The sequence below is a fragment of the Bradyrhizobium sp. 192 genome (genome assembly GCF_023100965.1).
GTDB lineage: Bacteria > Pseudomonadota > Alphaproteobacteria > Rhizobiales > Xanthobacteraceae > Bradyrhizobium > Bradyrhizobium symbiodeficiens.
Genome location: NZ_CP064690.1, coordinates 5,696,402 through 6,144,300 on the forward strand (window position 1 = coordinate 5,696,402; position 447,899 = coordinate 6,144,300).

Here is a 447,899-nt window from a genome sequence, read left to right on the forward strand (position 1 = left end):
GAGATCGTCGACGAATTCGATCACCGTGTCGCGGATGCGGGCGAGCCGCGTCTGGTCCAGCGCGGCGCGGTCGAAGTCCGATTGGGCGAGCTGCATGCCCTTGATCGCCACTTCGTCGTAATAGGCCGAAAGCGACCGCTCCTTCAGAAACAGTTCGGCCTTCTCGGCCGCCTCGGTCGGATCGCCCGCCAGCATGCGTTGATAGAAGATCTCGGCGGGTGCGAGCGCCGGACGATCGCCGAACATGACGTCGAGGAAGGAGAGCCGTTCGACGTGGCGACCCAGCACGACGAGACAGACGGTGAGAGGCGTCGCGAGCACCAGTCCGATTGGTCCCCAAAGCGCGGTCCAGAACGTCGCGGAGACGACCACAGCCACCGGCGACAGCCCGGTGGTGCGGCCATATAGCAGCGGTTCGACCACATGTCCGACCAAGGGCTCGATGACGAAGAACAGTGCCGCGGTCCACGCCAGCATCCACCAGCCCGGATCGACCGCCACTGCGAGCGCCAACGGGAACGCGGCCGCGATGATCGAACCGATATAGGGCACGAAGCGCAGCACGGCTGCGAGAATGCCCCACAGCGCCGCGCTGGGAATCCCGATCAGCCACAGGCCGCTGCCGATCAACACGCCAAATCCGGTGTTGAGCATGAGCTGGTTGAGGAACAGCCGGCTCAGTCGTGCCGCGGCGTCGTCGAGCGCTGCGGTGGTGCGCTGCAGGTCATGAGAGCCGGCCAGCCTGATCAGGCGATTGCGCAGGTCCTCGCGCTGGATCAGGATGAAGATCACGAAGATCACGATGATCCCCGTCGTCGCCAGCGGCGATACCAGGGGTGCGATCAGCGAGCGCAGGCTCTCGAGCGCCCCGGGATCGGGCTGCAGCACCTCGACCGGGACCGGCTTGACGCCGGTCTTGGCAGCCGGGCCTGAGGTCAGCGGATTGGCCGGCGCCACGGATTTGGGCTTGTCCAGCTCCTTGCCGAGGTCCTGCAGCATCTCTGCGGCTCGCTCCAGCGTGGAACTGCCGCCGGCGACGCCGCGCACCGACTGGATCTTGGAGAGGATTGTGGTCTGGTACTTCGGCAGATCTCCAGCCAGCCCGCTGAGCTGCGTTGCGATCACGCTGCCGAGCGCGAAAATCACCGCGAAGGCGAACAGCACGACCCCGACCACCGCCGCCGCGCGCGGAACATGAAGACGCTGAACCAGCCTGACGGGCGCCGCAAGGACGAAGCTCAGCAGGATGGCGAGCGCGACGGGGACGAAGATCTCCCGTCCCAGGTAAAGCGCCCCGATGATGATGATGCTCAGGATCGCCACGCCGACCGTGACGACGATTGCCAAGACGTCGTCAGTCGATTGCGGCTTGATCACCGGAGGGATCATCGGACTCGCTTCTGGTCCTGGCGTCATGCCCCAGGACTGCGCGGTCTAACGGCCCGGCATGGGGTTAGTTCCTGCTCACCCATGCCCTGCGCCGTTGCGGGCCGCCTTCAGCTGATCGTCGCGCCACCGTCGATCACCATGGTCTGGCCGGTCATGAAGTCGCCGGCCTTCGATCCCAGGAACACCGCCGCGCCGGCGATCTCGTCGGGGATGCCGATGCGCAGCAGCGGTGAGCGTGCGGTCGAGGCTTTCAGGTTCTCCGGGTTGTCCCACAGCGCCTTGGCGAAGTCGGTCTTGATCAGGCCGGGCGCGATGCAGTTCACGCGGATATTGTCCTTGCCGTATTCGCAGGCGAGGTTGCGCGCGAGCTGCATGTCGGCGGCCTTGGAAATCGCATAGGCGCCGAGGATGGTCGAGCCTTTCAATCCGCCGATCGAGGAGACGATGATGATGGAGCCGTCCTTGCGTTCGATCATCTGCGGCACCACCATCGAGATCAGCCAGTTGTTGGCGACGATGTTGTTGTCGAGGATCTTCCTGAACTGATCGTCGGAGATGCCGGCGAGCGGGCCGTAATACGGGTTCGAGGCGGCGTTGCAGACCAGCACATCGATCTTGCCGAAGGCGCGGTTGCTCTCGTCGACGAGGTTTTGCAGATTCTCTTTCGACGAGATGTTGGCGGCGATCGCGACCGCGGTGCCCTTGCCGTATCTGTCGTTGATGCCCTTGGCCACCTGCTCGCAGACGTCGGCCTTGCGCGAGGAGATCACGACCTTGGCGCCGTGCTCGGCCATGCGCTCGGCAATCGCAAGCCCGATGCCGCGCGTCGATCCCGTGATAACGGCGACTTTTCCCTTCATGTCGAACAAGGTCATGTGTCTCTCCCAGAGTATGATTTGAATTGGCCTGAGCTTATGCCGCGGTCGCGCGAGCGGACAACGGCTCAGGCGAGCTTCTTGACTTCCGGTCCCGCGAGTTGATGCATCGCCGCATGCGCGTCATCCGCGATCCAGGGCTGCTGGTTCACCATCGGCAGGCGCCAGACCGTGCGTTCGGGGCTTGCAAAATGATCGATGCGCGTGATCGAGCAATTGTCGATGTCGAACGATAGAGCCTTCTCAAGCTGACCCTCGAGTGCAAGTCCGAGCGCCGCCTTGATCGTGCCGCCATGAGCGACCGCGATCACGTCCTGCCCGGCCGCCTCGGCGTTGATCCGCTCGATGGTGCGGCGCGTGCGGTTGTAGAGGTCCATGAAGCTTTCGCCGCCGGGCGCGGGCTCGTTGATGTCGGCGAACCAGCTCGAGCCGACGGGGCGGCTCGCGATGAAGGCGGCGCGGTTCATGCCCTGCCACTTCCCGAGATTCTGCTCGGCGAGATCTGCCTCCCATGGCATCGACGCAGGCTTCGGGTAGCCGGCCGCCCAGATCGCTGCCGCGGTCTGGTGCGTGCGCATCAGATTGCTCGAATACCAGACCGCCTTGCGCGGCAGCACCTTGGCAACGGCATTGAACACGTAGGTGTCGCTGGTGTCGCAGGCGAGATCGCTCTGCCCGTAGATGTTGCCACCGTCATTGCGTACCGGCGCGTGCCGAACCCACCACCACCGTGTCGTGACCACATTGGGCTTGTCTGCGCCTGCCATCGAAACCCTTCCATCCCGTGTGATGTCGCTGTACGTCAGGTGTGAACGTGTCTCAAGACACTTTACCGTTTGAAATCTTGTTTGAAATTCCGTCGCGCGGCAAGCGTCGCGCGAGGCACCAGAGGGAGAAACGCATGGGCCGCCTGCAAGGCAAATCCGTCATCATCACCGGCGCCGGCAGCGGCATCGGCCGCGCCGCCGCGCTGCTGTTCACCCGGGAAGGCGCCAAGCTGATCGCAGTCGATCGCACCGAGGCGGTGAAGGAGACCGTCGACGAGGTGAAAAAGGCCGGCGGCATCGCGGAAGCCATGATCGCGGACGCAGGTTCCGAAACCGACGTGATGGCCGTGATCGACAAGGCGGTGAAGACGCATGGCCGGCTCGACGTGATCTGGGCCAATGCCGGCGTCTCCGGCGGGCTCGTTCCGCTCGGCGAGCAGACCGTGGAGCAGTGGCAGGAGGTGTTGCGCATCAATCTGATCGGACCGTTCCTCGCCGTGAAGCATGCGATGCCGCACATGGTGAAGCAGCAGTCCGGCGCAATCGTGCTGACAGCCTCCGTCGCGGGCCTCAAGGCCGGCGCCAGCGGACATCCCTATGCCGCGAGCAAGGCCGGCGTCATCAGCCTGGTGCAGACCACCGCGTATTCGCTCACTGGCACCGGCGTGCGCATCAACGCGGTATGCCCGGGCCTGATCGAAACCGGCATGACCAAGCCGATCTTCGACCGCGCCAAGGAGCGCGGCACACAGGACAAGATCGGCCAGCTCAATCCGCTCAAGCGTCCCGGCCAGCCGCACGAACTCGCGGCGATGGGCCTGTTCCTGGCCAGCGACGAAGCGTCGTATGTCAATGGACAGGCGTTCCCGGTGGACGGCGGCCTCACCGCGTCGATGCCGTATACGGGCAAGCCGGTTTGACACTCGCGTGTCCCGGACGCGCTGCAGCGTACTTGCGCTGTTGCGCTCGGCCGGGACCCAGCAGGCCACGGCACCCGCTGATGCATGGGCCCCGGCTCTGCCGCACATCACTTCGTGCAGCGCCGCGTCCGGGGCACGAGACCTTTGTTCAACGACACACATGATTGATCATCCTCGCGGCGCTTTTCGCCCGAGCTTTGCCTGATCGCTTCGCCCTCGATTGGAAAAGGGCGCAGGGAAGACCGGGCGCCGGCTGGCACCCGCGGTCCACTGTGCGAAGGTTGCGCTACAAGAAGCTGCACAGCGGCATACAGGTGTAGCCAGGACATCCCGGCCTTCCCTGCGCAGTGGGTTTACGGCTTATGTCGTGATCTCCCCGGGGAGCGTTGCGCTATTGCCCCCGTCGCCTTGCGGATGGCTGATGCGCTTGCCCGGTTGAGCAATACCCATCACCACAAGACTTGGCGCACAGACCCCGGGCGCCAGGACCACACGATTTTGCCGTACGCCGATCACACCGGTCGTGTGCGCGAGGCGCCTTGCTCACGGTTGCCCGCCCTGCAAAACCCTTCGCGCCGATGCCATCAGCGTCCACCGCCGCCCGGCCCGCGTTCGTGACGATCGCGATACGCCCCTCTTCCTTGGGCCGGGTTGAAACGACACATACGCCGTTTCCGAATTTCGGTAAAGTGGAATATTTTCGACCGAGCGCGTTGACCGATCCATGGCGTGTTTTGCCCGTCGAGGCTGGGCAAGAACTCGGCATTTTGGGGAGTTGATGTACGATTCCGTTCATGACGAATCGCACATTCAAGACCGGCGAGAGCCGAGAGCAACCCAGTCTGCTTCCTGCGCGAGTTGAGGACTATGTCGGGGCGGACAACCCGGTCCGGGCGATCGAGAGCTTCGTTGGCGTCCTCGACCTTGCCAAGCTCGGCTTTCGCCATGCTGACCGCAAGGCCGAAGGGGTCGGCCAGCCGCCTTACGATCCGGCCGATCTGCTGAAGCTGTACCTTTACGGCTACATCAACCAAATCAGGTCGTCGCGTCGGTTGGAGCGGGAAGCTGGCCGCAATCTGGAACTGATCTGGCTGCTGAAGGGATTGAAGCCGGGCTATCGGACGATAGCCAACTTCCGCAAGGAGAACTGGGCGGCTCTGAAGGCGGCCAACCGCAGCTTCGTGCTGCTGATGCGCGAGCTTGGTCTTGTCGGCGGCAGCGTTGCTGCGATTGACGGCTCGTTTTTCCATGGCGACGCCAGCAAGGCTAGTATCTTTACGCGCAAGAGGCTTGCCGATCAGATCGCAAAACTTGACCAGGAGATCGAGGCTTACGGCAAGTCCCTCGAGGACAATGATGCCGCGGAAGCCAAGAAGCCCGGCAAGGATGGGCCCGATGGTGGCAGCGCAGGTGGAGGTGACCTTGGCGCGAAGGTCGCGGCGCTGATGGCCAAGCGCTCGCGCGCACAAGCCGATCTTGCTCGGTTGGAAGAGAACGGCGAGACGCAATTGTCCCTGACCGATCCGGATGCCCGGCTTCTGGTCAAGAGCGGCCAAGGGGTCGCAGGCTATAACGTGCAGACCGCCGTCGACGACAAGCACAAGCTCATTGTCGCCAGCGAGGTGGTGAACGACAGCAGCGACGTCGGCCAGCTACATGCGATGGCCATGGCCGCAAAAGAAGCCCTTGAGGTCAAGGCCCTGCAGGTGCTGGCAGATGAGGGCTATTACAGCAGTCGCGAACTGAAGGCCTGTGAGGATGATGGCATCGTGGCCTATGTGCCGGTGCCGGAGGGCAACTCCCGGCTTGAGAAGCAAGGCCGCTTTGTCCTCAAGGACTTCAACTATGATGGCGTATCCGACACCTACCGTTGTCCCGCCGGCCAACTGCTACATCCGATGAAGAGCAGGCAGAAGAACACCAGTGGCCGCATCGAGATCCGCTACGCGGCGCGTGGGGCGATCTGCAGGACCTGTCCCCTCAAGGTCCGTTGCCTCGGCTCGAACGCGGCCTACCGGGCGATCGGTCGCTGGGAGCATGAAGACGTTCTTGAGCGTCATCGCGCACGGATGCAGGGCGCAGGCGAGCTGATGCGCCGTCGTTCCGGCATCGTCGAGCATCCGTTCGGCACGCTCAAATGCCGTGCCGGCTATCGTCATTTCCTGGTCCGCGGATTCAACAAGGTTGGCGGCGAGTGGAGCTTGATGGCACTCTGCTACAATTTCACCCGCGTGCTCAACATCCTCAGCTTCGACGCGTTCTTGGCCGCGCTCGCAAAGACGCTCGCTCCTCGCCGATGCCCCTTCGCAGCCCTCCTGCAGGGCATGAAGGTCGCTCTAGCGACGTTCTGGCGAATATTTCGGCCTCCGCTCGCAACTCCCCGGTGCGCTACCGCCTAGGACGGCCAACGACCAATTCTTGCCCAGCCTCGTCGGGCAACGCAAGGGATTGTAGCCCGGATGAGCGAAGCGACATCCGGGATTCGCGGCACGAGCGGTCCCGGGTATCGCTCCGCTCACCCGGGCTACTGGTCTCTGGGCCTATGTTGATTTGCCCGCCCGGCCCTCTCGTTGGTATGGTTCCTGCAGGCACTGGGCCTCCATCCCCTGACAGAACGAGACAATGCAGAGCTCAAGACCCGACCGGATTCGAAAACTCCTCGCCGACCTCGTCGCCTTCGACACCGTCAGCGATCGCACCAACCTGCCGCTGATTGCACACATCGAGAGCTATCTCGCCGGGTTCGGCATCAAGGGCGAGCGCTTTGTGGACGCAACCGGGCAAAAGGCTTCGCTGTGGGTCACGATCGGCCCCGCGGACCGCCCGGGCCTGGTGCTGTCGGGCCATACCGACGTCGTACCTGTGGTGGGTCAGGACTGGAGCCACGATCCGTTCAAGCTGGTCGAGCGCGACGGCAAGCTCTACGGCCGCGGCACCACCGACATGAAGGGCTTCGTCGCGGTGTGCCTTGCCATGGTGCCGGAGATGGTCGAGGCCAAGCTCACGACGCCGATCCATCTCGCCATCTCCTATGACGAGGAGATCGGCTGCGTCGGTGTGCGGCCGATGCTCGGCGAGGTCGCGAAGAAACGGATCAAACCGCTCGGCGCCTTCATCGGCGAGCCGACCGAGATGAAGGTCATCATCGGCCACAAGGGCAAGCACGGCGTGCGCGCGACCTTTCACGGGCTCGCCCGCCATTCCTCGATTGCGCCCGACGGCGTCAACGCGATCGAATACGCGGCCGAGCTGATCGTCGAGATCCGCCGCCGCGCCGTGGCGCTTGCGGCCGTGCGCGCAACCGACAGCCTCTACGACGTTCCGCACTCGACGCTGCTCACCAGCATCGTCCATGGCGGCGCCGCACTGAACATCGTGCCCGATACCTGCACGGTGGATTTCGAATGCCGCGGCATCGGCATCACCGAGTCGCGGGAGGTGACGGATGCGATCGTGGCCTGGGCCAAGGCCGAGCTTGAGCCGGCGATGAAGGCGCGACATCCGGACTGCGGCATCGATTTCGAGGAGATCCTCGACTACCCCGCGCTCGACACCGCGGCCGACGCGGCGATCGTCACGCTCGCCAAGAGCCTCGCGGGGCGCAACGACCACGCCAAGGTCGCGTTCGGCACCGAAGCGAGCTTGTTTGCCAGCATGGCCGATGTGCCGTCAGTGGTGATCGGCCCGGGCTCGATCGCGCAGGCGCATACGCCGGATGAGTTCGTGGAGATGGCGGAGCTGGAGAAGTGCGCGGGGTTCGTGGAGAAGCTGATCGCGCATTGTGTGAAGGGGTAGTTGGCAACCGGTAAGCCCATGGCAGTGAAAGTCCGACCGCAACTAAGATCACTCTTCAGTCCGGACGCTGATCCGATTGAACAATTCATGCCGGACGGACCGTTCGGATTTTGGTCATGGCGATGATTGGACCTGCGGACAGCTTGGGTGAAGAGTCGTTCGACTTCATGCTCTGCACTCCCGATTGGTTCGCTTCGCATATGAAGAGCGACATCGTCGAAGGAAGGCACTACCTCTTCGTCAAGGATTTCAACTACGAGCAACTAAAAACTTTTATCGAAGACTATTGCGCCAAATGCTCGGCGAACTCATGGTCTGAGGTTGCCGAGAGGCTGGCTCGCCTCGGGAAATGGGAGTTTGAGGACTACACGGAATACAAGCCGCCCCCAGCAGCGTGGTGAAGGAGGCGCGGCAGGGTGTGAGCATCCGCAGTGTCTGAACGGGCGGCTGTCCCGGGTATCGCTGAGCTCACCCGGGCTACGACGTTAAACCGCGCCCGCCTTTTGCGCGTATTCCCATGACGCCTTCGACAGCGGCACGGTGCGCTTGGCTGATTCCAGCGCCTTGGCGTTCGCCGCGGTGCCGTCACGGACGCGGCCGGCGATGCCTTGGGTGATGCCGGCGAGGCGGAACAAATTGTAGGCGAAGTACCAGTTCAGATCGGGCACCGTCATCTTGGTAACGTTGCAATAGATCTGCGCCGCTTCTTCCACGCTCGGAATGTTGAGCGTCTTGAGGTCGGCACCGTCGAGGCCCGGCATGACCCACTGCATCAGCAGATAGGTGAAGTCGGCCATGGGATCGCCGAGCGTCGACAGCTCCCAGTCCAGCACGGCCAGCACGCGCGGTTCCGTCGGATGGAAAATCATGTTGTCGAGGCGATAGTCGCCGTGCACCACGGAGACGCGGGCCTGCTCCGGCACCGTGCGCGGCAGCCATTCGGCGACCTTCTCGAACTCGGGAATGTGCTGGGTCTCGGACGCCCGATATTGCTTGGTCCAGCGGTCGATCTGGCGCGCGAAATAATTGCCGGGCTTGCCGAACTCGCCGAGGCCGATCGCCGTGGGGTCGTACATGTGGAGTTTCGCCAGCGTCTCGATCTTGCTGGTGAAGATCTTGCGGCGATCTTCCGGAGTCTGGCTCGGCAGCGTCGGATCCCAGAACACCCGGCCCTCCTCCATCGACATGATGTAGAAGGCGGCGCCGATGACACCATCGTCCTGGCACAGCGCATAGGCGTGCGCGACCGGGAAACCCTGCTTGCCGAGCGCTGCGATCACGCGATATTCGCGATCGACCGCGTGCGCCGAGGGCAGCAATTTGCCGAACGGCTTCCTGCGCATTACGTAGGAACGCTTCGGCGTGTTCAGCCGGTAGGTCGGATTGGACTGGCCGCCCTTGAACTGGAGCACGACCAGCGGCCCCTCGAAGCCTTCGACGTTGTCGCGCATCCAGGCTTCGAGCCGCATCTCGTCGATACGATGCCGCTCCTCGACCGGCTTGGTGCCGGAGAATTCTTCGTCTTTCCTGACGCCGTCAGCCACGGTGACGCTCCCTCTTCAGTCCTGACCATTTCAGGTCGAGCATGATCCTAATCGGTAACCGCTGAGGCACTTGCGTCAAGCAGTCATTCCGAATGGGATCATGCCCTGTCGTTTCTTCAGGCCGGGAGCGCCGCCGGGCTCTCCCTCCCAAAGATTCCGTTCCGATAAATCGGAACGGAATCCCTGGATTCTTGTCTTGACGCGTTTTCTAGCGCGAACCGGTGTCCACTTCGCTTGAAAACGCTCTTAGTGCTTGGGAGAGTTGGCATACTTCCGAACCTCGAGCCTGGCAATGGCGCGATTGTGCACCTCGTCCGGACCGTCGGCGAGCCGCAGCGTGCGGATGCCGGCGTAGTCCTTGGCCAGACCCGCTTCGTCCGACACGCCCGCGCCGCCAAACGCCTGGATCGCCTCGTCGATGATCTTCAGCGCCATGTTGGGCGCTGCGACCTTGATCATGGCGATCTCGGCCTGCGCGGTCTTGTTGCCGACCTTGTCCATCATGTCGGCGGCCTTGAGGCACAGCAGACGCGTCATCTCGATGTTGGTGCGGGCCTCGCCGATGCGCTGCTCCCACACAGAGTGCTCGACGATCTTCTTGCCAAAGGCGGTGCGCGACATCAGGCGCTTGACCATCTTCTCCAGCGCCTCCTCGGCCTTGCCGATGGTGCGCATGCAGTGATGGATGCGGCCGGGACCGAGGCGGCCCTGCGCGATCTCGAAGCCGCGGCCCTCGCCGAGCAGGATGTTCTCCTTCGGCACGCGCACGTTCTCGAGCAGCACCTGGGCGTGGCCGTGCGGCGCGTCGTCGAAGCCGAACACGGGCAGCATCTTCTCGACCTTGATGCCGGGGGTATCAAGTGGAACCAGGATCTGCGACTGCTGCTGGTGCTTGGCCGCCTTGAAATCGGTCTTGCCCATCAGGATCGCGATCTTGCATCGGGGATCGCCGACGCCGGACGACCACCATTTGCGGCCGTTGATGACGTAGTGATCGCCGTCGCGCACGATGCTGGTCTCGATATTGGTCGCGTCCGACGAGGCGACAGCGGGTTCCGTCATCAGGAAGGCCGAGCGGATCTCGCCGTCCATCAGCGGCCGCAGCCATTTGCGCTTCTGCTCCTTGGAGCCGTAGCGCATGAACACTTCCATATTGCCGGTATCGGGCGCGGAACAGTTGAAGACTTCCGAGGCCCAGGAGATGTGGCCCATCTGCTCCGACAGCAGCGCGTATTCGAGATTGGTCAGTCCCGCACCGCGGAATTCATCATCCTCATGCTCGTTCGGCGGCATGAACATGTTCCAGAGACCTTCGGCCTTGGCCTTCTTCTTCAGGTCTTCCAGCACCGGGATGACCTTCCAGCGCTCGCCGGCCTTGTCCTGCTCGTTATAGATCGGCACCGCCGGACGCACGTGCTTGGTCATGAACGACTGCACGCGGTCGAGCCATTCCTTCTGCTTGGGGGACAGATCGAAATCCATGGGACGCTCCTCGGTCTCTCTTTGCAAAGCTGTTTTGACCGAACTGTCCTCCCGCCGCGCGCGGCCCGCAAGCGAATGCGCGTGCGTTGACGCGCGAGCCTTGCGGACGCTTCGGAACCTGTTCGCGAGTTGCGAACGAGTCCCGATTGCGGATTGACATCTCCGGCCTTCAAACGATAGTTTCATACAACTGTTTGAATTGCAACTCCCTCCCCTCAGGGGCATCCATGGCCAGCGATCATACGAGATCTGCCATTCTCGCCGCCGCCGAACGGCTCTATGCCGATCGCGGTTTCGGCGACGTGACGCTGCGTGACATCGTCGCGGAGGCGGGTGTCAACCTCGCCGCGGTGAACTATCATTTCGGCTCGAAGGACGAACTGATCGCGGAATTATTCGTCACTCGCTCGATCGCCACCAACCGCGAGCGCCTGCGCGAATTGAAGGCGGCGGAAGAAGAAGGCGGCGGCCGTGCGCCGATCGAGGTGATCCTGCACGCCCTCGTCGGGCCGACGCTGCGCGGCTGCCTCGGCCCCGAGAACCAGCGCTCGACCGCGGCGCGCTTCATGATCCGCGCCTCGATCGAATCCGTGCCGCCGATCCGCCGCATCAAGAACCGCGAGATCGACCATTTGCGCAAATTCGCAGGCGCGATGCGCCGCGCCCTGCCAGACCGCAGCGACGTCGATATCTACTGGGGCCTCAACTTCGCGCTCGCGATGGCACACCACACCATCCGCGAGAGCGAGCGGCTGACGAAGCTGTCGGAAGGCAAATGCGATCTCGACGACGTCGAGGACGTCGTCGCGCGCGTCGTCAGCGTGGCGACGATGGCGCTGACGGCGGGACGGAGTGAGGCGAAGGCGCCAAGGGTGGCGGCGCGCTAGAGCAGATTCTGATCAGGCGCGATCATAACCTGCCGCGGCGAAGAAGTTCAGGCACTCTTGGGCGGTGAAGGCGGCTGTGGTGAGGGCGATAGCATTGTCCAAAGCCTGGATTGATCTGGCGGCGGCCTTTCGCAGGGCGGCTTTGAGCTTTGCGAAGGCCATTTCGATCGGATTGAGGTCGGGCGAATAAGGCGGGAGATAGAGGAGCTGAGCGCCCGCCGCGTCGATTGCGATGGCGATCTCGGTCCGCTTGTGTGCTGCGAGATTGTCCATCACCACGATGTCGCCGGGCTTGAGTGTCGGTACCAGGACTTGCGTCACGTAAGCCTCGAACGCCGGACCATCCATGGGGCCGTCGAGGACCATCGGCGCGGTCATACCGGTCGCTCTAAGCGCGCCGACGAAGGTCGTCGTCTTCCAATGACCATGCGGGATCGTGGCGACACAGCGCTGGCCGTACGGCGAACGGCCGTAGCGCCGCGCCATTTTGGTCGAAGCCCCCGTCTCGTCGATGAACACCAACCGATGGATGCCGATCTCAGGCTGAGACGCCTTCCACGCTGCGCGTTCAGCGGCCACGTCCGGCCGATCCTGCTCGCTGGCGTGCGATGTTTTTTTTGAACGTGATGTTGCGACGATCGAAGAATCGCCAGATCACGCTCGGCACGAAACGCTCGCCGTGGACTTTGAAGAGATGGTCAGCGATCTCGGCCAGCGTCATGTCAGGCGTAACCTTGACCAGGGAGAGGATCTCCGCAGCGTGACCCTCGATCCGAGCTGAACGCCGGTCTCCGCCCTGCGTTCCCGCCTCACAGGCGCCGGTCCTTCGCCACTCGCCAACCAGTTCGATCGCTGTCGAGGGCGCCACGCCGAACCGAACAGCGGCGCCCCGACGGCTCATGCCTTCATCTTCCACAGCCCGAATAATACGAATGCGAAGGTCCGGCGACAGCGGTTTAGCCATGGGGGCTGGCCTCCATCACCAGCCCTCAGGGTGAATCACAATTTGCCTCGCAAGGGAATCCCCTACCGATTCCGACAGGTTGGAAAATGCTCTAGTCCCTCACATCATCGCGATGCAGTCGATCTCGACGTCGAAGGGGCCGAACCATTCCGGCGTGCAGACGAAGATCCGCGCCGGCGGATCGTTGGGGAAATAGCGGGCGTAAACCGCATTGAACGCGGCGAAATGTTTCGTCGAGGTGCAATAGACATTGCACTTCATGACGTTGTCGAGGCTCGCACCGGCCGTCTCGAGGCACAGCTTCATCTGCTCCATGACGATCTCGCTCTGGCGCTCGATCGGCATTTGCGCGATTTCGCCCGTCTCCGGGTCGAACGGCGGCAGGCCTGAGACGAAGATGATGTTGCCGGCGCGCGTCACCGGCGAGACCGGTGCGTTGCGGCGGTCGAGAAAGGACGAGATCGGTTCGACGCGGAGCGCTTCGCGTTTCATGGCCGGCCACCTTCGGTTCGAGCGGGAACGACGCCTGACTACACGATGCTGCAGCCGGCACGCTTCGCTTTTCGTCGAAGTGTGGTCGTAGCCGCGGGCTCAGGCCCGCTGCGGCATCTCCTCGGCCTCTTCCTTGGCGAGCAGCAGCAGCATCTCGATGCCCATGTCGCCTTCCTGCGGCGAGCGGATGAACTTTATTTCGTCCGAGCTTTGCCGCAGCGCGGCAATGATGGCGATGGCTTGATTGGCCGTTGCCGCCTCGGTCGCGAGAACTGCCTTCTGGTTCTTGGCCTGAAACCCGATCGTGTAGGACATTCACTTCCCTCCCGACATTCGCGGAGAGATCGAATCAGAGTCGGGCGCGAAGCGGAAGCCTGTGCGACTACGGACCGGGATTATCTGGGGATGGCCCGCAAGCCTCAGGAAAGCCCGAGCATCGCACGCGCGTCCGCGGCCGTCGCAACGGACGCGCCAAGGCTCTTGAGGATGCCTGCGGCATGGGCGACCAGCTCGGCATTGGTCTTCGCCAGCACGCCCCTGGACATATAGAGATTGTCCTCCATGCCGACGCGGACATGGCCGCCGAGCAAAAAGGCCTGCGCCACCATCGGGAATTCGGCGCGGCCGATGCCGAAGCCGGACCAGACCGCACCCGGCGGCAGCAGGCTGCGGGCGTAGAACATCGTCTCCGGCGTCGCCGAGAAACCGTACTTCACCCCGAGCACGAGCGAGAACAGGCCCGGCCCCTTCAGCGTGCCGTCGGCGAACAGGTCGCGCGCCAGGTGACAATCGCCGGAATCGAACAGCTCGATTTCCGGCAGCACGCCGGCCGCCTTCATCCGCTCGGCCATGATGCGGACATTGCGCGGGGTGTTGATCACGACCTCGCCGCCGGAATTCATGGTGTTGAGGTCGAGCGTACAGATGTCGGGCTTGAGCAGCTCGATGTGCTCGACGCGCTTCTCGGGCTGAAGCAGCGTGGTGCCGGGGCCGGCGACGCGGGGGTCTTCGACCGAGGGCACGAAGCGGCCGCCGGGACCGGTGGTGAGATTGATGACGAGGCTCTTGTTGCGGGCGCGGATCAACTCGACCACTTCTCGGTAGAGGCCGATCTCCATCGACGGACGCCCCGTGGCGGGATCGCGCACATGGATGTGGGCGATGGCAGCGCCGGCTTCGGCGGCTTCCAGCGCGGAGGTCGCGATCTGCTCGGGCGTGATTGGGAGATAGGGCGACTGCTCGGGCCTGGTGAGATTGCCGGTGATGGCGCAGGTGATGATGGTTTTGCCGGTCATGAGGTTATATGATCCCCTGCTTCTTCAACTCCTCGATCTTGCCCGCATCATAGCCGAGCTTGCCGCCGAGCACCTCCTGCGTGTGCTCACCTAGCAGCGGCGGGGCGCGATATTCGGTGATCGGGGTGCCCGAGAGGGTCAGCGCGTTGCGGATCAGCGACAGCTCGGGCTCGAACTTGTGCTCGGTCTTCACCCGCATGCCGCGCGACTGGACGTGCGGATCGGCAAACACCTGCTCGAAATTGTTGATCGGGCCCGAGGGCACGCCGGCCTCCTCAAGCTTCTCCAGCCAGTAGGATACCTTCTGCTTCAGGAACAGGCCGGCGAAGATCGCCATGATCTCCTTGCCGTGCACGACGCGGTCGTTGTTCTTGATGAAGCGCGGATCAGTCGCCAACTCCGGCGCACCGAGCACGGCACAGGTCTTTCGGAACTGGCCGTCGTTGCCGACCACCAGCATCAGCTCGCCGTCGGTGCAGCGGAACACGCCGGCCGGCATGCCGCCGTTGCCCCAGGTGCCGCGCCGCGGCGGCGTCTTGCCGTTGACGAGATAGATCTGCAGCCAGTGCGACAGCGAGGCGATGACGGTGTCGAACAGGCAGACGTCGATGTGCTGCCCCTGCCCGTTATTGGCGTCGCGGTGGTAGAGCGCGGAGAGAATGCCGATCGAGGTGTTCATGCCGGTCATGTAGTCGACGATCGACGGGCCGACCTTCATCGGGCCCTCGCCGGGCTCGCCGTCGATATGACCGGTGACGCTCATCAGGCCGCCCATCGCCTGCAGGATGGCGTCATAGCCGGCGCGCGGCGCATACGGCCCGGTCTGGCCGAAGCCGGTCACAGAGCAATAGATGATGCCGGGGTTGATCGCCTTGATGGTCTCGTAGTCGAGGCCGTAGCGCTTGAGGTCACCGACCTTGTAGTTCTCCATGAAGACGTCGACGTCCTTGGCAAGCTCGCGGATGATCGCCTGCCCCTCGGGCTTGGCGATGTTGACGGTGACCGACTTCTTGTTGCGGTTGGCGCAGAGGTAGAACGAATTGTTGTTGTTGGCCTTGCCCTCGGGATCGGTGAGGTAAGGCGGCCCGAAGGCGCGCGCGTCGTCGCCGGTGCCCGGCCGTTCGATCTTGATCACCTCCGCGCCGAGATCACCCAGCATCTGGGCCGACAAGGGCCCGGCAAGCACGCGGGTGAGGTCAAGGATCTTGATGCCTGAAAGCGGCAGGGCCGACATGTCGATTTCCTCCGGGAACTGATATTGGCGCGGCAGCGAGATCGCGGGGCCGCGCTCCCCAGCGGATACACCATTTTGGCGCCCTGAGCACTGCACTCCGCTCATGCGGCTATCCCGGCCGGCGCCGGAAGCGCGCGTCGCGGCCGAATTCCGCGCCGCGAAGATCGCCTCAGGTCGCGGCCGCCACCCGCGGCCGCCGCCGACCGAGCAAGACCAGGATCAGCACTGCCGCGCAGGAGAACACAAAGGTGAGACCAAGCGCGCCGCGGCCGCCGAACTGGGTGAGCAGACCGGCCAAAAGAGGTGGAGAGAGCGCGGACGCGAGATTGAGCGGCAGCGCGATCATCGACGACGCCTTGGCGAATTCGGTCTGGTCATAGAAAACCAGCGGGATGGTCGCTCGCGCCACCGCCATGGCGCCGCTGCCGGCGCCGTAGAGCAGGATGAAGACCGCGACCGCCCAGGTCGCCCCTTCGCTCAGCATCAGGAGCATCATGGCGACAGGCAACGCCGTGCCGGCGACGAGCCCGGTCGTGATGCCGTCCCACCGCCCGCCGCCGAGGAAGTCGAGCCCTCGCGCGCTGACCTGGATCACGCCGAGCATCGAGCCGAAGGCGATGGCCTGCGCCGGCGCCAGCCCCTCGGCCCGCAACAGCTCGATCAGGATCGCGCCGAGGCCGAACTGGACGAAGGCATTGAGCGTGATCGCGCAGACGACGAGGTTGAACGTGCTTCGCGGAATCGCGGCGGCCTTGGACGGCTTAGACAGCTTGGACGCCACTCCGGCGCCTTCCTTCACCACACGTTGGCGCGGCGTGCCAAAGGCAAACAGCGGCAGAGAGATCAGGATCAGCATCGCCGCATAAACGAGGCAAGTGACGCGCCAGCCGAAATGGCCGCTGAGAAACGAGGTGGTCGGCCAGAAGACGCTGCTGGACAGGCCCGTCACCAGCATCACGGCACCGATGGCACTCTTGGCCTGCCGCCCGGCAATCTCGTTGAGCAAGATGTAGGCGCCGGTCGAGAGCGTGGCGCTGCCGCCCATGCCGAGAATGACCCAGCCGGCAAAATACAGCATCGGCTCATGCGCGAAGAACAGGACGATGTAGCCGGGCACCATAACGACCGTACCGACGATCATCACGTTGCGGGCGCCGTGCCGCACAAAAGCCTTGCCGAGCCAGGGCGCGCACAGCCCCATCGTGACATAAAACACCGAATTGCCCGCGAACACGGCCGGCAGGCTCAAGCCGAGATCGGCCGCAAGGTCGCGGCCGACCACGGCCGGGAGGCTAATCGTAGCCCATCCAATGAGCTGGGTGATCGCGAGCACCAGCAGGACGCCGATCAGCCTGCTGTCAGATTTCAAGAACCGCATTCCAAACGTCGCCTGCCCGGCGGCGCAGATCGCGCCGGCAAGCATGTCTTACCTGCAGATCGAGGTCACGGGAATGTCGGTCCGGATGGGCACTGCTGCGTCCGCCGCAGAGCAGCCGTCCTCAAGCCGTATGGCCGGGATCGACGTGCTTCGGCGTCTTCTTCTCGCGCTGCGGCGTCATCCTGGCCGGATCGGGCGCACCGGGCACGCCGCGGGGACCCAGCTGTTCGCGCTGGATGTCGTCCTCGGAACGGGATGGCTCGACGCCGTTCGGCTCAGGGGACTTGGTCATCGCGTACTCCTTGTTCGGTGACGCCGCTAAGGGGCTGCCTTAAACCCGAGCGTGCCCTCGCCCTGCTCGCGGCCGGGCACGCTGACATGAACTTCATGCCCCTGCCGAATCGCCAGCGTCGCGGCCAATACAGCAGACTCGAACGCCGCTTCCTTGGTGGCATACCTGTTCTTGACATCGCCGTCGTGCAGCACGCCCCACTCGTCCTCGACGGGAACGATGGCATATTGTGCAAGGCTCATTGATCACTCCTGACGCTGCGTGAGTTGGGGATGCGCGGCGGTGACGCGCCAGACGGTGTTGCCGCTGTCGTCTGCAATCAGCAACGCTCCGCTCTTGTCCAGCGCAACGCCGACAGGACGACCGCGCGCCTGATTGTCCTGGTTGAGAAAGCCGGTGACGACGTCCTGCGCCGGCCCTGAGGGCTTGCCGCCCTCGAACGGAACGTAGACGACCTTGTAGCCGTTCAGCACCTGGCGATTCCAGCTGCCGTGCTCACCGACGAAGGCGCCGCCGCGATAGGCGGCGGGCAGGCTCGTGCCGGCGGAGAACACCATCCCGAGCGGAGCGACGTGCGAGCTCAGGGCATAATCCGGCATGATCGCCTTGGCGACCAGATCCGGCCGTTGCGGCTTGACGCGGGGATCGACGTGCTGGCCGTAATAGCCGTAGGGCCAGCCGTAGAAGCCGCCGTCCTTCACTGAGGTCATGTAATCGGGGACCAGATCGGGCCCGAGTTCGTCGCGCTCGTTCACCACGGTCCACAGCGCGCCGGTCTGCGGCTCGAAGCTGAGCCCGTTGGGATTGCGCAAGCCGCTCGCAAACACGCGCCAGCGCCCGCTGGCACGATCGACCTCGAGGATGGCGGCGCGGTTGTGCTCGGCCTCCATGCCGTTCTCGGTGATGTTGCTGTTGGAGCCGACGCCGGCATAGAGTTTCGAACCGTCGGGGCTCGCCACCAGGCTCTTGGTCCAGTGGTGGTTGATCGGCCCGCCCGGCAGCGGCGCCAGCACCGTACCCGGCGCGGTGATCCTGGTGTCGCCCTCGGTGTAGGGATATCTGACGATCGCATCGGCATTGGCGACGTAGAGCTCGTTGCCGACCAGCGCGATGCCGAACGGCGAATTGAGATGGTCGAGGAAGACGCTTTGCGTATCCGGCACGCCGTCACCATTGCTGTCGCGCAAGAGCGTGATGCGATTGCCCGGCCCGGTATCGTTGCCACCCGAGGTCGCCCAGGACTCGATGTAGCCCATGACGATCTCCTTGGGGCGCTTGATCCCCGCCCCCTTCGGCGCCTTGGATTCCGCGACCAGCACGTCGCCATTGGGCAGCACGTAGATGAAGCGCGGATGCTGCAGGCCGGTCGCGAAGGCCTTGACCTGCAGGCCCTCAGCCACATCAGGCGTCTCGTCCTTCTTCCAGCCGACGATGCGCGCGATGTGCATGGGCGGCAGCAGATATTGCTGGATTTCGGGGAGTTTCGGATTGGCGCCGATCTGTGCCTCGGGATCACCGCTGCCGTCGTCGCAAGCAGCCAAGAGCAGCACGGAGGAGCAGAGCAGCGCGCGGGAAAGCTTCGACATCATCGCGCAACTCCCACGCCGTGACGATACACCATGGCCCAACCGAGCCAGCCCGTGACGAGCAGGATCAGGACGGTGAGGATTGAAAGAACAAGGCCGATGGGCCACACCGAGGTCCAGGCATCGCGGGTGTGGATCAGCGTGTTGACGATCGCCAGGACCAGCGCCACCGCATTGCCGATCAGATGCGGCCAGGCCGGCGTCTGCGCCCGCACCAGGCGATTGCCGAGGAAATCGGTCAGGCCCGCGATCGCCGCGACTACCCCGAAGATGACGCCGACGACGAGAAGCCACGCGGAAAAATCCGCCCACATGATCTCGGCGCTGACGACATAGGCGATGTCGGTCAGCAGCGCTCCGATGAAGCACGCGATCGGGATCGGCACCAGCATCGGATGAATGGGATGACCCGCGATTTGCGCGGTCGTGCGCACGCGCGCGTCTTGCTGCACGGTTGGCCTCGTGTGACTATCGGTCCTGCCCGATTGCCAACCCGTGCGCGGGACGATGGTTCCTAGCTGCGCCGCAGACCCAGCCTTTCGCGGACCTCGTCGTCCTCGATCGCCTGGTCGCACCGCGCATCCTTGCCGGCCTCGAAATCTTCCGCGATCGCCTCCAGCGTCCGAAACGCATCCCCTGCGCCTGGCGCCGCCGCGAGGTGAGCAAACGACTGACCGTTGACCGTGAGATCGGCTTCGCCCCAAGGCGTAGTGTCGATCTCCAGGCGGTCACCGCCGGCATTTGCGGTGAAGTGCTGGACGGTGGATTTGGAGGTCGGCAGCGTGAGATCCGGCGTCCAGTCGATCGGCTTGTCGGTCATGTCGTGGTTGTCCCGCAGTTGCAACCAATGGATAGACCATCGGGTACCGCCGGCATTGACCTGGATCAGCCTGGGATCTGCCATCCTCGGGGCGAGCGCGCCGCGAAGCAATTTGCATTGGTCCCCTGTTAAAGGCGGACCTTTGAGGGGTCGCGATGTCAGTTCAAACGTGCCGAGTAATGCCGACTTTTCAGGCGACCGTTGTTCCGTGAGACTTCAGGTCTCCGGCTAAACATGAAATGCCACGCATCGAAGCAGCTCTACCGTCACCCATGCTTATCTTGTGCATGTTTTGGCTGCACTGACCAAGCGGCTGGCTCGTCGTCTTTGTCTGCTTCGGCCGCTGCCGCGGTCGCCTGCACTTTGCCAGGCTTGTGATGGGCGGGCGCATAGATCGCATAAACCTGCATCGGCGTTGCGCCTACGTTGGTGATATTGTGCCAGGTCCCCGCCGGAACAAGCACACACCAACCGTCCGAGACTTCCTTTTCAAAAGTCAGTTCGTCTTTCGCGGCTCCCATCTGCACCCGGCCGTGGCCAGCGTCGAGGCGCAGAAACTGGTCCGTCTCCGGATGCGCTTCCAGGCCAATATCTCCGCCGACGGGGATCGACATCAGCGTCACTTGCAGATAGCGCCCGCTCCAAGCGACCGCGCGATAATCCGTGTTTTCCTTCGTCGCGTGTTCAATGTTGAACGATTGCGGCTTCGGGCCAATGTCATTGATCGCCATTTCAGACTCCATTCTGGCCGCTGCAATGCAACGAGCGAACCGGGATAATCGCAGGCTTCGCGGCGAATCCATTGCGACAGATCAAGGAAGCCAAGGGACGCCTATCCGGACCGGACTCACGCAGACTCCCCAAGCTGCGGCGGGTGCCGATCAAGCGTGAAACGCACTGAGTTTGGAGAACTTGCTGTTGGCAACTGATGCGGATGACGGTGGTTACTCACATGAGTTTTCTGCTGACCCCGTTAATTGCCTTGCTGCTTTGCGCTCCAAAGTACATCGACGGAACGATGACCCCCGGCGAGGTTGTCCAGGCCGCCGCGGCCTTCGTCGCCTTCAGTTGGATTACCGACAGCTCTGGGGCGATCGCCGAGTGGACTGCTTCGGCCAACCGCATCGCTACTGCTGGCGCTAGACCAGATCGGTGGGTAGGCAAGTTCCAGCGCTTCGCGGCAGTGCATCTGGAAAGACAGAGACCAGACTTTGATAGCACGATCTGCTTCTTCGTGAAGGTCATGCCGATCTGCTTTGGCTAGCGTCTGGCAACGGCCACAAGCTTGATCGGAATCAAGACACACCCGGGCTGCGGCCGTAACATCAGGCGAGCGCAGATTTGCTCCTGGACGGATCGAAACGGCTGATCCAAACGCTGAGGGAGACACCCATGAGCCGTCCCCGCCACAACGAGACCCACCTGGTCGATCGCATAGGATGGCTCAGGGCCGCGGTGCTTGGCGCCAACGACGGAATCATATCAACCGCTAGCCTGATTGTCGGGGTAGCGGCAGCTGCAGCGAAGCAGAACGACGTGCTGATTGCAGGGGTCGCGGGACTGGTCGCCGGCGCCATGTCCATGGCCGCAGGCGAGTATGTCTCTGTGAGTTCGCAGTCCGACACTGAGAGAGCGGATGTCGCAAGAGAACGAAGCGAACTGCGCAGTAATCCCGACGGCGAACTCCGCGAGCTTGCAGAAATCTACGTCCGGCGCGGGCTCGACGCTGACCTTGCCCGGCGAGTTGCAGCGCAACTGATGAAGAAGGATGCGCTCGGCGCCCATGCTCGCGATGAACTTGGCATTTCAGAGATGACCACCGCACGGCCCGTGCAAGCAGCTGTAACTTCGGCCCTGACATTTTCGGTAGGAGCAGCAATGCCATTGCTGATGGTCGTCGTGTCACCTTCGAACGTGCTGGTCCCGGTTACGTCAGCGGCGTCCCTGGGCTTTCTTGCGTTTCTCGGCGCGGTCGGCGCAAAGGCAGGCGGTGCGAATATCCTTCGCGCGACGACCCGGGTCACGTTCTGGGGAGCATTGGCACTCGGCATCACCGCTGGGATAGGAAAACTGTCTGGCGCGATACTCTAGAAACCAGACTTCGGACCCGAGGTGCAGATCATCGTCGCAGGACGCTACCGCCGACTGATCGTCTGACCACTCCATCTGCGCAAATCTTCGCAATCCCAGTGTTCGACCTGTCTCATTTTTACGCCACCACCGCCGATCCCCCGCGCGCGTTCGGTACCTCTTCTCCAAACCAAGATATTCGGATTTGATGAGCTCGCACCTCGGTCGGTCAGAGGAGTGCGGCGGATACCTCAGCGTACGCGAAACAGTCGCTCGGAAAGCGAGCATCGGAACGTGTAAAGCAGCCCATTTGTCAGAATGAAATCCGACGCCTTCGCTAAGTCTTTGAAAAGGCTGGAGCGGGTGAAGGGAATCGAACCCTCGTATTCAGCTTGGAAGGCTGCTGCTCTACCATTGAGCTACACCCGCGTCAGGGGCTCCCTAACACGGCCGGGCGGCGGTCTCAACTGCCCAGGGGGTCGCTTTCCAGCGTCTCCCCGGCCTTGCGACCCGCCCCGGTTCCTCCAGAGCCGCCGCCTCTTAACAGCGGCACCGATGCCGCCTATATTGGTGTCTTCCGAAACCAACGAAAGGAGGTGATCCAGTGTCTTTTACCAAGCGCTGTCACCTCGCTGGGATCGCCCGCTAAGCTCTGAATAAGGGCCTGGCATCGGGGCGCTCTCAGCCCTGGACCAGCGAGCAAGAAATCGGGCGCGACGGGGCTTCCCCGCCGCGCCTTTTTCTTGAGATGTCGGGGATCGGAAAACCAGATCAGCCCGCGCGAAGCCGCTCGCGCAGCGCGACGGCGGCGATCAGCATGCCGAAGCACCAGGTCACGACCGCGCGGTGAGGCTCCCCGCCGAGCAGCACCGTGACAATGCTCGTCAGCAGGCACGGCACGATCGCCCTGCCTGTCCGGCTCGTCAGCGCGAGCAGGAACGGCATCGCCGCGATCGATATTTGCAGGACGTCCATATTGGTCATCGGTCGCGAGGCTTCAGAAGCCGCAAACACCGAGCGCGCGCGGGCGCTTGCCGCGCCGGCTTTCGACGATGCGCTCGCCGCCATTCTCGGCCGAGCTGCCGTAATAGCGGTGATGGCCGCTTTGGTCGTGCAGATCGGCCGCCTGAGATTGTCCGGCCCGACGTGCGTCGCAGATGATCTTGATATGACTCGACATTGCCGCCTCCAGCAGAAATCTTGTTGTTGTGGTCATCAGTCGCGACCACTTCCGGCGGCGTTCACAAGGCGAGGCCCCAATCGGGTTTCAGGACGGTTTCGTCGGGGCAAGGCAACGCAATATTTTATGTGCGGGGATTGTCGGCATCGCCTGCGGTGCTACGTCCTTCGAGATCGGTGCAGAAAGAAAACGAGGTGACGATGCTGTACGCCATCCTGGCCTACCATGTGGAAGACGAAATCCTGTCCTGGACGCCTGAGCAGGACGCCGCGGTCGTCGCCAAGGTCATCGAAGTTCAGGCCCCCTTGCGGGCCAGCGGGCAGTTCGGGCCGGCCGCTCGGCTGGACGAGACCCGAAAGGCCCGCACCTTGCGCGGCCCCGGCCCGGGGATGGTGCTGGACGGCCCGTTTGCAGAGACCAAGGAGCAGCTTCTGGGCTTCCATTTGATGGAATGCGCCACCGAAGAAGAGGCGATCGCGGCGGCGCGAAAGCTGCGTGCGGTCAACCCGAGTGCGGTCTACGAAATCCGCCCGGTCAAGCTTTACGTGCCGGCCGATGGGTTCGGCGCGACGTCCGGGTGAGGCGCACACTTAAGCGTCGGGCGCGCTCCGCGCGCCATAGAAGCGCTGGATCAGGAGGCCGCCGAAGGCGATGAACCACAGGAAGGGCGCGGCATGCGGCGCGAAGGCCGCCACGATCGTGCCTGGAATGAACACGAGCAGCGGAAACAGCGAGGCCATGATCTCATGGCTCCAGCCGCCCAATATCCTCCACCATAGCCAGGCGTTGAGGCCGGCGATGGCGCTCAGATGCAGGCCATAGAGCACCGCGACCGCGCTGCTGAGGGGATAGTTGGTGTAGAGACCGTTGGTAACCGGCAGCAGCACGATCGAGAGCAGGAAAAACAGATTGAGCATCACCGCACCGCGGCTGCCCACCGGCTGACGCGCCAGCCGCCGGTGATGGCTGATCCAGAATACGCCGGCAATGATGAAGCTGAGCGCGAAGCCGATCAGCTTGCCCGAATAGACCCGGGCCAGATCGTTCCAGTCGGGCGCGCCGGTAAACACAGCCGCCTTCGGCAGGTCATAGGCCAACAGCGTCATGGCGACGCCAAAGATGGTATTGCTGAGCGACTCCAGCCGCCGCATCTCGAACTGCTCGGGCTTGAACTTGGGATCGGTCATGCCGGCTGTGCGCTTTTCGGGCTGGAACCTTGGGCCTTCTTTTCCCTAGGTGTTAAATCGAGTTGCGTCCAGCCGCATTGCGATTCGCGCGGCAATAGCCGACTCTTGCCCTTTCACCGGGGCGATTCGTGGCAACCTATCTGGACACGCTCAATGCGGAGCAGCGCCGCGCCGTCGAGCATGGCGTGGCCGACGGCGCGACCGTGGGCGCCCCCCTGCTGGTCATTGCCGGCGCCGGCTCCGGCAAGACCAACACGCTGGCGCATCGCGTCGCGCATCTGATCGTCGCGGGCGCCGATCCGCGCCGCATCCTGCTGATGACGTTCTCCCGCCGCGCGGCCGCCGAGATGGCCGGCCGGGTGGAACGCATTGCCCGCAAGGTGTTAGGGGAGAACAACGCTGCGATCATGCGCGATGCCCTCACCTGGGCCGGCACCTTCCATGGCATCGGCGCGCGGCTGTTGCGCGAATATGCCGAGCGGATCGGCGTCGATCCCGCCTTCACCATCCACGACCGCGAGGATTCCGCCGACCTGATGAACCTGGTCCGGCACGAGCGCGGGCTGTCGAAGACCGAGAGCCGCTTTCCCGCCAAGGGTACCTGCCTGTCGATCTACTCGCGCTGCGTCAACGCCGAGTTGGAGATCGAGAAGGTGCTGGGTGCGCACTATCCCTGGTGTGCGGGGTGGGCTGCCGAGTTGAAGGGACTGTTCGCGGCTTACGTCGAGGCCAAGCAGGCCCAGCACGTGCTCGATTACGACGATCTGCTGCTCTATTGGTCGCAGATGATGAGCGATGCGCTGATCGCCGAGGAGATCGGCGGCCGCTTCGATCACGTGCTGGTCGACGAATACCAGGACACCAACCGCCTGCAATCCTCGATCCTCCTGGCGCTCAAGCCCGACGGCCGTGGGCTCACCGTGGTCGGCGACGATGCGCAGTCGATCTATTCGTTCCGCGCCGCCACGGTCCGCAACATCCTGGACTTTCCGCAGAGCTTCTCACCGCGCGCGGAGATGATCACGCTCGACCGCAACTACCGCTCGACGCAGACCGTGCTGGCGGCGGCCAACGGCGTCATCGGGCTCGCGCGCGAGCGCTTCACCAAGAATCTCTGGACCGACCGCACCGCCTCGCACAAGCCGCAGCTCGTCACCGTGCATAACGAGGCCGATCAGGCGCGCTATATCGTCGAGGAGGTGCTGGCGAACCGCGAGCAAGGTGCGCTGCTCAAGCACCAGGCGGTGCTGTTCCGGACGTCCTCGCATTCCGGCCCGCTGGAGATCGAGCTGACCCGGCGCAACATTCCGTTCGTGAAGTTCGGCGGGCTGAAATTCCTCGATGCCGCGCATGTCAAGGACGTCCTGGCGCTGCTGCGATTTGCCGAGAACCCGCGCGACCGCGTCGCCGGTTTCCGCATCCTGCATCTGTTGCCGGGCGTGGGTCCCGCGACCGCGCAGCGCGTGCTCGACCAAATGGCGGAGAGCACCGACCCGCTTGCCGTGCTCGGCCAGCTTCCGGTGCCCGCACGGACCGGCGCCGACTGGACCGACTTCGTCCGCACCGTCGAGAATTTGCGGTATTCGGAATGGCCGGTCGATCTCGAACGCGTGCGGCTGTGGTACGAGCCGCATCTCGATCGCCTCCACGAGGAGTCCGAGACGCGCCGCGCCGATCTGATGCAGCTCGAGCAGATCGCGAGCGGCTATGCCAGCCGCGAAAAGTTTTTGACCGAGCTCACCCTCGACCCGCCGGATGCGACCAGCGACAAATCCGGGCCGCCGCTTCGCGACGAGGACTATCTGATCCTCTCCACCATCCACTCCGCCAAGGGCCAAGAGTGGAAATCGGTGTTCGTGCTCAACGTCGTCGACGGCTGCATGCCGTCCGATCTCGGCGCCGGCACCTCCGCGGAGCTCGAAGAGGAGCGCCGCCTGCTCTATGTCGCGATGACGCGCGCCAAGGACGATCTGCACCTCGTCGTGCCCCAGCGCTTCTTCGTCCACGGCCAGGCCGCCAAGGGCGACCGCCACGTCTACGCCTCGCGCACTCGCTTCATCCCGGAGCAGCTGGTCTATTTGTTCGAGCGCACCGCCTGGCCGAAGGCCGGCGCTGGCGCTGCCCGCACCGCGGCGCAGGGCCCGAAGGTCGACATCGGCGCGCGGATGCGCGGGATGTGGCGGTAGACGCAAGAGGCTCGTCGCAGGACCTGTCAGGATAACTGGAACAACAGAGGTCCGGAATGAAAGCCGTCGTCGTCGAGCAATACGCGCCCATCGATCAGATCGAACTGAAGGACGTTCCGTCCCCGCGCGTAGAGCCCGGGCAGTTGCGCATCAAGGTCGAGGCCGCCGGGATCGGCTTCGTCGACGGCCTGAAAATCGAGGGACGCTATCAGACCAAAGATCCCCTTCCCTTCATCCCCGGCACGGAATTCGCGGGCATGGTGACGGACGCGCCCGGCGCACCCGGCGGCTATCAAGCCGGCATGCGCGTGATGGGCATGACGCGCTCGGGCGCGCTGGCCGAGGAGATCGTCGTCAGGCCCGAAGCGCTCCATCGCCTGCCCGACGGCGTCGCGGCCGAAGTCGCCGCCTCGTTTCGTGCCAACTATCTCACCGCCCTCTATGCCCTGAGCGCGCGCGCCTCGCTGGTCGCCGGCGAGCAGCTTCTGGTGCTGGGTGCGGCCGGCGGCACCGGAACCGCGGCCGTGCAGATCGGCAAGCTGCTCGGCGCCCGCGTGATCGCGGCCGCATCGACACCGGAGAAGCGCGACTTCGCGCGGGCGCACGGTGCCGACGCGGTGATCGACTACACGCAGACCGGCTGGCGCGACACGCTCAAGGAGTTGACCGACGGACACGGCGCCGACGTGATCTTCGATCCCGTCGGCGGCGAAATTTCGGTGCAGGCGTTTCGGTCCATCGCCTGGCGCGGACGCCATCTCGTGGTCGGCTTTGCCGCCGGCGCCATTCCCGCATTGCCGTTCAATCTGCCGCTTCTCAAGGGCGGCGCCCTGCTCGGCGTCGACCTCGCGCAGATTCCCACCCGTGAGCCCGACGTTCAGAAGCGTCTGATGTCGGAGCTGATCGGCTGGCTCGCCGACGGCAAGCTGAAGCCCGCGGTCGGCCGCGTCTTCGCGCTCGAGGATTTTCGCGAGGCGTTCAAGACGATGCAGACGCGAGCAGCACTCGGCAAGATGGTGGTGCGGATCGCGCGATAGACCTCACAAACGGAAACCGAGCATTTCCGGAATGCAGCCTTGTCGCCCGGCAACCGTCCATTAGATCTCGACAATCCCTCCCCGCAGAGATCTGATCGATGACCGCACCGCTTCAATTCGGACTGGACACCTTTGGCGACGTGACGAAGGACGCCGTCGGCGCCATGCTTCCGCACGCGCAGGTGATCCGCAACGTCGTCGACGAAGCCGTGTTGGCCGACGAGCTCGGCCTCGACTTCATCGGCCTCGGCGAGCACCACCGCGCCGATTTTGCGATCTCCTCGCCGGAGACCGTGCTCGCGGCGATCGCGGCGCGAACCCAGCATATCCATCTCGGCTCGGCCGTGACGGTGCTGTCTTCGGACGATCCCATCCGTGTATTCCAGCGCTTTGCCACGCTGGATGCGCTCTCGAACGGGCGCGCGGAAGTGATCCTCGGCCGCGGCTCGTTCACGGAATCCTTTCCGCTGTTCGGCTTCGACCTGCGCAAATACGAAGAGCTGTTCGAGGAGAAGCTCGACCTGTTCGCCGCGCTCCTGCCGCAGAAGCCGGTGAGCTGGGAGGGCAAGCTGCGTCCGCCGCTGCGGGATCAGCTGGTCTATCCGCCGGTCGAGCACGGCACGCTCAAGACCTGGATCGGCGTCGGCGGCAGCCCGCAATCGGTGGTGCGCGCCGCGCATTACGATTTGCCTTTGATGCTCGCCATCATCGGCGGCGATCCCGCGCGCTTTACACCTTTCGTCGATCTGCACCACCGCGCCGCCAAGGAATTCGGCCGCACTGCGCAGCCGATCGGCGTGCACTCGCCCGGCTATGTCGCCGAGACGGACGAACAGGCGCGCGAACAGCTGTGGCCCGACTACAAGGCCATGCGGGACCGCATCGGCAAGGAACGCGGCTGGCCGCCGATGGGCCGCGACGAGTTTGTCAACGAAGTTGAGCAAGGCTCGCTCTATGCGGGCTCGCCGGAGACGGTGGCGCGCAAGATCGCCAGGATGGCGAAGACGCTCGGCATTTCGCGGTTTCAGCTGAAATATTCGGCCGGGCCCCTGCCGCACGAGAAGCTGATGAAGAGCATCGAGCTCTACGGGCGCAAGGTGGTGCCGATGGTGCGGGAGATGCTTGCCGCTTGATCCACGTCAAATCGCGCGATCGGGTTTCCGCACTAGAAGAGGATTCCCGTGCATCAGGACGAGCAAGGCGAATGGCACCTCTTTCCAGGAAGTCCCCGCAAGCGCGCCGCCAGAAGGCCCCCGGCAAACCGGCAGCGCAGGTCAAGTCGGTAAGCGCGCGGACGCGCGCGATCGAGCTGACGGCGGTCGAAAGGTCCTTTGCCGAGCAGTCTTCCTCGGCCGCGCTGCAAACCGAGATGGCGGCGCTCGACAGCGTGCTGAAGGGGCCGCCCGCCCTTTCGCCGGACAGCGAGCCGGTTCAGGCCATTCTGACCGGCGCGGCGCCTGATGATGCCGAGCGTCTCCAGGCGCTGCTGGCCGGCAAGGAAGCCAAGCGTGCAAGGCGCACCACCAGCGACGAATTGGCCGACGATTGGCGGCTGGGCGGTTACCCCTACAAGTCGCGAATGTATCGCCGCGACTACGAGGAGCAGAAGTTCGTCCTGCAGACCGAGCTGCTGAAATTGCAGAACTGGATGAAGGAAAGCCGGCAGCGCGTCGTCCTGTTGTTCGAAGGCCGCGACGCCGCGGGCAAGGGCGGCGCGATCAAGCGCTTCATGGAGCATCTCAATCCGCGCGGCGCGCGTGTCGTGGCCCTGGAAAAGCCGAGCGAGGTCGAGCGCGGCCAATGGTACTTCCAGCGCTACGTGCAGCATCTGCCGACCGCCGGCGAGATCGTGCTGTTCGACCGCAGCTGGTACAACCGGGCCGGCGTCGAGCGCGTGATGAGCTTCTGCTCGCCTGGAGAGTACGACGAATTCCTGCGTCAGGTCCCCGAGTTCGAACGCAATCTCGCGCGCAGCGGCCTGCACCTCATCAAGTTCTGGTTCTCGGTCAGCCGCGAGGAGCAGCGCCGGCGCTTCAGGGAGCGTGAAGGCCATCCGCTGAAGCAGTGGAAGCTGTCACCGATCGACCTCGCCTCGCTCGACAAATGGGACGATTACACCCGCGCCAAGGAATCCATGTTCTTCCACACCGATACGGCGGACTGCCCCTGGATCGTCATCAAGTCCGACGACAAGAAGCGCGCCCGCCTCAACGCCATGCGCTACGTGCTTCATGCGATGCCCTATGCCGGCAAGGACAGCAAGCGCGTCGGCATGATCGACGATCTCCTGGTCGGGCGCGCGAACGTGATCCACGAGCGGGAAGAGCATGGGAAGTAGAGGGGAGCAAAAAAAACGGGACGATCTGTCGCCATCGACTACCAAAGTCGCTTCTTCGCAAAAGCGTGACCTGAACCAGATTTCAGGTAGCGCTCGAAAGCTCGTGCATTCTCAATATCTGAAAAGGCCACGTACGTGACCAAGCGCCACGGTCCGTATTTGGATGTATGCGACGATTTTCCTGCGTTGTGATCCCGCAGGCGCTGCCTAAGATCCGTCGTCAGGCCGATGTAGCGCTGGCCGACGAACACTTCGCTTTCCAGAAGATAGACATAATGCATGGATGCCGCCCTCCTTCGCCAAGGCTTCGGAGGGCATCCTGCTTCGCGCAGCTGGAGGCTGCAAATCCTGCGAAGCGCGTCAGCGCGAAGCAGGATGGTGGGGGAGGCAGGACTCGAACCTGCGAAGCCATGAGGCGGCTGATTTACAGTCAGCTCCCTTTGCCACTCGGGACACTCCCCCGCTCGACGGCAGCACAATCGGGCCGGACCTTGCCGGCGACCGAAGACGGCCATGGAACGTGAAGGCCGCGACAGCCCGGATGGGGGCGCGACCGGGCGCGGTTATGGGCGATCCGGTGGGGCAAAGTCAACCGAGGCGAACAGCTAAAATCGCCGCCGAAGCCACCCAAATTGCCATATTCCGGGACCCGTGACACAAGCGAGCCCATGAAGGACAAGAAATTCACCCCGAGGGGCCCCCGCGGCGGGGCTAAGCCCTTCAACAGAACCGGGAAATCGGGCGGCCGGCCGGCTTGGCGCGACCGCGATTCGCACCCCGACGGGCCGGTCATCCTCTATGGCTGGCACACCGTCACCCTGGCGCTGGCCAATCCGGCGCGGCAGATCCGCAAGCTGACGCTGACCGAGAATGCAGCCAAGCGGCTCGCCGACGAGAACATCGCAACCCGCGTCGCCCCCGAAATCGTCCGTCCCCAGGAGATCGACCGCCTGCTCTCGCCGGACGCCGTGCACCAGGGCCTGCTCGCCGAGGCCGATCCCCTGCCCTCGCCCGACATCGAGGACCTGGCGCAGGAAGGCATGGTGCTGGTGCTCGACCAGATCACCGATCCCCACAATGTCGGCGCCATCCTGCGCTCGGCCGCAGCCTTCGCGGTGAAGGCGATCGTCACCACCGCGCGCCACAGTCCGGAAGCGACCGGGGTGCTCGCCAAGGCCGCCTCGGGCGCGCTGGAGCTGGTGCCTGTTATCACCGTGCAGAACCTCGCGCGCGCCCTGACCACGCTGAACGAGACCGGCTTCCAGACTGTCGGCCTCGACAGCGAAGGCAGCGAGGATCTCTCGGAGGTCGCGCTGCGCGAGCCGCTGGCACTGGTGTTGGGGGCCGAAGGCAAAGGCCTCAGGCAATTGACCCGCGAGACCTGCAGCGTCGTGGCGCGGCTCGACATGCCCGGCGAGATCAAGAGCCTCAACGTGTCGAACGCCGCCGCGCTCTCGCTCTATGTCGGCGCGAGCCGGCTGGGGCTGATGAAGCGGTAATTCGAAAAAGCAAAACGCCCGTCCGCATCGCGCGAACGGGCGTCTGGTCGGCTCAACCGATCAGAGATCAGTAGTAGCGGCGCAGCATGCGGTGGCCGCCGTAATACGCCGCCGGCGCGTGGCGGTGGGCGTAGCCGTAGCGTGGACCGTAGCCGTAATGCGTGCGCGGCAGGTAGCCGTGGCGCGGGCCGTAGCCGTAGCGGTACGGACGATAGTACGGGCGGTGATAGGGAGCCACGGCAGCGCGATAGCGATAGCCATAGCCATAGCCATAGCCGTAATTGGCGGGCGCGACGACCGCGTCTTCACGGTAGGTCGGATACGGCGCGAAGGCGCCCGGGCCGGTATAGGTCGGGCCCTGGTTGACGTGATAATATTGCGTGGTCGGCTCGGCGAGACGCTCATAGGCGCCATAGCCGTAGCCGGCACCGTAACCATAGCCGTAGCCGCCGCAACCGGTGTTGCAGCCGGAATACACCGGTACGACCGGCTGGCAAGGATTGAAGCCGCACGCCGCGGCGGGTGCCGTGGCGACGAACATCGCGGCAGCTGCCGCGACCAGTCCCGAAATCATCTGACGCATTACTCTCTCCTGTTGATTTCCGTTTGTTGGATTTTGACGTTTCTTAACCCGGCGGCCTGCCGGGCACCTGGACATGCGGCCACGGGCGCGGTGGCCGCGGACGATCGTTGATCTCGGGCGCGAGGATCACCGGCGGTGCGTCGACCGGCGCATTCATCTGCGCCGGCAGCGGCGCCGATTGCGCGCCCCAGCTCTGGTAATAGCTCTCGGCGGGCTTCGGCAATTTGCGGTTCGTGGGCGGCTCGACCTCGAGCCGGCCGTAGCCGGGCCGCAGGCCCATCGTCGGATAATAATGGCCGACGTCGGCCGGCTGCCGCTCGGCGACATAGCGTCCGCCATAGATCGTGGGCTGCACCTGCTGGTTCTTGCCCAGGCCCCAGACACCCTCGACCACGGCATAGGACGCGTCGATATTGTTGATGATGATCGGCACGCCGGGCCGGCCGGGAACGACGATATCGAAGCCGCTGCCGGCAAACGCCGTCGCGGGCAGTCCGATCAGAAAGGCAGCGAGCGCCACAGCACGCATCAGGGGACCCCGGTTATGCGCCGGCAACCTACCCGAACGCTGCGACAAGAGGGTTAAGGCGCGCTCACCAATTTCCGGTAAGCCTAATGTGTAAGGATTGCGCGGCGTTCAAATGCCGCCAAGCCTATCAGTGAAGCGTTAACGGCGCGCGTCAGAGCCAGGGTGGAACCGCACCGTGCTCACATCGGTGTGACCATCCAACTCTCGAAATCGTCAGTCTTCGCGGAACGTCCGGCGCCGCCAGCGTTTAGCCACCGTCAATAATCTGGGAGACAAACAATCATGAACATCAAGCTTCTCGGGGCGACGGCGATTGCAGTGACCATGCTGGCAGGCGCGGCCAACGCCCAAGCGGTCATCAATGAACCGGGCCGTTGCAGCGCCCAATTCCCCAATGCCAATTGCCAGAACCTCGGCCCCGGCAATCCCTACACCGATAGTGGATACCGCCATCGCCGCGCGTCCTATCGTCAGACCAATGGCGACTGGAATAACGACTGGAACAGGAGCCGCACCGGCTTCTGGCCGACCGACGTCGCGGCCGGCGTAGCCGGCGCCGCGATCGGTACCGCTGGCGCGATCGCCAGCGCGCCGTTCCGCGCCTGGGACAATTCCTACGCCTCCGACAACAGCTGGAACAATTCGTGGGACAACCGCGGCTGGGACAATCGTGGCTGGGACACCCGCACCTACGCCCAGCGTAACGGCTTCGTCTGCACGCCCGGCACCTGGTTCAAGGGCGAAGACGGCCGCCGGCACATCTGCCAGTAAGCCGATCCAAATCGATGCGAGCGATCAGGCGGCCTCCGGGCCGCCTGATTCATGTCGGCGGCGACCGCACTTCCGGTTCTGGCACTTTCCGATCAAGTCTGGTATTGCGGCGCGCAACGGGTGGACAGCCCCGGCCCATGCCGGCCCCTGCCCGCCTCCAGGCGTCGCCGGCTTAGCTCAGCGGTAGAGCAGCGGTTTTGTAAACCGAAGGTCGGGGGTTCAATCCCCTCAGCCGGCACCAATGAAATCAACGCTTTACCTCGTTTTTATAGCCCGACACCCCCCTCATCCTGCAGGAACTACTTTCGGGCTAAACCGGGCTACAGCTCGTTCGCCGCGCGTAAACAGTACGAGGAGCCATTTCAGCTGAGCCCTGATCCCGCGGCGGAGCGCGTAGACGCGCGTGAGGCGGCGCTGATCGCGGGAGCACCGTCAGGATCCGCCTGGCCAATCTGCATCGGGCAGCATGTTGCTCGAGCGCGGGCCACAACTTGTACCCGGAGGTATCTGCTATTTCTCTCCAGGCGCGATCGGTCGAGCGTCCGATGCGAGCATCTCGTGTCCGAGGTCCGACAACATCACGAATAACGCATTGCAGAGGCCAAACACCTTCGTGGCCTCGTATTCGTACGGTGTTAGGGGCCCGAACTCAAAAAGAGGAGGCATGAAGCCCCACCAACCACACGAAGGCGAGCAACGCTGCAGCGACCGCAGCGGGCCACCCCGCGAACAAGCCAGCTACCAAACGGCAGGCAGGAATCCGACAAAATTCAGCTCAGCGCCGAGGACCGTCAGTTGGACCTGCAACATGCCGAAGGTAGAACGAGAATGACGCTGGCGACATAACCTCGCAGCGACCAACGCGCCGTGCCCAGTTCTCCTGTCCTCGGCGCCGCGCGCGTAACGATTCACGTTGATCTGTTGCTTCAACTCGGGTGCCAGGGTGATACATCCTCAGCTCAGCAACGGAAGATCCGTAGAAAAACGAGCTAAGGTGCCATACTGGCCCCCATGCTCCAATTGTTCGGCAAATCCGTTATATTCTTCAGTCAGCTCCTCGAGCTTTTCAGCGAAGTGCGGGTGAGCCGCCCTTTCGGCTAGTGACGCAACCACACGGCCCTCTTGCGCGACCTTTCCGTGTCAACGTGGATAGGAGCTTTCAGCTGCATTGCTCGCCCTCCAATGCTCACAGAAAAGCCGCCCCGAAAGGCGGCCTTTCCATCCTTGGACGTGATTGTGTGCGGCGTTCGAGCGCCGTCTTGGCAGACACCGAAGCATACTCCCACTCCGCGGGCGATTACTATCGTGCAGCGCACCAAACCTTCGTGCTGCCGCATATCCAACAGCATTGTTGCGCTAGGCTCGCCGAGACGCCGCGCCTCCCTAGCCTACGAGTTGAGGTTTTCGCTCTGAGCCACATTCACGACCGAACCTTCCTCGCCCGAGCGGAGGTCTTGATAGTCAGGACTTTCCTGACGAGCGACAAGCGATCTCCTGACTGCCTGGCGAGCTGCCAATCACTACATTCCGTCTGCCTGCTTCGGTCCGCATGTGCAATTGCTGACCGGCAACTTCATTCTACCCGCGACGTCGGCGCCGCGCGTTGTCGAACCACTCGCTGCTCGCCGGAGCAGCTGGGTAGGAGTCATCTGAATGTACGGCAGCCTGCTGCTACTCGTCATTCTAATCGCTCTCTCCGTCTTCGGCCTCGTGGCCTTGGAGGTCGCGGCGCGTCGATCGCCTGACGGTAAACGTCAAGCGACCAGGCCGAAGCGGCCTGTGAGATAATCCACTGTCCACCCGCTGGAGATTGCTCAGAAGACAGCCGATTGCCGGCATGGGCTCCGCATCCGCCTCCTTGAGGACGGCTTCCAACCCACGTCTTGACCGATTGCATTTTGGGCGGATTTGGAGGGCCGTCTCTTTGTCTCGAAGGGCGACTATCTAGTTAGCAGGCTCGAAATCAGGGCCGCAGCGCCGAGTCCAATGAACGACAAAACAATTGGAGGGTACAGAACCAGCGCTGCTTCAAAGCGCAGGAACTTCGGGTGCTCGCCAGTCCGATTGGGACGCCCAATGAAGATCAGGATGCCTCCTACCGCAAGCATAGCAGCTCCGATCAGGATGTTCATATTCGCCCTCCTCCACATCACGGAGCAAAAAGTCGCAAGCACGAGAGTGCAACCGAGTTGTTCGTTTTGGAAAGAACCAACAGTACGCTTTGGTACCGATTTTCTTGCAGACCGCTTTTGAAGAGATCCCGCTCAGATCGGCTTCACGCCGTGACGGGCCTTGGTGGCCAGACCAAGAACCCGCTCGCGGGTGCGACTTCTCGCTGCGTCCACCAGCATCGTGCCTGCCCAGCGATAGACGTCATGCTCCTTTACCTGCTGTCGCATGAGCTTCATGCGCTCGTCCTGCTCCTCGATTGGCATCGCAAGTGCAAGCTCGATAGCCGATGCCATTTCTTCGGTGTCATAGGGATTGACGATGAGAGCCTCGGACAATTCTCGTGACGCTCCGGTGAAACTCGACAAGACAAGGACCCCAGCGTTGTCTTCTCGAGAGCTAACGAACTCCTTCGCGACGAGGTTCATTCCGTCATGCAGGCTGCTGACGATGCAGGCATCGGCCCCTCTGAACAGCCGGAACACGTCTGACGGCTCGTAGTGCCGCGCGATCAAGTGCATCAAGGGTTGGCGACCGCGGTGCCGCTCGTTTATTTCAGCAGCGAGTACCTCCGCTTCAGCCTGGAGCTTCGAGTACGAGCTGAGTTTGCTGCGCGTCGGTGCTGCGATCTGGATGAAGGCGGCTTCGAGCTGCGCCACAGAGCGAATGTAGCGGCGGACAAGCTCCTCTACCTCTTCCGGCAGTGCTTCATCAGACATCGTCGACCTCAGCCTGCGGCGCGCAAGCCGATTGATTCAAAGTAGCAGTTCAAGGCGGCTGTCCTGTTATCGCAATCCCAAGCCGACCGGATGGAAGACAGCCGAAAAGGCGGCGTCATCTCGGATGACACCGCCGCCGATAAGCATGCTGAAGTACCGACCGAAATCGGCTCAGTACTTAAATTCGGGCATCTTCTTCAGCTGATCCTTGTTGGCGTTCAGCACCACATGGTCCGGATACCAATTGTCGCTTCGCTGGGCCGACGTCGATGCGCTTCCCGTAGTGCTCATCGAACCGGCATTACCGGTCTTTGCAGTGCCGTCGTTGGACGCCGTCTTCACCGGTTCCTTGGCGATTTTGAGCTGATCGAACGTCACGGCGACGTTGTGCTCGCCCATTCCAAGTAATCCTCCCACTCCGATCACCACGTTGGCAACCCGCCCGCTGGAATCCAGGATCAGATCATTGATGTCGCCGATCTTCTCGTTGCTGTTGTTATAGACGTTCACACCAACGAGTTTCGATGCACGCCATTTGCCTTCCTTGTGCATGGAGGCGGTCGAGGCAGCCGGCTGCATGTTAGGCGCTGCGGTCGTCGCGTTGTTCTGGGCCGACTGCGCCATGGCCGGCGCAGCCAGCAGTATCGCGGAGGCAAGAATGCAAAGAGATGTCTTCATGACGATTGCTCCTAGTTTTGTTGGATCATCGTCAACTCATCGCACGCTCGCAGGTTTCGTTTGCCTGCGTTCGAATGTACGCTCCCGCACGAGACTTATCCGACCAGTTTGAGGCGGCTGCGCATCTTTTGACGAAGCATTGCACGTGTCACGGAAGGGTTACATATGATGAACTCGACCATAGCGACAATGTCGTCCCTGGTACGATTGCGGCAAGGGTTCTCGTAAGCGGCAAGAAGCCTTTGAGCCTCCTCCAAGGCCGCCACCAGAACTTCGGTATCGGTTCGGATCCGGCCTTCTTGCGATGACATCTCCGCCTCTATTGCTTCAAGAATACCTGGACTCTGCTCGCTCCCGTACGCTCGACTTAACGGCAGTAGGGAATCGCGTTCACGAATATGCAATGCGGAGGGGCGGCACCGCACAAGAACGGTTGTGCGCCGACAGGATGATCCCCTGACAATCGCAAGACATCGCTTTCAGCCTGGCCTCGTCCGTGACAACGATCCCTGCCCTGCGACATCCAATCACTCCGTCGCGCACCATACTCCCGAGAGCGACTGTAATGCCGGCGCGCCGGACCGCGAGAGCATTGGCTATGTAACTATGCGTGAAAGGTACCTCGCGAGACCCGAGCCTGTCGCTGGCAACCAGGAGCCATCGCGCGAGGCGCTGGTGCAGCGTGTGCCTGGAGTTGCAGGCTGATAGTTGCGAACTGTGAATCAGGATCGCCTGAACATAGCCTAAAAGCATCTTTTCAAGCTCGACGTCCTTTTTGATCAGAGAGATCAGCTGATCGGACTGGATCCGAAGCGCTTGACCCGGCACTCTCACGGTACAGCGATGCGGCGACACGTGCATGCCCAGGACCAACGGTACGCCGACAAAATCCTTCATCCCGAGCGTATGGATCTCTACCGGCAGGCAGTCGCCCGCACGGGTCGTGACAGAACACCCGCCGGACTCGATGAAGTAGCCATAGCGAAGAGGAGTGCCGCGATCGTAGAGAACTTGTCCTTTGTTCAGAGACACTGGCTCGCAGCTTTCGAGCAACCGGCCCTGCGCTGAGACCGACAGTCGCGAGACGAGTTCGTTGCGGCTATTGCCGCAGAAGGGCTCGCCAAAGCCAAGCCGCTTCGGGTTGATATCGTTTTCGATCAACCGGAGCAGCGATGAAGAGTGTTCCATGTCAAGCCCAATTCTAGACCGCTACAATGATTGCCTGTACGATGGGACGGATCGAGCGATCCTGGGAGTCAGGGTGACCGTTAGTACTGTCGGGAAAAACCTGACAAGAACCAGAAACATCGAGGAAGTGCCAGGACGTGGGCGTTTTGCTCTCTCATTTGATACCCACCCGCATGGAGGCGCCCACCTCAATCTCGCGCCGCGCAGCCCGCCGCCCCTTGATCCTCGTCTTCATCGCGGCAGCGATGCCTCTCGCGCTTTTCGCGGGTTGGGTCGTTTTCCTGAACGCGCAACAGCAGCGCAGGGGCTCTCAGGCTGCCGCCGTGGAGACGCTCGATAGCGTCGTCAACCGGCTTGCCTCCGAGATCAGCCTCCAGCTCGAGATCGCCGAGACCGTCGCGGCTTCCGCAACACTCGACAAGCCGGACCTTGACGCCTTCTATCGAGAAGCAACGCGTGTCAACGAAGCACGTCCTCTTTGGCAGACGATTCAGCTCGTCGATCCCGATGGAAATCAAGTGCTGGATGTTAGCCGGCCGCTCGGAGATGGGATGCGCGCCACCGCCGACCGGGAGAATTTCGAACAGATCCTGAAAACGAGAAGGCCGGCGATCGGTGGAATTGGGCCACGCGGTCCTATCACCGGCAAACGCGTGGTGGCCGTTAGGGCCCCCGTTGAGCGTGATGGGCAATTGAAGTTTGTACTCACGGTGGCCCTGGTGCCCGATGCAATAAGCCAGATTTTGAAGAGCGCGGGAGCCCCGGCGGGCTGGGTGGGTTTCGTGGTCGATGCCAGGGGCAACATCGTGGCCCGCACCTTCGGTGAGCAATCCGACCTCGGACAATCTGCCAGCGCTACCGTCCGCCAGGCGATTGCCTCTGCACCGGAAGGAAGCTACGTCAAAACCACGCCTGGCGGCGACGAGGTCGACTCGATCTATAAAGTCATCCCCGGAACCAGCGGATGGTCGGTCCATTTCGGAATACCGACGCAGGAACTGAACGGGCCTGTTCAGCGCTCGGCCATTTTCCTTGCCGGGGGCGGAGTCTTGAGCTTCGTCCTGGCTCTTACTTTGGCCTGGTTCACCATACGGGACATTTCGCTGCGCCGCCGCGAGCAAGAGGCGCAGGCCGCATTGGCACTCAGCGCAAGTGAAGAGCGACGCAGGCTGACGATCGATGCCGCAGATCTCGGCGTGTTCAGCTGTGACTTTTCGACCAGAGAAGCGATCGTGTCGCCCCGCGCACGGGAGATGCTCCGTATAAACGGTTCGCGCTCCGTAGGAGATACGAGCCTTCCGATAGATCGGATACTGAGTAGTATCGATCCTGCCGACCAGCGGAACTTTGAGGCTTCCTTGCTGAGTTGCCGTTCGGGAAACGTGGCGATTGCCGATTTCCGGACCGCTCCCCCTCACGGCCGGTGGCTGCGGGCCAGCGGACGGCTATCTCTAATCGATGATAAAAATTTGGACGTCGTCCATGGCGTCATTCTAGATATCGATGAGACCAAGCGAGCCGAGCTTGAACGACAGCAACTGCTTCGACGTCTTTCCGAGGCGGAAGAAAATGAACGCCGTCGAATCGCACGAGAGCTTCACGATCAGATCGGCCAGACAGTTACAGGTCTCCTTCTCGGTCTAAAGAACCTGGAGCCGCTTCTCGGTACGAGCCCCAAACGCAAGCTCGGATTGGAGAGGCTCACTTGGCTGCAAGGACTCGCGAGAGGGATTGGGCGCGATATCCATCAAATCGCCTCTGACCTGCGCCCGACTGCCCTTGATGACCTGGGCCTTTACAAGGCGCTGGAAGCATTCTGCGCGGAGATCCAGCGCCGGTTCGCGATCAGCGTTGATTTTCAGCCTCTGGGCAGAAGAGATCGTCTCGGCCAGGACGTCGAAATCGCGGTCTACCGCGCCGTTCAGGAGGCCGTGAACAACGTGGTCAAACACGCGCAAGCTCGAAATGTCAGCGTGGTCATCGACCGTCGCACAGCTGAACTCAGGATAGTCGTCGAAGACGACGGGAACGGCTTCGACTTTCAGGAATTCTCGCGGGGTGAGACCCGCCACGCAAAATTGGGCCTGTCCGTTATCGAGGAGCGCCTCACGCTCCTCGGCGGATCTTTGGCAATCGAATCTGAACCCGGTCACGGCACCTCTCTCTTCATGAGAATACCGGTGCCAATAGAGGAGATGGGCTATGTGCCCGATCCGGATCACGTTGACTGACGATCATCCGCTTGTTCTGGCTGGAATGAAAGCGTTGCTTCAGGACGTGCAGGACATCGAGATCGTCGGGGAAGCAACGGATGGACAGACCGCCCTCGATATCATTCGCAAGGCCACGCCGGACATTGCCATCCTGGACATTTCACTGCCCGGTATCAGTGGCCTTGAAGTTGCTCGCACCCTGGCGACACAGCTTCCTCAGGTTCGTCTGCTGGCGCTGACCGTGCACGAGGATCACGCCTACGTTCAGCCCATGCTGCAGGCGGGAGCTCGCGGCTATCTGCTGAAGCGCTCCGCGGCCGACGAACTCGAGCGCGCAGTTCGCGCGATCGCTGGAGGGGGATTGTATCTGGATCCCGCAATAGCGGAGAAGGCTCTTCCATCCGCGCAGGGCGCTCATTCGTCTTCCGGCGCCTCCACAGCCGGCGAGCTGACACCGCGCGAGAGTGAGGTTCTCAGATTCATCGCACAAGGCTTCAGCAACAAGGAAATTGCCAATCAGCTAAGCATCAGCATCAAGACCGTCGAAACTTACAAGGCCAGGGCGGTCGAAAAGCTCGGACTGTTCACGCGTGCCGACATAGTGCGCTACGGCGTAACCCTCGGCTGGTTGGGTTATTCGGCAAAGAGTGCCGATCAAGTTTGAGCGGGAATTCGGTGGCCAAACGGCCCTGCCGCTCGGGCATGCGGACGTCAGGATTATCCCGACAAGCCCCGCTCATCTCCTGACTGCCCGATGGGACGCCGTGCACTATCTTCCACGCACTCCGCCCCTTTTTGGAACGGATCAGGTTTGTTTGGAGGCACACATGAGAAATGTACTTTTCCGAGGACGTGCCGGTCGCCAGCTCTTTGCAGAGTATGAGAAACTGCCCGGGCTCGCCACTCGGACGAGCTCGCGGCTAGATGCCCGCACGGCTAGAACCGCGGGCATTTGCCTCGCGTGCATCTATCTCACCTGTCTTCTGTTCTCGGCGTACGCGATTGCTTGACGGCAATAGGCGTGTGGAAACCGACATCGAGGGTTGACCAAGTCGGCTTCATTGTCCCGATCCTTTGCAGGAACTCGCCCGATCATGGATACAGTCGTGGTGCTCCTTGTCCTCGGTATGTTGTTCACGGCTCTTGGCGTTGCGGCGCTGGAGATCGCGGCACGTCGATTTTCCCGGACTCTTAACCGTCAGCTTCCGATGTAAAGTGCGGCGCACCCATCTCACTGCGCGATGAAGATTGCTCTTATGCAAGGTGGGGGCCGCCTCGATCGACGGCCCTCCAATTTTGCGCTTATCGGCAGACACGCACGTGCTTGACGACACGTCGACCATGATATCCGCGTGTGACTATGGTCCGCACGGTGCATATCCTCCGATGATGATGGTGATAGTGATAGCCGACCTGCATCGTCTCGGACGTTGCCGCTGCGCCGACCGGAGGCGCCGTCATCGCATTGGCAGGAACCAAGAACTGAGTGCCCGCAAGCAGAGCAGCGGCCGCAAATCCATAGGCGATTTTCTTCATAGTTTTTCCTTGTCGTACGCCCCCTTCCGCACTTCTATGTCGGTCCGATGAATGCGGAGTGAACGACGACACTGGCAATCGTCGTCGCGATCTTTCGCCGCAGATGCAGACATGGATAGCTCACCCCGCCGCTGAGAGGTGCTTGAGATTGAGCTTATCCTAATCCGCTTAGATGTTCGGAAAGACTCTGGATTGCTTCGCTGCGCTCGCAATGACGAGTTTGAGGAGGCAGCGTCCCCCTGTCTCCAAAGCGTTGCGGCGCGTCCGGGACACGAGAGCGAACTCGTGACGCTCACTCCGTTCCCACCTCGAACGCCAGCAGCACGTTGCCGGCGACGCCACTCCATTGGCCGTAGCCGGAATTGGTGTAGAGCATGCCGCCGGCGATGACGGGCCCGGGGCCGTCGATCGCGCCGCCATGGGCGGGGACGCCGTTGACGGCCTTGAAATCCTGCGCTGTGTCGAACTCCCAGAGCAGCTTGCCATCGGCGGTGGCATAGGCGCGCAGGAAACCGCTGACGCCGCCGGAGAACACCACGCCGGGGATCAGGCTCACCGCCGCCGAGAGCGCGGGGCTGCATTGGCGGCGGTCGCCGCAAGCGACCGGCGGCACTTCCATGGCGATCTTGCCGGTCGCGAGGTCGAGGCCGAACAGGCCGCCGCCTTGCGTGGAATCGAGTCGCCGCGTGCCGTCACGCATGAAGCGCACGTCGGAGTTGGCGACATAGATGCGGTCGCCGTCCGCGGCCGAGCCCCATTCGCTGCCGCCGAGCGAACCGCCCTTCCCGATCCGGGTCTGCCACAGGATCTTGCCGCCGTCGTCGGGATCGAGCGCGTGCACGATGCCGGATTTCTGCGCGATGACGAGCATGCGCCTGCCGTCGCGCAAGGTCACGAGGATCGGCGACTGGCCGAAATCGTGATCGGGTCCGTGATCCTCGGGACAATTGGACTTGTCCGCAGTGAAGCACGCCACGACGAAGGCGTCCTTGGGCGTGGCCTGCTGTTTCCAGAGCAGCTTCCCGGTCGCGAGTTCGAAAGCGAGGATCGCATCGGCGGTTGCCGCCGGCGGGTTCGAATATGAATTGCTGGTCGCCACATACACGGCGCCGCGCTCCGCATCGATCGTCGGCGCCGACCAGATCGAAGCGCCGGACGGACCGAACAGCTGCGTGCCCCTGGCATTCTTGCCGGTCGGGTGCGGCACTTCCGGAATCGTATAGGCCTGCCACACCAGCTTGCCGGTCGCGGCGTCCAGCGCCACCACGCTGCCGCGGAAGGTGCAGCATTCGTAACTGGCCTGCGAGCCGGCGGCTTCCTCGATCGAGGACACCGGCACGTAGAGCACGCCGGCATGCAGCGTCGGCGCACCGGTGATGCGCGCGGCGGCATGCTCCTCGACCTTCGTCTTCCAGATCAGCGCGCCGGTCAGCGCGTTCACGGCATAGGCGTTGGCGCGCAAATCGCCGAAGAAGATCGCGAACTGGTCGGAGCCTGGAAGTGGCGCAAAGCTGATCGCGGCGCGCACCGCCGCATCGATCGCCAGCGTCCACAGCGTGCAGCCGCTGCGCGCGTCGAGCGCGTGCACCTTGCGATCGGTGCCGCCGATGAACAGGATTCCGCCCACGATGGTCGGCGGCGCAAACGACAGCGAGGCGCCGGGGAAGGCATAGGCCCATTTCAACCGCAGGCGCGGCACCTGCTCCGCCGTCAGCCCCGCCATGTCGGCGGGCTGGTACCGGCTGTTGTTGGTGTCCACGCCCCATCCGTTCCAGCGCGGGCCGTCGAGGGATTGCGGAAAGCCGTTCACCTGCTGCGCGCAGCGGCCTTCCGCGTCGGCCGCGACGCCGCCAGTCGCGATCTTGCCGGTCACGAAGGACGCGATCGCGCGGCGTTCCGCGTCGCTGCGGTCCTTTGCCATCGCCGCCATGCTGCCGGACGTCAACGCCGCCAGCACATGGTCGAACGACATCGCCTGCATGGCGCGGCGGCCCGGCACGCGGCTCTGCGCATCACCGTCGTGGCATTGCGCGCAATGCGTCGCATAGAGCGCGGCGCCCTCCTGCTGTGCCAGCGCCGGCACGCTGCACCAGATCGACAACGCGGCCAGGACAGCACGTGCTCTCATGGTGGGCTCCGGCATGCGACGGGAGATCTCGGCACAACCTGAAGTCTATCGCCGGGACGATCAGGGACGCAATCGACGTTCCGCCCGCTTCTGTCACACATCCGTGGCGGTGCGGACGCGATCCGGCAACTCGTCCAGCCGCCAGAGCCCGAGGCTCTTGTCGCGCCAGCCGCCATCGCCCTCCTCGCAGCGCTCGTCGATCAATTCGCGCGGCACCGGCCACCGGACACGGAGCCGGCCGCGCCCCAGAGGTTCGTCCGCTCGATCCGCTCGAACCGCGCCGCGAGATCGAGGCCGGCAAAGCTGTCGCGGTCGGCGACGAAACGTTGGTGGGCGAGCACGGGGGGACGATTGGTGATCATCGAACAAAATCTATGGTCGTAGCTCCGGCGCTACCACGCAATTTACCGCCAATTGACCGTCGCGAACATGCCGGCGAGTGAATCTGCTCTGCTCATCAGGTCTCATGCGCCGCATCACCGGAAAAGAGACAGCCAGGATCGTCGCCGGCGCAGTGACCGGCATCGTCATGACGGCCATGCTGTTCGCGTTCGCGCGGCCCGTTGCTGCCGCATGAGGCGCGGTCAAGACGGGCACGGAACCGAGGCTTGCCTCAGCCGTTGTCGACCCATGTGCATCAGCGAAGAAAACCGAAATATGTTTCTGCTGGCGTCGGTGACGCTGTGCTGTGGCGCCGTGGCCGGCACATTGACACTGTTTGAGCCGATGCTTGGACCGCAGCCCGAAAGGCTGGTCGCCGAGAGAGCGACGATCGACGCCGCCCGGACGTCGGATCTAACGCCGGTTCGGGTGGTCGGCGCGCCGTTCGAGCCCAACGTCAATCCGCGCGAGCGATAGCGCTCACCTCGGCGACGCCTCCGTACCCCTCTCGGGGCGGCTCTGCGCAAGCGCCAATCCCTCCACGAACGCGATCGCCTCCGCCCGCTTGTCGGGCGGCAGCGACAGGAACGCGCGGATGAGCCTCAGGCCTTCCACTTCGTCCGATCGTTCTGTTCCGGAATCCATCCGCCTTATGTCGGGCGACCGGGAAAAATATGCAACCCCCTTGCGAACCTGCTTGATTCGAAGCAGCCGCTTTGCTGGAATGGGGGCTGCTGAGGTGGATCATGACATGGATCAGGGAACGCGACGCACTGATCGCGCAGACACTGGCCTTCGTCCAATCGGTGACCGGCGGGAAGGATGATGTCCTTCAGCCGGATGGGACAACGGCTGCCACGACCGTCGCGCTCGAGATCGTTGCCGTGGAGGCTGCCGCTGTCGAGATCGCGCTGACGCAAGCCCCGGTGCCGCCCCCGCCCGCTCCCCTGCCGCCATCGCACCCGATCGGCGATTTCCGCAACGAGATGCAGGCCCGCATCGCCAATTTCCGCAAGCATCAGGAGCGGTTCGAGCGCGAACGCGAGGAATATTGCGCCGAAACCCTGACCAGATTGCGTGCCGCCATCCGCGACGCCTCCGGCCCACCAGTCAGAAAGTAGGCCGCCCCCCCGTCAGGGGCTTACAGCCAGGACCACACCAGCCAAAGATTGGCCGCGCAGGCGCCGACCAGCGCTAAAGTCAGCGGCAGGAGCATGTGCCCGCAGGAGGTGTTCAGGTCGCTCGTCATGGCCGAAAACATCCGCTGATTCCGCCAAATGAGTCCCAGGGATTCTTTTTTTCGCGATTCAGGACTCGTTAAGGACTCAAGGGCCCGGCCTTCCGATCACGGCCCCGTGATCGCCCGCCTACCGGAACCGCCGGCCCATGAGGTCGTTAACGGGCTTTCCTGGAGCGGGAAGAATGCCCTACGCCTTGTTCTGCAACGACGCCCAGATCAGCAAAGCCTATCCGAGCGAATCCGACGTCTGGAAACTGGCGCATCGGAGCGGCCTGGTCGTGGATGTCAGCGCCGACGAGGAGCGTCCCGGGCCGCGCCGGGTGCTCGACAACGATTACGAGATCAAGCCCTGCCGGGTCGCCGAGGGGGAGGACCCCGCCAGGAACAAGGCCGAGGCCGACCGCCAGGGGAAGATGGAGCTCGAGCTGAACTCGTGAGGTCTAGCGGCGGAAGCCGCGAAGCGATCAGGGCGTCGCGGCCGCCAGCGAGGCTTGCTCACCCGGCATGGGCACGCAGGCCTTGCGGCGATGCAGCCCGCGGATCGCGCCTGTCACCTTCAGCACCTTGCCCGACGGGCAGGACGCATCCTTGACGAAGGCCACCTCATAAGGTGCCAGCATAAGAGGCTCGGATTTGAGGATTGTCTGTGCAGAGCACGGCAGGCCAGAGAAGCAAGAGAGCAACACTGCCGACACCAAGATACGCATGTTCGTCGTCCCACCAGCCCGGTAGCTTTCATATAACGCTTTCCGGAGCGCGAGTTCCGTAAGCGGCAAAAATTATTTTTGCTTTACCCAAGTCCCATGACGCGCGTGAGAAGGCGCGTGCCGGAATGTTTTCCTGCAAATGACGCGCCAGATGGTTCACACAAAGGAAAGATCGGGCCGACAGGCGGGAGGCTGACAAACGAAAGGCCGGCGGGAAGCCGGCCTTTGTCAGAGCGTGGTCGCGGTGGAGCGTCAATAACGCGAGGCTGCCGGACCGCCCCAGCCGAAGCGGTAGTTCACACCGACCTTGACGGTATGCTCGTCCTCCCGGCCGCGAACGCCGACGATGTCGGCCGGACCGGAGGTAAAGGTGGTGCTGCCGAAATTATAGTACTGGTACTCGGCCTTGGCCGACCAGCTCGGCGCGAACATGTATTCGAGGCCGGCGCCAACGGTGTAGCCGTCCTTGCTGTTGCCGGTGGTGGTGAAGCCCTGTGGCACGCCCGCGATGTTGACGCCCAGGCCGCCATTGCGCCAGGCGTAACCGCCCTTGGCGTAGAGCAGCGCCGGACCCCAGGTGTAGCCGATGCGGCCGGTCACCGACCCGAGCTGGTCGGTGTTGGAGGTCACCTGCGTGCCCAGCGGGAACGTGACACCGTTGTTGTTGGTCGGCAGCCAGGAATACTGGGCCTCGATGCCCACCACCCAATTGGGCGCGAACTGGTAGTCGAAACCGCCCTGCACGCCGCCAAGGAAGCGGGCGTCGCTGGACTGGAAGCTGCTGTCGCCGGCAAACGCGCCGCCGACATGGCCGCCGATGTAGAAACCGGTCCAGTTATAAATCACCTGCGGCGGTGTATAGGCCGGAGCCTTGGTGTAGGTGCGCGCCTGCATGTCCGCAGCTGCGGCTGGCGCTGCCAATGCAAGCAGAGCGACTGCACCCAGCAAAATCGATTTCATGATCATCCCCGTTCTTTCATCTACGACACTCAGGAAACAACGTGGCGTGAATTGGGTTGCTTCGCGGCGATGCCGGGAACGTCGATCGTTCGTGACTGTGACGGAGTGGCAACAACGCGATTTTGTTCCGTCAAATTCCTGCACCGGCTGCTTTTTTTTCGCCTGCGCGGAACCTGCCGTAACAATCTGTCGCGCGGTCAAACCGCCCCGTTCAAAGCTCCCCGAAATGTGATCCAACGGCTCCGGCAGCCTTGGGTCTAGCACCCCGAGATGAAAGCGGGCTTTGCGCTACCGCGTCATCTTTTCGAGTTCCGGAAAGGGTACGTAAACCGCGCCGGCGCAGAGGTCGCTCGTCCGGTCCACGACGCGGTCCGCCCGTCCGTTCACGAAGATCACAGCGCGCTCCCGCATGGCCTTGTAGCTGCCGTCGGTCTCGCGCGGGGTGAAGTGGAGACAGCTCACGTAGAACTGCCGGCCGCCGACCTCGCGCTGGACCGGCTCGGCCATGCTGGCCTCGCGCACGCCGACCGGGTTGTTCAAATAGGTGCGCATCAGCGCCAGGATGTCGCCGCGGAAATTGTCGGGAAACGGCTGCGGCCCTCCGGCTTGCGGTCCACCGATGATGGTCGGACGGTGGCCGTCACTGCCGAAACATGCCGCGAGCATCAGCGGCAATACCAGGACCGATGCCAGGCTCGCCACACGTTTCGCCAATCGCCCCACAGTTCCGCTCCCGCTCGACAGACTCGGGGGACGTTCTAGCCGCAAGGTCGCGCAAAGGGAATTCGGTCCTGCCGGCGGGCCTTGCTTCGCACCGCGGCCGGCGCCTGCGCTTTCGCACGGACGCCGGCCGGGCCTGAAGTCCTCACCCGGCGGCGGGCAATGGATGCCGCCGCGTAAGGATCAACCGTTAGCTGCGCTTCTCGGTGGACAGCGGCTTGGTCGCGTCAGGCTGAGTCTTCAGCTTCTTCGCCGACAGATGCTTGTGGTGGTGGCGATGGGTATGCACGGTCTTGTGCTCGTCGGCCGTGACTGCGGCATTGGCATTCATCGCCTTCGACTTGGTGTCCACCTTGGCGTCCGCCTTGACGTCGGCGGGCTTGACGTCGCCGGCCTTCGTGTCGGTCTTGGCATCGATCTTGGCATCGGCCTTGATAGCGGTGTCCGGTTTCGCGGCGGTGGTCGAGGCCTTGGTCTGGCTCTGGTCGGCCTTGATCACCGGAGCCGTGGTGGTCTTGCCGGCTTCGGCAGCGAAGGCCGGAGCTGCGATCACGGAAGCGGCGAGCAAGGCTGCGGAAATGGTCTTCAACATGGCAGATCTCCTCTTGGAAGGATCTCGAGGCGGCGCCTTCTCGCCACCCTTCGATCATGGGTGGGAGCCTAGGGAGGGCGCGCTGAACCCGATCTGAAGCCCCTTGCAGGCTCCCGTTCATCTCGATGACGCGTTTGTCATCCGTGCCGGGCGAATGGATCGTGCGAAGCGGGAATGTTTTCGGCAGACGGGTGTTCAGGTCTTCGGGCAATCGTGTAGGATCGCCACGTTCCATACGGGAGAATTCAGATGCGCAAACTCTCAATGCTTGTCGTGCCGGGATTGGTCGCCATGTCGCTGGCGGCCGCGCCGGTGCTGTCCAGCGCCTATGCCGCCGGCAGTGACGAGCCCTCGTCGCCGCCGAAGTCGGACTCCTCGTCCAAGAAGGGCAAGAAGAAGAGCTCTTCCGTCAGCGATCCCAAATTCCTCGCCGCCTATCGCACAGCCTACACGGCGATCTACGACAACCACGACTACAGCGGCGCGATCGGTCAGTTGAAGTCCCTCAAGCGCGACGACGTCGCCGACGTCGCCAATTTGATCGGCTATTCCTATCGCAAGCTCGGCGACTACCAGTCGTCGAAGGTCTATTACGAGCTGGCGCTGAAGGACGATCCGAACCACGTCCGCACCTGGCAGTATTACGGCCTCTGGCAGCTCGAGCAGGGCAACCGCGAACAGGCGCAGTATCATCTGAACAAGATCGCCTCGCTCGCCGGCACCGACAGCTCCGAGTATCGCTCGCTTGCCACGGCGCTCGACAAGCCGACCGGCGCGACGCTCGTCTACTGAGAATCGCATCGTCAACCTCGCGAACGGGCACAACCTTTCGGTTGTGCCCGTTCGGCTTTCTCGGCTAGCCTCTCGCATCGATTTTCCCAGCAAATTGGTGTGCAATGGACCCGTGGCTGCGATCCGCGATCGACTACATCGGCTCCTGGATCGAATTCCAACTGACGACGATCCAACAGCCAGGCGTCATCGTCGCCTTCGCCCATCGCGGCGAAATCGTCGCCGAGCATGCGTTCGGCCTCGCCAATCTCGACACCGGCGAGAAGCTCACCCCGCGCCACCGCTTCCGCATCGCCTCTCATTCCAAGAGCTTCACCTCGGCCGGCATCATGAAGCTGCGCGAACAACGCAAGCTCCGGCTCGACGACACGATCGGCCAATATGTCGGCGGCCTCGATCCGCGCGTCGCCGAGACGACGCTCGCGCAGGTGCTGTCGCACAGCGCCGGGCTGACGCGCGACGGCGCCGATTCCGGCCAGTTCATCGACCGCCGTCCCTATCTCGACGCCAAGGAGCTGCTCGCGGAATTGCAGCTGCAGACCGCGATCGAGCCCGGCACCCGCTTCAAATATTCCAATCACGGCTTCGGCCTGCTCGGCCTCGTCATCGAAGCCGTAACGGAAGAACCTTACCCGGCCTGGATCAAGCGCGAGATCATCGAGGCCGCCGGCCTGCGCGAGACCGCGCCGGATGCGCCGCTCCCCAAGGGCGCGCCGTTCGCGCGCGGCCACACGCGGCGGCTGCCGCTCGGAGTGCGCTGCGTGATCCCCGGCGACAATCCCACACAGGCGATGGCGTCAGCCACCGGCTTCGCCGCCACTGCCGCCGACACCGCGCGCTTCTTCGCGCAGCTTGCGCCCAATGCGAAGAAGAGCGTGCTCTCGGTCGCGAGCCGCCGCGAGATGACGCGGCATCACTGGCGCATCCCGCAAAGCTTCGAGGCCTATTACGGCCTGGGCGTCAACGCCGGCAAGACCGATGGCTGGGACTGGTTCGGCCATAGCGGCGGCTTCCAGGGCTACATCTCCCGAACCTGCGCCATTCCCGCTTGCGAGCTTACGATCAGCATCCTCAGCAACTCCATCGACGGTGGGGCGCCGTTCTGGATGGACGGCGCGATGCAGATCCTGCGCGTGTTCAAGACGCGCGGCGCGGCCGACCGCCGCCTGCGCGACTGGACCGGCCGCTGGTGGACGATCTGGGGCGCGACCGACCTCGTGCCCGCGGGCAACCGCGTGCTCGTCGCCAATCCGCAATTCATCAATCCGTTCATGGATGCCGCCGAGATCGAGGTCACCGGCCGCGACACCGGCAAGATCGCCTGGGCTGCCGGCTATTCCAGCCATGGCGAGCCCGTGCGCCGGATCCGCGACAAGCGCGGGAGGATCAGCGACATCTGGATCGCGGGCGCCAACGTCAAGCCTGCAGGCGTCGTCGCGAAAGAGATCGCCCGTCGATACAAGCCGCGCAAGCGCCGGCCTACTCCCTGATCAGCGCCTCGACCTCGCCGCGAAACGCCTGCCGCGAGCCGCCTTGCGAATAGAACATGTGGCCGCCGGGATAGACGACCAACTTCACGCGCTGGGTCGCGAAGGCCGGCATCTGATCGAGCACCCGCTTGGTGCCGAAATAGGGCGTCGCAAGGTCGAACAGGCCGTGCCCGACCAGCACGTTCAGCTTGGCATCGGTGGCGAGGATCTGGCGCAGATCGGACACCGATTGCGGCGGGTTGATGCCACGGCCGAAATCCCAGTGACCTTCCACGGCGCCGTTCAAGACTTCGTAGGAGCCGTCGGGCCGCCAGTTGAGCTTGCGCGTGAGCACGTCGACCGCGGCGCTGGTCAGCGGCGCCTGCAGCGCATCGCCCGAGGGGTCGCCGAAGCGCGAGCTGCTCGAATCCGGATAGGGATCGAAGCCGCGCACGGAGGCGTCGTAGCGTCCCGTGATCTTGCCGTTCTTGCGGTCGAATTCGCGGCGGAATTCGCCGACGTCGAAACGGCCGGCGAGCCTGCGGCTCACCGCCTGGTCGATGCCGGTCAGCGCGGCGACCTTGTCGGCGAGACGATTGGTCGCCTCCTTGTCCGCCTCGCCCTTGACGAGGTCGGTCAGGAATTCGCCGCGCGCGTAGGCCTCGACGTCGGCGAGATCGGCGCGCTTGACCGGTCCTTTGGCTTCGCGCGCCACCGCCACATAGCTCGGCAGCGTCGCGACATATTGCAGAAGGCTGGTGCCGGTGAACTCGCGGAAATCCAACAGCGGCGACACCAGGATCAGGCCCTTGACGCCGACGCCGTGCTGGATCTGCAACTGGCGCACGACCTTCGGTCCGCGAATGCCGCCATAGCTCTCGCCCGCGACGTATTTCGGCGAGGTCAGCCGGTCGTGCTTCTCGAGCCAGCGGCGGATCACCAGCGCGATGCTGTTGGCGTCGCCATCGACCGAATAGAACGACTTGCGCGCGTCCTCGCCGCTCGCGATGAAGCGGCTGTAGCCGGTGCTGACGGGATCGATGAAAACGAGATCGGTGAAATCCAGCCAAGTGTCCGCGTTCGGCTTCACCTCGGGCGAGGCTGACGGCGACAGCGCTTCGCCGTCGAGTGGCAGCCGCCACGGACCGGCAGCCCCGAACTGGAGCCACGCCGAGGACGCGCCGGGCCCGCCGTTGAACAGGAACGTGACCGGGCGTGTGGCCCGGTCGGCGCCGTCGAGCTGATAGGACGTGTAGGCGATGTCGGCCAGCGGCTCGCCCTTGCCGTCGAACACCCGGATGGAGCCGGCCGTCGCGGTGAAGTTGAGGCTGCGGCCGGGCAGATCCAGCGTCTGCTTCGTGGTTGAATCCGGCGGGAGACGGTGCGGCTCGGCCGCGGACGGCGAGGCCTGCGTCGCGCTTTGAGCGCTGCCTGCGCGCCCACCCTTCTGTGCCGCCGGTGATGCCGCCTCCGAACGCGGCTGCGGCGCATCTTCCGCGCGCGTAACGCTTGTGAGCGCGATCGCGGACACGGCCAGCACCAGCCCGGTTCGTCGCAGCCTCGGCAAGATCGTGAGCATGATCGGTCTCCCTGCCCGACTGTCACAGCCGGCGCGCATCCAAGCTAGCGAGGAATTGCGACGGTTTGCGGGATCATCGGTCCGATGGCGCCGCCGGGGCTGGCTCAAATCAACCCGTTTTGTTCTCCGGGTCGACAATCAGCCGTTTGCCCTGAGACCCGGTCATCCTCGACAATGCAGGCCCGGGTGTATAGACGAGCCCGGCGGAACTTTCTCGAGCCAGCGGCCCTGCCCGGAAGCCATGACCAAGCCAGCGCGCTACGACCGGATCGCCTTTGTCGCCAGCCCGAGCAGCGAGGCGCAGGCCGCCTTCGGCCAGCTCACCAGGGACTATGGCAATTGCGACCTAGAGGAGGCCGACATCGTGGTCGCGCTGGGCGGCGACGGGCTGATGCTCCAGACGCTGCACCAGAACATGCACACGGGAAAGCCGATCTACGGCATGCATCGCGGCACCGTCGGCTTCCTGATGAACGAATACTCGCCGCACGATCTGCGCGCGCGGCTCGAGACGGCGCATGAATCCGAGATCAATCCGCTCCTGATGCGCGCGACCGACATCAACGACCACGTCCACCTGCACCACGCCATCAACGAGGTCTACCTGTTCCGGCAGACCTCGCAGGCCGCGCACCTCCGGATCCTGATCGACGAGCGCGAGCGCATGCCCGAGCTGATCGCCGACGGCATCATCGTGGCGACGCCGGCCGGCTCGACGGCCTACAATCTGTCGGCGCAGGGCCCGATCCTGCCCATCAACGCCGCCCTTCTGGCGCTGACCCCGATCAGCGCCTTCCGCCCGCGGCGCTGGCGCGGTGCCCTGCTGCCCAACACCGCCTATGTCGTGATCGAGGTGCTGGAGGACGACAAGCGCCCTGTCGCGGCCGTCGCCGACCATGAGGAGGTACGCAGGGTCCGGCGCGTCGAGATCCTCTCCGACAAGAGCATCTCGATGCGCATGCTGTTCGACCCCGGCCATAGCCTGGAAGAGCGGATCCTGCGCGAGCAGTTCGGCTACTGAAGCCGCCTTCCCGCCAGCCGCCGCAGCTTCGGACGCAACGCTTCGTTAACCCCCGCCGCGATATGGTTAACGAAGGTTGACCGCTCTGGCCCAGGCGTCATGTTCCGCATCGATTTCAACAAGCTGCGCTTTCTCATCTGCGACGACAATCCGCATATGCGCCGCATTCTGCGGACGTTGCTGCATTCGTTCGGCGCACGCGAAGTCTACGAGGCCGAGGACGGCGCCACCGCGCTGGAAATGTACAGCCATTACGTGCCCGACATCGTCATCGCCGACTGGGCGATGCCGATCTTCGACGGACTCGAGCTGGCGCAGATGATCCGGCAACCGGAATCCAAGGGCAACCCTTACGCGCCGATCATCATGCTGACCGGCCATTCCGAGAAGCGCCGCGTCACCGTGGCGCGCGATGCCGGCGTCACCGAATTCCTGGCCAAGCCGATCTCGGCCAAGGGGCTCTATCAGCGCATCCTCAACGTGGTCGCCAATCCCCGCCCTTTCATCAAGACCAAGACCTATTTCGGGCCGGACCGGCGCCGCAACACCAATTCCGCCTATATGGGTCCCGAGCGCCGCGTCGGCGAAAAGCACGAGGTGCTGCAGCAGCCTTCGCTGCTCGACAAGGCCCGCTCTTCCATCTAGCGCAACGTCTTCAGGCGAGGCAGGCATCATGGCGAAGAACAGCGCAAGGGACATCGAGGTCACGGCCTTCGCCACGCATCAGATCATCACGCAGCCGAACCCGCTGCGGAAGGTTCTGCGCCGGGTCGATGAAAAGGACACGGACGATCCGGTCGCCCGCGCCGAACAGGCGCTCGCAAGCCTGTCAGGCGAGTTCAAGGAGTGGATGACGACCGAGGTCAACCGCCTGTCGGCCGCCTATGTCGCCATCCGCAACGACGGCTTCGCCAAGGAGCGGCGCGACGAGCTGTTCCACGCCGCCCACGACATCAAGGGCGACGCCGTGACATTCGGCTATCCGGCCGCGGCGGGAATTGCAGAGAGCCTGTGCCGCGTCATCGAGCACGCGCCTGATCTTGAAAAGGTCCCGGCCGAACTGTTCACGCACCACATCAACGCCATCCTCGCCATCCTGCACGAGAATACCAGGCTCGACAGCATCAGCGTCTCCGCCGAGCTCAGCCGCCGCCTGCGCAAGGTCGCCGACGACTATCTCGCCCACGTCAACCGCGACCGCCCCGAGCATCTCGAGGTGATCCTGGCGCCGAGCATCGTGCCGGCGGAATAGTCGGCCGCTCTCTCCTCGTCATTGCGAGAACGGTGTCGAGAGGCCCGTCTCTATCACCACGATCAATCTCGCAGGGTAGGCAAAGCGAAGCGTACCCACGATTCATTCCCGAATATACTGATAGGTGGTGGGCACGGCGCAAGAGCGCCTTTGATTTGCCCACCCTACGAAAGCTCGTTACGCCGCGATCAGATCGTCATATTCCGCATCGATCGCATCATCCGCGACCAGCTCGTCGCAGAACAGCCGCGCCTCCTCGCGCGCGGATTCCGTGGCGAAACGGCGCAGCAGGACCATCAGCGGTTCGGTGGCCCCGCGGTCGGTCTCGCAATGGGTGAGCACGCGCTCGACCATGCGCCGACGCAGCCGCACCGCGCCGTCGTCGCTGTCGACGAAGCCCTGCTCGTGGCACGCGTCGAGCGCGACCTGGAACGCCGCGAACGTCGCCTCGGGCAGCCCGGCACGGCGGAGCACCGCGTGCAGGCTGTTGCCGCCGCGGTCGTGCAGCAGCGCGGAGACGCGCGCCAGCGGCAGGTCGGCGAGCTCGGCCAGCGCCGCGTCGAACAAATCGAGATTGCTGGACAGCAGCGCGCGCAGGATCAAGCCGGCGGTGAGCTGGCCGGTGACGCGCAAATGATGCACCAGGCCCTGCATGTCCTCGCCGTGCGAGCGCGCCGCGATATTCATGGTGGAGCGGTCGCGTGCCTCGAGCGCGATGCGTTCGGCGCGGTCGGCGCTGAGCCAGTTTCGCGCCACGACGAATTGCGCCAGCGTCTCGGAGAGTTTGGCCACCAGCGCGGCGCGGGTTGCGGCCGGCAGATCGTCCAGCACCAGCATCGCCTCTCGGATTGCAGCGAGATGGCCGTGACGCTCGACAATGCGGTGCCATGAGAACGGCGCGAGTTCCGCGTGAGGATTCTCGATCAGCTCCAGCGCCGCCGCCGCGCAGCCGACTTCGGCAATGGCGGCGCAGACCGAGACCGGCAGCGCGATACGGCGGGCAACCGCGCATTGCACCTCGTCATTGCCGGTCGCGACGATGTCGACGAGATCGGCATCGATCAGCAGCGGGGAATGTTCGAGCACGGGCAGCGCGACGGTCGGCTGGTCCGCCGACAGCGCCCGCACGATCGAGGCCGGCGCATCCGTGCTGCGCGCAAACGCCTCAGCCATCGCCTGCCGCACCAGCGGCGAGGGATCGTCGAGCTGCATCAGAAGCGCGCCTTCGGCGGCGATGCGGTCGTCATGGGAAAGATCTGAGATCAGCCAGGCCCGGGCCAACGCCCGTGTGGCCTCGGCCCGGTCGCCGGCAGGCGCCGTCCTGATCCAATTGATGAACTGCCGAACAATCATGCTGCTTCCGGCTTACACAAACAAACGAAAATGGTGACGGCTCGTCACCTGCAACACAAAATAAACCACGACGCTTAACAAAGCGTTCACCATAACTGGCTGGTTTTGTTGAGGATTTGTTAAGGGAACAAAGGCGGTTGCCGCACCTGCCCCGGACGCAACGCAGCACGTAGTGATGCGCTGCGTCCGGGGCCCATCGTTCAGAGAGCGGTGCTTGTTGGGTGGGTCCTGGCTCTTCGCAGCAGCGTTTCAAGCTGCAGCGCGTCCGGGCCACGAGAGCGAGTATCAGCTCGAGAACGTGCCGCTGCGATCGCTGAACAGATCGAGCGGCTGCGGCGGACGCAAATCCGGCGTCGCCGATGCAACCGAGTTGAGCGAGGCGTTGTCGCCCCACAATTTCTGCACCGTGGTCGAGACCGGCTGCGTGGCATCGCCGGGCTGATAGATCGAACGAAACACCGGCGTGGTCGGGGCATTGTCCGCGACCGTCGTCGGCGATGTCGCGCTGACGGGTGTCACCGCGCGCGTGCTCGGGAAGGTCTGGAGATAGGCGGCGTTGTCGATGACAGGCGCGGTGGGCTGCAAGCCGCTCGCGCTCGCAACCTCGGTGGTCGACGGCGTGCCGCCATACATCGCCATCGCGCTGCGGGTCGTTTTCGAATTGGCCGCGCTGGCATAGCGCCCGTCCAGCACCGAATAGACTTCGGAGACGCTACGGGCGCGGCCGTCCTTGGCGTAGAAGATCGAGCGGTTGGCGGAGGCCGCATTGGGAAACAGCCGCGCGCCGACGGCTTGCGGATTGTCCTCGGCGTTGGCGATCAGTTTTGCGGCACCGCCGACGCCCATGAAATGCGCCATGTAGAGTTCGCTGTCGCTCGGCCTGCGTCCGAGCAGGCCCGTCAGCTTGAAGCTGTTCGACTGCGTCAGCGCCGCGGCCATGCTGGAGGCGGCCTCGGGATCGTCGCGCAGCTTCATGATCGACCGCTTCATCGCGGGATCGTCGACGGTGTAGCCGCCCGAGGTCGTCCTGGAGATCGCGTTGGCATAATTGCCATAGCCGAGCTGGGGGCCCGCCTCCTTCACCGTGCCGAGCCAGGTCTGGTCGATGAACTGATAGAGCCCGTGCGCGGACGACGTCGTGGCCCCGGCCGTGGGATCGAAATCCGATTCCATCTTCGCGGTGGTCAGCATGTACTGGAAGCTGACGCCGGTGATGTTCGAGGCCTGCTTGATCGCACCGGCGACGCGCGCCCGCGACGGATCGAGAACCGCCGTCTGAGAGGCACTGGAATTGTCGACCGACATGATGAAGTGCCCGCCCCGCGCGGCGTTGAGCGGCGCCGTCAATTCGGACGCCCTATCGTCTCACCGTGGGACAGGTATGGTTAATGCGGGGTTAATTCGGGGGGCGGCCCCCCACCACGAGTCATTCCGGGGCACACCAGGTGCGAACCCGGAATCCATCCCACCGCGCGTGATGTGAGACGATGGATTCTCAGGTGCGCAATTGCACACCATAGCGCTACGCGCCGCGCCCTGGAATGACGGAAGCTACTTCTTGTAAACGTCGCTGGGATCGAACAGCCGCTCCGCGTCGGTGAAGACGAGCCTGGCACCGCCGCCCTCGGCCTCGACCTTGCGGTAGAAGCACGACCTTCGCCCGGTGTGGCAGGCCGCGCCGATCTGCTCGACGCGGATCCAGACGGCATCCTGGTCGCAATCGGTGCGGATCTCGACCACGCGCTGGGTCTGACCCGAGGTCTCACCTTTTCGCCACAAGGCATTGCGCGAACGGCTGAAGTACCAGGCTTCGCCGGTCGCGATCGTCTTGCGCAGCGCTTCGTCGTTCATGTGCGCGACCATGAGCACGTCACCGGTGGCGGCGTCGGTCGCGACCACCGTCACGAGACCGGCAGCATCGAACTTGGGGAGGAAGGCAAGACCCTCCTCCATCTCGTGAGAGTGAGCGGACACGGCGACCTCGCTTAAGACACTTGCGAGGTCAGCGCTGCAGGCCTCGCACCAGGGACAGGAAACGGGCCTGCTCCGCCGGATTGTCGCGGAACATGCCGGTGAAGCGGCTGGTGAAGGTGGAGGCGCCGTGCTTGGCGACGCCGCGCACCGACATGCAGGTATGCTCGGCCTCGATCAGCACCGCGACACCGCGCGGCTTGAGGACCTCGTCGATCGCCGCCGCGATCTGGGCCGTCAGGTGCTCCTGGGTCTGGAGCCTGCGGGCGAAGATGTCGGTGAGGCGCGCGAGCTTGGACAGGCCGACGACGCGTTCCACCGGCGTATAGGCGATGTGCGCCTTGCCGTAGAACGGCATCATGTGATGCTCGCATTGCGAGGTGAACTCGATGTCGCGCACCAGGACGAAATCGTCATAGCCCGCGGTCTCGCCAAAGGTGCGGTCGAGCACCTCGGCCGGGCACTGGTGATAGCCCTGATAGAGCTCGTCGAAGGCCTCGACCACGCGGCGCGGCGTGTCGAGCAGGCCCTCGCGCTCGGTATTCTCGCCGATATAGGCGAGCAGCGTCTTCACCGCCGCTTCCGCCTCGGCGCGCGCGGGACGCGGCTGATCGGCGCGCACGGCGGCCGCGAGGAATTCGGCAGGGTCGAGCTCGGCCGGGCGGCCCTCGGGCTGCCGGTCGGAGGGCTTGTTGGGGCGGATGGCTTTGATGGTAGCGTCCATGTCGACTCCGTTCGACGGCCTTGCGGCCGGAGTGTCACCGGCAGACGGGGCGGCAATGCCGCCGGACGCCTGTAGAGAACAGTTTCAGCGAAAAAGGTCCTGGCGGTATAACGCGGGCAGCACCGATCTGGATCACCGCCACCGCACTGCTGGACTGTTTTTCCGCCAGTTCCACTCCTATATAGGACCCTGGACGTCGCCCGCCAAGGCCGATCCGGCCGGACATGGGTGTGGACGTGTTGGACTCCCTCACATGCTGAACGACATCTACAACAAGCGGATCATCGAACTGGCCGGCAATATTCCGCGCCTCGGGCGGCTGCCGGACCCCGACGCCACCGCCACCGCCCACTCCAAGCTGTGCGGCTCGACCGTGAAGGTCGACCTGAAGATGGAAGGCGACAGGATCACCGACTTCGCCCATGACGTGAAGGCCTGCGCGCTCGGACAAGCTTCTTCATCCATCATGGCAAGTCGCATCGTCGGCTCGACTGCGAGCGAACTCCGTGAGTTACGCGAAACTGTTCGCAAGATGCTGAAGGAGAACGGTCCGCCTCCTGAAGGCAAATGGGAGGAGATCAAGTTCCTCGAGCCGGTCCGCGACTACAAGGCGCGGCACGCCTCGACGCTGCTGACCTTCGATGCCGTGGTCGACGCCATTGGCCAGATCGAAGCCAAAGCAAAGACCGAGGCCAAGCAGCCGGCCGCGGCACAGGGCTGAGGCCGGTTCGCGCCACGCGCGCCGACAATGACCGCCAGGATTTGGGAGCTTACTTCTGCGTCGCCAAGGCCGGTGGGGCCACGCCGCCGGTCGGCACCAGGGCTTCCGCCGTCTTGGTCGACTTGGCAGGCTGCGACTGTTCCGGTTCCGCGCCGAACCTCGCCTGCGTCTTCGGCGCAAGCTCCGCCATGGCCGGCGCAGAGATGTCCACATGCGGGAGCACGTCGGCAACGAGGTCGGTCGTCACGAGATTGGTGAGCTTCAGTTCGCTGGAATCCAGCTCATGCAGGTCTTCCCAGGGCGGCACGCTGAGCGCGAGCGACAGCAGGTCACCGGCACCGCCCATGTCGAAGGTGTACTTGGCGAGCCGGCCGATGTCGCGCTCCACGATCATCAGATCCTGCGCGCTGTAGCTCGCCGCCTTGGCATCGTCGGCGCGATCGCCCATCCAGATCTGGTGCACGCGGACATGGGCAGCTTCCGGCACGTAACGCTTCTTGCCGGCCAGCAGCAGGAACACGCACATGGATTCGCAATAGGCCTCAGACGCTACCGCCGGACGGGCCGACTGCCCGCCGCGCAGACTCACGCCGACCGTGGTCAGAAGTCCGAGATTGCGGAAACGCCGGCCGAGGGTGATCGCGTCGTTGACGGAACCGCCGCTGGAATCGAGCACCACGGTGGCGCCGCCGAGCTGGCGTCCGCGGGAAAATTCCTCGAAATCTTTCGGTGTGTCCGCGGTGATGATGCCGACCGCGCTGACCCAGCCGCGGCAGTTCGGCTCGCAGGCGATCCAGTTGAACTTCATCGGCAGCTTGCGCTCTTCGAGAGCAGCACCAGCGCGGGCCGACGATCCGAATGTCGCAAGGGCGCCAGCCAGCGCGACTCCACAGACGGCGGTTCCCACCAGCAACCAGCCGCGAAGATTGAGCGACGTCAGAACTTTCAAACTGGTCCCTTCCCCAAGCCCCAAGCACTAAGCCAAAGCCGATTCAGGCACGCCCCGTTTCGCGTCCGATGAATCTACACATGGACGTCATAAAAATGGTATCCGGGGGAATACAGATCGTCCATAGGTACTTGCTGCGCTGCTCCCAAAAAGCATGAATAATATGGCGCCCAAACAACAGCTTACGGTTCCCTGCGCCGGAACCGTACAACACCTCGCCTAACGTCGCAGCACGTCGCACATGAAGCATTCAGCCTGCGGGCACTGTTCCAGTCCGGTCGAAGGGGCGCTTCGGCTCCCGCGCAGATTCGGCCGTGCGCTGATCTGGCTCTACCGGCACACGCTGTCGCCGCTGGTCGGCTACAATTGCCGCCATCTGCCGACCTGCTCCGTCTATGGCGACGAGGCGATCGAGCGGTTCGGGCTCTGGGCCGGCGGCTGGATGACGCTCGCCCGCCTGCTGCGCTGCAATCCGTTCGGCACGTCTGGCATCGACAATGTGCCGCTCACCGCACCGCCCGGCGCGCACTGGTATCTGCCATGGCGCTACGCCCGCTGGCGCGGCGTCAATGCATCCTGAGATTGCTGCGGTGCTTTGCGCATCGGTGGCCTGAAGGGAACCGCAAGCCTTCTTACCGCGTTGTTTTGACGCTCCCCCGGGAGGAAACAACAATGCGCTGGAAAATCAGCCCTCATCTTCACGTCAGACATCTTCATGTCAGGCCTGGGCCAACGCCCGGCGCCAGGCGGCAGCATGACCCCAGAACCATGGACCTGCTCGCGATCGTCGCCTTGCTGGCGCTCGTGCTCGGCTCCGGCTGGTACCTGGCGACGAGCCTTGCGACCGCGCCGGCTACGACGGCGTTTATCGTGCCGAGCCAGAGCGTGCACTGGTAGCGCTGGACGTCAGAGGTCCAGCACCAGCCGGTCCGCATCTGATCCGGCGACGCAAGCCATGAGATAGCGCTCGCGCTCATACGGCGACAGGATGCGGTCGCGATGCACCGGCTTGCCCTCGAGCCAGCCGACCTTGCAGGCGCCGCAGATGCCGCCGCAGCACGAGGTCGCGATCTCGATGCCTCCCTCCTGCAACGCCGCCAACATGGTCTGGCCGGCGCGGACCTGGATCTCGGTGCCGGTGCGCGACAGCGACAAGATGAAGGGCTGTGCGTCGGGATCGAGCACGGGTGCAGCGGCGACGAAGCGCTCGATATGAACATTGGCCGCAGGCCACGCGGCGGTTACCCGCTCGAAATCGTCAATCATGCCTTCCGGTCCGCAGCAGGCGACCATCGTCGCTGATCCGCCCTCTCCGACGAGCGCCGCGAGATCGGGACGCCCGGTCCGGGACGTTCGATGCACGACGACACGTCCCTCTTTGATCAGGGGGCCGAGCTGCGCGGCGAGCGGCACCTCCTCGCGCACGATCAGATGCAGCTTGAAGTCGGCCTGCTTCGTTCGCGCGAGGTGTCGCGCCATCGACAGGAACGGCGTCACGCCAATGCCGCCGGCCACGAACACGCAGCGTGCGATGTCCGCTCCGGCCTCGAGTCCGCCGCGCGGCAGCGAGACGCCGATGGCCTCACCGACCCTGACATCATCGTGGAGCGCACGTGAACCGCCGCGCCCCTCCGCCTCGCGCTTCACCGCAATGACATAGCGCGCATTATCGGCAGGCTCGTTGCACAGCGAATAAGTGCGAACGAGACCGTTCGGCAGATGCAGATCGATATGCGCACCGGGCTTGAACGGCGGCAGTTCCCACTGGTCGGGATCGGCCAGCGTGAACAGTTTTGTGCCTGCTCCCGCCTCCTCGATGCCGGTGACGATCGTCTTGACCGTGGTGATCGGGCGCGCGGTCATGCCGCGTTCCGCACGGTGTCGCCGACCTTCACGGTGCCGCCTTGCAAAATCCTGCAATTGAGGCCCGAACGGTTGATCAGGGGATTGAAGATCGCCTTGCCGGTGATCTCCTCGATGTGCCGGCATGGCACCGACAACCGCGTCGCTTCCAGCAGGGTCTCCCCCAGCCGGAAGCGGCGGCCGACGAGGTGGTTCAGCGGCACGCCCTCCACCGTCACGTTGCGCCGGTGCTCTTCGGGGCCAAGCTCGATACCGGCGTCGCGCTTCAGCGCAACCAGCGTCTCGAGCTCGAACAGGGTGACCTGCCGGCCCTCCTCGGGCTTGTGCGAATAAAAACCCTCTTCGTTGCCGATCATGTAGCGATCGCCTTCGATTCCTCGACCGGCGACGAGGGCGATTGCTTCCGCGGCGCGCATTGGCAGGAACGCGCGCGGGGTAAAGTGAAGGAAGCGCACCACCCCGGTCCAGCCGAGTTGCGTTGCGCCCTGCGCCGACCCGGCGCCGATGGTGGTGTCGAGCATGACAAAATCCTTGTGAGAAACGATGGCGCGCCGCCGGAGGCGGCGCGCCGGGGGATCAGGTCAGTTCCTTGTTCGCCATCTCCGGCGCGAACGTGGTCGCGGTCGCGGTGATGGCAGCGCAGACGATCAGCAGCAACGAGACCGGCCAGGTGGCACCGCCGCTCCACGCCATCAGAGACGCCGCGATCAGCGGCGTCAACCCGCCGCTTATCGCTGCACCGACCTGAAACCCGAGCGAGGCACCGCTATAACGCAGCCGCGCGGAAAACAGCTCGGAGTACCAGGGCGCGCCGATACCGAACATCACCATCTGGCCGAAGGTGATCGCAACCACGATGGTGCAGATCACAATGGTGGGATCGCGGGTGTCGAGCAGCCAGAACAGCGGGAAGGCAAACAGCGCCGAGAACGCGCAGCTCGCATAGAACATGGTCTTGCGGCCAAGCAGGTCGGACAGCCAGCCGAACAGCGGAATGGCAAACAGCGCGACCAACGAGGCCGTGAAGGCGCCGTTCAGCACCACTGTGCGTGACAGGCCGAGATTGGCCGTGGCGTAGGACATCACGAACACCCCACCGATGCTGGCATAGGCGATCTCCGAGATCTTCAGCCCGACCGCCGTGAAGAACGGCCTGCGATGGTGCTTGAAGATCTCGATCACCGGCAGTTTCGCAACGTCCTTCTTCGCCTGGACCTGACGGAAGGCCGCAGTCTCCTCCATGTTGAGGCGGATATAGAGGCCGACGCCCACCAGCAGGATCGAGAGCAGGAACGGAATGCGCCAGCCATAGGCCATGAAGTCGCTCTCCGGCAGGCTCGCTACCAGCGCGAACATGCCGATCGCCGCGAGATTGCCGATCGGATTGCCGACCTGCACCATGCTGCCGAGCAAGCCGCGACGATGCGTCGGACAATTCTCCACCACCATCAGCACCGCCCCGCCCCACTCGCCGCCGAGGCCGATGCCCTGGAGGAAGCGCAAGCCGATCAGGAGCAGCGGCGCGGCGATGCCGATCTGCTGGTAGGTCGGAAGCAGGCCGATCAGGAAAGTGCCGATGCCCATCACCATGATGGTGACCGCGAGCATCGCCTTGCGCCCGACCCGGTCGCCGTATTGGCCGAAGATCGCCGCACCAAGCGGCCGCGCCAGGAATCCGACGGCATAGGTGCCGAAGGCCGCGATGGTCGCGAGCGTGGGGTTGCCGGCGGCGAAGAACACCTTGTTGAACACCAGCGCGGTCGCCGCGCCGTAAATCAGGAAGTCGTACCACTCGACCGCGGTGCCGATCACACTCGACCACAGGATCCGCCGCAAGCTCGCCGCCTCGTCCGGCGCTACGTTCAGGGTTACGTCGTCTGCTACGGTCATCGATCTCTCCAGAAAGGCACCGGCACCACAGGGAAGCTTTTGGCTTTGTCCGCGGAGCCCATCGGCAAATGCGGACGGTAAAAATCGATCATGTTTACTACTGGAAATCAACGCCGCGAGACGCGGCAAATGCCGACGATCGAGGCACGCAGCTTGAATTGCACCATTCTTTAGCGATTTTGCGCGATATACCAGCAAGAATGCTCACATTATCCGCGACCATGCTCTATATTTCCGCGCATAAGTTTTCCTTTGGAATACACCTGCGAGCTGCCGGATCGCCCGATCCAGGGCGCCGGGCTGGCAGTTCGGCCGCATCTGTTGCAAAAGGAGCCTCAGCGTTCGGGAGACTCATGCGTGCTTGACGTCAGCAAAGCGACAGCAGTCGGGGCCAATATCCGCCAGGCGCGGATCGCCAAGGGCCTGACGCTGGACCAGCTTGCGAAGCAGAGCGATCTCACGCGCGGCTACATTTCGCTGGTCGAGCGCAATCTCAAGGTCCCCTCGCTCGCCGCACTGCTGCGGATGGCCGCGGCCCTCGAGGTCAATGTCGCGAACTTCTTCGACCCCAACGCCGAGCCCGCACCGCGCTACACGCTGTTCCGCCGCGAAGGCGGCAACGTGCCCCTGTTCCAGGACACCTTTGGCGTGGTCCCGCTGGTCACGGGCCGCACTCGCAAGATGATGGAGCCGTTCCTGCTGAGCCCGCCGCACAAGGCGGCGACGCGTGCCTCGCACGCGGGCGAGGAACTGCTGTTCGTCATCAACGGCAAGATAGCGATCAAGCTCGACGGCGAGGAGCTCACCCTCGGCAAGGGCGACTGCCTGTATTTTTCAGGCGAGACCCCGCACGAGGTCAGGAGCCTCGGCCGGCAGAAGGCGGAAGTGCTGGTCGTCGTGGCCCAGACCCCGACCTGACGGTCGAGCTTCGGCGCATCCTAGAGCATTTTCCAACCTGTCGGAATCGGTAGGGGATTCCCTTGCGAGGCAAATCGTGATTCACCCTGAGGGCTGGTGATGGAGGCCAGCCCCCATGGCTAAACCGCTGTCGCCGGACCTTCGCATTCGTATTATTCGGGCTGTGGAAGATGAAGGCATGAGCCGTCGGGGCGCCGCTGTTCGGTTCGGCGTGGCGCCCTCGACAGCGATCGAACTGGTTGGCGAGTGGCGAAGGACCGGCGCCTGTGAGGCGGGAACGCAGGGCGGAGACCGGCGTTCAGCTCGGATCGAGGGTCACGCTGCGGAGATCCTCTCCCTGGTCAAGGTTACGCCTGACATGACGCTGGCCGAGATCGCTGACCATCTCTTCAAAGTCCACGGCGAGCGTTTCGTGCCGAGCGTGATCTGGCGATTCTTCGATCGTCGCAACATCACGTTCAAAAAAAACATCGCACGCCAGCGAGCAGGATCGGCCGGACGTGGCCGCTGAACGCGCAGCGTGGAAGGCGTCTCAGCCTGAGATCGGCATCCATCGGTTGGTGTTCATCGACGAGACGGGGGCTTCGACCAAAATGGCGCGGCGCTACGGCCGTTCGCCGTACGGCCAGCGCTGTGTCGCCGCGATCCCGCATGGTCATTGGAAGACGACGACCTTCGTCGGCGCGCTTAGAGCGACCGGTATGACCGCGCCGATGGTCCTCGACGGCCCCATGGATGGTCCGGCGTTCGAGGCTTACGTGACGCAAGTCCTGGTACCGACACTCAAGCCCGGCGACATCGTGGTGATGGACAATCTCGCAGCACACAAGCGGACCGAGATCGCCATCGCAATCGACGCGGCGGGCGCTCAGCTCCTCTATCTCCCGCCTTATTCGCCCGACCTCAATCCGATCGAAATGGCCTTCGCAAAGCTCAAAGCCGCCCTGCGAAAGGCCGCCGCCAGATCAATCCAGGCTTTGGACAATGCTATCGCCCTCACCACAGCCGCCTTCACCGCCCAAGAGTGCCTGAACTTCTTCGCCGCGGCAGGTTATGATCGCGCCTGATCAGAATCTGCTCTAGCGGAACCAGAAAGACCGTCCGGATGATGGCGGGACGGATTCGGGAGGACGCGGCCGTTTCGGACGCGGCTTCGGCGCCGGCTCGGCGGACGAAACTGTCTCCGGCGCCGGTGCGGTCTCGCTGCCCGGCACCCTCACCGACAGCAGCAAGTTCGATTCATGCATCCGCCAGCGATAGCCGACGCCGAAATCGATCGGCTGGGCCCGCGTGAACAACTCGGCGTAGCGCTCCTGGTAGCGGCCGGGGAATTCGCCGATCGGCCCGAGATAGCGGCCGAACGGGAAGAACCGCCATTGCCGGGCGCCGTAATTCGCAAGCGGAATGCCGGAATCGTCCTGGATGATGGTGGCGCTGTTGGCGAGCAGCCAGTTGCGGACAACCGCGAAGTCGCTCTTGTGCAGCAGATAGGATGCACTCTTGAGCAGGCTGTTGCCGGGCCCCAGCGTCTCGCAGAATTTCAGGAATCCGGTGTTGCGCGCGCCGGCGTTGGAGAGGTCGGTCGAGAAATAATACAGCGTGCGCGCTTCGCCATCGCTGCCGGCGAAGGTGATGCGAACGCCGCGCACTGCGTTACGCCCCGGATTGTCGTCGCCGACATGCAAGCCCCCCTTGTCGTCGAGCGCGATCATCTCGACGTTGCGGATGGTCTTGCCGGAGCGCGCGAGGAAGACATAGAGGATCGGCAAGGTGCCGTTGACCTGGTTGGCGCGCAGGTCGACCTTCATCTGCTTGGTGATGAAGAAGGAAAAGCTCAGGATCGAGCCGAGCGAACGCTCGACATTGTAGAGCGCGGCACCGACCGAGCCGCGCGGCAGCCGGGTCAGATCGGGCACGGCGCCGACCGGCTCCAGCGCGCCGAGCACGTAGGTGCTGGCCTTGGAATAGAAGGCGTTGGCGTAGAGGAAATCGGGGCCGCTGAACATGTAGAACATGGTCGACCGGGGCGCGGCCAGATTGACATCGGCCCAATCGCGGATCCTGGAGAGCTGGCGCTGTTCGAGCTGGGCAAAGGCGCCGTCGAAGAATTTTGCATGACGCTGCCAGCCCGGATCCTTCGTCAGCGGCAGCAGCGGCGAGTCCGCCGAAGGCTGCATGCCCGCAAGGAAGCGCGCGGTGTCGTCAAAAGTCACCTCGGCGGCATGCGCGGGCGAGACGGCCGCAGCCAGCAGGGCGAGAGCAACGGCCGCAATTCTAAAGGGGCGAAGCATGTCTACGCGCGATCGTGTGAATTGCCAGCGGCGACCGGCCGCCTGCGGAAAACAGCATAAATCAACAAGCCGAAGAGCATGACGAGCATCCCCGCGAGCGACTGCAGGGGACGCTCGGTCAACAGGTAGTACATCATGAACCCCGTCACGAGCAGGAAAAGCAGCGGCGTGAACGGGTATCCCCAGGCGCGATAGGGCCTGGGCAAATCGGGATCCGTGATGCGCAGCTTGATGACGCCGGCGACCGTGAAAAACGAGCAGAACAGGAGTGCGAACTGGATGAAGTCGAGCACCGCCTCGAAACTGCGCGTGAACAGCAGCAAATTTGCGACCGCGAGTTGGAACAGGATGGCATAGGCCGGCGCGCCGCTGGTCGATCGCTTCGAGAAGACGCGCAGCGCCGGAATGTCCTCCCCCATCGTCATCATCACGCGCGGACCGATCCACATCATCGCAGAGATCGAGGAGATCAGGCCGACGCAGATCATCGCGCCGACGATACGGCCGCCGAGACTGCCGAAGATGGCGCTGCCGGCGACGCTGGCGACGTCGAGCTGGCCGGCGAGCGCACCTGCAGGCGTGGAGTAGAGGAACACCGCGTTCAGCGCGACATACAGGACGAGCACGATCAGCGTGCCCGAAAGCAATGCGCGCGGCAGATCCCGCTGCGGCATGTTCATCTCGCCGATGATGTAGGTCGCGGCATTCCAGCCCGAGAACGAATACATCACGAAGACGAGCCCGATCGCGAACGGCGCGCTGACGATGTGGGCGAGATCGCCCGGCTGCGGCGTGAAGGCGATCGGCTGCGGCACGCCGATGACGAAGCCCGCGACCAGGAAGGCTATGATCAGCACGACCTTGATGATCGTCGCGATCAGCTGGAAGGTCGAGGAGTGCCTGACGCCGGTCAGTTGCACGAGCGAGACCAGCCACACCACGGCGATCGCGAGCGGGATCGGCGGCAGATCGGGCACGACCGATTTCGCGTATTCGCCGAACGCCATCGCCGCCAGCGCGACCGGCGCCGCAAAACCCACCGTCGCCGAGACCCAGCCGGCGAGAAATCCGAAGGCGGGATGATAGGCACGGCCGAGGAAATTGTACTCGCCGCTCGAGCGCGGAAACATCGCCCCGAGCTCGCTATAGGCGAACACGCCGCACAACGCGACGATGCCGCCCACGGTCCACAGCAGCAGGATCGAGAAGCCGGACGGGATGTCCTTGACCTGAAAGCCGAGGCTGGTGAAGACGCCGACCCCGATCATGTCGGCCACGACGATGGCGGTTGCGACCAGAACCGAGACCCCGGTCCCCCTGCCTGGCAGTCGGCTCGTCCAGGGTGCGGTTCCCGCATCTGATGCCGTCATCGGGGTCCTTGGCCTCAGGCGCCTTGCCTGCCCGGTCATCGTGCAGTTTCGCCCAGTCAATTCAAGCAGGGTTAACAAGGGTTAAATGAGGCGAGGGAAACGGGTACTGCAGCACCGCTTATTCCCGCTGCCGGATGAAAAAGCTGCGTCAGACCCGGGAAGTCCCGCTCCCCTTCCCCACAATCAGGACACGATTGCATGGTCCTTTTGAGCGTTCCGGATGTGGGGAAGTTTCTCCGGACACTTAACGTCGCCTAAACGCCGGTCGGCTCATTTGAAGAGGCCGATGGACGTGACTTTGGGGTCATGGGTGGATGGTCGGGGCCGTTCCGAAACCGAGAGCTGACATGCGTGCCGACCGGACGACGTCCGGTGCGCGCGGTCGTGCGCTCCGGATCGGCCTGATCTCAGCCTTGGTGCCGCTGTCGCTGACACTGGTTCAATGCGGCCAAGCGCCAAACCCGGCGGCGCTCGCGGCGAACTCGCAGGCCAATGTCCACGGCGGCACTCAGGTGGTCGCCAAAACCAATACCCAAGTCGCGAGCGGCGACACGTTCGAGGATCGCTTCCCCGCTCCGCAATTCAGGGAGCGCTTCCCCTCGGCGAACGAGAGTTTCCTGCAACGGCAGATGTCGGACTTCTTGCCGAAGCGCGCAGTCCAGCAACCGTCGCCGGAGCAGGCCCCCTACAAGGTCGCTTCGCTCGAGCCGCAGCTCCCCTACAAGCGCGCGCCGCGCGACGACCTGACGACCCTCGTCAGCATGAAGTCGTCGGCCTTTCCCTATTTCGGCACCAACCCCGCCTCCGACGCGCCCTTCCTCAACATCTCCAAGGGCGATCGCCGCGGCCACCGCAGCTATTCCGGTCGCGTGTTCTGGCAGGACGAGACCTACAATGACAACCGCGTGCTGATGCACGTGCCCGAGCATTTCGACGTCCGCAAGCCGGGCGTGATCGTGGTGTTCTTCCACGGCAATGGCGCGACGCTCGAACGCGACGTGCGTGATCGCCAGCTGGTGCCGAAGCAGATCACCGATTCCGGCGCCAATGCCGTGCTGCTTGCCCCGCAATTGGCGGTCGATGCCGCCGATTCCAGCGCCGGCAAGTTCTGGCAGCCGGGCGGCTTCAAGCGCTTCATGGCGGAATCGGCCGACCACCTCGCCCGCGCCACCGGTGATCCCAACAGCGCTCGCGCCTTCGCCAACATGCCGATCGTGGTCGTCGGCTATAGCGGCGGCTTCCTGCCGACGGCGTGGAGCCTGGAGGTCGGCGGCATCAGCGACCGCGTCCGCGGCGTCGTGCTGCTCGACGCCGTCTATGGCGAGATGGACAAGTTCGCGTCCTGGATCGAGAGCCACCGCTCCGGCTTCTTCGTCAGCGCCTACACCCGCGGCACGGCGCGGCGCGACCGCGAGTTGATGAGCATGCTGCGGCAGAAGGGCATCAGCGTCGCCGAGGACATGGACGGTCCCTTGCGTCCCGGCAGCGTGGTGTTCGTCGAGACCGCCGACGGCATCACCCATCGCGACTATGTCATCCGCGCCTGGACGCGGGATCCACTCAAGGACGTGCTGGTGAAGATGTCGGCAACGCCCGCGTTGGCGCTGACGCGCGTCGCCGCGACCAACCCGTCGGCATCGAGCCGCTAACCGATATTACGCGAGCCGGCATTTGACAGCACTGCCTGCAATTGTCTCAGGCTCTGATCAAAATGTGATGTTGATGGCCGGAATCCCCGCAAGCCACCGAATTGCTTCCGCCGGCGGAGCTCATAGTTTGCGGCCGAGTTGCGTTTGGAATTGTGCGGGGACAGGCGGTGCGTCAGGGATTGTACAAGGTCGACTTCCACACCGTTCATGGAACGGGCTGCGGCGTCGTCTATGTGACGAACGGCAAGATGCGCGGAGGCAATTCCGCTTTCGCCTTCATCGGCACCTACACGGGCGAAGGCTGCAGCATCAAGGTCAAGATCTCGACCCAGCGCTATAACGACGACCCGTCCTTCAAGGGGCTGTTCGGCGCCGATCGGATCACGCTGGCGCTCGCCGGCCGGGAGGACGGCGACACCGCGGAATTCGAGGGCAACGCGCTGCAGGCGCCGGGCGTTACCTTCCGGGCGGTGCTGAGCCGGATCAGCGACTGAGCCTCGGCCCGTTCAATATTAGCTCTTGTAAGTATTAGCTCTTGGGCAGCTTCGGAATGCTCTCGGCAAAGCCGTTGAAGCAGGCCAGCCGCTCGTCCTCTTCCTTGAGGAAACGGCAATCGGCGTAGCCCTTGGCCTTCGCCGGCTTCGGCTTCGGCGTCGGCGGGATGATGGCATCGTAGCAGTTGAGACGGTCCTTGGTGCCATCGTCGAGCTCGAGGCAGGCTTGCAGCCTGGCTGCGATCGATTGCGGCTTACCCTTCGGCACTGCGGCCGGCTTGGCCGCTGCCTCTTTCGTCCCCTTGGGCTTGACCTGCACCAGGGGCTTGTCCCCCACCATCGGTGGCTTGTCGGCTTGAGCGAACGCGGAGGCTGAATAGAGCACCGCGGCAACCGCCAGAATCATCCTCATTTCAGTCAACTCTCTTTGGTCCCCATGACCGGCCTTCTAGCGCTCCAGCGCGCGGTTTGCCAAGCACCTTGCGTACAAGAAAATGCGGGATTCAGGCCGTTGCGGCCGCAGGCCGGGGCCGGGTCATGACCACCAGGATCAGCGCCAGCACGACGAAACCGACCGCGACGAAGCCGAGCGCATGCAGGAATTCGTGGGCGAACAGCAGCCCGCCGACGGCGGAGCCGACCGCCTGGCCGATATAGAGGACGGACGTATTGAGCGCGACGGTCGCCGATGCCAGCGGCGGCGCGGCCGCGACCAGCCGCACTTGCTGCATCGAATTGGTCGAGGCAAAGCCGAGGCCCCAGATCGCGACCCCGGCTGTCATGAAAGCAAGCGTGCCGGCACCGAGCGCCCAGCCCGTGACGCCCGCGAGCAGCAGGCAGGTGAACAGCAGCGAGGTCCGGTACGGTCCCGAGGTGTCGACGATGCGGGTGGCGACGACGACGCCGAGGAAGCCGCAAACGCCGTAGAGCGCGAACACCATGCCGATCGCATCGGGACCGGCGCCGGTGAGCTTCTTGAGCAGCGGGCCCATGAAGGTGAACACCGCGAACTGCCCCGACATCTGCAGCATGGTGATCGCCAGCAACAGCAGGATCGTGCTGTTGCGGCCGACATCGCGCCAGGTCTTCAGGTCCACGGGCGCGCCCTTCAGGCCCGCCGGCAGCCGCAGCAGCAACAAGAGGGAACTGACACAACCGAGCGCGCCGATCGCACCATAGGCGGCGTGCCAGCCATGGCGGCTGGCGATGAAGGTGATCAGCGGAAGGCCGACGGCGGCAGCGAGCGACCAGCCGAGAAAGATATAGGCGATGGTGCTGCCCCGCCGCTCGGCCTGCACGATCAACGCCGCGGTGCCGGCAGCCTGCGGCGTATAGAGCGCACCGACCGCGAGCATCACGAGACGGATGGCGAGGAGGCTCGTGTAATCGGGCGCAAAGGCGGAGGCGAGATTGCCGAAGGCAAGCACCGCCAGCGTTGTCGTGAGCAGCGTCCGCCGATCGATGCGGCTGGTCAGCCAGGCCGTCAGCGGCGAGCCGATGCATAGCGTGATCGCGCCGAAGGTGACGAGGAGCCCGGCCGCATGAATGCTGACGTCGAGCCCGCTCGCCAACTCCGGCAGCATGCCCGCCGGGGCCAGTACCGAGCATCCGGTGACGAGATTGCCGAGCATCAAGGCGGTCGGCGCCAAACGGCCGGCGGCGGGCGGATTTCCCATGCAAATGCATGTAGAACAGCCCCGTGACCAGTTAAAGGGCGCGGCTCGAAATAGTTGAAGCGCCGCCCCGGCTTTTGCGCGCCACTTTCTTGGAAATGCCGGATTGCGCAGGCCGAATCGCCTGATATATCGCTCGTTCCCGCTTACCTGCGCTCGTTCGCAGGAGTGAGCCTCAGGAGAAAAACAATGACCGAGCCTAAATCCGAATCCGGCTTCCAATATTCCCTCAGCAATCTGAAGCCCGTGACCCCCGCCGCCAAAGTCACCCTCACCTTCCCGGACGGCGCCCAGCGCCAGTTCGACTACGGAATCACCGGTCTCGACATCGCCAAGGGCATCTCTCCGTCGCTGGCCAAGCGCACGGTTGCGATGGCGCTCGACGGTGTGGTCTCCGATCTCAACGATGCGATCGAGGCCGATGCCAAGATCGAGTTCGTCAATCGCGACGACCCGCGCGCGCTGGAATTGATCCGCCACGACTGCGCGCACGTGCTCGCCGAAGCCGTGCAGGCGCTGTGGCCGGGCACCCAGGTCACCATCGGTCCCGTGATCGAGAACGGTTTCTATTACGACTTCTTCCGCAACGAGCCGTTCACGCCGGACGACTTTGCGGCCATCGAGAAAAAAATGCGCGAGCTGATCGCGCGCGATAAGCCTTTCACGAAGGAAGTCTGGGACCGCGAGAAAACCAAACAGGTGTTCCGCGACAAGGGCGAGGCCTTCAAGGTCGAACTGGTCGATGCCATTCCCGGCACCGAGCCGATCAAGATCTACCACCAGGGCGACTGGTTCGACCTGTGCCGCGGCCCGCACATGACCTCGACCGGCAAGGTCGGCAACGCCTTCAAGCTGATGAAGGTGGCCGGCGCCTATTGGCGCGGCGACAGCAACAATCCGATGCTGACCCGCATCTACGGCACCGCCTTCGCCAAGCAGGAGGACCTCGACGCTTATCTGAAGCAGATCGAGGAAGCGGAAAAGCGCGACCATCGCAAGCTCGGGCGCGAGCTCGACCTCTTCCATTTCCAGGAGGAAGGCCCGGGCGTCGTGTTCTGGCACGCCAAGGGCTGGACCATCTTCCAGCAGTTGATCGCCTATATGCGCCGGCGCCTGACCGGCGATTACAGCGAGGTCAACGCGCCGCAGATCCTCGACAAGTCCTTGTGGGAGACTTCGGGACATTGGGGCTGGTACCGCGAGAACATGTTCGCGGCGCAGTCGGCCGGCGACGAGGCCGAGGACAAGCGCTGGTTTGCGCTGAAGCCGATGAACTGCCCGGGTCACGTCCAGATCTTCAAGCACGGCCTGAAGAGCTACCGCGACCTGCCCTTGCGCCTCGCCGAGTTCGGCGTGGTACATCGCTACGAGCCCTCCGGCGCCATGCACGGGTTGATGCGCGTGCGCGGCTTCACCCAGGACGATGCGCACATCTTCTGCACCGAGGATCAACTCGCCGAGGAATGCCTGAAGATCAACGATCTCATCCTGTCGACCTATGCCGATTTCGGCTTCACCGGCGATCTGACCGTGAAGCTGTCGACGCGGCCTGAAAAGCGCGTCGGCACCGACGAGATGTGGGATCACGCCGAGCGCGTGATGGCGACGGTGCTGCGCGAAATCCAGTCGCAGAGCAATCACATCAAGACCGAGATCAACCCGGGCGAAGGCGCCTTCTACGGGCCGAAGTTCGAATATGTGCTGCGCGACGCCATCGGCCGCGACTGGCAGTGCGGCACCACGCAGGTCGACTTCAACCTGCCGGAGCGGTTCGGCGCGTTCTACATCGACCATGACGGCGGCAAGAAACCGCCTGTGATGGTGCACCGTGCGATCTGCGGCTCGATGGAGCGCTATATCGGCATCCTGATCGAGCACTATGCCGGCAACTTCCCGCTCTGGCTTTCGCCGGTGCAGGCGGTGGTCACCACCATCACCTCGGAAGGCGACGAATACGCCAAGGTGGTGATGGAGCAGGCGCGGCGCGCAGGCCTCCGGGTCGAGATCGATTTGCGCAACGAGAAGATCAATTACAAGGTCCGCGAGCATTCGCTGGCCAAGATCCCCGCGCTGCTCGTGGTCGGCAAGAAAGAGGCCGAAACGCATTCGGTCTCGGTCCGCCGGCTCGGCAGCGACGGCCAGAAGGTGATGACGACCGAGGAGGCGATCGCCGCCCTGGTCGACGAGGCGACGCCGCCGGACGTCAAGCGGGCGCGCGGCGCGGTCTGATCTCTGAAATCGATCTAAATTCGCTTCCGGTTTCGGGCGTGCATGCTTATCTCGGCATGGCACGCCCGACGACCATTTGAAGAGGATATCGCAGTGCCCGACGCCATCGAACTCCTGAAGACCCGCCGCTCGGTCAAGCCGCGCGAGATGACCGGGCCCGGCCCTTCGGCGGCCGAGCTCGAGACCATCCTCACCATCGGCGCGCGCGTGCCCGACCATGGCAAGCTCGCGCCCTGGCGCTTCATCATTTTCGAGGGCGATGCCCGCCAGCGCGCCGGCGAGGTGATCGCGAACGTCTTCGCCCGGAAGAATCCCGGGGCGCCGGCCGCCGACGTCGAGACCGAGCGCAAACGCCTCGCCGACGCGCCGCTGGTGATCGGCATCGTCAGCTTCACCAGGCCGCATCCGAAGGTACCGGCGTTCGAGCAGGAATTGTCGGCCGGCGCCAGCGCCATGAACATCGTCACGGCCGCGACCGCGCTCGGCTACGGCGCCTGCTGGCTGACCGGCTGGTTCTCGTTCGATCGCGACGTGCTCGACGGTCTCGGCCTCAAGCCGGAGGAAAAACTCGCCGGCTTCATCCACGTGGGCACGCCGACCAAACCGAGCGAAGACCGTCCGCGACCGTTCCTTTCGGAAATCGTGACGCGTTTTTAATCGAACGCTTGTTGACGCCTCCAGCATCTTGCGGCTTTGATCCCGCCGAGGGAGGAAGCCCTGATGAGACGTCGTGATTTTCTGGTCGGGGCTGCGCTGCTCGCCGGCACGATGGCGCGAAGCCGCGCCGCCGACATCCCCGCCCCCTCGCCGGACGGGCTCGAGCGCATCACGGCGTATTTCAACAACGAGGTCGGAAGCGGCCGCCTGCCGGGCGCGGTGATCCTGGTGCAGCAGCACGGCAGGCCGGTCTATCTGAAGTCCTTCGGCGTGCGCGATACCAGGACCGGCCTTGCGATGACGCCGGACACGATCTTCGCCATCCACTCCATGACCAAGCCGATCACCTGCCTCGGCGCGATGATGCTGATCGACGAGGGCAAGCTCGCGCTCACCGACCCCGTGTCGAAATACATCCCGCTCTTTGCCGACACCAAGGTGGGCGTCGAGCCGGACGGCACCTCGAAGCTCCAGCTCGAGCCGCCAATCCGCCCTGTCAACATCGAGGATCTGCTGCGGCAGACCTCCGGCATCAGCTACGACTATATCGGCGCTCCCTGGGTGATGCAGGTTTACAAGGCCGCCGACATATTCGAGGGGCCCTTCAACAACAGGCAATTCGCCGACCGTATCGCCCGGCTGCCGCTCACGCGCCAGCCGGGGACGCTGTGGCGCTACGGCCATTCCACCGACGTGCTCGGCGCCATCATCGAGATCATCTCGGGACAGACGCTGTACGAATTCCTCAAGCAACGCATCCTCGATCCGCTCGGGATGAGCAGCACCAAGTTCGTGCTGAAGACGCCGGAGGAGCGTGCTCGGATGGCGCGACCGCTGCCGAGCGACCTGATCCTGCTCGAAGGCGAGCGCGACCGCCTCGCCCATCCCGAATGGGAGTCGGGCGGCGGCGGGCTGCTCTCGACCATCACCGACTATGAACGCTTCTCCCAGATGCTGCTCAATGGCGGCGCGTTCGAGGGCAGGCGTTACCTCAGCCCGGCCGCCTTCAAGGCCATGACGACCGATCATGTCGGGCCCGGGTCCGGCGTCGGACGCGACTATTTCTATTTCCCGGGCGACGGCTTCGGCTATGGCTACGGCATTGGTGTGCGTACCGATCCAGGCAATGCGAAGCCGCCGCCGGCAGGCTCGCTCGGCGAGCTGAAATGGGATTCAGGGAGCGGCACCTATTTCGGCGTCGATCCCAAGCTCGACATGGTCTATCTCATGATGCAGCAGACCCAGAACGAGCGCAGCCGCATCACCCCCGCCTTCAAGGCGCTGGTCTACGATTGCTACCCCGAAGGGCTACGCCGCCCGTGAGGCGCGCCGGCCGAAATCGGCGAGCAGCTTCGCGATCTCGTCCGCAGGCCGTGCCGCGCTGAACAGAAAGCCCTGCACCTCGTTGCAGCCTTCGGCGCGCAGCCAGTCGAGCTGGTCTTCGGTCTCGACGCCCTCGGCGGTCGTGGTGATGTTGAGGCTGCGGCCGAGCCCGGAGATCGCGCGCACGATCGCGCCGCAATCGGGCCGCTCTGCCAGATCCTTCACGAACGAGCGGTCGATCTTGATCTTGTCGAACGGGAAGCTCCTGAGATAGCTGAGGCTGGAATAGCCGGTGCCGAAATCGTCCATGGAGATGCTGACGCCGAGCTCGCGCAACTGGTGCAGGATGGCGAGATTGGCATCGGTCTCGGCGAGGAAGATCGACTCGGTGATTTCGAGCTCGAGCCGCCGCGGCGACAGGCCGGACTGCGCCAGCGCCGAGATCACGATTTGAACCAGATTGCGGCTGCGGAATTGCGCCGGCGACAGATTGACCGCGACCTTGACGTCGGCAGGCCATTTGACGGCCTCGGCGCAGGCTTCGCGCAGTACCCACTCTCCCAATTGGATGATGAGGCCGATGTCCTCGGCAACCGGGATGAACTCCGCCGGCGAGATCATGCCCTTGTCCGGATGACGCCAGCGCAGCAGCGACTCGAAGCCGGAGATGCGGTCCGAGGCGATCGACACCAGCGGCTGGTAGTGCAGCTCGAACTCGCCATTGGCGAACGCACGGCGCAGATCGAGCTCCATGGCGCGGCGCTTCTGCGCCCGCAGGTCCATCGCGCGCTCGAAGAAATGGTGTACGCCGCCGCCGTCGGACTTCGCCCGGTACAGCGCCATGTCGGCATTTCGCATCAGCTCTTCCGGCGTCGTGCCGTCGCCGGGCGACAGCGCGATGCCGATGCTGGCACCGATCACCATCTCCTGGCCGTCGAGATCGTAGGGCGCCTTCAGCATGTCGATCAGCAGGCCGGCGCAGGCGCTGGCCTCGTTCGGCGAGACGTCGGCGGCGAGGATTACCGCGAATTCGTCGCCGCCGAGCCGCGCCGCCAGATTGCCGCCGCGGACCGCGGTGGTGAGCCGTTCGGCGACTTCCTTGAGCAGGCGGTCGCCGACGGGATGACCGAAGGAATCGTTGACGTTCTTGAACAGGTCGAGATCGATATAGAGCACGCCGACGCGTTTGTCGCCGGCCTGGTCCAACGCCTGCTTCAGGCGCTCCTGGAAATATTCGCGGTTCGGCAGGTCGGTGAGCCCGTCATGGTGCGCCATGTGCGCGATGCGCGCCTCGGCCTTGCGCCGCTCGGTGATGTCGACGACCGCGACCAGATAGCCGTCGCGATCGTCGAAGGGGACGCGGCGGCCGAAGGTGAGCACCTCGATCTCGCTGCCGTCGGCGCGCAAATGCCGCCAGTTGCGCGAGGAGTGATAGGCCTCGCCGAGGCGTTCGAGTGCCTCGGCGTGGCTGTCCCACTCGTCCTCCGGCCATATCTCGTGCAGCTTCATGCGCAGGAAAGCGGTGCGGCTGTAGCCGTAATGCTGGACCGCGGCGTCGTTGACGCCGAGGAACTCCCTGGTCTGCGCGTCGAACACCCACATCGGCATCGGGTTGTTGTCGAACAGCAGGCGGAACGAGGCGTCGCGCCGCTTCAACGCGGTGACGTCGGAGATCGTCAGCGAGACCACGTCGGCGAAGGCCGTCGCGCTGAGGCGAAGGTGGCGGCCCTCGCTCTCGATCTCGAGCTGCTCGCCGCGGCCGCCGGCGACGGCCCTGAGCAGGAAGTTCATGATCTCGGGCAAGGCCAGCAACGTGCTGCCTTCGCCGATCCGCCGCCACAACAGGCTTCCGGTCGCGACCTTCAGCAGCGCGCTTGCGCTGCTGTTGTGGTGCACGACCTGCAGATCGGATGGTTTGCCGCCGGCATCGCGCAGCATCGCCAGCGAGATGACCGCGTCGTCGGTCGAGGCGAAGATCGCGTCCAGCAGATTGTACTGCGTGCCGCGTTCGTTGATGTAAGCGCCGACCAGCGTGGCGCCCCAGCGCGAGGCCGTCGGCAGCGCCAGCACGTCGTAGGTCCGCACCATGCCGTCGCGCACGCAATGCGCGCTGGCCCGATGCGGTCGTCCATTGGCCAGCGCGGACGTTGCCGCTTCCGACAGCGCAGTGGCGCAATCCGGCGACAATTCGGCGACGGGAATGTCCCAGCGCTCCTCGCCGAGCCATTTTTGCACGTAGCGTCCGCTGCGCGACAGTTCGAGCGTGCCGTCGTTCCTGAGCAGCGCAATGTGATCGGCGAGCCGTCCGAGACTGCCGAGCATCACGTCCTCATAGCGCGGCAGCCGATCGCCCGGCTTCAGCGCGGCACGCCATTTGCGCTGAAGCACCGGGATATCGTCGAACATTTCGGCGGCCGGTTTTCCCGACACTTTCTTCGCGGCATTCATGGCAGTCCCCAACGCACTTTCCCGCTGCATTCAATGCAGCTGCGCTTAACGACCTGTAAAAAGGTCGCAGGCGCGGGTTCCATTCGGTGATTATGACAGTTTTAAATCAGGTGTTGGTTAGTGGGTGTTAGAGACTGTGACGGTCGTACGAAGGGGATGCATCAGGGTGTGTGCGCTCGAATTTGGACGCGCGTCTCTCTGTCCCGGACGCGCTGCAACGCCCTTCGCGTTGCGGCGCAAAGTCGAAGGGACGCTGCGCCGCGTCCGGGGCACGAGACTTTTGGTCAACGACACACATGATTGATCATCCTCGCGGCGCATTTCGCCCGAGCTTTGTTGATCGCTTCACCCTCGAATGAAAGAGGGCGCAGGGAAGACCGGGCGCCGGCTGGCACCCGCGGTCCACTGTGCGAATTCTGCGTAACAAAAAGCTGCACAGCGGCATACAGGTGTAGCCAGGACAGCCCGGCCTTCCCTGCGCAGTGGCTTTACGGCTTATGTCGCGCTCTCCCCGGGGAGCGTTGCGCTATTGCCCCCGTCGCCTTGCGGATGGCTGACGCGTGCGTCCGGTTGGACGACATACATCACCACAAGACTTGGCGCACAGACCCCGGGCGCCAGGACCACACGATTTTGCCGTACGCCGATCACACCGGTCGTGTGCGCGAGGCGCCTTGCTCACGGTTGCCCGCCCTGCAAAACCCTTCGCGCCGATGCGATCTGCGTCCACCGCCGTCCGGCCCGCGTTCGTGACGATCGCGATACGCCCCTCTTCCTTGGGCCGGGTCGAGGCGATACATACGCTCTTTCCGAAATTCGGTAAAGTGGAATATTTTTGCCGATCCGTATCGACCCATGGATGGGGTGTTTTGCCCGACAGGGAGTCAAATTCTAGTAGGCCCAATTAGGCCCCCCTAGCCGGGCTACGGAAATCCAACCTCTGTCTCCGGTGCGAACAACGCGGATCACCGGGAACGTGCACTGCCGGGCCGACTGCTTCGCCCGGACTCCTTCTCGCGTGCCTTTCAATAGGTCAGGGTTGCCCGGCGGCAACATGGGAATGCAGCGCCGCCGCGTGCACGGCATCATCGCGGACGAGAACTTCAATCCGCGCGCAATCATGGACGACGACTTCGTCAAGTTCGACAAGTCGATGGAAGCCATCGACACAGTCGCCGATCCCCTGCCCAGAACGCGCGGAATCATGGAAGCTGCGGAATAGAACTTTCGGGACCGGCCTCTGGAAGGCCGGTCCCCTTTTCCACCAACGCCCCACTAGAGCATTTTCCAACCTGTCGGAATCGGTAGGGGATTCCCTTGCGAGGCAAATTGTGATTCACCCTGAGGGCTGGTGATGGAGGCCAGCCCCCATGGCTAAACCGCTGTCGCCGGACCTTCGCATTCGTATTATTCGGGCTGTGGAAGATGAAGGCATGAGCCGTCGGGGCGCCGCTGTTCGGTTCGGCGTGGCGCCCTCGACAGCGATCGAACTGGTTGGCGAGTGGCGAAGGACCGGCGCCTGTGAGGCGGGAACGCAGGGCGGAGACCGGCGTTCAGCTCGGATCGAGGGTCACGCTGCGGAGATCCTCTCCCTGGTCAAGGTTACGCCTGACATGACGCTGGCCGAGATCGCTGACCATCTCTTCAAAGTCCACGGCGAGCGTTTCGTGCCGAGCGTGATCTGGCGATTCTTCGATCGTCGCAACATCACGTTCAAAAAAAACATCGCACGCCAGCGAGCAGGATCGGCCGGACGTGGCCGCTGAACGCGCAGCGTGGAAGGCGTCTCAGCCTGAGATCGGCATCCATCGGTTGGTGTTCATCGACGAGACGGGGGCTTCGACCAAAATGGCGCGGCGCTACGGCCGTTCGCCGTACGGCCAGCGCTGTGTCGCCGCGATCCCGCATGGTCATTGGAAGACGACGACCTTCGTCGGCGCGCTTAGAGCGACCGGTATGACCGCGCCGATGGTCCTCGACGGCCCCATGGATGGTCCGGCGTTCGAGGCTTACGTGACGCAAGTCCTGGTACCGACACTCAAGCCCGGCGACATCGTGGTGATGGACAATCTCGCAGCACACAAGCGGACCGAGATCGCCATCGCAATCGACGCGGCGGGCGCTCAGCTCCTCTATCTCCCGCCTTATTCGCCCGACCTCAATCCGATCGAAATGGCCTTCGCAAAGCTCAAAGCCGCCCTGCGAAAGGCCGCCGCCAGATCAATCCAGGCTTTGGACAATGCTATCGCCCTCACCACAGCCGCCTTCACCGCCCAAGAGTGCCTGAACTTCTTCGCCGCGGCAGGTTATGATCGCGCCTGATCAGAATCTGCTCTAGCCTGCCAACCTTTCGATCACGAGATCGAGCAGCGCGCGCAGGCGGGCGAGGCGCTTCATATCGCGGTGATAGCCGACATAGGTGTCGCGGCCGGGCGGCGCCGCTCCGATGTCGAGCGCAACCAGACGGCGATCGCGGTCGCCGAGCGGACGCGGCAATACGGCAAAGCCGTCGCCGCTGGCGCAAAGCTCGGCCTGCACCTGCCTGTTGTTGCTGCGCGAGGCGATGGCTGCATTCGGCAGCGCGCGCTTCAGCCAGACTGCGTCCGGCATGTCGGCGAACTCGGCATTCATGGTGACGACGCGGACAGCGCTGCCGTCGCCTGCGCGCGGCGGCTTGCTGCCCTTCTTGCCGTAGAGCGCGTAAGGAATGTGCAGCAGCTTTCTGGAGATCACCTCGGGCTCGCTGAACGGCTTGATGCGGAAGACCAGATCGGCTTCGCGCCGCGGCAGACTGTAGAGCCGCGCATCGGTGAGGAGCTCCACCGTCACCTTCGGATGACGCTTGCCGAACGCGGCGATCACCGGCGACAGCATCACCGTCCCGAACCAGTCCGACGACGACAGGCGCAACAGGCCGTCGAGCTGCGTCTCGGCACCGGAGACGTGGCGTTCCAGCGCGAGTGCCTCGTCCTCGATCCGCTCGGCATGGCGGAGCACGGCCGTGCCCTCGTCGGTCAGCACCAGGCCATCCGCCGTGCGCTGGAACAGGGTCTGTCCCAACGACGTCTCGAGCGCGCGAAGCCGCCGGCCCATCGTCGGCTGGGTCTGGCCGATCTTTCGTGCGGCAGCGCCGAGCGTGCCCTCGCGCGCAATTGCCAGGAAGATGCGCAGATCGCTCCAGTCCATCGGAACTCCCGCCATACAAAAATGTATGATCATCGTACAACCTTGTTCCTTCTCATGCAAAATCTCATGGGCATATTGAGCCGATCACGGAGCAAGACGATCATGACGAGACCATCGACGATGCGCGCCGGCGTCCTGGAGACCCACAACGCCCCCTTGCGCCTCTCAACCATCTCCACGCCCGAGATCGGCCCGCACGACGTGCTGGTGCGTGTGCGCGCGAGCGGGGTCAATCCGCTCGACACCAAGATCCAGGCCGGCGCGGCCGCGCATGCCCGCCATCCGTTGCCGGCGATTCCGGGGATCGATCTCGCCGGCGTGGTCGAACTGGCCGGGCGCGAGGTGACGCGCTTCAAGCCGGGCGACGAGATCTACGGCATGACCGGAGGTGTCGGCGGCGTGCAGGGATCGCTGGCCGAATTCGCCGCAGTCGATGCCGATCTCCTCGCGTTGAAGCCCGCCAATCTCAGCATGCGGGAAGCGGCCGCCCTGCCCCTGATCGTCATCACGGCCTGGGAAGGCCTGATCGACCGGGCGGCGTTGAAGGCGGGCCAGAAGGTGTTGATCCACGGTGGTGCCGGCGGCGTCGGTCATGTCGCGATCCAGATCGCGCGCGCCTTCGGAGCGGAGGTGTTCGCAACCGGTTCGCCGTCGCAGCGCGCCACCATCGAAGGCTTTGGCGCGGTGTTCATCGATCGCGACAGTCCGGTCGATGCCTACGTGAAGCAGCACACCGGCGGCCGCGGCTTCGACATCGTCTACGACACCGTCGGCGGCAAGGTGCTCGACGCCTCCTTCGAAGCGGTGCGCCGCTTCGGCCATGTTGTGAGCGCGCTCGGCTGGGGTACGCATGCGCTTGCGCCGCTGTCATTCCGGGCAGCCACCTATTCGGGCGTGTTCACGCTGCTGCCGCTGCTGTCGGGCGAAGGCCGCGCGCATCATGGAGAGATCATGGCGGAGACCACGCGCCTCGCCGAGGCCGGCAAGCTCGTACCGCTGCTCGACTACAGGCGCTTTACGCTGGAGAACGTCGACGAGGCCTATGCGCTGATCAGGGACCGCGCCGCCAAGGGCAAGCTGGTCGTCGATATGTAAGGTGGAGCTTGTAGCCCGGATGAGCGCAGCAATATCGGGGGTTCTCGCTTGAAGCACGAAGGTCCCGGGTATCGCTGCGCTCACCCGGGCTACGAAGGCTCGCTACGAAGCTGGGCGCAACGGAACCGTGCTCGCTAATCCTCGCTGGACGCGGCGGAGCGGTTGCGCAGATACGCCTGCGACAGCAGGAAGAACAACGCGCGCTCGCCCTGATATTTGGCCGACGGCCGGGTGCGCTCGAAACCATCGGCAAAGATCTTGCCGGACTGGTCGCACACTTGCCATCGCCAGCCAAACCGCTTGCGCCTGGTGAGGATCACTTCGAACATACCGACGAGCTTGGTCCCTGCTCCCAGCCGGTCCGCCAAGGCATCCAAGCCCTCGCCCCGGCCTCCCCCATTAGACGGATCCCCGACATATAACCCAGCGGAATGGAAAGAGAATAAGATTGATGATCGGAAATTCATCTCTTGCACCGCTGTGATGAAGACGCGAGGCGCGGGGAATAAGCTTTCGCCAGCGGTGTTCTACATGGCCCGAAAAGGCAATCGGCTGGCGCTTGCGGTATTCAAAGCAGAACACAGGAGGCTGATGGGCCAATTGCTGACCAGCCCCCACGGACGTGGCGGTAACGGGAGATGCACATTCGCGCACTCAATGAGAATTATCGTGCCGGTGTTAGGTCAGGTGTCGGGCTGCGGACGGCACCGCCGCCAGGACTCAGCGCGCGAAGCCCCTAACGCGCGACGACTTCGACTTCGCCGTCGACGCCGTTGACGACGTTGAAGCCGCGCTCGTAGACCTTGCCCTCGTTCTTGGCGATGGCGCGGTATTCGCCTTCGGAGAGTACGACGCGCGGGAAGGCGCCGATCGATTCCTTGATGACGTCGCCGCCGGGGGTCAGCACCGACCATGCGGTGTTGGCGAGTGCCTCGCCGCCTTTGTCGCTGACCAGCTTGAGCGTGATCACGGCTGCGCGGTGGGTGATGGTGACGTCGGTGAGCTTGCTGGCCTGGACGCGGATGTCGGAGCGCACCACTGAATTGGCGTCGCCATAGTTGGAGATGATGTAGTAGGTGCCCTCCGGCAGCAGCACGACGTCGCCGGCTGCGACGTTCGGTACCAGCGAGGCACGCTCGCCGGATTCGAACTGGCTGCCCTTGTAGATCGCGAACGAGATCTGGTTCTGCGGAATGCGGGTGGTGCCGACCCGGCCCTCGATCCGCAGGCCCCCGGCCGGCAGCACGAAGGATTCGCGGTCGGTCTCGGCCTTCAGGCTGACGGTGCGTACCGCGCTGACAAGGCCGAAGGCGACGTGGACGACGTAATTGCCGGGCGGCAGCACGATGTTGGGCGTGGCGCTGCGGTCCTCGCGAATCAGCTTGAAGGTGCCGTTCTCGTCGGGACGGTCGGCAAACACGCGCCAAACCAGGCCGCTGGTGATCGCCGGAGCATCCTTGCCGTATTTCGCGGTCAGCGACAGCACGCCTTGTCCGGGCACGGCCGCGTTGAGCGGGGCGGCCGGCGGCACGGTCGAGACCGCGGGCGGCGGCATGCTGGGGGTCGTCGGCTGCATCAGGGTCGGCGGCAGGCTCGGGGGACCGGCGCCGGGACCGGAGGGCGGCGCCAGGCTGACGGCGCCGCCGGGGTCGGGCACCGAAGCCGGCGGCACCGGCGGCGGACGGTCCGAGAAAAGCTGCGCCTGCGCAGCGGTTTGGCCTGAGGTAACGAGGCACGCGGCAAGGATCAGCGCCGGCAGCAGCCTGCCGCTGCGCCGCCATCCGATGATGCCGTCACCCCCGCGTGTCATGCCACCTGCTTTTCACCGAAAACGCGGCAAATTCAAGCCTCTGAAATCCCAGGAAATACGGGCACACACGATCGATGGAACCCGGTTGACGCCTGCGTGATTACAGCAGAGGCAACCGTCCCTCGCCATACTCCTGCCCCGTGCCCTTTCCAAAGCGGCATAAACCATGCTTTGCGCCTGATATGGCGGAGCGCAAAGGCGGCGCCTAATCTGACGGTGCAGGCCCGGCGTAGGAGAGTTCGGTGCTGGATAGATTGAAGGGTCGGGCAGCAAACGGCTCGAATGGCGAAAAGATCGGCCTTGGCCCCACCCGCCGGCCGGTCATCGGCCTCGCCCTCGGTGGCGGCGCGGCGCGCGGCTTTGCCCATATCGGAATTCTGAGAACCCTGCTCGCCAACGGCATCGTTCCCGATGTCGTGGTCGGCACCTCCATCGGCGCCGTGGTCGGCGGCCTCCATGCGGCCGGCCGGCTCGAGACGTTCGAAGAGTGGGGGCGCAGCCTGCAAGGTATGCGCAACATCCTCGGCTATCTCGACATCCGCCTCAACGGCTCCGGCCTGCTCGGCGGCGAGAAGCTGGCCAGCCGCCTCGAGGACGCGGTTGGGCAGGCCCTGATCGAAGATTTGCCGGTCAAGTTCGCGAGCGTCGCGACCGAGGTCAGGACCGGTCACGAGATCTGGCTGACGCATGGCCGCGTGGTCGATGCGATGCGCGCATCCTATGCGCTGCCCGGCATCTTCCAGCCTATGCTGATCGGCGATCGCTGGCTCGTCGACGGTGCGCTGGTGAACCCGGTGCCGGTCTCGGCCGCCCGCGCGCTCGGCGCCGAAATCGTCATCGCCGCAAATCTTTCCAGCGACATCTTCACCCATTCCACGACGATCTATTCGCACGGCGCGATGCCCGCACCTGTTACGCCGGAGGTCGAGGAGACGACGGCCAAGCGGCGCTTTCCGCGGCTGTTCTCGGCCGAGAAAGCCATGAAGCGCGAATTCTTCGGCAGCGCCGGGCGCCCGGGCATCTCCTCGGTGATGGTCGATGCCTTCAACATCATGCAGGACCGCATCACCCGCGCCCGCCTCGCCGGCGATCCGCCGGATCTGTTGATCTCGCCGCGGGTCGGCCAGTTCGGCTGGTTCGACTTCCATCGCTCCGAGGACCTGATCGCCCACGGCGCGCGCGCCGCCGAACGCGCGCTGGAATCGATCGAGGAGGCGATCGACGTGCTGGCGCCGGCGCCCGCGGGCCACGCGCCGAAGGCGGACGAGCAGGCCTGATCAGGCCGTCTTGATGTAGTCGCGCAGGGCTTCCTGCTCGGACTCGTATTCCTGGACCCGGCGCTTGACGATGTCGCCGATCGAGATCAGGCCGACCACCTTGCCATTGTCGATCACGGGCAGATGGCGGAACTTGCCTGACGTCATCATCTCCATGATCTCGGTGACCGTGTCGGTTTCCTTGCAGGTCACCACCTTGCGGGTCATGACCTGACCGACCGGCTCCTCCAGCGCGCCGGCGCCGCGCTCGCCCAGAACGCGGACGATGTCGCGCTCCGACAGGATGCCCTCGAGCCGGCTCTGGTTCATCACCAGCACCGCGCCGATCTTCTTCTCACCGAGCAGTTTGACCGCGGCAGCCAGCTTCGCGTCGGGCTCGACGCTCACGATCTGGTGGCCCTTGGTGTTGAGAATGGAACGTACCGTCATTGTTGCCTCCCTGAATCGGACCCGTCCGCCTGTTGGCGGTGCGGACTTGTTCTTCGAGTCTTCAACTAACAGTTTTGTCTGGCGCCGGTTTCACGTGCGGGCGCTTTACGAAGCAGCGCCGCTAGCGCTTTGTCGCTTCGGACATTCTTCGCGCAAATGATGGATGAATTCGGGCCTCGCCGCAAGCGCCGCTTCAAATACGGTCTGAAACGTCCTGTGATGACGCATCCGCAGCATCGTTTCGCATGCGCGGCACGGGATCGAACAGCGTGAACAGCAGCAGGCCGGCGAAGAAGCCGCCGATATGCGCCTGCCACGCCACGCTCGTGGTTTCGGCATCGACGCCGATGGCGCCGACGCCGAAGATGATGTTGACGCCGAACCATACCGCAAGGAAGCCGACCACCCGCCCGTCACGCAGCGCGCGCGACAGCGGCAGCGCCGGAACCCTTGCTGCGGTATCGGCGTCCGATCGGCTGAACGACAGGAAGCTGCCGCGGACGAAGGCAAAGCGGATCGCGGCCGCCATCGCGCCCGACACCGAAGCCGAGGCGCCGATCATCGGCGCCACCGCATGCTCATGGGTGACGAGATGGGCGAGCGCGCCGGCCGCCGCCGTCACCGCCAGGAACAGGAAGAACCTGACCGCGCCGAACCGCCGCGCCAGCGCGCTGCCGAACGGCAGCAGCCACAGCACGTTGAAGCCGAGATGGGTCAGATTGGCGTGCAGCAGCGAATAGGTGACGAAGCTCCAGACCTTGGCGCCGGCCCCGCCCGGGATCTGCAGATTGAGCAGCGAGGAATCGTAGCGCTTGGGGATGAAGCCGAAGACGTCGATGGTCCAGTTCTCGAGCTCCGGCGGCAGCAGCACCCGCAGATGGATCACCGCCAGCAGGACGATGTAGGCCGTCAGCGCGAACGGCAGCGTCAGGATCGGCTCGCGCGGAGCCTCCTCATGGGCGGCCGGGAGGCCGGGCTGAGAATCCTGCGGCGGAGAATCGTGCGGGGAATCCAAGACAGTTCGCTTTCAGGCGCGATCGGAGCGATCCGTCTGCAGATAGTCGCCTTTGCCGGCCTAGCGCAAGTGCACAAAAGGAAAAGGCAGGGCCCTGGGAGGCCCTGCCTGTCCGTGTCGGTCTTCCGGTGCCGGAGGAATGAAGGTGTATCCCCACCCCTCCCCGCGGCCCGTGACCAAACTGTTTGACGCCCTGTGTACAGGCCCCGCCGAGAAGCTGGATGAAAGCGGCGAGGCTTGCGATCGGGATCACCATAGCAGCGCGGCGCGCGGCGCAAAGGCCATAGTTAATTTAACGTTAACGACGCAAAGACCGCCTTAACGGGGGCGAATTCGCCCTCCCGGCATGGACGCTGCAAATCCCCTCCTGCACAACAACACAAGGGATCGCGGGTGCACTGAAGCGGGACAGCTCTGTCCCTTCGAGGTTGCACCCCGGGATAAGCGTTCAGACATGAAACATCCGTCGAGCCGCGCGTTCTTCGCGTATTGGGACAACAAGCGCGGCGCTGCACGGGCCCCTGACCGGGCCGACATCGATCCGGCCGCGGTCCGCGGCCTGCTCGGCGATATCTTCGTGCTGTCCTGCGAGCCCAATCTCGGCTTTCCGTTTCGCGTCGCGGGCACGCGCGTCTGTGCACTGGCGGGATGTGACCTCAAGGACCAGAGCTTTGCGGCGCTGTTCGTTGATGCGAGCCGCGGCGAGATCGAGGAGATCACGACCATCGTCGCCGACGAGGCGCTGGGTGCGATCGCCGGCGTCACGGCCCTGCGCGAGGACGGCAGCAAGGCCTATCTCGAGCTGCTGCTGCTGCCGTTCAACGCCCGCCCGCACACGCCGGTGAGCGTGACGGGCGTGCTCGCGCCGTTCGACGACGAATGCGGCGCGCTCTCGACCTTCACCCTCACCTCCTGGCGCTATCTGCACCAGCCGGAGAAACTGCTGCCGCGCGCGATCCGGAAATTGCAGATCGCACGCGGGCTGATGGTGTATGAGGGGCTGAGATAGTCGCCCGCTGCCCGACGCGCCGCATCGTTCGCAAGAGGAACCCGCCGCGCGGCAAATCAACGCGCGTGCCGATGGCCGCTTTTGCCGGATCTGCGTCATTCCTGATGTCGTTGCCAACGGTTAGCTTCCGCCTCGCGTGAAGCAACGAGGATCGGGTGACATCATCATGCTATGGCGCATTCTGGCGTTGAGTGGCGTCGGCTGCGTGGCCCTGCTGGCGGCAATCGGCGGAACCTGGCTGTTCCTGCTGCCTGGGTCGCCGGCTCGGGAGACCGCGCCTGCGATATCCAAAGACGAGACCGAGGCGACGCTTGCGGCGCTGAAGCCGCCGAAGCGAGAGCGCCCCCTGATCGCCGTCGTCGGCATCAACGACATGAGCGAGACGACCGACTATCTGATGCCATATGGCATCCTCGCGCGCGCCGATGTCGCCGACGTCCTCACATTGGGGACGCAGCCCGGACCCGTTGCACTTTATCCCGCGCTGAAAGTGCAGCCGCACGCGACGACCGCCGAGTTCGATGCTTTACATCCCGGCGGCGCCGATTACGTGATCGTGCCCGCGATGAGCCGCGAAGACGATGCCGTGGCGTTGCGATGGATCAAAAGCCAGGCCGGCAAGGGCGCGATCATCATCGGCGTCTGCGTCGGCGCCAAGGTCGTTGCCAACACCGGGCTGCTCGACGGCCGGCAGGCCACCACGCACTGGTATTCCGTGCGCGATCTGCAAAAGCATTCCGCGATCCGCTATGTCGCGGACCGCAGGCTGGTGGTCGACCGCGGCGTTGCGACAACGACCGGCATCACCGCATCCATGCCGATGGCGCTGACCCTGGTCGAGGCCATCGCTGGCCGCGCCAAGGCGGAGGCGGTCGCACGCGACATCGGTCTGGCGCAATGGGATGCGCGCCACCGCAGCGAGGCGTTCCAGTTCACACGCCCCTTCGCGCTGACGGCGATCACCAACACACTCGCATTCTGGAACCGCGAGCAACTCGGAATCGCGCTGACGCCAGGCATCGACGAGGTGTCGCTTGCGCTGATCGCCGATGCGTGGTCGCGCACCTATCGATCGCGTGCCCTCACCTTCGCGACAACGGCGGAGGCGCAGACGAGCCGCGGCGGTCTTCGCATCCTACCCGACAAGGTCGCGGCCGATTGGCCGGCCAAGCTGACGCCGCCGCCTGCCGCCGACCTGCCGCCGGCGCGAGCGCTGGACCAGACGCTGCACGCCATCGATGCGCGTTACGGGGCGCGCACGGCCGACTTCGTCGCGATGCAGCTCGAATACCCGCGATAACGGCACGCCGGTGCGCCGCCTGCAACAGCCGACGCACCGTATCTGCGCGGAGCGCCGTTACGGCGTCGCCAGATGCCATGCACCGTTCAGAAAACCGTCGCCGGTGATGTCGCCGGGCTTCTGGTCCTTGGCGAAAGTGTAGAGCGGCTTGCCCTTGTAGGCCCACTGCTTCGAGCCGTCGTCGCGGGTGATGACGGTGTAGCCGTCGCCCGCGGCGTCGCTCGCCTCGGCCTTCAGCACCGGCCAGTTCGTCGCGCAGGGACCGTTGCAGGCGGATTTGCCGTCCATGTCCTTGTCGAAGGTGTAGAGCGTCATGCCCTTGGCGTCGGTGAGCACGCTGCCCTTGTCGGTCTTGCCCGTCTTGGTCGGCGGTGCGGCGAAGGCGGCGGGAACGATCGCGAGCGAGAGTGCGAGCGCGAGCGCGAGGCGGATCGAGGAATTCATGATATCTCCTATCATGCAATTGGCTTGCAGGAGGTAGGACGCCGCACGCGGTCCGGTATTCCTGACAGCGCGGCAAAGATATTTTTCGCTGCGCGCGACGACGAGGTGGAATAAACTGGGATCGACATGAGCAAGCCGCATTGGCGTCCCGCGCACGCATCCGACCTGCCCGCGATCAGCGCGATCGCGGCGCGGATTCATCCAGATCTTCCCGAAAGCCCTGAGGTGCTCGCCGAGAAGATGCGGCTCTGTCCGGACGGATGCCGCGTGCTCGTCGTCGGCGACGAGATCGCCGGCTATGGGCTTTCGCATCCCTGGAAGCAGCGCCGGATCCCGCCGCTCGACGGCTTGCTCGAACGACTGCCCGAGGATGCGGATTGTCTCTACATCCATGACGTTGCCGTGTTGGCCGAATCTCGCGGCGGAGTTCTGCGCGCTTATATCGCTGACATCGAGCAGCTCGCGCGCGCGTCAGGCCTCGCGACACTCGCATTGGTTTCGGTCTACGCTACCCAGCCGTTGTGGCAGCGTCTCGGCTTTCGGCCCGTCACGGCGGATGCGGACCTGCGCGCAAAGCTCGCATCCTACGGCGAGGGCGCGACCTACATGCTGCGCGACCTCGCTGCGACGTAACGTCCCCTCCCGCCTCACGCGGGCGTGAACCGCAGCCTCGAACCGGGTCGGATCAGCCCCCGTCGAAGGTGTGTGCGAGCCCTTCCGGTCTCGCCGAACCGAGGCTGGAGACGATCCATGAAGCTCACATTGCCGAAACTTGCTTTCGTCGCGTGCGTTGCGACGGCCGCGTTCACCGCGACCAGCGCCAACGCAGCGCAATACCGCACCTATGGCTGCGACACCGCCTTCTTCGAAGGCTGCGGCATCGTGGCCGAGACGCCGCCCGCACGTGTCAGAATCCCCCCCACCGTCATCCATCATGACACCTCGCCCACCTACATGAAGCAGACCGACCCGCGCTATAGCTCGTCCATGCGTGATGGCGGCGGAGGTGGCGGCGGAGGTGGTGGCGGCGGTGGCGGCGGTGGCGGCGGCCGCTGAGCCCACCTGACTTTTCAGATGATGCCGCCGGTGCAATCCGGCGGCATCATTGTCGCCTGCGCTGAACGGCGCCGATTCAGCCGCGATTCTTTTTCTTCTTCGGCTTCTTTCCGGAAACACCCTTCGCGGACCACGGCATGACCGACGGCTCCGCGTGACCCGGCCTGTTCTTGTGCTTCTTCTTGCCGAAAGACGACGGAGCCTCGTCGAATTTCGGCCCGCGCTCGCTGTGAGGCTTGCTGCGCGGCTTGAACTCACTCTTGTCGCGCGGACGATCGTCGCGACGTTCACGATGATCGCTGTCGCGGCTCTCGCGCCGGGGCGCGTGGGACCGCTCCTCCGCAGGCGCCTGTTGCTGCGGCGCGCCCGCCATCGGCTCGAGGCGGATATTGTCTTCCTTGTCCGGACGCTTGATCTTGACGGCGAAGGACTCCGCGACCCGCTCGGATATCTCGAACTCGGTCGTGGTGTCCATGATCTTGATGGCGCCGATATCGCCCTTGTCGATGCCGCCACGACGGCAAATCATCGGCAGCAGCCAGCGCGCTTCCGCATTCTTGCGTCGTCCGATGTTGGCGCGGAACCAGACGGTGGCCTCTCCCATGCCGTGACGGGCTGAGGATTTGCCTGGTTTCGATCGCGGCCCCGCTGGGCGATCGTCGCCGCGTGAGCTGTGGCCATCGTCGCGCGGCGTGCGAACATTGTCGCGACCGCGATCGTCACGCGGCCGGCCAGCTCGCTCGCCGGGATCGAGGATGTCTTCGGGCGATGGTAGCCGCGCGCGATAGAGCCGCGCCAGCGCGGCGGCGATGTCCTCGGCCGACCGCTCGGCCAGCAGCGCCTGGGCCAGCACCAGATCGTCCGGCGTGGCCTCCTCGGTGAACAGCACGTCCTTCATGCGATCATGGTCGAGCTTGCGGATTTCGTCCGCCTGCGGCGCCGTGCCCCAGTCGGCGTCGACCCCTGCGAGATTGAGCAGCAGCTCCGCGCGCCGGCGACGGGCGGGCACGACGATCAGGACGCTTGTCCCCTTGCGACCCGCGCGCCCGGTGCGGCCCGAGCGATGCTGCATGACCTCGGCGTCGTTGGGCAGGTCGGCGTGAATGACGAGGTCGAGGCTCGGCAGGTCGATGCCGCGGGCGGCAACGTCGGTCGCGACGCAGACGCGGGCGCGTCCGTCGCGCAGCGACTGCAGCGCCATGGTGCGCTCGTTCTGCGTCAATTCCCCCGAGAGGGCGACCACGGAGAAGCCGCGCTCCAGCAGCGCCGCCTGCAAATGCCTGACGTGATCGCGCGTACTGCAAAACACCAGCGCGCTCGGCGCCTCGTAGAAGCGCAGCACGTTGACGACGGCGTGTTCGACATCGCCGGGGGCGACCCGGATGGCGCGGTACTCGATGTCGGCATGACCGCCTTCGTCGCCGGCGACTTCGATCCGGAACGCCTGCTGCTGATATTGCTTGGCGAGCGCAACGATGCCGCGCGGGAACGTCGCCGAGAACAGCAGGGTGCGGCGCGTCTCCGGGGTGGTCTTGAGGATGAATTCCATGTCCTCGCGAAAACCGAGATTGAGCATCTCGTCGGCCTCGTCGAGCACGACGACCTTCAATTCCGAGATGTCGAGGCGGTTACGCCGCAGATGATCGCACAACCGGCCGGGCGTACCGACGACGATGTGGGCGCCAGCCGCAAGCTCGCGCTGCTCGCGTCGCGGATCCATGCCGCCGACGCAGGAGACGACCCGCGCCTCCGCATGCTGGTAGATCCAGGAGAGCTCGCGCTGAACCTGCATCGCGAGCTCGCGGGTCGGCGCCACGATCAGGGCGAGCGGCGCGGCCGCCCGCCCGAACCGCTCGGCATCGCCGAGCAGGTCCCTGGCCATGGCGAGGCCATAAGCGAGGGTCTTGCCGGAGCCAGTCTGGGCCGAAACCAGGAGGTCGCGGCCGGCAGCTTCGTCCGCGAGCACGGCGAGCTGAACGGGGGTCGGTGAATCGTAATTCCGCTCGGCCAAAGCGCGGGCGAGCGGCGGGGTGAGGGCCGGAAAAGACACGGGATGGAGAACCTTGGTTAATTCAGGCGCGCAAGCGGTGAACCGAGGGGCCTAAGCTGCGTGCGCGGCAATCGGCCCGGCCGCACGCTGATTTGATCTGGGCGCTCTTTACGCCAAGTGCCCGGAAATCACCATGCCTATGATGCATGGCTTGGCCAAGAGAACCGCGCCCTGGAGGTTGCAGAGGACTTTTACGGCTACCTTGACCGGTTAATGGACATGGTCTTGCCGCACCGGCCGTCCGATACCAAATCGTTTCTCACAAGAGACAACGGGGGAAACATGGCCGACAAGATATCGCTTGCCGACAAGCTCGCAACCTTTGAGGACCTCTGGTCGCCGCGCACGGTCACGACCTTCAACGATTGCGACGTGATGGTAGTGAAGGTGAAAGGCGAGTTCACCTGGCACAAGCACGACGACACCGACGATTTCTTTCTGGTCCTGAAAGGCAATCTGGACATCGAATTGCGGGACCGCACGGTGAGGCTTGGTCCAGGCGAACTCTACGTCGTGCCCAAAGGTGTCGAGCATCGTCCCGTGGCGCGCGAAGAGGTCCATCTCCTGCTCATCGAGCCGACCGGCACGCCGAACACGGGCGACAAGGCCACGGCCGCGGCACGCAAGCTCGCATAGGAGATGTATCGCGGGCGCACAGCTTTAGTCGGCCGGGATGAAGCGAAGCGTACCTGCCTGACGCGTCGGCTTGCCGGTGTCATTGGTGTGATTGACGCCGTCCATGACGGGCACTTCAGCGAAATCGAACGGGCTTACCCCATCTAGGCAGGCGACATTGATGGCATAGGAGGATTGGTCGGACCGGCGCTGGTGGTGGGTGTAGATTCCACAACGGGAGCAGAAGAAGTGCTGCGCCGATCCGGTGTGGAAGCGGTACGTCGTCAGCACGTCCTCGCCCCGCAGGAACCTGATCCCGCCCATCGCCGCCATGGCAACGACGGCGCCTCGCATTCGGCAATAGGAGCAGGTGCAGCGGCGGATCGACTCGAAGCCGTCGCTGAGTGTCACCTCAAATCGCACCGCGCCACAATGGCACTGGCCGGCCCGAACGTTCGCGTCACTCGTCATGGTCCCTGTGTTCCCTGATCCAGATCATGCCGCACTGGACTGTCTTAGCGAGGATCGCGCGCGATGTAAGAAGAATTCGCGCGACCTCTTCAGTCCCGGGAGATCGCCAGCCGGCTGAAACCGTTGACCAGCCTGGCTCTTGCCCGCGCAACACTGTCCCTCACCGCGCGGCTCACGGCCCGGGCGGCGCGCCAGGCGTCCGTCTCCTGCAGCCAAGCCTTCGCGGCGGCGTATTTTCCGTAACCCCAGGCGAAGGCGGGAATGCGCATCAGCTTGTCGCGCGTGAGATGAAAGAGGCGCTCGACCAGCACCAGCTTGAGCAACTCCCCGACGATGAACGTCACCGCGCCGCTCATGACCTGACCTGTTGCCGTGAGGTACGCGGCAGCCGGCTTAACCGGCTCCAGAATGATGACGGGCACCAAGAACAATGCGAGCGAGGCATATGGAGAAAGTGATTTGATCCAGGCGCTCAAACGCTTGAATTCAACATGCCGCCCGATCCAGCGCGCGACCGGCGCCGCCACGGCCATAAAGACCGCATCCACCAGGAAGTAGATCGCAGCCAGGATATAGGTGACCGGTTTCAGGATTCGCTTCACGGCATCTCTCCCAGGGAGTGAAAGCCGGAACCTGGACCTAAGTTTCACCTCCGCGTGGATAGTTCGCGGCAGCCGAGGGGAACTTTTTGCGGATCGGCCTTCTCAGATCTCGGCATAGATCTCCAGCAGATTGCTGTCGGGATCGCGGAAGAACAGCGTACGGTGTCCGAACGACTGGTTGGTCGGCGGCGACACCAGCTTAACGCCCTGCCGCACCAGCTCGGCGGCGCATGCATCGACGTCGGCGACGGAGACCTTGAAGGCCAGCTGCAGCGACGCGCTGCCCCGAGGCGTCGGCGCGTCGGACGCGGTGCGACTCGGCCGCGCCAGCGCCAGTGTGTTGGGCCCGAGGCCGTACTCGATCCAGTTCGGCGACAGCTCGCGCAGCAGGGACAGGGCAAGGACATCCTCGTAGAAGCGGCGCATCGCGTCCATGTCGCGCACGAAGATGATCGTGTAGTCGATCGCGCGGATGGCGCGGAAGGGAGAGCGGGATTCGTTCGGCTGCAACGGCATTGATCCTTTGTCCCCTACTCCGCCACCCGGCGGCACCGAAGAGTCGTTCGGTTGACGAAAGACGATCCGATCGATCCGGTCGTGTCCACCGCGAAATTCGACGGCAAATCCGTCCAGATCGACGGTTCGATCGCCCCTTGCGCGAGACCAAATCGAAGGCCACGAGATCAAACGTGGCCGGATCAAACATTTATCTGTTAACTCGGCCCCATTATAAGGTTGTTCAAGGAACCGACTTCAATCCCAGCATGTTTGGATAAGTTCTTGAGTGTATTTAAGAAATTTCTGACCGGATCATTCCGCTTCTGCTCCGACGCCGTCCGCATTTTTTCCAGTCCGAACCCGCAGATCAGCACGGCGGACGTGCTCTGGAGCTGGTCGAGGTTTCGGCTCTCGAAGATGGCCGCCGGGCTTTCCGGTGGCTCGACCAAGAGACCCTACGCTTTCAGCGTGAACGGGCGCCGCATCGAAGGCCCGCTGTTGTCCGATCTGTGGGAGATGTTCCACGAGATCTTCATCGAGCAGATCTACTTCGCTACGCTGCCGGCAGGCGCGAACATCATCGACTGCGGAGCCAATGTCGGCTGCTCGGCCATCTATTTCAAGCTGAGCGTCCCCGACGCGAGGATCACCTGTTTCGAGCCCAACCCGCTGATATTTCCCTACCTGCAGAAGAACGTCAGCGGGCTGTCCAGCGTCGAGACGGTTCAGATGGCCTGCGGAAAGGAGAACGGCACCATCTCGTTCAAGGTTCATCCGGCGTACTCCACCGGCAGCACCACGAAAGATCTCTGGTCACCAGACATGGAGAAGATCGAGGTTGCCCAGGTCCGTCTCTCGGACCGCATCAAGGAGAGGGTCGATCTGCTGAAGCTCGATGTCGAAGGTGCCGAGCTCGATGTGCTCGAGGATCTCGAAGCGGCCGGGAAGCTGTCGATGATCGACCGCATGAGCATCGAATTCCATCACAACCTGACGATGGATCGATCCGACCTCGCCCAGTTTCTGTCGATCATCGAACGCGCGGGATTTGCCTACACCATCGATGCATCCCGTGATGCCACTGCCCGGTTCGACAACGCGCAATGGCAGGGGATGATGATCTACGCCTGGAGGCGCTAACCGATCCTCGGAGCGCTACTCCACCAGCTCCGGCCACGGCACGATGGTCGACTTCACCGTCTTCATCGCCATCGCGTCCTTCACCGCCTGCGCGACGCCTTCCTCCGTGAACGGATAGATCGTCTGCATTTTCAGCCAGGGATATTTGTCGCGCGTCCGATAGAGCATGTCGACGCCGAGCGGCAGGTCGTTGCCGGTGAAGCCCCAGGAGCCCAGCACGTTGAGGTCCTTGGTGCAGATGCGGTGCCAGGAGGTCTCGATCGAGCCGGCGTCGGTGAACTGGCCCATCTCGACATAGGTGCCGCCGTCACGCAGCATCTCGATGCCTTCGGGGCCGGCGGTGGGGTGCCCCGAACAATCCATCACGAGATCCGCGCCGAAGCCGCCGACGATCTCGCGGACGCGCTCGATGCGCTCTTGCGGAGATTTGATCTCCTCGATGTTCACCGTCGCCTCCGCGCCGAACTCGCGCGCAAGCTTGAGCCGCGGCTCCTCGGGGGCACCGACGCAGATCACGCGCCCTGCCCCCATCTCCCTGGCAGCCGCGACCGCCAGAATGCCGATCGGGCCCGAGCCCTGGATCACCACCGTATCGCCCCAGGAAAAACCACCGGCGCGGGTGGCGCGGTTGAAGGCGCGGATGCAGGAGGTCAGCGGCTCGGACAGTGCCCCTAACCGCAGCGACATGTCGTCGGGCAATTTGTAGATCTTGGTGCCCGGCAGCATCTCGAGATCGACATAGACATATTCGGCCCAGCCGCCCCACATGTGCGGCGCCTTGTCGAAGCCGAGATAGCGGCCGTAATAGACCGGCGTCAGGCACTTGTTGGCGGTCTGCGGATAATGGATGCAGTAATAGCAACGGCCGCAGGGCATCAGCGGCGGGATCATCACTTTCGATCCGACCTTGAGCGGCTTGCTCATGAAGTCCTCGGTAAACTCCTCGCCGCACTCCACGATGACACCGCCGATCTCGTGGCCGAGCGTGAACGGCCAGGGCAGCGGCTTCGGCCAGTGTCCCTTCAGGATATGCAAATCGGTGCCACAGACGCCACAAGCGCCGACCTTGATCAGCGCGGCCTTCTTGCCGACCTTCGGCCACGGCACGGTGCGGATGACGGGCTCCGAGCCCGGCCCTGCATGGGTGCAGACGCGAATGGATTCCATGGATGTTTCCTCGATGCCCGTCTGTTCTGATTGATGGTGCGGGCGTGAGGTGAAGCGTATGTGAGATGTGCGTTCGTGCCAAGATGCAGGAATTCGTAGCCCGCATGAGCGAAGCGATATGCGGGAGACAGCGGCCCCGGATATCGCTGCGCTCATCCGGGCTACGGGACACACACCCAAGTGTCTTGAGCACCGACCAGCGAACGTGTAAGGCGCCAAGGTCCCATCAGGTGCCCCCTTGAGTCCCCTTCCCCAAAATCCCGCCGCGGCGACCGGCTCGTTCGCGGCGATGAAGTCGGGGCCGTACCGGCTCCAGTTCGGCTCTTACGTGCTGGCGATGATGGCCGACAACATCGAGCATGTGATCAGCTATTGGGTGGTGTTCCAGAAATTCCATTCGCCGGCGCTGGCGGGCTTTGCGGTGTTGTCGCACTGGCTGCCGTTCCTGCTGTTCTCGGTCGCGGTCGGCGGGCTTGCCGACCGGTTCGACCCGCGCCGCATCATCCAGTGCGGCATGCTGCTGTTCATCGTAGCATCGAGCGGATGGGGCTTCTTCTTCCTCACCGACACGATCCAGATGTGGCACGCGATGCTGCTGCTGGTGATCCATGGCTGCGCCGGTGTGCTCTGGCAAACCCCGAACCAGCTGCTGCTCTATGATCTCGTCGGCCCCGCCGACCTGCCGAGCGCGGTGCGGCTGAATGCGATGGCGCGCTATCTCGGCATCCTGGTCGGACCTGCGGTGGGCGGAATCATCATGCTGACGCTCGGCACCTCGCACGGCATCATCTTCAACACGCTGTTCTATCTGCCGATGCTGCTCTGGCTGTTCTGGGCGCCGGTGCGCGACAACAGCGTGGCGGTGCGGCGCTTCGCGGTGCGCGGCCTTGCCGACATCGTGCTGACCATCCGCGCCATCGGCACCCAGCCGACCCTGACGGCGATGACATGGCTTGCCGGCCTCACCTCCTTCATGATCGGCAATGCCTACCATGCCCAGATGCCGGGCTTCGCCGGCGATCTCGGCCATGGCGATCCCGGCGTCTCCTACAGCGTGCTGCTCGCGGCCGATGCGGCCGGCGCGGTGCTCGCCGCCATCGCGCTGGAATCCTGGGGACGGCTCAAGGGCACGCCGCGCACCGCGATTCTGCTTGCGATGCTCTGGAGCGTGGCGCTCCTCGGCTTTGCCACGGTGCGGATCTATCCGATGGCGATCGTGCTGCTGTTCTGTGCCGGCTTCTTCGAGCTGTCGTTCAACACCATGGCGCAGGCGCTGGTGCAACTGAATGCGCCGCACGACATTCGCGGCCGCGTCGTCGGCCTTTATAATATGGCGGGGCTCGGCATGCGGGCGTTCAGCGGCATCACCGTCGGGGTAGCAGGCGCGGCGATCGGCATTCACTGGTCGCTGGGGCTGTCGGCCGCGGTGCTGCTGGCGCTGCTGGTCCTGCTCTATGGTCAGGCGACGAGAAAGGCAGCCGGTTGACTCTCGCCCCTGCCCACCGCACCTTCGACACAGGGCCTGGGGAGATCACGCGTTGCGCAATCGCTGGGGCATTCTTGCGATCCTGTTCGTCGTTCGCCTCACCATTGCGTTCCAGTTCCAGAGCGTGGCCGCGGTGGCGCCGCTGCTGCAACAGACTTTCGGCGTCGGGCTCGCCGACATCGGCATCCTGATCGGGCTCTATTTCACGCCCGGCGTCGTGCTGGCGTTGCCGGGCGGCGCGATCGGGCGCAGGCTCGGTGATAAATCCACGACCATTGCGGCACTGCTGCTGATGACGGCAGGCAGCCTCGTCATGGCCGCCACCGATATCTGGGGCTTGCAGATGGCAGGCCGGCTCGTCTCCGGCGCCGGCGGCGTGCTCCTGACGGTGCAACTCACCAAAATGGGCGCCGATTGGTTCGCCGGAAAGGAGATAGCCACCGCGATGGCGATCTTCGTCAATTCCTGGCCGGCCGGCGTTGCGATCTCGCTGCTGGTGCTGCCGGCGATCGGCACCGCGTACGGCGCAGGCGCCGTGTTCCTGACAACGGGCGCGCTGAGCGCAATCGGCATCGTGCTGATCATGTTCTATCAGCCGCCGCAGGCGGCGACAGCCAGCGCGGCCGGCTCCGGCCGGCTCGATCCCCTCGCGCTGCTGGCGGTGATCGTCGCGGGCGCGATCTGGGGCCTCTATAATGTCGGCTTCGCCATGATCTTCTCGTTCGGCCCCTCGCTGCTCGTCGAGCGCGGTTGGAGCATTGCGGCGGCGGGCTCGGCGATCAGCCTCGTGATGTGGCTGTCGGTGATCTCGGTGCCGTCAGGCGGATTTCTCGCCGATCGCACCAAGCACCCCTTTGTCGTGGCAATCGCGGCGAGCCTCGTGGTGGCCGGCCTGCTCGCCTGGCTGACCCGGTCCGATGCCGTGGTCGCGATCCTCGTCCTGGTCGGCCTGATCGGCGGCCTGCCCGCCGGCCCGATCATGAGCCTGGCCGCCCGTGTGCTCGGGCCGGAGACACGAGCGATCGGGATGGGCGTGTTCTACACCCTGTTCTATGCCGCGATGATGCTGGGGCCAGCCGTGGCCGGGCGGCTTGCCAAATCGGCCGGGACCGCGGCGGTCGCGCTCGACCTCGGCGCGTTGACAGTGTTGGCCTGCCCGCCGCTGATGTGGCTTTTCGAACGCATCGTGTCTGTGCGTTACCGCCGCGCCCAATCCTAACGCGGCATTAACCCTATGCACCTTAGGGTCGTCCCGGACTCCGCCAGGCGGGGGGTCGGGTTGTGAAAATGGCGTTGGCGAACAAAAAATTTCTTCCGGCCGCCGAAGAGCGTCGGCGTTTCCAGCGGGTGAAAGTGCACCTGCTCGGCCGCTACATGCTGCCGGACCGCCGTGAATTTCCCTGCCAGGTGATCAACATGTCGCCGGGCGGCCTCGCGCTGCTCGCCCCCGGCATCGGCAATGTCGGCGACCGCGTCGTCGCCTATCTCGACCATATCGGCCGCGTCGAGGGCAAGATCACCCGCATCATCGACAACGGCTTCGCCATGACGGTCGGGGCGACGCCGAGGAAGCGCGACAAGCTCGCCGCACAGCTGACCTGGCTCGCCAACCGCGACATCCTCAATCTGCCGGAGGACCGCCGCCACGACCGTATCGTGCCGCGCAACCCGATCGCGGTGCTGACGCTCGAGGACGGCACCAAGATGACCTGCCGCATCATCGACCTTTCCTTGTCCGGCGCGGCCATCGCCGCGGAGAACCGGCCGCCGCTGAAATCGACGGTTCTGCTCGGCCGGGTCCAGGGCCGCGTGGTCCGAAACCTCGAAGACGGCTTCGCGCTGGAGTTCGTCCACGCGCAACCGATCGAGACACTCGAAGAGAGCGTTACCGCGCGGTAAAGCGCCAGCACGCCAAATCCCCTGTATTTCCAGCCCTGAAGGCGGCCTCCGCAATGCGGACGCCGCCTTTTTGATGCGTGATGGCGGGTCTCGCGTCGGTTAACGCGCGGCCCGTTTGCGCGTGGAAAGTGCGGTTCCGCCGACGTTTCCGCGTTAATCGATAAAACTTGAATCAATTGCAGTTGTTTCAAATTTTATGAGAATTTGATTCAAGTATAGATCGAATTCGCTGCGCCTTTTACTTGTATTCGTCTCGACTTGACTTGGCTGACTTAGCGGCAACGCAAAAGCTCCATGCGAAATGTGGTCCCAACAAGAAACGGGGGCCGCAATGTTTGATTTCAAGGGACAGGGGAAAGGGCTGGCGCTGGCTGCCATGCTCTTCGGGATCAGCGCGGCAGCGCAGGCCGGCGAAAGCCGTCTGCTCTACGCGAGCCTCGGCGACAGCACGCGTGCGCCGATCGGCTGGGTCGAGTTCTGTGCGGACAATACCGCTCAGTGCCAGGGCGCGCCGACGCAGCCGCGCGACATCGTGATGTCGCAGGCCGCATGGCGCGACCTCGTCAAGGTCAATCGCTGGGTCAACGAGACCGTCAAGCCTTTGACCGACCAGGAGCACTGGGGCGTGATCGAGAAATGGTCGCTGCCATCCGACGGTTACGGCGACTGCGAAGACTACGTGTTGTTGAAGCGCAAGATGCTGATCGATGCCGGATGGCCGCGCCAGGCCCTGCTGATCACCGTCGTGCGCGACAAGAAGGGCGAAGGACACGCGGTGCTGACGGTAAAGACCGACAAGGGCGAGTTCGTTCTCGACAATCAGAACGAGAACGTCGTTGCCTGGACGGAGACCGGTTACCGCTTCGTCAAGCGCCAGTCGCAGAGCGATCCCAACGTCTGGGTCTCGCTGGGCGATACCAAGCCGGCGGTCTCCACCGCCAGCGCGAGAGATTAAGAACGAGACAAGGAGTTACGCGACCCGGTCACATCCCCACCCCTCCCCGTCCCAGACCGGTTCGCGCGCGCCCAGCCATCCCCCAATGGCTGGGCGCAACTTTTTTGAGGGGTCTTCGATCAGCCCTGTGACGACCAGGGCACGCGCGCGGCGGTGAAATCGCGCCAGGTACCTTGCAAGGCCGGCCTGACGCCGATCGATGCACGCGCCTGCCAGCCGGCGATCGCGGCGGCGGCGATGGCGCCGTCGGGCTCGGCTCCGAGCCCGTCGAGCAGCGAAGCCGTGACCGCCATGTCGTTGAAGGCGCCGAGTTCCTCCTGCAAACCGGCGAGCCTGCGGGCGAATTTCCTCGCGGACTTGCGATCGGCAAACAGCGGCAGCAGGAACTCGCTGAGATAGCGCAGCCGCTTGGTCGCGAGCCGCACCCGGTGCAGCTCTTCCATCGTGAGCGACTTGAAGCGGCGGCCGCGCTTGAGCACCTTGGCGTACTGCTCCGAGAGAATGCGCTGCGCGAAATTGACGGCGGGCTCGGCGAGCCGGCCGAGATCTTCGGCGGCGACGTCGTTGCGCCAGCCCCGTGTCTCGATCCAGTTGCCGAGACCGATCAGGAACATGGCGCAGCGGCGATCGTCGAGCGCGTGATGCGCCTTGCGATAGGCGTCGGACTGGCGCTCGGCCGCAGCCCGGCCGAGCGCATCGAACCCGGCGATGGAAGGGCATGCCTTCGCGATCGTCGGCAAGGTCTCCAGCTGGAACACATCCCAGTCGCGTGCGGCGGACAGGTCTTGCGCCAGCCAGCGCGCCTCGGATCGCAGTGCGTCGAGATTGCTGAGCGCGCCAACCGAGCGCATCAGGTCGAGCGCCGATCGGATCCGGCGCAGCGCGACGCGCAGCTGATGCACGCCTTCCGGATTGCGCCCGTCCTCGGCCGCCGGCAGCGACTGAAGCAGATGCAGGAAGCAGGAACGCAGGATCGTCGCGAACGCCTCGTCGAGCGTCACTGACGGGTCGAGGCGAAGTTTTCGCGGGCGTCGTGCCGCCGGTGGCGTGCCGGCGGCAAGGTCGAAGCCGCGCGCCGATTTGCTGCGGATGGACGGCTTCACCGCGCCGTGCTCGGCCAGCCGCAACGCGACCTCGTAGATCGCGCTGGCGCTGCCGCTCTTGAGCTCCAGCTCGATCTCGCTCACCGGCAGCGATCGATCACTTGCCGTCAGCACGCCACGGTCGAAGGCGATCTCGACCGTGCCGGACGGCAGATCGATCATCCGCGCGTGGCGGTGAACGTCGGCTGTGAAGACGGCTTCGAGCGGCCGCGCTTCGAGATGGCTGCGAAGCTTCTCCGGAATGAAAGGCATCGCCAGGGCGAGATCGGGCGCCAGCGAGGCCACGCTCGCCTCCCACTCGCCGCGGCGCAGCGGATCGTCCGCCGCCTCGGTCTTCACGGTTTGCACGAAGCGCGCGCCGCTCTGGCGAACGCGCAGGCTCAGGCCGTTGCGCCGAAGCATCCGCTCGGGCGTATCATAGTAGACGGATCTGAGATGTTTTCGCGAGCCCTTGTTGCACGCATTGGCCGCGACGACGGGTGCGGCATTGAAATGCGCGATGCGATCGGCGTCGACCAGCAGCTTGAGCTCGATTTCATGAGGATGCGCGGCAACGCTCGACTGCGGCGGCTCCGGCGCGGGCGGGGCATCTTGCGATGGCGTCTGATCACTCACGGCGCCCTCGACGATCGCAGGTTCGGCCGGTTCAATCTGCCTGAGGAAGCCGGCGGCGACTTGCGTCCTCTTGTTGTCCTTCGGGACAGCATTCCCGTCCGGCGCGCTCGGAGTTTTACGAGCCGGTGTTGCGTCTGATTTCAGCATTTGCGGTAACATGACAGTTCAATGACAGAGCGGCAGCATATAGCCGGTCAGGCCCGCAAGGAATAGTCACGTTATGTCGCGCCGCGTGATCATCGACTGTCATAATCCGCGGCAATGTTGCGAACTACATTACTGCAGGGATTCGCGAGCGATCGAATTGATGGCGAATCTCGTCGTTCTCGAAACCGAGACGAACGCGTTCGCGAGCTTGACTCATGCTGGCCGAGAAATTCTTTCTGGTTCTGGAGACGCTTAGAAGCCACGCGTCCGATGACAGACCGGCGATTGTGACAAGCGCTGCGAACCGCAGCGCGGTCCCTGCGATCGCAACTGCCTTGCATTGCAAGAAACCGGTTCCCGACGAGCCGGAATAGAAGCAATCCAGCCTGGACGATCGGTATTTAGTGCTGCGCGCTCACGCGCCCAGCACGTCCGCGAGCCGCAGCTCGTCGGCGGCGGGATCCTTCAGGAACAGCTCGGCCTCGATCTCGGTCAGATGCGACAGCATCTCACGGCGCGCGGCCTGCTTGTCGCGCTTGCGGATCGCGGCGACGATGCCGGCGTGGTGGTCGGTGCCGCAGGCCGGCGTGTCGTGGCGGCGGTACAGCAGGATGATGAGCGACGAGCGCGCGATCAGTTCCTTGAGGAAGCCGAGATAGATGCTGTGGCCGCTCATCTCGGCGACGAGCTTGTGAAACTCACCGGACAACCGAACCGAGGCGCGCGCGTCGCCGCGCAGCTCCGCCTCGCGCTCCTCACTGAGGTGTTGCTGGAGACGCTCGAGCCAGGCCGGCGACATCGCTTCGATGGCGTGATCGACGATGGTCGGCTCGATCAGGCGCCGCGCCTCGAACACTTCGCGGGCATCGGCGGGCGTGGGACGCGCGACGAAGGCGCCGCGGTTCTTCTCGATGTTGACGATGCCCTCATGCGCGAGTTGCTGGAGCGCCGTGCGGACCAGCGTGCGGCTCGCGCCGTAGATCTCGCCGATCTCGTCCTCGCCGAGCTTGGTACCCGGCAGCAGGCGGTGCTCGAGGATCGCGGCGGTCACGCCCTCCCGGATGCGACTGACGCGATCGCTGGCGTCTGGCGCGTCTGATTTGGGGCTGGGCTTGGCGGCCATGGCTGCAGGGCTCGATCGACGACGTTCGCCTCGGATGTTAGTCGACCAGCTGTATCCAATCACAGGCGAAACTTTATACAATCGTCGCCCGCTTTGTGTGCAGGCGCCTGCACGCAGGTTCGACGGCCGGGATGCGCCGGATTCGATCTAACGATCTGACTCCGCTGCACAGTTTTAAGAAATCGGCGGACCGAAGGCGGTTGGCACGGACCTTGCGGAGAGAGCGGCAACACCGCCCTCCTCGGACACGCCATGGCCACTCCCGCCGCTCTCGAACTGGTCGCCGTCACCAAGCGCTACGACACCACGCTGGCGGTCGACACCGTCAATCTGAAGATCCCGGCCGGCACCTATTGTTGCCTGCTCGGCCCGTCCGGCTGCGGCAAGACCTCGACGCTGCGGATGATCGCGGGCCACGAAGCGGTCAGCGAGGGCGACATCATCCTGGGCGCGCAGAACGTCACCGACCTTCCGCCGGCCGAGCGCGGTACCGCGATGATGTTCCAGTCCTACGCGCTGTTTCCGCATCTGAGCGTAATCGACAACGTCGCCTTTGCCCTCAAGATGCGCGGCATCGACAAGCCGACGCGCCACAAGCGCGCCGGCGAATTGCTGGAGCTGGTGGCGATGAGCCAGTATGCGGGCCGCCTCCCGGCACAGCTCTCCGGCGGCCAGCAGCAGCGCGTCGCGCTCGCCCGCGCGCTGATCACCGAGCCGCAGATCCTGCTGCTCGACGAGCCGCTCTCCGCGCTCGATCCGTTCCTGCGGGTCAAGATGCGCGGTGAGTTGAAGCGCCTGCAGCGCGAGCTCGGCATCAGCTTCATCCAGGTCACCCACGGCCAGGAAGAGGCGATGGCGCTCGCCGACCACATCGTGGTGATGAACCACGGCAAGATCGAGCAGCAGGGCACGGCCCGCGACATCTTTCACCGTCCCCGCACCGAATTCGTGGCGCGCTTCATCGGCGGCCACAACGTGCTCAGCGACGCCGGCAAGTTGATCGCCGTGCGCGCCGATCAGCTCGGCATCGCGCCGTTCACTGACGGCGCGTTCGGCGCGCCGGCGCTGCTGACCCAGACCGAGTACCAGGGCTCCTACATCGCCGTCTCGCTGACGCTCGACGACGGGACCGCCCTGTTCTCCCACGTTCCCGAAGCCGCTTTCGACGTCCACCCGTTCCGTCCGGGCGATCGCGTGCTGGCCACCTGGGATCCCGCCAAGGCGCAACGTCTGCAATAGCGCCGATCGATCACTGGAATGCGCAACAGAGGAGTGACTGACATGAGCAAGACCACTGGCACGAAGGGCGTCAGCCGCCGTACGCTGCTCAAGGGCACCGCAGGTCTTGCCGGCCTTGCCGCCGGCTCCGGCGCCATCACCGGTTTTCCCTATGTGAAGTCGGCCGACGCGAAGGTGCTACGCTATCTCGGCACTGCCGTGAACGAGGGCGACGACATCTCCAAGCAGTGCCTGAAGGACACCGGAATCAAGATCGAATACATCACCGCGACCACCGACGACGTCACCAAGCGTGTGATGACCCAGCCGAACTCCTTCGACGTGCTGGACACCGAATATTTCTCGCTGAAGAAGATCGTGCCGTCGGGCAACATCCTTGCCCTCGACGCCAGGAAGATCAAGGAGTTCGACAACATCACGCCGGTCTTCACCAAGGGCGAGACGCCCGGCGGCAAGAAGATCGGCGGCCAGGGCACCGCGCCCTGGAAGGTGCTCTATCTCGAGGGCAAGGACTCCAAGAAGTTCGCGACGTCGGCGACCGAATTCGTCACGCTGATTCCGACCGTCTACAACGCCGACACGCTCGGCATCCGTCCCGACCTGATCAAGCGGCCGATCAGCTCGTGGTCCGAACTGCTCAACCCCGAGTTCAAGGGCAAGGCCTCGATCCTCAACATCCCCTCGATCGGCATCATGGATGCCGCGATGGTCGTGGAAGCCTCCGGCAAGTACAAATATGCCGACAAGGGCAACATGACCAAGGAAGAGATCGATCTCACCATGAAGGTGATGACCGAAGCCAAGAAGGCCGGCCAGTTCCGCGCGTTCTGGAAGGACTTCAACGAGAGCGTCAATCTGATGGCATCAGGTGAGACCGTGATCCAATCGATGTGGTCGCCGGCGGTGACCAAGGTGCGCTCGATGGGCATCGCCTGCACCTTCCAGCCGCTGAAGGAAGGCTATCGCTCCTGGGCCTCGGGCTTCTGCGTCTCCAAGGGCGTCTCGGGCGCGAAGCTCGAATGGGCCTACGAGTTCGTCAACTGGTTTCTATCAGGCTATGCCGGCGCCTATCTCAACCGCCAGGGCTACTACTCCGCGGTGCTCTCCACCGCGAAGGCGCACATGGAGCCCTACGAGTGGGCCTACTGGATGGAAGGCAAGCCCGCCGAGAAGGACATCAAGGCGCCCGACGGCTCGCTGCTGGAGAGGGCCGGCGCCGTGCGCGACGGCGGCTCCTACGAGGACCGCATGGGCGGCGTCGCCTGCTGGAACGCGGTGATGGACGAGAACGACTACATGGTCCGCAAGTGGAACGAGTTCATCGCAGCGTAATGTGATGGACACCTCGGAGGACATCCTGCAACAGGCATCCCCGGATCTCATCCGGGGATCGGACACCGCGCGCGCTGCAAAGGCCGCGCGGTGGTCGCCATCCTTCATCTCCTGGCTCCAGGCCGGACCGATGATGCTGGTGTTTCTCGCCTTCTTCCTGATCCCTCTCGTCTTCGTCGTCATCGTCTCGTTCTGGGACTACAACGAATACCAGTTGCTGCCGGCCTTCTCCGGCCGCGGCTACACCGACACGTTCGAAGGCTGCATCGCGCAGCTCCCCGAGCTCTGCACGATCGGGCGAACCTATGTGATGACGCTGAAGCTCTGCTTCATGGTCTGGGCGATCACGCTGTTCATCGGCTTCTGGGTCGCCTATTTTCTCGCCTTCCACGTCAGGTCGAAGACTTGGCAGATGGGATTGTCGCTGCTCTGCACGATCCCGTTCTGGACCTCCAACGTGATCCGCATGATCGCCTGGATCCCCCTGCTCGGCCGCAACGGGCTCGTCAACTCCGGCCTGGTCAAGACCGGCCTGATCAACCATCCCGTGGAATGGCTGCTGTTCTCCGAATTCTCCGTGGTGCTGGCGCTGGTGCACCTCTTCACCTTCTTCATGGTGGTGCCGATCTTCAATTCGATGATCCGCATCGACAAATCGCTGATCGAGGCCGCCTATGACGCCGGCGCCACCGGCTTCCAGACGCTCGTCAACGTCATCATCCCCCTGGCCAAGCCCGGCATCGTGATCGGCTCGATCTTCGTTGTCACCATCGTGATGGGCGACTTCATCACCATCGGCGTGATGGGCGGCCAGCAGATCGCCGCTGCCGGCAAGATCATCGAGACGCGGGTGAACGCGCTGCAATTCCCTGCCGCCGCAGCCAACGCCGTCATCCTGCTCCTCATCACCTTCCTGATCATCACCATGATGTCGCGCATCGTCGACATCAAGAAGGAGCTCTAGAGCATGACGGAAGGACGCCCGCGCTCGTTCTACGTGCTCGCGATCTTCTTCGCGGCCTATGTGCTGTTCCTCTACGGGCCGATGATCGCGATCTACGTGCTGTCGTTCCAGGGGCCGCAGGGCGGCCTCACCTTCCCGATGAACGGCATGTCGACCTTCTGGATCGCAAAGCTGTTCAAGGGGACAGGGATCGTCGATCTCGGCGCGGCCTTCCGCCGCTCGCTATTGCTCGGCATCATCGTGATGATCGTCACCGTCGTGCTGTCGGTCGCCGCCGGCATGGCTTTCCGCAGGAAGTTCAGGGCGCAGAGCATCCTGTTCTACTCCGCGATCGCGAGCCTCATCGTGCCCTCGATCATCACCTCGCTTGGCATCTCGCTGGAATTTCGCATCATCGACGACCTGATCAAGGCGCATTGGAACGAGAATTTCGAGACCTCGATGGGCCTGCTCACGTCAGGCCTGGGTGCGCATCTGACCTGGACGCTGCCGTTCGGCCTGCTCATCATGTTCGCGATCTTCAACCGCTTCGATCCCAGGCTCGAAGAAGCCGCGCGCGATCTCGGGGCGACGCCATGGCAGACGTTCCGTCACGTCGTGCTGCCGATCATCCTGCCCTCGGTGATCGGCATCGGCCTGTTCGGCTTCACGCTGTCATGGGACGAGCTCGCCCGCTCCAGCCAGGCGATCGGGGCCGTGAATACGTTGCCGCTTGATCTGCAGGGCCTCACCACCACCGTGACGAACCCCGACATCTATGCGCTCGGCACCGTGATCTCGGCGGTGTCGTTCACCGTGATCACGCTTGCGCTCGGCACCATCCACGTGCTCAACAAGCGGCAGGCGGCCAAGGGCTCGGATGCCGGCCAGGGACTTGTCTGATCGCGATGCGACTTCACGTCGTCAATCCCAACACGACCGCGTCGATGACGGCGAAGATCGCCGCTGCCGCGCGCAGCGTCGCCCTGCCCGGCACGGTGATTGACGCGCGCCAGCCGGCGATGGGTCCGGTTTCGATCGAAGGATTTTACGACGAAGCCTTCGCCGTGCCCGGCATGCTCGGCTGCATCCGCGAGGCCGACCGCGACGGTGCGGATGCCCACATCATCGCCTGCTTCGACGACACCGGCCTCGATGCCGCCCGCGCCGTCGCCAAGGCACCGGTGGTCGGCATCGGCGAGGCCGGCTTCCACATGGCGAGCCTGATTGCGGCGCGCTTCGCCGTGGTGACGACGCTCGGAGTTTCCATCGTGCCGATCGAACAAAATCTGCGGAAATACGGTCTTGCCGAGCGTTGCGCCCGCGTCCGCGCCGCCGACGTCCCGGTGCTTGCGCTCGAGGCACGCAACGCCGACGCGCTCGCAAAAATCTCCGCGGAGATCACGGCCGCCATCCGCGACGACCGCGCGGAGGCGATCGTGCTCGGCTGCGCCGGCATGGCCGACCTCGCCGCCGAGCTAGCCGCCTTGCACGGCCTGCCCATGGTCGACGGCGTCGCCGCGGCGGTGACGCTGGCGGAATCATTGGTGCGGCTGGGGTTGAAGACCTCGCGGCTCGGGCCGTACGCTGCGCCGCGGGCGAAACCCTATGATGGATTGTTGTCGGGCTTTCGTCCGTAGGTGCAGCACCACATACCTCTGGACTGCATCAGCAGAGCGTCAGTGTGCCCGGCCGACAACAGCGCAAGCTTTTCGCGGCATCGAGTTCCACAGTTGTTGTCGAGCCCGCTGCGACCTGCGAGTCTGCAAAGGCTTTGATTCGGGGCGCACGCGGGGGCGGAGCATGGCGAGATACTTGACTGCAAAGATTGCAGGAGCACTGGCCTGCGCCGCTGTCGCGGGTTCGGCACTGGCGGCCGACATGCCTGTGAAGGCGCCGCCGACTGCGGCGACGTCATGGTCGGGATTTTACGCCGGTGTTTCGATCGGCGCCCGCTGGGCTGCCAACGACTGGCAGACCAGTGACGTTTCCCCGAACTTTCCCGGCACGATCGTCCCGACAGAGGGCACCGGCGGCGCAATCGACAGCGTCGCGGCCAGGTTCGGGGGCTATCTCGGCTACAACGCCCAAGTCTCGACATCCTGGGTCGCCGGCGTCGAGGCTGATTTCGGGTGGGCCGACAACAAGAAGACGGTGAATGCTATACCGGGCACAGCCGGGCTCTTCTTCGGCACCCCTTTAGTCGGCCTTCCATCCGGCACCGTGAAGGAAACGTGGGACGGCAGCCTGCGTGGCCGTCTCGGTTATCTCGTTGGGCCCGCCACACTGGTCTACGGCTCTGGCGGCGTCGCGTGGCAGCGCCTCGAAGTGAACGCCAATTGCACTTTGGTTCCCGGAAACCGCTTCTGCTTCGGCAGTGCTTACAATGAAACCTATGCATCGACCAGAGTCGGCTGGACCCTCGGCGGCGGTGTCGAGCACTTGATTGGCGGCAATTGGCTCGCGCGCGTCGATTACCGCTATGCGGATTTCGGAACTTGGACCCAGACTTTCTTCGCCCCAGGAATCGGGTTCGACGACCGCTTCACCGCGCACGTGAAGGCCCGCACCCACACCGCAACGGTCGGCATCGCCTATAAGTTCTGAGGCGGAAGCACCGACTCGCGCTCCGTCGAACCAGCTCGGCTTTGCCTGCTTGGACGGGGACCTGCTGCGTACCGTTGCATCGAGATAAATCGGTAACTCGAAACCTTTTTTTGCCGAATTCCGTTCGTTCTGATGAGGCCAGCCTCTTTTTGGTCCCAATTGTTGCTGATCAGTAACACTTTCGGGACGCCCCGGCGGCTTTCGGCCTGCCGGTCTTCGCCACGCACCAAGTTTCAGTTTGGGTTTAGTCAGCGATGATCGATCTCGCAGCGGACACTCGGTCCAATACCCTCCTTCGTCTCGGCGCCCAGCCCATCGCGCTGACCGCCGCCGCGCTCCTGCTGCTGATTGCGGGTGCCACCTCGATCGCGATCTGGCGCGCCTATACCGGCGCGGCGCCGGAGACCGACCGGGTCGTGGTCACGCGGCAGCTCCAGGCCCGCACCGCCCAAGCCTCCGAGCAGCTGGTCGAGAAGACCAAGGGACTGGAGGCGACGCAGCAGGAATCGATCGACCAGCTTCAGGTCGTGCAGGACCAGCTCCAGACCATGAAGCGGCTGATGGCGGCGCAGCAGGCTGACACCAAGCGCCTGTCCGAACAGGTCGCATCACTGAACGAATCCATCGACGGCCTGCGGCAATCGTTTGCCAGCGCGCGAGCGACCGAGGTCGAAACGCCCACGGTTACCCGCAGGAAACCGGCGCGGCAGCGCGTCCACGCCAGCGCGCGCAAGCGCTCGGGCGGCTGAGCACCCGCCACGCGGGTGGAACTTTATTTTCGCCACTTGTGAACTGGATCACATTCGCCCGTATGATTCCGCGCGATGGTCAGCGTTACCGGATGGCGTGAGCCGATTTCAATGTCCGGGGCTGGCAAGGTCGTTGACGGTATACTGCGTCAACGGCCTTGTTTTTTGTGGGACCCTATTCGCAGACGTCCACGCGGCGGATCCGCCAGCCCGCGGGCGTCATGACACGCTTACGCGCGACGTAGCAGCCGCCATACCCATCGTTGTAGTCGCCGTAGCCGCTACGATAATAGTAGGGGCTGCCGTAATAGGGGTAGCCATAGCCGTAATAGCCACCGTAGTAGCCGGCGCCGGCGATACCTGCCCCGATCGCAACTCCGGGCCAGAAGCCGCCGCCGTGCCAGTGGCCGCCGTGGCCCCAGCTGCCGCCGCCGTGACCCCAGCCGCCATGCCCGAAACCCCTGGCGTGGGCCACCTGCGGTGCCGACAGCCCGACCACTGCAACGGCCAGCGCCGCCATCATCATCCTGCGTAACATCACTCGATCCTCCGCGTGGACACTCCACGCTTCAAAGCGGGATCAAGCTAACGTCACTTGAGCATTCCGGACAGCCACGCTGTCTCACTTCCGCGCGAGCGTTCAGCACCCGCGGCAGATGCTCTTGAGCTTCTTGTCGAGGAGCTTGTTCTCGGCATTGACCGCGGCATCGGTACCGCCGCCTGAGCCGGTGCCAGTCGTGACTCCGGAGCCCGCGCCGGATGACTGAGCCGTGCCCAGGCTATTGGTGCCGGGCGGCGGAGCCGGCGAGTTGGCGATGCCTCCGCCCGATCCCGCCGGACCTCCGGTCGATCCCGCAGAACCGCCGCTCGCCTGCGCGAACGCGACGGCCGGCATCGCCGCGAGGGCAAAGATCACCATCATGGTCTTGAGTGAGGCGGTTGCGGGCGATGCGGCCATGAGAAGTCTCCTTTCGCGGTCAACCGCCGCGGCGAAGACCGGTTCCGGAACAAATGCCGTGAGATCAGCTTGAATCAGGGGCGTGCGCCACGCGCAAGCTCATCACCGCGACCTCCAACCAATAGGAAAGGCAAAGTCACGATGACCGATCGCGACCCTTTTGCAGAAGGCGAACGCGCCGCGCGCCAAAACATTCCCGCTGAAGCAAATCCTTATTCAGACGGCAGCGACGAATACGCGTTGTGGTCGGCGGGCCATGAGAAGATCGCGAGCGCTATGGAGGCAAGCGAGTCCGAAGGCACTTAGCCAATCTGCTTCAGGCCATTTTTGAAGCGCGGACCGTTGGCGACATAGAACTTCGCCGCACTTCCCATCTTCTGCACCTGGGCGTCGTCGAGCGTGCGGATCACGCGCGCCGGTGAGCCGATGATCAGGGAACGCTCGGGAAATTCCTTGCCCTCGGTGATGACGGAGCCGGCTCCGACGATGCTGTTGCGGCCGATCTTCGCGCCGTTCATCACGATCGAGCCCATGCCGATCAGCGCGCCCTCCCCGACGGTGCAGCCGTGCAGGATGACGTTGTGGCCGACCGTGCAGTTGTTTCCGATGACCAGCGGAAAGCCGAGATCGGTGTGGCAGGTCGAGCCGTCCTGCACATTGGCGCCCTCGCCGATCTCGATCCATTCATTGTCGCCGCGCAGCACCGCGCCGAACCAGACGCTGGCACCAGGCTTCAGGCGCACGCGGCCGATGACCGTGGCGGTGTCCGCGATGAAATAGTTGCCGTCGGCGGGAAGATCGGGCGCCTGCCCGTCGAGCTCGTAGATCGCCATGGAAGTCTCCTGTCGCGTTGGCCACAGGAATAGCGAAACGGCAGCCGCGACGCAAAGGCCGCGCCGGCGGAGCTCAATGCGCGGGCGTCAGCCCAGAACGCCGGCGGCGCGCAGCGTCATCAGGAAGAAGGTGCCGCTCATCATGCTCCAGAAGCCGGCGATGAGGGTCGCCATCATCACGAATTCGGCACGGCGGCTTTCCACCCGCATGCCGCGCAGCGTGTTGCGCATGATGATGAAGGGTGCGGCGAACACCAGGAACGGCACCGCAGCGAAGGTCTTCGGCGCCACGCCGTCCTGCAACAGGCCGAAGCCGGCGGGCCGCTGCGCCAGCGCCTGGTATCCGTTCACGAGCGCACCCGCGAGCGCGAAGCCAATGCAGATCGAGAAGAAGGTGTTGAAAGCTTCAGGTGTCATCGGAACGGTCCGCCCTTACGCAACGCCGGAGCATTCCTGTGACAAATGGCGCCGGTTAACGCTACATTATCCTTAAGGGAAGGTTAACGCCGCCGTCCCGTCCACGCAGGGCCGCCCCCGCCCCTTGCGGCCGGGAACGCTGCGCGAAATCGCCGCCGCATGGCATATTCGCCGCTGATTCGTCGGCCACCGGCCGACTTCCGGCTCGACCTCGCGCAAGCTCATGACAGTGTTTTCGGCAGCTCCCCATAGGTCCCCCCGCACGCGCATCTGGGCGCATGCCGTCCCGATCGTGCTCGGCGGCATTGCTGCGGTCTGCGCGGTCGCGCTCGTCGCCTATCTGTTGTGGCCGACCTGGGGCACCCGCGGCGCGGACGCCCCGGACAAGCTGCCGGTGAGCGTCGGCGGCACGCTATTTAACCTGCCGGTGACAGCGATCCGCATGAAGATCCAGCGGCACTCCGGGCCGCAGGAGCGCATCGATCTCGACTTCGTCTATCCGTCGCTCGAGCCGCCCAGCGCTCCGAAGCACGTCACCGCCGACACGGTGGAAGCGGCGGTGCAATCGATCGACCGCATCTTCCTGTCGATCGCAGCCCATCACGATGCGCTCTCGCCCGAGCAGCGGGCAGCCACGATCTATCCGCGCTATCTCGACCAGGCCGCGGCGACGCCCGCGGATGGCCTGACGATGCGGATGTTCCGCGCCGACACGCCCTACGGCAGCGAGGACTTCTATTCCGCTGCAAGCCCGGCGCTGACCGCGCGCTGCACCCGCAATGCGGCCACCCCGGGCATGTGCCTGTCCGAGCGCCGGGTCGGCGGCGCCGACCTCACCTTCCGCTATCCGCGGAGCTGGCTGTCGCAGTGGCACGATGTGGCGGAGGCGATGGACAGGCTGACGGCGCAGCTGCGCGGGCCGAAGGGGTGAGCGGGGCCCGTTCGGCCCAGGTCCGAAGTAAAAACTATCCGAAGTAAAAACTGCGAAAACAACCCATGCACAGTAGCCAAGCGCCTGTGATAGTTCGTATTTTTCGAAGTCGAATTTAGCGCTTTGATGTCGTCATGGGGCAGTTGTGAAGCTGCTGTTCGTCATTGAGAGCGCAGCGAAGCAATCGAGAATCCCTCCGCGGAAAGATTCCTGGATTGCTTCGCTGCGCTCGCAATGACGGAGGAGAGACTTACTCCTGATCGACCAGATCGTCCTCGAGGATCGCCATCTGGAACTGGAAAGAGCGATCGTCGTCCTCGTCGTCGACGAAGAGCACGCCGATGAATTCCTCGCCGATATAGACTTCGGCGGAATCGTCCTTCTTCGGCCGCGGCACGACGCGGATCTTGGGATTGCCGAATACGCGCTTCAAATACGCATCGAGCTTTCTGACTTCTTTGACGTCCACGGCAAGTCTCCGATCGAAAATGGTCGGCGGGTTTTAGGACGAGACGCGACGAACCGCCAGCATGAATTGCCAAACAATTTGGGGACGAAAAGGGCTGGAGAATCCGGCCCTTGCACGCGAGCTCAAAGCCCCGTCGCGTTGATCATCTGATCCATCGTGCGCGACGGCTCGGCACAGCCGGCCTCGCCGACGATTTTGGCAGGCACGCCTGCGACAGTGACGTTGTGCGGCACGGGCTTGACCACGACCGAGCCGGCGGCAATGCGCGCGCAATGGCCGATCTCTATGTTGCCGAGGATTTTTGCGCCGGCGCCGATCAGGACGCCATGGCGGATCTTCGGATGACGGTCCTCGTTCTCCTTGCCGGTGCCGCCGAGCGTGACGCCGTGCAGGATCGAGACGTCGTCCTCGATCACCGCCGTCTCGCCGCAGACGAAGCCGGTGGCGTGGTCGAGGAAGATGCCGCGGCCGATGCGTGCGGCGGGATTGATGTCGGTCTGGAACACCGCGGAGGCGCGGCTCTGCAGATAATACGCGAAATCCTTGCGGCCCTTCAGCCAGAGCCAGTGCGCCAGGCGATGGGTCTGGACGGCGTGAAAGCCCTTGAAGTAGAGCAAGGGATCGATGAAGCGCGAGGTCGCGGGATCGCGGTCGTAGACCGCAACGAGATCGGCGCGGAAGGCGTTGCCGAGATCGGGATCGTCGCGCAGCGCCTCGCCATAGGTCTGGCGCACGAGGTCACCTGACAGCGCGGAGTGATCGAGCCGGTCGGCAACGCGGTGGATCACCGAATCTTCCAGGCGGCTGTGATGCAGCACCGTCGAATAGATGAAGGTCGCAAGCTCGGGCTCGCGACGGACGATGTCCTCCGCTTCGCTCCGGATCCGCTCCCAGATCGGATCGAGCGATGCGAGCTTTCCTCCCGGATTGACCTGATGCACTGTCATGGATTTGCTCTTTGGGATTTGCTCTTCGAATGGGCTCGTTTTGCCCGTTCTATAGCATAGTTTAGGCGACGACGTCCTGACCGGCTTGCCTGAGAGTGAACACCGCCTTGCCTCGCGAAAGCACGACAAGACGTTGAAACACAACAGTTTCTTTCGAAGCCCCAAGCAACGAGGTCGGCTCAAAGTGGTCAGAGTTTTGCCAAATTCAAGCCGGGCGGCATCAAACTATTGGTGAATTCTCCGCCAACCGTTATTGCGGGCATGGTTCCAGAGCGAGGACGGGGAGCGAATTTGAGCATCACCACCGATCAATTGCGCGCGCGCGCCGCGGGTACTTTTTGGCTGCGCGTGGCGGCGGTGGCCCTGCCCCTGCTTATGATCGCGCCGGCGTTCTGGAACGGTTATCCGCTGCTGCAATGGGATACCGGCGGCTATCTGGCGCGCTGGTACGAGGGCTATCTCGTCCCCAGCCGCTCCACGGTGTTCGGCCTCTATCTGCACTATGGCGAGAGCTTCGGTTTCTGGATCAACCTCGCGGCCCAGTCGCTGGCGACGCTGTGGCTGCTGCAGCTCACCCTGCGCGTGCTTGGATTGATGCAGACCTTTCGCTTCGTCGCGATCAGCCTTGGCCTGATCGCGTCGACGGCCCTGCCCTGGCTTGCGAGCATGCTGCTCACCGACATCTTTGCAGGTCTCTCGGTGCTGTCGCTGTTCCTGCTGATCGTCGGCGCAGGCCGCACCTCGCCGCTCGAAAAGATCGCGCTGTTCGTCTTCACCGCCTTTGCCGCGGCGACCCACAGCGCCACGCTCGGCGTGCTGCTCGGCCTTTGCGTCGCGGGCTGGATGGCACGGCCGTTTCTGAAGGAGCGCCTGCCGCTGGCCGGATTGGCGCAGGCGAGCCTCACCATCGTTGCGGGTGGCCTGATGCTGGTCTCGGCGAATTATGCGCTGTCCGGCAAGGCGGCCTGGACGCCCGGCGGATACGGCGTCGCCTTCGGCCGCATGATGCAGGACGGCATCGTCGCGCGCTATCTCAACGACCATTGCCCGCGCGAGCGCTACAAGCTGTGTCCGTATCGCAATGAACTGCCGGCGACCGCCGACGAGTTCCTGTGGGGCAAGAGCATGTTCAACACGCTCGGCCGCTTCGAAGGCATGAACGACGAGATGGGCTACATCGTCGTGCAGTCGCTGAAGGATTATCCGGCCTGGCAGGCCGGCGCGGCGCTGCGGGCGATGGGCCAGCAATTGCTGCATGTCGCGACCGGCGAAGGCACCACGGTCTGGATACCGCATACATACGGCATCATTGAGCGTTACATCCCCTCGCAGGTCGCGGCGATGCGCGCAGCGCGCCAGCAGCACTGGGAGCTCAACTTCGACGTCATCAACTGGCTGCACGTTCCCGTCGCGATGGGCTCGATGCTGGCGCTGGTCGCGCTGCTCGCGCATGCGTTCGCGAACCGCCGGCTGGACGATTTGACGCTGCTGGCAGCGACCGTGACGCTGGCCTTGCTCGGCAACGCCTTCATCTGCGGCGTGATCTCGGGCCCGCACGACCGCTACGGCGCAAGGATGGTGTGGGTTGCGACCTTCGTGGTGCTGATGGCGCTGGCGCGGCGGTTTGGGGACGACGCCAAAGCGGGATGAGATTGGGGTGATGGCGCTTGGGTTTCGTGTTCAAGCATGATCTCCACAGACGCGTTCTCCGCCCATTTCGACGAGCGTCATGTTTGGCGGAGGCCTCAGCCCCGCGTGCCACGACGCCCGAAGATCCTTAGGCCGACGGAGCGAGCTCGGGAGCAGCGGGCTCGCTAAGCTCGTCGAGGTGCTCGCGGACATACTTCGTCAGGACCTAGACCAGCTAGCGATCGTCGGCCTCGAGATCCGACGCCATCAGGTGACCACGCGGACCGGTCAGGCCAGCTAGGCGTCGGGAAGCTCACGGGCTTGGTCGGGGAACGCGTTGTTTGCAGCGGCGCAGTCAACCAGTTGGCCGACCTCCTTGAAGTCGACCGGCCGATTGCGCGCCAGTCTCTTGACCCGCTGGGTTCCTGCCTTTGGCCCTGGCAGACCTTCGGCGCGACTGAGCTAAATTGACGTTGGCATTCCGGTCCGCAACCGCTTCAGATAACACGACTTTTCCGTCATGCGACCGGAGCCTTCAAAGTAGACTTGTTGATCCCGATGATCCCGGCCGCCTCGCTAATCGGAATCAGCTCTAAAGGCGTTGCATCTGGGCTCGTTGCATCAGATTTGACTCCCGCAGCTAGCGAAAAATTGGGGCCGGGCCACCGGTTTTGGTTTTTCGCCTGGGGAGGACCCGTCTGCGAGTGCTTGCAACTTGACACTGCATCGTTCCATTATTTCGCACTTTCGTACTCCACTCCAATTTTGGAAGCACATAATGCGAGCATTTGCTTTTCTGCTAACACTTCTCATGAGCCTATTTGCTGTACATGCAAAAGCGGCGTGTATCCCAGACGAGATTGAGAAGGCCGTCTGGCAAGCCGTCGCCAATTCGTCGGATCCGGCGCAAATCCGATATTACCTTGATAGCTACCCAAAGGGTTGCTTCCGAAAACTCGCAATTCTCAAACTTGACAACATTCTACCCGTACGGCCGGCGCTCAAGGTGATCGGCAACCAGCAGGGCGGCGGCGAGCTCGTGGGAGCTAATGGCAGCTGGATCATCGTTCAGGTGAATGGCGGGAAGAACTCGTTTCAGAAGCTCAAAGTCGTACCAATGTACGATTTCGCGGCCAAGATCGGCTTCTACATTCAGTGCGACGCTGCGGGCAATGGACTCACCCCTTACCTTCCGGACGGGGGCCCCTGTCCCTCCGGTAACACTCCATTCATTCAAGGCTTCGGGCTGCGGCTGACAGGCGAGTACGCCGCCTATTACGATCTGAGGTTCGAATGCAAAACGATCCGGTACCAAGGGGTCGGCGAAACCAATTACGGCCCGACCAATGACTGGTGTGGAGTTCGAAATCCAACTCCGGAAACCTGGATCAAAGGAGTGAAAGTCGATGTCGTTCGCAACTTTTCATACAAGGAGAAGGAGGAGTAACAACGGAAATATGGCTTGTAACGTTTGAAGCCCATTAAACGCGCAAATTTGGAGATCAATCATGTTCTACAAGGCACTTTCAATCCTCGCAGTTGCGCTCTTTGTAACAATGCCAAGTCTCGTACTCGCCGATTCGTCTCAACCGAGTGCTCCGCCTGTAGTTTTTGCAGCAATCTCGGCGGAACCATCTTTGTCGGATATCTCGAACTCACCCAATGAGCTCATTAACACCGCACCAAACTCTTTGAAGCCTTTCTCCAGTTCGATCGGAAAAAAACCACCACTGAGCGAGAGGCCACAACTCATGGCAGCATGTAAGGTCACGACGCGAGGAGGACGCTGTTCGTTCGACACTGACTGCTGTGGAAGTTTCACTTGTCACTGCTGGGGAAACCCTGCCCCATCCCCTTGTGTCTACACCTGCAACGACCGCAACGACTGATGGCGGGCTAGACTCACTCTCGGCAAGTTAGCCCTTCGATCTAAGGCGATCAAAGCCGCTCCCTGCTGGCGAGCTCCGCGTTCTGGAGTCCGATAAGAACCATTACCGGACTCCAGCCTGAGCGCCGATTGTTAAGATCGCTCGAACATTGGATGGTAAAGATGTTTGATGAACCCATCGGCACTGTCGTTATCGGAGCTGTTGTGGGTGTCGAGATCAACATGCGTGTGGCGCGACCTTTATCGACAGCATCGCGATTAAGACAAATTCCAGATGCAGGGACTTTGGCGTGACACACCAATACTCCTGCCCTCACTGTCACAAGGACTGTTAATGCCAGCCCTGCCACCAGCTTTCCTCAGCTATGCAGTTCTCATTGAGGTTTCTGGGACCCACGGGAGCGGCTTCTTCTTCTCTCGTGGTCCCGACGTATTTTTGGTGAGCGCAAAGCACGTTCTTTTTAAGGACAGTCTTACAACGTTCAGCACGCCTTTGGCACTTACCGCGCTCGATTCGAAGACGTTAAAGGACAAAATTGTATTCGAAGTGGATTGCGAGCGGCTTTTCGCAGATGGAAATCTCATCAAGCATAGTAGTGCCGATGTCGCAGTCGCGCGTATCGCAACTATGGAGGATGGCGAAGACGCAACCGCATCTCACTTTCGTCTGAAAGACGTTGCCGGGGTCCAAGTGGATGCTAACAACGAAGGTTGGAGCATCATGGGAACTGACATCGAGGAGTCCACAAAGCTCGATGGTGTCAAGATTGGAAGTGCCACTCTATTGCTTGGATTCCCGACCTCCCTTGCCGCGCCTGAATTCTTTGAAAAAAATACGCCCCTACTCCGCACCGGCATTGTAGCAGGCAAAGTCAAAGAGGCGCAGATCGTAATCGACTGCCCTGTCTATTTCGGAAACAGTGGAGGTCTTGTGCTTCAAGATGATCCAGATCGATCAAGATTTACCGCGATTGGCGTCGCCTCAAGGATGGTGCCCTTCCAGGAAAATCTATACAGCGCCGAGTTTCGCCGACAAGTTGGCACCCGATTTGAAAATTCGGGATACTCCTTGGTCGAACCTGTAGATCGGGTGATCGAGCTCATAGACGAGGTGCAAAGACAGTTTGCCCATGGGCCTACATCTGGGCTCCGATAACAGCCCTTAGCGGACTGCAGGCAGGCCGAGCGGTTTATCTTGACAACTACGGGCAAGCTGAAGCGATTGCTTGACCGCTCGCGCGACTCGGTAGAGGCTTTTCGCTTTGGCTACTTGGGGGCGTGAATGGCAAGTCACCCGTATATTTCCGGTCCGGGAAACATTACTCAGATGATCGGCTTTCTTCGGAAGAATTTTCCGCCTTCCGTTACAGCCGACACCGTTCGTAAGTTAGGTCTGGCGTCGAAAAACGAAAGCTACGTCATCAATGTTCTCCAGTTTCTCGGCATAATCGACGAGGCTGGAAAACGGACGGAGATCGGCCACAAGGTACTCACACTTCACGACGAAGAGCAATTCACGCCGGCTTTTGGAAAGCTCGTGAAGGACGCTTATGCCGATCTTTTCGGAATTCGCGGTGACGAGGCTTGGACAATGTCCAAGGACGACCTCATCGGTTATTTTAGGTCTGCGGACAAAACCAGCGAGATCATAGGCAGCCGCCAAGCGGGCGTCTTCACTGCACTCAGCGAGCTCTCTGGACATTCCGTCGGGTCTTCGACGGCAACTAAAGTAAAGCCAACCACATTGAGCAGGGCGAAGAGATCCTCCAGAAAGATTGGTGCAACTGCATCGACGCAACCCGCTGAAGCCTACGCCGCGACATTAAGCACGACGGAAAAATCAAAAAGCGAAATGGCCTTTACGGTTCGGATCGAAATCAACCTGCCCGCTGAGGGGACCGCAGAAACGTACGACACAATCTTCAAGAGCATTCGAGCCAACCTATTCCCATGAGCGACGCACTTGATCTGTTCGAGGCGGTCGTCCGAGTGGCCAAGAACATTGGTCGGCCGTCAGCCGCTGAGAAATCTGGGGTGCACCCCTTCGACGAGCGCAATATCCACAGTGAAATAACTCTTGTCGCTTTGAAGTTGTTCGACGACGGCTACTATGCCCAAGCTACATTTGAAGCGTTCAAGCTAATTGAAAATCGAGTGAAGACAATTTCTGGCCTAGAGGAAACTGGCTTCGGCCTCATGATGAACGCGTTCAATGAGAGCGGCCCCAAGATCCAGTTGAATGCTTTGGCGACTACCAGCGACAAGGACGAGCAGAAAGGCTTCAGGCATATGTTCGCCGGGTCAACTGCCGGCATCAGAAATCCGCGGGGGCACGATATACGAAACGATCCCATCGATCTCTGTCTGGACCACTTATCTGTTGCGTCTGTGTTGCTGCGCGTCTTAGAAGCCAGGAAGGGACCGCCAGAGACCCATGTAGCGGAGGCCAGTCGCACCGACCAACGTGATCAGCAGCCGGGAATAGCAGGTCTAAAGTCCGATAACCGCCCTTAGCGGACTCCGGAGCTCTGCTGCCCCCGAGGGAGTGGACAATTGCGCCAGTTCCGGCCGACAATCCTCATATTGCAATCGCGAGACATGGGAAGCCCACGATAGCGGCCGATGCGGACAAGGTCACCCCCGCCGTGACAGAAACTCCAGCACGCCGGTCTTGTAGACCTTGTCGCCGACCGCGCGCATGTGGTCGCGGTTCGGAATGTCCAGCACTTCCGAGCCGGGAATGATCGCGCCGAGCGCGCTGGCGCTTCCCGCGACGTCGTCGGTCGAGCCGACCGCGATCAGCACGGGCACGTCGATGCGTGCAGCCTCGTCCTTCGTCATGAGATCGCGCGTGCCACGCAGGCAGGCGGCGAGCGCTCGCCGGTCGGAGCGGGTCTGATCGGCGAAGGCGCGAAAGGTGCGGCCGACGGGATCGGTGACGTCGTCGAGCGATGGCGCCTCCAGCGCCTTCGCGACGTTCTCACCGGGGCCGGTGCCCTCGATCAGGCCGCCGATGCCGATGCCGCCGAGGATCGCCGAGCGCAGGCGCTGCGGCTCTTTGAGGGATAGCCACGCGGTCATCCGTCCGCCCATCGAATAGCCCATGATGTCGGCCTGCGGGATGGCGAGATGATCCATGAGCGCAAGCACGTCGCCGGCCATTGTCGGAATCGAATATTGCGCGGGCTCGTAGAGCTTTGCGCTTTCGCCATGGCCGCGATTGTCGAGCGCAATCGCGCGGCGGCCGTTCTTGCGCAGCTCCGAGACCCAGGTCGGATAGACCCAGTTCACGTTCTTGCTGGAGGCAAAGCCGTGCACAAGGATGATCGGATCGCCCTCGCCTTCGTCGAGATAGGCAATTTCAACGGCGCCGTTGTGAAAGCTCGGCATCATCAGTTCCGTGAGGTCTTGAGGGGAATGGTTGATCTTAGAGCACGATCCGGGAAAGTGTGCAGCGGTTTTCCGGCAACATCATGCTCAAACAATAACCCGAAGCGCGGCGCGCCTCAGGCCGTAACGGCCGCGTTTGCCAGAGCAGCTTCGGCTGCGATCCGGGCACGGCGCAGCCGCCGCGCCCGTTTGCGATCGCACCAGGCCTGGGTCAGGCGCTCGGTCGTCGCCTTGATGGATGAGAGAAGGCCGAACAGCGTCAGTCCCGCGCCGAAGAGCCACAGCGCCAGATCGAACGCGCCGCCGATCAGCAGCAGCGCGCCGCGGCCGAGCAGCTTCATGATCGCGCGCGCCTTGCCGCCCTGCGCTTCGGCAAGCCGCGCCGCGCGCGCGACGTCCTTCGGACCTTCGGCGATGCGCAGCGTATCCATCGCCCCGCGCGTGCCGGTCTTCTCGGCGACGCGGGTGATGTCCTTGCCGAGCCGGACCAGCGCGCCGGCCTTCTCGGCGCGGAACGCCGCCTTGATCGCGCTGACGGTCTCGCCCGGGCGGAACACGGAGCCCTTGGCCACGGCGTTCTGGAGCATCGGCGTATCGACGACCTCGCGCGCGGAGCGGCCGGCCCATTTGGCGAGCCCGTCGCCGAGCCGCCCGACCTTGCGCGCATCCTTCACCAGCGTCAGTCCGGCGCGCACCGGCGCGGCACCACCGACGGACACGTAGGTGGCCGCCGTCACCGCAAGGCCGGCGGCCGCAAGCCCGAGCACGAGGCGGTCGGTGTCCTCGCCCATGGCAAGGTGCTTGCCCTCGCGCACCACGTCCCTGATGTCGCCGATCACGAAGAGATCGCCTGCCACCGTCCCGGAGAGGCTCGCGACGTCGTCGGCATTGCCGGTGACGAGACCGGTGGCGAACCGCTTGGCAAAATGCGAGGTGGAACTCTCGGCTTTGACCGCGTCATTGACGCGGCTCAGCAGGTCGTCGGGCAGCGCGATGTCGCGGTCACGCGCCAGCGCGACGAAACTGTCGGCGAGATCGGCATCGCCGGCGGCGAGCGCGGCTTCGATATTGTCCTGAACCAGGCGGTCATTGTGCCGCAGCAGTTGATCGAGCTTCAGCTCGGAGACCACGGCTGGATCATCCTGGGCGGCGAGGATCGCGCCGGCCTCACGGGCGTGCGGTGCTACCTGCGCGAGCAGGAAGCCGCAGGCCGCGACACCGGTCAACGCTGTGCTGATTCGCAGCCATTTCATGTGGAAGAACCCGGCGATCCCTAAAATCGTCTGCGCCTTACGATTCGTCGTTCGGTGCAATCTGCTCCTCCGAGAGACATAGTATGCCAAAATTGCGACACAACGTCCCCGACGAAAGAAGGGCTTCTCTCAGGCCTCAAGATTGTGTCGAATTTGCATGAGCAAATGAGCATGGGGCAATTGCGGAGCTTTTGGTTCCGCCGGACTAGCAATCACCTGCACCCGCCAGTATGGTCCGCGGCGCCTTAAAGATGCCGCGTCAGTTCGTGATTGTGTCTGCCGCCATTGCCACTCCAGGATGAGTTAGATGTCCGACCATGTCGTCCCGCACTTCCACAACGATGCCGGTGTCCCCGTCATCGAGATCGGCTCGCAAGAGTTCATGTGCGTGGGCGCCAACCCTCCGTTCGACCATCCCCACGTCTTCCTCGACCTCGGCAACGACAACGAGATCATCTGCCCCTACTGCTCGACGCTGTACCGCTTCGCTGCCGACCTGAAGCCGGGCGAAGCCCGTCCGCCGGAATGCGTCCTGAAGGACAAGGTGGCCTGACCGCGTCCATCGGTCAGGGGTGGCGCTCTCCCGAACGATTGTCATCGCCGGTGCCGGCATCGGTGGACTGACGGCCGCGCTCGCGCTCGCAGCCCGCGGCTTTCGCATCGTCGTGCTGGAGAAGGCCGAGCGGCTCGAGGAAGTCGGCGCCGGCCTGCAACTCTCCCCCAATGCCAGCCGCGTGCTGGTCGCGCTCGGCCTCACCGAGCGTCTCAAGCTGCGCGCCGTCGTCCCGGAGGCGGTCTCGATCATGAGCGCGCGGGCCGGCGGCGAGCTGCTGCGCATGCCGCTCGGTGAAGCCGCTTCGGCGCGAGCCGGCGCGCCCTATTGGGTGGTGCACCGCGCCGACCTGCAATCGGCGCTGGCCGGCGCCGTTGCCGATCATCCCGACATCGACCTGAAGCTGGGCGCGACCTTCGAAGACGTCGCGCCTCATGCCAAGGGGCTCACGGTGGTCCATCGCAGCGGCACGATCCGCCGCAGCGATCTCGCCAGCGCGCTGATCGGCGCCGACGGGATCTGGTCGACGGTGCGCCAGCATCTTTTTCCCGAGGTGCAGCCGCGCTTCTCCGGCTTGATCGCCTGGCGGGGCACGCTGGATGCCACGCAACTGCCGAAGGACTACACCGCGCGCCGGGTACAGCTGTGGATGGGCCCGAACGCCCATCTCGTCGCCTATCCGATCGCGGGCGGACGCCAGATCAATGTGGTCGCGGTGCTGCCCGGTACCTGGAACAGGCCGGGCTGGAGCACGCCCGGCGATCCGCTGGAGGTGATGGATGCCTTCGCCGCGCCGCGCTGGCCGGCCTCGGCGCGCATGATGCTCGCCACGGTCGACAGCTGGCGGAAATGGGCGCTGTTCGGCGTGCCCGATGGCTGCCCCTGGAGCAAGGGTCCGGTGGCGCTGCTCGGCGATTCCGTGCACGCGATGCTGCCTTTTGCAGCCCAGGGCGCCGGCATGGCGATCGAGGATGCCGCCGTGCTCGCCCGGCACCTCAGCTTTGAAGCCGCCGAGAGCACGGCGGGCATCAGTGCTGCGCTGACGCAATATGGCCGTGCCCGCCAGGCGCGGGTGCGGCGGGTGCAGCGGACCGCGCGGCAGCAGGGCCGCATCTACCACCTCAGCGGACCGCTTGCGGCCGCGCGCGATCTTGCGATCCGCGCGCTCGGCCCGGACCGCATGCTGGCGCGGCAGGACTGGATTTACGGCTGGCGGTCCTGATGCGAAGCGCCGCGGGCGCCGCGCCTCAGCGCGACGCTTTGCCGGATTTCGAAGCGGGCTTGGCGAACGCCGCAGGCGATAATTGCGTGGCAGGCGGCGTCGCCTCGGGCGGCGATTCCCGGCACCTGTTGCGGCGCCAGGCCTCCTCGGCCATTTGCGACGACCCGCGCACGGCGACATAGTCGTTGCGATAGGCGAGCTCGGACACCACGGCGCCACCGGCCCCGGTCTCGGCCTTCTCCATCAGCCCACGCAACTCGTCGGTGCGTTTGGCGAGCGCCTTGCGCTCAGCCTCCAGCTGCTTGCAGTCGTACAGTTCGTATTTGGCGGGATCGGCAAAGGCCGGCGCGACCGTCTCGGTCATGCTGGCGCAGCCGGACAGCGCGGCGCCGGCCGCAAGCAGCGCGAGGAGCGCGCCGAAGCCGCGCGGCGATGTGAAGAACGAAGCAGCCATGCCGGATGAATAGTCCCCGTGGATTGAGAATGCCTAAAGCAACAACAGATGTCCGGATTGAGGCTTTGCCTTGTGCGCCCGGCTCGCTTAAGGAAGAGCCGTCCCTCCGGGCCCGCGAAACGCGCCAATTCCAGACGGCCGGAGATGGACTTAAGTGTTTGATCTCGTTGGATCAAGCGGGCATGGCGGAATTGGTAGACGCAAGGGACTTAAAATCCCTCGGCGCGCAAGCGCTGTGCCGGTTCGACCCCGGCTGCCCGCACCACGAGATCTGGTGTCGTTCGGCGCCGATCACACGATGCTCGCCTGGCTGCAAGTGACCTGCTTCCCATGGGGCTTGTTGCAGACCCCGGGCACTCTGACTTGATCCGGTTCGAAACTATGGACGGGCTCGCCCGCGCATTTGCAGATGGTCAGGCTCTTGGCGAGGTGGCCGGCGAATGCTTCGGACGAGGTCACGATCACCGCCCCCTCGGGGCCGATCTCCTCGACGAGGTAGCGCGGCTCCTTGCCACCGTCCCTGGCCACCAGGAGCGAGCGAAATCGATCCTCTTCCGGGAAAGTCAACGACGGCCGCGATCCCGGTGGTCCAAACCTGTCGGTTGCCGTGACTGGAGGTGCTCCCAACGCAACTCTCGGGAGGGTCGGCTTCACCTCGCCGATTTCAACGCTCTTCGGGTCCTTGCCCGCATCAAGCGCCTCATTCATGGCTTCGAAGATGTCACCGGCAGTGACGACCCTCGATCCATGACCGTCGCCGATGACCACGGCTCTCGTTCCGGCCTTGATCTTGTCGAGCGCCTCCGGAAGTGAAAGCGTCGGCTTCACGCGCCCCAAAACAATCCGCTGCATCGAAAGCCCCTCCCGGAACTCACCGCTGTCACGATCGAAACGTTCTGCGCCGCCGACGACGTCAGCTCACGCCGGGCCTACTTCAAAACCTTTTTTCGCCCATTGCCGGATGCGCTCCTCCGAGACTTCGAAATGCATGGAGTCGCGGAAGCAGACGCCCGAACCAGCCCGCCTTGTTGAACTGCGGAATCCTGGTGGCGGGCTCCGCCTGCCGACCGTGTCGGATTTTTTCGATGATGTTTTCGCCTTCTGCTTACCGGCCATGCAATCCTCCGGCAGCCGCCACGACCGGCGGCCTTCAAAAAAATGTTCAGCAATCAGCGCAACGTGTAATCGCAACTTCCGGCAATAATCGTCATTAGTACGGCGCCGCCAAGGCGTCGTCAACCTCAGCGTGTTATACGATCTCGCGCACCACCGGTCACGCTTCGGTGTAAGCGCCCTCGCCCGGCGCGACTCCGCCCATCGGCCGCGCGAGCCGTCAACTTTAAGGCGATGACGCCTCACATGTCCTTGAGAAATGGGGCGCTCGCTGCTAACCCGGGCGAGAACGAGGCGCAGGCTCCATGGCTCAAACTTCCTTTCCCGCCCAGTCCACGAAGGAAAGCCTGAAAGTCGGGGCCGACACGTATTCGAGCGCGATCGCCGACGCGCAGAACTACATGAACTGGGTGATCGACCAGTTTCGCCCCTACCTGAAGGGCGCGATCGTCGAGGTCGGGTTCGGGCATGGGCTCTACAGCAGAGTGCTCGGAGAGCTTGGCGAGTATTGTGGCGTGGACCACGACCGCGAAAGCGTCGAACGCGCCGCGAAGGCGATGCCCGATCGCAAGTTCGCCGTCTGCGACATTCTGGTCCGCGATCAGCTGAGTTCCCTGTTACCCCAAGGCGTCGATGCGGTCTTCACCATCAACGTGCTCGAGCACATCGAGGATGACGCCACCGCAATTGCCAATCTGGTGCAGGTGCTCAAGCCCGGAGGCCATCTCCTGATCAGCGTTCCGGCTTTGATGCTGCTCTACAACGATCTCGATCGCCTGGCAGGACATTGCCGCCGCTACACCACGGCACGTCTCGCCAGGCTGCTCGCCGATCAACCGGTCGAGCTGATCCGGCTGAACTACTTCAATCCGATCGGCGGGCTTGGGTGGCTTGCCAATCGCCTGAAGCGACATCAGTCGCTGAACGATGCCGCCGTCAACGGGCAGATCGCCCTGTTCGACAAATATGCCGTGCCGCTGTCGCGGGCGCTCGATCCGCTCTCGCGAAGCTTCTTCGGGCAATCCGTCACCTGTATTGCACGCCGCTTATGATCTCAGTCGTCATTCCTGCGCTCAACGAGCGCAACGGCATCGTCGAAACCATCGGTCGAGCCAAGGCGGCTCTCGACGGCGCTCAGCTCACCCCCTACGAGATCATCATCGTCGACGATGGTTCGGCCGACGGCACCGGCGAGCTTGCCGAACAGGCCGGTGCAAAGGTGCTCAGGCATCCCCACAACATCGGCTATGGCCGCTCGCTCAAGGATGGAATTCGCGCCGCATCCTACGACACCATCGTCATCAGCGATGCGGATGGCTCTTACCCGATGGAAGCGATCCCGGCGCTCGTCGCGCGCTTCAACCAGGGCTTCGACATGGTCGTCGGCGCCCGGACCGGGCCCAATTACCGCGAGTCGATGCTGAAGTCGCCGTTGCGTGCAATCCTCAAGGCGATCGTCGAATTCACCGCCAACCGCGAGATCCCCGACATCAATTCCGGCTTGCGGGTGTTCGGCAGGCAGGTCGCGATCTCCTATTTCGACCATGTCAGCGACCTCTTCAGCTTCACGACATCGCTGACGCTCGCCTACATGATGAACGCGAAGTTCGTCGACTATATCGACATCGACTACAAGGAGCGGATCGGCCGCTCCAAGGTGAACCTGTTCCGCGACTCCATTCGGACCCTGCAATACGTCCTCGAGGCCTGCACCTACTACAATCCGCTCAAGATCTTCGTGCTGCTGGCGATGATGTGCATGGCGCTCGCGCTGGTCTCGCTGGTCGGCGGCATCATCCTGCAGCTCGTCAGCGCCTTCGTGCTCGGCGTCGGCGCGATCCTGCTCAGCATCCTCGTCGTCGCCATGGGACTGCTCGCGGTGCTGCTGAAGCAGATCATGAATCAGCGACCATGACCTCCCGCGGCGAGCGAACGCGATGTGCGGCATAGCGGGCATCTTTCATCGTGACGGTCGGCCCGCCGACGGCCGCGCGGTTGCGGCGATGTCGGCTGCACTGGTCCACCGCGGGCCGGACGGCGAGGGCAACTGGCTGGACGGCCCCGTCGGCCTCGCCCACCGCCGGCTCGCCATCCGCGATCTCTCCGAGGCCGGGCACCAGCCGATGCTCGATTCATCCGAGCGCATCGTCGTCACCTACAACGGAGAGATCTACAACGATCACGAGTTGCGCAGCGAGCTCGAGCGATCCTTCGGCGTCCGCTTTCGCGGCACCTGCGACACCGAGATCATCCCTTACGCTTATCTCGCCTGGGGCGAGGCGATGTTCGAACGCCTGGAGGGCTTTTTCGCGATCGGCCTGTGGGACCGGCAGGAGCGCCGCCTGATCCTGGCGCGCGACGGCATCGGGATCAAGCCGCTGTATTATTCCGAAAGCAGCAGCCGCGTCCTGTTCGCAAGCGAGATCAAGGGACTTACGGCGAGCGGTGACGTCGCCGCGCGGATCGATCCGGTGGCCCTGCACACCTATCTCGCAGCGGGCCATCCTGGAACGCAACAGAGCCTGTACCAGGACATCAAGCAGCTCCCGCCCGGCACGATGATCGGATTTACCGAGCGCGAGCGGACCGAGCGGCGGTTCTGGCGGCCGGTGCGCGCGCCCGTGATCCGCGACCTCGACGAAGCCGTTGTCCGGCTGCAATCGACGATCGAGACGGTGGTGAAGAGCCAGATGGTGAGCGACGTGCCGCTCGCCGTGTTGCAGAGCGGCGGCATCGACAGTTCGCTGATCAGCCTCACGCTCGGCCGGCTCGGCCTGAAGCCGCCGCTGTTCACGGCCGGCTTCACCGAGAAAAGCCATGATGAAACCGCGGTGGCGCAGCAGATCGCGACCGCCGCCGGCCTGTCGCTCAACGTCATCGACGGGGAAGCGGGCGAGGATGCCGAGGCTGCGCTGCGGGCGGTGGTCTATCATTTCGACGGCCAATGCGCCGACACGGGCGCGCTCGGCTTTTATCATCTGGCGGGTGCAGTCCGCCGGCATTCCACCGTGGTCCTGTCCGGCGACGGCGGCGACGAATTCTTCGCCGGATATGAAACCTATGCCGCGACCATGATGGCTAAGCGCGCGCGCCAATTCGTTCCGCGCAGCCTTGCCGGCCTGACCGGACGCCTCGCCTATGCCTCGGTGCGCGGCAACGAGAAGCGGCTTCCGGCGGCGGCGCAACTCGCCCGCTTCGCACTCGGGCTCAGCGAAGCCGGCAACAGCCCTCATCTGCAATGGCGGCGGCTGGTTCCCCGCTTTCTCGCCGAGAAGATCTATGACAACGGGATGGCCGATCTTGCATCGGCCGACCCGTTCGCGGAATACGCCGGATATTATTCGGAGCCGCATGACAACGTGCTGGATCGGGCGCTGATCGCCGACCAGCGCTTCCATCTGCAAAGCGTCCTCACCAAGGTCGATGCCATGAGCATGGCGCACGGTCTGGAAGTGCGCGTGCCGATCCTCGACCGACGGGTCATGGACCTCGCCGGCAGCCTCGACGTCTCGCTGCTCAATCCCTGGCCCAAGGGCGCGCCGAAATATGTGTTGCGCAAACTCGCCGAGCGCCTGGGCATGCCGCGCGAGGCCGCATGGTCGCGCAAGCGCGGCTTCAACGTGCCGATCGCCCAACTGATGCGACGCGGCGGGCTGCGGCCGATCTGCGACCGGGTGCTCGGCCGCGAGGCTGATGTTTTTGCGCCCCTCCTGAAACCGGAGGCGATCCGGCTGCTGTGGAATGCGCATCGCGAGGCCAGGAGCGACAATGCGTTCGCGCTGTGGCCGATCCTGACGCTGGGCATCTGGTTGACGGGGCTTGCCACCCCCTCGGCGCGCCGAGCATAGGGAGCGGACGCATGCCGGACCTGAAGGACCAGACGATCAGCGATTTCGGCGAGCAATGGACCGCGTTCCGCGAGAACCCCGGCTATTACGGCTCGGCGGACCTGCTTGCCGATCTGTTCGGTCCGTTGCTTTCGCTCGACGAGGTCAAAAGCAAGCGGATCGCCGACATCGGGAGCGGCACGGGGCGCATCGTCAACATGCTGCTCGATGCCGGAGCGGATCGCGTCGTCGCGGTCGAACCCTCCGATGCCATGCTGGTCCTGAAGGACAACACGGTGGCGCGCGCGGAGCGCATCGACTATCTGCAGGTGCCCGGCGACCGGTTGCCGCCCGATCTCGGGCTCGACTATGTGGTTTCGATGGGTGTGCTGCATCACATCCCCGAACCGGCGCCGGTGGTTCGTGCGGCCTACGATGCGTTGCGCCCCGGCGGACGCTGCATCGTCTGGCTCTACGGCCACGAAGGCAACGAGACCTATCTGTCGCTAGCGATCCCGCTGCGCAAGCTCACCGTCCTGCTGCCGCACCGGCTGCTGGTGGTGCTGTCGCATGGTCTGGAATGGATCTTGACGGCCTATATCGGGCTGTGCCGTATATTGCCGCTACCGATGCGGTCCTACATGCGTTCGGTGCTGGCGAAGTTTCCGCGCAGCGTTCGCCGCTTGACCATCTACGACCAGCTCAATCCCGCCTACGCGAAATACTACACACGCGCCGAAGCGGAGGCGCTGCTGTCGGATGGCGGATTTGGGGATGTGAGGCTCTACCACCGCCACGGCTATAGCTGGACCGTGTCCGGCACCCGGCCCGCCTGACCGGCGTCGAGCAGCAGCACCCAGAACAACATCAGCGCGCTGAAGAGCAGGATGAAACTGTCGTCCAGGGAGCTCCCCACGATCGAGATCAACGAGGGCATCAGGAGACCGACGGTGAGCGCGGCGGCGAGCGCCGTGGCCGAAAGATCGACCAGCAGGATCGCGGCATAGAGCGCGAGTTCGAAGAAGGCATATTCCTTGAGGCGCGGCGAGCTGAGATAGAGCGCAAACATCGCCAGCGCCGTGACGCGCATCGCCACGCGGGGGTGATCCATCAGCCAGCGATCCAGCCGCCCGGGAAGCGAGCCTCCTCCGTGCGCCGGCCGCTTCCCGATCAAGCGCAGGACGGACAGGGCGAACGGTCCGAGCACCAGCGCGGTCGCGGCGACTGCATAGGTTGCGAAGATCGCCGGCTTGCTATCGATCAGGCCCACATGGCCCATCAGATCCCGCGCCAGCAGCAGCAGTGACGGATTGCTCTCGAACAGTTCGACGAGGTGCTGGTCGGGAATCTTTCCGGCCATCGCAAGCTGCCAACTCGCGAACAGATCGGGGTAGGCCAGCCACGATATCAGGATCGGCAAGGCGAAGCTGAACACAGCCATCGCGATCAGCGTCAGCTTGCGACCGCGCGGCAGCGGCAGGAAGTACAGCGCGGCCAGCACTGGAAAGAACACCAGCTTGAACGACATCACGAGGCCGAGCAGCGCGGCGCCGGCGAGGCGCGACGGAAAGCTGCTGTCCTCCGACGACCCGGATGTGGGCAGAGAAAGCAGGAGCCTCAGCGCGATCGCGGTCAGCACGCCGCTCAGGATCGCGAAATTGCCCGACGCCTGCACCCATTCGAAACCGACGAAGGCGCCGAGCGTGCAGAGCACCCTGAGCCCGACGTCGCGAGCGCTCGGGCGCTTTCGGCCATGCCCCTGGAAACCAAGACCTGGCAAGACAAGTCCTGGCAAGACAAGACCTGGCAAGAGGAGGCCGCAGAGCACGGCGAGGACGGGAAAGATAGCTTTGTGATGAGCGACCAGAATGCCGCCCGCGCAGAAAGGACGGAAGGCCTCCAGCGTCACCGGCAGATAGGGGTAAGAGAGCTTGGTGCCCTTCAGGTTCTTGACGAAGTAGGGATCGAGCCCGCCGGCATAGGCGTCCACCGCCGCGCAATTGACGCGGGTATCCCAGCCATATCTCACATCGAGCACGGCGTCGTTGGCGAGATTGCCAAGCACCAAGAGCGCGGTCAGTGCGATCAGGCAGGCAAGCCAGATGTTTCGCCTCGAAGCCGTGTCGGCCGAGGGCTCCAACCATCGTGCTGTACCGGTGACATCAGACACAATCGGATACCTTGTCTGTCTGCTTCTCGCGGCGCCAGCGGCGCCTCGTCGATCGGCCGCCACAGTGGACAGGAGGCGTTTCCGTTTCATCCCGCGCGGCCGACCTGCCCCGCCGGCCGCCGATCTTTAGGGAGGGATAGTGAATCACTGGTTTCCGGGCCTGAGCCGAATCCGCGGGTCGGCTCGCGCGGGGTCGGTCTCCTCACCAATTCTTGTCCGCCCCTCCTCCGCCTGCCAGCCATCCCGAAACATGGGTTGTGCAACGCAACATGAGCGATGGATAAAGTCGCTCAATTTCAGAGGTGAGCTTCTTGTCTGACGTCAATGCCGACGATTGGGTGTCCTCGGGACACCGTCCGATGAGGTTTCCGGAATTCGTCATCGTGATCGCGTCCATCATGGCGCTGAACCCGCTTGCGATGGACATGATGCTGCCGGCACTGCCCAATATCGGAGCAGCCTTCAAGATTCCCGTTGCGAACCATCTCCAGCTGGTGCTGTCGACCTTCCTGATCGGCTTCGGCGCCGGCCAGTTCGTCATGGGCCCGCTGTCCGACCGCTTTGGCCGCCGGCCGGTGCTGCTCGGCGGCATGGCTGTCTATGCGGTGGCGAGCGTGCTGGCGGTCGCGGCACCCTCGTTCGAGACGCTGCTGCTGGCGCGCGCGCTGCAGGGGCTCGGCACCGCGGCGACACGCGTGATCGCGACCTCGATCGTGCGCGACTGCTATGCCGGCCGCCGCATGGCGAGCGTGATGTCGCTTGCCATGATGGTGTTCATCGCGGTGCCCGTGATCGCCCCCTCGTTCGGACAGGCGGTGCTGCTGGTGACGGCGTGGCGCGGCATCTTCGTGGTGCTGATGCTGTACGGCCTGCTCGCGCTCGCATGGAGCGTGTGGCGGCTGCCGGAAACCCTTCCCGAGTCGGAACGCCGGTCGCTGGCGCCCGCCGACGTCCTCGCCGCTTTCCGCCAGACCGTGACCAATCGCCAGACCATCGGCTATGCGATCGCCGCCGGCAGCGTCATGGGTGCGCTGTTTGCCTACGTGTTCTCGGCGCAGCAGGTGTTCACCGGCATCTATCATCTCGGCCATTATTTCCCGCTTGCCTTTGCGGCGGTCGCAGCCGGCGTTGCCATCGCCGGCTTCCTCAATTCGCGGCTGGTCGGGCGGCTCGGCATGCGCGCGATCTCGCACGGCGCGCTGACGCTCTATGCCGTCATCGCCAGCGTCATGCTGGTCACCGAAATCCTGAACGTGCTACCGCTCGCGCTGTTCATGGCACTGTCGGCGCTCATGATGTTCTCGTTCGGCATGATGGTCGCCAATTTCACTGCGCTCGCCATGGAGCCGCAGGGCCACATCGCCGGCACTGCTTCCTCGCTCTACGGCTCGATCACGACGCTGATCGGAATCGTGGTCGGCATAGCGATCGGACAGAGCTTCGACGGCACACTGATGCCGTTCTCGGTCGGCTTCTTCCTGTCGACGATCGCTGCGCTCGCGATCGTGCTGGTGGTGGAGAAGGGACGGCTGTTCAAGCCGCATCATCGCAGCGCCACCTGAGGAACTTGTCGCAGCTCCTGATGTTGTACCGCAGCAATCGAGAGGATGGCGAGATGGAACAAGAGACCAGAGAGGATCGGCCCGGGCGGGAGATCGAACAACCCGCCCGCCGGCGCCCATGGTCCGAAGATCGGCCGGGCAGCAGCCTGCCATTCGCAAGTGAGGGGCTTGAGCAGGTGCGCGGCAGCCACTGCTAGACCAAATCCAGGGATCGCTTCAAAAAAACGGCGCCGCGGTCAGACCCGCGGCGCCGTTCGCATTCACACGCAGGCGTCCGGCCTACTCAGTCTTGTCGATGTTCCAGAAAATCGGCGTCGCCGGGCCGTCGATCACGCCGGTGAGCGACTTCCGCCACGCGCTCGGCGCCTGATACTGGCCGAGCGGGATGTAGATCACCTGGTCGTAGGCTTCTTTCTGTATCTCGGTCGCGATCTTCTTCTGAGCATCGAGTGAGCCAGCGCGGACGAAGTCGTCCTTGAGCTTCTCGATCTTGGCGTCCTCCGCCCAGCCGAACCAGCCGCCCTTCTTGCCCTGGCCGCCAATCGAGAGATTGGAGATCGGGTTGGACACGTCGGCGCTGACCCAGTTGGTGAAGAACATGTTCCAGCCGCCCTCCTTCGGGGGCTTCTGGCTCGCGCGGCGGCTCACCACCGTCTGCCAGTCGGTCGCCTGCAGGTCGACCTTGAAGCCGGCCTCACGCAGCAGCTGGGCCGCCACGATCGGCTGAGCCTTCAGCGTCGTGACGTCGCCCGGCGCCATGATCACGACCGGTGTCCCATCATAACCGGACTCGGCGAGCAGCTTCTTGGCTTCCGCCATGCCGTTGCCCTTGACCAGCGATTCGGAACCGACGTCGGTCGCGAAAGGCGTGTCGCAGATGAAGAAGGCGCCGCAGATCTTGTAGTATTTGGGGTTGCCGATGAGTGCGTCGAGCACGTCCTTCTGGTTCATCGCCAGAAGCGCTGCACGGCGGATCTTCACATTGTCGAACGGCGGATAGAGGAAGTTCATGCGTCCGAGCGTCTGGAAGCCGAACTTGTTCAGCACCTGGACGTTGAGGTCCGGGTTGCCTTCGAGAACCGGAACGAGGTCGAACGACGGGTTCTCGAGGAAGTCGATGTCACCCGATTGCAGCGCGTTCACCGCGGTCTGCGCGTCCGGCATGGTGACCCATTCGACGCGGTCGACCTTCACGACCTTGCCGCCCGCGGTCCAACTCGCCGGCTCCTTACGCGGCACGTAGTCAGTGTTCTTGACGTAGACCGCCTTCACGCCCGGCTGGAATTCCGATGCCACGAACTTGAAGGGGCCCGAGCCGATCTGTTCGGGAATCTGCTTGTCCGGCGGCGTTTCGGCGAGGCGCTTCGGCATCATGAAGGCGACGCGCGACGACGGCTTGCCGATCGAGTCGAGCACCAGGCCGTAAGGCTCCTTCAGCTTCAGCGTAATGGTCTTGGGATCGGTTGCCTCGATGCTGGCGGTGAACTGCATCATCTGCTGGCCCATGCCGTCGACCGCGGCCCAGCGCTTGAGCGAGGCGACGCAGTCTTCCGCCGTCACCGGCGCGCCATCATGCCACTTCAGGCCATCGCGCAGCGTGAAGGTGTAGGTGAGCTTGTCGTCGGAGATCTTCCAGTCCGCCATCTGCGGCTGAATCTTGAAATTCGAATCCGTCGTAATCAGCGTGTCGTAGACCATGTAGCCATGGTCACGCGTGATGTAGGCGGTGGTGAAGATCGGATCGATGATGCGCAGATCCGAATGCATCACCGCGGTGATGGTCTTGCCGGCCGCAAGCACCGGCGAGGCGAACGCCGTTGAAAGCGCGACGACAGACAGCGCGAGTTTGGAGGCGAACGCGCGAGACCCCCGGCGCATGAAGTGCAACATAAAAAGTTTCTCCTGACGTGAAACTGTTCAAAGGCGGGCTATTGATTGAGCATTTGGTTCGTTCTTTGGGCGAACTAACCTCATGCAGCGCCTTTATCTTTCGAGACTTGCAGACCGTGCCGAGCGCGTCAATCCGGTTTCGCTGCAGGCCCAGGCGGCAAGCGCACAGGCTCCACAAAGATCGGTTTGGCTCTACAACACTCTCCACTCGTCCCGACCGCGGCAATGCAATACGCGTTCCATCTTCCGAAGCTTGAGAGACATTGAGATGAATCCAGCCAATCTTCCTTTCGATTCCGAGACCATGCTCGAAGGCCTGCGCACCTGGGTCGAATGCGAAAGCCCGACCTGGGACGCCGGGGCCGTGAATCGCATGCTCGATATCGCAGCGCGGGATATGGCGATCATGGGTGCGACGATCGAGCGCATCGCGGGCCGGCAGGGCTTCGGCGGCGTGGTCCGCGCGCGCTTTCCCCATCCGAAGCAAGGCGAGCCCGGCATCCTGATCGCCGGACACATGGATACCGTCCATCCGGTCGGCACCATCGAGAAGCTGAAATGGCGGCGCGAGGGCAACAAGTGCTATGGCCCCGGCATTTACGACATGAAGGGCGGCAACTACCTCTCGCTGGAAGCGATCCGGCAACTGGCGCGCGCATCCTTCACCACGCCGCTGCCGATCACGGTGCTGTTCACGCCGGACGAGGAAGTCGGCACGCCCTCGACACGCGACATCATCGAAGCCGAGGCCGCGCGCAACAAATACGTGCTGGTGCCGGAGCCCGGCCGCGCCGACAACGGCGTCACCACCGGACGTTACGCCATCGCACGTTTCAATCTCGAGGCGACGGGCCGGCCGAGCCACGCCGGCGCGACACTGTCGGCGGGACGCTCGGCGATCCGCGAGATGGCGCGGCAGATTCTCGCCATCGACGCCATGACGACGGAGGACTGCACCTTCTCGGTCGGCGTCGTGCATGGCGGGCAATGGGTCAATTGCGTTGCCACGACCGCCACCGGCGAAGCGCTCTCCATGGCCAAGCGGCAGGCCGATCTCGACCGCGGCGTGGAGCGGATGCTGGCGCTGTCGGGCACCAACAATGACGTCACCTTCAAGGTGACACGCGGCGTGACGCGGCCGGTGTGGGAGCCGGACGCGAGCACGATGGCGCTCTACGAAAAGGCGTGCGCTATCGCCAAGTCGCTCGGCGCCGAGCTGCCGCATGCGAGCTCCCCTGGCGGCTCCGACGGCAACTTCACCGGCGCAATGGGGATCCCTACGCTCGACGGCCTGGGCGTGCGTGGAGCCAATGGCCACACGCTGGAGGAGTATATCGAGGTCGAGAGCCTGGTCGAGCGCGGCCGCCTGATGGCGGGACTACTGGCGACTCTCGCGTGATCGAAGCGCCTGTGCACTGCACAATACCGTGGCAGCCGAGGGCGAAATTTAGCCTTGTCTAAAAATGAGGCGCATCGTACTGCTCGATGGTCCACGCGACGACGCGGGAGAGATCGCAAAGCGGGTTTTGGCCTTCTTTGCGGCGCCGACGGAGCAACCGCCCCGGAAACTCTCAGGCAAAAGGACCGTATCGTCAGGACGATCTGGAGAGAGACGGCATGACGGATCTGGTCGTGACGTCCACCGAAGGGGATAGTCCGGAGCTGACTTCTTGGGGTCGGTGCCGGATCAAGCTCTCAGGTAACCGTGACAGATGGGGCGCCGCCAACGGCCTTTCGGCCAGCGGTTAGCCGTCTTTAACTCACGGGAGCCCCGAACCTATCATGACCCATATCGCGATCATCGGCGCCGGCATCACCGGCGTAACGACTGCCTATGCCCTGCTCGAACGCGGCTACAAGGTGACGGTGCTCGACAAGCACCGTTACGCCGCGATGGAGACCTCGTTCGCCAATGGCGGACAGCTCTCCGCCAGCAATGCCGAAGTGTGGAACAGCGCCGCGACGATCCTGAAAGGCCTGCGCTGGATGTTCCGGCGCGATGCGCCATTGCTGATGAACCCGCGGCCGAACTGGCACAAATATTCGTGGATGAGCGAGTTCGTCGCCAACATCGGCAACTATCGCGCCAACACCATCCAGACGACGCGCCTCGCGATCGAAGCCCGCAAGCATCTGTTCGAGATCGCGGCACGCGAAGGCATCGAGTTCGATCTCGAACGCCGCGGCATTCTCCACATCTACCACGACAAGAAGGGTTTCGAATCCGGCCTGCGCGTCAACGCGCTGTTGCAGGAGGGAGGCCTCGATCGCCGCCCGGTGACGGCGGAGGAGATCCGCAACATCGAACCGACGCTGCGCAAAGAGTATTACGGCGGCTTCTTCACGCCCTCGGATGCGACCGGAGACATCCACAAATTCACGCGCGGACTTGCCGAGGCCTGCAAGCGTCGTGGCGCGACCTTCGTCCACGAAGCCAACATCGATTCGATCGCCCCAGCCGGCGCCGGCTACGTCATCGGCTGGGCTGATCTTGCGGCAAGCGATGCAGCCGTATCCGCGCGTGGCATGCTGAAGGTGGACGGCGTCGTGGTCTGCGCCGGCGTGGCGAGCCGCCACTTCGCCACTCTGCTCAACGAGCGCGTCAACGTCTATCCGGTGAAGGGCTACTCGATCACCGTGCAGCTCGATACGGCTGCAAGCCGCAACGCGACCCCGACCGTCAGCCTGCTCGACGAGGCCGCCAAGATCGTCACCAGCCGGCTCGGCGCCGACCGCTTCCGCGTGGCCGGCACGGCCGAATTCAACGACTTCAACCGCGACATCCGCGCCGACCGCGTGCAACCACTGGTCGACTGGGTGCGCAGCAACTTCCCCGACGTCGAAACGTCGCGCGTCGTGCCATGGGCCGGATTGCGGCCGATGATGCCGGACATGATGCCGGTGGTGCGCGCGGGCCGGCTGCCGGGCGTGTTCTTCAACACCGGCCATGGCCATCTCGGCTGGACGCTGTCGGCCGCAACCGCGCAGATGATTGCCGCCACCATCGACGGCTGGCGCGGGCTCAACGCACCGTCGACCGTGCCCGCGCTCAGGGGCGAGCACGAGCTACGCCGTGCATCCTGAGTGGTCCCGATCGCACGCAGGGCGGCCCCTTGCTACCGCCCTGCCCTTGGCACACTATTTGCCCCGCAAGGGACGGCTTTTCCGGATGACAGGCGCGCATGATAGATACGACAGATCCGACGGTGGCCTCGCGGCCACCCAAGTTCCGAAGCCGGAGATAGGTGTATGCTAGGTTATCTCATTCGTCGCGTTCTGGCCGCGGTGCCCGTGATGGGCGTCGTCGCGCTGTTCGTGTTTCTGCTGCTGCGGCTGACGCCGGGTGATCCCGCCGCGATCCTCGCCGGCGACAACGCCACCCCGGAGCGGCTGGAGCGCATCCGCACGTCGCTCGGCCTCAACGAGCCCCTGATCGTGCAGTTCATCACCTGGGTGAACAAGCTGCTGCACGGCGATCTCGGGACCTCGCTGATCTCCAACCTGCCCGTCATGAAGATGATCGGCCAGCGCGTCGAGCCCTCGATCTCGATCGCGCTGTCGACCATCATCCTCGCCGTCATCGTCGCCGTTCCCTTAGGCGTGATCGCGGCGTGGAAGCACGGCACCTGGATCGACCGTTTCGTGATGGGGCTGTCGGTGCTCGGCTTCTCGGTGCCCGTGTTCGTGGTCGGCTACATCCTGATCCAGGTGTTCGCGATCGATCTGCGCTGGGTTCCGGTGCAGGGCTTCAAGAGCATCAGCGCCGGCTTCGGGCCGTTCTTCGAGCGCATCATCCTGCCGACCTGCGCGCTCTCCTTCATCTACGTCGCGCTGATCGCGCGCATGACGCGCGCGGCAATGCTCGACGTGCTCGGCGAGGATTACGTCCGTACCGCACGCGCCAAAGGCATCAACGAGGTCGCCGTGATGATGCGGCATGCGCTGCGCAACGCGGCCGTGCCTGTCATTACCGTGATCGGCACCGGTTTTGCGCTCCTGATCTCGGGCGTCGTCGTCACGGAGAGCGTGTTCAACATTCCCGGCATCGGGCGTCTCACCGTGGATGCGGTGCTGGCGCGCGACTATCCGGTGATCCAGGCGATGATCCTGCTGACGTCGCTGATCTATGTCGTCGTCAATCTTCTCATCGACGTCGCCTACACCCTGCTTGATCCCCGGATCCGGTACTGAGGCAAGGATTTAAGGACAAACATGTCGGTCGATACCCTTCCCCAGTCGTCCATTCCGATCACGTCGCCGCTGCGGCCGCGCTTCGGATTCCTGACCTCGACGCCGATCATCGCCATGGCGACGATCCTGCTCACGCTGATCGTGCTGATCTCGATCCTCGCGCCGCTGATCGCGCCGCATGATCCGATCCAGCTCGCGCCGTCGCAGCGATTGAAGCCGGCGTCCGCGCAGTTCCTGCTCGGCACCGATGCCTATGGCCGTGATCTGGCTTCGCGCGTCCTCTATGGCGGCCGCATCTCGCTTCTGATCGGAATCGGCTCGGCGGTCCTCTCGATCGTCATCGGACTCGCGATCGGCCTCGTCTCCGGCTTCTTCAAGCTGGTCGACGCGGTGCTGATGCGGGTCATGGACGGCTTGATGGCGATGCCGAGCATCCTGCTCGCGATCGCCGTGGTCTCACTGTCAGGCGCCAGCATCTGGACGGTGCTGATCGCGATCACCATCCCGGAGATTCCACGCGTGGCGCGCCTGGTGCGCTCGGTGGTGCTGTCGGCGCGCGAGGAGCCTTATGTGGAAGCGGCGATCTCGGTCGGCTCGTCCTTGCCGAAGATCATGTGGCGGCACCTGATGCCGAACACCATCGCGCCGCTGATCGTCCAGGGCACCTACGTCTGCGCGAGCGCCATCCTCACCGAGGCGATCCTCTCCTTCCTCGGCGCCGGCATCTCGCCGGAAACGCCGACCTGGGGCAACATCATGGCCGAGGGCCGCCAGTACTTCCAGATCAAGCCGTCGCTGATCTTCTGGCCGGGCCTTCTGCTCTCGATCGCCATCCTCAGTATCAACCTGATCGGCGATGCCGCCCGCGACGCCCTCGATCCGCGCATGAAGCAGCGGGAAGGCAAGTGATGACCGATAAAGTGATGACCAACACCATCCTCGACATCAACAACCTCGTGGTCTCCGTCGGCAGGAAGCCGGGCGGGCCAAAGATCATCGACGGCATCTCGATCCAGGTCCGCGAGCGCGAAACGCTGTGCCTCGTCGGCGAAAGCGGCTCGGGCAAGTCGGTGACCTCGCTCACCACTATGGGCCTGTTGCCGAAGGGAACGCTGGTGCCCACCGCCGGCAGCGTCAAGCTGGTCGGCGAGGAGATCCTCACCGCGACCGACCGCCGCCTGCGCCAGCTTCGCGCCACGCAGATGGCGATGATCTTCCAGGAGCCGATGACCGCGCTCAATCCGGTGGTGCCGGTCGGCCGCCAGATCGACGAGGTGCTGCGCGCGCACACCAGTCTCGACGCCAGGGCGCGCAAGAAGCGCATCCTCGAGATGATGGAGCAGGTGCGCCTGCCCCAGGTCGAGCGCATCTTCGCCTCCTATCCGCACCGCCTCTCCGGCGGCCAGCGCCAGCGCATCATGATCGCGATGGCGCTGGTGCTCGAGCCGAAGCTGCTCATTGCCGACGAGCCGACCACCGCGCTCGACGTCACCACGCAGAAGCAGATCCTGACCCTGATCCGCGACCTCCAGCGCGATCACGGCACCGCCGTGCTGTTCATCACCCACGACATGGGCGTGGTGGCCGAGATCGCCGACCGCGTCGCCGTGATGCGTCAGGGCCGGCTGGTCGAGACCGGCCCGCTCGAGACCGTGCTGCGCAATCCGACCATGGAATACACCCGCAATCTGCTCGCGGCGGTGCCGAGCCTGGTGCCGCGGGCGCCGCGCGAGGACAGCCGCGAGCCCGTGGTGCTGGAAGCCAACGAGCTCAGCAAGGTCTACAAGGAGCGCGCGTTCTTCGGCAAAGGCCGCGAGGTCGTCGCCGCCGACAAGGTGACGCTGACGCTGCGCAAGGGCCGCACGCTCGGCATCGTCGGCGAAAGCGGCTCCGGCAAGTCGACGGTGGCGCGCTGCATCGTCCGCCTGATCGATCCGACCTCCGGCGGCGTGCGCCTCGCCGGCCGCGAGATCGCCGACATCTCACGTCGCCTGCTGCAACCGCACCGGCAGAAGATCCAGATCGTGTTCCAGGATCCCTACCGCTCGCTTAACCCGCGCGTCACCGTCGGCGAGAGCATCGCCGAAGGCCCGATCAATTACGGCGTCGCGCATGCCGACGCGATGAAACGCGCTCGCGAGCTGCTCGAGCTGGTCGGCCTGCCGGCCGACGCCGTGTCGCGCTATCCGCACCAGTTCTCCGGCGGCCAGCGCCAGCGCATCGCCATTGCCCGTGCGCTCGCGCTCGATCCCGACGTGCTGGTCGCGGACGAAGCCGTCTCGGCGCTCGACGTCTCGGTGCAGGCACAGGTGCTGGACCTCTTGGACGAGATCCAGAATCGGCTCGGCATCGCGATCCTGTTCATCACCCACGATTTGCGCGTCGCCGCCCAGATCTGCGACGAGGTCGTGGTGATGCAGCACGGCCGCGTCGTCGAGCAAGGCCCAGCCGCCGAGGTGCTGACGCATCCGAAAGAGGCCTACACCAAAGCGCTGCTGGAAGCTGCGCCGGGGCGGGACTGGGATTTTGCGAACTTCCGGCCTGTGGCGGAAGGCGTGGGAGCGACGGCGTAACTTTCTCGGCCGTCATTCCGGGGCATCGCGAAGCGATGAGCCCGGAATCCATCGCGCCGCGATCTGTGTCGCACGAGGGATTCCGGGCTCGCGCCAAGTGGCGCGCCCCGGAATGACTGTGGAGCAGCATTCCCAAAACAGCTTGACCCTATGCGCGGTGCGATTGCTTCCCGCCTTGCCCTCGCCGCGACGCCGGGGCTAACGTCGCGCACTCTTGATTGATTGGACTGAACTGAATGACACGCATCGCCGTCGGCGGCTTCCTGCACGAGACCAACACCTTCGCTCCCACCAAAGCGACCTTCGCCGACTTCCAGCATGGAGGCGGCTGGCCGGGGATGACTGAAGGCGCCGACGTCCTGAAGGTGATGCGCCGCATCAATGTCGGCCTTGCCGGTTTCGTCGACGGCGCAGAGGCCAATGGCTGGGAACTCGTTCCGACGATCGCCTGCGGTGCAAGCCCGTCGGCGCACGTCACCCGGGATGCCTTCGAGCGCATCGTCAAGGTGATGGTCGATGGCATCGCGGCCGCCGGCCCGCTCGATGCGGTCTATCTCGATCTGCACGGCGCCATGGTGACCGAGCATCTCGACGACGGCGAAGGCGAGATCCTGGCGCGCGTGCGCCGCGTCATCGGCAAGGACGTTCCGCTGGTCACCAGCCTCGACCTGCACGCCAACGTCACGCCCGAGATGATGGAACACGCCGACGCGCTGATCGCCTACCGCACCTATCCCCATGTCGACATGGCCGAGACCGGCCGTGCCTCTGCAAGGCATCTCGCTCTTCTGCTGAACACGAAGCAGCGCTTCGCAAAGGCGTTCCGGCAATTGCCGTTCCTGATCCCGATCAGCTGGCAATGCACCAACGACCAGCCGACCAAAGGCATCTACGAAAAGCTCGCCGCCTTGGAGACCGACGCGGTTCCGACGCTGTCTTTCGCACCGGGCTTTCCCGCCGCCGATTTCCGCGACTGCGGCCCGAGCGTGTTCGCCTACGGCAAGACGCAAGAGGACGCCGATCGCGCGGCGGATGCGATCGTCAAGCTGATCGAAAGCCACGAGGACGATTTCGACGGCAAGATCTGGTCGCCCGACGACGGCGTGCGGCACGCCATGGAACTTGCGAAGGGCGCGAGCAAGCCGATCATCATCGCCGACACCCAGGACAATCCCGGCGCCGGCGGCGATTCCGACACCACAGGCATGCTGCGCGCACTGGTCCGCAACAGAGCGAGTGCGGCGACCGGCGCGATCTACGATCCGGTCTCGGCCAAGGCCGCGCATGACGCCGGCGTCGGTGCCACCGTGACGCTGTCGCTCGGCGGCAAGTCCGGCATTCCCGGCGACGAACCCTATACCGAGACCTTCGTGGTCGAAAACCTCTCCGACGGCCGCTTCATCGCGCCCGGCCCGTACTATGGCGGCCGCGAGATGGAGATGGGCCCCTCAGCTTGCTTGCGCATCGGCGACGTCCGAATCGTCGTCTCCTCGCACAAGGCGCAACTCGCCGACCAGGCGATGTACCGCTATGTCGGCATCGAGCCGACCGAGCAGAAGATTCTGGTCAACAAGAGCTCGGTGCATTTCCGCGCCGATTTCGAGCCGATCGCGGAGAAGCTGATGATCTGCGCCGCCCCCGGCGCGATGCCGGCCGACACCGCCGCCCTGCCCTGGACGCGCCTGCGGCCAGGCATCCGCATCAAGCCGAACGGCTCCGTTTTCACGCCTCCCTCACGCTAACCGGACAGAGAGACATGCCCACGATCGACCGCATCGACGGTTACGCCGACGAGCTCACCGCCATCCGCCGCGACCTGCACGCCCATCCCGAGATCGGCTTCGAGGAAGTGCGCACCTCCGGCATCGTCGCCGACAAGCTGAAGAGCTGGGGCATCGAGGTGCATCGCGGCCTCGGCGGCACCGGCGTGATCGGCGTCATCAAGGGCAAGGGTTCGGGCAGCAAGCGCATCGGGCTGCGCGCCGACATGGACGCGCTGCCGATGGAAGAGAACACCAATCTGAAGTGGAGCTCGAAAATCCCCGGCCGCTTCCACGGCTGCGGCCATGACGGCCACACCACCATGCTGCTCGGCACCGCGCGCTACCTCGCCGAGACCAAAAACTTCGACGGCACCGTACATTTGATTTTCCAGCCGGCCGAGGAAGGTCTCGGCGGCGCCCGCGCGATGATCAAGGACGGCCTGTTCGAGAAGTTCCCCTGCGACGAGCTGTACGGCCTGCACAACGCGCCCGACCTCAACCACGGCGAGATCGCGATCCTGCCCGGCCCGGCGATGGCCAGCGCCGACTTCTTCGACCTGCGCATCACCGGCTACGGCGCGCATGGCGCGATGCCGGAGCGCTCCAAGGACGCGGTGATCATCGCGACCACGCTGGCGCAGGCGATCCAGACCATCGTCAGCCGCAACGTCGAGCCGCTCCAGGCCGCCGTCATCTCGATCACGCAGATCCATGCCGGCTCGGCCTACAACGTCATCCCCGGCGACGCGCATCTTTGCGGCACCATCCGCACCTTCTCGAAAGAAGTCCGCACTCTGATAGCGGAACGCATCCGCACGATCTGCGCCGGCATCGCGAGTGCCTATGAATGCGTGATCGACGTCGACATCCGCGACACCTTCGACGTGCTGATCAACCAGGTCGAGCAGTCCAAGGTGGTCGAGGAAGTCGCGCGCACTATCGTCGACCCCGCCAACGTCATCACCCGCGCCCAGCCCAAGATGGGCAGCGAGGATTTCGCCGACATGCTGCAGACCATTCCCGGCGCCTATTTCTGGGTCGGCCATGACGGCTCGGTGCCGGTGCACAATCCCGGCTTCGTGCTCGACGACAAGATCCTGCCGATCGGCGCCAGCATGTTCGCCCGCATCATCGAGACCCGCATGCCGGTTGGTGCTCATGCCTAAGAAGAGCGTTGAAGAGGCGGTCACCTCGCTGCACGATCTGTCCGCGGTCGATCTGATCGCGGGCTATCGCGCCAAGCAATTCTCGCCCAGCGAGGTGCTGGAGGATTTGCTCGCGCACGTCGCTGCGTGGGAACCGCATCTGAAGGCGCTCTATGCGTTCGATCCGGACGGCGCGCGCGAGGCCGCCAAGGCCTCGACTGCGCGCTGGACCGGCGGCGAGCCGTCCGGTGCGCTCGACGGCGTACCCGTGACGGTGAAGGACAACATCGCGACCAAGGGCGTGCCGGTGCCGCTGGGCGCCGCCAGCGTCAAGCTCGTCCCGGCCGAGAAGGACGCCCCGCCCGCCGCGCGCCTGCGCGAGGCGGGCAGCATCATCTTCGCCAAAACCACCATGCCGGACTACGGCATGCTGTCCTCCGGGCTCTCCTCCTTCCACGCACTCGCGCGCAACCCCTGGGACCTCTCCAAGAATCCCGGCGGCTCCAGCGCAGGCGCTGGCGCTGCGGCCGCGGCCGGCTATGGACCGCTGCATCTCGGCACCGACATCGGCGGCTCGGTCCGCCTGCCCGCGGGCTGGTGCGGCCTCGTCGGATTGAAGCCGAGCTTCGGCCGCGTGCCGATCGATCCGACCTATGTCGGCCGCGTCGCCGGCCCCATGACCCGCACGGTCGACGATTGCGCACTAATGATGAGCGTGATCGCAAAGCCCGACCGGCGCGACGGCATGAGCCTGCCGGCCGAGCCGCTGAACTGGAAGGGCCTGGAGAAATCACCGCGCAAGCTACGCATCGGATTGATGCTCGATGCCGGCGTCGGCCTGCCCGCGGAAAGGTCCGTTCGTGAGGTTGCGGTGAAAGCTGCAAAGGCATTCGAATCTGCTGGCGCCGTCCTCACCGAGATCGACGGCATCCTGACGCGCGAGATGCTCGACGGCCTCGACAATTTTTGGCGGGCCCGCATGTGGGACGATCTGTCGAAGCTGACGCCGGCCGAACAGGCCAAGGTGCTGCCCTATATCTTCGAGTGGGGCGCATCCGGCGCGAAGCTGTCGGGCGTCGATGTCATCCGCGGCTTCAACCAGACCATGGCGATCCGCGCGGCGGCGTCAAAGCTGTTCTGCGAACTCGATTATTTGATCTCGCCGACCGCGCCGAACGTGAACTATTCGGCGGAATGGGCCTCGCCCACCAACGATCCGATGAGGCCGTTCGAACACATCTGCTATACCGTGCCGTGGAATATGTCGGAGAACCCCGCCGTCTCCGTCAACGGCGGCTTCGACGCCAAGGGTTTCCCCATCGGCGTGCAGATCGTCGGTCGCCGCTTCGACGATATCGGCGTGCTCGGCATGGCCAAGGCGTTTGAGGGCCTGCGCGGAGCGCAGAAGCCCTGGCCCAAGCCGCCGGCGAAGTAGGCATTCTGTCATGGCCGGGCTTGTCCCGGCCACCCACGGTCTCGTACCGGCCGCCACATGCCCAGTCCGCGCAAGACGGACGGTGACGACCATGCATGACGTCACTTCGAGACAGAATTCAAGGCAAGGAAGGAAACCACCATGGCGTATGAGACGATCAAATACGAGGTCGCGGAGCAGATCCTCACCATCACCCTCAACCGGCCCGACAAGCTCAACGCCTTCAACGCGCAGATGCAGGCAGAGCTGATCGACGCGTTCGAGGCTGCCGACAAGGACGACAACGTCCGCGCCATCATCGTGACAGGCGCCGGCCGCGGTTTTTGCGCGGGCGCCGATCTATCGTCAGGTGCTGATACCTTCGATCGTGACGCCCGGCGCGGACCGGTGAAGCGCTTCGCCGACGGCAAGGTGGACTACAGCGATCCGCAGGTGCGCGACGGTGGCGGCCAGGTGACCTTGCGCATCTTCAAATGCCTCAAGCCGGTGATCGCCGCGGTGAATGGCCCTGCCGTCGGCATCGGCGTCACCATGCAGCTCGCCATGGACATCCGCATCGCCTCTGATGCTGCACGCTTCGGTTTCGTGTTCTCCCAGCGCGGCATCGTGCCGGAGGCGGCATCGAGCTGGTTCCTGCCGCGCATCGTCGGCATCTCGCAGGCGCTGGAATGGTGCTATTCGGGCCGTGTCTTCCCAGCCCAGGAAGCCCTCGCCGGCCGCCTCGTCAGCAAGGTCGTTGCCCCCGATGATCTGCTGCCAACCGCCCGCGCGCTCGCCAAGGAATTCGCGGCCAAGACCGCACCTGTGTCGGTCGCGCTGATCCGCCAGATGATGTGGCGCATGATGGGCGCCGACGATCCCATGGAAGCCCATAAGGTCGACAGCCGCGGCATCTACGCCCGCGGCCGCTCCGGGGACGTCAAGGAAGGCGTGGTGTCGTTCCTGGAGAAGCGACCGGCGCAATTCAAGGACAAGGTGTCCAGCGACATGCCGGACTATTTCCCGTGGTGGAGCGAGCGGGAATATAAGTGATCCTCTCGTAGGATGGGCAAGCGAAGCGTGCCCACGCACTTTTCGCGATCGAGAGACATGGTGGGCACGGCGCAAGAGCGCCTTTGCCCACCCTACGGCACCGTCACTCCATCACCAGCGCCACGCGCCCGATAGCCTTGCGGTCGAGCAAGAGCCGCATCGCCTTCGCATAATCTTCCAGCGACAGACGGTGCGAAATGTTCGGGCGCAGCTTGCCCTCCTCCGCCCATTGCAGCAGCGCCTTGAGGCGCACCTGCCCGAGCGCCGGATTTTTCCGCACGGCCTCGCCCGCGCGCACGCCGAGGACGCTGGCGCCCTTGATCAGCAGCAGGTTGGTCTTGGCCGAGCCGATGCCGCCGGTGAAGCCGATCACCAGCAGCCGCGCGCCCCAGGCGATGCAGCGCATCGAGTCTTCGAAAACCTGGCCGCCGACGGGATCGAACACGACGTCCGCGCCGCGACCATCGGTGATGCGCTTGACGGCATCGCGAAACGGCTCGCGGTCATAGCGGATGAGATGATCAGCGCCGCGCGCCCTGGCGAGGACGAGCTTCTCGTCGCTGGAGGCGGTCGCGATCACGGTCGCGCCCAGCATCTTGCCGATCTCGACGGCGGCAAGGCCGACACCGCCACCGGCGCCATGGACCAGCAGCACCTCTCCCGGCTCGATCCGGCCGCGATCGATCAGCGCATGATAAGCGGTGCCGTGGCCGGCGAGATAGGTCGCGGCCTCGGCGTAGTCGAACGTCGATGGCATCGGCGTGAGCTGCGACGGCGTGACCACGGCCTCGTCAGTGAACGCGCCGTGCCGCATCTTGACGATGACCTTGTCTCCGACGGCTACACCTCTCGCCTCGGCGCCGATTTCGGTGACGTCACCGGCGGCTTCCATACCGGGCGTGAACGGCAGCTCGGGCTTGAGCTGATATTGGCCGGCGGCCATCAGCACGTCGGGAAAGTTCAGCCCGGCGGCACGGATCGCGACCCGCACCTCGCCCGGCCTCAGGGCGCGCGACGGAAACTCTTCCAGCCGCAAGGTTTCGGGCGCGCCGAGCGCGCGACAGACGACGGCGCGCACCATCAGGCCGCGCTCGCCTTGCTGCGCAACAGCGCATCCCGGATCAGCGGCAGCCGGTCATTGCCGAAATACATGTCGGTCTTGTTGACGAAGATCGTCGGCGAGCCGAAGCCGCCGCGGGCGACGACCTCTTCCGTATTCGCCTTGAGCTGATCCTTGATCGCTTGCGCCGAGATGCCGGCGAAGAATCCCTTCTCGTCGATGCCGATCCGCTTGCAGATCTCCGCGAGCACCGCGTCCTGCGAGATGTCCTTGTCCTCGCCCCAATAGGCCTCGAACACGGCCGTCGCGAACGGCACCATGTCCTTTCCGAGCCAGATGCAGCCGCGCATCGCCTTGACGCTGTTGACGGGAAACACGGTCGGCGGCATCTTGATCGCAAGGCCGGCCGAGCGCGCCCAGTCGGCGAGGTCCTTCTTCATGTAGCGCGCCTTCAGCGGCACCGGCGTCTCGCGCTGCGCATAGACGCTCGGATTGACCGTGTTGAAGATGCCGCCGACCAGGATCGGCCGCCAGACGATCTCGACATCCAATTCCCTGACGAGCGGCTGGATATTGTGGAAGGCGAGATAGGTCCAGGGGCTCGAGCAGTCGAAGAAGAATTCGATCATGGCGTTTCCTTTGTGACGGACCTCATCCTGAGGAGGCCGCGTAGCGGCCGTCTCGAAGGATGGCCACGGGTGACAGTCGGGCCTTCATGGTTCGAGACGCGCCTACGGCGCTCCTCACCATGAGGGACAGGCACTACTTCTTTCCCAACACTTCCTTAGCCCGTTGCCCGAACATGATCTTGCGTGATTCCTCGTCGAACGGCTCTTTCACGAACTTTCCGATCGCAAGCCCCGCCTGCACCTGCGGCCTGGCGCGGACCTCGGCATACCAGCGTTTGACGTTCGGATAGTCGTCCAGCGTAAAGCCCTGCGCCTTGTGGGTCATGGTCCAGGGGAAGCAGGCGATGTCGGCAATGGAATAGTCGCCGGCAACATAGGCGCCGGTCTTGCCGAGTTGCCGGTCGAGCACGCCATAGAGCCGCGCGGCCTCGTCGCGGTAGCGTTCAATCGCATAGGGGATCTTCTCCGCCGCATAGAGCGCGAAATGGCCGTGCTGGCCGAGCATCGGACCAAGGCCTGCCATCTGCCACATCACCCACTGAATCGTGGTGGATCGTCCGCGCAAATCGGTGGGCAGAAAGCGGCCGGTCTTCTCCGCGAGATAGATCAGGATCGCGCCGGTCTCGAACACCGAGAACGGTTCGCCGCCATCGGCGGGCGCGTGATCGACGATTGCGGGAATCCGGTTGTTCGGGGAGATCGCGAGAAACTCCGGGCTGAACTGCTCGCCGGCACGGATGTTGACGGGCTTCACGGTGTAAGGAAGCCCGAGTTCCTCCAGCATGATCGAGATTTTCCAGCCGTTCGGCGTCGGCGCGTAATAGAGGTCGATCATGACCTTTCCTTTGGCCTTCCCTGCTTTCGTCACCGGACTGGAGAGCGACTTTTGTTGTTCTGTACCTCGACGTTAGGACATGGCAGGAAGGGGCGCAACACAACCCGCCGGGAGGGCCGCCATGCTGTTTCCAACCACGATCGCCGGCTCCTTGCCGAAGCCGGAATGGCTCGCCGAGCCCAACATGCTCTGGGCCCCCTGGAAGGCGCAGGGCGACGAGCTGCTGCGCGCCAAGCGCGATGCGACGCTGATCTGGCTGAAGATCCAGGAGGACGCCGGAATCGACATCCTCACCGAGGGCGAGCAGGCCCGGCAGCATTTCGTGCACGGCTTCCTGGAGAAGATCGAAGGCATCGATTTCGCCCACAAGGTCGAGATGGGCATCCGCAAGGACCGCTACAAGGCGATGGTGCCGCAGGTGGTCGCCCCGCTACGGCTGAAGGAACGCGTCCACGCCTTCGAGGCGCGCGTGGCGCGCACGCACACCAAGAGGAAGCTGAAGTTCACCCTGCCCGGCCCGATGACCATCATCGACACCATTGCCGATCGCTACTATGGCGATCGCGTCAAGATGGCGTTCGCCTTCGCCGAACTGCTGAACGAGGAAGCCAAGGCCTTGCAGGCCGATGGTGTCGATCTCGTGCAGTTCGACGAGCCCGCCTTCAATGTCTACATGGACGAGGTCAACGATTGGGGCATCAAGGCGCTGGAGCGGGCCGCGCAGGGGCTGACCTGCGCCACCGCCGTTCACATCTGCTACGGCTACGGCATCAAGGCCAACACCGACTGGAAGGAGACGCTCGGCACGCAGTGGCGCCAATACGAGCAGATCTTTCCGGCGATCGACGCCAGCCCGATCCAGCAGGTCGCGATCGAGTGCCGCAATTCCAAGGTGCCGCTCGACCTGCTCGCGCTCCTGAAGAACAAGATCGTGCAGGCCGGCGTGATCGACGTCGCCAGCGACACGGTCGAGACCGCCGAGGATGTCGTCAAGACGATCGACGCGGTGTCGAAATTCGTGCCCAAGAGCAACATCATCGCCACCACCAATTGCGGCATGGCGCCGATGCGGCGCGAGATCGCCGAAGCCAAGCTGATGGCGCTCGGCGCCGGCGCCGCGCTGGCCCGCGAGAAGCTGGGATAATGGCGGGGGCCCGCAGGCCGCTCTGCTAATCCAGCGCCGTCGGATGCAGCGCCGGTTGATATCCGGCGCTCAGCGCACGCAATGTGGACGGAGGTGTCAGCAGCATCGGGCTCTCCAGATCGTTGCTGGCGCGGACATAGCCGGCTGGCGACCATCGCCACAACCGACCCTTCGCCACCAGAAAGCTCTCCTCGCCCTGCTGCACCATCGCGCCGTCGGGCAATTCTGCCACCGGCATCGGCAGCGCGTGCAGGCGCTTGCGGCCATGATCCAGACGCTCCAGGTGGAGCTGGGCGTCCATCGCCTTCGCACTCACCTTGCTCACGCCATTCCCCGTCTCCCACGCCGCGCGAAAGCGGTTGGCATCGGCGCGTCGGCAGAAGAAGCAGGGACGATGGCCGGCGGCAAAGGCGGTGGCTTCGTCGAGAAAGAACAACTCGGTCCAGCTCCGCCGCGCCATCACCGGCCGACGCCAGCCGCGGAATTCACACAGACATGTAATCCACGCCGGCGACGACCAGCGCTTGTTCAGCAGCGTCTTCGTCGCGGGATCGTGGATGATGCCGCGATTGCCGGTGAACAGGCCGCGATGCGGCGTGGCGATGATGTCGCCGGTGGGCGTGACGCGGTTCTGAAGAGGGCGAGTAGCGAGTGGCGAATGGCGAGTGGGGACAGTGCTACTCGCCATTCGCTACTCGCCACTCGCTCTGATCACGCCGCGCCGTCGCGCAGCGGCGGGTGATAGGACAACGCGGTGTCCCAGGGAAAGAAGATCCAGGTGTCCTGCGAGACTTCCGTGATGAAGGTGTCGACCAGCGGGCGGCCCTTCGGCTTGGCGTAGACGGTGGCAAAATGCGCATCGGGCAGCATCTCGCGCACCAGCCTGCCGGTCTTGCCGGTGTCGACGAGGTCGTCGACGATCAAGAGCCCCTTGCCGGTGCCGCCGCCGAGCTTCATGGCCTGTTCCGAAATGCCCTTGAGGACCTGGAGCTCGCCCTGCTTGTCGTGGTCGTAGCTGGCGATGCAGACCGTATCGATGACACGCACGCCGAGCTCGCGCGCCACGATCGCGGCCGGCACCAGGCCGCCGCGGGTGATCGCGATCACGGCGTGGAACGGGCCGACCTCGTTGAGCCGCCAGGTCAGTGCCCGGCAGTCGCGGTGGAACTGGTCCCACGAGACCGGGAAGGCCCTGCCCGCCCGCTCCTGTGCGCTCAGTTCCGGTGCTTCACCAGCCATTGTCGTCTCCTGCTTCGCCTGCCGGCAAATTCCCTGCTAACGGGTGATGTTCAATCCCGCCAGCATTTCCTTCACCGCGGCCATCGCTGCCGCGAGCTTGTCCGCATCGCGCGAGCGCACCACGAGGTTCGTATTCGGCTTCTGCTCCTCGTCCATGAAGGGATAGCTGCCGATGATGGTGTCGGGATGGGCGGCGGCGATTTCCCGCAAGGGGCTGCCGATATCGCCCTCACGCGCATTGGCGCGGACCGATTCGGAGAGCATGCGCACGCCCGATTTCAGCTTGGGCGAGACGATGTCCATCATCGCCTGCATGATCGAGGGCACGCCGGCCATCACGATGACATTGCCGATCTTGAAGCCGGGGGCGAGGATGGTGGCACTCTGGATCAGTTCGGCACCGTCGGGGATGCGGGCCATGCGCAGGCGGGCCTCGTTGAGGTCCTGCTCGCTCCAGCGCTCCCTAAAGCGGGCGACCACCTCCGGGTGATGGTCGATGCCGACGCCGAACGCCTTGGCGACGCTGTCGGCGGTGATGTCGTCATGGGTCGGGCCGATGCCGCCGGTGGTGAAGACATAGGTGTAGCGACGCCGCAGTGCATCCAGGGCCGCGATGATGTCGGGCTCGTCGTCGGAGACGACCCGGACTTCCTTCAGGTCGATGCCGATATTAGTGAGGTATTCGGCGATGAAGCCGATATTCTTGTCCTTGGTCCGGCCGGACAGGATTTCATCCCCGATGACCAGAATGCCCGCCGTGACGATCTCGCTCATACCTTAAGTCCCTCACCTCTGGTCCCGACTTTGCCGAGGTAACGCGTTGAAGTCACGCGGTTTTGCTGCCGAAATAAGCAGTCCTCAGCCATTTTTTCAGGCAGGCCGCCAAGCATCCCCGGCAAATGCCCTCTCTCCATGCTTATCGCGCTGGCCCGCCCCTTGCTACCTCCTCAAAGTCATGCACTCTTGCCGCATGGCCAGGGAGACACGTCGGGATCTATGGCAGTCGCGTTTGACGAAATGAATATTCCCGGTGGGGACCTTCGCCCCGCCTATCAGGAGCTGGCACGCTGGCTCAAGGAGACGCCTCCCGAGGCGCTCGAATATCGCCGCCAGGAAGCCGAGCTCCTGTTCCGCCGCATCGGCATTACCTTTGCGGTCTATGGCGATTCCGAATCGACCGAGCGCCTGATCCCGTTCGACGTGATCCCGCGGATCATGTCCGGCAAGGAATGGGGGGTGCTGGAAAAGGGGCTGAAGCAGCGCGTGAAGGCGCTGAACATGTTCCTGCGCGACGTCTATCATGGCCGCGACATCCTCCGCGCCGGGATCGTGCCCGAAGATCTGATCTTCCAGAACCCGGTGTTCCGGCCCGAGATGAACGGCCAGCAGGTGCCGCACGACATCTACGTGCACATCGCCGGCATCGACATCGTCCGGGTCGACGCCAACGACTTCCTCGTGCTGGAAGACAATGCGCGAACGCCGTCAGGCGTGTCCTACATGCTCGAGAACCGCGAGATCATGATGCGGTTGTTTCCGGATCTGTTCGCCCGCCACAGGGTGGCGCCGGTCGAGCGCTATCCGGACGAGCTGCTCTCGGCGCTCCGCTCCGTCGCCCCGCTAAGCGCCTCGGGCGAGCCGACCGTCGCCCTGCTCACCCCCGGCGTCTACAACTCGGCCTATTACGAGCACTCCTTCCTCGCCGACAAGCTCGGCATCGAGTTGGTCGAGGGCCGCGACCTCATCGTCAAGAACAACGAAGTGTTCATGCGGACGACCGAGGGCGTGAAGCGGGTCGACGTGATCTATCGCCGCGTCGACGACGACTTCCTCGATCCCCTCACCTTTCGCCCCGATTCCGCGCTCGGGGTGCCCGGGCTGATGTCGGCCTATGCGGCCGGGAACATCACGCTCGCCAACGCCGTCGGTACCGGCATCGCCGACGACAAGGCGATCTACTCCTACATGCCCGACATCGTGAAATTCTATCTCGGCGAGGAGCCGATCCTGAAGAACGTGCAGACATGGCGCTGCCGCGAGCCGAAGGACCTCGCCTATGTGCTGGATCATTTGAGCGAACTCGTCGTCAAGGAGGTGCACGGCTCCGGCGGCTACGGCATGCTGATCGGGCCCGCCGCGACCAAGGCAACGATCGAAGCGTTCCGCGAGAAGCTCAAGCGCGAGCCTGAAGGCTTCATCGCCCAGCCGACGCTGGCGCTCTCGACCTGCCCGACCTGCACGGCCTCCGGCCTCGCGCCGCGCCACGTGGATTTGCGGCCGTTCGTGCTCACCGGCAGCAAGAGCACCACGATCGTGCCGGGCGGGCTGACACGCGTCGCGCTGAAGGAAGGCTCCCTGGTGGTGAATTCGAGCCAGGGCGGCGGCACCAAGGACACCTGGATTTTGGACGAGTAGAGAGATGCTGTCGCGTACCGCCGAAAACCTCTACTGGCTCGCCCGCTACGTCGAACGGGCGGAATATCTCGCGCGCACCATCGATGCGACGCTGCGCGTCACGGCCTTGCCGGCCGCCTATATCGGCAAGACCAATGAATGGGACTCGGCGCTGCTCACCGCCGGCGTCGCCGCCAGCTTCTATCAGACCTACGAGGAAGCCAACGAGCACAACGTGGTCGACTACCTCTCGTTCTCCGTGGACAATCCGTCCTCGATCCGGAATTGCATCGAGGCGGCGCGGCTGAACTCGCGCTCGGTGCGCACCGCGCTGACCGGCGAGATGTGGGACACGATCAACTCGGCGTGGATCGAGCTTCAGGCGGTCTGGAGCAAGGGCACCTCGACGCGCGAGGAACTGGCAAAGTTCCTGCGCTTCGTGCAGGAGACCTCGCTGCGCTTCGACGGCTCGGCGTACCGGACCATGCTCCGCAACGACGCCTACTGGTTCTCCCGGCTCGGCCTGCATCTGGAGCGCGCCGACAACACCGCACGCATTCTCGACGTGAAGTATCACGTGCTGCTGCCGGAAGAGGAACACGTCGGCGGCCCGCTGGATTTCTATCAGTGGAGCTCGATCCTGCGCTCGGTGTCGGCGCTGACGGCCTATCACTGGGTCTATCGGGAAACGCTCAAACCGTGGCTGGTCGCGGATTTGCTCATCCTCAACGGCACGCTGCCGCGCTCGCTGGCGAGCTGCTACGACAATCTCGTGCGCAATCTCGACCAGATCGGCGTCGCCTATGGCCGCCAGGGCCCGGCCCAGCGCCACGCCCGCGGCATCCGCAACCGGCTCGAACACAGCAATATGAACGACATTTTCCAGCATGGCGTGCATGAATTCATTCAGGAATTCATCACAGACAATTCCAGGCTGGGCGAAATCATCACGAAGCAGTATCTGATCTGATGTCCCCCGGCTGACGAAAACGGGATATCGTCATGGCCGGGCTTGTCCCGGCCATCCACGTTCTTGCCTTCGCGCGCCGAAGAAGATCGTGGATGCCTGGGACAAGCCCGGGCATGACGAGCTTCTTCACGGTAAGCAGTCAGGCTAACCACTAACTTCACGGTCCACCATGCGCCTGCGAATCCTGCACACGACGACCTATCGCTACGAGCCGCCGGCCACCAGCGTGATCCAGATCCTGCGCATGACCCCGTGCAGCCATGACGGGCAATATGTTGCGGAATGGCAGATCGACGTCTCCACCGACACCAGGCTCGATGCCCACGAGGACGCGTTCGGCAACGTCACCCATGTGCTGTCCTGCGGGCCCGTCGGCGACATCAAGATCACCGCCGAGGGCCTGATCGAAACCCACGATACCGGCGGCGTGCTGCGCGGCACCGACGAGCGCTTCCCGGCGGGCATGTTCTTGCGCATCACCGACCTCACCTCGGCCAATCCGGCGATGATGGCGGTCGCGCGCCAGTTGCGCAGCGAGGCCGAGAGCGACACGCTCGGCTTCCTGCACACGCTGATGACGGAGATCGGCGATCACATGACCTTCGACGAGGACCCGACCAACAGCGGCACGTCGGCCGCCGAGGCGTTCACGCTCAAGCGCGGCGTCTGCCAGGACTATGCGCACATTTTCATCGCCTGCGCCCGCACCAGCGGCGTGCCGGCGCGCTTCGTCTCCGGCCACTTCCTGCGCTCGGACGGCACGGTGCATCAGGACGCCGGCCATGCCTGGGCCGAAGCCTATGTGCCCGATCTCGGCTGGGTCGGCTTCGATCCCGCCAACTCCATCTGCGCCACCGATGCCCATGTCCGCGTCGCGATCGGGCTCGACTATCTTGGCGCAGCCCCGGTGCGTGGCACCCGCTATGGCGGCGGCGCGGAGACTCTGACCGTGGCCGTGAAGGTCGAGCACGCCAGCCGCGGCGGGCCGTCGCAATCGCAATCTCAGCGACAGAGCTAGGCGCAGCCATCCGAACGCCCGGGCCGTGCTACACTCGCGGGGATCAGATCTGCTCCCCTGCGAGGTACCCCATGGCAACCGTCAAGCTGCTTTCGGACGATGAACTCTCTCCTGAAGCGCGCGCCGTCTTCGACGATATCCGCAAGGTGCGGAAGTCGGATTTCGTCAACAATTTCTGGCGCGCGCTGGCGCATGATCCGAAGACGCTGCGGAGGACGTGGGAGAGCATCAAGGAGGTGATGGCCCCCGGCGCGCTCGATCCCAAGGTCAAGGAAATGCTCTATGTCGCGGTTTCGATCGCACATGGCTGCAGCTACTGCATTCATTCCCACACCGCCGGCGCACGGGCCAAGGGCATGACCGAGGCCGAATATGCCGAGATGCTCGCCATCGTCGGCATGGCCGCGGAGACCAACCGGCTGGTCACGGCGCTCGGCGTGCCGGTCGACGACGCGTTTCTGGTCGACGCGGCCGAGTAGGCTGCTGTCTCACGCCGTCATTCCGGGCTCGCGACTTCGTCGCGCCCCGGAATGACGGCCGGAATCGGGGGTTTCATGCCTCCCCGAAATTGGCTAGTAATTCCGCGCAAACGCGTTCGGGGACTGGAAATGACCTATTGTTGCGGAATCCTGGTTCGGGACGGTCTGGTGATGATCGCCGATACCCGCACCAATGCCGGCCTCGACAACGTCTCGACCTTCCGCAAGCTGCACATCTTCTCAAAGCCCGGCGAGCGCATCATGGCGATCGCCAGTGCCGGCAACCTCGCCATCAGCCAGTCGGTGCTCTCGACGCTGACCGAAGGCCTGGAAGACCCCGACACGGGCGAGATCGAGACGCTGATGAACGCGCCGACCATGTTTCAGGCCGCCCAGCGCATCGGCCGGGCGATCCGTGCGGTGCATGCGACCGAAGGCCCGGCGCTGAAATCCGAGGACGTCTCCTTCGACGTCTCCTTCCTGTTCGGCGGCCAGATCAAGGGCTCCCGGATGCGCCTGTTCATGGTCTACACCGCCGGCAACTTCATCGAGTGCACAACCGATACGCCCTACTTGCAGATCGGCGAGCACAAATACGGCAAGCCGGTGCTCGACCGCGCCATGCATTACGACGTCGAGCTTTACGAGGCGCTGAAGACCGGCCTGATCTCGATGGACTCGACCATGCGCTCCAATCTCGGCGTCGGCCTTCCGATCGACGTGCTGGTGGTGCGCGCCGACGCCTGCGATGCCGATCTCAACCACCGCATCGAGGCCGGCGAGCCCTATTTCCACGATCTGCGCTCGCGCTGGTCGGCGGCGCTGCGCGCGGCGCATCAGAACATTCCGCGGCCGCCCTACAAGAACGAAAAAGAACCGAAAACCTGACAACTGAAGAAAAGGCAGGAAACGATGAGTGAAGCAAAGAAGATCGCCCTGGTGACGGGCGCCGGCACCGGCGTCGGGCGCGCCGCGTCGCTGGCCTTGATGAACACCGGCTTCACCGTGGTGCTGGTCGGTCGCCGGCTCGACATGCTCGAGGAGACCGCAAAGCTCGGACCCGCCGGCAAAAGCCTGTGCGTCACCGCCGACATGACCAAGCCGGACCAGATCGCCGCACTGTTCGACAAGGTGAAGGCCACCTATGGCCGCCTCGACGTGCTCTTCAACAATGCCGGCATGGGCGCGCCGGCCGTGCCGTTCGAAGACCTTGGCCTCGAGCAATGGCAGGCCGTGGTGAACACCAACCTCACCGGCCCGTTCCTGTGCACTCAGCACGCCTTCCGCATCATGAAGGAGCAGAGCCCGCGCGGCGGCCGCATCATCAACAACGGCTCGATCTCGGCGCACGCGCCGCGCCCGTTCTCGGCGGCCTACACCTCGACCAAGCACGCCATCACCGGCCTGACCAAGGCCAGCAATCTCGACGGTCGCATGTACGACATCGCGGTCGGCCAGGTCGACATCGGCAATGCCGCGACCCCGATGACCGACCGCATGGTCAACGGCCCCGGCGTGCTGCAGCCGGACGGCACCACCAAGCACGAACCGCGCATGGACGCCAAGGCGGTCGGCGATGCGGTCGCCTACATGGCCGGCCTGCCGCTCGACGCCAACGTGCTGACGATGACGGTGATGGCGACCAAGATGCCGTTCGTCGGGCGGGGCTAAAGCAAAAATTGCGAAAACAACCCCATGCACAGTAGGGATCTCATTGATTCCTCTGTGCTTTGTCAGAAGCTTTCGGGGGGCATCCAGGTCGTTCGTCTCGTGCCCCGGACGCAGCGTGGCATGCAATGACGCGCTGCTGAGCCGGGGCCTACGCCCGCGCGATCTCGTTGCTGGACTTCTGGGTCCCGGCTCTGCGCCGCAACGCTAATGCGTTGCGGCTTGTCCGGGACACGATGCCTCCCCTACTCCAAACTCTCCACTTTCCGCAGGCTCGGAAACAGCTTCATCCACAAGAGCGCCACCGCAACGGTGGCGACGCCGCCGAGCACGGCGGCCGGCATGGCGCCGAGCAGCGCGGCGGCAACCCCGCTCTCGAATTGGCCGAGCTGGTTCGAGGCGTTGATGAAGAGGAAATTCACCGCGCCGACCCGGCCGCGCATCTCGTCGGGCGTGGACAGCTGCACCAGCGAGAAGCGGATCACGACGCTGATCGTATCGGCGGCGCCGAGCACGGCGAGCGACAGCACCGACAGCCACGTCCAGGAGGACAGCGCGAACACGATGGTGGCGAAACCGAACACGATCACGGCCTGGAACATGCGCAAGCCGACATGTCTGGAGATGGCGTGACGCGCCAGCACCATGGTCATCAGCAGCGCGCCGACTGCGGGCGCGGCACGCAGCACGCCGAGCCCGACCGGGCCGGTCTGCAGGATGTCGCGCGCATAGATCGGCAGCAGCGCGGTGACGCCGCCGAACAGCACCGCAAACAGGTCCAGCGAGATGGTGCCGAGGATCGCCGGGTTGCTGCGGATGAAGCGGACCCCGGCGAAGATGTTGTCCGAGTCCGTTCCCTCCTTCGCGACGGCTTGCGGGCGCGGCCGGATGAAACCGGTCAGGATCATTCCAAAAATCCAGAACAACACCATCATGGCATAGGCCAGATGCGGAGCGACCGCATAGGCAAAGCCGCCGAGGGCGGGCCCCGTGATGGTCGCGACCTGCGCCGCGCCGCTGGAGACGGCGGTGGCGCGCTGCAGCGACCCTTGCGGCGCGATCAGCGGCAGCAGCGCCGCCGTGGTCGGGCTCTCGAACGCGCCGGCAATGCCGAGCACGAAGGTCGCGATGAAGATCTGCACCTCGCCGACCGCGCCGAGATAGGTGATGATTGCGAGATAGGCCGCGGTGGCGGCCTCAACGAGCTGGCAGAGCTGGACAACGCGCTTGCGCTCATAGCGGTCGGCGGCGTGGCCGGCGACGAACACCAGCAGCGCGGTGGGCAGGAACTGCACGAGGCCGACCATGCCGAGATCGAAGGCCGAACCGGTGAGATCATAGATCTGCCAGCCGATCGCGACCGCCGCGATCTGGCTGGAAAAGCGCGACAGGCTGCGCGAGAGCAGGAAGAACAGGAAGGCGCGGTGGGTCAGGAGTTGGCCGGCGGTCACCGGCGGATTCACGGCTGCTGGCTGCTCTGGCATCGCCTGTTGGGTCACCCCTGACCGTCGCTCCCCTGGATGTCTTCCGCGTGGCTGACGCAGACCGGCTTGTCAACAGCGGGGCGGCCAACACCATTCCCGGCATTGCCTTTGCAGCGCAGGCGCGGCCATAATCATTGAGGGTTTGGGGACATCATGCTGCGTTTGCAATCGGCACTCGGCGTTTTCGCATTGCTGTTGATCACCTTCACGCTTGCGGAGAACCGGCGCGCCGTGTCGCTGCGACAGGCGGCCATCGGCCTCGTCGCCACCTTCGTCACCGCGATCGTGCTCCTCAAGCTGCCGGTCGTGGCGCACGCCTTCGGCGCCATCAACGAGGCTGTCGGTGCGATTTCCGCAGCCTCGCGCGCCGGCTCCGCTTTCGTGTTCGGCTATGTCGGCGGCGGCACCCTGCCCTTCGACGTCAAGGTGCCGGGCGCCGATTTCATCCTGGCGTTCCAGGCGCTGCCGATCGTGCTGGTGATGAGCGTGCTGACGACGCTGCTGTTCTATTGGCGCGTGCTGCCGCCCGTCGTCCGCGGCATGGCCTGGCTGCTGGAGCGAACGCTCGGCGTCGGCGGCGCGGTTGGCCTCTCGACCGCCGCCAACATCTTTCTCGGCATGGTCGAGGCCCCGCTGTTCGTGCGGCCGTATCTGAAGCAGATGACCCGCAGCGAGTTGTTCCTGGTGATGACCGGCGGCATGGCGGGCATCGCCGGCACCGTGCTGGTGCTCTATGCGACGCTGCTTGCGCCCCTCATTCCCGATGCGGCCGCGCATTTCGTCATCGCCTCCGTGCTGGGCGCGCCGGCCGCGATCCTCGTCAGCCTGATCATGGTGCCCGAAACCTCCGACAGGCGCACCGGCGGCAAGCTGGAGGATCCCCGGGTCGCTAGCGATCCCGAGATGGAGGTCTCCAGCACGATGGACGCGATCGTGAAGGGCACCGGCGCAGGGATCGAGCTGCTCATCAACATCGTCGCGATGCTCTTGGTGTTGGTGGCCCTGGTCTATCTCGTCAACGCCATGCTCGGCATGCTGCCGAATGTCGGCGGCGCCGCGATCTCGCTGCAGCGCCTGCTTGGCCTCGTGATGGCGCCGGTGTGCTGGCTGATGGGACTGCCGTGGGATCAGGCGATCACCGCCGGCAGCCTGATGGGCACCAAGACGGTGCTCAACGAATTGATCGCCTATGTCGACTTCTCGAAGCTGCCGCCTGATACGCTCGACCCGCGCTCGCGCCTGATCATGCTCTACGCCATGTGCGGCTTCGCCAACTTCGCGAGCCTCGGCATCATGATCGGCGGCCTGGGCGTGATGGCGCCGGAGCGGCGCGAGGAGATCAACGCGCTCGGGTTGAAGTCGATCGTGTCGGGGACACTGACGACGTGCTTGATGGGCGCGGTGGTGGGGGTATTGGCTTGATGCCGTAGCCAAATGAGCGCAGCGATATCCGGGATCAGCTTCGCCGCGCAGAGACTTTCCCGGATGTTGCTGCGCTCATCCGGGCGACGAACCGGTCATTCCGTCAACTGCACAATTTCGACTTCTGCAAGATGCGGCGCACCTCAGCCAGCTTGGCACGGCAGGGCTCGACCGCCATGGCCTTCGCCTCGCTCGTTCGTCCCTGCGCCCACAGTAACACCGCCATCAAGCCCTGCGCCCCGGAGCGCACCGGCGCACCCGCCACATCCGAAGCAGCGAGCGACAGGGCGGTTCGCGCCTCCGTCTCGGCGGCACTGAGGTTCGCTTGTTCCAGGAAGAAGACTGAACGGAACACGTGGGCCCGCGCATCTCGTGGGTAGCGGGTGACGAGATCGAACGACCGCCTAACCATCTCGTCAGCCTTCGCCGGCACTTCGGACGCACGGATATAATGCACGGCATCGGCCATGTAGGACGCATAATGGACGGCGGCGAAGCCGGCGCAGATCAGAGATCCGAGGGAGGCTGCAAGCAACGTCATGCTGGCGCTCCGCGGCAGGCTGTCATAGGACCAAAAGGCGAGCCACGGCGTGATCGCAAGCGCGGCGCCGGCCACCGCACCGCCCGCATGGGCATAATAGTTGACATTGCCCGAGGCACCGAAGGCCAACGGCAGCAATGCGGGCACACCGAAGAAGAGCGACGTCTTCAATCGCGATATGGTTTGATCGGCATCCGCTTCGGGATCGAAGCTCGCGACGAACAGTGCGGCGATGAGCCCGGTAATGGCGCCGGACGCGCCGACGCCCACCGTGCCGGGGCCATTGCCCAACAGAGAGCCGACCTCACCCGCCACTGCACTGGCGACGAAGATCAGCGCAAACCAGCCACGGCCGATCAGAGACTCCAACCTGACGCCGACGATGAACAACCCAACGCAGTTGCTGACGAGGTGCCACCCGCTGCCGTGCAGCAGCGGCGCAAGGCCAATCCTCCACCACTCTCCTCGTCCGACGACGAGATCATAACCGGAGGCGCCTTGAGCAATCAGCGAGCGGACATCAAGGTCGCCGTCCCGCGCAATGTCGATGGCCAGACTGCGTTGCAGGGCGAAGATCAGGAGCAGGCCGAAAATCAGGCCAATGGTGAGAAAAGGGATATCGGCCAGAAGCTTGTTATCGCCGAAAAGCGTCCCCTCACTGGGAAAGGGCCGAGCGGGGTCACGCACGATCTCCGGAGCGATCGGCGCGACGACGGGTTGAATCGACGCTCTTGAGGGCGGCGCCGTGACGCCACGTCGGCCAAAAGTGTTGGTCGCCATGAAAGCATTCTCGCATTTTCACAGCTTGGAGTTGACCGGAGAGGTATTTTCGACTGGTTAGCACGCGTCGGCGAGGCAGCAGAAGTCATCCGACTGGTAATTTTCCAGTTGCTCAGATTGGGGGCTTTTTAGCGATCGTGACGGCACATTGCCGAAGGCTGACGGGCAGCCCCGGAGCCCAGATGGAGCGCAGCGCAAATCCGGAAAGCCTGCGTCGTTGCAGGCAGCGGCATCGGATTCCGCTTCGCTCCATTCGGGCGAACGAACCGTCATGACATGAAGGAGAGAGCCTACGCCTTCAACTCCACCGTCTTGAATTCCGCCGGCAGGATCACCTCCAGCAGTTCGACGTCGTCGGAATAATCCAGGATCATGTGCTTGATCTTCGGCGGCTGGGTCCAGGCGCTGCCCTCCTTCATCAAGGTCTCGCCCTGCCCGTCCATGTAGGTCTTCACCCAGCCCTTGAGCACGTAGACCATCTGGAAATCGACGTGGTGGAGGTGCAGCTTCGAGACCTCGGCCGGATCGCAAGGACCTTGCAGACGGATCACGTGGGCTTGCGCGAGGCCGCGGCTGGCGTCGGCGATGCCGAGGTCGCGGTATTTCGCGTAAGCGCGCAGGCCATCGGCCTTGAAGTCCTCCTCGCGGTGATGGCTGATCGCGATGCGCTGCCTGGGGCGTGCGGGCTTCTTCGGCTCGGCAGCGCGAACCTTCGCCTTCACCGCCTTGCGTGCCGGGGATCGCGCTGCCGCCTTGACGCCGCTCCGCTTCTTCGCCGCGGTCTTCGTGGCGGGTCTTGATGTCTTTTGCTTGGCCATTGTCTGCCTCCCTGATCTGAGCCGGGCCCGCCGGACAGGCACAACCCGAGGGCAGACTATCCAGTCCCGGATCAGGCGGCAATTGCCGGGGTGCAGGTCCGGCAGCACGATGACCCAATCGGTCGTAGCTTGTCCGAAGCTGTCGTGGCGCGCGGCCATCGTCTCGTATTCGTTTTCCCGCTGAATTAATCTCGAAGGGAGATTCTGGGGGAATGAATTCATGGGCAACAGCGTAGGTCAGCGTGCATTTCAAAATGCCCGGCTTCAGAAACGGCAAAAAGCCGAAGTGCTGCCGCTGCTCGGGCACGCGCTCCAGCTCCACAAGATGGGGCTTCTCCCCGAGGCCCGGGCTGCCTATCGCCAAATCCTGCAGCTCGCGCCCAACCAATTCATGGCGCTGCACATGCTCGGCGCTCTGGAGTCCGATGCAAAGAATTATCAGCAAGCCGAAATCCTGCTGAGCCGAGCGGTCGCCGCGGATCCGCGATCTGCCGATGCTCATATGAGCCTGGGCATCGCGCTCAACGGGCTGCGGCGGCACGACGAGGCCTGCGCGAGCTATCGAAAGGCCCTCGCCTTGCGGCCCAACCACGCCGCAACCCTCTCCAATCTCGGTAACGCGAGCGTGGCCCTCGATCTTCACGAGGAGGCGCTCCACAGCTACGACAAGGCGATCGCACTGAACGCAAACCTTGCCGAAGCCCACAACGGCCGGGGTTGGGCGCTGTGCCGTCAGCGCAACTATGACGAGGCCCTCGCAAGCTTGAACCGCGCGTTGTCGATCAAGCCCGACTATGCCGCGGCGCTGGCGAACCGTGCCACTGCTCTACGGGAGCTTCAGCGATTTGACGAAGCGCTGGCAGACGGCAACCAGGCCATCACGCTCGCTCCCGATGACGCGAATGGCTGGCTCGCCCGGGCCAGTGTCCTGCTCCAGATCCAGCAGATTGCCCAGGCATCGCACGATTGCGAGCAGGCGCTCGCGATTGATCCCGATTCCATTCAAGCTCACCTGGTGCTGGGCCTTTGCCTTGCCGGACTTGGCCGGGTCGACGAAGCCCTCGCCAGTTTCGACAGAGCCCTCGACATCCAGCCCGACCTCCAGAGCGCGATCTCCAACAAGATCTTCACGCTCGATTTTGCGGGGGATGCCACCGTCGAACGGCATCAGCAGGCGCGCCGGGTGTGGTGGGAGCGTGTCGGCGCGAAAATCGCTTCAGAGGCGATGGCACCGCATGACAACAGCCGCGATCCGGATCGCCGCCTGGTGCTCGGCTATGTCTCGTCGGATTTCAACGCGCATTCGGCTGCGTTGATTTTCAAGCCGGTCCTTCAACACCACGACCGCACGCAGTTCGAGGTCGTGTGCTACGCTTGTTCGTCGAAAGTGGATGCGACGACCAGCGAATTTCAGGGGATCGCGGATCGCTGGCGCGACGCCTCGCAATGGACCGAAGATCGACTCGCCGCCGAGATCCGCGCCGACGGCATCGACATCCTGATCGATCTGTCCGGCCATACCAGAGGGAACCGTCTCGGCGTGTTTGCGCGCAAGCCGGCACCCATCCAGGTACATGGCTGGGGTCACGGCACCGGCACCGGGCTGCCGACGATCGATTACCTGATCTCGGACCCGGTCGCGATTCCCTTCGAGGTTCGGCATCTGTTTGCCGAGACCGTGGTCGACCTGCCGTGCTTCGTCACGCTGGCGTCGCTGCCGACCGAGATTCCGCGGGCGCCAACGCCGGCGATCTCGAACGGCTTCGTCACCTTCGGCGTCTTCAACCGCATCAGCAAGATTTCGGACGAGGCCGCGCAAGTCTGGTCCAGGATTCTCGAGCGGGTGCCGGGTTCGCGACTGCTGGTGAAGGATGTTGCGCTGGACGACCAGCTGGTCCGCGAGAACTTGCTGGCGCGGTTCGAGGCTTGCGGATTGCCGGCCGAACGCGTCGATCTGCTCGGCGCGACCTTGCGAAGCGACCATCTGGCATCGTTCAATCGCGTCGACATCTGCCTCGACCCCTTCCCGCAGAATGGCGGTGTCAGCACATGGGAAGCCTTGCAGATGGGCGTACCGGTGGTGGCGAAGCTCGGCAACAGCCTGCCCAGCCGTGCTGCTGGCTCCATTCTCACGGCGCTTGGCCTGCCGGACTGGGTCACGGACAGCCGTGAGGCGTACATCGAGATCGCAACCAGCCGAGGTTCTGCGATCAGCGAGCTCGATCGGTTGCGCCGCGAATTGCCCGACAAGATCCGGACCGCAGCCGCCAGCAACCCGGTCTCATACGGGCGAGCGGTCGACGACGCCTATCGCGCGATGTGGAGACGCTATTGCGGCGCCGGAGCCTGATCGCTGTCTCAATGCAGCCGGAACACGCCATCCACCGCGCGCAACTCGGCCGGCCTGATCAGCTTGGAGTGCGCGACGGTGACTGAATGGAGTGGACCGTCGAGCTTCTCCTGCCAGAAGGCCAGAAAATCCTTCAGGGCCGGGAATTTCGGAAACATGTCGTAGTTTTGCCAGACGTAGGTCTGAAGCAGCGAGGGATGATCCGGCATTCGATAGAGAATTTGCGCCGTCGTCAGCCCGTAACCCAGCACCTGTTTCCGGAAGTCGTCGGAAACAACCCCAACCCGCGAGACCATGCCAACCTCCTTTGCAGGAGCGCATTCAAAGGGTGGCTTGCCGGTACGCTGCTTACGAGTCACCCGGAGGAGATGCGCTCACATGAGAGAAATGTGACGCAAACTGACAACCCATCTCAAGCCCAAAAGTTTAACAAGCTGTTGAAATTCAATGCGTTAGCAGCAGATGCGGGACCGTGCTAATACGGTCACAAAGCTCGGTTAACGATGCCTAAGGGATTTGGCAGCCTGCTCTCTCGAGTGCTTATTTATCTGCTACAAGCCCTTGCTCCCGCAAAAATCCTGGCTTATCTGAGCAGTGCCTTGCTGGCACTCGCTAGCAGGGATTGCTAACAATCCAGAAACATCAACCCGAGCAATTGCTTAGGAGGACTGCATGAAATTCCGTCCGCTTCACGACCGCGTCGTGGTCAAGCGCATCGACGCAGAAGAGAAGACCGCTGGCGGCATCATCATTCCCGACACTGCCAAGGAAAAGCCTTCGCAGGGCGAAGTCGTCGCCGTCGGCCCTGGTGGCCGTGACGAAGCCGGCAAGCTGATCCCGATCGACCTCAAGGTCGGCGACCGCGTGCTGTTCGGCAAGTGGTCCGGCACCGAGGTCAAGATCGACAATGTCGACCTGCTGATCATGAAGGAAAGCGACATCATGGGCGTCCTCGACGTCCCCGCTTCCAAGAAGAAGGCGGCCTAAGAGCCCCTCTCTCACCCAGCCAAACACCTAAGGAAAAATCCAGATGGCAGCTAAAGAAGTCAAATTCGGCGTCGATGCACGCGACAAGATGCTGCGTGGCGTCGACATCCTCGCCAACGCCGTCAAGGTGACGCTCGGCCCGAAGGGCCGCAATGTCGTCCTCGACAAGTCGTTCGGCGCTCCCCGCATCACCAAGGACGGCGTCACCGTCGCCAAGGAGATCGAGCTCGACGACAAGTTCGAGAACATGGGCGCGCAGATGGTGCGCGAAGTCGCCTCCAAGTCCGCTGACGCGGCCGGCGACGGCACCACCACCGCGACCGTGCTGGCGCAGGCGATCGTGCGCGAAGGCGCCAAGTCGGTTGCCGCCGGCATGAACCCGATGGACCTTAAGCGCGGTATCGATATGGCGGTGGAAGCCGTCGTTGCGGACCTCGTCAAGAACTCCAAGAAGGTTACCTCGAACGACGAGATCGCCCAGGTCGGCACCATCTCGGCCAACGGTGACGCGGAGATCGGCAAGTTCCTCGCCGACGCCATGAAGAAGGTCGGCAACGAGGGTGTCATCACCGTCGAGGAAGCCAAGTCGCTCGAGACCGAGCTCGACGTCGTCGAGGGCATGCAGTTCGACCGCGGCTACATCTCGCCCTACTTCGTCACCAACGCCGACAAGATGCGCGTTGAGATGGACGACGCCTACATCCTCATCAACGAGAAGAAGCTCTCCTCGCTGAACGAGTTGCTCCCGCTGCTCGAGGCCGTGGTGCAGACCGGCAAGCCGCTGGTCATCGTCGCCGAGGACGTCGAAGGCGAAGCTCTCGCCACGCTCGTCGTGAACCGCCTCCGTGGCGGCCTGAAGGTCGCGGCCGTCAAGGCTCCGGGCTTCGGCGATCGCCGCAAGGCCATGCTGCAGGACATCGCGATCCTGACCGGCGGCCAGGCGATCTCGGAAGATCTCGGCATCAAGCTCGAGAACGTCACGCTCAACATGCTCGGTCGCGCCAAGAAGGTGATGATCGACAAGGAGAACACCACGATCGTCAACGGCGCCGGCAAGAAGGCCGACATCGAGGCGCGCGTGGCCCAAATCAAGGCGCAGATCGAGGAAACCACCTCGGACTACGACCGTGAGAAGCTCCAGGAGCGTCTTGCCAAGCTCGCTGGCGGCGTCGCGGTGATCCGCGTCGGCGGCGCGACCGAGGTCGAGGTCAAGGAGCGCAAGGATCGCGTTGATGACGCGATGCATGCGACCCGCGCGGCTGTCGAAGAAGGTATCGTCCCGGGCGGCGGCGTCGCCCTGCTCCGTGCTTCCGAGCAGCTCAAGGGCCTGCGCACCAAGAACGACGACCAGAAGACCGGCGTCGAGATCGTGCGCAAGGCGCTCTCCGCGCCCGCTCGCCAGATCGCGATCAACGCCGGTGAAGACGGCTCCGTGATCGTCGGCAAGGTCCTCGAGAACAAGACCTACGCCTACGGCTTCGACTCCCAGACCGGCGAATACGGCGATCTGGTCAAGAAGGGCATCATCGACCCGACCAAGGTGGTTCGCGCAGCGATCCAGAACGCAGCCTCGGTTGCGGCCCTGCTGATCACCACGGAAGCCATGGTCGCCGAGCTGCCCAAGAAGGGCGGCTCCGGCCCGGCGATGCCCCCCGGCGGGGGCATGGGCGGCATGGACTTCTAAGGTCCACGCACCCTCGAGACCTACGAAACCCCGGCAGCGATGCCGGGGTTTTTGTTTGAGGGGCGGTACACGCTAAGATGGTGGCAAGTTCGTCATTCCGGGGCGGCGCAAAGCGCGGATTCACGACGAAGTACGGCGTCGAGAAGCTCGTCTTGTTCGAGATCTACGACGATGCAGTTACCGCCATCGCCCGCGAGAAAGAACTCAAGAAGTGGCGCCGCGACTGGAAGACGCGGCTCATCGAGGAGCAGAACCCAGATTGGGATGATCTCTATCCTGGGATAGCCAACTAAGGCCTGTGGTTATGGATTCCGGGCTCGCGCCCAAAAGGGGCGCGCCCCGGAATGACGGTGGCCTTCACTCCACCTTCCCCATCCGCTCGAAGCGCGGCTCGCCGTCTTCATCGAGTGACCAGAAGATGCGCGTCACCTTGCCGACGAGGTGGTCCATCGGCACGAAACCGAACGCCGACATCATGCGGCTGTCGGTGGAATTGTCGCGGTTGTCGCCGAGCACGAAGAAGTGGCCCGGCGGCACCGTGAAGACATTGGTATTGTCGAGGTAACCGTTGTCGACGCAGTCGTGCGTCACGTAGCTCGCACCGTTCGGCAGCGTCTCGCGCCAGCGCTTGACCGTCGCGCCGTCGTCCACACCGCAGGCAGAACCGGCAAGCGTCTCGTTCAGTGCAACCCGCGTCACCGGCTTGTCGTTGAGCAAGAGCTGGCCCTGCCGCATCTGGATGCGGTCGCCGGGCAGGCCGACCACGCGCTTGACGTAGTCGGACGAATTGTCTTTCGCCGTCCGGAACACGACGATGTCACCGTATTCCGGATCGGCAGCAAAGACGCGGCTCGAGATCCAGGACGACGCGAACGGGACGGAATACCGGCCGTAGCCATAGGCATATTTCGCGGCGAAGACATAGTCGCCGACCATCAGCGTCGGCACCATCGAATTGGAGGGTATGCTGAACGGCTGATACAGGACGAAGCGAAACAGGATCAGCGGCGACCACAGCACCGGGACCAGCAGGATCAGGATGAGAATCGCCTTCCATTCCCGCGCTTGCGCCCTCGACGGCCGGATCGTTTGCGAAAGAGTGGTCATGCACTTGCCCTGATCGAGACCTGTCGCGAGATTACACAACCTTCGCGCGCGTGCAATCTCCGCTCTGATCTTGGTCGCAGGTCGCGCAGACTGCGTTCAATGCGAAGGCCCGAACGTCGGCAAACGTCAGCCGTGCGAAAGCTCCTTGAAGCAGTGCCTCACCCAGTCGATCGTCACGCGTGTCGCGGGATCGCGCTTGAGGTGGTTCTGCACCAAGAGCCAGACGTCGCGGCGCCTCGGCAGCAGCGTCGCGCGCAGGCTGCGGTCGGCGAGCAGGCCTTCGCAGCTGTGCTCGGGCAGCGCGCCGACGACCTGGTGCGACTGGATCATGGTCCTGATGATGCGGACATTGTCGGTGACGCAGCGCACGTTGGTCAGCCGCTTTGCCCGCAGGAATTGCTGCTCCGGAATCGTGTCGAGCTCGTCCGGATACACGCACGCGACCGGCTCGCTGCCGATGCGGTCGGCGGGCTCGAAGAAATACAGCCTGACATCGCCGAGCTTGGAGATGGTGAAGTCGCCCTTCTCCGGCTTGCGCAGGCGAATGGCGAGGTCGGCCTGCCAGCGCGAGAATTTGACGTTGCCGCTGGAGGTCAGGAATTGCAGGGTCACGCCGGGATGATCGCGCAGGAAGCTGCTCGCGTGCGGCGCCAGCAGCTCTTCAGCCACCGCATTGGTCGAGGCGATGCGCAGGCGGCCGACCGGGCCGGACTGGCTCTCCTTGATGCGGTCGATCGCCGCGACATGGGCGGCCATCGCGCCGACATGCTCGAGCACCGCCTCACAATGGCGCGTCGGCCGCCGCTGGCCATCCACGGCATCGAACAGCGGTACGCCGAGATCGCGCTGGATGCGCGCGAGGCGGCGGCCGACCGTGGTCTCGTCGATGCGCAGCCGCGCGCTGGCGCCGGCATAGGTGCCCTCGTCCCTCACGGCAGCGATGATGCGCAGATCGTCCCAGTTCATGGCGGCGAGCCTAGCAGGGCTTGCTGTCCCCTGCAATTCTGCAGCCACAAGCTGCATTAGTCCTGCACAATGGCAGGCCCTTGCTGCGCTAGTGTCGTGTCATCGATATGCCTGGAAGGCCTGACAAACATGATCGCTCCCAAGACCCTGCTCGAACTCTCCGGCGCCGATCTCAATCCGCCGAAGCTCAACGAGGCCTGCCTCGTGCTGATCGACCTTCAGAACGAATATTGCGCCGGCCCGCTGGCCCTGCCCGATGCGCAGCCCGCGATCGCCGCGGCGGCGCGCCTGCTCGCGCGGGCCCGGGAGAGCGGCGCTGCGATCATCCATGTCGCGCACAAGGGCCGCGCCGGTGGCCTGTTCGACCGCGAGGCCGCGCGCGGCGCGATCGTCGATCGCCTGACGCCGCTCGCAGGCGAGCCCATAATCGAAAAAGCGCTGCCGAACGCCTTTGCCGGCACCGATCTGCAAGCCCGGCTTGCCGCGGCCGGATGCAAGAACATCGTACTCGCCGGCTTCATGACCCACATGTGCATCTCCTCGACCGCCCGTGCCGCGCTCGACCTCGGCCTGCGCACGACGATCGCGGCCGATGCCTGTGCGACCCGCGACCTGCCGGATGGCCGCGGCGGCACGCTGGATGCCCGGACGATCCACGAGGTCGCACTGGCGGAGCTGTCGGATCGCTTCGCGATCATTGCGCAAGGCGAAGCGCTGGCCTGACGGAGCATAGGATGCTGCAACTCTATTTCTTTCCGATGGCCTGCTCGCTCTCGAGCCGCATCGCGCTGATGGAGGCCGGTATCGAGGCGCAGTATCACCTCGCCCATATCTGGACCAAAAGGATCGTGGACGACGGAAGCGATTTCCGCGGCGTGTCGCCGAAGGGCGCGGTGCCGGTTCTGGCGCTGGAGAAGGGCGAACGGCTGACCGAGAGCGCGGCGGTGCTGCAATACATCGCAGATGTGAAGCCGAAGACGGGCCTTGCGCCGGCGTTCGGCGATCCCGATCGCTATCGCTTGCAGGAATGGCTGAGCTTCGTCGGCGCCGAGATCCACAAGGCGTTCCTGTTTCCGACCTTCTGGTACAAGGACGACGGCTCGCTCGCCAAGCCGCGTGCGAGGATCACACAGACCTTGGCGGTGCCGGCAGCGCATCTGGCGGAGCGCGAATTCCTGGTCGTTGACAGCTTTACCGTCGCGGATGCGCATCTCACCTGGGCCTTGCTGCTGCTCCGTCCCGCGGGCGTCGACATCGCGCAATGGCCGTCTCTGTCGGCCTATCTCGCGCGCATGCAGGCGCGGCCGGCCGTGCGGAAGGCGGTCGCAACGGAGATGGCGCTGCGCAAAACCCTCGCGGCGTGACAAGGATGCCACGGCTGCCAAATTTAGAGGCGCGATCGCGAGGGCATTGAAGTCGGCGCGGCATGCGCTAATCTGACGGGATATTTTTCAATTTTTCCCGGACGGCTTTCATGCGCTTCTTTTTTAAAAGTCACCTGCCCGGATTCTGTTTGGCTCTCCTCGCCTATTGGCTTGGCCTTGATTCCGTCTTTGCGGACACGCGGGTCGCGCTTGTGATCGGCAACGGCGCCTACACCTCCACGGCTCAACTTCCCAATCCGTCACACGACGCCGAGGACGTCGCAAGCTCGCTCAAGCGCAGCGGTTTCGAGGTGATCCAGGGCATCGACCTGCGCCAGGCCGACATGCAGGACCTGACCATCCGCTTCGCGCGCGCCGCGAGCAGAGCTGACGTCGCCATATTCTATTACAGCGGCCATGCCATGCAGTACAACGGCGTGAACTATCTGATGCCTGTCGACGCCATGCTGACCGATGAGGCCGACCTCAAGCGCTTCGTGCGGGTCGACGACATCGTGAACGATCTGCAGCAGGCCAAGAACCTGCGCATCCTCGTGCTCGATTCCTGCCGCGACAATCCGCTGGCGGAAACTCTCAAACGTTCTGCGACGCGGGCCGCCTCGATCGGGCGTGGCCTGTCGAGGGTCGAGGCGCCACGCGGCACCATCGTGTCATTCTCGACGCAATCTGGCCAGGTCGCAGCCGACGGCGCTGGCCGCAACAGCCCGTACACGACGGCGTTCCTGAAACACATCGAGGAGCCGCAGGAAATCGGCGACGTCTTTCGCGACATCAGCAGCGACGTCTACGACGCGAGCGGCAAGACGCAGCTTCCGGAGCTATCGCTGTCGATCATCGGCAAGTTCTACCTGAACGGACCGGTGTCGGTCACGATCGCGCCCGGGGCTCCGCAAGCCGCGCCGCGGGCCGACCCTTGCGCGGCCGCGGAGGCGCATTGGAAGGCCGCGGACGGCATCGGCACCGTCGGCGCCTTCGAGGATCATCTGGCGCGATTTTCGAATTGCAGTTTTGCCAGTCTCGCCAGGGCGCGGATGGATGGCCTCAAGCAGAAGGTGGCAGCGGCCCCTGCGGCCGGCGAAAGCAGGACCTTTGACGGCAAGTGGGACGTGACCGTGAGCTGCGCCAGCTCCGGCAAGGCCATGGGCTATACCCGAGCCTTGTCGGCCACCATCGCCAATGGCCTATTTCATGCGGAGGATCGGGACCCGCGGACGAACAGCACGCTCGCGATCGATGGACAAATAGGAGCGGACGGGAAAACCACGCTGAGCGCGCGAGGCCTCACGGGTCCAAGCGCCTATACCGTCAACAACAGCGCTCCCGGCTCACCCTATGGCTACACGATCGACGCGCAGTTCGAGCGGAGCCGCGGCAGTGGCAAACGCAACGAATTGCGTCCGTGCAGCTTCACTTTCGTCAAGCGGTAGCCGGGCGCGCTTTGCGCCGCGCACCGGCCTCACTCCACCCGCGCCAGCACCGCGAGCTTGCGGATGCCCTTGTTGCGGTAGGCGTCGAGGAACGCGTAGTAATCCTTGAACGACACGCAGCCGTTGGAATCGCCGTTCGGCCCGAGCATGAAGGTGTGGGCAAGCAGGCCGTCGCGGCCGTAGATCGCGCTCTCGCCGCCGACCGGGGTCAGGCGCAACGCGGGCACACCGTGGAACAGCGCTTCACGCGGCTTCAGCGTGTAGATGTGCGGCGGCGTCACGCCGCGCATGCGCGTGCGCTGGGAGCGCGGATCGTCGAGATTGGAGCCGAGGCCGGAATGCGCTTCGAGCTTGGTGCCGTCGGGCAGATACACCGTCTTGGCAGTGATATCGTAGACCGCGGTGTCCCGCTCGTAGGGCGGCGCACCGCCGAACATCGGGTTCTGCTCCTTCGGCGCGATGGACGCGGTCACGCTGGCATCGGCCGAGGCATAGGCCAGCAGCCCGCCTGACGGCTCGCGCTTGCCCCAGAGTTTCTCGACCATCGACTGCCGCGGACCGGTGATCGACATCACCGCTGCCTTGGCGCGATCGGCGAACGACTTCTTGGCTTCGGGCGCCGGCACGATCTGCGCCGGATCGGCCGAGGCCAGCTGCATCTGGGCATCCGGAGTGCGCTTGGACTTGTCGGCAGCCTTGTCAGTCGCCTTCTCGGCCATCTTGGCCGGGGCCGACGGCTTCAGCGCTTCCGCGACCCTCGCGATCACGCTCTGCTTCGGCGCGTCTTTAGCCACGGCAACCTGGGTTGCCGGCGCCGCGCTGGCGGCGTTCGATGCCACGCCTTGGGTCGCAGCCGCAGCAAAGCGCTCGTTGAACATCTCACGCGAGATCGGGGCGGCGACCTGCAACCGGTCGGGCAGGAGCGCAAAAGCGTCCTTGATAGCGTCGCCGGCCTCGCGCAGCGCGACCTTGGGCGCACGCTTGAGCACCGGCGCGTCATAGCCGGTGCTGCCGACGGTCGGATAGACGCTCGCGCCAAAGACGTTGCTGTAGATGCTCCAGCCGGCGCCCATCACGACGCAGCCAATGGCCGCGGCGCCGAGCCAATTGGTCGTTGTCATTTTCCGGGAAGAATTCCGAAGAGAATTCTTAGACTTCCGTGCCGCGTTGCTCTGCGCAGCGATACTCGTACTCATTCGCCTTGCGTCCAGGACGGTGTCACTCAGTCCCCCTTCAAAGTGCCGCTGGTCACGATCCGGGAACAGCATTTCGCAGAGGGTCGGAGCGTCATTAAGGCGACTTTTAGTTAAATGCGGATTAAGTTCGGGCAGATGTGGGGCAACTCCCCAAGTCGTCCCATTTCGAGAAAAAAGCCCGCGGAACTACGGACTTAGTCGGGTCTGTTAACTATAATTCTCGGCAGGATCGGCGCAGCGAGCAGGCTCCTCCGGTCACCTCTCCAAGGCCACCCAACCAAGTCGTTTTCGTGGCCTTCGACACCCGGAAGATGGCGGGGAAGCGTTGCGCGAGGCTGGTGCATTGCCCTTCCCAACAGCGCGAGTGACACAAGCGAGGGAGGCAAGGTCACGCACATCACACAGCGCGTTCGGACGCTCACACTTGCGCCCCTGACCGAAAGTTGACCGCACCTCTCTGGAAAAGGCCGGGGCGAGAAAATAGCTGGTGGAGCGGCACTTTTCAGCAGCCTCTGCGTGTGATACGATACCGTATCAACATCGCCTTGAACTGTGCCGGGCATGCAAACGGAGGCTGGCATGAGAAGGTTCGCGCGCGCCGGATTTTTTGCTCTGGCATGGTCGTTGTTGATTGGAACGGTCGCGCAGCCTGCCAATGCAGCTTGCACATCGTCGGCCTCGGCCGCGGGCACGCAGACCTGGCGCTGCGACAACGGCATCACCATCGTCGCAGAAAACGGCGCCAGATTTGAACTAAAGGACGCCAACCGCGACGGACATATTGACTCCGTCGAGTTGAGCAGCAAAGCCCTGCTGGTCGAAGTGCCCAGGAAGCCGGGCGGCAATCCGTTCAAGGTGCTGACGCCGCAGGCGATTGCAGCGGTGCGCGGCACCAGATGGGCCGTCGATGTCGCTGAGGCCAAGACCTCCGTCTTCGTCGCCGACGGTCGTGTCGGCGTCAGCCGCAGGGCGCGTGGGCGCGGCGTCGTGCTGGGCCCCGGCGAAGGCGTCGACGTGGAAGCGACCGGCCCCTTGACGGTGAAGCAGTGGGGCCAGCCGCGCATCGACGCTCTCATGGCAAGACTTGGCCAATAACACTTGGTCAATAGGGCTTGGTCGATGAGACTTGGTCAATAGACCGCGGCCCGCAGGCCCCGAAGACAAAGAAGATTGCAGTACGACGTAATGACGAGACGCGTTCAAATCCTGGCGGCACTCGCCCTCACCGCGCTGTGGGGCGCGGGCATCTATGCCGCGCACGCAGGCGGCCATCTGCGCTTTCTCGACCGCCTGGAAGCAACGCTGACCGATTGGCGGACCCAGGTCCGCGGCGTGCAGCGTCCGCCCGATCTCGTCACCATCGTCGCGATCGACGATACCGTGGTGAAGCGCGGCGGCAGCTATCCGCTGCCGCGCGCCGATCTCGCCCGCGTCGTCGACACCATCGTGCAGTTCAAGCCGAAGGTCGTCGCGATCGATCTTCTGCTGGTCGACCGCAGCGCGGCGATCGGCGACGCCACGCTGGCCAACACGCTCGCCACCGGACCCATGGTGCTCGCCGCCGCGGCGATCTTCCCCTCCGCCAGCGAGACCGTGGAGGCCGGCAGCGCAGGTCCCCTCGCCCTGCTGCCGCAAGCCGAACGTTTCCTGCTGCCGCTGCCTGCGTTCGCCGATCACGCCGAGGTCGGCATCGTCAATGTCGCGACGGGACAATCGGGCTCGCCGCTCTCGGTGCCGATGCTGTTCCGGACCCGCGACAAAGTCGAACTGTCGTTCCCGTTGCGCGTCGCAACGCGCGCGCTCGACAAGCCGCTGACGATCGCGCCCGATCATCTCATGCTCGGCGACCGCACCGTGCCGACCGATACCGACTTCGCGCTGCCGATCACCTATTACGGCCCGCGCCGCACCATCCGCACCGTCAGCGCGCAGAGCGTCTTTGACGGCACGCTCAATCGCTCGGCGATCGAGAACCGGATCGTCGTGATCGGCGCCTCGGTCGCAGGCGGAGGCGATTTCTATCCCACACCGTTCGATTCCCTGATGCCCGGCGTCGAGGTCGTCTCGACCGCGATCACTCATCTGGTCGCCGGCGACGGCATCGTGCGCGACCACAGGGTCCGTATCGCCGACGCGTTTGCTGCGATCCTGCTGCCGATGCTGCTGGTCGGCTTGCTGGCGTGGCGGCGCAGCGCACTCGGCATCATGGCCGCAGCCACTGTGATGATCGCCTGGGCCGGTCTCAATGCGTTCGCGTTCACGCATGGCGTTTGGTTGAATGCGGCAACCACGCTCGCCGCCGCGGTGCCGCCGGTTGCGATCTTTGCCGGTGTGCAGCTGTGGGCCGGAGGCCGCCGAACGCAATATCTCGCCGCCAAGAGCAGGTCTCTCGCGCAATTCCAGGCACCGGCCGTGCAGGAATGGCTGGCGCGCGATCCGAACTTCCTGTCCAAACCGGTCCGGCAAGACGCCGCAATCGTCTTCATCGATCTCTCCGGTTTCACGTCGTTGAGCGAACGGATCGATCCGGATGCGCTTCAAGAAATCCTGCAGGCGTTTCACGCGCTGATCGACAAGGTCGCAGTCGCTTGCGGCGGCATGATCACCGGCTTTCTCGGCGACGGCGCCATGATCCTGTTCGGTCTGCCGGCTGCGATGCCCGATGATGCCGCGCGCGCGCTCAAATGCGCCATCGACCTGCATCGCGGCGTCGAACACTGGATTGCCTCGCTGCCGTCAGCGGTCGGCGGTCAGCTCGGCTTCAAGATCGGCGCGCATTTCGGCGAGATCGTCGCCTCCCGCCTCGGCGAAAGCCATCAGCACATCACCGCGACCGGCGACACCGTCAACGTCGCGAGCCGGCTGATGGAAGTCGCCGTCCAGAACGATGCACGGCTCGCCCTGAGCAATACGCTGCTGGATACGGCCGACTTCCACGGGGCTCCCGACGGCGTTCTGTCAGGCCCCCTGCTCGCCCGGATCCGTGGCCGCTCCGGCGTCGTGACCGTGTGGTTCTGGCGCGACCGGGACGGACCGAGCCAGGCCGCGGCCAGGGCCGAGATGATCGATTGAGGCCCCTACTACCTAGCTTCCGGCGGCGGAGAGCGGTCCAGCACGTCGCCCTTGGCGTCCTCCAGCAGATCGACGCCGTAGGTCTCGACCACGAGCGGGCCGCGCTTGCGCTGCAACTGCGCGACCTGCGTGACTTTCGCAAAGAGGTCGTCGAGGACGGGATGACCGTCCGGACGCAGCTCGTCGACATAGAGCAGCTTGCCCGCAAGCAACTTTGGATCGGGCTCGCGCATGTTGACCCAGCGGATGCGCTGGTTCTGCTGCACCACGCAGGTGCCGGGCGGCAAGTAGAAGGCGAGCCAACCCGTAGTGCCATAGTCCTGCGCGAGCACGCAGGTTGCGCCATAGCGCGCGCGCATGGCTTCGATTCCCGCGGCGAGTTCGCGCCAACCGACGCCGACGCTGCGCACGGTGGCATCACGGCGATATCCCGAGAGCCAGCCGGTGTTGGCTTGCACGATCAGCGCCGCAAACATCACGATGCCGACAGGCGCGGCCCAGCGCAGGCAGAAATCCACCAGGCGCCGCGCACGCGGCTTCCACTGCGCAAGGTTCGCGGCGGCCGCAGCGGCAACAACGAAGGGCGGATAGACCGGCGCGAACCAGTTGGCCTCGACGCGGGCATGCAGCGAATGCCAGACGAAATAGGCGACGATGGTCCAGAACATCGTCTCGATCAGCACGCGCGAGGCCAGGGCGCCGGCGCGCTGCCAAGTCAGCGCGTGCAGGCCCATCGCACCGAGGATGAAGGCAAGCGGCGTTGCGAACGCGATCTGGGTCGGGATCAGCTCGGCGATGAAGACGGGGCGGAAGTCCTCGATCTTCGCGCGCCCGAGCTGCTTTGCGAACGAGACCCATTGGTGATCCGCATTCCAGAGGATCACCGGCGAGAACAGCGCCAACGCAACGAACCCGCCGAGATAGGGCCATGGCGAGAGAAACCAGCGACGCAGCTTCGGCACGCAAGCGAGCCAGATCAGGATGCCGGCGCCAAAGAACATCGCTGTGTATTTCGACAGCAGCGCCGCCCCGACGGCCGCACCGACCGCGAGCCACCAGACGCCGCGGCCGGTCTCCAGTACTTTTGCGAGGAAGAACAGCACGAAGCTGGATGCGACCAGGAGCGGCGCATCCGGCGTCACGATCAGCGTGCCGACAGAGGCCATCATGGTCACGTTGAGCAGGATCGCGCTGGTCGCCGCCACGCGCGCGCCGCCGAACAGAATCGCGGCAGAGCGATAGACCGCATAGCTCATCGGCAGCGCCAGCAGGACCGAAACGAGCCGGACGCCGAACTCGGTATTCCCGGCGATCATGGTGCCGGCGCGGATCACGTAGGCGACCATCGGCGGATGGTCGTAATAGCCCCCGGCGAGGTTGTTCGACCACATCCAGTAATAGGCTTCGTCGAAAGTGATCGGCGTGAACGCGGCCGCAACGAGGCGCAAGCCGACCAGCGCCAGGATCAAAAGCGCGGTGTTGCGGACGATCCGCGCGTCAGCCCCGCCCATATCGCGCTATTTCTTGCGCCAGACGAACAGGCCTGACATCGCGTAGTTCCACACCACGCCCATCAGCGCTCCCGCCATGCCGGCCAGCCACCAGATCGGCTCCTGGTCGTACACCGAGAAGGCGACGCCGACATTGGCGAGCAGGCCGACGCTGCACACGATGTAGAAAGCGATGAGGCCGCGCAGCAGCGCAAAGCCCTTCAGCCGCTGGTCGCGATAGGTGAGGAAGTTGTTGAGGATGAAATTGCTGGTCATGGCGACGATCGCGCCGGCGGCCTGCGCTTCCGGGAACGGCGCCTTGAACAGCCGAAGTCCGATGAACAGCGTGGTGAGATGCACCACGAGGCCGATGCCGCCGACCATCGCGAACAGGATGAAGCGCAGCGAGACGATGTCGTTGCTCAGCTTGGCCAGCACGAGGCCGAGGAAGTCGAGCGCGACCATGGAATCGAGCTTGCTCTCGCCGTGCTGGCGGGCGCCGAAAGTGTAGGGAATCTCGACGGCCCGCAAGCCGCCGTGCGCGGACGCGACGACGTCGAGCAGGATCTTGAAGCCGTGCACGGATAGCTTCGGCGCGAGCTGCTCGAAACGATCGCGGCGGATCATGAAGAAGCCGCTCATGGGATCGGCGATCTCGACCCGTAGCATCTTCCTCGCGAACTCGGTCGCCAGCGCGCTGGCGCCGGCGCGCTGCTTGTTGAAGCCCTCGGTCTTGTAGCCCTCGATGTAGCGGCTGCCGACCACGAGGTCAGCCTCGTCGCTTGCGAGCAGCAACAGCATTTTCGGCAGTTGCGTCTCGTCGTGCTGGAGGTCGGCGTCGATCACGGCCACATAGGGCGCGCTGGAAGCCAGGATGCCCTCGATGCACGCGCCCGACAGGCCGCGGCGGCCGATGCGGCGGATACAGCGCACGCGGCTGTCCTGCTGCGCCAGCGCGCGCACGACGTCCCAGGTGCCATCGGGCGAATTGTCGTCGACGAACACGACCTCCCAGGCGACGTTGGCGAGTGTCGCCTCCAGCCGCCGATACAGCACAGCGACATTGTCGCGCTCGTTGAAGGTCGGGACGATGACCGACAGTTCCGGCCCTTCGAGAGCCTGCAGCTGATTGTCGGAGCCCGGTCTGATCGCTTCATTCATGACGGCAGCGTATATCCGCCGCGTCCTGCGCTGCCAAGCCGGAGGTTCTGTGGGGAATGCCCCAAAAGGGGCCCTAAAATGCCAACGACCCCGGAACGGCGGGCTGCGCGTACATCCGGCGCAAGCCTTAAGCTATTCCAAGGTCGTTCCAGCGCCGGAGTTTTCGCTCAACGTCGCCGTTAAAGGCTAGATAGGAATGACAGGATCGCTTCGCAAGGGGCGAAAACGACGATTTTTGTGCCTTATTGGTTCGGCACTTCCCGGATAATCGGCCCGCGCGGCGCAGGCGCGGCGGGGGCGGCGGGTGCCGCAGCCGGAGCCGGCTCGACTTTCGCCGGTTTGGGCGGCTTGCCGTACTGGCCGATCGGCCCGAACACGACAGCGACCGCAAGCACGACCGCGGCAACGATCGCGCCCAAAATGCCCCCTACCGACTCAGACGCCATGGAAACCCATCCCTGTTCCAGATAGGCCTCCTGATATCACGGATGCGCGCTGAGCCGGAAGGGCGCCGGGCGCCGAATGAGGCGGCGCAGGCGTCTTCCCTGCTCGCCACTCGCTATTTCGCCGGCGGCCTCTGCTTGACGAAGGCCGTCACGATGTCCTTCTGCGCGGCCTCCACCGCCCTGTTCGCGGTGGCGAGATGGGCGCCCGCATCGATATCGGGATATTGCGTGGTGAGATAGTCGAGCAGCGCCACCCGGTAATATTGCCGCTCCGACGGACAGGCGCCGGCGACCGAGCGGCCAAAATCCTGTTGCGACATTCCCTGATTGCTGTCGCGCGAATATTCCCGCGCCAGGCAATGCCAGTAATCGTCGCGGCCCTGCATGGCAAGCTTCTGCGCGCCCTTCGCATCGTCGTCATCCGCCATGATAGGAGATATCATGGCAGCAGATGTCATCATGACGAGCGCCGCTCCCACCATCAGCATCCGCATCTTTTTCTCCTTTATCGCAGATCCCGTGGCAACCTTAGACCGGACGCAGCAACTGGCCAATCACAACTGGTTTGATTAGGATGACGCATCCCCTCCACGTCGATGCGAGATCCTTCCGTGGCCAAAGCAAAAACCGCGTCCAAGAAATCAGGCAACATCTTCATCGGCATCGGCGGCTGGACCTTCGAGCCCTGGCGCGGCGTGTTCTATCCGGAGAAGCTGACGCAGGCGAAGGAGCTGTCCTACGCGGCCTCGAAGCTGACCTCGATCGAGATCAACGGCACCTATTACGGCTCGCAGAAGCCGGAGAGCTTTCGCAAATGGGCGAGCGAGGTGCCGGACGGCTTCGTGTTCTCGGTAAAGGGACCGCGCTTCGCCACCAACCGGCGGGTGCTGGCGGAAGCAGGCGATTCCATCAAGCGGTTCTATGATTCAGGCGTGCTGGAGCTCGGCGACCATCTCGGGCCGGTGCTGTGGCAGTTCGCGCCGACCAAGAAATTCGACGGCGCCGATTTCGGCGAGTTCCTCGAGCTGTTGCCGCGCAAGCTCGATGGACGCGCATTGCGCCATGTCGTCGAGGTCCGCCACGACAGTTTTTGCGCGCCGGACTTCGTGGCGCTGATCCGCGAATTCGAGACGCCCGTCGTGTTCGCCGAACACGGCAAATATCCGGCGATTGCCGATGTCGCCGGCGATTTCGTCTATGCCCGGCTGCAGAAGGGCAATGACGATATCAAGACCTGCTACCCGCCGAAGCAGCTCGATGCCTGGGCCGAGCGTCTTCAGGCCTGGGCTTCTGGCGGTGAACCGGACGACCTGCCCAAAGTCGACAAGGCCAAGCCGAAGAAAGAGCCGCGCGACGTCTTTGCCTACGTCATCCACGAAGGCAAGGTGCGCGCCCCCGCCGGCGCCATGGAATTGATTGCAAGGGTGAGCTGAGGTGGGCCATGGCAAAGGCGAAGAAGCTGTTCACCATTGGCTATGAGCAGACGCCGCCCAAGGCGGTGCTGGACGAGCTCGAACAGGCCGGCGTCAAGCTCGTGGTCGACGTGCGCGCGGTGACGTCGTCACGGCGGCCGGGATTTTCCAGAAAGCAGCTTGCCGCGGGTCTCGACGAGCGCGGCATCGCCTACGTCCACCTCGCCGCACTGGGCACGCCGAAGGAAGGTCGCCTCGCTGCGCGCAACGGCCAATACGACTTGCTGGAGAAGATATTCTCGAAGCACCTGAAGGCGCCGGAGGCCAAAGAGGCGATAGACGAGCTCTCGGCGCTGGTGAAGAAGGCCGGCCCCGTGTGCCTGCTTTGCTACGAGCGCGACCACACCCATTGCCACCGCCGGATGATTGCGGAGATCATCGAGGAGCGCGATGCGGTTGCGGTGAGGAATTTGGTTGGGCGGCAAGTCTGACGGCTTTCTCCGTCATGGCCGGGCCTGTCCCGGCCATCCACGTTCTTCTTCCCTGTGGCCAAGACGTGGATGCCCGGGCCAAGCCCGGGCATGACGATGGATGGAGCTCAGCCCTCCCCCGCGAGCCGGAACGTCCCCTCCATCATCTGCACGCAGCTGCCGCCGACATGCGCCGAGACGATCTTGCCGGCCTGCTTGCGCACGCGCGTCAGCAGAATGCTGGGCCGGCCCATGTCAAAGCCCTGGCCGACCGTGAGCTTGAGTTCGCCATCGCGCACGGGATCGAGGTCTGCGAACAGTGCGGCCGCGGCAACCGTGGCGCTGCCTGTGGCGGGGTCCTCCGCGAAACCGCTGGTGCCGCGCATGAACATCCGCGCCTGGAGATCGCAAGGCGCCTCCGCTGCATTAACGTCCCGCGTATAGAACCACACGGAGAACGCACCGTCGCGCGGGAGCACCCTGCCGAAGGCGGCCGCATCGGGCCTTGCCCGCTTGAGCGCATCGCGCGAATGCAGCTCCGCCACCAGGAAAGGCGTGCCAACGCCCACGACCTGCGGCGCGTGGCGATCGGTCCTGATGTCATCGGCAGTCAATGAGATGCAGGCCGCAATGTCAGCGGCGGAAACTTCCACCAGTCGTGACAGCGGCTGCGGAGCGGTTAATTCGGTGCTGACCACCTTTCCTTGCTCTCGACGAATGTCGACCGGCACGAGCCCCGCCTTCTCCTCGAACAGCAAACGCGGCTTCGACTCACTGGCGAGGCTCGCCAGCACGAAGGCGGTCCCGACGTTCGGATGGCCGGCAAAGGGAAGCTCCCGCACCGGCGTGAAGATGCGCACCTCGGCATCATTGGCCTTGTCACGCGGCGGCAGCACAAAGGTGGTCTCGGAATAATTGAACTCGGTCGCGACCGCCTGCATTTGCGCCGTCGTGAGCCCGCCAGCGTCGAGCACCACGGCGAGTTGGTTGCCGCCGAAGGCGCGATCGGTGAACACGTCGACGGTGATGTAGCGGCGCTGCATCGTCTCTTCCTCATGCAAATCGCGGCCACGACCGGCCGCATCGCGCGCAGTCTACAAGCCGAAAACATCACTCGTCATGCCCCAAAATTCGGAGCAATCGGAGCAATCGCCGGTGCAAGAGAAACTGTGTGCCACAACGTGTGGCGCGCCCTATCCGAGCTGAAACACCGCCACCTTCCGCTCATAGCCGCGCACCTCGACCTCGCCGAGCGCAACGGCATCGTCACCGTCGTTGCCCAGCGCCTCGCGCACGGTCGCGGAAATCAGGAGTTGCGAACCGAACTCCTTGTTGAGTGCCTCCAGCCGCGAGGCGAAATTCACGGTGTCACCGATCACGGTGTATTCCTTGCGCCGGGGGGAGCCGATATTGCCGGCGACGACCTCGCCGAAATGAATGCCGATACCGATGCGAAGCGGCCAACTCGTCTGCGCGTTGATGCGGTCCATCGCGCTCAGCATCTCGCGGCCCGCGGCAACGGCACGCTCCGCCGCGTCTGAGGCCTCCAGCGGCGCGCCGAACAAGGCAAGAAAGCCATCGCCCAGGAACTTGTTCACGATGCCGCCCTGACGGTCGAGAATGTCCACCAGCACTGCAAAGGCGCCGTCGAGCCGGTCGACCACCTCCTGCGGAGTGCGGGACTGCGCGCCCGCCGTGAAGCCGCGAAAATCGACGAACATCACCGCAACGCGGCGAACGTCGCCGCCCCCGCTGGTCCCGGCCGCCATCAGGCGCTCCACCACTTGCGGGGAGACATGCTGGCCGAACAAGTTCGTCACCCGGTCTCGTGCGTTCGCCGCCGCGATGCTCGCGGCAAACTGGCGGCGCAGCTGCGCGCCGACGGCGCCCGCCAGCACGCCGCAGATCAGGATGATGACGCTGCGCACAGCGTGGAAATAGATCAGGGGATCGCCGGCCTCGTCCGCCGAATTGTAGTACAGCGCGACGGACAGAAGCCCGGCTGCAGCCACGAAGCCAGTGAATGCAGAGAGCCAGAAATCGAGCCGCAGGGTCGAGAGGATGACGAAGATGAAGTACATGAGCGGCACGGCGAAGCCGAGCGCCTGGCTTGCGCCCATGGTGCGGGTTTGCAGGATCAGGATCACCGTGGGCAGCGACGTCTCGATCAGCGTGCCGATATAGCGCCTGACGACCGGTAGGTCGCGATCGAGCCGCAGGTTCTTTCTGATCTGGGTGTGGACCCAGACCTCGAACAGAATGAAGCCGGCGAGTAGAGCATAGACCGCGATAATCCCGTCCGTTCCGCGCCACACCCGGTTCACCACGCCGGGGTCGATCAAATAGATCGAGGTGAGCAACAGCATCATGATGCAGCCCGTCAGGATCAATGCCCGCACCCGTAACAACTCGGTGCGCAACACCTCCCGCATCAGCTCGCGCTCGAAATTCTCCGACAGCACGGCTTGGTGCCGCGTCTTCCTGCTCGCAAACCTGACCATTTGCCCCTCGATTCCGGAAGCATTGTGCCTCAATCCAGCGTGCGGCGGAAGCGCGTCACGGCGATGGTCATGGCGAGCAGCATCAGGGCCGCCAGCGCCAGGGTGTCGAAGCGCAGATTCTGCATGCTCGCCCCCTTCAGCATGATGGCGCGGACGATGCGCAGATAGTGGGTCAGCGGCAGGCATTCGCCGACATATTGCGCCCAGGTCGGCATGCCCGCGAATGGGAACATGAAGCCGGACAGCAGAATGCTCGGCAGGAAGAACATCATCGACATCTGCATGGCCTGGAGCTGGTTCTGCACCACGGTCGAGATCGTGTAGCCGATCGACAAATTGGTGGTGATGAACAGTGTCGAGAGCAGTGCCAGCAGAAACAGATTGCCGAGCACGGGGACGCCGAACAGGCCGACGCCGATGCCGATGATGAGGAAGGCCTGCAGGAAGCCGACCAGCACGTAAGGCACGATCTTGCCGAACATCACCTCGACCGGCTTGATCGGCATCGAGAGCAGGCTCTCCATGGTGCCGCGCTCGACCTCGCGCGTGACCGACAGCGCGGTGAAGATCAGCATGGTCATGGTGAGGATGGTGCCGACGAGACCCGGCACGATGTTGAGGCTGGAGGATGCGGCCGGGTTGTAGCGGGCGTGCGCGCGGATCTCGAACGGCATCTCCGGGGGATCGCCGATATAGAGATCGTGCTTGAGCGCGGTCTGCACGATCATGCCGAGCGAACCGATCGCCGCGCTGGCCGCCACCGGATCGGTGGCGTCGGCCGCCACCAGCAGCGCCGGCCTGTCACCACGCCGCACCGCGCGCTCGAAGCCGCGCGGGATCTCCACGCCGAACAGCACCTTGCCGGATTTCAGGAGGTTGTCGAAATCCTCGACATCATGGACTTCGTAGAGGAAGCGGAAATAGGCCGTGTTCTCGAGAGCCTTCAGGATCGAGCGGGCGAGATCGGAGTCCTCCTGCAGCAGCACCGCGCTCGGCAGATGGTGCGGCGTGGTGTTGATGGCATAGCCGAACAGCATCAGCTGCATCACCGGCAGCATCACGATCATCGCGAACGACACGCGGTCACGCTTGAGCTGGATGAACTCCTTGATCAGCATTGCATAAGAGCGCCGCAGGAAACCGAAGCGCTCGCGGATTTCGCGGCGCGGCGCGGGATGGTCGACGGCACTCATTGGAAATTGTCCTTGGAGCGACCCATCAGTTCGATGAACACGTCTTCCAGCGATGGCGACGATTGGTGCCAATGCAAGCCGCTTTTTCCCCGCCACGGCGCGATGCTGGCTTCGAGCGCGGCCACGTCGCGGCCGGAAACATGCAGCGAGGTGCCGAACGGCGCCACCATGTCGATCCCGGGCTTGCCGGTGAGCCCGGCAGCGAGTTCGTTCAGCCCCTCGCCCGTCACAGTGTAGGTCGTCAGCGCGGATTTCGCGATCACCTGCTCGACCGTGCCGTGCGCGAGCAGATGGCCGTAGGCGATGTAGGCGATCTCATGGCAGCGCTCGGCTTCGTCCATGTAATGGGTGGAGACCAGCACAGTGAGGCCGTCGGCCGCGAGCGCGTGGATCTCGTTCCAGAAATCGCGCCGCGCCTTGGGATCGACGCCCGCCGTCGGCTCGTCCAGCAGCAGCAATTGCGGATTGGGTAGCGTACAGGCCCCCAGCGCCAACCGCTGCTTCCAGCCGCCGGAGAGTTCGCCCGCAAGCTGCTCCTCGCGCCCGGATAGTCCGAGCCGCTTGACCATATCGCGCGCGGCGCCGCGCGCGTCGGCAAGACCGTAGAGGCGCGCGACGAATTCGAGATTTTCCCGCACCGAGAGGTCCTGATACAGGCTGAAGCGCTGGGTCATGTAGCCGACCTGGCGCTTGATCTTTTCGGCGTCGCGCAAAATGTCGTAGCCGAGACAGGTGCCCTCGCCGCTATCGGGCGTGAGCAGTCCACAGAGGATACGGATGGTCGTGGTCTTGCCCGAGCCGTTGGGGCCAAGGAAGCCGTAGATCGAGCCGCGCTTCACCTGCATCGACAGATCGTGCACGACCTCGCGGCCGCCGAACGATTTGGTCAGCCCCTTGACGTCGATTGCGATGCCGTTGCCGCCGTTCATCGCTTGTCCGCCATCGGGGTCTTCGGATTGAGATAGACGTCGATCGGCTGTCCAACCCGCAGCGCGTCGGGGCGCGAGGGCCGCGCCTGGATCAGATAGACCAGCTTGTTGCGCTCATCGAGGCTGTAGATGACAGGCGGGGTGTATTCGGCCGAGGTCGCTATGAAGTAGATCTTTGCGGTGAGATCGGCCGCGCAATTGTCGCAGGAGATGCGCACCGTATCGCCGATCGCAAGCTTCGGCAGTTGGGTCTCCGGCACGAAGAAGCGCAGCTTCATGTTGCCGGGCGGCATGATCGACAGCACCGGGCGCTGCGCCGCCACCATCTCGCCCTCGCGGAAATAGATCTGCTGGATGGTGCCGGCAACAGGCGCAAAGCCCTTGCGCCGCGCCATCCGCGTCTCCGACGTCACCACCCGTGCTTCCGCGACACGCAGGGACGACACGGCGGAGTCGAGATTGGCCTGCGTGCCCGAGCCAGTCTTGCTCAGCGAGGCCGCGCGATCATAGGTCTGCTGCGCGTTGGCAAGCGTCGCCTTTTGCTGGTTGAGATCGGCGAGCTGGAGGTCGTCGTCGACGGAATAGAGGGCATCGCCGACCTTGACTTCATCACCCTCGCGGACATTGAGCTTCGTGACCCGACCGGCTTCATCGGGGCTGACGAAAATCATGTCGGCCTCGACCCAGCCCTGAAAGCCGGGATCGCGCTTGTCGTTGCAGCCGGTAAGGCCGGTTGCGAGCACGAGCGCCAATGCAACTACAGAAAATACCCGTGACGACCTCATGTCGTCCTCCGTTCGCCAAAAATCAAATCGAGATGGACGCGCAGCATCTCCTGCGCGTCGAGCGGCGCGTGCCGCGCAAACAGGCTTTGCCAGATCACCGCGATCATCGCCGGCGCGACCAGGATCTGCGGATAGCGCGCGAGGTCCTTCTCCCGGATCTCGCCGCGGGCGATGCCCAGCTCGATCAGCGCGCGCATGGCGGCGATCCCGCGCGAGACGACCTCGCGGTAGTAGAAGTCGGCGACGGCCGGAAAGCGCGGCCCCTCCGCCACGATCAGCCGCACCAGGTCGCCGCGCCGGGTGCCGATGACTTCTTTCAGGAAATTGCCGGCAAAGGCCTCGATGAGGTCGCGCACCGATCCCGTCGGCGGCGGCAGCGCAGTCAGCCGCGCCACGACGGGCACGATGACGATGCGCACCAGCTCCTCGAACATCGATTCCTTGTCCTTGAAGTGCAGGTAGATCGTGCCCTTGGCGACGCCGGCACGCTTGGCGATGTCGTCGAGTCGCGTTGCGGCAAATCCGCGGGCGATGAACTCCTCCATCGCGGCGTCCACGATCGCCGCGCGCCGCTCCTGCGCCCGCGTAGCGCGGTTCGATGCAGGCACCTCTCCGCGGGCTACGGACGCAGGCCTCGCATTCTGTGCAGACTTGTCGGCCAGCTTGGTCGGCTTTCTCATGGCTCAGATTATGACTGACCAGTCAGTCATAGTCAAGATGCGGCTAGAGTGTGCGGCGAACGATCGAATTAGTCTTGACTAATGTATTAGCACTGGCTAATTGAAAGGTATGATCGAAGCCGCTCCAAACCCCGTCACCACCGTGATGCGCGCCCTCGCCGACCCGACCCGCCGGGCCGTGTTCGAGCGCGTGTTCGAAAGCAAGGAGATCACCGTCGCCGAACTGACGCGCGGCAGCGGCGTGACACAGGGCGCGATCTCGCAGCACCTGAAGTCGCTGAAACAGGCGGGCCTCGTCGCCGAGCGCGCCGAGGGCCGCAACGTCTATTACCGCGCCGCGCCGCAGGGACTCGAACCGCTGGTCACCTGGATGGACCATTACGGCGTGTTCTGGCGCGAGCGCTTCCAGAATCTGCGTGACCTCTTGAAGGAGATCGATCCGTGAGTGCTGTTGCTTCCAATATCCAGACCCAGGACATCGTCATCGACGAGGTCTTCCCTCACGCCGCCGCGACGATCTGGAAGGCGCTGACCAGCGCCCAGCTGATCGCGCGCTGGCTGATGCCGCCGACCGGTTTCGAGGCGGTCGAAGGCAATACCTTCACCTTCAAGACCAATCCGGCCGGCGCGTGGGATGGCACGATCCATTGCCGCGTTCTGGAGGTCGTGCCGAACCAACGCTTCGCCTATGCCTGGAAGGGCGGCGACGCCAGCAATACCGGCTACGGCTCGGCGCTCGACACCGTCGTCACCTGGTCCCTCACGCCGGTCGAAGCAGGGACGCGCGTGCGCGTGGTGCATTCGGGCTTCGTGACGCCGACGAACGACACGGCTTATCGCAACATGAGCGACGGCTGGGTCAAGGTGCTGCAGCGGCTCGATGCCATCTCCGGCGAAGACAAGTGAGGAAGCATCGCGATGGAAAAGCCCTATACCGGCGGCTGCGCCTGCGGCGCAATCCGCTATTCGATTGCCGGTGAGCCCTTCTTCAGTAATCATTGTCAGTGCCGAGACTGTCAGCGGGAAAGCGGCAGTGGCCACGGCTCGTACGCGACGTTCGCACGGGCCGGCGTCACGATCACTGGCGAGGCTGGGCATTGGGACATGGTCGGCGACAGTGGCAATGTGAAGACGCGCGGCTTCTGCCCGCTGTGCGGTGTCGCGGTCTACCTGACCTTTGCGGCGATGCCCGACATCTTCACCATCCGCGCCGCAAGCCTCGACGAGCCCGCCCGCTACAGGCCGCAGGCTGTCACCTACGCCGCGCGCGGTCACGGCTGGGATCACCTCGATCCCGGCCTGGTCAAGTTCGAAGGCATGCCGCCTGGATGAGGCGCTAGCCGAAATCAAGCACCATACGACCATCAATCTTGCCGGCCTTCATCCGGTCGAAGACGTCGTTGATCTGCGCGAGCGGCACCTTCGTCACCTCGGCCTTGACCTTGCCGTCGGTGGCGAATGCGACGGCTTCGTCGAGGTCGCGCCGCGTGCCGACGATGGAGCCGCGCACCGTGATGCGCTTGAGCACGACGTCGAAGATCGGCGTCGGGAATTCGCCCGGCGGCAGGCCGACGAGGCTGACGGTGCCCTTGCGGCGAACCATCTTCAGCGCCTGCGCGAACGCCGCGGTCGAGACCGCCGTCACCAACACGCCGTGGGCCCCGCCACCGGTTGCCGCAAGAACCTTGTCGACGGCGCCGGCTTCGAGCGCGTTGACCGCGAGATCGGCGCCGGTCTCGCGCGCCAGCTCCAGCTTGTCCTCAGCGATATCGACGGCCGCGACCTTGAGCCCCATCGCCTTGGCGTACTGGATCGCGACATGGCCAAGCCCGCCGATGCCTGAGATCACGACCCACTCGCCGGGCCTGGCCTCAGTCTCCTTCAAGCCCTTGTAGGTGGTGACGCCGGCGCACAGGATCGGCGCAATGGCGGCAAAGTCGACCGTCGCCGGCAGCTTTGCAGCGAAGGCGGCCGAGGCGATGACATATTCGGCGAAGCCGCCGTTCACGCTGTAGCCGGTATTGTGCTGGTGCTCGCAGAGCGTCTCCCAGCCGGTCTCGCAATATTCGCAAGACATGCAGGCGTCGTGCAGCCAGGCGACTCCGACGGCATCTCCGACTTTCAAATTCCTTACACCGGGCCCGAGCGCGGCGACGATGCCGGCTGCCTCGTGGCCGGGAATGAAGGGCGGTACCGGCTTCACCGGCCAGTCGCCAGAGGCTGCATGCAGATCGGTGTGACAGACGCCGCAGGCCTTCACCTTGACCAGAATCTCGCCCGGACCAGGCTGCGGCACCGGCACGTCCTCGATCACCAGTGGCTTGCCGAATTGCTTGACGATTGCGGCTTTCATGGTGGGCATCTGTCTGCTCCATTGCAATATGCGGAGTAGACTAGCGAGGCCTGACAGCTCACCCTTGATTGGTGTCAAACCGCACAAAGTTTGCGCAAGCCGGCCCCATCATGACACCATGATGACGACGTGCGGATGCCGGCGTGTCAGCTATGGAACTTCAGGCCGTCGACAATCTTGTCGATCACCTTGCGCTCGGCGCGCATGGCGATGCCGACGAGATTGAGATCGTTGCGCGCCACCGACCTCACCGCCTCGCGATTGGCCGCATCGTGCGTGGTGCTGAACATGTCCTCGGTATAGACCGCCGGCTTGACGTTGCGCGCCAGCGCGCGGTCCAGCGCGCGCGACAACGCCGGACCGTCGGCGCCGTAGATCAGGATCGGCTGTCCGATCAGCGCATGATATTTCGTGGCTGATGCGTCTTCATAGGCTTCGCCGATGCATTCGGGAAAAGCCGCGGCGATGCCGCTGGTGAGGAAGGACGCGACGTTGAGCTTTTGCCAGGCTTGAAGATCGGTACGGATCACGACCGCGATCTTGGTATCGAATTGCATGTGGTTCCTCAATTGCCATTCCGGATTCGATGCTACGCATCGCCCTGGAATGACGGCAAGAAGAATCAGCGCTCGAAAAATCAACCCTTGGCGTCGCAAGCCCAGGCGCGGATCACGCATTCCTTGCCGCCGTATTTGTAGCATTCGCGCGTGGCGGCGTTGAGCGAGGCAGAGATCTTCGGCTTGACCGCATAGCCATACGCGCCGCAGGGGTTGGCGAGATCGACCGACATCGCGGCGCAGGCGCGCTTCATCGTCACGGTCGTGCAATCGCCCTTGCACTGCTTCTGCGCCGCGGCACGCGCTTCGTGCTCATGGCCGTAATCAAAAGCCTGGCCATAAGCGCCGCACTTGCCGACTGCAATCGCGCCGGCGGCATGAGCTTCGGTGATGTAGCGGGCGCCCGTGACGGCAACTGACAAGACAAAGCAAAACATCGCGCAACGGCGCGCGACGGCGTTCGAAGACATGGAGAATCCCCTCCCCCCAAGGCAGGTGGAGGAACTCTAGGCGGCGGTTATTTCCAGATGGTGAACGGGCGGTTGAAATCGGAGGATAGTAAGATGTCGTAGGGTGGATTAGCGAACCGTCATCCACCAACTTCGTTCCGCGATCGCTGAAGCGGTGGGTTACGCTTCGCTAACCCACCCTACAAGAGTCACTATCCGCCTCGGGCCGCCTCCAGCGCCTGCGGCGTGTCGATGTCGAGGAAGGCGCTCTCGCCATCGACCGGCACTTCGGCCACGGCCTCGGCGTGCTTGGCGATCAAATGGCGCGCGCCGACGTCGCCGTCGAGCGTCATTAATTCCTTGAAAAAGCGGCGCGACCACAGCACGGGATTGCCGCGGCGGCCTTCACTCACGGGCACGACGATGAGATTGCCGCGATCCGGCGCAAAGCCGTCGATGAGACGGTCGATCAGGCCGGCATCGATCAGCGGCATGTCGCCCAAGCACACCACGGCGCCGTCGCAAGTTTCGGGGACGGCAGCGATGCCGGCCTTGACCGAGCTGGCGATCCCGCCGGCGAAATCTGGATTCTTGACAAACCGCACCTTCAGGCCTTGCAACGCCTGCTCGATCAGCTCTGTCTGATGGCCCGTGACCACGATCACCTCGGATGCTTTCGACGCCAGCGCCTGCTCGGTCGCGATCCGCACCAGCTTCTTGCCGTCGAGTTCGGCGAGCAGCTTGTTCGGTCCGCCCATCCGGGTCGAGCGTCCCGCCGCCAGCACGATGGCGGCGACGCGGCTATTGCCCTCGATCTCGGGCGTCGCGCGCGGCTGCGGACGCGTCACGATCTCCATCAGCAGGCCGCCGACGCCCATGCCCATCAGCTCGGACCGCGTCACCTTGATGCCGGCGAGGAGCCGCATCAAGACCCAGTCAAAGCCATTCTCGACCGGCGAGCGCGCGCAGCCCGGTGCGCCCAGCACCGGCACGCCGCCCGCGCGCGCGATCAGCAGGAGATTACCGGGATCGACCGGCATGCCGAAATGCTCGATCTCGCCGCCGATCCCCGTGACGGCCGCGGGGATCACGTCACGACGATCGGCGATTGCGGACGCGCCGAACACGATGACGAGCTCGGCACCGAGGCCGAGCAATTCCTTGATCGCGGCCGACAGCGCCTGCTCCTCGTGCGGCACGCGCCGCTCGGCGATGATGCTGGCACCGGCCGGCGCGAGCCGCTCGGCGGTGACGCGCAGCGTCTTGTCGATCACTTTGGACGAGAGGCCCGGCAGCAGCGTCGAGACCACGCCGACGCACTTGATCACGTAGGGCGCGATTTTCAGCACGTCCTTGCCGGCCGCCTTCACCGCGGCATCGCGCAAACTGCCTTCGACGCCGAAGGGGATGATCTTGACGGTGCCGACCATCTCACCCTCGACCACCGGTTTGTACGCGGTGAGCGTCGCAAAGGTGATGGCCTCTTCGATGTTGTTGATGCGGTCGACCGCGGCGCGGTCGATCACCAGCACGCCCGGGCGCGCGGCGAACAGATTGGCGCGGCCGGTGAAGGCCCGCTCGACATGGATGCCATCGCCGCCGACGGCCAGCGCGATGCTGGCGGCCGCAACGTCCTCGGAGACGTCGCCCGCCTCCATGCGCACCACGACGATGTCCTTGATGCCGGCGCGCTCCAGCGCCTCAACCTCGGCGGCGCCGATCGTCGTCCCCTTCTTCAGCACCAGCGGTCCCTGGCGCAGCGTGTGGACGGTTACGCCGCCGATTGCATCCTTGGGACTCGCGGGGCCGAATTTCATGCCGCCTCTTCTTTTTCCTTAGGTGGCAGGCGGAGCACCGCGGTGATCTCCGCCATGATCGACACCGCGATCTCGGACGGGGAGACGGCGCCGATCGCGAGACCAATGGGCGCGTGAATGCGCGCGATGTCGCTTTCCTTGGCGCCCTGCGCCCGCAGCCGGTCGCCGCGCTTGGCGTGCGTCTTCCGCGAGCCGAGCGCGCCGATATAGAAGCAGCCGCGCTCGAAGGCGTGCAGCAGTGCCGGATCGTCGATCTTGGGATCGTGCGTCACCGCGACGAAGGCGGTGTAGGCATCGACATTGAGCGGCGGCAGCGCGGTGTCCGGCCATTCGGCCACCAGCGGAATATCGGGGAAGCGCTCGGGGCTCGCAAACGCCGTGCGCGGATCCACGACCGTGACGTCGTAGCCGAGCGAGCGCGCCAGCGGCGCCAGGGCCTGGCTGATATGGACCGCGCCGACGATAACGAGCTTCGCGGTCGGCGCATAGACGTTGAGGAACAGCTTCTTGCCGCCGGCCTCGACACTGGCGCTCTTGCCCATGCGGAGCTGCTTGTCCAGTTCCGCGCGCAGCGGATCCTTGGCGAAATCAGCTGATTTCACCAGGCGCTGCTCGCCGCTCTCAGTGTCGGTCACCAGAATCACCGGTCGGCGCGCGGCCCGCTCGGCGTTCAGTTCATGCAGGATTGCGAGCTTCACGGCTAACCCACTTTCTCGACGAAGACGCGGATGGTGCCGCCGCAGGACAGCCCGACGTTCCAGGCGGTCTCGTCGGCGACGCCGAACTCCAGCATCCGCGGCTTGCCGCTCTGGATCACGTCCATGGCCTCGGTGACCACGGCGCCCTCGACGCAGCCGCCGGAGACCGAGCCCAGGAACGTGCCCTCGTCGTTGATGACGAGGCTGGAGCCCGCCGGGCGCGGCGCCGAACCCCAGGTCTCCACCACGGTGGCGAGCGCGACGCCGCGGCCGGCCTTCTGCCAGTCCTCCGCCGCCTTCAGAATGTCCTCGTCGCGATCGAGCATGGCCTACCTCTCAAGCTGCGGAACGGATCAGGTTGCGATGATGCGGCGGCAGCGGCCGCGAGAGCGTCGTAATCAGCTCCTGGATCGAACTCAAATTATGTACCGGGCGGAATTCGTCAACGTGCGGGAGCATCATTTTGATGCCCTGGGCCTTGGCCTCGAAGCCGCCGAACCGCAGCAGCGGGTTGAGCCAGATCAGCCGCCGGCATGACCGGTGCAGCCGGTCCATCTCGAAGGCAAGCTTGGAGTCCGCCTCCCGCTCCAGCCCGTCCGATATCAGCAGCACGATGGCGCCCTGGCTCAGCACGCGCCGCGCCCACAATTTGTTGAAGTTGTGCAGCGAGGCCGAGATCCGGGTGCCGCCGGCCCAGTCCTCGACCGAGGCCGAGCAGTTCGCCAACGCCTCGTCGGGATCACGCTGGCGCAGCGCGCGGGTAACGTTGGTGAGCCGGGTGCCGAACAGGAACACCGAGACGCGCTTGCGCGCATCGCCGACGGCATGGAGGAAATGCAGGAACAGGCGGGTGTACTCGCTCATCGAGCCCGAAATATCGAGCAGCGCCACGATCGGCGCCGGCTTCTCGATCCGACCGAGGCGATGGATATCCACGATATCGCCGCCGGTTCGCAAGGAGGCGCGCAGCGTGCGGCGCAGGTCGAGGCGCAGCCCGCGAGCATCAGGCCGGTGGCGGCGCGTCAGGAGTTCGGCCTGCGGCAGCCGCATCCGCTCGACGGCACGCAGCGCCTCGGCGATCTCCGCGGCGCTCATCTGTGCAAAATCCTTCTTCTGGAGGATTTCCCTGTCGGACACCGACAGGCGCAGATCCTGCTCCTGATGCTGCGGCGTCTCGGTCATGCGCGGCTGTGACATCGCCTCCTGCACGCGGCGGGAGCCGGCCTGCGGCTTCTTCTTGGCCTCGTCCGGCAGCGGCACCGAATCCAGCATGTGCTTCCATTCTTCCGAGGCACGGAAGAACAGGTTGAAGGCCTGCTTGAAGATCAGCGCATGCTCATGACGCTTGACGAAGATCGCCTCCAGCGTGGTGAAGACGTCAGCGCGGTTGCCGATGTCGATCACCTGCAGCGCGCTCATGGCATCGATGACGGCGCCGGGACCGACCGGCATGCCGGCAGAGCGGAGCGCGCGGGCGAAGCCGACGATGTTGTCGGCGAATTGCTCGGTCTGCTCGGGGGCAAGGTGGTTGATGGCCATGGTTCAACACTCTCGGTCGTCATTCCGGGGCACGCGAAGCGTGAACCCGGAATCCATTCGTCCACCGTCTCTGAAGCCCGATGGATTCTCAGGTGCGCAATTGCGCACCATAGCTCGCGCTGACGCGCGCCCCGGAATGACCGGCTAATCGCTCGTCGCTTCCTTCAGCACCTTCTGCAAGGTGTCGCCCTGCATGCGGGTGATGTCGTCCTGGTACTTGAGCAACGCGCCTAGCGTGTCGCCGACCACTTGCGGGGTCAGCGAGCGGGCATCGAGTTCGGACAGCGCTGTGGCCCAGTCGATGGTCTCGGCGACGCCCGGCGACTTGTAGAAGTCCTGGTTACGCAAAGCCTGGACAAAGCGAACGACCTGCTGCGACAGTTTGGCGGAGATGCCGGGCACGCGCGACTTGACGATCGCGAGCTCGCGCTCCGCGGCGGGATAATCGACCCAGTGATAAAGACAGCGCCTCTTCAGCGCGTCGTGAATCTCTCGGGTGCGGTTGGAGGTGATGATGACGATCGGCGGATGTGGCGCCTTGACGGTACCGAATTCGGGGATCGTGACCTGGAAGTCGCTGAGGATTTCGAGCAGATACGCCTCGAACGCCTCGTCGGCGCGATCGAGCTCGTCGATCAGCAGCACCGGCGGTCCCGCGACGTCGGGCTCGAGCGCCTGGAGCAGCGGCCGCTTGATCATGTAGCGGTCGGCGAAGATGTCGCTCGACAACTGGTCGCGGTCGGTGTCGCCGGCGGCTTCCGCCATCCGGATCGCGATCATCTGCGCGGCGCTATTCCACTCGTAGACCGCGGACGAGACGTCGAGACCTTCGTAGCATTGCAGGCGGATCAGCTTCCGCCCCAGCGCAGCGGACAAGACCTTGGCGATCTCGGTCTTGCCGACGCCGGCCTCGCCTTCCAGGAACAGCGGCCGGCCCATCCGCAGCGAGAGGTAGGTCACCGTCGCCAGCGACCGCTCCGCGAGATAGCCGCGCGAGGTCAGGAGTTCGAGCATCGCGTCGACCGATGCCGGCAAGCCAACTGAAGTATTGGCCCCGGAAGTATTGGCCGCTGAAGTCATGAAAAAGCCAGTCTCGCTATGCCCTCACCGGGGACAAGTTTGGGCCGAGGCGTGAGATCACCTCACTCCTTGGCGTTGGCAGCATCGACGGCGCGCCGCGTCAGCACGCCGATGAGATGCGCGCGGTATTCGGCGCTGCCGTGAATATCGCTGTTGAGGCCCTCGGCCGGCACCTCGATGCCGTCGAGCGCCTTCGCGGCGAAGCGCTTCTTCAGCGCTTCCTCGAACGCGGTGACGCGGAACACGCCTTCGGAGCCGGCGCCGGTGACGGCAACCCGCACGTCCGACGGACGCCGCGCCACGAACACGCCGACCAGCGCATAGCGCGAGGCCTGGTTGCGGAACTTGATGTAGGCGGCCTTCTTCGGCAGCGGGAACATCACCTTGGTGATGATCTCGTCGGCTTCGAGCGCCGTCGTGAACAGGCCCTGAAAATACTCCTCGGCCTTGAGGCGGCGCTTGTTGGTGACGATGGTGGCGCCCAGCGCCAGCACGGCAACCGGATAGTCCGCGGTCGGGTCGTTGTTGGCGAGCGAGCCGCCGATCGTACCCTTGTGACGCACGGCCGGGTCGCCGATCTGGCTGGCGAGATTCGCAAGCGCCGGAATGGCTTCACCCACGATCGCGGAGCCTGCGACCTCGGCATGCTTGGCGGTAGCGCCGATCACCAGCGAACGGCCCTTCATCTCGATCGTGTTGAGCCCCTCGATATGGGAGAGGTCGACCAGATGCGGGGGGCTCGCGAGGCGCTGCTTCATCACGGGAATCAGCGTGTGGCCGCCGGCGATGATCTTGGCGTCTTCGTTCTTCACCAGGAGGTTGGCGGCCTGCCGCACGGTCCCGGGGCGATGATATTTGAATTCGTACATCTGAATGTCCTGATCGCGGGATCGTTGCGCGCTTTAGGCGAGATCGGATTTCGCCATCGCCTTGGCGCCGGCGGAGATCGAGGCGACGATGTTCTGGTAGCCGGTGCAGCGGCAGAGATTGCCTTCCAGTTCTTCCCGGATCGTATGGTCGTCGAGCTCGTTGCCCTTGCGGTGCACGATGTCGATCGCGGTCATGATCATGCCCGGCGTGCAAAAGCCGCACTGCAGGCCATGGTGCTCGCGGAAGGCCTCCTGCATCGGATGCAACGGCGCGCCGTCGGCGGCCAGCCCTTCGATCGTCTTGACCTCATGACCGTCGGCCATCACCGCCAGTGTGGTGCAGGACTTCACGGCCTTGCCGTCGAGATGCACGACGCAGGCGCCGCACTGCGAGGTATCGCAGCCGACATGGGTGCCGGTCAGGCGCAAATTTTCGCGCAGGAACTGCACCAGGAGGGTGCGGGGATCGACGTTGGCCGTGACTGGATTGCCGTTCACGATGAGGGAGATTTTTGCCATAAGCACTCTCTATCAGCGCCCCGACGGGTCCCGTCGAAGCGGTTCTTATAATTATTCCAACCCATCATATGGGCCATTATGCCCCGGGGCAACATCACCCGGGGCGCAAGGCGCCATGCCGAAGGCGCTGACCTTCAGCCCTGTACCGCCTTGGCGAAGTTCGCGAAAAATTCGTCGGCGAGCTTTTTGGCGGCGCCGTTGATGAGGCGCTGGCCGAGCTGCGCCAACTTGCCGCCGATCTGCGCCTCGACCTCGTAGGACAGCAGCGTGCCGCCGTCCTTCTCCGCCAGCTTGACCACCGCGCCACCCTTGGCGAAGCCGGCGACCCCGCCCTCGCCCTCGCCCGAGATCCGATAGCCGTTCGGCGGATCGAGATCGGAAAGCGTGACCTTGCCCTTGAAGCGCGCCGAGACCGGGCCGACCTTCATTTTCGCCGTAGCGCGAAAGCCGCCGTCCTCGGTCCTCTCGAGCTCCTCGCAGCCGGGGATGCAGGCCTTCAGCACCTCGGGATCGTTGAGCTTGGCCCACACGGCCTCGCGCGGCGCCGCAAGCTGGACTTCGCCGTTCATCGTCATGGCCATGAGGGTGCCTCCCGGATCGCGTAACTTATAATGCTGATCAAGTAACGCAGGGACGCGGCAAAGGAAAGGGTGGCGGCCGGTCAAGTGCAATGCATATTCGCAACTGCAAAAAGACGCGTGCGCCCGGTTGGGGATTGGCAGGGCCGGGCCATGGTGATTAGGTCGCGCGCAATATGAGCACTTCCCTCTCCCCCCTGCTCGCACCGATGCTGTCGAGCGCCGTCATGCGCGCGGTCTGCGATGACCGCTCGACCCTGCAGAACATGCTCGATTTCGAGGCAGCCCTGGCACGCGCGGAGGCCGCCACGGACGTCATTCCGGCCTCTGCTGTCGGGTCCATCGAGGCCGCCTGCAAGGCTGATTCCTTTGACATGGCGGCACTGGCCGAGGCCGCGACGCGATCGGGCAATCTGGCGATTCCCCTGGTCAAGATGCTGACCACCAATGTCGGCAAGGCCGACACCGAGGCCGCACGCTATGTGCATTGGGGCGCAACCAGCCAGGACGTCATCGACACCGCGACCATGCTCACGCTTCGCGCCGGTCTCGACGCTCTGGACACCGACCTCAGCCGTGCCATCAAGGGCTTTGCCGCACTGGCACGAGCCCATCGCCACACTGCGATGGTGGCTCGGACCTGGCTCCAGCACGCATTGCCAATGCCCTTCGGCCTGAAAGCTGCCGAATATGCCGCAAGCCTCGCCCGCTCGCGCTGCCGCCTGCGGCGGCTTCGCCGCGAGGGCCTCGCCTTGCAATTCGGCGGCGCTGCCGGCACGCTCGCGGCCCTCGGCGACAAGGGGCTGGCAGTAGCCGAACGGCTGGCGCAGGAGCTGAACCTGCCGCTGCCGGAAGCGCCATGGCATACCCATCGCGACCGGATCGCGGAGGCCGCCTCATGCCTCGCGATCCTCGCCGGCAGCTGCGGCAAGATCGCGCGCGACGTCTCGCTGATGATGCAGACCGACGTCGGCGAAGCGTTCGAGCCGGCAGGCGAAGGCCGCGGCGGCTCCTCGACCATGCCGCACAAGCGCAACCCGGTCGCCGCCGCAAGCGCGCTGGGCGCTGCCACGATGGCTCCGCAGCTTGCCGCGACGATATTCGCAGCCCAGGTGCAGGACCACGAGCGCAGCGCCGGCCCCTGGCATGCGGAATGGCCGACGCTGCCGCAATTGATGCTGGTTACCTCGGGGGCGCTGGCCGCCATCGTCGACATCGCAGAGGGCCTGGACGTCGACGCCGCGCGCATGCGCAGCAATCTGGATGCGACGCACGGGCTGATTATGGCGGAGGCGGTCACCTTCGCGCTGGCCGCCAAGATCGGCAAGAGCGACGCACATCATCTCATCGAGGCCGCCAGCAAGCGCGCGGTTGCCGAGAAGAAACATCTGCGCGAGGTGTTGTCGGCCGATTCGCAGGTCACGGCGCATCTTTCGCCAGAAAAAATTGCGGCATTGTTCGAGCCGATGGCCTATCAAGGGGCTTCCCAGGCCCTGATCGACCGGCTGCTCGCTTCACTGGATCTCCCTTGATGTCATTGCCGGGCTTGCCCCGGCAATCCATCATCTTGGATAGATTCACTTTCTAGATGGATGCGCGGGTCAAGCCCGCGCATGACGAGGAGTAACCCATGCCCATGATCGATGCCGACGGATGCCTGCTCAACGTCTCCGTCGAGGGCCGCGACGGCGGGCCGACGCTGATGCTCTCCAATTCGCTCGGCTGCACGCTGCAGATGTGGGAGCCGCAGATGAAGGCGCTGACGCAGGTGTTCCGCGTCATCCGCTACGACCGCCGCGGCCACGGCAAGTCGAACGTTCCGCCCGGCCCCTACTCGATGGAGCGCTTCGGCCGCGACGTGCTGGCGATCCTCGACGATCTCAACATCGAGAAAGTGCACTGGTGCGGCCTGTCGATGGGCGGCATGGTCGGGCAATGGCTCGGCGCCAACGCGCCGGAGCGCTTCGGCAAGCTCATCCTCGCCAATACCTCCTGTTACTATGCCGAACCGACCAAATGGCTGGAGCGCATCGACGCCGTGAAGAAGGACGGCATCGCTGCGGTCGCCGATGCCGTGATCGCGGGATGGCTGACGCAGGATTTCCGTGACCGCGAGCCCGACATCACCGCGAGGATGAAATCGATGCTGCTCACCTCCCCCGTCGAAGGCTATCTCGCCTGCTGCGAGGCGCTGTCGACGCTCGACCAGCGCGAGTTGCTTCCCAAGATCAAGAGTCCGACGCTGGTGATCGCCGGCCGTCACGACATGGCGACGCCGATCTCGGCGGGCGAGTTGATCCGCTCGAGGATTCCGGGCGCCAGCATGACCATCATCGACGCCGCGCATATTTCCAACGTCGAGCAGCCGCACGCGTTCACGGATGCGGTGGTTGGATTTTTGACGCAGCGCTAACCGCAGAACGCCGTCATTGCGAGCGTAGCGAAGCAATCCAGAGATCTCTCCGCGGAGACATTCTGGATTGCTTCGTCGCTACGCTCCTCGCAATGACGGAGAGGAGGATGGATGGACGACCAAAAGCGCCGCGATGCCGGCATGAACGTACGCAGAAAAGTGTTGGGCAACGCCTGGGTCGACAAGTCGATCGCGAACCGCAATGCCTTCAACACCGACTTCCAGGACATGATCACGCGCTATGCCTGGGGCGAGATCTGGACCCGGCCGCATTTCGACGAGCGGACGCGGCGGGTGCTGGTGATCGGCACCATGGTCGCACTCGGGCAATGGGACGAATTCCGCCTGCACGTGCGCGCGGCGCTCGCGGAGGGCGGCTTCACGCCCGACGACATCAAGGAAATCCTGCTGCAGCAGGCGATCTATTGCGGCGTGCCGGCGGCGAACCACGCCGTCAAGGAAGCCTCAGCGATTGTGCAGGAGCTCGGCCTGCTCAAGTCCTAACGACGCAGGGATCTCGGCAGGCGTCTCGACAGTCTGCGGAGCCGCCTCGGGCCGCTCGATCAGGATCACAATGGCAGCACCGAGCAGCAGCAACAGCTCGGTGGCGTGCAGCCGGAGCGCGGCCATCTCGCCGACCTTCGAAGCCATCACCATGCTGGCAAACGAGATCAGGCTGCCGATCGCCAGCGCGATCCCGAGCGCCTCGTCGCTGCCGCCGGACTTGCGGATGCGGGGAATACAGAGCAGCACGAGGTAGATCGCAAAGAACGCCACGACCGTCAGCCGGCCGAGCGCAAGCAGCCAGGCCGCACGCACCGTTTCCAGGCCAGCCATCTGGAGATGGTCGCTGAGATACAGCGCAACGGCGACGCTCGGCCGCTCGTAGAGGCCGTGCACCGGCGCGACGATGATGTTGAAGGCGACAAGAGTCCAGGCCGGAATGAAATAGGCCGCCAGCAGCGCGCCGTTGACCGAGCCGATCCGCCAATTCCTGAACATGCCGCTTCCCGCTTCGTCGATCACGCGCCTTCGCTGGGAAGGCTTTGCCGGGAGCTAACTCGCATCAGACTGTGGCGGCAATTTAAACCCTTTGTTTACCTTAACCGACCTGTGGACCGCGCAGCCAACGAAAAGGCCCCGCCTTTCGGCGGGGCCTTCATCACTGCCCTTCGCTCTTGGGCTCCTAAAACTCTTGGTAAAGCTCCTCGGCTCCTAAAGCTCTTGGGCTCCCAAATCTACTTCTTGTCCTTGCTGTGCTGGCCACCCTGCTGCTGGCCAGGCTTGTCGCCCTGGCGCTGCGGATCCTGCTGCTGCTGGCCGGGTTTCTGGCCGCCGCCCTGCTGCTGATCGGGTTTCTGGCCTTGCTGGCCCGGATTCTGGTTCTGCTGGTTCGTCATGTCGGGAAACTCCCTTGTTGGACGTCAGAGGGGAGACAACCGCGCGCATCGATTTTGGTTGCTATGCGGAACCCGGTTCCTCGCACCTGCCGGAACCCCGATATGACGTCCGTAGCCAAATGAGTTCTGTACAAGCCCTCATGCCGAGGCTTGGCTAGTTGCAGCCGCCAGTTCCCTCCTGTTACAAAACCGGATGAATGCTCAAGGGCTGCCGGGGCCCGAGAACTCTTCAAAGAGCTCCCTTTGAGCCCGCGTCAGGTTTGGTACGGCAGCCCATGGATTATTTCGCCCAACAGCTCATCAACGGTCTCGTCCTGGGCTCCATCTACGGCCTGATCGCCATCGGCTACACGATGGTCTACGGCATCGTCGGCATGATCAACTTCGCCCATGGCGACGTCTTCATGATCGGCGGCTTCATCGCCCTGATCACCTTTCTGCTGCTGATCTCGACCGGCCTGACCGCGATCCCGGTGATCCTGCTGATCGTGCTGCTGGTCTCGATGGCGATCACCGCGCTCTATGGCTGGACCATCGAGCGCATCGCCTACCGACCGCTTCGCCACTCCTTCCGCCTCGCCCCGATGCTGTCGGCGATCGGCATGTCCTTCGTGCTGACAAACTACTCGCAGGTGGCGCAGGGCGCGCGGGTCAAGCCGATCCCGCCCGTCATCACCGGCGGCTATACTTTGCACGAGAGCGCGGACGGCTTCGTGATCCAGCTCTCCAACATCCAGATCATCGTGGTCATCACCACCATCGTGCTCTTGGCGATCTTCACCTGGCTGGTGTCGCGCACAAGGCTCGGCCGCGACATGCGCGCCTGCGAGCAGGACCAGACCATGGCGGCGCTGCTCGGCGTCGACGTCGACCGCACCATCTCGATGACCTTCGTGATCGGGGCGGCGCTCGCCGCGGTCGCGGGCCTGATGTACCTGCTCTATTACGGCCTCGTCGATTTCTTCATGGGCTTCGTCGCCGGCATCAAGGCGTTCACCGCTGCCGTGCTCGGCGGCATCGGCTCGCTGCCGGGCGCCATGCTCGGCGGCCTCGCGATCGGCCTGATCGAGACGTTGTGGTCGGCCTATTTCTCGGTCGAGTACAAGGACGTCGCCGCGTTCTCGATCCTGATCGTGGTGCTGATCTTCATGCCGACCGGCCTGCTCGGCCGTCCTGAAGTCGAAAAAGTCTGACGGTCGCACGCGTGACAGCTCCCACGACCAACCCGGCCAAACCTGCAACGAGCATCCCCGCTCTCCTGAAGACAGCCTTCGTCAACGCGCTGATCGCGCTGGTGCTGTTCTCGCTGATGATCGGCATCCGCACCGAGGCAGGCTCCTCCGGCCAGCTCACCTATTGGACCCGCTTCGGCGACCTCGCGTCCATCGTCGCCGCCGTGTTCGGCGGCTCGATCGTGATCGAGCTGCTCAGGCAATGGATCGGCCCGACCGGCGCCGAGAAGCTGGTGCCGCCGGCGGTGCAGAGCGGCATATCGTTCATCGGCCGCTACCTCGCGCCGGCGCTGCTGATCTTCACGCTGCTGGTGCCTGTCATCTTCTATAACCAGCGCTACATCCTCGACCTCGCGATCCTAGTGCTCACCTATGTCATGCTGGGGTGGGGATTGAACGTCGTGGTCGGCCTTGCCGGCCTGCTCGATCTCGGCTACGTCGCCTTCTATGCGGTCGGCGCCTATTCCTACGGACTGCTCGCCACCAATTTCGGCTGGTCGTTCTGGATCTGCCTGCCGCTCGCCGGCATCCTCGCGGCGTTCTGGGGCGTTCTGCTCGGCTTCCCCGTGCTGCGCCTGCGCGGCGACTATCTCGCCATCGTGACGCTCGCCTTCGGAGAGATCATCCGCCTCGTCATCATCAACTGGCAGGATCTCACCGGCGGGCCCAACGGCGTCTCCGGCATTCCCCGCCCCTCCTTCTTCGGCATCCCGCTCGACAACAGCGATGACGGGCTCGCCGCCAGGCTCGGCATCGAATATTCGCCGACGCACCGCATCGTCTTCCTGTTCTATCTGATCCTGGCGCTGGCGCTGCTCACTAACTGGGCGACGATCCGGCTGCGCCGGCTGCCGATCGGGCGAGCCTGGGAAGCTCTGCGCGAGGACGAGGTCGCCTGCCGCGCGCTCGGCATCAACACCACGACAACCAAGCTCACGGCGTTTGCGACGGGTGCGATGTTCGGCGGCTTTGCCGGCGCGTTCTTCGCCACCCGGCAAGGCTTCATCAGCCCAGAATCCTTCACCTTTCAGGAATCGGCGCTGGTGCTCGCCATCGTCGTCCTCGGCGGCATGGGCTCGCAGCTCGGCGTCGCGCTCTCCGCGCTCGCCATGATCGGCGGCTTCGAATTGTTCCGGAGCCTGGAAGGCTATCGCATGCTGGTGTTCGGCATGGCCATGGTGCTGATCATGATCTGGCGCCCGCGCGGCCTGATCGGCCATCGCGCGCCCACCGTGTATCTGACCAAGGCGAAAGCGATCTCCTCCGACCTCGTCAAGGAAGGGCACGGATGATCGGCGACAAGATTCTCAACGTCGACCGGCTCGCCATGCGCTTCGGCGGCATCGTTGCCGTGCAGGACCTTTCGTTCGCCGCCGAGCGGAAGAAGATCACCGCGCTGATCGGGCCGAACGGCGCCGGCAAGACCACCGTCTTCAACTGCATCACCGGATTCTACAAACCGAGCGGCGGCTCCATTCGCCTCACCCATGACGGCGGCAAGACGATCGCGCTGGAGCGGCTGAACGATTTCAACATCGCCAAGCAGGCCAAGGTGGCCCGCACCTTCCAGAACATCCGCCTGTTTCCAGGCATGACCGCGCTGGAAAACCTGATGGTGGCGCAGCACAACGCCTTGATGCGCGCCTCCGGCTTCACCTTCCTCGGCCTGATCGGCGCCTCCGGCTATCGCGACGCCGAAAAGCGCGCGATCGATCTCGCCACGGACTGGCTCAAGCGGGTCAATCTGCTCGACCGCGCCGACGATGCCGCCGGCAATTTCGCCTATGGCGACCAGCGCCGGCTCGAGATCGCGCGCGCAATGTGCACGGAGCCCGCACTGCTATGCCTGGACGAGCCCGCCGCCGGCCTCAATGCGCGCGAGAGCGCGGCCTTGAGCGAGCTCCTGCTCTCGATCTGCGACGAGCTCGGCACCTCGATCCTCCTGATCGAGCATGACATGTCGGTGGTGATGGAGATCTCCGACCACATCGTGGTGATGGACCATGGCGTCAAGATCGCCGAAGGCACGCCGCGCGAGGTCCGCGACGATCCCAAGGTGATCGCCGCCTATCTCGGCGCCGACGAGGAAGAGGCGGCAGCCGTGATGGAGGGCGGCTCATGACCGCGGCACCGTCCCCTCTGCTCGCGATCCGGGGCCTGCGCGCCGCCTACGGCAAGATCGAGGCGCTGAAGGGCGTCGACGTCGAGATCAACTCCGGCGAGATCGTGGCGCTGATCGGCGCCAACGGCGCCGGCAAGTCGACGCTGATGATGACGATCTTCGGCAAGCCGCGCGCCCGTGCGGGGCAGATCCTGTATGAAGGCCGCGACATCACCGACGTCCCCACCCATGAGATCGCGCATTTGCGCATCGCGCAATCGCCGGAGGGCCGCCGCGTCTTCCCGCGCATGAGCGTGGCGGAGAACCTCCAGATGGGGGCGGATGCCACCGAATGCACCGAGGCCGAACGCGAGGTGACGCTGCAACGCGTCTTCACGCTGTTTCCGCGGCTGAAGGAACGTTACGCCCAGCGCGGCGGAACCCTGTCCGGCGGCGAGCAGCAGATGCTGGCGATCGGCCGCGCCTTGATGAGCCGTCCCCGCCTGCTCCTGCTCGACGAGCCCTCGCTTGGCCTGGCGCCGCTGATCGCGCGCCAGATCTTCGATGCGATCCGCACGCTGAACCGGCAGGACGGCCTGACCGTCCTGATCGTCGAGCAGAACGCCAACCACGCCCTCAAGCTCGCCCATCGCGGCTATGTCATGGTCAATGGCCTGATCACGCTGGCCGGTACCGGCGCCGAGTTGTTGCAGCGCCCCGAGATTCGCGCCGCCTACCTGGAAGGCGGCCGGCACGGCTGACCGGGCCGGCAAGCCCGACCTGCGTCCGGCCGAATGTGGCGAGATATCTCTCTCGATGCCCGTATTTTGCCGGTGACTTCTCAGTAGATTCATTCGAGAATGGCGTCGGTTTGGACCGGGCACGCCCGGCAACTTCCACAGGCGACCACCCGCGAGGTATCTCATGAAATCACTGAAGCTCATCGGTCTGGCATTCGGCGCATCGCTCGCGCTGTCGGGTGCGGCATTCGCGCAGGATGTCACCGTCGCAGTCGCAGGCCCGATGACCGGCGGCGAGTCCGCCTTCGGCCGCCAGATGAAGAACGGCGCCGAAATGGCCGTGGCCGATATCAATGCCGCCGGCGGCGTCAACGGCAAGAAGCTCGCGCTGTCGGTCGAGGACGATGCCTGCGACCCGAAACAGGCGCGCTCGATCGCCGAAAAGATCGCCGGCGCGAAGATCCCGTTCGTGGCCGGGCACTATTGCTCGTCTTCGTCGATCCCGGCTTCGGAAGCCTATGCCGACGGCAACGTGCTGCAGATCACGCCGGCCTCGACCAACCCGCTGTTCACCGAGCGCAAGCTCTGGAACGTGGCGCGCGTCTGCGGCCGTGACGATCAGCAAGGCCTGATCGCGGCGCAGTACATCGCCAAGAACTTCAAGGGCAAGAACATCGCGATCCTCAACGACAAGACCACCTATGGCAAGGGTCTGGCGGATGAGACCAAGAAGGCGCTCAACAAGGCCGGCGTCACCGAGAAGATGTACGAGTCCTACAACAAGGGCGACAAGGACTTCAACGCGATCGTCTCGCGCCTGAAGCGCGACAACATCGACCTCGTCTATGTCGGCGGCTATCATCAGGAGAGTGGCCTGATCCTGCGTCAGATGCGTGACCAGGGTCTCAAGACGATCCTGATGGCCGGCGACGCGCTCGCCGACAAGGAGTACGCCTCCATCACCGGCCCGGCGGGCGAAGGCACGCTGTTCACCTTCGGCCCCGACCCGCGCAACAAGCCGACCGCCAAGAAGATCGTCGACGCCTTCAAGGCCAAGAACATCGACCCCGAAGGCTACACGCTCTACACCTATGCGGCGATGCAGGTGTGGTCGCAGGCGGCCAAGAAGGCCGGCACCACCGACGCCAAGAAGGTGATGGAAGCGATGAAGGCCGGCAAGTGGGACACCGTGATCGGCCCGATCGAGTACGACGCCAAGGGCGACATCAAGCAGCTCGACTACGTCGTCTACAAGTGGGACGCCAAGGGCGGCTACGCCGAGATCAAGGGCAACGGCACTTAAGCCCGCTTCGGGCCTCGAGCCCGCATACGATCATCACCGCGCCCCGGCTTGTCCGGGGCGTTTCTTTTCGCGGCGGGTCAGATGGCCGCAGGCAGCTCGCCGCCGGCTGCGGCCTGGGCTTTCCGAAGCGCCTGCAGCAGATCGTTCGGCCGAAACGGTTTCTGCAGGCAGACCACGCTGGCGAGGTGGGGCGACTGCTCCATGAAATCCAGCGCCGTCATTCCGGACACCGCAATGACGGGAAGCCCCGGGGCGCGCTCGCGCAGGGTCGCGATGACGTCGACACCGCTGATGTCGCCAAGGAAGATATCGACGATCGCCGCGTCAAAGGAGCCTTCCGCGAAGGTTTTCAGCCCGGTCGCACCGCTGTCGGCCTCGGCAACCTCGTAATGATTGACCCGAAGCACGATCGCGACCATCGCGCGCACGTCCTTCTGGTCGTCGATGATGAGAATACGAGGCATGGGAATAACCCCTACGGATCGATCAAATCTTGTGATTCAAACCTGGAACCCGCCGCGGCGGGAGAGCATTATGACACCGCCCAGTAAAGCGCATCTTACCCGTTCCCCATTCCGCGTTCTCACAAAAATTAAGTAAGCTGTAACCTTCGGTTGAGTCGTCGCGGCAACAGCTCACGACACGCGCCCGGACCGGGCTACCGTAGGGGTCAAGGACTGCCAAATCTTGGATTGCGGTGATGCTCAAGACGGGTCTGCATGAGATGAACGCGCCTGCGATCGACCGAAGCGCGTTTCTTTCAACGCTGCCGGCCACATCGACCGACCGGACCGCGGCATTATGGATCGTCGGCATCTCCTCGATCCTGTTCGCATTGGCAGTTCCGTTCGCAGGTATAAAGTTACCGCCCGTTCCGGCCTTCGTCGCGAGCTATCAATCAGCATTGGCGGTGTGCGACACCGTCACGGCCGTGCTGCTGCTGTCGCAGTTTTCGGTATTGCGGACCCGCGCCCTGCTGTGGCTGTCGAGCGGCTACCTGTTCACCGCTGCGGCAGCGCTGATCCATGCCCTCACCTTCCCCGGCCTGTTCGCGCCGACCGGGCTGTTTGGCGCCGGCGCCCAGACCACAGTCTGGCTCTACATGATCTGGCACGGCGCCTTCCCGCTGCTCGTGCTGGGCTATGCCTGGCTCAAGGAAGAGGATGGCGGCCCCAGAATCCGTGGCGCGACAAGCAACGCGATCTACACCATCGTGCTCGGCGTCGTCGCGACCATGGGTGCCTTCACCTGGATCGTCACTGCCCAGCACGATCTGTTGCCGGTGCTGCTTCGCGACGGCCGTTACACACCGACCATGATCGGTGTCGTGTCCTTTGTGTGGTCGCTGAGCTTCGCCGCGATCGTTTCCCTGTGGTTCCGGCGTCCGCATTCGGTGATCGACGTCTGGCTCATGGTCGTGATGTGCGCATGGTTGTTCGACATCGCGTTGTCCGCAATCGTCAACGTCGCGCGGTTCGATCTCGGTTTCTACGCCGGCCGTCTCTATGGCCTCTGCGCGTCGAGCTTCGTGCTCGCGGTGCTGTTGATCGAGAACGTTCGTCTTCAGGCCCGGACGGTGGGTCTCGTCGGCAGGCTGCGCGAGCAATCGGCGTCAGATCGCGACTTCTACGGAAAGCGCCTCGCCCTGTATGGCGCCGTCGTCGAATCCTCCAACGACGCCATCATCACCCAGTCGCTCAACGGCGTCATTACCGGCTGGAATCGCGCCGCCGAGCACCTGTTCGGCTATTCCGCCGCAGAGGCCGTCGGCAAGTCGATCGACATCATCGTGCCGGAGGACCGCAAGCCGGAAGTCAGGAGCATTCTCAATCGTATCAGCAGCAACGAGTCGATTGCCCAGCACGAGACGGTCCGTCTCAGAAAGGATGGTCGCGCGCTCGACGTCGTCCTCAACGTCTCGCCACTTCGGGCGGAGAGCGGCGAGATCGTCGGCGCCTCCAAGATCGCCCACGACATCACCGAGGAGAAGCAATCCAGGGAAAAGCTTCGCCGCGAGATCGAGGAGCGCCAGCGCATCTTCGAGACCTCGCAGGACCTGATCCTAGTCACCGACGGTTTCGGCAATTTCATCCAGGTCAGCCCGAGCGTGAAGGATATTCTCGGATACAGCCCGGAAGAGATGATCGGGCACAGCGCGACCGAGTTCATTCACCCCGACGACCTCGATAGAACCCGGGAGGAGATGCGCGCGGCGCGGCGCGGCGCAGTCAAGCGCAGCTTCGAGGCGCGCTACTATCACTACGACGGTCACGAGGTCGCCCTGAACTGGATGGGCACCTGGTCCGAGCCGGTGAAACGTCACTTCTTCATCGGCCGGGATCTCACGGAGAAGCAGGCCGCCGAAGCCCAGTTCCGGCAGGTCCAGAAAATGGATTCCATCGGTCAGTTGACCGGGGGCGTCGCTCACGACTTCAACAACGTGCTGACCGTCATCACCGGCACGATCGGCATCTTGTCGGACGCGGTCGCCGATAGGCCCGAGCTGGCTGCGATCACCAAGCTGATCGACGACGCCGCCGAGCGCGGCGCGCAGCTGACCAAACACCTGCTTGCCTTCGCCCGCAAGCAGCCGCTCCAGCCCCGCGAGATCGACGTCAATGCGCTGGCCCTCGAAGCCGCCAAGCTGTTGCACCCCACCCTTGGCGAGCAGATCACCATCATGCCGCAGCTCACCGAGGATGCCTGGCCGGCGCTGGTCGACCCCGGCCAGCTTTCGACTGCGATCCTCAATCTCGCGCTGAACGCGCGTGACGCCATGCCCGAGGGCGGCACCCTGGTGCTGGAGACCCGCAACGTCTTCCTCGACGACGGCTATGCCAGCATGAATGCCGACATGGTCGCCGGCAGTTACGTGATGATCGCGGTCAGCGACACCGGCTCCGGAATCCCGCCGGAGCTGATCGACCGGGTCTTCGACCCGTTCTTCACCACCAAGGAGGTCGGCAAGGGCACCGGACTCGGGCTCAGCATGGTGTTCGGATTCGTCAAGCAGTCCGGCGGCCACATCAAGATCTACAGCGAGGAGGGCCACGGCACGAGCGTCAAGATCTACCTGCCGCGCTCGAGCGGCGTGCAGGAGACCGATATCGAGGCTCTGCAGAACGTGCCCATCACCGGCGGCGACGAGAAGATCCTGATCGTCGAGGACGATGCGCTTGTGCGGCAATATGTGGTGACCCAGGTCAAGAGCCTCGGCTATACCGCGCTCGAGGCTGCCAACGGCGCCGAGGCCCTGACCATCATCGACAGCGACAAGACCATCGACCTGCTCTTCACCGACATCATCATGCCGGGCAACATGAACGGCCGCCAGCTTGCCGATGAAGCCGCCCGCCGCCGCCCCGACCTGAAGACGCTGTTCACCTCGGGCTACACCGAAAACGCGATCGTCCACCACGGCCGGCTCGATTCCGGCGTGCTGCTGCTGGCAAAGCCCTACCGCAAGTCCGAGCTTGCCAAGATGCTCCGGACCGCGCTCGCCAGTTGAGCCTGCGTCCTCCCTGCGCTATCGCAGATCACGAACTGCACTCAACGATGAGGCCGCCTTGAAAAATCTGCTCACCGATATTGCCGGCGTCCGCGTCGGCCATGCCGAAGATGCGAAAGTGGCCTCCGGCACGACCGCGATCATCTTCGACCAACCCGCAGTCGCGGCGATCGATGTCCGCGGCGGCGGACCCGGCACGCGCGAAGACGCACTGCTCGATCTCGCCAACACCGTCGAGCGCGTCGACGCGATCACACTGTCAGGCGGTTCCGCCTTCGGCCTCGATGCCGGCGGCGGGGTGCAGGCCTGGCTCGCCGAGCAGGGCCGCGGCCACCGGGTTCGGGAAGCATTGATCCCGATCGTGCCGGGCGCGATCCTGTTCGACCTGCTCAATGGGGGCGACAAGGCCTGGGGACGGTTCTCGCCCTATCGCGACCTCGGCTACGCTGCGGCGGCCGCCGCCGGCACCGACTTCGCGATCGGCAGCGCCGGCGCCGGCCTTGGTGCCACCACCGCCACGTTCAAGGGCGGGCTCGGCTCGGCCTCGGCGGTGACGCCTGATGGCGTCAAGGTCGCCGCGATCGTCGCCGTCAACGCGGTGGGAAGCGTCACCGTCGACAACGGACCCTGGTTCTGGGCGGCGCCGTTCGAGGTGAACGGCGAGTTCGGCGGACGCGGCCTGCCGAACGAATTCACCGGCGACATGCTCCGCATGCGCATCAAGGGCGGCCCTACCGCGAACGCGCGCGAAAACACCACCATTGGCGCCGTCGTCACCGACGCGGTGCTGACCAAGCCCCAGGCCAAGCGGCTGGCGATGATCGCGCACACCGGATTTGCCCGCGCAATCTATCCGGTGCATGCACCACTCGACGGCGACGTGCTGTATGCCGCGGCCACCTGCGAGAAGCCGATCGAACCGCTGGTTGGCCTCACCGAACTCGGCATGGTCGCCGCCAACGTAGTCGCGCGGGCGATCGCAATCGGCGTGTACAATGCGACGGCGCTGCCCTTCCCCGGCGCGTTGCCAGCGTGGAAGGACAGATTCGGCTAGAAACGAAACGGCTGATACGGCGTTACCATGGCGGCTCAAGATGTACCGCCATGCCGTCTTCCGTGATCAGGTTCTTCCGCTATGCGCCCGAAACGCGCGAGCTGAAGGTGACTTTCGTCAGCGGACGCCTCTATGTCTACGAGGATGTTCCGGCCGAGGTCGCCGCCGCGTTCCGGGAAGCGCGTTCAAAGGGAACGTACTTCAACCGCGAAATCCGTGACCGGTATGTGTATCGTGACATCACGCACGAGTATGCCGGCTGATCTCGGATGCCGCTCAAACGCTCATCGACATCGACGAACCGGCAGCCGCCGAAGAACCCTGCCCCTGCCCGCCTTGCTGCTGCATCAACTGCGCGAACAGATCGTAAGCCGAGTTGCGGGGGCTGGAAGCGCCCGGCACGGTCGTCGACATCTTGAAGCCGTCGGCATAGGAGACGGTCGTCGTGGTCGAGCCGTCGGCGGCGGTCGTCGTGGTCGAGGTCGATCCGCCGCTGGGCTTCGACGAGGAATCCGATCCATCGCCCGCGCCGCCTGCACCTTGCGCGTTATGGTGCCCGTGGCCGCTCTTCAGCGCCTTCGACATCTCATCCAGGTTCACGCTGCCGTCCGTATTCGAATCCAGCTTGGAGAATACGTCGTCGGCCTTTGCGAGGTTGGTCCCGCCTGCGCCGAGCGCGTCCTCAAACTCGGACTTGGTGATGCTGCCGTCGCCATTCGCATCGATTTGCGAGAACAGATCCTTGAGTGCTGCATCCCGGCTCTTCGACGTCGAAGAGGTCGAGCTTGAGGAGGTCGAACTCGTCGCGCCGCTGGTGTTACCCGCCGACTGGCTCTGCGCCGCGAACAGCGCGTTCATCGTCTCCGGCGAGATCTGCGGAGATTTGCCGGCGCTCACCGATGAGGTCGCGCCGCTGGTCGTGCTGCTGTTGCTGCTATCGATCGCGAACGGATTGGTCGCGCCCTGCGAGGATCCCGCCTTCTGCGTCGGCGAGGACGACTTCGAGCTGGTCAGCGACTGGATCGCGTCGAGCGCGCTCGATACGGCACCAAGGGCGAACAACATTGCACAACTCCAACCGATGCGGCATGCCGCAGCCAATGTTCTGCAGGTAGCGTCAGCAATCGGCGTGCCAGCGCAAAAAGTTCAATGAAATCCACGCCTCGTGCGCATCGCCCAGCCTCGAAACACCGGCAATTCGTGCCGGTGGCGGCAGAAATTTCCGCCCACAGGAAGCACGCCTGTCCTGCATTGCCCGCCGGGGGGGCCCATGTTAGGCGAGGCTCAATCTCCTTTCGGCCGCCACGGGAAACCGCGTCATGACCCAAGCCTTCGCCCCCCGCCCCCTGGCAATTGCGCCCTCGATTCTGGCCTCGGACTTCTCCAGGCTCGGCGAGGAGGTGCGCAGCGTCGACGCCGCCGGCGCGGACTGGATCCATCTCGATGTGATGGACGGTCACTTCGTTCCCAACATTTCCTACGGCCCCGACGTCATCAAGGCGATGCGCCCGCACACGAAGAAAGTGTTCGACGCGCACCTGATGATCTCGCCCTGCGACCCCTATCTCGAGGCCTTTGCGAAAGCCGGATGCGACCACATCACCGTGCATGCGGAGGCCGGTCCGCATCTGCACCGCTCGCTCCAGGCGATCCGCGCACTCGGCAAGAAGGCCGGCGTCTCGCTCAATCCCGGCACGCCGATCAGCACGCTCGAATATGTCCTCGATCTGGTCGACCTCGTGCTGGTGATGTCGGTCAACCCCGGCTTCGGCGGCCAGGCCTTCATCCCCTCCGCGATCGGCAAGATCCGCGACATCCGCGCGATGACAGCGGGACGCCTGATCGACATCGAGGTTGATGGCGGGGTCGGCCCCGACGTTGCGGGCGCGCTCGCGGCGGCGGGCGCCAACGCCTTCGTTGCCGGCACATCCGTATTCCGGGGCGGCACGCAGGAAGCCTACAAGACCAACATCGCCGCGATCCGCAACGCGGCGCTGGGGGCGCGCGGCGAAGCGATCTGATCAGGACCAAGCGCGCACGCGAACAATCGCAATTTTCCGCGGCTATTACGGATGCTGCAGCGCGCAATGCCTAAGATTGCAACCTTGATCCGTACTCATCCGGACTTCACTGATTCTCGCAAATCACCGCAAAGTGATTCCTGCCTGCTTTTGACGGGAGGACATCATGACGACGACCCTGATTTGGACTGGCGTGGCATTATGGGTCGGGTTCAACGCGGCGGTTGCGGCTCGCCGCCTCTACGTCGCGCGACCGGTGAAGGCCGCGGCTTCCGCCCACATCGTCCGCCTTCATCCTCGTCGGGGTTGAGCGTCATGCAAATCGCCCTCGTGAAGCGCCAGCCGAAGCGCAGATGCCGAATCCCGCGCCGCCCGCATCCGAGCCTCGATTATTTCTTCGGCCGCTTCGAGCGCACCGATGGCACGCTGGACGACGATGCAGGGCTCGACACGACGGACCTCGATCATTGCTTTCCCTCGCAACGCCGACACTGAGACTTCTTTTCCGGACCGCCCCATGAAACCGCACTGCCCGAACTGCCTGAAAGAAATGACCAAGGCATCCGCCTCGCGTAACCTGTTTAATTGCGAGCCTTGCCGCGAGATCATCCAGTATTTTGGCGGCAGCGCGGATCACGGCGAGCCCGGCCCGCAATTCTCGTGGCCTATCCGCCGCAAGCGCGTCGCCCACACCGCTCACGCCGCCTGATCCACTTTCAAGTCGCCACGCGAGCTATCCCGGCGCTCCGCCAGCTTCGGCCTCGCCGACGTCCCCAGCCATCCGCTGCGGCCGTACCACGGTAACGGTGCAGGCCGCTTCCGAAGCTACCTTAGCCGAGACGCTGCCGAGCAGCGTGCGCCTGAACGAGCCCTGCCGCGCGCCGATGATGACGTGGTCGACCTGGTTGACCTCGGCGAACTCCAGGATCGCGGCGGCTGGATCGACCGCCTCCAGCACATGGGCCGACAGCCGGCTCTCATCCAGCTTGAGCGGCGTCGCCCAATGCCTGAGCGCGACCAGGCGGTCGATGTGCTTGTTGGAGCCCTGCTCGTCCAGGGTCCGGTCAATCGCGATCCGGTTCAGCTTGAGCACGTTGACACAGGCAAGCCGCGCCGACGGCAAGGTAGCGAGGATGCGCTCGGTGGTGACGCGCAACGCCTCGTTCAGCTCCGGTGCGCCTTCCATCGTATCGAGCGCCACGGCGAGGATCGGGCTCGATGCGATCTGGGCGGCGACATCCGATTTCGCGCGTGGCGCCATGACGCCCTGGTTGAAGCGGCGCCGCCAGGCGATGCTGAGGGGGTCGCGTTTCATCCGTTCCGAGCGCGTCGTGAGCCTGATCTGATCCGGATGCGTGAGATCGAAGGCGAGCTGGGACGCCGTCGGATAGCGCCGCACCGGCTCGATCTCGAGGCACCGCAATACCACCTCCTGGAGCCATGGCGGATAGTCCGCGCGCAAGCTTCGCGGCGGATGCGGATCGCGCCACAGCCGGCGCCGCATCGCGCGCAGCGTCTCGCCCTCGCCGAACGGCCGCTCGCCGGTGGTGAAGAAATAGAGCAGCACGCCGAGCGAAAACAGGTCGCTGCGCGGATCGTCGCGCACCCCTGACAGCCGCTCGGGTGCCATGTAGGGCGCTGTGCCGTAAGGCAGGCGGAACTCCTCCTGCAGGAGATCCGGCAGGTGGTTGTGATGCGACAGGCCGTAGTCGATCAGCACCGCCTCGCCGCTATCACGGAACATGATGCTGCTCGGCTTGATGTCGTGATGGATCACGTTCTGCCGGTGCAGGTCGGCAAGCGCGGTTGCGATCCTGGCGACGAGCTGCCGCGCTTCGTCGTAAGGCAGCGGCAAGTCGGGCAGCCGCTTGTAGAGCGTGGTGCCGCCGATGCGCTCGATCACGACATAAGCCTGGTGTGCGAAATCGCCGGTGCCGAAACAGGCCGGGACGTGCGGACCCGCCAGCCGCGGCAGGATCATCATCTCCATCTCGAAGGAGACGATCGCGGCAGGGTCCTCGCCCTCCGACACCCGCGGGATCTTCATCAGCAAGGGCACATCGATGCCGGGATGAGTGACCGTCCACAGCGTCGCCATGCCGCCCGCATGAACGCATTCACCGATGGTGTAACCATCGATCACCGCACCGGATTTGACCAGGGGCTTCGGCATCGGCCTCTAGCGCCCCTCCGAGAGCCGATCGGCGAGCCGGTGCGGCAGGCCGTTGTCGCGAATCCTGTCCGCTGCGGTCCCGACGTCGTAGGGCGCGCGGCAGTAGGTGATCTGGCACGATTCGGTGTCGAACAATACGAATGCCGCCGACGGATCGCCGTCGCGGGGCTGGCCGACCGAGCCGAGCACGGCGAGCCATTGCCGGCCGCGCAGAAGCTGCACCGGAACGTCGGTCTTCGGCACGAAGCTCGTCATCTTCGCCGTCACCGACATCGAATAGAGCGCGGGACGATGGATATGGCCGCAGAACGTGACATGGGCGGGCGTCGCAATCAGGCTTTTGGCGGCGTCCACCGTCGAGCGGACATAGTGCCAGCGTTGGGGGCTGGAAGCTTCCGAGTGCACGAAGAGGCGATCGCTATCCTCCACCAGCATCGGCAGTTCGGTCAGGAACCGCCGCTGCGCGGTATCAAGCCGGCCGCGGGTCCATTCGATTGCGATTTGCGCCTCGGCGTTCATGGTCTCCGTCGAGGAATTGACCGCCTGGTCGTGATTGCCGCGGACGGCGATCGCCCCCTGGGCGACGAGATCCATCGCGGTATCCACCACCCATTCCGGATCGGCGCCATAGCCGACGAAATCGCCGAGCAGGACGAACCGCTCCGCGCCCCTCGCACGGGCAACCTTCAGACAGGCCTCGAAGGCCTGCCTGTTGCCGTGGATATCCGAAAAGACAGCTAGCAGCACGCAACCTCCACCCTCCAATTCTTATTGAAGGCCGGTAAGGCCAAATTGAGGGAAGTCAAAACCATGCGCCAGCGACGCGCCGTTTACCAGCGCAGCCTTTCTGCGACGATCCTGCGGCTATGATCCTGCGGTGATGATCTTGGCGGCGATGGTGAGCCTATTGCTCGTCCTTGGGCGGCATCCGGGGCGGTGGCAGCGGCGTGAAGCTCACGCCTTGCGCGCCGGCCGGCGGGGCGATGAATTCGCCGGTCGAGGAATCACCGCCGGTCGTTTCCATGATCGTCTTGGGCGTCACATATTCCCGGACCATGTCGATGAGGCTGCCGTCGCCGCCACCGAAATCCGCGGCACGGCCGCCTTGCGGATGTCCAAGAGCGATCTCGTTCTCTGCCGCATGGGTCTTGTCGGCAAGGGCGTCGTTATAGGGCACGCGGAACGCCCGTGGGATACCGCTCGGGCGATTGTCCTCGTCCAGTTGCTCGACCCACAGATAGATCGAGCCGGGATCGCCCTGAAGCGAATGCGGCTCGACGATACGGGCCTTCAGCAGCTTGAAAGTCGCCGGCAGCCGGTCGGAGCTGGCCCAGCCGAGCAGCCCGCGCATTTCGTTGAAGCTGACGACGTAGAAGGCACTGGTCACGACCACCGCGACGGCCTTCAGCGACCAGTGCAGGCGCGCGTAGACCAGCACCACCAGCAGCAGCGCGCCGATCACGGCATAGGCGAGCGACAGCGTGAGGATGACCGTTTTCAAATCACTCACGGAGCGTCCTCGCTGCGGGAATCCTCACCCCGGTGTTGGGATCGACACCGGCCCCGTTGGCTCGCACGTTGCGGAAGGTCTCCAGCAGCGATTTCGGTCGCTGGCTCACGTCGATGACCTTGCCCTCGGCATCGAGCCGGAACCGCACCGCCGTCTTCTCGTCGCCAGTGTGGTCGAGCGTGAACTTGTTGTCGAAGACCACCTGCGCGGTCGGATTGAGCTTCTGCACCTTCACATTGGCGGTGACGGGTTCGCCGGTCGTGGCGACGAAATGCGAGACGTTTACCGTATATTCGCCGGGGACGATGCCGCGCACCGTGACGATCTCCTCGCGGATCGGCGAGGCGATCTTCTTGCCGGCGACCATGATGAAATCGTTGGCCCCGCCACGGTCGTCGCGATCGAGGGTCAGGAAGCCTGCCTCGCGATGGCGATACCAGGCGATGTTGCCGGCGGGATCCTGCACGAACAGGTCGAGATCGTCGGGGTGGCTATCCGGCCAGTCCAGCGTGATCATGAACTCCGCCTTGGAGTCGATCTTCCCCTCCTTGGCATCCGGGGAGACCGCGAGCAGCGCGAGGAAAAACAGGAACGCGATCACCTGGAGCGCCTTGAACAGCATCACGCCCAGCGGATCGAACGGCTCCTCGCGCGGATAGAGACCGAAATCGTCCATCATGGCGGCGTTCCGGAGCCCTTGTCAGAACTCTTGTCCGAACCCTTTCGCTCCAGCACCGGCGTCACATAGGTCTCGGTCAACACGACCGCATCCGAGAACACCCGCTGGGTCGCGGCGTCCAGCATGTAGTACTGAATACGGACCAGGATCGAGCCGACGAGGCCGGCGAGCGTCGTGTACATCGCAACCGCCATGCCGTCGCTCATCAGCCCCATCGAAGAGCGCATCGCGACCTTGTCGGCAGCATCCAGCCCCGCGATTGGCGCCAGCATGATGATGAAGCCGACGATGGTGCCGAGCAGGCCGAGCTTCATCAGCGTATCCGAGACGAAGGCGCCGAACCCGTTGGAGCCGCGCAGCCGGTCCGCGAGCGTCCGCAGCAGCAGCGTCTGGTCCACCGGGCGAAAGTCCTGCGCGGCCGCCTTCGTTACCAGGCTCTGGATGTGGTCGCGCACCAGTCCCTGCGGCAGCACCGCCGCGTTCGCATCGAGCACCTTGCCGCCGTCAGGCGCCGCGAGCGCCTCACGGCAGCGCCGCGCCGCTGCGCCTTCACGTGCGATCGCGCGCGTGCGCAGAAAACAATGGCCGCAAGTCAGGACATAGAGCACCGCGATGACGCTGGAAATGTAGGTCCGGTCCGAGGTCAGCATTAGATGGATCAGGCCGAACCGCCACAGCAGCACGACGGCGAAGATCGAGAGCCCCGTGAAGATCATCCAGAACAGGAGCGCGCTGCGCTCGGATGGGTCGGTCGTAGCAGACGCGATCGGTCCAATCGTGATCGAGCTCATGCTGCGCCGCTCCTCGCCAGTAACGTTTCCCACTCGATTAGATCAGAACCGTCGTATCAGGTCCAAAGACCCATGCCCAATCCGGCTTGGGAAATTTGCCCGAGCTGCGATCCGGCCACACCCCGCAATTGGCAAGGCGCGGCGGCGTTGTTAGGCTGAGCTTATCAAACGTCGAGGGTGATCGCATGCGCCTCGTGCTTCAGCTTGTCGCCCGTCTGCTGCTTATCGTGGCCCTGTGTCTCGGCGCGGCAACCATATGGGCCACTTTCGACGCCTATCGCAGCGTCGACCGCTCGACTGCCGCCTCGGCGCAGCGGGTCGCGCAGGCGCTTCAGGCGCTGTATTGGCACGAGCTTTTGTTGCGCAGCAGCAGAGCGCGCGAGCAGCTTTTGCCGGTTCCGGAATGGCGCACCCTGGAGACGATGAAGCTGATCTCGCCGGGAGTCTGCGTCGAGTTCCAGCCCGCCATCGCATTTGAAAAGCCGCTCTGCGGTCAGAGCGAGGGGCTGGGCAAAACCCCGCCGAGCTGGTTCGCCGCGATCGTGCCGATCTTCCTCGGCAGCCATGCCGAGGTGGTGCGGCCGGTCAGCCCCCGCGCCGCCTCGGCCGGAACGGTGGTCGCGACGCCGGATGCCGCGGCCGCCATCTCGCTCGCCTGGGAGTACATCCTCAACGTGATCGACGTCGCGCTGTTGATGGCGGCCGCGATCGCGCTGCTGGCTTCGCTGGCGATCGCCCATGCGCTGGCCCCGGCGCGCACGATCGTGACCGCCCTGCAGCGCATGGCGCGCGGGCAGTATCGCACCAGGCTGCCGCGCTTCCGCTCGATGGAACTGGCAATGATCGGCCGCGCCGTCGACGAACTCGGCGGCCGGCTGGAGGAAGCCACCGAGCAGCGCGCTGCGCTGACGCGGCGCCTGATCGAAATCCGCGACGACGAGCGCCGCGCCCTCGCCCGCGAGCTGCACGACGAATTCGGGCAGAATCTCTCCGCCATCCTCGCCTTTGCCAATACGATCGAGACGGCGAGCACAAAGGGAAAAACCGAGAACGGCATCGCACAGGATGCGCGCATGATCTCGCAGGCCACCCATCATCTGATGGCCTCGCTGCGCGATGCGCTGAAACGCCTGCGCAATCCTCTGCCTGATGAGCTCGGGCTCGAGGCAAGCCTCGTCAATCTCGTCGACAGCTGGCGCTCGCAGAGCGCGGCGCGGCCGACGATCCAGCTCGATCTCCGGGGTGACCTCACAGACATCAGCGGCGCGGCCGCCACGACCGCTTATCGCGTCGCCCAGGAATGCCTGACCAACGCGCTGCGTCACGGTGCGGCGCGCGAGATCATCTTGCGTATCGAACGCCGGGCCGGCGAGGACGACGCGCTGCTGATCCGCGTCGAGGACGACGGCGGCGGCGATGCCGAGCGCGTCGCGCAATCGGCCGGCTTCGGCCTGACCGGCATCCGCGAGCGCGTCACGGCGGCCGGCGGATCGCTCTCGATTCTGCCGGCCCGCAGAGGCCTCAGTGTCGCCGCCACCATCCCGCTCGCCGCGTGAGGGCGGCATGAGCGAGGTCGCGGCAACAGGCATCTCCGTGCTGCTGGTGGACGACCACCCGATCGTCCGGCAAGGCTATCGGCGCGTGCTGGAAAGCCAGGGCGATCTGCATGTCGTGGCGGAAGCCGATAGTGCCGCGGATGCCTATGTTGCCTTCAAGGCGCACGATCCGGATGTCGTCGTGTTGGATATTTCGATGCCCGGCGCAAGCGGGCTGGAGGCGATCCGCAACATCCGTTCCCGCAATCCGCGGGCGCGCATCCTCGTCTTCACCATGCACAACGAAGCGGTGCTGGTGAAAGCCGCCTTCGGCGCCGGCGCCTCTGGCTTCGTCACCAAGAGCAGCGAACCATCCGCGGTCGTGAATGCCATCCGCGCCGTCGCGCGGGGCGAGCGGGCCATGAGCGACGACATCGCGCACATCCTGGCCGAGGACAGCCTGTCGGCGGGCTCGGTGCTGGATCAGCTGGGCGAACGCGAGATCGAGATCCTGCGCCAGTTCGCCGGCGGCGCCACCACCGAGCAGATCGCGACGCATCTCAATCTCAGTGTGAAAACAGTGCAGAACTACCACTATCTGATCAAGACCAAGACCGGCGCGCGCACGGACGCTCAGCTTGTGCGGCTCGCGGCGACGTGTGGGCTGACGAGGATCTAGCAGCAGCGCTGCCGCATCGCCATGGTCCCCTGAAGCTTCTCAATCTGCCGAACGAAATTGGAACGGACTCCATCCGGCTCCGGTTAGTACCGCAGTGAAGGAGTCACGAGGTCATGAGTAAGGGTCATCACAAGGCAGCCGACCATCCCCCGATCATCACAGTCGGCGAACTCATCGACGAACTTTGCCGCCTGCCGGACACAGCCGTCGTCCACTTCCGCTGTCCAATGCTCGATCAGGAGCTAACCTTCTACCGTCTTCGCAAGCGGTCAAAGGACACCGTCGAAATCGCGGTCAATGCCTATCCGAACAGTCCGCCGGTCGTGCCATCGTCCGATCCTGCCTTCCACGCGCGAAGACATGCTGCTTCCTCGCCATCGCTTCGCGACGGCGCCACGCTTCACAAGGCGAGAAGTTGATCGGAAGTTGATCGGCAACTCGGCGGATTGAATGGGTCCTGCGGCCTCAGGCTGCCTTCAGACCACGCAGCAGCAGCGCGAGCGTCGCATCGACGCGTGCGGCGAGATCGGCATCCTTCCACTCATCGGCATGCGCCGGATGATGGAAGCGGACAGTGGCATCGAAGATCGCGCGCGCGGTGGTCTTGACGTCGCCAATGGCGAATACGCCCTGCGTCACCCCGTCAGTCAGGATCGCCGAGATCTGGTCGATCATGGTGTCCTTGTGGCATTTGACGGCCGCACAGGCCTCGCGCGCCAGCGTCAGATAGGTGTCGAACATTTCGGGGTCGTCGAGCACGCGCGACCGCTTGGCGGCGAACAGCGTGCGCAGCCAGCGATCCAATCTTGCCGGCGCCGGCCCCTGCTCCCCGGCGATCTGGCGCAACGGCGCATCGATACGATCCAGCCAGCGCTTGGCGACGGCCTCACGCAGCGAGGCCTTGCTCGGGAAATGGCGATAGACGCTGCCGTGGCTCACATCGAGCGCACGGGCAACGTCGACCACGGTGGCCTTGGCAAGTCCAAAGCGCCTCAGCACGTCCTCGGTGACTTCGAGGATCCGCTCCGGCGTCAAGACAACAGCTTCATTCATGCCAGCACCATGTTCCCGTTCAGGGTTCAGTTATCCGGCGATGGAGCGGCTTCCGAAGCGCCCATTGCCGGCCGTTCGGAAAGCTCTCGCCTCAATGAGGCAGTTTTGCAGCCTGCGCCGCAATCTGGCGCGCCACCAGTAAATTGAGCCAATGCCCAATTGTGCCGGTGAGATTGATGATTTCGGTCGTCATTGTCGTAAGTCTCCATTCGTCCGCGCTTCCGGTTCTTCAATCCGCCCTTCGATCCGGAGCTTGGCTCGGATGTCGGGCTTTCCGGGGCTTGTCGCGGGACGCCCAATCGGAGCGTCCGAATACGGATATACACGTCTCGCTGACAGATTTCAATATCTGTCAGTCAATGATCCGTGATTGACAGTTAATATTTGCGGCTGAGGACGCCACCCTGCTCATTGGGCCGGTGGATAGCTCGGCGATCCCCCTCTGCCGGCACCGAGACCGTTTGTTTCGCCCTGCCTGCTCTGTTAAATCACAGCGTAAAAAGCATTTTGGCAGGTCGCGCCCCTCAGGGCCGCCCGCCCACCTTCCTGGAGCCGTCAGATGATCCCCCGCTATACCCGCCCGGAAATGGCCTCGATCTGGGAACCGCAGACCCGGTTCAAGATCTGGTTCGAGATCGAGGCGCACGCGGCGGACGCCCTCGCCGAGCTTGGGACCATCCCCAAGGAGGCCGCCAAGACGGTCTGGGCCAAGGCCAGGAACGCCACCTTCGACGTCGCCCGCATCGACGAGATCGAGCGCGAGACCAAGCATGACGTCATCGCCTTCCTCACCCACCTCGCCGAGATCGTCGGCCCCGAGGCGCGCTTCGTGCACCAGGGCATGACCTCCTCCGACGTGCTCGACACCTGTCTCAACGTCCAGCTCACCCGTGCCGCCGACCTGCTGCTCGCCGACCTCGACAAGGTGCTGGCCGCACTCAAGAAGCGCGCCTTCGAGCACAAGATGACGCCGACCATCGGCCGCAGCCACGGCATCCATGCCGAGCCGGTGACCTTCGGCCTTAAGCTTGCTTATGCCTATGCCGAGTTCTCGCGCGCCAGGGAACGCATGATCGCGGCGCGCAAGGAAGTGGCGACCTGCGCCATCTCGGGCGCCGTCGGCACCTTCGCGCAGATCGATCCGCGCGTCGAAGAGCACGTTGCGAAAGCCATGGGCCTCGTCCCCGAGCCGATCTCGACCCAGGTGATCCCGCGCGACCGCCACGCGATGTATTTCTCGACGCTTGGCGTGATCGCCTCCTCGGTGGAGCGCATCGCGGTCGAGATCCGCCACATGCAGCGCACCGAGGTGCTGGAGGCCGAAGAGTTCTTCTCCGAGGGGCAGAAGGGCTCCTCCGCCATGCCGCATAAGCGCAACCCGGTGCTGTCGGAGAATCTCACCGGTCTCTCCCGCATGGTGCGCGCCTACGTGACGCCGGCGCTGGAGAACGTCGTGCTCTGGCACGAACGCGACATCTCGCACTCCTCGGCCGAGCGCATGATGGGCCCGGATGCCACCGTGACGCTCGACTTCGCGCTGGTGCGCCTCGCCGGCCTGATCGACAAGCTGCTGGTCTACCCCGCCAACATGCAGAAGAACCTCGACCGCCTCGGCGGCCTCGTGCATTCGCAGCGCGTGTTGCTGGCCCTGACCCAGAAGGGCGCGAGCCGCGAGGACGCCTACAAGCTGGTGCAGCGCAACGCGATGCCGGTCTGGCGCGGCGAAGGCGATTTCCTTGTTCTGCTGAAGAAGGACGCCGAGGTGAAGAAATATCTGACCGACGCCGAGATCGAGGAGCAATTCGACCTCGGCTACCACCTCAAGCACGTCGACACGATCTTCAAGCGCGTGTTCGGCGAGAGCTGAGCGCGCTCCGTAGCCCGGGTGAGCGCAGCGATACCCGGGGGCCCCTCTCACAGAGATCCCGGATGTCGCTTCGCTCATCCGGGCTACCTCAAACCAAAACGGATTCCCCATGCCCATCGTCAACCGCGTTGCCGCCCTCTCCGACGAAATGGCCGCCTGGCGCCATGACTTCCACGAGAACCCGGAGCTGCTCTACGAGGTCCACCGCACCGCCGGCATCGTCGCCGACAAGCTGCGCGAGTTCGGCTGCGACGAGGTGGTGACGGCCATCGGACGCACCGGCGTGGTCGGCGTGATCCGCGGCCGCAAGTCCGCCTCCGGCAAGACCATTGGGCTCCGCGCCGACATGGACGCGCTGCCGATCATGGAAACCTCGGGCGTGGCCTATGCGTCGAAAGTCCCCGGCAAGATGCACGCCTGCGGCCATGACGGCCACACCGCGATGCTGCTGGGCGCGGCCAAATATCTTGCCGAGACGCGCAATTTCGATGGCACGGCGATCGTGATCTTCCAGCCCGCCGAAGAAGGCGGCGGTGGCGGCAAGGCCATGGTCGAGGACGGGCTGATGACGCGCTGGAACATCCAGGAGGTCTACGGCATGCACAACATGCCGGGCCTGCCGGAAGGACACTTCGCAACCACGCCCGGCGCGATGCTCGCCTCCTCCGACAACATCCAGATCACGGTTCACGGCAAGGGCGGCCACGCCGGCGCCGGCCCGCACAAATCGGTCGACAGCGTGCTGATCGGCTCGCAGATCGTCAACGCGCTGCAGTCGATCGTCGCACGCAACGTCGACCCGTTGAAGTCGGCGGTCATCTCGATCACGCAATTCCACTCCGGCACGGCCTTCAACATCATCCCCGAAATCGCCGAGCTCGGCGGCACCGTGCGCACGCTCGATCCTGAAGTGCGTGATCTCGTCGAGCGCCGCATCGGCGAAGTCGCCGAGAGCGTCGCGCGCGCCTATGGCGGCTCGGCCGAGACGAAATACACGCGGATGTATCCGGTGACGATGAACCACGCGCGCGAGGCCGGCCTTGCCGCCGACGTCGCCCGCGATATCGTCGGCGCCGATCGCGTCAACGACAAGTTCATCCCGATGATGGGCGCTGAGGATTTCTCCTTCATGCTGGAGGCGCGCCCCGGCGCGATGGTGCTGGTCGGCATGGGCGACGGCAACGAGTGCCACCACCCGGCCTATGTCTTCAACGACAACATCCTCGGCCACGGCGCCTCGTTCTGGGCGCGACTCGTCGAGACGCGGATGCCGGCGAACTAGGCTGATTGGCAGGGCGGGTTGGCGACAGCGTAACCCTACGCCTTCCGCTTCGCTTGTTGAGCTACGGCGACGCCCCGTCCGGCGACGAGGCTAACCTTCAGGCTGCCCTAATTGCCGCAAAGAAGTCTTCGACTTCGGAGCGGAGCGCATCAGTCTGGCCCGAGAGGTCTTTGGAGGCGGTCAACAGCTCGGATGCGGTGACGCCTGTCTCGCCCGCGGCGTGGTTCACCCCGCCGATGTTGCTCGACACGTCATGCGTCCCCTGCGCTGCCTCCTGTACGTTGCGCGCGATCTCGGCTGTTGCCACGCCCTGTTGTTCGACCGCGGCCGCAATTGCGGTCGCAATCTCGTCGATGGCGGCAATAGTCGCGCCGATCTGCTGAATGACGCCGACAGAATCCCTGGTCGCTTCCTGAATCGAGAGTATCTGCTGGCCGATCTCGCCGGTCGCCTTCGCCGTCTGCTCCGCCAACGCCTTGACCTCGGACGCCACCACCGCGAAGCCCCGGCCGGCCTCACCGGCACGCGCCGCCTCGATCGTCGCATTCAGCGCAAGCAGATTGGTCTGAGCCGCGATCGTGTTGATCAGCTCGACGACGTCCCCGATCCTCTGCGCTGCCCTGGCAAGACCTTCGATCGCGGCACCCGAACGAGCGGCCTGATCGACTGCCACGCCGGTCATTCTCGTCGATTCGGAGACCTGGCGGCCGATCTCCTTGATCGAGGAGGCGAGCTCTTCGGTCGAGGCTGCTACCGCCTGCACATTGGTCGACGCTTCTTCCGAGGCGCCAGCCACCACAGTCGATTGCCGGATCGACTGTTCCGCACTCGCGGCGAGCATATTGGCCACGCCCTGCAGACCAGCCGCCGAGCTTCCGAGTCTTTCCAGCACGATCTTCATCCGGCCGTCGAAACTCCGAATAGCCGCGGCGGTCCGCTCCTGCTGCTTCTGCCTCTCCGCCAGCATCGCCTCTTGATACGCGGAGATGGCAATATCCATGTCCAACATCACTGCGGTGTTGAGGGCGGCAAGCACGTTGGCCATGCGCGTCGGCGCCCATCGATATTTTTTGACAGCCAAGGCCACCAGCTGGCAGAGCACGAAATTGTAGCCACCGATGTACCAACGTGGCTCCAGGCCGATCTTGTTGTGTATCAGCCCGATCATGCGCACACCATGCATGTAGTCGTGATCGAAGCGGCCGTTGAACAGGCGTGCCCAGTGTGAACTCTGGGCCTCCTTCAGCCGCGGCATGTCGCCGCCGATCAAGGCGGCAAGCCGCGGCTCGCTCGATACATGGCGATAGAAGCCGTCGAGGATATCCGGCAGCGCGTCCTCGACCGACGTCCAGAATCCACGCAAGAGCTCGCCGGTGCCCGCATCGATGCGCATGAAGCGCATGCGTCCGTCCCGATCCCGGCTCTCATCATTTGCTGTCGGCGCGAATGTCATGGATAACACCCTCTGCGATCTATCGGAGGCAAAACGCTGCAAACGAACAATCACGCGGCAAGCTCAATGCCGGCGATTATCATCTCTCGCGGTTAAGTTTGACTGAGTGCAAATCAACGCGGGTGGACGAGATTTGATGCAGATTAATAATGCACATCAACAAGAATGGAGTTTTGCTGCGAACATGGGACCATCCCAGAGATCAATCGATCGATGTTCTCCATCCTGTCTTCCGGACAGTTTCTGAATTTCCACCATCCGAAATTTGTGACAAAAGGAGCTGTTGACTATATGAAAATGTTACGGATCATATCGACCCGATAACATCCGGAGAATCCGCACCGATGCGGTTGCGCAGCGGCGACTTCAGCCAAACATGAAGAACATATCGCCTTGTGCAACTTGCCCGAAGAGCAACTCCTCGGGATTCTGCGCTGCAGTTTTCGAAAGTACTGCGCCAGCGGGATCGATCGAAACATGCGATTGGCAGCATCATCTTGTGGTCCCGGCAGGACGACAGTTGTTGACCGTGAACCAAACCTCGCCTGACGTCTACGTATTCTGCGCCGGTTGGGGATTTCGATTCCTTCAGATGCCCAATGGCCGGCGGCAAATCCTGGGCTTCTTGCTGCCCGGCGATGTCCTGGCCGGCTCGCTCCTTCACGAACGCCTGCATTTTTCGGTCAAGGCTCTGACAGCAATCCAAGTCAGTACAATGAAGCGGGCAGAACTCCACGCGCGAGTCGCGAAGAACCTGCGTATCCTCTGGACCGCGGCGCAGTGCTGCGCGGGCGAAGCCAAGGCTGCCGACGAGACAATTGCCGCACTTGGCCAGTTCTCGGCGGAGGAGCGCATAGCCCATCTGTTCCTGCAACTCATGAAACGCATTGCCGACCGCAACGTGATCCGCGACGAGCGCTACAGGGTGCCGCTCCGCCAGCAGCACATCGCCGATGCCGTCGGACTCACACCGGTCCATGTCAGCCGCGTCCTCAGTACCTTTCGGGAACGCCGCGTCGCGGATCTGTCGAACGGCGTGCTCGAGGTGTTCGATCTGCGCGAGCTACAGCGATTGGGCGCGCTGAATTGAGCGTGCGGCAGCTCAATTCTCTCCAACCGTTGCCGGTCGGCGAACGCGGCTCAGATCGTCCTGGATCATTGGCGGGCACATGAACCGGTCGTAGGGGACGGGGCGACCGAACAGATACCCTTGCGCAAAATCAATTCCCATCGACCGAACGTCCTCGAACTGCGTCTCTGTTTCTATTCCCTCCGCGGTCACGCTGATGCCCAGCCCCTTGGCCAGCGCAACCGCCGATGCGATCACCGCCGCACATTCCCGCCTGTGCAGGCCCTGTATGAAAGACTTGTCTATCTTGATCTTGTCGAACGGAAAGTTCGTCAAATAGCTCGCCGACGAAAATCCCGTGCCAAAATCATCCAGCACGAGCGTGGCACCGATGGCTTTCAATCGCCGAAATGTCTGGAGTTGCTCGGATTGCTGTTCCAGCAAGACAGTTTCGGTGACTTCGATCTGCAACCGCCGCGGATTCAAACCCGATCGAAGCAGTGCCTGCATCACGACATCGAACAGATTGCCGCGCTTGAACTGGGTAGCGGACACATTGACTGCGAGCTGGACGCCGGGCGGCCAGGACACCGCATCGAGGCACGCCTGTTGAATTATCCATTCGCTGAGGGGCTGGATGAGACCCGTGCGCTCGGCCAGGGCAATGAACCGATCCGGTGCAACGAGACCGTCGACGGGATGACGCCACCGCACCAGTGCTTCGGCCGTATGGATCGTACGGGTATCGACATCGAGAATGGGTTGGTAGTGCAGCTCGAACTCTCGCGCAGTGATCGCGCGGCGCAGATCCGCTTCCAGGGCTTTCTCTCCCTTGACCGCCTCGAGCATCGCCGGCTGATAGAGGCGGTGACCATTGCGGCCCGCCGCCTTGACCTCATAGAGCGCCAGATCCGCCTTTTTCAGCAGATCCGCGGGGTTCGAGCCTTGCTCCGGACAGAGCACAATTCCGACGCTCGCACTGATATCGAGCTGGTGCCCCTCGATCTCAAAGGGCTCGGCAATGGCCTCGACGATTTGGCGACCGAGATCAACTGCGGTCTCGCGTACGTCGTCGCCTGCTCGCCGGATCATGGCGAACTCATCGCCGCCCAATCGTGCGACGAGATCCTGCTCCGACGCAAGCAATCGTAAGCGCGAGGCGACCGCCCTGAGCAGGTTGTCGCCGGTATCGTGTCCAAACGTATCATTGACGCGTTTGAATCCGTCGAGATCGATCAAGTGAACGCTCAACCGGCTCGATTGCGCGTCGGCCCCCCACCCGATTCTCGCCTGATCGAACAGCGCGCACCGGTTCAGAAGGCCCGTCAGGGAATCGTGAGTGGCCGTGAACGAGAGTTGCGCTTCGGCTTCCTTTCTCGCCGTGATGTCGATCCGAATGGCCATGTAGGCGACGGGCCTGCCGTGGGGGCCAAGTTGCGCCGTGATCACGGTATCCACCCAATACAGCCCTCCCGACTTGGCGCGATTGCACAGCTCGCCGCGCCAGACATGCCCGCTTGCCAAGCGGCGGTACATGTCACGGAAAAGCTCCCTGGGATGGGCATCCGATTTCAGGAGACGATGATTTTGTCCGATGAGCTCCTGGCGTGAATAGCCGCTGATCGTGCAGAAATTGTCGTTGACGTAGTTGATAACGCCCTTCACGTCCGTGATCGCGACGATCACGGCCTGGTCGATGGCATATTGCTTCTCGATCAGCTCCTGCAGCGTTTCATTGGCGTGGATCTCGGCCAGTCGTTCGCTGGTGATATCCCGGTGCACCTCGACCAGGCCGCCGCCGGCCATCGGATGCCGTGAAACCGAAATGAACCGGCCGTCGCCGAGCTCGTGGACCGACTGCGGCGTCTCCGCGGCGCCGGGCTCGCCGATCATATCAACGCCCGCTTCCGAGACGCCCAGCCCGACCTTCCTGATTTCATTGATTTGACGCAGTGGCGTGCCGGGTTTCACGTCGACACGCGCCAAGCCATACATGCGGGCGAATTGCTCGTTGCTGGCGATGACCTGCAAGTTCGGCCCGAACACGCAAAGACCGGCCGGCACGCTCTCGATTGCGCGGTTGAGAACAGTCGCTGCATCGGGACGGTCCGCCAGCGCCACGATCCAGAGAAGTCCGGAGGACAACAGCACGACATACGCGGCCGGGGCCGCCGTTCCGATCTGCAGGACGATCGCCGCCGCGAGCAGCAGCACGATACTCGCCAACCCGCCGATTCTCTGCGAACAACCCAATGACTGCATCAGAGATCCCCCCTTCCGGCCCTGATGCGAACACCTCCGCGTCTAAGACGGACTTAAGATCGTGACACAAGACGCCGAACTGCGGCCGCAAGCTTTGGTTGCAGTAAATGTTTGAACCGGTCGCTTGATCGGTGTTCTTAACCTGCATCAAGCGCCCTTCAGAGCCGCAGGGGGCGATCCGAACGCCCCCTGCGCCTTCTGCATTCGGATCTGCGGGCGACGAAGGGAGTTTCGTCCGTCAGCTTTGGAGGCTGCGCGACGTTACGCCTGCACGACCTCATGCCGCATCACGAACGGCGCGAGCAGCGCATGCACCTCGCCGGCAACGCGCTCGCGCTGGTCCATCGGCAGGCCGGCAAGCGTCACGGTCGCGATCGATCCGTGACTGCCATGAGCGCCGACCTCGACCTTGCAATCGATGCCGCGCGCGACCAGCGGCGACAGAACCTTGGCAAACACGCGCTCGGCCGCGTCCCAGCGCAGCTGCGGCTTGAACACCTTGCCGACCCCGGTCACCGGCATCGGATCGATCGGGATGACCTGCACAGGCACCGCGGCGCGCTCCGGGGTGCGCTCGCGCACCCACGTCTCCAACTCGCCCGGCTGGACCTTGGCGCCCGGCTTGAGCTGCACGTATCCTACCGGCAACTCGCCGGCATAAGCGTCAGGCTGGCCGACGACGGCGGCGAAGCCGACCGCGGGATGCCGGAACATGATCTCCTCGATCGGCGCGGGATCGATGTTGTGGCCGCCACGGATCACGAGATCCTTGGCGCGACCGGTGATCCAGAGATAGCCGTCGGCGTCAAGCCGGCCGAGATCGCCGGAATTGACCCAGACGTCGTCGACGAAGGCGCCCTTGTTGTGCTCGTCGTTGAGATAACCGCCGAACACGCCAGGCCCCGCCATGATGACAACGCCGATCTCATCAGGCTTGCAGTCGCGGATCAGGCGGCCATCGGCATCGAGCTGCACGATGCGCACGCGCGCATAGGGCATGGGAAGGCCGACCGAGCCGAGCCGGATCGGCCGCGACGGATAGGCCAGCGCGTGCACGCTCGACGTCTCGGTCATGCCGTAGACCTCGACCACCGGCAGCTTCAGCTTGTCCTGGATCGCCGAGCCCACCGCGACGGGGATCGCCGAGCCGCCGCCGGCGGCATATTTGAGGCTGGAGATGTCGGCATCGCCGGGCGGCACCGCGAGCGTGGCGGCGAGCACCGTCGGCACGCTCGACAGCGCCTCGGGCTTGAACCGCTCCACCAATTTCCAGATGTTCTTCACCGCATTCGGATTGCGCCATCCGCTTGGCGACAGCACGACCAGCGAGCCGCCCGCCGACAGGGTCAGCAGCACCTGCGTCAGCGAACCTCCGACATGGAACAGCGGCATGCCGAACAGCATGTTTCCGCCCGGCTTCGCCTTCAGCAGCAGGTTGAGCGCCCAGGCCTGATAGACCTGATTGGCATGCGTGTGTCGCACCAGTTTCGGCGTGCCGGTGGTGCCGCCGGTGTGGAAATAGGCGGCGACGTCACCGCCCGAAATCTTGCGCCCGCTGACAAGCCGGTCCGACGGCTGCTGCTTGATCAGGTCGTTGAAGGCGAAGACGCCATTCGCGGGATCGCCGCCGCCGAACACTTGCACGATCGCCTTGAGGTGCCTGAGTTGCGGGCGGATCTGCTCGACCTTCTGCCAGATGTCGGTGCCCGGCATCGGCCCGAGAGCCACCAGGATCTTGGTGTTCGCAGCTTCCAGGATCTCCGCGATCTGGTGCGGCTCCAACAGCGGATTGACGGGATTGGCAATGCCGGCGGCCTCCGCGCCGAACAGCGTCACGAAGGCATCCGGCACCAGCGGTAGCATGAAGCTGATGACGTCGCCCTTCTCCGCGCCAAGCGCGTGAAACATGTTGGCAGCCTGCGTGACGCGCGCAATGAAATCGCGGTACGTGACCACCAGCGGCGTGTCGGCGGGATCGGCGTTTTGCAGAAACTGGATCGCCGCCCCGTCGGGATTGCGCGCCGCACCGAGCTTGATCGCGTCAAACGTGCTCTCGGCGGCGATGCGGTCCGCATAGGGGACTTGCTCGAACGCACGGACCTCCTCGTCTGTCAAAAGATCCGGATAGTCTTTGCCGATAAGCCGATCGAGCGCGTGGATGCCCACCATAAAATTCCGTCCTCCCTCAGATACACGTCCCCGCCCCTGTCTTTTGACATTTCTGGTTCGGCGAGGCCTCGGCCGATGGCCGGCCAGGCGCGGACAGAATGATGGATGATTTGGCGTTCGTCCATGACCTAACGGCCGCGGCGATCAAACTCGCCTGAGCGGCCCTTGAACCTCCGCGCCCAGACCGGGGACCAAGAACAAGCATTGGATTCGTCTGTCAGCGTCCTGCCGCAAGACTTGAGGTGATCATGACCACGCCCCTGCGGGACTGCTCCCCCCGACTATTCGCTGCGATCGCGATGACATCGTCAATTATGGCAGTCGCGATGGCCTTGCCCTCTGCCGCGCTCGCCGGCGATGGTCAGCTCGACAAGATGCGCGCCGGGATCGCGGCTTTCGTCGCCGACAAGATGGAGAAGCTGGGTGGCTCGCGCATCGTCTACAAGGTTGACAGCGACGGCCTGCGCGAGACCGTCGTCGCGGACCTGCGCGACGATGTCTACAAGATCTTGCGCGAGGACAAGATCGCCTTCTCCGGGCTTGCGATCCGCGATGGCGGCGTCGAATTGAAGATCGCGGACGCCAAGGGCCGCGAACGGCTCGAGCGCAAGCTCGCGTCAGCCGCGGAGGGATTGCCGTCACATACGCTCGCCGTGACCCAGGGCGGTGACGGACTGGTCAGGCTCGCGCCGACCGACGCCGCGTCCGTCGCGCGGCTGCGCGATCTCCTCGAAGATGCCATCGCCATGATCGAGCAGCGTCTCAAGGACGCCGGCGTCACGCTCGCCAGCGTCCAGCCTGAGGGAACGGACCGCATCCGTATCTTCCTGCCGGGCGCGATGCAGCCCGAGGGCATCACCGCTATCTTCGCCAGGAAGGTCAAGGTCAGCTTCCGCCTGGTCGATCTCTCGATGCCGCCCGCCCAAGCGCAATCCGGCACGCCCCCCACGGGCACGGAAGTCCTGCTCGGCTTCAAGGACAAGCTTCCTTATCTCGTCGCCAAGGACCGCGCGCTTGAGGGCGACGACATCAGCTATGCAGGCCCGGGATTTGCGAGCGGCACGAAGGAGCCCATCGCCTCGTTCCGCTTCAACGGCCGCGGCACGCGGCGCTTCGCCCACATCACCGCAGAGAACGTCGGAAAGCCCTTCGCCATCGTGCTCGACGACAAGGTGATCTCCGCGCCCGTGATCCGCGAGCCCATCACCGGCGGTTCCGGTCAGATTTCCGGCAATTTCACCCTCGAGGAAGCGAGCAGCGTCGCCATGATGCTGCGCGCCGGCTCGCTGCCCGGCCGTCTTGGCCTCGTCGAGCAGCAGGTCGTGCAACCCGCCGCCAAGCCGTAAGGCAACGAACGTCCGAGGCCCCCCCGCTCTTGGGGGCATCCGGGCCTTCCGCGGCGCCGAAGCCTCCTCGAATCACCGGTCGCGTTGCTGCCGGACGCACGACCAACGAGCAATTGCCGAAACGCCCGATCAGGCTAAAATTTGCCTCTTGCGGCATGACGGCCGAAGGCTTCATTCAAGCGGTCGTCATTCGATTTCGGCTATAGGTGTCGAGCATACCGACCAGGACTGAAGGCCTTACGCGGGGATAATACCATGCCGTCCGGCAGCGCAGACATTTCGTCGATCCTCGACCGCATTCTCGATGCGGCGACCGACAATCTCAGGATCGCGAAGATCCTGGTCCAGATGGGCCTCGATCCGAACAACGTCACCTACGACGCGATCTTCAATCGGATGCTGGAGATCTTTGTCCACAATATCACGCTGGCCAATCTGTTCGCCGCGGTCGGCGCCGGCTTCTTCGTCGCCACCCTCCTGATGCGGACGATGGTGCCCCTGCGCGTTGCAAACATGATCGGCTGCGGGTTCTTCGCCGTTTTCGGCGCGCTCTCCGCCAACGTCGCGACGTTCCTGCTGTATCTGCTCCTGCTTCCGATCAACGCCCTGCGCCTGCGGCAGATGCTCAAGCTGGTCAAGAAGGCGCGCCATGCGGCCGAAGGCGACATGTCGATCGAATGGCTCAAGCCGTTCATGACCGAACGCAAATATCGGCGCAGCGACACGCTCTTCAAGCTCGGCGATCCCGCCAAGGAGATGTTGCTCACGGTCACCGGCAAGTTCCTGGTCAAGGAAATCAACGTCGAGATCGGGCCCGGCGCGCTGATGGGAGAACTCGGCTTCCTGACGCCGGACAACCGGCGCACCGGAACGATCGAGTGCATCGAAGACGGCCAGGTCCTGACCATCACCTATGACCGGCTGCTCGAGATCTACTTCCAGGATCCGCAGTTCGGCTACTACTTCCTGGTGCTGACCAGCCAGCGCCTGCTGCAGAACATCGATCGCCTGCAGAAGCAGCTGGCGACGGAGCGGGCGGCCACGACGAACAGGATCGCGTGATCGCCGCCGCTCAGTCCAGCAGCAGCGCCATGCCGGGATCGCCCTTCTCCATCGCGCGCCGGTAGGCCGGGCGGGCACTGACGCGGCCGAGATATTTGACCACGTTCGGGCAGCGCGCGAGCTCGTAGGGCTGGAAGTAGCGCATCGTCGTCAGCGAAAATCCCATCATGATGTCGGCGGTGGTGAAGGCCTTGCCCGCCAGATATTCGGCGTCGCGAAGGCGCGCATCGAGCAGATCGTAGGAGCGATCGAGCCGTCCCTTCATGGCAAGCAGGGTCGGGTTGTCCTTTGCAAGATCCAGCCGATTCAGAATCATCATCCGCCCCATGCCGGGTTGCAACGTGCCATTGGCGAAGTGAAGCCAGTACAGGAACTGCGGGAAGCCGGGATCATTGGGGCTTAGCACCAGGCGGCCGTTGCCGTACTTTGCAATGATGTAGTCGACGATGGCGCCGGACTCCGCGAGCACGAGATCGCCGTCGGTCACGACGGGCGCCGCCCCGCTCGGGTGCAGCGCCTTGTACTCGGGCGGCGCCAGCATGGTGACGGGATCGCGCGCGTAGCGCTTCAGCTCGTAGGGAAGCCCCAGTTCCTCGCACAACCAGACAATGCGCTCGGACTGAGACTTGCCGAGATGATGGACGGTGAGCATGAGGCCTCCTGCAGCGGTAGTTTGGGCACCTCGTGATGACGCATATGGCCCGCCATTGCCAGGGGTGGATTTGGGTCTTGTGCCCGGGCGGCCGCGCAGCGTTTCTTCGACGGTGCGCTGCAGAGCCGGGGTCCACGCGACCGGGCATTTCCCGGCCGCAGCGTCCAGCCTTCCCCCTCAGCAGTCCCGCCGCAAAATCGCCCTAAAAACCGAATGGTAACCATGACGGGCTAGGGTAATGACGTGACCAATTCTCCGACGATCCTGGTGTTCGATTCCGGCCTTGGCGGGCTCACGGTGCTCCGCGAAGTTGTGGCCGCGCGTCCGGACGCCCATTTTGCCTACGTCGCCGACGACGCTTTCTTCCCCTACGGTCATCACAGCGAGGACGAGATCATCGCCCGTGTCGTGCCGTTGATGGGTGAACTGATCGGCACGCATGACCCTGATATCGTCGTCATCGCCTGCAACACCGCGTCTACCCTGGTGCTGTCTCACTTGCGAGCCGCTTATTCGGTGCCCTTCGTCGGCACCGTGCCGGCGATCAAGCCGGCCTGCGCGCAATCGAGGACCCGCCGCGTCTCCGTGCTCGGCACCAAGGGCACGGTGAAGCGCGAATACACCAAGGCCCTGATCCGCGATTTCGCGCAAGGATGCGAAGTGACGCTGGTCGGCTCGCCCGAGCTCGCTTCGCTGGCTGAAGCCGAGCTCAGCGGTGCTTCCGTCAGCGACGGCGACATCCTGGCCGAACTCACCCCCTGCTTCGTCGGCGAAGACGCGACCTCGCGTACCGATACGGTGGTGCTCGCCTGCACACATTATCCGCTGCTGCTCGACCGGCTGAAGCGGCTGGCGCCCTGGCCGGTCGACTGGATCGACCCGGCGCCGGCGATCGCCCGCCGCGTCTCGGATCTGCTCGGCCCGCCGACCGATGCCATCGCACAGTCCGGCGCCGAGATGATCTTCACCTCGAACCGCGTGCACGGCCTCTCGGCCACGCTGACGCCGTTCTTCGGCGGCCGCGCGCTGGCCTGACTTTGCGCCACGGCGTCGCGCTGCTAGGTTTTGCCGTCGCCACCTCACCGCAGGCCTTTCCATGTCGGTCCAGACCCCGCCACTCAACCGCCTCCGCCAATTGTGGCGCGAAGGCCGCCCCGCCTTCGGCGCGATCGCGACCATCCCGAGCGTGCAGACGGTGCAGATCATGGCGCGCTCGCTCGACTGGATCATCGTCGATCTCGAGCATGGCCCGATCGGCCTCACTGAAGCGCACGCGATGATCGCCGCGACCACGGGCACGCCGTGCACGCCCCTGGTGCGGATCGCGGCAAACGAGCCGTGGCTTGCGAAGGCGCCGATGGACATCGGTGCCTTCGGCATCAACTTTCCGATGATCACCAACCGCGCCGATGCCGAGAAGGCGGTCCGCAGCGTGCGCTACCCGCCGCGCGGCGACCGGCTCTGGGGACCGTTCCACGCCCCGTTCCGCTGGGGTCAGTCGATGCCGGACTACATGGCGAGCGCCGACGACGAGATGATCTGCATGATCACCATCGAGCATGTCGATGCCGTCAACCGCATCGACGAGATCATGGCGACGCCCGGCATTGACGTCGCGGTGATCGGGCCCGGCGATCTCGCGACGTCCATCAACAAGCGCGGCCAGATGGACGATCCGGAATTGCTGGCGCTGGTCGCCCGCGCCGAGGCCGGCATCCTCAGAAGCGGCGTGCCGATCGGCGGCGTGGCCCGTACCGCCGACCAGGCCAACGCCCTGGTCGATCGCGGCTACCGCGCGATCGCGCTCGGCTTCGACTGGTCGCTGTTCCAGCGCGGCATCATGGCCGCGTTCGAGGGCATCAGGCGCTGAGCAGGCGATGCCACCTTGCCGGGAACTGCGGCCCTGCTAGGGTCGGCACCAGGGAGGAAACAATGCTCAAAAGGACTTTGCTCGCTCTTGCCTTCACCGGCCTCGCGTTTGCCGCCTTCGCCCAGCAGCCCGGAATAAAGCGCACGCCGCTCCAGAAGGTCGAATTTCCGGACGGCTACAACACCATCACCGCCGTCGCGGAAGTCCCGGCGGGAGGCTCGGCCGGACGCCATACCCATCCGGGAATCGAGACCGGCTACGTGCTCGAAGGCGAGCTCCATCTCCTGATCGACGGTCAGCCGGAGAAAACCCTGAAAGCCGGCGATTCCTACCAGATCCCGGCAGGCGTCGTGCACGACGCCAAGGCCCATGGCGATAAGGCCATGAAAGTGCTGGGAGTTTACGTGGTCGACAAGACCAAGCCGCTGGCGTCGCCGGCTCCCTGAACTGTCGAACCGCTCAACCCCTGGCGGGTTGGTTCGTGCTAAGGGAACGGCGAGCGGGAACCCGCTCGCTGCACATTTTTTCATCTCTAGGAACCGAAGACCGATGCGCGGGACGCCAAAGCCCATTTCGCTGCCGCGCCGCCTGATTTGCGACCTCATGCGCGCGTCGATGGACGTGCCGTTCGTCTCGCTCTCCCGTTCGCTGAATATCCGCCCCCTGCTCGAGGCACGCGCCAACGCCGCCGCACCAGCGGGCTGGGCTGCGACCTTCGTCAAGGCCTTCGCCCTGGTTGCCAAAGACGAGCCGATCCTGCGCACGGTCTACGCCAAATGGCCTTGGCCGACGTTCTACGAATTGCCCCACAGCGTGGCGTCGGTGGCGATCGCCCGGGTCGAGGACGGCGAGGAATGCGTGATGCCGCAGCGAATCGCGGCCCCCGAGGCCATGGCGCTGGCCGCGGTCGACGCCGAGATCCGGCACGGCAAGACGGCGCCGATCGCTGACGTCCCGATGTTCCGCAAGATCATGCGGGCAACCCGCCTGCCGCTGCCGCTGCGGCGGCTGTCCTGGGCGATTGGCCTAAATTTCGGCCGCCAGCGTGGCAACTGGTTCGGCAGCTTTGCGGTGAGCTCGGTGGCCGCCTATGGCGGCGGCGAGCTCCATCCCATTACGCCCGGTCCCTTCATCGTCAGCTACGGCCTGGTCGAGCCTGGTCAGACCATCCATGTCGTGATCCGCTGGGACCACCGCGTTACCGATGCAGCGCCGATCGCCCGGGTCCTGACCCGGCTGGAACAAGTCCTGAACACTGAAATCGCTGCCGAATTGCGCGCGGCGGGCTCGAAGCCGATAAGAGCGGTCGGGACATGATTCCGGGCCCATTCGCATTGACAGAACGGCCCAAACTCCCCTAAAAGCCGCCTGCTCGCGGGCCGATTTCGGCCCGCGAAGCGTTTCGCGACCCGTGGTCCACTCCCTTAAGCTTTGGGGATCGGACCTGTCAGTGCCGGGCTAGCCCGTCACCCAGGAGGGCGCGTTTCCTCAAACCATGTACCTGAAGAGGACGCGATGACTAAGCGCAGTGAGGCGAAGTACAAACTCGATCGCCGTATGGGCCAGAACATCTGGGGCCGCCCGAAGAGCCCCGTGAATCGCCGCGAGTACGGCCCCGGCCAGCACGGCCAGCGCCGCAAGGGCAAGCTCTCGGACTTCGGCGTGCAGCTGCGCGCCAAGCAGAAGCTGAAGGGCTACTACGCCAACATTTCCGAACGTCAGTTCCACGGCATCTATGTCGAGGCGAGCCGCCTCAAGGGTGACACCGGCGAGAACCTGATCGGCCTGCTGGAGCGTCGTCTCGACGCGGTCGTGTACCGCGCCAAGTTCGTCTCGACGATCTTCGCCGCCCGTCAGTTCATCAACCACGGCCACATCAAGGTGAACGGCCGCAAGGTCAACATCTCGAGCTACCAGCTCAAGGTCGGCGACGTGATCGAGGTCAAGGAAGCTTCCAAGCAGCTCGCCCATGTGCTCGAAGCCAGCCAGCTCCCCGAGCGCGACACCCCCGACTATCTCGAAGTCGACCATGGCAAGATGACCGCGAAGTACATTCGCATCCCGGGCCTCTCCGACGTGCCGTTCCCGGTGCAGATGGAGCCCCATCTGGTCGTCGAATTCTATTCGCGCTAAGATCTGAATATCGAAAGGCCCCGGTTCGCCGGGGCCTTTTTGCTTAAGAGCCACACTTCAGTGGCCGCAATGCTTGAGGAGCCGTCGCATGCTCTACACCCCTCCCCCGATCGATCCCAAGGCGCCGCCGGTGCGCATCAATCTGCTCTCGGACACGCAGACCAAGCCGACGGCTGCGATGCGCGAGGCGATGGCACGTGCGGAGGTCGGTGACGAGCAGGTCGGCGACGATCCGACGGTGAACGCACTGTGCGAGCGAGTCGCCGAGTTGCTTGGCAAGGAAGCAGCGGTCTACATGCCGTCGGGCACGATGTGCAACGTCACCGCGACGCTGGTGCATTGCCGGCCCGGCGACGAGATTCTCGCCCATGAGACCGCGCACATCATCGCGCGCGAAGGCGGCGCGCATGCCGCGATCGGCGGCTTCCAGGTGACGCAGCTCAAAGGCCCCGACGGCCAGTTCACGCCGGAGACGTTCCGGAAAGCCCTGCATCCGCGCACCCGCTACCAGCCGCCGCAGACCGTCGTCAGCGTCGAGCAGACCGCCAATATCGGCGGCGGCACGATCTGGAAGAAGGCCGCGCTCGACGAGATCGTCGCGATCGCGAAACAACACGGCCTCGTCACCCACATGGACGGCGCGCGCCTGCTCAACGCGACCGTCGCCAGCGGCATCTCCCCGCGCGACATGACCGCCGGCTGGGATTCAGCCTGGATCGACTTCTCGAAAGGACTGGGCGCACCGATCGGCGGCGTGCTCGCGGGCTCACGCGCCTTCATCGACGCGGTGTGGCAATGGAAGCAGCGGCTCGGCGGCTCGATGCGGCAGGCCGGCATTTGCGCCGCCGCCTGCATCTACGCGCTCGACCATCACGTCGACCGCCTCGCCGACGATCACGCCAATGCGCGCGCGCTTGCCCGTGGGCTGTCGCAGATCGCAGGAATCGAGGTGCAGGAGCCCGAGACCAATCTGGTGTTCTTCAAGCCCGACGGCACGGGCGTTGCCGGCGACAAGATGGTTGCGGCGCTGCGCCAGCGCGGCGTGACGCTGGCGATGATGGATGGCCGCATCCGCGCCTGCACCCATCTCGACGTCGATGCGGCCCAGGTCGAGGAGACGATCGGGTACGTGCGCGAGATCGTGCGCGGGGCGTGAAGTCTCGTAGCCCGGGTGAGCGCAGCGACACCCGGGACTTCACGCGCAGCGACCCCGGATGTCGCTGCGCTCATCCGGGCTACGCAGTCCGCGAAGGACCTACCGCCCCATCGCCTGATAGATCAGCGTCTTCAGCGCCAGCTGGATCCGGCCGCGCTGCGACGGGGTCTGCACCATGAAGATCCCGAACAGATCGTCCTCGGGATCGATGAAGAAGAAGGTGCCGCCGACGCCGTCCCAGCGATATTCGCCGAGCGGCCACGATGTGCCTGACGGCACCGAGGTTCGGACGGCGAAGCCGAGGCCGAAGCCGGAGTTCCCGCCCGGATAATAATTCTGGTCGCGCGCGATCTTCGTCTCAGGGCCGATGTGGTCCGACGCCATCAGCGCGATGGTCTCGGGCTGGAGATAACGCCGGCCCTCATAGGTGCCGCCGTTCAGCAGCATCTGCGCAAAGCGGGCATAGTCGCTAATCGTGCCGACCATACCGCCGCCGCCTGATTCCCATGTCACCGGCCGCTTGATGTCGCGAACCTGCGTCGTCGGATTGATGTTGCGGTCCGCTGGCATCGGCTCGGCGACACGCGGGAATTTGGCGGGATCAGCGACGAAGAACGCCGTTTCGGTCATGCCGAGCGGATCGAGCAGCCGCTCCTTCTCGAACTGCAGCAGCGTCTTCCCCGAGATCACCTCGACGACACGGCCCAGCACATCGGTAGCGTGGCCATAATCCCACTTCGTGCCGGGCTGTTCGGCGAGCGGCAACGCGGTGATCTTTGCGACGAACTCGGCGTTGGTCGAATTTCCGTTGTTGAAGAGACCTGCGTCGGCATAAAGCTTGTTCACCAACTCCCCGCCGTAATAGCCGTACGGCAGCCCTGCGGTATGGCGCATCAAGTCCTTGATCGTGACCGGACGCTCCAGCGGCTCCAGCACCAGGCTGACCTTGTCGTCCTCGGCCTTCTTCTCGACGCCGACCTTCATGCTGGCGAATGCGGGAATGTATTTTGCCACGGGATCGTCGAGCGAAAGCTTGCCCTCCTCGACCAGCATCATCGCCATGACGGAGGTGATCGGCTTCGACATCGAATAAAGGCGGAAGATCGTGTCCGCGCTCATCGATATTTCGGTCGCGACGTCACGGACGCCGAAGTTCTCGGAATAGACCGGCTTACCGTGCTGCTGGAGCAGCAGGATGGCGCCGGGGATCTTGCCGGTGGCGACCTCGTTCCGGATGTAATCGGAAACTTTCGCCAGCCCTTCGGGCGAGAAAGTGCGGACGGCGCTTCCCTCAGAGCCGGCCTTCCCACCGACCACTCCGACCAGAAGCACGAGCGCCGCGATGAACGCGCGGCGCCCGAACATGTCACTTTTCCATGGCTTCATAGACCAACTGCTTCAATGTCCGCTGCACGCGCTGGCGCTCGCTCGGGGTCTGCTCCAGCAGCACGAAGAACATATCCTGCTTGGGATCGATCACGAAATAGCAGCCGGAGGCGCCGTCCCACTTCAATTCGCCGAGATCACCGGGCGGTGGCGGCTTGGCGTTGCCGGGATCGGTGCGGACGGCGAGCCCGAGACCGAAGCCGAAACCGTCGCCGGGGAAATAGAAATAGTCGCGATCGACGCCTGAGCCCGGGCCGATCTGATCGGTCGTCATCAGCTTGAACGTCTCGGGCTTGAGAATGGTCTTGCCGTCGAGACTGCCGCCATTGAGCAGCATCTGCGCGAACCGCTCATAGTCGGCCATGGTCGTCACCATGCCGCCGCTGGCGAACTGGATCTTCTTGGCCACCGTCGGATCGTTGATCCGGCCGACCCGGAAATCGCTGTCGTTCGGCACCGGCTGCGCCAGCAGCTTCTGCTTCTCGAGAGCCGTGACGAAGAAGCCGGTATCGACCATGCCGAGCGGGTCGAGCAGCTTCTCCCGCATGATGTCGATCAGCGGCTTGCCGGCCGCGATCTCCATCACGCGTGCCAGCACGTCGGTGGAATGGCCGTATTGCCAAAGCGCGCCCGGCTGGTTGTGCAGCGGCAGTTTCGCGATGCGCTCGGCGAACTCGGCGAGGTCGAAATCACCGGCATAGATGTTGGCCTCGCGATACGCCTTGCGGACCAGGCTGTCGCCATAGAAACCATAGGTGATGCCCGATGTGTGTGTCATCAGATCGTGCACCGTCATCGGCCTGTTGGGCGGCACCAGTTCGAGCGACTTGGTGCCATCCTCCGCCTTCTTCTCGACGCCGACCTTCACGTTGCCGAAGGAGGGGATGTACTTCGAGACGGGATCATCCAACTTGATCTTGCCGTCCTCGATCAACCGCACCGCGACCACCGACGTGAGCGCCTTGCTCATCGAGAACAGGCGGAAGATGGTCTTGTCGGTGATCGGTGCCTTGCTGACCACGTCCTGCACGCCGAAGGCTTCGTGGTAGACCGGCTTGCCGTGCTGCTTGATCAGGACAGTCGCACCGGCGATCTTGCCGGTCGCGACCTCGTTCTTGAAGAATTCGCTGATCTTGCCGAGCTTGTCCTGATTGAAATGTGCGCCGGCCGGAATCTCGTAGGTGCCCTCGGCTTTCGCCAGCGACATCGCGCCGAGCGACACCAGCGCGCCGCAGACCAGCGAACGCAGTCCAGACTTTGAAATCATATCCCCTCCCCGGAACATCGTCCGGCGGAGTTTACCGGCCGTATCATCAGGCACAAGGGCCGGGGTGTCGCGCAAGTGCTTCGGCATGGAGTTTGGCGTTCGGCTCGGCGAAACAGCAGAACACGACACGGGTCACCGACGGCGCTGCCGAGAGCCCTTCGACCGTCGTGCGCACCGCAATGTCGGCGGCGCGGTCGGCGGGAAAGCGGAAAATACCGGTCGAAATCGCGGGGAATGCCACCGAGGTCAGTCTGTGCTTCCCGCACAGCCCCATCGAACGGCGATAACAGGAGGCGAGCAGATCGTCCTCGCCGAGGGTACCGCCATTCCAGACCGGCCCGACGGTGTGGATCACATGGGCAGCCCTAAGCCGGTAGCCTTTGGTGATCTTGGCATGGCCCGTCTTGCAGCCGTGGAGCATGCGGCATTCGGCGACCAGATCGGGCCCGGCGGCCCGATGAATTGCACCGTCCACACCGCCCCCGCCAAGGAGCGACGTGTTCGCGGCGTTGACGATGGCGTCAACGCTCAGCGTGGTGATGTCGGCGACGATGACCTCGAGCTCGGCGCCGCCAATCCGGCGCGTCAGCACGGTCGCGTATCAGGCCGCGACGACGACGCCCTTCTCGGTGAGGAGCTGCTGCAATTCGCCAGCCTGGAACATCTCGCGGACGATGTCGCAGCCGCCCACGAACTCGCCCTTCACATAAAGCTGGGGGATCGTCGGCCAATTGGAGAAGGTCTTGATGCCGTCGCGCAGTTCGGCGGATTCGAGAACGTTGAGGCCCTTATAGCCGACCCCGACATGGTCGAGGATCTGGACGACCTGGCCGGAGAAACCGCACTGCGGAAATTGCGGCGTGCCCTTCATGAACAGAACCACGTCGTTCGACTTCACTTCGTTTGCGATGAATTCCTCGATGCTCATTTCCGTGTCCTTCTGGGGCCGAGCCCTCTCCGATCGCTTCGGGCCGGCTCAGCCGATCTAACCCGATACCTGCCCATATATGTAGCCCAAACCGTTGTGCATCCAAAGTAAAATGGCGGCGACATGCCCCCGCTGGCCGGTTTGCCCCCCGGCCGGGTCCATAGGCTGATGACATCAATATCATCGCCGGGGAGGACTTTCATACCGTAACGGAGCCCCTATCTAGGACGAACCCAGGTTTTGGAACCGGGCAACGCCAACAACGTTCTCTTGTTCTGTCTGGAGAAAAACGTGACGAAACAAGCCTCCGCTACGGCCGCCCCCTCGCTTTCGTCACTGTCCACCGCCGGCAACCTCGCCCGGCGGCTGGAAGACGCTTTTCTCGCCGTTCGCAACGAGACCGAACGCCGGGCCGCGGCGCTGTCGCCGGAAGATCAGCAGATCCAGTCCATGCCCGATGCGAGCCCGACGAAATGGCACCGGGCCCATACCACCTGGTTTTGGGAGCAATTCCTGCTCGGCGAGTACGCGGCTGGCCACCGGCCCTTCCACCCCGATTTCGCGTTCCTGTTCAATTCCTATTACGTCAGCGCCGGCCCGCGTCACGCCCGCAATCATCGCGGGGATATCACCCGTCCCAGTGCAAACGAAGTCGGCGCCTATCGCAATTATGTCGATGCCGCCGTCGTCAAATTCTTCCGCGAAGCCGGCGCGGACGAGCTCCGCGCGATCGCGCCGCTGGTCGAGGTCGGGCTGAACCACGAGCAGCAGCATCAGGAATTGATGTACACGGACATCCTGCACGCCTTCGCGCAGAACCCGATCTATCCGGCCTATGACCCGGACTGGCGCTTCCCGACCGCGACGCGCAGCGGCGATGACTGGCTGACGCTGAACGAGGGCATCCACACCGTCGGCCATGTCGACGACAGCTTTTATTTCGACAATGAGAAGCCGGCGCATCGCGCCCTCGTCGGCCCGGTCAAGCTCGCGCGCAATCTCGTCACCAATGCCGAATGGCTCGCCTTCATGCGCGACGACGGCTACGCGAAAGCAACGCTGTGGCTGATGGACGGCTTTGCCGCCGCCAGCAAGGAAGACTGGCAGGCCCCGGGGCATTGGCGCGAGATCGATGGCCAGTGGCACGTGATGACGCTGGCCGGCGTGAAGCCGGTCGATCCCACCGCGCCGGTCTGCCATATCAGCTATTACGAGGCGGACGCTTTCGCGCGCTGGGCAGGCAAGCATCTGCCGACCGAGATGGAGTGGGAGGTCGCGGCCCGCGCCGGCCAGCTCAACGACGCCTTCGGCATCGTCTGGCAGTGGACCCGCAGCTCCTACGCCCCCTATCCCGGCTACCGCGCCGTCGAAGGCGCGCTCGGCGAGTACAACGGCAAGTTCATGGTCAACCAGCTGGTGCTGCGCGGCTCCTCGCTTGCAACTCCGGATGGCCACAGCCGTATCACTTATCGCAACTTCTTCTATCCGCACCACCGCTGGCAGTTCACCGGACTCCGGCTCGCCGATTACGACTAACATTTCCGACGACAAATGCGCGCCGGACAGCGCGTTCAGGAGAGTGTCATGAATGTGCACGCCAGCGCTTTGGCCGAAGCCCATCTTCCCGACGAGCAGACCACCGCTTTCGCCCGCGAGGCGATCGAGGACCTCTCGCAGCAGCCGAAAAAACTGTCGCCGAAGTATTTCTACGACGCGACCGGATCGGAACTGTTCGAGGCGATCACGAAGCTGCCGGAATATTATCCGACGCGCACCGAGCTCTCGATCCTGAAGGATCGTGGCAGCGAGATCGCGAAGATCGTTCCGGAGCATGCCGCGCTGGTCGAATTCGGCGCGGGCGCGACCACGAAGGTTCGCCTGCTGCTGAAGCATTGCAGGTTTGCGGCCTATGTCCCCGTCGACATATCCGGTGACTTCCTCAAGGCGCAGGCGAACGGCCTGAAGCGCGATTTCCCGTCGCTCGGCATCTATCCGGTCGCGGCCGACTTCACCACGCCGTTCGAGCTGCCCAAGCAGGTCGCATCGATGCCCAAGGTCGGCTTCTTCCCGGGCTCGACCATCGGCAATTTCGAGCCGCATGAAGCCCAAGCCTTCCTGAAGAGCGCGCGCGAGATCCTGGGCCGGGGCGCGCAGATGATCATTGGCGCCGACCTCGAGAAGGACGAGCGCGTGCTGTTCGATGCCTACAACGATGCGGCCGGCGTCACCGCCCGCTTCAACCTCAATGTTCTCGTCCGGATCAACCGCGAGCTCGGCGGCAATTTCGACCTCTCCGCCTTCACCCATCGCGCGATCTACAATCGCGAGCGGCACCGGATCGAGATGCACCTGATCAGCAAGAGGAGCCAGACCGTGCGCCTGCTCGGCACCAGCTTCTCGTTCCGCGCCGGCGAAAGCATCCACACCGAGAACAGCTACAAATACAGCCTGGAGCGTTTTGCGGCGCTGGCACGCGGCGCCGGATGGCGGGTGCGCGAGAGCTGGACGGATGCGGCCAGGATGTTCTCGGTGCACGCGCTGGAGGTGGCGGAGTAAACGCGCTCACGCCATACGCTCGCCATTGGGCTGGCCTCAATCAGGCTTGCAGGCCTCCACAGCCACCAGCCGCTCATCCCGGATGATGACGCGAAAACTGTCGGAGTGCGGCTTGCCACACGACCAGGAAAAAGATTCACCGTCGCGCTTCAGTGGATCACCCAGCCAAAAAAACACCTTCGAGATCGGGTCACCTGGCTTGATGCGATCGAGCCACTGCGTCGGGTTCGCCCATTGCCCGCAATCGCCCTGCCAGTAGCACAAGGGCGTGACGCATCGTCCGATCGCAGGCTTCCCGCCGATGGTTTGGCAGGCTGCCGGCCTTCGGCCAAGCATCCAACCCTTCGTGGCTTCCTCAACGATCAGGACCGCGGCGATTGCAGCACCGAAGATGACCAGACGCCGCACGATGCGCTCACTCCTCCACGACCTCCGCCCCCAGCGACACCGACTCCCACACCGCCACCACGATCATGATCGCCGTCGTCGCGACCGACAGCCAGAGCGGCGAGAGCTCCGACGCGAACCACCACAGCACCAGAAGCAGGATGATGCCGATGCCGTGCGAGAGCTGGAGGAAGCCGCGGATCGCGTGCTTGAACAGGATTGTGCCGACCAAAAACACCAGCGGTCCGCCGATCGTGCTGACGATGGTGCGCATGTCGGAATGGCCGGTCGGATGCTTCAGCACCAGCTCGTCCGATACCGCGGTCAGGATGATGCCGGCGATGATCGGCATGTGCAGATAGGTGTAGGCAAGCCGCGCCAGCCGACCCGATTCGGCGGACTTCGAGATGCGCTCGGCGCCGGCCTCGGCGCCCTTGTGGAAATAGATCCACCACATCGCGATGGCGCCGGTTAACGCCGAGACGAAGGCCAGGATGTTGTCCGCGGTCCACTCCAGCTCGGCAAAGGTCGCGCCGTTGACGACGACGGCTTCGCCGAGCGCGATGATGACGAAGAGGGCGCAGCGCTCGGCCATGTGGCCGCCTTCGACGGCCCAGGCCTCGACCGACGAGAAACCGAGCTTGGGAACCCAGAAGCGCGCCGCCGGCGAGACGTACTCCCAGGTGACTGCCGCAATCCACAGCCATAGCCGCGTCTCACCTTCGGACAGGCCGCCAGCGATCCACAACACCGCGGAGATCGAGAGCCAGGTCAGAATGCGGATCGCGTTGTGGCGGACCGCTATCCTATGCCGCGGCGTTGCGAACAGCCAGAAGGCGGTGCGCCCGATTTGCATCGCGGCGTAGGCGATCGCGAACCACAGGCCCCGCCCTTCGAAGGCGGTCGGGATCGTTGTCGACAGCACCAGACCGCCGAGCATCATCAGGAAGAGCATGACGCGGACCGGCGTCAGTTCCGGATTGAGCCAGTTGGTGACCCAGGCGGTGTAGACCCACACCCACCATACCGCGAGAAACAGCACCGTGACGTGCACCGCGCCGAGCGGCGTGAAATGGTGCAGCAGCGTGTGCGACACCTGCGTGACGGCGAAGACGAAGACGAGGTCGAAGAACAGCTCGACATTGGTGACACGACTGTGCTGGTTCGGCACGATGACGCGAAACATCGCGCCGCGAGAATTGTCCGCAGCCATTGTCGCCTCCCGTCGCGCGATCAGGTCAGGCGCCCGGAACGCCAGTTTGCAGCGCCAGCGCGTGCAGCACACCGCCCATCTGGCCGCGTAGGGATTGATAGACGATCTGGTGCTGCTGGACGCGTGACTTGCCGCGGAAGGATTCCGAGATCACGGTCGCGGCATAATGGTCGCCATCGCCGGCGAGGTCACGGATGGTCACCTCGGCATCGGGGATCGCTGCCTTGATCATCGCCTCGATATCGTGGGCGTCCATGGGCATTAGGGTCTAGCTCCTGTCTCGGCATCGAATCGCTTGCCGGGGTCGAATCTGCAAAGCCAAACTTTCCGGCATGGCGAAACTTAGCGTGAACGGCCTTCTACGTCACGCCTTCAGGCACTATATCCCTGATCCCATCAGGATAAAGGCACGACAAAGTGCCGCGCGCGGCAGATCGATAGAAAAGGCGTGAGATCATGAAGATTCCAGGGCCCGACCACCCCATCACCATCACCCAAAATCCCCGGCGCGTCCGCGTCACCGCGGGCGACGTCGTGATCGCCGAGACCAGCAAGGCACTGACCTTGAAGGAGGCCAAATACCCGGCGGTGCAGTATGTGCCGCGCGAGGATGCCAACATGGCCCTGCTGGAGCGCTCCGAGCGCACCACCCATTGCCCCTACAAGGGTGATGCCAGCTATTACAGCGTCAAGGCCGACGGCAAGACGTTGGACAACGCGATTTGGACCTACGAAACGCCTTTCCCGGCGATGACCGAGATTTCCGGCCATCTCGCCTTCTATCCGGACAAGGTGAAGATCGAGGAAGTGGGGTAGAGACCGACGCAGGTCATTCCGTCATGGCCGGGCCTCGTCCCGGCCATCCACGTTCTTGGCCACTGCGAATGAGAAAGGCGTGGATGCCCGGGTCAAGCCCGGGCATGACGAATGAGAATGCTGACGCAGCACGCCTACGCCCTGAAGATCGTCAACCCCAGTATCAGCAGCACCAGGAAGATTACGACGAAGACGTAGAACAGGAAGCGGGCGATATCGGCGGAGGCGGCCGAAATGCCGGTGAAGCCGAGCACGCCGGCCACGATCGAGACCAGTAGGAAGATCAGCGCCCATTTCAGGATCGTCATCGCCAGCTCCGAAAATCTTGCCGCACGCCTGCGGCCCGCGCCCATTTCGGGAACGCTAACTTCGCTGCGCGGAACTGGTTCCTACGAGCGGCTCACCTCAAACGAGACTTGCTGAATCGGGTTCCCGGCGGCACAGTCGGACCGGGAAAGAAGCGCGACCGGGGCCGCCATGATCACGATGTCACATTCAGCGACGATCGGCGCAGACGCGCAGGCTGCGCCCAGGAGCAAGGCGCGCAACCTCTCGCTCGATCGCGCCCGCACCTTCCTGACGCTGGTGGTGCTGCTGCATCATGCAGTGATCCCCTACACGCATTTCGGTCACACCGATCCGGCCTCCTTCGCCGGCTTCGACATGATCGTGCTCGCGACCGACAGCTTCTTCATGGCGATGTTCTTCTTCCTGTCGGGACTGTTCACCTGGCCCGGCATCGCGCGCAAGGCGCCGTCGGTCTTTTTGCGCGACCGCCTGCTGCGGCTTGGGCTGCCGTTCGCGATCGCGGCCTTGACCGTGATCCCGCTTGCCTATTACGCGATCGCGCTGCGGGCCGAGCCCGAGCTGACCTTCGCTGCCTTCTGGTGGAAGACTGTCACGGCGGGCCCGTGGCCGAGCGGCCCGATCTGGTTCGTCTGGGTGCTGCTCGCCTTCGACCTGACCGCGAGCCTGCTCTACCGGATCTCGGCGCACCTGGTCGATCCCGGCAACCGCGTTTCGCTGCGCGGGTTCGAGCAGCCCGCCGTGTTCTGGCTGATGCTCGTCGCCGTCAGCGGCATCGTCTATCTGCCGGCGCTGCTCTATTTCGGGACCAACAAATGGTTCGAGTTCGGACCGTTCTCAGTGCAGGCGAGCCGCATCCTGCTCTATTTCAGCTACTTCTTCATCGGCGCCAGCGTCGGTTCGGCGAACTTCGATCGCGGCATCCTCAGCGCCGACGGTCAGTTGCCGAAGCAGCGCTGGCTATGGGTGATCGTCACGCTGATCCCCTACTGCCTGATGTGGGGCATGATCTACATCAAGCGCGAAATCCTCGGCAATCCCGATCACCTGCCGCACTGGTACCATGTGTTTTACGGCACGTTCCTGGTGCTGTTCTCGGCGTCGATCCTGCTCGCGATCCTCGCCTTCTTCCTGCATTCGAAGGCGCCGGGGCCGACCCTGCTCGACCGCATGCAGGCTGATGCCTACGGCATTTTCCTGGTGCACTATCCGATCGCACTGTGGATCCAGTACGCGCTGTACGACTACGAGCTGCCGGCGATCGTGAAGGCCGCAATCGGCTTCGTGCTCACGGTGATCCTGAGCTGGGGGCTGACGGCGGTATTGCGGAAGATTCCGGGCGCGTCGCACGTGTTGTGAGGCTGGGCACCCGTAGCCCGGATGAGCGCAGCGATATCCGGGAAACAGTGACAGCAAAGACCCGGATGTCGCTGCGCTCATCCGGGCTACGGCTCTGAGTGTGCGGCGGCCTCAGGCCGCCTTGCCGCCCATATAGTCCGGCAGCCAGCGCTCGTGCGACGTCCGCAGCGCGTCGATCGTGACAGGCGCTTCGCCCGCGATGGTGATGGCATCGCCGCCGGTGGTGCCGATCCGCACGCAGGGCACCTCGCAGCCGCGCATCTTGGCGAGCACGCGGCCGGCTTCGGTTTCCGGCACGGTGACGAGATAGCGCGCCTGGTCCTCGCCGAACCAATAGGCCTGCGAGACCAGCGCGGCGGGGGCCGCAAGCAGCTTGGCGCCAATGCCGCTCGCCATCGCCATCTCGGCCAGCGCGATCAGCAGGCCGCCGTCGGAGAGGTCGTGCACGGCGGTCGCGGTGCCCGCATGGATCATGCCGCGCACGCAATCGCCGTTGCGCTTCTCGGCGGCGAGATCGACCGGCGGCGGCGCGCCCTCCTCGCGACCGCAGATGTCGCGCAAGTAAACGGACTGACCGAGCCAGCCGTGGGTGTCGCCGACCAGGAGGATTGCCTCGCCCTCGGCCTTGAAGGCCAGCGATGCAGACTTGGTGAAATCGTCGAGCAGGCCGACGCCGCCGATCGAGGGCGTCGGGAGGATCGCGCGGCCGTTGGTCTCGTTGTAGAGCGAGACGTTGCCGGAGACGACCGGGAAGTCGAGCGTGCGGCAGGCTTCCGAGATGCCCTTCAGGCAGCCGACGAACTGGCCCATGATCTCGGGCCGCTCAGGATTGCCGAAATTGAGATTGTCGGTGATCGCGAGCGGCTTGCCGCCGACCGCGGTGATGTTGCGCCAGGCTTCTGCCACCGCCTGCATGCCGCCCTGATAGGGATCGGCCTCGCAATAGCGCGGCGTGACGTCGACGGTCAGCGCCAGGCCCTTTGGCCCGTCCTCGACGCGCACCACGGCGGCATCGCCGCCGGGACGCTGCATGGTGTTGCCGAGGATGACGTGGTCGTACTGCTCCCAGACCCAGCGCTTGCTGCACATGTCGGGCGTGCCGATCAGCTTCTCCAGCGCGCTACCTACGCCCATCGGCGCCGGCACGTCGCGCGCATGCACGACCGGCAACGCGGCGGAGGGCACGTGCAGACGATCGTACAGCGGCGCCTCGTCGCCGAGCTCCTTGATCGGCAGGTCGGCCATGACGTCACCGCCATGCTTGACCACGAAGCGCTTGCTCGGCGTGGTGTAGCCGACCACCGCGAAGTCGAGCCCCCACTTCCTGAAGATCGCTTCGGCTTCCTTTTCCTTCTCGGGCTTGAGCACCATGAGCATGCGCTCCTGGCTTTCCGAGAGCATCATCTCGTAGGCGCTCATGCCGGTCTCGCGGGTGGGCACCGCGTCGAGATCGAGATCGACGCCGAGATCGCCCTTGGCGCCCATCTCGACCGCCGAGCAGGTCAGCCCCGCCGCGCCCATGTCCTGGATCGCGATGACGCAGCCCTTCTCCATGATCTCGAGGCAGGCTTCCAGCAGCAGCTTCTCGGCGAAGGGATCGCCGACCTGCACGGTCGGGCGCTTCTCCTCGGACTTGTCGTCGAACTCTGCCGAGGCCATCGAGGCGCCGTGGATGCCGTCGCGGCCGGTCTTGGAGCCCAAATAGACGATCGGCATGTTTACGCCGGAGGCGGCTGCATAGAAGATCTTGTCGGTATCCGCGAGGCCGACAGCCATGGCGTTGACGAGGATATTGCCGTCATAGCGGGTGTGGAAACGCACCTGGCCGCCGACCGTCGGCACGCCGAAGGAATTGCCGTAGCCGCCGACGCCGGCGACGACGCCGGAGACGAGATGCCGGGTCCTGGCATGCTCGGGCGCACCGAAGCTGAGCGCATTGAGGCAGGCGATCGGGCGCGCGCCCATGGTGAAGACATCGCGCAGGATACCGCCGACGCCGGTGGTCGCGCCCTGATAGGGCTCGATGTAGCTCGGGTGGTTGTGGCTCTCCATCTTGAAGACCACGGCCTGGCCGTCGCCGATGTCGATCACGCCGGCATTCTCGCCGGGGCCCTGGATCACCCATGGTGCCTTGGTCGGCAGGCCCTTGAGATGGATGCGTGACGACTTGTACGAGCAGTGCTCGTTCCACATCGCCGAGAAGATGCCGAGCTCGGTGAAGGTCGGCTCCCGCCCGATCAGCTTCAGGATGCGCTCGTATTCGTCGGGCTTGAGCCCGTGGGCGGCAACCAGTTCGGGGGTGATCTTGGGTTCGTTCTTCATGGATTCCAGGCTTTCGGCGGCGGCTGGGCCGTTCTTAGGAACATCCGGGGCTCGCGAAAAGCCCTTTATGGCGCATTTTCCCGCTGTCCCACGTTTTGCAGGCGGGGGCGGCGGGAACAGGAATTGCGCGGCGCCGACGGATCGGATTTAAGGGCTCAAGACCCGCAATTGAAGGCCCATTTCCTTGCACGAATTGACCAAAACGCCCCCGCCCCGCCGCCCGGACCTCCACATCGCCACCGAGGGCGAATTCGTCGGCTGGCGGACCTGGATTCGCGACAGTTTTGAAGCCCATGTCGGCCCCTTCTGGCACCTCATCGAGGCAGACGGCAACGTCCGCAGCGCCTTCCGGGTCGAGAAAAAGCACCTCAATGGCTCCGGGAACGTCCATGGCGGCTGCTACATGGCCTTTGCCGACTACTCCCTGTTTGCGATCGCCACCCACGTCCTGGACAGCCGGGCGGTGACGACCAATTTCGCCTGCGAATTCCTCGACGCGGCACGCGAGGGGGAGCTGATCGAGTGCACCGGCGAGGTCACCCGCGCCGGCGGCTCGCTCATCTTCCTGCGCGGCAAGATGATGTCCGGGCCGCGGGTGTTGCTGACCTTTTCCGGCACGATCAAGCGGATGAAGCGGAAGGCGCTCCCTCAGCCAAACGCATAGCTCGGCGGCTTCCCTTTTCGCCTGCCCTCGCCCAGACTTCCCGGCAAGCGCTGTCGCGCCGGGGAGCAGGAACAAGGTGCCGCAGAGCACATCGGAGGCGCGTCGCGCGACGGCGGCCGCAGCAACGCCGCTGCCGTCCATGGCCGCCACCGGCGCACGCAACTGGCGCGACTATGCGCTGCTGCTCGCGCTCGCCTGCTGCTGGAGCTCGACCTATCCGCTGGCCAAGCTCGCGCTTCCCACCATCCCGCCCGTCACCTTCATCTCGGCGCGCTCGCTGATCGCGGCCGCCTTCCTGTTCGCGATCCTGTGGATGCGCGGCATCAAGGTCCCGACCGACGCGAAGGCCTGGAAGCTGTTCGCCACCCAGCAGCTGATCAACTCGACCTTTCCGTTCCTGATCATCACCTGGTCGCAGCAATACGTGCCGGCGTCGAACACCGTGGTGCTGGCGTCCACCACGCCGATCTTTGCCTTCCTGATCACGTCGCTGATCACCCGGCACGAGCCGGCAACGCTGTTGAAGCTGGCTGGCGCGATCCTCGGCCTTGCCGGGACCGTCGTCATCGTCGGCCTCGATGCGCTGCGCGGCCTCAGTAGCGAGATCGTGGCGGAGATCGCGATCCTGCTCGCGACCATCTCCTTTGCCTGTGCGACCATCTTCGGCCTTCGCCTCTCCGAATACGACCCGATGGTGGTAGCGGCCGGCTCGCTGCTGTTCGGCGGCCTCGTCCTGCTGCCGCCCTCGCTGATCATCGACCAGCCCTGGACGCTGCAGCCGACGCTGGAGGCCGTCGTCGCCACCATCGTCATGGGCATCGTCTCCAGCGCGCTAGGCCTGATGCTGTTCTACGTCTGCCTCGGCCGGCTCGGTACGCTGACCACGAACGCGCAAGGCTATCTGCGCATCCCGATCGGCGTCGGCCTCTCCGTGCTGCTGCTCGGCGAGAGCGTGCCGTCGAACCTGACGCTCGGCCTGCTCCTCGTGATGGCGGGTGTTGCTGCAATGACAGTGCCGGCGGAGCGGCTGAAGCTGCGCTAGCGCAAGACGGCAACTACTTGACGACCGTCGCGAGTGACAGAGCCGCGAGCGCGCCCTATGGCCGCCTCAGCACGAACGAGATCACGCGGCTTTTTCCAGATGCGCGGTCAGGCCCGCGAACAGGCCGCGGCCGTCGGTGCAGCCCATGATGTCTTCGACATGGTTTTCCGGATGCGGCATCATGCCGAGCACGTTGCCTCCGTCGTTGACGATGCCGGCGATCGAATGTGCTGCGCCGTTGATGTTGTGCGCTTCATCCACCACGCCGTCGGCGGAGCAATAGCGATAAAGCACCCGCCCCTCGCCTTCGAGCCGCTTGATGGTCTCTTCATCCGCCTCGTAATTGCCCTCGCCATGGGCGACCGGCACCCGGATCACCTGGCCGGCATTGTAGCCGCGGGTGAACGGCGTGTCGGACCGTTCGACGCGCAGGTGCACGTCGTGGCAGATGAATTTCAGCCGGGCGTTGCGCATCAGCACGCCCGGCAGCAGGCCGGATTCGCAGAGGATCTGGAAGCCGTTGCAGACGCCGAGCACGAGGCCGCCCCTGGACGCGTAGTCGCGCACCGCGTCCATCACCGGCGCGCGTGCCGCGATGGCGCCGCAGCGCAGATAGTCGCCGTAGGAGAAGCCGCCCGGCACCACCACGAGATCGGTCCCAGCAGGCAGCGCCGTCTCGGCGTGCCAGACCATCGCCGGCTCGCTCCCGGAGATCAGCCTCAGCGCACGCGCCATGTCGCGCTCGCGGTTGATTCCGGGAAAGACGAGGATGGCGGCTTTCATGGCAGAGGTTCCGACGGTGACGGGAATCGGGCTGGCCAAAGGGCCAATTCGCAAGGAGACATAGCCATTTGACGGGGATTTTACCAGTGCTAGCCTCGCCGGACGGCCTTGTACACAGGCCATAGCCGAGGCACTTTTGCCCGACGAACTTGCCCGGGATTGAAGCCATGAACGTCCCGTCGCTGCCCACATCCCCCTCCGAGCCGGTGTCCACCGAGGGCGTCGTCGCCGCCGGCGCCTATGTCGACGGCCGGCGCGTCGCCAATATCGCCATCAGCGAGGCCTCGAGCTGGCGGGCGAAGCCCGGCCACGTGGTCTGGATCGGCCTGCACGAGCCCGACATGGCGCTGCTCGGCGCGGTGCAGAAGCAATTCGACCTGCACGAGCTCGCGATCGAGGACGCCAACCACGCCCATCAGCGACCCAAGATCGAGCAATATGGCGAAGCCCTGTTCATCGTGGCGCGGACGGCGCAGCTGGTCGAGGGCCGCATCGTCTTCGGCGAGACCCACATCTTCGTCGGCGAAGGTTATCTGGTCTCGGTGCGCCACGGCGCCTCGACGTCCTACACGCCCGTGCGCGAACGCTGCGAAAGCTGCCCGCGGGCCCTCGCCCGCGGCGAGGATTACATCCTCTATGCGATCCTCGATTTCATCGTCGACAATTACTCGCCCGTCCTCGAGAGCATTCACGACGAGGTGGAGGGCATCGAGGACGACGTGCTGTCCAAGCCGATCAGCAAGACGCAGATCGAGCGGCTCTACATGCTGCGCCGCGACCTGCTGCGGCTGCGCAACGCGATCGGGCCGCTGGTGGAGGTCTGCCGCCGGCTGGAGCATGACGAACTGTCGATGGTCCGGCAGGCCATGCAGCCGCTGTTCCGCGACGTTACAGACCACGTCCGCAACATCCAGGAGCGCATCGATTCCATGCGCGAGGTGCTGGCCTTCGCCTTCGAGGCCAGCCTGCTGGTCGGTCAGGCGCAGGAGACGGCGGTGTCCAAGAAGCTCGCCTCGTGGCTTGCGATCATCGCGATCCCGACCGCACTGGCCGGCATCTACGGCATGAATTTCAAGCACATGCCGGAGCTGGAATGGGACTACGGCTATTACATGCTGCTCGGCGTGATGCTGACGGCGTGCACCGCGCTGTACTGGCGTTTTCGCAGCGTCGGCTGGCTGTGAGCCATCCCGTTCAACCGATCAGCTCGACCCGATAGTTCTCGATCACGGTGTTCGCCAGCAGCTTGTCGGCGGCGTCCTTCAACGCCGCCTCCGCCTTGGCCTTGTCCGCGCCGGCAAGCTCGATGTCGAACACCTTGCCCTGGCGGACGCTGGCGACGCCGTCGACGCCGAGCGACTTCAGCGCGCCTTCGATGGCCTTTCCTTGCGGATCGAGGATGCCCGTCTTCAAGGTAACGGTGACACGTGCCTTCACGTCCAAATCCCCTTCTAGCTCTTCACCAGCACCGGGCCGGAACCCTGCGGACGCTCGTTCTCCATGAGGATGCCGAGGCGCTTGGCGACTTCGGTATAGGCCTCCAGGAGCCCGCCGAGGTCCCTGCGGAAACGGTCCTTGTCGAGCTTCTCGTTCGACTTGATGTCCCACAGACGGCAGCTATCCGGCGAGATCTCGTCGGCGACGATGATGCGCATCATCTCGTTCTCGAACAGGCGGCCGCACTCCATCTTGAAATCGACGAGGCGGATACCGATGCCGAGGAAGAGGCCGGTGAGGAAGTCGTTGACACGGATGGCGAGCGCCATGATGTCGTCGATCTCCTGGGGCGTCGCCCAGCCGAAGGCCGTGATGTGCTCTTCCGACACCATGGGGTCGTTGAGCTGGTCGTTCTTGTAATAGAACTCGATGATCGAGCGCGGCAGCTGGGTGCCCTCCTCGATGCCGAGGCGCTGCGACAGCGAGCCGGCGGCGACGTTCCGCACCACCACTTCCAGCGGCACGATCTCGACCTCGCGAATCAACTGCTCGCGCATGTTGAGGCGGCGGATGAAATGGGTCGGCACCCCGATGTCGTTGAGGTGCTGAAACAGGTACTCCGAGATCCGGTTGTTGAGGACACCCTTGCCCTCGATCACCTGATGCTTTTTCGCATTGAACGCGGTCGCGTCGTCCTTGAAGTGCTGGATCAGGGTACCGGGCTCCGGGCCTTCATACAGAACCTTTGCCTTGCCTTCATAAATGCGACGCCGACGGCTCATGGGGATGTACCGTGTTTTGTTGAAATCCATGTATTTGGTGTGCTCCGGTTACCAGGATTACGACCCACAGCGGAGCTGCCGTGATCGGCTGGGAACCCGTCTATGACCCGTGGAAACAGAACGAGAACCAAGCCTTCCGGCAACCTATCCGATTGGCTGACCGAGCACAATCGATCCGGCCGTCCGGCACCAACTTATACCATCTTGCCTGCGGCTTAACGGCCCGTTGTTTTGCCGATTCGTGCTATCTATGTAGGCATGCAGTCGGGTCGCCGCAACGGAAGGCTCCCGCTCCATTCAGCAGGGGATTTGGAACAAGGTATGAGCCAGTTCGACAAGCGCCAGGAAGGTTTTGAGAAGAAGTTCGCCCTCGACGAGGAGCAGAAGTTCAAGGCGGAGGCCCGCCGCAACCGGCTGCTCGGGCTGTGGGCAGCCGAAAAGCTGGGCATGTCAGGTGAGGCCGCCACCGCCTACGCCAAGGAAGTGGTCGCCAGCGATTTCGAGGAGGCCGGCGATGCCGACGTGCTGCGCAAGATCACGACCGATTTCGCCGCCAAGAACGTCGCCGTCACCGAGCAAGCGATTCGCGCCAAGATGAGCGAACTGCTCGCGGTCGCGGCCGCCGAGGTGAAGGCGGGCAAGTGACTTGAGCGAATAGAGAGTGGCGAATCGCGAATGGGCGTCCCCATTCGCTACTCGCGATCGCCACTCGCCTCGTTCACTCCTCCTTGAAGCCGTATTCCGGCACGTTGCCGCTGGCGCCGTAATATTTGTACGGCAGGAATTTGCCGCTCATGGTGAACTTGACGCGGTCGCCCTTGGGATTGGGCAGGCGCTCCATCACCATGTCGAAATCGATCGCCGACATGATGCCGTCGCCGTACTCCTCCTCGATCAAGGCCTTCCAGGCCGGACCATTCACCATCACCAGTTCGTAGAAGCGATAGATCAGGGGATCGGTCGGCGGCATCTGCATGCCGCGCATCGGTGTCTCGTTGAGCATGGCAACTTCGGACTTCGACAGGCCGAACAGCTCGCCCGCATTGGCGGCCTGCGGCTTCGTCAATTTCATCTGGCCGAGGATGGCGCCTGTTATCAGCACCTCCGAATAGCCGCCGATCTTCTCGCAGATGTACTTCCAGCTCCATCCCTTCTCGCGCTTGATGTCGAGCAGCTTTTCGGTGAGGTCTTCGCGCTTCATGTTGGGGTCTCCTTGGTCAGGCACTTAATCCGGGATTTGTCCCGGGCATCCACGTTTGCCGTGGCTCATCGCTGCCAGCCGCGATCGTGAGCCCTGGCTTGCCGATCTGCACCAGCGGCACGTTGCGCGGATCGTGATCGGTCTTTTCGGTCGTGAAGGTCTTGCTGCGCATCACCAGGAAATCGATGATGTGGTTGCGCAGCGCGTAATAAAGCGGATGGCGGTGCAAATCGGTGCGGCCGCGATCCCTCGGCAGCGGGTTCTCGACCACCTCCGCCAGCACGGCGCCGGGCCCATTGGTCATCAGGAAGATCTTGTCGGCAAGGTAAATCGCTTCATCCACGTCATGCGTGATCATGAAGGCGGTCTGGCCGGTCTCGAGGCAGATGCGCCGTACCTCGTCCTGGAGCGTGCCGCGGGTCAGCGCGTCGAGCGCCGAGAACGGCTCATCCATCAGCATGATCTTCGGCGTGATCGACAAGGCTCGCGCGATGCCGACACGCTGCTTCATGCCGCCGGACAGCTCTGACGGCCGTTTGTGCTCGGAACCGGAGAGACCGACGAGATCGATGAAGGTCTGCGCATGCGCCTTCACCTTGGCGCGGTCCCAGCTGCGCCATTTCGAGCTCACGGCATAAGCGACGTTGCCGAGCACCGTGCGCCAGGGCAACAGCGCGTGGCTCTGGAAGATCACGGCACGGTCGAGGCTGGTGCCCGAAATCGCCTGACCGTCGACGATGACGGCGCCCTCGCTCGGCGCATCGAGGCCGGCGAGGATGTTGAGCACAGTGGTCTTGCCGCAGCCGGAATGCCCGATCACGCAGGCGAACTCGCCGCGCGCCATCGAGAGCCACAGGTCCTCGAAGATGGTGGTCGTGGTGCCGCTAGCGCCCGGATAGCGCTTTGCGATGGCTTCGATGGAGATGAATTTGTCGGTCATGCCCCTACTCCGGAAACGTGACCATGCGCGTGAAGCGCGCCAGGATCTGGTCGAGCAGCATGCCGACGATCCCGATCAGCAGGATCGCGATGATGACGTTGGTGATCGAGAGGTTATTCCACTCATTCCAGACGAAATAGCCGATGCCGGTGCCGCCGACGAGCATCTCGGCGGCGACGATCACGAGCCAGGCGATACCGATGGAGATGCGCATGCCGGTCAGGATCGTCGGCGCCGCCGCGGGGAGGATTACGGTGAAGGCGCGCCTGACGGTGCCGACCTCGAGCGTGCGCGCGACGTTGATCCATTCCTTGCGCACGCTGGCGACGCCGAACACGGTGTTGAGCAGCATCGGCCAGATCGAGCAGATGAAGATGACGAAGATCGCCGAGATCGAGGAATCCTTGATGGTGTAGAGCGCGAGCGGCATCCAGGCCAGCGGCGAGATCGGCTTCAGCACCTGGATGAAGGGATCCAGCGCCTTGCTGAGCAGCGGCGACATGCCGATCATGAAGCCGAGCGGGATGGCGACAAGCACCGCCAGCAGATAGCCGAGCCCGACTCGCGCGATCGAATAGCCGAGCTGGATGCCGAGCCCCTTGTCGTTCGGCCCGTTGTCGTAGAACGGCCTTCTCAAATGCTCCCATAGCTTGGCGCCGACGTCGAGCGGCCCGGGCATCGCCGATTTGCCCTGCGTCGCCGTCAGGCCCATCAGCTTGGCGTATTCTGGACTCATCGTCGTCGTGGCGCCGGTCGACCGCGTGGCCAGATGCCAGACGCCGAGGAACGCGGCGAGCAGCACGATGGAGACGAGTCCGGCACGGAGACGGAGGGAGGATGTCATCGAGCATATTCCCGGTAACGTGTCCCGGGCGCGGCGCAGCGCGAAGCGATGCGACGCAGAACCGGGACCCATGCGGCACGACTGGGTCCCGGCTCTGCGAAGCAGCACATCGGACGATGATTCGCATCGCCGAGAGTGCTGCATCGCGTCTGGGACACGGGAGTAGACGACATCACGACGCCTTCCTGATCTTGAAGCTCGCCACATAGTCCTCAGGCTTGGCCGGATCGAAATTCTTGCCCATCACCGCAAACGATTTGTACGCGCTCGTCGGCGGCGACAGGCCCATCTCGGTCATCAGCTTCTTGGTGTCGGTGGCGAGATAGACCTGCTCGGCGATCGCCTTATAGTCGACGTCGCCCTTGATCTGGCCCCAGCGCTTCATCTGCGTCAGCATCCACACCGCAAAGGACTGCCAGGGGAAGGGATCGAAATCGACGCGCTTGGCGTCGGTCTTCACCCCGCCGAGCCCGTCGGCATAGGTGCCGGTCAGCACCTGCTCCAGCACGGTGACAGGCGCGTTGATGTAATTGGCCGGCGCGATGGCTTCGGCGATCTGCTTGCGGTTCTCGGCCTTCGACGCATAGGCGGTCGCATCGACGATGGCGCGGGTCAGCGCCGCGAAGCTGTTCGGCGCGCTCGTGATGAACTCGCGGCTGGCCGCGAAGCTGCAGCAGGGATGGCCGTCCCATATCTCCTTCGATAGCAGATGCATGAAGCCGACCCCGTCGTAGATCGCGCGCTGGCAGATGTTGTCGGGCGCGAGGAAGCCGTCGATGTTGTCGGCGCGCAAATTCGCGACCATCTCCGGCGGCGGCACCGAGCGCAGCTGCACGTCGGTATCGGGGTCGAGACCATGCTCGGCGAGATAATAACGCAGCAAATAATTGTGCATGGAATAGTCGAAGGGGATCGCGAATTTCATCCCCTTCCAGTCTTTCGGATTCCGCTTGTCCTTGTGCTTCATCGCAAGCGTGATGCCCTGCCCGTTGATGTTCTCGATCGCCGGCACAGCGAACGGAATCGGGTTCGAGCCCAGGCCGAGCGAGATCGCCAGCGGCATCGGTGCCAGCATGTGCGCGGCGTCGTATTCCTTGTTGATGGTCTTGTCGCGAACCACGGCCCAGCCCGCGGTCTTGACCACGTCGACGTTGAGGCCGTGCTTGGAATAGAAGCCCAGCGGCGCCGCCATGATGATGGGCGTGGCGCAGGTGATGGGAATGAAGCCGACCTTGAGGTCCTTCTTCTCGGGCGCGCCGGCCTGCGCGAACACCTCGGTCGCGGTCTGGAGCGGAAAGAACTGCGACAGCGCGGCCAGCGCGGTCGACGCCCCGACCGACTTCAGGAACGCCCGCCGCGCCACGTCCTGCGGAAACATCGCGCGCATCACCGCAGAGGCGACGACACCCTCGTAGCGCTTCTCCTCGCTCTCGACCGGCTCGCAACGCAGCGCCGCCTGCTCGTGCTCGCGAGCCGAACGGTGCTGGCCGCAAACGCAGCCCGCCCCGAGATTGCGGTCGGCATCAAACGGATTGTCGAACGTGGACATGCTGTTGCGCCCCTTTGTCACACCGTACGGCGGACGCCGTTGTCCGCCGCGTCAGGTCAAAATTCCATCGTGGCCCGGCTATGGCTTGCGCAGCCGGGCCATTCGAAACATGCAGGTTCTATGCCGCCTTGCCTGTTACCTGGGCAGCCACCGGCAGCCCCTGCTCGATCGGCAGCGACGGATCGCGCGACCATTCGTTCCAGGAGCCGAAATACATCCGCACGTCCTTCACGCCGGCATTCTTCAGCGCAAGGAAGGTGTTCGAGGCGCGCGCCCCCTTGAAGCAATAGAGATAGACCGGCGTGGTGGTCGAGATGCCGACGGTGGCGCATTCCGCCAAAATCTCGTCCTTGGACTTGAAGCGCGGGCCTTCGGCGGTCGGCTTCATCATGCGGTACCATTCAAGCCAGACCGCGCCGGGGATGCGGCCCTTGCGCGGGCAGAAATCCTTGCCGTAGGGCGACGAGCTGTCGCCGATCCACTCGTCGACATCGCGCACGTCGAGAATGGCGACGCCCGGCTTGCCGACCGCAGCCAACATGGTCTTGGCATCGATCAGGATCTCACCCGCTTCGGGCACGATCGCGAACGAGGCCTTGGCCGGCGCCGGCACGTCCTTCGTCACCGGGAAGCCCGCGCCCGCCCAGGCGTCGAAGCCGCCATGCAACACCTTCACCTTGGGATAGCCGAGCATGGTGAGGAGATAGTAGCCGCGGCAGGACTGGCCGAAGCCGGAGTTCATCGACTGCTCGTAGATCACCGCCGTTTCCTTGCCGGACAGGCCGGCGGCGCCGAAAGCGTCGGCGAATTTCGTCTTCAGTTCGGCCATGCCTTCTGGCGTCGAGGACGCGAGGAAGGTGAAGATCTCGTGCACGTTGACGGCGTTTGGCAGATGCCCGGCGGCGTAGGCGTCGGGATTGCGGGTGTCGATGACGACACACGGCTCTAGCTTCAAGAGATCGGCAAGTTCGACGGCAGTGATCAGGACGTCAGTCATGGCAGCCTCTCCGTTGAGGTTGAGGGGTCTTCAGGGGTGGACTCGTAAAGGTCAGGAATCAGCGAGCATCTTGCGCAACTGCTTGGTGGCGGGCGTGACGATCGCGACGAAATAGGCCTCGCGCAGGCGGCGCTGCGCGCGGTGGCTCATGAGATAGCCGCGCGCGCCACAATGCAGCATCGCCGCATGCGCCGCCGCGACGCTGGCCTCGCCGGCGCGAAGCCGCAGCGCAATCACCTTGCGCCAATAGGTCTCCTCCTCGTTGTAGGGATCGCGCGCCAGCATCATGGTCTCGGTCTCGAGCTCGGTCGCGAGCTCGCGGAAATTCACCGGCTGCTGCGGCAAATAGCGGTTGATGTGGCCGAGCGGACCGCCGACCTCGTTCATGATGTTGATGCAATCCTTGATCAACCCGAGAGCCATGCCGGCCTGGAGCAGAATGAAGCCGGCGCGGATCTTCTTGACGAAAGGGCCTGCAGGATCGGCGAGGATCAGGTCGTCCGACACGAAGACATCGCGGAACTGCACGCCATAGGTCCCGGTGCCGTCCATGGCGAGGAACGGTTTGCACGGCGTCAGCGTGATCGCGGGATCCGAGCAGTCGGCGAGGAACATCACCGTGCCGGGCGCGTCACTTGCGCTGCCCTGATCGTCCTCTCGCTCGAAGATGGTGCCAAAGTAATGATCGGGTCCGAGATTGGAGACCCAGGGCAACGCGCCACGGACGATGTAGCCGCCCTCGACCTTCCGTCCCTTCAGCTTGAGTTTCTCGATGCCAAAGAAGCTCTTCATCGGATTGGAGAGCCCGGTGCCGCCGAGCACCCGGCCGGTCGAGAAGGCGTCGCCGAAGCGCTTTGCAAGCTTCGTGTTGGTCGAGTTGGCGGCGTACCAGACCAGCGTGTTCTGGCACCACGCCATGAAAGCGGTACCGCCGCAGACTTCTCCGATCGCCGCCATCGCCTGGATGGCACAGCGAAGATCTGCAGGACCTTCGTGCGGCACGTGACTGCCCCAGGCGCCGACGGCGCCGAACGCACGCAGCACCTCGGCCGGATAGACCGAGCCGTCGTCGATGCCGGCGGCGAGCGGCGCGAGTTGCTCGCGTGCAATCCGCGCCACCTCGCCTGCAATGGACGGTGCGGGCTGATCCAAAACCTCGGCCCGCGATAAAGCCAGTGAACCCATGATCGTCTCCCGCACCTTGTCCTGGTTGCCGTTGGCTAGATGCCGACCTCGAGATTGACCGGGCGCGTGAAGGTGTTGGCGACCGGCGACCATTTCTTCACATGGTCGACCAGCGCGTTGATCTCGTCCTGCGAGACGCCCTCGCAGGCCATGTCGACCTTGACGCGCACGTCGGTGAAGCCGACCGGCTTGTCCGAGGTATCGCCGGTGCCCCAGACCGCGGTGATGTTGAGGTCACCTTCGAGCTCCAACTCGAGCTTGTTGACGATCCAACCGCGATGCACGGCGTTGGCGTGCAGGCCGACGGCGAGGCACGAGCCGAGCGCGGCGAGCGAGGCTTCCGACGGATTGGGCGCGGTGTCGTCGCCCAGCAGCCCCGGCGGCTCGTCGACGATATAGGGCGGCAGATTGCGGATGTAGTTGGCGTGGCGGAATTTGCCTTCCGCGACCGTCTTGCACTTCAAGGTCTTGACGACCTTCGGATTGGCCTTGCCGCTCGCGATGAGTTGCTCGAGGCCATTCTTGTCGATGGGCGCGAGGCACCCCGTCAGCACTGTCTTTTGAACGACGGCAGTCATCATCTTCTCCCTGGCAGAAGTGGAAAACGGTAGGATACCGAACGGTCTGTTTTCTTGCATGGAGCGTGCCAGAGCGGGCCGAAAGCGAAATGCGAGGCATTGGAGCCGCTTAGCGATGGCTGCCTGCGGATTGACCAGCCGCGCCCTGCTCAAAGGTGATGCAGATGAGATCGCCGGTGCGAATCTTTTTAGCGCAGAGCAGATGCGGCTTGATGATACCGCGCGGCTGCGATTAAGTTGCGGTCCATGGCCAAGCCCTCACCGAACAAGCCCTCGCTGAACAAGATGTCGAAGAAGACCGCGCCGCATTCGGGCGCCGGCGACGATGAATCCGCACGCGGGCGCCTGCTCAGCGCCGCCTCGCATCTGTTCTGCAAGAACGGAATCAACGCCACCGGCATCGATGCGATCATCGAGGAGGCCGGCACCGCGAAGACCACGCTGTACAAACTGTTTGGCTCCAAGACCAATCTCGTCAACGCGGTGCTCGAGAGCGAAGGCAAGCAATGGCGCGAATGGTTCATCGGCGCGATGGAAGACGGCGGCGGCGATGCGCAGGCGAAGCTCACGCGCATCTTCCCGGCGCTGAAGAGCTGGTTTGCCGAGGAGCGCTTCTATGGCTGCCCCTTCATCAACGCGGTCGGCGAGCACGACAAGGACGCCAAGCAGTTCCGCAACATCGCGCTGAAGCACAAGAAGATCGTGCTCGGCCACATCGAGAAGCTCGCCGGCGAGCTCGGCTCGAGCGAACCTGCGGTGCTTGCCCACCAGCTCGGCCTCCTGATCGACGGCGCGATCGTCGCCGCGATGATCTCGCGTGATCCCGGCGTGGCAGATACGGCGGCGCTGACGGCCGGCCCCCTGCTTGGCCAATCCAAGGCAAAAAAGAAGCGCGCGGCGGATCAGCTGGAGGCTGTGTAAGTTTCGTAGCAACCATTAAGGTTCTCCCGATTTTCCGCAAGCATGACGCCGGGCTTGCAGCCGTCAAGGTGTGGCCTGGCGGCAGCGAGTTTGACGCGGGGCGTTCGCGACGGCCAACCTTGACGGCCGCGGCGCACGGCGTCGTCCAGGCGGAAGGTCGGGACGAAGAAACGGCCGCCTGATCGAACAAAGAAACGCGATCAGGTGGCGGGCAGCTTGGCAGTTTGAGGCGCTTCGGCGATCCACGGAGTTCCGCGGGCGACCACGGCGTTGATCGTGACGAGCAACTTTCTGGCGCAAGCGACCAGCGCGCATTTATGAGATTTTCCGGCGGCGATCAGCCTTGTATAGAGAGCCTTCATCTGCGGGTTCCATCGGGAGGATGCCGGAAGAGCCGCGTTGTAGAGCGCCCAACGCAGCCGCTCACGGCCACCTTTGATGTGACGGGCACCGGATCGTTCGCCGCTATCGTCGTCGTAAGGCGCCAGTCCACTGAGAGCTGAGGCCCGTTCGCGTGTGATGTTGCCGATCTCGGGCATCCTGATCAGGACGGCAGCCGCGGTCGGCAGACCGCAGCCGGCGACGCTGTAGATCAGATCGAGCCGTGCGGCGAGATCAGGATGCTTGCGGATCGCCGCCAGCAGCGCCTTGAACTCGGCTCGTTTGGACTTTGCCAACAGCGCGATCTGCGCCTTCCAAACCCCTTGAATCCGCTTGTCGCGGCAACTCTCGAGCCGGTTCTTCAGCCTTGCGATGTCTTCCGTGATCTGATCGATCATGGTCAGATGCTCGGCAAAGGGCTGCAACCGCGGATCCGGTGCAGGATGGATCGTCTTGACCGCGGCAGTGCACGTCGCGATCAGCGCCGCGTCGATCCTGTCGTTCTTAGCCAGCAGCAGACGGAACGTGGCATAGGCGCGGACCTGCTTCGGCTGAAACAGCACGACGACGAAACGCTTGCGCCGCAGCTCCGCAACGACCGCCTGCTCGTAGCCTCCACTTGCCTCGATCCCGACCCTCTTTACCTTGCGGCACTTCAACCACTCCACCAGCGCCTGGTGACCTCTTGCCGTGTTGTCGACCCGCAACTGCTCAGAGTTGCCATCGATCGCCACGTCGAGCTTGCGTTTGCCGGTATCGATCCCGGCACAGATCGTGTTACGCTTGGCCATCTTCCTCGACCCTCCCTTGTTATGCGAACCTGAAGTTCGTTCAACCATGCGGGTCCCGATGAAGTGCCGACCGCGATCTTGCTACGAAACGCAGCCCTCAAGGCTTCGGTGGGCATCGATCCGATCGATCGGCGGCCCAGCCAGGGTGGCCACCCGGGCTGGGCCATTCCTCACGGAACGGGGCCAATCCTATACCGATGCGCTAATACAAGGGTGGGCAAAAGGCGCGTAGCGCCGTGCCCACCACTTCTGATCCCGATCGCTCGAAGACGGTGGGCACGCTTCGCTTTGCCCACCCTACAAAATCTGGGTTACCGCCCCGCCTTTCCCTCCCGCGGCAACGCGTCGGTAAACCGCCTGATCGCCTCGCGCACCGGTCGCTGATCGCCCGCGAAGAACCAATGATCGTTGCCGTCGAGCTCGACGAACTCCGCACCGCTGATCCGGCTCGCGATGTCGCGGCCGGCCGCGATCCGCACCGCCTGGTCGCCGCGCCGGTGCAGCACCAGCGTCGGCACGGCGACCCGGGGCAGCAGCTCTCGCACGTCGGCATCGCGAAAGGCTTCGAGCACGGCCGAGATACCGCCGGGACTGGAGGCCGCACGCAATAGCCCGGCCCACCAGGCGCGCGCATGGGGATCACCCGCCAGACTCGGCGCAAAGGTCTCGATCCCGACCGGCCCACCCCATTGTGCGATGAGTTGCTTGCTCCAGGCATCGTACTGGCTGGCCCGCAGGGCATGCGGATAATCCTGCGACCAGCAGCCCTTGGCCAATGCGCCGAACAGGATGAGCCCGGCGACGCGGCGCGGTACGCTTCACCACCTTCGACCGCCGGACATTCCGTCCGGCGGCAAGGCGAACCGCCTTAATTTACCTTCCATCAAGCACGGCTTGCGATCCGGGAACCCTGTAAACACGGCTTTAGGACCACCCGCGCCTTATCATCCGCAGGACAAGGGGATGCTTTGGGATGCGGTCCGACGCTGGACGATACAGCTTGCCGCGCTGGCGCGTGATGCAGTGGTTGACGGACGTCGGCCCCGACGTGCCGGCCGACATCCGTGCAGCCCTCATCGCCCAACTCTTCGGTGCGGTCCCGATCTTTGCCGGCGGCGCCATCAATTCGGTCGCGATCGCGGCCATCATCGCCTATCGACAGCAGACGGCGCCGCTCATCGCCTGGTTCGTGCTTGAACTCCTGATTTGCCTGGCGCGCCTCGCGATCCTGCTCGCAGCACATCGCGCGATCCGGCTGCACCGGCCGACCCCGACCGATCTTCATCTCCTGTTCTCGATGGCCTGGAGCCTGAGCCTCGGCCTCGGCGCGATGGCGAGCATCGCGAGCGGCGACTGGCTCGTGGCGATGCTTGCTTGCATGTCCACGGCGGCGATGATCGGCGGCATCTGCTTCCGCAATTTCGGTGCGCCGCGATTTGCCGGGCTCATGATCCTGATCAGTCTCGGCCCCCTCGTCCTTTACATCGCCCTTCTTGGCGAGCCGGTGCTCTACATCATGATCTACCAGATCCCGATGTATCTCGCGGCCATGACCGGCGCAGCCTTCAGGCTCAACAGGATGCTGATCACCACCATGCAGGCCGAGCGCGAGAACAGCCGCCGCGCGCACCATGACGCGCTCACGGGGCTGCTAAATCGCGCCGGATTTGTCGACGGCCTCGAGGCGAAGCTCGCGCAATCCATTCGCGAGAACCGCTCCTTTGCCCTGTTCTTCTCCGACCTCGACGCGTTCAAGCCGATCAACGACACGTTCGGACATGCAGCCGGCGATCAGGTGCTCAAGGTAGTCGCCGAGCGGCTGCGCAAGGCGGTGCCCGAAGGCGCGGCGATCGCGCGAATGGGCGGTGACGAATTCGTCGCGCTGGTCGATGGCGTCACGGCCGATCAGGCGCTGGCGATGGGACAACGCATCGTCGACGAGATCGCAGCCCCCTATCAGATCGATGGCGAGACCCCTGTCACCATCGGTGCGAGCGTCGGCATCGCACTGGCGCCCGATCACGGTTCCCAGGTCGACGAATTGCTCGTGGTCGCGGATATGGCCCTCTACGAGGCGAAATCGGGCGGCAAGTCACGCTGCTGCCTCGCCGGACTCGATATCGGCCTGACGGCGCTGCGCCGGCTTCAGCACAGTGGCAGGCGGCCTGCGAACGCGACCAGCGTCGCCGCCTGAGCCGCGATCGATCCTCGATGTGTCTGCTCGCCCCGAGCTGGCGTGCAGAGCGTCGTAAGAAGCCGGGCGGTGATGATCGCGTCTCGAGGCGACCTTGCCGCGAGCACACCCCGCTTTGCCCACTATGTGGAGCCTCAAGCCGTCGAGCGGCGTTGAACCCGCGGTTGATCATAGATACGCTCGCAAATGTTGGTCAACAAAAGCGCCAGGGGGACGCGATGGTTCGCGAGTTTGCGGCATTTGCAATCGTTGCCACGGTCATTTGGATCTCTGGCGTCTCATCCGCCGACGCCCAGCAACGGGAGTTCAACACGCCCGACCTGGTGATCCTCAACGGAAAGGTTCTGACGCTGGATGACCGGTCGACGGTCACGGAGGCCGTGGCCGTCGCAGATGGCAAGATCATCGCAACGGGGACCAGCGCTTCGATCAGGTCACTTGCCGGCGACCGGACCCGCGTGCTCGACGTGTCCGGCAAGACCGTCATTCCCGGGTTGATCGATACGCACGCTCACTTCAAGGCCGCTGGTCTGGGCGACTACGTCGTCATCATGGGCCGCGCCAAGACCGTCGCTGAAGCGCTCGAGGCCATCAAGTCATTCGCTGCCAAGACGAAGCCGGGCGAGTGGATCATAGGTGGCGGGTGGCATCCGCCGTCGCAACTGGCCGAGAAGCGCTATCTGACGCGGCAGGAGATCGATAGCGTTGCGCCGAACAACCCGGTCTATCTTCGAACCGTCGGGCACTTTTCGATGGCGAACACCATGGCACTGCAGCGGGTCGGGGTCGACAAGACCACCGAGGATCCGAGTGGTGGAAAGTTCGAGCGCGATGCGGCCGGCGAGTTGACCGGCCTGCTCGTGGAAACCGCGATCAATCGAGTCGAGAAGGCCGTGCCGCCCTGGACCGAAGCGGATGAGATGCGGCAATTCACCATCGCCGAAGGCGTGCTGAACAGCTTCGGCATCACCAGTGCGATCGAAGGCGCGACAGAGCCGCGCGATATTCGCACGCTGCAGAAGCTTGTCGCATCCGGCAAAGCCACCTTGCGGACCGGCGTGATGTTCCGACCTGAGCCCCCGGCCGATCTGACGGCATGGGAAGCGATCATGTCGGGCAACGGAGCCTCTTCGGGGTTTGGCGACGATTGGCTCAAATTTGCCGGCATCAAGATCTTCTACGACGGCGGCATGACATTGAAGACAGCGCTCATGCGCGAGGTGTATCCGGATTCACATGACAATTACCATGGCACCACGCAACAGACACCCGAGCGGCTGAAGCAACTCATCTCCATCTGCAACCGATATGACTGGCGGGTCGGTGTTCATGTCGTGGGCGACCTCGGTATCGACCAGGTGCTCGATGCGTTCGAGGCAGTGGATAAGGAAAAATCGATCCGCGACCGTCGCTTCGTCCTCATTCACGCCAGCCTGATCCGGCCAGAGCAGATGGAACGTGCGCAAAGGCTGGGCGTCCGCATCGATTTCCAGAACGTTTTCATGTGGGACAAGGCAGCGACCGTCGAACGTTTTCTCGGGAAAGCGATCGCGGACCGCGCCGTGCCGACCAGGACGTTGATCGAGAAAATGGGGCTCGACAACCTCGGCGCCGGGACGGATTTTCCCGTCAACCCGATCAACCCCTTCCTCAACATGTACATCATGGTGACCAGGAAGGACCCCGCCGGAAAGGTCTACGGCGCGACGGAAGCCATCACCCGCGAGCAGGCCCTGCGACTCTACAGCAGCGCGGCTTCGCGCTACACCTTCGATGAAGCGCGCAAAGGGACCATCGAGCCCGGAAAGCTTGCGGACATCGTGGTGCTCTCCGCTGATTACACGGCCGTGCCGGAGGAGCAGATCAAGGACATCAAGGCGGACCTGACCCTGGTCGGCGGCAAGATTGTCTTTCAGCGCTGAACCGGCGCTGATCGGCCGGGGTTACGCGTCCTGCTCGATCATCCCCTGAAGCCGCGCCAGCTCCGCCTCGAGATCGCGCTCCACGTCCGCCGCACGGATCTCCAGCACCCGATAGTCCCGCGCCTCGAGCCAGCTCCGCCGCGACGCGCGATCCGCCGCGATCGCCTCGCCCTCGCCCGGGTTGACCAGCTCGATCGCGATCCGGTGCGGGAACGAGACGAAGTCCGGGATGTGGCGCCCGACCGGAGTCTGGCGCTTGAATCCGCCTGCGAAGCGGCGGTCGCGGGTCAGGGCCTGCCAGAGCAGGCGCTCGGCATCGGTCGGGTTGCGGCGGAGCAGGCGGGCGAGTCCGCGCACGGTCGAACCGCTGTCGGGCGTCCCGCTGCCATGCTCGGCCAAGAGCGCGCGCAGGCGCGTGGCCTGCTCGCCGTCGAGCACGCCTCCCTTGGCCGGGCCCTTGCGCCCCTCCGCGATCGCCATCACCACCCCGTGCAAGGTGTGCATGTCCTGCTTGGTCGGTTCCATCCGGCTGAAGATGTTGCGCAGGTTGACCAGCATGGTGTCGCGCTTCTCGGCCGGGCGCAGGAATTCCACCTTGTCGAGCTCGCGGATGAGGTTGTCGAAGAAGGCCTGCATCTGGTGCTGCGAGGCGCGCTCGGAGCGCTCCGGCATGGCGTGCGGCAGCTCGCCTGAGGTCGCCCGCTTGAACCATTCATAGCCGACCAGCAGCACGGCCTGGGCGAGGTTGAGCGAGGCGAAACCCGGATTGACCGGGAAGGTGATGATGCGGTTGGCGAGCCCGACCTCCTCGTTGGTCAGCCCCCAGCGCTCCCTGCCGAACAGGATGCCGGCTTTGCCACCGGCCGCGACGTGACCCGCGATCTCGCTGGCCGCCGCTTCCGGCCCGACCACGGGCTTGGCCTGGTCGTGGGGGCGCGCGGTGGTGGCGAACAGCAGGTCGAGGTCGGCCACCGCCTCTTCGACCGTCCCAAACAACTGGACCTTTTCCAGGATGTGATCGGCGCCGGCCGCGGCGCGCTGTGCGGCGATGTTGGGCCAGCCGTCCCTGGGGTTGACGATGCGCAAGGCGCCAAGCGCAAAATTGCCCATGGCGCGCGCGGCCATGCCGATGTTTTCGCCCAGCTGCGGCTCGACCAGGATCACGATGGGACCGTCGAGGGACAAACCCGCCTTGCTCTTGTCAGTCCCCGACATCTCGTTTCGCTTTCACGCTGTCTCTCAGGGCCTTGGCAAGGCCGCCTCAGGAATTGATTCAAGCCGGTCGCCGGACCGGCTGCCCGTCCGCCTGTCGTTTGCCTGTCCTGACGAAATTCTCAAGGGAAATAACGGGTTGGAATCGACTTTTGAATCTCTGCCGAAGCCTCGGGCCCGCTCCGGCCCGCGGGCCCCTCCCCGCCCCCCGTCTGTGGGGGCTGGATCGGCTAAAAGTGCATAATCCCTTGGCTTTCGCCCGCCGCGTCTGGGTGCTATGAGGCGGCGGATATTCCCGTGGCGCGCTGAAAGCGCCGTTCCCAAGAGGCTTCCCCGATCATGGCAAAAATCAAGGTATCCAATCCCGTCGTCGAACTCGATGGCGACGAGATGACCCGGATCATCTGGCAGTACATCAAGGACAAGCTGATCACCCCGTTCCTGGATGTCGAGCTGATGTATTTCGACCTGGGGATGGAGTACCGCGACCACACCAACGATCAGGTCACCATCGACGCCGCCGAGGCGATCAAGAAGGTCGGCGTCGGCGTCAAGTGCGCCACCATCACCCCTGATGAAGCCCGGGTGAAGGAATTCAACCTCAAGCAGATGTGGAAGTCGCCGAACGGCACCATCCGCAACATCCTGGGCGGCGTGATCTTCCGCGAGCCGATCATCTGCAAGAATGTGCCGCGCCTGGTTCCCGGCTGGACCAAGCCGATCATCATCGGCCGCCACGCCTATGGCGACCAGTACCGCGCCACCGACTTCAAGTTCCCGGGCAAGGGCACGCTGTCGATGAAGTTCGTCGGCGAGGACGGCACCGTGATCGAGAAGGAAGTGTTCAAGGCCCCCGGCGCCGGCGTCGCCATGGAGATGTACAATCTCGACGACTCCATCATCGACTTCGCCCGCGCCTCGCTGAACTACGGCCTGCTGCGCAACTACCCGGTCTACCTCTCGACCAAGAACACGATTCTGAAGGTCTATGACGGCCGCTTCAAGGACATCTTCCAGGACATCTACGACCGCGAGTTCAAGAAGGAATTCGAGGCCAAGGGCCTGACCTACGAGCACCGCCTGATCGACGACATGGTGGCCTCGGCGCTGAAATGGTCGGGCGGCTACGTCTGGGCCTGCAAGAACTACGACGGCGACGTGCAGTCCGACACGGTCGCGCAGGGCTACGGCTCGCTCGGCCTGATGACCTCGGTGCTGCTCACCCCCGACGGCAAGACCGTCGAGGCCGAAGCCGCCCACGGCACGGTGACCCGACATTACCGCGAGCACCAGAAGGGCAAGGAGACCTCGACCAACTCGATCGCCTCGATCTTCGCCTGGACCCGTGGCCTGTCGCACCGCGCCAAGCTCGATAACAATGCCGAGCTCGCCAAGTTCGCCAACACGCTGGAGAAGGTCTGCGTCGACACCGTCGAGGCCGGCTACATGACCAAGGATCTCGCGCTCTTGGTCGGCGCCGACCAGCGCTGGCTCTCGACCACCGGCTTCCTCGACAAGGTCGCCGAGAACCTGACCAAGGAGCTGGCGGGCTGAGCCGACCGCAATTTCGCCCGACTGGGCCAGACATCATCACGGGCCGCGCAACAGCGCGGCCCGTTTCTTTTTGGGACCTTGCCCGGAGATGCCACCATGTTCATCAAGCTTGCCGGCCACACAATGCTGCTCGCGGCCCTGATCGGGCCGGCCGGGGCTGCAGAGCCGCTTCCCGACGCCATCGCCGCACCGGGCGAGAGCGTCGTGCTCAGCGTCCACGCCGAGGGCGCGCAGGTCTACGAATGCAAGGCCGGTAGCGACGGCAAGCTCGCCTGGGCCTTCCGCGAGCCGATCGCGACGCTGCTGTCCGAGGGCAAGACGATCGGCCGGCATTATGCCGGCCCGAACTGGGAGCTCGCCGATGGCAGCGCGGTGGTCGGCAAGGCTATCGGCAACGCACCGGGCGCAACGGCGGCCGATATCCCCTGGCTGAAGCTGGAGGTCGCCGCCCGCCGCGGCAGCGGCACCCTCACGCCTGTTACCACGGTCCAGCGCATCAACACCCATGGCGGCAAGCTCGACGGTTCTTGCGACAAGGCCGGCGAGTTCAGAAGCGCGCCCTACTCGGCCGAGTATGTTTTCCTGAAGAAAGGCTGAGACCGATGCTCTTCATGGTGATCGAACGCTTCAGGGACCGCGACCCAATTCCGGTCTACCGGCGCGTGCGCGACGAGGGCGTCAAGTTTCCGGAAGGCCTGAAATATCTCGGCAGCTGGATCGAGCCGAATTTCGACCGCTGCTTCCAACTGATGGAATGCGACGACGCTCGCCTGCTGCAGGAATGGGTGTTGAACTGCCAGGGCAACGGCATGACGTTCGAGATCGTGCCCGTCGTGCCCAGCAAGGAGACGCGCGAGGTTGTCGCGCCCTTCCTCGACGGAACGTGACGGCTACCTCGGGCCCTCGTCCTGCTTGGCCTGAGCCAGCTCCGCCAGCGCGAGGTCGCCGGTATCGGCGAGCCGCGCCTTGGCGGTGGTGTGGACGTGGTCGGCCAGCGTCGGCATGCGTTCGATCAGCGCGTGAAAATCCTGGGCATCGAGCACCAGAAGGCGCGTCTTGCGCGTCGCCGTCACCGTGCCGCTGCGTTTTGTTTTGTGCAGCAGCGCGATCTCGCCGAAGAAGGTGCCGTCGGTGAGCCGCACGTGCTGGCTCGGCAGCGCGATCTCGACCTCGCCGGCGGTGATGAAATACATCGACGAGGCCGCATCGCCGCGGCGGACCAATATCTCTCCCTGCTCGATGGTGCGCGCGCGCAAGAGGCGCATGATGTCGGCGATCTCGGCGGCCGACAGATGCGAGAACAGCGGCACCCGCGCCAGCATGCCCCAGGTGACGACGAAGTCGCGCCGCTTCACCTCCTCGGCAAAGGCGGTGGAGATGATCGCGACCGGCAGCGCGATCATGGCAAAGCCGCTGATGATGGCGAAAGTGGAGACCAGCTTGCCGAGCGCCGTCACCGGCACCACGTCGCCATAGCCGACGGTGCCGAGCGTCACGATCGCCCACCACATCGCCTGCGGGATGGTGCCGAGCTTGTCCGGCTGCACGTCGCGCTCGATGGCGTAGAGCAGCGAGGCGAAGGTCAAGACCGCGCCGATCAAAATGACGATGCAGCCGATCAGCGCCCGCCGCTCGGCATGGACAGCGGCGAGCAGCGAGCGCATCGCCGGCGAGTACCGGATCAGCTTGAAGAACGGCAACACGCCGAGGGCCGCCAGCGTCGTGTGCCGGCCGGTGGCGAGCACGATGGACGCGGGCAGGAACGCCATGAGGTCGATGATGCCGAGCGTCGAAAAGACGTAGCAGAGCCGGTCGGACAGCGCGGAGCCTTTGCGCTGGGTGTGACCCGCCACGGTCCACAGCCGCGCCAGATATTCCAGCGCGAACACGATCACGGACAGGGTGGTGATGGCTGCGAACACCGTGCCGAATTGCGCGTCCAGCTCCGGCACCGAGGCGAGGACCATCGCGGCCACATTGAGCACGATGACGCCGATGATGATCTGGATGAAGCGCGACCCGGCCGAATAGGCCAGCGGATCGTGCTCCAGCAATTCATAGAGGCGATCCCTCACATTGGGATCGCGCAAGCCACGTCCTCGCGGAACGGGGCTCATGGCGATTTACGCGCCTGCCATTGCTTTTTCGATCGCCGCCAGCGCCTCGGTTGCCTTGGCTCCATCGGGGCCGCCGGCCTGCGCCATGTCGGGCCGGCCGCCGCCGCCCTTGCCGCCGAGCGCTTCGGAAGCAATCTTGACCAGGTTCACGGCGTTGAAGCGCGCGGTGAGGTCGGCGGTGACGCCGACCACCACGCCGGCCTTGCCGTCCTCGGTGACGCCGACGATGGCGACCACGCCCGAGCCGATCTGCTTCTTGCCGTCGTCGGCGAGGCTCTTGAGATCCTTCATCTCGATACCCTCGACCGCGCGCGCCATCAGCTTGACGTCGCCGACCTCACGCACGCCCGTGGCTGCACCATTGCTGCCGGCGGACGCACCGCCGCCCATCGCCAGCTTCTTGCGGGCGTCGGAGAGCTCGCGTTCGAGCTTCTTGCGCTCGTCCATCAGCGCGGTGATGCGCGCGGGGACGTCGTCGATCGAGGTGCGCAGCTCGTTCGCCGCGGTCTTGGCCAGCGCCATGGTCTCGTTGGCGTGCCTGCGCGCGTAATTGCCGGTCAGCGCCTCGATGCGGCGCACGCCCGAAGCAACCGCGCTCTCGCCGGTGAGCGTGATCAGGCCGATATCTCCGGTGCGCTTGACATGCGTGCCGCCGCAGAGCTCGACCGACCAGCCGAGCGCGTTGGTGCCGCGCTCGCGCGCGGTCCTGCCCATCGAGACGACGCGAACCTCGTCGCCATATTTCTCGCCGAACAGCGCGCGCGCCCCGGCTTCGCGGGCCTCGTCAACGCCCATCACGCGCGTCGTGACCTCGTCATTCTCAAGCACCACGTCGTTGGCGATGTCCTCGACGCGGGCCAGCTCCTCCGCCGTGATCGGCTTCGGATGCACGAAGTCGAAGCGCAGGCGGTCCGGCGCGACCATCGAGCCGCGCTGGGCGATGTGGTCGCCGAGCACCTGGCGTAGCGCCTCGTGGATGAGATGCGTTGCCGAGTGATGCGCGCGGATCGAGAAGCGCCTGGAATGATCGACCTCGAGCTGGAGCGCTGTGCCGAGCTTCAGCTCGCCGCTCTCGACCTTGCCAACGTGAACGAAGAAATCGCCGAGCTTCTTCTGCGTGTCGGTGACGCGGAACTTGATGCCGCCCTCGCCCGTGAGCACGCCTGTGTCTCCGACCTGGCCGCCCGATTCCGCGTAGAACGGCGTCTGGTTCAGCACGATCGCACCGGTCTCGCCGGCCTTGAGGCTCGTGGCTTCCTTGCCGTCCTTCACCAGCGCGGTCACCACGCCTTCGGCGCTCTCGGTCTCGTAGCCCAGGAATTCGGTCGCGCCCAACTTTTCGCGCAGCGGAAACCAGATCGCTTCAGAGGCGGCTTCGCCCGAGCCCTTCCAGGACTCGCGCGCCTTGGCCTTCTGGCGCTCCATCGCGTCGGTGAACGAGGCCTGGTCGACGCTGATGCCGCGCGACTTCAGCGCGTCCTGCGTCAGGTCCAACGGAAAACCATAGGTGTCGTACAGCGTGAAGGCGACGTCGCCGTCGAACATGTCGCCCTTCTTCAAGGACGCGCTCTTCTCGTCGAGGATGGCAAGGCCGCGGGTCAGCGTCTTGCGGAAGCGGGTCTCTTCCAGCCGCAGCGTTTCCTCGATCAGGTTTTCCGCGCGCATCAAATCGGGATAGGCCTGGCCCATCTCGCGCACCAGCGCCCAGACCAGGCGATGCATCAGCGGCTCCTTCGCACCCAGCAGCTGCGCATGGCGCATCGCTCGGCGCATGATCCGGCGCAGCACGTAACCGCGGCCCTCGTTCGAGGGCAGCACGCCGTCCGCGACCAGGAAGGCCGAGGAACGCAGATGGTCGGCGATGACGCGGAACGAGGCGACGGTCTGCTCGTTCGGCCCGTGGCCCAGCGCCGACGAGGTCGCGTCGATCAGATGACGGAACAGATCGGTCTCGAACACGCTGTCGACGCCCTGCATGATGCTGGCCATGCGCTCCAGCCCCATGCCGGTGTCGATCGAGGGACGCGGCAGATCCACGCGCTCCTCCTTCGTCACCTGCTCGTATTGCATGAACACGAGATTCCAGAATTCGAGAAAGCGGTCGCCGTCCTCTTCCGGCGAGCCTGGCGGGCCGCCCCAGATGTGATCGCCGCGGTCGATGAAGATCTCCGAGCACGGGCCGCACGGACCGGTGTCGCCCATCGCCCAGAAATTGTCCGAGGTCGGGATGCGGATGATGCGATCCTCGGAGAAGCCGGCGATCTTCTTCCAGAGGCCGGCCGCCTCGTCGTCGGTGTGATAGACGGTGACGAGCAGCTTGTCCTTCTTTAGCCCGTATTCCTTGGTGATCAGCTTCCAGGCCAGCTCGATCGCGCGCTCCTTGAAATAGTCGCCGAACGAGAAGTTGCCGAGCATCTCGAAGAAGGTGAGATGGCGCGCGGTGTAGCCGACATTGTCGAGGTCGTTGTGCTTGCCGCCGGCGCGAACGCATTTCTGCGACGTGGTGGCGCGCTGATAGGGCCGCTTCTCGACGCCGGTGAAGACGTTCTTGAACTGCACCATGCCGGCATTGGTGAACATCAATGTCGGGTCGTTGCGCGGCACCAATGGCGAGGACGACACGATCTCGTGGCCGTTCTCGGCAAAGAAGTTCAGAAAGGTCGACCTGATCTCGTTGACGCCGCTCATGTTCATCCAATCGGGTGTGCCTGGACCCGCTTCTCGCCATCCAAACCGTAACGTTGAGGCTGATATCTGCGGGCCAAAGCGCTTTTAGACAAGGCCAGCTGCGCTGTCCAGAAACTGTGCAGAGAGATCAGAGGGTTGCCGCAGGCGCTCAATCCCGTTGGATAGGACGCGCGGACGCGTTGACAGGCTTGGCCCCGCTGTGGTCTTTACCCATCTGTATCGTACGGCCACGTCGGGAGAGACCGGCTTTAGGCAGCCGGCGCCGAAGGAGCAACCGCCCCGGAAACTCTCAGGCAAAAGGACCGCGTGGCTTTGACAGCATCTGGAAAGAGGCGCCGACGGGCAAATACCTTTTAAGGAAGGTTTGCCCGGATGGCTCCCGCCGACGGGATAATACTCTCAGGCACAGCGACAGATGGGGCTTCGACTGGTGTCCTCAGGGAATCCTCCCGGGGGAACCACCGAGGGCCCCTGTGATGCTAGCGCGCGACGACCAAGATTCCCTGAAACGTACGCCCCTTCATGGGCTTCATGTCTCCCTGGGCGGCAAGATGGTGCCATTCGCGGGCTATGACATGCCCGTGCAATACCCCGCGGGCGTGCTGAAGGAGCACCTCCATACCCGGGTCTCCGCCGGCCTGTTCGACGTCTCCCATATGGGCCAGATCGCGCTCCGGCCGAAATCCGGCAGGGTCGAGGACGCCGCCCGCGCGCTGGAACGGCTGGTGCCGCAGGATATCGTCGCGATCGCGCCGGGGCGGCAGCGCTACGCCCAGTTCACCAATGAAGACGGCGGAATTCTCGACGATCTCATGGTCGCCAATTTCGGCGATCACCTCTTTCTGGTCGTCAACGCCGCTTGCAAGGAAGCGGACGAGGCCCATCTGCGCGCGAATCTCTCCAGCGACTGCGTCATCGAGCCGCTCGCAGATCGCGCGCTGATCGCGCTGCAGGGGCCGAAGGCCGAGGCCGCGCTGGCGAAATTGTGTGCAGAGGCGCCCGCCATGAAGTTCATGGATTCCGGCCCGCGCAAGGTTGCCGGCATCGACTGCTTCGTCTCGCGCTCCGGCTATACCGGCGAGGACGGTTTTGAAATCTCGGTTCCGGCGGCCGATGCCGAGCGTCTCGCCAAAACGCTGCTGGACAATCCGGACGTGCTGCCGATCGGCCTGGGCGCCCGTGACAGCCTGCGGCTGGAGGCCGGGCTCTGCCTCTACGGCCACGACATCGACACCGCGACCACGCCGGTCGAGGCCGCGCTGGAATGGTCGGTGCAGAAGTCCCGCCGCAGCGGCGGCGCGCGCGCCGGCGGCTTTCCCGGTGCCGAAAAAATCCTCGCTCATTTCGATCACGGCGCGGCCCGCCGCCGTGTCGGCCTGCTCGCCCAGGGACGCGCGCCGGTCCGCGAGGGCGCGCTGCTGTTCGCCGACGGCGCGGGCGGCGAGCCGATCGGACAAGTCACCTCGGGCGGTTTCGGCCCGAGCCTGAATGCGCCGGTCGCGATGGGTTATGTGCCCACGAGCCAAAGCGCGCTCGGCACCAACCTGTTCGCCGAAGTGCGCGGCCAGCGCTTGGCCGTGCAGGTCGCGGCCATGCCTTTCGTCAAGAACACCTACAAACGCTGAGGATCGACAATGACCACCACGCTGTACACCTCCGACCATGAATGGCTCGCTATCGACGGTGACGTCGCCACCGTCGGGATCACCGACTACGCGCAGTCGCAGCTCGGCGACGTCGTGTTCGTCGAATTGCCCAAGGTCGGCCGCGCGCTGAAGAAGGCGGAAGCCGCCGCCGTCGTCGAATCGGTCAAGGCCGCCTCCGACGTCTACGCGCCTGTGACCGGCGAAGTGCTCGAAACCAATGCCGAGCTCGTGGCCGAGCCGGCGCTGGTGAACTCGGACGCGCAAGGCAAGGCCTGGTTCTTCAAGATCAAGATGGCCGACAGGAGCGAGCTCGGCGGCCTCATGGATGAAGCCGCCTACAAGACGCATACGGCTTAAGGACGATGGAGCAAGCGATGACCGCGCACCGCAAGACCAACGGCGACACCGCCGCCAGTTTCGTTCGCCGCCATATCGGCCCGTCGGCGCGCGACGTCACCGCCATGCTCGAAACCGTCGGCGCGAAAAGCGTCGACGCGCTGATGGCGGAGACGCTGCCGGCCTCGATCCGGCAGGCCACCCCGCTCGATCTCGGCAAGCCCTTGAGCGAGACCGAGGCGATCGCGCATATGGCCGAGCTCGCTGCCCAAAATCAGGTCTTCACCTCGCTGATCGGCCAAGGCTATTCCGGCACGATCCTGCCCGCGGTGATCCAGCGCAACATCCTGGAGAACCCGGCCTGGTACACGGCCTACACGCCCTATCAGCCCGAGATCAGCCAGGGCCGGCTGGAGGCACTGCTCAACTTCCAGACCATGATCTGCGACCTCACCGGGCTCGACGTCGCCAACGCCTCGCTGCTCGACGAGGCCACCGCCGCAGCGGAAGCGATGGCGCTCGCCGAGCGGCACTCGCAGGTCAAGGCGCAAGCCTTCTTCGTCGACAAGGACGTGCATCCGCAGACGCTGGCCGTGATGCGCACCCGCGCCGAGCCGCTCGGTTGGACGCTGATCGTCGGCGATCCCCTCACCGATCTCGACAAGAGCGACGTGCTCGGCGCGCTGCTGCAATATCCGGGCTCTTCCGGCGCAGTGCGCGACCTCCGGCCCGCGATCGCGACACTGAAGGCCAAGGGCGCGCTCGCGATCGTTGCGGCCGACCTGCTGGCCCTGACGCTGCTCGCCTCGCCCGGCGAGCTCGGCGCCGACATCGCGATCGGCTCGGCGCAGCGTTTTGGCGTGCCGATGGGTTATGGCGGACCGCACGCGGCCTATATGGCGGTGCGCGATGCGCTGAAGCGCTCGCTGCCCGGCCGCATCGTCGGCCTCTCCGTCGATTCGCGCGGGATGCCCGCCTACCGGCTCGCGCTGCAGACCCGCGAGCAGCACATCCGCCGCGAGAAGGCGACGTCGAACATCTGCACCGCGCAGGTTCTGCTCGCCGTGATCGCCTCGATGTACGCGGTCTATCACGGCCCGGAAGGCCTGACGCAGATCGCGCGCAATGTGCATCGCCGCGCCGCCGTGCTGGCCGCCGGCCTGCGCAAGCTCGGCTTCGCGCCTGATAGCGAGAACTTCTTCGACACAATCAGCGTCGATGCAGGCGCCAAGCGCGCCGAGATCGTCGCCCGCGCAGCAGCTGAGAAGATCAATCTCGGTGTGGGCGAGACGAATCTGCGCATCGCGCTCGACGAGACCACGACATCAGCGACGGTCGAAGCAGTCTGGCGTGCCTTCGGCGGCACGCTTGCTTACGCCGAGGTCGACGCGGAGACGCGCGAGGCGCTGCCGGACGATTTGAAGCGCACCACCGCGTTCCTGAGCCATCCCGTGTTCCACGCGCATCGCTCGGAGACCGAGATGCTGCGCTACATGCGCAAGCTCAGCGACCGCGACCTCGCGCTCGACCGCGCGATGATTCCGCTCGGCTCGTGCACCATGAAGCTGAACGCGACCACCGAGATGATGCCGCTGACCTGGCCGGAGTTTGCGACGCTGCATCCGTTCGTCCCGCGCGAGCAGGCGGCCGGCTATCACGCGCTGTTCGCGCGGCTGGAAAAATGGCTGTGCGACATCACCGGTTATGACGCGATCTCGCTGCAGCCGAATTCGGGCGCGCAGGGCGAATATGCCGGGCTTTTGGCCATCCGCGGCTATCATGCCGCGCGCGGCGAGGCGCACCGCAAGATCTGCCTGATCCCCTCCTCCGCCCACGGCACCAACCCGGCCTCGGCCGCGATGGTCGGCATGGACGTCGTGGTCGTCGCCTGCGAGAAGAACGGCGACGTCGACGTCAATGATCTCCGCGCCAAGGCCGAAAAGCATTCGGCCAATCTCGCCGCGGTCATGATCACCTATCCCTCGACCCACGGCGTGTTCGAGGAGCACATCCGCGAGATCTGCGACATCGTGCACGGCCATGGCGGCCAGGTGTATCTGGACGGCGCCAACCTCAATGCGCAAGTCGGCCTGAGCAGGCCCGGCGATTACGGCGCCGATGTCAGCCATCTCAATCTGCACAAGACCTTCTGCATCCCGCATGGCGGCGGCGGCCCCGGCATGGGCCCGATCGGCGTCAAGGCACATCTGGCGCCGTTCCTGCCTGGTCATCCCGCGACAAAGGCTGACGCACCGGTCGGCCCGGTCTCGGCCGCCCCGTTCGGCTCGGCATCGATCCTGACCATCTCCTACATCTATATCCTGATGATGGGCGGCGAAGGCCTGAAGCGCGCCACGGAGATCGCGATCCTCAACGCCAACTACATCGCAGCACGCCTCGATCCGCACTTCCCGGTGCTCTACAAGAACGAGAAAGGCCGCGTCGCGCATGAGTGCATCGTCGATCCCCGTCCGCTCAAGCCCACGTCCGGCGTCACCGTCGACGACATCGCCAAGCGCCTGATCGACTACGGCTTCCACGCGCCGACCATGAGCTTCCCGGTGCCGGGCACGCTGATGATCGAACCGACCGAATCGGAATCGAAGGCCGAACTGGATCGTTTTTGTGATGCCATGATCGCGATCCGCAAGGAGATCGCCGAGGTCGAGGCCGGCCGCTTCAAGATCGAAGCGTCACCGCTGCGCCATGCCCCGCACACGGTGCACGACATCGCGGACGATGATTGGAAGCGGGCCTACACCCGCGCCGAAGGCTGCTTCCCCGCCGGCAGCTCGCGCACCGACAAATACTGGAGCCCGGTCGGCCGCGTCGACAACGTCTACGGCGACCGCAATCTGGTGTGCTCCTGCCCGCCGGTGAGCGATTACGCGGAAGCGGCGGAGTAACGGATTCGTAGCAACCATTAAGGTTCTCCCGATTTTCCGCAAGCATGACGCCGGGCTTGCAGCCGTCAAGGTGTGGCCTGGCGGCAGCGAGTTTGACGCGGGGCGTTCGCGACGGCCAACCTTGACGGCCGCGGCGCACGGCGTCGTCCAGGCGGAAGGTCGGGACGAAGAAACGGCCGCCTGATCGAACAAAGAAACGCGATCAGGTGGCGGGCAGCTTGGCAGTTTGAGGCGCTTCGGCGATCCACGGAGTTCCGCGGGCGACCACGGCGTTGATCGTGACGAGCAACTTTTTGGCGCAAGCGACCAGCGCGCATTTATGAGATTTTCCGGCGGCGATCAGCCTTGTATAGAGAGCCTTCATCTGCGGGTTCCATCGGGAGGATGCCGGAAGAGCCGCGTTGTAGAGCGCCCAACGCAGCCGCTCACGGCCACCTTTGATGTGACGGGCACCGGATCGTTCGCCGCTATCGTCGTCGTAAGGCGCCAGTCCACTGAGAGCTGAGGCCCGTTCGCGTGTGATGTTGCCGATCTCGGGCATCCTGATCAGGACGGCAGCCGCGGTCGGCAGACCGCAGCCGGCGACGCTGTAGATCAGATCGAGCCGTGCGGCGAGATCAGGATGCTTGCGGATCGCCGCCAGCAGCGCCTTGAACTCGGCTCGTTTGGACTTTGCCAACAGCGCGATCTGCGCCTTCCAAACCCCTTGAATCCGCTTGTCGCGGCAACTCTCGAGCCGGTTCTTCAGCCTTGCGATGTCTTCCGTGATCTGATCGATCATGGTCAGATGCTCGGCAAAGGGCTGCAACCGCGGATCCGGTGCAGGATGGATCGTCTTGACCGCGGCAGTGCACGTCGCGATCAGCGCCGCGTCGATCCTGTCGTTCTTAGCCAGCAGCAGACGGAACGTGGCATAGGCGCGGACCTGCTTCGGCTGAAACAGCACGACGACGAAACGCTTGCGCCGCAGCTCCGCAACGACCGCCTGCTCGTAGCCTCCACTTGCCTCGATCCCGACCCTCTTTACCTTGCGGCACTTCAACCACTCCACCAGCGCCTGGTGACCTCTTGCCGTGTTGTCGACCCGCAACTGCTCAGAGTTGCCATCGATCGCCACGTCGAGCTTGCGTTTGCCGGTATCGATCCCGGCACAGATCGTGTTACGCTTGGCCATCTTCCTCGACCCTCCCTTGTTATGCGAACCTGAAGTTCGTTCAACCATGCGGGTCCCGATGAAGTGCCGACCGCGATCTTGCTACGAAACGCAGCCCTCAAGGCTTCGGTGGGCATCGATCCGATCGATCGGCGGCCCAGCCAGGGTGGCCACCCGGGCTGGGCCATTCCTCACGGAACGGGGCCAATCCTATACCGATGCGCTAATACAAGGGTGGGCAAAGCGGAGCGTGCCCACCTTCTTTGTGCGCGTTGAAATATGGTGGGCACGGTGCTTGCGCGCCTTTGCCAAGCCTAACGGCACTACCGATCCTGGCCGTCGGGCCAACGCATCAGGCTTCCCGACCGGGCCACAAGGCTCTGACAATGGGGGCTCGCAACCGTAAGCGCCCAGGCTTGTGATTCATCGATCTTGCCTTGGAGTTCAGCGAGCGCGCGCGCCTGCCAGTGGGCTCTTTCGGGTCCGAACGGCAAGGATTCGGTTTCAGAAGCGATTCCCACGAAAGGCAAGATATCGGGATCGTTTTCGAGGCGAGCCTTGACGCTGTGCCTTGCTATTGTCCTCGCACCTTCTACCGGGGACGAGCGTCCGGAAAGTATGCATCTTGCCGTCTCAATGATCATCCGGCGAGCAGCGACGACCTCGGATTGATTCCAACTCACGGCGATCCCAGTCTCACCAACTGATCCGGATATATCTTGTATCACAAAAACGAAACGGGCGCCGACGACGTCGGCAACTCAACGTCCTCAGCGCCCGCTCCTCGCGAAAAACTCTACGATTTAGAACTTACTCCTCCGCCGGCTCCTCGCCGTCGGCGTCGCGCTCCGGCGTGCCGGCGAGAATCTGCTCGGCGATCAGGCCGGAGTTCTGGCGGATCGAGGTCTCGATCTTGGCGGTGATGTCGGGATTGGCCTTCAGGAACGCTTTCGAGTTCTCGCGGCCCTGGCCGAGGCGCTGGCTGTCATAGGAGAACCATGCGCCTGATTTCTCGACGATGCCGGCCTTGACGCCGAGGTCGAGGATCTCGCCCATCTTGGAGACGCCCTCGCCGTACATGATGTCGAACTCGACCTGCTTGAAGGGCGGCGCCAGCTTGTTCTTCACCACCTTGACGCGGGTGGTGTTGCCGACCACTTCGTCGCGCTCCTTGATCGCGCCGATGCGGCGGATGTCGAGGCGAACGGAAGCGTAGAACTTCAGCGCATTGCCGCCGGTGGTGGTTTCCGGCGAGCCGTACATCACACCGATCTTCATGCGGATCTGGTTGATGAAGATCACCATAGTGTTGGACTTGTTGATCGAGGCCGTCAGCTTGCGCAGCGCCTGGCTCATCAACCGCGCTTGAAGCCCCGGCAGCGCATCGCCCATCTCGCCCTCGAGTTCGGCCTTCGGCACCAGCGCCGCGACCGAATCGACCACCAGCACGTCTACCGCCCCCGACCGCACCAACGTGTCGCAAATCTCCAGCGCCTGCTCGCCGGTATCGGGCTGCGAGATCAGGAGCTCGTCGATGTTGACGCCCAGCTTGCGTGCATAGACCGGGTCGAGCGCATGCTCGGCGTCGATGAAGGCGCAGATGCCGCCCTTCTTTTGCGCTTCCGCCACCGTATGCAGCGCCAGCGTGGTCTTGCCCGAGGATTCCGGCCCGTAGATTTCCACGACGCGCCCCTTCGGCAGGCCGCCGATGCCGAGCGCGATGTCGAGCCCGAGGGACCCGGAAGAGACCGCCTCGACGTCCATCGAGCGGTCGTTCTTGCCGAGCCTCATCACCGAGCCCTTGCCGAACTGACGCTCGATCTGGGAGAGCGCGGCGGCCAGAGCTTTACTCTTGTCCATGGAAGATCCTTCGACGATACGCAGGGCAGTGGTGGACATTGGGTCGTGCTCCTTATGGCGAGGATTCGCTAGAGGGACAAACGATTGGCGAGGCGGCTCGTCGATAGAGGCAATGTACCCTATCTGTTCTATGTTCGCAATATGTTCTTTTGCGGATTCAGGCGCTGGCCTGCGGCCAGTACCCGGATTCAGCGCTGGCCTGTTTGCGGCCTCAGAGTGGCCCGGTTTGATTTGTGAGTGGCCTGTTTTGCATAGCGGAATTCCTCGCTTGCTGCAGGCATAGCGCGTACTGTGGTTCCATCACCGCCCCACCATCGGCATCTATCGGTGACTGAGAGTATCGCGCTCCCGCCTCCTACACGGAGAGCATCATGACGCGCACCAAATCCCACCGGCCTGAGCTTTCGCTAGTTGATCGGCTTGTACTTGAGGCCAACCGCCTGAAAGACGAGGCGCACAAGCTTCCCCACGGCCCCCTACGGGATGCCATGATCCGGAAAGCGCGCCAGACTGAAACAGCCATACAGGTCGACCAGTGGCTTTCATCACCGGGTCTGCGAGCTCCGAGGTGAGCAAACAGTAAAGGCTATTTCGGGAGTGGCCAAATTTGAGGTGGCGCCTGCGCAAGAAGCCGACGACTTGCGTTGATATGCTCCCGCGTCTGATCGACAACGGACCTAAGTAGCTCCGTTTCCCGCCTAATGTGGGCGGCCTGTTGCAGATCTGCCTCTCACGGGCTCTTCGCTGCCAAGCTCCGGGGGCGTTAGCAATCAATAGGCCGATCCGGCACCAGTCACCCGGCAAGTCGATCGCGGAGTGACTGGCCTGCCTTGAAATCCCGTGTGGCCCCTGAACCTAATCCAGCCTCGCCCTGACCAATCTCTACTGGAGGATTGCAATTTCCAGTTCCAGCGTAGCGCCACTGAGCATTATTAGCTTGGTGGCGTCCTCGTTTGGTGGCTCAGTTTGGAAATCAGAGTGGCCTATTTCGGCCAGTCCCCGGAATTCAGGTGCTGGCCTGTTTCCGGGCGCGGTGGCCGATTTTGAAAATCGCAGTGACCTAATTTGAGTCGCCGTAGCCGGGGCATACGATGGGCAATGGTGCTGCCCCCGAGCTTGCGCTTAGGGCGGCCATAGCAGTATGCCGCACTTGTTGCACTTGTCGGCGCAATCGTCGTAGGTCACCCCCGGCCGGATTTGCTCCATCAGCGTGGGCTCCTTGGCCTTCTGCGCCAAAGCGCGACAGCGAGAATACGGACCCATTCACCCAGGACTTGCGGGAGCGCGTGATTGGCGAGCCCGAGATCAGCACCGATGGCTTCCACCCGTATAAAGCTCGCCGAAAAGCAGGCCGACGTCGCCGCGCCTAAAGGCGAGAGCGCCGGGAAGTAGGTGGGACAAGACTGCGCTAATTCCCCTCCGCGAGTGTCGCGTCTTGACACAATGAACCTGGCACAGCCTGTGCTGACTAATCAGGTGCCGGGGTTTTGCATTATCCCCCTCGGGGCTGGTAAACCGCCGCTCGCGCTTCATTTAAGCGAGCGGCGTTTTTAATTCCGAAAAACGAAAAGCCCCAATCCGGGGCTGGCGGGATTGGGGCTCATCGCAGTCGCGCTTACTCGGGTACGTTTGCGACTCATTGCCATTCAGTCTGTCACAAAACTCCGTGTCCTAATTCAGAGTTCCGAGTGTCCCAATTAGGACAGCACCTGGATTCAGGTACTGTCCTAAGCAGGACACTCATTTCAGGAAATTAGGACACCTAGTTCCGGTAAAGGAACACCGTGTTATTCCGGATTCCTCAAGCCTGTGGATAGAGTCAGGATTGCTCTTGCCGGGGCTGCTATTTCATTCCGAACAGATTTTCCGGCAAGGGTCGCGCGAATGCGGCCCTTTCTTGATTCCACCCTCGCGGAGGGAAATTAGGACTCGGCCAGGATTCACGCGCCGACCGAATTTGCCCGGCCGTGTCGTATGCTATTGTCGGCGGCGTGATTTTTGGGCACCTGCTCCCAGTCACCGGCAACGAGTCCATCGGGCGTCGGTGGCTGAGAGAGAGAGAGAGAGACAAGCACTCCCGCCTGTCAATGAGGACACGGGGCCATGGAAACGCCAGATGGCGCAAAGCCGATGCGCAAGGTAACCCGCCCGAACCATGGGGTTGAAAACCCGCTCCCCGCTCCCAACCCGGAGCGAGCCGAGGAGATTCGCCAGATGGTCCTCGCTCACATCGCGGACCAGCGCGAACTCCTCAGGAAGCTCCGTCGCAAGATGCATTGAGGCCGCGCCAGCCGGCGGCCTCTTTTCACTCAGACGCGTGTGGCGGCGGCCAGGATGAGCTCGGATCCAGGATCCCGGCGGTGTCCCGTGCGACCGGATTCCTACGGGGGCGCCAAGCTCCGGAATCGACTCGCCAATTCTGTCACGAGATGCGCCGGCGTGTGAATGATCATCCCTTTTGAGGCGCCTGCCTCCGTTGATGGGCTGTCCGCGGCTGACCGGTTCCTGTTGTGCGCACAAGTGCACAGACACCGATCCGTCGATTGTCCCAAATGAGCCATCACCGCCCGAAGCGTGGCGACCATCGGTGATGAGAACGCCGATTGCGCTCCGGCCTTCCTCGCACGGAAAGGAGCATGCCATGTTCAAGCGGCGACGTTACAAGCAGCAGCTGACCCTTCAAGACCGGCTTTCCGCATGGGTGAAGCAGGTCCAGCAACAGGCTTCGAAGCTTCCGCCCGGGCCCGAGCGGGATGCCCTGCTCAAGAAGGCCCGCCAGGCCGACGTCGCCAATCACCTGCAAGACTGGGCCAAATCCCCCGGACTGCAACCGCCGAAATAGCAAGGCTGCGGCAACGTCGTTTCCCGACCGAAGCTGACGCGCATCAAAGACGCATGGCCCGGCCGCCGTCAGAATTCCGTAATCCTGCGGCACCGAACCTTTTCGCGGTGCTGGGCCTTCTCCAGGATGAGACCGCAACTCCGGGGACTCGATCATGACGGAAAACACGCACCGCGATACGACCAGGCGCAATCCCCTGCTGGAGGCGGCGCATCGGGAGATGATGAAGTTCGAGCGCCAGGAAAACGAGTTCCGCAAGAAGGACCGCGAAGAGCGCGCCGCCGAGCTCCAGCTTCCCCTGAACGACATCAAGATCCACTAGAGCATTTTCGGTTTGATTGAATCAGAACCGAAGCTCTAGATTCTCGTTTTGACGCGTTTCCTTCACGCGAACCGGTGTCCACTTCGCTCGAAAACGCTCTAGCGCTTGCCAGAATTGCTTTAGCGGCACTTCAGCACCACGATTAAGGCACTGAGGCAACAACGAAATTTCCATGCCGCCTACTGTGCATGGGGTTGTTTTTCAGTTTTTTAGTTTTGACAATGCGGGATGCTCCGCGCCCCATCATCGCAGGGCACGGCTGACCGCCCGCGCCCCCTAAAGCAGCGCCAGCAGCACGAGGCCGATCACCAGCACGACGAAGCCAGCCGCTGTCGCGGCGGCGAATGACCGCTCTACCTTATCCATCATGCCACCCCTGGTCGGCGTGCCACGTTTCCCCCATGGCGGCGCCGAACGGCGTGGAATCTTGCCGACGGGTGTGTCCGCAGTCGTGCGGGCCGATGACGAAATTGGGACGGGTGCGGGGCCAGTCTGCGGCCTCGGCGGAGGGCCCGGAAATCTGCCGCCTGTCAGGCTGCCGTAAGCGGGGCCGGCTAGGGTGATGCGGCTATGGTGTTGCAGCCCAGCACCTCAGCCTCCAATAACTCTCGGCCCCGCCTGGCTCTCGTCGGGCGGGGCTTTTTCACGCCTGCCGGGCGGTTCGCGGCTCCCTCTCCTCCCGCGTCAGGAGCAGCGAGAAGGCGCGGATCGCGGGCGCAGCCAGCAGCACGATCGGCAGCATAGCGGCCCATGCCATCAGCCACGACACCATCCAGTGCCCGACGAAGCCCATCGCATCGCCTGCGGGCAGGCTCGCAATCCCCGACGCGACCAGCGAGGTCAGTCCGGACTGGATGATGCCGAAGACGAAATGACTGTAGCGGCGGGGAATGCCGAGCATGACGGGCCCATATTGATGTTTGCCGTCATCAGGCCAAGCAAGGCACATGCCGCTGCTTGCAGGGAATCGGTCATCCCCGGCGCGGCCCTGCGGTCTGTTCGGGACGCACCCATGCAGCCGGGTGCAGGCCAGGAACTCTGTTCATGGTCGGAGAACCACGGAGCGTTCCGTAACCCGGCACCTTCAGGCAGTGCGGCGTGTTTCGGACGAGGCTTCGCTTGTTTCGGCGTCCGTGCGCTTTCGAGATATCCCCGAATTATCCAAGGCTTACCGCCAAAATTTGCTTGTGTCCGGAATATTGTGACGCCCAACATGTTTGCAGTCATGGAAGTGAACCGTGGGGAGGCCACCATGAATCACAGGGGCATCGAGTTCACCGTCGCCAAGGCGGCGATTCCTGGAATCTGGCAGTGGCAGTTCCGCATTGGCGAGCAGGTCAAGTCCGGCAAGACCGAGACGAAGATCGATCTGCTGGCGATCCGGCGCGTGCGGCTGCGGATCGACCGGGAGCTGAAGCGAGCGGCCGGACAGCCTGAAGCGGGCGGATGACGGTCGGCGTCGGATGGCGCCTTGTGCACCGGCAGCGCCAAAGGCTGGGAGCTGCGGTGGAACATCATCCGTAGCCGCCCGGAATTGATCTGACGGTGGTTTGGGATTGCACTGCGCGCGTCCATGGCCCGAGGCGAGGCCATCACGCGTGCCATCGGTGCCAGCCATGCCGCTGTATTTCTTTCGAATCCGGAATGGAAGTTACTCGGGCTGCGCGGACCAGGCGACGGAGTTTGCCGATCGCAATTCGGCCTGGAAAGAGATGACCAATGTCTGCGCCGACATGACCGCCGGCATTGCCCGCAAGCTTCAGGAAAATTCCGAATGGCACATGGAGCTGCTGGACGAGGCCAAGGAGCCCGTGTTCCGGATTCGCATCGTTGCCGAAACCCTCGACTAGCAGGTATCGAGATCAGTCCGCGCTGGGCAGCCGCCGCATGGTGAATTCGATGTCGCCGCCGGGCAACTCGCGCCAAGTCTCTACCGCACTCATGTAGCCGGCCTTGGGGTAGCGGGCGAAGAAGGCCTGCGCCCTTTCCCGCGCCGCCGCGCGCGGCAGCGTGAAGGTCTCGCGCAGATAGCCGTCGCGGACCGTCTGGCCCGGCTTGCCGGCGGTGTTGCGCCGGCGCGCCATCCGCTCGGCGAGATCCCGCGGACGGTCGGCCATGTCCTGCCCTCCTCTACGCGCTACGCTCAGCACAATGTAGGGCCTGGGCCTGACGAAGAGGAGTCCCGTCCGAGAGGCGCCATTGCGGCCTCCCGAACGGAGTTCGGTCAGTTGGCGGCCGTCCCGCTTTTGGTCTTCTTCGGCGCGCTGGTTGCGGCCGATGCCTTCGGCGCCGCCGGCTGCTTCGGCGGATCGGCGCGCATGCCGCCCCAGGGATCGTTGGACGCCTTGGTGTCCGGAATCTTCTTCAGCGTTTCCTTGTAGGCCTTTTCACGCTCGGCTTCCGCGGCCTTCTCCTCGGGAGTCTTGCTCGGACCGTCCTGCAGCAAATTGAGCTGCGGCATTTGCGCGTAGGCCGGTCCGGCCAGCACGACCAGCACCGCGGCCAAACGGAAAAGCTTCATCATCCACTCCTTGATCATCCATAAGGCGCGAATCGTCCGCACCTCGCCATCCCAGTCGCGGCCGCAGAGGCCTGTCGAGGCCCGCTAGAGCCGGTCCGATCTGCACGATTTCGGCGCATGCAGCCAGTCGTCCCAGATCGGACCACACTTGGTGCACCCGCTCAGCGCGAGGCCGAGCGCTGCCATACCAAAGACGAGGACACACCGACGCAATATCATCCACCCACACCCAAGCAAGGCATCATATCGGGCCAAGTCAGGCATTTTCAAGCCGACCGGCCCGGCGCCAGACCGGGTGACTTTGCCGCGCCGATGCGCACAATGCTCGAAACATCCGGCAATGCAGGAGAACGCGACAGCAATGCAAATGCAGCCAGACGCCGAATTCGGCCTCCCCGACGCCAGACGCATCCTCGCCGAGGTTTTTGCCCCCTGGGTCCAGGATCTCGACCTCACCGTCGAGCGCCTCGAGCACGCGCAGCCGGCGGATGCGCCGGACTGGCAGCCGGGCGCACTGCTGCGCATGCCGTTTTCGGAGCGGTTGTGCCGGAATGGCGGCATTGTCTGCGGCCAGGCCCTGATGGCGCTCGCCGACACCGCGATGGTGATCGCGATCCTGGCGGCCAATCGCGGCTACCGCCCCATGACCACGGTCGACCAGACCACGCATTTCATGCGCGCAGTGTCCTCATCGGACGTGATTGCTGACGCCCGCGTGGTACGGCTCGGGCGCACCATGAGCTTTGGCCGCGTCACGCTGCTCTCGGCCGCCGACAACAAGCCGGTCGCGATGGTATCGAGCGCGTTCGCAATGTTGCCGGGCTGAGCAGCATTTCAAAGACGAGCCGCGTGAGCGCAAAGCGCACCGCGGCAAAGACCGAAGCGCGATTGCATCCGCGTTTCGGTCCGCACGCTTCATTACTTGCCCAGCACTTCGTCGGCCGCGGTGACGATGCTGGCGGTCGGATTCTTTCCGCAATAGGCACCGAACTTCTTCGCGTTCTCGATGAACACGTCGGTGTCGATGATCGCGTTGTCCTCGTCGCCCTTGTACCAGCCGTCCATCCAGGTCAGCACGACCTGGATGTTGTCTTCGCCGCTCTCGAGGAACTGCTTGCAGCTCATGGTCGAGAGGTCCCACTTGACGGCGTGGGCGGGCATCGACGGCAGCGAGAACGCGGCGGCGAGCAGAATCGAAAGCGTGGTCTTCATCAATATCTCCATCGGCGCGCAGCGCCATAAAAGAAGAGCGTGTGGGTAAATTCGGCGGAGGAATTCCCCGCGCCGACGTCGTAAACGAAGTCTGAAGCGCCGTGCAAGTAGCGCCAGTATTGAGTTTAGTTCAACGTAATTTCTATGCACTATTTCACGATCATCATGAAGGACCGAAGCGGATGATCGAGAAGCGAGCAGCGCAGCGTCACCGGGTTTTCAAGGGTGGAACGATCACCTTTGAAAACAGCGGCATTCCCTGCACCGTGCGAAACATGTCGGCGGGCGGCGTGGCGATCGACCTCGACACTCCCGTCACATTGCCGCAATCGATCACGCTATCGATCACGCGCGACGATTTCGTCCGGAATTGTCGTACAATTTGGCGCAGTGACAAGCGTATCGGCCTCGCCTTCGTCCAATAGCGCGCGCGATGTGAACGAACGTTCGCATCGCATCCACAACGCCATTATGATTGCGTGATACGACGACGGCGACGCCAGCGCAGGCCTGCGATCACGAGCGCAACGATCGCGATTCCGATTGCCGCTGATGCCGCGAAGAATCGTCCACCGGGACGATCGATGGTGCGCGACCACAATGTCGGCGCCTCGCCTGGCCGCGCCAGGCGGAACGCGACCACGCTGTCGCCGATCGAGGTGCCGGCTTCGGAGTGGCCGCCGGCGCCGATCGCGACATATTGCTCGCCCTTCCACAGATAGGTCATGGGATTGGCGACGCCGGGCACCGGCAGCCGCCCCTGCCACAGCTCCTTGCCGCTTCGCGCATCGAAGGCACGCAAATAAGCATCCATCGCGCCGGTAAAGACGAGGCCGCCCGCCGTGACCGCGAGCCCGTTGACGAGAGGCGCGCCCCAGGGCAGCGGCGCACCGAGCGGCGCCAGGTCTTCAGTGGTGCCGACCGTCGAACGCCAGAGGATCTTGCCGGCCTTCAGATCGACCGCGACCATCTCGCCCCAGGGCGGCTTGTTGCAGAGCAGACCGAGCGGCGACATCATCACCGCGCGCGACATCGCAAACGGCGCGCCGCGCTGCTGGCCGAAATCATACCCGGGCGGCGGACTGAATCCGGCGGCCTCCGCGCGCGGGATCAGCCTGATGAGGTGAACGGCGCGCCCGGTGTTGGCGTAGAGAATCTGCCGGACCGGATCGAAGGCCGCGCTGCCCCAGTTCACCCCGCCGCCGGTGAAGGGAAACTCCAGCGTGCCCTGCACGGAAGGCGGCGTGAACAGACCGTCGTTGCGCGCCTCCGCGAACTGGCGCTCGCAGGACGAGCGGCGCAGTGCCGGCAGCAGCGAGAGCGCGTCGTCGGTCGAGATCGTCTGTGAGATCAGCGCCGGCACATGCGTCGGAAACGGCTGCGTCGGCGACAACGCCTCCCCTTCCGCGCCGCCCTGCGGCACCGCGCGTTCTTCCACCGGCCAGACCGGCTTGCCGGTCTCGCGGTCGAGCACGAAGACAAAACCCTGCTTGGTCGGCTGGATCACGACGTCGCGCTGGCCGTCACCCGCATCGAGGCGCGCAAGCGTCGGCTGCGCCGCCAGATCGTAATCCCAGACGTCGTGATGCACGGTCTGGAATGCCCATGCGAGCTCGCCGGTCTCGATGCGCAATGCGACCACCGAATTGGCATGCTCGTTGTTGCCCGGCCGCTTGCCGCCCCAGAAATCCGGCGACGGCGAGGACGTCGGCAGGAACACCAGGCCGCGCGCCGCGTCGACCGACATCGGCGCCCAGACATTGGCGTGCCCGGCTTCGATGCCGTCACGCTTGAGCGGCTCGAAGCTCCAGCGCGCCCGGCCGGTGCGCGCATCGAACGCACGTACCACGCCGCTCGGCGCATCGACGCGGCGGTTGTCGGAGATCGCGGAGCCGACCACGACGACACCCCGTCCGACGGCCGGCGGCGAGGTGATCTGGAATTCCCCGGGCCATTCCAGGGCAATGCCGATATCGAGCTTCACCTCGCCGCCATTGCCGAAGCCGGCACAGCGAAGTCCCGTCTTCGCATCGAGCGCGATCAGGCGAACGTCGTTGGTGTCCATGAAGATGCGAGAGCGACAGGCGGCATCCGCGGGCGCCTCATCGTCGGTCCAGTGGGTGACGCCGCGGCAGACGTAGCGATTGGCGGGACGCTGATTGGTCGCGATCTTCGGATCGTAACGCCATTTCTGCGCGCCCGTGCCGGGATCGAGCGCAATGACCTCGTTGAACGGCGAGCAGAAGATCAGGCTGTCCTCGACGAACAGCGGCGTTGCCTGGAATTTGGTTCGCCGCATCACCTCCGGCGCGCGCACCGCGAGATCGCCGGTGCGGAATTCGAAGGCCCGAACCAGATTGCCGACATTGTCGGACGTGATCTGTTGCAGCGGCGAGAAGCGCGAGCCGCCTGCATCGCCGCCCCAACTTTCCCAGGCCGCGCTTGGTCGCACGGCGATCAACAGCAGCGCAACGACCCCGATCGGAACTCGCAGGCCGGTCCGCAAAGCTCGCCTCGCTCTATTTCGGCTTCTTGGCGGGTTCGCTCGGACGCGCCCCGCCCCACGGATCGTACTTGTCCTTGGGCTCGGGAATGCGCTCGAGCGCGGCCTTGTAGGCTTTCTCGTCGACCTTGGGCTTGTTGTCCGCCGGTTTGCCTGCGTCATTGGGGGACCGCCGGCCCTGCGCCTGCGCCGAGGCAATCGCCAGCGCCATGACCGCAGCCGCTACGACCAAAATCCTCATCGGTGCAATCCCCCTCGTCTGGGGTACAAACTTAGCCTGCAATTCCGGAATATGAAATGCCGCGAGCTCCAGCACTTCAGCAAAACTTGATTGCCGGGGACTTCGCCGGATCGCTTTCCTGCCTATCTGTTCGGCCGCAGGGAACCTTCACGGATGTTGCGGATCATTGCTCATGCGACGCTGCTCGCCGGCGCGCTCGCACTCGGTGCCTGCGGCTTTGCCGACAGCCGCGCGCCGGTGCCGGAATTCATGCGGATGAAGGAAACCGAGCAGCCACCGCCCGAAGCCGCCCCCGACGTCAAGCGCGTGGTGCGCGAGCAGATCGATGTCGTCTTCCTCACCACCTCCTATCCACGCGCCGTGCACGTCGCCATGCCCCACCGGGAGGCGCGCGGACCGGGCTGGACCGCCTGCGTCCGCGCCGAGCTCACCTCCGCGACCGGCACTTCGCTCGGCGCCCAGACCTACATCGTGACGATATCAGGAGGAAAGGTGGTCGACCGCCGGCGCGCGGAAGCCGACGACATCTGCGGGACCGAGACCTACGAGCCGATTTAGGAGCCGCGGCAAAGAGCGGGCTCCGGGAAAAACCTGCAAACCAGCCGGGAACAATCACCGCCTCCCCTTCTTGTCGTCCCATAGGGCAGTTGCGGTGGAGGACAGAATGAAGACATTTACGATTGCGCTTTTGGCAGGCGTCGGCGCTTTGGCAGCCGCGTCGGGGGCGAAGGCATCCGATATCTACACGAGCAGCGAGTACACCAATCCGGATCTCGTCCAGCAGGTTCGGCTTGTCTGCGACGACGCCGGCCGCTGCTATCGCACCCGCGGCGGCGCGCGCGTGATCGTGCGCGATTCCTACAACTCCATGCCGCGTGATGGCTACCATGAGCGGCGGACGTATCGTCGCGACTGGGATGACGGGCCGCGCGCCGGCGTCGGTATTCGCGCTCCCGGCGTCAGCGTCGGCGTAGGCGTCGGCGACGGCCGCTGGTAATAATAGCGAGCTAAGGCAAAAGGACCGGACGACGATTGTCGCCCGGTCCTTTTTGCATCAGACGCCCAACGGCGCCGCTCAGCTGGAAGCAGTCTGCTGCTGGAACTGCTCGTACGCCGCGATCGCGTCGGCCGCGTACATCAGCGACGGTCCGCCGCCCATATAGACGGCCATGCCGAGCGTCTCCTCGATCTCTTCGCGGCTCGCACCGAGCTTGACGAGCGCCTCGGTGTGAAAGCCGATGCAGCCGTCGCAATGCGCGGCGACGCCGAGCGCCAGCGCCATCAGCTCCTTGGTCTTCTTGTCGAGCACACCGTCGCGCGCGGCCGCCTGGGCGAGTGCGGAAAATCCCTTCATCGTATCGGGAATGTCGCCCCGCAGCTTCTTCAAATTGGCCGAGATGTTCCTGGTGATGTCGACGTAGTTCTTGTCCATTGGATCCTCATGAGCTGGATTTGGCTGTGGTCGAAGCCTCCTCGCGCGGCGCGCGCAAGGCGATGTAGATCGCGGGGATCACCAGCACGGTGAGCAGCGTCGACGAGGCAAGCCCGAACAGGAGCGAGATCGCCAGCCCCTGAAAGATCGGATCGAGCAGGATGGTCGCGGCCCCGATCATGGCCGCAAGCGCGGTGAGAAGGATCGGCTTGAAGCGCACCGCGCCGGCCTCCAGCACCACCTCGCGAAGCGACTTGCCGTCTGCGCCGCTGTGCCTGATGAAGTCGACCAGCAGGATCGAGTTGCGCACGATAATGCCCGCCAGCGCGATGAAGCCGATCATCGAGGTCGCGGTGAACGGCGCCCCCAGGAGCCAGTGCCCGATCAGGATGCCGATCAGCGTCAGCGGAATCGGCGTCAGGATGACGAGCGGCAGACGGAAGCTCCTGAACTGGGCGACGACCAACACGTAAATCCCGAGGATGGCCGCGCCGAAGGCCGCACCCATGTCGCGGAAGGTCACCCAGGTGATTTCCCACTCGCCGTCCCACAGCAGCGTCGGACGCGACTCGTCCGTTGGCTGGCCGTGCAGGCTGATCGCGGGCTTCGGCAGCTTGCCCCAATCATGGGCATCCACGCGATCGGCGACCGCGAGCATGCCGTAAAGCGGCGCCTCGAAGCGCCCGGCAAGCTCGGCCATCACCATGTCGGCGAAGCGGCCGTCGCGGCGGAAGATCGTCGGCGAACCCTGCTCCATGGTCGCTTTCACGACCTGACCGAGTTCGACCACCGTCTTGCTGCCTGGCAAGGTGTTGGCCGGCACCGGCGTCGAGGCCAGCGCCTCGTCCCAGACCAGATCGCGCTTTCCGAGATGCACCGCGATCTCGATCGGATTGCGGTCCTCGCCGCGATGCGAATAGCCGATCGAGGTACCGCCGAACAGCGCCTGGATGGTGTCGTAGACGTCGCGCTGCTCGACGCCGAAGAATTCGAGCCGGTCCTGGTCGATCGAGAGCCGCAGCCGCGGCCGCTTCTCGCCGATGGAATCGTCGATGTCGACGATGAACGGCACTTCCGCGAAGACCTTCTTGAGCTCGGCGGTGACCGCACGGCGTGTGGCTGCATCGGGACCGTAGACCTCGGCGAGCAGCGTCGAAAGCACCGGCGGCCCGGGCGGCACCTCGACCACCTTGATGCTGGTGCCCTTGGGCGGATCGAGCGCCTTCAGCTTCTCGCGGAGCTCGAGCGCGATCTCATGGCTCGCGCGCTTGCGCTCGCCCCGCGCGGCCAGGTTCACCTGCACCTCGCCGAGCTCGGGCCTCTCCCGAAGATAATAGTGCCGCACCAGGCCGTTGAAATTGAAGGGAGCCGGCGTGCCGGCATAGGATTGCAGCGAGGTCGCCTCCGGCAGTTGCCGCGCGATCTCGGCGGCACCGAACAGCGTGCGCTCGGTCGCCTCCAGGCTCGCCCCTTCAGGCAGATCGACCACGACGGCGATCTCCGACTTGTTGTCGAACGGCAGCAGCTTGACCGTCACCGATTTGGTCGCAAACAGCGTCATCGACAGTAGCGTTGCAATGCCGACGCCGAGCAGGAAGATCCAGGCCGAGCGCTTGCTCCTGACGATCGGCGTGGCGAAGCGCCGGTAGATCCGGCCGAGCCGACCCTCATCGTGCGAAGCATGAGCAGCCGCCATCTCGCCCTTCGGCGCGAGCTTGAGCATCAGCCAGGGCGCCACCACCATGGCGACGAAGAACGAGAACAGCATGGCAGCCGACGCGTTGGCCGGGATCGGTGCCATATAGGGGCCCATCAGGCCCGACACGAACAGCATCGGCAGCAGCGCCGCGACCACAGTGAGCGTCGCAACGATGGTGGGATTGCCGACCTCCGCCACCGCCTCGATGGTCGCCTGCAGGCGCGGCCGGCCGTCGCGCATGCCCCAGTGCCGCGCGATGTTCTCGACCACGACGATGGCGTCGTCGACGAGAATGCCGATGGAGAAGATCAGCGCGAACAGGCTGACGCGGTTGATGGTGTAGCCCATCAGATTGGCGGCGAACATCGTCAGCAGGATCGTCGTGGGAATCACGACGAAGGTCACCAGAGCCTCGCGCCAGCCGATCGCGACCGCGATCAGGATGACAATCGAGACCGTCGCGAGAGCGAGGTGAAACAGCAGCTCGTTGGCCTTCTCGTTGGCAGTCTCGCCGTAATCGCGCGTCACCGTCACCTGGACGTCATCGGGGATGAGTCGTCCCTTCAGTCCCTGCAGGCGATGGTCGATGTCGGCCGAGACCACAACCGCGTTGGCGCCGGCGCGCTTGGCGAGCGCGAGGCTGACCGCGGGCACCCGCGACCACTGCCCCTTGGCATCGCGCGCATCGTTCCAGACGCGGTGCTCGAGCGTATTCGGCCCGATCACGACGGAGGCCACGTCCTTGACGTAGACCGGCCGTCCGTCGCGGGTCGAGATCAGGAGGAGGCCGATGTCGGGGATGCCCGACAACGTCTGGCCGGCCGCGACATTGCGCACGATGCCGGCATCGCGGACCTGGCCCGCCAGGAATGAGCGGTTGGCATCCTTCACCTTGGCGACGAGCTGCTGCAGCGTAACGCCGAACAGCGACAGCTTTTCCGGATCGGGTTCGACCCGGATCTGCTGCGCCGCGCCGCCGGAAATGTAGGTCAGACCGATATTGTCGACCTTCATCAACTCCGAGCGCAGCTTGTCCGCGAGTTCGAACAGATCCTTGTCGGTCCAGCGCTCGGCGGCCTCCGGCTTCGGCGACAGCGTCAAGACCGTCACCGCAACGTCATTGATGCCGCGGCCGACGATCGAAGGCTCAGGGATCCCGACTGGAATACGATCGAGATTGGCGCGGATTTTTTCGTGGACGCGGAGGATCGCATCCTCCGCCTTCGTTCCGACCAGGAACCGCGCGGTGACCATCACGCGGTCGTCCTCGGTCTGGCTGTAGACGTGCTCGATGCCGTCGATGCCCTTGACGATCGCTTCCAGCGGCTTGGTGACGAGCTCGACCGCGTCGGGTCCGCGCAAGCCATCGGCGTTGACGCGAATGTCGACCATCGGCACGGAGATCTGCGGCTCCTCCTCGCGCGGAATCACGACCACAGCGATGAGGCCGACGACGAGCGATGCAAGCAGGAACAATGGCGTCAGCGGCGAGCCGATCGTCGCCTTGGTCAGCCGGCCTGAGAGTCCGAGATTCACGGCCGCACCAACTGGTCGCCGGTACGGATGCCGGACAGGATTTCAAGTCCATCGGGAAGCACGGGCGTCGGCAACTCGCGGCCGCGCTGCACCGGCAGGTCGACCACTCCGCCGGCCTTTTGAAGCTGGACGTAGTCGATGCCGAACCGGGTCTTCACGTAGCCTGCCGGAATCACGAAAGCCGACCGCTTGCCGCCGGAGATCCACACCCGCAGCCGATCGCCGACGAAATATTCGCCGAGTCCCTCGACGGTCGCGTCCGCAATGACCCGCCCCTCCTCGATCTGCGGATAGACGAGATCGACGACGCCCCATCTGCCGGCTTCGCCACCAAGCTCCGCACCATCGACGCGGACCTTGTCGCCGGCCTTCAGAGAGCGCGCATGGCGCTCGGGCACCCGCAACCGCAGCTTGAAGTTCTGCTGCGCGACGGTAACGATGGGATCACCGGGCAATACGACGGAACCAACCGTGATCAGCCTCTTCAGCACACGTCCCCCTGCCGGTGCCAGCACCTGACCCTGGTTGAGCTGCTCGTTGATGACGGCACGCTCTGCGGTCTTGGCGCGCAGGCCGTTCTCCGCCACATTCAGCGCCGTCCTCTGCTCGTCGAGCTTGACGCGCGGCAGAATGCCACGCTCAACCAAACCCTCGATTCGCGTGAAATCGACTTGCGCCTGGCTGGCCTGCGCCTGCAGCGCCTCCATTTGCGCATCCAACGACTTCATCTGCAGGCCGAGCTTCTCATCGCCGATCGTGGCAATCGCCTGACCGGCGGTTACGCGATCCCCTTCCCTGACGTGGAGCTGGACTACGGTCCCGCCAATGCGCCCGCGCGCGGGTACGACGCTGATGCTTTCCACAGTGGCAAAGACGGCCTTTTCGTCGGCCAACGGATGCTGCGTCACGGTGAGCGTCTCTGCACGCGCAACGCCTGCACCCAGGCCGGCGGCCAAGACAACCAAAACTCCTATGAGCCGCATGGGGCGTATCCGTGTAAGCATGAAACCATCACACCGCACTCGTGGGTGTCCTCTGTATTTGATCAGCATCATCGAAGCGGACGTTGATCTCGCTCAACGCGCCCCGCCCGGGGCGCTCATAAAGTGCGCTTCGTCCGTATGGACTTCGGTGCGCAATAGACCTGATAGAGCGTCTTCAGGATCTCGCGCGCCGGCTCGCTCGCAATCGAATAGAAGATCGTTTGCGCGTCTCGCCGTGCCGACACCAGGCCGTCCTTGCGAAGGAGCGCAAGATGCTGGGAGACTGTGGAATCGCGCAGGCCCAGGAATTCGGCCAGCTCGCCGACGGAATGCTCGCCGTCGATCAGCTGGCAGATGATCAAGAGACGGTGGCGGTTGGAGAGTGCCTTCAATAGGTCGCTCGCCTGGTCGGCCGCCTGCTCCATCATGTCACCATCTATTTTCATACTTGTATATATACGAATATGTGAATATATAGTCAAGCAGCAAGACGGCCGGAGTAAACCGGCGGAGCGGTGAAACCCCAACGGAGGTAACTATGGCGGAGATTGTCGTAATCGGAGCCGGCCTGAGCGGAACGCTGATGGCCTATGAATTGCTGCCGCAGTTGAGAAAGGACGATCGCCTCAGCGTCATCTCGCAAGGCGCCGTCTATCACTTCGTACCATCGAACCCTTGGGTCGCAGTCGGCTGGCGCAAGCGCGAAGATATCGAGATTGATCTCGCGGACATCATGAAGCGCAAGGGAGTGCGGCTGCTGACGCAGGGCGCAAAGCGCGTCCACCCCGAGGAGAACCGCATCGAGCTCGGCGACGGCACGTCGATCGACTATGATTATCTGGTCGTCGCGACCGGCCCCGAGCTGGCGTTCGACGAGATTCCCGGCCTCGGCCCGCAGGGCCATACACAGTCGATCTGCCACGTCGATCACGCGACGCATGCGAAAGACGCGTTCGAGAAGCTTGCGGCGAACCCCGGCCCGGTCGTGATCGGCGCCGTTCAGGGCGCGTCCTGCTTCGGGCCGGCCTACGAGTTCCTCTTCATCCTGGAAACGGAGCTGCGCCGGCGCAAGCTGCGCGACCGGGTACCGATGACGTTCGTCACCTCGGAGCCGTATATCGGCCATCTCGGCCTTGACGGCGTCGGGGACACCAAGGGTCTCCTGGAAAGCGAGATGCGCGAGAAGCACATCAAGTGGATCACCAATGCCCGCGTCGACAATGTCGCCCCCGGCTTGATGACGGTGGAGGAGTTTTCCGACAACGGCACGTCCCGCAAGGCCCACGAGCTGCCATTCGTCTATTCGATGATGTTGCCCGCCTTTCGCGGCGTCGAGGCGGTGCGCGGCATCGAGAAACTGACCAATCCGCGCGGCTTCGTCATCGTCGACGAGCATCAACAGAATCCCGCCTTCCCCAACGTGTTTGCGGTCGGCGTCTGCGTCGCGATCGCGCCGGTCGGCGCCACACCGGTGCCGGTTGGCGTCCCCAAGACCGGCTTCATGATCGAATCCATGGTGACGGCGACCGCGATGAACATCGGCGCCCTGCTCCGCGGCAAGGCGCCGACGGCGCAGCCGACCTGGAACGCGATCTGCCTCGCCGACTTCGGCGATTCCGGCGTCGCCTTCCTCGCGCAGCCGCAGATCCCGCCGCGCAACGTCAACTGGTCCTCCAAGGGCGAATGGGTGCACCTCGCCAAGGTTGCCTTCGAGAAATACTTCCTGCGCAAGATGCGGCGCGGCGAGAGCGAGCCGTTCTACGAGCGCTTCCTGCTCGACAGGCTGAACATCGCCAAGATCAAGGAGGTCCGAACCGGCACATGAGCACGACACGCCAGATCGTCTGCGGACATTGCGGGCGCATCAATCGCCTGCCGGCCGAACGCACACCGCAGGGTGCGCGCTGCGGCGCCTGTCACCAACCGATGTTCGCAGGCCAGCCGATCGAGGTGGACGAAGCAGCCTTCGACCGCCATGTCGCCAGAAGCGACATTCCCGTGCTGATCGACGTCTGGGCGCCATGGTGCGGACCCTGCCGCGCCATGGCGCCGATGTTCGAGCGCGCGGCGCAAGCGCTCGAACCCGGCGTGCGGCTGTTGAAGCTGAATTCAGACAATGCACCCGCATTGTCGTCGCGGCTCAACATCAGCGGCATTCCGACGCTGTTGCTGATGCACGGCGGCCGCGAGATCGCCCGCCATTCCGGCGCGATGGATACGCGCAGCATCGTCGCCTGGACTGAAACCAAACTGACCCGTTCGTAACGTCACCACCCCAAAAAGGAGCCTACCATGAATGTCGACAAAGCCGTTCTCGCGTTTGCGGGATTCGTCGTCCTGCTCGGTCTCGCACTGGGCACCTATGTGAATGCGTATTGGTATCTGCTGACGGCGTTCGCCGGACTGAACATGTTGCAGGCTTCGTTCACGGGCTTCTGCCCGGCGGCGATCGTCTTCAGGAAGCTGGGCCTGAGCAGCGGCTGCGCGTTCTCCTGAACGCAACTCAGATGCAGTCAGTGATGCGGGGGAATTTGCCATGACCGACGACACCTTCATCGAGGGGCCTCTCTACGAGAAGCGCAGGAAGGTCTATCCGCAATCGGTCCACGGGCCGTTCCGCCGCATCAAATGGGCGATCCTGTGCGTCACGCTCGGGGTCTATTATCTCCTGCCGTTCGTACGCTGGAATCGCGGACCCGGCCTGCCCGACCAGGCGGTGCTGATCGACCTGCCGCATCGCCGCTTCTACTTCTTCTTCATCGAGCTGTGGCCGCAGGAAGTCTACTATTTCACCGGCCTCCTCATCATCGCGGCCATGATGCTGTTCCTGATGAACGCGGTCGCGGGGCGACTGTGGTGCGGCTATCTATGCCCGCAGACGGTGTGGACCGACTTGTTCTATGCCGTCGAGCGCTGGGTCGAGGGCGATCGGCGCGAGCGCATGCAGGGCGACAAGCGCTACTGGACGTTCGATCACATCCGAAAGGTCGCACTCAAACACTTCCTCTGGGTCATGATCGCCTGGTGGACCGGCGGCGCCTGGGTGCTGTATTTCGACGACGCGCCGACGCTGGTGAAGGAGCTCGCCACCTTCCAGGCCCCGTTCACGGCCTATCTCTGGATCGGCATCCTAACCGCGACGACCTATGTCTTCGCCGGCCACGCCCGCGAGCAGATGTGCATCTACATGTGCCCGTGGCCGCGCATCCAGGCGGCATTGACCGACGAATGGGCGCTCAACGTCACCTATCGCCGCGACCGCGGCGAGCCGCGCATGTCGGTGAAGAAGGCGGAAGCCGCCCGCGCCCATGGCGATTTCGCCGGCGATTGCGTCGACTGTCACCAGTGCATCAATGTCTGCCCGACCGGCGTCGACATCCGCCACGGCATCCAGCTCGGCTGCATCCAGTGCGGCCTGTGCATCGACGCCTGCGACAACGTGATGAGCGAGATCGGCCGGCCCAAAGGCCTGATCGGCTACGACACCGACATCAACATGCAACGCCGGCGCGAGGGCAAGCCGCCGATCTATCGCATCATCCGCGCGCGCACGTTGGTCTATACCGCAGCCATTGCCATCGTCGGCACCATCATGGTCTACACCCTCGCCACCCGCGCGACGATGGACGTCAACGTGCTGCACGAGCGCAATCCGCTGTTCGTTCAGCTCTCGGATGGCGGGGTCCGCAACGATTACACCGTCCGCATCCTCAACAAGGGCGCGGAAAGATCTTTCGCGCTCAAGGTCTCAGGCCTGCCGGGCGCCACGGTTCGCGTCGCCGGCGTCGAGCCGGGCGCCGACGGCAACCCGGTCGTTCAAGTTGGACAGGATCAGACCCGCGAGGTCCGGATGTCGGTGCAGGTTTCGCCCGACCGCGTGCCCAGGGCGGCCATCGATATCGGAGTTGAGATCACCGACGTCGGCAGCGGAGAGCGCGCCGAGGCGCGCGATCATTTCGTGCCGAAGGAGTGAAAGTCGATGCTGCGGAGCAATCGTCTCAAGCCATGAGACGTTGCAGCCTCGACTGCGTGCGCGGGGTCATGACCATATCAGGCGCGAGCTGGACCGAACTGTCGCCGACGAGTTCTTCCGTCACTACGTTGAACCGAACCAGTTCCGCCTGTCCGAACGCCGTCGAGATCGCGACGTCGGCGGCGTCGCGGCCGCGGGCAATGACGATCCGGCCGATGCGCCGATGGTTGTGGCGCGCGTCAAACGTGTACCAACGACCACCGATATAGGCCTCGAACCAGGCGCTGAAATCCATCGGTGCCGGGTCGGGAGGCACCCCGATATCGCCGAGATAGCCGGTGCAATAACGCGCCGGAATGTTCATGCAACGGCACAACGTCACGGCCAGATGGGCGAAGTCCCGGCATACGCCGATGCGCTCGGCATGACCTTCGGACGCCGTGCGGTCACCGCGTGCGAACTGATAGCCGAATTTGATGCGGGCGTGGACATAGTCGCAAATCGCCTGCACGCGCTGTCCACCGCCTTCTATCGAGCCGAAGGTAGACCAGGCCAGATCCGCCAGTTTCTGGGTGTCGCAATAGCGGCTGCCCAGCAGATACACCAGCGCGTCGTCGGGCAGGTCCTGGAGCTGAACCTGAGCTGCGAACGGCGCCGCCGGCTCGGGAACGCCGGAATCTTCGATCACGAAGTCGTTGCGGATCTCGATCAGACCGCTTGGCGCGACCAGGCGGGTGCAGACGTTACCGAAGGCATCGAGATAGTCCCTGGTGCCAACACCGGGCGTGGTCTGGATGGCGTGCGGAGACAAGAGATCGCCGTGCCGGGACGGATGCACGCTCAGCATCAGGATCATCGGGACGTCTTGAAGGCACTTGAACGCAATGTCGTAGCCGGCGCGAATCTTCAAGATCGTCTCCTCGGAGTCGTCGTTGACCTCGAACGCAAACACCTGCCCCGGCGCATTCGTTCCGCGTCTTCGGCTGCAGCGCTGCTGAAATGAACGGCAATTGTGCCTGTTGTCCCCTTTTCCTCCGCCGTACCCTTCGAATCCCTGCTTGGACCGGGGACGAAAGCAGGGTCATATAGCCGCGGGCCAGAAGCGAGCACATGACAACCTACGCCGTCCACCACAGAACGATCTACCGCTACCGTAAGCCGGTGAAGCTCGGGCAGCACCAGCTGCTATTCCGGCCACGCGACAGCTATGACCAGCGCCTGCTCGACTGCCGGCTCGTCATCCGGCCCGAACCCGCCGAAGTCCGCTGGATTCACGACGTCTCGGGCAATTGCCTCACGCTGGTCGACTTCGACACCGTGAGCGACCAGCTCCAGTTCGACACCACGATCGAGCTTGACCACACGCCGGAGAACACGCCGGACTTCCGCATCGAGGACTACGCCCGCGAGCATCCGTTCGCCTATGCCGACAGCGAGCTGCCCGATCTCGAACCCTATATGCGTCGCCATCATCCCGACGACGGCGCGGTGGAGGAGTGGCTGGCCAAATTCGTGGCAGCGGACGGCCGGCGGCCCACGGGCCAATTGTTGATGACGCTCAACGAGGCCATTGCCGAAGGCTTCTCCTACCAGCGCCGGACGATGCGGGGAACACAGACGCCCGCGGAAACGCTTGGGCTGCAGCAGGGGACATGCCGCGACTTCGCGCTGCTGATGATGGAGGCGGCACGCGCGCTCGGCTTCGCCGCCCGCTTCATCACCGGCTATGTCTACGTTGCCGATCGCGACGGGCCGGTGCGGCTCGGCGGCGGCTCGACCCACGCCTGGTGCTCGATTTACGTTCCCGGCTCGGGCTGGGTGGAGTTCGATCCGACCAACGGCATCGTCGGCAATCGCGACCTGATCCGGGTCGGCGTCGCCCGGACGCCTGAGCAGGCCATTCCGCTCTCCGGTTCCTATTGGGGGGAGCCCGAGGACGATCTCGGCATGGAAGTCTCGGTGAACGTGAAAACGGAGCTGACGTCTCCAACCGACCAGCCGGCGGCGCTATCGTCAACGCGACGTTAACAATTTCGCGCAAATTGACGCGGCGCCCGAACGGCATTTTCCATCCTATGCGCTAGCATGCCCCACATAACTCGGGCTCGGCCCGCGTGAACGGGGACGAGGGACGTGGTCGACATCGCGCAGCAGGCAGCGATCCATCCGGCACCGGCGGCGGATGCCACGACGGCGCGCGTGCCGCTCATTGCGATCGACCCCGGCCAGTGGCGCGCACTCGCGCAGCGGGCGATCGAGCCGAACGGATATTATCTACCCGGCTGGGAGCTCGCCGTCAGCGCGACCGCGCGCGGCCGCACCGAAGCCTCGGCATTGCCCGCATTCGACGGCTCTTCGACGCGATTGATCGGGCTGATGCCGGTGATCCCGCTATGGCGCGCCGTGAAGATTCCCCTGCCCGCACTGGTGAGCGCGCATCCCTACGGCACGCTTTGCAGCCCGCTGATCGACCGCGATGCCCCGATCGAGGCGGCTACGCGACTGTTGCAGCAGGCGCGCGAGGCCGGCGCGCATGCACTAGTGCTCAATGACGTCGCGCTCGACGGTGCCGCGATGACTGCGTTGAAGCAGGTCCTGGACCGCGACGGCCTGAAGCCGCGCGTGCTGTCCTCCTACGTCCGCGCCAGCCTCGATGCGACGCAGGATGACGAAACGCTGCTACGCGAGGCGCTCGGCACCAAGAAGCTCAAGGAGCTGCGCCGACAACGCCATCGGCTCGAAGAGCACGGCCCCGTTGCGTTCGACGTCGCACGCCGGCCTGACGAGATCGGGCCCGCACTCGAAACGTTCCTGCAGCTCGAAGCCAGCGGCTGGAAGGGCAAGCGCGGCACCGCGCTGGCGCAGCATGCCGGCGATGCGACCTTCATTCGCCGCGCCGTGCCGACGCTGGCCGAGACCGCGCAGTGCGAGATCATCACGCTTCGCACCGGGACGGCACCGATTGCCGCCGGCATCGTGCTGCGGCATCAGGACCGCGCGTTCTTCTTCAAGCTCGGCATCGACGAGCGCTTTGCGAAATTTTCCCCGGGCGTGCAGCTCACCCTCGAGCTGACGCGCCATCTCTGCGCCGATCCCGCCATCGCCAGCGCGGACTCCACCGCGAGCGCCGACCATCCCATGATCAACCCGATCTGGCGCGGGCGCTTCGCGATCGGCGACGTGCTGATCCCGCTGCGGCGACACGATCCAGTCGTGGCGCTCATTCACGGAGCGCTGCTCGGCCGCAACGCCGCACATGAGGCTGCGCGACGTGTCGTTCACTTGATCCGGAAGCGGCGCCCTACAGATCTGCGTCCGAAAGATCCGCCATCTTCATGAGATGGCGCAGCAGCCCCGCCTTCAACGGCTTGCTGCCGTGGATCGGTATCGAAAGGCGCACAATATTGCCCGCCTTGCCGTAGATGTGATGGCTTCCGCTGACTCGAAGTAAACTCCAGCCATGTCGTTCGACAATTCGCGCGAACTCCCGGCCGGAGACAGACTTCATACGGATAATTCCAGAATCCGCTCGGTGCCACCCGGCGCCGGCGGTGCGACCTCGATGGAAAGGCACCCCTCGATCGCATCGCGTAGATTGGCCATGAGCTCATCCATGGTGTCGCCTTCAGTGGCACACCCAGGGATAGCCGGGACCTCGGCCCAAAAGCCGCCCTCTTCAGCTTCGTGTACAACAATCTTGATCTTCATGACGGCCTCGCACTCCGGATAGTCGCCCAAGCTTCCGACACATTCAACCTGGGAAAGCTACTCCGCCGCCTGCGCGTTGATCTCCGCCGAAACCTGGCGGATGGCGCGCGCCAGCAGGTTCGGATCCTGAGCGCCGGAAACGGCGTATTTCTGCGCAAACACATAGGTCGGCACGCCGGAGATGCCCTTCTCGGCGGCCTCCTGCGCGTCCGCCGAGACGCGCGCGACGTCCTCGTCGGTGGCAAGGCGGCGGCGCACGTCCTCGGCGTCGAGGCCGACATCGGCCGCCGCCTGCACCAGCACGTTCACATCGGTGAGATCGCCGCCGTCGCGGAAATACAGCTCCATCAGGCGCTGCTTCATCTCGGGCGCCTTGCCGATCGCCTCCGCCCACAGGATCAGGCGATGGCAGTCGGTGGTGTTGGGCTGGCGCGCCACCAGCTCGGGCCTGTAGAGAAGGCCCTCCTCGCTCGCGGCCGCGACGACGCGCCCCGCAATGCCCTTGTAGGCCTCGACCGAGCCGAATTTCTGCGTGAGATAGGCCTCGCGGCTGATGCCCTCGCGCGGCACCCAGGGATTGAGAAAGAACGGGCGGAAATTGAGCTTGACCGGGACATCCGGCACGAGCGCCAGCGCGCTCTCGATCCGGTGCTTGCCGATATAGCACCAGGGGCACACCACGTCGGAGACGACGTCGATCTGGAGCGGTTTCAGCGTGCTCATGTCAGGCGCCTCCTTCGGGCGATAAGGGTTCGTCGGAAGATAAGCCGAACCCGCCCCGAGGCAAGGGCGCTAAGTCATGGCTGCTGCCATCTGCCTGAGCCGCTCGGCGGTGCGCTCGTCGGCCGGGAAGAAGGTTTCCAGCGCCAGCTCGGACAGGGTGATGTCGACGGGCGTGCCGAACACCATGGTGGTGGAGAAGAAGCTCAGGATCTCGCCGCCGTGTCGCAGCTTGAACGGGATCGCGACATTGTCGCTCGACAGCGGCCCCGCGCGCGCCGGAATCGGATAGCTCTTGAGGTCGGTGTAGAGCTTGATCAGCTCAGGATCGGCCGTCACCTCGCATTGCCGGTGCAGACGCTCCAAAAGATGCCCGCACCACTCCGCGAGATTGACGGTGCGCGGCGCCAGCGCCTCCGGATGAAAGGCGAGCCTGAGCACGTTGAGGGGCTGGCCGAGCAGATGCTGCGGAATGCCGGCGAGCAGCGGCGCCACCATCCGGTTGGCGGAGACCAGGTTCCAGTGCCGGTCCACCGCGAGCGCGGGATTGGGCTCATGTGCTTTGAGCACGAGGTCGATCGCCTGGCGGGCTGATTTCAACGCGGGATCCTCCAGCTGGCGTTGCGGAAACGCCGGCGCGTAGCCGGCCGCGACCAGCAGCACGTTGCGTTCGCGCAAGGGCACGTCGAGACGCTCGGCGAGCCGCAGCACCATGTCGCGCGACGGCGCGGCGCGGCCGGTCTCGACGAAGCTGAGATGACGCGCCGAGATTTCGGCCTCGCCCGCGAGATCGAGCTGGCTCATACGGCGGCGCTGCCGCCATTCGCGCAAATGGTCGCCGATGTGAACCGGCTGGCTGCGGTCGGCCTGTGCCGTGGATGCATGTGCGTTCATGAGCAAAAACCTAGCATGCGAATTTCAGAGCTTCCATTACCCCCGAGGTAATCGAAACCGACCCCGCACGGCGGCATCCTCAGTGGCAACAGGAGTTCGCCATGATTGCTCTCGTGATCTACCGCGCCGTCGCCGACCACGTCGTTCCCTTCGCCGTCACCCTGACCACGCGGATGCTGGCGCGCAGCCTCAACATGCCGGAGCCGCTGCTGCATTCGACCGGCGACTATGTGGTCGCGCGGGTCACGGCCTTCGAGCACGGCGTCGGCTGGAGCCTCTGTCCGTTCCGCCTCGCCCGCCTGCTCCGCGCCTGGTGGCGCAGACGGCATTGAGTTTCATCCAAGCCCACCCCCCAACTACGGAGACCTCAAATGATCGATGCATCCACCTTCCTGCGCCGCGCGCTGCTTGCCGATGCCATCTTCAGCGGCGGCGCCGCCCTCGGCTTCACCTTCGGCGCAGGCGCGTTCGCGACACTGTTCAACCTGCCGGAGGCCCTGCTGCGCGAGACCGGCCTGTTCCTGATCGCCTACACCGGGCTGGTCGGCTGGCTCGCCTCACGCGCCTCGGTGGCGAAGCCGCTCGTGTTGCTGGTCGTGGTCGGCAATACGGCCTGGACGGTCGGCAGCATCGCGCTGCTGTTGTCCGGCGCGGTGTCGCCGAATATCGCCGGCGAGCTCATGGTCGTCGCGCAGGCGATCGCCACCGGCGTGTTCGCCGAGCTGCAATATGTGGGATTGCGGAAGAGTGCGAGCGTGGTGGCGGCGTGATGGCTTCGTGACATGACGCGGCACGGCCCGAGAGAACGCGAACGTCTCCTCAAATCGCATCGTATCCGAATGCATGACCTCGCGTTCTCGCGGCGCATTTCGCCCGAGCTTTGCCCGATCGATCGCGCCCTTCGTTGCCGGAGGGCGCAGGGAAGGCCGGGCGCCGGCGGCACCCGCAGGTCCGTGGGCGATAAGAACGCACACGGGGTGGACCACAGGTGTGCCGGTCGCCCGGCCTTCCCTGCGCGGATGGTTTTAACGGTGTCCTTCGTGCTCTCCTCGGGGAGCGTTGCACTATTGCCCCCGTCCCCTTGCGGCTGATCGATGTGAGGACCCGGTCGGGCCGCCGCATCACCGCAAGACTTGACGCCAGAACCCCGGGCGTCGGGACCACACGACTTCTCCGTCCGCGGACGGCCTGGCCTCAGCGCCCGGGGCTTGGTGTGCGCACCCCGGACCATCGACCAAACCGCTGTGACCGCGCCGTGTCGTATGCGCATTGCGCCGGGACTCAACGGTCGCCCGTCCCTGTTCCCCGCACATCGCGCCGGCGCTACCGCGTCCACCGCACCCCGGCCCGCATCTCGTGACGATCGCGAAGCGCCCCTCTGGCAGGGCCGGGATGGCGGGTGTATGCCATAAATCCGAAATTCGGAAAAGAGAAATATTTTAGCTGAGAGGGATTGACGGGTTTTGGGTGTTTTGCCAGGACAGGCCGATGCCCCATCATGATCTTCAGTCCTGCCAATCCCCTGCGCCGCAACAGCCGCCTTTTTCAACACAACCGGCCTCAAGCTGACATCGGCGCCCCTATTTGAGACCAGAACGGCATTGGAGCAGGAAGCCTGCTTCACACCGCGGCGAGCACCCATTCGATAAATTTTCCAATGGCTGGACGATTTTTGCCCCCCGCGCGATGGACCGCATAGAACCCATAGCCGCTCAGCTTTACCGATGACACCGGAACGAGGGCTCCCGTCGCCAATTCCGGAGCGATCAGAATATCGCTGCAGATGGCGACACCTTGTCCGGCGATGGCGGCCTCGATGGCATGAAGCTCTTCTTGGAATCTCAAACTTACAAGCGACGCAAAGTCGTGTTTCGACCGAGGGAACGCCGCGCGTTGCCAGCGCTGCCACGACGGGGCATGCGTATCGCCAGGCGGCCATGCGGCCTCGATCAGTGGAAGTTGCCCGAGCTGGGCCGGCTGCACCTTCTTGGTCCGAAGGCCAACGAGCTTTGGGCTCGCCACGACGTAGAAGGTGTCGCGCATCAGTTCGATGACGTGCCCGTCGCGCGGGGGGCCGAGAGCGTAGCGGATCGCAACATCCGCTTCGTCCGACTCAAGGTTCAGAACCGCGTCTGTACCAACAATGTCGAGCTTGAGCCGGGGATGCGCTGCCCGCCAAGACGACAGGCGAGGCAGCAGCCAACGAGCCGCGAAGGCGTTAGTCGCCGTGATGCGCAGATGCTGGCCCGCGCGACCAGTTTGAATATCCGACAGCGTCGCAGCAAACTGTCCAAAGCCCTCACGTACCACCGGAAAAAGCTGCTGGCCTGCTTGGGTCAATGCCAGCGGTCGGGGCCGACGACGAAACAGCGGCCTACCGCAATACTTCTCCAAGAGCTTAATCTGGTGACTGATCGCGGTCGGTGTCACGCCAAGCTCTGCCGCCGCGTGCTTGAAACTCAAATGGCGCGCCGCGGCCTCAAAGGCACGTAATTCCGTCAAGGGAGGCAACTTTCGCATTGACGGAATGTAGATGAAACTACCTCATCTGCACGTGAAATGTTTTGGGCTTGCGTCGGTAACGGCAATCCCGACTATGGGCCCATGCGAGAGGACAATAAAGCAGCCCCTTTTCTGGAAGCGCTTCGACTCATCGAACCGTTGATCGCCGAACATCGGTCGACGTTTGATGTCGCGCGTCAACTGCACGAAAGCGTTTTCGAAGCCTTGGCCGAGGGCGGATTCTTCAGGCTCTGGCTACCGGCATCACTTGGCGGACCGGAGCTTTCGCCGCTTGCCTTCATGAGCGTCGTAGAACGCGCGGCAGCGCTCGACGGGGCGGTCGGCTGGCTGGTTGGGAATGGAGGCGGCATGAGCCGCGTCGGCGGCTATCTGCCAGAGGCTGTCGTACGCAGTTGGTTTCAGAACCATCGCGCATTTGTCGTGAGCGCGACGGGGGCGGTAGGGACGGCCATTCCGGTCGATGGCGGATTTCGCGTCTCGGGACGTTGGCCATTCGGAAGTGGTGCGCCGCATGGCACCCATTTCATGGGATTGGTGACGATCGGAGAAAACCAAGTGCCCGATCAGCCTCGGTACTGCTGCTATTTCGAGCGGAAGCAAGTCAAGATTCACGACACTTGGCATGTTTCGGGCTTGCGCGGTACCGGAAGCGCGGACTGGGAGGTTGTCGAAGCATACGTTCCGGCCGACTGGACGCATCCGTTCATTGGCAACATACCAAAAGACAATGCATTGCTTTATCGCATCCCAGCGCTTTCAGCGTGGACGGTCGCGGTGGTGCCACTGGGCATCGCGCGAGGAGCCATCGATAGCTTCGCGGCGCTTGCGGAGGCGAAGGGTCGGCTCGGGACGGTCGGCGTCATGCGCGATCGGGAAGTTGTGCAGGCAATGGTCGGCAGGGTAGAGTCGCTCTATCAATCCGCCCGCGCATTCCTCATCCAGGCGATGACAGAGCTGATGAATGCGATTGATATTGGCGGTGACAGGCTTGTCGAGGCGCGGCTGGGATTGCGGACGGCGGCAGCCCATGCAGCCGAAACCGCTTCCCGAATTGTCGACATGCTAGCCGCCGAGGCCGGGGCTGAAGCCATCTTCGAAGGCAATGCGCTGGAGCGCGCCGTTCGCGACGTACAGGCCGCCAGCAAACATATCGCCATGAACCCTTCGATATTCGTGACAGCCGGCCGCGTCAAACTTGGTTTAGAGGTGGGACCAGCCCGTTTTTAGCTCGCTGACGCTAAACGCAAGGCGAGCATAATAGGTCCGCTTTCGGGTGCATAGCGATCAAGAACGGCTGGCAGTCCTTCGACCGCCTAGCAGCCCGTGGGATCTACAACGCTCACACCTTGCCGCGACCGACCTTGCCGGCAAAATGCTTGCCGTTCAGCTTCTTCTTTTTCGCCGCCGTAGTCGTTGCACCCGCCTTCTGCGCCTTGCGCTCCCCGCGCGCCTTCACCTTGGCGGCTTCCGCCCGTGCCTCGGCGCGCTGCTTCTTGCGCTTCTCGCACGGTTCGCACTTGCAGCCGATCGGCTTCAGATAGGCTTTAAGGCTGACGTCTCCCGAGGTCGCTGAAGGGGCCAGTTGCAAACGTCACATCACTTCTTCTTTTCGTACTATGCGGCCGCGTCCACGAGATGGTCCGATACCGTCGAGATGAACGCGCGGAGACGCTCAAGACGCCGTAGGTCACGGTGGTATCCCATCCAAATGTCTCGCGCTGGCGGGAGCGTCGGCAGGTCCAGTCTACGGATACCAGGGATCTGGTTGCCGACCACGCGGGGCAGGACAGCGATGCCGACGCCTTCCCTGCACATGCGCCCCTGGACGTTGCGGTTGTTCGATCGCAGAACCGGTTTTGCGTTGGGGAAACTCTCGATGAGCCACGCGATGTCGGGAAAGTGGGGCGTGGATGGCGTGATCAGCCGGAAACCAGTCCCATCGCCATATTTGGGATCAGCCGCCTCCTCCGCGATGTAGACGCCGTAGTCGAGCCTGAAGAGCCGCCGCTGAATGACATCGGCAGCGTCGAACGGAACGGCACGAAAAGCGACTTCAGCCTCCCGCTGGGCGAGGCTGAATCGGCGAGTGCCGGTCTGGATCTCGACGTCGACGTTCGGATAGGCTTTCGAGAAATCCGCCAGGATAGGAGGGAGGACATAGGCCCCGAACCAGTCCGTTGACGAAATGCGCAGACTGCCTTTGAGATTCTGTTCCTGCCCCGCAAGCCGGCGCTCCATGGCCAGCGCGCCTTCTTCCATTTGTTCCGCCAGCGCGACGATCCCGTGGCCCTCTTCGGTCAGAACGAGACCATCCGCTGTGCGTTGGAAGAGCGTGTGGCCGATCGCCTGCTCAAGTGCGCGAAGGCGTCTGCCGACGGTTGGATGGCTTGTCTGAAGAGAACGCGCGGCGCCTCCGAGCGTGCCGGTTCGTGCGATAGCAAGAAAGATTCTGACGTCACTCCATTCCATCGCGACCACCCGCACAAAACTGAACGCCGAGAGTACATTTATGTTAGTTCAAGAACAAATCTAAGCACCTAGATCCCCGCCATGGTCTGGTGCGTCCTTCTGTGGCTTCCCCCGACCCGTGAGGGCAGCCGCTTGGGTGACCCCAAGTGTGGAACCCAAGGGAAGCTCGACGGTTCGCGACGGCGTGGCGTCGTCGGAAAACAACTCGGAGAAGAAGTCATGAAAACTTGGCTCATCACAGGCTGCTCAAGCGGCTTCGGCCAGCGGCTCGCGCTCGCTGCAGCACGGCGCGGCGCGGCGCGGCGACCGGGTCATCGCGACGGCACGCAATGTCAAGACGATCGAGGAAATGGCCGAGCCTTTCGGCGGCCGCATGATCACTTTGCCACTCGACGTGACCGATGCGGCGGCAGCCAACGCAGCGGTCGCAAAGGCGGTCGAGACGTTTGGCGGGTTTGACGTGCTCGTGAACAATGCCGGCTATGGACTGTTCGGCGCGATCGAGGAAGGCACGCCCGAGGAATATCGGCCGATGTTCGAGGTGAACGTCTTCGGTCTGATCGAAACCACCAGAGCCGCTTTGCCCGTGCTGCGAAGTTCGGGCGGAACGATCGTCAACATGTCGTCCGGCGCGGGCATCGCGGGCGGCGGCGGCGGAGGTTATTACAACGCCGCCAAGTTTGCCGTGGAAGGAGTTTCGGAAGCGCTCGCCGGCGAGCTGAAGCCGTTCGGCATTCGCGTGCTGATCGTCGAACCCGGGCCGTTTCGCACCGATTTCCTTGGCCGTTCGATCACGATGGCGGCCAACGAGATGCCGGAATACGCCACGAGCTCGCGCAAGCGCTATCGAGAAACCAACAACGGCAATCAGGCGGGCGATCCCGACAAGGCGGTCGCGGTGATCCTGCAGGCAGTCGACGCCGATGACGCCCCGCTTCATCTGCCGCTCGGCCCGATCGCGCACGCGATCGCCGAGCGAAAGCTGACTGCCTTCCGCGGCGATATCGACGCCTGGCGCGACATCACGATCGCCACCGATTTCGACCAGCCCTGAGCGCTGGCACGAGCTCCGTGAACGTCAACATCTGACTGGAAAGCGATCATGATCGCAACTTTGAAGGGGTTTACCCAGCAGCTGGTGCCGGTGAATGGCATCAGGATCAACGCCGTCACGGGAGGCTCAGGCCCGCCGATCCTTCTGCTTCACGGCTGGCCGGAAACATGGTGGGAATGGCACAAGGTGATGCCGCTGCTGGCCGGGCATTTCAGCGTGGTGGCCATGGATCTGCGCGGCGCGGGCTTTTCTGACTGCCCGCTCGACGGCTATGACAAGGCGACGATGGCGCGCGACGCGCATGAAGTGATGGTTGCCCTTGGGCATGAACGCTACGCCGTGTGCGGACATGACATCGGCGGAATGGTCGCCTTGCCGCAGGCCGCCATCTATCGGAAGGCTGTTACCCACCTAGCCGTCCTCGACGTTCCGCTTCCCGGCTGGACCGGATGGGAGGCGACGACCGCAAGGCTCTGGCACTTCAGCTTCCATATGAACCGGGACCTGCCCGAGCGCCTGATTCATGGCCGTGAACACGACTATGTTTCGACCTTCATGGCAGAGCGGTTCTACGATCACAGCACCTTCAATCCGGCGGACATCGAGATCTACGCCAAGGCGATGGCGCTTCCTGGCCGCACGCGTGGCGGCATGGAATGGTACCGCACCCTCGCCGCCGATCATGCGACTGCGCTCGCGTACAAGAAGCAACCGCTCGAGATGCCGGTGCTTGGCCTGGGTGGGGACCAGCGGTTCGGTGCGCAGATGGTGCCGATGCTCAGGGAGTTCGCCACCAATGTGAGGGGCGGCTCGATCGCGCGGTGCAGCCACTATGTCGCGGACGAGCGGCCGGATGAAGTCGCAGCCGCCCTGATCGAGTTCCTCAAGGCCAATTGAAACTCGGCGCCCGCGCCGCCGTGGGCCGGGCAGATCGCGAGGCTACGGCGCAATGCGCCCGCAGCGATCGCGATGGATCGAATAAATAGCAAAGGAGACTGTCATGACCGCACCCGTCATTCGCGGCGTCAATCATATCGGCATCACGGTGCCTGACATCGAAGCAGCCAAATCGTTCCTGGTGGAAGCTTTCGGCGGCCAGGTGATCTACCAGTCCTTCGGACCGCAGGATCCGCCGCGGCAGGGACCCGAATTCGAGCGGGCCGTCGGCGCTTTTCCCGGAACGGTCGTGCGTGCGCAGGCGATGGTCAAGATCGGAACCGGACCCGATATCGAGCTCTTCGAAATGCACGGTCCCGAGCAAGCCAAGCCGATCCGGGCGAGCGACTTCGGCATCACGCACTTCGCTCTCTACACCGACGACATCGACGCATCGGTCGAGCGCTTCGAGAAGGCGGGAGGCACACCCCTCACCGCGCCGCGCGCTATTCCCTATGCAACCGAGAAAGGTCCTGGAAACAAGGTCTGCTACTGCCGCATGCCGTGGGGCACGACGATGGAATTCATCACCACGCCGGACCGCATGGCCTATCATGACCAGACGGATCTGCGCAGGTGGCAGGATGAGGACTGAGCAGGGCGCGAAAAGGGACCCGCATCAGCTCATTCGCGACGATGCTGACGATGTCAGACCACGAAAGAAGCGCTACGCCTTGGCCCGGCCGGCCTTGCCGGCGAAATGCTTGCCGTTAAGTTTCTTCTTTTTCGCCGTGCTCTTCGGGGCCACCTTCTTCGCCTTGCGCGCCTTCACCTTGGCGGCTTCCGCCCGTGCCTCGGCGCGCAGCTTCTTGCGCTTCTTCTCGCACGACTCGCACTTGCAACCGATCGGCTTCAGATAGGCTTTGAAATAGTCAGTGCCGTAATCGTAATTGATCTCGTCGCCCGGCTCGATGTTCCTGATGGCGCGGATGAAGACCTTGCGCTCGCGCGGCCGGACGTCGGACTCGGCGTTGGGCCGGCAGGAATGGTTGATGTAGCGGGCGAGGTTCTTGCGCACCGAGCCGTCGATGGTCCAGCGTCCGTTGAGCTCGAACAGGTATTTGTTCTCGATCTCGTCGTGCGCGGGAATCTTGGAGTCCAGAATCGGTCCGAAATAGCGGATGATCCGGGTCCCCTTCTTGATCGGCATGGTGGCGAACAGGCCAAGTCCGGTCTTGGAGCGGCCGACCCGGTAGGATTTGCTGGAAGCGATGGCTGGCATGATCAAGGGTAATGAGAAACGCAAACGAGGCGAGAGGCCTCAGGCGAAGCCGCTCTTCTAGAACGATTCCGCGCCGCTGTCAGGTCTATCCCACGCCTGTTTGAACCTTGCCCACAATGAAGACGTCTGATGGGACGGAGTTCCCCGCGATGAATCCCTCATGAACCGCATCACCCTGCGCCTGGCTGTCTTGATGACTTGCATCGGCCTGAACAGCGCCGGCGCCCAATCCGTGGGCAGCACATACACCTCGACGGCGCCGAAGGATTGCCGTCAGATCGGCAGGCCCAGCGAGCTCGACGGCGGCACCACGCGGGCATGCCCGGGCAAGGACGGCCTGACGGTGCTGATTGCCGAGGACGATCTTCGCGAAATCGTCTCGGTCGGCCGCAATCGCAGGCAAGCTGCCGACGAACCGGCGGCCAAGGTCTGGTTCGGCCCGTTCAATTCGTCGGAGACCACGATCGAATGGCGCGCCGTGGGCGCAAAGCCGTTCGCGATCATCCAGCGCTGGCACATCGCCGACAATGACGATCCCGACAAGCAAGGCCGGCCGAACACCAAGGCCATGCTGGTCGTGACCCGGCTGCCGCCGGGCCCGGTCTGTCACGTCGCCTATGTCGATGCGATCGCCAACCCCACCGCCAACGAGCTCGCGCGCAAGGCCGCCGACGATTTCGCCCGCGGCTTCGTGTGCGGCAAGGACGAGGTGAAGATCGTCGGCACGCGCGGCCGCGCCGTCGAGCTGGCGACGATGCGGTAGACGCTGGCGGGCTCGCGCGGCCGCTATGCGTGAGGTTTCATGGTCAAGGGCACCGTCAGCATCGCCTCGAGCAGCCGTTCCGCCGTCGTGCCCTCGGGCAGCCGCCCGAGGATGTCTTCGAGCCGTCCGTCGAGCAGCAGCGTGGTGAAGCCGTGCACCATCGACCAGGCCCGTGCGATCGCGGCGCCCTGGTTCAACGTCAGCGCGTCGCCGCTGATCCGCTCCTGCCGCATCATGCCGATCGCATTCGCAAGCCCGGCGAAGGAGGCTTCGGCCGCCTCGTGCAGCGAGGGCCTGGAATAGTCGAGCCGCTCCGTGCGGAACATGATGCTGTACATGCCGGGATGGGCCTGCGCATAGGCGACATAGGCTTTGGGGCGCGCCAGCGCGGCTTCGAGCGGCGTGGTGGCGGCATCGCATGATGACGCCATCGCCGCGTTGAACTGGCGGAAGCCGACGGCCGCGAGTTCGCTGAGCAGGCCGGTGAGATCGCCGAAATGATGGGTGGGTGCGGCATGCGAGACGCCCGCCTCGCGCGCCACCGCACGCAAGGTGAGGCCGGCGAGCCCGTCGCGCTCCAGCACCCGTTCGGCGGCCTGGAGCAGCGCCTCGCGCAGGGCGCCGTGATGATAGGGCGTCTCGCTCTTCACGCCCGCCGCGCCGCGCTTTGGGCGCGATGCGGCAGTCGAATTCGTTCTTCTGGGGGAACGCGCGCTTCGCGCCGTTTCGCCCTTGGTGTCGGTCTTTGCCATTCGCAAGATATATGACGCAATATTGACAGTGTAAAGATTTCGCTTGACGGACGCGACGATCGGCGCTATCTGATCTTTACGATGTAAAGATAGGGAGGGATACGCCGTGCAGCACGACGCCGTCGCCGAGCGCCGCAACAATGTCGCGCCGATCCCGTTCGAAGCGGACGCGCCATTCCTGAAGATCATCGGCGAATTGCCGCGCGAGCTCAACGGCGTGCTCTATCGCAACGGTCCCAATCCGCAGTTCGATTCCCCCGGCGCACATTGGTTCGTCGGCGACGGCATGCTGCACGCCTTTCACCTCGAGAACGGCCGCGCCAGCTATCGCAACCGCTGGGTCCGCACCCCGAAATGGCTCGCCGAGCACGATGCCGGCCGCGCCTTGTTCGGCGGCTTCGGCCGCAAGCTGCCGGATGCGCCCGCTGATCTCACCGACGGCGGCGTCGCCAACACCAACATCATCTTCCATGCCGGCAAGCTGCTGGCGCTGGAAGAAGCGCATCTGCCGACCGAGATCGAGCCGGGCACGCTGGCGACACGCGGCTATCACGACTACCAGGGCCGCGTCGCCGGCAGTTTTACCGCGCATCCGAAGATCGATCCCGTCACCGGCGAGCTCGTGTTCTTCGGTTACAACGCGGCGGGACCGCTGACGCCTGCCCTCTCCTACGGCTCGATCGACGCCGCCGGCAAGGCGACGCGCTTCGAGCGGTTCGAGGCGCCCTATGCCAGCATGGTGCACGACTTCATCGTCACCGCGAACCATGTGTTGTTTCCGATCCTGCCGATCACAGGCAGCATGGAGCGCGCCATGAGCGGACGGCCGCCTTACGCCTGGGAGCCGGACAAGGGCGCCTATGTCGGCGTGATGAAGCGGAGCGGCACGGCAAAGGACATCGTCTGGTTTCGCGGTGAAGCCTGCTACGTCTTCCACATCATGAACGCGTGGGAGGACGACAACCGCATCATTGCCGACGTCATGCAGTTCGAGGAAGCGCCGCTGTTTCCGCATCCCGACGGCCGGCCGACCGATCCGGAGAAGTCGCGCGCCCGGCACTGCCGCTGGACCTTCGATCTCTCCGGGACTACCGACCGCTTCCAGCAGACCTATCTCGACGACCTCACCGGCGAATTCCCGCGTATCGACGACCGCCACGCCGGGCTGAAGAACCGTCACGGCTGGTACGCCTGCGCCAACCCGAAACGGCCGGTATTCGGCGCGCTGTCCGGCATCGTCCATGTCGACGGCAACGGCAGGCGTCTCGGCCATTATCTGCTGCCCGCCGGCGACACCATTTCCGAACCGGTGTTCGTCGAGAGATCGAAGGATGCGGCCGAGGGCGATGGCTGGCTGCTGGCCGTCATCTGGCGGGCGTGGGAGAATCGCAGCGATCTCGCCGTCTTCAACGCCACCGATGTCGAAGCGGGCCCCGTCGCGCTGGTGCAGCTCGGCCACCGCGTGCCCGACGGCTTTCACGGCAATTGGGTGGGGGCGCAGTAGCTCCCGTCATGCGGAGGCGCGCTCGTGGCGCGCGTCCGGCCACAGCACGGACGTGTCACCAGAAGGCCCGTATGCAGATGCCCTCAATCACCGCAGACCTCCTCGCCATCCTCGCCCTGGTCTGCGCCGCACTCACCCTCGAGGTGGTCCGGCTGCGGCGGAGCGGACAGGTCATCTTCAACGGCGGCATCCTGCTCGCCCTCGGCCTCGCGATCGCCTGCGCGCTCCCCCTCCTGTCGCGCCTGAACTGGGCGGATCTGGTCGACGAGGTGTCCGACCAAGCGATTGCGGCCATTCAGCTTTTGCAGGCCGCCTACATCATTTTGACACTGTAAAGATTTCGCTTGACCCGATCACGCCTCTGAACTATTTATCTTTCCATCGTAAAGATCGGCCTGACCGAGGGTGGCAATGGCGATTTTCCTGATCCTCGCGCCCTACGGCGCTTTCAGCCTGCTGATGCTGGTGACGTCGGCCGCTTCAAGCGTGTTCGCGGCGTCCGCGATCTGCCTCGCCACCGTCGCGATCGATGTGCTGCGCGGCCGCTCGGTGAAGATTCTGGCGGCAGGCTCGGCGATCGTGTTCGCCGCAATCGGCCTCTACCTCGCGCTGATCGACCCGCAGCTCGGAACGCTCGGCGTCAAGCTCTCGGTCGATATCGGCATCTTCGTCATCTCGCTCGGCTCGCTGCTGGTCCGCCGCCCCTTCACGCTGCAATATGCGCTTGAAGCGGTGCCGGCCGAGACCGCGGCGATGTCCGGCTTTCTCACCGCCAATTACGTCATCACCGGCGCCTGGACCGTGGCCGCGCTGCTGATGGCGGCTGGCAATCTCGTGCTGCTCTACGTCCCCGGCCTGCCGCTCTGGTCGAGCCTTGCGGTCGCCTTCGCCGCCCGGAACAGCGCGATTTACTTTACAAAGTGGTACCCCGAGTATCTCCAGATCAAGTACGGTACGCCCGCCCGCGCATTGCCCGACGCAAGCTGAACAGGATCGACGATGAAGGACGTATTCGCCCGCCTCGCCTCCGACCTCTTCTCCGCCATCGTCTTCCTGGTCGTCTACCTCGTCACCGACAACGTCATCCTGGCGACGTCGGTGGCGATCGCCGGCGCGTTCGCACAAGTGGTCTACGCCCGCATCAAGGGACAGCCGCTCAACTACATGACTTACGCGAGCCTCGCGCTCGTCGTCGTGCTGGGCACGATCACGCTCCTGACCAATGATCCCCGCTTCATGCTGGCAAAGCCCGCGATCGCGCATTTCGCGATCGGTCTGATCATGCTCAAGCGCGGCTGGATGCTGCGTTACATGCCGCCAATCGTCGTCGAGACCGTTCCGGAATATGTCACGGCAGCGGGCTATGCCTGGGCGGCGCTGATGTTCGTGATCGGCGCCGGCGTGATCATGGTCGCCTCCACAGGCGATCTGAAGCTGTGGGCGTTCTACCTCACGGTGGTCGCCGGCGGCGGCAAGATCCTGGCCTTCGCCGTGCAGTATGTCGTGCTCCGGCTCATCGTCACCAGCCGCCGGCGCGCCGCCGCCCGCGCCTAAATGCCCTATTCGAGGGTTAGTCAGGAGCCGCGAGTTGAGCTATAGGCTCGCTCGGGACTGGCCGCGGATCGTCGCGGTCCGCCGGGATTTGTTCGGGAGACGGGAATGGCCGTAGACGGCAACTGGAATCTGACCATGACGACGCCGATGGGCGAGCGCCAGGCGACGCTGACCCTGTTGAGCTCCGGCGGCACGCTGACGGGCACGCAGGGCGCGGAAGGTAATACCGCCGAGATTTTCGACGGCACCATCAGCGGCGACGCCGTCAACTGGAAGGTTTCCATCACCAATCCGATGCCGTTGACGCTCGAGTTCATCGGCAAGGTCTCCGGCGACAGCATGAGCGGCGAGATGGGCATCGGCCCGATGGGCAGCTTTCCGTTCACGGGCGTACGGGCGTAACGCCGCGCAGCAACATGCGCGTGTTTCGTCTCATCGCGGCGACGATGCTGTGCGTCGCGACGCAAGCGGCGCGCGCGGATGACACCGAGCCGGCGTGGCGCGCAAGCGCGCTCGCCCTGGTGCCGGCAGGATACGTCGCCGGCACCGCTTATCGAACCGAGGGTTCGACAGGCTATCTCGCCGTCTATCCCGCGCCATCGAACGATCCGAAAACACCGGCCAGCGTGTTCGCTGCGCGCCAGGCGCTCGTGGTCACGCTGACATCGGATGCGACACGCGCCGTTTCAGCCGAGTTGAAGCCGCGCGTGGAGCCCGATCCCGACGATGACGCGACCGATTTCGCAAAGCTGCACGCCGAGCTTGCGGCCAAGCGGGCGACGCTCCCTGACGGCACCGAGCCCTGCGACCTCGGCGCCTGGTCCATCGACAAGGACCCCGCCGGCCTCAACGTGCGCGCCGAGCCGTCGGCGACGGCGCGTGTGCTCGGCACGCTGCCGCCGCCCTATCGCTTGAAGCTGGGCGGCGCCGAGAACACGCCCGACGGCGGCTGGCTCACCGAATTCCGCATCATCGGCTTCAGGAACGGCTGGTTTCTGATCGAAGGCGCCAAGCCGCCGGGCAAGGACTACGAGGACGAGAAGAGATATCCGCGCAGCGCGCCAAAGCCCTACGTCGGGCGCGGCTGGGTCGCATCCAACAAGGTCGGTGCCGCCTATGCGAATGGCGCCACCCGCATGGGCGGCCTGTTTCAGGCCCCCTTCGTCGATGCCAAATGGATGCCGGCCCAGCGCGAGCTTGGCGGCGCGATCGACACCGACGGCGGTCCGAAGCGCCTGTTCGCCTGCAGCGGCCTCTGGGGCCTGGTCGAGAGCCAGGACGGCGTCCGCGGCTGGTGGCGCGCGCTGTGCTCGAACCAGGTCACAAATTGCAGTTAGAAGACTGAAGCCGTCGTGGCCGGGCTTGTCCCGGCCATCCACGTCTTCCTCGCAGCACCAGGAACGTGGATGCCCGGGACAAGCCCGGCATGACGACGTTTCCTAAAGGCACATGCTGCCTCACTCGCAGAAGCGAGAGTCAGCTAGCCCAAATTCAATTCCTTGAAGAAGTCGTTCCCCTTGTCATCGATGATGATGAACGCCGGGAAGTCGACGACTTCGATGCGCCAGATCGCTTCCATGCCGAGCTCGGGATATTCGAGCACCTCGACCTTCTTGATGCAGTGCTCGGCGAGATTCGCAGCCGCACCGCCGATCGAGCCGAGATAGAAGCCGCCATACTTCTTGCAGGCCTCGCGCACGGCCGGCGCGCGATTGCCCTTGGCGACCATCACCATCGAGCCGCCGGCGGCCTGGAACTGGTCGACGAAGGAATCCATGCGGCCCGCCGTGGTCGGACCGAACGCGCCGGAAGCGTAGCCTTCGGGCGTCTTGGCGGGGCCGGCGTAATAGACCGGATGGTTCTTGAAGTAATCCGGCAGCGGCTCGCCCTTCTCCAGCCGCTCGCGCAGCTTGGCATGGGCGCTATCGCGCGCGACGATCATGGTGCCGGACATCGAGACCCGGGTCTTGATCGGGTGCTTCGAGAACGTCGCCAGGATGTCCTTCATCGGCTGATTGAGATCGATCTTGACGACATCGCCGCCGAGCGCCTGCTCGACCTCAGGCAGATACTGCGCCGGGTTGTGCTCGAGCTCTTCGAGATAGACGCCGTCTTTGGTGATCTTGCCGAGCACCTGGCGATCGGCCGAGCACGACACGCCAAGCCCGATCGGGAGCGAAGCGCCATGACGCGGCATGCGGATCACGCGCACGTCGTGGCAGAAATACTTGCCTCCGAACTGCGCGCCGACGCCGAGCGACTGCGTCATCTTGTGGATTTCCTGCTCCATCTCGACGTCGCGGAAGGCATTGCCGTCGGGCGAGCCGTGGGTCGGCAGCGCATCGAGATAGCGGGCCGACGCCAGCTTCACCGTCTTCATGCAGAGCTCGGCCGAGGTGCCGCCGATCACGATGGCGAGGTGATAAGGCGGGCACGCAGCGGTGCCGAGGGTGAGGATCTTTTCCTTCAGGAAGGCGAGCAGCCGGTCCTTGGTCAGCACCGAGGGCGTCGCCTGGAACAGGAAGCTCTTGTTGGCGGAACCGCCGCCCTTGGCCATGAACATGAACTTGTAGGCGTCATCACCTTCGGCGTAGATCTCGCACTGCGCCGGCATGTTGTTGGCGGTGTTCTTCTCCTCGTACATCGAGAGCGGTGCGACCTGCGAGTAGCGCAGGTTGCGGCGAAGATACGCATCGCGCGCGCCTTCCGACAGCGCCGCCTCGTCGTCGCCGTCGGTGATGACGTTGCAACCCTTCTTGCCCATGATGATCGCGGTGCCGGTGTCCTGGCACATGGGCAGCACGCCGCCGGCCGCGATGTTGGCATTCTTCAAGAAGTCCAGCGCGACGAATTTGTCGTTCGGGCTGGCCTCGCCGTCCTCCAGGATGGCGCGGAGCTGCTTCAGATGGCCGGGGCGCAGGTAATGGTTGATGTCGCCGAAAGCAGCCTCCGACAACGCCCGTAGCGCCTCGCGCGACACCACCAGCATGTCCTTGCCCAGAACCTTCTCGACCCTGACACCCTCGGCCGTGATCTTCTTGTAGGGCGTCTCGTCCTTGCCCAGCGGAAACAGCGGGGTGTGCTTGTAGGGCGGAACGGGCTTGGACTGGTCGGGGAAAGCGGTCGGAGCGTTCATGGGCGAATCCAGGGGTTTTGGGGCCGTCGCGGGCGTCTCAGCATGGAAGCGTTCTAAGCCCATTTTGAGCGGAAAGGAAAGGGAACGACGCGCATGGGGCAGGCCGGCTCGGGCTCGGGAAGGCGCTGACACAGCACGTGGAAATGCCCGTTCCCACCCTTGCGCTTCGCGCCCGGCGACGCTTGAATGCGCCGCTTAAGGGGCTTTTCATCATGACTTTGAACTTGAACGTCCGCGGCGCGATCCTGGTCGCCGCCGCCATCACTGGACTTGTGACCCTCGCCTCGCCCGCGCGCGCCGACCGCTGCGACGACAGCGCCAAGGAGCTGGCGAACCAGGTCGATCGCCTCAAGGTGATTTTCCGGGCCGCCAACGTTGTTTACCTGACGCACCCGGCGGCCAAGGAGCTGTCCGTGGGTTGCCGCGGCGACAAATATTCCATCGAGCTCTTTGCCAAGGGTGACCGCAAGCCGATGCCGGAATTCTATGCGCTGGTGGGATCGATGGCGGCGATCGTTTTCACCGTGACCAAGGACGACACAACAACGGGCGCGACACGCTGCCTGAAGCGAATGGGTCTGCTGCGCGGCGACAAGGTCAGCATGCGCTATCGGCGGCTCAACATGGAATGCACCCGCACCAAGAAGGACGCGTCCATCGCGATCACGCGCGGCAAGGACGAGTAGAGGGACGTTCGCTCTTTCCACAAACTCGGTCATTGCGAGGAACCCTTGCGACCACGCAATCCAGGCCGTCTCCGCGGAGATAGTCTGGATTGCTTCGCTGCGCTCGCAATGACGAGGAGAGGTCTGGTTGTCTCGTTGATAGAGTGCGAGGCCGCGCACGAAATCAGCCCGTCACACCGCACCAGATCGCTCGCATTTTAACGATTGGCTTGAAAGAATTTTCGCTCGTCGCAGGGCAGGATCAATTGTTTCCATATGTGAGGATTTGCGGATGAACGTTTCTACCGTTGCGCCGCCGCCGATCGCGGTCGTGGTTCCGAGCTACGACACGACCAAGCAGCAGGACGATCAGACCAAGACCAGGGATGCCGACCCCACCTACAAGCCGCAGCCGCCCGCGCCGCTGCCGCCGGGTCAGGGCACGCGGATCGATCAGCTCGCCTGATCGATCCTATCGACGACGAATCGCCCGATCCGGTCGATCGGGCTGTTTCGCGTCCGGCCGAATCTTCGCCGAAGAGCGGGATCAACATCTGCGTCGCCACTCCGGGGCCTGCGCATGATCGCAAGACTCTGGTTCCTTGACACCACGATCGTCGCCGCCAAGAGCGCGCAATCGTCCGCGTCCACGCGAACGTCGCGCCGGCCTCGGTGTTTCTCGCCGCGCCCGGCCGCGGTCATTTCCCCTTCGCACGACCCGTCGTAAGCCACCGCCTCCGGCTCGGAGCGCATCTTCAAGTGTGATCCGCCTCATCAAATCTCCGCGGCCGGCGTGCTCATCTGCGAGGCCGAACGAGCATGCGTCGATGGGACAGGCCGATGGAACTGAATGAAAAGCTGCTGTCGCTGGTGGCGGACATCTACGATGCAGCGCTCGACGATTCCCGATGGTCGTCGACGCTTCGTTGCATCGTCGACATGGCGGGCGGCCAGAGCGGTGGTCTGGTCCGAATCGGAGCAGCCGGCGAGGCCGTGATCGCGCATGCCGTCGGGGTCGAGCCCGCCTATGTTCAGTCCTACATCGAAACCTATGAACCGTTCGATCCCTCGCGCAGCGTGCTCCACGCGCCGGTCGGCGAGATTCAGACGATCAGGGACTGGCTCGACGTCGACGAATTCCGCACCACCATGTTCTACAACGAATGGACGCGACCGCAGGGCCTCGAGGACGCCGCCAATATCCTGCTCGACAAATCTGCCGAGGGAATATCCCGCCTGTCGATCATGAAGGCCGGCGGCCCGGTCGATCGCAGGATGTACCAGGTGATCTCCCACCTCACGCCGCATTTGCAACGGGCCATGATCGTCAGACAGAAGCTGCAGCAGCAGAATGCGCTGGAGACGATTTCGGTCCGCACGCTCGACGCCCTGCGAACGGCCGTGGTGCTGCTCGATGCCGAGGCTCACATCACGCACGCCAATGCCGGCGCGCGCGACATTCTGGACGAGGCCGAAATCCTTCGTTCGGTCCGGGGCCGACTGGTGACGTCCGACCCGAATGCCGATCGTGTGTTGCGGCAGGCGCTGGCGAGCACGGTGGTCGGCGACCGGGCGATGACGAGCGCGAGCATCTCGCTGCATCTGACGGCCCGCGACGGCTCGCATTTCGTCGCGCATCTCCTGCCGCTGACCGCAGGGCGCCGGCAAAGCTTCGCAGCCAGCTACAGTGCCTGCGCCGTCCTGTTCGTCAGCAAGGCCGCGTTCGATACGAGCCTCGCGCCCGACCTGATCCGCAAGCTGTTCAAGCTGACGCCGACCGAGCTGCGCGTGCTCCTGTCCATTGTCGAGATCGGCGGAGTTCCCGACGTGGCCAGAAGCATGGGCACCGCCGAAAGCACGATCAAGACCCATCTCGCCCGGATCTTCGCAAAGACCGGTACCAAACGACAGGCGGATCTGGTCCGGCTGATGGCGGCCTTCACACCGCCGATCAAGATCTGAAGTCGGGCCCTGGTGTCCAGCCTGCGGAGAGGACCGCCCTCCCGTGCAAGGGTCCGGAAAATCGTCCCTCCTCCTCTGAACGAGTGACGTCGCTGCGTGCGAACCTCACTAAGGGAACCCCGCACCTCTGCGACAGGAGACGACGATGTTCTGCAAGCCACCCTGCCCCGACGAGCACGACCTCTCTCCCGTCCCCGACGATTCCGACAATCTGCCTGAGCCGGAGCGTTCACATGGGCTTCCCGGCCACCACGCGTTCGGGCGATCGACCTTGCCCGAAGCGGCCGGTCCGGAACGGGGGCTGCCGCCAGCCCCCCCTCCGGACCGGCTAGATTCCCTGCGTTGAAAACGCTCTAGCCATCGAGCTCACGATAGCGGCGGAAGATGCCCTGCTCGTTGAAGGGAATGCGGCGCTCGCTTGCCAGATAGGCCTTGATGTTCGGCCGCGCGGCGATGCGGTCGTGCAGGGCGACGAGCCCCGGGATGTCCGTCTCGAACGCCGTCATGCGCTTGGGGAAGGCATAGCGCAGCCCCGCGACGATCTGGAACAGCGAGAGATCGACGTAAGTGAGCCGCCGGCCGGTGACGTAGGCGCCGCCATTCCCGGTGAGAAGCTGCTCGAAATAGCCGAGATATTTCGGCACCCGCTCACTCCAGAAATCCGCCGTGCGTTTCTTCGCCGGCGGCTTCTGGTCCTCGTAATAGAGCGAGGGTCCGAGCGGATGATGGGTATCGTGGATCTCGACCACGAAATCGGTGATGGTGAGCTGCAGCTGGTGCACCCAGAGTTTTCCGGCCTCCGTCTTCGGTGCGAGCCCATGGCGGGCGCCGAGATAGAGCAGGATGTTGGCGGTCTGGCCGATGACGACCTTGCCCGCTCTCAGGAACGGCGGCGCAAACGGCGGCGTGCCCTGATGCGCGTCCATCATCTTCATCATCGCAGCCGTACCGCGCGCTCCGCGCGCGACATCGACGTAAGCGGCCCCCGCCTCCTCCAGCGCCAGCCGCACATATTCGCCGCGGCCCTGGATCTCGGGCCAGTAGTAGAGCTCGTATTTCATGAGAGAGGTCCGTGAGCGTGGGGACGATCGGACCAATGTAGCATAGAGCCGCATGTTCCGTCGTCGTGGGATGGAACATCGGCCCCACACGTCATTGCGAGCGCAAGCAAAGCAATCCAGAGCGTCTCCGCGGAGGCAGTCTGGATTTGCTTCGCTACGCTCGCAATGACGACTTGAAAGAGCTTCGCGCCCTTAACTCAATTCGCCGCAAAACAATACAACAACCCGTCGCCGCCGGTGCTCTTCAGATCGGCCTGCGAGCAGCCGCCCTCGGGACCGCGCGAGGGGTGGGAGCTGTTCCATGATTTCGACGGCTCATCGTCGCGAAGGCCTTGACGATCCGCGTGGCCGACGACCGCGGCGCCTTGCGTGTTCGACGTCCAATTCTTGCAGGTCTTGTCGTCACCGGCGGCGAACGCGGTGCCGTCGGGTTGCGTGCCCGTCAGGATGTCGTGCCGGTTCGGCGTGTCACCGCGGCCGTTGATGACCTCGCCCTTTTCGCTGAGCGCCGTCTGCTTGGTGAGGTTGTTGGCAGCGCCGTGCAGCTCGGCCACGTCCTTGGCGATCATCGTGCCCTTGGCGTTCTGCCACGGTCCCTTGCCGATGCGGTCCTTGGCGTTGACGGCCGGCTTGCCGTCGGCGGCCTGCGTCGAGAGATAGGCACGCCAGGTCTTGGTGGCGGCGCCGCCGGCCTGCGCAAGCTTCTGGCACTGCGCATCGGCTCCCTCGAGCCCGCCGAGATCAGCGCCCTTGCCCGGGCCATTGGACGTCACGAAGAACGTCATGTCGGCCGACTGCGCTTGCGCCGATGGCATCGCCAGTAAGGCCATTGCCAGCGCAAGGCCTGAAATCGTCACGGTCTTCTCGATGCGGATCATGTGGTCCTCCCGTTGTGCTTGTCGTTGGCTGCCTGATTTCAACCCAAGGCGCGTCCGCTTATTCCAATGCCGCGCGAGACGCCGAAAAGAAAAAGGCGCCGTGCGGTAAGCACGACGCCCTCGTTTCGTCGGAGTGTTTCAGCGATCAGTTGGTCTGCTGGATCGCCGACAATTCCCAGCCGCTGCCGGGCCGTCGCGCGAAGGTCCAGACTTCGGTGACTTCGCCCGGCTGTTCGCTGCCGGCGACGACCGTGCCGCTGTTGCGGTCGAGCGTCTTGTCGGTGAGTGCGAAGCGCAGCGCCACTGTGGCGTAGTCGGTCTCGCCTTCACGCCAGGCTTCCGCTAGGTCGCCCTGCAACAGCTTCACATTGGTGACCTTGTTGACGACGTTCTTCGCACGGTTCTGGCCGAGGTCCTGCTCGAAATAGGAGACCATTTCCGGCGTCGCGAGCGTATGCAGCTTGGCCACGTCCTCGTTCGACCAGGCGGTCTGGACGTCGCCGAGCAGGCGCTCGAACGCCTCGTAATCGTCCGGCTTGATCTCGAGCGGCGCGTTATTGGCGTTCGCGCCGAAGCCGAAGCCGCCAAGACCACCACCAAGTCCGCCACGCTGGTTCGGCTGCGGTCCGGGAGCTGCGCCCGCATCGGCATTGGCATAGGCCGCCTGCGGCGTGTGACGGCGCTGCCACCAGGACATCGCCAGCCGCACCACCAGCACCACGAGCGCGATCTGGATGATCAGGCCGATGATCGAGGACAGGCCGCCGAGGCCGCCGAACAGGCCGCCGCCGAACAGCATGCCGAGCAGGCCGGCACCGAGGAAGCCGGCCGCAAGGCCGCCCATGATGCCGCCGGCACGACCGCCGAACAGGCCGCCGCGCGCGGGCGCGGACGCAGCCGAGTTCATGCCTGCGCCCGGCTGGGTGTAGGTGCGGTTGAATTGCGAGGCCGAGCCCGGCGCCGTGGAGGTCGAGGGCGGCGCCGCAAAGGTGCGCGCGCCGCGTGAGCCCGACGAGCCGCCGCCGCCGACACGCGCGTCGGCGGACGAGATCGCCAGGGCGGTCGGCAGCGCAAGCGCCAGCACGACAGCGATCGTCTTGAAGAGACTGCGGGAGCGTAGCGAGAAATTCATGTGCGTTTCCCAAATCCCCGGCATGGGGAAGTGCCCCTAAGATGGGCAGACTTGCCGAAAAGTGAAGTGTGTTTGGGAACTTGCGGCTGCGGCCCTCAGTCGCGGGGATGTGGCAAAAGCCCATATTTGGCGAAGGCTTGGCCGGATGCGCGGGGGAACCGGGTTGCGGGCTACCGGCGATTTAGAAAGCGAACTCCGCTTTTCCCTCGTCAATGACGGCAGAACGAAGCGCCCTCCCTCACCCCTGCTTCGCCATCGTCTCCTTCACCGCCGCCACCAGCTGGCTGAGCGTGAACGGCTTCGGCAGGAAGTCGAACTGCTGTCCCTCGGGCAGGCTCTTCTCGAAGGCGTCCTCGGCATAGCCGGAGACGAAGATGAATTTGATGTCGGGCTTCTTCTCCCGCATCGCCTTCAAAAGCGTCGGGCCGTCCATCTCGGGCATGACCACGTCGGAGACGACGAGATCGATCGCGCCGCTCTGCTCCTCCAGCACTTCCATGGCTTCGACGCCGTTCTCGGCCTCGACCACGGTGTAGCCGCGCGAGCGCAATCCGCGTGCGTTCAGCGCGCGCAGGCCCTCTTCGTCCTCGACCAGCAGAATGGTGCCCTGCCCCGTGAGATCGGTGCGCGGCTTGGCCTCGGCCGCCGCGGCGTCCTTCCCGGCGCCGTTGGTCGCGCTGACCGCAGCCGCCGGCTGCTCGACCTGCGCTTCCGGCTCGGCATGGTGACGCGGCAGGAAGATGTGGAACGAGGTGCCCTGTCCCGGCGCGGAATCGACGTAGATGAAGCCGCCGGTCTGCTTGACGATGCCGTAGACGGTGGAAAGCCCGAGGCCGGTGCCCTTGCCGACTTCCTTGGTCGAGAAGAACGGCTCGAAAATCTTGTCGCGGATGTCGGCGGGAATGCCGGTGCCGGTGTCGGCGACCTCGATGCGGACATAATCCGCAGCCGGCATACCTTTGTAGGCGAGCCTGGCCGCTTCATCCGCGGTGACGTTGGCGGTGCGGATGATCAGCTTGCCGCCGTCGGGCATGGCGTCGCGCGCGTTCACCGCGAGATTGACGATCACCTGCTCGAACTGCGAGACGTCGACCTTGACCGGCCAGAGATCGCGGCCGTGGATGGTCTCGTGCTTGACCTTCTCGCCGATCAGGCGGCGCAGCAGCATGGCGAGATCGGACAGCGCATCGCCGAGATCGAGCACCTGCGGCCGCAGCGTCTGCCGCCGCGAGAACGCCAGCAGCTGCCGCACCAGCGTGGCGGCCCGCGTCGCGTTCTGCTTGATCTGCATGATGTCCTGGAACGACGGATCGGTCGGCTTGTGCGCGTTCAGCAGGAAGTCGTTCGCCATCATGATGGCGGAGAGCACGTTGTTGAAGTCGTGGGCGATGCCGCCGGCGAGCTGGCCGACCGTCTCCATCTTCTGCGACTGGTTGATCTGGTTCTCCAGCGCGCGCCGCTCAGTGGTCTCGAGCATGTGCACGATGGCGGCTTCCGCCTCGTTCTCGGCCGCATCCACCGGCGTGACGAAGAACTGGCCCCAGCGCTCCCTGGGCCCTTCCAGCGCCACTTCCACCGGCGCGACGTCGGCCTGGCCTTCGGCGGCCTGGTTGATGGCCGCGATCAGGAGGTGACGGTCGCGCGAATTCACCGCGCGGAAGATCGACTTGGAGGCGCTGTCGAGCCCGAGCGCCTGCCCGAGCTTGGCATAGCGCGCGTTGGACCGTACCACGTTGCCGGCGCGGTCCACGGTCGCAATCGCCATCGGCGTATGGTCGAAGAAGCGCATGAAGCGCACTTCGGCGGCACGATCGGGATCGCTGCGCTCGTCGCGGGCGCGGCTGATCACGAGCGTGCGCGACGGGCCCGGCGCGCCGTCGGCGCCAAAGGCGAGCTTGTGATAGAGCCGCACCGGCATGGTCTTGCCGGTGCGCATCCGCAGGTCGATGTCGAAGACTTCGGTCTTCACCTCGCCCGGCACCGCCACGATCGAGGTCAGCAGCGAGGCGCCGTCGCCGGAGACGATGTCGGTCAGCTTGAGGCCGCCCGAGCCGATCTCGGCGAGGTCGTAGTCGAGCCAGTTCGCCAGCGTCGCGTTGACGTAAGCGAGTTCCCCGGCCGGATTGACCGAGAAGAACCCGCACGGCGCGTGGTCGAGATATTCGATGGCGTGCTGGAGTTCCTGGAACACGTCCTCCTGGCGTTCGCGGTCGCGGGTGATGTCGGCGATCGACCACACCGCGTATTTCGCCTCGCGCTTGCCGGTGCCGAGCGGGCGCACCCGCATGCGCAGCCAGCGGCCCTGACTGCCGTCCTGGCCGGAGATGCGGACCTCTTCCTGCTGCCGCTTGCCTTCGCGCGCGGCCTTGAGCAGGCGGAACACGGCCTCCGAAACGTCGGGATTGCCGATGAAGACACGCTCGACCGGGCGCACGTCCTGCGGACCGCTGGCGCCGGTGAGCGTCAGATAGGCGGCGTTGGAATAGACCACGTGGCCGCGCGGATCGGTCACGGCGAGGCCATCGAACCCGTGATCGGCGATACGGCCCACGACCGGATCATCGAGGCTGCGGTCGGCGAAGCGGATGATCCCGGCGGCGAAAGCGAACAGGTTGAACAGGCCGACCATCGCCAGCACGGCAAGGATGCCGAGGATATAGGGCTGCGCCTGCACGCGCCCGAGCGTCATCAGCCCGACGGCGACGGCGACGAGGCCGGCGGCCACCAGCAGCACCAGCGCAATGCTGCCCGAGCGCGGCGACGGCTCGTGCGTCGCAACGGGCTCGCGGGTGAGATCGTGGTCGGACTCGGCGGTCATTCTCGAGCTGGCGCAGCCTGTCGACAGAGAATCAACGCGCGACAGCGCGCGTGGGGTCCTCCCTGCCTGAATCGGACCCTGAGGTGCAAGGGCCGTAGGGGCGAAAGGTACGCTGATTCCCAGATTACGGCCATTTCCGGTACTTTTCGGGTGTTTTTATCCTCGCCCGGCGCTGAAGCCACGCTTCAGCCGCATGACGTAGCCGATGACTTCGGCGACCGCATGGTAGTGCTCGGCCGGGATTTCCTGGTCGATCTCGACGGTGGCGTAGAGCGCGCGGGCGAGCGGCACGTTCTCCACGATCGGGATGTCGTGCTCGCGCGCGATTTCCCGGATCTTGAAGGCGAGATTGTCGACGCCCTTGGCGACGCAGATCGGGGCCGTCATGCCGCGCTCGTAGGACAGCGCCACCGAATAGTGGGTCGGGTTGGTGATGATCACCGAGGCCTTGGGAACCGCCGTCATCATGCGCTTCCTGGAGCGTTGCTGGCGCAACTGCCTGAGCTTACCCTTGATGTGCGGATCGCCTTCGGACTGCTTGAACTCTTCCTTGATCTCCTGGAGCGACATCTTCTGCCGCTGGAACCAGCTGCGGTACTGGAAGAAATAATCGGCAATGGCGATGATCGCGAGCGCCGCGACCACCGCCCCGAGCAGATGGATCGTCATGCTGGTGCTGGCGCCGAGCATGGCGGCCGGGTCGAGCCTGACCATCGCCTCCATGCGATGCCGCTCCGGCCACAGGACCATGGTCATGACCACGCTGAGCGCGACCAGCTTGCCGATGCCCTTGAGAAAATTGGCCGCCGCCTGCTTGCCGAAGATGCGCTTGAAGCCGGCGCCGGGCGAGATCTTGCTGAATTTCGGCGTGAGGGATTCGGCCGACCAGACCAGGCGGTGCTGCAGCATGTTGCCGGCAATCGCCGCCAGCATCAGCATCAGCAGCGGCACGCCGATCGCTGCGAGAATGGCGAATTCGATCTGCTGCATCAGCGCGATCAGGGCCTTGCCGTCGGTCTTGATCATCCAGGAATTGGCGAGCAGGCCCCGCATCGGCGCCAGCAGCCCGCTGCCCACCGAGCCCGAGAAGGTGGAGACCACGAGCGTGCCGCCCGCCATCATGAACCAGGTGTTGATCTCCTGGCTCTTGGCGACGTCGCCGCGTTCGAGCGCGTCGTCCAGACGCTTTTGCGTCGGGTCTTCTGTTTGACTCTCTGGGTCCTTGTCTTCTGACATCGATCGACCGTTACCTCAGCGGCATCAACTGGTGCATGACACCGATGAAGTAATCCAGATACGTCCCCATCATCGCGGTGAGCACGACGGCGAGCACCAGGAAGCCCGCGAAGATCGAGAGCGGCACGCCGACGAAATAGACCTGCATCTGCGGCATCAGCCGCGCCAGCACACCCAACCCGATGTTGAAGACGAGGCCGAACACCAGGAACGGTCCCGAGAGCTGCAGTCCGAGGCTGAACGCGGCGGCAAAGGCGCGCGTGGCGAGCGCGGCCACATCGCCGCTCGATACGGTCTCGCCCGGCGAGAAGATCGTATAGCTGTCGTTCAGCGCCGCGATCACCAGATGATGGCTGTCGGTGGCGAACAGCAGCGTCACCCCGAGCATGGTCAGGAAGTTGCCGACCAGCACGCCCTGCTGGCCCTGCGTCGGATCGACCGAGGTGACGAAACCGAGCCCCATCTGCTGCGCGATCACCGATCCCGCGACCTGGAGCGCCGACAGCGTCACGCGCGCGGTGGCGCCCAGCACGATTCCGATCGCGATCTCGTGCAGCATCAGGACCAGGAGCGGCGCCAGCGAGCCCATGTCGACATGGTAGGCGTTGCGATGCAGCGGCAGGATGATCAGCGTCAGCAGCAGCGCGATCGACAGCTTGATCCGCGTCGGAATATTGGTCTCGCCCAGTCCCGGCAACAGCATCACCATCGCGCCGACCCGGGCGAAGGCGAGCATGAAGGAGGCGGCGAGCGCCGGCAGCAGCGAGACGTCGATGCGCATAATTGACGCATCTTGCCTCAGCCGCCGATGATTCGCGACGATATCCGCAGCATGTAGGCGTGGAGCGCGTCGGCCATGAACGGCAGCGTCAGCAGCATCGTGGCAAAGATCGCGAGGATCTTCGGCACGTAGATCAGCGTCTGTTCCTGGATCTGCGTCAGCGCCTGGAACAGCGACACGACGACGCCGACCACCAGACCGACCACCATCAGGGGGGAGGACACGATCACGATCGTCCAGATCGCATCGCGCGCGACGTCGAGGGTCTCAGGTCCGGTCATTGTACTGTTCCGCTGCTCGTTGTCCAAAGGTGTCGGGAAGCGAGTGGCGAATAGCGAGTAGCGAATGGGCGACCCCAATTCGCTACTCGCCATTCGCCACTCCCCCAATTCAGATCGGCATCTTCATGATGTCTTCATACGCGGCGATCACGCGGTCGCGGACCGAGACCAGGGTGGACACAGCGACGTCGGTGTCCGCCACCGCCGTCACCACGTCCATCACGTTGGCCTTGCCGGCGGCCATCGCCACCGTCTGCGCGTCCGACTTGCGGCCGGACTCCATGACGCTGCCGACGGCGTCCTTCAGCATCGAGGAAAAGGATGGCCCGCCGGCCTCGGTGGCTTTGCCGGCACCGCTGTTCTCCAGCACCCGGGCGAGGTTGGCATAAGCATTGGCTGCGATTGTCGGTGATGCCATGGCTCAATTGTCCTGTTCAGCTCTTGAGGATGTCGAGCGTGCGCTGGATCATCCGGCGCGTCGCACTGATGATGTTGAGGTTGGCCTCGTAGGACCGCTGCGCGTCGCGCATGTCGGTCATCTCGACCACCGAGTTCACGTTTGGATATTTGACGTTGCCGCTGGCGTCCGCGACCGGATTGCTCGGCTCGTATTTGACGCGGAAGTTCGACTGGTCGGGCTTGATCTTGCCGAGGGTGACGACCTGCGCGTCGAGCGTGCGGTCGAGCGCGGAGGAGAAGGTCGGAACCTTGCGCCGGTAGGGATCGCCGCCGGCGGTCTGCGAGGTCGAATCCGCGTTCGCGATGTTTTCCGAGATCACCCGCATGCGGCCGGCTTGCGCCCGCAGACCGGAGGTCGCGATCGCCATCGAGCGGGCAAAGTCGCTGCTGTCATTGGCCAAGATGCGCCTCCTCTAGCTCTCTCGTCCGAGCATGATCTCCGCGCAAACGCGTTCCGCGTTTGTCGCGAGGGAAAACCGCTTCACACTTTTCCGGATCATGCTCTAGCCCTTGCCGATCGCGGTCTTGAGCAGATGCAGGCTCTTCGAATAGAGCGAGGTCGCCGCCGCGTAGTCCATCTGGTTGCTCGCCGCCTTCATCATCTCCTCTTCGAGATTGACGGCGTTGCCCGCGGGGCGTGTCTCGAAGCCCGCGTTCCTGTTCTGGTCGAACCCGGAAGCAGCCCCCGACGGCGTCATGTGAGAGCCGCTGGTGCGGGTCATTGCCAGGGGGCCCATCGAGCCGGTGACGGCTCCGGCCTTGTCGAACTTGGGCTCGACCAGGTCGCGCGGCCGGAATTTGGGCGTGTCGGAATTGGAGACGTTCTCGGACAGGACGCGCTGGCGCTCCTGGTGCCACTGCATCTTGGTGCGAAGCGCCGACAGCACCGGGAGGTCGTTGATGGACATCGTCGCGGCTCCTTCCGCCTTCTTGCGAACCTTGGGTCCGCCGCTAGGCAGAATTTGCCGCGTGTATGGTTAACAGCTGGTTAAGACCGCCCTCGAGGCGTGTCCCCGGGCGGGACACCATTTTGTGCTCCGTGATTCTACGTCTCCAAAACCGGCGTTAACCCAACCATTTGGCGGCCCGTGCACAGCCGAAGAAGTCGTTTTGGATCGAGCGATTCATGGGTTATTAAGAGTTGGGGACGGCAAAACTTGCCGTGGGACGTTAAGAAATCGCAGTTTGGGGCATCGTTAAACCAGTGGTTGGCGCGTCCAACCATCGGCACGAGAACAGCGCCATTTGTCGGGGACAAGTATGCAAGGCAGCCCTATCACCTTCATCGTCGCGTTCATCGTCGTCCTGGCGTTGATCGGCGTCGCTGCCTGGCTGGTGCGCCGATTCGCCGGCAGCCGGGTCGGCGCCAACACCCAGCGCGGCAGGATGCCCCGGCTCGCGGTGATCGACGCTGCCGCGGTCGACGGTCGGCGCCGCCTGGTGCTGGTCCGGCGTGACAATGTCGAGCATCTCCTGATGATCGGCGGGCCGACCGACATCGTCGTCGAGCCCAACATCGTTCGCGCCGCGCCCGGTCGCGACCAGCTTCCGCAGCGTCCGAACGCCGCGGAACCGCCGCGGCTCGCGCCCATGCCGGATACCAGCGGCTGGGCCGACGAGGCACCGCGGCCGGAAATGCTCGATCATCCCGAGCCGCAAATGCCCGAGCCGCCGCCGCGGCCCGCGCGACCGTCCTTTGCCGACGAGGTGCGCCGGCCCGCTCCCGCGCTGGCCGAACGCCGCAGCGATCCCCTCGCCGGCTTCACGGCCGAGCCGATCGCGCCACGCCTCGAGCGTGAACCGCGGCCCGAGCCGCTGCCGCCGCGCGTTCCGCGCAGCGAGCCGCCACTGATGCCCCGGCCGCCGCGCCAGAGCGAGCCGCCGAAGATGCCGCCGGTGCGCGCCGAGCGCGTCGCGGCCCCGCCTCCGCCGGTGCCGCAGGCTCCGCCCGTTCCGCCGCCGGCTTCCGCCGCAGCCCCCTCCAGTGCCGAACAGAATCTCGCCGAAATGGCGCAGCGGCTGGAAGCCGCGCTGCGTCGCCCGGCCGGCGACACGGTCGCGCCTCCGGTTGCACCGGAGCCGCCTGCTGCTCCCCCGCGCGCCGCGCGCAGCGAGCCGCCGGCCCCACCGGCCCCGCCCGCGAAACCGGCCGCGGAAAAGACCAGCTTTGAAAATCTCGAAGACGAGATGGCCTCGCTGCTCGGCCGTCCGAAGCCGTCTTCGTGAGGCTGCCGTCCCTCCCGCGTAGAGTTGTTTTCCTTTCTGTTCTGATCGGCGCGGCATCGGCAGCGATGCCGGCGCATGCGCAGGACATCAGCATCAATCTCGGCGGCGGCGCTGGCGGCGGCGGCGTCACCGAGCGCGCGATCCAGCTGATCGCGCTGCTCACCGTGCTGTCGATCGCGCCGTCGATCCTGATCATGATGACGTCGTTCACGCGCATCGTGGTCGTGCTGTCGCTGCTGCGCACCGCGATGGGCACGGCGACCGCACCGCCGAACTCGGTGATCATCGCGCTGGCAATGTTCCTCACCTTCTTCGTGATGGGGCCGGTGCTGCAAAAATCCTACGACGACGGCATCCGCCCGCTCGTCGCCAACCAGATCAGCGTCGAGGACGCGCTGCAGCGCGCCTCCGTTCCGTTGCGCGGATTCATGCAGAAGAACGTGCGCGAGAAGGACCTCAAGCTGTTCCTGGACCTCTCGGGCGAGCCGCCGCCGGCCACTCCCGACGAGCTGGCCCTGCGCATCCTCGTCCCCGCCTTCATGATCTCCGAACTGAAGCGCGCCTTCGAGATCGGCTTCCTGCTGTTCCTGCCCTTCCTGATCATCGACCTCGTCGTCGCCTCGGTGCTGATGTCGATGGGCATGATGATGCTGCCGCCGGCCACGATCTCGCTGCCGTTCAAGCTGATCTTCTTCGTGCTGGTCGACGGCTGGTCGCTGGTGGCGGGGAGTCTGGTGCAGAGCTACGGGGGCGGGTGAGCCTCTGGTGACGCTTCGCCAAGGCTTCGACGGACACGTCGCTGCGCTCGCTGTGACGGAGGATGCGGCGCTATCCCGGACGCGATTCGCGCGAACGCGGCTACCGCGCCATCTTGATCTGCCGCACGACCGGGATCGTCGGAAGCGAGCCGGTGTGGTCTTCTTCCTTGGCCTGCGGCGCGCGGGCGGTGGCGTCGGGGAAGCGCTGCTTCATCTCGCGCAGGAAGCCGTCGAGCGTATCGACGCTGGCGGCGAGCTTGGCGATCTCGGCGAATTCGGCGCTGGAGGCCGCGGCCGGCTTGCTGGCGATGTCGAAGGCCAGACGATCGGCGCTCTCGCTCATCAGCGGCGCGTATTTCTCGCGGAAGCGCGACAGGCCGATCGAGTCGTCGGCGAGCGCATAGCCGACGGCGGCGCGGATGATGTCGCTCTTCTCCACCGAATTGAGCGGCTTGAAGTCGCGGAAGCGCTCGCCGTAATAGAGCTCGATCTGCTCGGCGGACTCGCGCCAGCGCCGTGCCGCCCAGAAGATGTCGGAACGCAGCCGCAGCACTTCGCGCCCGGAGACGTTGGAGACGATGTCGAGTGCGAGATCGTGACGGCCGACGTCGCTCTGCGCGCGCGCTTCCAGCAGCAGGCGCTGCTGCCTGAGCTCGCCGGAGAGATCGCTGATGCGGCTCGCGCGCAGCGCCGTGATCGCCTTGTCCGGCTTGCGGTTGGCGAGATAGATCATGGACAGGCGTGCGGCGACCTGGGCGCGGGCGGCGCCTTCGAGGCGGTGGTCGACCTGATATTGCAGCAGCTCGGCCGCCTGGTCGAGCAGGTCGATCGAGGCGAGACGGTCGGCGAGACGGCGGATCAGCTCGTCGCCGCGCCTGCCGATCGGCGTCAACTCGCGAAACTCGTAGAACAGCCCGAGCGCCTCGACCTCCGGCAGCTCGTCACCCTTCGGCCCCAGGAAGATCTGCGTGAACAGGTCCGAGGCGAGGTCCTGCGCCTGACGCGAGGCTTCCGCGTTCGGCTGCAGCCTGGTCGCGGTGCGCGCCGCGGTGAGCGCGTCGCGGTAACGCCCGCCCTCGGCGTACATCTTCGCCAGGATCTGCAGCGTCTTGACCTCGATCAAGTCGCCGCGCCAGGTCATGGACAGGGTCTCGAGCTCGCGCAGCGCCTCGTCCTTGCCGATCTCGTCGCGCTTCTGCCGCAGCGCGATCTCGAGCTGCTTGGCCTCGGCCGCAGCCGGCCGATCGGCCGAGGCAGCCGCGAATTTGTAATCGTCGAGCGCGTCCTTGTCGTGGCCGAGCGCCTCGGCGAGCCGGCCGCGCAGCACGGCAAAGCCGGGCGCCGCCTCGGGCGAGACGCCGACGACCTCGAGCTCGCTGCGGCGCTTGGAGGCGCCGGCATAGTCCTTCACTTCGAGCGAGGCGCGCATCGCCTCCATCGTCACGATGCGCTGGATGTCGAGCGGCAGCGAGGCGATCGCGAATTCGACGTTCTTGAACTTCTCGCGCGCGTCAGCCCATTTGCCCTGGCGCGCATAGGCGAGCGCCTTCCAGAGCTGGGAGTCGTGGCTGTTGCCGATCACGGGATTGGCGAGGTCCTTCAGGCCCTGCGCCGGGCGGCCGATCAGGATGCTGGCGATCGCATGCATGATCAGCGCGCCGCTCTCCTCCTTGTTGAGCGGATCGCTCAGCATCAGGTCGGTGACGGCCTTGGCCTCGTGATACATCGCGCGCGACATGTAGAATTGCGCGAGCTCGAGCCGCGGCAACGAGCGCAGCGCCGGCTCGACGGCCGAGATCGCCGCGATCAGCTCGCTCTGGCGCGCGATGAAATTTTCCGACTGGCCCTTGCGCCAGCCTTCGGGGCTGAACACCGGACGCACCGCGATCGGCGCCCGTTCGGCCGAGATGTCGACCGGCGACAGCGTCAGTCCGCCCTTCTTGCCGAGGATCACCTTGTCGGCGCCGACCTCGACGCCGATCTCGTCGGAATTCGGCCGGATCGCGATGCCGTGCGCGGATTCCAGCAGCGAGAGATCGACGAGATCCTGCCGCTTGATGAAGCCGCGCACCGGCCGCTGCGCGGTGACGACATAGAGCATGTCGCCGGCATCGGGATCGGTGAGCTTGTGCAGCTGGCCAGGATTGGCGAAGGGGATGGCGATGTTGGCGAGCGCGGGGTCGGTGATGTTGCGCGATATCATCAGCGGCAGCGGCGTCGTCTGGATCTTGTCGGCGAGCGTCAGCAGCCAGTTGGTCTCCTTGCCGACCTCCTCGCTCGCCAGCGAATAGACCAGCGGGCGGGTGAGACGGATGCGCACCGCCTGCCCCTTGTCGAGCGGAATGCGGCCGACCTCGCCGATCATCACCCCGCCCTTGCTGCGGATCGCCTCGAGGTCGATCGGCTTCGGCGTATCGAACACCAGCCACACCGTGTCGCCGCGGCGGAACGCCGCCGCCGGTGTTGCGACCGGAATCGGGAACGTCACGCGCAAGCCGTCGCTGTCGCGGCGCGCATCGACGCTGGCGACGGTGGGCTGCGGCGCGGCCGGCGCCTCGGCGGACGCAGCCTTGACGGAGTCCTTGACCGGCTCTTTCGCGGCCTCTTTCGGCGCCTCCGCAGGCGCCGGCTTGGCAGGCGCGGCCACAGCTTCGGCAACCGGCGGCGCGGGCTTCGCAGCTTCCTTCAAAATGTCCTTCGGAGCTTCCTTCAGAGCTTCCTTGGACGCTTCCGGAGCGGGGGCGGCCTCAGTCGCAGGAGCCGGCGGCGGTTTCGACGCTTCCGCGGCCGGCATCGCGGCGGGCGCGTCCGGCTTCACCTCGGGCTTGACGTCGATTTTGGCTTCGCGCGCGATCGTCTCGGAGGTCGGCGGCGCGATCTCGCCATGGACGTCCTTATGGGCGTCCTTCGGCTTCTGGGCCGCTTGCTTGTCCGGCGCCGGCGCCGGCGCCGGTCCGCGACCGGCAGGCTTCATCTGCGCGATCGCCGCCTCGGGCGTCGCGGCGGTCTTGCCCTTGTCGGGCTGGAAGGAGACGTCGACGACGTAGTTCTTCTCGTCGCGAAACGAATGCACGTCGGAATCGCCGATCAGCGCGATCTCGACATTGGTCTGGTCGATGTCGGCCTTCTGCTTGATCGAGGCGACGTTCGGCGGCGCTGCGACGACCGCGTCCGCCAGATCGAAATTCAGGTTGGCGTTGAAAGCGAGCGTGAGCTTCTGCTCGTTGAGCACGGAGGACACGCCGACGCCGTCGGGCATCTCGAACACGAAGCGCACGAAGGTCGGCTGCACCGAGGCACGCACGCGGATCTGCGGACGCTTCTTGCTCTCCGCCGCGGCACGCTGGGCGCGCAGCGCGCGTTCGGCCGCGCGGGCGCGCTCGGCGAGTTCCTTGACCACGTCCATCGGTAGGCTCGGCGGCGGTCCCTTCCAGCCCTCCGGCAGGAGGTCGACGAAGGTACGCTCGCCGGCATTCATGGTGTTGACGGTGACGCGGCGCGCCAGCGACAGGCGGATGGCGCCGCCATCGGGATCGCGGCGCGCGGAGTTGACGTAATCGGGCGCGCCTTCGGGCACACGGTCGACGGGAACGTCGACCGGCCGGTCGAAGCGGATGATGAGGATGGAGCCCGCGGTCGTCACCTCGGAGGGAACGTCCTCGCCGAGCTTGATGACGAGACGGGCAAAGCCGCCGACGGCCGAAAAGCTCGCCTCGCCCCTGACGGTGTCGGCCGCCCGGGCAGGCGCACCGAGGCCGACCAGCAGGCAGACCGCCAGCGCGCGGACGTGACGCGACAGCCCCGGCGCCAGAGCGCGGGCTCGCGACCACAATCCATCGGCAGCCTCTGGCGCCATTTGCGGCATGTCTTCCGTTTCGACGGGTCCACGACGGCACTGGTGCCGGCCCCTGCCCCCGACTCTAAGGTTTTGCCAATTAAGGACTTCTTAAGTATGAGCCCTCAATTCGGCTTTTGCGTCGGCTTGCCGTCGATCTTCGGCAACTCGCCGGCAGAGGCCGACTGATCGCCGCCGCCATTGGCACGGCGGGCCATCTCGACCGTCAGCTTCTCGGCGGCCTCCGGCGACATCAGTCCCATGATGTCCGACATCTTCCGTGGCGCGATCGCCGAGGCGATCTCGATCAGCACGCCCATCTCGAGCCGGTCGAACACCCGCGCAGCGTCCTTGGGCTTCATGCCCTCGTACATGGTCACGAGGCCCTTCATCCGCTGGGCTTCGGCCGCCTTCTGCTCGGCCTGCGTCGCGGAGATGCGGGTTTCCACCGCCTTCATCTCCTCGACCTTGCCTTCGATGCGCTTCTCGGCCGACTTCAACAGGCTCTCGCGGATGTCGATCTCGCGCTGGCGGGCCTCGATCTCCTGGCGGCGCGCCTGCAACCGTTCGAGGATCGCGCGCTCGGAGGCCGAGATCTGCGGCTGGGCTTCGTCGATCTTGACCACGGTGCCTTCCGGCTTGGTCTCGGGCGCGGCGGGCTTGGGCGCCTCCTTCGGCGCGCCGTGGGTCGAGCCGGTGATGATCTCCGGCTCCTCGCGGCCGGTCGGGAAGTTCAGATTTTCCTCCGCCCAGGACTTCTTGGTCTGGTTCGGCTTGTAGTCGAAGACGTAGCCGCCATTGATCACGAGGCCCGCCACCTTCAGCGTGGCGAGACCTGCGATGGCGACCAGGACGACCGGGATGACGCGGATGTTACGAAAGGACTTCATACCCTGACTTTATGCGGCAAGGCCGTTGGACCGTCGGCGTTCGGAGAAGGCTTCGGCTGCAGCCGCCACCGCCTTCGCCGACGAGGGCTTGGCTGCGGACGCGACGACCGTCTCGGGATTGGTCATGGGGCGCGCCGCGATCGCGATCTTGGACAACCGCCGCACCACGTTGTCGGCTTCGCCGAGCTGCTTGTAGAGCTGGTCCGACATCTGCGTCGCCGCGACGAGCTGGCTGCCGAGGTTCTCGTTGACGTCGCGCACGGCGAGCTTCAGCCCGCCGATCGCGCGCTCGGCGATCTCGGTCGCTGTGATCAGCTCGCCGATCACCGCCTTCAGCGAATGCTCGTCCGCCTTCAGCCGCGTCAGCCGCTTGTTGAGCATGACGCAGTAGAAGATCGTCAGCATCAGCAGGATAGCCACCAGCGTCTCGATCGCCATTCCAAGGGAGTGGTTCATGGGGCCTCCATCATCTTGTTCTGCTCGTCCACCTTCTCGAACATCGCAAGTGTCGTACTTGGCTTGCGCAAGGGTTTCGTCACGCGGATCGCGACGCGGTCGCCGACCCGGCCCATCCGCCCCTCGGTCAGCGTGACGTCGCCGCAGCGCACGGTGACGTTGGCGTCGGCGCGCATGTCCAGCGGCAGCGTGTCGCCGACCTTGAGCCGCATCAGCTGCTTGAGCGGAATCTCGGCCTCGTAGAGCACGGCATCGACGGCGATCTCCGCCTGCACGATCTCGGTGGCGAAATGGCCTTCCCAGACCGGATCGCGGCCGAACTTTTCGCCCATGAACATCTGGAGCAGAACGCCCCGGATCGGTTCGATGGTCGCGTAAGGCAGCAGCAGCTCGATGTTGCCGCCGCGGTCTTCCATGTCGATGCGCAGGCGCACCAGGATCGCAGCGTTGGCGGGACGGCTGATCGCGGCGAAACGCGGATTGGTCTCGAGCCGGTCGATCGTGAAAGTCACCGGCGACAGCGGCCGGAACGCCTGCTCGGCGTCGGCCATGACCACCTCGACCAGCCGCTTGACCAGCTCGGTCTCGATCGTGGTGTAGGGCCGCCCCTCGATGCGGAGCTGGCTGGTGCCGCGGCGGCCGCCGAGCAGCACGTCGATCATCGAGTAGATCAGGCTGGAATCGACCACCGCCATGCCGAAATTGTCCCACTCTTCGGCCTTGAAGACGGTGAGGACGGCGGGCAGCGGGATCGAATTCATGTAATCGCCGAAGCGCACCGAGGTGATGCGGTCGAGCGAGACTTCGACGTTGTCGGAGGTGAAATTGCGCAAGCTCGTCGTCAGCAGCCGCACCAGGCGGTCGAAGACGATTTCGAGCATCGGCAGACGCTCGTAGGAGACCATCGCCGAATCGATGATGGCGCGAATGCCGGAATGGTCGTCGAGGGTGACGTCGCCGACGGCGAAGCCGAGGAGGTTGTCGATCTCCTCCTGCGACAGCACCCTCTCGCCGGAGTTCTTGCCGGTGCCGAGATCGCGGCTGCCGTCCTCGACCATAGCCGCCCATTGCAGGGCCATGGTCTCCGATAGTTCGTTTTCGGCGGCAGCCTTCGCGGCCTCCGCGGGATCCTCGGAATCGAGCGATGCCTCCCATTGGGCGGCAATCGCATCCTGGTCCATTTGCTCGTTGCCGGCCATGACGCTAGCCCGTTACCTTCCGCAAGCCGTCACTGGATCACGACTTCCTTGAACAGCACCGCGCTGACCTGGACCGGGGCGACCGCCGCGTTGACGCGCTTGGTCAGCTCCTCCTTGAGGCGGAAGATGCCGGCCGACCCGTTGAGGTCGGAGGGACGCAGCTCGCGCACGTAAGTCTGGAAGATGTCGGTGACGCGCGGCATCGTCGGCTTGATCGCCTCGATCTGCTTCTCTTCTTTCAGCTCCAGCACGATCTTCAGCCGCAGATATTGCACGCGCTCGCCGGGCGCGCCGGCGAGATTGACCATGATGTCGGGGACGTCGACGAAGGACGGCGGCTTCGGCGGGGGTGCTGCCTCGGCATGATGCTCGTCGTCGCCGTGACGAAAGAAGAAGAACCAGGTCGCAGCACCGCCGCCGAGCACGGCGAGCAGGCCGACGGCCATGATGATGAGCTTCAGCTTGTTCTTGGGCGGAGCGGCTTCCGCGCCTTCAGCGGCTGCGCCGCCTTCCGCTTCATTCTCTGCCATGGCCGCGCCCGGATCTCTCAAAGGGGTCGAAAGAGCGAAGCCTCAAGACAAGAACGCGATACAAATGCCCCGGCGCGATGCGCTCCTCTTCATGCAAACGCTACGGTAATAATGGTTAACGGAACCTTTCGATTGGGCATCCACTAGGAAAAATCTGCCGGGCAGACATGGCTAACAGAACCTTTCTGCCGCCCTCCGACGCCCCGCGAAAATCAGCAAACCGCTGAAATTACGAACTTTTTCAGGTTGGCACGGCTTTCGCTGAGAAAGGATCGAGACCGAACGGTTTGGGAGAACCCGACGGTCTCGTTCACGGGGTCCGCCACGGCGCTTGGGAGAGCGAAATGGCAGATCCGCTCAGGGGAGATTTCCGATGCAGAACGCGCTTCTGATCGGCTTGTCACGGCAGATGACGTTGGAACGGCAGATGGATGTCATCGCCAACAACGTCGCCAATGCCAACACCAACGGCTTCAAGGCCGACCATTCGCTGTTCGAGGAATTCCTCAACTCGAACGCGCGCGAGGACAATTTCGTCGGCGCGGACCGTCGTGTCTCCTACGTGCAGGACCGCGGCACCTACCGCGACATCGGCCAGGGGCCGATGGAGGCGACCAGCAACCCGCTCGACATGGCGATCGACGGCAACGCCTATTTCGCCGTGCAGGCCAATGGCGGCGAGATGTTCACGCGCGACGGCAAGTTCTTGCTCAACAGCACCGGTCAGCTCGTTACCCCGAGCGGCAATCTGGTGCTCGGCACCGGCGGCCCGATCACCTTCCAGCCGACCGATCACGACATCAACGTCGCGCCGGACGGCACCATCACGGTGCTCGAAGGCACCGCCAAGACCGACTCGATCCGCGGCAAGATCCGCATGGCCTCGTTCGACGATCCGACCAAGCTGACCAAGCTCGGCGCCAATCTCTATTCCGCCGGCTCCGCCACCCAGCAGCCCGATGCCAAATCCACCGTGCGCCAGGGCTATCTCGAGAAGTCGAACGTGAATTCGGTCGGCGAGATGACCCGCATGGTCGAAGTCATGCGCAGCTACACCGCCATCGCCAACCTGCTCCAGCAGCAGAGCGACCTCCACAAATCGGCGATCGAGAAGCTCGCCGACGTTCCGGCCTGATTGAAGGAGAACTGAGATGCAGGCGCTTCACACCGCAGCGACCGGAATGGCGGCACAGGAACTCAACGTTCAGGTGATCTCCAACAACATCGCGAACCTCCGCACCACCGGCTTCAAGAAGCAGACCGCGGCGTTCCAGGACCTGATCTACGAGCACGTCCGCCGCGTCGGCGCGCAGGCCTCGGACCAGGGCACCATCCTGCCCGTCGGCGTCGACATCGGCGGCGGCGTCAAGACCGTCGGCACGCCGCGCAGCATGACGCAGGGCACGCTGTCGCAGACCGGCAACGATCTCGACCTCGCGATGTCCGGCGAAGGTTTCTTCAAGATCCTGATGCCCGACGGCACCTACCAATACACCCGCGACGGCACCTTCCAGATGGACAACCAGGGCCGCGTCGTCACCGCCCAGGGCAACCCGGTGCAGCCGACGATCACGATCCCGAACAACGCCTCCGGCATCTCGGTGAGCGAGCAGGGCCAGGTCTCGGTGACGCTGCCGGGCTCGTCGACCTCCTCGATCGTCGGCCAGATCGGCGTGACCCGCTTCATCAACAAGGCCGGCCTGCAGCCGGTCGGCAGCAACCAGTTCACCGAGACGCCTTCGTCCGGCCCGCCGCAGGACGGCACCGCGAACTCCGAGGGCTACGGCAAGATCACGCAAGGCAGCCTCGAGCAGGCCAATGTCGACGTCGTCTCGGAGATGAGCGACCTGATCGCCGCGCAGCGCGCCTACGAGATGAACGCCAAGGTGATCAGCGCCGCCGACCAGATGATGCAATCGACCACGGCGCTGTTCCGCTGAGGTGATGACGATGATCCGCACCACCCTCGCCACCCTCTCCGCCCTGCTCGCGCTGGCCCTGCCGGCAGCGGCCGCGGACGACTTCATCGCCCCGCCGACGCTGCGCGCGAGCGTCACCGTGACTTCGGACGTGGTGCGTGTCGGCGATCTCATCGACAATGCCGGATCGGCCGCGCTGATCCCGGTCTACCGCTCGCCCGATCTCGGCACCACCGGCACGCTGACGGTCGGCCAGGTGCTGTCGGTGCTCCGCGCCAAGCAGGTGATCGGCGTCATGACCGGCGACCTCAAGGAGGTCCAGGTCACCCGCCTCGCCCGCACGCTGGCGAACAAGGATCTCGAAACCGCGGTCGCATCGGCGCTCGAGCGCCGCTTCGGCCTCGGGGACGCCGCCAACATCAACGTCACCTTCGACCGCGGCGTCGCCGAGATGCGGCTGGATGCCTCCAACTCCGGCGCGCTGCAGCCGGTCGCAACCCGCTATGACGCCCGCAGCGGCCGTTTCGACATCGCCTTCGAGATCGCCAACGACAACAATTCGACCCCGACCAAGCTGCGCTTCACCGGTACCGCGATCGAGACGGTGGAAGTGGCCGTGCTGACGCGCGACATCGACCGTGCCGAGCTCCTGAAATCCTCCGACGTCACGCTGGAGCGCCGGCCGAAGGCCGAGGTCACCGGCGAGGCCGCCTCGCGCGAGCGCAGCGTCGGGATGCAGCTGCGCCGGCCGATGCGGGCAGGCACGCCGCTCCGCGTCGCCGACATCGTCAAGCCCGAATTGGTGGTGCGCGATCAGGCCGTCACCATCATCTACCAGGTGCCCGGCGTCTACCTCACCACGCGCGGGAAGGCGGTCGAGAGCGGCGCCGAGGGCGACGCCGTCAGCGTGGTCAATGTGCAAACCAAGCGGACGTTGACCGGCACCGTCACCGGCCGCGGCCAGGTGACGATCGAGGGCGCGAGCCACTCCGCGCCGATGGTGCCCGCGGTCGAGCAGACCTCCTCGCTCAAGCGCGATGAGGCGCCCGCCCCCGTCGACACCGCAGCACTCCTCCGGAACCTGGTGCAGGCCCCCGCGTCACCGGCCCAGATCGCAGAAGCCCAGATCCCGCAAGCTCGCGCCTCGCAAGCTCAAGCCAAGTAAGAGTTCGTCATGTCCGCTTTCAGTTCGGCTTACCGTCTTCGTCGCATCGCGATCTCCGCCCTGCTGCTGGCCTCTTGCGCGCTGGGCGGCTGTTCCTCGATCGACCGCCTGTCGCAGATCGGCGAGCAACCGAAATTGTCCGCGATCGACAATCCGACGACGCAGCCGGGCTACAAGCCGGTGCAGATGCCGATGCCGAAGCCGGAAGTCGCCTCCTATAATCCGAACTCGCTGTGGCGCAACGGCAGCCGCGCCTTCTTCAAGGACCAGCGCGCCCGCCAGGTCGGCGACCTCCTGACCGTGACCGTGAACATCACGGACAAGGCCAACATCGCCAACGAGACCCAGCGCAGCCGCACCGCCAAAGAAGATTCGGGAATTACCGACTTTATCGGCAGCCAGACCGTCACGCAGCCGCTCAAGGTCCTGCCCGGTCGCCTTCTCACCACCGACTCGACATCCTCCTCCGACGGCAAGGGCTCGGTCAATCGCACCGAAGCGTTGCAGACCAACGTCGCCGCGGTCGTCACCCAGGTGCTGCCGAACGGCAACCTCGTGGTCGAAGGCAAGCAGGAGATCCGCGTCAACTACGAGATCCGCGAGCTCGTGGTCGCCGGCATCGTCCGGCCCGAAGACATCCAGAGCGACAACACCATCGATTCCAGCAAGATCGCGCAAGCCCGCATCGCCTACGGCGGCCGCGGCCAGATCACGGACGTGCAGCAGCCGCGCTACGGCCAGCAAGTCATGGACGTGCTGCTGCCCTTCTAAGTCTCTCCCGAGCTCCCACATCGTGTTCGCGAACCTAGGCGCGGGCGACGATGTACTACGCGGCCTCCGGTAGCTCCCCTGCCGGAGGCCGCATGTATTTTTGGGATGGTTCGTATAGCGGCTGCGCGTCGGATGGTCGCATGAGAGCGAGACGCCATCCACGTCATTGCGATAGAGAAGACCTCACGTAAACTCCGCCTCCACCGCCCCCAGCCCGTCCAGCTCCATCCGCACCTTGTCACCGGCCTTCAGCCACAGCGTCTTGACCAGGCTGCCCGTCAGCACGAGCTGTCCCGCGTGAAGACCCTTGCCGTCGGCGGCGAGATGGTTGGCGAGCCAGGCGAGCGCGTTGTGGGGATGACCGAGGACGTCGGCGCCGGTGCCGTGGCTGACCTCCTCGCCGTTGACGATGGCGCGGCCCTTGACCGCCCTCAGGTCCGGCACCGACGAGCGCGGAACCGACGGGGCCAGCACGCAGCCGGCGGCGAAGAAATCGTCGGCGATCAGTGTCGGCGCGCCCATCGTCTCCCACTTCACGTAGCGGTCGTCGACGATCTCGATCGCGGGATGATAGGCCTCGACGGCTTCGCCGACCCATTCGGCGGTGAACGGCGCTTCGCCGGCGGCAAGGTCGCGCTTCAGGCGCACCGCGATCTCGCATTCGACGCCGACGCGGACATAGTCGGCGGCCGCGAGCCTGACGCCGCTGTCGTGCACGCCCTTCTGGAACACGCCGCCGCCGCAGGGGTGCGGAATGCCGATATATTCCTGCATCACCGGACTGGTGCAACCGATCTTGTAGCCGACCAGCGGCCCGGCATGCGGCAGCAGCAGATCGTGCAGCGCGCGCTGGACTTCGTAGCCTTCGTCCTCGTCGGCGGGAGGAACCTCAAGCGCGGCAAGCGGCGCATGGTTGCGCCGCGCCAGCGCGATCGCCTTTGCGGCTTTGAGAATATTGTCCATCGGCGCCGCCTCCTACGCTACCCAATCGAGGACGGCACTTCAGCACCCCCGCCGGGGCGTGACAAGGACGGGGCGGCCTCACGCCTTCACGAGACCAAGACGGATCAGGCTCCCGGCCGTTGCGAGGATCGCTTCATTGTTGGAACGGGGCTGCCAGCCGAGCACCGACCTCGCCTTGGCGCTGGTCGAATGTCGCACCTTGCCGAGCATCGGCACGACCGCGCGCAGCAAAGGGATCCGGTTCGCAGCGAGCCGCACCAGCCAGTCCGGCGCCTGAAGCCGCGGAACCCGGCCCGCCCGCGGCCCCAGTTCCCGCCGCAGCACCTTGGCGATGTCGAGGATCGACATCGTCTCGCCGGAAACCGCGATGAAACGCTCGCCCTTCGCCTCGGGCGCCGTCATCGCCCGCAGATGCAGATCGGCGACGTCGCGCACGTCGACCACGCCGAAATAGACCCGCGGCACGGCCGGCATGGCACCGTCGAGCAGCGACTTGACGATCTCGATCGAGCCGGAGAAGTCCGGCCCGAGCACCGGACCGAAGATGCCGGCGGGATTGACCACCGACAATTCGAGCCCGCCGCCCTCCTGCGCGATGAAATCCCAGGCCGCACGCTCGGCCAGCGTCTTGGACTTGATGTAGGGCTGCACGTCGGCGCCGCCGAGATTGGTCCAATCGGACTCGTCGAACGGCTTTTCGCGCGGCGGATGGCCGTAGCCGATCGCCCCCAGCGACGAGGTGATGACCACGCGCCTGACGCCGGCATCGCGCGCGGCGCGCAGCACCCGCAGCGTACCGTCACGGGCGGGGATGATCATCTCGTTCTCGTCCCTGGGAACGCTGGTCGAGAGCGGCGAGGCGACATGGAGCACGTAGTCGCATCCCGCGACCGCCTCGCGCCAGCCCTCGTCCGCGGTGAGGTCGGCGGTGAAGAAGGACAGGCTTTCGGGCGATGCCGCCCCGCCCTCGCGCAGCATGGCTAGCACGTCGGCCTGCCGGTCCGGCCGGCGCACCGTGGTCCGCACCTGATGGCCGGCGGCGAGAAGCTGCAGGACGACATGGATGCCGACGAAGCCGGACCCGCCGGTCACCAGGACAGTGCTCATTGCCAAATTCCCTCATTGCCCAGGCCGGCGAATTGGTTCCGCCACCTGCTCAGGGCCGCATCTGGTCACTATCTCAGGGGGCAACAAGTAGAATGGATTTCGAGACCAGTATGGAAAACCTGACCACCGCCTGCGAGGAGGACTGCGATTGCAGCCCCGACCCTGCCGTGCTCGCCGATTTCAAGCAGGCCATCCACGCCCTCGGCGGCAAGTGGAAGCTGGAGATCCTGTTCGCACTGATGAACGGTGCGGTCCGCTTCGGCGCCTTGCGGCGATCGATCGGCGGCATCACCCAGCACATGCTGACCACGCAATTGCGCGAGCTGCAGCGGGACGGATTGGTGTCGCGTACCGTTCTCGCTTCGAGGCCGTTGCAGATCGCGTACGAGCTGACCGATGCGGCCTACGGCTTGCTGCCGGCGTTTAAGGAAATATTGAGCTGGTCCCAGGCTTTATGGGGATGCACGCCTCGCGGCGCCGCAAGAAGCCTGATTGCAGCGATGCGTGATGCAGCTCGATCCACGCTTCAACAGGCCTGGCGATCTCGTTGATGCGACTCGCAAAAGCGCACGCACCTGAAGTTAAGGTCGATTCTCATCCGAACTCACGTGAGCTCGGAGGAGTGGACTCTAGCCCATTGATCGTGATTCACTTTTCGCGCTTCCGCTCGCGCGCAAACGCGCGCGGCTGCAAACGTCGGGCACAATGCTGATCACGGCGCGAAGCGGCGCCTTGAGTCCAAAAACAAAGAGCCGCATCTCTGCGGCTCGGGCTCTATTCGTCGCGATAGACCTTCTCGCGCTTCTCGTGGCGCTCCTGCGCCTCCACCGAGAGCGTCGCGATGGGCCGGGCCTCGAGCCGCTTCAACGAGATCGGCTCGCCGGTGTCCTCGCAATACCCGTAGGTGTTGTCCTCGATACGCTGGAGCGCGGCGTCGATCTTGGCGATCAGCTTGCGCTGGCGGTCGCGGGCACGGAGTTCGATGGCACGGTCGGTTTCGGACGATGCCCGATCGGCGAGATCGGGATGGTTCACGTTCTCCTCCTGCAGGGCTTGCAGGGTGAGCTTGGACTCTTTGAGTATCTCATCCTTCCAGGCGAGGAGCTTCAAACGGAAGTACTCCTTCTGCCGGTCGTTCATGAAAGGCTCTTTTTCGGTCGGTCGGTAGTTTTTCAACTTTTCCAAGGGCGGCCTATCTGTCTAAGCAACGACTCGCACAACGGAACGAGGTCCGCTGAGCGGGGCCTTATATAGCGGCCACCTGTGACAGACAATATTTCCCTCACGGCCCGAGCGGCGCCCCCAAGCCCTTGCACAGGAAGGTTTATCCTGGAGGGCCCGGGGACGGCCGAAGACCTAGTAGCCGACCGTGAAACGCTGCCGCTGATGGGCCGGCCGCTCGATTTCGTCGGCGAGCGCAATGGCATAGTCGGCAAAGGTGATCCAGCTCTTGCCGTTCGCATCTGCGAGAAGCTGGTCGGTCCCGAGCCGGAACTTGCCGGTGCGGTCCCCCTCGACGAACAGCGCCGACGGCGAAATGAAGGCCCAGTTAAGCTCCTTTTCCTGCCGCAGCAGGTCGAGGAAAGCCGAGCCCGCCTCCGCCTCCGCCTTGTATTGGGCCGGAAAATTGGGAGTCGTGACCAGTTTCAGGCCCGGTGCGACCTCGAGGCTGCCGGCGCCGCCGACGACGAGATAACGACCAACTTTGGCGTCCTTCGCCGCGCCGATCAGGTTCTGCGCATCGCTGGCCAGGAAGTGCACGGAACTCACGGCGACGTCGTGCCCGGCCCAAAGCTTGGCAAGGCCCGCCTGGTCGAGCACGTCTCCCTTGGTCGGCGTGACGTTCGGCAGGGCCGCGATCTTCTCGGGATTCCGGGCGATGGCGGTGACCGCATGGCCGCGGCGGGACAGTTCCTTGGTGATCTCCGACCCGGCCCGGCCCGATGCGCCGGCAACTGCGATTTTCATGGAAGGCTCCTTTGTAACTAACAGTAACTAGATATCGCAAAGAATGCTGGTGTTAAGAGAGCACTTTGTGCTTACCTGATAACGTAGGGGTGACCGCCAAGCGACGAAACCGGATTCTGAGGCCCGACGATGAAACCCGACGTCTATGCAGCGAACTGCCCTACGCGCCAGATTCTCGATCGCATCGGCGACAAATGGGCCGTGCTGATCCTGCTGCTGCTGCGCGAGGAGCCGATGCGCTTCAATCAGCTGCGCCGCACGATCGAAGGCATTTCGCAGAAGATGCTGAGCCAGGTTCTCAAATCGCTCGAACGCGACGGCCTGCTCAGGCGCCACGCCATCGCGACCGTGCCCGTCACGGTGGAGTATTCGATCACGCAGCTCGGGCTGACGCTCGCCGGTGCGGTCGATCCGCTGCGCGATTGGGCCGAACAGAATCTGAAAGACGTTCTCGCCGCCCAGCGCAGCTATGACGCGCAGCAGAAGAAGGAAGCGGCGTAAGGGGCGCGTTGTGGAGCGACGCGCGGTCTCGCCCAATCCCGCTGTCATGCCCCGGCTACGCCGCGGCCCCTCGATTCAAAAACGACTGTCTCTGGAATACTGGGTCGCCCGGTCAAGCCTGACGACAGCTGACTATGCCTGACTACGCCTGTCCGGCCTTGGCCAGCTCGACCTCGACGCGCAGCTCGATCTCGGAAAGCAGCGAGTCCAGTCCCGGATCGCCTGAGGATGATTTCAGGTTCGCCGCAGCATCGCGCAGCCGCATCACGGTCGAGGCGTCGAGATTGCCGGACAGCAGCCCCATCTTGAGATCGTCGAGCACGTCGAGCGCCGTCCTGCCGCGGGAGACCGAACGCTTGCGGCGCTCGACCGGGTCCTCCTCGACGCCTTGCAGCGCCAGCAACCCGTCGATGTTGGTGGCGGCCTTCGGTGCGGCGGCGCTCCGGGTCTCCTGCGCCGACGAGGTGTCGGGCAGCACGAAGGTGCCGGAGCCGGTCCGCCGGGCCTGGCTGGCCGGCGATCCAAGTGTGGTGCCGTTCGGTCCGTAGATGCGCATCGGAGGGAATCCGGGTGGTCGATGCCGTCACCTTCGCCGTCTTATGGTTAACGGGGCGTAAACGGCCCGGCAAAATCTGCCGACAGGCGGCAGTTTCGGTCCTCAGGGACAACACCGGCTGACACCGGTCGAAACAGATTTAGTCAACCTATTCAGCCACCTATCCCTGCCGCGCCGGCTTGGCACGGCACTCGCAAGGACAGCGCCGGACCAGCTCGTCATGGGAGTGTCGTGCAGGTCCTTACGATTTGAGGAGCCCTTTTGAGGATCCTTGGGGAGCAGAGGATGCCAGGCGTTCGTTGGGTGAGGATTATCGGGGTCGCCTGTGCGACGCTGTCGGCGCTGACGCTGTCGCTCGCGCCCGCAGCTGCGACATCGCGCATCAAGGATCTCGCCAACATCGAAGGCGTGCGGCAGAACCAGCTCATCGGCTATGGCCTCGTCGTCGGCCTCAACGGCACCGGCGACACGCTCAACAACATCCCCTTCACCAAGCAGTCGCTGCAGGCGATGCTCGAGCGCATGGGCGTCAACATTCGCGGCGCCACCATCCGCACCGGCAACGTCGCAGCCGTGATGGTGACCGGCAATCTGCCGGCCTTCGCCACCCAGGGCACGCGCATGGACGTCACCGTCTCCGCGCTCGGCGATGCCAAGAACCTCCAGGGCGGCACCCTGCTCGTCACTCCCCTGCTCGGTGCCGACGGCAATGTCTACGCGGTGGCGCAGGGCTCGCTCGCGATCTCCGGCTTCCAGGCCGAGGGCGAGGCGGCCAAGATCGTGCGCGGCGTGCCGACCGTGGGACGCATCGCCAACGGTGCCATCATCGAGCGCGAGATCGAGTTCGCGCTCAACCGGCTGCCGAACGTGCGCCTGGCGCTGCGCAACGCCGACTTCACCACGGCCAAACGGATCGCGGCTGCGATCAACGATTATCTCGGCGTCAAGACCGCCGAGCCGATCGATCCTTCGACGGTGCAGCTCTCGGTCCCGCCCGAGTTCAAGGGCAACGTCGTCGCCTTTCTCACCGAGATCGAGCAGCTGCAGGTCGACCCTGATCTCGCCGCCAAGATCATCATCGACGAACGCAGCGGCATCATCGTGATGGGCCGCGACGTCCGCGTCGCTACCGTCGCGGTGGCGCAGGGCAACCTCACCGTCACCATCTCCGAGAGTCCGCAGGTCAGCCAGCCCAACCCGCTGTCGCGCGGCCGCACCGTGGTCGCGCCGCGCAGCAGCGTCACCGTCACCGAGGACGGCAAGAAACTGGCCCTCGTCAAGGACGGCGTCTCGCTCCAGCAACTCGTCGACGGCCTCAACGGCCTCGGCATCGGTCCGCGCGACATGATCAGCATCCTTCAGGCGATCAAGGCCGCCGGTGCGATCGAAGCCGACATCGAGGTGATGTGATGCAGGCCGGCACGATCAACACCCCGCGTGCCGCCACCTCCTCGGCCTTCTCGGTCGAGAGCCGCAACGGCCGGCCCGATTTCGAACTCGCGAGCGCCCTGCAAAAGGTTTCGCCGAAGCAGCAGGCCAAAGCGCAGAAGACCGCCACCGACTTCGAGGCGATGTTCCTCAACAGCATGTTCTCGCAGATGACCTCGGGCCTGAAGGGCGAAGGCCCGTTCGGCGACACGCCCGGCACCGGCGTGTGGCGCTCGATGCTGACCGAGCAATATTCCAAGAACTTCGCCAATGCCGGCGGCGTCGGCATTGCCCGCGACGTCTATCGCACCCTCATCACGCAGCAGGCGAAAACGATCCGCACGGCATAAGGTCAAACGAGATGAACCATTTCAACGCCTCACGTCAGCCGATGCAACAGCGCCCGAACACCGCGCCCGGCAGTGCCGAGGCGCGCAAGCTCGCCGAGGGCCTGATGGACGCGATGAGCGCCCTGCTCGGACTGATCGAGCGCGAGACCGAGCTCGTTCGCGCCGGCCAGGTTCGGGAGGCGATGATGCTCGAGAGCAAGAAGCAGGAGCTGTCGCGAAACTATGTCGGCGCCGTCGGCCAGTTGAAGGCGAACCAGGCGCAGCTCGCGAAATCCGCACCGGAGCTGCTCTCGACGCTGCACCGCCACCACGATGCGTTTCGCGCGATGCTCCAGGTCAATCTCACCGTGCTCGCGACTGCGCACGCGGTCTCCGAAAGCGTCGTGCGCGGCGTCAACGCCGAGATCCAGAAGCGCAACGTGCCGAACACCTACACGGCCGCAGGTCGCCGCGCAGCTCCCGGTCCGCGTCACATCACGCCGCTCGCGGTCAGCCGCTCGCTCTGAGCCGAGCGCGCACGAGAACAAGCTACAATTTTATGAAAAACCGCGCGGCGAAATCGTCGCGCGGTTAGGCACGTTTCCTTACCGGGTCTTCAGTCCTGGCGTTCCATGGTTGCGTTACGAGAGGGGTTGGGATTTGACTCACGTTAGGCAACCAGGAGGCTGCCATGAGTACAGATTTCAGCATCAGGCCGGTGGGGATCCCGGCTCCCGTGCAGATCGTAACGACGTCCAATGCGGCGGCGAACGAGGCTGTGCAAACCGATCTTCCGGTGAACCAGACGGTCGCCGCGGCGGATACGGGCGCGCCCGTGCGCAACGATCTGCCGAACCACGAGAACGTCTCGCGCCAGGTCGTGTTCGATCAGGCGGCCGCATCCTTCGTCTTTCAGGTCGTCAACGACAGGACCGACGCGGTGGTCAACCAGTTCCCCGACGAGGCGATGCTGCGCCGGCGAGCCTATTTCCATGCAATGGATATGAAGTCCGAACCCTCGCGTCCTCTCAGCACCGACGTCAGCGCCTGACGATCAGCTATTTCAGCGTGGCGCGATCTGTATCGATGTTCTGCTGCGTCTGACCGGCACCGGTCAGCGCGAAATTCGTGTTGCAGAAAGACGGAGATCCAAGCTGCTGGTGATGCCGAGCATCACGAGCAGCCGTCACGGCCGCCCGGACAGGCCCGCAGCGATGTTGCGGTTGATCTCGATCAGCGGACGGAAGTGATCGAACTGCGGGCTCATCTGCAGCGCGGCGGTCTGGCTCAGCACGAACACGCTGATGTTGGCGATCTTCTGCCGGACGTCGATCGGCTGCGGATTGTTCTCGCGCATCGCCTCGCTCAGGAAGATGGTCCAGAGCTTGCGGTTGAACATCAGGGCCTGCATGGTCTGTTCGCTGAGCGGATCGGCGTTGTTCACCGCATCCTGGAGCTTGTTCGCGGCCTTGAGCAGGGTCTGCGCCTCGATGTCGCGAGGAGATGCGGTGGTCGTTGCAACACGCGCATAAGCCGAGGCAGCGGAATTCGACATCAATCACACCCTGGAGGTTACCTAGCCCGTTGAACGCGCTAAGGATTTCTTTCCCAACCCTAGGCAGCACCGCTTAAGATTTGCTTACGTGTGTGCTTGGAAGGTACTCCGGATTATTACGGGGCACGGAGCTCTTCTCAGCGCAACGCTAGATGCACACACGCACGCTGTAAACTTGCGTCGCGTGATGCATGTCGATCTCAGCTAATCCTGCCTTAGCGATCTCCCTCAAAACAACGGCGGAGCATTAGCCCCGCCGTGACGTCTTAGCGATCTTGCGCTGCGAAATTAGCGCAGCAGCTGCAGCACGCTCTGCTGCGACTGGTTGGCGAGCGACAGCGCGGAGACCGCGATCGACTGGCGGGTCGACAGTGCCTGGCTGTTGGCTGCTTCCTCGTTGGTGTCGGCCAGCGTCAGGTTGGACGAGCCGGTCTGCAGCACGTTGATCAGGTTCTTTGAGAAGTCCTGACGCACCTGCACGATCGAGAGGTTCGAACCGAGCGATGATCCTTCCGAGCGCAGCCTGCTCGAGGCGGCATTCAGGCTGGCCAGCACCTTGTTGGTGGCGCCGTTGTCGATGAAGTCCGTGCCGGGAACGAGATTACTGAGGCCGAGGCCGGCCGCGTTGAACACGACGCCGTTGATGCCGAGCGTGGAGCTGCCGGTCTCGTTGAAGACCAGCTTCAGCGTGTCGCCGTTGAGCAGGTTGATGCCGTTGAAGGACGAATCCTGCGAGGTCGTGTCGATCTGCGCCAGGATGTTGTTGAACTGGCTGACCAGGCTCGATCGCGCGGTCTGCGCGACGGGATCCTGAATCGGAGGCTGCGCGGTGGTGAAGGCGAGCACGCCGGTGAGCGTACCGCCGACCGCGCCGCCCGCGGCCGTCGAACCGAGGGTCGAGGACGCGTACTCGTTGACGGTGGTGACCGTCAGCACGCCGTTGGCATCGATCGTCGCCGTCAGATGGTTCGCCTGCAGCTGCACGTTGAGCTGATCGAGCGTCTTGACGGTGCCGTTGGTGCCGTCGCCGAAGGTAACGCTCACCGGCGTACCGCCGTTGAAGGACGAGAAAGTCAGCGTCTTGCCGCTGACGCCGCCGACGCCCGAGGTGCGTGCCGCGGTGAAGGCGGTCGCCGTTCCCGTGTTGCCGCTGAGGCCGAAGGCGCTGAGGGCATTGCCGGTGCCGGTGATCGACAGGTCGGCATTGATGCCGGTGGAGAGCGCAAGCTGGCCGCTGCTGTTGACCGAGGACGGGATCTGGCCCGCGGTGGTCGACAGTGTCGCCGCGCCGTTGAAGATACTCGCCGTCTTGACGCCGGTGGCGAGGTCGACCGCGTTGAGCAGGTCGGTCAGCGTCGCGCTCTGGATATAGACGGTCGAGTTGCCGTTGCCGTCGGTGACGACATTGCCGTTGACGCCGCCGGAGGTCACGCTCAGCGCCGATTGCGGCGTCTGCGCGTTCTTGAAGGTGATGGTGTGGCCATCGATGTTCAGCGTGGAGCCGTCCTGAACGAGAGAGCCGAGCGAACCCGCGGTCGTCGAGCGGGCCGCGGTGACATTGGCATTGCCGGCGCCGGTCGCGGCGGTCAGACCAAGCGCCTTGAGGAAATCGGCCTTTCCGGTCACGCTCAGATCGGCGCCGGTCGAGCTCTTCAGCGTAGTTGCGCCCGCCGTGATGGAGGATGCCACCTGCAGCGTGCCGACGGGACCGGCCGCACCGCTGACCGCGATGGTCGCCGCCCCCGCACTGATCGTCGCGGTCTTGACGCCGCTGGCGAGGTCGATCGCACTGAGGACATCATTGATGGTTGCCCCGGGGGCAGCCGCCGTTCCTTCATAGACGATCGAATTGCCGTTGCCGTCTGTGGCGATGTGCCCGCTGGCATCGAGGCCCCAGCCGGTCGGCTGCGTGCTCGGCGCGACGCCGGTGCGGAAGGTGATGGTCTTGCCGTTCACCGTGATGGTGTCGCCATCGGCGGGTGCACTACCGAATGTGGTGGATGCGGTGGTGCCGACCAGCGTGGCGGTGCCGGACAGCGCGGTGGTGCCGTCGGCCGCGAGCGCTGCCGTGCCGGTAAAGGTGCCGGCGGTCGAACCCAGCGAGGCGCCGAGCGCGGCAGTCCCGGTGACCGGGGTCACGCCACCGGCTGCACCGGTATAGAGCACGTTGCTCTTGGCGGTCGCGCTCGCATAGGAGGTCGTGCCGCGCAAATCGGCCGGGGTCGCGCCGGGAATCGTGGTCGAGACGTTGGACTTGGTGGAGTAGCCGACCGTGGTCTGCAGCGCCTGGTTGGCGATCGACTTCGCGCTGTCGATCAATTTTTGCAGCGAGGTGATGCCGGTGTTGGCGGCCTGCAGCACCTGCACGCCGTTATTGATGCCGTCGAGCAGGTTGCTGATGTCGCTCGCCCTATTGTCCAACCCCTGCGCCGTGAAGAAGTTGGTGGGATTGTCGAGCGCGGTATTGACCTTCTTGCCGGTCGACAGCCGCTCCTGCGTCGTGGCCAGCAAGTCGGCCGTCGACTGCAGCGACAACAGGTTCTGGCGAACGGACGCCGAGAGAACGATGTTGGACATTGGCGAGTCTTCCTCTTGAACCGGATACGAATCGGCCGCGCGGTCTCGAAAGCGGGCTTTTGTCCAGTTTTAGGGGGTGTCCTTTAAAGTATGGTTAACGCCGGTTTAAGAGACACGGTTAATGGCCGGTGAACGCCTTGGCCCACCTCGGGACGCAAAAAGGGCGGCGGGGCAAATCGCCCCGCCGCCCGGTTTTATTTAGTAATTTCAGCTGCTTATTAGCGGAGCAGCTGGAGCACGCTCTGCTGCGAGGTGTTGGCCAGCGACAGCGCGGAGACCGCGATCGACTGGCGGGTCGACAGCGCCTGGCTGTTGGCCGCCTCGACATTGGTGTCCGCCAGGGTCAGGTTGGACGAGCCGGTCTGCAGCACGTTGATCAGGTTCTTGTTGAAGTCCTGGCGGATCTGCACCACCGAGAGGTTCGAGCCGAGGCTGGAGGCTTCCGAGCGCAGCGTGCTCGACGCGGCGTTCAGGTTGGTGAGCACCCTGTTGGCGGCGGCGTTGTCAATGAAGTCGACACCGACGGTCAGCGCAGCGAGGCCCAGACCCTTGGAGTTGTAGGTCACGCCGGTGATGTTCAGGCTCGACTTGCCGGTCTCGTCGAACACCAGCTTGAGCTGATCGCCGTTCAAAAGGTTGACACCGTTGAACGAGGAGTCCTGCGAGGTCGTGTCGATCTGATTCAGGATGTTGTTGTACTGAGACACCAGATTGGCACGGGCCGTCTGCGCAACGCCATCCTGGACGGGGTTGGAAGCCGTCGAGAAGGTCAGCGCCGAAGTGAGCGTGCCGCCGATCGCACCACCGGCGGTCGTCGAGCCGAGAGTCGAGGACGCGTAGTCGTTGGAGGCCGTAATGGTCAGCAGGCCGTTGGCGTCGATCGTGGCTGCCAGGTTATTGGCCTGAAGCTTGGTGTTGAGCTGATCGAGCGTCTTGACCGTGCCGTTGGTGCCGTCGCCGAAGGTGACGTTGACCGCCGTGCCGCCGTTGAAGGAGGAGAAGGTCAAGGTCTTGCCGGCGATGCCGCCGATGCCCGAAGTGCGGGCTGCGGTGAACGCGGTCGCGTTGCCGGTGTTGCCGGCGAGGCCGAACACGTTCAACGCATTGCCGGTGCCGGTGATCGACAGGTCGGCATTGACGCCGGTCGAGAGTTTGAGCTGACCGGACGTATTGATCGTCGAGTTCGACTGGCCGGTCGCGGTCGCAAGCGTCGCGGTGCCGTTGGCGTTGACCGTCGCGGTCTGCACGCCGGTGGCAAGGTCGATCGCCTTCAGCACGTCGTTGACCGTGCCGCCCTGCAGATAGACCGTCGAGTTGCCGTTGCCGTCGGTGACGACCGCACCGCTCGCACCATAACCGCTCGGAACGCTCGGAGCACCGGTCGTGCCCGGGGTCGGCGCGTTCTTGAAGGTGATGACGTGACCGTCGACGTTCAGCGTCGAACCGTCCGTGATCGTCGCACCCAGCGAGCCCGCGCTCGTGGTCCGTTCGACGTTGATGGCGGCATTGCCTGCACCCGTAGACGTCGTCAAGCCGAGAGCCTTGAGCAGGTCGGCCTTGCCGGTGAGGTCCAGATCCGCACCCGTCGAGCTCTTCAGCGTGACCGCGCCGCCACCAACGCTCGAAGCGGTCTGGTTGACGCTCGTCGCGATCGTCGCAGCACCCGCGCTGATGGATACCGTCTTCACGCCGCTGGCCAGATCGACCGCGGTCAAGAGATCGGCGACGGTCGCAGCCGGGGTACCGGCGGTGCCGAGATAGACGGTGGTGTTGCCGTTGCCGTCGGTGACGAGATTGCCGCTGACGCCCGAACCGGACGCAACCGCCGTCGACGCCGGCGCAGTGCCGCTGCGGAACGTGATGGTCTTGCCGTTCACGGTCAGCGTGTCGCCGTCGGCCGGCTGGGCGTTGCTGGCGAGGCCAGTCGCGGTCGTGCCGTTGGTGGCGATCAGGGTGATGGTGCCGGTCAGAGCGGTGGTGCCGTCGCCGGCCGTTCCCGCAGTGCCCGTGAAGGTGCCGATGGTGGCGCCGAGGGTCGTGGTGCCGTTCGCCGCCGTGGTGCCGCCGGCCGTGCCGTTATACAGCACGTTGCTGCTCGCGGTCGCGCTGGCGAAGCTCGTCGTGCCGCGCAGGTCGGCCGCGGTCGCACCGGCGATCGTGGTGGAGACGTTCGACTTGGTGGAGTAACCGACCGTGGTCTGCAGCGCCTGGTTGGCGATCGACTTGGCGCTGTCGATCAGCTTCTGCAGCGAGGTCAGGCCGGTGTTGGCGGCCTGCAGCACCTGCACGCCGTTGGCGATGCCGTCGAGCAGGTTGTTGATGTCGCTGGCGCGGTTGTCGAGCGACTGGGCGGTGAAGAAGTTGGTGGGATTGTCCAGGGCCGAGTTGACGCTTCTGCCGGTCGACAAACGGTTCTGTGTGGTGGCGAGAAGATCGGCGGTGGACTGGAGAGAGAGCAGGTTCTGGCGAACCGACGCAGAGAGAACAATACCGGACATGACTCTTTACCCTTCTGGCTTACGCGTCTTCGTTCGATCGCTTCTGGATCGAGTGACGGGGCCAGCGTGCCGCGACATGGCTAACAAAGGGTGAAGCGCGTGGGGCTCGCATAAGCGCCGGTTCACCATAACGGAGCAGAAGGCGCCGGCACGATTCACAATGCCTCTGAAATCATTGGAAATTCCCGGCGCTTACGCTCCATTAACCATAACCGCTGGTTACTTTTGATGGTTACTTTTTCCGAGCGCCCCCTGCCCGTCGCGCAATCTCGCGCAGCCAAAAAGAAAGCGGCGGGACCGAAGCCCCGCCGCCGGATCTTGCTTGCGATGTGGTCCGCTTGTTAGCGGAGCAACTGGAGCACGCTCTGCTGCGACTGGTTGGCGAGCGACAGCGCGGAGACCGCGATCGACTGGCGGGTCGACAGCGCCTGGCTGTTGGCCGCCTCGACGTTGGTGTCGGCCAGGGTCAGGTTGGCCGAACCGGTCTGCAGCACGTTGATCAGGTTCTTGTTGAAGTCCTGACGGACCTGCACGATGGTCAGGTTCGAGCCGAGAGCCGAAGCTTCCGAGCGCAGTGTGCTCGAGGCCGAATTCAGGTTGGTCAGCACCTTGTTGGTGGCAGCGTTGTCGATGAAGTCGACACCGCTGGTCAGCGCAGCAAGGCCCAGACCCTTGGAGTTGTAGGTCACGCCCGTGATGCTCAGGCTCGACTTGGCTGTCTCGTCGAACACCAGCTTGAGCTGGTCGCCGTTCAAGAGGTTTACACCGTTGAACGAAGAGTCCTGAGCCGTCGAGTCGATCTGCTGGAGGATGTTGTTGTACTGGTTGACCAGGTTGGCACGCGAGGTCTGGGCAACCGTATCCTGGACGGGGCTGGAAGCCGTCGAGAACGTCAGGGACGAGGTCAGCGTACCGCCGATCGCACCACCCGCGGCGCTCGAACCGATGGTCGAGGACGCGTAGTCGTTGGTGGTCGAGACCGTCAGCAGGCCGTTGGCGTCGATCGTCGCCGTCAGGTTGTTGGCCTGAAGCTTGGTGTTGAGCTGATCGAGCGTCTTGACCGTGCCGTTGGTGCCGTCGCCGAAGGTGGCGGTGACCGCCGTGCCGCCGTTGAAGGAGGAGAAGGTCAAGGTCTTGCCGCTGATGCCGCCGACACCCGAGGTGCGGGCTGCGGTGAACGCGGTCGCCGTCCCGGTGTTGCCGGCAAGGCCGAGCGCATTCAGGGCGTTGCCGGTGCCGGTGACCGACAGATCGGCATTGACGCCGGTCGAGAGCTTGAGCTGGCCGGAGGCGTTGATCGACGAGTTGGTCTGGCCGGTGGCGGTCGCAAGCGTCGCGGTGCCGTTGGCATTGACCGTCGCGGTCTGCACGCCGGTGGCAAGGTCGATCGCCTTCAGCACGTCGTTGATCGAGCCGCCCTGCAGATAGACCGTCGAGTTGCCGGCGCCGTCGGTGAGAACGTTACCGTTCGCACCGAAGCCGCTCGGAACGCTGGGAGCACCGGTCGAACCCGGGATCGGCGCGTTCTTGAAGGTGATGACGTGACCGTCGACGTTCAGCGTCGAACCATCCGCGATCGTCGCACCGAGCGAGCCCGAGCTCGTGGTCCGGTTGACGCTCACGGTGGCGTTGCCGCCGCCCACCGACGTGGTCAGGCCGAGAGATTTGAGCAGGTCGGCCTTGCCGGTGACGCTCAGATCCGCACCCGTCGAGCTCTTCAGCGTGACGGCGCCCGCACCAACGCTCGAAGCGGTCTGGTTGACGCTGGTGGCGAGCGTCGCAGCACCCGCGGTGATGGAGGCCGTCTTGACGCCGCTGGCCAGATCGACCGCGGTCAAGAGATCGGCGACGGTCGCAGTCGGGGTACCGGCAGTGCCGAGATAGACCGTGGTGTTACCGCTGCCGTCGGTGACGAGGTTGCCGCTGACGCCCGAACCGGACGCAACCGCAGTCGACGCCGGAGCAGAACCCGAGCGGAAGGTGATGGTCTTGCCGTTCACGGTCAGCGTGTCGCCGTCGGCAGGCTGGGCGTTGCTGGCGAGGCCGGTTGCGGTCGTGCCGTTGGTGGCGATCAGGGTGATGGTGCCGGTCAGGGCCGTGGTGCCGTCGCCGGCCGTTCCCGCGGTGCCCGTGAAGGAGCCGATGGTCGCGCCGAGGGTCGTGGTGCCGCTCGCCGCAGTGGTGCCGCCGGCGGCGCCACTATACAGCACGTTGCTGCTCGCGGTCGCGCTGGCGAAGCTCGTCGTGCCGCGCAGGTCGGCCGCGGTCGCACCGGAGATCGTGGTCGAGACGTTGGACTTGGTGGAGTAGCCGACCGTGGTCTGCAGCGCCTGGTTCGCGATCGACTTCGCAGAGTCGATCAGCTTCTGCAGCGAGGTGATGCCGGTGTTGGCGGCCTGCAGCACCTGCACGCCGTTGGCGATACCGTCGAGCAGATTGTTGATGTCGCTGGCGCGGTTGTCGAGCGACTGTGCGGTGAAGAAGTTGGTGGGATTGTCCAGGGCCGAGTTGACGCTCTTGCCGGTCGACAGACGGCTTTGGGTGGTGGCGAGAAGATCGGCGGTGGACTGGAGGGAGAGCAGGTTCTGGCGAACCGACGAGGAGAGAACAATACCGGACATTGAGTGTTACCCTTCTGGTACGCAACGCAACAAACTTCGATTAGGATTAATCGATGGCCGGGACGGTGAACGTTGTGGGCTAACAAAGCATGAAGCGTGTCGCGCCAGTCCTTGCTCGGATTCACCATACGCGCGTTCGTAGTCGAGTCGTGCTCGCTTATATCGTCATGATAGAATGATGCTTTTTGGTGCACCGGCGAGGCGTTTGCGACTTGTCAACCATAACTCAGAGTGAGGAATTGGCTGCATCTGGAGGCCTGGCCTCCACTCGCCGAGCGGCACTCTGATGCCGCCGCAAAAAAGAAAGCGGCGGGGCCGAAGCCCCGCCGCCGGATCTTGCTTGCGATGTGGTCCGCTTATTAGCGGAGCAGCTGCAGCACGCTCTGCTGCGACTGGTTGGCCAGCGACAGCGCGGAGACCGCGATGGACTGGCGGGTCGACAGCGCCTGGCTGTTCGCCGCTTCGGTGTTGGTGTCGGCCAAGGTCAGGTTGGACGAACCGGTCTGCAGCACGTTGATCAGGCTCTTGTTGAAATCCTGACGAACCTGCACCACCGAGAGGTTCGAGCCGAGGCTCGAAGCTTCCGAGCGCAGCGTGCTCGACGCGGCGTTCAGGTTCGACAGCACCTTGTTGGTCGCGGAGTTGTCGATGAAGTCGACACCGCTGGTCAGCGAGGCAAGGCCGAGACCCTTGGAGTTGTAGGTCACGCCCGTGATGCTCAGGTTCGACTTGCCGGTCTCGTCGAACACCAGCTTGAGCTGGTCGCCGTTCAGCAGGTTGACGCCGTTGAACGAGGAGTCCTGCGAGGTCGTGTCGATCTGGTTCAGGATGTTGTTGTACTGAGACACCAGATTGGCACGCGAGGTCTGGGCAACCGTATCCTGGACGGGGCTGGAAGCCGTCGAGAACGTCAGCGACGTGGTCAGCGTGCCGCCGATCGCACCACCCGCGGCGGTCGACCCGATCGTGGAGGACGCGTAGTCGTTGGTGGTCGAGACCGTCAGCAGGCCGTTGGCGTCGATCGTCGCGGACAGGTTGTTGGCCTGAAGCGCCGAGTTGAGCTGGTCGAGCGTCTTGACCGTGCCGTTGGTGCCGTCACCGAAGGTGACATTGACCGCCGTGCCGCCGTTGAAGGAGGAGAAGGTCAAGGTCTTGCCGCTGATGCCGCCAACGCCCGAGGTGCGCGCCGCGGTGAAGGCGGTCGAGGTCCCGGTGTTGCCGGCGAGGCCAAGCGCATTCAGCGCATTGCCGGTGCCGGTGACCGACAGATCGGCGTTGACGCCGGTCGAGAGCTTGAGCTGGCCGGAGGCGTTGATCGACGAGTTGGTCTGGCCGGTGGCGGTCGCAAGCGTCGCGGTGCCGTTGGCATTGACCGTCGCGGTCTGCACGCCGGTGGCAAGGTCGATCGCCTTCAGCACGTCGTTGATCGAGCCGCCCTGCAGATAGACCGTCGAGTTGCCGGCGCCGTCGGTGAGAACGTTGCCGTTCGCACCGAAGCCGCTCGGAACGCTGGGAGCACCGGTCGAACCCGGGATCGGCGCGTTCTTGAAGGTGATGACGTGACCGTCGACGTTCAGCGTCGAACCATCCGCGATCGTCGCACCGAGCGAGCCCGAGCTCGTGGTCCGGTTGACGCTCACGGTGGCGTTGCCGCCGCCCACCGACGTGGTCAGGCCGAGAGATTTGAGCAGGTCGGCCTTGCCGGTGACGCTCAGATCCGCACCCGTCGAGCTCTTCAGCGTGACGGCGCCCGCACCAACGCTCGAAGCGGTCTGGTTGACGCTGGTGGCGAGCGTCGCAGCACCCGCGGTGATGGAGGCCGTCTTGACGCCGCTGGCCAGATCGACCGCGGTCAAGAGATCGGCGACGGTCGCAGTCGGGGTACCGGCAGTGCCGAGATAGACCGTGGTGTTGCCGCTGCCGTCGGTGACGAGATTGCCGCTGACGCCCGAACCGGACGGAACCGCCGTCGACGCCGGAGCAGAACCCGAGCGGAAGGTGATGGTCTTGCCGTTCACCGTCAACGTGTCGCCGTCGGCCGGCTGGGCGTTGCTGGCGAGGCCGGTTGCGGTCGTGCCGTTGGTGGCGATCAGGGTGATGGTGCCGGTCAGGGCCGTGGTGCCGTCGCCGGCCGTTCCCGCGGTGCCCGTGAAGGAGCCGATGGTGGCGCCGAGGGTCGTGGTGCCGCTCGCCGCAGTGGTGCCGCCGGCCGCGCCGCTATAAACGACGTTGCTGTTCGCAGTCGCACTGGCGTACGAGGTCGTGCCGCGCAGGTCGGCCGCCGTCGCACCCGAGATGGTCGCGGAGACGTTGGACTTTGTGGAGTAGCCGACCGTGGTCTGCAGCGCCTGGTTCGCGATCGACTTCGCAGAGTCGATCAGCTTCTGCAGCGAGGTGATGCCGGTGTTGGCGGCCTGCAGCACCTGCACGCCGTTGGCGATACCGTCGAGCAGATTGTTGATGTCGCTGGCGCGGTTGTCGAGCGACTGTGCGGTGAAGAAGTTGGTGGGATTGTCCAGGGCCGAGTTGACGCTCTTGCCGGTCGACAGACGGTTCTGCGTGGTGGCGAGAAGATCAGCGGTGGACTGGAGGGAGAGCAGGTTCTGACGAACCGATGCGGAGAGGACGATGCCTGACATAACTCTGTTACCTTTCTGGTAAACGACGCTACTTTTACTCGTCTGCTTGGATCGAGAGTGACCCAGCGACCGGCGGACCGTGGCGCCGAGACCTCTAACGAAACATGAAATGAAACTCGCGCTTTCGCCGCCGTGCGCGTGATTCGGCCCCCGACGGCGTGCATATCGCTGCGCCGCCGCAGCGACGACCCCTTGAAAGCATTGAGCTTTTCCGAACGAAGATCAGGAATTTACAGCTCGTTAACTAGTTGCGAGCGAGAATCACCACTTCAAAGGCCGCAACGAACGCTCGGTTACGAAAGCGTTGATGGAGAACAGGCAATGGCTCTCAAGGTCGAGCTCAGACCGCACGAACGCATCATCGTCGGTAACTGCGTGATTACCAATACGGACCAGCGCGCTCGCCTCCTGATCGACGGCGACAACGTGCCAATCCTGCGCGAGCGCGACATCCTCACGCCGGAGACCGCGGATTCGCCTGCGAAGCTCGTCTATCTGGCGGTCCAGCTCATGTACATCTCGCCGGATCCGCAGAGCCAGCACGGCACCTATTTCAACCTGGTGCGCGATATCGTCACCGCGGTGCCGAGCGCCTGGCCGATCATCGAGGGCATCAACAACAACATCCTGAACGGCGACCTCTACCGGGCGCTGAAGGACGCCCGCAAGCTGATCGCCTATGAAGAGAAGCTGCGCAGCCAATTCGAGGCCACCCATCCCCTGACGGAAGCGGCCAAGGACGACGTGAGTTCCGCCGCCTGACACGCGCATTCGCGCGCGCCCCGCGAAACGACAACGGCCCCGGATCGCCTCCGGGGCCGTTGTCGTCTCAGCCATGCACCCGGCTATTGCGCTGCGAGCGGCGGTGCCTCGACCTCGATCATTCCGTCGCCGCACCGCCGGCCGCCGAACTCCAGCACGGCTCCGACCAGCGCCTCGACGTCCGCCTCCTCGGTGCGGTGATTGACGATCGCGGCGCGGATCGCAAACCTGCCGCCAAGCGTCGTGCTCGAGGGCGCTGCCATTCCGGACTCCTGGATGTCGGCGACGATCTCGCGATTGACCGCATCATCGGCCCGGTAGCGGAAGCAGACGATGTTGAGGTTGACCGGCGCCAGCAATTCCAGCCGTGGTTCGGCCAGGACGCGGGCCTCCAGATATTTCGCCAGCGCGCAGCTTCGCGTGATCGTCGCACCGAGCCGGTCGATGCCGAATGTCTTCAGCGTGAACCACGTCTTCAGCGCACGAAAGCCGCGCGACAGATCGGGGCCGAGATCGCAGGGCCAGACCGCGCCCGCCGCGAGCCCCCTCGCCTCGCGGCGCAGATAGGCCGCCGGCTGCGCAAAGGCCTGCCGATGCTGCTCGCCGTCGCGCACTAGCAGGAAGCCGGCGTCGTAGGGCACCTGTCCCCATTTGTGGAAGTCGAGCGCAATGGAATCCGCGAGTTCGATGCCGCCGAGCAACGGCGCGAGCTCAGGCGAGAAGATCGCGAGCGCGCCGAAAGCACCGTCGACGTGAAACCAGATGCCCTCCTCGCGGCACAGCTCCGCGATCGCCTCGAGGTCGTCGATCGCACCAATGTCCACCGTACCGGCGGACGCGACGACCAGGAACGGCTTGAAACCGACCTCGCGATCGACGGTGATCTGCGCACGTAGCGCGGCTACGTCGATGCGATGATCGGCATCGACGCCGATCTTGCGCAGCGCGTCGGTGCCGAGTCCGGCAATGTCCATTGCCCTGGAGACGCAGCCATGCGCGGCCTGCGACGTATAGGCCGTCAACACCGCGCCGTCATTGCCGATGCCGTGCTGCCGCGCCAGCGTGCCGAGCGCAGCGTTGCGCGCCACCAGCACCGCCATCAGATTGGCCATCGACGTGCCCGTGACAAAGATGCCGCTCGCGCTGTCCGGAAACGCGAACAGGCGGCGCATCCAGTCGACGATCTGGCGCTCGACCTCGATCGGCATGTGGTCGCGTCCGCCGAGATTGGCGTTGAGGCCGGCCGCGAGCATCTCCGCGATCATGCCGACCGCGGTGCCGCCGCCATGCACCCAGCCCATGAAGCCCGGATGGACGTTGCCGGTGGCATAGGGCGCGACATGCTCGACGAATTGGCGATAGACCTCGGCGAGCTCGCTCGCCTCGTGTGGCACGTCCGCCTTGAAGGCCGCGCGGGTCGCATCGGGAATCGGCTGCCAGACCGGGCGCGCCCGAACGTTGACGATGCCGTCGATCGCATCGTCGAGCATGCGATGGGCAAGCGCGCGAAATTCGCTCCATTCCTGCGGATCGAGCGAGGTGCGCGCAACCGAGCTCTGCGCGTTGCGGATGATCTCGTTCATGTTGCACTCCCCTCGCCTGCTCCTGCGTGCCGCGACAGCATCGCCGAGAACGCTGCGAAGATCTTGCGCATCTGCGGCGGTTTGTACGGAAACACGTCCGGCGAATCCATGTTGTGCACGACGGCGGTGTTGTCGGCTTCGAAAACCAGCAGCTCGTTGCTCTGGTTCTCGGCGCAATCGACGATGAAATAATCGAGGCCGACGCGCCGGCTCATCTCGTCGAGCGCGTTTCCGTGGCGCGCCGCGAAGGCGCGATCGAAGTCGCGCATGAAGATCGCCTCTTCCGCACGCTTCTCCTCGCTGAAGGCCATGTAGGCGTTGAGATACCAGATGTCCCAGCGGTCGGCGATCGCCATGTGGCAGGCGTAGGGTTTACCGTCGACCATCGCGAGACGATATTTGCGGTAGAGCCCGTCGGCGCTCGAATAGTCGACGAAGCGCGCGACGAAGAAATCCTGCTCGTCACGCTCGGCAAGATAGGCTGCGATCGCCGCAGCATCGTCGAGCTTCGCGAGGCCGACGCCGGCATGCGAGCCGCGCGGCCGCGCGATCATCGGAAAGCGCAATTCACCCGCGATGTCCCGGCAGGCGATCTGCCCTCGTGAAAGCTCGGACAATTGCGCGCGCGTTGCGTGAATCGTCGCGGGAATGTCGAGACCCGGCACGCCGGCCAGCAGCCGGTGCAGCTTGTCGCGATCGAGGTTGCCGATGCGGTCGGGACGATTGAGCAGTGGCCGCGGCCAGCGCGGCGCGACCCTCTCGATCGAAGCAAGCGCCTCGCGGCATTCCTCGGAATCGGATGCGACCACGATGGCGACGTCGTGCTCGGGCAAATCCTTTGGCAGACCGACGCCCTTGACCACGTAGAGCGTCAACAGCTCGATGTCGGAGCCTTCGAGCAGAAAATCGATCGGCGTGTTGCCGCCCATGTCGATGTCGGCTGCAAGCGCGAGCACGCGCAAGCCCGGCTTCGGAGCAACGCTCGGCGTGCGAAACAATTGGTGGAAGGCCAGCACCTCCGACTGGATCGCAAGCCCCTGATCCTTGTCTCCGAGCAGCTGCGTGATCAACGACAGATCCAGCCCTTCGCCCGCCAGCGCCGTCCCCGCCGCGATCCGCGCCACCAGCTGGTCGCGCAACGGATGCAGGTCGACACCTTCGAAGGCCTGGCGCGTCAACTGCGCGAAGCCGATGCGATCGGCATAGTTCGCCGCGGTCATGCGAAGCTGCGCGGAAACCGGATGCTGCATCTCACACCTCGAAAGCGGAGTTTACCGGCACGGCCGCGACCGTGCCACGGTCGAGCAGCAGCTCGATCTTTACCAGCACATGGGCGATGCGATCGAGAATGTCCTGCACGTTGCGTTGCGCCTGCGCGAAGTCGGGCGACCAGGCCTCGATCACGAGCCGTGCGCCGACGCAGAGGCGCAGCACGGCCAACGGTGCCTCGTCCTGCCGCTCCAGCCGGACCGGCTGGCCGAGCAGGCAGCGCTGCACGGCGACTTGCCGGTCCGCAGCGCTGCCGCCGATCGCCTCGCTCATGTCGCGTGCCAGCGCCCGATGCACGGCCCCAGTCTCGGCGATCGAGACCGGCTTGCCGTCGCGCAGCAGGATGAACGGAAAGATGGTGGTTTGTGCAAATTCCTCGTCATCCGCGCCGGCGGTCCCGATCGCGGATGGGACGGGGCGAAGCGACGGCGAGAGCGCGATCATGCTGTCGATGCCGGCCGCAAGCTCGGCGAGCACCCCGGCGCGGAAAGCCCCGGGTACGGCGTAGTAGCGGCCGATCTCGGCCAGCGCCGCTTCCCAGCGCAGCCATTGACCGAAGTTCGGACGGCGTTCGAAGCGCGAGCGCAGCGCCGTCCAGGCCACCGGCCAATCGCAACGGCCGGCATAATCGAAGATACCAGGCGCAATCCCCTCGGCCCGGTCGAGCGACCGCGAAAGGCCCTTCGGCACCAGCACCGCACCGCTGAAGGCAGGTCCACCGAAGAATTTCGAGCCTGACATCAGCACCATATAGCCGCGGTCGAGATAGGAGCGCAGCCGGCGGCGGCCGAGCCGGGCCTGGCAGGCGTCGACGACGATCTGGACCTTGCGCGGCCAGCGCCGCGCGATCTCGTCGAGACAGGCCTCGCTCGGTGCGCGCCAGCCTAGCTTCGATGCATCCATGATCTGGAGCAGCACGGGCGCGCCTTGCGCGATCGTGGCCTCGATCGCATCCAGCACTGCGGCATCGATGTCCGCGCGCATCGCAATCCCGGGCGCGGTCCCGAGCAGCGGCAACGTTACACTGGCGCCGGCAAGCCCTGCGACCGCACCGTCCTTGCGAACCGCAAGGCCGCTCGCCGTCATCGAGCTGAAATGGTGCCCGCGGGCGGTATGGATCGTCCCGCTTCCGGTCTGGTCGGCGCCGACCACGATCGTCACCGGCGGCGCCCCGAGCAACACACGCGCCAGGAATAAGGCGTGGAGCTGGGAGTCCGTGCCGGAGGGCGAGAACACGATGTCGACGCGCGCAGAGAGCTGGAGATGACCGCGCAGCTCGTCCCGCATGTCCTCGCAGCGCGCGTCGAAGGCGATCTCGACCTCGTCGAACAGGCATTTGTGCATCAGCTCTTCGCGCGCCAGCGCGGCGCGGTCGTAAGCCGCTTGCGAGATCATCGATGCGGTCGAGGAGGCGAAATTCCATATCTCCGGCTCCGGCGAAGCCGCACAGCCATAGCCGTTGACGCGATCCCTGGCGTCGAGCGCCAGCCGCGGATCGCCGCCGGAGACGAGCAGCGTGTCCAATGGTGTGAAGAGATCGCGCAGGCGATAACGCGAGCCGCCGTCGGGGACGGGCTCCTGACCAGACAGACGGGATGCGCCGGCGCTCATCCCGGAAGGCTCACGCCGCATCGGCCGCAGGCGCGGCTGCGAATTGCGATGCGATGTCGCCGTGGAACACCGACGGCCCGACGTGATCGAGCGAGCTCTGGATGTCGGCCCAGATCTCGCCGCCGATACCGGTCCAGCGCTTGCAGAAGGCGAAGTCCTCGGAAAGATAGGTACCGGTTGCCGGGTCGATCATGCATTCGAACAGCGCGAACCGGTTCTGGCTCGCGGCAAGCGTGTCGTGCGAATGCTCGCGGAAGAACTGCAGGGCCGCATGGTCCGGATGGCGGCACATCGCCTCCAGCGCCTGGCGCCGGATCATCAGGAAGCCGGTGCCGGCATAGCGCACGCGGGTGAAGCCGTTGACCACGACGATGCGGTCGGGATCCTCGATCTCGAGCACGTAGTCGAGCGAGGCGGCCGGCACATCGGCGCGGCCGGACTGGATCGCCCGCGCGGCCTTGTCCCAGTTGATCCGCTTGATCGGATAGCAGCCGGCGACGACGTCCGCCCCGCATTCGATCAGCCGGAACACCTGCTCCGGCTTGAAGCCGATATCGGCGTCGATGAACAGGAAATGCGTCGCCCTGGGATCGTCCAGAAACATCGCGACCAAATTGGCCCGCGCGCGGGTGATCAGCGCGTCGCCGTCGCGCAGCAGCACCTTGAGCTCGAGGTTGGACATTCCGTGCACGGCCCGCTGCAGCGCGAAGATCGAGCTCGCATAGATGCTCGACACCTGCCCGCCGAAGCACGGCGTTGCCACCACCAATTGCATCTTGTCCGACATCGACAGCTCCGCCCCGCTCCAATCCTCACCAAGAGGTAAAGAGGCATGGTTAACGGCGCCTTAACGCGTCCTTACAGGAACTTGACGAGCGAGAGCTGCGCGAGGTTCGAGGTCACCTGGTAGGACGCCTGGAGCGCGTTCTGGAGCGCCAGCAGCTGGCTCGCGACCTGGTCGGGCGAGGCCGATTCCGCCTGGTCGATGATGGTCTGGAGCTGCGCCTTGGCCTGGGTCTGGCGCGTGCTCGCATCCTTCATCGTGTTCTGGGCCATCGCGATGTCGGTCTGGATGTCTTCGATGCGCTGCTGGCCGGGCTGCTGGGTCAGCGCCTGGGTGGTGCGCAGGCTCAGCGCGGCGACCTGCCCGCCCGAATACTGCCCGGTCGGCGAAGTCGAGAAGGTCCCGAACACCGCGGTCGCCTGCAACAGCTGGCGGATCGCGTCCTCGTTCGCCTGGGCGCCGTATTGGACCGAGACGGAATCGTCGACCCGCGCCATCGCAGTCGAACGCGGCGAGCCGGGCCCGTCATTGCCGAGGTACCATTTCACCGTGGTGGCCGAGCCGTTGACCAGCGTCGTCGCCGAGCTCGCGGGCGAGGAGCCGACGCGCAGCGGCGGCTGGGTGGCGGTCACGGGCGTCGCGCTGAAGCCGAGCGAACCGAGCGCCCCGGTATTCGAGCTCGTGATGTTCAAACTCGCCGCATCGTCTGTGTTGATCGTGATCGAGCCGCCGTGGACCGTCGAGGGCTTCGACGTCCCCGTGATCTGGTCGATCTTGCCGAGCAGATCCTGGATGCTGTCGGTGACGTTGAGCTGGTTGCCGGTCGCGCCCGACGCCACGAAGGTCAGCGTGGTGCCGTTGACCGTGATGGTGTCGCCCGCAACGAAGCCCGGCGAGATCGAGTCCGAGGGGCTCGCACCCGACAGCGCCGTTGCACCGCTGATCGGTGCGGGCGGCGCCGCCTGGTTGTTGACGGCCGTGCCGATCGCAGAGCTGGCGGTGTTGAAGAAATTGTCGCCGGCGACGATGGCGGATGCCGCGACCAGCGAGGTGTTGGCGAGTTTCGTGATCGCGGTGTTCAGCGCGGTGTTGAGGTTGTTGGCGGTGTTGGTCGGATTGACGGGGGTGCTGGCGTCGATGGCGAAGCTGCCGAGCGGCGTCGGCGTGGCCGTCGACGCGGTCAGGTCGATCTGCTCGATCGAGCCGTCCGGCAGCGTGAACTGCACGCTCAGCTTGTCGCCATTGTTCGGATTGACGCCGTTGAGATCGACCGAAAACGACACCGGCGAGCCGCTCGGGCCGGTGATGGTCGCGCCCGTCAGGGTCGAGGACACCGCCTTGAGCTTGAGTCCGAACGGCGATCCGGCGGCGTCTTCCGACACCTGGACCGAGCTCGGCGTCGGCTGCATCTGCACCAGGCGACCCATGCCGTTGGCGCCGAGATCGGCGGCCTGGCGCTCCGCCATCACGGTCTTGAACCCCGCCTGCGTCGTGGTGCCGTTGATGATGTCGCCGGCATTCGCAACCGACTGCGTGCCGATGGCCGTGCCGGAGAACAGATAACGGTTGCCGGTCTGCGTGTTGAGCACGCCGATCATCGAGCCGAACTGGGCAGCGGCGGTGTTCTGCGCGATGGTCTGGCCGTTGACGTTGAGATCCTGCGCGGTGTTGGCCGCACCCGTCTGCACCGTGCTGCGGATCTTGGTCAGCGACTGCAGCGCGGTGTTGGCGAGGTTGATGCTGACGTTGACGTTGGTGATCGTGTCGGTATAGGCGGCGATGTTGGAGAGCTGCGCGCGCCCGGCGATCGCAAAGCCCTCGTTGGTGCCCATCCCGGAATAGTTCTGCGACAGCTTGCCGGTCGAGAGCTGCGTCGACAGGTCCGTGAGCTGCTGATTGATATTGCGGATCTGCGAGCCGAGAATCGACGAAGAGTAGTTGATGCTGCTGATCGACATGTTTCAGAGCCCTGTTACTTGTTACACTTGAGCCTGGAGCAACGTATTCATCATGCTCTGCACCACCGACATGACGTGGGCGTTGGCGGCATAGGCATTCTGGAGCTGGATAAGGTTCGACATCTCCGAGTCCAGGTTGACGCTGGAGGTCGAGTTGAACTTGGCCTGCAGCGTCGAGACCACGACGCTCTGGCCCTGCTGGAGCTGGGTGGCCTGGGTCGCGGAATTGGCCTGGACGCTGAGGAATTGCTGCAGATAGTTCGAGACGCTGCCGGTGAAGGGCTGGCTCGGCGAGCCGAGGCCGCTCGATGGCGAATAGGAGAACACCGCCGAGGTGAGCTGCGAATAGAGATAGTCCGAACGCGCGGTGTCACCTGCGGGCGTCACCGGCGAGGTGTTGTACACCGACATCCGGGTCGGATCGGAGACCAGCTGCGTGTTCACGGCGATGCGTCCGGCCAGGCCCGTCATCTGCGAGCCCGAGGCGGTGATCGCGCCGGTGTAGAGCGCCTGTCCGCCGTCGGTGAACAGCGGCAGCTGCGGATTGCCCGAGGTCAGCGACGAGATCGTCTTGCTGGTCGAGGCCGAATTGACCTTGGCGAGGCCGCTGTTGTCGTCGGTGATCCGCAGCGTCGTGGCGGTCGCCGGCGACGGGGCGGCGGAGAATGTCAGGTGCGACGTGGAGAGCGCCGTGTTGAGGGCCGAGGCGATCGCGCCCATGCCGCCGGAGAAGTTCACGCCGATCTGCATCGGGTTGGCGTTGGTCGCATTCTGCAGCGGAAGCGCCGCCGGATCGGTGACGTTGACCAGTGTGACCTGGCGCTGGGTATTGGTTGCCGTGTCGGTGTAGGTGAACGTGGCGGTGTTGCCCGGCTGCGCACCGGCAAGGTCGATGTCGAATCCGGCCGGCGGACCCGTCACCGCGGTGCCGGCGGTCGTCTTGTCCGACAGCGCGCTCGACATCGTGGCGGCGAGCTGATCGATCTGCTCCTGCGCCTGCACCAGCGTCTGGTCGCGCAGCTTCAGATCGGCCGCGATCTGGCCCGAGGAGACCACGCTGTTGGCGACGACGTCGACCTTCGAGCCGTTCGGCAGCACGATGTTGAACGCGCCGACGCCGGACTTGGCCGGATCGATGTTGTAGAGCGAGGTCGCCGACAGCGCGCCGGCCGAGGCAAAGGTGAATTGCGAGGCGAGCCCGGCGCCGACGAGCTGGATGCCCGTCGTGGTGTAGATGTTGGCCTGGTTCGATCCGTCGGTGGTGACGCGGACGTCGACATATTTCGACAGCGTGTTGATGGCCTGGTCGCGCTGGTCCATCAGCGTCGCGGCCGAGGGGTCGTTGGCCGACAGGCCCTGCAGCCTGGTGTTGATGTCGGCGACCTGCTGCATGGCGACGTTGGCCGCTTGCGCCGAATTGCCGAGATCCTGCTCGACGTTGGAGCGCAGCGACTGGATGCCCTTGGTGGTGACGTTGAGCTGGGTCGCCAGCGCCTGCGCCGCGCCGAGCGCAACGGTTTGCGCCGACGAGGCGCCCGAGCTGGTCGACAGCGCCTGCAGCGCCGTGGTGAACTTGTTCAGCGCGGTTTCGAGCGTGCCGCTGTTGCCGGGCGTGCCATAGACATTCTGAAGCTGCTTCAGGATGCTGGCCATCTGGTCGGCGTAGCCGCTGCCGCCGGTCTCGGTGCGCAGCTGGTTCAATACGTAGGTGTCGAGCTCCCGGCTGACGCCGGTCGTCATCGCCGTCGCGCCGAAATCGCCGGTGGTGACCTCGATCTGGTTCGGGGTCTGGACGACGTAACCCGGCGTCTGCGAATTCGCGACGTTCGAGGAGACGATCGAGAGCGCGGCCTGGTTGGCACGCAGACCGCTCATCGCACTGGCGAGGGCTGAACTCAAACCCATGTTGACTAGCCGCCTTTGGTTACGTTACGCGCCGATCAGCGCAACACGTTCAAGAGGTCCTGCACCATCGAATTCGCGGTCGTGATCACCTTGGTGTTGGCCGAGTAGGCCTGCTGGGTCACGATCAGCTTGGTGAATTCGTCGGCGATGTCGGTGTTCGAGCCTTCCAGCGACGAGCCGCTGATGGTGCCCGAAGCGCCATCGATGGCAGGTCCCGACTGTTCGGTTGCGGCATAGGCACCGCCATCGAGCGCCTTCAGATAGTTGGTGCCGTTGAAATGCGACAGCTGAACCTGAGCGAGATTGAGGTTCTGGCCGTTCGAGAAGGTGCCGACCACGATGCCGCTGTTGTTGACGGCGACCGAGCGGAGCTGACCGGCGGCATAGCCGTTCTGGGTGATCGTGTTGATGGTCACCGCGCCGCTGGTGCTGGCATATTGCGTCAGTCCGCCCGTGGAGATGTTGAAGGCGACGGAGCCGAGCGACTGACCGCTGACGCTGACATTGTTGATGGTGATGCCCGAGCCGCTCGGCGAGGTCAGCGAGCCGTCGGCGGCAAAGGTGAAGGTCTGGCCGGTATTGACCCAGCCGACGGTCGTGCCGGTCGCGTTCGGATCGGTCTGGTAGAACAGGTTCCAGCTATCGGAGTGGCCCGCGCCGAGCGAGGCGCTGTCGGTCTTGGCCCAGCGCAATTGCAGGTTCACCGGCGTGCCCGCGGCGTTGTAGGCAGTCACCGCACCGCCGCTGATCGATTCCTTGGTGAAGGTCGAGATGTCGTTGCCGACCACGCCGCCGGTGCCGGCGGTGCCGCCGCCGTCGCGGTTCTTGGTGATGGTCGAGGTGAAGCCGAGCGCGGCGAAGGCCGCACTGTTGGAGCTGGACACCGACAGATTGGAGACGGTGCCGGTGTTCAGCGTGATGACGCCGCCGCTGCTGACCGACGACCCCGAGGCGCCTGCGAGAGCATCGATCTTGCCGAGCAGGGTCGTGATGTTGTCGGTGATGTTGATCTGGTTGGCACCCGAGGCACCCGAGGCCATGAAGGTCAGCGTCTGACCGTCGACGGTGATGGTATCGCCGGCGGCGAAGCCGGACGAGAGCACCTGGGCGCCGCCGGCCGTCGCGCTGCCGCTCAGCACCGTTGCACCCGAGATCGCAGGTGAGGACAGCACGTTGCCGCCACGGGTCACGCTGCTGATGCCGAGCGCGGTGGCGGCCGTGCCGCTGCCGACAGCCACGTCGGTGCCGGTGCCGCTGGAGATCACGATGTTGCCGCTGGCGGAGAGCGAGGCCGTGACGCCGGCGCCGCCGGCGGTCTGGATTCCGTTCAGGATGTCCGCCACAGTCGCCGTCGTGCCCGCGCCGAGCCCGATCGTGGTGTTGTTGCCGACGGTCGAGACCGTCGTGCCGCCGTTGAACGTGATCGTGTTGCCGTTGATGGTCAGCGTCTGCCCGCTCAGCGCGGTGAGGATGCTGGAGGCGAGATGCGTGCCGACCGCGTTGTCGAGCGACGTGGTGGTCGAGGCCACCGCCGACGAATTGTTCTGCAGTGCGACCGTGCCCGAGGCCGTCGTCGATGAATAGGGCGAGCGGATGTTGCCGGTTGCAGCCGCGCCCGAGACCAGTGCGTTGGCATAGGGCGCCGGCGGGGTACCGACCGGCAACGGGTTGGCGGAGAAATCGGACGGGTTCAGCCCGCCGGCCGCCAGCAGCGTGCCGGTCGACGCGGTCGTTTTCGCCACCGTGTTCGGCTGGGTCGGCAGGTTCGCCGCGTACTGGATCGAGGTGGTCGCCTGCGCCGGAATGAAGTTGTTCTGGAATTGCAGGACGTTCGCCACGCTGCCGGTCGGATTGCCGGTCTTGGGGTCGACCGTGACGCCCATCAAATAGTAGCCGGCGCCGTTGACCAAATTGCCGTTGGCATTGAGCTGGAAGTCGCCGCGCCGCGTGTAATAGGTGACCCCGGTGAAGACAGGCACGTTGTCGACGACGCCGCTCGCCTTCTGGATCGAGAAGAAGCCGTCGCCGGTGATCGCCATGTTGGTGGCGACGGTGGAGCCCGAGATCGTGCCCTGTGTGGTGATGGTGGCCTTGGCGTTGGCCGTCACGCCGCCCGCGACCTGCTTGCTCGGAACCGAGGAGTCGGGGATGAGGTCGACGAAGCTGGTGCCGATGCCCTTGTAACCGGTGGTGGATGAGTTCGCGATGTTGCCGGAAATGTTCTGCAGCGCGTAGGACTGCGCCTGCAGGCCACCCACCGAGGTGTTCATTGCATCGAAGATACCCATAACTTTGTCTCCAAATCCGATCTCGGCGGCCGGTCGACCAGGGCCGCAGTCGGAGGAGACAGTCGCAAAGGCTATGCCAATGCGGGTATTCTCGGAAAATCAATCACTTAATGGAAAGGCCCCGGTCCGATGACCGGGGCACATTTGCCGGGACCGGCAACAATTGCCGGGATCCCATAGCGTTTTCGAGCGAAGTGGCCGCCGGTTCGCGTGAAGAAAACGCGTCGACCAAAGAACCTAGGTCGCGGACGCCGCCGCCGGGCGGAACACCAGCCCGAAACCGTCGATGCAATAGCGCAATCCGGTCGGCTTCGGACCGTCGTCGAAGACGTGGCCGAGATGGCCTCCGCAACGCCGGCAATGCACCTCGGTGCGGAGCATTCCGTAGGCACGGTCCTCGGTCTTGCCGACATTGCCCTCGATCGGCTGGTAGAAGCTCGGCCAGCCGGTGCCGCTCTCGAATTTGGTCTCGGAGGCGAACAGCGGCAGGTCGCAGCCGGCGCAAGCGAAGGTGCCCTTGCGGTGCTCTTTCAGCAGCGGGCTGGAGCCCGGCCGCTCGGTGCCGTGGTTGCGCAGGATCTCATATTGCTGCGGCGTGAGCTGGGCGCGCCATTCGGCCTCGGTCTTCGTGATCTCGAACTTTTCCGCGGCTTTCTCGCCAGCCTCGGCAGGCGTCCCTCTCAGCCAGCGGAAGGCTCCAAGGCCGAACAGGCCGGCGGCAGTCGTCAACAGAATGCGGCGGTCAAACATCTCATTCTCCGTGCGCGGGCAATCCACGCCCTGAGATACGGGCTTTAACGACTGACGTTACATCATCAGGCGGAATTTCTATCAACTTATTGGGAGGCGGCGCCGGTTCCGCGCGATGTTGTCCCCCTTGGGCTGCGGGCTTCGGGGGCGCGGCCGGTCGCGGCCTGACGCCGGCCAGTGGGCGGCGCGGACCGGTGCCGGCGGCCCGATTGGCTTCGGCGAGGCGCGCCTCGCGCTGGCGGTCCTTGACCTTGGCGCGTTCCCGGTAGCGGGCGAGCGAGCCGGCGGCGGCGGAGCTCGCCCTGCCCCAGATCCCGACCAATTGGCCCGCGACCCGCCCGGTGGCGCCGCCGGCCCAGACCAGTTCGAACGGCGAGAACAGCTTCCAGCGTTCGTCGCCCCACAGGATGCTGCGCGCGATCATCTGCCCGGCCATGGCCGAGGTGTTCATGCCCTGACGGCCGAACCCGCTCGCCACCCACAGGCCTTTGCGCAACTGGCCGATCTGCGGCATGCCGTGCACGGTCTGGCCGGTGGCGCCGCCGAACGTCTCGGTGACCTCGACATTGCCGAGGTCGGGAAAGATCGTGCGTATCCGCCGCCTGACGCTGCCCGCAAAGCGCTGCGGACGCGCGGACCAGGTGGTCTCGGGGCTCTCCCACATCAGCCGGTCGCCGTCGACGATGCGGAAATGGTCGACACCGTCGGAATCCATCACCGATCCCTTGAAGGCGATGATCTCGTGCACGCGTTCGCCGAGCGGCGCGGTGATGCCGGCATAGCGCCAGACCGGCAGCAGCGTCTCCGACAGCCGCCGCAACGGCGCGCCGAGATGGATGTTGCCCGCGAGCACGATGTGGCTGGCACGCAGCCGTGCCGAGGGCGTGACGATGCGCTTGCGGATGCCGGAATGATCGATGCTGACGACCGGCGTGTCCTCGAAGATGCGGGCGCCGGCCCGCCGCGCCAGCGCGGCAAGGCCGTGCACGTATTTGCGGCCGTCGACCTGGAACGCCCTAGGATAATACACGCCGTGGAAATAGCGATCGGTCCTGAGCACCTCGCGGACGCGATCGACCTGCCAGCCCTCGACCTCGGTGTCGAAATCCTCGTTCAGCATCTGCAAACGGCTGATCAGGCGGTCGCCGGCATCGACGTTGGACACCTCCAGCACGCCGTTATCAGGAGCGATCCCCGGCATGTTCGCTTCCGTGGCGTTGGCCCGGACGAGCTCGGCGCCCTCCTTCGACAGCGTCCACAATTCACGCGCGTCCTCGAAGCCGATGCGCTCGATCAGGTCGGTGAGCGGCAGCGCAAAGCCCGGCATCACCGTGCCGAGCTGGTTGCCGGAGGCGTTCCAGCCGATATGACGGCCCTCGAGCACCGCGACACTGGCCCCGAGCCGGGCCGCCTCCAGCGCGATGGAGAGCCCGGCAAGCCCGGCCCCGATGACGCAGATGTCCACGTCGAGATCGAACGACAGCCGGACACGGTCGCGAAGGCCGGCTTCTTCCTGGGACACGCTTGTGAAAGTCTCGCTCATGTCGTTTCTTAGAGCATGATCCGGAAAAGTGTGCAGCGGTTTTCCGAAAAGATCATGCTCGAAATAACAACCTTAAGCGCAATGACGATTCGTTCTAGTCTGATCGCGCTTAATGCCAACCGGGCGCCCGTCACCTTGTCCTCGACCGGCGCCTGTAGATTATTCTGGACGTGGAACGATTCGAGAATGCCATGCGCCGTTTGATGTTGCTGCGTCACGCCAAGACCGAGACCGACGCGCCGAGCGGCCGTGACCAGGATCGCCGCCTCGACGACCGCGGCGATAAGGATGCCGCCCGGATCGGCGATTGGATCGCCACCCATCCTCCCTTCCCCGATACCGTGCTGGTGTCGCACGCCGTGCGGGCCCGGCAGACCTGGGACACCGCCTGGGAGGCGATGAAGGACCGCGTCCCGACACCGCAGGTCGAGATCCTGCCGGAACTCTACGGCGCCGATCCCGCGCAGATCCTGGACTCCATTCGCACCGCAACCGCGCCGGCCGACCCGAAGCAATTGCTGCTGGTGGCCCATAATCCCGGCATGCACGAAGCGGCCCTGATGCTGATGGGCGGCGGCGATCCGGATGGCGCCAGGGCGCTCGCCGACAATCTGCCCACCGCGGGGCTTGCGATCTTCGACTTTGACGTCAAGGATTGGGGTGACGTGGCCTACCGCCGCGGCAGACTGGTGCTGTTCACCAGCCCCAAGCTGCTAAGATAAGCTGCTACGATCGGGATGAGACGAGCGGGATGAGACGAGCGGGCGCCGTCTCGACCGGTTGATCCAGTTCGATCCGGGGGAATGAAGATTTGGAGGCGCAGATGTTCAAGTCCATCCTCGTGCCCATCGACCTCGCCGACACCGACCTCGCCAAGCCGGCGATCGCGACCGCGGCCACGCTGTCGCAGACCTGGAGCGGCACGGTGCGGCTACTCAACGTGCTGCCGATGACGCCGGTGATGCTGGCCGAATATGTGCCGGCCGATTTCGACGAACAGCAGCGGCAGACGTCGGAAGAAGCGCTTGCCATCGTCGCGCGCGAATCCGGCATCGATCCGAGCCGCATCTCCAGCGTGGTCCGCCAGGGCGGCATCTACCACGAGATCCTGGAGGAAGCCGTGCACATGAAGGCCGATCTGATCGTGATGACCTCTCACCGCCCGGCGATGCGCACCTATTTCCTCGGCTCCAACGCCGGCCATGTGGTGCGCTACGCGAAGTGCTCGGTGCTGGTGGTGAGGCACTGAGGGTTGCTCCGGTCTCGTAGGGTGGGTTAGCCGCAGGCGTAACCCACCACTGTCTCTCTCCGCGGAAGCAGAAGAGGTGGATTATGCCTGCGGCTAATCCGCCCTACGGAACACAAAACCTTGGGTTACCTGTCGGGCAAAACACACAAGATGCCGGTCAACGCTCGTCGCCAAAAATATTCCACTTTACCGAAATTCGGAAATGGCGTATGTGTCGCCTCAACTCGGCCCAAGGAAGAGGGGCGGATCGCGATCGTCACGAACGCGGGCCGGGCGGCGGTGGACGCAGGTCACGTCGGCGCGGAGAGTTTTGTAGGGCGGGCAACCGTGAGCGAAGCCGCCGCGCACACGATCGGTGTGATCGGCGTACGGCAAAATCGTGTGGTCCTGACGCCCGCAGGCTGGCGTCAAGCGTTGCGGTGATGCGTGCTGTCCAACCGGACATGCGCATCGTCAGCCGCAAGGCGACGGGGGCAATAGTGCAACGCTCCCCGGGGAGAGCGCGACATAAGCCGTAAAGCCACTGCGCAGGGAAGGCCGGGCTGTCCTGGCTACACCTGTATGCCGCTGTGCAGCTTTTTGTTACGCAGAATTCGCACAGTGGACCGCGGGTGCCAGCAGGCGCCCGGCCTTCCCTGCGCCCTCTTTCATTCGAGGGTGAAGCGATCAACAAAGCTCGGGCGAAATGCGCCGCGAGGATGCGATCCCATGTCAGTCATTCGACAAAGCTCTCGTGCCCCGGACGCTGCGCAGCCTCTCTTCGACGGTGCGCTGCAAAGCCGGGGCCCATGCATCAGCGAGTGCGCGGCTTCCCGGGTCCCGGCTCTGCGCAGCAGCGTAAGAACGCTGCGGCGCGTCCGGGACACGAAGGGAGCGAGCGCGTCAGAAGCGCCTCACAGATACCGCGTCAGCTCGGCCTTGACCTGCCCGTAGACGGCGTCCTCGATCTGGCTGCGCGTGATCCCGATGTCGCGCAGGGCGCGGTCGTCGAGGTCGCTCAATGTCTTGACGGCCGAGCGGCGCTCGAGGCTGTTGAAGAGCGCATAGGCGCCCTGGGCGAGCGTGCTGAAAAATCCGCCCGTCGAGGATGGGCGTAAATTCCGCCCGGCAGTTTGCGAGATCGTGGTCATCTTTTCTTCTCCGGCTTTTGGTCCTGCCGCGGCGAAGCGAATGCCGTTGGCGCAGACGCGTGAGCGCTTGCACCTCATTTGCCGTCGGATTGCTCTCGCTCTCCTCGGCTCAATCGTGGACCTTGATGGAACTTAAATGCTCCAGTACACTACTCGGAGCAAGTGAAACATTGCTCTCGGTGCAATAATGTCCAAGTTCGAGTACGTGAAGCTTGCCGATGCCATTGCCTCGGATATCTCTAATGGCACGTTAAGACCCGGCGATCGGCTGCCGCCGCAGCGCAATTTTGCCTATGATCGTGGCATCGCGGTCTCGACCGCGAGCCGGGTTTATACGGAATTGCTCCGCCGCGGGCTCGTCGTCGGCGAGGTCGGCCGCGGCACCTTCATCTCCGGCGACATCAGGCGCGAGGTCGAAGCATTGAGCGAGCCGCGCGATGCGCGGATCGATTTCGAGGTCAATTATCCGCTATTGCCGCAGCAATGGGCGATGATCGCCAAGAGCCTCGCGGGGCTGGAGCGCGTCGACGCACTGGAATCCGCGCTGCGCGTCTCGACCAGCACCGGCACCAAGAGCGCGCGCAATGCGGCTGCCGCCTATCTCGCGCGCAAGGATTTCGTGCCGCAGGCCGAGCAGATCGTCTTCACCGCCAACGGCAAGCAATCGCTCGCCGCCGCGCTCGCGGCACTCGTCCCCACCGGCGGCCGTTGCGGCGTCGAGGCGCTGACCTACCCTTACGTCAAGAGCATCGCGGCGCGGCTCGGCATCACGCTGGTCCCGATTCCCATGGACGAATTCGGCGCACGTCCCGATGCGATCCAGAAAGCGCATCGCGAGGCGCATCTGTCGGCGCTGTATCTGCAGCCCATCATCCAGAACCCGCTCGGCGTCACCATGAACGCGACGCGGCGCGCCGACATCATGCGGGTCGCCGAGAAGCTCGACCTCACCATCATCGAGGACGCCGTCTACGGCTTCCTCGCCGACGACACGCCGCTGGCTGCGCTCGGGCCGGACCGCTGCATCGTGATCGACAGCCTGTCCAAGAAGGTCGCGCCCGGCCTCGCGCTCGGCATCCTCGTGGCGCCGCCTCGCTTGCGCGAGAGCGTGATGAGCGCGGTCCGCACCGGCGGCTGGATCGCCTCGGGCCATGCGCTCGCCTCCGGACAACGGCTGATGGCCGACGGCACCGTCGCCGAGCTGACGCGGCTGAAACGCATCGACGCCTCGCGGCGGCAGCAGACCGCGGCAAGGCTGCTCGCCGGCTACCAGATCGCCGCCGACACCCGCTCGTATCATCTCTGGCTGACCCTGCCGCCACACTGGCGCTCGCAGACCTTCGTCGCCGCCGCCGCGCGGCGCGGCATCGCGCTGACGCCGTCCTCCACCTTCGCGATCGCCCACGGCCATGCACCGAACGCGGTGCGCCTCGCCCTCGCCCCGCCCACCTTCGAGCAGCTCGACTCGGGCCTGCGCACGATCGTCTCGCTGCTCGGCACCAAGGAAGAGGATTTCGACTCGACGGAGTAGCGGCCCTGTGCCCGTCAGCCCTCCGGCCAGTCGGCGATAAAGCCGTTCGCCTTGTACGGCTCGATCTTGTCCCATTCATGCAAGACGCGACGGCGAAATTCGACATCCGTGTGCCAAAGCCCGCGCGGCGTCACAAAGCTATCGACCGTGAGCAGCATCTTCTCGACCTGCGGCCAGTATCGGTGCAGCGTCATCGGATAGCGGCGCGCGGTCCAGGTGTTGCCGAGGCAGATCACGCTGCGGATATGCTGCAGCCCGAGCGCCGCATCGATGATCGGCAGCGAGAAGATCACGTTCTCGCCGGTGTTCGTCGCGCGATCCTCGCCGAGGATTCTGTCCGCCGGAATGCCCGCTTTGATCATCGCAGCCTTGATGATGCTGCACTCGGATTGCTCCGAGCCGGGCGTCACACCGCCGCTCACAATCGACCACTGGAACAAGCCCGCGCGCCACAGCCTCGCAGCGGTATCGGCGCGCAAACCAACGTCCTCGCGGGTGCCGAACATGAACAACAGGTCGGCCGGTCGGAGGGGTGTATCGATCAGGTGCGTGCGGTTGATCCTGGCGATCTCATCCGCAGTCGGCACACGCGTGCTGCGATCCCTGGCTGACATGACCGCAAGATGCGACACCGACGCAACGCAGCGAAGTCACGTTTGATTGCGGTCGATTTCACCTAAGGCAGCAACGCCTTCGGCACCTGATCGAAGCGATAGCTCTGCGGCTGGTTGCGCCGGACGAAGCCGCCGACCTGCCAGGCGAACAATGCGGCAAAGCCGATGATGAACAGCGCGCCGGCGAACTCGCCGATGACAAGCGCCCGGATCAAGAGGCCCGCCATCGCCACCGTCAGCACCGCCAGCGATGCCAGCACCGCCGCGTAGGCTGTGCGGCCAAGCCCGGCGGTCAGCGTTGCGCGGCTACCCGCTTTCGCCATCCGTGCGTGCAGCGCGACGATGAACGCGCGAAAACCGTTGTCCTGCGGCGCCATCAGCGCCGCGGTCTGCCAGCTCGTCGACAGGATCGCGATGCGGCGGCCGCTGGCGTGTGTGACATCGGCGCGAAAGCGGTGCTGCTGCATCGACACCGGGCGGAACGACAGCCGGACCGCGCTGATCTCCTCGTAAGGCCACAGGCCGGATCGGCCGCCGATGTGCCAGGATAGCCCCTGCTCGGTCAGCTCGAAGCGATGTGCCGAGCCGATCAGCGACGCCCTGTAGGCGTAGCTCGTGACCGACGCGGTCTCAGCTTCCGAACCCTGCATCCCGACAATCGACCCCGTCCGCCATCCCGCCTGCGATCCGCTTGCGCGATCGCCCTCGCCCATCCTACAAGCGGGCCATGGCTGAGACGACCTTTTTTCCGCGCCGCCTGATTCTCGGCGCCGCCGTGATATCAGGCGTGCTGCTCGCGCTTGCGGTGCACATGCTGGGCGCGCGCTACGGGCTCGACCTCGGCGGGCTCTGGCGTTCCGACACGGCCGAGTTCATCCCCGCGGGCGCTGCGATCGCGTGGTGGCTGATCGCGACGGTCGGCTTCTCCGGCGGCTATTTCACGGCGACGCTGATGCAGAGCGCGGTCTCCGGCCAGATCCCGCAACGGATGCGGCAGTTCCTGATCGCGGTCGGCGTGCTGCTGCTTGCGGGTGCGGGCCAGGTGGCCTCGGCGCCGAGCCCGGTCCCGACCGTCTCGGGCGTGCTGGCCGGGCTCGCCGCGCTGTGCCTCGGTGCCGTCATGGCATTCTGCGGCGCCCATTTCGCCCTGCGCCGCGGGTAAAAAACCTTAGGCTGAGGCCAGCAGCCGCGGGCGGTTCAACATCACTGCCACGTCGGAGGCGGGCCGCGGCTTGCTGAACAGATAGCCCTGCGCCTGGGTGCAGCCCTCGCGCCTGAGGAGCTCGAGCTGCGCGTCGTTCTCGACGCCTTCCGCGGTGGTGACGATGCCGAGGCTGCGGCCGAGACCGGTCACGGCGCGGATGATCGCCATGGAATCCTCGCGCGTCGCCAGCTCCGACACGAAGGAGCGGTCGATCTTGATCTTGTCGAACGGGAAGCTGCGCAGATAGCTCAGCGACGAATAGCCGGTGCCGAAATCGTCCAGCGAGATGCGCACGCCCATGGCGCGCAGCTCATGCAGCGTGGCCAGCGTCGCCTCGCTGTTCTGCAGCAGCACGGATTCGGTAATCTCGAGCTCGAGACGGCGCGCGTCCAGTCCCGAGGCGGCGAGCGCTGCGATCACGGAGGCAATCAGGTTCGGATTCTTGAACTGCACCGGCGACAAATTGACGGCGAGATCGACATCGTCCGGCCAGGTGGCGGCATCCGTGCAGGCCGAGCGCAGCACGAATTCGCCGAGCTGGAGGATCAGTCCGGTCTCCTCGGCCAGCGGAATGAAATCGATGGGTGCGATCAGGCCGCGCTGCGGATGGTTCCAGCGCAGCAGCGCCTCGAAGGCGACGACGCGGCCGCTGGCGACATCGCGGATCGGCTGATAATAGGCCTCGAACTCGTCGCGCTGCAGCGCCGCGCGCAGGTCCATTTCCAGGAGGCGCCGCGCCTGCGCGCGCGCATCCATGCCGGTCTCGAAGAAGCGATAGGTGCCGCGGCCGTCCGCCTTGGCGCGGTAGAGCGCGAGGTCGGCGTTTTTCAACAGCTCGTCCGGATTGCTGCCGTCCTGCGGCGACAGGGAGATGCCGATCGAGACGCCGATCACGATCTGATGGTCGTCGATCTCGTAGGGCGCCGAGATCGCCTCGACGAGCCGGCCGGCAAGCGATCTCGCAGCGGTCTCCTCGGAACGACCGATCTGGACCACGGCGAACTCGTCGCCACCCAGTCGGGCCACGGTGTCGTTCTCGCCGACGGCGGCCGTCAGCCTGCGGCCGACCTCCTTCAGCAGCGCATCGCCGATGGGATGGCCGAGCGAATCGTTGATGTCCTTGAAGTGATCGAGATCGAGACAAAGCACCGCGAGCTGATCGCCCGACCTGGTCCGGCGCAGTCCCTGCTCGAGCTGCTCGTGGAACAGCACGCGGTTCGGCAGGCTTGTCAGCGCGTCATGGCGCGCCATGTGCGAGATCTTGGCCTGCGCCTCCAGCCATTCGGTGATGTCCTCGAAGGTCGCGACCCAGCCGCCGCTCTGCATCGGCTGGTTGACCACCCGAATGGAACGGCCGAACCGGTTGACGACGTCCGTCGTGGTGCGGCCCTCGCGCGCGTCGGCGACGAGGCGGGCGAAGAATTCATCGGCCTCGCCCTGCCACTCGCCCTTGGCCTGCTCCTCCCTGAGCACGTCGACCAGGAGGCGGCCGGTCAGCGCGACGTCGGTGCGACGAAGCATGGCCGCATAGCGCTCGTTGAACAGCATGATCTTGCCGTCGGCATCGAACATGCAAAGACCCTGCGACATGTTCTCGAGCGCCGTATCCAGCACCATCTGCTGGGCGCCCAGTTCGCCCCTCGCGCGGCGGTCGAGCAGCGCGGCCACGAGCGCGATCGCGATGATCGCAACCGCGGCGCTGGCGGTGAGGAAGGACAGCGAGGCCGGCGGAATCGAGAGGCCGCCGATCGCGAGCGTCGGATCCGGCGTCAGCACAACCGCGCCCATGGCGGTGAAATGATGCGCGACGATGGCGACCGTCAGCAGGACCATCGCCGTCAGTGCATGGAAGAGGTCGTCGCGTCGCACGGCCACGAGCAATGCAAGCGCCGCAAAGACGATACCCGACAGCACCGAGACGGCGACCGTGCTTCCGATCCAGTGCACCCGCGCCGGCATCTCCAGCGCCGCCATGCCGGTGTAATGCATCGCCGCGACACCGCTGCCGACGATGGCGCCGCCGAGAACGATCCACACCGCCCGCGAGGACGACACGGCAATGCTCAGCCCCACGAAGGTCACGGAGATCGCAAAGATCAACGACAGGATCGTCACTGGAATGTTGTAGGCACCGGCGCCGCCCGGTCCGTAGGCGAGCATCGCGATGAAATGCGTCGCCCAGATGCCGCAGCCGCTGACGGCCGCATCGAGGCCGAGCCAGGTCAGGCGTCCGACGCCCTGAGTCGCCCGCGCCCGGTGGAACAGGCTGATCGCGGCCGCGCTGGCAAGCAGACACACCGCGCCGGCGAGCACAACGAGCCGCCAATCGTGCTCGTCGGTGAGACAGTAGAGAACTTGATGCATTGCGGGCCCCTGATGGACCCGCACATGGCCTGACAATAATGGACAGGTGGTAACTGGCTACGCGCCAGCTTCGGCAATGGTGAACGGAAGCTGTGTCCATTCACTCGGATTGTTCATCCCGCCCGCGAACACCGGGACCGATCATGATGGACGGCTCCCGTGGTCAGGGAAACGCCGCGCGGATGACCGCGCGGCGTTTCGATCACGACACCTTCATTAGCTCGCCGCGCGCAGATTCACCTTGCTCTCGGCCAGTGCTGTCAGCTTCTGGTCGGTTGCCTTCTCCTCCTCAAGCGTCTTGGCGAGCACGCTGGCGCAGTCGTTGCGGCCGAGTTGCTTGGCCCAGGCGATCAGGCTGCCATAGCGCACGATCTCGTAATGTTCGGCGGCCTGCGCCGCGTTGATCAGGGCGGCGTCGAGCACCGCCTTGTCGGCGACTTCGCCGGCGGTCTCCTCGGCTTCCTCGATGATGCCGTCGATCGCCGGACAGTCGACTGCCTTTGCGGCGACGCCGTGCATCTTGAAGACCTCCTCCAGCCGCGCGACGTGCTGTTTCGTTTCCTCGAGATGCGTCAAAAAGCCCTGTTTCAACTGCGGATCGGTGGCCTTGCTGGCCATCTTCGGCAGCGCCTTGGTCAGCTGCTGCTCGGCGTAATAGATGTCCTGGAGCTGGTGCACGAACAGGTCGTTCATGGTCTTGATGTCTTTTGTGAACAGTCCCATCGTTCCGTCCTCTTCCGATTTCTGGAACACGAAGTCAGCGGCTTTGCCAGAAAGCCGCTTGTTCCGCCGTGTCCGGTTGCTGATGGGGCCCAACGAGCGCGCGGCATCGGCGTTCCAAAAAGACCCATATGGCTTGCGCTGGAACAATGCGGCCGGCGTCGGGATCGAAGATCGTGTCGACATACGACATGCGTGAGCCGGACCGGGCTCACGACTCATATGCTTAACGCGCCAGCGATGTGAACCGCGTATGACAAAGGGGCCGGTCCGGCGCAGAACCTATTGTTGTCAAGGGCTGCACAAGCCGCTGATTATGCCTTAAATGATCTGGATCATGCCTAGCGATCGATGCCTGCCTTTGGCCATGATCGCACCCGACCGGCCAATGTCTGGCCCGGACGGTCTTTGCCCCCGCCGGGAGGATGAATGCACGGACTGCTGCCAGCGCTGAAGCGCGGGTTCAAGAGATGGATCGGCTGGCGACGCCTTGGAGTTGCCGCGAGCATCTTCATCATCGCCTTCGCGATCACCTCGCTGGTGCGGACCCTCAAGGGCATCGATACCGGGGTCATCCTGACCGCGTTAACCGAGATTCCCCGCGGCAGCATCGGGCTGGCGGCGATCTGCGTGTTCTTCGCGTTCTGTACGCTGACCTTCTACGACTTTTTTGCACTGCGAACGATCGGCAAGAAGCACGTGCCGTACCGCATTGCGGCGCTCTCCAGCTTCACGTCCTATTCGATCGGCCACAACATCGGCGCCACGGTCTTCACCGGGGGCGCGATCCGCTTCCGGATCTATTCGGACTATGGGCTGAACGCGATCGACGTCGCCAAGATCTGCTTCCTGTCGGGCCTGACCTTCTGGCTCGGTAACATCTTCGTGCTGTCGATCGGCATGGCGATCCATCCCGATGCGGCATCCTCGATGGATCAGCTCCCCTCCTCGATCAACCGGCTGATCGCGCTCGGCGGGCTCGCCTCGATCGGCGCCTACCTGGTCTGGCTCGTGATGGGCGAGAAGCGGCGCGAGCTTGGCCAGAAGGGCTGGAAGGTGGTGCTGCCGTCGGCGCCGCTGACGTTGGTCCAGATCCTGATCGGGGTGGTCGATCTCGGCTTCTGCGCCACGGCGATGTACCTGCTGATGCCGGCCAACCCGCCGATCGACTTCATGTCGCTGGCCGTGGTGTTCATCCTGGCGACGCTGCTCGGCTTCGCCAGCCACGCCCCCGGCTCGATCGGCGTGTTCGATGCCGCCATGCTGCTGGCGCTGCCCGAATTCGGCCGCGAGCAGCTGCTGGCGACGCTGCTGGTGTTCCGCATCCTCTATTTCGTGATCCCGTTCGGCCTCGCCATCTCCATCATGGGCGCGCGCGAGCTCTGGATGAACGTGGTCGAGCCCTGGCAGGAGCGGCGGCGGCTGGCGGAGGCCTGCGCGCAGGCCAATCTGCCAAAGCAGGTGGCAGCAATGGAGCGCGAGCGGACGCTGCGGCAGGCCAGCAAGCGGTAGGCCACGATCTCGCCCCGGAGGGGTTGCAGGCGGCAGAGCAATGCTCTCTTATTTCCGCCTCAACTTTGCCGTTGAAGACGCGGGCCATGATCCCTTCATTCCTTCGCACCCTCTCCGCAGGCGCCCTGTTGCTTGCCGGGATTCTGATTGCCATGCCACCGGAGCGCGCCAGCGCTCAGGATTCCGGCGCCCTGCAGATCAATTGGGAGGTGCGCAACCGCTTCCGGCTGTTCCGCGAGGAGCGCGACTTCCTGCTCCATGTCGAGAACGCCCGCAACCGCAGCATCCTCGCCGCCGAGCAATCGCTGGAGCTCCAGAGCGAGGGCCGCGGCTGGGCCCGCAACATGGTCAATCGGCTCTGCATCGACCTGCAGGGCCGGGTCAACCAGCCCTGCACTCGCGACAATACCAAGGAAAACTACCTGACCCCGATCGACCATCCCGTCACCGTGCGCCTCGTCGGCGCGGTGCCGGTCGGCGCCACCTGCGCCTGGTCGTTCGACGACGGCGACGGGCCTCAGCAATCGACCTTCGACTGCGCCGAGCCGATCAATCTGCGCGTCCGCTACGGCAAGCAGACGGTCGCGACCGTCGACGTCTCCTCCGGCTCCGATCCGACCCAGCGCGTCCAGACCGAGATCCAGGTCCGCGACATCTTCGTCGCCGGCCTCGGGGACAGCATCGCCTCCGGCGAAGGCAATCCGGACCGGCCGCTGGCGCTGTCGGACGAAGGCTTTTGCTTCCGCTCCTATCTGGGCACCGCCGGCGCGCAGTACTACCGGCCGAGCCGCCACGGCTTCAAGGGCGGCCGGGCCTGCGAGGCGCCGGATACGCTCGCCAACTGGCAGCGCTACAGCGCGCTCTGGTTCAACTCGCCGTGCCACCGCTCGCTCTACAGCTACCAGACCCGCACCGCGCTGGCGCTCGCGGTGCGCTACACCCACATCGCCGTGACTTATCTTCCGCTCGCCTGCACCGGCGCCAGCATCAGCGACGGGCTGCTCGGCTCGCAGCGTGCCCGCGAATGCCCGCCCGGCAAGACCGGTGTCTGCAACACCAGCGTGAACGCCCAAGTCGCCGAATTGCGCGAAGCGCTCACCGCGGCGAAGAAGCGCCAGCCCGACCGCACGCTCGATCTCGTGCTGCTGTCGGTCGGCGCCAACGACATCTATTTCTCCGGTCTCGTCGCCGACGTGATCGTCGAGACCGCGACCGAGCGGGCGCTGTTCCGCCGCTCCGGCGTGATGGCGACCGTCGACGATTCCCGCGACGCGCTTGCGCGCGAACTGCCGCAGAATTTCGTCAAGCTGCGCGAGGCGCTGAAGCCGCTGGTCGGCGGCGATCTCTCGCACGTCGTCTATGTCTCCTACGCCAACCCGGCGCTCGCCGAGGGCGGCGTGCCATGCCGCGGCGGCAAGGCCGGCTTCGACATCCATCCGGCCTTCAACGCCGATCCGCAGCGCCTGGCGCGCGTCTCGACCTTCGTCGACACCGAGTTCCTTCCGCAGCTGAAGGGGCTCGCCACCTGCACCCGCGGCGCACTGTGCCGCGATCCCGAAGCCGACCGCATGACCTTCGTCGACGCGCATCAGGCCGCGTTCGCCGATCACGGCTTCTGCGCCCATGCCGGCACCGATCCCGAATTCGACCGCAGCTGCTTTGCCGAGAACGGCCAGAGCTTCAATCCTGATATCGTGAGCGCGGCGAGCCAGCCGATGCTGTGCGGTCGCGGCGCCTCGGAATACCGCGCCTACCTGCCCCGCGCCCGCTGGATTCGCGACGCCAATGACAGCTATTTCGCCGCGATGACCTATCCGCAAGGATTGCCGGCGGCGAGCCAGCCAACCGACATCCACGACGCCACCTGGGGCGTGCTCTCGGCCGTCTATGGCGGCGCGGTACATCCGAGCGCGGAAGGGCATGCGGCGATGGCGGATGCGGCGCTGCCGGCCGCGAGCACCGTGCTCGGGCTGGACGCTGCGCCGCCAAATGTGACGCGCGGGTTTCTGCCGCAGCTGTTGCCGAGCGCGCAACAGTAGCGTCGGGCGCCTTTGCTTCGGCGCGACGGCTGGGGAGTTCAGCCAGAAATGAAATCGTGGTCGACGCCCCGGCCGTGCCAGTAACGCATCTGCAGCCGCGGCGCGATTTCCCAAGCAATCGCAACTGAGGCAATTGCGCTCAGGACGATCATGACCGGGATGTAAAACGAGGCCTCATCACGAAGGGGACTGAGCAGGATCCCCAGCATGCCTGCACCGAACAGCACAGCCTGCGCCATCATGAACACCATGGCCGAGATTTGAAGACGAGCGGGCATTTCATCACCGTAGCTGTTTCGACTTGAGGTAATCCGCCGGGCGCAGAGATGTTCCCAAGCGCGGCAAAGCTGGCCGCCGTCACCATCCAGCGACCGCCGCGACGCGACGAAATGCGGCCCAGACAGCGGTGGCACCGCCGCACCACAACGCACCTAGCGCTCTGCCCGATCGATCCAAAAACGGCATCAATCGATACTCTTTTGAACTTGGACACCTTGCCGCGCGCGACTCTAGGAGTCGTCGGGAGAAGACATTCGAGTTCGGCAACCTCTCCTCGATCAGCACCCGGCGCCAACGCGCTGGTGGCCGCATTCGCTTATCTCGTGGTGGTCGGCAAGATCGAGCGGGTGGTGCTCAAACGTTCCTCCTGAGCGTTCCGAGTGATCGGAGCAGGACAGGCAACTCAACGGCGGCCCAAAAAGCCGCCGTCTTTGTTTTAGGGGTGATCGATGCTAGAAGTGCCGGGGAAACGCCTTATCCATCTAAGGCATGTATCGATGTTCGACCTCAACCAACTCCGCTGCTTCGTCACAGTGGCGGAGGAATTGCATTTCGGCCGCGCCGCGACGCGGCTGAACATGACCCAGCCGCCACTGTCCCGGCAGATCCAGGTGCTCGAGCACATCATCGATGCGCCGCTGCTGGAGCGCACCAGCCGCTCGGTGCGCCTGACCCCTGCCGGGCGCAGCTTCCTGCCTGAGGCGCGGCGCATCCTCAAGCTTGCCGAAAGCGCCTCGCAGGTCGCCCGCCGCATCGCGCTCGGCAAGACCGGGTCGCTGAAGATCGGCTTCACCGCGGCCGCGGCTTATGGCTTCCTGCCCGAGCTCGTCGCGGCCTGCCGCGCCAGGCTGCCGGAGGTGGATTTTTCCCTGAAGGAGATGGTGTCGGGCGACCAGTTCGAGGCGCTGACCTCGGGCCAGATCGACGCCGGCCTGCTCAGGCCGCCGATCGCGCGGCCCGAACTCACCAGCCGCCGCGTCGTCGCCGAGCCCCTGCTCGCCGCGATTCCGAAGAAGCATCCACTTGCGAATGCCGACAGCATCACCATCAAGGATTTCGACGACCAGCCCTTCGTGATGTATTCGCCCTATGAGAGCCGCTACTTCCACGATCTCCTGGTGGCGCTGTTCACCCGCGCCGACGTGCTGCCGCGCTATGTCCAGCATCTCAGCCAGATCCACTCGATCCTCGCCATGGTGCGCGCCGGCCTCGGCCTTGCCATCGTGCCGGCGGCGGCGGCGAGCCTGAAGATTTCCGACGTGCGCCTGCGCCCGCTGAAACTGCGCACGCGCGTCCCCGTCGAGCTGTTCATGGTCTGGCGCCGCGACGACGAGAATCCGCTGCTGTCGGCGCTCGTCAAAATCGCCGGTGAGCTGGCCTCGGCGGAGCCAACGGAAGATTGATGCTGATTCCGCATCGGTCGATATAGGGTTTGGCTTGGACCCGCATCGAACGGTCTCCTAAACCACGGCGCATGGACGCGCAGATGTCGGTGGCGTCCTCCACGACACGCAATGACGGAGCAGCGCCCGTGAGCAAGATGACCCCGCAGGAAATGGCCCAGAAGATCGGATCCGGCCTCCTCTCCTTCCCCGTCACGCCCTTCAAGGCTGACTACTCCTTCGACGAGGCGACCTATCGCGCAAACATGGACTGGCTGTGCGGCTATGATGTCGCCGGCCTGTTCGCCGCCGGCGGCACCGGCGAGTTCTTCTCGCTGACGCCGACCGAGGTCCCTGAAGTCGTCAGGATCGCGGTCGACGAGACCAAGGGCCGCGTACCCGTGCTCGCCGGTACCGGCTACGGCACCGCGATCGCCCGCGAGATCGCTGTTGGTGCCGAGAAGGCCGGCGCCGACGGCCTGCTGCTGCTGCCGCCCTATCTCACCCATGCCGAGCAGGACGGCCTTGCCGCCCATGTCGAGGCGGTCTGCGCCGCCGTGAAGATCGGAATCATCGTCTACAACCGCGACAACGCCGTCCTGCAGCCCGACACGCTCGCGCGGCTCGCCGAGCGCTGCCCGAACCTCGTCGGCTACAAGGATGGCATCGGCGACATCGAGCTGATGACCCGCGTCTACACCAAGCTCGGCGATCGCCTGACCTATATCGGCGGCCTGCCGACCGCGGAGACCTTCGCCCTGCCCTATCTCGACATGGGCGTGACGACCTATTCCTCGGCGGTGTTCAACTTCGTGCCGGAATTCGCCACCAATTTCTACGCCGCGGTGCGCAAGCGCGACCATGCCACGATCCAGGCCGGGCTGAAGGACTTCATCCTGCCGCTGATCGCGATCCGCAATCGCAAGAAGGGCTATGCCGTCTCGATCATCAAGGCCGGCATGAAGGTGATCGGCCGCGATTCCGGCCCGGTCCGCCCGCCCCTCACCGACCTCACCGAGCAGGAGATCGCCGAGGTGACCGCGCTGGTGAACAATCTGCCCGCCATCCGATCGACACAACAAGCGGCAGAATAAGAACGACAACAGCGAGGAGCAAGCGATGGCCCTGACCGAGAGTTCCGGCGCACCTGTCGTCACGGCGATGCAGGTGATCCCGGTCGCGGGCCGCGACAGCATGCTCCTCAACCTCAGCGGCGCGCACGCGCCGTTCTTCACCCGCAACATCGTCATTCTCACCGACAATGCCGGTCACACCGGCGTCGGCGAGGTGCCGGGCGGACAGAAAATCTGGCAGACGCTGCAGGACGCCCGCGATCTCGTCATCGGCAAGACCGTCGGCGCGATGAACAACATCCTCGCCGACGTCCGCACCGCCTTCGCCGACCGCGATGCCGGCGGCCGCGGCAAGCAGACGTTTGATCTTCGCGTCATGATCCACGCGGTCACGGCGATCGAATCCGCTCTGCTCGATTTGCTCGGCCAGCATCTCGACCTGCCCGTTGCCGCGCTGCTCGGCGAGGGCCAGCAGCGCAACAGCGTCGAGACGCTCGGCTATCTCTTCTTCGTCGGCGACCGGCGCAAGAGCAAGCTGAACTACGTCAGCGGCGAGACCGGCAAACCCGAATGGTTCAACCTTCGCCATCAGGAGGCGATGACGCCGGAGACCGTGGTGCGGCTCGCCGAAGCCACCCACGACCATTACGGCTTCGCCGACTTCAAGCTGAAAGGCGGCGTGCTTCGCGGCGAGCAGGAGATCGAGGCCGTCACCGCGATCGCAAAGCGTTTTCCGGACGCCCGCGTGACGCTTGACCCCAACGGCGCCTGGTCGCTCGACGAGGCGATCAGCCTCTGCAAGGACATGCACGGCATCCTCGCCTATGCCGAGGACCCCTGCGGCGCCGAAGGCGGCTTCTCCGGCCGTGAGATCATGGCCGAGTTCCGCCGCGCCACGGGGCTGCCCACGGCAACCAACATGATCGCCACCGACCGGCGCCAGCTTTCCCATGCGCTGCGGCTCGGCGCGGTGGACATTCCGCTGGCCGATCCCCATTTCTGGACCATGCAGGGCTCGGTGCGGGTGGCCCAGACCTGCCGTGACAACGGCCTGACCTGGGGCTCGCACTCCAACAACCATTTCGACATTTCGCTGGCCATGTTCACCCATGTCGGCGCCGCCGCACCCGGCAAGGTCACCGCGATCGACACCCACTGGATCTGGCAGGACGGCCAGGCCCTCACCAAAGAGCCGCTCCAGATCAATGGCGGCAAGATTGCCGTCCCTGACAGCCCGGGCCTGGGTATCGAGATCGACAGGGCCGCCATCGATGCGGCGCATGACCTCTACAAGCAGCATGGACTCGGTGCCCGCGATGACGCTATTGCCATGCAGGACCTGATCCCCGGCTGGACCTTCGACGACAAGCGTCCCTGCCTCGTTCGCTAAGAAACTCTGGAGGAATACATGACTGCGATCCTGAAGAACTTCATCGGCGGCGAATGGGTCGACGGCTCCGGCGTCACCAGGAACATCAACCCCTCCAACACCAACGACGTCGTCGGCGAATACGCCAAGGCCGACAAAGCGCAGACCGAAAAAGCGATCGCAGCCGCCAAAGCCGCCTTCCCCACCTGGGCGCAGTCGACGCCGCAGGCGCGCTATGACGCGCTGAACAAGATTTCCCTCGAGATCCTCGCCCGCAAGGAAGAGCTCGGCCGCCTGCTCGCGCGCGAGGAAGGCAAGACACTCCCCGAGGGAGTCGGCGAGGTCGCACGCGCCGGCCAGATCTTTGCGTTCTTCGCCGGCGAGGCGCTGCGTCTGATCGGCGAAAAAGGCGCGTCCGTGCGTCCCGGGATTGACGTCGAGCTCACGCGTGAGCCGATGGGCGTCGTCGGCATGATCACGCCCTGGAATTTCCCTATCGCGATCCCGGCCTGGAAGATCGCGCCCGCGCTCTGCTACGGCAACACCGTCGTGTTCAAGCCGGCCGAGCTGGTGCCGGGCTGCGCGCATGCGCTCTCCGAGATCATCGCCAAGTCCGGCATCCCTGCCGGCGTCTTCAACCTCGTGGTCGGCTCCGGCTCGGTGGTCGGCCAGACGCTGCTCGACCATCCGGACGTGGCCGCGATCTCCTTCACCGGCTCGGTGCAAACCGGCCGCAAGATCGCGCAGGCCTGCGTGCTGTCGAACCCGATGAAGAAGTTCCAACTGGAGATGGGCGGCAAGAATCCGCTGGTCGTACTCGACGACGCCGACCTCAAGACCGCCGTCGAGGTCGCCGTCAACGGCTCCTATTTCTCGACTGGCCAGCGTTGCACGGCTTCGTCCCGCCTGATCGTCACCGAAGGCATCCACGACCGCTTCGTCGCGGCGATGGCCGAGCGCCTGAACGGCCTGTCGGTCGACGACGCGCTCAAGGCCGGCGTGCATATCGGGCCGGTCGTGGACCAGAGCCAGCTCGATCAGGACCTGCGCTACATCAAGATCGGCCAGGACGAGGGCGCCAAGCTCGCCTTCGGCGGCGAGCTGCTCAAGCGCGAGACGCCCGGCCATTACCTGCAGCCGGCGCTGTTCACCGAAGCCAACAACAACATGCGCATCGCGCGTGAGGAGATCTTCGGGCCCGTCGCCGCGGTCATCCGCGCCAAGAACTACGAGGAAGCGCTGGCGATCTCCAACGACACCGAGTTCGGCCTCGCTTCGGGCATCTGCACCACCAGCCTGAAATACGCCTCGCACTACAAGCGCAACAGCGAGTCCGGCATGGTGATGGTCAATCTGCCGACCGCCGGCGTCGACTATCACGTGCCGTTCGGCGGCCGGAAGGGCTCGAGCTACGGCGCCCGCGAGCAGGGCTCGTACGCACGCGAGTTCTACACCACGGTGAAGACGGCTTATACGTTTCCGGGTTGACCACGGAGAATGTCTCGTAGGGTGGGCAAAGCGAAGCGTGCCCACCACCCACGTTTGACGTGAAGAATGGTGGGCACGGCGCGTCGCGCCTTTGCCCACCCTAAGGCTTCGGAGGCAAGCGCAGATGGACCAGGACGTCGCAGCGAAAGAGCAGCCCCGCTACATCAAGCTCAACGAGCGCGACAATGTCGCGATCGTGGTCAATGATTTCGGGCTTCCCGCCGGCTCGCGCTTTGCCAGCGGACTGACGCTGCGCGCCTTCGTGCCGCAGGGGCACAAGACGGCCCTGGTCGACATCGCGCAGGATCAGCCGATCATCCGCTATGGCGAGATCATCGGCTACGCGCTCTCCCCGATCCTGGCCGGCGAATGGGTCGACGAGGCCCGCATCCGCATGCCGGAGGCCCCTGACCTCGACAAGCTCGAGATCTCGACCGCGGTCCCCGCGCCGCTGCCGCCGCTCGACGGGTTTACCTTCGAGGGCTTTCGCAACACCGACGGATCGGTCGGCACGAAAAACATTCTGGGCATCTCCTCCTCGGTGCAATGCGTCAAAGGCACGATGGAATATGCAGTGAAGCGCATCCGCGCCGAGCTGTTGCCCAAGTATCCCAACGTCGACGACGTCGTGCCGCTCACCCATGCCTACGGTTGCGGCGTCGCCATCAATGCCCCCGACGCGGTCGTTCCGATCCGCACGTTGCAGAACATCGCGCTCAATCCGAATTTCGGCGGCGAGATTCTGGTCATCAGCCTCGGATGCGAAAAGCTCGCACCCGAGCGCCTGGTGCCGGAAGGCGTCAGCGACGCCATCGTGCGCATGCAGGACGAAACCTTCGACGGCTTTGGCGCCATCGTCGATGCGATCATGACGCAGGCGGAAGCCCGCCTGAAAATCCTCAACAAGCGCACCCGCGAGACCTGCCCGGCTTCCGATCTCGTCATCGGCCTGCAATGCGGCGGCAGCGACGCCTTCTCCGGCGTCACCGCCAATCCCGCCGTCGGCTTTGCCGCCGACCTCCTGGTGCGCGCCGGCGCCACCGTGATGTTCTCGGAAGTGACCGAGGTGCGCGACGCCATCCAGCTGCTCACGCGACGCGCGATCAATCAGGATGTCGGCCGCGCGCTGGTGCGCGAGATGGCCTGGTATGATTCCTACCTCGCGCGCGGCGGTGCCGACCGCAGCGCCAACACCACGCCCGGCAACAAGAAGGGCGGCCTGGCCAACATCGTCGAGAAGTCGCTGGGCTCGATCGTCAAGTCCGGCTCCTCCGCCATCACCGGCGTGCTCTCGCCCGGCGAGAAGGCGACGCAGAAGGGTATGCTGTTCGCGGCAACGCCAGCCTCGGACTTCATTTGCGGCACGCTCCAGCTCGCCTCCGGCATGACGCTGCAGGTGTTCACCACCGGCCGCGGCACGCCCTACGGCCTCGCGGCGGCGCCCGTGATCAAGGTCGCGACCCGCACCGAGCTCGCCCGCCGCTGGAAGGACCTGATCGACTTCGACGCGGGCGGCATCGCCACCGGCGAAAAGACCATCGAGGAGACCGGCTGGGATCTGTTCCGCCTCATCCTCGATGTCGCCTCCGGCCGCACCAAGCCATGGTCGGACCGCTGGGGCATCCACAACGATCTGACGCTGTTCAATCCGGCGCCCGTGACCTAACGCGCAGCGGCCTTCGCGAAACCGTCCGGAAACATTGAGGCGGAAAATTTCGTCGCCGTTTCGCCCTGTCGCATCACGCAATCAATAGGTTCGTCGACGGACACACGAATGTTCGCACACCCGCGAACCTGTTCCGGCATCGCCACGACCAAACCTCCGATTGACATCTTCAACGGAGATTTTCCAATGCGTGTTCTCACGATGATTGCCGTCGCCAGCGCCGTGATTGCGAGCCCGACCGTTGCCTTCGCGAGTGAGCTTCCGTCTTACGAAGTGCAGTCGTTGCCGATCTCGGCGACGCAGGTGCAGGTGCTCGGCGGCGCCGGCGTCGAGGAGCAGTCGACCGCGCCCGCGATGATCGTCGCCGGCATGCCAGCCTCGGCCGCGCAGATTTCGGTGCTGTCGCCGCGCGTGAAGCGGCTTGCCAGCGCGGGTTCGGAGAGCGAAGCCCGCTAAGCCTCCGCATCGCTTGCGGCGCCTGCCTCTGACGCGGGCGCCGTCCGCGCTTTCAGGTCATGCTGCCCGGCATGAAGCAGCGCACCCGCGGGTGGCCGTCCATATAGTGCTTCCACACCATGGTGCGGCCGATCTTGTTCGGCTCGGTGACGACGGCACCGTCGGGAACGACAACCCATTCGTCGTCGATGTGGACGCGAAAGCGGCCATGATCGGACTCCCAATCGACGTCGGCGATGACGTAACCGTCGGCATCACTGCAGCATTGGCCGAATTCGCTGTGCAGGCTCTCGAACCAGGGCTTCAAGGGCGAGTTGGCGAAGCGCCCGTCGTCTCGTGCCGGCGCTGACGTCGGCAGGAGCGCTGCCAGGCTCAACGCAGTCAGGAAGGGCGCTGCGCGCAATCCAGTAAGTCGCGATCTCGGAAGTGGCATATTGTCTCCGCGGGTCGACATGATCGCCGCGTGGGACAAAAGAGGCCGCCCGCCTTTCGCAGCTCGGCGAAAGGCGCAAAGGGTAGCGACTCACTCCCCCAGCAGCTTTGCGGAAAGTTATGCAAATCCGGCGCCAGTACGCATTCCGGGCGACTACTGGAATGGAGCCCTGGCGCATTCGCCTTTCGGCGGAGATGGCCGTCGCTGAATTTCAGCCCTCCCCGCCGGCACGGAATGACGACGATGTGTGGAGCTATCGCCGATCAGGCGGCCAAGCGTTCGACGGACACTCTTACTGCTTCGGCGCCGGCGCCATCATCATGCCGCCGCCCTTCTTGGCCGCGGGTGCCGGCGGCTTGGTGGCCGCAGCCTGCGCGGGCAAATATTTCGCGACGATGGCGGGATCGACCTGGGCGATATTGGTGTCAGGCAGGCGCGTCCAGGTCTCGTCCTTGCCGAGCAGCGCAATGCCGAGATAGCCGCGCAGGGTCAGGGTCTGGCCGTCAGGACTGACCTTCATGTTGGCCTTCCAGATCTGGCCGTCGCGCGGATTGAGAACGTTGCCGCCTTCGTACTTCAATCCCTCGCGCTTCATGTTGCGGACGAAGGAGATGCCGAGCACCGGCGCGTTCTTGCGATCGTCGGTGCACTTGGCGCAGATCTCGTTCGGATCGTCGCCGGGCCGCGGGAAGGTCTTTGCGATCACGCCTTCGAAGATGCCGTTGTGGTCGACGAAGAGAAACCATCCGACCGTCTTGCCGTCTTCGACCTTCTGCCAGAGGCCCGCCGCCGTGGGCTCGGCGGTTTGCGCTGCAGACGGCGTCACCATCGCGAGCGACAATGCCAGCGCGAGAAAGGGAAGCAGTCGAGAGCTGGAAAAATTCCGCATTAGATCACCTTGTTATTCCACGACCGGAATGGCCGCAGACTACGGCGATTTCGCGAACGGTTCCAGCACCAGAAACATGGGGCGTTGCCCTCTCGGCCGGCCGCCGTCAGTTGACACCGAGCTTCTTTTGCAGGCTGGAGGACGAGGTCGTGTACTGGAACACGAGCCGCTTCTCCGGATAGACGTAGCGATGGGCTTTTTGCGACATCAGCGCGCCCTCGTGGAAGCCGCACAGGATCAGCTTGATCTTGCCGGGATAGGTGTTGATGTCGCCGATCGCGAAGATGCCGGGAACATTGGTCTCGAACGCGGACGTCTCGACCGGCACCAGATTGTTCTCCAGCGCAATGCCCCAGTTGGCGACCGGGCCTAGCTTCATGGTCAGCCCGAAGAACGGCAGCATGGTATCGCAGGCTATGTCCGTCACGCTGTTGTCGTTGCCCTTGATGGTGGCACCGGTGAGCTTGCCTTCGGCGCCGGAGAGCGCGGTGACCTGGCCGAGCCGGAGATCCATCTTGCCGCCGGCAACCAGCGCGCGCATCTGCTCGACGCTGTGGGGCGCGGCGCGAAACTCGTCGCGCCGGTGCAACAGCGTGATGCGCTTCGCAATCGGATGCAGGTTGAGCGTCCAGTCGAGCGCGGAATCGCCGCCGCCGACGACCAGCACGTTCTTGTCGCGGAACGTCTCCATCTTGCGCACGGCGTAATGGACCGAGGTGCCTTCATAGGCCTCGATGCCCGGCACCGGCGGACGCTTGGGCTGGAACGAGCCGCCGCCGGCCGCGATCACCAGCACCTTGCATTCGAACACCTTGCCCGCATCAGTCGTGCAGCGAAACAGGGGATCGCCGATCCTCTCGACAGTCTCGACCATCTCGCCGAGATGGAAGGTCGGATGGAACGGCTTGATCTGCTCCATCAGCGCGTCGGTGAGGCCCTGCCCCGAAACCTGCGGAATGCCGGGAATGTCGTAGATCGGTTTTTCCGGATAGAGCTCGGCACACTGGCCGCCGACCTTGTCGAGGATGTCGACGAAATGCGTCTTCATGTCGAGAAGGCCGAGCTCGAAAGCGGCGAACAGACCGCAGGGGCCGGCGCCAATAATCAGCACATCTGTTTTGATCGCGTCGCTCATGTCGTCTCTTTGGCTGTCGTTATCTGTTGGACGGCGCCCGGCGGGCAGAAGTGACCCTGCCTGTCTAGCCAACGGGGATGGATCAGGGAAGGCATAAAAGCGGGAGCGCCCCGCTGCCGCACCCACTTGCCGGAGCAGGATAACTGGGCTGTAACGAGCAAGATATGACGGAGATCAATCGGTGAACGCACCAAGCCGCCTCGATACGACGCCGCGCCTGGAGGACTATCCCTTCCGCCTCAGCGACAACGTCCGCTTCGGCGATCTCGATCCCAACCAGCACGTCAACAACGCGGTCTACGCCACCTATTTCGAGACCGGCCGCGTCACGCTGATGAAGCTGCCCGAGTACGGGCTGACGCCGGCAGGGCTCGCCTGGATCATGGTGCGGCTCGACATCCATTTCCGCGCCGAGCTGCACTGGCCGAACACGATCGAGCTCGGCCTCGGCGTGGTGAAGCTCGGACGGACGTCGGTGACCTTCGAGCAGGTCGTATTCTCGCAAGGAAAGTGCATCGCCTCGGCGATGTCGGTCGGCGTCATGCTCGACGAGGCGACGCGGCGGCCAGCGCCGCTCAGCGCGGAGATCGTCGAGAAGCTCAGACCCTGGCACAAGCGCGGCATCGAGGTCGCGACACCGAACATCTAATTCAGTCCAGAAGAGGCAGGCCTGCGAGGATCAGGCTTGCAAGGATCAGGCTTGGCGTTCCGGCGTCGCCACGACGAGACCGTCAAGCTCGTCGGAGACCTTGATCTGGCAGGACAGGCGCGAGTTCGGGCGTACGTCGAAGCCGAAGTCGAGCATGTCCTCTTCCATCGGCGTCGGGCTGCCGACCTTCTCGCGCCAGGCTTCGTCGACATAGACGTGGCAGGTCGCGCAGGCGCAGGCGCCGCCACATTCGGCCTCGATGCCGGGAATGCTGTTGCGGATCGCGGCTTCCATCACGGTTGCGCCGTTCTCGACTTCTACCGTGCGGGTTTCGCCCTTGTGGTCGACAAAGTGAATCTTGGCCATGTGTGCTCGTGCTGCCGCGGTGCTGGGAATGAAGGAGGGTCCGGGCTGTCCTATAACGGGTCGATCATGCCGGCGCCATAGGGTTTTAAGGCGAAGTGAACCCCGCTTTGCGGGAAGAAAACGCGTCAAAACAAGAGACTACAGTCCGGCTCGGCCGCGTGGCCTCAAGCCTTCAGGATCGCCTCGATGGCAGCGCGGGCCTCGGTCACCGCCTCTTTCAACGCGGCGAAGGCGTGGCGCTGGTCATGGCCGGTCTGGATCGCGATCTCCAGGCTTGCGGCGGCATCCGCCACCGCGAAAGCGCCGATCCCGCGGGCCGAGCCCTTGAGCTTGTGGGCCAGTGCGCCCGCCTCGGCCGGCAGCGCCGCCATCGCCGCGACCAGGCGGACCGCCTGCTCGGCAAACATGGCCAGCACTTCCTGTTCCAGCTCGGCGTCGCCGAGCGTCATCCGGGAGAGATGGTCGAGGTCGAGCGGGCTGTCGATGGGTGCAAGCGGGGGCGAGGGCATCCAGTCCATCCGTTGCAGTTCAGGCGTCATTGGCGCAGGCCCCGGCATCGCGCGACGGTTCCGCCGGTTCGGCGGTAAGTTCGCCTCACCCAAGCATGGAAATGGTTAACGAAATGTTTGGGGTCTCGAACGCAAATCCGCCGGCTTGTTGACGAAAAGTTGCCGCAATCGGCCGAGTCCGGTGGAGAATTGCATTTATTGCTAAGGCGTTACGGCGCGATCCTGTTAACGATGATTAAGATTGTCTTAATCGCGGGCATTTCATTCGCGACGCTCTGCCAATAGGATGTTTCGGAAATTGGCGGACAAGCCGTCCGGGTGGGGACGGCTCGGAGACCCGCGCAAGCGGCATGATCCGGTCTGTGGGCTTGCGCAGCGCGCAGGGCTCGCGGGGGGACGCGTACAAGTAACGAGGGCTCGGACTGAACATGGCGAACACTCCGAAAAAGGTCAAAGACCCCACAGAAGTTGCGCTTTCTGCGATCCAGGAAGCCCTGAACATCAGCGACACGGCTGCCGACACCAGCCGCAACGCCTCGATGCGCAACGAAACCGCGCCTTCGATGGCTCCGCCGCCCCCGATCTTCGACGAGCCGAGCTTCGAGCCGCGTCCTGCCGCCAACGAACGGGCAAATGTGTTCGACCCGGTCGAGGAGCCGCGCGCTTCGCGCCGCGCCGCCAATGACGACCGCGAGACCATCGGCCAGTTGCTCCAGGCGTTGCAGACGGGTCGCCCTGCCCGCAGCATCTACACCGGCGCGACGATCTTCACCGTCATCTGGCTCGCGGCTTGCGCCGCGCTGACCGTCGGCTTCCTGCCCTCGATCCAGGCCGCCATGGGCCAGAGCGGCGGCGTGCTGGCCATCGCCGGCCTCGTCACCATGTTCTTCGCGCCCATCATGCTGTTCTACTTCCTGGCGAGCCTCGTCTGGCGCGGCCAGCAGATGAGCTCGGTCGCGCAGGCGATGGCCCAGGTCGCGATCCGCTTCTCCGAGCCCGAAGGCTCCGCCTCCGATTCCATGGTCACCGTCGGCCAGGCCATCCGCCGCGAGGTCGCGGCGATGGGCGACGGCATCGAACGTGCCATCGCGCGCGCCGGCGAACTCGAGACGCTGGTCGCCAACGAGGTCGCCGCGCTCGAACGCGCCTATTCCGACAACGAAGTGCGCATCCGCGCCCTGCTGCAGGACATCGCGCATCAGCGCGACAATCTGGTCGGCCAGGCCGAGCAGGTTCGCAGCGCCATCTCCGGCGTGCAGATCGATTTGCGCCACGACATCGCGCTGATCTCGGATGCGATCGCCTCGCGCGTCGACGAGGTCGCCAAGTCAATCACCGGCGCGCTGGAAGAGCGCGGCGCCCACATCACCGGCGCGCTGAGCAATGCCGGCGACAACATGATCCTGGCGCTCGGCGAGCGCGGCGGCGACCTGCTCGACCGTCTCGAGGAAGCCAGCAACGAGACCACGCGCGCCGTGCTCGACGCCAGCGAGCGGCTGACCACCAGCCTCAACTTCAAGACCGGCCACGTCCACGACGAGTTCGTCGACCTCGCCGACCGCGTCCACGAGATGCTCAACGAGCGCATCGACCGCATCACCGGCGAGTTCGAGCAGCGCTCCGCCGCGATCGTCGACGGCATCTCCGAGCGCACCGAGCAGGTGCACGACAGCCTGAAGAACTCCTCGGACTCGCTGCTGCTCGAGCTCGAGCTGCGCTCCAACGACCTCTCCGCCAAGATCGACGACGCCGGCAACCGCCTCGCCGGCCAGATCCTGACGAGCGGCGACAAGGCGAGCGAGGCGCTCGACGCCACCGTCAACACCCTCGTCGCGAAGGTCGTCAGCCAGACCGAGACCGCGCACGATTCGCTGTCGCTGCAGATGAGCGCATTCGACGAGCTGGTGCGGAACCAGGGCACCGAGTTGGTCGAGAAGTTCGCGCGCGATTCGGGCACGCTGGGCGCCCTGATCACGCGCCACATCTCCGAGTTCGACCGCACCGTGAAGACCTTCGGCGGCGAGATCGTCGAGCGCATGGGCCAGCGCACGCAGGACATCCACGACTCGCTGAAGACCTATGTCGACAATTTCGACACCCGCTTCACCGCCAACGGCGGCGAGATCACCGCCATTCTCGACCAGCGCCTGGTGCAGTTCGAGACCACGATCGGCGAACGCGTCAGCAATTTCGACACCTCGCTGAACGGCAAGATCGCCAGCCTCGACGGCACGATCGACGGTCACATCAAGACCTTCGACGAACAGCTCGTCGGCCGCGTCGCCGCGCTGGAACAGTCGTTCGACACCCGCGCGAAGTCGGTCACCGAGACGATCGACAACCGCCTCGACACCCTGGCGACGACACTGACTGACGGCGCCACCCAGGCGATCCAGTCGATCGACTCCCGCCTCACCCACCTCACGACGTCGCTCACCGATGGCGCATCCCAGACCATCCACTCGATCGACACGCGACTGACCCACCTCACGACGACGCTCACCGGCGGCGCGACCCAGGCGCTCGAGTCCATCGACTCCCGCCTCACCTACCTCTCCACCGCGGTGACGAACGGCGCCTCGCAGGCGGTGCAGTCGATCGACACGCGTCTGACCCTGTTGACATCGGCCCTCACGGACGGCACCGCGCAGGCGATCGAGGCGGTCGACCGCCGCATCACCGGCGTCACCGAGGTGATCGACGGCCGCAGCACGCATCTGACCGACACGGTCACGGCGCGCTTCCAGGAGATCCATCAGGCCATCGAGACCAAGGTCGGCTCGGTCGCCAGCGACATCGACGTGCGCGTGGCGCAGTTCGAGGACCTGCTTGGCTCACGTGTCGAGGCCGTCGCAGGCCGCATCGAAAGCAGCGGCCGCCAGGCCAGCGAGGACATGATGTCCCGCGCCGAGATGATCTCGACCGCGATCCGCTCGCATGTCGAGGACGCCGAGCGCTCGCTCACCAACCTCGTCGTCAACACCAGCGAGACGATCCAGACCGGCGCACGCACCGCCCAGCAGTCGCTGATGACGGTCTCCTCCGACGTCAACGCCCAGCTCAACATGACCTCGGCCGAAGTCGAGCGGGCGCTGACCGCGGTCGGCACCGGTGCGGCAAACTCGATCCTGACCAGTGCACGCGAAGCGCAGTCGACCCTGGTCACGGCTTCGGGCGAGGCCTCGAACCAGATCAAGGGGCTCGCCGCCGACGTCGAGCGTACGCTGTCCGCGGCCGGTTCGGCGACGGCCGCCTCGATCCTGGCCGGCGCGCGCGAGGTGCAGACCACCCTCGTCACGGCGTCGTCGGATGCGGCCAACCACGTCAAGACGCTCACCGCCGACGTGCAGCGCTCGCTGTCGCTGGCCGGCACCACCACGGCGGAATCGATCACCGCCGGCGCCCGCGATGCGCAGAGCGCGTTGATCGCGGCCTCGAGCGAGACCGCCAACCAGATCAAGGCGCTCTCCTCCGACGTGCAGCGTTCGCTCACGATGGCCGGCACCTCCACCGCCGAGATCCTCACCAGCGGCGCGCGCGAGGCGCAGAACACCCTGGTTGCCGGCTCCTCGGATGCGGCGGCCCAGGTCAAGTCGCTCACTGCCGACGTGCAGCGCTCGCTCTCGATGGCCGGCACCTCGACCGCCGAGACCATCACCGCCGGCGCGCGCGAGGCCCAGAACATGCTGGTCACGGCGTCTTCCGAGGCGGCCAACCAGGTCAAGTCGCTCGCGGCCGAAGTGCATCGTTCGCTCTCGCAGGTCGGCCAGTCGACCGCCGAGACGATCACCACCAGCGCTCGCGACGCCCAGAGCACCCTGCTCACGGTTTCGGCCGAACAGACCAGCCAGGTTCGTTCGCTCGCGGCCGAGATGCAGCGCGCGCTGGCAACCGCCGGCGGCGCCACCATCGAGGCGCTCACCAGCGGCGTGCGCGAGGCGCAGGGCACGCTGATCTCCGCGTCGACCGACGCGGCCAGCCAGATCAAGTCGCTGACCACGGACATCGAGCGCACGCTGACCGCGGTCGGCGCCGACACCGCCTCGACCATCCTCGGCAGCGCGCGTGAAGCCCAGATCTCGCTGACCTCGACCTCGGCGGACGCCGCGAGCCAGATCCGCACGATCTCGACCGAGATCGAGCGCACGCTGAGCGCAGCCACCGCGAACGCGACCAACGACATCCAGACCAGCGCGCTCAACGCCCAGAACGCGCTGATCACCGCCTCCAACGAGGCCAGCTCGCGGGTCAAGACGAGCTCGTCCGACGTCGAGCGTTCGGTGCTCGCCGCCAGCTCGAGCTTCGGCCAGGCCATGACCGGCAAGACCGACGAGATCGTCACCTACGTGCAGCAGCAGGCCGAGCGCCTGTCGAACATGATCGACGCCAAGCGCGGCTCCCTGGTCGACGCGATCGGCTCCAAGACCAGCCAGCTCACGCTCGACATCGACCGCGTCACCTCGGACGCGCTGAAGTCGATCGAGACGCGCGGCCAGGCGTTCTCGCAGACCATGATGGGCAACGGCTCGGAAGTCGCGCGCACCATCAACGCGGCGAGCGAGATCGCCACGACGGCCGTCGGCAAGTCGCTCAAGGACCTGGAGCAGGCCTCGCGTTCGGCGATCGACCAGTCGCGCCAGGTCTCGATCGCGGCCGTCACCGAGATGCAGGAGACCAGCAAGATCCTGCGTACCGACACGGTGGCGCTGTTCGAGCGTCTGCGCGAAGGCAACATCCTGCTTCAGGAGGTGCTGACCGGTGCGCACGACAACCTCAACTCGCTCGAGCGGGCACTGGTCACGCGTGTCGCTGACTTCGTCTCGGCGATGAACGACGTCACCTCGCGCAACGGCGAGGCGACGCAGAACCTGGAAGAGCAGCTCAACGTCTTCAACAGCAAGACCACGAAAGCGCTGCAGGATCTCGGCGAGCTGTCGACCCAGTTCGACGCGCACGGCAAGGCGCTGGTCGAAGCCGCGCAGGTCGTCGAGCAGAGCAACAAGAACACCACCGCCTCGCTCGCCGAGCGCAAGCAGGCGCTGGAATCGCTCGTCACCACGATCGACCTGCGCACGGCCGATCTCGACCAGCGGCTGTCGCGCTTCACCGGCCTGCTCGATGAATCGCTGGCCGCGGCCGAAGAGCGCGCCCGCGACATCGCGCGCGTCGTCGCCGAGACCGCCGGCGCAGGCTCGGCCGCGATCACCCGCCAGTTCGAGGCGGTGCGCGTGGCCTCCGAAGAGGAGCACCGCCAGACCATCGAGGCCATGCACGACATCTACCGCTCCACCACCGACGAAGCGGATGCGATGTTCAAGCAGTCGACCGAGAAGTTCACCAACCTCGTCTCCAGCATGAAGCAGATGGCCTTCGAGATGCACAACGAGCTCGAAGCCACCCGCAACGAGCTGCGCCGCGGCGTGCTCGAGATGCCGCAGGAGGCCGCCGAGAGCACGGCGCAGATGCGCAAGGTGATCGTCGACCAGATCGAGGCCCTCGCCGAGCTCAACCGCATCGTGGCCCAGCACGGCCGTGGCCTCGACGTCTCCACGACGGGCCGCGCGTCCGTCGCCGTCCAGCGCCAGGAGGAGCCGATCATGGCGGCTGCGGGTGCCCGCGCCACCGAGACCCGGATGCGCGACACCGGCAGCGCTTCGACGCTGCCGCCGCCGGACCTCGGCATGCCGGCCGCGCGCCGCACCGAAGCACCGCCGGTCGCGCCCGCCGGTAACGACCAGGGCCGTGACGGCTGGCTGTCGGACCTGCTCAACCGGACCGACGCCAATCAGGGCGCTCCGACCGGCCGTGAGGCTCCGCGCGGCCGCCAGGCTGCCCCGGCTCCGCAGCCGCAGGCTCCGCAAGGCGGCGGCAATCCGCTGGAATCGTTGTCGCTCGACATCGGCCGGCTGATGGACCGCAACCTCGCCGCCGAGATGTGGGACCGCTACCAACGCGGCGAGAACAAGGCCTTCACCAAGCGCCTCTACACGCCCGCCGGCCAGAAGGCCTTCGACGAGGTCGCCCGCAAGTACCGCGCCGACCGCAACTTCAAGGGCACGGTCGACCGCTACGTCGCCGAGTTCGAACGCCTGCTCGACGAAGTCGCCCGCGACGGCCGCGGTCCGCAGGAGCTGCGCAGCCACCTCACCTCGGAGACGGGGCTGGTGTACACGCTGCTGGCGCATGCGGCGGGCCGGCTCGGGTAAGACGGAGCTTGCGAATAGCGCGTGGCGAATAACGAATGAAAGACGGAGCCCTCACGGGCTCCGTTTTGTTTTGGATCGATGCGATGGCCAACGGCCTATTCGCTATTCGCCACTCACCATTCGCCTTCTTACTGCCGCCTGCGCTCCGGCGCCGCGGGCCTCGGCGGCTCGGGCGCCGGCGGTGGCGGCGGTGGGGCGCTGCTGTTGCTGGCGCCGAACAGGACGCGGGTGGGGTTGCGGTCGAAATTGTTCACGGCGCGGCTGATGTCGCCCAGCGTGCGGCGGCCGTCGGTCATCAACGCGCCGGAGCGTTTGTCGAAATCGTCGGCCAGCTCGCGGATCGACTTCACCGCCTGGAACAGTTCGCCGCCGTCCTTGCCGCCGGCGAGCGTGTTGAGGCCGAGCATGAGGCTGTCGGCCTTGAGCATCACGCCGTCGACCTTGGCCATCACCCCGTCGATCTTCTCGGAATTGCGGGCGAGCGAATTGGTGAAGGTCTCGAGGTTCTTCAGCGAGTTCTTCACCGATTCCTGATTGTCGGCGACGATCTTGTTGATGTTCTGCAGCGTGCCGCGGATCGCCTCGGTGACGTCCTGCAGCTTGTTGGGATCGGCCGTCAGCGTCGGGATGCCGTCCTGGTCGAGCGGCGGCGCGGCCTCGTCCCCGCCCTTGAGCGAGATCGCGGCGACGCCGGTCAGGCCCTGGAATTCGAGGCCGACCAGAGTGTCCTTGCGGATCGGGGCGTTGTTCTCGATCATGGCGAGTGCGACAACCCGCCGCGGGTTGTCCAGCTTCACCGAGACCACCTCGCCGACCCGGATACCGTTGAAGTTGACGCTGCCGCCGTTGCGCAAGCCCGCGGCCGGGCCCTCGAACACGACGCGCAGGGGGCTGCGCTGCTTGGTGGTGTGCAGCGACTGGAACCACAGCACGAATCCGATCGCCGCGGCGATCACCGCCAGCGTGAACGACCCGATCAAGACGTAGTTTGCCCGCGTTTCCATCAGGTGCTCCGGCTACTCATCACAGCTGCTCATCCCAGCCACTCAACCCATGACCGCGCGGGCGCGCTTGCCATGGAAATATTGCCTCAGCCAGGGATGCTGCGAGGCCTGCATGTCGGCGATCGACCCTGCCGCTATGATCTTACCGTTCCCTAAAACGGCGATGCGGTCACATGCTGTGTAGAGGCTGTCGAGGTCGTGGGTTACCATGAAAACGGTCAGCCCCAAAGTGCGCTGGAGCGTCCTGACCAGCTCGTCGAAATCGCCGGCGCCGATCGGATCGAGGCCCGAGGTCGGCTCGTCCAGGAAGACGAGGTCCGGATCCAGCGACAGCGCGCGCGCCAGCGCCACGCGCTTGATCATGCCGCCGGAGAGCTCCGAGGGAAATCGCTCGGCGACTTCCGGCTTGAGGCCGACCATGGCGAGCTTGGCCATGGTGATCTCGTCCATCAGCCGCTGCGAGACCCGCAGATATTCGCGCATCGGAAACTGGATGTTCTGCCGCACGGTCAGCGAGGAGAACAGCGCGCCCTGCTGGAACAAGACGCCCCAGCGCCGCTCCACGTTGCGGCGCTGCGACGTGTTGGAGGAATCGAGGTCGACGCCGAACACCTCGATGGAGCCTGCGAGCTTCGGCACGAGGCCGATGATGGTGCGCGTCAGCACCGACTTGCCCGCGCCGGATGGGCCCACGAAGCCCAAAATCTCGCCGCGCTTGACGTCGAGGTTGAGGCCGTCGAGCACGCGTGTGCTGCCGAACTGCACGGTGATGTCGCGGACGCGGATGATGGGATTTGGGATTTCGGGAGCCATCGTCACATCCCGATCGAGGCGAAGAAGATCGCGAACACGCCGTCCATCACGATGACGAAGAAAATGCCCTTCACCACCGAGGCCGTGGTGTGCTGGCCCAGCGATTCCGCGCTGCCCTGCACGGCGAGGCCCTCGACGCAGGCGACGATGCCGATCACCGCGGCCATCACGGGGGCCTTGACGATGCCGACGATGAAATGGTCGATCGAGATGGCGTCGCGCAAGCGCAGCAGGAAGGCCTCGGGCTCGACGCCGCCATAGAGCCAGGCCACGAGCCCGCCGCCATAGAGCGCGGCCATCGCGCCGAGGAAGGCCAGGATCGGCAGCGCCAGCACCAGCGCCATCATGCGCGGCAGCACCAGCACCTCGATGGGATCGAAGCCCATGGTGCGCAGCGCGTCGATTTCTTCCCGCATCTTCATCGAGCCGAGCTCGGCGGTGTAGGCACTCCCCGAGCGTCCCGCGACCATGATCGCGACCAGCAGCACGCCGATCTCGCGCAGCACCAGCACGCCCAGCATGTCGACCACGAAGATATCGGCGCCGAATCTTCGAAAATGGAAGATGCCTTGTTGCGCGATGATGCAGCCGATCAGGAAGGTGATCAGCACGACGATCGGCACCGCGCGCCAGCAAACCTGCTCCATGTGGTGCACGGTTGAGGTCAGGCGGAACGAGCGCGGATGGATCAGGACGCGAAACCCTGCCGCGAGCACGGCGCCGAGCATGTCGACGAGGCCCGCGACCGTCCCGCCCACGCCGGCCACGGCCCGGCCGATCTGCTCCAGCATGCCGGTGATGGTCACCGTGCCGCTGTCGACCACGGCCGTCGCCCTGACCCGCCGCACCTCGTCGACAAGGCTGGAATAATTGGCCGACAGACCCGCGATCTGCGCCTCGACCGCGCCTTGCGTCAGGCTGCGGCGCAGCCGCTCGATCAGCCAGGCGCCGAAGGTATCGAGCTTGGCGACCTCCGAGACGTCGATGAAGATGCTTTGCGGGCCACCGGCGAGCTTCTCGGCGTCGGCCACCATCCGCTCCAGCACCGGTGCGAAGCTCGCGGTCCAGGTTCCGGTGGCGCAGAGTGCCAGCGCATTGCCCTTGGCAATCCGTTCCAGCTTCGGATCGCTATTCAAGATGTCCCGCTCCCGTGTGGGGCGGAGAAAATCAGAGTGTTGCGCACGCGCCCTTACCCAGAGAAGGTATCCCCAAGTGGTTAATGTTAGTTGCTAGAGGTAACTAGCAGGTTCAGATTTCGCCAGAGTTCAAAATGACTTCCATGAAATTTGCTTCCCTGGCGGCGCGAATCGAGCGCTTCCCGATCGCAGGCAGCTTCACCATCAGCCGGGGGGCCAAAACCGAGGCCGTGACCGTCGTGGCCGAGGTCAGCCGGGACGGGCTGACCGGCCGCGGCGAGTGCGTGCCCTACCCCCGCTATGGCGAGACGCCCGAGGCAACGCTTGCCGCCATCCAGGCCATGCAGCAGGCCGTGGCGGACGGCCTGACGCGGCAAGCCCTCCAGGCCGCCATGCCGCCCGGGGCGGCCCGCAATGCCCTCGATTGCGCCCTGATCGATCTGGAGGCCAAGGCGACGGGCCTGCGGGCCTGGAACCTGCTGGACCGGCCGGTACCGGGCGAGCGCACCACGGCGTACACGATCTCGTTAGGGACCCCCGAGGCGATGGCCGCCGCGACCGCCAGGGCCGCGCACCGCCCCCTTCTCAAGATCAAGCTCGGCGGCGACGGCGATCCGGAGCGGATCATGGCGGTGCGCAAGGCCGCGTCCGAATCCGAGCTGATCGTGGATGCCAACGAGGCCTGGACCGAGGCCAATCTGGCGCAAAATCTCGCCGCCTGCGCCGCCGTCGGCGTCACGCTGGTCGAGCAGCCGCTGCCTGCAGGTCAGGACGAGGCGCTGGCGCGGATCAGGCGGCCGCTCGCGGTCTGCGCCGACGAGAGCGTGCACGACCGCAACTCGCTGGCGCCGCTGCGCGCGCGCTACGATGCCGTGAACATCAAGCTCGACAAGACCGGCGGCCTCACCGAGGCGCTGGCCATGGCGGACGCCGCGCAGGCGCTCGGCTTCGAGATCATGATCGGTTGCATGGTCGCGACCTCGCTGTCGATGGCGCCTGCCATGCTGGTGACGCCGCAGGCGCGCTTCGTCGATCTCGACGGCCCCTTGCTGCTGGCGCGCGACCGCGATCACGCCCTGCGTTATGACGACAGCCTGGTCTATCCGCCGGACGCTTCGCTCTGGGGATGAGGCATGAGCCGGTGCCGCGCCGACCAGATCAGAAGCGCGCCGGCCGCGGCCATCGCAGCCATCACGTAATACACGCCATCGCCGATACGGGCGTAGATCGCGCCCGACGCGATCGAGGTCGCAGCGCTGAGCAGTCCGCTGCACGCGGCGAGGTAGCCCTGCCCCCGCGCGATCTGGTGCGAGGGCACGCGCTGCACCAGGAGATTCATCGTGCCGACGACGGTCATGCCGAAGCTGAGGCCGTGGCCGAGCTGCACGATCGCGAGCAGCGCGAGCGGCGGCTCATTGGCAGTGACGATCCAGCGCAGCACGGCGCTGAGCCCTCCGATCGCGATCATGGTCGACGGATGCAGCGAGAAGCGCGGCGACAGCGCGAACACCACGATCTCGGCGATCACGCCCAGCGTCCACAGGCCCGCGATCGTCAGCCCACTGATCCCATGGAGCTGCCAGTTGATGGCCGAGAAGGTGTAATAGGCGACGTGGCTGCCCTGAATCAGCGCCGCCGAAACGATGACGGCCCAGAAGCCGGCATCGCGCAGGAGCGCCTCGCCGGCATGCCTCTCCGTCGCCTTGCGCCTGACATCGTCCAGCGGCCGAAGCAGCAGGCCGGCTGCGACCGCAACGACGGCCCATGCGACGATGACCCAGATCAGATCGCGCGCGGCGATGTGGTCGACGAGATAGCCGCAGGCGAGCGAGCCGGCGGCGAAAGCCGCCGAGCCCCACAGCCGCAAGGGTCCGTAATCGAGCCCGTAGCGGGCGACGCCGCGCAGCGCATAGGCATCGGTCAGCGGCATCGTCGGCGTCCACATCATGCAGGTCACCGCGTAGATCAGGAGCAGCGCCAGCGGCTGCTGCTGCAAGCCGACCGCGGTAAAGCCGATCGCGGTCGCCAGCGCCGACACCATCATGCCGGCGCGAATCGCATGGCGCTTTTCGGCAAAGGCGGTCACTTGCGGCAGCGTGGTGAAGCGCGTGATTGCCGGCAGTGCGTTGATGAGGCCGATCCAGGCCGCGTCGACGCCGATCGCCTTCAGCCACACCGGGAAGAACGGCAGATGCGTGCCCGAGACCGCGAAGACGGCCGAATAGAACAGGGCGAGGCTGACGGCGAATCGCCGTTTCGCCGATGCTGGCGTGGGGATTTGTGATTCGGGTGCCATCAAACCAATTGCGATTCGGTCGATATCGTGATGATCGTTACTGTAACGCGCGGTGATTTGCGCGACGAGATTGCAATGGCCAACGAAGCATTCGCCCTTTCGCCCATGTCTGCCCGCGCGGCCGAGCCGAACGAGCAGGATTACGACGCGATCCGCGAAGCCTTCATGGAGACGGCGCGCGGCCGCTGGTTCCTCGGCGAATACGCCAGGCGCAACCGCAACGCCGACACGAGCATGGTGCTCGACGCGGTCGCGAAAATCGAAGAAACCCTTGCGGCGCAGCGACAACCCGTCGTCGAAGACCGCCTGCCCGAAGCACTGGTCGAGATCCGCCGCGCGATCCACGAGGCCGAGACGAGCGCCATCGCCGCCTTCGATCCCACCGCGATCGAGGCGAGCCTCGCCGCGATCCCGCGCGGCGTGCGCATCATCAAGGAGATCTCCTGGCGCTGGCGCGAGATCGGCGCCGACGGGCGGATCTGCGACCTCATTGATTCGCAGCTCGCCTCGATCGAGGCCGCCTGCGGACAGATTTCGATCATCGACCCCCGCGTCGAGCTCAAGGCCGCATTCGATCTCTTGAGGGACCGGATCGAGAGCCTCGACGGCGACGCAACGCCGCAGCCGGCACATCCCGCGCCGGCTCCGGTGCAGGAGGCGCCGTCAACAGCCGCCGAAGCTCCGCCTGCCGAAACCGTGTCCGTGGCGACGGCGAGCGAAGCACCCGTGGCTTTTACGGAGCCGTCGCAGGACATCGCGGAGGCTGCCGAGGCCGAAGCAGCCAGCGAGACGGTTGGCAGCGCCCAGACGTTCGCAATTGTCGAGCAGGCAATGAACGCGGCCGTCGCGTCGGAGGTCGTTGCCGAGAGCCACATCGCTTCCGAGACTGTCGCGCTCGAAACGGAGATCGCCGAACCCGCCGCGCTTGCGCAAACGACCGACGAATTTGCGCTCGATGCCACCGCGGAAGCCGAGGACGAAGCCATACTCGAGGCCATCGCGCTGGAGATGGCCGCGCCCGACCCCGAGTTCGACGAGATCACCGAGCCGGTCGAAATGGAAGCAGCCGTTCCGGAGCCGATGGTTGCGGAGGCCGCAGCACCCATTGCAGCCGAGATGCCGGAACCGATCGCACCGGAGCCGGCCGTCGCATCGGTGATGGAGGAGCCGGTCGAGGAAGCGCCGATCGCGATGGAATCGCTGGCGCGCCTCACCAACGCCATCGCGGAAGCCGCGGCCGAAGTGATGGAGCAGCCGGCCCCGGCCATGGCGGCCGCAGCATCGTTCGGCGCAGGCCCGACCGCGACGCTGCCGATGCCCTCGCCCCTGTCTGCTTCCCTGCCCGAGACCTCGCTCGGCGCCACCATCCTGGCCAGCGGTATCCTGCAAAAGCCCCGCGCGCCGGCCAACGATCCCCTCGCCCCGATCCGCCGCATGACCCAGGCCGAGAAGATCGCGTTCTTCTCGTAAGAGGGGCACGAGAGCGGGGAAGAGGCGCACACTCAATCGTCATTGCGAGCGCAGCGACGTGGTGGCGCGGTCAGCGCCCCCTCACCCGCAGTTCCACACCGCTCCGATCGGCGTCCGTGTCCAGCACGGACCGAAGCTGCCGCCGTTATAGCGGCCGCCGTTGAAGCCGGGGCGGCCGAAATAGTGCCACTCGCCGTCCCAGCGGTAATATTGCGGAACCGGATCGATGTACCAATGGCGGCGATCGTTGCGCGCCAGGCGCCGCATCGCGTCCTTCTGCTTGTAGAGCGGGATGCTGTTGCTCAGTGGCTGCCGATAGCCCGGCAGGAAGCCGTAGCCCTTCCAGACCGGCTTGTGACGCTTTTGAACGGGGTCAGCGGATGCGACGGCCGGCAGCAGCGACAGGATGATGGCAACAGATAGAAACATAGAGCGGGACATGGAGAGACCATAGACAGTCAGTTCCCGGCGCGCCATTCAATTTCGAGTGCGGGACGTTTCGCCGCTTCTGCCGAGCGGTCGCTCTTGATAAGACTCGCAACGCGCAGCGTGAACGCGGCGCGGACCGCTTGCATATGCCAGAGTGACCGAATGCCTGAAACGCCACGTGTCGGCGCCTTCGCCATCGTTCCCTGCAACGATCTTCCCGCCGCAATTCCGTTCTGGGAACGGCTCGGCTTTGCGCGCATCGGCGGTGATGACGGCTACGTCATCGTGAGGGGCTGGGGATGCGAGGTGCATCTCACGCAGGCCGGCGATGGCCCATGGCGCGTGCCGGAGCACAATCCCTTTGGCATTTTCATTCGCACTCCCGAGGTCGAGGCCATTGCGGCGCGCGTGGATGACCTTATCATCCGGCCCGGCGGCGTGCTGCGTCACCGCGAATGGGGCATGTACGAAGTCGGCATCAACGGCCCCGACGGCCTTCTCGTCCGGGTTGGCTGGCCCTCGGAGCTGATGCGCCAGCCCGCTAGCTGATCACGCCCTTCCTGATCAGGAAACAGCCATAGCCTCTGATGTCGCCGACCTGGACCACGCCAAAGCCCGCCGCCGCCGCGCGATAGAAATCCGCCCGCGCGAGCTTGCCGGGACCGACCGGGCTGCCGCTGGCGCGTTCGATCTCGGCGAGCACCGCGCGCTGCACGTCGGGCACGCGGTCGGGATCGTCGACCGGCGCCATCACGCGCACCGGGTCCGGATCGAAATCGTCGAGCGGGTAGACCGACATGATGGCGCGGACTGCCGTCTCCATCGTCAGGCCCGGCAGCTGGATCAGGCGCTGCGACGACGTCGAGCGGGCGATGTGCGTGGCCGGGTGGTTGGCGTCGACGACCACGAGATCGTCGCCGTGGCCCATGGAGGCCAACAGCCAGAGCAGGTCGGGCGTCAGGATCGGATCGATCGATTTCAGCATGTGACGGCAGTTCCCCTTATCGATCGCTAACCATAGCAGGTTCCGGGCGTGATTCAGATCACGCAAGGCACCAGGGTGAGAGGGATCACGGACTTCGAGCTCGAACGCGGCGAAGCTCCTCGGCAACCAATCTCGTATCCGAGACCAGTGCCAAAGGAGCACGCCATGTTCCGCCTAAAGCCTTTGCTGATGACAGCCGGCCTCGTGGGAAGCCTGTTCGGCTTCGCCTGCGGCCCTGTTTCCGCGCAAGTCGCCCCGGTCCAGCCGGCCCCCACCGCATTGCAAGGCCCGGAGCAGCGGGTGGCGCTGGTGATCGGCAATTCGAACTACCAGAACGCACCGCAGCTCGCCAATCCCGACAATGATGCCGAGTCGATGGCGAAGTTCCTGAACTCCGCCGGTTTCGAGGTGGTTGCCGCAACCGACCTGACCCAGAACGACATGCTGCGCGTGGTGCAGGACTTCTCCGCCAAAGTGTCTGCGCGCGGTCCGAACACGGTGGCGATGGTCTATTACGCCGGTCACGGCGTGCAGCTCGCCGGCGAGAACTATCTCGTTCCCGTCGACGCCAAGGTGTCGAGCCAGACCGAGCTCGTCAACAATTCGGTGCGCCTCGTCGACGTGATGTCGACGCTGGAGACGATCCCGAGCCGCATGCGCATCGTCATTCTCGATGCGTGCCGCAACAACCCGTTCCCTGAAGTCAATGACGCCGGCCGCGGCCTCGCCATCGTCGATGCGCCGAACGGCTCGATCGTCGGTTACTCGACCGCGCCGGGCGCTGAAGCGCTCGACGGCACCGGCGGCCACAGCCCTTACACGCAAGCCTTCCTGAACGTCGCGCGCGAGCCCAACGTGCCGATCGAGCAGCTGTTCAAGCGCATCCGCCTGCAGGTGAACCAGTCCACCAGCGGCGCGCAGATCCCGTGGGAGAGCTCCTCGCTCACCTCGGACTTCACTTTCTTCGGTGACACCGCGGTCGCTGCCAACCGCGCGCCGGTGAATACGCCTGTTGTGCAGATGGCCTCCAACCTGCCGAGCCGCTCGACGCGTCAGGCCTATGATTACGTCGTGTCCGAAGGCCGGCCGGAATATTATCAGGAGTTCATCCGGATGTATCCGCACGACCCGCTGTGCGACCACGTCCGCTGGCTGCTCAACAACATCGTGCTCTCGCAGGCCTGGCACAAGGCGGTGCTCGTGAACTCGCCGCTCGGCTACAAGAGCTTCTATGACAGTTACGGCAACAGCCCCTATGCGCAGGTCGCGCTGAAGCTTCAGGTGCAGCCGAAGCAGATCCCCCTGATGCAGGCGACCAAGTTCCTGGCGCCGCAGAACATTGCGCCAAGCTTCAAGATCGGCAATCTCGGCCAACCCAAGTACATGCCGCTGCAGCAGGGTAATGGTGGTTCGCAGATGGGCGGCAATCTGCCGATCGTGCAGAAGCCGGTCGATGGCAACGTCATCGGCAAGCTCGGCAATGGCGGCAAAATCGTCAACCTGCCCTCTGGCAACAACAACCAGCCGAACCAGCAGAACGGCACGCCGTCGCAGATCCCGGGCAAGATCGTCACGCTGCCTGCGCCGACCAACACGACCACCAACAATGGCGGCATCGGCAAGATCGTGACGCTGCCGGCGACTAACAACAAGACGGACGGCGGCAACGCCAACGGCAAGCCGGGCAAGATCGTGAGCATGCCGGTTAATATCGGCAAGGGCGGCACGAAGGTCGAGACGAAGCCGATCAACGTTCAGACGCAGAACAACCCGATCCGTGTCAACAACGGCGTGAAGATCAACAACAACCCGGTGAACAAGGTGCAGGTGCAGAACAACAACCGCCCGCAGTTCAACACCACGAACCGCAACGTCAACAATGGCGGCAACAACTTCCGTCAGTCGATGAACCAGGCGCCCTCCATGGGCGGTGGCAACAACCATCGCGGCTTCATGCACTGATCGCGGTCGGCCACACAACGACAAAGGGGCAGAGCGGAAACGCTCTGCCCCTTCTTCATGTCGAGGATAGATACGATCAGCTCGATCGCAGCCAGCCTTCACCATTGGAACCGCTGGAGCGCACGCCTCGTCCTTCGAGACGACCGCTGCGCGGTCTCCTCAGGATGAGGCTAATCAGCATCGGTGCCCGTTGAAACTGTCGCCGCGCACTCCGCCCTCATCCTGAGGAGCCCGCCAAAGCGGGCGTCTCGAAGGATGCGCCACGGGGAAACCACTCTCAGGCCACCAGCTCGGCGAACAGATCCGCATCGACATTGCCGCCGGAGAGCACGATCACGACGTTCTTGCCGGCGACATCGAGCCGGCCCGCAAGCAGCGCGGCGAGGCCCACTGCGCCGCCCGGCTCCACCACGAGCTTCAGCTCGCGATAGGCGAACGCGACGGCGGCGCCGACTTCCTTGTCCGACGCCGTGACGCCGCGCGCGAGCAGCTTGCTGTTGATCGCAAAGGTCATCTCGCCGGGGATCAGGGCCATCAGCGCATCGCAGATGGTGCGGCCCGCGGGCCCGTGCGGCTCGCGATGGCCGGCCGTCAGCGAAATGCCGTGATCGTCGAACGCCTCGGGTTCGGCCACCACGATCTCGGCCAGCGGAAAGCGCGCCTTCACCGCCGTCGCCACGCCCGCAATCAGGCCGCCGCCCGAGGCCGGAGCCACCACGATGTCAGGACTGAGGCCGAGCGTTGCCATGTCCTCCGCGATCTCGCGGCCGGCGGTGCCCTGGCCTGCGATCACGAAGGGATCGTCGTAGGGCCTCACCAGCGTCGCGCCGCGCTTCTCGGCGATGCCGCGCGAGATCGCCTCGCGATCGTCCTTGTCGCGATCATAGAGTACGACCTCGGCGCCGTAGGATTTGGTGCGCTCGCGCTTCGACAACGGCGCATCCGCAGGCATCACGATGGTTGCCTGCATGTCGAGGATCTTTGCCGCTGCCGCCACGCCCTGGGCGTGGTTGCCGGAGGAGAACGCGACGACGCCGCCGGCGCGCTTGTCCTGCGGGATCGAGAACACCTTGTTGAAGGCGCCGCGGAACTTGAAGGAGCCGGTGCGCTGGAGCATCTCCGGCTTCAGGAACACTTTTGCACCGACGCGCTCATTGAGCACAGGAAAGGACAACAGCGGGGTGCGGATGGCGTAGGGCGCGATCACGCGCGCTGCGGCGTCGATGTCGGCGGGGCCGATCGGGAGGAGCTGTTCGGTCATGTCAGACCTTATCGCGGCCGGTGAGGCCCGGGCAAGACACCTCCGCGAGATCAGGCGACGAAGCGTGGCTGTTCCGTCCCATTCCGGCCCGGCAGCACCGCGCCAACCGCCAGAATGCTGTCCACGAAAACCCGGGCCGAGGCCTCCCAGGTGTAACTGGCGGCGAATTCGACGCAGTCCTGCCGGGGGACGTCGAGCGCCGCAAAGCAGGCGGTGCGGAGGTCGTGATCCAGCGCGCCGACCGGCGCATCGCCGATCACGTCGCGGGGGCCCTTCACCGGAAAGGCCGCGACCGGCAGGCCGCTCGCGAGCGCTTCGAGCAGCACCAGGCCGAACGTGTCGGTCTTGCTGGGAAACACGAACACGTCGGCCGCCGCATAGATGTCGGCCAATTCCTCACCGTGCTTCTCGCCGAGGAAGATCGCGTCGGGATAGGCCTCTTCGAGCGAGGCGCGCGCGGGGCCGTCGCCGACGATCACCTTGGTCCCGGGCAGATCCAGATCGAGGAAGGCCTCGAGATTCTTTTCCACAGCGACGCGGCCGACCGACAGGAACACCGGCGCCGGCAGGCAGAGGTCGATGGCGCGGGGGTGGAACAGATGGGTGTCGACGCCGCGCGGCCACAGCACGACATTGTCGAAACCGCGCTCGGTCAGCTCGCTGGCGAGCGCAGGCGTTGCCGCCATCACGGCGCGGCTCGGCGCATGGAAGCGGCGCAGCGCGTGCCAGATCAGCGAGCCCGGCACCGGCACGCGGGCGCGGACATATTCGGGAAAGCGGGTGTGGAAGCTGGTCGTGAACGGCAGCTTGCGCTGGCGGCAATAGCGGCGGACCATCAGGCCGATCGGCCCTTCGGTCGCGATATGGATGCTGTCCGGTTGCGCCTCCGCGATCAGCTTCGCAATTCGCGCCGGGCGGGGCATCGCCAGGCGCACGTCGCGATAGCTCGGCATCGCAAAGGTCCGGAACGATTGCGGCGTCAGGAACTCGAATTCGACGCCAAGGCTCTTGCCGGCGTCGGCAAGCTTGGTCAGCGTCCGAACCACACCGTTCACTTGCGGGTGCCAGGCGTCGGTCGCGACCAGGATGCGCATCAGGCGGTCTCCGTCATGCAGCTCTGGCTGCGACCTGCGGGACGGCCGCCGGCTTCTGCAAATGATCCGCCCAGGTGATGATCTCGAAATGACCGTCGTCATGCTCGACCAGCGCCGTGCAGCTCTCGACCCAGTCGCCGCAATTCATGTAGCGGATGCCGCCCTCGTCGCGGATCACGGCGTAGTGGATGTGGCCGCAGATCACGCCGTCGGCGTCGTAGCGTCGCGCCTCTGCGGCGAGCGCCTGCTCGAACGCGCCGATGTAATTGACGGCGTTCTTGACCTTCTGCTTGGCCCATTGCGACAGCGACCAATAGGGCACCTTGAACAGGCGGCGGAAGAAGTTGACGAAACGATTCATCTGGATCGCGAAGTCGTAGGCCTTGTCGCCGAGATGGGCGAGCCAGCGCGCGTTCTGCACCACGAGATCGAAGATGTCGCCGTGGATGACGAGATAGCGCTTGCCGTCCACGCCGGTGTGGACGGTGTTCTCGACCACGTCGATGCCGCCGAAATGCGTGCCGTAATAGTTGCGCAGGAACTCGTCGTGATTGCCGGGGATGTAGACGATCTTGGCGCCCTTGCGCGCCTTGCGCAGCAGCTTCTGCACCAGGTCGTTGTGGGATTGCGGCCAGTTCCAGCTCGATTTCAGCGCCCAGCCATCGACGATGTCGCCGACCAGATAGATCGTGTCGGCATCATGGTAGCGCAGGAAGTCGAGCAGAAGATCGGCTTGAGAACCGCGGGCTCCGAGATGAACGTCGGAGATGAACAACGTGCGAAAGCGCCGCTCCGGGCTCTCGTCACTCACATCGTAACTTCCCATGCGCCAGCCTGTAACAAATGTCCCGTGACAGGGGGATGACAGATTGAATCCTTGAGGCACCTTCAGATACGAATCAAACCTTGCCTCGCCCTCCCCGCGAATATCAGTCGCATGCGACAATCAGGCGACATGGCGCCGCAGGGGGGCTCCAGGCGCACCTTTTCACGAATGTCGCTTTGCACAGCTGAGCGCACGCCTCGTCCTTCGAGACGACCGCTTCGCGGTCTCCTCAGGATGAGGCTAAGCAGCACCGGTTTCTGTGAAACTGCGGCCGCACATTCCGTCCTCATCCTGAGGGCCCGCCAACGGCGGGCGTCTCGAAGGATGACAGCTGGCGAAATTGCTTCCGCGGAAGCTCCGCGTCAGTAAAATCCGTGTCAGTAAAACTTGTGGAAATGATGGATCGGGCCGTGGCCGTGGCCGATGCTGAAGCGGTCGGCGGCTGCGATGGCCGCGCTGATCCAGGCCTTCGCGTTGCGTACGGCAGGCTCCAGACCCTCGCCCTTGGCCAGCCCCGCCGCGACCGCCGAGGACAGCGAGCAACCGGTGCCGTGGGTGTTGCGCGTGGGAACACGCGGCGCTGCGAGCGCGATCGTGCCTTCGGACGTGACGAGATAGTCGGTGCTCTCTGCGCCTTCGCCGTGCCCACCCTTGATCAGGACCGCGCGGCAGCCGAGCGCCAGCAGGCGATGCCCCTGGCTTTCGATCCCGGCCTCGCTCACCGCGATCTCCTCGTCGAGCAAAGCTGCGGCCTCCGGCAGATTCGGCGTGATCACTGAGGCCATCGGTATCAGCCTTGTGCGCAGGGCATCGACGGCCTCGGATGCGAGCAAGCGGTCGCCGGAGGTCGCCACCATCACGGGATCGAGCACGACATGCTTCGGCTTCCAGCGCGACAACGCCGCCGCGATCGCATCGATGCTGGCGACCTGGGCGACCATGCCGATTTTCACCGCGCCGACGTCGAGATCGGAGAACACCGCATCGATCTGCGCGGTGACGAATTCGGCCGGCACCGCCTGAATGCCGGTGACGCCGCGCGTGTTCTGCGCCGTCAGCGCCGTGATGGCGGAGGCGCCATAGACGCCCAGCGCGGCAAAGGTCTTCAGGTCGGCCTGGATGCCGGCCCCGCCGCTCGAATCGGAGCCGGCGATGGTGAGTGCGACCGGGGTCGTCATGGGCAGATTTTCAGCATTTTCGGGACCATGGTCCGTCCTACCGCGCGCGCCGGGTGACAAGCAAGTTCGCTTGCTAATTCCGGCCGGTTTTGGCCTATTAGCCGGAAGAATACGCTTTCGGAGTGCCCGCGATGGTTCCTTTTTTCGTCCAGATCAAATGCAAGCTCGGCCAGTCCTATACGGTCGCCAACGCGCTTGCCGAAGCCGAGATCGCGTCCGAAATCTACTCCACGGCCGGCCAATACGACCTTCTCGTGAAGTTCTACGTCGACAAGGACACCGACATCGGCCATTTCGTCAACGAGAAGGTGCAGGTGCTGCCGGGCATCCAGGACACCCTCACCATCATCACCTTCAAGGCGTTTGGCGCCAGCTAACCCGCAGCTAGCCGGCATCCTTGCGCTTGGGCCGCGGCGGACCGTCCACCGGCGGCAGCGATTTGAGGTAGTCCGCCATCGCCGCAAGATCCGCGTCGGACAATTGCGAGGTGTTCTTGATCACCCGCGTCATCGCGCCGCCGACGCTGTCGCCGTCGGGCAATTCGCCGGTCTTGAGGAAATAGGCGATATCCTTCGCGCTCCACTCGCCGAGACGCTTCTGCGTGATGTTGGGCACCCAGCCCTCGCCTTCCGGATTCGGCCCGCCGGCAAAGCGCTGGCTCGAGATGATGCCGCCGAGTGCATTGCGCGGGCTGTGGCATTCGGCGCAATGGCCAAAACTGTTGACGAGATAGGCGCCACGATTGAATTGCGGCGACCTGGTGCCGTCGGCGACAAAAGGCTTGTCGTCCATAAACAGCAATTTCCAGATGCCGATGTTGCGGCGGATGTTGAAGGGAAAGCCGACGTCGTGGTCACGTACCTTGCCGGTCACGGGCGGAAGCGTCTTCAGATAAGCGAAGAGATCGAGCACGTCCTCGCGCCTGGCATGCTGGTACGATGTATAGGGAAACGCGGGAAAATAATGCTGCCCGCCCGGCGAAACCCCGCGCATCACCGCGTTGACGAAGTCGGCGTCGGTCCATTTGCCGATGCCGTCGTTCGGATCGGGGGAGATGTTCGGCGCGTAGAACGTTCCGAACGGCGACTTGATCGCGACGCCGCCGCCGAGCCTGACACGATCGGGCTGGTTGGGCGTGGCATGGCAGGACGCGCAGCCCCCGGCGTTGAACATCGCCTCGCCGTTGGCAAGGTTTGCCACATGGGCCGGCGCGTTGCCCACGGCTGCCACCACCGGCGCGCTGAGCCACCAGTAGACGCCGGCAGCAATGGCCGCGGCGAGCAGCCCTGCGAGAATTGTTCGTTGCAACATGCCGATCCATTCACTCGTCGCGGCGAACCTAAGACCGATGTCGTCGCGGCTCCAGCCACGAAGAATTTAGCCCGCCCTGGCCGAAAACGGGAATAAACTGAAATGCCGGCTGTTGGAAGTTTGGCAGCCCGAACGGGTTCAACAGGGAGAATGCCATGAACAAGACCGTCATTGCCGCCGTAGCGCTCGGTGCCGTTGCTTTTGTGAGCCCGGCCAGCGCCGAAAAGCTGAAAGCAACGCTCGACGGCAAGTCCGAAGTGCCGGCAACGACCAGCAGCGGCACCGGAACCGCCGATCTGAACTATGATGCCGCCAGCAAGAAGCTGTCCTGGACCGTCACCTATTCCGGGCTCTCCGGACCCGCCACCGCCGCGCATTTCCACGGGCCTGCCGAGGTTGGCAAGAACGCCGGCGTGGCCGTTGCGATCCCGAATGCGGCCGCAAGCCCGGTCAAGGGCGAGGCGACCCTCACCGATGCGCAGGCCGCGGACCTGCTCGGAGGCAAGTACTACATCAACATCCACACCGCGGCCAATCCGGGCGGCGAGATCCGCGGTCAGGTGACGAAGTAAGCCGCAACGCTGCTTCGTTGCGTGTAAGGCCGGGCGCAGGAGGGGGCGTCCGGCCTTTTCGATTCGATCGCGCCTAAGCCGCGTTCAGCGCCTGCGCGAGATCGGCGATCAGATCGGAGGGGTTCTCGATGCCGATCGACAGCCGGATCGTGGAATCGAGCACGCCGATTTTTCGGCGGATGTCGGCGGGAACGCCGGAATGCGTCATGGTCGCGGGCAGGCTCGCGAGCGACTCGGTGCCACCGAGGCTTACCGCCAGCTTGATGATCTGCAACGCATTGAGGAATTTGACCGCAGCGTCCTTGCCGCCGACGATGTCGAACGAGAAGGTCGATCCCGCCCCCTGGCATTGCCGCGCGAACACACGGCCCGCGGGTGATGCCCCCTCGTGATGACCGAGATAATGGACCTTGGCGACCTTGGGATGATCGCGCAGGAAGTCCGCAACGAGGCGCGCATTGCTGTTGGCCTTCTCCATGCGCAGGCTCAGTGTCTCGAGCGAGCGGCTGATCATCCAGCAGGAATGCGGATCGAGCTGGGTGCCGATGGCGCCGCGCAGCGCCTTGATGCCTTTCATGATCGCCTTCGAGCCGAGCGCTGCACCCGCGATCAGGTCGGAATGGCCTCCGACATATTTCGTCAGCGAATACAGCGACAGGTCCGCGCCGTGCTCGATCGGCCGCTGAAACACCGGCCCGAGTAGCGTATTGTCGCAGGCGATGATCGGCGTGTCGCCTTGCGCCTTTCCGATGGAATCGGCGATGCGGCGGATCATGGCGACATCGACCAGGCCGTTGGTCGGGTTGGCCGGGGTTTCGATCAGGATCATCGAAACACGGCCCTTGGCCATGGCCTCGTCCGCCGCCTGCTTGACGGCCGCTTCGTCAATCCCGTCAGCGAAGCCGACGGCGCCGATCGACAGACGCGCCAGGGTGTTGGTCAGCAGCGTTTCCGTCCCGCCATAGAGCGGCTGTGAATGCAGGATGACGTCGCCGGGGCGGACAAAAGCCAGGATCGTGGTCGCGATCGCCGCCATGCCGGATGAGAACAGCGCGCAGCTCTCGGTGCGCTCGTAGATCGCGAGCCTGTCCTCGACGATCTCGCTGTTGGGGTGATTGAAGCGCGAATAGACCAGCCCCGCGCCCATGCCTTCCGGCGGCTCGCGCCGGCCGGCAACGAAATCGAAGAAGTCCTGCCCGTCATCGGCCGTCTTGAAGACGAAGGTGGACGTCAGGAACACCGGCGGCTTGATGGCGCCTTCCGACAGCTGCGGATCATAGCCATAGGTCAGCATCAGCGTTTCAGGATGCAGCAGGTGATTGCCGATATGCGTTTTCGACGGGAACGGTTTGACCATGGCCTGTCTCGCTGTTGATTTGAGATCCTCGCCGCGCGCTGGAACTCCTGATGTCATCAGGCAGTCGGGAATGAGATGCGCCGACTCGCATCAACGTCACGGCCGTTGGTGCAAAGATAACCGTTCCGACAGCGATCCGTCAGACCTTGCGGATAGAAAAAGGGCGGCTGCTTTCGCAACCGCCCCTTTTGATTCCAGTAGCCCGGATGAGCGCAGCGACATCCGGGACAGACTATCGGCTGGACTCCCCGGATATCGCTGCGCTCATCCGGGCTACGAATCCCGCCTCAGCCGTTCTTGACGCGATAGGTCTCGTGGCAGCCGCCGCACTCCTTGCCGACGGCGGGGAAATTCGCCTTGAGCGAGTCCAGGTCCTTGATCTTGCCCTTGGACTCGCTGACGACCTTAGCGAAGCTTGCGACCTTGGCGTCGAAGCCGGCCTTGTCCTCCCAGACCTTCGGCGAGGCGCTGTAGTCGCCGTCGAGCTTCACGCCCTTGGCGCTGGCCGGAAACAGGTTCGGCAGCTTCTTGGCGGTGTCCTCGAACTGCGCCAGCGCGCTGTCCACCGTGGCCTGGTCGTAGGGCTTCTCGCCCTTGATCATCGCCGACACCGCGCCGGCGTTCTTGCCGTTGCCCTTCATGAGGGCCTGAACCTCCTTGACGGAGTCCTGTTGTGCCCAAACGGCGCCCATCCCGAGCAGCAGTGCGCCCCCAACAACCAATACTCGCTTCATTCGCAAAATCCCTTTCCCGATGCAGGATCGTGCCGACCCCTCATGAGCCAACACCGTTTGACAGATTTCATTCCATTCCGAGCGCGACGATAAATCGTCGCACGCCGGTAATGGTTTGGGCAAACGTGTCCGGCGTTTGCCTCCATTCCAAATTGGCTTGATATTACAGGCTGTGACGGCGGTGGTGCTCGTTGATGGCGATCCACACCCGCTCAGGCGTTGCCGGCATGTCGATGTGGTCGATCTTGTACTCGCGCCAGAGCGCGTCGACGATGGCGTTGACGATGGCCGGACAGGAGCCGATCGCGCCGGCCTCGCCTGCCCCCTTCACGCCCATCGGATTGGTCTTGCAGGGGACGTTGGCGGTCTCGAACACGAAGGCCGGCCCGTCCGCCGCCCGCGGCAACGCGTAGTCCATGAAGGTCGCGGTGATCAGCTGGCCGTCATTGGGCCCGTAGACCACCTGCTCCATCAGGGCCTGGCCGATGCCCTGCATGGCACCGCCATGCACCTGGCCGGCGAGAAGCAGCGGATTGAGCGTCTTGCCGAAATCGTCGACGATCACGTAGTTGACGATCTTGATGATGCCGGTGGCCGGATCGATCTCGACCTCCGCGACATGGGTGCCGTTCGGATAGGTGCCGTCAGCGCTGGCAAAGGTCGCGCTGGCATTGAGCTTCGACGGATCCGCGCCCGGCCGCTTGGCGAGATCGGCGAACGAGATCGAACGGTCGGTGCCGGCGATCCGCACCACGCCTTCCGATATCTCGAGGTCGCCTGCGCCGGCTTCCAGCGCCTGCGCCGCGATCTCCTTCAGCTTCTGGCCGAGCTCGCGCGTGGCCCGCTCGACGCTGACGCCGCCTGAGGGAATCGAGGCCGAGCCGCCGGTGCCGAGGCCGGTCTTGATTTCGTCAGTGTCGCCCTGGTGGATGTGGACGCGCTCCGGCGCCACGCCGAACTGCTCCGCGACGATCTGTGCATAGGCGGTCTGATGGCCCTGCCCGCTCGACTGCGTGCCGATCAGGACGGTGATGTCACCATTGGGATCCATCCGCACATTGGCGGTCTCCTCGCCCATGGTGCCGCAGACCTCGACATAGCTTGCGAGCCCGATGCCGCGGATCAGACCACCCTTTTTGGCCGCCTTGGCGCGCTTTCCAAACTCCTTCCACTCGGCGATCTCCATCGCGCGCTTGAGATGCGCGGCGAAGTCGCCGGAATCATAGACCTTGCCCGTGGCCGTCTTGTAGGGCAGCGCCTTCGGCGGGATGAAGTTCTTGCGACGGACCGCGTCCGGCGTCATGTCGAGTTTTCGCGCGCAGGCGTCGACCAGGCGCTCGATGACGTAGGCCGCTTCAGGACGGCCTGCGCCGCGATAGGCATCGACCGGCACGCTGTTGGTGAAGACGGTGCGAACCCGGCAGTGGAAGGCCTGGATGTCGTAGAGGCCCGGCAGCATGCCGGCGCCGCCATGGGGGATGTAGGGCCCGAAGGTCGAGAGATACGCGCCCATGTCGCCCATCAGGTCGCAATCCATCGCGAGGAATTTGCCGTCCTCGGCGAGCGCCATCTTCGCGGTGGTGACGTTGTCGCGGCCCTGCGCGTCGCCCATGAAATGCTCGGTGCGGTCGGCCGCCCATTTCACGGTCTTCTTCAATTTCTTCGCCGCGACCGCCACCAGTGCGTATTCGCGATACGGGAACAGTTTCGTGCCGAAGCCGCCGCCGACATCCGGGCAGATCACCCGCATCTTGTCGGTCGGGATGTTGAGCACGTTCTGACAGAGGATATCGCGCAGGCGATGGCTGCCCTGGCTGCCGATCGTCAGCGTCAGATGGTCGCGCTTGGCATCGTATTCGCAGACCGCCGCGCGCGTCTCCATGAAGCTCGCGACCACGCGCGGATTGACGATGGAAACTTCCGCCACCGCATGCGCCTTGGCGAAGGCGGCTTCCGTCGCCGCCTTGTCTCCGATCGAGACGTCGAACAGCACGTTGCCGGCCTTGTCGGGCCAGACCTGCGGCGCGCCCTTCTTGACGGCGTTAACGACGCCGGTCACGGCCGGCAGCGGCGACCATTTGACCTCGATCGCCTCGATGGCGTCGCGGGCCTGGTCGATGGTCTCGGCGACGACGAAGGCGATGGAATCGCCGACATGGCGCACCTCGTCCTTGGCCAGGATCGGATAGGGAGGCCCCTTGAACGGGTCGGTCTCCAGGTTGAACAGGCACGGCAGATCGCCGAGGTCGCCGACGTCGGCGGCCGTCAGGATCAGCGCCACGCCGGGCAGCCCGCGGGCGCGGCTCGCGTCGATGGTGAATTTGGCATGCGCATGCGGCGAACGCAGCATCAGGCAGCGCAGCGCAGCCTGCGGCGCATAATCGTCGGTATAGCGGCCCTTGCCGCGGATGAGCGCGTCATCCTCCTTGCGCAGCACGCTTTGACCAACGCCGAACTTGATGGGAGCCGCCATTTGATTGTCCCGTTCTCATGGTTGTTTTGCCGGCATATTGCCGTGGAAAAACTGGCAAGGCAAACGGGTTTGTCGGTGCCGGGCATGCCCCTTGGGCGCGGCTCCTTCCCGAGACCGCCGCGCAGGAACAATCCTCCAGGCCAAGCTTTGTGTTGCGGAGACGGAATCCGGAGCGGGACAGTCGCCAGCGCGGCCATACGGCGTAATGCCCGTGCGGCCGCGTTACCCTTTCAACCAACGAGTGGACCCATGCCGAGCCCGAACCAAGAGCAGATCAGTATTCGCGCACATGAATTGTGGGAGGCCGCCGGACACCCCGAGGGCCGCGAGGACGAGTTCTGGCACGAAGCCGAACGCGAATTGAAGAACGACAGCACCAATCACGACGAGAAGTCCCAGACGTTTCTCGAGTAGCAGGCTGGCCCAAAGACAAGCCTGAGACAAGCGGCCTCGCCGACGCCGCTTGCGTCAAAGCGCATCTCCATCGCGCGCGGTTGATCGTCTACATTCCACCGCGGTTCAAAAGATACCGCGTGCGATCTCGCAGCCTATCGATGGCACGTTCAGGCGCGATGCAGTCGATCTCGCCGCGCGTCAGGCCGATATCCATCAGCTCCCTGTCGCTGAGACCCTGCAAGGTCACCCGCGAGCGCGGGCACCACTCCTGAAACGCACGCCAGTATCGCCTAAGCAGGCTCAGGACGATGGAAAGGTCGACGCGAAGTCTCGCGGCATCACGCTCCATCGCAGCTGTGATGTCGGTCTGTTGGGGTGGCATCGGACGCTCCTGCTGTTGAGCCGGCAGGGAGCGTGGCCAAACAAAAGGCCCCGTCCGATGCCGGCGGGGCCTGGTGGAAAAGATGTCGTCGAAATCCTAGCGCACGACTCCTCCCACGGCCCAGCCGAAGCGGGTCATGTGGTTGCGGTTGAGTTTGCGCGAGCATTTAATCATGCCGCCTCGGTAACACGGCGATCGCGCAAAATCAAGAGATGTGCGAATGTCGGGTGCAGCCTTGAGGCGAACGCCCCCGCTCGGTTAGCCACGCACCAGCGAGACAAGCCACTTTCGCCCAAACAACACGAGGATCGCGAGCGCGTAGACGATGGTGCCGCCAAGCGCCAGCAGCCCCAGCATCACTTCGTCCCGGAAATGCATCGTGCCCAGCCAAGAGCCGCTGAAGCGCGCGATCAGCCAGAACGTCACCGCCAGAATGATCCCGGTCAGCAGGAATTTGGCGAGCGACATCAGCCAGGCGCGGTCCAGCACGAGAAAGCCGCGGCGCACCGCGAAGAACAGCACCAGCAGCAGATTGGTCCAGACGCCGACGGCGGTTGCGAGCGCGAGGCCGATCTGGGCGAGCGATCCCATCAGGGCGATCTTCAGCGCGACGTTGACGGCGATGCCGGTCAGCGACGCCCGCACCGGCGTTGCCGTATCCTTGCGGGCATAGAAGGTCGCGACCGCGCTGCGGATCAGCACGAAGGGGATCAGGCCGATCGCATAGGCCGCGAGCGTCGCGCCGGCGGCGGCGGCATCGGCCTTGGAGAACGCGCCGCGGGCGAACAGCGCGCGCATGATCTCGTCGGGCACGGTGAGAAAAGCCGCTACGAACGGGATCGAGAACAGCAGCGTGAAATCGAAGGCGCGGCGCTGCGCCTTCATCGCGCCGTCATGGTCGTTGGCGGTGATCCGCCGCGACATCTCCGGCAGCAGCACCGTGCCGATCGCGATGCCGATGACGCCGATCGGGAGCTGGTTGAGGCGGTCGGCATAATACAGCGCCGAGAGCGCGCCAGCGGGAAGGAAGGTCGCAATGATGGTGTCGGCGAACAGCGCGACCTGCGTGCCCATCGAACCCAGCGTCGCGGGGCCGAGTGCCTTGAAGAAACCGCGGACGTCTTCGTCGAGCTTCAAGGGCGCAAAGCGCGGCAAGCCGCCATGGCGGGCGAGATCGCCGGCCAGCAGGAAATATTGCAGGAAGCCCGAGATCAGCACGCCCCAGGCGGCGGCGTGGCCCGCGGTCGGAAACCAGACGGCAACCGCCAGCGTCATCATCATCGCGACGTTGAGGAAGATCGATGCGGCGGCGGCGCTGGCAAAGCGCTGCATCACATTGAGCATGCCGCCATAGAGCGTCACCAGCGTGATCAGGAGCAGATAGGGAAAGGTGATCCGGGTCAGCTCGATCGCGAGCTTGCGCTGCTCGGGTTCGTCACCGAAGCCGGGGGCCAGAATGCTCATGGCCTGCGGCATGAACAGCCAGGCGACGATCAGCAGCACCACCTGCGAGGCCAGCAGCAGCGTGAAGATGCGGTCGGCGAACAGATGTGCCGCCGCCTCCCCCTTTTCGCCATGGACGTGGGCATAGGCCGGCACCCAGGCGGCGTTGAAGGCGCCCTCGGCGAAGATCGCGCGGAAATGATTGGGCAGCCGCAGCGCCACGAAGAAGGCGTCGGCCACGGGGCCGGCGCCGAGGATCGCAGCGAGCATGATGTCGCGGGCAAACCCCGTCAGCCGCGAGAGCAGCGTGTAACCACCGACCGTGAAGATGCGTCCGAGCATGCGTCTGTTTTAGAGCATGGCGCGATTAGGTCTAGGTGAAAGCGGCGGCGGAGGTGCGCGCCAGGAGCGCCGGCAGTCTCCACAGCGTCATGGCCGGGCTTGTCCCGGCCATCCACGCCTGGCCGCACACTCAAAGAACGTGGATGCCCGGGACAAGCCCGGGCATGACGACTAGCGCAGCAAGAACGATGATATCACCCCGCCAGCGCACCTTGCACGGCGGCGATGATTCGCTCCTGATCGGCTTCGGTCAGATAGGCGTGCATCGGCAGGCTGATGACGTCCCGCGACAGGCTCTCGCAACCCGGCAGGCCGCCCTCGGCGACCGGATATTGCTTGTAGGCGGTCTGCTGATGCATCGACTTGCCGTAATAGATCGCGGTCGGCACGCCCTGAGCTTTCAGCGCGGCAGCGAAGCCGTCGCGGTCGGTGCCCTCAGGCAGACGGATGGTGTATTGCGCCCAGACCGAGGTATTGCCGGGCGCCAGGCGCGGCACGGTGACGACATTGGACAGGCCGCGGGCATAGCGTTCCGCAACCTTGTTGCGGGCGGCGATCTCGTCGTCGAAGATTTTCAGCTTCTCGAGCAGGATCGCGGCCTGCATGGTGTCGAGCCGGCCGGTGAGGCCGAGGCGGACGTTGTCGTATTTGTCGACGCCCTGCCCGTGCACGCGGATGCTGCGCAGTGTCGCCGCGAGTTCGTCGTCATCGGTGAAGATCGCGCCGCCGTCGCCGAAGCAGCCAAGCGGCTTGGCCGGGAAGAAGCTGGTCGCGGTGGCGAGCCCGAAGGTGCCGAGCTTGCGGCCCTTGTAGCTCGCGCCAAAGCCCTGCGCAGCGTCATCGAGCACGAACAGGCCCTCGGCCCTGGCGATCTCCGCGATCGCATCGTGATCGGCGGGCTGGCCGAACAGATCGACCGGAATGACCGCGACCGGCTTGAGGCCGGCCTTGCGCGCAGTCGCGATGCCGCGCTTGAGCGACTCCGGACTCATGTTGAAGGTGGTCTCGTCGACGTCCACGTAAACCGGCGTCGCGCCGGTCCGCGCCACCGGCGAGGCCGTCGCGATGAAGGTGAAGGACGGACACAGCACGGCATCGCCGGGCCCGACGTTCTTCGCCATCATCACCATCAGGATCGCATCGGTGCCGCTGGCGCAGCCGATCACGTGCTTGGCACCGCTATAGGCCGCGAGCTGCTTCTCGAGCTCGGCGACTTCAGGACCATTGACGAACTGGCAATGGTCCATCACGCGCTTGACCGCGGCATCCAGCGAAGCGCCGAGCCGGCGGCGCTGCGAGGCGACGTCGATGAAGGGAATGGGTTCGGAACGCAGATGCTGGTTCATAGTCTGGTTCTTGGCGCCTTGCTGGTTTTGAACGGTCGACATGGAAGGGATCAGCCGGCGACGCGGCGCGGGCCCTTGAGGGCGGGCGATTTGGCCGCGGGCCGTGACGGCGTCTCCAGGCACTGCGTCGCGATCTCGAGGCTGGCAACGCCTTCGTCGCCCGTGACTGCCGGCGTTTCGCCGTTGCGCACCGCCTTGAGGAACGCGATCAGCTCGGCGCGGAGCGGCTCGTCATGGCCGACCGGCAGATGCCGCATCGAATAGCTGCCGTCAGGCTTGAAGCCGAAGCATTCGGTGACCTGGCGCGTCAAGAGATCGCCCATCACGTATTTGCCGCGGGTCGCGACCGTGACGCTGCGCGCCTTGAACGGCGTCAGCCAGTTGGTGTTGATGTGCGCGAGCACGCCGTTGGCGGTGCGGAACTGCAACAGCGCGATGTCCTCGCGCTCGGCGACCGCGCTCGACAATTGCGGCTGCACCTCGACGATGTCGGATTCGGTGAACCAGCGGATCAGGTCGATGTCGTGCACGGCGAGGTCGATGACGACGCCGACATTGGACATGCGCGGCGGGAACGGGCCGACACGCGTGATCGCGATGGAGAGAATGTCCTCACCCGCGATCGCCTGCTTGACGGCGACGACCGCCGGATTGAAGCGCTCGACATGGCCGACCATCAGCGTGACGCCGGCCTCGTGCGCGGCAGCGACGATCTCGCGGCCCTCCTCCACGGTGGACGCGATCGGCTTCTCGACCAGAACATGGATGTTCTTGGCGATGCAGGCGAGCGCGACTTCGTGATGGAGATGGGTCGGAGCTGCGATGGTGACGGCGTCGACGCCTTCGGCGAGCAACTGGTCGAGGGTCTCGAAGCTTGCGCAATTGGCCAGTTCCGTCGCGCGCGTGCGATGTGCCGGCGAAGGATCGACGACGCCGACGAGGCTGACGCCGGGGAGACCCGCAAGCACGCGCGCGTGGTTGCTCCCCATTACACCGGCGCCAATGACGCCGACGCGCAAGCCGGCCTTTGCCGGTGCAGACCCTTTGGAACTCATCTGAGCAAACCCCGATTCAACGCAAATCCCCGGCGCGCTTCTAGCACGGGCGCCACATTTGTGGCGAATGCCGCCTTGGCGGCCCGGACACGATTTGATTCAAAAAGTTACACGTTCCCCGGGCCTTAAGCCGAAAAAAACCGCCTGTTCGGCCCGGGTCGCGTGATTCGGAGTTTGCTGGTTACGACCTTTGATAGTCGTCTTCAATCCGGATGATGTCGTCTTCCCCGAGATAGCTTCCAGTCTGGACCTCGATCAGTTCCAGCATGATTTTACCGGGGTTCTCCATCCGATGGACGGCGCCCATCGGGATGTAGATCGACTCGTTCTCGTGCACGGCCTTCACCGTCTCGTTGACGGTGACGCGAGCCGTGCCGCGGACGACGATCCAGTGCTCGGCGCGATGATGGTGCTTCTGCAGCGACAGCCGCCCGCCCGGCTTCACCACGATGCGCTTGACCTGATGGCGCTCGCCATTGTCGACCGACTGGTAGCTGCCCCAGGGGCGGTGCACCTTCAGATGCTCCTCGGTGACCTTCGGCGCGACCGCCTTCAGCTTCGTCACGAGACGCTTCAGGCCGTTGGCATCCTTCTGGCGCGAGACCAACACCGCATCCGCGGTTGCGACCACGACGAGATCATCGACGCCTTCGAGCGCGACCAGCGCGGAATCGGTAGTGACGTTGCAATTGCGGGAATCCTCGAACACGGCGCTGCCGTGCGACGCGTTGCCCTGCGCGTCCTTGTCCGACAATTCCCACACCGCGTGCCAGGAGCCGACGTCGGACCAGCCGCACGACACCGGTACGACCGCGGCGCGCGAGGTCTTCTCCATCACCGCATAGTCGATCGAGATCGCCTTCGCGGCGCCGAATGCCTCGGGCTCCAGCGTGAGGAAGCCGAGATCGCGACCGGCATTGTTGACCGCGCTGGTGATAGTCTCGACGCTCGCGGCATCGACCTTGCGATATTCGTCGAGCAGCACGCTCGCCGGGAACATGAAGTTGCCGCTGTTCCAGAGATAGCCCGAATTGACGTAGTCGGCCGCCTTCACCGCGTCCGGCTTCTCGACGAAGCGCGCGACCGCGTGCACCTCGCCGGAGATCACCTCACCCGGGTTGATATAGCCGTATTCGGTCGCCGGCCGTTCCGGCTTGACGCCGAAGGTGACGATGCGCCCCGCATTCGCAGCAACGAGGCCTTCGCGGCACGCGGCGACAAAGGCGGCATTGTCCTGCACGACGTGATCGGCGGCGAGCGCAAGCACGATGGCGTCGCTGGCGCGGTTCTGCGCGAACACCGCACCGGCCGCAATCGCCGGTCCGGAATCGCGCCGCATCGGCTCCAGGATCACGTCGGCCTCGATGCCGATCTCGGCGAGCTGCTCCAGCACCATGAAGCGATAGGACGCGTTGGTGATGACGATGGGCCGGTCGAACAACTGGGGATCAGAGACGCGCAGCAGCGTGTCCTGGAAGGTCGAGCGCGTGCCGAACAGTGGCAGGAACTGTTTTGGCCGCACCTCGCGCGAAGCCGGCCACAGCCGCGTGCCGGCGCCGCCGCACATGATCAGGGGGATAATGCGTTTGTCCATCGTCATCTCAAACCTTGAAGTAGTCCCGATACCAGGTGACAAAATTGTGGACCCCATGCTCGATCGGCGTTGACGGTGCAAAGCCGGTGTCGCGCATCAGGTCCTCGACATCCGCGAACGTTTCCAGCACATCTCCCGGCTGCATCGGCAGCAATTCTTTGATCGCCGTCCGGCCCAGCTCCCGCTCCAGAAGACCGACGACGTGCATCAGTTCCTCCGGATGGTGATTGCCGACATTGTAGAGCTTAAACGGCGCATTTGCGGCAGCCGGATCGTCCGCAGGCACAAGATCGATCAGCTTGGATACTACACGCGTGACATCATCGACATAGGTGAAGTCGCGGCGCATTCGCCCATGGTTAAACAGCCGGATCGGCTTGCCCGCCATGATGGCGTTTACGAACAGAAACATGGCCATGTCGGGCCGTCCCCATGGCCCGTAAATGGTAAAGAAGCGCAGGCCCGTGACCGGCAGGCGATAGAGATGGCTGTAGGACTGCGCCATCACCTCGTTCGCCTTCTTGGTCGCGGCGTAGAAGCTCACGGGATGATCGGTGCGGTCCGCAACCG

General features: G+C 64.5%; 439 protein-coding genes, 4 tRNA genes, 7 pseudogenes and 3 riboswitches (2 of these 453 running past the window's edge). Of the genes and pseudogenes, 214 read left to right on the top strand and 236 right to left on the bottom strand.

Annotation, left to right across the window (positions count from 1 at the left end):
- From IVB24_RS26575 to IVB24_RS26585, 3 genes are all read right to left on the bottom strand, one after another.
- A protein-coding gene (locus IVB24_RS26575) for an AI-2E family transporter (RefSeq protein WP_094972029.1) crosses the window boundary here: on the bottom strand, positions 1–1,389 show its 5' portion. It extends 576 nt beyond the left edge of the window; only the first 1,389 of its 1,965 coding nucleotides appear in the window; it begins with the start codon at positions 1,387–1,389; its stop codon lies beyond the left edge, outside the window.
- 107 nt (positions 1,390–1,496) lie between these two features.
- Positions 1,497–2,264 (bottom strand): SDR family oxidoreductase, encoded by a 768-nt coding sequence (locus tag IVB24_RS26580; RefSeq protein ID WP_094972030.1) that lies wholly within the window; start codon positions 2,262–2,264, stop codon positions 1,497–1,499.
- Between the two features lie 68 nt (positions 2,265–2,332).
- Positions 2,333–3,031, bottom strand: a complete 699-nt coding sequence (locus IVB24_RS26585) for a histidine phosphatase family protein (protein WP_162308606.1) — start codon at positions 3,029–3,031, stop codon at positions 2,333–2,335.
- 134 nt (positions 3,032–3,165) lie between these two features.
- On the opposite strand from IVB24_RS26585, the gene IVB24_RS26590 reads away from it, so the two are divergent.
- The 4 genes from IVB24_RS26590 to IVB24_RS26605 all read left to right on the top strand — a co-directional run bounded on the left by IVB24_RS26590 (position 3,166) and on the right by IVB24_RS26605 (position 8,147).
- The gene (locus tag IVB24_RS26590) at positions 3,166–3,951 is read left to right on the top strand and encodes an SDR family oxidoreductase (RefSeq protein WP_094972032.1); all 786 of its coding nucleotides are present in this window, start codon (positions 3,166–3,168) and stop codon (positions 3,949–3,951) included.
- A gap of 794 nt (positions 3,952–4,745) precedes the next feature.
- Positions 4,746–6,350, top strand: coding sequence for an IS1182 family transposase (locus IVB24_RS26595; RefSeq protein WP_247769570.1), 1,605 nt, complete (start codon positions 4,746–4,748; stop codon positions 6,348–6,350).
- 223 nt (positions 6,351–6,573) lie between these two features.
- Positions 6,574–7,746, top strand: coding sequence for an acetylornithine deacetylase (argE, locus tag IVB24_RS26600; protein ID WP_166468971.1), 1,173 nt, complete (start codon positions 6,574–6,576; stop codon positions 7,744–7,746).
- Positions 7,747–7,862: 116 nt separating this feature from the next.
- Complete coding sequence (locus tag IVB24_RS26605; RefSeq protein WP_247769571.1) at positions 7,863–8,147, top strand: Imm8 family immunity protein; 285 nt, start codon at positions 7,863–7,865, stop codon at positions 8,145–8,147.
- Positions 8,148–8,231: 84 nt separating this feature from the next.
- Here IVB24_RS26605 and IVB24_RS26610 read toward each other — a convergent pair whose 3' ends face one another.
- Together IVB24_RS26610 and IVB24_RS26615 are read right to left on the bottom strand one after the other, a co-directional pair.
- Positions 8,232–9,290 (bottom strand): phosphotransferase family protein, encoded by a 1,059-nt coding sequence (locus IVB24_RS26610; protein WP_094972034.1) that lies wholly within the window; start codon positions 9,288–9,290, stop codon positions 8,232–8,234.
- A gap of 246 nt (positions 9,291–9,536) precedes the next feature.
- Positions 9,537–10,772, bottom strand: coding sequence for an acyl-CoA dehydrogenase family protein (locus IVB24_RS26615; RefSeq protein WP_094972035.1), 1,236 nt, complete (start codon positions 10,770–10,772; stop codon positions 9,537–9,539).
- A 227-nt stretch (positions 10,773–10,999) separates the two neighbouring features.
- On the opposite strand from IVB24_RS26615, the gene IVB24_RS26620 reads away from it, so the two are divergent.
- Positions 11,000–11,659 carry a TetR/AcrR family transcriptional regulator gene (locus IVB24_RS26620; RefSeq protein ID WP_247769572.1) on the top strand — a complete coding sequence of 220 codons (660 nt, stop codon included), beginning with the start codon at positions 11,000–11,002 and terminating at the stop codon, positions 11,657–11,659.
- Between the two features lie 12 nt (positions 11,660–11,671).
- Here IVB24_RS26620 and IVB24_RS26625 read toward each other — a convergent pair.
- The 12 genes from IVB24_RS26625 to IVB24_RS26680 all read right to left on the bottom strand — a co-directional run bounded on the left by IVB24_RS26625 (position 11,672) and on the right by IVB24_RS26680 (position 20,451).
- A protein-coding gene (locus IVB24_RS26625; RefSeq protein ID WP_247769573.1) for an IS630 family transposase occupies positions 11,672–12,623 on the bottom strand; the annotation gives its coding sequence in 2 pieces (ribosomal slippage) (positions 11,672–12,284 and positions 12,283–12,623; 954 coding nt in all).
- 99 nt (positions 12,624–12,722) lie between these two features.
- Positions 12,723–13,115, bottom strand: coding sequence for a RidA family protein (locus tag IVB24_RS26630; protein WP_166468969.1), 393 nt, complete (start codon positions 13,113–13,115; stop codon positions 12,723–12,725).
- A 99-nt stretch (positions 13,116–13,214) separates the two neighbouring features.
- Positions 13,215–13,430 (bottom strand): hypothetical protein, encoded by a 216-nt coding sequence (locus IVB24_RS26635; RefSeq protein WP_094972038.1) that lies wholly within the window; start codon positions 13,428–13,430, stop codon positions 13,215–13,217.
- A gap of 104 nt (positions 13,431–13,534) precedes the next feature.
- Positions 13,535–14,410, bottom strand: a complete 876-nt coding sequence (locus tag IVB24_RS26640) for a 3-keto-5-aminohexanoate cleavage protein (protein ID WP_247769574.1) — start codon at positions 14,408–14,410, stop codon at positions 13,535–13,537.
- Positions 14,411–14,414: 4 nt separating this feature from the next.
- Positions 14,415–15,644, bottom strand: coding sequence for a CaiB/BaiF CoA-transferase family protein (locus IVB24_RS26645; RefSeq protein WP_247769575.1), 1,230 nt, complete (start codon positions 15,642–15,644; stop codon positions 14,415–14,417).
- A gap of 169 nt (positions 15,645–15,813) precedes the next feature.
- On the bottom strand, positions 15,814–17,022 hold the full coding sequence (locus IVB24_RS26650; RefSeq protein WP_247769576.1) for an MFS transporter: 1,209 nt from the start codon (positions 17,020–17,022) through the stop codon (positions 15,814–15,816).
- A gap of 121 nt (positions 17,023–17,143) precedes the next feature.
- Positions 17,144–17,314: a hypothetical protein gene (locus tag IVB24_RS26655; protein WP_166475416.1), complete on the bottom strand. Its 171-nt coding sequence runs from the start codon at positions 17,312–17,314 to the stop codon at positions 17,144–17,146.
- A 26-nt stretch (positions 17,315–17,340) separates the two neighbouring features.
- Positions 17,341–17,556: a hypothetical protein gene (locus IVB24_RS26660; protein ID WP_166475417.1), complete on the bottom strand. Its 216-nt coding sequence runs from the start codon at positions 17,554–17,556 to the stop codon at positions 17,341–17,343.
- Between the two features lie 3 nt (positions 17,557–17,559).
- Positions 17,560–18,903: a sorbosone dehydrogenase family protein gene (locus IVB24_RS26665; protein ID WP_247769577.1), complete on the bottom strand. Its 1,344-nt coding sequence runs from the start codon at positions 18,901–18,903 to the stop codon at positions 17,560–17,562.
- Positions 18,900–19,352, bottom strand: coding sequence for a DUF2231 domain-containing protein (locus IVB24_RS26670; RefSeq protein ID WP_247769578.1), 453 nt, complete (start codon positions 19,350–19,352; stop codon positions 18,900–18,902). The genes IVB24_RS26665 and IVB24_RS26670 overlap by 4 nt, the downstream gene beginning before the upstream one ends.
- 62 nt (positions 19,353–19,414) lie before the next feature.
- Positions 19,415–19,720, bottom strand: coding sequence for a hypothetical protein (locus tag IVB24_RS26675; protein ID WP_247769579.1), 306 nt, complete (start codon positions 19,718–19,720; stop codon positions 19,415–19,417).
- A 266-nt stretch (positions 19,721–19,986) separates the two neighbouring features.
- A complete protein-coding gene (locus IVB24_RS26680) occupies positions 19,987–20,451 on the bottom strand; it encodes a cupin domain-containing protein (RefSeq protein ID WP_094972045.1) in 465 nt (154 codons plus the stop codon).
- Positions 20,452–20,672: 221 nt separating this feature from the next.
- Between IVB24_RS26680 and IVB24_RS26685 the strand changes: the two genes are divergently transcribed.
- Positions 20,673–20,984 carry a hypothetical protein gene (locus IVB24_RS26685; RefSeq protein ID WP_247769580.1) on the top strand — a complete coding sequence of 104 codons (312 nt, stop codon included), beginning with the start codon at positions 20,673–20,675 and terminating at the stop codon, positions 20,982–20,984.
- Between the two features lie 128 nt (positions 20,985–21,112).
- Positions 21,113–21,811, top strand: a complete 699-nt coding sequence (locus IVB24_RS26690) for a VIT family protein (RefSeq protein ID WP_247769581.1) — start codon at positions 21,113–21,115, stop codon at positions 21,809–21,811.
- A gap of 334 nt (positions 21,812–22,145) precedes the next feature.
- Here the strand turns inward: IVB24_RS26690 and IVB24_RS26695 are convergent.
- The 3 genes from IVB24_RS26695 to IVB24_RS26705 form a co-directional block, all read right to left on the bottom strand.
- A tRNA-Gly gene (locus IVB24_RS26695) sits at positions 22,146–22,219 on the bottom strand.
- A 342-nt stretch (positions 22,220–22,561) separates the two neighbouring features.
- Positions 22,562–22,765: a hypothetical protein gene (locus tag IVB24_RS26700; RefSeq protein ID WP_247769582.1), complete on the bottom strand. Its 204-nt coding sequence runs from the start codon at positions 22,763–22,765 to the stop codon at positions 22,562–22,564.
- A gap of 22 nt (positions 22,766–22,787) precedes the next feature.
- Complete coding sequence (locus IVB24_RS26705) at positions 22,788–22,970, bottom strand: hypothetical protein (protein WP_181955108.1); 183 nt, start codon at positions 22,968–22,970, stop codon at positions 22,788–22,790.
- 200 nt (positions 22,971–23,170) lie between these two features.
- Between IVB24_RS26705 and IVB24_RS26710 the strand changes: the two genes are divergently transcribed.
- On the top strand, positions 23,171–23,551 hold the full coding sequence (locus tag IVB24_RS26710; protein WP_162308608.1) for a YciI family protein: 381 nt from the start codon (positions 23,171–23,173) through the stop codon (positions 23,549–23,551).
- A gap of 9 nt (positions 23,552–23,560) precedes the next feature.
- Here IVB24_RS26710 and IVB24_RS26715 read toward each other — a convergent pair whose 3' ends face one another.
- Positions 23,561–24,157 carry a TMEM175 family protein gene (locus tag IVB24_RS26715; RefSeq protein ID WP_247769583.1) on the bottom strand — a complete coding sequence of 199 codons (597 nt, stop codon included), beginning with the start codon at positions 24,155–24,157 and terminating at the stop codon, positions 23,561–23,563.
- A 128-nt stretch (positions 24,158–24,285) separates the two neighbouring features.
- On the opposite strand from IVB24_RS26715, the gene IVB24_RS26720 reads away from it, so the two are divergent.
- From IVB24_RS26720 to ppk2, 4 genes are all read left to right on the top strand, one after another.
- On the top strand, positions 24,286–26,343 hold the full coding sequence (locus tag IVB24_RS26720) for an ATP-dependent helicase (protein WP_247769584.1): 2,058 nt from the start codon (positions 24,286–24,288) through the stop codon (positions 26,341–26,343).
- Between the two features lie 56 nt (positions 26,344–26,399).
- Positions 26,400–27,380 carry an NADPH:quinone oxidoreductase family protein gene (locus IVB24_RS26725; RefSeq protein WP_247769585.1) on the top strand — a complete coding sequence of 327 codons (981 nt, stop codon included), beginning with the start codon at positions 26,400–26,402 and terminating at the stop codon, positions 27,378–27,380.
- Between the two features lie 98 nt (positions 27,381–27,478).
- A complete protein-coding gene (locus IVB24_RS26730; RefSeq protein WP_247769586.1) occupies positions 27,479–28,513 on the top strand; it encodes an LLM class flavin-dependent oxidoreductase in 1,035 nt (344 codons plus the stop codon).
- A 236-nt stretch (positions 28,514–28,749) separates the two neighbouring features.
- Positions 28,750–29,718: a polyphosphate kinase 2 gene (gene ppk2, locus IVB24_RS26735; protein ID WP_244607630.1), complete on the top strand. Its 969-nt coding sequence runs from the start codon at positions 28,750–28,752 to the stop codon at positions 29,716–29,718.
- Positions 29,719–29,756: 38 nt separating this feature from the next.
- On the opposite strand, the gene IVB24_RS26740 is transcribed toward ppk2, so the two are convergent.
- Both IVB24_RS26740 and IVB24_RS26745 read right to left on the bottom strand, forming a co-directional pair.
- The gene (locus IVB24_RS26740; protein WP_247769587.1) at positions 29,757–29,999 is read right to left on the bottom strand and encodes a GIY-YIG nuclease family protein; all 243 of its coding nucleotides are present in this window, start codon (positions 29,997–29,999) and stop codon (positions 29,757–29,759) included.
- A gap of 95 nt (positions 30,000–30,094) precedes the next feature.
- A tRNA-Tyr gene (locus tag IVB24_RS26745) sits at positions 30,095–30,180 on the bottom strand.
- Positions 30,181–30,386: 206 nt separating this feature from the next.
- On the opposite strand from IVB24_RS26745, the gene rlmB reads away from it, so the two are divergent.
- Positions 30,387–31,217: a 23S rRNA (guanosine(2251)-2'-O)-methyltransferase RlmB gene (gene rlmB, locus IVB24_RS26750; protein WP_162308609.1), complete on the top strand. Its 831-nt coding sequence runs from the start codon at positions 30,387–30,389 to the stop codon at positions 31,215–31,217.
- A 67-nt stretch (positions 31,218–31,284) separates the two neighbouring features.
- Here rlmB and IVB24_RS26755 read toward each other — a convergent pair whose 3' ends face one another.
- Positions 31,285–31,800: a hypothetical protein gene (locus tag IVB24_RS26755; RefSeq protein WP_247769588.1), complete on the bottom strand. Its 516-nt coding sequence runs from the start codon at positions 31,798–31,800 to the stop codon at positions 31,285–31,287.
- 43 nt (positions 31,801–31,843) lie between these two features.
- Positions 31,844–32,329 (bottom strand): hypothetical protein, encoded by a 486-nt coding sequence (locus IVB24_RS26760; protein WP_247769589.1) that lies wholly within the window; start codon positions 32,327–32,329, stop codon positions 31,844–31,846.
- A 282-nt stretch (positions 32,330–32,611) separates the two neighbouring features.
- On the opposite strand from IVB24_RS26760, the gene IVB24_RS26765 reads away from it, so the two are divergent.
- Both IVB24_RS26765 and IVB24_RS26770 read left to right on the top strand, forming a co-directional pair.
- Positions 32,612–33,100 carry a hypothetical protein gene (locus tag IVB24_RS26765; protein WP_166468939.1) on the top strand — a complete coding sequence of 163 codons (489 nt, stop codon included), beginning with the start codon at positions 32,612–32,614 and terminating at the stop codon, positions 33,098–33,100.
- A 166-nt stretch (positions 33,101–33,266) separates the two neighbouring features.
- Positions 33,267–33,341 (top strand) — tRNA-Thr (locus IVB24_RS26770).
- A 1,699-nt stretch (positions 33,342–35,040) separates the two neighbouring features.
- Here the strand turns inward: IVB24_RS26770 and IVB24_RS26775 are convergent.
- The 4 genes and pseudogenes from IVB24_RS26775 to IVB24_RS26790 all read right to left on the bottom strand — a co-directional run bounded on the left by IVB24_RS26775 (position 35,041) and on the right by IVB24_RS26790 (position 37,854).
- A complete protein-coding gene (locus IVB24_RS26775; RefSeq protein ID WP_247769590.1) occupies positions 35,041–35,232 on the bottom strand; it encodes a hypothetical protein in 192 nt (63 codons plus the stop codon).
- Positions 35,233–35,364: 132 nt separating this feature from the next.
- Positions 35,365–35,910, bottom strand: a pseudogene (locus IVB24_RS26780) (trehalose-6-phosphate synthase); the annotation flags it as partial.
- Between the two features lie 249 nt (positions 35,911–36,159).
- Complete coding sequence (locus IVB24_RS26785; RefSeq protein ID WP_247769591.1) at positions 36,160–36,612, bottom strand: PRC-barrel domain-containing protein; 453 nt, start codon at positions 36,610–36,612, stop codon at positions 36,160–36,162.
- A 444-nt stretch (positions 36,613–37,056) separates the two neighbouring features.
- Positions 37,057–37,854 (bottom strand): Crp/Fnr family transcriptional regulator, encoded by a 798-nt coding sequence (locus IVB24_RS26790; protein ID WP_247769592.1) that lies wholly within the window; start codon positions 37,852–37,854, stop codon positions 37,057–37,059.
- 137 nt (positions 37,855–37,991) lie between these two features.
- Here IVB24_RS26790 and IVB24_RS26795 point away from each other — a divergent pair, with 137 nt between their 5' ends.
- Together IVB24_RS26795 and IVB24_RS26800 are read left to right on the top strand one after the other, a co-directional pair.
- Positions 37,992–40,085, top strand: a complete 2,094-nt coding sequence (locus IVB24_RS26795) for a cache domain-containing protein (protein ID WP_247769593.1) — start codon at positions 37,992–37,994, stop codon at positions 40,083–40,085.
- Positions 40,057–40,731, top strand: a complete 675-nt coding sequence (locus IVB24_RS26800; RefSeq protein ID WP_247769594.1) for a response regulator transcription factor — start codon at positions 40,057–40,059, stop codon at positions 40,729–40,731. Before IVB24_RS26795 ends, IVB24_RS26800 begins: the two co-directional genes overlap by 29 nt.
- 1,164 nt (positions 40,732–41,895) lie before the next feature.
- Here the strand turns inward: IVB24_RS26800 and IVB24_RS26805 are convergent.
- Positions 41,896–43,731, bottom strand: a complete 1,836-nt coding sequence (locus tag IVB24_RS26805; protein WP_247769595.1) for a PQQ-binding-like beta-propeller repeat protein — start codon at positions 43,729–43,731, stop codon at positions 41,896–41,898.
- A gap of 93 nt (positions 43,732–43,824) precedes the next feature.
- Positions 43,825–44,093, bottom strand: a pseudogene (locus IVB24_RS26810) (hypothetical protein).
- A 295-nt stretch (positions 44,094–44,388) separates the two neighbouring features.
- Here IVB24_RS26810 and IVB24_RS26815 point away from each other — a divergent pair.
- The 3 genes from IVB24_RS26815 to IVB24_RS26825 all read left to right on the top strand — a co-directional run bounded on the left by IVB24_RS26815 (position 44,389) and on the right by IVB24_RS26825 (position 45,789).
- Entirely contained in the window at positions 44,389–44,589 is a 201-nt protein-coding gene (locus IVB24_RS26815) for a hypothetical protein (RefSeq protein WP_166477142.1), read from the top strand.
- A gap of 269 nt (positions 44,590–44,858) precedes the next feature.
- Positions 44,859–45,233: a hypothetical protein gene (locus tag IVB24_RS26820; protein WP_247769596.1), complete on the top strand. Its 375-nt coding sequence runs from the start codon at positions 44,859–44,861 to the stop codon at positions 45,231–45,233.
- A 301-nt stretch (positions 45,234–45,534) separates the two neighbouring features.
- On the top strand, positions 45,535–45,789 hold the full coding sequence (locus IVB24_RS26825) for a hypothetical protein (protein WP_247769597.1): 255 nt from the start codon (positions 45,535–45,537) through the stop codon (positions 45,787–45,789).
- 27 nt (positions 45,790–45,816) lie between these two features.
- Here IVB24_RS26825 and IVB24_RS40245 read toward each other — a convergent pair whose 3' ends face one another.
- From IVB24_RS40245 to IVB24_RS26845, 4 genes are all read right to left on the bottom strand, one after another.
- Positions 45,817–46,059 (bottom strand): DUF6719 family protein, encoded by a 243-nt coding sequence (locus IVB24_RS40245; protein ID WP_094972081.1) that lies wholly within the window; start codon positions 46,057–46,059, stop codon positions 45,817–45,819.
- Positions 46,060–46,311: 252 nt separating this feature from the next.
- Positions 46,312–47,019: an outer membrane protein gene (locus tag IVB24_RS26835; RefSeq protein WP_162308610.1), complete on the bottom strand. Its 708-nt coding sequence runs from the start codon at positions 47,017–47,019 to the stop codon at positions 46,312–46,314.
- Between the two features lie 288 nt (positions 47,020–47,307).
- Positions 47,308–47,685 carry a hypothetical protein gene (locus tag IVB24_RS26840; protein WP_247774177.1) on the bottom strand — a complete coding sequence of 126 codons (378 nt, stop codon included), beginning with the start codon at positions 47,683–47,685 and terminating at the stop codon, positions 47,308–47,310.
- Between the two features lie 244 nt (positions 47,686–47,929).
- Positions 47,930–48,331: a hypothetical protein gene (locus tag IVB24_RS26845; RefSeq protein ID WP_247769598.1), complete on the bottom strand. Its 402-nt coding sequence runs from the start codon at positions 48,329–48,331 to the stop codon at positions 47,930–47,932.
- Between the two features lie 249 nt (positions 48,332–48,580).
- Here IVB24_RS26845 and IVB24_RS26850 point away from each other — a divergent pair, with 249 nt between their 5' ends.
- Both IVB24_RS26850 and IVB24_RS26855 read left to right on the top strand, forming a co-directional pair.
- Positions 48,581–49,123, top strand: coding sequence for a tetratricopeptide repeat protein (locus IVB24_RS26850; protein ID WP_094972084.1), 543 nt, complete (start codon positions 48,581–48,583; stop codon positions 49,121–49,123).
- Between the two features lie 104 nt (positions 49,124–49,227).
- The gene (locus tag IVB24_RS26855) at positions 49,228–50,613 is read left to right on the top strand and encodes a serine hydrolase domain-containing protein (protein WP_247769599.1); all 1,386 of its coding nucleotides are present in this window, start codon (positions 49,228–49,230) and stop codon (positions 50,611–50,613) included.
- Here IVB24_RS26855 and IVB24_RS26860 read toward each other — a convergent pair.
- Positions 50,603–52,171 carry a peptidase S10 gene (locus tag IVB24_RS26860; RefSeq protein ID WP_247769600.1) on the bottom strand — a complete coding sequence of 523 codons (1,569 nt, stop codon included), beginning with the start codon at positions 52,169–52,171 and terminating at the stop codon, positions 50,603–50,605. The two genes, IVB24_RS26855 and IVB24_RS26860, sit on opposite strands and share 11 nt — an antisense overlap.
- Before the next feature lie 241 nt (positions 52,172–52,412).
- On the opposite strand from IVB24_RS26860, the gene IVB24_RS26865 reads away from it, so the two are divergent.
- The 3 genes from IVB24_RS26865 (at position 52,413) to IVB24_RS26875 (ending at position 54,444) form a co-directional block, all read left to right on the top strand.
- The gene (locus IVB24_RS26865) at positions 52,413–53,192 is read left to right on the top strand and encodes an NAD kinase (RefSeq protein WP_094972087.1); all 780 of its coding nucleotides are present in this window, start codon (positions 52,413–52,415) and stop codon (positions 53,190–53,192) included.
- 99 nt (positions 53,193–53,291) lie between these two features.
- Positions 53,292–53,837 carry a response regulator gene (locus IVB24_RS26870; RefSeq protein ID WP_094972088.1) on the top strand — a complete coding sequence of 182 codons (546 nt, stop codon included), beginning with the start codon at positions 53,292–53,294 and terminating at the stop codon, positions 53,835–53,837.
- Positions 53,838–53,865: 28 nt separating this feature from the next.
- Positions 53,866–54,444, top strand: coding sequence for an Hpt domain-containing protein (locus IVB24_RS26875; protein ID WP_247769601.1), 579 nt, complete (start codon positions 53,866–53,868; stop codon positions 54,442–54,444).
- Positions 54,445–54,621: 177 nt separating this feature from the next.
- Here the strand turns inward: IVB24_RS26875 and IVB24_RS26880 are convergent, their stop codons facing one another.
- The 4 genes from IVB24_RS26880 to folE all read right to left on the bottom strand — a co-directional run bounded on the left by IVB24_RS26880 (position 54,622) and on the right by folE (position 58,492).
- Positions 54,622–55,797, bottom strand: coding sequence for a DUF2336 domain-containing protein (locus IVB24_RS26880; RefSeq protein WP_247769602.1), 1,176 nt, complete (start codon positions 55,795–55,797; stop codon positions 54,622–54,624).
- A gap of 285 nt (positions 55,798–56,082) precedes the next feature.
- Positions 56,083–57,144: a lytic transglycosylase domain-containing protein gene (locus IVB24_RS26885; RefSeq protein ID WP_247769603.1), complete on the bottom strand. Its 1,062-nt coding sequence runs from the start codon at positions 57,142–57,144 to the stop codon at positions 56,083–56,085.
- A gap of 204 nt (positions 57,145–57,348) precedes the next feature.
- Complete coding sequence (hisI, locus tag IVB24_RS26890) at positions 57,349–57,771, bottom strand: phosphoribosyl-AMP cyclohydrolase (protein WP_247769604.1); 423 nt, start codon at positions 57,769–57,771, stop codon at positions 57,349–57,351.
- Positions 57,772–57,799: 28 nt separating this feature from the next.
- Positions 57,800–58,492: a GTP cyclohydrolase I FolE gene (gene folE / locus IVB24_RS26895; protein WP_166475444.1), complete on the bottom strand. Its 693-nt coding sequence runs from the start codon at positions 58,490–58,492 to the stop codon at positions 57,800–57,802.
- A gap of 253 nt (positions 58,493–58,745) precedes the next feature.
- On the opposite strand from folE, the gene IVB24_RS26900 reads away from it, so the two are divergent.
- Complete coding sequence (locus tag IVB24_RS26900) at positions 58,746–59,213, top strand: iron-sulfur cluster assembly scaffold protein (protein WP_247769605.1); 468 nt, start codon at positions 58,746–58,748, stop codon at positions 59,211–59,213.
- A 49-nt stretch (positions 59,214–59,262) separates the two neighbouring features.
- Here IVB24_RS26900 and IVB24_RS26905 read toward each other — a convergent pair whose 3' ends face one another.
- Entirely contained in the window at positions 59,263–60,162 is a 900-nt protein-coding gene (locus IVB24_RS26905; protein WP_162406603.1) for a hypothetical protein, read from the bottom strand.
- A gap of 241 nt (positions 60,163–60,403) precedes the next feature.
- Between IVB24_RS26905 and yidD the strand changes: the two genes are divergently transcribed.
- Positions 60,404–60,742: a membrane protein insertion efficiency factor YidD gene (gene yidD, locus IVB24_RS26910; protein WP_094972095.1), complete on the top strand. Its 339-nt coding sequence runs from the start codon at positions 60,404–60,406 to the stop codon at positions 60,740–60,742.
- A gap of 92 nt (positions 60,743–60,834) precedes the next feature.
- Entirely contained in the window at positions 60,835–61,059 is a 225-nt protein-coding gene (locus tag IVB24_RS40250; protein ID WP_094972096.1) for a hypothetical protein, read from the top strand.
- A gap of 9 nt (positions 61,060–61,068) precedes the next feature.
- On the opposite strand, the gene IVB24_RS26915 is transcribed toward IVB24_RS40250, so the two are convergent.
- From IVB24_RS26915 to IVB24_RS26925, 3 genes are read right to left on the bottom strand one after another with little or no spacing between them, the layout of a single operon-like run.
- Positions 61,069–62,025, bottom strand: coding sequence for a PDR/VanB family oxidoreductase (locus tag IVB24_RS26915; RefSeq protein ID WP_247769606.1), 957 nt, complete (start codon positions 62,023–62,025; stop codon positions 61,069–61,071).
- Positions 62,022–62,546 (bottom strand): MOSC domain-containing protein, encoded by a 525-nt coding sequence (locus IVB24_RS26920; protein ID WP_247769607.1) that lies wholly within the window; start codon positions 62,544–62,546, stop codon positions 62,022–62,024. The genes IVB24_RS26915 and IVB24_RS26920 overlap by 4 nt, the downstream gene beginning before the upstream one ends.
- 55 nt (positions 62,547–62,601) lie before the next feature.
- Positions 62,602–63,915: an MFS transporter gene (locus tag IVB24_RS26925; RefSeq protein WP_247769608.1), complete on the bottom strand. Its 1,314-nt coding sequence runs from the start codon at positions 63,913–63,915 to the stop codon at positions 62,602–62,604.
- Between the two features lie 357 nt (positions 63,916–64,272).
- Between IVB24_RS26925 and IVB24_RS26930 the strand changes: the two genes are divergently transcribed.
- Both IVB24_RS26930 and IVB24_RS26935 read left to right on the top strand, forming a co-directional pair.
- Positions 64,273–64,833 (top strand): cupin domain-containing protein, encoded by a 561-nt coding sequence (locus IVB24_RS26930; protein ID WP_094972507.1) that lies wholly within the window; start codon positions 64,273–64,275, stop codon positions 64,831–64,833.
- 115 nt (positions 64,834–64,948) lie between these two features.
- A protein-coding gene (locus IVB24_RS26935) for an IS630 family transposase (RefSeq protein WP_247768038.1) occupies positions 64,949–65,900 on the top strand; the annotation gives its coding sequence in 2 pieces (ribosomal slippage) (positions 64,949–65,289 and positions 65,288–65,900; 954 coding nt in all).
- Between the two features lie 12 nt (positions 65,901–65,912).
- Here IVB24_RS26935 and IVB24_RS26940 read toward each other — a convergent pair.
- Together IVB24_RS26940 and IVB24_RS26945 are read right to left on the bottom strand one after the other, a co-directional pair.
- On the bottom strand, positions 65,913–67,124 hold the full coding sequence (locus IVB24_RS26940) for a hypothetical protein (protein WP_247769609.1): 1,212 nt from the start codon (positions 67,122–67,124) through the stop codon (positions 65,913–65,915).
- 2 nt (positions 67,125–67,126) lie between these two features.
- Positions 67,127–68,494: an amino acid permease gene (locus tag IVB24_RS26945; protein WP_247769610.1), complete on the bottom strand. Its 1,368-nt coding sequence runs from the start codon at positions 68,492–68,494 to the stop codon at positions 67,127–67,129.
- Between the two features lie 347 nt (positions 68,495–68,841).
- Here IVB24_RS26945 and IVB24_RS26950 point away from each other — a divergent pair, with 347 nt between their 5' ends.
- Both IVB24_RS26950 and IVB24_RS26955 read left to right on the top strand, forming a co-directional pair.
- Positions 68,842–70,143 carry an alpha/beta hydrolase gene (locus IVB24_RS26950; RefSeq protein ID WP_247769611.1) on the top strand — a complete coding sequence of 434 codons (1,302 nt, stop codon included), beginning with the start codon at positions 68,842–68,844 and terminating at the stop codon, positions 70,141–70,143.
- A 167-nt stretch (positions 70,144–70,310) separates the two neighbouring features.
- A complete protein-coding gene (locus IVB24_RS26955) occupies positions 70,311–70,637 on the top strand; it encodes a GrlR family regulatory protein (RefSeq protein ID WP_094972103.1) in 327 nt (108 codons plus the stop codon).
- Between the two features lie 34 nt (positions 70,638–70,671).
- Here the strand turns inward: IVB24_RS26955 and IVB24_RS26960 are convergent, their stop codons facing one another.
- Both IVB24_RS26960 and IVB24_RS26965 read right to left on the bottom strand, forming a co-directional pair.
- Complete coding sequence (locus IVB24_RS26960) at positions 70,672–71,049, bottom strand: hypothetical protein (protein WP_247769612.1); 378 nt, start codon at positions 71,047–71,049, stop codon at positions 70,672–70,674.
- A 91-nt stretch (positions 71,050–71,140) separates the two neighbouring features.
- Positions 71,141–72,313 (bottom strand): MFS transporter, encoded by a 1,173-nt coding sequence (locus IVB24_RS26965; RefSeq protein WP_247769613.1) that lies wholly within the window; start codon positions 72,311–72,313, stop codon positions 71,141–71,143.
- 186 nt (positions 72,314–72,499) lie between these two features.
- Between IVB24_RS26965 and thrS the strand changes: the two genes are divergently transcribed.
- The 3 genes from thrS to IVB24_RS26980 all read left to right on the top strand — a co-directional run bounded on the left by thrS (position 72,500) and on the right by IVB24_RS26980 (position 76,519).
- Positions 72,500–74,539 carry a threonine--tRNA ligase gene (gene thrS / locus IVB24_RS26970; protein ID WP_247769614.1) on the top strand — a complete coding sequence of 680 codons (2,040 nt, stop codon included), beginning with the start codon at positions 72,500–72,502 and terminating at the stop codon, positions 74,537–74,539.
- Positions 74,540–74,632: 93 nt separating this feature from the next.
- Positions 74,633–75,196 carry a nitroreductase gene (locus IVB24_RS26975; RefSeq protein WP_247769615.1) on the top strand — a complete coding sequence of 188 codons (564 nt, stop codon included), beginning with the start codon at positions 74,633–74,635 and terminating at the stop codon, positions 75,194–75,196.
- A 63-nt stretch (positions 75,197–75,259) separates the two neighbouring features.
- Positions 75,260–76,519 (top strand): serine hydrolase domain-containing protein, encoded by a 1,260-nt coding sequence (locus tag IVB24_RS26980; protein ID WP_247769616.1) that lies wholly within the window; start codon positions 75,260–75,262, stop codon positions 76,517–76,519.
- On the opposite strand, the gene IVB24_RS26985 is transcribed toward IVB24_RS26980, so the two are convergent.
- The gene (locus IVB24_RS26985) at positions 76,505–78,967 is read right to left on the bottom strand and encodes an EAL domain-containing protein (RefSeq protein WP_247769617.1); all 2,463 of its coding nucleotides are present in this window, start codon (positions 78,965–78,967) and stop codon (positions 76,505–76,507) included. The genes IVB24_RS26980 and IVB24_RS26985 overlap by 15 nt on opposite strands.
- A 1,060-nt stretch (positions 78,968–80,027) precedes the next feature.
- Between IVB24_RS26985 and IVB24_RS26990 the strand changes: the two genes are divergently transcribed.
- Together IVB24_RS26990 and IVB24_RS26995 are read left to right on the top strand one after the other, a co-directional pair.
- Positions 80,028–80,189 (top strand): hypothetical protein, encoded by a 162-nt coding sequence (locus tag IVB24_RS26990; RefSeq protein ID WP_247769618.1) that lies wholly within the window; start codon positions 80,028–80,030, stop codon positions 80,187–80,189.
- Between the two features lie 148 nt (positions 80,190–80,337).
- Positions 80,338–81,289 (top strand): IS630 family transposase gene (locus IVB24_RS26995; protein WP_247768038.1). Its coding sequence is split into 2 segments (ribosomal slippage): positions 80,338–80,678 and positions 80,677–81,289, totalling 954 coding nucleotides; the frame shifts between segments, so codons are not numbered across the junction.
- A 12-nt stretch (positions 81,290–81,301) separates the two neighbouring features.
- On the opposite strand, the gene IVB24_RS27000 is transcribed toward IVB24_RS26995, so the two are convergent.
- On the bottom strand, positions 81,302–82,153 hold the full coding sequence (locus IVB24_RS27000) for a LysR family transcriptional regulator (RefSeq protein WP_094972111.1): 852 nt from the start codon (positions 82,151–82,153) through the stop codon (positions 81,302–81,304).
- Between the two features lie 102 nt (positions 82,154–82,255).
- On the opposite strand from IVB24_RS27000, the gene IVB24_RS27005 reads away from it, so the two are divergent.
- On the top strand, positions 82,256–83,248 hold the full coding sequence (locus IVB24_RS27005; RefSeq protein ID WP_247769619.1) for a zinc-dependent alcohol dehydrogenase family protein: 993 nt from the start codon (positions 82,256–82,258) through the stop codon (positions 83,246–83,248).
- Positions 83,249–83,382: 134 nt separating this feature from the next.
- On the opposite strand, the gene IVB24_RS27010 is transcribed toward IVB24_RS27005, so the two are convergent.
- Positions 83,383–83,577 carry a hypothetical protein gene (locus IVB24_RS27010; protein ID WP_025037121.1) on the bottom strand — a complete coding sequence of 65 codons (195 nt, stop codon included), beginning with the start codon at positions 83,575–83,577 and terminating at the stop codon, positions 83,383–83,385.
- A 407-nt stretch (positions 83,578–83,984) separates the two neighbouring features.
- Complete coding sequence (locus IVB24_RS27015) at positions 83,985–85,058, bottom strand: hypothetical protein (protein WP_094972113.1); 1,074 nt, start codon at positions 85,056–85,058, stop codon at positions 83,985–83,987.
- A 242-nt stretch (positions 85,059–85,300) separates the two neighbouring features.
- On the opposite strand from IVB24_RS27015, the gene IVB24_RS27020 reads away from it, so the two are divergent.
- Positions 85,301–86,335, top strand: coding sequence for a patatin-like phospholipase family protein (locus tag IVB24_RS27020; RefSeq protein ID WP_247769620.1), 1,035 nt, complete (start codon positions 85,301–85,303; stop codon positions 86,333–86,335).
- Here the strand turns inward: IVB24_RS27020 and IVB24_RS27025 are convergent, their stop codons facing one another.
- Positions 86,336–86,764, bottom strand: a complete 429-nt coding sequence (locus IVB24_RS27025) for a CBS domain-containing protein (RefSeq protein ID WP_247769621.1) — start codon at positions 86,762–86,764, stop codon at positions 86,336–86,338.
- A 193-nt stretch (positions 86,765–86,957) separates the two neighbouring features.
- Positions 86,958–87,779, bottom strand: a complete 822-nt coding sequence (locus tag IVB24_RS27030; RefSeq protein ID WP_247769622.1) for a rhomboid family intramembrane serine protease — start codon at positions 87,777–87,779, stop codon at positions 86,958–86,960.
- 454 nt (positions 87,780–88,233) lie between these two features.
- Here IVB24_RS27030 and IVB24_RS27035 point away from each other — a divergent pair, with 454 nt between their 5' ends.
- Positions 88,234–88,788: a PAS domain-containing protein gene (locus IVB24_RS27035; protein WP_094972117.1), complete on the top strand. Its 555-nt coding sequence runs from the start codon at positions 88,234–88,236 to the stop codon at positions 88,786–88,788.
- 166 nt (positions 88,789–88,954) lie between these two features.
- On the top strand, positions 88,955–90,088 hold the full coding sequence (locus IVB24_RS27040; RefSeq protein ID WP_247769623.1) for a DJ-1/PfpI family protein: 1,134 nt from the start codon (positions 88,955–88,957) through the stop codon (positions 90,086–90,088).
- Between the two features lie 57 nt (positions 90,089–90,145).
- On the opposite strand, the gene IVB24_RS27045 is transcribed toward IVB24_RS27040, so the two are convergent.
- Positions 90,146–90,532: a hypothetical protein gene (locus IVB24_RS27045; protein ID WP_247769624.1), complete on the bottom strand. Its 387-nt coding sequence runs from the start codon at positions 90,530–90,532 to the stop codon at positions 90,146–90,148.
- Positions 90,533–90,658: 126 nt separating this feature from the next.
- Here IVB24_RS27045 and IVB24_RS27050 point away from each other — a divergent pair, with 126 nt between their 5' ends.
- Positions 90,659–91,165 (top strand): GNAT family N-acetyltransferase, encoded by a 507-nt coding sequence (locus IVB24_RS27050; protein WP_247769625.1) that lies wholly within the window; start codon positions 90,659–90,661, stop codon positions 91,163–91,165.
- Positions 91,166–91,282: 117 nt separating this feature from the next.
- Positions 91,283–91,588 carry a hypothetical protein gene (locus tag IVB24_RS27055; protein ID WP_247769626.1) on the top strand — a complete coding sequence of 102 codons (306 nt, stop codon included), beginning with the start codon at positions 91,283–91,285 and terminating at the stop codon, positions 91,586–91,588.
- A 76-nt stretch (positions 91,589–91,664) separates the two neighbouring features.
- Here IVB24_RS27055 and IVB24_RS27060 read toward each other — a convergent pair whose 3' ends face one another.
- Complete coding sequence (locus IVB24_RS27060; RefSeq protein ID WP_247769627.1) at positions 91,665–93,638, bottom strand: DEAD/DEAH box helicase; 1,974 nt, start codon at positions 93,636–93,638, stop codon at positions 91,665–91,667.
- 282 nt (positions 93,639–93,920) lie between these two features.
- On the opposite strand from IVB24_RS27060, the gene IVB24_RS27065 reads away from it, so the two are divergent.
- Positions 93,921–94,274 carry a cupin domain-containing protein gene (locus IVB24_RS27065; protein WP_094972122.1) on the top strand — a complete coding sequence of 118 codons (354 nt, stop codon included), beginning with the start codon at positions 93,921–93,923 and terminating at the stop codon, positions 94,272–94,274.
- Positions 94,275–94,298: 24 nt separating this feature from the next.
- Here the strand turns inward: IVB24_RS27065 and IVB24_RS27070 are convergent, their stop codons facing one another.
- From IVB24_RS27070 to IVB24_RS27080, 3 genes are all read right to left on the bottom strand, one after another.
- Complete coding sequence (locus IVB24_RS27070; RefSeq protein ID WP_094972123.1) at positions 94,299–94,724, bottom strand: GFA family protein; 426 nt, start codon at positions 94,722–94,724, stop codon at positions 94,299–94,301.
- Positions 94,725–94,813: 89 nt separating this feature from the next.
- The gene (locus IVB24_RS27075) at positions 94,814–95,326 is read right to left on the bottom strand and encodes a hypothetical protein (protein ID WP_247769628.1); all 513 of its coding nucleotides are present in this window, start codon (positions 95,324–95,326) and stop codon (positions 94,814–94,816) included.
- A 102-nt stretch (positions 95,327–95,428) separates the two neighbouring features.
- The gene (locus IVB24_RS27080; protein ID WP_166468900.1) at positions 95,429–95,842 is read right to left on the bottom strand and encodes a VOC family protein; all 414 of its coding nucleotides are present in this window, start codon (positions 95,840–95,842) and stop codon (positions 95,429–95,431) included.
- Between the two features lie 264 nt (positions 95,843–96,106).
- On the opposite strand from IVB24_RS27080, the gene IVB24_RS27085 reads away from it, so the two are divergent.
- Positions 96,107–96,964 (top strand): FkbM family methyltransferase, encoded by an 858-nt coding sequence (locus IVB24_RS27085; protein ID WP_247769629.1) that lies wholly within the window; start codon positions 96,107–96,109, stop codon positions 96,962–96,964.
- Between the two features lie 15 nt (positions 96,965–96,979).
- Here the strand turns inward: IVB24_RS27085 and IVB24_RS27090 are convergent, their stop codons facing one another.
- The gene (locus IVB24_RS27090) at positions 96,980–98,131 is read right to left on the bottom strand and encodes a zinc-binding dehydrogenase (protein ID WP_247769630.1); all 1,152 of its coding nucleotides are present in this window, start codon (positions 98,129–98,131) and stop codon (positions 96,980–96,982) included.
- Positions 98,132–98,420: 289 nt separating this feature from the next.
- Here IVB24_RS27090 and IVB24_RS27095 point away from each other — a divergent pair, with 289 nt between their 5' ends.
- From IVB24_RS27095 to IVB24_RS27110, 4 genes are all read left to right on the top strand, one after another.
- Positions 98,421–99,617 (top strand): MFS transporter, encoded by a 1,197-nt coding sequence (locus IVB24_RS27095; RefSeq protein WP_247774178.1) that lies wholly within the window; start codon positions 98,421–98,423, stop codon positions 99,615–99,617.
- A gap of 52 nt (positions 99,618–99,669) precedes the next feature.
- Positions 99,670–100,836, top strand: coding sequence for an MFS transporter (locus IVB24_RS27100; protein ID WP_094972126.1), 1,167 nt, complete (start codon positions 99,670–99,672; stop codon positions 100,834–100,836).
- Positions 100,837–100,904: 68 nt separating this feature from the next.
- Complete coding sequence (locus IVB24_RS27105) at positions 100,905–101,516, top strand: PilZ domain-containing protein (protein ID WP_094895511.1); 612 nt, start codon at positions 100,905–100,907, stop codon at positions 101,514–101,516.
- Positions 101,517–101,847: 331 nt separating this feature from the next.
- A complete protein-coding gene (locus IVB24_RS27110; RefSeq protein ID WP_166468896.1) occupies positions 101,848–102,471 on the top strand; it encodes a transglutaminase-like cysteine peptidase in 624 nt (207 codons plus the stop codon).
- 119 nt (positions 102,472–102,590) lie between these two features.
- Here the strand turns inward: IVB24_RS27110 and IVB24_RS27115 are convergent, their stop codons facing one another.
- Together IVB24_RS27115 and IVB24_RS27120 are read right to left on the bottom strand one after the other, a co-directional pair.
- Positions 102,591–104,336: a CYTH and CHAD domain-containing protein gene (locus tag IVB24_RS27115; protein ID WP_247769631.1), complete on the bottom strand. Its 1,746-nt coding sequence runs from the start codon at positions 104,334–104,336 to the stop codon at positions 102,591–102,593.
- Between the two features lie 415 nt (positions 104,337–104,751).
- A complete protein-coding gene (locus IVB24_RS27120) occupies positions 104,752–105,459 on the bottom strand; it encodes a GntR family transcriptional regulator (RefSeq protein ID WP_247769632.1) in 708 nt (235 codons plus the stop codon).
- A gap of 252 nt (positions 105,460–105,711) precedes the next feature.
- On the opposite strand from IVB24_RS27120, the gene IVB24_RS27125 reads away from it, so the two are divergent.
- From IVB24_RS27125 to IVB24_RS27155, 7 genes are all read left to right on the top strand, one after another.
- A complete protein-coding gene (locus IVB24_RS27125) occupies positions 105,712–106,698 on the top strand; it encodes an ABC transporter ATP-binding protein (RefSeq protein ID WP_094972130.1) in 987 nt (328 codons plus the stop codon).
- Positions 106,699–106,740: 42 nt separating this feature from the next.
- Positions 106,741–108,030, top strand: coding sequence for a PotD/PotF family extracellular solute-binding protein (locus tag IVB24_RS27130; protein ID WP_247769633.1), 1,290 nt, complete (start codon positions 106,741–106,743; stop codon positions 108,028–108,030).
- Between the two features lie 4 nt (positions 108,031–108,034).
- Positions 108,035–108,994 (top strand): ABC transporter permease, encoded by a 960-nt coding sequence (locus IVB24_RS27135; protein ID WP_247774179.1) that lies wholly within the window; start codon positions 108,035–108,037, stop codon positions 108,992–108,994.
- A gap of 3 nt (positions 108,995–108,997) precedes the next feature.
- Positions 108,998–109,876 (top strand): ABC transporter permease, encoded by an 879-nt coding sequence (locus IVB24_RS27140; protein WP_166468890.1) that lies wholly within the window; start codon positions 108,998–109,000, stop codon positions 109,874–109,876.
- A 5-nt stretch (positions 109,877–109,881) separates the two neighbouring features.
- A complete protein-coding gene (locus tag IVB24_RS27145; RefSeq protein ID WP_247769634.1) occupies positions 109,882–110,613 on the top strand; it encodes an aspartate/glutamate racemase family protein in 732 nt (243 codons plus the stop codon).
- A 163-nt stretch (positions 110,614–110,776) separates the two neighbouring features.
- Entirely contained in the window at positions 110,777–111,580 is an 804-nt protein-coding gene (locus tag IVB24_RS27150; protein WP_247769635.1) for an outer membrane beta-barrel protein, read from the top strand.
- Between the two features lie 254 nt (positions 111,581–111,834).
- Entirely contained in the window at positions 111,835–112,329 is a 495-nt protein-coding gene (locus IVB24_RS27155) for a hypothetical protein (RefSeq protein ID WP_247769636.1), read from the top strand.
- 175 nt (positions 112,330–112,504) lie between these two features.
- Here IVB24_RS27155 and IVB24_RS27160 read toward each other — a convergent pair whose 3' ends face one another.
- Both IVB24_RS27160 and IVB24_RS27165 read right to left on the bottom strand, forming a co-directional pair.
- The gene (locus tag IVB24_RS27160; protein ID WP_247774180.1) at positions 112,505–112,867 is read right to left on the bottom strand and encodes a hypothetical protein; all 363 of its coding nucleotides are present in this window, start codon (positions 112,865–112,867) and stop codon (positions 112,505–112,507) included.
- Between the two features lie 102 nt (positions 112,868–112,969).
- On the bottom strand, positions 112,970–113,287 hold the full coding sequence (locus IVB24_RS27165; RefSeq protein ID WP_247769637.1) for a hypothetical protein: 318 nt from the start codon (positions 113,285–113,287) through the stop codon (positions 112,970–112,972).
- A 141-nt stretch (positions 113,288–113,428) separates the two neighbouring features.
- On the opposite strand from IVB24_RS27165, the gene IVB24_RS27170 reads away from it, so the two are divergent.
- Positions 113,429–113,593, top strand: a complete 165-nt coding sequence (locus IVB24_RS27170; RefSeq protein ID WP_162859495.1) for a hypothetical protein — start codon at positions 113,429–113,431, stop codon at positions 113,591–113,593.
- On the opposite strand, the gene IVB24_RS27175 is transcribed toward IVB24_RS27170, so the two are convergent.
- The gene (locus IVB24_RS27175) at positions 113,590–114,120 is read right to left on the bottom strand and encodes a gamma carbonic anhydrase family protein (protein WP_247769638.1); all 531 of its coding nucleotides are present in this window, start codon (positions 114,118–114,120) and stop codon (positions 113,590–113,592) included. The genes IVB24_RS27170 and IVB24_RS27175 overlap by 4 nt on opposite strands.
- A gap of 87 nt (positions 114,121–114,207) precedes the next feature.
- Entirely contained in the window at positions 114,208–114,537 is a 330-nt protein-coding gene (locus IVB24_RS27180; protein WP_018322105.1) for a hypothetical protein, read from the bottom strand.
- A 223-nt stretch (positions 114,538–114,760) separates the two neighbouring features.
- Here IVB24_RS27180 and IVB24_RS27185 point away from each other — a divergent pair, with 223 nt between their 5' ends.
- Positions 114,761–115,468, top strand: a complete 708-nt coding sequence (locus tag IVB24_RS27185; RefSeq protein ID WP_247769639.1) for a hypothetical protein — start codon at positions 114,761–114,763, stop codon at positions 115,466–115,468.
- 250 nt (positions 115,469–115,718) lie between these two features.
- On the opposite strand, the gene IVB24_RS27190 is transcribed toward IVB24_RS27185, so the two are convergent.
- Complete coding sequence (locus IVB24_RS27190; RefSeq protein WP_007602550.1) at positions 115,719–115,937, bottom strand: DUF3126 family protein; 219 nt, start codon at positions 115,935–115,937, stop codon at positions 115,719–115,721.
- Positions 115,938–116,059: 122 nt separating this feature from the next.
- Complete coding sequence (gene cysE / locus IVB24_RS27195) at positions 116,060–116,884, bottom strand: serine O-acetyltransferase (RefSeq protein ID WP_247769640.1); 825 nt, start codon at positions 116,882–116,884, stop codon at positions 116,060–116,062.
- Positions 116,885–117,175: 291 nt separating this feature from the next.
- Between cysE and IVB24_RS27200 the strand changes: the two genes are divergently transcribed.
- Both IVB24_RS27200 and IVB24_RS27205 read left to right on the top strand, forming a co-directional pair.
- Positions 117,176–118,534: a hypothetical protein gene (locus tag IVB24_RS27200; RefSeq protein ID WP_247769641.1), complete on the top strand. Its 1,359-nt coding sequence runs from the start codon at positions 117,176–117,178 to the stop codon at positions 118,532–118,534.
- Between the two features lie 757 nt (positions 118,535–119,291).
- A complete protein-coding gene (locus IVB24_RS27205) occupies positions 119,292–119,960 on the top strand; it encodes a hypothetical protein (protein ID WP_247769642.1) in 669 nt (222 codons plus the stop codon).
- A gap of 138 nt (positions 119,961–120,098) precedes the next feature.
- Here IVB24_RS27205 and IVB24_RS27210 read toward each other — a convergent pair whose 3' ends face one another.
- Positions 120,099–120,335 (bottom strand): hypothetical protein, encoded by a 237-nt coding sequence (locus IVB24_RS27210; protein ID WP_247769643.1) that lies wholly within the window; start codon positions 120,333–120,335, stop codon positions 120,099–120,101.
- Positions 120,336–120,563: 228 nt separating this feature from the next.
- On the opposite strand from IVB24_RS27210, the gene IVB24_RS40075 reads away from it, so the two are divergent.
- The 4 genes from IVB24_RS40075 (at position 120,564) to IVB24_RS27225 (ending at position 122,915) form a co-directional block, all read left to right on the top strand.
- Complete coding sequence (locus IVB24_RS40075) at positions 120,564–120,695, top strand: hypothetical protein (protein ID WP_256471522.1); 132 nt, start codon at positions 120,564–120,566, stop codon at positions 120,693–120,695.
- 40 nt (positions 120,696–120,735) lie between these two features.
- Positions 120,736–121,557, top strand: a complete 822-nt coding sequence (locus IVB24_RS27215; protein ID WP_247769644.1) for a hypothetical protein — start codon at positions 120,736–120,738, stop codon at positions 121,555–121,557.
- A 171-nt stretch (positions 121,558–121,728) separates the two neighbouring features.
- Positions 121,729–122,355, top strand: a complete 627-nt coding sequence (locus IVB24_RS27220) for a DUF5343 domain-containing protein (RefSeq protein WP_247769645.1) — start codon at positions 121,729–121,731, stop codon at positions 122,353–122,355.
- Positions 122,352–122,915, top strand: a complete 564-nt coding sequence (locus IVB24_RS27225; RefSeq protein WP_247769646.1) for a TIGR02391 family protein — start codon at positions 122,352–122,354, stop codon at positions 122,913–122,915. Before IVB24_RS27220 ends, IVB24_RS27225 begins: the two co-directional genes overlap by 4 nt.
- A 120-nt stretch (positions 122,916–123,035) precedes the next feature.
- On the opposite strand, the gene IVB24_RS27230 is transcribed toward IVB24_RS27225, so the two are convergent.
- Entirely contained in the window at positions 123,036–123,791 is a 756-nt protein-coding gene (locus IVB24_RS27230) for an alpha/beta hydrolase (protein ID WP_247774181.1), read from the bottom strand.
- Positions 123,792–123,907: 116 nt separating this feature from the next.
- A complete protein-coding gene (locus IVB24_RS27235) occupies positions 123,908–125,044 on the bottom strand; it encodes a hypothetical protein (RefSeq protein ID WP_247769647.1) in 1,137 nt (378 codons plus the stop codon).
- Positions 125,045–125,351: 307 nt separating this feature from the next.
- On the opposite strand from IVB24_RS27235, the gene IVB24_RS27240 reads away from it, so the two are divergent.
- Positions 125,352–125,597 (top strand): zinc-finger domain-containing protein, encoded by a 246-nt coding sequence (locus tag IVB24_RS27240; RefSeq protein ID WP_008562814.1) that lies wholly within the window; start codon positions 125,352–125,354, stop codon positions 125,595–125,597.
- 19 nt (positions 125,598–125,616) lie between these two features.
- A complete protein-coding gene (locus tag IVB24_RS27245; RefSeq protein ID WP_247769648.1) occupies positions 125,617–126,819 on the top strand; it encodes an FAD-dependent monooxygenase in 1,203 nt (400 codons plus the stop codon).
- 25 nt (positions 126,820–126,844) lie between these two features.
- On the opposite strand, the gene IVB24_RS27250 is transcribed toward IVB24_RS27245, so the two are convergent.
- Complete coding sequence (locus IVB24_RS27250; RefSeq protein ID WP_140480324.1) at positions 126,845–127,273, bottom strand: twin-arginine translocation pathway signal; 429 nt, start codon at positions 127,271–127,273, stop codon at positions 126,845–126,847.
- 176 nt (positions 127,274–127,449) lie between these two features.
- Between IVB24_RS27250 and IVB24_RS27255 the strand changes: the two genes are divergently transcribed.
- Positions 127,450–127,538: transfer RNA gene (locus IVB24_RS27255), tRNA-Leu, on the top strand.
- Positions 127,539–127,564: 26 nt separating this feature from the next.
- Here the strand turns inward: IVB24_RS27255 and IVB24_RS27260 are convergent.
- Both IVB24_RS27260 and IVB24_RS27265 read right to left on the bottom strand, forming a co-directional pair.
- Positions 127,565–128,125 carry a hypothetical protein gene (locus tag IVB24_RS27260; RefSeq protein WP_140480325.1) on the bottom strand — a complete coding sequence of 187 codons (561 nt, stop codon included), beginning with the start codon at positions 128,123–128,125 and terminating at the stop codon, positions 127,565–127,567.
- Between the two features lie 66 nt (positions 128,126–128,191).
- Entirely contained in the window at positions 128,192–128,389 is a 198-nt protein-coding gene (locus IVB24_RS27265) for a hypothetical protein (RefSeq protein WP_247769649.1), read from the bottom strand.
- A gap of 302 nt (positions 128,390–128,691) precedes the next feature.
- Between IVB24_RS27265 and IVB24_RS27270 the strand changes: the two genes are divergently transcribed.
- Genes IVB24_RS27270 through IVB24_RS27285 form a run of 4 tightly spaced genes read left to right on the top strand, consistent with a single transcriptional unit; the run spans position 128,692 to position 133,049 of the window.
- Positions 128,692–129,438 carry a class I SAM-dependent methyltransferase gene (locus IVB24_RS27270; protein WP_247769650.1) on the top strand — a complete coding sequence of 249 codons (747 nt, stop codon included), beginning with the start codon at positions 128,692–128,694 and terminating at the stop codon, positions 129,436–129,438.
- Complete coding sequence (locus IVB24_RS27275; protein ID WP_247769651.1) at positions 129,435–130,301, top strand: glycosyltransferase family 2 protein; 867 nt, start codon at positions 129,435–129,437, stop codon at positions 130,299–130,301. Before IVB24_RS27270 ends, IVB24_RS27275 begins: the two co-directional genes overlap by 4 nt.
- A gap of 22 nt (positions 130,302–130,323) precedes the next feature.
- The gene (gene asnB / locus IVB24_RS27280) at positions 130,324–132,234 is read left to right on the top strand and encodes an asparagine synthase (glutamine-hydrolyzing) (protein WP_247769652.1); all 1,911 of its coding nucleotides are present in this window, start codon (positions 130,324–130,326) and stop codon (positions 132,232–132,234) included.
- Between the two features lie 11 nt (positions 132,235–132,245).
- Positions 132,246–133,049, top strand: coding sequence for a class I SAM-dependent methyltransferase (locus IVB24_RS27285; RefSeq protein ID WP_247769653.1), 804 nt, complete (start codon positions 132,246–132,248; stop codon positions 133,047–133,049).
- Here IVB24_RS27285 and IVB24_RS27290 read toward each other — a convergent pair.
- Positions 133,013–134,383 carry a hypothetical protein gene (locus IVB24_RS27290; protein ID WP_247769654.1) on the bottom strand — a complete coding sequence of 457 codons (1,371 nt, stop codon included), beginning with the start codon at positions 134,381–134,383 and terminating at the stop codon, positions 133,013–133,015. The two genes, IVB24_RS27285 and IVB24_RS27290, sit on opposite strands and share 37 nt — an antisense overlap.
- Before the next feature lie 311 nt (positions 134,384–134,694).
- Between IVB24_RS27290 and IVB24_RS27295 the strand changes: the two genes are divergently transcribed.
- Positions 134,695–135,945 (top strand): multidrug effflux MFS transporter, encoded by a 1,251-nt coding sequence (locus tag IVB24_RS27295; protein WP_247769655.1) that lies wholly within the window; start codon positions 134,695–134,697, stop codon positions 135,943–135,945.
- 279 nt (positions 135,946–136,224) lie between these two features.
- On the opposite strand, the gene IVB24_RS27300 is transcribed toward IVB24_RS27295, so the two are convergent.
- Positions 136,225–137,835 carry an ABC transporter substrate-binding protein gene (locus IVB24_RS27300; RefSeq protein WP_094972151.1) on the bottom strand — a complete coding sequence of 537 codons (1,611 nt, stop codon included), beginning with the start codon at positions 137,833–137,835 and terminating at the stop codon, positions 136,225–136,227.
- 268 nt (positions 137,836–138,103) lie between these two features.
- Here IVB24_RS27300 and IVB24_RS27305 point away from each other — a divergent pair, with 268 nt between their 5' ends.
- From IVB24_RS27305 to IVB24_RS27345, 9 genes are all read left to right on the top strand, one after another.
- The gene (locus tag IVB24_RS27305; protein WP_247769656.1) at positions 138,104–139,234 is read left to right on the top strand and encodes a M20/M25/M40 family metallo-hydrolase; all 1,131 of its coding nucleotides are present in this window, start codon (positions 138,104–138,106) and stop codon (positions 139,232–139,234) included.
- Between the two features lie 94 nt (positions 139,235–139,328).
- Positions 139,329–139,432, top strand: a riboswitch (glycine riboswitch).
- A gap of 3 nt (positions 139,433–139,435) precedes the next feature.
- Positions 139,436–139,549, top strand: a riboswitch (glycine riboswitch).
- Between the two features lie 68 nt (positions 139,550–139,617).
- Positions 139,618–140,919, top strand: a complete 1,302-nt coding sequence (locus IVB24_RS27310; protein ID WP_140480333.1) for a D-amino acid dehydrogenase — start codon at positions 139,618–139,620, stop codon at positions 140,917–140,919.
- A gap of 165 nt (positions 140,920–141,084) precedes the next feature.
- The gene (locus tag IVB24_RS27315; RefSeq protein ID WP_162308617.1) at positions 141,085–142,026 is read left to right on the top strand and encodes an ABC transporter permease; all 942 of its coding nucleotides are present in this window, start codon (positions 141,085–141,087) and stop codon (positions 142,024–142,026) included.
- 21 nt (positions 142,027–142,047) lie between these two features.
- Positions 142,048–142,935 carry an ABC transporter permease gene (locus tag IVB24_RS27320; protein WP_140480334.1) on the top strand — a complete coding sequence of 296 codons (888 nt, stop codon included), beginning with the start codon at positions 142,048–142,050 and terminating at the stop codon, positions 142,933–142,935.
- A gap of 14 nt (positions 142,936–142,949) precedes the next feature.
- A complete protein-coding gene (locus tag IVB24_RS27325) occupies positions 142,950–144,599 on the top strand; it encodes an ABC transporter ATP-binding protein (RefSeq protein ID WP_247774182.1) in 1,650 nt (549 codons plus the stop codon).
- Between the two features lie 236 nt (positions 144,600–144,835).
- Complete coding sequence (locus tag IVB24_RS27330) at positions 144,836–146,341, top strand: M81 family metallopeptidase (protein ID WP_247769657.1); 1,506 nt, start codon at positions 144,836–144,838, stop codon at positions 146,339–146,341.
- Between the two features lie 14 nt (positions 146,342–146,355).
- Positions 146,356–147,528, top strand: coding sequence for a M20 aminoacylase family protein (locus IVB24_RS27335; RefSeq protein WP_094972156.1), 1,173 nt, complete (start codon positions 146,356–146,358; stop codon positions 147,526–147,528).
- A complete protein-coding gene (locus IVB24_RS27340; RefSeq protein WP_247769658.1) occupies positions 147,521–148,942 on the top strand; it encodes an amidase in 1,422 nt (473 codons plus the stop codon). The genes IVB24_RS27335 and IVB24_RS27340 overlap by 8 nt, the downstream gene beginning before the upstream one ends.
- A gap of 141 nt (positions 148,943–149,083) precedes the next feature.
- On the top strand, positions 149,084–149,974 hold the full coding sequence (locus IVB24_RS27345; RefSeq protein ID WP_094972157.1) for a crotonase/enoyl-CoA hydratase family protein: 891 nt from the start codon (positions 149,084–149,086) through the stop codon (positions 149,972–149,974).
- A 103-nt stretch (positions 149,975–150,077) separates the two neighbouring features.
- Here the strand turns inward: IVB24_RS27345 and IVB24_RS27350 are convergent, their stop codons facing one another.
- The 3 genes from IVB24_RS27350 to IVB24_RS27360 form a co-directional block, all read right to left on the bottom strand.
- A complete protein-coding gene (locus tag IVB24_RS27350) occupies positions 150,078–151,055 on the bottom strand; it encodes an NADPH:quinone oxidoreductase family protein (protein ID WP_247769659.1) in 978 nt (325 codons plus the stop codon).
- Positions 151,055–151,663, bottom strand: a complete 609-nt coding sequence (locus IVB24_RS27355) for a 2-hydroxychromene-2-carboxylate isomerase (RefSeq protein WP_247769660.1) — start codon at positions 151,661–151,663, stop codon at positions 151,055–151,057. The genes IVB24_RS27350 and IVB24_RS27355 overlap by 1 nt, the downstream gene beginning before the upstream one ends.
- Positions 151,664–151,796: 133 nt before the next feature.
- A complete protein-coding gene (locus IVB24_RS27360) occupies positions 151,797–152,498 on the bottom strand; it encodes a glutathione S-transferase N-terminal domain-containing protein (protein ID WP_094972519.1) in 702 nt (233 codons plus the stop codon).
- Positions 152,499–152,619: 121 nt separating this feature from the next.
- On the opposite strand from IVB24_RS27360, the gene IVB24_RS27365 reads away from it, so the two are divergent.
- Positions 152,620–153,642, top strand: coding sequence for a methionine synthase (locus IVB24_RS27365; RefSeq protein WP_247769661.1), 1,023 nt, complete (start codon positions 152,620–152,622; stop codon positions 153,640–153,642).
- A 25-nt stretch (positions 153,643–153,667) separates the two neighbouring features.
- Here IVB24_RS27365 and IVB24_RS27370 read toward each other — a convergent pair whose 3' ends face one another.
- The 3 genes from IVB24_RS27370 to IVB24_RS27380 are packed head-to-tail and all read right to left on the bottom strand — an operon-like array spanning position 153,668 to position 155,655.
- Positions 153,668–154,330: a hypothetical protein gene (locus tag IVB24_RS27370; RefSeq protein ID WP_247769662.1), complete on the bottom strand. Its 663-nt coding sequence runs from the start codon at positions 154,328–154,330 to the stop codon at positions 153,668–153,670.
- 23 nt (positions 154,331–154,353) lie between these two features.
- Complete coding sequence (gene gpt / locus IVB24_RS27375; protein WP_063195254.1) at positions 154,354–154,881, bottom strand: xanthine phosphoribosyltransferase; 528 nt, start codon at positions 154,879–154,881, stop codon at positions 154,354–154,356.
- A gap of 36 nt (positions 154,882–154,917) precedes the next feature.
- Positions 154,918–155,655 carry a molybdopterin-binding protein gene (locus tag IVB24_RS27380; protein ID WP_247769663.1) on the bottom strand — a complete coding sequence of 246 codons (738 nt, stop codon included), beginning with the start codon at positions 155,653–155,655 and terminating at the stop codon, positions 154,918–154,920.
- 222 nt (positions 155,656–155,877) lie between these two features.
- On the opposite strand from IVB24_RS27380, the gene IVB24_RS27385 reads away from it, so the two are divergent.
- From IVB24_RS27385 to IVB24_RS27410, 6 genes are all read left to right on the top strand, one after another.
- Entirely contained in the window at positions 155,878–157,296 is a 1,419-nt protein-coding gene (locus IVB24_RS27385; protein ID WP_094972164.1) for a circularly permuted type 2 ATP-grasp protein, read from the top strand.
- A 4-nt stretch (positions 157,297–157,300) separates the two neighbouring features.
- On the top strand, positions 157,301–158,245 hold the full coding sequence (locus tag IVB24_RS27390) for an alpha-E domain-containing protein (protein WP_247769664.1): 945 nt from the start codon (positions 157,301–157,303) through the stop codon (positions 158,243–158,245).
- A 169-nt stretch (positions 158,246–158,414) separates the two neighbouring features.
- Positions 158,415–159,263, top strand: coding sequence for a transglutaminase family protein (locus tag IVB24_RS27395; protein WP_140480343.1), 849 nt, complete (start codon positions 158,415–158,417; stop codon positions 159,261–159,263).
- A 71-nt stretch (positions 159,264–159,334) separates the two neighbouring features.
- Positions 159,335–159,742 (top strand): carboxymuconolactone decarboxylase family protein, encoded by a 408-nt coding sequence (locus IVB24_RS27400; RefSeq protein WP_140480344.1) that lies wholly within the window; start codon positions 159,335–159,337, stop codon positions 159,740–159,742.
- A gap of 129 nt (positions 159,743–159,871) precedes the next feature.
- A complete protein-coding gene (locus IVB24_RS27405; RefSeq protein WP_094972168.1) occupies positions 159,872–160,630 on the top strand; it encodes a proteasome-type protease in 759 nt (252 codons plus the stop codon).
- A 24-nt stretch (positions 160,631–160,654) separates the two neighbouring features.
- Positions 160,655–161,413 carry an SDR family oxidoreductase gene (locus IVB24_RS27410; RefSeq protein ID WP_094972169.1) on the top strand — a complete coding sequence of 253 codons (759 nt, stop codon included), beginning with the start codon at positions 160,655–160,657 and terminating at the stop codon, positions 161,411–161,413.
- 242 nt (positions 161,414–161,655) lie between these two features.
- Here the strand turns inward: IVB24_RS27410 and IVB24_RS27415 are convergent, their stop codons facing one another.
- Positions 161,656–162,894: an MFS transporter gene (locus IVB24_RS27415; RefSeq protein ID WP_247769665.1), complete on the bottom strand. Its 1,239-nt coding sequence runs from the start codon at positions 162,892–162,894 to the stop codon at positions 161,656–161,658.
- A gap of 153 nt (positions 162,895–163,047) precedes the next feature.
- On the opposite strand from IVB24_RS27415, the gene IVB24_RS27420 reads away from it, so the two are divergent.
- Positions 163,048–164,316 (top strand): nucleoside transporter C-terminal domain-containing protein, encoded by a 1,269-nt coding sequence (locus IVB24_RS27420; RefSeq protein WP_247769666.1) that lies wholly within the window; start codon positions 163,048–163,050, stop codon positions 164,314–164,316.
- 103 nt (positions 164,317–164,419) lie between these two features.
- On the opposite strand, the gene IVB24_RS27425 is transcribed toward IVB24_RS27420, so the two are convergent.
- Together IVB24_RS27425 and IVB24_RS27430 are read right to left on the bottom strand one after the other, a co-directional pair.
- A complete protein-coding gene (locus IVB24_RS27425) occupies positions 164,420–165,637 on the bottom strand; it encodes a rhomboid family intramembrane serine protease (RefSeq protein WP_247769667.1) in 1,218 nt (405 codons plus the stop codon).
- Between the two features lie 290 nt (positions 165,638–165,927).
- Positions 165,928–166,455 (bottom strand): cupin domain-containing protein, encoded by a 528-nt coding sequence (locus IVB24_RS27430; protein WP_247769668.1) that lies wholly within the window; start codon positions 166,453–166,455, stop codon positions 165,928–165,930.
- A 220-nt stretch (positions 166,456–166,675) separates the two neighbouring features.
- Here IVB24_RS27430 and IVB24_RS27435 point away from each other — a divergent pair, with 220 nt between their 5' ends.
- Positions 166,676–168,805 (top strand): tetratricopeptide repeat protein, encoded by a 2,130-nt coding sequence (locus tag IVB24_RS27435; RefSeq protein ID WP_247769669.1) that lies wholly within the window; start codon positions 166,676–166,678, stop codon positions 168,803–168,805.
- Positions 168,806–168,813: 8 nt separating this feature from the next.
- On the opposite strand, the gene IVB24_RS27440 is transcribed toward IVB24_RS27435, so the two are convergent.
- On the bottom strand, positions 168,814–169,101 hold the full coding sequence (locus IVB24_RS27440) for an usg protein (RefSeq protein WP_247769670.1): 288 nt from the start codon (positions 169,099–169,101) through the stop codon (positions 168,814–168,816).
- 376 nt (positions 169,102–169,477) lie between these two features.
- Here IVB24_RS27440 and IVB24_RS27445 point away from each other — a divergent pair, with 376 nt between their 5' ends.
- The 3 genes and pseudogenes from IVB24_RS27445 to IVB24_RS27455 form a co-directional block, all read left to right on the top strand.
- A complete protein-coding gene (locus tag IVB24_RS27445; protein WP_008139213.1) occupies positions 169,478–169,792 on the top strand; it encodes a co-chaperone GroES in 315 nt (104 codons plus the stop codon).
- Positions 169,793–169,835: 43 nt separating this feature from the next.
- Positions 169,836–171,476, top strand: coding sequence for a chaperonin GroEL (groL, locus tag IVB24_RS27450; RefSeq protein WP_140480352.1), 1,641 nt, complete (start codon positions 169,836–169,838; stop codon positions 171,474–171,476).
- 116 nt (positions 171,477–171,592) lie between these two features.
- Positions 171,593–171,769, top strand: a pseudogene (locus tag IVB24_RS27455) (GIY-YIG nuclease family protein); the annotation flags it as partial.
- A 64-nt stretch (positions 171,770–171,833) separates the two neighbouring features.
- Here IVB24_RS27455 and lepB read toward each other — a convergent pair.
- Entirely contained in the window at positions 171,834–172,583 is a 750-nt protein-coding gene (lepB, locus tag IVB24_RS27460) for a signal peptidase I (protein WP_247769671.1), read from the bottom strand.
- A gap of 126 nt (positions 172,584–172,709) precedes the next feature.
- Complete coding sequence (locus IVB24_RS27465; protein WP_247769672.1) at positions 172,710–173,549, bottom strand: LysR family transcriptional regulator; 840 nt, start codon at positions 173,547–173,549, stop codon at positions 172,710–172,712.
- Between the two features lie 129 nt (positions 173,550–173,678).
- Here IVB24_RS27465 and IVB24_RS27470 point away from each other — a divergent pair, with 129 nt between their 5' ends.
- The 3 genes from IVB24_RS27470 to IVB24_RS27480 all read left to right on the top strand — a co-directional run bounded on the left by IVB24_RS27470 (position 173,679) and on the right by IVB24_RS27480 (position 176,361).
- A complete protein-coding gene (locus IVB24_RS27470) occupies positions 173,679–174,272 on the top strand; it encodes a cysteine hydrolase family protein (RefSeq protein WP_247769673.1) in 594 nt (197 codons plus the stop codon).
- Between the two features lie 11 nt (positions 174,273–174,283).
- Positions 174,284–174,913 carry a glutathione binding-like protein gene (locus IVB24_RS27475; protein ID WP_247769674.1) on the top strand — a complete coding sequence of 210 codons (630 nt, stop codon included), beginning with the start codon at positions 174,284–174,286 and terminating at the stop codon, positions 174,911–174,913.
- Between the two features lie 110 nt (positions 174,914–175,023).
- Positions 175,024–176,361, top strand: a complete 1,338-nt coding sequence (locus IVB24_RS27480) for a caspase family protein (RefSeq protein ID WP_247769675.1) — start codon at positions 175,024–175,026, stop codon at positions 176,359–176,361.
- Positions 176,362–176,390: 29 nt separating this feature from the next.
- Here IVB24_RS27480 and IVB24_RS27485 read toward each other — a convergent pair whose 3' ends face one another.
- Positions 176,391–177,482, bottom strand: a complete 1,092-nt coding sequence (locus IVB24_RS27485; protein WP_247769676.1) for a DUF2778 domain-containing protein — start codon at positions 177,480–177,482, stop codon at positions 176,391–176,393.
- A gap of 654 nt (positions 177,483–178,136) precedes the next feature.
- On the opposite strand from IVB24_RS27485, the gene IVB24_RS27490 reads away from it, so the two are divergent.
- The gene (locus IVB24_RS27490; protein ID WP_247769677.1) at positions 178,137–178,652 is read left to right on the top strand and encodes a FecR domain-containing protein; all 516 of its coding nucleotides are present in this window, start codon (positions 178,137–178,139) and stop codon (positions 178,650–178,652) included.
- A gap of 90 nt (positions 178,653–178,742) precedes the next feature.
- On the top strand, positions 178,743–180,629 hold the full coding sequence (locus IVB24_RS27495) for an adenylate/guanylate cyclase domain-containing protein (RefSeq protein WP_247769678.1): 1,887 nt from the start codon (positions 178,743–178,745) through the stop codon (positions 180,627–180,629).
- An 8-nt stretch (positions 180,630–180,637) separates the two neighbouring features.
- Here IVB24_RS27495 and IVB24_RS27500 read toward each other — a convergent pair whose 3' ends face one another.
- The 4 genes from IVB24_RS27500 to IVB24_RS27515 form a co-directional block, all read right to left on the bottom strand.
- A complete protein-coding gene (locus tag IVB24_RS27500; protein WP_247769679.1) occupies positions 180,638–182,140 on the bottom strand; it encodes a glycosyltransferase family 39 protein in 1,503 nt (500 codons plus the stop codon).
- 6 nt (positions 182,141–182,146) lie between these two features.
- A complete protein-coding gene (locus IVB24_RS27505; RefSeq protein WP_094972186.1) occupies positions 182,147–183,280 on the bottom strand; it encodes a glycosyltransferase family 2 protein in 1,134 nt (377 codons plus the stop codon).
- 242 nt (positions 183,281–183,522) lie between these two features.
- Complete coding sequence (locus IVB24_RS27510) at positions 183,523–183,726, bottom strand: hypothetical protein (RefSeq protein WP_094895576.1); 204 nt, start codon at positions 183,724–183,726, stop codon at positions 183,523–183,525.
- Between the two features lie 113 nt (positions 183,727–183,839).
- On the bottom strand, positions 183,840–184,220 hold the full coding sequence (locus IVB24_RS27515; RefSeq protein WP_094972188.1) for a hypothetical protein: 381 nt from the start codon (positions 184,218–184,220) through the stop codon (positions 183,840–183,842).
- On the opposite strand from IVB24_RS27515, the gene IVB24_RS40080 reads away from it, so the two are divergent.
- From IVB24_RS40080 to IVB24_RS27525, 3 genes are read left to right on the top strand one after another with little or no spacing between them, the layout of a single operon-like run.
- Positions 184,168–184,299: a hypothetical protein gene (locus IVB24_RS40080; protein ID WP_256471808.1), complete on the top strand. Its 132-nt coding sequence runs from the start codon at positions 184,168–184,170 to the stop codon at positions 184,297–184,299. The two genes, IVB24_RS27515 and IVB24_RS40080, sit on opposite strands and share 53 nt — an antisense overlap.
- Positions 184,300–184,322: 23 nt before the next feature.
- The gene (locus IVB24_RS27520; RefSeq protein ID WP_247769680.1) at positions 184,323–185,159 is read left to right on the top strand and encodes a DUF72 domain-containing protein; all 837 of its coding nucleotides are present in this window, start codon (positions 184,323–184,325) and stop codon (positions 185,157–185,159) included.
- An 8-nt stretch (positions 185,160–185,167) separates the two neighbouring features.
- Positions 185,168–185,629, top strand: coding sequence for a DUF488 domain-containing protein (locus IVB24_RS27525; RefSeq protein WP_247769681.1), 462 nt, complete (start codon positions 185,168–185,170; stop codon positions 185,627–185,629).
- Positions 185,630–185,736: 107 nt separating this feature from the next.
- Here IVB24_RS27525 and IVB24_RS27530 read toward each other — a convergent pair whose 3' ends face one another.
- The 6 genes from IVB24_RS27530 to IVB24_RS27555 form a co-directional block, all read right to left on the bottom strand.
- Positions 185,737–186,651, bottom strand: coding sequence for a PhzF family phenazine biosynthesis protein (locus IVB24_RS27530; RefSeq protein WP_247769682.1), 915 nt, complete (start codon positions 186,649–186,651; stop codon positions 185,737–185,739).
- Between the two features lie 150 nt (positions 186,652–186,801).
- Entirely contained in the window at positions 186,802–188,109 is a 1,308-nt protein-coding gene (locus tag IVB24_RS27535) for an adenylate/guanylate cyclase domain-containing protein (protein WP_247769683.1), read from the bottom strand.
- Between the two features lie 29 nt (positions 188,110–188,138).
- On the bottom strand, positions 188,139–189,302 hold the full coding sequence (locus IVB24_RS27540) for an ABC transporter permease (protein WP_166475502.1): 1,164 nt from the start codon (positions 189,300–189,302) through the stop codon (positions 188,139–188,141).
- Positions 189,299–190,231: an ABC transporter ATP-binding protein gene (locus tag IVB24_RS27545; protein WP_140480368.1), complete on the bottom strand. Its 933-nt coding sequence runs from the start codon at positions 190,229–190,231 to the stop codon at positions 189,299–189,301. The genes IVB24_RS27540 and IVB24_RS27545 overlap by 4 nt, the downstream gene beginning before the upstream one ends.
- A complete protein-coding gene (locus IVB24_RS27550) occupies positions 190,228–191,016 on the bottom strand; it encodes an efflux RND transporter periplasmic adaptor subunit (RefSeq protein ID WP_094972195.1) in 789 nt (262 codons plus the stop codon). The genes IVB24_RS27545 and IVB24_RS27550 overlap by 4 nt, the downstream gene beginning before the upstream one ends.
- Entirely contained in the window at positions 191,013–191,696 is a 684-nt protein-coding gene (locus IVB24_RS27555; protein ID WP_244637404.1) for a TetR/AcrR family transcriptional regulator, read from the bottom strand. The genes IVB24_RS27550 and IVB24_RS27555 overlap by 4 nt, the downstream gene beginning before the upstream one ends.
- A gap of 109 nt (positions 191,697–191,805) precedes the next feature.
- Between IVB24_RS27555 and IVB24_RS27560 the strand changes: the two genes are divergently transcribed.
- The 3 genes from IVB24_RS27560 to IVB24_RS27570 are packed head-to-tail and all read left to right on the top strand — an operon-like array spanning position 191,806 to position 193,028.
- Entirely contained in the window at positions 191,806–192,141 is a 336-nt protein-coding gene (locus IVB24_RS27560; RefSeq protein WP_063195294.1) for a metalloregulator ArsR/SmtB family transcription factor, read from the top strand.
- Positions 192,138–192,602 carry an SRPBCC domain-containing protein gene (locus IVB24_RS27565; RefSeq protein ID WP_140480371.1) on the top strand — a complete coding sequence of 155 codons (465 nt, stop codon included), beginning with the start codon at positions 192,138–192,140 and terminating at the stop codon, positions 192,600–192,602. The genes IVB24_RS27560 and IVB24_RS27565 overlap by 4 nt, the downstream gene beginning before the upstream one ends.
- A gap of 12 nt (positions 192,603–192,614) precedes the next feature.
- The gene (locus tag IVB24_RS27570) at positions 192,615–193,028 is read left to right on the top strand and encodes a GFA family protein (protein WP_094972197.1); all 414 of its coding nucleotides are present in this window, start codon (positions 192,615–192,617) and stop codon (positions 193,026–193,028) included.
- Between the two features lie 4 nt (positions 193,029–193,032).
- Here the strand turns inward: IVB24_RS27570 and adhP are convergent, their stop codons facing one another.
- The 11 genes from adhP to IVB24_RS27625 form a co-directional block, all read right to left on the bottom strand.
- Positions 193,033–194,058, bottom strand: a complete 1,026-nt coding sequence (gene adhP / locus IVB24_RS27575; RefSeq protein WP_140480372.1) for an alcohol dehydrogenase AdhP — start codon at positions 194,056–194,058, stop codon at positions 193,033–193,035.
- Positions 194,059–194,195: 137 nt separating this feature from the next.
- Positions 194,196–194,606: a DUF2000 family protein gene (locus tag IVB24_RS27580; RefSeq protein WP_247769684.1), complete on the bottom strand. Its 411-nt coding sequence runs from the start codon at positions 194,604–194,606 to the stop codon at positions 194,196–194,198.
- A gap of 80 nt (positions 194,607–194,686) precedes the next feature.
- A complete protein-coding gene (locus IVB24_RS27585; RefSeq protein ID WP_094972200.1) occupies positions 194,687–195,076 on the bottom strand; it encodes a DUF4189 domain-containing protein in 390 nt (129 codons plus the stop codon).
- Positions 195,077–195,267: 191 nt separating this feature from the next.
- On the bottom strand, positions 195,268–196,872 hold the full coding sequence (locus IVB24_RS27590; RefSeq protein WP_247769685.1) for a molybdopterin-binding/glycosyltransferase family 2 protein: 1,605 nt from the start codon (positions 196,870–196,872) through the stop codon (positions 195,268–195,270).
- Positions 196,869–197,570 (bottom strand): XdhC family protein, encoded by a 702-nt coding sequence (locus IVB24_RS27595; protein WP_094972202.1) that lies wholly within the window; start codon positions 197,568–197,570, stop codon positions 196,869–196,871. The genes IVB24_RS27590 and IVB24_RS27595 overlap by 4 nt, the downstream gene beginning before the upstream one ends.
- A gap of 2 nt (positions 197,571–197,572) precedes the next feature.
- Complete coding sequence (locus IVB24_RS27600; RefSeq protein WP_007602422.1) at positions 197,573–197,896, bottom strand: XdhC family protein; 324 nt, start codon at positions 197,894–197,896, stop codon at positions 197,573–197,575.
- A gap of 10 nt (positions 197,897–197,906) precedes the next feature.
- Positions 197,907–199,109, bottom strand: coding sequence for a VWA domain-containing protein (locus IVB24_RS27605; protein ID WP_094972203.1), 1,203 nt, complete (start codon positions 199,107–199,109; stop codon positions 197,907–197,909).
- Positions 199,110–199,253: 144 nt separating this feature from the next.
- A complete protein-coding gene (locus tag IVB24_RS27610) occupies positions 199,254–200,189 on the bottom strand; it encodes a MoxR family ATPase (RefSeq protein ID WP_247769686.1) in 936 nt (311 codons plus the stop codon).
- Between the two features lie 62 nt (positions 200,190–200,251).
- Positions 200,252–201,058: a xanthine dehydrogenase family protein subunit M gene (locus IVB24_RS27615; protein ID WP_247769687.1), complete on the bottom strand. Its 807-nt coding sequence runs from the start codon at positions 201,056–201,058 to the stop codon at positions 200,252–200,254.
- A gap of 33 nt (positions 201,059–201,091) precedes the next feature.
- On the bottom strand, positions 201,092–201,577 hold the full coding sequence (locus tag IVB24_RS27620) for a (2Fe-2S)-binding protein (RefSeq protein WP_008137528.1): 486 nt from the start codon (positions 201,575–201,577) through the stop codon (positions 201,092–201,094).
- 134 nt (positions 201,578–201,711) lie between these two features.
- Complete coding sequence (locus IVB24_RS27625) at positions 201,712–202,158, bottom strand: carbon monoxide dehydrogenase subunit G (RefSeq protein ID WP_094895595.1); 447 nt, start codon at positions 202,156–202,158, stop codon at positions 201,712–201,714.
- A 173-nt stretch (positions 202,159–202,331) separates the two neighbouring features.
- Here IVB24_RS27625 and IVB24_RS27630 point away from each other — a divergent pair, with 173 nt between their 5' ends.
- The 3 genes from IVB24_RS27630 to IVB24_RS27640 all read left to right on the top strand — a co-directional run bounded on the left by IVB24_RS27630 (position 202,332) and on the right by IVB24_RS27640 (position 205,072).
- Complete coding sequence (locus IVB24_RS27630; protein ID WP_247769688.1) at positions 202,332–203,687, top strand: 3-carboxy-cis,cis-muconate cycloisomerase; 1,356 nt, start codon at positions 202,332–202,334, stop codon at positions 203,685–203,687.
- A gap of 98 nt (positions 203,688–203,785) precedes the next feature.
- Positions 203,786–204,568 (top strand): 3-oxoadipate enol-lactonase, encoded by a 783-nt coding sequence (pcaD, locus tag IVB24_RS27635; RefSeq protein ID WP_247769689.1) that lies wholly within the window; start codon positions 203,786–203,788, stop codon positions 204,566–204,568.
- Between the two features lie 111 nt (positions 204,569–204,679).
- Complete coding sequence (locus tag IVB24_RS27640; protein ID WP_014494190.1) at positions 204,680–205,072, top strand: carboxymuconolactone decarboxylase family protein; 393 nt, start codon at positions 204,680–204,682, stop codon at positions 205,070–205,072.
- On the opposite strand, the gene IVB24_RS27645 is transcribed toward IVB24_RS27640, so the two are convergent.
- Positions 205,034–205,570: a hypothetical protein gene (locus tag IVB24_RS27645; RefSeq protein WP_140480379.1), complete on the bottom strand. Its 537-nt coding sequence runs from the start codon at positions 205,568–205,570 to the stop codon at positions 205,034–205,036. The two genes, IVB24_RS27640 and IVB24_RS27645, sit on opposite strands and share 39 nt — an antisense overlap.
- Before the next feature lie 236 nt (positions 205,571–205,806).
- Complete coding sequence (locus IVB24_RS27650) at positions 205,807–205,968, bottom strand: hypothetical protein (protein WP_247769690.1); 162 nt, start codon at positions 205,966–205,968, stop codon at positions 205,807–205,809.
- Positions 205,969–206,243: 275 nt separating this feature from the next.
- Here IVB24_RS27650 and IVB24_RS27655 point away from each other — a divergent pair, with 275 nt between their 5' ends.
- The 5 genes from IVB24_RS27655 to IVB24_RS27675 all read left to right on the top strand — a co-directional run bounded on the left by IVB24_RS27655 (position 206,244) and on the right by IVB24_RS27675 (position 211,344).
- Positions 206,244–207,161, top strand: coding sequence for a branched-chain amino acid ABC transporter permease LivH (locus IVB24_RS27655; protein WP_166468839.1), 918 nt, complete (start codon positions 206,244–206,246; stop codon positions 207,159–207,161).
- A gap of 11 nt (positions 207,162–207,172) precedes the next feature.
- Positions 207,173–208,492: a high-affinity branched-chain amino acid ABC transporter permease LivM gene (gene livM, locus IVB24_RS27660; protein ID WP_094972211.1), complete on the top strand. Its 1,320-nt coding sequence runs from the start codon at positions 207,173–207,175 to the stop codon at positions 208,490–208,492.
- Complete coding sequence (locus IVB24_RS27665; protein ID WP_247769691.1) at positions 208,489–209,322, top strand: ATP-binding cassette domain-containing protein; 834 nt, start codon at positions 208,489–208,491, stop codon at positions 209,320–209,322. Before livM ends, IVB24_RS27665 begins: the two co-directional genes overlap by 4 nt.
- Positions 209,319–210,062 (top strand): ABC transporter ATP-binding protein, encoded by a 744-nt coding sequence (locus IVB24_RS27670; protein WP_166475517.1) that lies wholly within the window; start codon positions 209,319–209,321, stop codon positions 210,060–210,062. The genes IVB24_RS27665 and IVB24_RS27670 overlap by 4 nt, the downstream gene beginning before the upstream one ends.
- A gap of 163 nt (positions 210,063–210,225) precedes the next feature.
- Positions 210,226–211,344 (top strand): branched-chain amino acid ABC transporter substrate-binding protein, encoded by a 1,119-nt coding sequence (locus IVB24_RS27675; RefSeq protein ID WP_094895601.1) that lies wholly within the window; start codon positions 210,226–210,228, stop codon positions 211,342–211,344.
- Between the two features lie 77 nt (positions 211,345–211,421).
- On the opposite strand, the gene IVB24_RS27680 is transcribed toward IVB24_RS27675, so the two are convergent.
- Positions 211,422–211,808, bottom strand: coding sequence for a response regulator (locus IVB24_RS27680; RefSeq protein WP_094972215.1), 387 nt, complete (start codon positions 211,806–211,808; stop codon positions 211,422–211,424).
- Positions 211,809–212,044: 236 nt separating this feature from the next.
- Between IVB24_RS27680 and IVB24_RS27685 the strand changes: the two genes are divergently transcribed.
- The 3 genes from IVB24_RS27685 to IVB24_RS27695 are packed head-to-tail and all read left to right on the top strand — an operon-like array spanning position 212,045 to position 216,169.
- A complete protein-coding gene (locus tag IVB24_RS27685; RefSeq protein ID WP_247769692.1) occupies positions 212,045–214,852 on the top strand; it encodes a PAS domain S-box protein in 2,808 nt (935 codons plus the stop codon).
- Positions 214,853–214,910: 58 nt separating this feature from the next.
- Positions 214,911–215,906, top strand: a complete 996-nt coding sequence (locus IVB24_RS27690) for a P1 family peptidase (RefSeq protein WP_247769693.1) — start codon at positions 214,911–214,913, stop codon at positions 215,904–215,906.
- Positions 215,907–215,956: 50 nt separating this feature from the next.
- A complete protein-coding gene (locus IVB24_RS27695; protein ID WP_247769694.1) occupies positions 215,957–216,169 on the top strand; it encodes a KTSC domain-containing protein in 213 nt (70 codons plus the stop codon).
- Between the two features lie 13 nt (positions 216,170–216,182).
- Here the strand turns inward: IVB24_RS27695 and IVB24_RS27700 are convergent, their stop codons facing one another.
- Positions 216,183–216,971 (bottom strand): EF-hand domain-containing protein, encoded by a 789-nt coding sequence (locus IVB24_RS27700; RefSeq protein WP_247769695.1) that lies wholly within the window; start codon positions 216,969–216,971, stop codon positions 216,183–216,185.
- A gap of 254 nt (positions 216,972–217,225) precedes the next feature.
- Here IVB24_RS27700 and rpe point away from each other — a divergent pair, with 254 nt between their 5' ends.
- Entirely contained in the window at positions 217,226–217,927 is a 702-nt protein-coding gene (gene rpe, locus IVB24_RS27705) for a ribulose-phosphate 3-epimerase (protein WP_247769696.1), read from the top strand.
- Positions 217,928–218,345: 418 nt separating this feature from the next.
- The gene (locus IVB24_RS27710) at positions 218,346–218,636 is read left to right on the top strand and encodes a hypothetical protein (RefSeq protein ID WP_247769697.1); all 291 of its coding nucleotides are present in this window, start codon (positions 218,346–218,348) and stop codon (positions 218,634–218,636) included.
- Between the two features lie 24 nt (positions 218,637–218,660).
- On the opposite strand, the gene IVB24_RS27715 is transcribed toward IVB24_RS27710, so the two are convergent.
- The 5 genes from IVB24_RS27715 to IVB24_RS27735 all read right to left on the bottom strand — a co-directional run bounded on the left by IVB24_RS27715 (position 218,661) and on the right by IVB24_RS27735 (position 223,080).
- Positions 218,661–220,100 carry a bifunctional serine/threonine-protein kinase/universal stress protein gene (locus IVB24_RS27715; protein WP_166475523.1) on the bottom strand — a complete coding sequence of 480 codons (1,440 nt, stop codon included), beginning with the start codon at positions 220,098–220,100 and terminating at the stop codon, positions 218,661–218,663.
- Between the two features lie 6 nt (positions 220,101–220,106).
- Complete coding sequence (locus IVB24_RS27720; RefSeq protein ID WP_247769698.1) at positions 220,107–220,847, bottom strand: metallophosphoesterase family protein; 741 nt, start codon at positions 220,845–220,847, stop codon at positions 220,107–220,109.
- A gap of 157 nt (positions 220,848–221,004) precedes the next feature.
- Entirely contained in the window at positions 221,005–221,610 is a 606-nt protein-coding gene (locus IVB24_RS27725) for a hypothetical protein (protein ID WP_094972225.1), read from the bottom strand.
- Positions 221,603–222,289: a hypothetical protein gene (locus IVB24_RS27730; protein WP_094972226.1), complete on the bottom strand. Its 687-nt coding sequence runs from the start codon at positions 222,287–222,289 to the stop codon at positions 221,603–221,605. Before IVB24_RS27730 ends, IVB24_RS27725 begins: the two co-directional genes overlap by 8 nt.
- Positions 222,286–223,080 (bottom strand): MotA/TolQ/ExbB proton channel family protein, encoded by a 795-nt coding sequence (locus IVB24_RS27735; RefSeq protein WP_094972227.1) that lies wholly within the window; start codon positions 223,078–223,080, stop codon positions 222,286–222,288. The genes IVB24_RS27730 and IVB24_RS27735 overlap by 4 nt, the downstream gene beginning before the upstream one ends.
- Before the next feature lie 185 nt (positions 223,081–223,265).
- Here IVB24_RS27735 and IVB24_RS27740 point away from each other — a divergent pair, with 185 nt between their 5' ends.
- From IVB24_RS27740 to IVB24_RS27750, 3 genes are all read left to right on the top strand, one after another.
- Positions 223,266–224,636 carry a histidine kinase gene (locus IVB24_RS27740; protein WP_247769699.1) on the top strand — a complete coding sequence of 457 codons (1,371 nt, stop codon included), beginning with the start codon at positions 223,266–223,268 and terminating at the stop codon, positions 224,634–224,636.
- Positions 224,637–224,643: 7 nt separating this feature from the next.
- Positions 224,644–225,294 (top strand): response regulator transcription factor, encoded by a 651-nt coding sequence (locus tag IVB24_RS27745; RefSeq protein ID WP_094972229.1) that lies wholly within the window; start codon positions 224,644–224,646, stop codon positions 225,292–225,294.
- A 113-nt stretch (positions 225,295–225,407) separates the two neighbouring features.
- Positions 225,408–225,713 (top strand): hypothetical protein, encoded by a 306-nt coding sequence (locus IVB24_RS27750; protein WP_094972230.1) that lies wholly within the window; start codon positions 225,408–225,410, stop codon positions 225,711–225,713.
- Positions 225,714–225,759: 46 nt separating this feature from the next.
- Here IVB24_RS27750 and IVB24_RS27755 read toward each other — a convergent pair whose 3' ends face one another.
- Positions 225,760–226,347 (bottom strand): TetR family transcriptional regulator, encoded by a 588-nt coding sequence (locus tag IVB24_RS27755; RefSeq protein ID WP_247769700.1) that lies wholly within the window; start codon positions 226,345–226,347, stop codon positions 225,760–225,762.
- 559 nt (positions 226,348–226,906) lie between these two features.
- Here IVB24_RS27755 and purB point away from each other — a divergent pair.
- Entirely contained in the window at positions 226,907–228,214 is a 1,308-nt protein-coding gene (purB, locus tag IVB24_RS27760) for an adenylosuccinate lyase (RefSeq protein ID WP_140480387.1), read from the top strand.
- A gap of 109 nt (positions 228,215–228,323) precedes the next feature.
- Entirely contained in the window at positions 228,324–229,496 is a 1,173-nt protein-coding gene (locus tag IVB24_RS27765; RefSeq protein ID WP_247769701.1) for a M20 aminoacylase family protein, read from the top strand.
- Between the two features lie 97 nt (positions 229,497–229,593).
- Here the strand turns inward: IVB24_RS27765 and IVB24_RS27770 are convergent, their stop codons facing one another.
- Entirely contained in the window at positions 229,594–230,949 is a 1,356-nt protein-coding gene (locus tag IVB24_RS27770; RefSeq protein ID WP_346771341.1) for a globin-coupled sensor protein, read from the bottom strand.
- Positions 230,950–231,478: 529 nt separating this feature from the next.
- On the opposite strand from IVB24_RS27770, the gene IVB24_RS27775 reads away from it, so the two are divergent.
- Entirely contained in the window at positions 231,479–232,039 is a 561-nt protein-coding gene (locus IVB24_RS27775; RefSeq protein WP_247774184.1) for a Crp/Fnr family transcriptional regulator, read from the top strand.
- Positions 232,040–232,051: 12 nt separating this feature from the next.
- Here the strand turns inward: IVB24_RS27775 and IVB24_RS27780 are convergent, their stop codons facing one another.
- Both IVB24_RS27780 and IVB24_RS27785 read right to left on the bottom strand, forming a co-directional pair.
- Positions 232,052–234,280 carry an EAL domain-containing protein gene (locus IVB24_RS27780; RefSeq protein WP_247769702.1) on the bottom strand — a complete coding sequence of 743 codons (2,229 nt, stop codon included), beginning with the start codon at positions 234,278–234,280 and terminating at the stop codon, positions 232,052–232,054.
- Between the two features lie 261 nt (positions 234,281–234,541).
- Positions 234,542–236,449, bottom strand: a complete 1,908-nt coding sequence (locus IVB24_RS27785; RefSeq protein WP_247769703.1) for an acyl-CoA synthetase — start codon at positions 236,447–236,449, stop codon at positions 234,542–234,544.
- Between the two features lie 248 nt (positions 236,450–236,697).
- Between IVB24_RS27785 and IVB24_RS27790 the strand changes: the two genes are divergently transcribed.
- Both IVB24_RS27790 and IVB24_RS27795 read left to right on the top strand, forming a co-directional pair.
- Complete coding sequence (locus tag IVB24_RS27790) at positions 236,698–237,795, top strand: preprotein translocase subunit SecD (protein WP_247769704.1); 1,098 nt, start codon at positions 236,698–236,700, stop codon at positions 237,793–237,795.
- A 255-nt stretch (positions 237,796–238,050) separates the two neighbouring features.
- Positions 238,051–238,857 (top strand): cyclic nucleotide-binding domain-containing protein, encoded by an 807-nt coding sequence (locus tag IVB24_RS27795; protein ID WP_247769705.1) that lies wholly within the window; start codon positions 238,051–238,053, stop codon positions 238,855–238,857.
- A gap of 10 nt (positions 238,858–238,867) precedes the next feature.
- On the opposite strand, the gene IVB24_RS27800 is transcribed toward IVB24_RS27795, so the two are convergent.
- A complete protein-coding gene (locus IVB24_RS27800) occupies positions 238,868–239,509 on the bottom strand; it encodes a glutathione S-transferase family protein (protein ID WP_247769706.1) in 642 nt (213 codons plus the stop codon).
- A gap of 243 nt (positions 239,510–239,752) precedes the next feature.
- On the opposite strand from IVB24_RS27800, the gene murI reads away from it, so the two are divergent.
- From murI to IVB24_RS27830, 6 genes are all read left to right on the top strand, one after another.
- Positions 239,753–240,544, top strand: a complete 792-nt coding sequence (murI, locus tag IVB24_RS27805) for a glutamate racemase (protein WP_247769707.1) — start codon at positions 239,753–239,755, stop codon at positions 240,542–240,544.
- A gap of 61 nt (positions 240,545–240,605) precedes the next feature.
- Positions 240,606–241,379, top strand: a complete 774-nt coding sequence (locus IVB24_RS27810; RefSeq protein WP_247769708.1) for an aldolase/citrate lyase family protein — start codon at positions 240,606–240,608, stop codon at positions 241,377–241,379.
- 62 nt (positions 241,380–241,441) lie between these two features.
- A complete protein-coding gene (locus IVB24_RS27815) occupies positions 241,442–241,825 on the top strand; it encodes a cupin domain-containing protein (protein WP_247769709.1) in 384 nt (127 codons plus the stop codon).
- Between the two features lie 103 nt (positions 241,826–241,928).
- On the top strand, positions 241,929–242,696 hold the full coding sequence (locus IVB24_RS27820; protein WP_247769710.1) for an acyltransferase: 768 nt from the start codon (positions 241,929–241,931) through the stop codon (positions 242,694–242,696).
- Between the two features lie 198 nt (positions 242,697–242,894).
- Positions 242,895–243,512 (top strand): 30S ribosomal protein S4, encoded by a 618-nt coding sequence (gene rpsD, locus IVB24_RS27825; protein ID WP_212282272.1) that lies wholly within the window; start codon positions 242,895–242,897, stop codon positions 243,510–243,512.
- Positions 243,513–243,600: 88 nt separating this feature from the next.
- Positions 243,601–244,668: a threonine aldolase family protein gene (locus IVB24_RS27830; RefSeq protein WP_247769711.1), complete on the top strand. Its 1,068-nt coding sequence runs from the start codon at positions 243,601–243,603 to the stop codon at positions 244,666–244,668.
- Positions 244,669–244,767: 99 nt separating this feature from the next.
- Here the strand turns inward: IVB24_RS27830 and IVB24_RS27835 are convergent, their stop codons facing one another.
- Genes IVB24_RS27835 through grxD form a run of 4 tightly spaced genes read right to left on the bottom strand, consistent with a single transcriptional unit; the run spans position 244,768 to position 248,249 of the window.
- Positions 244,768–246,033 carry a serine hydrolase domain-containing protein gene (locus IVB24_RS27835; RefSeq protein ID WP_247769712.1) on the bottom strand — a complete coding sequence of 422 codons (1,266 nt, stop codon included), beginning with the start codon at positions 246,031–246,033 and terminating at the stop codon, positions 244,768–244,770.
- 1 nt (position 246,034) lies between these two features.
- Complete coding sequence (locus IVB24_RS27840; RefSeq protein ID WP_247769713.1) at positions 246,035–247,321, bottom strand: serine hydrolase domain-containing protein; 1,287 nt, start codon at positions 247,319–247,321, stop codon at positions 246,035–246,037.
- 46 nt (positions 247,322–247,367) lie between these two features.
- The gene (locus IVB24_RS27845; protein ID WP_094972246.1) at positions 247,368–247,913 is read right to left on the bottom strand and encodes an O-acetyl-ADP-ribose deacetylase; all 546 of its coding nucleotides are present in this window, start codon (positions 247,911–247,913) and stop codon (positions 247,368–247,370) included.
- A 9-nt stretch (positions 247,914–247,922) separates the two neighbouring features.
- Positions 247,923–248,249 carry a Grx4 family monothiol glutaredoxin gene (grxD, locus tag IVB24_RS27850; RefSeq protein ID WP_094972247.1) on the bottom strand — a complete coding sequence of 109 codons (327 nt, stop codon included), beginning with the start codon at positions 248,247–248,249 and terminating at the stop codon, positions 247,923–247,925.
- A gap of 240 nt (positions 248,250–248,489) precedes the next feature.
- On the opposite strand from grxD, the gene egtB reads away from it, so the two are divergent.
- Positions 248,490–249,785: an ergothioneine biosynthesis protein EgtB gene (egtB, locus tag IVB24_RS27855; RefSeq protein ID WP_247769714.1), complete on the top strand. Its 1,296-nt coding sequence runs from the start codon at positions 248,490–248,492 to the stop codon at positions 249,783–249,785.
- A gap of 48 nt (positions 249,786–249,833) precedes the next feature.
- Positions 249,834–250,805, top strand: a complete 972-nt coding sequence (gene egtD / locus IVB24_RS27860; protein ID WP_247769715.1) for an L-histidine N(alpha)-methyltransferase — start codon at positions 249,834–249,836, stop codon at positions 250,803–250,805.
- 36 nt (positions 250,806–250,841) lie between these two features.
- On the opposite strand, the gene IVB24_RS27865 is transcribed toward egtD, so the two are convergent.
- Genes IVB24_RS27865 through IVB24_RS27875 form a run of 3 tightly spaced genes read right to left on the bottom strand, consistent with a single transcriptional unit; the run spans position 250,842 to position 252,667 of the window.
- Entirely contained in the window at positions 250,842–251,213 is a 372-nt protein-coding gene (locus IVB24_RS27865; protein WP_166475532.1) for a hypothetical protein, read from the bottom strand.
- A 7-nt stretch (positions 251,214–251,220) separates the two neighbouring features.
- Entirely contained in the window at positions 251,221–252,405 is a 1,185-nt protein-coding gene (locus tag IVB24_RS27870; protein WP_247769716.1) for a low temperature requirement protein A, read from the bottom strand.
- A gap of 25 nt (positions 252,406–252,430) precedes the next feature.
- Positions 252,431–252,667 carry a BolA family transcriptional regulator gene (locus IVB24_RS27875; RefSeq protein ID WP_018316584.1) on the bottom strand — a complete coding sequence of 79 codons (237 nt, stop codon included), beginning with the start codon at positions 252,665–252,667 and terminating at the stop codon, positions 252,431–252,433.
- Between the two features lie 194 nt (positions 252,668–252,861).
- On the opposite strand from IVB24_RS27875, the gene IVB24_RS27880 reads away from it, so the two are divergent.
- Positions 252,862–253,221, top strand: coding sequence for a DUF427 domain-containing protein (locus IVB24_RS27880; protein WP_094972251.1), 360 nt, complete (start codon positions 252,862–252,864; stop codon positions 253,219–253,221).
- Positions 253,222–253,355: 134 nt separating this feature from the next.
- Here the strand turns inward: IVB24_RS27880 and IVB24_RS27885 are convergent, their stop codons facing one another.
- The gene (locus IVB24_RS27885; protein WP_007612121.1) at positions 253,356–253,529 is read right to left on the bottom strand and encodes a DUF1328 domain-containing protein; all 174 of its coding nucleotides are present in this window, start codon (positions 253,527–253,529) and stop codon (positions 253,356–253,358) included.
- A gap of 169 nt (positions 253,530–253,698) precedes the next feature.
- Here IVB24_RS27885 and IVB24_RS27890 point away from each other — a divergent pair, with 169 nt between their 5' ends.
- The gene (locus tag IVB24_RS27890) at positions 253,699–254,886 is read left to right on the top strand and encodes an acyltransferase (protein ID WP_166475533.1); all 1,188 of its coding nucleotides are present in this window, start codon (positions 253,699–253,701) and stop codon (positions 254,884–254,886) included.
- A gap of 111 nt (positions 254,887–254,997) precedes the next feature.
- On the opposite strand, the gene purL is transcribed toward IVB24_RS27890, so the two are convergent.
- Positions 254,998–257,208 (bottom strand): phosphoribosylformylglycinamidine synthase subunit PurL, encoded by a 2,211-nt coding sequence (gene purL / locus IVB24_RS27895; RefSeq protein ID WP_247769717.1) that lies wholly within the window; start codon positions 257,206–257,208, stop codon positions 254,998–255,000.
- Between the two features lie 184 nt (positions 257,209–257,392).
- Here purL and IVB24_RS27900 point away from each other — a divergent pair, with 184 nt between their 5' ends.
- Together IVB24_RS27900 and IVB24_RS27905 are read left to right on the top strand one after the other, a co-directional pair.
- Positions 257,393–257,872, top strand: a complete 480-nt coding sequence (locus tag IVB24_RS27900) for a PaaI family thioesterase (protein ID WP_162308628.1) — start codon at positions 257,393–257,395, stop codon at positions 257,870–257,872.
- A gap of 76 nt (positions 257,873–257,948) precedes the next feature.
- On the top strand, positions 257,949–258,914 hold the full coding sequence (locus IVB24_RS27905; RefSeq protein ID WP_247769718.1) for a DMT family transporter: 966 nt from the start codon (positions 257,949–257,951) through the stop codon (positions 258,912–258,914).
- 81 nt (positions 258,915–258,995) lie between these two features.
- Here IVB24_RS27905 and purQ read toward each other — a convergent pair whose 3' ends face one another.
- A complete protein-coding gene (gene purQ / locus IVB24_RS27910; protein WP_166475535.1) occupies positions 258,996–259,697 on the bottom strand; it encodes a phosphoribosylformylglycinamidine synthase subunit PurQ in 702 nt (233 codons plus the stop codon).
- A 167-nt stretch (positions 259,698–259,864) separates the two neighbouring features.
- Here purQ and IVB24_RS27915 point away from each other — a divergent pair, with 167 nt between their 5' ends.
- Positions 259,865–260,881: a magnesium and cobalt transport protein CorA gene (locus IVB24_RS27915; protein ID WP_247769719.1), complete on the top strand. Its 1,017-nt coding sequence runs from the start codon at positions 259,865–259,867 to the stop codon at positions 260,879–260,881.
- A 10-nt stretch (positions 260,882–260,891) separates the two neighbouring features.
- Here IVB24_RS27915 and purS read toward each other — a convergent pair whose 3' ends face one another.
- Both purS and purC read right to left on the bottom strand, forming a co-directional pair.
- Entirely contained in the window at positions 260,892–261,134 is a 243-nt protein-coding gene (gene purS, locus IVB24_RS27920; RefSeq protein WP_007602264.1) for a phosphoribosylformylglycinamidine synthase subunit PurS, read from the bottom strand.
- Between the two features lie 14 nt (positions 261,135–261,148).
- Entirely contained in the window at positions 261,149–261,916 is a 768-nt protein-coding gene (gene purC, locus IVB24_RS27925; RefSeq protein WP_173015815.1) for a phosphoribosylaminoimidazolesuccinocarboxamide synthase, read from the bottom strand.
- 321 nt (positions 261,917–262,237) lie between these two features.
- Between purC and IVB24_RS27930 the strand changes: the two genes are divergently transcribed.
- Positions 262,238–262,561, top strand: coding sequence for a DUF1476 domain-containing protein (locus IVB24_RS27930; protein ID WP_247769720.1), 324 nt, complete (start codon positions 262,238–262,240; stop codon positions 262,559–262,561).
- Positions 262,562–262,634: 73 nt separating this feature from the next.
- Here IVB24_RS27930 and cynS read toward each other — a convergent pair whose 3' ends face one another.
- The 7 genes from cynS to IVB24_RS27965 form a co-directional block, all read right to left on the bottom strand.
- Positions 262,635–263,117: a cyanase gene (gene cynS, locus IVB24_RS27935; RefSeq protein WP_247769721.1), complete on the bottom strand. Its 483-nt coding sequence runs from the start codon at positions 263,115–263,117 to the stop codon at positions 262,635–262,637.
- A gap of 16 nt (positions 263,118–263,133) precedes the next feature.
- Positions 263,134–264,057, bottom strand: coding sequence for an ABC transporter ATP-binding protein (locus IVB24_RS27940; protein WP_247769722.1), 924 nt, complete (start codon positions 264,055–264,057; stop codon positions 263,134–263,136).
- 4 nt (positions 264,058–264,061) lie between these two features.
- Positions 264,062–264,901, bottom strand: a complete 840-nt coding sequence (gene ntrB / locus IVB24_RS27945) for a nitrate ABC transporter permease (RefSeq protein WP_166475540.1) — start codon at positions 264,899–264,901, stop codon at positions 264,062–264,064.
- A 172-nt stretch (positions 264,902–265,073) separates the two neighbouring features.
- On the bottom strand, positions 265,074–266,450 hold the full coding sequence (locus IVB24_RS27950) for a CmpA/NrtA family ABC transporter substrate-binding protein (RefSeq protein WP_247769723.1): 1,377 nt from the start codon (positions 266,448–266,450) through the stop codon (positions 265,074–265,076).
- Positions 266,451–266,568: 118 nt separating this feature from the next.
- Complete coding sequence (locus IVB24_RS27955) at positions 266,569–267,447, bottom strand: sulfurtransferase (protein ID WP_247769724.1); 879 nt, start codon at positions 267,445–267,447, stop codon at positions 266,569–266,571.
- Positions 267,448–267,498: 51 nt separating this feature from the next.
- Positions 267,499–268,632 (bottom strand): acyl-CoA dehydrogenase family protein, encoded by a 1,134-nt coding sequence (locus tag IVB24_RS27960; protein ID WP_247769725.1) that lies wholly within the window; start codon positions 268,630–268,632, stop codon positions 267,499–267,501.
- Positions 268,633–268,667: 35 nt separating this feature from the next.
- Positions 268,668–269,210 carry an OsmC family protein gene (locus tag IVB24_RS27965; protein ID WP_094895773.1) on the bottom strand — a complete coding sequence of 181 codons (543 nt, stop codon included), beginning with the start codon at positions 269,208–269,210 and terminating at the stop codon, positions 268,668–268,670.
- A gap of 246 nt (positions 269,211–269,456) precedes the next feature.
- Between IVB24_RS27965 and IVB24_RS27970 the strand changes: the two genes are divergently transcribed.
- The gene (locus tag IVB24_RS27970) at positions 269,457–270,131 is read left to right on the top strand and encodes a TetR/AcrR family transcriptional regulator (RefSeq protein ID WP_247769726.1); all 675 of its coding nucleotides are present in this window, start codon (positions 269,457–269,459) and stop codon (positions 270,129–270,131) included.
- A gap of 200 nt (positions 270,132–270,331) precedes the next feature.
- Here IVB24_RS27970 and IVB24_RS27975 read toward each other — a convergent pair whose 3' ends face one another.
- Both IVB24_RS27975 and IVB24_RS27980 read right to left on the bottom strand, forming a co-directional pair.
- Entirely contained in the window at positions 270,332–271,303 is a 972-nt protein-coding gene (locus tag IVB24_RS27975; protein WP_247768358.1) for an IS110 family transposase, read from the bottom strand.
- 311 nt (positions 271,304–271,614) lie between these two features.
- A pseudogene (locus IVB24_RS27980) lies at positions 271,615–272,115 on the bottom strand (alpha/beta hydrolase); the annotation flags it as partial.
- Positions 272,116–272,276: 161 nt separating this feature from the next.
- Here IVB24_RS27980 and IVB24_RS27985 point away from each other — a divergent pair.
- Together IVB24_RS27985 and IVB24_RS27990 are read left to right on the top strand one after the other, a co-directional pair.
- A complete protein-coding gene (locus IVB24_RS27985) occupies positions 272,277–273,497 on the top strand; it encodes a GGDEF domain-containing protein (protein WP_247769727.1) in 1,221 nt (406 codons plus the stop codon).
- 218 nt (positions 273,498–273,715) lie between these two features.
- The gene (locus IVB24_RS27990) at positions 273,716–275,419 is read left to right on the top strand and encodes an amidohydrolase (RefSeq protein ID WP_247774185.1); all 1,704 of its coding nucleotides are present in this window, start codon (positions 273,716–273,718) and stop codon (positions 275,417–275,419) included.
- Between the two features lie 21 nt (positions 275,420–275,440).
- On the opposite strand, the gene IVB24_RS27995 is transcribed toward IVB24_RS27990, so the two are convergent.
- Positions 275,441–276,634 (bottom strand): TrmJ/YjtD family RNA methyltransferase, encoded by a 1,194-nt coding sequence (locus tag IVB24_RS27995; RefSeq protein ID WP_247769728.1) that lies wholly within the window; start codon positions 276,632–276,634, stop codon positions 275,441–275,443.
- Between the two features lie 336 nt (positions 276,635–276,970).
- On the opposite strand from IVB24_RS27995, the gene IVB24_RS28000 reads away from it, so the two are divergent.
- The 3 genes from IVB24_RS28000 (at position 276,971) to IVB24_RS28010 (ending at position 279,072) form a co-directional block, all read left to right on the top strand.
- Entirely contained in the window at positions 276,971–278,185 is a 1,215-nt protein-coding gene (locus IVB24_RS28000; RefSeq protein WP_094972272.1) for an NADP-dependent isocitrate dehydrogenase, read from the top strand.
- Between the two features lie 96 nt (positions 278,186–278,281).
- Positions 278,282–278,782: a DUF3455 domain-containing protein gene (locus IVB24_RS28005; RefSeq protein ID WP_247769729.1), complete on the top strand. Its 501-nt coding sequence runs from the start codon at positions 278,282–278,284 to the stop codon at positions 278,780–278,782.
- 5 nt (positions 278,783–278,787) lie between these two features.
- Positions 278,788–279,072, top strand: a complete 285-nt coding sequence (locus IVB24_RS28010) for a DUF3303 family protein (protein ID WP_094972274.1) — start codon at positions 278,788–278,790, stop codon at positions 279,070–279,072.
- Between the two features lie 3 nt (positions 279,073–279,075).
- Here the strand turns inward: IVB24_RS28010 and IVB24_RS28015 are convergent, their stop codons facing one another.
- Together IVB24_RS28015 and alaS are read right to left on the bottom strand one after the other, a co-directional pair.
- Positions 279,076–280,302, bottom strand: a complete 1,227-nt coding sequence (locus IVB24_RS28015; RefSeq protein WP_247769730.1) for a cyclic nucleotide-gated ion channel — start codon at positions 280,300–280,302, stop codon at positions 279,076–279,078.
- Positions 280,303–280,308: 6 nt separating this feature from the next.
- Complete coding sequence (gene alaS, locus IVB24_RS28020) at positions 280,309–282,990, bottom strand: alanine--tRNA ligase (protein WP_247769731.1); 2,682 nt, start codon at positions 282,988–282,990, stop codon at positions 280,309–280,311.
- A 223-nt stretch (positions 282,991–283,213) separates the two neighbouring features.
- A riboswitch (glycine riboswitch) is annotated at positions 283,214–283,304 on the top strand.
- Between the two features lie 162 nt (positions 283,305–283,466).
- On the opposite strand from alaS, the gene gcvT reads away from it, so the two are divergent.
- The 3 genes from gcvT to gcvP are packed head-to-tail and all read left to right on the top strand — an operon-like array spanning position 283,467 to position 287,878.
- A complete protein-coding gene (gene gcvT / locus IVB24_RS28025; RefSeq protein WP_247769732.1) occupies positions 283,467–284,615 on the top strand; it encodes a glycine cleavage system aminomethyltransferase GcvT in 1,149 nt (382 codons plus the stop codon).
- Between the two features lie 9 nt (positions 284,616–284,624).
- On the top strand, positions 284,625–284,993 hold the full coding sequence (gene gcvH, locus IVB24_RS28030; protein WP_140480417.1) for a glycine cleavage system protein GcvH: 369 nt from the start codon (positions 284,625–284,627) through the stop codon (positions 284,991–284,993).
- 17 nt (positions 284,994–285,010) lie between these two features.
- Positions 285,011–287,878 (top strand): aminomethyl-transferring glycine dehydrogenase, encoded by a 2,868-nt coding sequence (gene gcvP / locus IVB24_RS28035; protein ID WP_247769733.1) that lies wholly within the window; start codon positions 285,011–285,013, stop codon positions 287,876–287,878.
- A 202-nt stretch (positions 287,879–288,080) separates the two neighbouring features.
- Here gcvP and IVB24_RS28040 read toward each other — a convergent pair whose 3' ends face one another.
- Entirely contained in the window at positions 288,081–289,052 is a 972-nt protein-coding gene (locus tag IVB24_RS28040) for an IS110 family transposase (protein ID WP_247769734.1), read from the bottom strand.
- A gap of 789 nt (positions 289,053–289,841) precedes the next feature.
- The gene (recA, locus tag IVB24_RS28045) at positions 289,842–290,930 is read right to left on the bottom strand and encodes a recombinase RecA (protein WP_094972279.1); all 1,089 of its coding nucleotides are present in this window, start codon (positions 290,928–290,930) and stop codon (positions 289,842–289,844) included.
- Between the two features lie 2,064 nt (positions 290,931–292,994).
- Between recA and IVB24_RS28055 the strand changes: the two genes are divergently transcribed.
- The 3 genes from IVB24_RS28055 to IVB24_RS28065 all read left to right on the top strand — a co-directional run bounded on the left by IVB24_RS28055 (position 292,995) and on the right by IVB24_RS28065 (position 294,055).
- A complete protein-coding gene (locus tag IVB24_RS28055; protein ID WP_247769735.1) occupies positions 292,995–293,171 on the top strand; it encodes a hypothetical protein in 177 nt (58 codons plus the stop codon).
- Between the two features lie 361 nt (positions 293,172–293,532).
- Positions 293,533–293,733 (top strand): hypothetical protein, encoded by a 201-nt coding sequence (locus IVB24_RS28060; RefSeq protein WP_094972281.1) that lies wholly within the window; start codon positions 293,533–293,535, stop codon positions 293,731–293,733.
- 154 nt (positions 293,734–293,887) lie between these two features.
- Positions 293,888–294,055: a hypothetical protein gene (locus tag IVB24_RS28065; RefSeq protein ID WP_094972282.1), complete on the top strand. Its 168-nt coding sequence runs from the start codon at positions 293,888–293,890 to the stop codon at positions 294,053–294,055.
- Between the two features lie 643 nt (positions 294,056–294,698).
- On the opposite strand, the gene IVB24_RS28070 is transcribed toward IVB24_RS28065, so the two are convergent.
- A complete protein-coding gene (locus IVB24_RS28070; protein WP_162407117.1) occupies positions 294,699–294,956 on the bottom strand; it encodes a DUF2798 domain-containing protein in 258 nt (85 codons plus the stop codon).
- A 351-nt stretch (positions 294,957–295,307) separates the two neighbouring features.
- Here IVB24_RS28070 and IVB24_RS28075 point away from each other — a divergent pair, with 351 nt between their 5' ends.
- A complete protein-coding gene (locus IVB24_RS28075; protein WP_247769736.1) occupies positions 295,308–295,505 on the top strand; it encodes a hypothetical protein in 198 nt (65 codons plus the stop codon).
- A gap of 166 nt (positions 295,506–295,671) precedes the next feature.
- A complete protein-coding gene (locus tag IVB24_RS28080; RefSeq protein ID WP_094972284.1) occupies positions 295,672–295,905 on the top strand; it encodes a hypothetical protein in 234 nt (77 codons plus the stop codon).
- 12 nt (positions 295,906–295,917) lie between these two features.
- Here the strand turns inward: IVB24_RS28080 and IVB24_RS28085 are convergent, their stop codons facing one another.
- Entirely contained in the window at positions 295,918–296,172 is a 255-nt protein-coding gene (locus IVB24_RS28085) for a hypothetical protein (RefSeq protein WP_166468794.1), read from the bottom strand.
- A gap of 107 nt (positions 296,173–296,279) precedes the next feature.
- The gene (locus IVB24_RS28090) at positions 296,280–296,576 is read right to left on the bottom strand and encodes a hypothetical protein (protein WP_140480426.1); all 297 of its coding nucleotides are present in this window, start codon (positions 296,574–296,576) and stop codon (positions 296,280–296,282) included.
- 361 nt (positions 296,577–296,937) lie between these two features.
- Between IVB24_RS28090 and IVB24_RS28095 the strand changes: the two genes are divergently transcribed.
- Positions 296,938–297,402: a PaaI family thioesterase gene (locus IVB24_RS28095; RefSeq protein ID WP_094972532.1), complete on the top strand. Its 465-nt coding sequence runs from the start codon at positions 296,938–296,940 to the stop codon at positions 297,400–297,402.
- Between the two features lie 92 nt (positions 297,403–297,494).
- Here the strand turns inward: IVB24_RS28095 and IVB24_RS28100 are convergent, their stop codons facing one another.
- A complete protein-coding gene (locus IVB24_RS28100) occupies positions 297,495–297,788 on the bottom strand; it encodes an HdeA family protein (protein WP_247769737.1) in 294 nt (97 codons plus the stop codon).
- Between the two features lie 101 nt (positions 297,789–297,889).
- On the opposite strand from IVB24_RS28100, the gene IVB24_RS28105 reads away from it, so the two are divergent.
- Entirely contained in the window at positions 297,890–298,213 is a 324-nt protein-coding gene (locus tag IVB24_RS28105) for a PilZ domain-containing protein (protein WP_094972287.1), read from the top strand.
- A gap of 44 nt (positions 298,214–298,257) precedes the next feature.
- Here IVB24_RS28105 and IVB24_RS28110 read toward each other — a convergent pair whose 3' ends face one another.
- Positions 298,258–300,294 carry a pyrroloquinoline quinone-dependent dehydrogenase gene (locus IVB24_RS28110; protein WP_247769738.1) on the bottom strand — a complete coding sequence of 679 codons (2,037 nt, stop codon included), beginning with the start codon at positions 300,292–300,294 and terminating at the stop codon, positions 298,258–298,260.
- A 13-nt stretch (positions 300,295–300,307) separates the two neighbouring features.
- The gene (locus tag IVB24_RS28115) at positions 300,308–300,532 is read right to left on the bottom strand and encodes a hypothetical protein (RefSeq protein WP_247769739.1); all 225 of its coding nucleotides are present in this window, start codon (positions 300,530–300,532) and stop codon (positions 300,308–300,310) included.
- A 153-nt stretch (positions 300,533–300,685) separates the two neighbouring features.
- Here IVB24_RS28115 and IVB24_RS28120 point away from each other — a divergent pair, with 153 nt between their 5' ends.
- The gene (locus IVB24_RS28120) at positions 300,686–301,090 is read left to right on the top strand and encodes a hypothetical protein (RefSeq protein WP_094972289.1); all 405 of its coding nucleotides are present in this window, start codon (positions 300,686–300,688) and stop codon (positions 301,088–301,090) included.
- Between the two features lie 106 nt (positions 301,091–301,196).
- On the top strand, positions 301,197–301,529 hold the full coding sequence (locus IVB24_RS28125) for a hypothetical protein (RefSeq protein ID WP_094972290.1): 333 nt from the start codon (positions 301,197–301,199) through the stop codon (positions 301,527–301,529).
- Positions 301,530–301,607: 78 nt separating this feature from the next.
- Here IVB24_RS28125 and IVB24_RS28130 read toward each other — a convergent pair whose 3' ends face one another.
- The 4 genes from IVB24_RS28130 to IVB24_RS28145 all read right to left on the bottom strand — a co-directional run bounded on the left by IVB24_RS28130 (position 301,608) and on the right by IVB24_RS28145 (position 306,607).
- On the bottom strand, positions 301,608–301,964 hold the full coding sequence (locus tag IVB24_RS28130) for a carboxymuconolactone decarboxylase family protein (RefSeq protein WP_247769740.1): 357 nt from the start codon (positions 301,962–301,964) through the stop codon (positions 301,608–301,610).
- Positions 301,965–301,971: 7 nt separating this feature from the next.
- Positions 301,972–305,199: an efflux RND transporter permease subunit gene (locus IVB24_RS28135; RefSeq protein ID WP_247769741.1), complete on the bottom strand. Its 3,228-nt coding sequence runs from the start codon at positions 305,197–305,199 to the stop codon at positions 301,972–301,974.
- Positions 305,196–306,182: an efflux RND transporter periplasmic adaptor subunit gene (locus IVB24_RS28140; protein ID WP_247774186.1), complete on the bottom strand. Its 987-nt coding sequence runs from the start codon at positions 306,180–306,182 to the stop codon at positions 305,196–305,198. Before IVB24_RS28140 ends, IVB24_RS28135 begins: the two co-directional genes overlap by 4 nt.
- A 116-nt stretch (positions 306,183–306,298) precedes the next feature.
- Positions 306,299–306,607, bottom strand: a complete 309-nt coding sequence (locus IVB24_RS28145) for a metalloregulator ArsR/SmtB family transcription factor (RefSeq protein ID WP_181955175.1) — start codon at positions 306,605–306,607, stop codon at positions 306,299–306,301.
- 113 nt (positions 306,608–306,720) lie between these two features.
- Between IVB24_RS28145 and IVB24_RS28150 the strand changes: the two genes are divergently transcribed.
- Genes IVB24_RS28150 through ccoG form a run of 4 tightly spaced genes read left to right on the top strand, consistent with a single transcriptional unit; the run spans position 306,721 to position 310,155 of the window.
- A complete protein-coding gene (locus tag IVB24_RS28150; RefSeq protein ID WP_094972295.1) occupies positions 306,721–308,007 on the top strand; it encodes an FAD/NAD(P)-binding oxidoreductase in 1,287 nt (428 codons plus the stop codon).
- A complete protein-coding gene (gene trxC / locus IVB24_RS28155) occupies positions 308,004–308,447 on the top strand; it encodes a thioredoxin TrxC (protein WP_247769742.1) in 444 nt (147 codons plus the stop codon). Before IVB24_RS28150 ends, trxC begins: the two co-directional genes overlap by 4 nt.
- Before the next feature lie 27 nt (positions 308,448–308,474).
- Positions 308,475–308,678 carry a DUF2892 domain-containing protein gene (locus IVB24_RS28160; protein ID WP_028181089.1) on the top strand — a complete coding sequence of 68 codons (204 nt, stop codon included), beginning with the start codon at positions 308,475–308,477 and terminating at the stop codon, positions 308,676–308,678.
- Between the two features lie 40 nt (positions 308,679–308,718).
- Positions 308,719–310,155 (top strand): cytochrome c oxidase accessory protein CcoG, encoded by a 1,437-nt coding sequence (gene ccoG / locus IVB24_RS28165; RefSeq protein WP_247769743.1) that lies wholly within the window; start codon positions 308,719–308,721, stop codon positions 310,153–310,155.
- 25 nt (positions 310,156–310,180) lie between these two features.
- Here the strand turns inward: ccoG and IVB24_RS28170 are convergent, their stop codons facing one another.
- A complete protein-coding gene (locus IVB24_RS28170) occupies positions 310,181–311,065 on the bottom strand; it encodes a transglutaminase family protein (RefSeq protein ID WP_247769744.1) in 885 nt (294 codons plus the stop codon).
- Positions 311,066–311,265: 200 nt separating this feature from the next.
- Here IVB24_RS28170 and IVB24_RS28175 point away from each other — a divergent pair, with 200 nt between their 5' ends.
- Positions 311,266–312,183, top strand: coding sequence for a transglutaminase family protein (locus tag IVB24_RS28175; protein WP_166475566.1), 918 nt, complete (start codon positions 311,266–311,268; stop codon positions 312,181–312,183).
- A 105-nt stretch (positions 312,184–312,288) separates the two neighbouring features.
- Positions 312,289–313,494, top strand: a complete 1,206-nt coding sequence (locus IVB24_RS28180) for a GNAT family N-acetyltransferase (protein WP_247769745.1) — start codon at positions 312,289–312,291, stop codon at positions 313,492–313,494.
- Here IVB24_RS28180 and IVB24_RS28185 read toward each other — a convergent pair.
- The 4 genes from IVB24_RS28185 to IVB24_RS28200 all read right to left on the bottom strand — a co-directional run bounded on the left by IVB24_RS28185 (position 313,457) and on the right by IVB24_RS28200 (position 315,477).
- The gene (locus IVB24_RS28185) at positions 313,457–313,663 is read right to left on the bottom strand and encodes a type II toxin-antitoxin system HicA family toxin (RefSeq protein ID WP_247769746.1); all 207 of its coding nucleotides are present in this window, start codon (positions 313,661–313,663) and stop codon (positions 313,457–313,459) included. The genes IVB24_RS28180 and IVB24_RS28185 overlap by 38 nt on opposite strands.
- Complete coding sequence (locus IVB24_RS28190; protein ID WP_247769747.1) at positions 313,660–313,863, bottom strand: type II toxin-antitoxin system HicB family antitoxin; 204 nt, start codon at positions 313,861–313,863, stop codon at positions 313,660–313,662. The genes IVB24_RS28185 and IVB24_RS28190 overlap by 4 nt, the downstream gene beginning before the upstream one ends.
- 57 nt (positions 313,864–313,920) lie before the next feature.
- Positions 313,921–314,586, bottom strand: coding sequence for a DsbA family oxidoreductase (locus IVB24_RS28195; protein WP_166475568.1), 666 nt, complete (start codon positions 314,584–314,586; stop codon positions 313,921–313,923).
- Between the two features lie 69 nt (positions 314,587–314,655).
- Positions 314,656–315,477 (bottom strand): helix-turn-helix transcriptional regulator, encoded by an 822-nt coding sequence (locus IVB24_RS28200; protein WP_166468787.1) that lies wholly within the window; start codon positions 315,475–315,477, stop codon positions 314,656–314,658.
- A 101-nt stretch (positions 315,478–315,578) separates the two neighbouring features.
- On the opposite strand from IVB24_RS28200, the gene IVB24_RS28205 reads away from it, so the two are divergent.
- Positions 315,579–315,809 (top strand): hypothetical protein, encoded by a 231-nt coding sequence (locus IVB24_RS28205; protein WP_247769748.1) that lies wholly within the window; start codon positions 315,579–315,581, stop codon positions 315,807–315,809.
- A gap of 39 nt (positions 315,810–315,848) precedes the next feature.
- On the top strand, positions 315,849–316,247 hold the full coding sequence (locus IVB24_RS28210) for a hypothetical protein (RefSeq protein ID WP_247769749.1): 399 nt from the start codon (positions 315,849–315,851) through the stop codon (positions 316,245–316,247).
- A gap of 850 nt (positions 316,248–317,097) precedes the next feature.
- Here IVB24_RS28210 and IVB24_RS28215 read toward each other — a convergent pair.
- Positions 317,098–317,979 (bottom strand): LysR substrate-binding domain-containing protein, encoded by an 882-nt coding sequence (locus IVB24_RS28215; protein ID WP_247769750.1) that lies wholly within the window; start codon positions 317,977–317,979, stop codon positions 317,098–317,100.
- A gap of 102 nt (positions 317,980–318,081) precedes the next feature.
- Between IVB24_RS28215 and IVB24_RS28220 the strand changes: the two genes are divergently transcribed.
- Positions 318,082–319,227 (top strand): acyl-CoA dehydrogenase family protein, encoded by a 1,146-nt coding sequence (locus tag IVB24_RS28220; RefSeq protein WP_247769751.1) that lies wholly within the window; start codon positions 318,082–318,084, stop codon positions 319,225–319,227.
- A 112-nt stretch (positions 319,228–319,339) separates the two neighbouring features.
- On the opposite strand, the pseudogene IVB24_RS28225 reads toward IVB24_RS28220, so the two are convergent.
- Positions 319,340–319,546, bottom strand: a pseudogene (locus tag IVB24_RS28225) (SET domain-containing protein-lysine N-methyltransferase); the annotation flags it as partial.
- Positions 319,547–319,614: 68 nt separating this feature from the next.
- Positions 319,615–320,469, bottom strand: a complete 855-nt coding sequence (locus IVB24_RS28230; RefSeq protein WP_247769752.1) for a LysR family transcriptional regulator — start codon at positions 320,467–320,469, stop codon at positions 319,615–319,617.
- 219 nt (positions 320,470–320,688) lie between these two features.
- Here IVB24_RS28230 and IVB24_RS28235 point away from each other — a divergent pair.
- The 3 genes and pseudogenes from IVB24_RS28235 (at position 320,689) to IVB24_RS28245 (ending at position 323,054) form a co-directional block, all read left to right on the top strand.
- Positions 320,689–321,523, top strand: a pseudogene (locus IVB24_RS28235) (oxidoreductase).
- Between the two features lie 48 nt (positions 321,524–321,571).
- Positions 321,572–322,420: an alpha/beta hydrolase gene (locus IVB24_RS28240; RefSeq protein ID WP_247769754.1), complete on the top strand. Its 849-nt coding sequence runs from the start codon at positions 321,572–321,574 to the stop codon at positions 322,418–322,420.
- A gap of 103 nt (positions 322,421–322,523) precedes the next feature.
- Positions 322,524–323,054, top strand: a complete 531-nt coding sequence (locus IVB24_RS28245) for a VOC family protein (RefSeq protein WP_247769755.1) — start codon at positions 322,524–322,526, stop codon at positions 323,052–323,054.
- A 72-nt stretch (positions 323,055–323,126) separates the two neighbouring features.
- Here the strand turns inward: IVB24_RS28245 and IVB24_RS28250 are convergent, their stop codons facing one another.
- A complete protein-coding gene (locus tag IVB24_RS28250; protein ID WP_166468781.1) occupies positions 323,127–323,681 on the bottom strand; it encodes an SET domain-containing protein in 555 nt (184 codons plus the stop codon).
- A gap of 160 nt (positions 323,682–323,841) precedes the next feature.
- Here IVB24_RS28250 and IVB24_RS28255 point away from each other — a divergent pair, with 160 nt between their 5' ends.
- On the top strand, positions 323,842–324,444 hold the full coding sequence (locus tag IVB24_RS28255; RefSeq protein ID WP_247769756.1) for a hypothetical protein: 603 nt from the start codon (positions 323,842–323,844) through the stop codon (positions 324,442–324,444).
- Between the two features lie 23 nt (positions 324,445–324,467).
- Here the strand turns inward: IVB24_RS28255 and IVB24_RS28260 are convergent, their stop codons facing one another.
- Positions 324,468–325,196 (bottom strand): TetR-like C-terminal domain-containing protein, encoded by a 729-nt coding sequence (locus IVB24_RS28260; protein WP_247769757.1) that lies wholly within the window; start codon positions 325,194–325,196, stop codon positions 324,468–324,470.
- Positions 325,197–325,302: 106 nt separating this feature from the next.
- On the opposite strand from IVB24_RS28260, the gene IVB24_RS28265 reads away from it, so the two are divergent.
- The 6 genes from IVB24_RS28265 (at position 325,303) to IVB24_RS28290 (ending at position 329,591) form a co-directional block, all read left to right on the top strand.
- The gene (locus tag IVB24_RS28265) at positions 325,303–326,700 is read left to right on the top strand and encodes a carotenoid oxygenase family protein (protein ID WP_247769758.1); all 1,398 of its coding nucleotides are present in this window, start codon (positions 325,303–325,305) and stop codon (positions 326,698–326,700) included.
- Positions 326,701–326,771: 71 nt separating this feature from the next.
- The gene (locus tag IVB24_RS28270) at positions 326,772–327,035 is read left to right on the top strand and encodes a hypothetical protein (RefSeq protein ID WP_247769760.1); all 264 of its coding nucleotides are present in this window, start codon (positions 326,772–326,774) and stop codon (positions 327,033–327,035) included.
- A gap of 76 nt (positions 327,036–327,111) precedes the next feature.
- Positions 327,112–327,687 carry a hypothetical protein gene (locus IVB24_RS28275; protein ID WP_247769761.1) on the top strand — a complete coding sequence of 192 codons (576 nt, stop codon included), beginning with the start codon at positions 327,112–327,114 and terminating at the stop codon, positions 327,685–327,687.
- A gap of 12 nt (positions 327,688–327,699) precedes the next feature.
- Positions 327,700–328,254: a septation protein IspZ gene (locus IVB24_RS28280; RefSeq protein WP_247769762.1), complete on the top strand. Its 555-nt coding sequence runs from the start codon at positions 327,700–327,702 to the stop codon at positions 328,252–328,254.
- A gap of 105 nt (positions 328,255–328,359) precedes the next feature.
- Complete coding sequence (locus IVB24_RS28285) at positions 328,360–328,656, top strand: hypothetical protein (RefSeq protein WP_028181202.1); 297 nt, start codon at positions 328,360–328,362, stop codon at positions 328,654–328,656.
- Positions 328,657–328,670: 14 nt separating this feature from the next.
- Entirely contained in the window at positions 328,671–329,591 is a 921-nt protein-coding gene (locus IVB24_RS28290) for an SH3 domain-containing protein (RefSeq protein WP_247769763.1), read from the top strand.
- Positions 329,592–329,734: 143 nt separating this feature from the next.
- Here IVB24_RS28290 and IVB24_RS28295 read toward each other — a convergent pair whose 3' ends face one another.
- The gene (locus IVB24_RS28295) at positions 329,735–331,390 is read right to left on the bottom strand and encodes a fumarate hydratase (RefSeq protein WP_247769764.1); all 1,656 of its coding nucleotides are present in this window, start codon (positions 331,388–331,390) and stop codon (positions 329,735–329,737) included.
- Between the two features lie 212 nt (positions 331,391–331,602).
- Here IVB24_RS28295 and IVB24_RS28300 point away from each other — a divergent pair, with 212 nt between their 5' ends.
- The 3 genes from IVB24_RS28300 (at position 331,603) to IVB24_RS28310 (ending at position 334,017) form a co-directional block, all read left to right on the top strand.
- Positions 331,603–332,076: a hypothetical protein gene (locus IVB24_RS28300; protein ID WP_247769765.1), complete on the top strand. Its 474-nt coding sequence runs from the start codon at positions 331,603–331,605 to the stop codon at positions 332,074–332,076.
- A gap of 271 nt (positions 332,077–332,347) precedes the next feature.
- Positions 332,348–332,521, top strand: coding sequence for a hypothetical protein (locus tag IVB24_RS28305; RefSeq protein WP_162848669.1), 174 nt, complete (start codon positions 332,348–332,350; stop codon positions 332,519–332,521).
- A 374-nt stretch (positions 332,522–332,895) separates the two neighbouring features.
- Positions 332,896–334,017 (top strand): helix-turn-helix transcriptional regulator, encoded by a 1,122-nt coding sequence (locus IVB24_RS28310; RefSeq protein ID WP_247769766.1) that lies wholly within the window; start codon positions 332,896–332,898, stop codon positions 334,015–334,017.
- A gap of 353 nt (positions 334,018–334,370) precedes the next feature.
- Here the strand turns inward: IVB24_RS28310 and IVB24_RS28315 are convergent, their stop codons facing one another.
- From IVB24_RS28315 to flgB, 10 genes are all read right to left on the bottom strand, one after another.
- A complete protein-coding gene (locus IVB24_RS28315; protein WP_247769768.1) occupies positions 334,371–335,078 on the bottom strand; it encodes a glutathione S-transferase in 708 nt (235 codons plus the stop codon).
- 197 nt (positions 335,079–335,275) lie between these two features.
- On the bottom strand, positions 335,276–335,956 hold the full coding sequence (locus IVB24_RS28320) for a lectin (protein WP_247769769.1): 681 nt from the start codon (positions 335,954–335,956) through the stop codon (positions 335,276–335,278).
- 145 nt (positions 335,957–336,101) lie between these two features.
- The gene (locus tag IVB24_RS28325) at positions 336,102–337,112 is read right to left on the bottom strand and encodes a Tim44 domain-containing protein (protein WP_094972319.1); all 1,011 of its coding nucleotides are present in this window, start codon (positions 337,110–337,112) and stop codon (positions 336,102–336,104) included.
- A 214-nt stretch (positions 337,113–337,326) separates the two neighbouring features.
- Positions 337,327–339,906 (bottom strand): PAS domain-containing protein, encoded by a 2,580-nt coding sequence (locus IVB24_RS28330; protein WP_247769770.1) that lies wholly within the window; start codon positions 339,904–339,906, stop codon positions 337,327–337,329.
- Positions 339,907–340,062: 156 nt separating this feature from the next.
- Positions 340,063–341,142 (bottom strand): flagellar biosynthesis protein FlhB, encoded by a 1,080-nt coding sequence (gene flhB, locus IVB24_RS28335; RefSeq protein WP_094972321.1) that lies wholly within the window; start codon positions 341,140–341,142, stop codon positions 340,063–340,065.
- A 10-nt stretch (positions 341,143–341,152) separates the two neighbouring features.
- Entirely contained in the window at positions 341,153–341,923 is a 771-nt protein-coding gene (gene fliR, locus IVB24_RS28340) for a flagellar biosynthetic protein FliR (RefSeq protein WP_094972322.1), read from the bottom strand.
- 17 nt (positions 341,924–341,940) lie between these two features.
- Positions 341,941–342,204, bottom strand: a complete 264-nt coding sequence (fliQ, locus tag IVB24_RS28345; RefSeq protein ID WP_094972323.1) for a flagellar biosynthesis protein FliQ — start codon at positions 342,202–342,204, stop codon at positions 341,941–341,943.
- A 109-nt stretch (positions 342,205–342,313) separates the two neighbouring features.
- The gene (fliE, locus tag IVB24_RS28350; RefSeq protein ID WP_094972324.1) at positions 342,314–342,622 is read right to left on the bottom strand and encodes a flagellar hook-basal body complex protein FliE; all 309 of its coding nucleotides are present in this window, start codon (positions 342,620–342,622) and stop codon (positions 342,314–342,316) included.
- Between the two features lie 16 nt (positions 342,623–342,638).
- Positions 342,639–343,064 (bottom strand): flagellar basal body rod protein FlgC, encoded by a 426-nt coding sequence (gene flgC, locus IVB24_RS28355; protein WP_094972325.1) that lies wholly within the window; start codon positions 343,062–343,064, stop codon positions 342,639–342,641.
- A 102-nt stretch (positions 343,065–343,166) separates the two neighbouring features.
- Positions 343,167–343,571 (bottom strand): flagellar basal body rod protein FlgB, encoded by a 405-nt coding sequence (gene flgB, locus IVB24_RS28360; RefSeq protein ID WP_094972326.1) that lies wholly within the window; start codon positions 343,569–343,571, stop codon positions 343,167–343,169.
- A 352-nt stretch (positions 343,572–343,923) separates the two neighbouring features.
- Here flgB and IVB24_RS28365 point away from each other — a divergent pair, with 352 nt between their 5' ends.
- Both IVB24_RS28365 and fliP read left to right on the top strand, forming a co-directional pair.
- Positions 343,924–344,889, top strand: a complete 966-nt coding sequence (locus tag IVB24_RS28365) for a flagellar biosynthetic protein FliO (RefSeq protein ID WP_094972327.1) — start codon at positions 343,924–343,926, stop codon at positions 344,887–344,889.
- Positions 344,886–345,647 carry a flagellar type III secretion system pore protein FliP gene (fliP, locus tag IVB24_RS28370; protein WP_247769773.1) on the top strand — a complete coding sequence of 254 codons (762 nt, stop codon included), beginning with the start codon at positions 344,886–344,888 and terminating at the stop codon, positions 345,645–345,647. Before IVB24_RS28365 ends, fliP begins: the two co-directional genes overlap by 4 nt.
- Positions 345,648–345,747: 100 nt before the next feature.
- On the opposite strand, the gene IVB24_RS28375 is transcribed toward fliP, so the two are convergent.
- From IVB24_RS28375 to fliL, 5 genes are all read right to left on the bottom strand, one after another.
- The gene (locus IVB24_RS28375) at positions 345,748–349,503 is read right to left on the bottom strand and encodes a tetratricopeptide repeat protein (RefSeq protein ID WP_247769774.1); all 3,756 of its coding nucleotides are present in this window, start codon (positions 349,501–349,503) and stop codon (positions 345,748–345,750) included.
- A gap of 104 nt (positions 349,504–349,607) precedes the next feature.
- Positions 349,608–350,372, bottom strand: coding sequence for a flagellar protein FlbB (locus tag IVB24_RS28380; protein ID WP_094972330.1), 765 nt, complete (start codon positions 350,370–350,372; stop codon positions 349,608–349,610).
- Positions 350,373–350,381: 9 nt separating this feature from the next.
- On the bottom strand, positions 350,382–350,828 hold the full coding sequence (locus IVB24_RS28385) for a DUF6468 domain-containing protein (protein WP_094972331.1): 447 nt from the start codon (positions 350,826–350,828) through the stop codon (positions 350,382–350,384).
- Positions 350,825–352,027, bottom strand: coding sequence for a flagellar motor switch protein FliM (fliM, locus tag IVB24_RS28390; RefSeq protein ID WP_094972332.1), 1,203 nt, complete (start codon positions 352,025–352,027; stop codon positions 350,825–350,827). The genes IVB24_RS28385 and fliM overlap by 4 nt, the downstream gene beginning before the upstream one ends.
- A 29-nt stretch (positions 352,028–352,056) precedes the next feature.
- Positions 352,057–352,557, bottom strand: a complete 501-nt coding sequence (gene fliL, locus IVB24_RS28395) for a flagellar basal body-associated protein FliL (RefSeq protein ID WP_018321851.1) — start codon at positions 352,555–352,557, stop codon at positions 352,057–352,059.
- Positions 352,558–352,930: 373 nt separating this feature from the next.
- Here fliL and flgF point away from each other — a divergent pair, with 373 nt between their 5' ends.
- From flgF to flgH, 4 genes are read left to right on the top strand one after another with little or no spacing between them, the layout of a single operon-like run.
- Entirely contained in the window at positions 352,931–353,692 is a 762-nt protein-coding gene (flgF, locus tag IVB24_RS28400) for a flagellar basal-body rod protein FlgF (protein WP_247769775.1), read from the top strand.
- A 16-nt stretch (positions 353,693–353,708) separates the two neighbouring features.
- Positions 353,709–354,497, top strand: coding sequence for a flagellar basal-body rod protein FlgG (gene flgG / locus IVB24_RS28405; protein ID WP_091965437.1), 789 nt, complete (start codon positions 353,709–353,711; stop codon positions 354,495–354,497).
- Between the two features lie 10 nt (positions 354,498–354,507).
- Positions 354,508–355,641, top strand: coding sequence for a flagellar basal body P-ring formation chaperone FlgA (flgA, locus tag IVB24_RS28410; protein ID WP_247769776.1), 1,134 nt, complete (start codon positions 354,508–354,510; stop codon positions 355,639–355,641).
- 9 nt (positions 355,642–355,650) lie between these two features.
- Entirely contained in the window at positions 355,651–356,412 is a 762-nt protein-coding gene (gene flgH / locus IVB24_RS28415) for a flagellar basal body L-ring protein FlgH (protein WP_094972335.1), read from the top strand.
- 183 nt (positions 356,413–356,595) lie between these two features.
- Here the strand turns inward: flgH and IVB24_RS28420 are convergent, their stop codons facing one another.
- Positions 356,596–357,375, bottom strand: a complete 780-nt coding sequence (locus tag IVB24_RS28420; RefSeq protein WP_247769777.1) for a fumarylacetoacetate hydrolase family protein — start codon at positions 357,373–357,375, stop codon at positions 356,596–356,598.
- A 78-nt stretch (positions 357,376–357,453) separates the two neighbouring features.
- Positions 357,454–358,482 (bottom strand): aldehyde reductase, encoded by a 1,029-nt coding sequence (locus IVB24_RS28425; protein ID WP_247769778.1) that lies wholly within the window; start codon positions 358,480–358,482, stop codon positions 357,454–357,456.
- Positions 358,483–358,574: 92 nt separating this feature from the next.
- Between IVB24_RS28425 and IVB24_RS28430 the strand changes: the two are divergent.
- Positions 358,575–358,974: pseudogene (locus IVB24_RS28430) on the top strand (helix-turn-helix domain-containing protein).
- 282 nt (positions 358,975–359,256) lie between these two features.
- On the opposite strand, the gene dksA reads toward IVB24_RS28430, so the two are convergent.
- Complete coding sequence (gene dksA / locus IVB24_RS28435; protein WP_008554760.1) at positions 359,257–359,622, bottom strand: RNA polymerase-binding protein DksA; 366 nt, start codon at positions 359,620–359,622, stop codon at positions 359,257–359,259.
- 216 nt (positions 359,623–359,838) lie between these two features.
- Positions 359,839–360,450 (bottom strand): NAD(P)-dependent oxidoreductase, encoded by a 612-nt coding sequence (locus IVB24_RS28440; protein ID WP_247769780.1) that lies wholly within the window; start codon positions 360,448–360,450, stop codon positions 359,839–359,841.
- Between the two features lie 129 nt (positions 360,451–360,579).
- Here IVB24_RS28440 and IVB24_RS28445 point away from each other — a divergent pair, with 129 nt between their 5' ends.
- On the top strand, positions 360,580–360,951 hold the full coding sequence (locus IVB24_RS28445; RefSeq protein ID WP_094972339.1) for a helix-turn-helix domain-containing protein: 372 nt from the start codon (positions 360,580–360,582) through the stop codon (positions 360,949–360,951).
- Between the two features lie 142 nt (positions 360,952–361,093).
- On the opposite strand, the gene IVB24_RS28450 is transcribed toward IVB24_RS28445, so the two are convergent.
- Positions 361,094–361,507 carry a flagellar assembly protein FliX gene (locus IVB24_RS28450; protein ID WP_094972340.1) on the bottom strand — a complete coding sequence of 138 codons (414 nt, stop codon included), beginning with the start codon at positions 361,505–361,507 and terminating at the stop codon, positions 361,094–361,096.
- Between the two features lie 285 nt (positions 361,508–361,792).
- On the opposite strand from IVB24_RS28450, the gene IVB24_RS28455 reads away from it, so the two are divergent.
- The 4 genes from IVB24_RS28455 to IVB24_RS28470 all read left to right on the top strand — a co-directional run bounded on the left by IVB24_RS28455 (position 361,793) and on the right by IVB24_RS28470 (position 364,315).
- Positions 361,793–362,917: a flagellar basal body P-ring protein FlgI gene (locus IVB24_RS28455; protein WP_094972341.1), complete on the top strand. Its 1,125-nt coding sequence runs from the start codon at positions 361,793–361,795 to the stop codon at positions 362,915–362,917.
- On the top strand, positions 362,917–363,285 hold the full coding sequence (gene flgJ / locus IVB24_RS28460; protein WP_162308635.1) for a flagellar assembly peptidoglycan hydrolase FlgJ: 369 nt from the start codon (positions 362,917–362,919) through the stop codon (positions 363,283–363,285). Before IVB24_RS28455 ends, flgJ begins: the two co-directional genes overlap by 1 nt.
- Positions 363,286–363,296: 11 nt before the next feature.
- Positions 363,297–363,791 carry a hypothetical protein gene (locus tag IVB24_RS28465; RefSeq protein WP_094972343.1) on the top strand — a complete coding sequence of 165 codons (495 nt, stop codon included), beginning with the start codon at positions 363,297–363,299 and terminating at the stop codon, positions 363,789–363,791.
- A 164-nt stretch (positions 363,792–363,955) separates the two neighbouring features.
- Positions 363,956–364,315, top strand: coding sequence for a hypothetical protein (locus IVB24_RS28470; RefSeq protein ID WP_094972344.1), 360 nt, complete (start codon positions 363,956–363,958; stop codon positions 364,313–364,315).
- Between the two features lie 135 nt (positions 364,316–364,450).
- Here IVB24_RS28470 and flaF read toward each other — a convergent pair whose 3' ends face one another.
- From flaF to IVB24_RS28495, 5 genes are all read right to left on the bottom strand, one after another.
- Positions 364,451–364,819, bottom strand: a complete 369-nt coding sequence (flaF, locus tag IVB24_RS28475; protein WP_094972345.1) for a flagellar biosynthesis regulator FlaF — start codon at positions 364,817–364,819, stop codon at positions 364,451–364,453.
- 288 nt (positions 364,820–365,107) lie between these two features.
- The gene (locus IVB24_RS28480) at positions 365,108–367,396 is read right to left on the bottom strand and encodes a DUF1522 domain-containing protein (protein WP_094972346.1); all 2,289 of its coding nucleotides are present in this window, start codon (positions 367,394–367,396) and stop codon (positions 365,108–365,110) included.
- A gap of 218 nt (positions 367,397–367,614) precedes the next feature.
- Positions 367,615–369,894: a DUF1522 domain-containing protein gene (locus IVB24_RS28485; protein ID WP_247769781.1), complete on the bottom strand. Its 2,280-nt coding sequence runs from the start codon at positions 369,892–369,894 to the stop codon at positions 367,615–367,617.
- Between the two features lie 341 nt (positions 369,895–370,235).
- Positions 370,236–372,515: a DUF1522 domain-containing protein gene (locus tag IVB24_RS28490; RefSeq protein WP_247769782.1), complete on the bottom strand. Its 2,280-nt coding sequence runs from the start codon at positions 372,513–372,515 to the stop codon at positions 370,236–370,238.
- A gap of 359 nt (positions 372,516–372,874) precedes the next feature.
- Positions 372,875–375,154 (bottom strand): DUF1522 domain-containing protein, encoded by a 2,280-nt coding sequence (locus IVB24_RS28495; RefSeq protein ID WP_247769783.1) that lies wholly within the window; start codon positions 375,152–375,154, stop codon positions 372,875–372,877.
- A gap of 321 nt (positions 375,155–375,475) precedes the next feature.
- On the opposite strand from IVB24_RS28495, the gene flbT reads away from it, so the two are divergent.
- Positions 375,476–375,916: a flagellar biosynthesis repressor FlbT gene (gene flbT / locus IVB24_RS28500; RefSeq protein WP_094972350.1), complete on the top strand. Its 441-nt coding sequence runs from the start codon at positions 375,476–375,478 to the stop codon at positions 375,914–375,916.
- An 83-nt stretch (positions 375,917–375,999) separates the two neighbouring features.
- Here the strand turns inward: flbT and IVB24_RS28505 are convergent, their stop codons facing one another.
- The 9 genes from IVB24_RS28505 to IVB24_RS28545 all read right to left on the bottom strand — a co-directional run bounded on the left by IVB24_RS28505 (position 376,000) and on the right by IVB24_RS28545 (position 389,607).
- Positions 376,000–377,499: an aspartate aminotransferase family protein gene (locus tag IVB24_RS28505; RefSeq protein WP_247769784.1), complete on the bottom strand. Its 1,500-nt coding sequence runs from the start codon at positions 377,497–377,499 to the stop codon at positions 376,000–376,002.
- Positions 377,496–378,749, bottom strand: a complete 1,254-nt coding sequence (locus IVB24_RS28510) for a hypothetical protein (RefSeq protein WP_247769785.1) — start codon at positions 378,747–378,749, stop codon at positions 377,496–377,498. Before IVB24_RS28510 ends, IVB24_RS28505 begins: the two co-directional genes overlap by 4 nt.
- A 1-nt stretch (position 378,750) precedes the next feature.
- Positions 378,751–380,400: a hypothetical protein gene (locus tag IVB24_RS28515; protein ID WP_247769786.1), complete on the bottom strand. Its 1,650-nt coding sequence runs from the start codon at positions 380,398–380,400 to the stop codon at positions 378,751–378,753.
- Positions 380,390–381,166 carry a hypothetical protein gene (locus tag IVB24_RS28520; RefSeq protein WP_140480463.1) on the bottom strand — a complete coding sequence of 259 codons (777 nt, stop codon included), beginning with the start codon at positions 381,164–381,166 and terminating at the stop codon, positions 380,390–380,392. Before IVB24_RS28520 ends, IVB24_RS28515 begins: the two co-directional genes overlap by 11 nt.
- A 71-nt stretch (positions 381,167–381,237) precedes the next feature.
- Positions 381,238–383,121 carry a flagellar protein gene (locus tag IVB24_RS28525; protein ID WP_247769787.1) on the bottom strand — a complete coding sequence of 628 codons (1,884 nt, stop codon included), beginning with the start codon at positions 383,119–383,121 and terminating at the stop codon, positions 381,238–381,240.
- 21 nt (positions 383,122–383,142) lie between these two features.
- On the bottom strand, positions 383,143–385,026 hold the full coding sequence (gene flgK / locus IVB24_RS28530) for a flagellar hook-associated protein FlgK (protein ID WP_140480465.1): 1,884 nt from the start codon (positions 385,024–385,026) through the stop codon (positions 383,143–383,145).
- Positions 385,027–385,061: 35 nt separating this feature from the next.
- The gene (locus IVB24_RS28535; RefSeq protein ID WP_094972357.1) at positions 385,062–387,314 is read right to left on the bottom strand and encodes a flagellar hook-basal body complex protein; all 2,253 of its coding nucleotides are present in this window, start codon (positions 387,312–387,314) and stop codon (positions 385,062–385,064) included.
- Positions 387,315–387,551: 237 nt separating this feature from the next.
- Complete coding sequence (msrB, locus tag IVB24_RS28540) at positions 387,552–388,064, bottom strand: peptide-methionine (R)-S-oxide reductase MsrB (RefSeq protein WP_162308637.1); 513 nt, start codon at positions 388,062–388,064, stop codon at positions 387,552–387,554.
- 1 nt (position 388,065) lies between these two features.
- Positions 388,066–389,607 (bottom strand): FAD-dependent oxidoreductase, encoded by a 1,542-nt coding sequence (locus tag IVB24_RS28545; RefSeq protein WP_247769788.1) that lies wholly within the window; start codon positions 389,605–389,607, stop codon positions 388,066–388,068.
- Between the two features lie 191 nt (positions 389,608–389,798).
- Here IVB24_RS28545 and IVB24_RS28550 point away from each other — a divergent pair, with 191 nt between their 5' ends.
- The 3 genes from IVB24_RS28550 to IVB24_RS28560 all read left to right on the top strand — a co-directional run bounded on the left by IVB24_RS28550 (position 389,799) and on the right by IVB24_RS28560 (position 391,279).
- Positions 389,799–390,329, top strand: coding sequence for a histidine phosphatase family protein (locus tag IVB24_RS28550; RefSeq protein WP_247769789.1), 531 nt, complete (start codon positions 389,799–389,801; stop codon positions 390,327–390,329).
- A 101-nt stretch (positions 390,330–390,430) separates the two neighbouring features.
- Entirely contained in the window at positions 390,431–390,856 is a 426-nt protein-coding gene (locus IVB24_RS28555; protein ID WP_094972537.1) for a universal stress protein, read from the top strand.
- Between the two features lie 120 nt (positions 390,857–390,976).
- Complete coding sequence (locus IVB24_RS28560) at positions 390,977–391,279, top strand: hypothetical protein (RefSeq protein WP_247769790.1); 303 nt, start codon at positions 390,977–390,979, stop codon at positions 391,277–391,279.
- 470 nt (positions 391,280–391,749) lie between these two features.
- Here IVB24_RS28560 and IVB24_RS28565 read toward each other — a convergent pair whose 3' ends face one another.
- A complete protein-coding gene (locus IVB24_RS28565) occupies positions 391,750–391,986 on the bottom strand; it encodes a DUF1127 domain-containing protein (RefSeq protein WP_106951490.1) in 237 nt (78 codons plus the stop codon).
- Between the two features lie 187 nt (positions 391,987–392,173).
- Between IVB24_RS28565 and IVB24_RS28570 the strand changes: the two genes are divergently transcribed.
- Positions 392,174–393,517, top strand: coding sequence for a PLP-dependent aminotransferase family protein (locus IVB24_RS28570; protein WP_094972367.1), 1,344 nt, complete (start codon positions 392,174–392,176; stop codon positions 393,515–393,517).
- Positions 393,518–393,531: 14 nt separating this feature from the next.
- Here IVB24_RS28570 and IVB24_RS28575 read toward each other — a convergent pair whose 3' ends face one another.
- Together IVB24_RS28575 and IVB24_RS28580 are read right to left on the bottom strand one after the other, a co-directional pair.
- On the bottom strand, positions 393,532–394,131 hold the full coding sequence (locus IVB24_RS28575; protein ID WP_247769791.1) for a YdcF family protein: 600 nt from the start codon (positions 394,129–394,131) through the stop codon (positions 393,532–393,534).
- A gap of 62 nt (positions 394,132–394,193) precedes the next feature.
- Positions 394,194–394,781, bottom strand: coding sequence for a hypothetical protein (locus IVB24_RS28580; RefSeq protein WP_247769792.1), 588 nt, complete (start codon positions 394,779–394,781; stop codon positions 394,194–394,196).
- 77 nt (positions 394,782–394,858) lie between these two features.
- On the opposite strand from IVB24_RS28580, the gene IVB24_RS28585 reads away from it, so the two are divergent.
- Positions 394,859–395,293, top strand: a complete 435-nt coding sequence (locus IVB24_RS28585; RefSeq protein ID WP_140480474.1) for a hypothetical protein — start codon at positions 394,859–394,861, stop codon at positions 395,291–395,293.
- Between the two features lie 6 nt (positions 395,294–395,299).
- On the opposite strand, the gene IVB24_RS28590 is transcribed toward IVB24_RS28585, so the two are convergent.
- Positions 395,300–397,699, bottom strand: coding sequence for an EAL domain-containing protein (locus IVB24_RS28590; RefSeq protein WP_247769793.1), 2,400 nt, complete (start codon positions 397,697–397,699; stop codon positions 395,300–395,302).
- Between the two features lie 216 nt (positions 397,700–397,915).
- On the bottom strand, positions 397,916–398,422 hold the full coding sequence (locus IVB24_RS28595) for a ferritin-like domain-containing protein (RefSeq protein ID WP_094972538.1): 507 nt from the start codon (positions 398,420–398,422) through the stop codon (positions 397,916–397,918).
- Positions 398,423–398,848: 426 nt separating this feature from the next.
- Here IVB24_RS28595 and IVB24_RS28600 point away from each other — a divergent pair, with 426 nt between their 5' ends.
- Both IVB24_RS28600 and IVB24_RS28605 read left to right on the top strand, forming a co-directional pair.
- Entirely contained in the window at positions 398,849–399,931 is a 1,083-nt protein-coding gene (locus IVB24_RS28600; RefSeq protein WP_094972371.1) for a YbhN family protein, read from the top strand.
- An 86-nt stretch (positions 399,932–400,017) separates the two neighbouring features.
- A complete protein-coding gene (locus IVB24_RS28605; RefSeq protein ID WP_247769794.1) occupies positions 400,018–401,970 on the top strand; it encodes a hypothetical protein in 1,953 nt (650 codons plus the stop codon).
- Positions 401,971–402,008: 38 nt separating this feature from the next.
- Here the strand turns inward: IVB24_RS28605 and IVB24_RS28610 are convergent, their stop codons facing one another.
- Complete coding sequence (locus tag IVB24_RS28610) at positions 402,009–402,383, bottom strand: hypothetical protein (RefSeq protein WP_247769795.1); 375 nt, start codon at positions 402,381–402,383, stop codon at positions 402,009–402,011.
- Positions 402,384–402,746: 363 nt separating this feature from the next.
- Between IVB24_RS28610 and IVB24_RS28615 the strand changes: the two genes are divergently transcribed.
- The 6 genes from IVB24_RS28615 (at position 402,747) to IVB24_RS28640 (ending at position 409,683) form a co-directional block, all read left to right on the top strand.
- Positions 402,747–403,652, top strand: coding sequence for a LysR substrate-binding domain-containing protein (locus IVB24_RS28615; protein WP_094972373.1), 906 nt, complete (start codon positions 402,747–402,749; stop codon positions 403,650–403,652).
- Positions 403,653–403,780: 128 nt separating this feature from the next.
- A complete protein-coding gene (gene kdgD / locus IVB24_RS28620) occupies positions 403,781–404,725 on the top strand; it encodes a 5-dehydro-4-deoxyglucarate dehydratase (RefSeq protein ID WP_247769796.1) in 945 nt (314 codons plus the stop codon).
- A 25-nt stretch (positions 404,726–404,750) separates the two neighbouring features.
- Entirely contained in the window at positions 404,751–406,094 is a 1,344-nt protein-coding gene (gene gudD / locus IVB24_RS28625) for a glucarate dehydratase (RefSeq protein WP_247769797.1), read from the top strand.
- A gap of 18 nt (positions 406,095–406,112) precedes the next feature.
- On the top strand, positions 406,113–407,561 hold the full coding sequence (locus tag IVB24_RS28630) for an aldehyde dehydrogenase family protein (protein WP_247769798.1): 1,449 nt from the start codon (positions 406,113–406,115) through the stop codon (positions 407,559–407,561).
- Positions 407,562–407,685: 124 nt separating this feature from the next.
- Entirely contained in the window at positions 407,686–409,227 is a 1,542-nt protein-coding gene (gene garD / locus IVB24_RS28635) for a galactarate dehydratase (protein ID WP_247769799.1), read from the top strand.
- A 186-nt stretch (positions 409,228–409,413) separates the two neighbouring features.
- Positions 409,414–409,683, top strand: a complete 270-nt coding sequence (locus tag IVB24_RS28640) for a hypothetical protein (protein ID WP_247769800.1) — start codon at positions 409,414–409,416, stop codon at positions 409,681–409,683.
- A gap of 52 nt (positions 409,684–409,735) precedes the next feature.
- Here IVB24_RS28640 and IVB24_RS28645 read toward each other — a convergent pair whose 3' ends face one another.
- The 3 genes from IVB24_RS28645 to IVB24_RS28655 form a co-directional block, all read right to left on the bottom strand.
- The gene (locus IVB24_RS28645) at positions 409,736–410,086 is read right to left on the bottom strand and encodes a hypothetical protein (protein ID WP_247769801.1); all 351 of its coding nucleotides are present in this window, start codon (positions 410,084–410,086) and stop codon (positions 409,736–409,738) included.
- A gap of 322 nt (positions 410,087–410,408) precedes the next feature.
- On the bottom strand, positions 410,409–411,005 hold the full coding sequence (locus IVB24_RS28650; RefSeq protein ID WP_094972379.1) for a DUF2147 domain-containing protein: 597 nt from the start codon (positions 411,003–411,005) through the stop codon (positions 410,409–410,411).
- A gap of 106 nt (positions 411,006–411,111) precedes the next feature.
- Positions 411,112–412,140, bottom strand: coding sequence for an NAD(P)/FAD-dependent oxidoreductase (locus IVB24_RS28655; protein ID WP_247769802.1), 1,029 nt, complete (start codon positions 412,138–412,140; stop codon positions 411,112–411,114).
- A 181-nt stretch (positions 412,141–412,321) separates the two neighbouring features.
- Here IVB24_RS28655 and IVB24_RS28660 point away from each other — a divergent pair, with 181 nt between their 5' ends.
- The gene (locus tag IVB24_RS28660) at positions 412,322–412,789 is read left to right on the top strand and encodes a thioesterase family protein (RefSeq protein WP_166468752.1); all 468 of its coding nucleotides are present in this window, start codon (positions 412,322–412,324) and stop codon (positions 412,787–412,789) included.
- Between the two features lie 45 nt (positions 412,790–412,834).
- Here IVB24_RS28660 and IVB24_RS28665 read toward each other — a convergent pair whose 3' ends face one another.
- Together IVB24_RS28665 and IVB24_RS28670 are read right to left on the bottom strand one after the other, a co-directional pair.
- Positions 412,835–413,155 carry a 2Fe-2S iron-sulfur cluster-binding protein gene (locus IVB24_RS28665; protein ID WP_027560383.1) on the bottom strand — a complete coding sequence of 107 codons (321 nt, stop codon included), beginning with the start codon at positions 413,153–413,155 and terminating at the stop codon, positions 412,835–412,837.
- 164 nt (positions 413,156–413,319) lie between these two features.
- Positions 413,320–413,694, bottom strand: coding sequence for an Hpt domain-containing protein (locus IVB24_RS28670; RefSeq protein ID WP_247769807.1), 375 nt, complete (start codon positions 413,692–413,694; stop codon positions 413,320–413,322).
- A gap of 398 nt (positions 413,695–414,092) precedes the next feature.
- On the opposite strand from IVB24_RS28670, the gene IVB24_RS28675 reads away from it, so the two are divergent.
- Positions 414,093–419,870, top strand: a complete 5,778-nt coding sequence (locus IVB24_RS28675) for a negative regulator of septation ring formation (protein WP_247769809.1) — start codon at positions 414,093–414,095, stop codon at positions 419,868–419,870.
- A gap of 128 nt (positions 419,871–419,998) precedes the next feature.
- On the opposite strand, the gene IVB24_RS28680 is transcribed toward IVB24_RS28675, so the two are convergent.
- From IVB24_RS28680 to IVB24_RS28690, 3 genes are read right to left on the bottom strand one after another with little or no spacing between them, the layout of a single operon-like run.
- The gene (locus IVB24_RS28680; RefSeq protein ID WP_247769816.1) at positions 419,999–420,874 is read right to left on the bottom strand and encodes an MlaD family protein; all 876 of its coding nucleotides are present in this window, start codon (positions 420,872–420,874) and stop codon (positions 419,999–420,001) included.
- 42 nt (positions 420,875–420,916) lie between these two features.
- A complete protein-coding gene (locus tag IVB24_RS28685; protein ID WP_162308640.1) occupies positions 420,917–421,687 on the bottom strand; it encodes an ABC transporter ATP-binding protein in 771 nt (256 codons plus the stop codon).
- A 2-nt stretch (positions 421,688–421,689) separates the two neighbouring features.
- The gene (locus tag IVB24_RS28690; RefSeq protein WP_094972387.1) at positions 421,690–422,823 is read right to left on the bottom strand and encodes an ABC transporter permease; all 1,134 of its coding nucleotides are present in this window, start codon (positions 422,821–422,823) and stop codon (positions 421,690–421,692) included.
- A 134-nt stretch (positions 422,824–422,957) separates the two neighbouring features.
- Here IVB24_RS28690 and dgcA point away from each other — a divergent pair, with 134 nt between their 5' ends.
- Positions 422,958–423,953 carry an N-acetyl-D-Glu racemase DgcA gene (gene dgcA, locus IVB24_RS28695; protein ID WP_094972388.1) on the top strand — a complete coding sequence of 332 codons (996 nt, stop codon included), beginning with the start codon at positions 422,958–422,960 and terminating at the stop codon, positions 423,951–423,953.
- Here the strand turns inward: dgcA and IVB24_RS28700 are convergent.
- Positions 423,923–425,119, bottom strand: coding sequence for an MFS transporter (locus tag IVB24_RS28700; protein WP_247769817.1), 1,197 nt, complete (start codon positions 425,117–425,119; stop codon positions 423,923–423,925). The genes dgcA and IVB24_RS28700 overlap by 31 nt on opposite strands.
- Positions 425,120–425,194: 75 nt before the next feature.
- Between IVB24_RS28700 and IVB24_RS28705 the strand changes: the two genes are divergently transcribed.
- Positions 425,195–426,589, top strand: a complete 1,395-nt coding sequence (locus tag IVB24_RS28705; RefSeq protein WP_247769819.1) for a hypothetical protein — start codon at positions 425,195–425,197, stop codon at positions 426,587–426,589.
- Between the two features lie 81 nt (positions 426,590–426,670).
- Here the strand turns inward: IVB24_RS28705 and IVB24_RS28710 are convergent, their stop codons facing one another.
- Positions 426,671–427,066: a hypothetical protein gene (locus tag IVB24_RS28710; protein WP_247769821.1), complete on the bottom strand. Its 396-nt coding sequence runs from the start codon at positions 427,064–427,066 to the stop codon at positions 426,671–426,673.
- Between the two features lie 114 nt (positions 427,067–427,180).
- On the opposite strand from IVB24_RS28710, the gene IVB24_RS28715 reads away from it, so the two are divergent.
- The gene (locus tag IVB24_RS28715; RefSeq protein WP_247769822.1) at positions 427,181–427,567 is read left to right on the top strand and encodes a VOC family protein; all 387 of its coding nucleotides are present in this window, start codon (positions 427,181–427,183) and stop codon (positions 427,565–427,567) included.
- Here the strand turns inward: IVB24_RS28715 and IVB24_RS28720 are convergent.
- Entirely contained in the window at positions 427,560–428,003 is a 444-nt protein-coding gene (locus tag IVB24_RS28720; RefSeq protein ID WP_247769823.1) for an RbsD/FucU domain-containing protein, read from the bottom strand. The genes IVB24_RS28715 and IVB24_RS28720 overlap by 8 nt on opposite strands.
- Positions 428,004–428,168: 165 nt before the next feature.
- On the opposite strand from IVB24_RS28720, the gene IVB24_RS28725 reads away from it, so the two are divergent.
- Positions 428,169–429,965, top strand: a complete 1,797-nt coding sequence (locus tag IVB24_RS28725) for a caspase family protein (RefSeq protein WP_247769824.1) — start codon at positions 428,169–428,171, stop codon at positions 429,963–429,965.
- A gap of 277 nt (positions 429,966–430,242) precedes the next feature.
- Here IVB24_RS28725 and IVB24_RS28730 read toward each other — a convergent pair whose 3' ends face one another.
- The 4 genes from IVB24_RS28730 to thiD all read right to left on the bottom strand — a co-directional run bounded on the left by IVB24_RS28730 (position 430,243) and on the right by thiD (position 434,324).
- A complete protein-coding gene (locus tag IVB24_RS28730) occupies positions 430,243–431,226 on the bottom strand; it encodes a threonine/serine dehydratase (RefSeq protein WP_166468745.1) in 984 nt (327 codons plus the stop codon).
- Positions 431,227–431,276: 50 nt separating this feature from the next.
- On the bottom strand, positions 431,277–432,320 hold the full coding sequence (locus IVB24_RS28735; protein WP_094972396.1) for a glycosyltransferase family 1 protein: 1,044 nt from the start codon (positions 432,318–432,320) through the stop codon (positions 431,277–431,279).
- A gap of 13 nt (positions 432,321–432,333) precedes the next feature.
- Entirely contained in the window at positions 432,334–433,146 is an 813-nt protein-coding gene (locus tag IVB24_RS28740) for a UDP-2,3-diacylglucosamine diphosphatase (RefSeq protein ID WP_094972397.1), read from the bottom strand.
- Positions 433,147–433,523: 377 nt separating this feature from the next.
- Complete coding sequence (gene thiD / locus IVB24_RS28745; RefSeq protein WP_247769832.1) at positions 433,524–434,324, bottom strand: bifunctional hydroxymethylpyrimidine kinase/phosphomethylpyrimidine kinase; 801 nt, start codon at positions 434,322–434,324, stop codon at positions 433,524–433,526.
- A 131-nt stretch (positions 434,325–434,455) separates the two neighbouring features.
- Between thiD and IVB24_RS28750 the strand changes: the two genes are divergently transcribed.
- On the top strand, positions 434,456–434,701 hold the full coding sequence (locus tag IVB24_RS28750; protein WP_018317369.1) for an Lrp/AsnC family transcriptional regulator: 246 nt from the start codon (positions 434,456–434,458) through the stop codon (positions 434,699–434,701).
- Between the two features lie 7 nt (positions 434,702–434,708).
- Here the strand turns inward: IVB24_RS28750 and IVB24_RS28755 are convergent, their stop codons facing one another.
- A complete protein-coding gene (locus IVB24_RS28755; RefSeq protein ID WP_247769834.1) occupies positions 434,709–435,635 on the bottom strand; it encodes a cytochrome c in 927 nt (308 codons plus the stop codon).
- 155 nt (positions 435,636–435,790) lie between these two features.
- On the opposite strand from IVB24_RS28755, the gene IVB24_RS28760 reads away from it, so the two are divergent.
- Entirely contained in the window at positions 435,791–436,207 is a 417-nt protein-coding gene (locus IVB24_RS28760; protein ID WP_094972400.1) for a CHRD domain-containing protein, read from the top strand.
- 73 nt (positions 436,208–436,280) lie between these two features.
- On the opposite strand, the gene IVB24_RS28765 is transcribed toward IVB24_RS28760, so the two are convergent.
- The 3 genes from IVB24_RS28765 to IVB24_RS28775 all read right to left on the bottom strand — a co-directional run bounded on the left by IVB24_RS28765 (position 436,281) and on the right by IVB24_RS28775 (position 440,771).
- On the bottom strand, positions 436,281–437,564 hold the full coding sequence (locus IVB24_RS28765) for a cystathionine gamma-synthase family protein (RefSeq protein WP_247769836.1): 1,284 nt from the start codon (positions 437,562–437,564) through the stop codon (positions 436,281–436,283).
- Between the two features lie 287 nt (positions 437,565–437,851).
- Positions 437,852–438,298, bottom strand: a complete 447-nt coding sequence (locus tag IVB24_RS28770; protein ID WP_094972402.1) for a cytochrome c — start codon at positions 438,296–438,298, stop codon at positions 437,852–437,854.
- A gap of 163 nt (positions 438,299–438,461) precedes the next feature.
- Positions 438,462–440,771, bottom strand: a complete 2,310-nt coding sequence (locus tag IVB24_RS28775) for a xanthine dehydrogenase family protein molybdopterin-binding subunit (RefSeq protein WP_247769838.1) — start codon at positions 440,769–440,771, stop codon at positions 438,462–438,464.
- A 249-nt stretch (positions 440,772–441,020) separates the two neighbouring features.
- Between IVB24_RS28775 and IVB24_RS28780 the strand changes: the two genes are divergently transcribed.
- Positions 441,021–441,185 carry a DUF2934 domain-containing protein gene (locus IVB24_RS28780; protein WP_247769840.1) on the top strand — a complete coding sequence of 55 codons (165 nt, stop codon included), beginning with the start codon at positions 441,021–441,023 and terminating at the stop codon, positions 441,183–441,185.
- Between the two features lie 88 nt (positions 441,186–441,273).
- Here the strand turns inward: IVB24_RS28780 and IVB24_RS28785 are convergent, their stop codons facing one another.
- The 6 genes from IVB24_RS28785 to IVB24_RS28810 form a co-directional block, all read right to left on the bottom strand.
- Positions 441,274–441,549, bottom strand: coding sequence for a DUF1127 domain-containing protein (locus tag IVB24_RS28785; protein WP_247769842.1), 276 nt, complete (start codon positions 441,547–441,549; stop codon positions 441,274–441,276).
- Between the two features lie 258 nt (positions 441,550–441,807).
- The gene (murJ, locus tag IVB24_RS28790) at positions 441,808–443,334 is read right to left on the bottom strand and encodes a murein biosynthesis integral membrane protein MurJ (protein WP_247769844.1); all 1,527 of its coding nucleotides are present in this window, start codon (positions 443,332–443,334) and stop codon (positions 441,808–441,810) included.
- Between the two features lie 194 nt (positions 443,335–443,528).
- Entirely contained in the window at positions 443,529–444,680 is a 1,152-nt protein-coding gene (locus IVB24_RS28795; protein WP_247774187.1) for a DegT/DnrJ/EryC1/StrS family aminotransferase, read from the bottom strand.
- A gap of 50 nt (positions 444,681–444,730) precedes the next feature.
- Positions 444,731–445,735, bottom strand: a complete 1,005-nt coding sequence (locus IVB24_RS28800) for a Gfo/Idh/MocA family oxidoreductase (RefSeq protein ID WP_094972408.1) — start codon at positions 445,733–445,735, stop codon at positions 444,731–444,733.
- A 181-nt stretch (positions 445,736–445,916) separates the two neighbouring features.
- Positions 445,917–447,329, bottom strand: a complete 1,413-nt coding sequence (locus tag IVB24_RS28805; RefSeq protein WP_162406651.1) for a mannose-1-phosphate guanylyltransferase/mannose-6-phosphate isomerase — start codon at positions 447,327–447,329, stop codon at positions 445,917–445,919.
- A 7-nt stretch (positions 447,330–447,336) separates the two neighbouring features.
- Positions 447,337–447,899, bottom strand: partial view of an NAD-dependent epimerase gene (locus tag IVB24_RS28810; RefSeq protein ID WP_094891568.1) — the 3' portion only. Its footprint extends 427 nt past the window's final position; 563 of the gene's 990 nt are visible here — the last part of the coding sequence; the start codon falls outside the window, past its right edge — the gene reads right to left on this strand; the stop codon is at positions 447,337–447,339.

Excerpts from the sequence above, each read along its gene's own strand:
- IVB24_RS26580 (WP_094972030.1), bottom strand. The coding sequence starts at position 2,264 with ATGACCTTGTTCGACATGAAGGGAAAAGTCGCCGTTATCACGGGATCG.
- IVB24_RS26585 (WP_162308606.1), bottom strand. The coding sequence starts at position 3,031 with ATGGCAGGCGCAGACAAGCCCAATGTGGTCACGACACGGTGGTGGTGG.
- IVB24_RS26590 (WP_094972032.1), top strand. The coding sequence starts at position 3,166 with ATGGGCCGCCTGCAAGGCAAATCCGTCATCATCACCGGCGCCGGCAGC.
- IVB24_RS26595 (WP_247769570.1), top strand. The coding sequence starts at position 4,746 with ATGACGAATCGCACATTCAAGACCGGCGAGAGCCGAGAGCAACCCAGT.
- argE (WP_166468971.1), top strand. The coding sequence starts at position 6,574 with ATGCAGAGCTCAAGACCCGACCGGATTCGAAAACTCCTCGCCGACCTC.
- IVB24_RS26605 (WP_247769571.1), top strand. The coding sequence starts at position 7,863 with ATGGCGATGATTGGACCTGCGGACAGCTTGGGTGAAGAGTCGTTCGAC.
- IVB24_RS26615 (WP_094972035.1), bottom strand. The coding sequence starts at position 10,772 with ATGGATTTCGATCTGTCCCCCAAGCAGAAGGAATGGCTCGACCGCGTG.
- IVB24_RS26620 (WP_247769572.1), top strand. The coding sequence starts at position 11,000 with ATGGCCAGCGATCATACGAGATCTGCCATTCTCGCCGCCGCCGAACGG.
- IVB24_RS26630 (WP_166468969.1), bottom strand. The coding sequence starts at position 13,115 with ATGAAACGCGAAGCGCTCCGCGTCGAACCGATCTCGTCCTTTCTCGAC.
- IVB24_RS26635 (WP_094972038.1), bottom strand. The coding sequence starts at position 13,430 with ATGTCCTACACGATCGGGTTTCAGGCCAAGAACCAGAAGGCAGTTCTC.
- IVB24_RS26640 (WP_247769574.1), bottom strand. The coding sequence starts at position 14,410 with ATGACCGGCAAAACCATCATCACCTGCGCCATCACCGGCAATCTCACC.
- IVB24_RS26645 (WP_247769575.1), bottom strand. The coding sequence starts at position 15,644 with ATGTCGGCCCTGCCGCTTTCAGGCATCAAGATCCTTGACCTCACCCGC.
- IVB24_RS26650 (WP_247769576.1), bottom strand. The coding sequence starts at position 17,022 with ATGCGGTTCTTGAAATCTGACAGCAGGCTGATCGGCGTCCTGCTGGTG.
- IVB24_RS26655 (WP_166475416.1), bottom strand. The coding sequence starts at position 17,314 with ATGACCAAGTCCCCTGAGCCGAACGGCGTCGAGCCATCCCGTTCCGAG.
- IVB24_RS26660 (WP_166475417.1), bottom strand. The coding sequence starts at position 17,556 with ATGAGCCTTGCACAATATGCCATCGTTCCCGTCGAGGACGAGTGGGGC.
- IVB24_RS26665 (WP_247769577.1), bottom strand. The coding sequence starts at position 18,903 with ATGATGTCGAAGCTTTCCCGCGCGCTGCTCTGCTCCTCCGTGCTGCTC.
- IVB24_RS26675 (WP_247769579.1), bottom strand. The coding sequence starts at position 19,720 with ATGACCGACAAGCCGATCGACTGGACGCCGGATCTCACGCTGCCGACC.
- IVB24_RS26680 (WP_094972045.1), bottom strand. The coding sequence starts at position 20,451 with ATGGCGATCAATGACATTGGCCCGAAGCCGCAATCGTTCAACATTGAA.
- IVB24_RS26685 (WP_247769580.1), top strand. The coding sequence starts at position 20,673 with ATGAGTTTTCTGCTGACCCCGTTAATTGCCTTGCTGCTTTGCGCTCCA.
- IVB24_RS26690 (WP_247769581.1), top strand. The coding sequence starts at position 21,113 with ATGAGCCGTCCCCGCCACAACGAGACCCACCTGGTCGATCGCATAGGA.
- IVB24_RS26700 (WP_247769582.1), bottom strand. The coding sequence starts at position 22,765 with ATGGACGTCCTGCAAATATCGATCGCGGCGATGCCGTTCCTGCTCGCG.
- IVB24_RS26705 (WP_181955108.1), bottom strand. The coding sequence starts at position 22,970 with ATGTCGAGTCATATCAAGATCATCTGCGACGCACGTCGGGCCGGACAA.
- IVB24_RS26710 (WP_162308608.1), top strand. The coding sequence starts at position 23,171 with ATGCTGTACGCCATCCTGGCCTACCATGTGGAAGACGAAATCCTGTCC.
- IVB24_RS26715 (WP_247769583.1), bottom strand. The coding sequence starts at position 24,157 with ATGACCGATCCCAAGTTCAAGCCCGAGCAGTTCGAGATGCGGCGGCTG.
- IVB24_RS26725 (WP_247769585.1), top strand. The coding sequence starts at position 26,400 with ATGAAAGCCGTCGTCGTCGAGCAATACGCGCCCATCGATCAGATCGAA.
- IVB24_RS26730 (WP_247769586.1), top strand. The coding sequence starts at position 27,479 with ATGACCGCACCGCTTCAATTCGGACTGGACACCTTTGGCGACGTGACG.
- ppk2 (WP_244607630.1), top strand. The coding sequence starts at position 28,750 with ATGGCGGCGCTCGACAGCGTGCTGAAGGGGCCGCCCGCCCTTTCGCCG.
- IVB24_RS26740 (WP_247769587.1), bottom strand. The coding sequence starts at position 29,999 with ATGCATTATGTCTATCTTCTGGAAAGCGAAGTGTTCGTCGGCCAGCGC.
- rlmB (WP_162308609.1), top strand. The coding sequence starts at position 30,387 with ATGAAGGACAAGAAATTCACCCCGAGGGGCCCCCGCGGCGGGGCTAAG.
- IVB24_RS26755 (WP_247769588.1), bottom strand. The coding sequence starts at position 31,800 with ATGCGTCAGATGATTTCGGGACTGGTCGCGGCAGCTGCCGCGATGTTC.
- IVB24_RS26760 (WP_247769589.1), bottom strand. The coding sequence starts at position 32,329 with ATGCGTGCTGTGGCGCTCGCTGCCTTTCTGATCGGACTGCCCGCGACG.
- IVB24_RS26765 (WP_166468939.1), top strand. The coding sequence starts at position 32,612 with ATGAACATCAAGCTTCTCGGGGCGACGGCGATTGCAGTGACCATGCTG.
- IVB24_RS26775 (WP_247769590.1), bottom strand. The coding sequence starts at position 35,232 with ATGAACATCCTGATCGGAGCTGCTATGCTTGCGGTAGGAGGCATCCTG.
- IVB24_RS26785 (WP_247769591.1), bottom strand. The coding sequence starts at position 36,612 with ATGGCGCAGTCGGCCCAGAACAACGCGACGACCGCAGCGCCTAACATG.
- IVB24_RS26790 (WP_247769592.1), bottom strand. The coding sequence starts at position 37,854 with ATGGAACACTCTTCATCGCTGCTCCGGTTGATCGAAAACGATATCAAC.
- IVB24_RS26800 (WP_247769594.1), top strand. The coding sequence starts at position 40,057 with ATGTGCCCGATCCGGATCACGTTGACTGACGATCATCCGCTTGTTCTG.
- IVB24_RS26805 (WP_247769595.1), bottom strand. The coding sequence starts at position 43,731 with ATGAGAGCACGTGCTGTCCTGGCCGCGTTGTCGATCTGGTGCAGCGTG.
- IVB24_RS26815 (WP_166477142.1), top strand. The coding sequence starts at position 44,389 with ATGTTTCTGCTGGCGTCGGTGACGCTGTGCTGTGGCGCCGTGGCCGGC.
- IVB24_RS26820 (WP_247769596.1), top strand. The coding sequence starts at position 44,859 with ATGACATGGATCAGGGAACGCGACGCACTGATCGCGCAGACACTGGCC.
- IVB24_RS26825 (WP_247769597.1), top strand. The coding sequence starts at position 45,535 with ATGCCCTACGCCTTGTTCTGCAACGACGCCCAGATCAGCAAAGCCTAT.
- IVB24_RS40245 (WP_094972081.1), bottom strand. The coding sequence starts at position 46,059 with ATGCGTATCTTGGTGTCGGCAGTGTTGCTCTCTTGCTTCTCTGGCCTG.
- IVB24_RS26835 (WP_162308610.1), bottom strand. The coding sequence starts at position 47,019 with ATGAAATCGATTTTGCTGGGTGCAGTCGCTCTGCTTGCATTGGCAGCG.
- IVB24_RS26840 (WP_247774177.1), bottom strand. The coding sequence starts at position 47,685 with ATGCTCGCGGCATGTTTCGGCAGTGACGGCCACCGTCCGACCATCATC.
- IVB24_RS26845 (WP_247769598.1), bottom strand. The coding sequence starts at position 48,331 with ATGTTGAAGACCATTTCCGCAGCCTTGCTCGCCGCTTCCGTGATCGCA.
- IVB24_RS26850 (WP_094972084.1), top strand. The coding sequence starts at position 48,581 with ATGCGCAAACTCTCAATGCTTGTCGTGCCGGGATTGGTCGCCATGTCG.
- IVB24_RS26855 (WP_247769599.1), top strand. The coding sequence starts at position 49,228 with ATGGACCCGTGGCTGCGATCCGCGATCGACTACATCGGCTCCTGGATC.
- IVB24_RS26860 (WP_247769600.1), bottom strand. The coding sequence starts at position 52,171 with ATGCTCACGATCTTGCCGAGGCTGCGACGAACCGGGCTGGTGCTGGCC.
- IVB24_RS26865 (WP_094972087.1), top strand. The coding sequence starts at position 52,413 with ATGACCAAGCCAGCGCGCTACGACCGGATCGCCTTTGTCGCCAGCCCG.
- IVB24_RS26870 (WP_094972088.1), top strand. The coding sequence starts at position 53,292 with ATGTTCCGCATCGATTTCAACAAGCTGCGCTTTCTCATCTGCGACGAC.
- IVB24_RS26875 (WP_247769601.1), top strand. The coding sequence starts at position 53,866 with ATGGCGAAGAACAGCGCAAGGGACATCGAGGTCACGGCCTTCGCCACG.
- IVB24_RS26880 (WP_247769602.1), bottom strand. The coding sequence starts at position 55,797 with ATGATTGTTCGGCAGTTCATCAATTGGATCAGGACGGCGCCTGCCGGC.
- folE (WP_166475444.1), bottom strand. The coding sequence starts at position 58,492 with ATGGACGCTACCATCAAAGCCATCCGCCCCAACAAGCCCTCCGACCGG.
- IVB24_RS26900 (WP_247769605.1), top strand. The coding sequence starts at position 58,746 with ATGCTGAACGACATCTACAACAAGCGGATCATCGAACTGGCCGGCAAT.
- yidD (WP_094972095.1), top strand. The coding sequence starts at position 60,404 with ATGAAGCATTCAGCCTGCGGGCACTGTTCCAGTCCGGTCGAAGGGGCG.
- IVB24_RS40250 (WP_094972096.1), top strand. The coding sequence starts at position 60,835 with ATGCGCTGGAAAATCAGCCCTCATCTTCACGTCAGACATCTTCATGTC.
- IVB24_RS26915 (WP_247769606.1), bottom strand. The coding sequence starts at position 62,025 with ATGACCGCGCGCCCGATCACCACGGTCAAGACGATCGTCACCGGCATC.
- IVB24_RS26920 (WP_247769607.1), bottom strand. The coding sequence starts at position 62,546 with ATGCTCGACACCACCATCGGCGCCGGGTCGGCGCAGGGCGCAACGCAA.
- IVB24_RS26925 (WP_247769608.1), bottom strand. The coding sequence starts at position 63,915 with ATGACCGTAGCAGACGACGTAACCCTGAACGTAGCGCCGGACGAGGCG.
- IVB24_RS26940 (WP_247769609.1), bottom strand. The coding sequence starts at position 67,124 with ATGCTTCGCCCCTTTAGAATTGCGGCCGTTGCTCTCGCCCTGCTGGCT.
- IVB24_RS26945 (WP_247769610.1), bottom strand. The coding sequence starts at position 68,494 with ATGACGGCATCAGATGCGGGAACCGCACCCTGGACGAGCCGACTGCCA.
- IVB24_RS26950 (WP_247769611.1), top strand. The coding sequence starts at position 68,842 with ATGCGTGCCGACCGGACGACGTCCGGTGCGCGCGGTCGTGCGCTCCGG.
- IVB24_RS26960 (WP_247769612.1), bottom strand. The coding sequence starts at position 71,049 with ATGAGGATGATTCTGGCGGTTGCCGCGGTGCTCTATTCAGCCTCCGCG.
- IVB24_RS26965 (WP_247769613.1), bottom strand. The coding sequence starts at position 72,313 with ATGGGAAATCCGCCCGCCGCCGGCCGTTTGGCGCCGACCGCCTTGATG.
- thrS (WP_247769614.1), top strand. The coding sequence starts at position 72,500 with ATGACCGAGCCTAAATCCGAATCCGGCTTCCAATATTCCCTCAGCAAT.
- IVB24_RS26980 (WP_247769616.1), top strand. The coding sequence starts at position 75,260 with ATGAGACGTCGTGATTTTCTGGTCGGGGCTGCGCTGCTCGCCGGCACG.
- IVB24_RS26985 (WP_247769617.1), bottom strand. The coding sequence starts at position 78,967 with ATGAATGCCGCGAAGAAAGTGTCGGGAAAACCGGCCGCCGAAATGTTC.
- IVB24_RS26990 (WP_247769618.1), top strand. The coding sequence starts at position 80,028 with ATGCAGCGCCGCCGCGTGCACGGCATCATCGCGGACGAGAACTTCAAT.
- IVB24_RS27000 (WP_094972111.1), bottom strand. The coding sequence starts at position 82,153 with ATGGACTGGAGCGATCTGCGCATCTTCCTGGCAATTGCGCGCGAGGGC.
- IVB24_RS27005 (WP_247769619.1), top strand. The coding sequence starts at position 82,256 with ATGACGAGACCATCGACGATGCGCGCCGGCGTCCTGGAGACCCACAAC.
- IVB24_RS27010 (WP_025037121.1), bottom strand. The coding sequence starts at position 83,577 with ATGTTCGAAGTGATCCTCACCAGGCGCAAGCGGTTTGGCTGGCGATGG.
- IVB24_RS27015 (WP_094972113.1), bottom strand. The coding sequence starts at position 85,058 with ATGACACGCGGGGGTGACGGCATCATCGGATGGCGGCGCAGCGGCAGG.
- IVB24_RS27025 (WP_247769621.1), bottom strand. The coding sequence starts at position 86,764 with ATGACGGTACGTTCCATTCTCAACACCAAGGGCCACCAGATCGTGAGC.
- IVB24_RS27035 (WP_094972117.1), top strand. The coding sequence starts at position 88,234 with ATGAAACATCCGTCGAGCCGCGCGTTCTTCGCGTATTGGGACAACAAG.
- IVB24_RS27040 (WP_247769623.1), top strand. The coding sequence starts at position 88,955 with ATGCTATGGCGCATTCTGGCGTTGAGTGGCGTCGGCTGCGTGGCCCTG.
- IVB24_RS27045 (WP_247769624.1), bottom strand. The coding sequence starts at position 90,532 with ATGAATTCCTCGATCCGCCTCGCGCTCGCGCTCGCACTCTCGCTCGCG.
- IVB24_RS27050 (WP_247769625.1), top strand. The coding sequence starts at position 90,659 with ATGAGCAAGCCGCATTGGCGTCCCGCGCACGCATCCGACCTGCCCGCG.
- IVB24_RS27055 (WP_247769626.1), top strand. The coding sequence starts at position 91,283 with ATGAAGCTCACATTGCCGAAACTTGCTTTCGTCGCGTGCGTTGCGACG.
- IVB24_RS27065 (WP_094972122.1), top strand. The coding sequence starts at position 93,921 with ATGGCCGACAAGATATCGCTTGCCGACAAGCTCGCAACCTTTGAGGAC.
- IVB24_RS27070 (WP_094972123.1), bottom strand. The coding sequence starts at position 94,724 with ATGACGAGTGACGCGAACGTTCGGGCCGGCCAGTGCCATTGTGGCGCG.
- IVB24_RS27080 (WP_166468900.1), bottom strand. The coding sequence starts at position 95,842 with ATGCCGTTGCAGCCGAACGAATCCCGCTCTCCCTTCCGCGCCATCCGC.
- IVB24_RS27090 (WP_247769630.1), bottom strand. The coding sequence starts at position 98,131 with ATGGAATCCATTCGCGTCTGCACCCATGCAGGGCCGGGCTCGGAGCCC.
- IVB24_RS27095 (WP_247774178.1), top strand. The coding sequence starts at position 98,421 with ATGAAGTCGGGGCCGTACCGGCTCCAGTTCGGCTCTTACGTGCTGGCG.
- IVB24_RS27105 (WP_094895511.1), top strand. The coding sequence starts at position 100,905 with ATGGCGTTGGCGAACAAAAAATTTCTTCCGGCCGCCGAAGAGCGTCGG.
- IVB24_RS27110 (WP_166468896.1), top strand. The coding sequence starts at position 101,848 with ATGTTTGATTTCAAGGGACAGGGGAAAGGGCTGGCGCTGGCTGCCATG.
- IVB24_RS27115 (WP_247769631.1), bottom strand. The coding sequence starts at position 104,336 with ATGCTGAAATCAGACGCAACACCGGCTCGTAAAACTCCGAGCGCGCCG.
- IVB24_RS27120 (WP_247769632.1), bottom strand. The coding sequence starts at position 105,459 with ATGGCCGCCAAGCCCAGCCCCAAATCAGACGCGCCAGACGCCAGCGAT.
- IVB24_RS27125 (WP_094972130.1), top strand. The coding sequence starts at position 105,712 with ATGGCCACTCCCGCCGCTCTCGAACTGGTCGCCGTCACCAAGCGCTAC.
- IVB24_RS27130 (WP_247769633.1), top strand. The coding sequence starts at position 106,741 with ATGAGCAAGACCACTGGCACGAAGGGCGTCAGCCGCCGTACGCTGCTC.
- IVB24_RS27135 (WP_247774179.1), top strand. The coding sequence starts at position 108,035 with ATGGACACCTCGGAGGACATCCTGCAACAGGCATCCCCGGATCTCATC.
- IVB24_RS27140 (WP_166468890.1), top strand. The coding sequence starts at position 108,998 with ATGACGGAAGGACGCCCGCGCTCGTTCTACGTGCTCGCGATCTTCTTC.
- IVB24_RS27145 (WP_247769634.1), top strand. The coding sequence starts at position 109,882 with ATGCGACTTCACGTCGTCAATCCCAACACGACCGCGTCGATGACGGCG.
- IVB24_RS27150 (WP_247769635.1), top strand. The coding sequence starts at position 110,777 with ATGGCGAGATACTTGACTGCAAAGATTGCAGGAGCACTGGCCTGCGCC.
- IVB24_RS27155 (WP_247769636.1), top strand. The coding sequence starts at position 111,835 with ATGATCGATCTCGCAGCGGACACTCGGTCCAATACCCTCCTTCGTCTC.
- IVB24_RS27160 (WP_247774180.1), bottom strand. The coding sequence starts at position 112,867 with ATGTTACGCAGGATGATGATGGCGGCGCTGGCCGTTGCAGTGGTCGGG.
- IVB24_RS27165 (WP_247769637.1), bottom strand. The coding sequence starts at position 113,287 with ATGGCCGCATCGCCCGCAACCGCCTCACTCAAGACCATGATGGTGATC.
- IVB24_RS27170 (WP_162859495.1), top strand. The coding sequence starts at position 113,429 with ATGACCGATCGCGACCCTTTTGCAGAAGGCGAACGCGCCGCGCGCCAA.
- IVB24_RS27175 (WP_247769638.1), bottom strand. The coding sequence starts at position 114,120 with ATGGCGATCTACGAGCTCGACGGGCAGGCGCCCGATCTTCCCGCCGAC.
- IVB24_RS27180 (WP_018322105.1), bottom strand. The coding sequence starts at position 114,537 with ATGACACCTGAAGCTTTCAACACCTTCTTCTCGATCTGCATTGGCTTC.
- IVB24_RS27185 (WP_247769639.1), top strand. The coding sequence starts at position 114,761 with ATGACAGTGTTTTCGGCAGCTCCCCATAGGTCCCCCCGCACGCGCATC.
- cysE (WP_247769640.1), bottom strand. The coding sequence starts at position 116,884 with ATGACAGTGCATCAGGTCAATCCGGGAGGAAAGCTCGCATCGCTCGAT.
- IVB24_RS27205 (WP_247769642.1), top strand. The coding sequence starts at position 119,292 with ATGCGAGCATTTGCTTTTCTGCTAACACTTCTCATGAGCCTATTTGCT.
- IVB24_RS40075 (WP_256471522.1), top strand. The coding sequence starts at position 120,564 with ATGTTTGATGAACCCATCGGCACTGTCGTTATCGGAGCTGTTGTGGGT.
- IVB24_RS27215 (WP_247769644.1), top strand. The coding sequence starts at position 120,736 with ATGCCAGCCCTGCCACCAGCTTTCCTCAGCTATGCAGTTCTCATTGAG.
- IVB24_RS27220 (WP_247769645.1), top strand. The coding sequence starts at position 121,729 with ATGATCGGCTTTCTTCGGAAGAATTTTCCGCCTTCCGTTACAGCCGAC.
- IVB24_RS27225 (WP_247769646.1), top strand. The coding sequence starts at position 122,352 with ATGAGCGACGCACTTGATCTGTTCGAGGCGGTCGTCCGAGTGGCCAAG.
- IVB24_RS27230 (WP_247774181.1), bottom strand. The coding sequence starts at position 123,791 with ATGCCGAGCTTTCACAACGGCGCCGTTGAAATTGCCTATCTCGACGAA.
- IVB24_RS27235 (WP_247769647.1), bottom strand. The coding sequence starts at position 125,044 with ATGAAATGGCTGCGAATCAGCACAGCGTTGACCGGTGTCGCGGCCTGC.
- IVB24_RS27240 (WP_008562814.1), top strand. The coding sequence starts at position 125,352 with ATGTCCGACCATGTCGTCCCGCACTTCCACAACGATGCCGGTGTCCCC.
- IVB24_RS27250 (WP_140480324.1), bottom strand. The coding sequence starts at position 127,273 with ATGGCTGCTTCGTTCTTCACATCGCCGCGCGGCTTCGGCGCGCTCCTC.
- IVB24_RS27260 (WP_140480325.1), bottom strand. The coding sequence starts at position 128,125 with ATGCAGCGGATTGTTTTGGGGCGCGTGAAGCCGACGCTTTCACTTCCG.
- IVB24_RS27265 (WP_247769649.1), bottom strand. The coding sequence starts at position 128,389 with ATGGCCGGTAAGCAGAAGGCGAAAACATCATCGAAAAAATCCGACACG.
- IVB24_RS27270 (WP_247769650.1), top strand. The coding sequence starts at position 128,692 with ATGGCTCAAACTTCCTTTCCCGCCCAGTCCACGAAGGAAAGCCTGAAA.
- IVB24_RS27275 (WP_247769651.1), top strand. The coding sequence starts at position 129,435 with ATGATCTCAGTCGTCATTCCTGCGCTCAACGAGCGCAACGGCATCGTC.
- asnB (WP_247769652.1), top strand. The coding sequence starts at position 130,324 with ATGTGCGGCATAGCGGGCATCTTTCATCGTGACGGTCGGCCCGCCGAC.
- IVB24_RS27285 (WP_247769653.1), top strand. The coding sequence starts at position 132,246 with ATGCCGGACCTGAAGGACCAGACGATCAGCGATTTCGGCGAGCAATGG.
- IVB24_RS27300 (WP_094972151.1), bottom strand. The coding sequence starts at position 137,835 with ATGTTGCACTTCATGCGCCGGGGGTCTCGCGCGTTCGCCTCCAAACTC.
- IVB24_RS27305 (WP_247769656.1), top strand. The coding sequence starts at position 138,104 with ATGAATCCAGCCAATCTTCCTTTCGATTCCGAGACCATGCTCGAAGGC.
- IVB24_RS27310 (WP_140480333.1), top strand. The coding sequence starts at position 139,618 with ATGACCCATATCGCGATCATCGGCGCCGGCATCACCGGCGTAACGACT.
- IVB24_RS27315 (WP_162308617.1), top strand. The coding sequence starts at position 141,085 with ATGCTAGGTTATCTCATTCGTCGCGTTCTGGCCGCGGTGCCCGTGATG.
- IVB24_RS27320 (WP_140480334.1), top strand. The coding sequence starts at position 142,048 with ATGTCGGTCGATACCCTTCCCCAGTCGTCCATTCCGATCACGTCGCCG.
- IVB24_RS27325 (WP_247774182.1), top strand. The coding sequence starts at position 142,950 with ATGACCAACACCATCCTCGACATCAACAACCTCGTGGTCTCCGTCGGC.
- IVB24_RS27330 (WP_247769657.1), top strand. The coding sequence starts at position 144,836 with ATGACACGCATCGCCGTCGGCGGCTTCCTGCACGAGACCAACACCTTC.
- IVB24_RS27335 (WP_094972156.1), top strand. The coding sequence starts at position 146,356 with ATGCCCACGATCGACCGCATCGACGGTTACGCCGACGAGCTCACCGCC.
- IVB24_RS27340 (WP_247769658.1), top strand. The coding sequence starts at position 147,521 with ATGCCTAAGAAGAGCGTTGAAGAGGCGGTCACCTCGCTGCACGATCTG.
- IVB24_RS27345 (WP_094972157.1), top strand. The coding sequence starts at position 149,084 with ATGGCGTATGAGACGATCAAATACGAGGTCGCGGAGCAGATCCTCACC.
- IVB24_RS27350 (WP_247769659.1), bottom strand. The coding sequence starts at position 151,055 with ATGGTGCGCGCCGTCGTCTGTCGCGCGCTCGGCGCGCCCGAAACCTTG.
- IVB24_RS27355 (WP_247769660.1), bottom strand. The coding sequence starts at position 151,663 with ATGATCGAATTCTTCTTCGACTGCTCGAGCCCCTGGACCTATCTCGCC.
- IVB24_RS27360 (WP_094972519.1), bottom strand. The coding sequence starts at position 152,498 with ATGATCGACCTCTATTACGCGCCGACGCCGAACGGCTGGAAAATCTCG.
- IVB24_RS27365 (WP_247769661.1), top strand. The coding sequence starts at position 152,620 with ATGCTGTTTCCAACCACGATCGCCGGCTCCTTGCCGAAGCCGGAATGG.
- IVB24_RS27370 (WP_247769662.1), bottom strand. The coding sequence starts at position 154,330 with ATGGCGAGTAGCACTGTCCCCACTCGCCATTCGCCACTCGCTACTCGC.
- gpt (WP_063195254.1), bottom strand. The coding sequence starts at position 154,881 with ATGGCTGGTGAAGCACCGGAACTGAGCGCACAGGAGCGGGCGGGCAGG.
- IVB24_RS27380 (WP_247769663.1), bottom strand. The coding sequence starts at position 155,655 with ATGAGCGAGATCGTCACGGCGGGCATTCTGGTCATCGGGGATGAAATC.
- IVB24_RS27385 (WP_094972164.1), top strand. The coding sequence starts at position 155,878 with ATGGCAGTCGCGTTTGACGAAATGAATATTCCCGGTGGGGACCTTCGC.
- IVB24_RS27390 (WP_247769664.1), top strand. The coding sequence starts at position 157,301 with ATGCTGTCGCGTACCGCCGAAAACCTCTACTGGCTCGCCCGCTACGTC.
- IVB24_RS27395 (WP_140480343.1), top strand. The coding sequence starts at position 158,415 with ATGCGCCTGCGAATCCTGCACACGACGACCTATCGCTACGAGCCGCCG.
- IVB24_RS27400 (WP_140480344.1), top strand. The coding sequence starts at position 159,335 with ATGGCAACCGTCAAGCTGCTTTCGGACGATGAACTCTCTCCTGAAGCG.
- IVB24_RS27405 (WP_094972168.1), top strand. The coding sequence starts at position 159,872 with ATGACCTATTGTTGCGGAATCCTGGTTCGGGACGGTCTGGTGATGATC.
- IVB24_RS27410 (WP_094972169.1), top strand. The coding sequence starts at position 160,655 with ATGAGTGAAGCAAAGAAGATCGCCCTGGTGACGGGCGCCGGCACCGGC.
- IVB24_RS27415 (WP_247769665.1), bottom strand. The coding sequence starts at position 162,894 with ATGCCAGAGCAGCCAGCAGCCGTGAATCCGCCGGTGACCGCCGGCCAA.
- IVB24_RS27420 (WP_247769666.1), top strand. The coding sequence starts at position 163,048 with ATGCTGCGTTTGCAATCGGCACTCGGCGTTTTCGCATTGCTGTTGATC.
- IVB24_RS27425 (WP_247769667.1), bottom strand. The coding sequence starts at position 165,637 with ATGGCGACCAACACTTTTGGCCGACGTGGCGTCACGGCGCCGCCCTCA.
- IVB24_RS27430 (WP_247769668.1), bottom strand. The coding sequence starts at position 166,455 with ATGGCCAAGCAAAAGACATCAAGACCCGCCACGAAGACCGCGGCGAAG.
- IVB24_RS27435 (WP_247769669.1), top strand. The coding sequence starts at position 166,676 with ATGGGCAACAGCGTAGGTCAGCGTGCATTTCAAAATGCCCGGCTTCAG.
- IVB24_RS27440 (WP_247769670.1), bottom strand. The coding sequence starts at position 169,101 with ATGGTCTCGCGGGTTGGGGTTGTTTCCGACGACTTCCGGAAACAGGTG.
- IVB24_RS27445 (WP_008139213.1), top strand. The coding sequence starts at position 169,478 with ATGAAATTCCGTCCGCTTCACGACCGCGTCGTGGTCAAGCGCATCGAC.
- groL (WP_140480352.1), top strand. The coding sequence starts at position 169,836 with ATGGCAGCTAAAGAAGTCAAATTCGGCGTCGATGCACGCGACAAGATG.
- lepB (WP_247769671.1), bottom strand. The coding sequence starts at position 172,583 with ATGACCACTCTTTCGCAAACGATCCGGCCGTCGAGGGCGCAAGCGCGG.
- IVB24_RS27465 (WP_247769672.1), bottom strand. The coding sequence starts at position 173,549 with ATGAACTGGGACGATCTGCGCATCATCGCTGCCGTGAGGGACGAGGGC.
- IVB24_RS27470 (WP_247769673.1), top strand. The coding sequence starts at position 173,679 with ATGATCGCTCCCAAGACCCTGCTCGAACTCTCCGGCGCCGATCTCAAT.
- IVB24_RS27475 (WP_247769674.1), top strand. The coding sequence starts at position 174,284 with ATGCTGCAACTCTATTTCTTTCCGATGGCCTGCTCGCTCTCGAGCCGC.
- IVB24_RS27480 (WP_247769675.1), top strand. The coding sequence starts at position 175,024 with ATGCGCTTCTTTTTTAAAAGTCACCTGCCCGGATTCTGTTTGGCTCTC.
- IVB24_RS27485 (WP_247769676.1), bottom strand. The coding sequence starts at position 177,482 with ATGACAACGACCAATTGGCTCGGCGCCGCGGCCATTGGCTGCGTCGTG.
- IVB24_RS27490 (WP_247769677.1), top strand. The coding sequence starts at position 178,137 with ATGAGAAGGTTCGCGCGCGCCGGATTTTTTGCTCTGGCATGGTCGTTG.
- IVB24_RS27495 (WP_247769678.1), top strand. The coding sequence starts at position 178,743 with ATGACGAGACGCGTTCAAATCCTGGCGGCACTCGCCCTCACCGCGCTG.
- IVB24_RS27500 (WP_247769679.1), bottom strand. The coding sequence starts at position 182,140 with ATGGGCGGGGCTGACGCGCGGATCGTCCGCAACACCGCGCTTTTGATC.
- IVB24_RS27505 (WP_094972186.1), bottom strand. The coding sequence starts at position 183,280 with ATGAATGAAGCGATCAGACCGGGCTCCGACAATCAGCTGCAGGCTCTC.
- IVB24_RS27510 (WP_094895576.1), bottom strand. The coding sequence starts at position 183,726 with ATGGCGTCTGAGTCGGTAGGGGGCATTTTGGGCGCGATCGTTGCCGCG.
- IVB24_RS40080 (WP_256471808.1), top strand. The coding sequence starts at position 184,168 with ATGGCAGCAGATGTCATCATGACGAGCGCCGCTCCCACCATCAGCATC.
- IVB24_RS27515 (WP_094972188.1), bottom strand. The coding sequence starts at position 184,220 with ATGCGGATGCTGATGGTGGGAGCGGCGCTCGTCATGATGACATCTGCT.
- IVB24_RS27520 (WP_247769680.1), top strand. The coding sequence starts at position 184,323 with ATGCGAGATCCTTCCGTGGCCAAAGCAAAAACCGCGTCCAAGAAATCA.
- IVB24_RS27525 (WP_247769681.1), top strand. The coding sequence starts at position 185,168 with ATGGCAAAGGCGAAGAAGCTGTTCACCATTGGCTATGAGCAGACGCCG.
- IVB24_RS27530 (WP_247769682.1), bottom strand. The coding sequence starts at position 186,651 with ATGCAGCGCCGCTACATCACCGTCGACGTGTTCACCGATCGCGCCTTC.
- IVB24_RS27535 (WP_247769683.1), bottom strand. The coding sequence starts at position 188,109 with ATGGTCAGGTTTGCGAGCAGGAAGACGCGGCACCAAGCCGTGCTGTCG.
- IVB24_RS27540 (WP_166475502.1), bottom strand. The coding sequence starts at position 189,302 with ATGAGTGCCGTCGACCATCCCGCGCCGCGCCGCGAAATCCGCGAGCGC.
- IVB24_RS27545 (WP_140480368.1), bottom strand. The coding sequence starts at position 190,231 with ATGAACGGCGGCAACGGCATCGCAATCGACGTCAAGGGGCTGACCAAA.
- IVB24_RS27550 (WP_094972195.1), bottom strand. The coding sequence starts at position 191,016 with ATGAGGTCGTCACGGGTATTTTCTGTAGTTGCATTGGCGCTCGTGCTC.
- IVB24_RS27555 (WP_244637404.1), bottom strand. The coding sequence starts at position 191,696 with ATGAGAAAGCCGACCAAGCTGGCCGACAAGTCTGCACAGAATGCGAGG.
- IVB24_RS27560 (WP_063195294.1), top strand. The coding sequence starts at position 191,806 with ATGATCGAAGCCGCTCCAAACCCCGTCACCACCGTGATGCGCGCCCTC.
- IVB24_RS27570 (WP_094972197.1), top strand. The coding sequence starts at position 192,615 with ATGGAAAAGCCCTATACCGGCGGCTGCGCCTGCGGCGCAATCCGCTAT.
- adhP (WP_140480372.1), bottom strand. The coding sequence starts at position 194,058 with ATGCCCACCATGAAAGCCGCAATCGTCAAGCAATTCGGCAAGCCACTG.
- IVB24_RS27580 (WP_247769684.1), bottom strand. The coding sequence starts at position 194,606 with ATGCAATTCGATACCAAGATCGCGGTCGTGATCCGTACCGATCTTCAA.
- IVB24_RS27585 (WP_094972200.1), bottom strand. The coding sequence starts at position 195,076 with ATGTCTTCGAACGCCGTCGCGCGCCGTTGCGCGATGTTTTGCTTTGTC.
- IVB24_RS27590 (WP_247769685.1), bottom strand. The coding sequence starts at position 196,872 with ATGAAATTCGGCCCCGCGAGTCCCAAGGATGCAATCGGCGGCGTAACC.
- IVB24_RS27600 (WP_007602422.1), bottom strand. The coding sequence starts at position 197,896 with ATGCTCGATCGCGACGAGGACATTCTGAAGGCGGCGGAGGACTGGCAG.
- IVB24_RS27605 (WP_094972203.1), bottom strand. The coding sequence starts at position 199,109 with ATGGCCATCAACCACCTTGCCCCCGAGCAGACCGAGCAATTCGCCGAC.
- IVB24_RS27610 (WP_247769686.1), bottom strand. The coding sequence starts at position 200,189 with ATGACTTCAGCGGCCAATACTTCCGGGGCCAATACTTCAGTTGGCTTG.
- IVB24_RS27615 (WP_247769687.1), bottom strand. The coding sequence starts at position 201,058 with ATGTACGAATTCAAATATCATCGCCCCGGGACCGTGCGGCAGGCCGCC.
- IVB24_RS27620 (WP_008137528.1), bottom strand. The coding sequence starts at position 201,577 with ATGGCAAAAATCTCCCTCATCGTGAACGGCAATCCAGTCACGGCCAAC.
- IVB24_RS27625 (WP_094895595.1), bottom strand. The coding sequence starts at position 202,158 with ATGGCCATGACGATGAACGGCGAAGTCCAGCTTGCGGCGCCGCGCGAG.
- IVB24_RS27630 (WP_247769688.1), top strand. The coding sequence starts at position 202,332 with ATGAGCACTTCCCTCTCCCCCCTGCTCGCACCGATGCTGTCGAGCGCC.
- pcaD (WP_247769689.1), top strand. The coding sequence starts at position 203,786 with ATGCCCATGATCGATGCCGACGGATGCCTGCTCAACGTCTCCGTCGAG.
- IVB24_RS27640 (WP_014494190.1), top strand. The coding sequence starts at position 204,680 with ATGGACGACCAAAAGCGCCGCGATGCCGGCATGAACGTACGCAGAAAA.
- IVB24_RS27645 (WP_140480379.1), bottom strand. The coding sequence starts at position 205,570 with ATGTTCAGGAATTGGCGGATCGGCTCGGTCAACGGCGCGCTGCTGGCG.
- IVB24_RS27650 (WP_247769690.1), bottom strand. The coding sequence starts at position 205,968 with ATGACGAACCAGCAGAACCAGAATCCGGGCCAGCAAGGCCAGAAACCC.
- IVB24_RS27655 (WP_166468839.1), top strand. The coding sequence starts at position 206,244 with ATGGATTATTTCGCCCAACAGCTCATCAACGGTCTCGTCCTGGGCTCC.
- IVB24_RS27665 (WP_247769691.1), top strand. The coding sequence starts at position 208,489 with ATGATCGGCGACAAGATTCTCAACGTCGACCGGCTCGCCATGCGCTTC.
- IVB24_RS27670 (WP_166475517.1), top strand. The coding sequence starts at position 209,319 with ATGACCGCGGCACCGTCCCCTCTGCTCGCGATCCGGGGCCTGCGCGCC.
- IVB24_RS27675 (WP_094895601.1), top strand. The coding sequence starts at position 210,226 with ATGAAATCACTGAAGCTCATCGGTCTGGCATTCGGCGCATCGCTCGCG.
- IVB24_RS27680 (WP_094972215.1), bottom strand. The coding sequence starts at position 211,808 with ATGCCTCGTATTCTCATCATCGACGACCAGAAGGACGTGCGCGCGATG.
- IVB24_RS27685 (WP_247769692.1), top strand. The coding sequence starts at position 212,045 with ATGCTCAAGACGGGTCTGCATGAGATGAACGCGCCTGCGATCGACCGA.
- IVB24_RS27695 (WP_247769694.1), top strand. The coding sequence starts at position 215,957 with ATGCCGTCTTCCGTGATCAGGTTCTTCCGCTATGCGCCCGAAACGCGC.
- IVB24_RS27700 (WP_247769695.1), bottom strand. The coding sequence starts at position 216,971 with ATGTTGTTCGCCCTTGGTGCCGTATCGAGCGCGCTCGACGCGATCCAG.
- rpe (WP_247769696.1), top strand. The coding sequence starts at position 217,226 with ATGACCCAAGCCTTCGCCCCCCGCCCCCTGGCAATTGCGCCCTCGATT.
- IVB24_RS27710 (WP_247769697.1), top strand. The coding sequence starts at position 218,346 with ATGGCACGCTGGACGACGATGCAGGGCTCGACACGACGGACCTCGATC.
- IVB24_RS27715 (WP_166475523.1), bottom strand. The coding sequence starts at position 220,100 with ATGCCGAAGCCCCTGGTCAAATCCGGTGCGGTGATCGATGGTTACACC.
- IVB24_RS27730 (WP_094972226.1), bottom strand. The coding sequence starts at position 222,289 with ATGATGGACGATTTCGGTCTCTATCCGCGCGAGGAGCCGTTCGATCCG.
- IVB24_RS27735 (WP_094972227.1), bottom strand. The coding sequence starts at position 223,080 with ATGAGCTCGATCACGATTGGACCGATCGCGTCTGCTACGACCGACCCA.
- IVB24_RS27740 (WP_247769699.1), top strand. The coding sequence starts at position 223,266 with ATGCGCCTCGTGCTTCAGCTTGTCGCCCGTCTGCTGCTTATCGTGGCC.
- IVB24_RS27745 (WP_094972229.1), top strand. The coding sequence starts at position 224,644 with ATGAGCGAGGTCGCGGCAACAGGCATCTCCGTGCTGCTGGTGGACGAC.
- IVB24_RS27750 (WP_094972230.1), top strand. The coding sequence starts at position 225,408 with ATGAGTAAGGGTCATCACAAGGCAGCCGACCATCCCCCGATCATCACA.
- IVB24_RS27755 (WP_247769700.1), bottom strand. The coding sequence starts at position 226,347 with ATGAATGAAGCTGTTGTCTTGACGCCGGAGCGGATCCTCGAAGTCACC.
- purB (WP_140480387.1), top strand. The coding sequence starts at position 226,907 with ATGATCCCCCGCTATACCCGCCCGGAAATGGCCTCGATCTGGGAACCG.
- IVB24_RS27765 (WP_247769701.1), top strand. The coding sequence starts at position 228,324 with ATGCCCATCGTCAACCGCGTTGCCGCCCTCTCCGACGAAATGGCCGCC.
- IVB24_RS27770 (WP_346771341.1), bottom strand. The coding sequence starts at position 230,949 with ATGACATTCGCGCCGACAGCAAATGATGAGAGCCGGGATCGGGACGGA.
- IVB24_RS27780 (WP_247769702.1), bottom strand. The coding sequence starts at position 234,280 with ATGCAGTCATTGGGTTGTTCGCAGAGAATCGGCGGGTTGGCGAGTATC.
- IVB24_RS27785 (WP_247769703.1), bottom strand. The coding sequence starts at position 236,449 with ATGGTGGGCATCCACGCGCTCGATCGGCTTATCGGCAAAGACTATCCG.
- IVB24_RS27790 (WP_247769704.1), top strand. The coding sequence starts at position 236,698 with ATGACCACGCCCCTGCGGGACTGCTCCCCCCGACTATTCGCTGCGATC.
- IVB24_RS27795 (WP_247769705.1), top strand. The coding sequence starts at position 238,051 with ATGCCGTCCGGCAGCGCAGACATTTCGTCGATCCTCGACCGCATTCTC.
- IVB24_RS27800 (WP_247769706.1), bottom strand. The coding sequence starts at position 239,509 with ATGCTCACCGTCCATCATCTCGGCAAGTCTCAGTCCGAGCGCATTGTC.
- IVB24_RS27810 (WP_247769708.1), top strand. The coding sequence starts at position 240,606 with ATGTCGGTCCAGACCCCGCCACTCAACCGCCTCCGCCAATTGTGGCGC.
- IVB24_RS27815 (WP_247769709.1), top strand. The coding sequence starts at position 241,442 with ATGCTCAAAAGGACTTTGCTCGCTCTTGCCTTCACCGGCCTCGCGTTT.
- IVB24_RS27820 (WP_247769710.1), top strand. The coding sequence starts at position 241,929 with ATGCGCGGGACGCCAAAGCCCATTTCGCTGCCGCGCCGCCTGATTTGC.
- rpsD (WP_212282272.1), top strand. The coding sequence starts at position 242,895 with ATGACTAAGCGCAGTGAGGCGAAGTACAAACTCGATCGCCGTATGGGC.
- IVB24_RS27830 (WP_247769711.1), top strand. The coding sequence starts at position 243,601 with ATGCTCTACACCCCTCCCCCGATCGATCCCAAGGCGCCGCCGGTGCGC.
- IVB24_RS27835 (WP_247769712.1), bottom strand. The coding sequence starts at position 246,033 with ATGTTCGGGCGCCGCGCGTTCATCGCGGCGCTCGTGCTTCTGGTCGGA.
- IVB24_RS27840 (WP_247769713.1), bottom strand. The coding sequence starts at position 247,321 with ATGATTTCAAAGTCTGGACTGCGTTCGCTGGTCTGCGGCGCGCTGGTG.
- grxD (WP_094972247.1), bottom strand. The coding sequence starts at position 248,249 with ATGAGCATCGAGGAATTCATCGCAAACGAAGTGAAGTCGAACGACGTG.
- egtD (WP_247769715.1), top strand. The coding sequence starts at position 249,834 with ATGAATGTGCACGCCAGCGCTTTGGCCGAAGCCCATCTTCCCGACGAG.
- IVB24_RS27870 (WP_247769716.1), bottom strand. The coding sequence starts at position 252,405 with ATGGCTGCGGACAATTCTCGCGGCGCGATGTTTCGCGTCATCGTGCCG.
- IVB24_RS27875 (WP_018316584.1), bottom strand. The coding sequence starts at position 252,667 with ATGCCCATGGACGCCCACGATATCGAGGCGATGATCAAGGCAGCGATC.
- IVB24_RS27880 (WP_094972251.1), top strand. The coding sequence starts at position 252,862 with ATGAAGATTCCAGGGCCCGACCACCCCATCACCATCACCCAAAATCCC.
- IVB24_RS27885 (WP_007612121.1), bottom strand. The coding sequence starts at position 253,529 with ATGACGATCCTGAAATGGGCGCTGATCTTCCTACTGGTCTCGATCGTG.
- IVB24_RS27890 (WP_166475533.1), top strand. The coding sequence starts at position 253,699 with ATGATCACGATGTCACATTCAGCGACGATCGGCGCAGACGCGCAGGCT.
- purL (WP_247769717.1), bottom strand. The coding sequence starts at position 257,208 with ATGAAGAACGAACCCAAGATCACCCCCGAACTGGTTGCCGCCCACGGG.
- purQ (WP_166475535.1), bottom strand. The coding sequence starts at position 259,697 with ATGAAAGCCGCCATCCTCGTCTTTCCCGGAATCAACCGCGAGCGCGAC.
- IVB24_RS27915 (WP_247769719.1), top strand. The coding sequence starts at position 259,865 with ATGAACGTCCCGTCGCTGCCCACATCCCCCTCCGAGCCGGTGTCCACC.
- purC (WP_173015815.1), bottom strand. The coding sequence starts at position 261,916 with ATGAGCCGTCGGCGTCGCATTTATGAAGGCAAGGCAAAGGTTCTGTAT.
- IVB24_RS27930 (WP_247769720.1), top strand. The coding sequence starts at position 262,238 with ATGAGCCAGTTCGACAAGCGCCAGGAAGGTTTTGAGAAGAAGTTCGCC.
- cynS (WP_247769721.1), bottom strand. The coding sequence starts at position 263,117 with ATGAAGCGCGAAGACCTCACCGAAAAGCTGCTCGACATCAAGCGCGAG.
- IVB24_RS27940 (WP_247769722.1), bottom strand. The coding sequence starts at position 264,057 with ATGACCGACAAATTCATCTCCATCGAAGCCATCGCAAAGCGCTATCCG.
- ntrB (WP_166475540.1), bottom strand. The coding sequence starts at position 264,901 with ATGACATCCTCCCTCCGTCTCCGTGCCGGACTCGTCTCCATCGTGCTG.
- IVB24_RS27950 (WP_247769723.1), bottom strand. The coding sequence starts at position 266,450 with ATGTCCACGTTCGACAATCCGTTTGATGCCGACCGCAATCTCGGGGCG.
- IVB24_RS27955 (WP_247769724.1), bottom strand. The coding sequence starts at position 267,447 with ATGACTGACGTCCTGATCACTGCCGTCGAACTTGCCGATCTCTTGAAG.
- IVB24_RS27960 (WP_247769725.1), bottom strand. The coding sequence starts at position 268,632 with ATGGGTTCACTGGCTTTATCGCGGGCCGAGGTTTTGGATCAGCCCGCA.
- IVB24_RS27965 (WP_094895773.1), bottom strand. The coding sequence starts at position 269,210 with ATGACTGCCGTCGTTCAAAAGACAGTGCTGACGGGGTGCCTCGCGCCC.
- IVB24_RS27970 (WP_247769726.1), top strand. The coding sequence starts at position 269,457 with ATGGCCAAGCCCTCACCGAACAAGCCCTCGCTGAACAAGATGTCGAAG.
- IVB24_RS27975 (WP_247768358.1), bottom strand. The coding sequence starts at position 271,303 with ATGGCCAAGCGTAACACGATCTGTGCCGGGATCGATACCGGCAAACGC.
- IVB24_RS27985 (WP_247769727.1), top strand. The coding sequence starts at position 272,277 with ATGCGGTCCGACGCTGGACGATACAGCTTGCCGCGCTGGCGCGTGATG.
- IVB24_RS27990 (WP_247774185.1), top strand. The coding sequence starts at position 273,716 with ATGGTTCGCGAGTTTGCGGCATTTGCAATCGTTGCCACGGTCATTTGG.
- IVB24_RS27995 (WP_247769728.1), bottom strand. The coding sequence starts at position 276,634 with ATGTCGGGGACTGACAAGAGCAAGGCGGGTTTGTCCCTCGACGGTCCC.
- IVB24_RS28000 (WP_094972272.1), top strand. The coding sequence starts at position 276,971 with ATGGCAAAAATCAAGGTATCCAATCCCGTCGTCGAACTCGATGGCGAC.
- IVB24_RS28005 (WP_247769729.1), top strand. The coding sequence starts at position 278,282 with ATGTTCATCAAGCTTGCCGGCCACACAATGCTGCTCGCGGCCCTGATC.
- IVB24_RS28010 (WP_094972274.1), top strand. The coding sequence starts at position 278,788 with ATGCTCTTCATGGTGATCGAACGCTTCAGGGACCGCGACCCAATTCCG.
- IVB24_RS28015 (WP_247769730.1), bottom strand. The coding sequence starts at position 280,302 with ATGAGCCCCGTTCCGCGAGGACGTGGCTTGCGCGATCCCAATGTGAGG.
- alaS (WP_247769731.1), bottom strand. The coding sequence starts at position 282,990 with ATGAGCGGCGTCAACGAGATCAGGTCGACCTTTCTGAACTTCTTTGCC.
- gcvT (WP_247769732.1), top strand. The coding sequence starts at position 283,467 with ATGCTAGCGCGCGACGACCAAGATTCCCTGAAACGTACGCCCCTTCAT.
- gcvH (WP_140480417.1), top strand. The coding sequence starts at position 284,625 with ATGACCACCACGCTGTACACCTCCGACCATGAATGGCTCGCTATCGAC.
- gcvP (WP_247769733.1), top strand. The coding sequence starts at position 285,011 with ATGACCGCGCACCGCAAGACCAACGGCGACACCGCCGCCAGTTTCGTT.
- IVB24_RS28040 (WP_247769734.1), bottom strand. The coding sequence starts at position 289,052 with ATGGCCAAGCGTAACACGATCTGTGCCGGGATCGATACCGGCAAACGC.
- recA (WP_094972279.1), bottom strand. The coding sequence starts at position 290,930 with ATGTCCACCACTGCCCTGCGTATCGTCGAAGGATCTTCCATGGACAAG.
- IVB24_RS28055 (WP_247769735.1), top strand. The coding sequence starts at position 292,995 with ATGGAAACGCCAGATGGCGCAAAGCCGATGCGCAAGGTAACCCGCCCG.
- IVB24_RS28060 (WP_094972281.1), top strand. The coding sequence starts at position 293,533 with ATGTTCAAGCGGCGACGTTACAAGCAGCAGCTGACCCTTCAAGACCGG.
- IVB24_RS28065 (WP_094972282.1), top strand. The coding sequence starts at position 293,888 with ATGACGGAAAACACGCACCGCGATACGACCAGGCGCAATCCCCTGCTG.
- IVB24_RS28070 (WP_162407117.1), bottom strand. The coding sequence starts at position 294,956 with ATGCTCGGCATTCCCCGCCGCTACAGTCATTTCGTCTTCGGCATCATC.
- IVB24_RS28075 (WP_247769736.1), top strand. The coding sequence starts at position 295,308 with ATGAATCACAGGGGCATCGAGTTCACCGTCGCCAAGGCGGCGATTCCT.
- IVB24_RS28080 (WP_094972284.1), top strand. The coding sequence starts at position 295,672 with ATGCCGCTGTATTTCTTTCGAATCCGGAATGGAAGTTACTCGGGCTGC.
- IVB24_RS28085 (WP_166468794.1), bottom strand. The coding sequence starts at position 296,172 with ATGGCCGACCGTCCGCGGGATCTCGCCGAGCGGATGGCGCGCCGGCGC.
- IVB24_RS28090 (WP_140480426.1), bottom strand. The coding sequence starts at position 296,576 with ATGAAGCTTTTCCGTTTGGCCGCGGTGCTGGTCGTGCTGGCCGGACCG.
- IVB24_RS28095 (WP_094972532.1), top strand. The coding sequence starts at position 296,938 with ATGCAAATGCAGCCAGACGCCGAATTCGGCCTCCCCGACGCCAGACGC.
- IVB24_RS28100 (WP_247769737.1), bottom strand. The coding sequence starts at position 297,788 with ATGAAGACCACGCTTTCGATTCTGCTCGCCGCCGCGTTCTCGCTGCCG.
- IVB24_RS28115 (WP_247769739.1), bottom strand. The coding sequence starts at position 300,532 with ATGAGGATTTTGGTCGTAGCGGCTGCGGTCATGGCGCTGGCGATTGCC.
- IVB24_RS28120 (WP_094972289.1), top strand. The coding sequence starts at position 300,686 with ATGTTGCGGATCATTGCTCATGCGACGCTGCTCGCCGGCGCGCTCGCA.
- IVB24_RS28125 (WP_094972290.1), top strand. The coding sequence starts at position 301,197 with ATGAAGACATTTACGATTGCGCTTTTGGCAGGCGTCGGCGCTTTGGCA.
- IVB24_RS28130 (WP_247769740.1), bottom strand. The coding sequence starts at position 301,964 with ATGGACAAGAACTACGTCGACATCACCAGGAACATCTCGGCCAATTTG.
- IVB24_RS28140 (WP_247774186.1), bottom strand. The coding sequence starts at position 306,182 with ATGCGGCTCATAGGAGTTTTGGTTGTCTTGGCCGCCGGCCTGGGTGCA.
- IVB24_RS28145 (WP_181955175.1), bottom strand. The coding sequence starts at position 306,607 with ATGGAGCAGGCGGCCGACCAGGCGAGCGACCTATTGAAGGCACTCTCC.
- IVB24_RS28150 (WP_094972295.1), top strand. The coding sequence starts at position 306,721 with ATGGCGGAGATTGTCGTAATCGGAGCCGGCCTGAGCGGAACGCTGATG.
- trxC (WP_247769742.1), top strand. The coding sequence starts at position 308,004 with ATGAGCACGACACGCCAGATCGTCTGCGGACATTGCGGGCGCATCAAT.
- IVB24_RS28160 (WP_028181089.1), top strand. The coding sequence starts at position 308,475 with ATGAATGTCGACAAAGCCGTTCTCGCGTTTGCGGGATTCGTCGTCCTG.
- ccoG (WP_247769743.1), top strand. The coding sequence starts at position 308,719 with ATGACCGACGACACCTTCATCGAGGGGCCTCTCTACGAGAAGCGCAGG.
- IVB24_RS28175 (WP_166475566.1), top strand. The coding sequence starts at position 311,266 with ATGACAACCTACGCCGTCCACCACAGAACGATCTACCGCTACCGTAAG.
- IVB24_RS28185 (WP_247769746.1), bottom strand. The coding sequence starts at position 313,663 with ATGAAGTCTGTCTCCGGCCGGGAGTTCGCGCGAATTGTCGAACGACAT.
- IVB24_RS28190 (WP_247769747.1), bottom strand. The coding sequence starts at position 313,863 with ATGAAGATCAAGATTGTTGTACACGAAGCTGAAGAGGGCGGCTTTTGG.
- IVB24_RS28195 (WP_166475568.1), bottom strand. The coding sequence starts at position 314,586 with ATGAGCACGCTGAAACCGCTCCAGATCGACGTCGTCTCCGACGTGGTG.
- IVB24_RS28200 (WP_166468787.1), bottom strand. The coding sequence starts at position 315,477 with ATGAACGCACATGCATCCACGGCACAGGCCGACCGCAGCCAGCCGGTT.
- IVB24_RS28205 (WP_247769748.1), top strand. The coding sequence starts at position 315,579 with ATGATTGCTCTCGTGATCTACCGCGCCGTCGCCGACCACGTCGTTCCC.
- IVB24_RS28210 (WP_247769749.1), top strand. The coding sequence starts at position 315,849 with ATGATCGATGCATCCACCTTCCTGCGCCGCGCGCTGCTTGCCGATGCC.
- IVB24_RS28220 (WP_247769751.1), top strand. The coding sequence starts at position 318,082 with ATGCGAGAGGACAATAAAGCAGCCCCTTTTCTGGAAGCGCTTCGACTC.
- IVB24_RS28230 (WP_247769752.1), bottom strand. The coding sequence starts at position 320,469 with ATGGAATGGAGTGACGTCAGAATCTTTCTTGCTATCGCACGAACCGGC.
- IVB24_RS28240 (WP_247769754.1), top strand. The coding sequence starts at position 321,572 with ATGATCGCAACTTTGAAGGGGTTTACCCAGCAGCTGGTGCCGGTGAAT.
- IVB24_RS28245 (WP_247769755.1), top strand. The coding sequence starts at position 322,524 with ATGACCGCACCCGTCATTCGCGGCGTCAATCATATCGGCATCACGGTG.
- IVB24_RS28250 (WP_166468781.1), bottom strand. The coding sequence starts at position 323,681 with ATGCCAGCCATCGCTTCCAGCAAATCCTACCGGGTCGGCCGCTCCAAG.
- IVB24_RS28255 (WP_247769756.1), top strand. The coding sequence starts at position 323,842 with ATGAACCGCATCACCCTGCGCCTGGCTGTCTTGATGACTTGCATCGGC.
- IVB24_RS28260 (WP_247769757.1), bottom strand. The coding sequence starts at position 325,196 with ATGGCAAAGACCGACACCAAGGGCGAAACGGCGCGAAGCGCGCGTTCC.
- IVB24_RS28270 (WP_247769760.1), top strand. The coding sequence starts at position 326,772 with ATGCAGATGCCCTCAATCACCGCAGACCTCCTCGCCATCCTCGCCCTG.
- IVB24_RS28275 (WP_247769761.1), top strand. The coding sequence starts at position 327,112 with ATGGCGATTTTCCTGATCCTCGCGCCCTACGGCGCTTTCAGCCTGCTG.
- IVB24_RS28280 (WP_247769762.1), top strand. The coding sequence starts at position 327,700 with ATGAAGGACGTATTCGCCCGCCTCGCCTCCGACCTCTTCTCCGCCATC.
- IVB24_RS28285 (WP_028181202.1), top strand. The coding sequence starts at position 328,360 with ATGGCCGTAGACGGCAACTGGAATCTGACCATGACGACGCCGATGGGC.
- IVB24_RS28290 (WP_247769763.1), top strand. The coding sequence starts at position 328,671 with ATGCGCGTGTTTCGTCTCATCGCGGCGACGATGCTGTGCGTCGCGACG.
- IVB24_RS28295 (WP_247769764.1), bottom strand. The coding sequence starts at position 331,390 with ATGAACGCTCCGACCGCTTTCCCCGACCAGTCCAAGCCCGTTCCGCCC.
- IVB24_RS28300 (WP_247769765.1), top strand. The coding sequence starts at position 331,603 with ATGACTTTGAACTTGAACGTCCGCGGCGCGATCCTGGTCGCCGCCGCC.
- IVB24_RS28305 (WP_162848669.1), top strand. The coding sequence starts at position 332,348 with ATGAACGTTTCTACCGTTGCGCCGCCGCCGATCGCGGTCGTGGTTCCG.
- IVB24_RS28310 (WP_247769766.1), top strand. The coding sequence starts at position 332,896 with ATGGAACTGAATGAAAAGCTGCTGTCGCTGGTGGCGGACATCTACGAT.
- IVB24_RS28315 (WP_247769768.1), bottom strand. The coding sequence starts at position 335,078 with ATGAAATACGAGCTCTACTACTGGCCCGAGATCCAGGGCCGCGGCGAA.
- IVB24_RS28320 (WP_247769769.1), bottom strand. The coding sequence starts at position 335,956 with ATGATCCGCATCGAGAAGACCGTGACGATTTCAGGCCTTGCGCTGGCA.
- IVB24_RS28325 (WP_094972319.1), bottom strand. The coding sequence starts at position 337,112 with ATGCCGGGGATTTGGGAAACGCACATGAATTTCTCGCTACGCTCCCGC.
- IVB24_RS28330 (WP_247769770.1), bottom strand. The coding sequence starts at position 339,906 with ATGACCGCCGAGTCCGACCACGATCTCACCCGCGAGCCCGTTGCGACG.
- flhB (WP_094972321.1), bottom strand. The coding sequence starts at position 341,142 with ATGTCAGAAGACAAGGACCCAGAGAGTCAAACAGAAGACCCGACGCAA.
- fliR (WP_094972322.1), bottom strand. The coding sequence starts at position 341,923 with ATGCGCATCGACGTCTCGCTGCTGCCGGCGCTCGCCGCCTCCTTCATG.
- fliQ (WP_094972323.1), bottom strand. The coding sequence starts at position 342,204 with ATGACCGGACCTGAGACCCTCGACGTCGCGCGCGATGCGATCTGGACG.
- fliE (WP_094972324.1), bottom strand. The coding sequence starts at position 342,622 with ATGGCATCACCGACAATCGCAGCCAATGCTTATGCCAACCTCGCCCGG.
- flgB (WP_094972326.1), bottom strand. The coding sequence starts at position 343,571 with ATGTCCATCAACGACCTCCCGGTGCTGTCGGCGCTTCGCACCAAGATG.
- IVB24_RS28365 (WP_094972327.1), top strand. The coding sequence starts at position 343,924 with ATGCAAGGCAGCCCTATCACCTTCATCGTCGCGTTCATCGTCGTCCTG.
- IVB24_RS28375 (WP_247769774.1), bottom strand. The coding sequence starts at position 349,503 with ATGGCGCCAGAGGCTGCCGATGGATTGTGGTCGCGAGCCCGCGCTCTG.
- IVB24_RS28380 (WP_094972330.1), bottom strand. The coding sequence starts at position 350,372 with ATGAAGTCCTTTCGTAACATCCGCGTCATCCCGGTCGTCCTGGTCGCC.
- IVB24_RS28385 (WP_094972331.1), bottom strand. The coding sequence starts at position 350,828 with ATGAACCACTCCCTTGGAATGGCGATCGAGACGCTGGTGGCTATCCTG.
- fliM (WP_094972332.1), bottom strand. The coding sequence starts at position 352,027 with ATGGCCGGCAACGAGCAAATGGACCAGGATGCGATTGCCGCCCAATGG.
- fliL (WP_018321851.1), bottom strand. The coding sequence starts at position 352,557 with ATGGCAGAGAATGAAGCGGAAGGCGGCGCAGCCGCTGAAGGCGCGGAA.
- flgF (WP_247769775.1), top strand. The coding sequence starts at position 352,931 with ATGCAGAACGCGCTTCTGATCGGCTTGTCACGGCAGATGACGTTGGAA.
- flgG (WP_091965437.1), top strand. The coding sequence starts at position 353,709 with ATGCAGGCGCTTCACACCGCAGCGACCGGAATGGCGGCACAGGAACTC.
- flgA (WP_247769776.1), top strand. The coding sequence starts at position 354,508 with ATGATCCGCACCACCCTCGCCACCCTCTCCGCCCTGCTCGCGCTGGCC.
- flgH (WP_094972335.1), top strand. The coding sequence starts at position 355,651 with ATGTCCGCTTTCAGTTCGGCTTACCGTCTTCGTCGCATCGCGATCTCC.
- IVB24_RS28420 (WP_247769777.1), bottom strand. The coding sequence starts at position 357,375 with ATGGACAATATTCTCAAAGCCGCAAAGGCGATCGCGCTGGCGCGGCGC.
- IVB24_RS28425 (WP_247769778.1), bottom strand. The coding sequence starts at position 358,482 with ATGAGCACTGTCCTGGTGACCGGCGGGTCCGGCTTCGTCGGCATCCAT.
- dksA (WP_008554760.1), bottom strand. The coding sequence starts at position 359,622 with ATGAACGACCGGCAGAAGGAGTACTTCCGTTTGAAGCTCCTCGCCTGG.
- IVB24_RS28440 (WP_247769780.1), bottom strand. The coding sequence starts at position 360,450 with ATGAAAATCGCAGTTGCCGGCGCATCGGGCCGGGCCGGGTCGGAGATC.
- IVB24_RS28445 (WP_094972339.1), top strand. The coding sequence starts at position 360,580 with ATGAAACCCGACGTCTATGCAGCGAACTGCCCTACGCGCCAGATTCTC.
- IVB24_RS28450 (WP_094972340.1), bottom strand. The coding sequence starts at position 361,507 with ATGCGCATCTACGGACCGAACGGCACCACACTTGGATCGCCGGCCAGC.
- IVB24_RS28455 (WP_094972341.1), top strand. The coding sequence starts at position 361,793 with ATGCCAGGCGTTCGTTGGGTGAGGATTATCGGGGTCGCCTGTGCGACG.
- flgJ (WP_162308635.1), top strand. The coding sequence starts at position 362,917 with ATGCAGGCCGGCACGATCAACACCCCGCGTGCCGCCACCTCCTCGGCC.
- IVB24_RS28465 (WP_094972343.1), top strand. The coding sequence starts at position 363,297 with ATGAACCATTTCAACGCCTCACGTCAGCCGATGCAACAGCGCCCGAAC.
- IVB24_RS28470 (WP_094972344.1), top strand. The coding sequence starts at position 363,956 with ATGAGTACAGATTTCAGCATCAGGCCGGTGGGGATCCCGGCTCCCGTG.
- flaF (WP_094972345.1), bottom strand. The coding sequence starts at position 364,819 with ATGTCGAATTCCGCTGCCTCGGCTTATGCGCGTGTTGCAACGACCACC.
- IVB24_RS28480 (WP_094972346.1), bottom strand. The coding sequence starts at position 367,396 with ATGTCCAACATCGTTCTCTCGGCGTCCGTTCGCCAGAACCTGTTGTCG.
- IVB24_RS28485 (WP_247769781.1), bottom strand. The coding sequence starts at position 369,894 with ATGTCCGGTATTGTTCTCTCTGCGTCGGTTCGCCAGAACCTGCTCTCT.
- IVB24_RS28490 (WP_247769782.1), bottom strand. The coding sequence starts at position 372,515 with ATGTCCGGTATTGTTCTCTCCTCGTCGGTTCGCCAGAACCTGCTCTCC.
- IVB24_RS28495 (WP_247769783.1), bottom strand. The coding sequence starts at position 375,154 with ATGTCAGGCATCGTCCTCTCCGCATCGGTTCGTCAGAACCTGCTCTCC.
- flbT (WP_094972350.1), top strand. The coding sequence starts at position 375,476 with ATGGCTCTCAAGGTCGAGCTCAGACCGCACGAACGCATCATCGTCGGT.
- IVB24_RS28505 (WP_247769784.1), bottom strand. The coding sequence starts at position 377,499 with ATGAACGAGATCATCCGCAACGCGCAGAGCTCGGTTGCGCGCACCTCG.
- IVB24_RS28510 (WP_247769785.1), bottom strand. The coding sequence starts at position 378,749 with ATGCAGCATCCGGTTTCCGCGCAGCTTCGCATGACCGCGGCGAACTAT.
- IVB24_RS28515 (WP_247769786.1), bottom strand. The coding sequence starts at position 380,400 with ATGCGGCGTGAGCCTTCCGGGATGAGCGCCGGCGCATCCCGTCTGTCT.
- IVB24_RS28520 (WP_140480463.1), bottom strand. The coding sequence starts at position 381,166 with ATGTCGGACAAGATGCAATTGGTGGTGGCAACGCCGTGCTTCGGCGGG.
- IVB24_RS28525 (WP_247769787.1), bottom strand. The coding sequence starts at position 383,121 with ATGTCGATCAGCAGCATCAACTACTCTTCGTCGATTCTCGGCTCGCAG.
- flgK (WP_140480465.1), bottom strand. The coding sequence starts at position 385,026 with ATGGGTTTGAGTTCAGCCCTCGCCAGTGCGATGAGCGGTCTGCGTGCC.
- IVB24_RS28535 (WP_094972357.1), bottom strand. The coding sequence starts at position 387,314 with ATGGGTATCTTCGATGCAATGAACACCTCGGTGGGTGGCCTGCAGGCG.
- msrB (WP_162308637.1), bottom strand. The coding sequence starts at position 388,064 with ATGTTTGACCGCCGCATTCTGTTGACGACTGCCGCCGGCCTGTTCGGC.
- IVB24_RS28545 (WP_247769788.1), bottom strand. The coding sequence starts at position 389,607 with ATGAGCGAGACTTTCACAAGCGTGTCCCAGGAAGAAGCCGGCCTTCGC.
- IVB24_RS28550 (WP_247769789.1), top strand. The coding sequence starts at position 389,799 with ATGCGCCGTTTGATGTTGCTGCGTCACGCCAAGACCGAGACCGACGCG.
- IVB24_RS28555 (WP_094972537.1), top strand. The coding sequence starts at position 390,431 with ATGTTCAAGTCCATCCTCGTGCCCATCGACCTCGCCGACACCGACCTC.
- IVB24_RS28565 (WP_106951490.1), bottom strand. The coding sequence starts at position 391,986 with ATGACCACGATCTCGCAAACTGCCGGGCGGAATTTACGCCCATCCTCG.
- IVB24_RS28570 (WP_094972367.1), top strand. The coding sequence starts at position 392,174 with ATGTCCAAGTTCGAGTACGTGAAGCTTGCCGATGCCATTGCCTCGGAT.
- IVB24_RS28575 (WP_247769791.1), bottom strand. The coding sequence starts at position 394,131 with ATGTCAGCCAGGGATCGCAGCACGCGTGTGCCGACTGCGGATGAGATC.
- IVB24_RS28580 (WP_247769792.1), bottom strand. The coding sequence starts at position 394,781 with ATGCAGGGTTCGGAAGCTGAGACCGCGTCGGTCACGAGCTACGCCTAC.
- IVB24_RS28585 (WP_140480474.1), top strand. The coding sequence starts at position 394,859 with ATGGCTGAGACGACCTTTTTTCCGCGCCGCCTGATTCTCGGCGCCGCC.
- IVB24_RS28590 (WP_247769793.1), bottom strand. The coding sequence starts at position 397,699 with ATGCATCAAGTTCTCTACTGTCTCACCGACGAGCACGATTGGCGGCTC.
- IVB24_RS28595 (WP_094972538.1), bottom strand. The coding sequence starts at position 398,422 with ATGGGACTGTTCACAAAAGACATCAAGACCATGAACGACCTGTTCGTG.
- IVB24_RS28600 (WP_094972371.1), top strand. The coding sequence starts at position 398,849 with ATGCACGGACTGCTGCCAGCGCTGAAGCGCGGGTTCAAGAGATGGATC.
- IVB24_RS28605 (WP_247769794.1), top strand. The coding sequence starts at position 400,018 with ATGATCCCTTCATTCCTTCGCACCCTCTCCGCAGGCGCCCTGTTGCTT.
- IVB24_RS28615 (WP_094972373.1), top strand. The coding sequence starts at position 402,747 with ATGTTCGACCTCAACCAACTCCGCTGCTTCGTCACAGTGGCGGAGGAA.
- gudD (WP_247769797.1), top strand. The coding sequence starts at position 404,751 with ATGGCCCTGACCGAGAGTTCCGGCGCACCTGTCGTCACGGCGATGCAG.
- IVB24_RS28630 (WP_247769798.1), top strand. The coding sequence starts at position 406,113 with ATGACTGCGATCCTGAAGAACTTCATCGGCGGCGAATGGGTCGACGGC.
- garD (WP_247769799.1), top strand. The coding sequence starts at position 407,686 with ATGGACCAGGACGTCGCAGCGAAAGAGCAGCCCCGCTACATCAAGCTC.
- IVB24_RS28640 (WP_247769800.1), top strand. The coding sequence starts at position 409,414 with ATGCGTGTTCTCACGATGATTGCCGTCGCCAGCGCCGTGATTGCGAGC.
- IVB24_RS28650 (WP_094972379.1), bottom strand. The coding sequence starts at position 411,005 with ATGCGGAATTTTTCCAGCTCTCGACTGCTTCCCTTTCTCGCGCTGGCA.
- IVB24_RS28655 (WP_247769802.1), bottom strand. The coding sequence starts at position 412,140 with ATGAGCGACGCGATCAAAACAGATGTGCTGATTATTGGCGCCGGCCCC.
- IVB24_RS28665 (WP_027560383.1), bottom strand. The coding sequence starts at position 413,155 with ATGGCCAAGATTCACTTTGTCGACCACAAGGGCGAAACCCGCACGGTA.
- IVB24_RS28670 (WP_247769807.1), bottom strand. The coding sequence starts at position 413,694 with ATGACGCCTGAACTGCAACGGATGGACTGGATGCCCTCGCCCCCGCTT.
- IVB24_RS28675 (WP_247769809.1), top strand. The coding sequence starts at position 414,093 with ATGGCGAACACTCCGAAAAAGGTCAAAGACCCCACAGAAGTTGCGCTT.
- IVB24_RS28680 (WP_247769816.1), bottom strand. The coding sequence starts at position 420,874 with ATGGAAACGCGGGCAAACTACGTCTTGATCGGGTCGTTCACGCTGGCG.
- IVB24_RS28685 (WP_162308640.1), bottom strand. The coding sequence starts at position 421,687 with ATGGCTCCCGAAATCCCAAATCCCATCATCCGCGTCCGCGACATCACC.
- dgcA (WP_094972388.1), top strand. The coding sequence starts at position 422,958 with ATGACTTCCATGAAATTTGCTTCCCTGGCGGCGCGAATCGAGCGCTTC.
- IVB24_RS28700 (WP_247769817.1), bottom strand. The coding sequence starts at position 425,119 with ATGGCACCCGAATCACAAATCCCCACGCCAGCATCGGCGAAACGGCGA.
- IVB24_RS28705 (WP_247769819.1), top strand. The coding sequence starts at position 425,195 with ATGGCCAACGAAGCATTCGCCCTTTCGCCCATGTCTGCCCGCGCGGCC.
- IVB24_RS28710 (WP_247769821.1), bottom strand. The coding sequence starts at position 427,066 with ATGGCGCGCCGGGAACTGACTGTCTATGGTCTCTCCATGTCCCGCTCT.
- IVB24_RS28715 (WP_247769822.1), top strand. The coding sequence starts at position 427,181 with ATGCCTGAAACGCCACGTGTCGGCGCCTTCGCCATCGTTCCCTGCAAC.
- IVB24_RS28720 (WP_247769823.1), bottom strand. The coding sequence starts at position 428,003 with ATGCTGAAATCGATCGATCCGATCCTGACGCCCGACCTGCTCTGGCTG.
- IVB24_RS28725 (WP_247769824.1), top strand. The coding sequence starts at position 428,169 with ATGTTCCGCCTAAAGCCTTTGCTGATGACAGCCGGCCTCGTGGGAAGC.
- IVB24_RS28730 (WP_166468745.1), bottom strand. The coding sequence starts at position 431,226 with ATGACCGAACAGCTCCTCCCGATCGGCCCCGCCGACATCGACGCCGCA.
- IVB24_RS28735 (WP_094972396.1), bottom strand. The coding sequence starts at position 432,320 with ATGCGCATCCTGGTCGCGACCGACGCCTGGCACCCGCAAGTGAACGGT.
- IVB24_RS28740 (WP_094972397.1), bottom strand. The coding sequence starts at position 433,146 with ATGGGAAGTTACGATGTGAGTGACGAGAGCCCGGAGCGGCGCTTTCGC.
- thiD (WP_247769832.1), bottom strand. The coding sequence starts at position 434,324 with ATGACGACCCCGGTCGCACTCACCATCGCCGGCTCCGATTCGAGCGGC.
- IVB24_RS28750 (WP_018317369.1), top strand. The coding sequence starts at position 434,456 with ATGGTTCCTTTTTTCGTCCAGATCAAATGCAAGCTCGGCCAGTCCTAT.
- IVB24_RS28755 (WP_247769834.1), bottom strand. The coding sequence starts at position 435,635 with ATGTTGCAACGAACAATTCTCGCAGGGCTGCTCGCCGCGGCCATTGCT.
- IVB24_RS28760 (WP_094972400.1), top strand. The coding sequence starts at position 435,791 with ATGAACAAGACCGTCATTGCCGCCGTAGCGCTCGGTGCCGTTGCTTTT.
- IVB24_RS28765 (WP_247769836.1), bottom strand. The coding sequence starts at position 437,564 with ATGGTCAAACCGTTCCCGTCGAAAACGCATATCGGCAATCACCTGCTG.
- IVB24_RS28770 (WP_094972402.1), bottom strand. The coding sequence starts at position 438,298 with ATGAAGCGAGTATTGGTTGTTGGGGGCGCACTGCTGCTCGGGATGGGC.
- IVB24_RS28775 (WP_247769838.1), bottom strand. The coding sequence starts at position 440,771 with ATGGCGGCTCCCATCAAGTTCGGCGTTGGTCAAAGCGTGCTGCGCAAG.
- IVB24_RS28780 (WP_247769840.1), top strand. The coding sequence starts at position 441,021 with ATGCCGAGCCCGAACCAAGAGCAGATCAGTATTCGCGCACATGAATTG.
- IVB24_RS28785 (WP_247769842.1), bottom strand. The coding sequence starts at position 441,549 with ATGCCACCCCAACAGACCGACATCACAGCTGCGATGGAGCGTGATGCC.
- murJ (WP_247769844.1), bottom strand. The coding sequence starts at position 443,334 with ATGCTCGGACGCATCTTCACGGTCGGTGGTTACACGCTGCTCTCGCGG.
- IVB24_RS28795 (WP_247774187.1), bottom strand. The coding sequence starts at position 444,680 with ATGAACCAGCATCTGCGTTCCGAACCCATTCCCTTCATCGACGTCGCC.
- IVB24_RS28800 (WP_094972408.1), bottom strand. The coding sequence starts at position 445,735 with ATGAGTTCCAAAGGGTCTGCACCGGCAAAGGCCGGCTTGCGCGTCGGC.
- IVB24_RS28805 (WP_162406651.1), bottom strand. The coding sequence starts at position 447,329 with ATGGACAAACGCATTATCCCCCTGATCATGTGCGGCGGCGCCGGCACG.